Source organism: Vibrio porteresiae DSM 19223 (genome assembly GCF_024347055.1).
Taxonomy (GTDB): domain Bacteria; phylum Pseudomonadota; class Gammaproteobacteria; order Enterobacterales; family Vibrionaceae; genus Vibrio; species Vibrio porteresiae.
Genome location: NZ_AP024896.1, coordinates 980,181 through 1,441,553, shown reverse-complemented (window position 1 = coordinate 1,441,553; position 461,373 = coordinate 980,181). Strand labels below are relative to the sequence as shown.

Here is a 461,373-nt window from a genome sequence, read left to right as displayed (position 1 = left end):
TATGTCTGGTGAGTTCTATCAGATGAAAGGCACTATTTTGTAGAGTCTCTCTTTATAGTGTCTTTATTTATAGTGACTTTCGAGTAGAAAAGAGCGCTCCGCTTGGTGAGCGCTTTTTGCTTATCTATCAAAAAACTCAGGCATCGTTTGTGCGACATTTTTTATCGACTGGATAAACTGGTGCAATGAGGTGTGGTGACGCGTGTTGGTTGGGTAAGCAAACCCGTAGGGATAGCGGATTTGCGGTTCAAAAGGTCTGGTGACAACGCCATTTTTAACCCACACGCGCGCAGCGAAAGGTTCTAATACGCCGACTGCAAGGCCCGAGGCTATCATGGCGTAGCCAGTGTGTGAGGTATCGATATACAGGTTTTTACCCAATTCAGCGCGCACGGAATCGGTCGCCTGTTCAAGATGGCTCCAATATTTAGGGTAGGAGTCCAATACCGTAAGCACCTCTTGTCCTTTGAGATCGTTGGCGGTAATCACCTCTTTTTCGAGTAATGGATGACCCTCTTTTGCTGCAAAGACATAGCGAGCGTTACCGATAAATTCTTGCTCGATGCCGACCAATTGCGGCAGTTGTAAGCCAACGGCGAGGTCAACCGAGTTGGTCTGCAGTTTGGTCACCATCTCTGACAAGCTGTACGTTAAAATCACCACCCGTTCTTCGGGATAAAACTTCTTGTGCTCTTTCAGTGCCATGGGCACTAACGTACTTGCAATAGCTGAAGTGACCGCAATACGCAGCTCTCTTGGGGTGCGGGTGCGAATGTTATTGGCGACCGATTCGAGTTTTTCTAGCCCTAGGAAGCTCTCTTCAACCGAGCTGAAAAATTCGACGGCTTCATCGGTGGGATAAAGTCGGCCTTTACGTCTTTCGAACAACCGAAAACTCAGTGAATCTTCTAAGTCACTGATCAAGCGGCTTACTGCCGGTTGGGTCACGTGCATTTCATTCGCGGCTGCAGACGTAGTACCCCGTAACATGATGTAACGAAAGGCTTCAATCTGACGAAATTTCATAGCCATCCTTGCTGGTGTGTTAGCTGGTCATTAAACGATGATTGCTGCTTTTTACAGCAGAAATTCAGTTCGGAAAACCATAACATTTAGTTATCAACTATGCATTAATATAAGTTGATTACATTGCTAAATCTTCTCATGATGAACGTTAGACATAACCTTAGGTAGCCGCTAAACCGCAAAAAAAGAGAATGAACGGATGTCATTTTCGCTGGTTTAAAGCAGCGTGTTTACCGAACTGATCAAGGATGAACAGGTGGCAGACGTAACTCAATCCGCAATTCTTTCTGTAAAGAACCTCTCCGTCTCTTTTGGTGAATCACAAGTGATTAGCGATTTAAGCTTTGATGTGACGCCGGGGCGCACTCTCGCTATTGTGGGGGAATCGGGTTCAGGAAAATCCGTCACTTCTCAATCGATCATGCGTTTGGCTGATATCGGTGGTGCTCGCTATACCTCTGGAAAAATTCTTTATACCCATCAGGGAAATACGCTCGATTTGCTTGCTTTGTCTCAAGAGCAAATGCTTCAGGTACGTGGCAAAGAGATTGCGATGATCTTTCAAGAGCCAATGACCTCGCTCAACCCAGTGTTTACCATTGGTGACCAGCTGAGTGAAGCGCTCTTGTTGCATGAAAAACTGACCAAAGCCGAAGCCATGGCCGAAAGTGAGCGCTTATTGGAATTGGTGCGAATGCCAGATGCTCGTGACATGTTAGTGCGCTATCCGCATCAACTATCGGGTGGTATGCGCCAGCGCGTTATGATCGCTATGGCCTTAGCATGTAAGCCTAAAGTGCTGATTGCTGATGAACCCACCACGGCACTGGATGTAACCATTCAAGCCCAAATTCTGTCTATCATTGCTGACTTGCAAAAGTCGCTGAATATGGCGGTGATCTTCATTACCCATGACATGGGCGTAGTTGCTGAAATCGCTGATGATGTGGTGGTGATGTGGCAAGGGAATAAGGTCGAGCAGGGTGAAGTGAAGCAGCTGTTTGCCGCGCCAAAGCACCCTTATACCCAAGCGCTACTGTCGGCTGTGCCTAAATTAGGCAGTATGGTTGGACGCGCAAATCCCTATCAATTTCCGGTGACGGTGATGCGCGATAACCAGCTGGTGAGTATTGGCGCAGAAGTGGAACAAAACACGGCTCGCTACGATCAAGAGCCGCTGTTGCAAGTCAATGACTTGGTCACTCAGTTTATTACCAAGAAAAACTTCTGGGGACGTGCAACCCATAAAGTACACGCAGTTGAAAGTGTGAGTTTCAATATTTATCCTGGAGAAACGCTGTCGCTGGTGGGCGAATCGGGCTCTGGTAAATCCACTATTGGTCGTACAATTCAGCAGCTTCAGCAGGCAACGAGCGGTTCAATTTGCTTTGAAGGGCGACAGCTCGATCGCTTATCCCCACAAGAGCAGCATCGTTTAAAGCGCGATGTGCAATACATCTTTCAAGACCCGTTCGCTTCACTGGATCCGCGTAAAACCGTCGGTTTTTCCATCGCCGAACCGATTCGCACGCACAACTTGATCCGTGATGAGAAAGCGATTCAAGCACGAGTGGCGCAGCTACTGGAACGAGTCGGCTTACAAGCGGAACATGCCAAACGCTATCCCCACGAGTTTTCGGGTGGGCAAAGGCAACGTATCTGTATCGCACGGGCATTGGCTTCTGAGCCGAAGTTAATCATCGCAGATGAAGCGCTCTCTGCGCTGGATGTGTCGATTCAAGCACAGATCATCAATCTTTTTATGGAGTTACAGCAAGAGTTTGGTATTGCCTATCTCTTTATCAGCCACGATATGGCGGTCGTAGAGAAGATGAGCCACCGCGTTGCTGTGCTCTACTTAGGACAAATCGTTGAATTAGGTAAGCGTGCACAAGTGTTTGATTCACCAACGCATCCTTACACACAAAAGCTGCTGTCCGCCGTTCCGGTTGCTGACCCGACTCAACGTAAAGAACACCTTTTGATCAATGGTGATATTCCAAGTCCTGTGCATGAAGTGGGTTATCAACCACCCCAGCTAGAGTATACGCAGGTGAGTGAAGGGCACTATGTTGCTAGCGTTCCAAAGGATGGGGCGTTTTACAATTTACAAAATGGAGAGTATTTCAATGATGAAGCAAAAACAATGGCTTAAGTGCTTTGCACTGGCAGCGGGCGTGACCTTTTCCTCCATGTCAATGGCAGCGGGTACACTGACCGTTTCTTCACCGCAAGATCCCGGCAGTTGGGACCCGATTGACACGTTTTTGGTTAACTGGGCATCGGTTGCCACCAATATGTACGATGGTTTGACCTATCGCGGCCCAGACCTTAAGTTACAGCCAGCGCTGGCGACCTCGTGGAAAATCTCCGATGACGGCAAGAAAATCCGCTTTGCTTTGCGTAAAGGCGTGACCTTCCATGATGGCGAGCCTTTTAACGCCAACGCGGTGAAATTTACCTTTGATCGTCTGCTGGGCGATGAAGGTAAAAAAGGGCCACAACGTTCAAACTATTCTGCGATTGACCATGTCGCCGTGGTGGATGATTACACGGTGGATTTCTTCCTTAAAGCGGCTGACCCAGTTCTGCTAACTAAGTTGGCGGGTTATGGTGCGATGATCGTGCCGCCAAAATATATCCAAGAGAAAGGGGAAGAGTATTTTAATACTCACCCAGTGGGTACTGGTCCATTTGAATTTGAGTCGTATCAGCCTAAAGTCGGCATCACGTTAAAAGCGTATCCGAATTTCTGGGGTGATAAAGCAAAACTCTCTGAGCTTAAATATCGCTTTATCTCTGAACCATCGACCGCGGTGGCTGAGCTGCAATCGGGCCGCGTGGATGTGGTGATTCCGCCAACCATTCCGATCGCGATGATCCCAACCATTAAAAACGATCCTAAGCTGACGATTATGTCGGCGACCAGTCCAACGGTGTATGCCCTGCGTTTTAACACCAAAAATGGAATTACCAAAGATGAGCGTGTACGTAAGGCGCTGATTTATGGTGTTGATCGCCAAGCGATCATCGATTCCATTTTAGGTGGTCAAGCCGAAGCGATTGCCAGTTTCCAAAGTGCCATTTCATTTGGTAACGACCCGAAAATGAAGCCACTACCGTATGACCCAGCCAAAGCGCAGCAGCTACTGAAAGCCGCAGGCGTGAAACCGGGCGCGCAAGTACAAATCGATATTCGTGGTAACAACGCAACCTTCAATGAAGTGGCTCAAGCGGTGGCTAGTTATCTACAGATCATCGGCTTAAAAGCCATCATCAAGCCTTACGAAACCAACGTATTGCTGAATGACATTGTACCTGCCGGTAAAACGGGCGCGATGTTCCAACAGTCTTGGGGTGGTTGGACGCTGGATTACGACAACACTGCGTACTTTATGTATCACTCTGGTGAAAAATGGAACCCATACGATAGCGATCCTAAGTTAGACCAGATGTTGGAAGCGCAGCGTTCAGTGACCGACCAAGCCAAACGTCTCTCTATGCTGCAAGAGATTGCGCACTACACCGCTGATCGAGCACTTGAGATGCCTTTGTACAGTGAAAACGCCATCTTTGGTGTAGCTAAGCGCGTGAAAAACTTTACTCCTGTTCCTGATAGCCGTTTGCGCTTGAATGATGTGACAGTTGAGTAAACTTCCATGCAGCTTTGCCTGCGCAAAGCTGCACTTTTTAGGTAAAGATTGTACGTAAGGACACGTCATGACTCACTTTTTGCTTAAGCGGTTGCTTCAAGCGGTCTTTGTCTTGTTTGCGATTACCTTGATCGTTTCCTACGCCATTCGTCTGACTGGCGACCCAGCGCTGATGCTCACTCAAGGAGCGGGTAGCGTAACAGAGGCCGATTTGGCTTTGATCCGCGAATCTCTTGGTCTGAATCAACCGTTTTGGGTGCAATATGGCCACTTTATTTTAGGAATTTTTTCGGGAGATTTAGGGCGCAGCTTTATGGGCCAGACGCCAGTGAGCCAATTGATTGGGCTCTCATTTCCTGCCACGGTGTCGCTCGCTTTTGCGGTGATGCTGGTCTCGATCGCCATTTCAATTCCACTGGGGATCAAGGCGGCCGTCTCGAAAGGCAAATGGGCCGACCAACTGATCCGCATCACTTCCCTGATTGGTCTGTCGTTTCCCAATTTTTGGTTAGCACTGATGATGGTGCTGGTGTTTTCTATCTCCCTCAAATTGTTGCCGCCAAGCGGGATGGATGGCTTGGCAAGCTTTATCATGCCAGCGGTGACCATGGCGATTATTCTTACCGCAACCAATGTGCGCTTGGTGCGCTCATCGATGCTAGAAACACTGCAATCGCAATACATTATGGTGGCGCGTGCTAAAGGGCTCAGTGAGAGCAAAGTGCTGTATAAACATGCCCTGCGTAACTGCGCGATTCCTCTGATTACCTATTTTGGTCTGCAATTTGGCGGTCTGCTGGGCGGTATTGTGGTGATTGAAAAAGTCTTCAACTGGCCAGGGTTAGGTACTCTTGCTTTCGATGCGGTGAGTAGCCGCGACTATCCGGTGCTACAAGCGGTGATTACGGTGCTTTCTATGCTGATTGTTGGCATCAACTTATTGGTCGATATTGCTTATGGCCTCATCGACCCACGAATTAGAACGGAGTAATGACGATGACAACCAATATTCTTCGTTCACCACGATTATCTCGTTATCTCTGCTTAGAGTTTGTCCTCGGTATGGTATTAACTGTCGGCATGATTGCGATGGTGTTGTTGTCCGATGTGATTTTCCAAGGGGCAGCAGACAAAATCAATTTGATGGCAAGATTACTTGCGCCATTCTCCCATCCTGAGCACCTGTTAGGGACAGACCCTCTAGGGCGCGATGTGTTTGCTCGTGTTATTTCTGGTGGTGCCGTCTCTTTAGAAGTGGGCTTTATTTCCGTATTGGGCGCGGTGGTGCTTGGCGTGGTGATGGGGCTTATTTCAGGCTATTTTCGCGGCTTTTGGGATGTGATTGTGATGCGGTTTGCTGATATTCAGCTGGCGATGCCGTTTATTCTTCTCGCGATCACCTTTATCGCCATCGTTGGCGGTGGGTTAACCAACATGATCATCCTACTGATCATCTCACAGTGGGTGCAATACGCACGTTTGGTGCGCGGTTCGGTTCTGTCGCTGCGCGATCGTGAATACATTCAAGCGGCACAAGCCATTGGCGTGAGCCATTTTAAAATCCTCTTTCAACATTTGCTGCCGAACTTAATTGGCCCAGTTATCGTGCTCATGACCCTCAATGTTGCCAATAACATTTTGTTAGAAAGTAGCTTAACGTTTCTAGGCTTAGGCGTTGATCCTCTTACCCCAAGTTGGGGCGGCATGTTAGCCGATGGCAGAACGTATATCCAAACCGCATGGTGGGTGAGCGTGTTCCCTGGTTTGGCGATTTTATTAACGGTATTAGGTTTAAATCTATTGGGTGACTGGTTACGCGACCTGTTAGATCCAACAGGGAGAACGTCACGATGAAACCCATCTTAAAAGCAACCATTGCCAGTACCTTGGCAGAACTGATTGAACACTACAGTACACAAGCTAATCGCCCGAAAACGCTCGATGTGTGGGTGTTTGCCGATCTTGCCACACGCCAAGAAGCAGAGCGCGCTTTGGCCGAATTTGGCATTGAAGCGAAAGTACGCAGTGCGTATAAACCGCTGGTGCATTACTTTTTGGAAGAGTTCTTTTTGGATGAACGCTTTGCCGTACCAGAAGAGCTGGTGCGCGTTGAGATTCGTTATCCGATCTGCGCGCCTGCATCAGATAAGCGCTTTTTACTCGAAGCTTATCCACTGGCGGGATTGATTGACCCAAGTAAACTCGTCTTTACTCCGGGTACGCAAGCCGATCGTTATGAGCTTGAGATTTATCGCTCCTCCCCAGATGGGGCTAAGCCGGCGACGGTTAGCGAAAACGTCAGCGTATTTGTGCCCAATCATACTTATGTCAATGCCACCCAAGATAGCGTATTAACGCCAACAGGTTGGGTAAAAGCCTACAACCATGTCGGTGAATTGGAGCGTGATGAACGCTTAGCGACAGATTTTGAGCACTGCTTTAGCCAAATGATCGACACAGTGACGAGCTATGAATGGCCAACTCAGTCGCCCTATTTTAAGCAGTTACAACTTAAAGTGCAGATGCCTGTAGAAGACGAGTTGGTTGGTTATGCTCATGAAGTGATTAGCCTTAAAGAGGCTCTGCATGAAGATCTCTACTTCTCAATCCAAGAGTGGTTTAAATTCAAAGAAGGCAAAGCACTGACAGCAAGAAACAGTCAGCCGGGGCAGATCGTGCCGCTGATCACCGCTTCCCCTGACAGTGATTATCACCTTGAGATGACGTTAGCCGATTACTCGCTGGTGGATGTTGGTGTTACTGATGAAGAGTCTGCGTTGGATGTCGCGGCTAAGCCGATGAGCATGACCATGGTGCAGCAGCACTTAGCCACCGTTGCTGGTGAGGCCTTAGCAGTCGACACCCCAACAGGACGCCAAGTGGAAGCCAAGTACAAACGCGGCAAGGATCAAGCAGTGCTGATTTGCGGTGGTCAGCATGCGAATGAAACCACTGGCGTGGTCGGAGCGTTGCGGGCAGCGAAAGTGCTTGAGCAGCAAGCGGAAAGTCACTTCGTTGTAGTGCCAATGAGCAACCCTGATGGTTACGCGCTTCATCAGCAATACATTCAAGATAATCCTTTGCATATGCATCACGCTGCCCGTTATACCGCCTTGGGGGATGACCTTGAATATCGCACCGTTGAACCGCTTTATGAAAAAGGGATGCGTAAACAAGCTAAACAGTTAAGTGGTGCGAATCTGCATATCAACTTACATGGCTATCCAAGTCATGAATGGACGCGGCCATTATCTGGTTACGTGCCGACTGGGTTTGATATGTGGACGATTCCGAAAGGTTTTTTCTTGGTGGTGCGGCATCTCAATGATCCTCAGTGGGCGCGGTTGGCTGAGCAATTTATTGAGCAAGTGACCTTAAAACTCAATCTCTATCCCGAAGTCATGGCGATGAATCAGGCGCAGATTGACGTGTATCAGATTCACGCGGGAGAAACTGGATTTAGGATGATCAACGGATATCCTTGTCTGATTTCCGCAGTCGAAGAGGCCGATTATCCATTACAACTCATCACTGAATACCCGGATGAAACCATTTACGGTGACGATTTTATCGCAGGGCATAACGTGCAACAGGCGACGGTATTAGCGGCTTATGAGGTCTACCAGTCTTTACTGGCGTAACCTCAAATCATCTATAACGCTGACTCAGACATAAAGGCTTAGGGCGTGTTCTCTAAGCCTTTTTTATCTTAACAAGATCCCCTTTGATGCTTGGAAAAACGCATTGGTGATTTGTGTGAGTCCTTTCGAGTTAACTGCCGCATGCTGCCAATAGTGAGGTTCATTTAGCCACACTTCTGGGGCCAAATTGACCAATGAATTTGCCTCAATCGCCTCTTCAAACAACCCATCAGCACTAACGCACCAACCCATATGGCGTTTGGCCGCTTCGACTAAACTCACTGAATCCGGCAGGTAGTGAATGTGATGGGGTGTGATGTGTGAACCCGTTACCTTTTGCATAAAACGCATTTGCAGTGGGTCTTTACGGTTATAAATCATCACTGGGGCATTGCGAAAAGCCTCTGCAGTTAACCCTTGTGCAAAATAGCGCGCGGCAAATTGCGGTGAGGCAATGGCGCAGTAACGCATGTTGCCTAAAAAATGCACCGCACATCCTTGTAACGGGGTCTTCTCGCTGGTAATTGCCCCTAGGACATCGCCATTTTTCAGATGATCAAGCGTGTATTCTTGGTCATCAACACGAATATCAAACTTGTGACCATACTCTTGATGTAAATCGGTCAAGGCATTTAATAGCCAAGTGGAGAGAGAGTCTTCATTGACCGCAATAGGAAAGGGCTTGGCATGTAATTGACTATGCTGCTCGGGCAATAAGTCCGCCATCACTTCTGCTTCGAGCAGGGCCATCGATTTCACTCGACTCAGGAGCTGTTCTCCCGCTCGTGTTGGGCGACATGGGGTTTGCCTCACCACTAATAATTGCCCAATCCTATCTTCTAAAGTCCGCAGCCGCTGTGAGATAGCAGAAGGTGTCACGTTTAGCTTTTTGGCGGCTTTATCAAAACTCGCCTCTTCAATTACCGCAATAAACGCATCGACTTGGGGAGAGAGCAAACTCATGGACAATACCATCATTAGAAATTCTTAATAAGCGTAAGATTATATCGATTTTCTAAACAACGCCAGTTCGGCATACTCACTGCCATAGAAACTAATGCCTATTTATCAACCTGATAAATAAGGAAGATGTAACAACTCAAATAACGACTTAAATAACAATAAAAGGGTGCTGTATGTGGGTCTCTTCACTTGCCACTGGTTTTACAACTGGAGCGGGTTTAATTGCCTGTATTGGTTCACAAAACGCGTTTGTGCTGCGCCAAGGATTGCTGCGCAGTCATACCGCGATGGTGGCGACGGTCTGTATTTTAAGCGACGTATTTTTGATTTTTTGTGGGCTGTCTGGCTTGGGATTTATTGTCAAGCAGTGGCCAGGTGTCATTGATGTAGTACGTTACGCTGGAGCGGCTTTCTTGATGTTTAATGCTTATGGTGCAGCCAAACGAGCATGGCAGGGAAGTGGTGTGCTCGATCCAAGTGCCACTCAAGGCGGCACTCTCAAACAAGTGCTGCTCACTTGCTTGGGGTACACTTGGCTGAATCCTCATGTCTATTTGGATACGGTGGTGATGCTTGGTAGTTTATCGTTGCATTACGATGGAGATGAAAAATGGCATTTCGGCGCAGGTGCAATGTTAGCCAGCGCGGTATGGTTTATCGCTATCACCTATGGAGCAAGGCTGCTGCTACCTTTGTTTCACAACCCCAATGCGTGGCGCATTCTCGATGGTTTGATTGCGCTGATGATGGCCTACCTCAGTGTGACTTTGTTGGTGATGCCGTTGGCGTAGTCATTCCGTTGGTGTCTAGAACGAAAGAGATGCTCAATAGGAAGAGTGAAACATGGCGGGGAACCCCGCCATGTTTGATCTTTTAGCAAGACAAAATGTCGGACTACTGTGGCAGGGCAAACGCATGAAACCCCTTGGTTTTAAAGGCCTGTAGAAAAGGTTATTTTTGGAAGAGCCGTTCGGTTTACCATCATCAAATAAACCTTAAATCACAATAAGTTAATTGATCATGATGATCAACAAGTTCCTTATTATGACTTTGTGATCTGATAGCCTCACTATCAATCACTTAGTTTAACTCATGGATAAAAAATCGTTGTTTGAGCATCTTTCTATCGTAAGAGATTTTCGTCAAGACTGGAAAGTCGACCATAAATTGACAGATATTTTGTTCCTAACCGTTTGTGCCGTGATTGGCGGAGCAGATGGTTGGGATGAGATAGAAGATTTTGGTCAAATTCACGAGTCTTGGTTTAGAGCCAGAGGAGAGTTTGAGCAAGGAATACCGAGTCGAGATACCATTCGGCGGGTGATGAGTAAGATTAATCCATCGAAGTTGCAACAAGCCTTCATTTCTTGGATGAAAACGTGTCATGAGCTAACGGGCGGTGACATTATTGCCATTGATGGTAAGACCTTGAGGCGCTCTTTCTCAAAAGACCACAGTGCCATTCATATGGTCAGTGCGTTCTCGGTGAAAAATTCGATTGTGTTAGGACAAGTAAAAACAGAAGAGAAGTCGAATGAGATCACCGCCATCCCAGAGTTATTGGAGCTACTTGATATAAGCGGTTGTTTAGTGACGTTAGATGCGATGGGTTGCCAAACAAAAATAGCCAATAAAATCATCGAGTCCGGCGCGGACTATCTTCTGGCGGTCAAAGGGAATCAAGGTCGACTGGAAGAGGCATTTATAAAGCACTTTCCGATGCCAGCAATCCTGACATGGCCCGGAGACAGTTACGTTACTACGAACAAAATCGAGCATGGACGGCAAGAGCAGAGACTATATATCACCAGTGAGTTATTTGATGATTTTATAGACTTAGGCTTTGAATGGCGAGGCATGAAGACATTGGGAGTCTCGATGTACATGCGCAGCAATCCTGGAGAAAAACCGAATGCAGATGAGATATTTATTCGTTATTACATCAGCTCAAGGACATTGAGTGCAGAGCAATTTGCCGAGTCTATCCGTAGTCATTGGCATGTAGAAAATAAGCTGCATTACAAGTTGGATGTGGGGTTCAACGAAGACCAAAGTCGGATACGAGCAGACGATGGATCAGAAAATTTTGCTAGGATCCGCCATATGTGTATTTCACTACTTTCGAATGAAAAGACGTTCAAAGGAGGAGTGAAACGCAAAAGGAGAATGGCTGGGATGAGCGAAGCGTATTTAGAGAAGGTACTTGCAGCCCTTTAGGGATGGGCACCTTCATGCTTTTGCCCTGACTACTGTGGACCTGCACTCGCTTTTACTACGCTCGGAACGTTGCTGGCAGAGGTGACCGTGTAAGAGTAATCACTCAGGTCGCTGCTGTAATCATCACCAGAGCTAGAGGTGCCTGTGGTTTGAGAGTAAACGTTGTTTTGTTCGTAGAAACGATAGTCATAACCGCTTGAATCGGTAGAGACTTTGTTGGTGTAGTTGGTGCGATAGAAGTAGTTGGATTCTGAATACACCACACTGCCGCTGTTGACTTGCAACGCTTCGTACTGCTGTTTGGTATAACTATTGCCGTCTTCTGCCGTGTTGTAACCAGAAGGGGCGGTACTGTTATCAAAGTAGTTGCTGTACTGGTGCACCCAACCGCGATACAAAGGTCGGCCACGCAGGTTTGGACCAAACCAGTTGTGGTGAAGGGTGACATGTAAATAGCCGGTAGCCACATAAGAGTCGCTGTAGTTGGCGCCAATCACCATCGCAAGACGTTCGCCTGCTAAATCGGTGTTGTAACCCACCCAGTTCCATACAGGATCTGGACTCATGCTGACCCAGTCGTCAGTGAAATAGAAGTGGTTATAAGAGATAGTGACATCATCCGATGACAGCGTCACGCTCATCAAATCGTCACTGGCATCGTAGAAGGTACAATGGGTGATATAGGCATTGGTGATACGGCGCAGCGACACCCCTTCATAGTTAATCCCCACATCATTGCTGGTACCGTACACTTGTGTCGGTAAGGCTTGCAAATCAGAGATATTGCCGCGAAAAGTGATGTTCGCAATCTTGATGTTCTCGATATTGGTGCCAGTGGTAAGCATCTCACCATCAAACTTCAGCTGAATGTTTTCTAGGACAGCTTTTCCACCTGAAGCCCCTTCAATGGTGGTGTTGTTCCAATCGGTGGTAGCAAAGGTTAACGTCGTAAGAGTGGAACCACCGTAGATTGTGCCATCGATAATAATGTGATGTGAGCCTGCCGTAATCGCCGCTTCTAGTTCGGCAAGTGTGGTTACTGTGGTGGCGGTGGCACTATCACCACCTGTGGTTGTGGCAAAACCTCCGGTATCGGCGGCCATGGCGGGAATGGCACAGCATGCCGCCGCAATGCTTAATGCTAACGCCGCCAATTTGTTGTTTTGAATACGCAAGAGTGATCTCCCTTTAAACAATACATCATTCTAATCAATTGAAACCTATGAAGTTAATTTCAATTAAGCTCAATTCGATGCGTAATATAGGCTCGTTGCGTTACAAATTTTTACAGTTATTTGACTTTTCTATCATTTATCAGAGATTAGTTCAAAATATTGATATAAAATATTCAGTTATCATGAGTTTGGCATGTGAGATGGCTGCAAAAATCAACATGATAACCACAAGCGACTAGTCCAATTCCTCTTCCATGGCTTGCTTAAGATGTTCCATAAAGGTCAGCAGACTGTATCAAGCCTATCGCTACCTTGAGAAGTGTACACTAGCCGTGTCCTCTGGGCAGTTTATGCCATTCCAGTAAAAAATAGCTATTCATAGAATAAATGCCTTTCAATGGTAATATTGCTTTTTAATATTCACCTGCTGTGACATAAATAGGCAATCCATGTGATTTTCATCACGTAATACCAATTTATTCATCTAATGTACTAATTATTTTTATTTGTCGCGAACAACATATCATTTTCCATATTTGTCTTTTCTTATACTAAGAAGTTTGTGCAAATCTTAAAAATGGAATTACTGTCTCAGTGTTTGTTAGTTGTCCTTAGTTAAGGACATAAAATAGTATTGTGGCCTCATACGATTCTCCCTATATTCATCATCATAGAATGCGCACTTAAATGGCCTATTAAATAGAAATATTAAGTGGCTAATCATATTTATTAATTTAATCTAAAAATAAAGATAACAATGAAAATGATTACCTCAAGACAGCATAGATTATTGCGTTTATTATTACAGCAACGTGAATATTCAACATTATTCAGTTTGGCTGAGCGGCTTGATGTATCGAAGAAGACGATACAGCGTGATTTAAATATTATTAATGAATATTTATCCGATTCAAATATTCATGTGGATACGAAAGCGGGCGCTGGTGTTTTGCTGGTGGCGGAAAACACCACAGATCTTTTGCAATTAGAACAACAGATCAATGGCGAAACAGACGACGCTGATGGTGTGATGGGTCATGCTCGTCGGATAAAAATTGCTTCTTGGTTACTGAGTGAAACGCCCAAAGAAACGTCGATCAACAAGCTTTCTGAACGTTACTTTATTAGTAATGCATCTATTGTTAATGACTTAAGAATTATCGAAGACTGGATAACACCGCTTGGATTGCAGCTGATACGTAGCCAAAGTGGTACGCGCATCAAGGGCAATGAAAACAATGTCCGCCAAGCGATGGCTGCCTTAATTAATGGCTTGATGAACCATCAAGACCCAGGCACGGTGAACCATTCACGCCTCGATCCAGGTAGCTATAAAGGCTTGGTCCAGTATTTCGGTGTCGATGATGTCGCTTTCGTGCAAGTGTTATTGCAGGAGATGGAACAGGAATTGTCTTACCCACTAGGTGAGCCATATTACATCAATATATTTACTCATATTTTGATCATGATGCACCGTCGTACTCGGGGCAATTTATTGAGTAATCCAGACCATGTAGCAGCACAACCCCCAGAAGATTCGGCCTTTATTGTGGCGAAAAAATGGTGGAAAAAATAGAGCGGCATATTCATTTGTCGTTACCAGACGATGAAGTATGGTTTATATACCAATATATTATTTCTTCTGGCGTGTTAGTGGTAGAAAATCATAGCCACAGTTTACTCCATGCAGAATTATTAAGTGATCAAGCAAGAGATATTACATTAAGGCTAGTGGATCGTTTTTCGCAATTAATTAATATTAATCTTGGCATCGATACACAATTATATGAAGGTTTAGTTGTACATATCAGGCCTCTTATTAATCGTCTCCACTATAAAATCATTATTCGCAATCCGCTATTGGATGATATTAAAAATGAAATAGCCGATGTTTATCAATTAACTCGAATTGCGGTGGAGAATATTTTTATTACGAATGCTCAACAGTCTGTTTCAGACGATGAGGTTGGTTATCTTGCTGTGCATTTTCAGGCAGCGATAGAACGGCAAATCACACATAAGCGCGTATTGCTGGTGTGTTCTACCGGAGTTGGCACATCTCACTTACTGAAAAGTCGGATTTTACGTGCGTTTCCTGATTGGGAAATTGTTGCGGCCGTGCCATCCGATAGTTTGCCAAGCGTGAGCCAGCAACTGGCTCCAGACCTGGTGATCTCGACGGTTCATGTTCCTGAAATTGAAACGCCTGTGGTGTATGTCACGGCATTTCTTAATGACGCCGATCTACAAAGGGTTACCGATAAACTGATAACAGAAAAGCTGCACCGGGCGTGCGATGCGTATGCTGTTACTCGATCTTAATTTTATGTAAGCGAAGGTTGTTTATGGACATCACGAAAATTCTCACAGTGAAACATGTAAAACTGGATATGGTCGCGACAACGAAAGCACAAGCGATTGAAGAGCTCACCGATTTACTTTGGAAGGATGGTTCGATCAGCAATCGTGAAGATTTCATTCGCGATGTGTGGAAGCGCGAAGAACAAGGTTCTACCGGTTTTGAAAATCACATTGCTATTCCTCATGGGAAGTCTTCAGCGGTTAACCATACTGCGCTTGTGATTGGACGAACTGACAATGAGATTCCTTGGGAGAGTCTCGATGGCAGCGATATTCGTTGCATCATTTTGTTCGCCGTGCGTCTCGAAGATCAAAATACCACCCATATTCGCTTATTAACCCAAGTAGCCACCGCTCTCGCTGATGAAGAGATCGTTGACCAATTACTCAAAGAAAATGACCCACAGAACATCGTGAACCTCTTTAGCCAATATGCTGAAGCAGAGTGCTAATACCAACCTTCCGTTATTTCTGCTTGCCAATGTCGGCTGCAGAGATAATGGACCTAACTTTCGAGAATGATTATGAATATTGTAGGTGTTTCAGCGTGCACAGTCGGAATTGCACACACATATATCGCACAAAAGAAAATCGTCGATGCAGCCAAAAAGGCGGGTGACAATGTAAAAATTGAAACTCAAGGCACAATCGGTATCGAAAATGCGTTGACCGATGAAGACATCAAAAATGCCGATATCGTTATCTTGGCTTGTGATGTCAATATTTCCGGAGAGCAACGCTTCGAAGGTAAGAAAGTCGTTAAAGTTCCTACCCAAACCGCGATTAAATCGCCGAATAAACTGATCGAAAAATTGCACGAATTGATTAATCAATAATGGGTTAATTATCTAATAAGCAATAACAAATAGGGGTTTATTCATGACTATTAAAGAAATATGGAAAGCAGCAAATCCCAAAGGCCATTTGCTGACCGCTATCTCGTTTTTGATTCCAATTGTTTGTGGTGCTGGTTTTATTATTGCTATCGGTATGGCAATGGGAGGAACGGCGCAAGATTCCTTAGTGTCGGGGCAGTTTGATTTATGGCAGTCACTCGCCACTATGGGCGCAAAAGCGCTTGGACTATTGCCTGTTGTTATCGCCTGTGGGATCGCAGGTTCAATTGCAGGTAAGCCCGGTATTGCACCTGGATTTGTGGTGGGTCTTGCAGCCAATGCGATTAGCGCTGGCTTTATCGGTGGTATGATCGGTGGCTATCTTGCTGGGTATATCGCACTTGGCATCATCAAAAATGTCAAAGTACCTGATTGGGCGAAGGGTTTAATGCCAACCTTGATTGTGCCATTTTTTGCCTCACTCGCTAGCGGTCTTATCATGATTTATATCATTGGTACGCCAATTGGTATTTTCACCGATGGTTTGACCTCTTTCTTAAGAAGTATGGGTACATCCTCTAACTTAATTGTGGGGGCAGTGATTGGTGCGCTATGTATTGTCGATTTTGGTGGTCCAATTAATAAAACCTGTTTTGCCTTTGTATTAACACTGCAAGCGCAAGGTACTGAGGAATCCCCTAATGATTTTGATAAAAATCATTAAGTTAAGGTAGATGCACATCTTGTCATGTGATCAAATGGTTCTGCGAAAAATCAATAACCAGACAACAAGATGTGCGAACTCGATATTTTACACGACTCTCTTTACCAATTCTGCCCTGAATTGCACTTAAAACGACTTAACAGTTTAACGCTAGCTTGCCACGCATTACTTGAATGTAAAACGCTCACTCTTACCGAGCTTGGTCGTAACCTGCCAACGAAAGCTAGAACAAAACATAACATCAAACGAATCGACCGATTGTTAGCTAATCGTCACTTGCACAAAGAGCGACTCGCGGTATACCGTTGGCATGCTAGCTTTATCTGTTCGGGTAATTCGATGCCCATTGTTCTTGTTGACTGGTCTGATATTCGTGAGCAAAAACGGCTTATGGTATTGCGAGCTTCAGTGGCGCTACAGGGCCGTTCTATTACTCTTTATGAGAAAGCGTTTCCGCTTTCAGAGCAATGTTCAAAGAAGGCTCATGACCAATTTCTAGCCGACCTTGCAAGCATTCTACCGAGTAACACTACACCGCTCATTGTCAGTGATGCAGGCTTTAAAGTGCCATGGTATAAATCCGTTGAGAAATTGGGTTGGTACTGGTTAAGTCGAGTAAGAGGGAAAGTGCAATATGCCGATATTGGCGCAGAAAACTGGCAACCTATCAGTAACTTACATGACACATCCTCAAGTCGTTCAAAGACGTTAGGCTATAAGAGGTTGACCAAGAGCAATCCAATCTCATGTCAAATTACACTGTATAAATCTCGTTCTAAAGGCCGAAAAAATCAGCGTTCGACACGGACGAATTGTCATCATCCGTCTCATAAAGTTTACTCTGCTTCGGCAAAAGAAGCATGGGTTCTTGCCACTAACTTACCCGCTGACACTCGAACGCCAAAGCAACTTGTTAGGCTCTACTCGAAGCGTATGCAGATTGAAGAAACATTCCGAGACTTGAAAAGCCCTGCGTATGGATTAGGCCTCCGTCATAGCCGAACTAGCAGCTCAGAGCGCTTTGATATCATGCTGCTAATCACCCTAATGCTTCAACTGACCTCTTGGCTTGCTGGAGTTCATGCTCAGAAACAAGGTTGGGATAAGCACTTCCAAGCGAACACTGTTAAAAATCGAAATGTACTCTCAACAGTACGCTTAGGCATGGAAGTATTGCGGCATTCTGGCTACACAATAACGAGGGAAGACTTGCTCGCAGCTGCAACCCTGCTTGCTCAAAATCTATTCAAATATGGTTGCGCCTTGGGGAAATTATGAGGGGATCCCTCAGCGCAAGGTATTAATGAACCGATTACGGCATTGCAATTAGTCAATACTGCAACCCCCATTGGTTTTGGCTTGGCGTATTGGATCAGTAGTTTAATGCGCAAGAATATTTATAACCATGAAGAAATTGAAACTTTAAAATCAGCAGTGCCAATGGGCGTCGTCAATATTGTTGAAGGTTCTATTCCGATTGTTATGAATGACATTATTCGCGGTATTGTAGCCGCTGCGATTGGTGGTGCTTGTGGCGGTGCAGTTACCATGGTGTATGGCGCTGATGCAACTGTCCCATTTGGCGGTGTGCTGATGATTCCTACTATGTCACACCCTATGGCTGGCGTGATGGCGTTAGTGGTCAATATCTTGGTTACTGGTATTGTCTATGCGATCATCAAAAAAGAAGTTCCTCGAGATGTAGTCATTAATAATGACGATCAAGAGGAAGAGATCGATTTAGACGATATTAAAATTAGCTAAGCCACTAGTTAAATATTCAAAACTATTTTCTCATCAATAGACATCACTATTAAATTATCGCCAGATAATGAATTTGATGGGAATCGTTATATCACGAGTATATTAGTTGAAAGAGCAAAATAGTCTTTCAACTAATATCTATTTATCTTCGATAATGGATTTTAAAATATGAGTGAACATATTCATATATCGCCATCGCTAATGACGATGGATCTGGATCAATTTAAAGAGCAAATTACTTTCCTTAATGATCATGTCGATTCATTTCACATCGATATTATGGATGGGCATTTTGTACCGAACCTAAGTTTGTCTCCTTGGTTTATTGAACAAACGCGTAAGCTCACCCATAAAGAGATGTCTGCGCATCTTATGGTCACCGACCCAACATTTTGGGTGCAACAACTGATTGATATCAAATGCGAAGTTATCTGCATGCCCGCGGAAAATATCAACGGCATCGCGTTTCGTCTTATCGATCAAATCCATGCTGCTGGTTTAAAGGCTGGTGTAGTTCTTAACCCAGAAACCCCTGTCCGCGATATTCTGCCTTACATCGATATGCTCGATAAAGTCACTATTATGACGGTGGATCCTGGCTTTGCTGGGCAGCGCTTCTTAGTACGGATGTTAGATAAAATCACGGAACTTCGCGCACTGCGTGAAGAACATGGCTATCACTATCTGATTGAAATGGATGGCTCAACCAACAAAGCACACTGGAAAGTGATTCACGATTCTAACCCCGATATTTACGTGATTGGCCGCAGCGGATTGTTCAACTTGGCTAACAATATTCATAGCTCATGGGAAATGATGGTCGCTGAATTTGAATCGGCAACTGGTCAGAAATTCGCATAGCTTTTGGTCGTGTTTAGCTGATGTTTAAATAATGAAGAGGCTTAGCGCCTCTTCGTTATTTTAAATGCTCTATCGCATTCGTGAATCGGTGGTTATAGTGGTTTATCGATGTATTGATAACAGGGCAGTAACCGGATGAGCAATATAAAGAACGTTTTATGTTTTGGTGACTCGTTAACATGGGGATGGATTCCGCAGCCGCACAGCGTACCGTCGCAGCGTTATGCGCCGGAGGTGCGTTGGACGGGGGTGATGGCGAAGGTGCTGGGGGATGAGTTTCATGTGATCGAAGAAGGGCTGAATGCTCGCACTATCAATATCGACGATCCGCTTGATCCGCGTCTTAATGGTTCCGCTTATTTTCCGACAGCACTTGCCAGTCATTTGCCCTTAGATGTAGTCATCATCATGCTTGGATCAAACAATACCAAAGCGGCGTTTAATCAGAGCGCACAAGAGATTGCTGAGGGGATGTCGTTATTGGTCACTCAGGCTTACCGCTGTGCTGGTGGTGTTGGGGCGGCGTATTCGGCGCCGAAAATTTTGGTGGTGTCACCACCGCCCTTAGGTGAGATGCCCGACCCATGGTTTCAAGTTATGTACGATGGCGGGTACGAGAAAACCCTAGAGCTTCCAAAGTATTACCAGATGATGGCGAACTTTTTAAAAGTGAATTTCTTTGATGCGGGCTCAGTTATCAAAACCGATGGCTGTGATGGTATTCATATAACCGCAGAAAGTAACGCAGTGCTTGGGCGAGCCTTGGCAGAACAAGTGCTAAAGATACTCAGTTAAAAACGCTACTTAGTTAATGATGCGTCGAGCGTTAACCGAGAATAGATCATCTAAAGACAAAAATGCAGAGCGAGAACCCGGCTCTGCATTTTTGTTTGTGATACAGCTTATCTCTAAGCGGTAATTTAGATATTAGACTCGGCCTGATGAGACACCTTGGTTCGACATTGGTCGATTAAGGTGAGTAACTGTTCGAGCAGCTGCGTTGTTTGGTGGTTGAGCGCATATCCCATATTGATGCGTAGACAGTCGTGATAGCGCTCAGACTCAGTAAAGATATCGCCAGTGCGAATATCCAAATTGGCATCGGCGGCCGCTTTTTTAAGCAGCGTCGCTTGCAAATAAGGAACTTGAATCCACAGTACCAATCCGCCATCGGGTTGGGTGATACGACTACCTTGAGGCAAGCGCTGCGCAAGGTAATGCGTGTAGTCGCGACGATGGTTAGCTAACTGATATTGTGCCCGTTTAAGGTGTTTGGCATAACCGCCACTGCGAATAAAGTCTGCAATTGCGGTTTGAATCAGCACAGGCACGCCTTGATAGTGGCGCTGAAAATCCGCTAAATAACGACCGGGGCGACACCAACCCAAGCGATAACTGGGCGACAGCGTTTTGGAAATAGAGCTACACCAAATCACATAACCACTCACATCGTAGTAAGCGGTCGGCAAATGCAGAGTATCGGAGTGGTTGAGTTCAAAATAGACATCATCTTCGATAATGGGCACCTGATACTCTCCAGCCAAATTGGCTAGGCGCTGCTTTTGCGCAGGTGAGAGCGTGATGCCTTGCGGATTCATGTGCGTGGTGCAAAAGAGCCCCGCTTGAATCTGCTTCTGCTGCAGTAACGCTTCTAAGGTCTCTAAATCAATACCATCTTCCCGCGAAGGAATTTCAATCACATTCAGTTCGAGTTGCGAAAGCAGATCGAGCAAGCCATTAAAACAGGGCGAACTCACCGCGACAGTGTCACCTTTGTGGGTACACACCGTGAGCGCGGTTTTCACACTGTCCATACAGCCATGGGTAATCACTAACTCTTGACTGTTGAGCGCAAAACCCTGATCTCCGAAATGATCCGCCAGAGCTTGGCGCAGCAGTGGCTCTCCCTGTTTATCGGGGTAGCGAGAAAACTGGCGTTGGCTACTGCTAATGGCTTTGCGCAGGCTCTTTTCGATCCCTTTTTGTGTTTGCACATCAAGGTCTAAACACGCCATACCCAGTGGTCCCTGTGCAATGACTTTAGGCTCCAGTGCCCTTATAGGTGTGGTGCGCTCGGTATCAAAGCGTGGCCAAGTAGGGGAAGGCAGCGATAGGGTATGAGCGTTAATGAAAAATCCCGCTTGCGGTCTAGCGCTGATCCAACCTTGCTTTTCCAACTCTTCATAACAGCTCACCGCCGTGGAGACACTGATACTGTGCTGCTGGGCAAATTGGCGTAGCGATAGCATTCGGTCGCCATCTTTGAGTCGCTGCGCTTGAATATCTTGGGCAACTTTATCGGCTAACTGTTTGTATTTCAGCATGATGAGAAAATTGTACTGGTGAAATTTCAAAAAATTGTATCTGTACTGTTTTCTCGACGCAAGGGATACTGCTGACATAATAAATTCACAAGGAATACGCAATGCAGGGACGAGATCTATTACTCATCATCACCGTGATGGTGATTTGGGGCATCAATTTTACCGCAATAAAAATGGGCGCTAGCGAGTTTGATCCCTTTGTGATTACCGCTATCCGCTTTTTTCTCGCGTCCTTTCCTTTGGTGTTCTTTATCAAACGTCCTCCCGTATCAGTGCGCTATTTTATTGCCTATGGCACGGTATTTGGTACTGGCGTATGGGGAATGGGCGCTTGTGCGATCGCGTTTGGACTCTCGGCTGGGATGGAAGCAATATTGATTCAGTTGGATGTGCTAACCAGTGTACTAGTTGGCGCGTTGGTCTATAAAGAGACCATTACTAAACGCATGGCGGCAGGGATGATGATTGCCATGTTAGGACTAACGGTGTCCATCCTCTATACCAACGGCAATATTACTGCTGCAGGGCTGTTCTTTATTACGATTTGTGCGATTTGCTGGCCGCTGGCAAGCATCATTATTCGCCAATCGGGCACGACGACGCCCTTTGCGTTTACCGTGTGGGGAATGGCGTTTGCTCCCATTCCCTTAATTGGGCTTAGCTTGCTGATGCACGGCACCCAAGGTTTGGTCTCTACTTTTAGCCATTGGAATGGCAATGCTTGGTTCTCGGTGCTCTTTCAAGCTTATCCCACCACCATTTTTGGTTACTGGATCTGGAATAAGATGACCTTGAAATACCCGATGGCACTCTTGGCGCCGACAACCTTGATGACCACGGTATTTGGTTTGATTGGTGGTTATGTCATTTATGGTGAGCAGCTATCATCGGTGCAATGGGTTTCTTGTGCACTGTTTCTCCTCGGGATTATCGTGGTGATCTATCCGAAAAAGCGTGCCGCTAACTCTTTAACGTTGAAGCCAGAACAAGCAGTTTAATCTCATGAAGGTGACCTTTGAGTTTGCTCGCGATAGTCACTGGGCGTTGTTCCAGTGATGCGAGAAAACTCACGGTTGAAATTGGATTTGGTTTGAAAACCGCTACTTAGCATGATCTGGGTAATGGTATCGGAGCAAGAGCGCAGCGCTTGTTTGGCATGCTCGATACGATACTCATTAATCAGCTTGGAAATATTGCGTTGGTGAACCAGATTCACGGCTGTTGATATCTGTTTTGCGGGGATCACCAGTTTACGCGAGAGCTTATTGAGCGTGAGTTCTGGGTCAAGATAGAGCTTTTTCTCCAGCATCAGTTGATCTAACAACTGGGTGATTTCCAGTGCCCGTTCAGCAGAGAGCAGTGGCTCTGCTTTTACCGGTAGTTCTGAGATGCTGGTCAAACCGTGGGTGGGCTGAATGAGGCTTTCCTCTGCTTCTTCCTCTTCTACTGGGGTTGAGATGCCCACCATCACTACCGCAAGAGACAACAGAGGTAGCATAATCAGATGCCCAATGGTTAAGATGTAGAGCGCTTCTTTGCCTGCCCTGAACGCAAAATCAATCGACATAGCGCTATCAATCAGCGCAGAAAAGAGCAGCATCGCGCCAGCGACCAGTGCTGCTTTTCGCGCATCTTCCCATTCGCCTAAGGCAATGTTTTCCCAATCTTCACGACTGCGCCGTATTAGCGCGATGCCGTATGCCACATAAAGCAGGGTAATCCACTCATCGAGTGGTGCCGACCAAATAGGCTGAGCCAGCAAAGCAAGCACGACCACGCTTGGGCCAAGCCAATGCAGGCTGAACACTTTGCGCCAGTTGCTGCGCTTGATAAAAAAGCAGCTCCATGCCGCCGCGGGAATGGTTGCCGCTAAGACGGGTTGCAAAAATCGGAGCCATGACCAATCAAGCGTCCATCTAAGGCCCACGGTGGCGGTAGTCAGCGAACATAGCAGCAGAAAAGCACACGCCGCTTTTGCCTGCTGTGGGAGTCGAACATACAAGGTCACGGCCAGTAATAGCAGTAACAGAGACACCACAAAAGGGACCGGAATCGCCAGCATAGAGACCTTAGTTAGATAAGCATGTGATTGAACAAGTAACCAAAGCATACCTGTAATTACCGGGGTAAAGAAGCGCCAAACGGACCAAAACCGTATTGAGAACGACCTAAAACCGGTTTGAGAACGCCAACTTCAGTCAAGCTTTGCATACTTTGACCACTGGTTATCAATAAAAGGAAAGAGTATGAACGCCTATTGGCAAGCGTGGCAACGCTATGGTGATTTTGCTGGCGCATCAACACGCAAAGAGTGTTGGCTGTTTATGTTCTGGCATCTCGTGGTGAGCTTATTGTGTATCTGGCTTGATATTGTATGGACTCATGGGGATTGCGCAGATATCGGTTACAGCTTATTGAGTTTCATTCCAATGTTGGCGGTGATGGTGCGCCGTCTGCACGATTCAGGTCGTTCTGGTCATTGGTTGTGGGTCTTTCTACTTCCTATGATTGGTCCAATATGGGTGATTATTTTGCTGGTGTTGCCTGCAGCGCAGAACAATATCACCAAGCAGATGCTGGCTAAGGAAGGTGAATGATGAATGCAGTTGATAAATGTACGGCAATTGGGCTTAAAACAGTGCTGATCATATGGCTGGGACTCTTTCACCTTCAAACGTGGGCTGGTGATGTGAAAGTAACCGAGCCACTGGGCGTGATTACAGTATCAAAAATGACCCAAGGGCAACTGTTGTGGCTTAAAGGTCGGGTAGGTGAAGGGATATATCGTTTTACGCGCAATCACCAGCAGTGTGAGCTGCTGATTCCAGTGGCGGTGGGCAGTCGAGATGGCAACTCGATAGGTATCAGTGACACCGAGGGACTTAGCATTGCTGTGACCAGCGACAAGCTTAATCAAGCGTTGCAAAGTGGTGAGCGAGTGCTGAGTTCGAACTGGCAGTTTGCTTACGACGCTCAGTCTCATCAAGCTGATGGGGTGGTTCTCAATGGCGTGAACAAGAGCGAAACTTTTGTTCTTAATTCACGCCAACGTTGGGTATCTTGGTTACTCGATGGTCGTGCGCAAGTGCGCTGCCTAAATAAGTAGCCCAATTAGAGAGTTAGCTAAGCAAAGGAAGCAGTTGATCTCGAGTGAGCGGTGCTAAGGTCACGGTTGCGGCAAGCGCGGGGTCAAGCCAGATAACTTCTTCAATCTCGGCCGCAGGGGTCAATTCACTCTGAGTAAAAGAGACACGAAAAACCTCAGCAATCAGTTCACAGCCAGGTTCATTAATCGCCCTATCGGTAAAGGTGCCTAACGGGATAAGGCTCTGTTCGTCTAAAGTTATGTTGAGTTCTTCTTGTAGTTCACGAATCAAAGCCTGAGCGGGTGTTTCTCCCGTTTCAGGCTTTCCACCTGGCTGCATAAAGTAGGCGGAATTTCTCTTTCTGACTAAAAGCGCATGGCCATGTTGATCGGTAATCAGAGCGGCAGCGATACGAATGGTTGTTGATTGGGTCATAGCAAAATGTCGATATCAAAGTGTCATGCCCGTAGGGTAGCGGTTTTGTTGAAGGGAGAAAACCAACTCACTCATTTTTATACTAATAAGTTGTTTTGCCTATTTTTAGGTATGCCTCTTTGTTTTATTTTGGGTCTACTTGTATAGCAAAATTTGATTTGCGCCATGGGATTGATTGATAGCGCGTAAACGTTTCCACCTTTTTAGGAGTCAAGGTAACACTCTCACCCTGTTTCAATATGCAGTTGGTGGCTTATTGTTCACAATGGGATCGTTTTGATGTGACTAAAGCCAATGGCCCGCGCAGCTTTCTTATGTCGTTTGGCTGTTCTGTTTCGGCTGTCGGACTGCATAACAAGAGAGGAAATCATGAATTTAAAAAGAAGGTTGCAACGCCAACTGGTGTCAGCCGTTGGAGCGATACTCACGTGTGTCGGCCTGCCTGCATACGCCAGTTTTTCATTAACCACCACCACAGATTTTTACACTGTCGATACTAATGCAGGAGTCGTCTTTAGTATTCGTCGTACTGATAACGGCGTAAGCACTCAGTCCGCGGGTGACTTAGCTTCATTGAAGATTGATGGCACAGAATATCAAGATCAAAGCCGCGGTTCACAGCTCAACTCGGGTTTTGACTGGCTCTACAGTTCCACTTCTGATGTGACAGTCAGTGCCCAAACCATTAATAGCGATTACATTAAAATCACCGTAAAAGCAGGTGATTTAACCCATTACTACATGGCACGTAATGGTTATCCGTATATTTACATGGCGACCTATTTTACTTCTGAACCTGATCAACATGGTCATGTGCGCTACATTGCTCGCATCAAACGCGCGCTATTGGATAATGGACCTGAGGCGTCGGATATTTCTGATACCGTTTCTACCGTTGAATCGAGTGATATTTTCGCCTTGTCTGATGGTGAAACTCGTTCTAAACACTATTCGAATCAACGTGCTATCGATTGGAGTGCCATTGGTGCTACCGGTGACAATGTCGGTATTTGGATTGTGCGCGATAACCAAGAAGGCAGTTCTGGCGGCCCTTTCTATCGCAGTTTGCTTAACCAAGGCGGCGCAACCGACCAAGAAATCACCTACATAGTGAACTACGCTGAAGCGCAAACCGAAGATTACCGCACTGGCATCCTTAATCATTACACGCTGGTGGTCAATGACGGAGAAACGCCGCCTGCCGACAGCGATATTGATACCTCATGGTTTGCCAATATGGGGCTGACTGGGTATGTCGCTGAGAGTGGTCGTGGGCGAGTTGCTGGTGTGGCGATTGATAACATGAACAGTGATTACACCTACACGGTTGGCTTTGCCAATAGCTCGGCTCAATATTGGACCAGTGCTAACGCTTCAAGTGGTTATTTTAGTAGCGATGACATGTTGCCAGGCACTTATACCATGACCATTTACAAAAATGAGTTAGCGGTTGAAAGCCAAAGCGTGACCGTGTCTGCTGGCGATACGACGATTTTAAATACCATTACCATTGATAACGATCCCGGTGATGACAGCGTGATTTGGCGTATCGGTAAATGGGATGGTTCACCACAAGAGTTTCTCAATGGTGACCTATTGACCACCATGCACCCATCAGATCCAAGAATGTCGGAATGGGATACGGGCAATTTTATTGTCGGTACCTCGACCACTAAATCTTTCCCAGCCTATATCTGGAAAGACATTAATAATAGCCACATCATCTATTTCAAACTAAGTGATGCGCAGCGCGCGTCTGCCCACACTTTGCGTATCGGCATTACTACGGCGTATGCCAATGGGCGTCCTAAAGTGTCGGTCAACGATTGGACCTCTTCTAATCCTTCTGCGTCGACTCAGCCAAGTACACGCTCTTTAACGGTCGGTACCTATCGAGGTAATAACACGACCTTTGAATACACTATTCCCGCCAGTGCTTGGGCGGATTCCGGCAGTTGGAATACGTTGACCCTAACGGTCATTAGTGGTTCAGGGTTAAGCGATTACTTATCGGCAGGTATTAGTATTGATAGCATTGATTTACTCAATTAAGCGATCAATAAACAATGAGTAAAAAGTCAGGGAGCAAGAGCTCCCTGATAACCGCTATCAAGTTTGATTAAGAAGGTGAGGTTAAAGGTAACCAACTCAAATTGGCGGGGTTATTTAAAAGCACGAATGACTAAACCGATTCGCCGAATCATGCCACCTAATTGCACCACCATTTTCGCTTTTGGCGAAAGTAGTTGTGGTTGGTGTTCATTAATTAGTCGGTACAAATGGTAAATCGATACCTTACGTGCAATGCGCCAGATGGGGCTCCAAGCATGGCGACACAAGGTCACACGCTCAAAATCCACCAAACCCAAGTTGCCTTTACTGTCGACCACAATATCGCGAATCGGTAACGAATGACGCGCTACGCCTGCCGCGAGCATTTGGTAGACAATTTTTGACAGCATTACCGCATTTTCCACCGAGAGCGTCTTCGCCGTTTGCCCTGGTAAGCGTGACATCCGAATCGTGTGCTGCTCATCATTGGTGGCAATTAGCGTTGGCACACCTTCGATATCGTGCATACGTTGTAGAGACTCTTTTTCTCGGCCGTAGCGACGAGGGCTGCTTTTCTTAGGTTTGAACATCTTAACGACTTCGCTGTCGCCGATGCGCAGTAACATTTTGTTGGTTTCGTAAACGCCATCAATAACGCGTTTCGTAAACTGATTTTCTCGTTGTTGCATTGTCATGGATTTCCATACTCGTAAATAAACCTTCCCCAAAGGGGGCGAGTAGATGACCATACGGTCATTTAATGAATAGACACCATGATATTCACTGTTTCACTAATGAGGCAATTACTCTTATGAACAGTGTTTTATTGTTACGACATGTTACTGCAAAGTGTGATTTAGATCCAATTGATAAGGAAGAATATTTGTGCTTTCAATGCCATAGTTAGTGTATGTTAATGATGTAGCACACATTATCGCGTCTGCTGACTAAAAAAGGTCTGCTATATTTACGTGATTGAAATGCATTTAGTTGCAAAAAATGCTCTTGTGGATAGAGCGCGTACCTATTTGGGGAGAAAGATACGTGTTTTTTAAGAAGTCTGTAGATAATTCAGCAGTGAATGAGTCGTATCGACAAGCTCATTGCGCCCTTGAATCCATGCGCAAATTTGTTGCCATGATTGAATTTGACCCTAGAGGCAACATTCTTGATGCCAATGAACTCTTTCTTTCCACGGTTGGGTATACGCTTGCAGAGTTAAAGGGCCAACATCATAAAATTTTCTGTAGCCCAGAGGTCTATAACAGCCCTGAATACAGTAAACATTGGCAAGATTTGGCCAGTGGCAAAGAGAAGGCTGGAAACTTTTTCCGCATCAGAAAAGATGGTTCACCATTGATTATGGAAGCCACTTACTTTCCTATCATGGATAACGGCAAAGTTGTACGTGTGATGAAAGTTGGGGCGGATATTACCGAGAAATTTTCAGCTGCTCAGCGTGCGGCAGACCTGATTACAGCTTTGAATAAAACCTATGCGGTGATCGAGTTTGAACCCGATGGCACCATCATCAATGCCAATGATAACTTCCTCAGAGCGTTGCGTTATCAACGTGATCAGGTGATTGGTAAATATCATCGCATGTTCTGTTTTGACGACTACGTAAAAGCTAATCCCAACTTTTGGCGCGATTTAAGCCAAGGTAAAGCCAACTCTGGGCGCTTCAAACGCCGTACCAGCTATGGTGAAGAGGTATGGATTGAAGCTTCTTACTGCCCAATTTTTAACGATAAAGGTAAAGTTTATCGCGTGGTTAAATTTGCCGTCGATATTACCAGTCACGTGCAAAAAGGTGTGCAACTGCGTGAAGCGGCTCATATTGCGCAAGACACGTCAGTGGAAACCGCACGCGTCGCTGAATCGGGTAAGGCAGACCTTAAAGCTTGTGTCGCGTTGTCCGACAAAATGAACGACACCGTCAACTCTGCGATTAACCAACTTAATCAATTAGTGACACTGTCATCGGATGTATCCAATATTGTAAAAACCATTACCTCGATTGCCGATCAGACCAACTTATTGGCGCTCAATGCAGCGATAGAAGCGGCACGTGCAGGTGAACATGGTCGAGGCTTTGCGGTGGTGGCGGATGAAGTCCGTCAGCTTGCCACTCGAACTTCCTCTTCCACCAATGAAATTAACGATGTAGTACAACGTAACATCCAACTTACCAATGAAGTTGTGGAGACCATCAAGGGAACCTCAACGGTGGCTGAGCAAACCAACGAACGTATCGAACAGGTCGCGATGATCATGGATAAGATCCACGCTGGCGCGAACGATGTATCGGAATCGATTGAAAATTTGCGATTAAATGATTAGTGCTTTAACACACGATAAAGTGGCTCCAGTTAGGAGCCATTTCTTTTTCTGATGAAATCATTAAGCGTTGAAAATGCGCCTCTCCATATAAAACAAGACGAATAGGCAATGAATAGGGAAAATTGGGCACGATATTTATTTCTGAAAGCCTAAAATAGTCTGCGTCTACTAAGAGAGTGGTGACGCTTTGAGTCGATTCATTCGGGGTCATCTTGTTTTCAATCACCACTCGCTTCCTAACTGATCGCAAACATGTTTCCTTTTATTCAATCTGAAATGGGAAACGCGAGTGCGAAAGGTCTCTGCTTGTTATTCTGTGGTTTGACAACACCTTAAGCAATCAGCCGTGGGCGGCAGTCCTGGCTTTTAACCTACCGCTACTGGTTCAGTAGCGGCTTTTTTTTTGTCTGCTCATATTAACTTGTCACGTTACTCATTTAGGGGCTTTATTCCTCTACGTGATGATTTAAGCTGAATAAAATTCATGTTGTTAATTAAAAATCCTCAATTGTTCCTTGTCATTGAATATTGGACTATTTAGCCATCTAGACGGAAATGTGGTGTAAGTGAATGACAAATCAAGCGGCGGACCCTCGCGAAATATTGGAACACTCGGCAATGACATGGCTACAAAAAGTGATTGTGGCAATTACCGTGGCTTTTAGCGCGGTTGATGGCTTTGATGTTCTGGCAATTGCGGTATCAGGCGCAGGCATAATGAGTGAGTTCGGCCTTGATAGGGCAGGCTTGGGCGTGGTGCTTTCGATGGAACTGCTGGGCATGGCGGTTGGCTCTGTACTGCTGGGAGGTATCGCTGACAAAATTGGCCGACGCCATATGCTGCTCGGTTGCCTCGCAGTGATGGCGCTTGGGATGGCAATGGTGGCGCAAGTGACGAGCGTGAGTGCGCTATGTGCTTGGCGTGTCTTTACCGGCTTTGGTATTGGTGGATTGCTTTCGACCAATAATGCCGTTGTCGCCGAGTTTACTAACCAACGTTATCGCAGCTTGAGCATTTCTCTCATGGTCATCGGCTATCCGATGGGAGGCATTTTATGCGGTGCCATAGGGCACGCTATTTTGGATGCGGGAGCAGTGAACTGGCGCGCGATGTTCTGGGCTGGTGCTCTAATGTCTGGCATCATGATTCCGATTACCTATTTGTTACTCCCAGAGTCTGTGCATTGGTTAAGCCGCATTCAACCACGTAACGCTTTATCTCGAATCAATACTGTCTTAAGTAAACTTGGCCATCAGGGTGTTGAGCAATTGCCAGTGCCAGTGCAGCATGAAAGCAAAACCTCAATACTGGATATCTTTTCCACCGGTGCCAAAGGCTTGTTGGTTGCCACCTTATTGATGACCTTGGCTTATCTCTTCCAAATGATCACTTTCTACTACGTTCTGAAATGGACGCCAACGATAGTAGTGCAGATGGGAATTGGCGCAGCATCTGCCGCAGGTGTGCTATTTTGGGTGAACGTTGGTGGCGTATTAGGTGGTGCTTTGTTTGGGGTACTGAGCAGTAAAATTGGCTTAAAACGTTTAACAGTGGGTGTATTGGTACTCACTTGTGGCGCGGTGACGCTGTTTGGTCAATCTCAACCTGATCTTACTCAACTCAGTTTACTGGCGGCGGGTGCGGGATTCTTCGCTAATGCAGGTGTTTCAGGCATTTATACGTTAGTTGCCTACGTATTCCCAACCCACGTACGCGCAACTGGAACTGGTTTTGTCATTGGTGTTGGACGCGCTGGTGCCGTCATTGCGCCTTGGCTTTCAGGGCTCTTAATGCAGCAGGGATTAGATAAAGGCGACCCACTGTTAGATGTGCTTGCCTATGTGGCTCTGCTTATGGGTTTGTGTTCACTTGTTGCTGCACTGGCGCTGTATTTTCTGCGCGGTGAGCCTGAGATAGAGCAACAGATGCAGCCCGCGAAAGGGTAACTGACAAGGCGAGGGGAAACTCTCGCCTTTGTTTTTGTATTGAACGTTTTTTTGCCGAGTAAGCAGATAGTTAGAAAACAAGCCCCAATTCTTTTAGTGCATGTTCGCCTTGGTCTGCGTTTTTAAATTCTATTGCGGTGATACCCACATTTTGTGCGCCTTTTACATTGTGCGGCATATCGTCTAGGAAAATGGTTTCTTCAGCTTTGATATCAAACTGGTTAAGCAGATGCTGGTAGATTTCGGCTTGAGGTTTAAGGATGCCGACATCCGCAGACACAACAGCGCCTTCGAAAAGATCCCAGAAGGTGTAAGTGGATTTTAAATGGTTGACGATTTCATGGACATTATCAGTCAAGGCAAACACTCGATAGCCAGCGGCTTTTACACGTTTGACAAGGTCTACCGAACCGTAGATAAGGATCTGAGTTTGCTTCACATAGTAAAACAGGCGTTCACATTCGACTTCAGATAAGCCAAGCAGAATTTGATGCTGTAATTTCGCTTCATTTTCTGAAATTAGCCCTTTATTGAGGTTATACCAAATTTCTGATTGAAAAATGGATTCACACAAGCTCTCAATGTCGTGTGTATCGGTAAAAGTCAGTCGAGTAATCTCAATAGGATTCCAACGTACCAACACATTACCGATATCGAACACTACGTTTTTGATCGAGCTAGATGCCATGTTCATTTCCTCCATAGGACTAAGATGAGCTGCGTTAAGGTAGAAGAGTGTGCAGCGAATAATTGATGAGCAAGGATGGGATAAATGCTCTCAAGAAGTGTCAATTATGCGCGAACCTATGGCGATTCTTTGTGCAGGGCTAGACGCTTTTACATTTTCTTAATGAATTTTAGTTCAATAGAAACCGAACATGTTATGCGCAAATCGGCCAACATTAATCGAGAGCTACCCCATATACTGTCCCTTCATCTACTGATAAATGGTAGGCTGCCAAATTTGCATGAAAGATTGGGCATTGGTTATCTGCTCAAAACCGAATTGTGCATAGAGGCCATGAGCGTCGCTGGTGGCAAGCATAAAACGGCGGAGTCCTTGCGTGTCTGGATGTTCGACAATGTTTTTCATGAGGAGCTTCGCTAAGCCTATTCCTTGAAACTGAGGCAAAATAAACACATCGGAGAGGTAAGCAAAGGTCGCTTTATCAGTAATGACACGGGCGAAGCCAACCTGCTGATTGTCATCCGTGTATACCCCAAAAGCCAGTGAATTGGTAATTGCCTTTTTTAGTGTGGCTTGAGGGATACCCTTTGCCCAATAAGTGGATGAAATGAAGGGATAAATCACATCAAAATCGAGCTTTGTCTGGTCAGTTGAAACGCTAAATCCTTGCATTAGGTCTGGTCCTTTTTAATTGATTGAATCTAATAATATTTTTTATACAAGTATGAGCTCTCATCCCGATACTCAATCCTTTTAATTTTTACAAATCCATTTTTTTCATAGAAGTGTTGCGCATTAGTGCTAAAGGTTGGCGTTTCAAGTTCAATGATACCGTTAGATTTCAGCTTAGCCGTGAGATATTCCACAGCAGCCTGTCCGGCACCTTGGCGATGAAACTGAGGCGCAATAAATAGCCTGATCAAATGGATTGTATTCTCGCTTTTAGAATAATAAAACCCGCCAATAATTTCATTCAACTGATTGATTTTACAGTAGGTATAATTTTCTAAAGCTTGTAGTTGATGCTCAACACTATCGTAACCAGGTGGCCCAGAGCCACACAGCTTCTTATCTTCAGCAAAAGCTAATGTTTGCAGTTCAACCAATCTTTTGATATCAGCTTAGCTGGCATGACTAATGGAAAACATGTTATATCGGTTAACCCTTTGTTTCTATTTAACTATTCATAACAAAATGCGTAAATAAAAAATGGGGCTGAACCAGCAGTTTGCGGTGTTTAGGACTTTTTATAGCGATGCAAAATATTCCACGGAATATGGCATAAGTGATGGTCTTCAGGGTGATGCGTTAAATGGTGCTGATGCTCATCATCGCTCGGTACAAAGTTAGTCAGTGGCAGTACTTCTACTGCAATTTTCGCCGCATCATCTCTTGCTGCGATGTACTGTTTGGCGATGGTTAAATGATTAGGGTTGGTGCTGTAGATACCCGTGCGATATTTTAAGCCGATATCCACGCCTTGCTGATTAATGCTATAAGGGTCAATGATCTCAAAGAGATGGTCGATGAGCGTTGCCACGCTGATTTGTTGCGGGTTAAACTCAATGCGCACACACTCGGCATAGCCGTCGTACTCACTTTGGGTGGTATGCGTGGTGCCATTGGCTCGTCCCGCCTCGGTACTGATGACCCCTGGTACGTATTTGATAAATTCCTGTACGCCCCATAGGCAACCGCCGGCTAACACAATCTCTTCGCTTTTCACTGCTGTTCTCTTTGCTATTTTATGGCAGGCATTCAATGAGTTAATTGTCGCTCTCTTTACGTCAATGCCCCGTTTTACGTCGATGAACCATAGCAGGCTTTTAACCAAAAATTAATAGCTACGTTGACGATTGTTTGCTCCGTGTACTTATGGTGGTGCAAATAGTTGAATAATTCATCGCTTTATTGCGCTAGAACAAAATTTGACCTTTTCGCTCCGTGTTAGATTGAATTCAAGTTGTGCGTTATAGCATACAAACAGTTTTCAACAACGGATGTTGCCGCTGGGTTTTTCTCTGGTTTGAAGTAATCCAGACAGGGGAAAACAGAGCTGGTCGATAGGGAGAAGTTATTATGTCAGTGAATGAACGAATCGAACGATTAAGACAAAACTACGTTAATTCAAAACCTTCCATTTGTTACGAGCGCGCTCGTATCTACACCGAGTCACATAAACACACCGAAGGTCAGCCAGTGATCTTACGCCGAGCACAGGCGTTTTATGATTTTTGCGATCAATTTGATATTCAGATCTTTGCTGATGAACTGGTCGTTGGCACGGCAGGAAAATTTCGTCGCACAGGTATTTTAACCCCTGAGTTTTCTTGGCAATGGGTCGATAAGGAGATGGACAACTTCGATAAACGTCCACAAGACCCTTATCAAATGACGGATGAGCAACGTGATTTTGTTCGAGCTAATGTGTTTCCATATTGGAAAGGACAATCGTTAGAAGAGCACTTTTTGGCTGCATTACCTGCTCGAACTGCTCAAATTGCCGTGGATACTGGCGTGGTCGATAACGACTCCAAATGGCGTCAGGCGGTGGGGGAAATTACCCCGGATTATCAAGATGTGCTGTTTAAATACGGATTTAAAGGCGTGATTGAAAAGCTGCAAGCTAAGATGGCGAGTTTGGATTACGCCAACAGTGGGGATATTGAAAAAATCCAGTTCTGCCAAGCGAGTATTTTAACCTCGAAAGGGATTATTCGTTTTGCGCAGCGCTATGCCGCATTAGCTGAAAGGTTGTCCGAGCAAGAAGCCGATCCAGCTCGACAAGCAGAGTTACACAAGATTGCTAAAGTGTGTGCCCGCGTACCTGAGCTGCCACCACAAACTTTTCATGAAGCGATTCAGTTTGTCTGGTTTACCCAATTAGGCGGGATCATTTCTGAAAACCCATTGGCGCTGAATCCTGGTCGATTCGACCAATATATGTATCCGTATTATCAACGTGATATGGAAAACGGCATTATCACCAAAGATGATGCAAGGGAGCTTATTCAAGCGTTATGGCTTAAATTCTCTGAATGGGTGTGGACTATTTCAGCTAATACTGCGGGCTATTTTGCCGGTTATAACCAGTTCCAAAATCTCACTGTGGGCGGCAAAAATCGCGATGGTTCCGATGCCACCAATGAACTGACTTACCTGTGCTTAGAAGCGACCGACGCGGTGAAAACTCACCAGCCGGGTTTAAGTGTGCGTATTCATTCCGATTGTCCGCCTGAATTTCTGCAAGCCGTTACCGATTTGGTCAGTACTGGTACTGGATTCCCCGCGATTCATAATGACCAAGCGGGAACGCAAATGCTGCTGCAAGCGGGTTATGATGCGGAAGATGCTCGAGACTGGAGTAACTGCGGCTGTGTTGTTCCGCATTTTCGCAAAACAGGTCAATGGACGTCGGCGGTGAATGTGAACTTTGCAGCGGCGATGGAATACGCACTCAATAATGGTAAAAGCCGCTTAACTGGCGAGCAGTTGGGTGACGACGTGGTCAGCGAGTTTGCTAGCTACCAAGCGGTGGAAGATGCGACGTTGTCACAAATCGGCCATCTTATTCGTCACTCTGTGATTTCTACTCTGGTAGCACAGCGTCTGCACGAAGAGATGGTGCCACGTCCGTTCTTGTCTGCTTGTATTGAAGATTGTATTGAAACCGCAACCGATCTTTCCAAAGGCGGTGCGAAATACAATATTGGGCCGGTGTTAACTGGGATTGGTTTGGCGATTGTCGCTAACTCATTAGCTGTGATTAAGAAGCTGGTATTTGAAGACAAAGTCACCACGATGGCAGAGCTTAATAAAGCGTTAGATGCTAACTGGGAAGGCTTTGAAGCACTGCGAGCCAAAGCGTTGGATGTGCCAAAATACGGCAACGATGATGATTATGTGGATGGTATCGCTCGCACTATTGCTAACTATTACTATCGCACCACCCGTGAATATCACGATATTTTTGGCTCGCGTTTTAACAGTGCCTTTATGGGGATTTCTAACTACATTCCAACGGGTCGAGTGGTGGGGGCAACACCATGCGGACGTTTGGCTCGTCAACCGATTACCGAAGGGGTTTCGCCATTTGCTGGCAGTGATGTGTGCAGCCCACTGGCCGCGATGCGCTCAAGTGCGAAGATGAACCACGATGTTCACACTGGTGGCACGTTGCTCAACTTACGTTTAAGTGAAGATGTGGTAAAAACAGCGAAAGGACGCCGCGATTTAGGCAATATCATCCGTGCTTATTTTGCTTTAGGTGCTTTCCATGTGCAGTTCAATACGCTTTCTACCGAAACATTGCGTAAAGCGCAAAAAGATCCCGATCAATACCGTGATCTATTGGTGCGCGTGGCAGGGTACAGTACTCAGTTTGTGAACCTGTCACCTGAGATGCAAGAAGCGATTATTGCCCGTTCTGCACACGAAAGTTGTTGTTAATGAACGTGGACAATACTGCACCAGCCACTCAAGGAATCGTCCTGCAGATGCAGGATTATTCCATCCATGATGGTGACGGAGTGCGTACCACGATTTTCTTAGCGGGTTGCGCACTGCGTTGTCAGTGGTGTGCTAACCCTGAAACATGGACTGCTAAGCCCAAATTGGCTTATTACCCACACAAATGCAAAGGCTGCCAAACCTGCGTTGGGCAATGTCCGCAACAGCTTGATCCCCGAGCAGTCACTCAGGCAACCCAAGCCTGTGATCACTGCGGCTTGTGTGTTAAAGCCTGCCCCTCAAGGGCACTTTCACTGGCATGTACGCCCGCATCGGTCGATGAGGTGGTGGCGAAAATCAAACGGGATGAGCTCTTCTTTCGCTATACCGATGGCGGTGTGACGTTTTCGGGTGGCGAGCCGTTTATGCAGCCCGATTTTATCCGTGCTGTTATTGAACAGTGCGAACCTTTAGGTATCAGTTTCTGGGCAGAGACCTGCGGCCATTTTAATTGGCGCAGCGCCGCTGATCTGTTTCCTTATTTTGAACATATTTTCTTTGATCTCAAAGTGATGGACTGCGCCAAACATAAAGCGGTCACTGGGCTTGGCAATGAACAAATCTTAAAGAACGTCAAACGCATTTACGCTCTCGGCGTGCCCATGACAATCCGAATTCCCCTTATCCCCGAAGTGAACGGTGATGAAGCCAACCTGCGCGCCACCGCGGAATTTATGCAGCAAAATCTAGCGGGTTGCGCCATCGAACTCTTGCCTTATCATGAACTCGGTAAAGCTAAATACACTGCTTTCAAAATGCTCGATGATTTTCATTCTTTCACCGTACCAAGCAGTGCGATGCTGGAATGGGCATTTGGGATTTTTAGCTCCTATGGCATCAACGTACGTTAATCTTCAATAAGGGTTGGTTTTAGTTGGGCTAACTCAAGCTGTAACCAATTCACAAATGCTTGTTCATGTTGGTTCCAACTATCATGTTGACTTATCAACACATAATTATGTCCAGACTCGATAAAACCAAACGGGGCAATTAGTCGGCCACGTTTTATATCGTCGACCACTAAGGGATAGGATCCCATCGCGATTCCCAATCCGTCTGACGCAGCTTGCAAACAAAAATAAAAGTGCTCAAACGATTTCTCATTGGGTTGGGATAGCTGGGTTTTGGTCGCAGCGAGCCAATCAGACCAAGCGGTCGGACGAGTATTAGAATGAAGCAGAGTACAGCTATCTAGAGTCTCTTTTATTTTGCTCCAATACTCTGGTGAGGTGACTGGGCCAACATACTTAGGGGTTAAAAGATGAGACACGTAATCAGGGTTAAGCTCGAAGTCGTCACGACGAATAGCCAGTGATATTCCATCCTCACTCAGTGTGACAGGACCCCCTGCGGTGGAAAGGCGAACATCAATACCAGTTTGTTGATAAAAGCTAGCCAGTCTTGGCATAAGCCAGCGCATCGTTAACGTTGGTTCACAGGAGATGTCTAAATGTGCATCATCCTTTCTCGTCAGCGCAGTAACGCCGTCACTTAAAGCGCCAAAGGCTTTATCGGTATATTGCTTAAGCAACTGACCTTCTGCTGTAAGCAACATGTTCCGGCCTTTTTTATAAAACAGCGTTTGCGAGAGGTGCTGTTCTAGCAGTTTGATCTGCTTACTCACCGCCCCATGGGTGATGTGCAATTTCTCTGCAGCATCACTATACGTTAGCGATTCAGCGGTAATGTGAAATACATAAAAGGCTTTTAAATGTCTCATCCGTGAATTTTTCTCACAGTTAGTGTCCGTTCTTTTCGATTATAACGTACTAAAAAATAGATACAATTTATCCCATGATTCTTGAAGGATAGTAGAAAAAATGGAATGGTTTAGTTTTATAATTTTCGGGTTATTGATTGTGATTAGCCCTGGTGCGGATTTCGTTTTAGTATTCAAAAACAGTGTTCTGTTTGGTCGTAAGGCGGGGGCGCTTACAGCGTTCGGCATTGGTATTGGAGTCTGTATCCATGTTACTTATTCCATTGTGGGTATTAGCCAGCTAGTGCTACACAACGCTTGGTTGTTCTCCATGATCAAGTACGCTGGAGCGGGCTATCTCGTTTATTTAGGTATTAATGGATTAGTTCATTCTAAGTTTAAGTTGCAGCAGCCAGAGCAAAACGCCGAGATGGACAAGCCAGATAGACATTCCAAATATCTGGTACAAGGGTTCTTTTGCAACTTACTAAATCCTAAAACGATGCTGTTTTTCTTAAGTGTTTTTAGTCAATTAATCTCGACGGAGCAGGGTAATCACTCGCTCTTTGTGCTCGGGTATGGGGTGTATATTGCGGCATTACATGTGGTTTGGTTTGCGCTGGTAGCCTACATCATGACATCTAAGAGAGCATCGACACTAATGAACAGATTTGGTCAGCGTATTAATCAATTGTGCGGTATTGGTTTAATCACCTTTGGGGCATTGCTTTCGACCAATTCTTAATCACAATCAACCAAAAGGCACGAGCCATGCAGCCAATGGTCTCGTGTCTTTTTTTAAAAAAAAACTGACGATTACAGCGCGTCAGCGGTTTCAAATACGTTGTCTTGTGGGTCTTTGGTGCTGCCGCCTTCTGATTGCACGAGGTGATCGGTTGTTGCCATCCACTCTTTCACTTCATCGTTCGTCGTCGCGGCAGAAAGACCAGCGAGAGTATTATCGGAAACGGTAGGGGTGGAATACGCTATCGACCAAAGATAGAGCCAAATAGCAGCACTGTGTTTTTGTGACTGCTGCGTTTGATTAAAGAAGCCGGTTTTTTCTTCGGCAAATGCCACTGAGTTTTGCAGTTCTTTATTTTCATCGCCAACAAAAATGGAAGAGGTAACAACAGAGGTGCGATAAGAATCGATGGCGATATCAGCTGCTTTAAGGCGAGCGACAATTTCCCGCGCTTTTTCACCAACCCAAGCTCCGTCTAAATAGCTTTTGGCATAGTTGGAATAAAAGGGATCGAGCAGCGAAACACGCTGTGGCACTTCGTTACTATTAACCGAGCCACTTGCTGCCAGAGTGACTAACTCATCGGCTAAGCGCAGAGCCAGTTGGTTACCCAAACTGTGTCCCGCCAGACGAATGTCACTACCTTGATAACCCGCCATCGCGTCTTCATAGGCGGCTAGCAGCAGCTCAGTGACGGTTTGATCGGGACCATCATGATAAGTGCCAGCGCTATCTAGCCAACGCATGGCTTTATTCCCTTCGGTTGACCAGATTTTGGCTTCTGCATTTTTAACTTCAGATTCGTCGGCGAATTGGTCCCAATACAAAATACCGATATTGTAGCCTTCACTTATCCATAGGTTGGCAAAGTCCATGTCTGGCCAGCCGTTTGAGTCATCCTCGTAAAAGGTTTGGCGTTCTAACTCAGTAATATGGTCTTTCTGCCAGCCATGAATAAATATCAAGGTTGGCTTACTTGGGTCATAGTAAGTACTGCCATCTTTGGTGTCGGCTGACGCTTTCTCATATTGGTTATTCGCACCAAACCAATATAAGCCGTAGCTCAGTTCATCAAAATCACTTTGCGGAAATACGTCGGTTCGCGCTTGTACGCTAAAACAGAGGGCGATACTCACGATGAACAACACTATTCTTTTTACCATTCTGCATAATCCTTCAATCATTGTGGTGGATAGGTTGACTGCTAATGAAAATGAAATCATATGCATATTGAGTATCAATTAACCAGATTTTATGCAGGCTTATGGAAGGGGGATCGCCTAGGTGGTTCACGCTGTTATGCATTGGGTTGTGAGATCAGTAAGAAACAAAAAAGGAAACGCTATTTTGTCGCTCTCACGCTGCTTAGAAATAGATCACACAATAGTGTAAATCTTGGTATCACTTCTTGGCACTGTGACGAAGGTTCTGCACGCACGAAATAATCTTCTCTACATTCATGTGGGCTAAGCGGTAAAGGCGTTCCAACTGACGAGAGGGCGTAATTATGATTAACCACACACATCAGAATCAACTGGTAAGCGACGACAAAATTGAGAAGTATTCGACCATATTGAACCGAGCTTCTTTTATTGCCTTTCTAGTTACTTTTGCATACATGGAGTTTGCTCTGAATATGCGCAGTAACTTGGTGGATGGGTTACTGTTTGTTATTTTGGGTACCATATTGATTACCTTTTGTCTGTTGCCCGCTTTTGTCGATTTACGCAAAAAATGGCCTAACTACTCTATGCTGTGGTCTGCTGGGGATATTTCAATCACCGTCGTAGCGACTGTGGTGGCCTATTATTTATGTTTCTCCGAAGAGACTAATCTCATCAAACTGCTGATGTAAACAGTGTTAGTCAGCCGTAGTTCGTCTTGGTTATCACACTAACCTAGGTGAAAATAGAGAAAGTAAGGGGATGATTTAGCTGATCAACCCCTTATTTTTCATCCAATTTATGGTTCTTTTTTCGATGAGATTCTGTTCTTGTGCCAAAATTAAGCTAATTCGATTGGCTAACGTAAAAATTAACAACGATTTTGGTACGGTGAACGGATACATGGTGAAACACTCCCAATATTCAGCGATGTTTGATAAAGCGCTTACTCAGCTAAAGCGTACCACGGTTGATCGCATCCCTGAGCTTAATGCTTTGATCAAGCTGATATCAGAGACATTCGACTGTCCAATGACGGTGTTGTCGCTGAATGATGATGATCAGGAAAACTCTCCACAGCTGTTTATCTCTTCGGTTGGTTTATGTGAAACCTCCATTGATAGCCCAGACTCCTTTTGCCGTTATATTTATACCAACAAATCCATGGTCATCGTGGAAGATGCTCAATCAGACCCACGCTCATGTAACAGTCCATTTATCATCGAAAAGAAAACTCAGTTTTGTGCGGGGTGCCCTATCTCACTCGACGGCGAAATGATTATCGGAGCGTTAAGTATCTTTGATGACCGTCGACGTTCCTTTGGTGAAGCGGATCAGTTCCGACTCAAGGCATTTGCTCAAGTTGTCGAAGGATTATTACGTTCGAATCTGAACTGGCTGCAGGCCAAACTTGCGTTTGAACAAGTTGAGTCAGCACGAGTGTTATTGGAACGAAAAAGCGCTCTGTTTGATGAGTTAGCTACAGCCTCTGGAGTCGGTGGTTGGGAATTTGATATTGAAAGCAACGAGTTAGTATGGACTCAGCAGACACGGGAAATTGTTGGTGTGGGGCCTGATTTTGTTCCTACCATGGAAAGTGGTTTCTCCTATTTTGCGCCCGAAGCGCGCGAAATCATTGAAGATACCGTTAATAAGGCGTTGGTTACCGATGGTATCTGGGCTAGTGAATTGCCTTTTATTAATGCCCAAGGAAAACACATGTGGGTAAAAACCACCGGACAGGGCATGTATAAAGACGGAAAACTGTACCGTTTGATTGGCTCGTTCCAGGATGTTTCTGAACGTAAGCTGATTGAACAGAAAATGAGTGAAAACGAACGCTTGATGCAGGCAAAAAACAATGAATTGAGCGCAATCGTGAACCACATACCGCAAGGGGTTGCTGTCTATGATTCGCGTGGATTGCTCAAATACTGGAACAGTCAATATATTGATGTATATAAGAAAAATACATCTCAGGTTCAGGTGAGAAACTCCTTTAGGGAGTTTCTGCGTACGCGATTTGAACGTGAAGAAACCATTGAACAACCGGATGACGTGTTAGAACAGATGTACAATGCGTTTGATTTAGGTCAGCCGCTACGTAAGATCTATCATCTTAAAACCGGACAAATCGTTGAAGCACTCTATAACCAATTGCCTGATAAAGGTTGGATCTGTACTTCAGAAGATATCACTGCGCAAGAAAAGAGCCGCGAGAAAATCCAGCATGCAGCTCACCATGACACGCTTACCGGCTTAGCCAACCGAACCCAATTTAACCAATACGTTGAAAAACTCACTAAGCATACTCAAGAGGCCAATCAACACCATATGTTGATGCTGATCGACCTTGATTACTTCAAAGACGTAAATGACCACTATGGCCATAGCGCCGGTGATGCGGTATTAAAAGACGTTGCAGTGCGGCTAAAAAGCTCCGTTAGGGAAACCGATTTAGTGTGCCGTTTTGGCGGTGATGAGTTCGCCATTCTGCTCACTGGTAATCACAATATTACCCACGTTGCACAAGAGATGGCTGAGCGGATTGTTAATTCAATCTGTGAGCCGTTTGATATTGGTGGTAAAGAGATTCACATCGGAGTCAGCATCGGTGTGAGTTGGATTGATGAAGAAGACAAAGAACTAAACGAAGCGTTAAAGCGTGCCGATTTGGCGCTCTACCAAACCAAAACTCACGGTCGCAACGGCTTTAAGTTTTACCAAGAGGATATGACCGAAGATAACTCCTTCAAAGACGATAAGTAGCTTGTCTAATGTCATGTTCTCAGTTTGTTTAGTTCGACTTTCGCTCATTCACCTAAACGCTGTACTTCGTTTTGCACTTGTTCTTTATTGCTCATTCTCAGTTCTGGAGTGAGGTCAAATAGGGCTTCAAGGGATTGATGAACCAAGATTTTACGGTTGAATTGACCGTTTTTAATGCACCAAAACATTTCGTATCCGGCACTCATAAATGCAGCGGAGAGAAACAGATCTTCAGGTGCTGAAGTATTACGAATATGACCTTGCTTTTGCGCTTTTGTAATTAAAGCCACACACAGTTCTCGCAACGGGCGACTGAAGTTAAAAGTGCCGCGGTCTTGCTTTAAGTTGATGACAAACAACTGACTATTGAGATCGACGCCAAGTTCGTTACCGGCTTCCGCCAGTTCATCAAACACCATTAAGAGTTGCTGCCAAACATTATCGGCTAAGACAAAATCGATGCTCTGGGTTTGGATCTTCTCAATCACGCCTGCATAGAAGTTTTCCAGCAAACTCTCTTTCGATGAGAAGTGATAATAAAACGCTGGCTTAGTGATATGACAGGCATCGCAAATATCGGTGACTTTGACTTGGCTAAAACCCTGTTTTTTAAACAAAGCGTAAGCCGTGCGAGTGATTTTCTCTTTTGTTGTCTCTTTAATCATGACCGATATCCTAACTCTCCAAGCCCGTTTGAATCAGCGTTGGCGTTCATTATTTGGTAAATATAACAATATTTCAACAAGTTATTCTAATCTTGTTTGTTTTGTAAGGATTAAAAAATGTTCTGATTAGTAACGCCTGATCACAATCTTAAATCTGGAGTAAGAATAATCTTTACTCAGGTAAAGTTTTTAATAACTTGGAGAAACAACATGGAACTCTTTGCGAAAGGCAATATCGGTAACATGAGGTTAAAAAATCGGGTAGTGATGGCACCTATGGGAACTAAACCCGAACCCGATGGCCGCTACAGTAATGAAGCGATTGACTATTTTGTGGAGCGGGCGAAAGGGGGTACTGGGCTTATTATTACTGGTGCCAACATCGTTACGACGAAATACGAAGATCGACCTGAAAACGAGCTATCAAGCTTTCATCATGTGGAAAAGCTCGCGGTGCTGATTGAACGTTGTCATCACTATGGCACTAAGGTGTGTGTCCAGCTTACGCCGGGATTAGGCCGGATGGTATTTACCGACCCGTTTAATGCGCCATACTCGGCAAGTAGCGGTACGACTTCCTTTTGGTTTCCACAGCTTAAGTGTAAAGAGCTCTCTGTTGACGATATTCATTACTTAACCGAGCGTATGGCCTATTCGGCAACCTTAGCGAAAGCGGCTGGGGCGGATTCGGTTGAAATCCATGGTTACGGCGGCTATTTGATGGATCAGTTCCACTCATCATTGTGGAATAAACGCCAAGACCAATATGGTGGTTCACTGGAAAATCGCCTACGTTTCTCTTTAGAAACGATTGCTGCGATTCGTAAAGCGTGCGGCCCCAACTTTCCGATTATCATGAAATACACCGCTTTTCATGGGGTTGAAGGTGGACGCGAGCTGGATGAAGGCATCGCGATGGCGAAATTATTTGAACCTCATGTCGATGCATTGCACGTTGATGTGGGTTGTTATGAAGTGTGGTACAAAGCCATTTCGACCGTTTACGAACCCGCCGCTCATCAAATGAGTGTGACCGCTGCGGTGAAAGAAGCGGTTTCGATTCCGGTTATTGGTCAGGGTAAATTGAACGAACCTGAGTTGGCTGAATCTGAACTGCGCAATCAACATCTTGATTATGTTGGCCTCGGTCATCAACTCTTGGCGGATCCCCATTGGGCGAATAAAGCCAAAGCGGGGCTTAACGAAGATATTGTTCCTTGTATTGGTTGTAACGAATGTTTGCACAGTGGTTTTAGTGGTAAACACTATTACTGCGCGGTCAATCCACTGTGCTACGCAGAAAAATCGTATCAATTAACGCCAGCTCCAGAGCCTCGTTCGGTGCTGGTGATCGGTGGCGGCCCTGGTGGAATGCAAGCGGCTATCGCGGCAGCTGAACGTGGATTTAAAGTCGAGTTATGGGAAAAAAGCGATCAACTTGGCGGGAACCTTCATGCAGCGGGTTTCCCTACCTTTAAACATGACGTATTAAAACTGATTCGTTATCAAAGTCATCGTATTGCTCAGCTTAATATTCCGGTGAAATATCATTGTGATACCAAAGCGGAAGACGTCATTGCCGGACAATATGACAAAGTGATTTTGGCCACAGGCTCCAGTAGCGTAATTCCACCGATTGCTGGAATCGAGCATGCAGGGGTTGCTAATGATTACCTCACCGGCAAAAAGCAGTGTGGCAAACGTGTTGTGGTGATTGGTGGCGGATTAGTTGGGTGTGAAGTGGCAGCGTTTATGGCAGAAAGTGCCGACCATGTTGCGATTATTGAGATGCAAAACGACATTCTTACCACAGTCGAGCACAGTAAAAACAACGATCTGTCGCTGCGAGATATGCTCGCCAAGCGCGATATTCAGTTGCTTACCTCAGCACGCGTTAAACAGATTGCCGCCGACTGCGTTATCTACGAACAAGAGGGCATGACACAGGAATTGCCTTGCGACACTGTGATTATTGCGGCCGGATATCGCGCGGAAAATGGCTTGGAAGATCAATTGGAAGGCAAGGTGAAAGAGCTTGCGGTGGTTGGTGACGCAGTGCATTCACGTCGTATCCTTGATGCGGTACACGAAGCGTGGCACGCCATTCGAATTATGGAATAAAGAAACTGGGAGGAAAACGAATGAAAGGTTGGTTATTTACAAAAACACATGTCGCTCCACGGTTAATTGAAAAAGAAGACCCGATTGCGGCGGACAACGAAGTGATTTTGGATGTGAAGGCTGCAGGGCTATGCCACTCCGATGTGGGCGCGTTGGAAGACGAAACTTGGATGCCATATTACCCTAAGCCAGTGATATTTGGCCACGAATGCGCAGGACAAGTGGTTAAAGTCGGCAAAGGCGTAACCCAATTTAAAGTGGGCGATCGTGTGGGTGTGTGTCCGATTAACCCAGAAACGGGGATCACGATTGGTTATGGTCGCGATGGAGGCTATGCCACTAAATTGGCAGTACCTGCCAGTCAACTGATTCCACTGCCAGATGGCGTCAGTTTTGTGCAAGGTGCTGCGGCCACGGATGCTGGCATGACGTCCTATCATGCGCTCTTTACGGAAGGTGGCGCTAAAGCTGGAATGAAAGTGGGTATCGTAGGCATTGGTGGTTTGGGACAATTCGCGACCCAAATGGCGCTGATTGAAGGTTGTGAAGTGTATGCCGTCGATAAAAATCCGGCGGCACGTCAACTGGCGTTGGAGCTGGGCTGTAAAGCGGTCTATGAAAATGTTCTAGATTTGGCTGAGCATCAATTGCCATTGATTGTCGATTACGCCGGGTTTGGCCAAACCACAGCAGATGCCGTTGAAGCGATTGGTTTCAAAGGTAAAGTAGTTATCGTCGGTATGGGAAAATTGGAAACCACGTTAAATGTCATGACCATGATTCAAAAACAAGTTACGGTGAAAGGCAGTAATGGGGGCACTAATGAAGATATCGCTGGGGTTTACGCCAAGTTTGCCACAGGCAAGCTTAATCCAACGTTAACCACCATCAAATTCGAAGAAATTGGTGATGGGCTAGAGCAGTTAAAAGCGGGTAAAGTCAAAGGTAGACTGGTTGCTTTAATTTAGCCACCGAAAAAGCCCCGGCTTATCATGAGGTGAGCTGGGGCTTTCTGTTCGTTATTGTTTAAGTGTAATGCACCAAATTCTGAAATCTCACTTGTTTGGTTTTGGCTCGGTAGGAGTGGGGTTGGTCGGCAAAAAAACGGGCGGTGTCATTGGGATTGAGTGTGTGCCATTCGTTGTCGAAAAAAAGCTCTAAGGTGCCTTCAATAACCCAAACAGTTTCCATTACTCCATGGGCGTGGGCACTCGAGTGTTGCTCGTGGTGAGCGAATAGGGAAATGTCGAACATCTCGTATTTCACGCGTGGGTCGTAAGGCATTAAGGTGGTGATTTGCATGTTAGGATCGTCTGGAAACTCTGTTTCTTCCCGTTCATGCTCTTGCGAAATCTGCCCAAGGAACGCAGAAAAAGAGGTATCCAGACCACTGGCGATTTGCCATAACTTAGCAATGGTGGGGCTCGATTCTTCACGCTCGATTTGACCCAACATGGCTTTGGAAACGCCAGTCAATTTTGCCACTGCATCGAGGCTTAATTGACGTTCACTACGAATCGCTTTTAGGTGCTGAGCAATATGCTGTTTCAAATGAGATTCTGCGTTGGTCATGACAATCCTTAGTATTTAACACGCCAAAGATTAACAATATCATAGCGTTTATGTCATTGGATAATAATAAATTTTGTCCAGAAAATCTCTAGTAATCAAGGTGAAATCATCTCATTTGAGATGCCGTATATTTTCACGCAATTAGCCAAAGTAATACGATATTTTTTTAATAAGAAGTGCTGATTCTTCCGAAATTTTTAAGTCACTATGCTTGTTGATTTCAGCCAGTATTCCTTTAGCAGAAAATATGCCTCTCACTTCAAGCCTAGATTTCACTTCATGAAGAATTTTATTTTTTATTGCTGTATTAGATATGGACTCTTTTACTATTTTCGCAAATGCGTCCATTAACTCCTCATCATCCATTAAAATATCCTCATTGCCTAGTGCTCCTAACACCTCCTAGTTAAGCGGCAATAATGAAGTTAATAATGATAACGACATGACAGGATTGTTATTGCTTGATCATCAACTGCATAAACCAAGCGATTTGTATCGTCTATTCGCCGTGACCAAAAACCAGCTAAGTTCTCCTTTAATGGCTCGGGTTTACCAATACCTTCAAAAGGAGACCGCTTAACATCTGTGATTAACTTATTAATCCGTTTTAATGTTTTCTTATCTTGTGTTTGCCAATACACATAGTCGCTCCATGCCTCGTCAGTCCATGACAGCAAACGACTATTCATCGATCAAGTCCCTTGGTGTTGTTTGACCTGCTTTGTACTGGGCAATTGAACGGTTCAAATGCTCAGCATTTGCTGGAGAACGTAATAAATGAACGGTTTCCATTAAGCTATTGTAATAATCCAAGGACATAACCACTGCATCTTCAGCATCTCGACGGGTAATAACTGTTGTATCGGCATCATTAACTACACCATCTAAGACACTTTTTAGACTATTACGAGCTTCAGTAAAAGATACGATTCTCATAGAAATCTCCACATGTACAATTTAAAGAACAAGTATATAGATCCTATTTAAATATGTACAGATAGTTGGACATGTTAACTCTGCTGGCGGGTAACGTGTAGCTCAAGTGTAAACGTGCTGTTCAACTCTTTTCCCTTGGGCATCAACGGTGACTGCTTTTACATAAATCTGGTGATTTTTATCCATGTAAACTCGAAGGTAAAACTCCAAAATGCAATCCAAGGAAACATTGTGATTAGCGGCATGCTTTGGAAGCCATTCACGATAATGAAATATCGATCTTCTAATTCTAGGGGTGAGCCGAAACACTTCCTCTGTGCGAACTGGAACCCAAGAAATCTGAATAGGCTTACCTTTGTTTAGCCGAGCTAACGTATATAGTTCTTCGAATACAAATTCCCCATCAATACGGTTGCATCCACCAACAAACGAGTGGACAAAGTTGTGAGCCATTGATTTTATTGACTTATACTTCATGTTAACCCTGAGCTATAGCAGTGCCTTTTCAGCAGACATTGTCTTTATAAAATGTTCAGAAATAAAGATACCATAGCAACAACATACTGCTACATCGGTCTTATCGTTCGTGAGAAATTTACTAAATTTACGAAGACACCCCCTTATTCAATACACACTTTTGTCCATACATGGCGAACAAAGCTTATTGCTTCAAGACCGGTTTTCGTGGTTATAAAGGTGTGTGTCCTGCTTATTCTGTTTATCGTTGTTTATTGATCGTTGTGATACTGATCTTGTTTATCTTATTGTTTTTTATGGTATACGGTTAAGTATCGTCAAATAAAAAGAGTCAATTCTGTTATGACAATTCGTTTAGCGCCACGCCTTAAAGCGGGTGATACCATCGGTTTCTTTTCTCCCTCTTCTCCTGCGACTGTATTCGCCCCGAGTCGTTTTGCTCGAGCCAAAGCGTATTTGGAACAGCAAGGTTTTAAACTCAAAGCGGGTTTGCTAACGGGTAAAGACGATAACTATCGCTCTGGGTCAATACAGCAAAGGGCTGAAGAGCTTAACCAATTGATTCGCGACCCTGCAGTTCGCTGTATCATTTCAACCATCGGTGGCAGTAACAGTAACTCCATATTGCCTTACATTGATTACGCGGCACTCAAAAACGATCCAAAAATCATCATCGGTTATTCCGATGTCACAGCGCTGTTACTGGGTATTTACGCGCAAACGGGGTTAGTCACTTATTATGGTCCCGCCTTGGTTGCCTCTTTTGGTGAATTGCCGCCGCTGGTGGATCAAACCTTTGCTTCGTTTAAGGATTTGCTATGTGATGTACCTGCACTGCCATACGCTTATACCATGCCAAGATACTGGACGGATGTTCGAGTTGATTGGGAGAACCAAGTCGAAGAGAAGCCTGTCAGTGCTAACCATTGGGAATTTCGTGGCGAAGGTAAGATCTCAGGGCGATTGATTGGCGGCAACCTCAATACCATGGCGGGGATCTGGGGATCGCCTTACATGCCTGAGATTAAACAGGGAGACATCTTGCTTATTGAAGACAGTCTCAAAGGCATTGAAACCGTCGAACGGTCGTTCGCTCACCTTAAATTGTGTGGCGTATTTGATAAGGTCGCTGCGGTTATTTTGGGGAAACACGAAGGGTTCGATCACCGAGAAACCTATCGTTCACCTTATGATGTGTTGCTTGAAGTGCTTAATGGTCAGCAAGTCCCTATCGTCAATGGTTTTGATAGCTGCCATACCCACCCGATGTTAACCACACCGATTGGTGCGCATGTCACTATTGATTTTGCAAAGCGTGAGGTACTTTTGGATAAGCCATGGATAGAGGGTTGAATTCGTTAGCGTAATTGATAGCCTTACTCCAAAGAAAACATGAAACCGAATAGGAACCCACCCATGCTCAATTTCACCTATTTCAACCCGACCAAAGCGCATTTTGGTAAGGGACAAATTGCGGCGTTGAAACATGAAATTCCGCTCAATAGCCGCGTTCTCGTCACTTATGGTGGTGGCAGCATTAAGAAAAATGGTGTGTATGACCAAGTGATGGCGGCATTGGCTGGCATGACTGTGATTGAATTTTGCGGTATTGAGCCGAATCCGCATTTCGAAACCTTGGTGAAAGCCGTTGACCTTGTTAAAGAACACCATATCGATTTGATCCTGGCCGTCGGGGGCGGTTCAGTGATTGATGGCAGTAAGTTTATTGCGGCCGCCGCCTGTTATCAGGGCGATTACTGGGACATCATTACCACGGGCGGTAACTGTGTGACAAAAGCCCTTCCGCTGGGCTGTGTGGTGACATTACCGGCAACGGGGTCAGAAATGAACCGTAATAGCGTAGTCACTCGTGCTGCAACGCAAGATAAATTGTCTTTTGGTTCGGATTATGTTCGTCCGCAATTTGCGATTCTCGATCCACAAACCACCTATACATTGCCTCCACGTCAAATCGCCAATGGTGTGGTCGATAGTTTCGTGCATATCATGGAACAGTACATGACCTATCCGGTGAACATGAAAGTCTCAGACCGTTTTGCCGAAAGCTTATTGCTAAATCTGTTTGAAGATGGTCCTGTTGCACTCGAAAAGCCAGAAGATTACGACGTGCGAGCCAACCTCATGTGGACAGCGACCATGGCGCTGAATGGAACATTGAAAAATGGTGTACCAACCGATTGGTCAACGCACGCCATCGGTCATGAACTTACAGGGCTTTATGGGTTAGATCACGCGCAAACACTGGCCATTGTGATGCCTGCGCTATGGCGTTACAAAAAGGAACAAAAGAAAGGAAAGCTTCTGCAATACGCAGAGCGTGTATTGGGCATCACTCAAGGCTCTGATGATGAAAAAGTAGAGCAGGCGATTGTGCAAACTGAGCGCTTTTTTGAAACGATGGGTAATCCGACTCGGCTTTCGGCTTATGACCTAAACGCTAGTGATATCGAGGCGGTTGCGGATAAACTCAAACAGCATGGCCAAGTGGCATTAGGCGAACACAAAGACATCACGCCAGATGATGCAGTAGCGATTTTAACTTTGGCGCTGTAGTCATTTTGTGGAATAAAGAACACACCAATAACAAAGGGGCGAATCATTCGCCCCTTGCTGAATAAGATAGGTCAAAGCATCAGATTAAGACGCACGAAAACTACCTATCATAGTGCTCACTTGCTATTTATTTGTAGGAGTACGATTAACATAATCGACAGGCACCCAATCGTATCCTTTACCGTCAGCACGAATGTGTCCAATGCCCGGAAACGCCAAATGGGGTGCTGCAATTAACTCTTTTTGCTTGGCAAAATCAGCAAAGGCATTTTTACGCACAGTTTGCGCTTTTGATTGATCTTGGTCGTAAATAATCGTCACGTTTGGATCAGCAAACTGAACTGCAGCGATATGAATGATATCCCCAACAAAGGTAATACTTTCTCCTTTGCTGTTTAAGCGATAAAAGGCGGCACCAGGAGTGTGTCCCGGATGTACAGTTGCTGTGATTCCAGGCAGAATTTCTTGGCTACCGCTAAAGGTCTTCACTTTGTGCTCATCCAAATAGGGTTTAAGAGTGGAACGAGCTCCATCAAAGTAGCCTTGCCCATAAGGAGATTTTTTCATTTCTTCATCGCTAAAGAAGAAATCGATGTCAGGCTTACCGATATACACGGTGGCATTGGTAAAGACAGGCTTACCATCTTTAATCAAACCTCCAGTGTGATCCGAATGGGAATGGGTGATCAATATGTCTGTGATATCAGCGGGTTTAAGACCTAATGCGTCTAAGTCTGCGACTACTTTGCCACCGACATTTGGACCATATACTTGTCCTAAGCCAGTATCAACCAACACGTTATGTTGGGGTAATTGAATTAGGAATGCGTTGATAGAGCCCTCTACAGGGTTTGTTTGAAAATGGTGGGCGAGATCTTGGTCAATCTCTTTTGGGCTCACATTACGCAGCAATTTTTTGGCATCTTGAGGGACAGTGCCATCATTAAGAGCAGTGACGCGAACTTGCCCCACTTGAACCGCATAGCCACCGGCTTGTTGAGTGACCAAATGGGATTCGGTGTCAGCGTAACTCAATGGCGCTTGGAATAACGTTGCTGCAACTAATGCAGTGATCAGTTTGCGCGACAGCATTGACATAAAATAGCTCCTAGAAAGATAGTTTTATCGCCATTGTGCTCTTAGTTGCATTATCCTCAAAGTCACATCCGTTACTATCTAGAATCCAAAAGCATAAGTGAGATAGGTACATACAGTGGTGCCTACCTCTAACCTATTGAAAATTTGGACTAAGAAAGTGTCTTAATCCCTTTTTCAAGCAAGCGGATTTGCAGCAAGGTTTGCTGGGCTGTGACTTCCTGAACCTGACCATTGATGAGAGTGTCGTATAACGCCTGATAATAGCGAGAATAATCGCCAGCAACGGAAGGCACTTTTTCTTCATGATAGATACCTTGCTCATCCATGTAAGTCAAAACACCGTAGTGCTCAGGCTTATCCAGACCAAAGTCAGCGTTATCCGGCATATAAAACTGCTTTAAATGCTCTTCTTGGCGATCTTTCGTCTCTTTAACAAACATGCCTTTTTTGCCATAGATGACAAAACTTGGGCGCGATTTGATACGGAAGAAGCTCGATTTTACCGACACTTTGAACACGCCATAGTATAAGTCGATATCAAAGTAATCGTTCATTCGTCCTTTACCGAGCAGCTGTCGAACGTCGTAATGCACGCTATCGGGTTCACCAAACAGTGAGATCACTTGGTCCAACGTATGACAAGCATGCCCATAGAGATAGGAGTTGATTCGGCTAAACGATGTTGTGTTTTCTGGGACTTCTGGACGGAAATAGTCAAAGTGCATTTCCAACTCGAGTAAGTCGCCTAACTTGCCACTTTTAATCACCTCTTGAACGGTGAGAAAATCACTATCAAAACGACGGTTTTGATAGCACTGCAACATCAAGCCCATCTCTTTAGCTAGGGCGAATAGCTCTTCGGCTTGAGCCACGGTTTCGGTAAACGGTTTTTCCACCACACAGTTTTTACCTGCAATCAGGACCTGCTTTGCTAACTCATAGTGATATTGCGATGGAGTCGTGATGACCACCACCTGAATGTCAGGATCGTTAAGTAATTCATAGAGATCGGTAGTGTAGTGAACACCCTCTATCTGAGCCCAATCCATTTTACCGCTTGGGGTGAAGATGGTTTTAACCTTAATTTTGTCACCCAATTTCAAAGCAAAGGGCAGATGATAACGGTTGGTACTTTTGCCATTACCGATGTAACCAATCGTTAGTTGTTTCGCCATGATTCCTATCCTTTTATGATCCTTAACGGTGTGATGGGCAAGAAAATGCTTTCCATTTATCTCTTTGACTACCATATCAAATTTTTAGCGCAGCGACATTTTCGAAAAGTCACAATTGTTATTTTTATGGCGAGATGAGCTGAATGGTGGACCGGCAGAATTTCCCAAACAACGTGCTTTTACCTGATTTGTTGGATCGCTAAATGATAGCAATCGCTCTTTATCATTAGAGAATGATTAGAGGAGAGCATCAAGCGCTAATTGCGGAATAGAATTCCATATTCATACAACTATTAAGGTCTTTATCGACCCAGAGGACTAAGTAATGATCTGCCTCACGTTACACGCATCATAATGTTCTGCTTATTCAGGACATTATGAAATGAACAAAGAGAAACATTATGCATTACACTGGTCCAGTTATTCGTCCGCCTCATGAAGCCAACAGCATTTTGCTCGAAGTGACGGTGGGCTGTACGCACAATTCATGTCGATTTTGTACTTTCTATTATGACACTCCGTACCGTGTGGCCCCGAAAAAGCAAGTTGAACACGATTTACAAGAAGCAAAACGTCGAAACCCTTTTGCCAAACGCCTTTATGCCGTTGGCGGCGATCCTTTCACCTTAAGAACCGCCAAGCTGATCGATTTGGCCCAATTGATTCGTCAATATTTCCCCAATATCAACATCGGTATGTATGCCCGTGTCGATAGCATGTACAACAAAACCGTAGAGGATCTAAAGCGATTAAAAGCGGAAGGGATTAATGACTTAGTGATTGGCATTGAAAGTGGCGATGACGAAGTACTAAGCCAAATGGACAAAGGCTATACGTCTGCTGATATCATCCGTGAATGTCTAAAATTAGAAGAAGCAGGAATCGCTTATCGAGTGATATTTCTAGGTGGATTGGCGGGCAAGGACAATGGCGAACGTAACGCCCGTAATACTGCGCATGTGTTGAATCAGCTGCATCCAACTCATATGTACATGACGTCAGTCGCGGTGCAAATGGAATCGGCTCTATACCAAGATGTTTTAGATGGCCGTTTCACCGAAGCCAGCGAATACGAGCGCATCGCCGAAACCTTATCCTTGATTAAGCAACTGCAAAACCCGATTGTGCTGCTTGGTCAAAGTGTGGCAAACCCCGTCAATTTCATCGCTTCGTTACCAGAAGATTACCAAGAACTCACCTCTATGCTTGAACTCACTCTAAGACGTTTTACCGACAACGATGAAAATTCATTACGGGAATATCGTGAAAGGTTAGTGAATATTTGATTGAACAAAACCATCACAAAGCCTCTTGATTAGGGGCTTTGCTCACTCAGAACATCAACACATTGCTAGGATGGCGGCGGTGATTCATCTTATGTATCGAATAGGCAATTTGCATTCGAAGCTAAACGAGATATGAAATTGCTGATGAAAACCCATCTGTCAGGGCGATGTCTCCAGCCGATCTAAAAGAACGGTTGAGTATGTAATAGATCTCAAATTGAACATAAAAACGCCTTCACCAAAATAGGAAAGGAGTTTTGTGCTGTAATTCATTGAATTTTAAATAGTCACACCTAATATAATGATCACTCGTTCATCAATAAAAAGAAAAACAGAATGACAGTCAACGTGATTATTTCTCCCGGTTATGGCGATTCAAGCCCTGATCATTGGCAAACGTGGCTAAACGAAACTCTCCCTAATAGTGTTCGTGTCCAACAAATCAATTGGTTTTCACCAGAGCGTGATGCTTGGATTGAAGGTGTGCAACGTGCGGTCGAAAGCGTGGAAGGTCCGATCATCTTTGTCGGTCACAGCTGCGGCTCGGTCGCGATTACCCAATGGGCAGAACGCTATAAAAATCCTCGTGTGCGAGGTGCGATTCTGGTTGCCCCTGCGGATGTGGATGATGAATACGCGTTAGAAGCCATCAAAGTCCAACGTCCAATGATGCTATCAAAACTGCCGTTCCCAAGTGTTGTCGTGTGCAGTGATAATGATATCCATATTGATGTGGATAGAGCCTTTTACTTTGCAGAATGCTGGGGCAGCAGAAGGGTGCACGTACTGAACGAAGCTGGACATATCAACGGTGATACCGGCTACGGTGCATGGCCGCAAATGTTGGAGTGGATTGAAGAGTTGGTTTAAGATTTTTCCGATCTTATTGACCGCTGGTTTTTCCAGTAGAATTGAATGAACGCCTTCTCCTATGGGGAAGGCGTTTTTGTTTTAAATGTAACTGATAGTTATGTGTGTTGTTTAGTATGTGGTATTTTGAAGGCAATTGTAGAAAGTTGTTGCCTAAGGCGGGAGTAATTCGCTTTAACAATAACTAATTAACTTTAGCTTAGATTATTGTTGAAGGACCTAATGATGCCGATTAACGTACAAATAAAATATGACCTACAAAATAAACGTTACTCTGAGCTTGATTTTTTATTCGATTCTTCACGTTGGGAAGAAAACCCAGAATATCTGGGTTTAGCATATTTTGTGCTTCAATCTCAAGGTAACAGTACACAAGAAATGTTTGATCAAATTGTGGAGAAACAAGGTAATCAAGCACTTGCCTATCGATATTTAGGTGAGATAGCCGAGAGTTTATTTGGAAATACTTACAATGGAGATATTGCTCTTTTTTATTATCAAGAATCCTTGAAGTTAGAGACTCAAGATACTATCACACAATTTAAAATTTACCTTCTTTCAGGAGATTGGGATGCTTTCATTAATGCAATTAAAATTGAATATCAAAAAAACAATATTAATCAATTAAATAATTTATTGTGTCACTGTAACATCTATAGATTAAATAGAGAAAAAATAAATAATGATGACTTCCTTTTTTTAAAAAATATTTGTTTGTCTTGTGATTTAAAAAATAGTAAAAATATTTTAGCTTATTGCTATTTTTATCTGAATGAGATAGAGAGTGGAATAAATTTATTTAAGTCAGAAGGTAAATTTAATAAAGAGATTGTAAGTCTTTACTTTGATGGTGGTTTGATTGACCTAGACTTTGCAATAGATAAAATGTTTGATTTTAATGTTGTCCAGTTTTTGGAAGATAAGCCAAAGTTATTATATGAGAAAATAAAGTTAATAGATAGTAAAGGTGATTTTGGATTTAATTTTGAAACTTTAATTAAATTTGCTTTTAATGCAGAGCAATATAATGATGTTATAAATAGAGTTAACTCTGCCAATGATAATGAGGTAACGATAAATATTAAACTGTACTATGTGATATCGTCATTAAAACTTAACTTGGAAATAAATAATAACTATGAAGATGATATAAATAAACATCAATTTAGTAAATATTTGTTATCAGAAAAAGCACCTGACTTATTAATGTATTATTTTTCATATCTTATTTTAAAAAACTTATACCAGCTTGAGAAAAATATAACTAATAATAATTTACCATGTATGATTGAAAACATGGGTATTTTTATTGATGCTAAAAATTACCTTAACCATGACTTTCTATTATCTTTCTGGTTTCGCGAGCAATTAATAAATGATTTGAATAAAGTTAGAGAAAGATGGAATTCATTGTTTTATACTAAAAAGATAGAAAAAATAAATGATAAAGAAATAAACCTAGAAGATAAAACTGAATTGTCAATTATTCTTATGAACTTAAATAAGTTTAATGAAGCATTAAATATTCTAAATACGCTAGATAACAATTCTATGAAATTTTGTCATTTGAAAGGCTTGTGTTGTCAGTCTTTAGGTGATGAGGTAGGCGCTCATACTCATTTTAAAAAAGCATCAGAAATAATGAATGATAGCGGGGAACGTAACTACGAAGTAATAGGTTCCTACTTAAAAAGTTCGGATTTATTAGGGAAGGAGCTAGATTCTTCATTTCGGAAACAATGTATAGAGCAATATAACCTTTCTATTATTGATAAGTACTCATGTGCAGTGTTAACTCAAAGATATAATTCGCTTTATAAGTATTACCCATTTAATAATTTTACTTTAGATTCACTTATTAATGGATATTTCTATTTACCATTAGCTGAACAGCTTAATGATCCAATTGAAATGCCTTTTGATAAGCTGGTTGAAAATAAAGAGTATGTATATATTCAACCAAATTTTAGAATTGCATCATTTTCAAAAAATAAGAACTCGATGTTAATGTGGTCTCATTATGCCGCAAATCATAGTGGAATAATGGTTGAATATGCTTTCTTTCGTGAATTGCCTGATGGTGTTGGAATTGCCGATATAGAGTACACTAATGTACTAAAAAGAAAAGAGGATAAAAATAAGTTTTTATTTAATCAATACCTGTTAACAAAAAACTCAGATTGGGAATATGAAAAAGAGATCAGGATTTTCTCATATGGTAAAGATAAGATTTACTATAAAAAGTTCAATTATCCTAACATTGTTCATGATAAGGCTGACGCATGTATAAGAAGTATTACTCTTGGATATAAGTTTCCTGATAGTTTGGAAAAATTAATCATTAATATCGTTAATGGTCTTAATTCAAATGATACGACTCAACCTAAGATAGTTATTCGTAAAGCAAAATTATGTGAGAGTAATTTCTTTGAATTGGAATATGAAGAAATTAATTACTAGTGATAACTTATCCAACTTTACACAAAAAAGCCCCTCAGCGAGAGGCAAAATCAAACTTCAACGTAGAAATGCGTGGAAATACGATGAAAAACAGTGGATTTGGTTTATTGCACTTGGGTGTCGGTTTCCCAACCGCCGCCTAGGGCTTTAAATAAGTTCACTTGGGCATCCGTCGATTGAGCGATGGAGGCAGCGTAACTTTCACGGGCATCTAACATGGCGCGTTGGTTACTCAGCAGTTCGTTGTAGGCAATCGCACCTACGTCGTATCGAGCTTTCGCAATCGAATAAGCACGTTCCGAACGTTCCCATGCGGTGTGCAATTGCTGGTTTTGCTCTTGTACTGCATGGTGTGTGGTCAGGGTTTGCTCCACTTCTTTTAATGCCGTTAACACTTGGCTTTCAAATTGCGCCACCGATGCATCGGCTTGCGCGTCGGCTTGTGCAATACGTGCGCGAGTCGCTGCAATGTTCGGGAAGTGCCATGAAATTAATGGACCTACACCGTAAGAGAAACGATCTGAGCCGCTTAACGTATCGTTCGCCAAATAGTTCGCCGATGCACCTAACGTCACGCTTGGGTAGAGTTCCGCTGTTGCCACACCTACACGCGCAATGTCTGCCTTGATTTGGTATTCCGCTTGGCGCAAATCAGGACGACGTTTTAATAGCTCAGTTCCGTTACCCACAGGCAAGGTTGCCGTTAATTGTGGCGGTGCAACACAGCTTGCCACGGCTTGTGGCGCTTGCGCTGGTGGCAAACCGAGTAGGGCGCTTAGTTCATATTGCGCGTTTTGACGGTTCGCTTTCACCATTGGCAAACGAGATTTTACTGTCGCGACGACCGATTCCGCATTGGCACGCTCTAGCTCTGTCGCAGTGCCAGCATTCACCTTGGCGTTCACAATATCCAACTGCGCTTGGCTGTTGGTAAGTGACTGTTTCAAAATGGTTTGCTGAAAACCGTAAGCACAAGCATTCAAATAGGAACGAGTGGTTTCGGCTGCCACCGTCACACGCACCGCATCACGAGCGGCACGTTGCACTTCGATGTCTTGTTCAGCCGCATCAATGGCTTGATCGATGCGATCCCACATATCCACTTCCCAAGCTAAAGACAAACCAGCAGAACGGTTCCACTGGGCATCTTGTCCCGGTGTTTGTGCATCGCCGTAGGTCGCGCCGCCACTTAAATCGGTGCTTGGTAAACGCTCCGATTCCGACGCACGCAATACGCCTTGGGCTTTACGCAAGTTCGCTTGAGCCACTTGCAGATCTTTGTTGGCATTTAATGCTTGTTCGACCAACTCGTTTAACGTGTTGTCGTTGTACAGTTGCCACCAATGAGCGGGAAGGGCATCCCCGCTTTCTTGATTGGCGTTAATAAAAGCATCTGTTGATGCTGGATGCGCAGCAAATCGCTCCGCATCTGGGGCGGTTGAACACGCCCCAAGTAGCAATGGCATCAAGAGAGTAAGAGGACGAAGTTTACGCATGTGGAACCTCCAATTTTGATGCTGAATCGTCTTCCTCATCATGGTGATGAGCGTTTTGGTGGTTGGCTGCGATAAAGGTGTAGATGGTTGGCAGTACGAACAGAGTAAATAGCGTACCGATCAACATCCCCATTACCACCACAATACCGATAGCAAAGCGGCTTGCCGCACCTGCGCCTGAAGCAAACAGCAGTGGTACTAAGCCTGCAACCATCGCTGCGGTGGTCATCAATACTGGGCGCATACGTACCGCAGCTGAGTGACGAATCGCGTCAAGTTTGCTCATTTTCTCGTGCATTTGTAGCTCGTTGGCGAACGACACCATCAAGATACCGTGTTTGGATATCAAACCAATCAAGGTTACCAGACCAATCTGGGTGTAGATGTTCAAGGTGGTGTAGCCAAGGTAAATCGGCACCAATGCACCACACACTGCCAGCGGTACGGTCACCAAGATAACCAATGGATCGCGGAAGCTTTCAAATTGCGCTGCCAATACTAAGAAGATCACCACCATAGCGAAAGCGAACGAGACCGTTAGGCGGTTGCCTTCGTGTACGAACTGACGACTGTTCGATAGCCAATCTACTGTGGTGCCATCTGGTAGAGGTTGCGCTTGTAAAAACTCAACCGCTTGACCCATGGTTACGCCCGGTAGCAATACTGCCGACAAGGTTGCTGAGTTCATTTGGTTGAACTGTGGCAATTTGTTTGGCTGTGGCTTAATGGTCACATCAACGACTGTTGATAGTGGAACCAAATCACCGCTGTTAGTGCGCACGTAGTAGTGGCCTAGGTTATCCGGCGTTAGACGATCGGCCTGAGGAACCTGTGTGATCACATCGTATGAGCGATCGAACCAGTTGAAACGGTTGATGTAGTTTTCACCCACCAAGACTGCCAGCGTATCGGCGATTTCCGCCATGCTGATGCCCATTGAACCCGCTTTGTTACGGTCGATGCTGATGTGTGCTTCGGCACTGTCGAACGCCAAATCGGAATCAACGAAGGCAAACAAACCGCTGCCCCAAGCTGCGCCTTTCAAGCCCATCAAGGTGTTGTACAGTTCAGAAAATTCGCCTGAAGAACGAATCACCATTTGCACTGGCAAACCACCCGTTGAAGCCGGAAGGGGGCTGTCTTGGAATAGCGAAGTAAACACGCCCGTAACTTGGCTGGTGTAACCTGCTACTTCACCTTGGATTTGGTCCGCAGTGCGCTCACGTTGATCCCACTCTTTGAAGATAACGCCGCCGAATCCGACGTTGGCATCTTCATGACCAATGGCGAAGAAGCTCTTTTCAAACTCAGGTAAGTTCTGGAAGCTCTTTTCCACTTCGATACTGTATTTCTCGGTGTACTCTTTGCTGGCGTATTGCGGTGCCTTGGTTTGCGCGAACATGTAACCCATGTCTTCTGCCGGAGCCAATTCCCGTTTGGCGCCGCTAAACAGCACCACGATAGCCGCTAAGATCACCACGCCAACCAGTAGCACAGCGCCGCGAGCAGTCAGGGTTTTGTCGAGCAGTTTCACGTAACCGCGTGTCATGCCTGACATGTATTTTTCAATGGCTTGAGCTAATTTCGATTCAGACTGACGTGAGTCGAGTAACTTACCACTCATCATTGGTGACAAGGTGAGCGCCACCACGCCCGATACGATTACCGAGCCGGCTAGGGTAAAGGCGAATTCACGGAACAGTGCACCAGTTAAGCCGCCCATCATACCGATTGGCGCATACACCGCCGCAAGGGTAATGGTCATGGCGATAACGGGACCGACGATTTCACGTGCACCGACGATAGCCGCTTTAAAGGGTTCTAATCCTTCTTCGATATGACGGTGTATGTTTTCCACCACTACGATGGCGTCATCCACTACCAAGCCGATGGCCAGTACCATGGCAAGTAAGGTCAGTAGGTTCAATGAGAAGCCGAACATCAGCATCAATGCCGCCGTACCCAACAGTGACAATGGAATGGTCACAATCGGAATGATCACCGCGCGGAACGTGCCTAAGAACAGGAAAATCACCACGATAACGATAGCAACAGCTTCAATGAGCGTGTTTTTCACTTCTTCGATGGAGGCATCAACGAAGTGCGCCACGTCGAACTGACTTTCAATGCTCAAGCCCGGAGGAGCAGTGCGCGACATCTCTTTGATCAGATCGTTGATCTGACTCACGATGTCGAGCGGGTTACCGTCTGGCGTTGGCGAAATTGCCATAGATACCGAACGTTTGCCCGATGCCATCATGGTGGAATCGTAGTTTTGACCGCCTAGTTCAACGGTTGCCACATCTTGCAGACGCACGATGCCAGCACTGTCTTCTTTGATCACCATGTTACGGAACGCGTCAATATCACGAAGGTCGGTGCCTGCGGTGATGTTGATCGACGTATTTTGGCTCTTTAATTGACCCGGAGAAGCTTGAATGTTGTTGCTGCGTAGTGCGCTCGCAATATCACTGGCTGTCAAATCGCGAGCGGCGAGTTTCACGGGATCAACCCAAACACGCATCGCATAAGAGGCGCCGCCCACAACAGAGGTAGATGCCACACCCGGAACGGAAGTGATCATCGGCTCTGCCACGCGCGAGATAAAGTCAGCAATTTGTGGACCGGTTAATGAGTCACTCACAAACGCCAAATACTGAATTGCGGATGCGCCGTCGGTGATTTTTGCGATCACTGGGTCGGTTACACCTTCTGGCAATTTGTATTTAATGGTTTGGACTTTCGACAAAATTTCGGTCATCGAGCGGTCTGCATCGGCGTTTAATACCAATTTCGCCGAGATGTGGCTCTTGCCTTGTTTGGAAGTCGAAGTGATGTACTCAATGCCACTTGCCGTTGAGATCGCTTGGGCGATCGGCGTAGTAACAAAGCCTTGCATCATGTCCTGAGTTGCCCCAGGTAATGAGGTATCAATGGTGATCGTCGCACTTTGCATTTGCGGATATTGGCGAATCTGCAAGTTGCTGGTGGCGGTGATCCCCACTAATAAAATCATTAAGCTGACCACGATCGATAAGATCGGGCGCTTAATAAATAGATCAGTAAAGCGCATGATTATTGCTCCCCGTTCTCAAGGGTTTTCACCGTCACTTCTGCACCCGGCTGAACACGGTTTTGACCCACTAGTACCACCACATCACCCGCTTGCAGCCCTTTAGTTATTTGAATGGCGTTATCGATGCGTTTGCCCACTTGTACTGAGATGATGTCGGCATTGCCTTTCTCAGTTGGCTTATCACCACGAATTACAGTGACACTGTAACCTTGGGCAGAAATCTGCACAGCGGTTTCTGGCAGAATGATGGCATTTTGAGTGGCGGGTAGTTCAAGCTCTGCTTTGCCATACATGCCCGGACGCAATTGATGCTCAGGGTTATCTAATACACCTTGAATCAACACGTTACGGGTGTTGCGATCCACTTGCGGTTCAATGGCATTCACTTTGGCAGTAAAGGTTTGGTTTGGATACGCATCCGTTGTGAAATGCACATCGCCACCAATATTCAATGCTGAAAGGTTTTGCTGTGGCAAAGTGAATTCAACATGCAGTTTATCCAGATTGGTTAGGGTAACAGCAGCTTCCCCCGGGTTAACGTATTGACCTAAATCGACACGTTTCACACCCAGTTCACCACTGAACGGAGCAATGATTTGTTTTTGACGCAGTTGCGCTTGGGCAAATTGCACTTCACTTTGCGCTTGATCGAATGCCGATTGACGCTCTTGCAATACATCAATGGATTCTGCACCAGTTTTCACCAGTTTCTGTGCACGTTTCAGCTGATTTTCTGCGTACGCAAATTTGGCTTGTGCAGAGAGCAAGTTCGCTTGTTCTGTACCCGCATACAGCTGCGCCAATAGTGTATTGGCTTTGACATGCTGACCCGATTCAAAATGGACATAAGCTAAGCGACCTGCCGATTCAGGGGCAAGCGTCACTTGTTGTACCGCTTTTAGCGAGCCAACCGCTTCAAGTTGATTGGGAAGATCTTGTGGTTGAATGACCATCGCATTTACAGGAGTGCTGTGGGCATGCCAAACCGGTGCTTGCGCGTCGTTATACTGTTTCCAGTAGTAAGTGCCACCGAGTAATACGCCGAGAGAAACCGCAGTGAGCGCAAAGGTGCGCACTGGATGACGGCGTGATTTTTCAGGCATTGGAGGAAGATCGATACTATTACTCATAAGTCACCTCCATTGATTGCGCAGAGGAAACAGAAAGAGAAACGGTCGTAAGTACAGTGTGTAGACTAAGGGAAGTGTTCGTACCCATGTCGGCTCCTGATAAAAATGGTCATGATTGATAAAACGCTTGAATGCGTTGGCCGACGTGCATACTATTACCTCAAGTATACTTGAGGTCAACAAGGAAATTTGTAATGAAAAATGTCGGAGAGATGACCGTAGGCGAGGTGGCAAAACGCGCTGGCGTGGCGGTTTCAACATTGCACTTTTACGAAACCAAAGGTTTGATCACCAGTTGGCGAAATGCAGGGAATCAGCGGCGATATGACCGCAGTGTGCTGCGAAGAGTGTCGATCATTCGTGTGGCTCAGCAAGCGGGATTGCCTCTTTCAGAAATCAAAGCACACTTAGATACTCTGCCAAATAAAGCGATTTCTATTGCTGAATGGCGAGAATTAAGCCGCGAGTGGCGCGATATGTTGACTGAAAGAATTGATAATTTGACCAAACTGCGTGATCAAATGGATGGTTGTATTGGTTGTGGGTGTTTGTCTTTGCGTGATTGTCCGCTGCGAAATCCTGATGATATTTTGGCGAAAGAGGGAGCAGGTCCGCACTTTTTGCCCATTGACGATCAGCTGTAAAGCCAACTTTTGGAGAAATAGGCAATCATCGCGCATTAACGCTATGGCATGACCAAACGTGTGGGCATAGAGTAGCACTGTTGAAATTTGTCTATTAGTGCAGCTGTGGCTGGTGAGTCTAGCAAGCAGGCACTCGTTATTCAGTAAGGACGTCTCTATGCCAACTCCGATTATTCTCAAATGCCAAAATACGGTAATCCCAGCGACCCTAAACGACTCTGTGGCTGCGCAAGATTTTCGTAAACGTATTCCTTTCAAAACCTCTGGCTACCGTTCAACTTTCGATTACTGCTGCACTGCGAAAGAAGGTAAATTCGATCCAGCAGAAAAACAACACGGTTGGAAAAATGGCGACATCAGCCTAGCTGGTGGTTGGTTTGCTGTGTTGTTCTCTGGTGAAGAACAATCGGCAAGCTACGGCGACATCATGGTGATTGCCCACATTGATGACGAACATCTGCATTTGGTGGAAGGTTTGTCTGCTGATGTAACGTTTACGGTTGCATTGGCATAACCTTCTTAAAAGTGGTTATCACCTTAAGTGTATTAACTGTTTTCAGCCTAGTGTCTTCTCTCCTCTAATCTAGGCTGAATGTTTTTCCCTATCCAGCCTTTATCCTTTTTGTTCGAAAAAACAAAAGCTTGATATCGATTAATACGCTCAAGTAAGAAATTCGTATGATGCGTTCCTTTGGCGTTAAACGATAAACAGGGATGGCGGCTGAATATGGATGGGAATGTTACGCTTGCTGAGTGGGTTGCGCAGATACCGCAGGTCAATGAGGCGAGTATCGAGTTGGCGCAGCGCCATATTGATAGCCTTATAAAACCGATTGGCAGTTTGGGTAAGTTGGAAGACATCGCCGCTCAGTTGGCGGCTATCTATGAATCGAAAACGTGGCAGTGTCGGCGCAAAAAGCTGTTTGTCTTAGCGGCAGACCATGGCGTGTTTTATGAAAACGTCGCGGTAACGCCGCGCGAAGTCACGGCAATTCAAGCGGTGAATACCGTACGTGGTGTGAATGGGGTTGCCGCATTAGCAAGTGCTCACAACGTGGCAATTGAAGTGATCGATGCTGGGATTGATAGCGGTGTTTTACCGGGGATCACCAACTTTAAAGTGGCGCGTGGCACCGACAATATGGTGCAAGGGCCTGCGATGAGCCGTGCTACTGCCGAGCAGCTGATACTCGATATCGCAAACTATACGGAACATAACGTCACTGCTGAAGCGTGGCAGGTCATCGGTGTGGGAGAGCTTGGTATTGCAAACACCACGGCCGCTGCCGCGATTGTTGCCTGTATGACAGGAATGCCAGTTGGTGATGTAGTAGGACTGGGGGCGAATTTACCCAGTTCGCAGCGCCCACACAAAGTGAAAGTGGTGGAACAAGCATTGCGTGTCAATCAGCCTAATCCAGATGATGGTGTAGATGTCATGGCGAAAGTGGGTGGCTTTGAATTGGCGGCGATGGTGGGGGTGATGCTTGGTGCTGCCAAGGCGCGAGTGCCTGTTATTCTCGATGGTTTTTTGTCCTACGCTGCAGCGCTGGTAGCGTGCAATATCGCCCCACAACTGCATCGCTACCTAATTGCTTCTCATCTCTCGGCCGAGCAAGGTTCATCGATTGCATTACAAGCCTTGGGGCTGACGCCCTTTATTGATTTGGCCATGCGGTTAGGTGAGGGCAGTGGCGCTGTTTTAGCGATGCCATTTTTGGATGCTGCGCGGGCATTTTACTTTCAAATGGGCAAATTAGCTGACGATGGTTTAACCCTGCCGGTGCCCGCCTAGAATAACGTCGCCTATGTGGATGGAAATAAAGAAAGGCCACCTTCACCAAGAGTGTGAAAGTGGCCTTTAACCTAAGTAAGACAAGCTTTAACGAGTGATTAAGCCTTTAGGTTATTTCTCTGCAACGTGGTCAGTCACCATGGCTTCGGTAGTGATCATCAGGCCTGCGACAGAGGCTGCAAATTGCAGAGCAGAACGCGTCACTTTGGCTGGGTCGATGATGCCAAGTTCAATCATGTCACCATATTCGCCAGTAGCGGCGTTATACCCGTATTGCGCGTTGCCTTCTTTGACTTTGTTGGCGACAACAGAGCCTTCATCACCGGCGTTGATCGCGATTTGGCGCAAAGGTTCTTCCATCGCGCGTAAAGCCACGCGAATACCAACGTTTTGTTCTTGGTTATCGCCAGTGAGGTCGCTTAGCTCTTGAGCGATTTTCGCCAATGCCACGCCGCCGCCAGGGATGATACCTTCTTCAACCGCAGCGCGAGTCGCGTTGAGCGCATCGTCAACACGGTCTTTTTTCTCTTTCATTTCCACTTCGGTCGCCGCACCGATTTTGATAACCGCAACACCGCCGGAAAGTTTGGCAATACGCTGTTGTAACTTCTCTTTATCGTAACTAGAGGTAGTGTTTTCCAACTGGTTACGAATGGTGGCGACGCGATCGGCAATCGCTGATTGTGCTGCTGCACCATCGACAATCAAAGTGGAGTCTTTGCTGATGGTCACTTTCTTCGCACTACCTAAGTGTTCGAGAGTCGCTTTTTCCAGTTCAAGACCGATTTGTTCGTTAATCACAGTCGCATCGGTTAAAACGGCGATGTCTTGCAGCATCTCTTTGCGGTTGTCACCAAAGCCAGGAGCTTTCACTGCGGCCACTTTGACAATGCCGCGCATGTTGTTCACCACCAATGTTGCCAAGGCTTCGCCTTCGACATCTTCAGCAATGATCAAAAGTGGACGACCAGCCTTCGCGACCGATTCAAGCACGGGTAGCAATTCACGGATATTGCTGACTTTTTTATCGACCAATAGCAGATAAGGGTTATCCAATTCCACCACACCAGAATCTGGGTTAGTGATGAAATAAGGGGAGAGATAACCACGGTCGAACTGCATACCTTCAACCACGGAAAGCTCGTTTTCTAGGCCTTGGCCTTCTTCGACGGTGATGACACCATCACGACCCACTTTTTCCATCGCTTCGGCGATGATTTCACCAATGGCTTGATCACTGTTGGCAGAAATGGTCGCAACTTGGGTGATGGACTGTTTATCGTTGCAAGGTTTTGCCAGTTCACGCAATTTGACGACCGCTTCAGTCACGGCTTTATCAATACCGCGTTTAAGATCCATTGGATTTAAACCAGAGGCAACCGATTTAAGCCCTTCATTGATAAACGCTTGAGCGAGCACCGTCGCCGTTGTGGTACCGTCACCGGCTTCATCATTGGCTTTGGATGCGACTTGTTTCACCATCTGCGCACCCATGTTTTCAAATTTATCTTCTAATTCAATTTCTTTGGCAACGGATACACCATCTTTTGTGATAGTGGGAGCGCCATAGCTTTTATCCAAAACCACATTACGGCCTTTTGGCCCCAATGTTACCTTGACGGCATTAGCTAATACATTGACACCAGTGAGCATTTTTTGACGTGCGTCGTTAGCAAATAGAACTTCTTTTGCTGCCATGATGATTTATCTCCTTACTTAAATACACGTAACACTTCAGTGAGTCTTATTCAGCAATCGCTAACACATCGGATTCAGAGAGGATGACGTATTCTTTTCCGTCGATTTTCTCTTCTTTCACGCCGTAACCGTCGTTAAAGAGAATGGTATCGCCGACAGCGACATCCATCGGAACACGTTCACCGTTATTGAGAACTCGGCCTTTACCGACCGCGAGCACTTTGCCAAGGTTGGATTTTTTGACCGATTTGGAAGTTAGGACAATTCCGCCCTCTGATTTGTTTTCGACTTCTTGTCTTTCCACAATCAGCTTGTCATTTAAAGGACGAATGTTCATTGAAGTTGCCTCCTAAATAAAACGTTAGATAAAAGACATCGTCATTGATGCTGCGCTTTCTTGCGCTGACACCCCTTATATAAGAACGCGCAACACCGCCTTCAAGGGGCATTTTGATAAAAAAATTAAATCAAACGCCAAAAAGATTTTTATGGTTTCTATGACATTTATAGCGTTAACCGCATAACACCTCGGCTGTTATAGCTCACCGTTATGTGGTTATTTTAGCAATATCGATTAGATCAATGTTTATGTGATCTCCTTCATATATGCCTAGAGAAATCAGGATCACAGCGGTATGCTTTAACCGCTGAATAAGCAAAGCTGTCACCCCGATAGATGGCTGAAATTTTGTCTGTGTATTGTTCAATCTATCCGCAAAAGGGGGCCGTAAAGGTTTAATAATGAACAAAGGTTATTTCTATATACTGTTCGCTACACTGTTCTTTAGTTCTATGGAGGTGGCATTAAAAATAGTGGCGGCAGACTTCAATCCGTTGGAGTTAAACTTTCTGCGTTTCGTCATCGGCACCATAGTATTGTGGCCCATGGCGATGAAGAGTTTGAAAGAAAAAAACTTACAGGTGACAAAACAGCATTGGCCATTCTTTCTCTTGACTGGGTTCTTGTGTGTGGTTGTCAGCATGACATTTTTCCAACTTGCCATCATGTACGCTCATGCATCCATCGTTGCAATTTTGTTCAGCTGTAATGCGATTTTCGTGATTCCTTTAGCGCATATTTTTCTGAATCAGAAGATGACTTGGGTAAGCGTTGGTTCATTGGTATTGAGCGTGATTGGTATGCTGTTTATCGTGAATCCACAACATCTACCTAATATGGTCGGTGTGAGCCTTTCTTTGCTCGCGGCTATTACTTTCGCGCTGTACGGAATTGTGGGTCAAATGGGGAACCGCAAATACGGTTTCACCGGTATCTCACTGACGTTCTTCAGCTTTATTGCTGGCTGTATCGAAATGGTGGTACTGATGTCACTGACGCATCTGCCTGTGATCGCAGAGTTCTTTACTGGCATGGGTTTAAGTAACTTTGCTTACATTCCATTTGTGCAAGGGGTTAGCCTGCATACCTTGCCGGCACTGATTTACTTAGGTGTGTTTGTGACAGGTTTTGGCTATGCCTTTTACTTTATGGCGATGGAAGAGACCTCCGCGGCGACCGCTTCTGTGATCTTTTACATCAAACCTGCGCTTGCACCAGTATTGGCTATGGCGGTTTTGGGTGAAGTGATTCACGAAAATACGGTGATTGGTATTCTGTTTATTATTGCTGGCTCAGCGCTGACGTTTGCAGCAGCCGGTGTGGATCGTCGTATTATTCGCAATACTCGCGCTTATATTCGCCACTTGCGTTTTCAACGTTACTTAAAACACCAGCACGATCACCAGCATTTATATCAATAAATTGGAAGTGATTCATTTAAAAAGTCTTTGCTTTAGCAAAGACTTTTTATTTTCGTGAAATTAAAAATTTAATATTTTGCAATTTAAATATTTAATAATCTCTGTTCTTGTCTCCTAATTATTTCGTTGTTTTTTCAATTTGTGATTCCATTCAAATTGCATTGTGCATCGGACTAAAAAGAATTTCGTTTCGCACAAATCGAAAAATAGTTATTTAAAATCATAAATTTAGGTCATTATTTTATACTTCTATTTTGACCTGTCGCTAAATAGCACACCAAATGTGACCACGGTAAAATACTGCCAATTATTCGCTCGTTATAAATAAAAACGCTTTTCAGCCATTTTATTTATTTTACTTTTTCTTGGAGCGTATATATGGACCAACAAAAACCAACAAGAGGTCGTTTAGGGGTTGCCTTTGTTGTGTTACTCGTGTCGATTGTGATGTTCGCCGATCGAAACTTATTCCCTGTTATTGCTAGCCCTTTAATGAAAGCGATGGATATATCACCTGCAATGATTGGTTGGTTGTTCAGTACTTTCTCTATCGTGTACGTGGTGTGCCAGATCCCTGGTGGTCTATTGCTCGACAAGCTGGGCTCACGCACGACTATCACGGCCTGTTTCGTTGGGCTAGGGATTATCAACCTGTTTCAAGGGGTTGCCACTACGTTTGATGGTGTATTGGTGGTAATTGGGTTGTTTATCTTTAGGGCGCTGGTCGCTTTTATGGAAACACCCGCCATCCCATCCTTTACACGCGTTATCACCACGTGGTTTCCGCTACGTGAAAAAGGGCTTGCTATCACCGCAACCGGTTCATCGCAATATATTGCGGCAGTCGGCTTTGTGCCATTTTTTGCTTGGTATGCTGGTGCTATCAATTATCAATCACTGTTTATTCTTATTGGTATTTTAGAAATTATTGCCGCGTTTGCTTTCTACCGTTTAACACCTCAACCCGCACAACATCCTTGGGTGAATAAAGCGGAACTTGACTATATTCGTGAAGGTGGTGCTCTGGTTGATATTGATAAAAAACAACCTGAGAACAAAAAGAAAAAAGGTTTGGGTAACTCTAAACAAGTCAAAGCCTTTTTAACTAACCGCATTACCATTGGTGTTTTCCTTAGCCAATACTGCTTTAACTGTTTGTCGTTCTTCTTTTTGTCTTGGTTTCCTATGTATTTGATGACCGAACGTGGCATCGATATTAAAGCAACCGGATTATTAGTGGCGATTCCTGCATTCTGCGCTTTCTTAGGCAGTATCTTAGCGGGGGCATCTTCTGACTTTTTGATGCGTAAAACAAACTCACTCAATATCGCGCGTAAAATGCCGATTATCGTCGGTATGATTTGTTCATTCTCTATCATCTTTTGTAACTACGTCGATTCGATTTATTTAGTGATCGCGTTCATGTCCATCTCTTATTTTGGTAAGGGCTGTTCAACCTTAGGTTGGGTTATTTTAAGTGACGTTGCACCTAAAGAAATCATTGGTTCTGCTGGTGGGATTTTTAATGCTTTCGGTAATGTGTCGACTATCGTGACACCGATTGTCATCGGTTACATTGTCACGTTAACCGGTAGCTTTACTTGGGCGTTGGTGTTTGTCTCTGCACATGCCGTATTGGCACTGTTTAGTTACATCGTGATCGTTGGGCCACTGAAACGTATTGAAGCCAAGCCAGATGACGAAGCGGTATTGGTAAAGCAGACCGCCAGCAGCGGTAAATAATCCCATCGACCATGACAGCATAAAAGGAATTCAATTATGACGGTTAAATCCGATTACGACCAATTTGTCTCTGCGCAGCAAAAACTGCAGCAGCATCCGATGGGGCACTTCTTCTTTGAACAAGAAAGGCGCTACGTTAAACCCTTTTGTCTTTATGGCAACCTGCATTATGTTGGTGACAATTGGGTATGCGCTCATATCCTCGATACTGGTGCTGGGCTGATTTTGTTTGATGCAGGAAACATAGGCGCCACAGCCATGTTGATTCAAGCCATTTGGGAGGCTGGTTTTAATCCAGCCGATGTGAAGTGGATGGTGTTATCTCACGCTCACGTCGACCACATTGGCGCTGCGCCATTCTTTCAAACTATGTTTGGTACTCAGATTTATCTGGGTGCGCCTGATGCCGACTTACTCGCGACTCGTCCAGAATGGAGTTTCTTACAAGATGCTGGTGATATTCAGTATCAACCATTTCGTACCGACGTGGCGATTCAGGATGGCGATCTGCTGACCTTTGGCGACACCCAAATCCAATTCTATTTAGTACCTGGACATACTGAAGGCTGCATTGCCTGTTTCTTTGACGTACATGATGGCAATGAGACCAAACGGGTCGGCTATTACGGTGGCTTTGGTTTTAACACGTTGCAAAAAGGGTATCTTTGCGAGTATGGCGATGCTGACTTTTCTATGCGTGAACGCTATTTGGCTTCACTGGCTAAAGTGCGTAACCAACCCGTTGATATTTTCATGCCTAACCATACCAACAATGTGAATTTATTGGAAAAACGCGAGGCGTTGTTAGCGGATCCGACTCATAACCCATTCGTAGATGAGACCGCTTGGGGACGTTACCTTGATGAAAAGCGCAATGCGCTAGTGGCCTTCATGAACGACCCACACCAACGTTAGTTTTGATAGAGGAAAATTCGTACGATGAAACACTATATCGACCCAGGTCGAGCTCGACCAAGCATCAATTTTATCGACAATATCGTCTACTCCCATAGTCTGGATCTGACGGGCAAACCCTTGGATCTCAAGCTCTCTATCATGCTGCAAAACGGCAACAGTGAAATGAAATTAGCCGCAGGTAAGGATGATACGAAGCGGACGGTTGCGAACAAGCCCGCCATTTTATGGATTCCCGGCGGTGGTTATCGTGGTGTCGATAAAAACTTGATGGTTGCGGAGGTAATGTACCTAGTGGAAGCCGGATTTGTGGTCGCTTCTATGTATTATCGCGGCAGTCACGAAGCGCATTTCCCTGCGCAGCTTATCGATGTCAAAACTGCAATTCGTTTTTTGCGCGCGAATGCAGAGCGTTATGAGATCGACCCTGATCGTATCGGCGTTATGGGACGCTCTGCTGGTGGGCATTTAAGCGCGTTAGCGGCAATGAATATTGACGGTTATGACAGCCCTGAGTGGGCTGGTGTCAGTTCGAAAGTCCAAGCGGCATATGATCTTTTTGGCCCGGTGGATATGGTCGCGATGATCGATAAAGAAGCGCACGATGTGCAGCAGCCTAACTATCGTTGGCACAAGCTTGAAGATACGCATCCAGGCGCTTTGCTCGGCGGCGATCCCTACACTATGCGGGATAGAGCGCAAGAAGCATCGGTTGAATGTTATATCTCTTCGGCAATGGCTCCGATTTTGATCATGCATGGCGATGCCGATCCGCTGGTGCCGCTTGACGTCAGTGAGCGCTTTTATCAGCAGCTTTGTGCGGTGGGATTAGAGGATAAGGCCGACTTGTATGTGTTGAAACACGGTGGACATGGCACGCCTGAGTTTTTTCAACCTCAGACTAAGCAAATCGCTTTGGACTTTTTCTGTCAGCGACTTAACCACAACGCGATCAGCAGCAAATAGGAGCAACCAATGAGTTCAGAATTAACTAAACTAGATGCTCAACATGTGATGCATTTACAGGTGGCGTGTGCTGAGCGTCCCGTCGTTGGGGGTAACGATTTTGGTTACCTCAAAGTCATCCAAATCAGTGGCGGTGAATTTCATGGCGAGCAGCTGTCTGGCGTCGTGGTTCCTGGTGGTGCTGACTGGAACATGGGTTATGGCGGTTTAACCGAAGAGGAAGTCACTTCCCGTTTTGTGTTCGCCAAATATCTATTGAAAACCTGCGACGATGTGTACATCGCCATCGAAAACGCCGGTTATAAATTGGCGACAGGGGAGCGTCCACACATCGCGACGACTCCGCGTTTTCATGCTCCAAAAGGCAAATACGATTGGTTGAACTATGGCGTGTTTGTCGGCAGCCTTGAACCTGCGCAAGTCAATGGTGTGCGGGGGGTGAATATCCATATCTATAAACTGCTGTGATCAAAAAAGGCCCCAGGGCGATTTTGTATTCCTTGGGGCTTATTGTTTTTCTCGTCTGTGATAGAGTGGCGTCTTGTTGTGTTCTAGAGACGTTATTTTTCACACTGCTATGCCGACTCGTTCGCCAGATTCCTCGTTATTACTCAATACGATGCCAATGCTTGTCATCGCGCTGCCCTCTCTAATCCACCGCATTGGTGGTGATAAGGCGCGTGAGCTAAAATCCGTGGCGGGTGAACATCAATGTGAACTCAAGCGCATCAGGCGCTCGCGTAATTGGCAGTTATCAGGCACGCCTGAACAATTAGCGAAAGTACAAGAGTGGTGTCAACGCCAAGGCGATGATGCTTTTGCTTTTGTGCTGAAAAAGCTGGTCCCCACGCTTAACCAACATCAGCACTGGTTAGAACCTTTAGCCGAGCGATTATGCAAAGTACTCCGCTGCAACCCACAAATGACATTAGCTGAGTTAATGTCATTAACCGATTGTTCATTAGTGGAAGCGCGTGAGGCACGCGCTGCAGTCGAAGAGGAAGCGTTAAAGTAGGGTTAGGCGTTAACGCTTCCGCTATCTTTTTGTTAGCTAACTTGTTATTAGCTGACTTTTTACTAGCTGACTCTTGTTATTAACTGACCTTAAAGAACGCCACTTGCTGCGCCAGTTGTTTCGCTAAGCCGGCTAACGAACGGCTCGCGCTTGCTACTTGGTCTGTACCAGCAGAAGTGACGCGCACCGCATCATGAATACTAATAATGTTCTGATTCACTTCAGCTGCAACCGTGCTTTGCTGTTCTGATGCTGTTGCAATCTGCATATTCATATCGTTAATTGAGCGGACTTCCTCACGAATGACACCCAAGGCTTGCGTCGATTGCTGAGTTTTCGCCACCGTTTCTTGCGCCAGAGTGCGAGAGTGTTGCACCACAGAGACTGCTTGGTCAGCTCCCGTTTGTAGCTGCTCAATCATTTGCTGGATTTCACGCGTTGATTGTTGGGTACGAGAGGCCAAAGAGCGCACTTCGTCGGCAACGACAGCAAAACCTCTGCCGTGTTGACCCGCACGTGCCGCTTCAATCGCCGCATTCAGTGCCAATAAGTTGGTTTGATCGGCAATCTCGTTAATCACTTGGATGATACGCCCGATATCTTGGCTGTTGTTCGATAGCTGTTGAATCGTTTGTGCACCAGACTCCAAGGTATCGGCGAGGCGGCCAATCTCAGTGGCGGTTTGATGAGCCACTTGGTTACCGCGATCGACTTGTTGATCCGCCGATTGTGTGGCTTTAGCCGCATTGGCTGCGTGTAGGGCAACATCGCTTACCGTATGAGCCATCTCATTAACTGCGGCGGCCATTTGTTCCGACTGCTCCATCTGCACACGGCTTTGCGTATGGTTATGCTCTGCGGTGCTTGAAAGTTCATGAGAAGCGGTGGTGACCGCATCACCGACATGGCGAACTTGCAAAATAATGGTGCGTAATTGGCTTAGCGTTTGTTTCAATATGCCCATCACACTGTTTGGGTAACGTGTTTCGATGGTCTGATTTAAATCACCTTCTGCCAACTTTTGAATGATGGTTGCCACTTGATCCGGTTCACCACCGAGTGTTGAACGAATATAGTGAATAACTCGCCATGCAATCAGTATGGCGGCAACGATAGCCGCTAGTGTTAAGCTGATGATCAGCGATTGGAAATTACCAGCGACATCGCGAACGTTACCCACATCGTGACGAATGGCTTGCTCTTGATAATCGATAAACGCGTTGATTCGGTTTAACCAAGTGCGATAAGAGGGGGCCACTTGCGACAGTAATAACACTCGCGCTTTTTCACCTTGGTCTGCTTGACGTAAACGAATCAGTTCATCGGTTTGCGCTAGTGCTTGAGATTGAATGTCGTTAATGGCTGCCATAAGTTGTTGCTCTTGCGCATCTTCATCAACCGATAGCATTCTCGCCATTTGCATGGCATTGTCCTGATAGTAAGATTTGAGGCGCTCAATATTTTGCAGATGGCTTTGCAGGTCGCGGTCATTATCCACCAGAACCATATCGCGAATTGCGATCGCGCGATCATGAACGCTACCACGAAAGTTAATCGCGTAACGCTGTTTCTGCGTTGAGTGTTCTTCAACATCGTTCAACGTGCGATCAATAAAATTGACGCGAAATACGCCAATGAGTGCAATCACCACCATTAGCCCCAAAACAACAGAAAAACCAAACGCTAGACGCTGAGCGAGAGTCAACTTATGAGACATAGAGCACCTTAATACCTAAGAAATAAAGCATAACAACCATTTATGCCGCTTATAATGCAATAAATAAAAATGAAAGCAATCGATATTAAACGATAAATTCAATCGATTTTTTCGAATGAGAAATAAATCATGATCGAGCAGGATAGAGGTCAGTTAGACTATTTTTAATTAAAATTAACTTGAATATCATTAAGGAATGTGTGCGTAAGCTACTTGAAAGGCTATATGAAGCTGAATAACCACATAGAAAATATCACGCCGCCTCTTTTTAATAGAGCATGGTTTAAGTCTAAGTGCCAAAAAAGAGCAGGAGTGTATTAGAATATTAGGGTTTATCTATATAAGGGTATTTTTATCGGCAAATTCATATTCTGCTATGCACTTTATCTAGTTGCATATAGTGAGTTAAGAAAAGGCTATTTCCTGCCTTGAGCATGGCAAAAGAGGCAAAAGAATTGGCCATTTTAGACACCTAAATATTGACCTTGTTGGCGTTATCTAACAGTATGCCTGTTGGTTGAAGATTGCTCCCTTTAAGTCTTGGGAGTATCGAACATGTTGAAATACAGTCCTGCATGAGTGACTAGAGGTACGTAATGAGTAGTAAAATAAACATGAATTTTCGTCGATATTTGTTAGGCGAAATGGTTTATATCGGCGCTTTGGTTCTATTTCTCTATTGGGCATCTGAGGGGATTAATCGTTCCGTACTGATATTTGTCTTTATCATAGCGCTTATTACGGCAATAAAAGTGCTTATGGTATGGAAGTGTCGTGGTGGTTTATTGGAGATAAAAAACGATCGTCTCTTTTACAATGGCAAAGCATGTGAAGCCAGATCGTTATCCGCTTTTCTTCCTTTTGGTATGGGGTCGGCATTAAAAATCACCTATGGTGACGATGTGCTGAAAAAACGAACACTTTACCTGCCAAAGGGGGTTATTGATGATAAGGAATGGCCGCAACTATTCGCATGTCGAACTGAAAAGAGCCGCCCTGAAAAATAGTGAAGGCTTGTTCATTTAGATTATCAATCTTAAATGTAAGACATAACTAAAGAAAAGGCTATTGTGTAGCATTTTTAAGCACTATGTGCGGTATATCGAGTGCTACACATTATTTTATTGCAGCAGCTTGGTGTTAATTGATGTTATGTTATATGTCTAACTATATGATTTATATGCAATTAAAAAATAAAAACAGAAAGTTATATCAATTGTGAATATATGGTGTATAGTGTTGTCAGCTCTTACAGCGAGCTATTGATAACTAATTAGTTCAAGATCTTCACAGTTTTTTTTCGATTCATTTCGTCATATCTATCCTGCGATACCTTTTTCTTCATTTCTTATTTAGTAGCTTCATTGTAGCTTTATTGCAAATTTAACTAATCTATCGAGATATATATGTCTAATAAAACAACTGGCTCAGTAAAATGGTTTAACGAAACTAAAGGTTTTGGCTTCATCACTCCAGACAACGGTGGTTCTGACCTATTCGTTCACTTCCGTTCAATCGAAAGCGACGGTTTCAAAACTCTAGCTGAAGGCCAAAAAGTATCTTTCGTTACTGAGCAAGGCGCTAAAGGTCCACAAGCAAGTAACGTAACTGTACTATAAATTTATAAAGTAAGATCTCTCATTATGAGAGATCTTATTTTTTGTGAGAATAATAAGTAGTTAAACGAATTGGCACGCCAAACGATGATGTATTGGTGCTATATCTTGCTGGAAAAATAAATACTAAATTGGCAATGTGAGTTGCTTAGAGTTAAATATTCCTCGTTATAGTTAGGCCCATAGGGTAGCTACAAAAATTGAAAATATTGGTGCAATTATTCACTTCATATTGAATGGTGTTTTTGGCATTTTCATTATCAGTTCGATAAATAAAATGTTAGATAATAAATATATACCTAAGTGAATATTTCATCAACGAGAGAATATATAATTTGAAGAAACAATTTATTTTTATTGAACCAACTTCTATTGAAGATTTAACTCAAGATAAAGAAAAAAACCAAGAAAAAGTTAGCGATACCAAAAAGAAGATGGAAAATATCCTATTAGGCTATGATCAACAATTGCTATGGGATCTGTAAGGTAAAACACTATGAAACGACCATATAAAAAATCGACTAATAGAGCAAATAAGAATAACTTTGAAGTGCGTTTTTCCGCTATGGTTGGTGAATATCAACAAGCGAAAGAAGTACTTGATGCAATGACCACCGGTACGACTGAATACGCTGAGCAGAAGAAACTGTGCGACAAGCTATTTGCCAATGCTGAAAGATATATTAATAGAAATTAATTACATCTAAATCCTCTTATGTAATTCAGTTTTATCGCTTTCCCTAGAAATAGATAACACTGACCCATTTCCAAGTGGTTTTTTTCTATTGATAGTTAAAAATCAATCAATGCATGGCTCTCTTCCCAGTAAGAGAGACTATTGCGGTAACTTCCCTGTGACACTCCCTGTTCTGAGCTGCGACGCGACTGATAATCTAACTCATTGATATCAAATCTGTTGAGAATGCCAGTGCAGAGAATAACAGATCCTGAGAATCGTAGTGGTCAATGTTCCTTGACCACTGGTTTCACTCTTCAGCCCGCATTCAATCCTTTGCTCTAGTGGCGAGCCGTTATTGCTATGTCTACGCATTGCTATGTTTACGTATTGATAGTGTTCAGACATTAGTACGATTTGCCTATGAGCAAAACTTGCTAATGTATCCCCATAACCCCTTCTATAAACAGAGCTTTTACTCACCTAGCTGTCACTGAATCATCAATGATACGTCACTTAAGTGTCAAACCAGCGCGCTAGCCTAACAAGGTTAATGTTTCACGAGGAGAGAACATGACCTCAGCTGATCGTCACTGCCGAGCTATCTGGTTATCGGATTTACATCTGGGTGAAAAGCACTGTCGTGCTAGATACTTACTCCATTTCTTACGTTACCACCACAGTGAATATCTGTTTTTGGTTGGGGATATTGTTGATATGCAAGCGCTTAAACGCCGCTGGCATTGGCCAGAAGAGCATCAACAGATCCTGCAACTGCTGCGGCGCAAAGCCAAGCAGGGCACAAAAGTCATCTACATCCCCGGCAATCACGATGATGCGCTGCGTGATTGGACTGGAAGTACCTTCGAACACGTTGAAATTCATCGTGAATACGTCTATCACAGTCCTAATCATGGCAAACTTTTAATGGTGCATGGCGATGAATTTGATCGCCAAATGTGCACCAGCCGTCTTGAAGGTGTGATGGGCGATTACGCCTATGATGTGGTGTTGATGATTAACTCGCTGTGGAATGGCGTGCGCCGTCTATTTGGCAAGCCATATCAATCGGTTGCGCGCACTCTAAAACAGTGGTCTCCCGCGGCGGAAGCTGCGATGAGTCGTTACCGTTCTTTAGCCGTTGGTAAAATCAAAAACACCGATTTTGATGGCATTGTGTGTGGTCATATCCACAATCCTGAACTGTTGCCTGTGGAAGGTAAACTCTACATCAATACCGGCGATTGGTTAGAAAACTGCACCGCCGTTCTTGAACACCATGATGGACGTTTGGAGCTCAGCCACTACTCAGAGCAAACCCAAGAATTAAGTGCCGTGGCAGCGCCAGTCAATCGACCTCGCACGGCTTAAAACGTATGTACGTCAAGCTCATGCTTACGAAAAGGTTGAGATTACGCAAAGGCAAATGTGCCAAAGTGAACAGACCTAACTCTAGGTCTGTTCATTGTTTTTGGTGACATAAGTTGGGCTGATGGTGTCAGCGGCACTATTTATTAACAATTAAGCTATTAGCAAACAAGCTATTATCAAATAAGCTATTAGCAAGTAAGCCATTAGCGAGTAAGGAAAGAGGCTCCAACGAGGCCACCTTGATGGTAGAACTGACCCGGCTCGATGAGCTTTTCTGCGGTGGGCGTTAAGATCAATTGACGCACGGCATTGTCTAATTGGGCGATAAGCTCTTCTTCTGAGGCAAGTCCGCCGCCTACCACCACTTTATCCACCCCCAGAATATTGATGGTGAACGCCAGTGGTTCACTGACAATCTGCAGCCACAGGTGTAAGGTTTCCAGCGCTTGAGGTGCTTTTTCATGCCACTGCTGCATGATTTCACGGCTAGACAGTGCAACATTATGACGCCATTGGTGTAGCCGTTCTAAACCCCGAGCTCCACCATAGGTATCTAGGCAACCGACTTGACCACAGCCACAAGCAAGGCGGGGCAGTGTCAGTTCTTCACCGGATAGACTGGTTACCGAGGTTTTGGTGATCGGCCCATGTCCCCATTCAGCGGTGATGCCACCACGTCCTTCGATGATATTGCCATTAATCACTAAGCCGCCACCGACTCCTGTACCGAGAATCGCGCCAAGGACAATGGTGCAGTCGTGTGCTTTGCCTAAACGACTTTCGGCAAGAGTAAAACAGTCGGCATCATTGGCAATTACGACGGGACGCTTAAGCGCGTCGGTCAATTCTGCAGTCACTTTATGGCCGTTAAAGGCAGGAATATTGCCCGCTAAAATGGTATCGCTGCGCGTATTCACCACTCCCGTTGTGGATATGGCCAGTGGGGCATCAGGGGCAATACTGGCGTGATGTGTCGCAATAAGCTGTTGCAGCGCAGCCACAAAATCACTCCAAGAATGGGCAGGATTGGGGCACTGATCAATTAACGTCACTTCGCCTGCTTGGCTTGATAAGCCAAATTTAATAAACGAGCCACCAATGTCGGCACAAATGCATGTTGCTAAAGACATAACACACTCTCTATGAACGGCTGTCGAGTAAGTCGCTTAATCCATCACCGAGGATATTGAACCCTAACACCGTGATTAAGATAGCTAAGCCGGGAAACAGGGACAGATAGATATCTAGCCCAAGGAAATTGCGGCCATCACTCATCATGGTTCCCCATTCTGGGCTCGGCGGTTGCACCCCAAGACCAAGAAAGGAGAGGCTTGCGGCGGAAAGCACCACACTGCCTGCGGTTAGGGTGGATTGCACAATCAGTGGACCTACCGCATTACGAATAATGTAGCGAGTGATGATGGAAATATGGCGAACTCCAAGCGCTTGTGCCGCTTCGACGTATTCCTGAGTTTTGATATTGAGCGTCAGGTTACGACTTAAACGGGCATACACGGGGATGGAGAAAATCCCGATGGCAACCAGCATGTTAAATAGCCCTTCACCGAGCACGCTGACAATTAAAATCGCCAGGACAATACCGGGGAAGGCGAAGATGATGTCCATCACCCACATGATGATCTGATCAAGACGGCGATGACCTAAACCGGCAATCACGCCCAGTGGCACACCGACTAGCATCGAAATGCCGACGCTGAGCACCACTTCCATGAGAGTAATGCGCGCACCAAACATTACGCGGGTAAAAATATCGCGACCGTAGTCGTCCGTACCAAACCAGTGTTGCCAAGAGGGCGCTTGTAAGGTGTTGATCAAATCCTGCTCTGAGGGATCAAACGGGGTTAACCATGGAGCGAAAATCGCGGCAAGAATCAGTAACCCCACTAAAACCGACCCTAACGTGAGGCTTGGATGCGCGCGCATGCCGTACCAAAGACGACCTAATTTGGACGTCGTACTCTGTTGCTGTTGTACCATTTCCATTAGGTAAACCTGATTTTGGGATTAAGAAAACCGATAACCACTTCACCAACTAAGTTCATTATCACCACACCACTAACGGCGACTAACGTGACCCCTTCAATCACGGGATAATCACGATAGCGCACCGAATCGACCAATAGACGGCCAATGCCCGGCCAGTTAAACAGTGATTCGGTAACCACTGCGCCGCCAATCAAGCTGCCAAAGTTTAAGGCGATGATGGTGACAATTGGCACCAGCGCATTACGAAAGGCATGAATCCAGTAAATACGCATCGGCGAAAGCCCTTTGGCTTTGGCGGTGCGGATATAGTCAGCAGAGAGCACATCAACGATGCCGGAGCGAGTCATACGAGCAACGACTGCCATGGGGAAAATCGCTAAGGTGAGTGTTGGCAAAATATAGCTTTTCCAAGAGGTTGCACCCAGTAGCGGTAGCCAACGCAGTTCGACGGAAAAGTAGTTCATGGCCAATAAGGCTAGCCAAAAGTTGGCTACCGAAGCACCGGTAATCGCCACAATCATGACAATTTGGTCGATGGCTCGATGTTGATAAATAGCGCCTAACATTCCCATTGGCACACCGACGATGATTGCAACAATATATGCGAGCAGCGCCAACGTTAAGGTGTAAGGTAACCGCTCGGCGATTTCTGTCACCACGGGACGTTTGGATTTGAGAGATTCACCAAAGTCGCCTTGAACTGCACCTTTGACGAATTTTAAATATTGCACCGGTAACGGCTGTTCTAAACCGAGGCGCACTCGCATATCTTGCACGGCATCCGGTGTCGCTTGAGTGCCCGCCATCAGCCGGGCAGGATCGCCCGGCAAAGAACGGATGGCAACAAACACCACTAAAGAGACGCCAATCAAGATAAACGGAAAGGCAAATAGCTTTTTAAGAATATACGACTTCATTCCAACGCTCTGTTTTACTTAAGGGCCTCTGTTTTACTTAAGGCCATAGTTAGCTGCATAGCTAGTTGCATGGTTAGTTGCATGGCTACTTAGCCGCAAGCGTGGCATCGCGCACCACCAAATTGCCGCCAGGAATCATTTGCACACCTTGAACTTGTTTACCGGTGGCATACAAATCATCTTGGTAGTAAAGCAGAACGTGTGGCGCGTCATGACTGATCAGAGTTTGCAGTTTGCCATACAGAGCGTTACGTTTGGTTTCATCGAGCGTTGAGGAGGCCTCATCAATCAGTTGGTCGACTTCGCTGTTTTTGTAGAAACCTAGGTTAGCACCGCCAGGGGCGAAACTTTGTGAATCGTACAATGGGCGCAGTTGGTTATCGTTGCCAACCAAACCTGATGACCAAGAAGCCAGCACAGAGCTTACGCCCAATTTGGCTTTCTCTTCTGGGCTGGCAAAGGCGGCTTTAGTCCACACGCCACTTTCCATCTGTTTGACTTCTAGATCGACACCAATTTTCTTCCACATGGCCTGCAGCACTTGCGCAGTACGTGCGTCTGGGCCTTGAACCGCAATCGACATCGAGAAACCATTCGGGTAACCCGCTGCACTTAATAGCGATTTGGCTTTATCGATGTTAAATGGGTAATCGTTCAGTTTGCTGTCGTATCCCGGAGCAATGGATGCGAGAGGAGAGTTCGCTGGTTGAGCGTAACCAAAAGAGACGGCTTTCACTAGCGCGCTGCGATCGGTTGCAAAGTTGAGTGCTTGGCGCACACGTACATCATCGAGCGGCTTCATTGCTGTATCCAATGCCACCCAAAAGACCGCTGAACCCGGTGATTGAGTCAAATTCACTTCTGGATTGTTATTCAGTAGGCGTGCAAATTGTGGTGGTACAGGGTTAATCACATCTGCTTCGCCCGATTGAATGGCCATGTTCATCACCGACATCTCTTCGCTCCACGTCCATTTTAGGTCGTCAGCACCTTGTACTTTACCCCAATAATCTGGGTTGCGTTTTTCCAACACATACTCGCCAGTTTTGTATTGCACAAACTCATATGGGCCAGTGCCATCGGCTTTCATGCTTAAGGTGCCTGCTTTATCCGCCGTTGGACTTACCATCATAGCGGCGCCAGAGGTAAGAAGATTCAAAAAGGTAGGGAAGGTTTTCTTGAGTGTAAAGGTAACTTGAGTTGGAGAGGTTGCTTCAACAGAAGCAATCACATTGCGTAAACGGCCACTGGCGGCTAACCCGCGTGATTTATCCAAATGGCGCTGAATGTTGTACACCACCGCCTTGGCATCAAACGCCGAACCATCATGAAAGTGCACCCCTTGGCGCAAATCGAAGGTCCAGATTTTTCCGGTATTGTCGCTATGCCAAGCAGTGGCGAGCGCTGGAATCACTTTGCCTTGTTCATCCATACGCACGAGCCCTTCATACATAGGGTCGAGCATATTAAAGGTGTAAGTGGCGGTTTGATCACCTGGGTCCATACTGCGTGGCGGTTCGCTTTGCATGATGGTGACCGTAGAAGCCAGTGCTACTTGAGGTAAGCAGAGTAGCGCAAGACGGCTAAGATTGAGCAGTTGCCCACGCCAGCGGCGTAAAACAGTAGGTTGCATGTGAGTCCCTCACGTCATTTCCGTTGATAGTCCCGTTGTTTAGCGGTATGTACCGTTAACAACCAGATTGAGTTCGTTTAGTCATTAAACGAATTGAACCTTTTTTACTCGTTCAGGCAGCGTTAAAGGCATCGATAGCGTAGAGCGAACATCCATATGTCGGCTGATAAAGCGTGCTAGCGTGCATTTTGAATTTATTTAGTAAAGTAAATTAACTAAATAAATGTCTTTTTGTTATAAGTTAAAACTATTTGGTTGATTTATTCATTTTCAAACAGTATTGTCAAGGTAATTTCGGTGAAAAAAAGATCAATAATGCTTGAATCACAACAGCAACACATCCTGCGTTTGATCCACAGTGGTGGCGCGCAAAGCCGCACTGACTTGGCAAAACAGCTCGGGATCAGCAAAGCGGCGATTAGTCAGCCCGTACGCAAATTGCTCGAACAGGGCATTTTGCTAGAGACAGACTCGAACGTTTCCGGCCAAGGTCGCCCTTCGGTACGTTTAGTGCTGCCAGATGCGCAGCAGTTTTTTATTGGCGTCTCGCTGCTCGATGACGCAGTTGGCCTGCTTTTGGTGGATATCAACGGAATCGCATACGCTTTTGAACAATGCCCTTTGTCACGCGATCCGAACCGATTAGTAGAAAGTATTGGCGCGCACATTCCCCTTCTTATTGCTGCCGCGCAGATTACTGCAGAGCAAGTGATGAGTGTCGGCTTGGCACTTTCTGGCGTGGTTGATAGCGCAGGGGAGCTGTGTCTTAAATCCACTTTGTTAGATTGGGTTGATGTGCCCATTGCCCATATGCTTAGCGACTATCTTGCCGAGCACCATCAATTGGCTTTGCCTGTTTATTTAGAAAACGATGCCAAATCACTGGCGATTGATGAACACGTGTTTGGTTTAGCCAAAGAGGTCAACGATTTCACGTTAATTACCTTAGGCGATGGGATTGGTTCGGCGCACTTTATCCGTGGTGAACTCTATCGCGGTGCCCACGGTGGGGCAGGTGAAATTGCGCATACCACAGTCGAACCCAATAATTTACCTTGTCGCTGTGGTAAACGTGGCTGTTTAGATACGGTCTCTTCGGTCTTGGCGATTCGTGAGCAGGCGCTCGAAGCTCATCTGCCCGCTGACTGCGTCGCTGATTTGGAAACATTGGCCGCGAGTGGCGATTCCGCTGCTGTGCGTATTTTACATCGAGCAGGCAATGCGCTTGGCTTGGCGCTGGCGAATATTATTCAGATTAACGATCCGCAACTGATTTTGATCGCCCATGCTCAAGGGGGATTTCAAGGATTGTTCGCCACCATAGTAAAACAGAGCATGGCAGCCAATGTGCTGCCAAGCATGGTGGGCAAAACGGAAGTGAAACCATTACTTTTTGCCCCGCATTGTTGGCCACATGCTGCAGCAAGCGTGGCGATTTATCACTATTTGTACCAGTAAAAGATGTATTTTGTATCAATAACATAGACTCAATAAGGAAGAGATATGCGTATTGCGTTTGGCGGCATTCATATTGAATGCAGTACTTATAATCCAGTGCTGACAGAGTATGACGAATTTCGCGTGTACGAGGGAGCAGCACTGCTCAATCACCCAAGCTTTGCCTTTTTGCAGGACTATGATGCAGAGTTTATTCCGACTTTGCATGCGCGTGCGATTCCCGGCGGCCCAGTGGCTAAAGCGACGTATCTTGAGTTTAAAACCCGCTTTCTTGCTGAGTTAAAACAAGCGCTGCCCGTTGATGGTGTCTACCTTGCGATGCATGGTGCGATGTATGTCGAAGGCATGGAAGACGCCGAAGCGGATTGGATCAGTGCGACGCGTGAATTAGTCGGTCCAGATTGTCCGATCAGTGCAAGCTACGATCTGCATGGCAACGTTTCGCAAACCATCATTGATCAATTGAACGCTTTTTCTGCCTATCGCACAGCGCCGCACATTGATATTGAAGAGACCATGCGCCGTTCGGTGACTATGTTGGTCAACTGCATTACTACTGGCGTTACACCCAAGATCTATTGGTGTCCGATTCCTGTGGTGCTCGCTGGCGAGCAAACCAGCACTGAAGATGAACCGGCCGCTTCGCTTTATGCTCAGCTACCTGAGATCGATAAGATTGATGGGGTGTGGGATGCATCGTTACTTGTCGGTTATGTGTGGGCGGATGAGCCGCGCGCCACGGCGTGTGCCGTATTGACCGGTACGGACGATGAGGTACTTAAACAGCAAGCTAAAGTGATCGCCAACAGTTACTGGCAGGCACGGGAAGAGTTTCGCTTTGGCTGCCAAACTGGCACGGTCAGCGAGTGTGTCGCTTGGGCGATTGACTGTTCTACCTATCCTGTGATTTTGGCGGATTCTGGAGATAACCCAACCGGTGGTGGTGTGGGCGATCGCGGCGATGTGTTGGCTGAGTTGATCAAACAAAAAGCGACCAGCACTTTAGTTGCGGGCATTGCTGATAAAGCCGCTACTATTGCAGCCTTTGATGCTGGTGTTGGAGCCAAGCTGACACTCAGTGTGGGTGCAAGCCTTGACCCAAGCGGTGTAGCGGTTCATGAAACTTTCAAAGTGAAACGTTTGATTGACGCCACGGCCGATTCAGCGCGCCAAGCGATTTTGTCGATTGGTGGCATTGATGTGGTGGTGTGTGAACGTCGCCGCCCATACCACAACTTAAGCGATTTCGCTCTATTGGGTGTGAATGTCAAAGAGCTGGATACTTTAGTGGTGAAATCGGGTTATCTCTCTCCTGATCTCGCGCCGTTGGCCAATCCAAACTTAATGGCGCTGTCGGAAGGTGTGGTGGATCAATATGTTGAGCGTATTCCGCGTTTACGTAAGCAGAAACTGACTTTCCCATTTGATCGCCAGTTTACCTTTACGCCAGAGGCCAAACCGAGTGCGCAAAACCGCTAATTAACGTGTCATCATGGAGGACAACATGCCAAGGACGGCACCGATTTTAGAAGTCTCTCAGCTCTCGACGCGCTTTCGTGTCAAAGGCGCATGGAAGACAGTTATCGACGATATCAACTTCTGCGTCTATCCCGGTGAAACCCTCGCGATTGTGGGCGAATCGGGTTCTGGTAAGAGTGTGACGTCGCTGTCGATCATGCGCTTACTCAATCCGCGTAATAGTGATATTTCCGGGAGCATTAAGCTCTCCGGTCAAGAGCTCACTACGCTGTCAGATAAAGCGATGCGGGAGATTCGCGCGAACGATATCGCAATGATTTTCCAAGAGCCAATGACGTCACTTAACCCTGCGTTTACCGTGGGGGCGCAGATTGCCGAGTTGCTCAAAGTGCATCGGCATTGTTCGGGTGTCGAAGCGCGTCGTCAGACTATTGAACTGCTTAATAAAGTGCGTATTCCCAATGCCGAGCAGCGTTTTGATGAGTATCCGCACCAGTTTTCAGGCGGGATGCGTCAGCGTGTGATGATCGCGATGGCGTTGGCATTAAAGCCGAAACTGCTGATTGCCGATGAGCCGACCACTGCGCTGGATGTGACTATTCAAGGGCAAATTCTGGATTTAATCAAAACCTTGCAGCAAGAAGAGGGCATGGCGGTTTTGTTTATTACCCACGATATGGGCGTGGTGGCGGAAATTGCTGATCGCACTTTAGTGATGTATCGCGGTGCGATGGTTGAAGAGAACCAGACCGCGCAGCTTTTTGCCGCGCCGCAAGAGTATTACACCCGCATGCTCCTTAATGCGGTACCCAAATTGGGCGAAGTGGCACAGCAAACTGAACCGGTCAAATTTCCTAAACTTGCCAGCGACAGTGGTGAGCCGATCCATTTTGCGCCGCAACCCAAACTCGAACCAGCGAAAAAGCCGCTCTTAGACGTGAAACATCTATCGACTCGTTTTCCGATTTACGGTGGATTTTGGTCACGACAAGTCGCGGCGGTGCACGCCGTTGAAGACATCAGTTTTGCACTCTATCCCGGAGAGACGTTGTCGTTTGTGGGGGAATCTGGCTGCGGTAAATCGACCACTGGACGCTCATTAATGCGGCTGGTGGAACCGGACCAAGGGTATATCGAATTTAATGGCTATGATGTTCGCAGCCTCAACAAAGCGGACCTGCGCAAAATGCGCCGTGATATTCAGTTTATCTTCCAAGACCCGTTTGCCAGTCTAAACCCACGTATGACAGTGGAAGAGACATTAATCGAACCGCTGCTGGAACATGGTTTAGCCACCAAAGCGGAAGCCAAACGCAAAGCCGCAGAGTTGATCGAGCAAGTAGGGTTATCAATCGATATGCTCGACCGTTATCCTCATGAGTTTTCTGGTGGGCAGCGCCAACGCATAGCGATTGCGCGCGCGTTAACCCTAGATCCTAAATTGATCATCGCCGATGAATCGGTATCGGCGTTGGATGTGTCGGTTAAAGCGCAGGTGGTGAACTTATTGATGGATCTGCAGCAGCAACGCAACTTGGCGTTTTTATTTATCTCCCATGATATGGCGGTCGTGGAGCGCATCAGTCACCGAGTAGCGGTGATGTATTTGGGAGAAATCGTAGAAATGGGCCCACGCCAAGCGATCTTTAATTCGCCGCGCCATCCCTATACGCAAAAGCTGCTGCAAGCGGTGCCGGTGGCCGACCCAAGTCGTCGTCATTTACAGCGTCAGCAAGAGGTGAGTGAACTGAAAAGTCCCATTCGCCCCCGAGGCTATCAAGCGCCAAAACGCCACTATCAAGAAGTTTCCCCAGGGCATTGGGTGATGCAATCTTAGCCTATTTGGATTAATCCCATCGTTAACACCAAACGGGGTTAACGATGGTTTAAGCTCTGGCTAAGCTTGGCTTGTTCTACGCTTAAGCTGTTTGCTCAAGGTAAAACGGTAGAAGAGTTGTGCCAATAAAATCAGGCCACAGCCAGCCAGTTTCGTTGCTGAAAGCTGCTCGCTATACCAAAACGCCGAAATCAATAGAGTAAATACCGGTTCCATAATCATGATAACGGCAGCGTTGGCAGGCGTTGTGGCCTTTTGTCCAACCAGCTGTAACCAAAAACGCAAACTGGTCGCAATCACGACGCTGGCAATAAACCAACTCCAAGTTGCGGTCGAAAATGGCGTTGCCCATGTTTCCCAAATCCCTGAAATAGTCAGCGAAATAAGGCCAGTCACGCCCAATTGCACGGTGGTTAGGGGTAATAGCGGCACGCGTGTGGAGAAATCGCTATTGAAACGGAAATAGATGGCTTGAGCAAACGCGGTTAGCAGAAACCAACCTTGTGATGCGGTAGAGCTGGAATGATTACCTAATGTCAGTAAAGCGAGCCCCAAGACGGCGATAGGCAGTGAACGCCAGTAAGCACTGGATGGCGCTTTTCTTACCCAGAAAAGGTCAAGTAGGGGAACCACTAACATCGATAAACTCATGATGAATGCGCCGTCACCTAAGGTAGGTGCTGTCACCACAGAGTACATCCATAAGTTGATCATTACCGCCAGTAATACACCGCTGGCAATCATGTCACGCCATTGACTTTTGGTCACATGACGGAAGGCACGGAAACACAGACATAAGATGATCAGAGCAGCGGCGCTGAATCGTAGTCCTATAAAGCCAAAGGTCGGCATCTCTGTCGTGGCTTCTTTGGAGAAGATCCAGCCCCATCCCGCAATCCAAGTCGTTAATAATAAGATCATTTCCGCGAAAAAAGGTCGGGCCATTTTGGTTTCTCAAAAAGACAAGCGCTCCCCCGAAGGAGAGCCGCTTTAAGTGCACATAAGGTTAGAGCGCAGATGATACACAGTTACTCGAGACAATGCATCGGGTAGAAGAGGTAACCACGAAAATTAACGCAATAATTCTCGCTCAATGCGCTCACGTGTTTCGATGGCCTGTTTATCCATCTTTTCTGGGTAACCAAACAGTGCTGCTGCGATAATAGGTTCGCCGCCCACTTTGAACTTACGTTGGGCAAAACCAGTATCACGTAACGCTTGGAAAAGACCTGGGAAATCCACTTCCCCTTCGCCAATACCTAGGTGTTGGTGAATGGTCGCATCAACGCCGGGAGGATTGACGATATAACGGTTGGGTTTGGTGTGGTTCATGGTGTCACCAATCAATACGTGGGAAAGGTCATGACCGCAATATTCAATCATGGAGCGAACATCGCCTTGCCCTTTGTCGTAAAAGAAGGTGTGAGGTGCGCTGTATAGATAACTTACGTTATCGCTGCGCAGCGATTGCACCAAATCAACGGTTTCATTGTTCAGTTCACAAAAGTCATAAGGGTGGGACTGAATCTCAATACGAAGGCCTTCACGTTCAATGATAGGCAGCAGCTCTTCCATCGATTTGTACCACATTTCATCGCAGATCTCAGATTGGTTTGGATCGCCAGAAAGCTCCGTGTTAATCACTTCGACACCCATTTCAACTGCGATTTCGATCATGCGTTTCCAGTTTCTTACTGCCGCTTGACGACGCGCTTCATCAGGGCCAGACCAGCGATACACAACGATGAAAGAGGAAATTTCAACGCCGGTTTCGCGCAGCGCACGCTTGTATTCATTCAACACATCACGTCCTGCACGTGGATGGCGATAGAAAGGGTTGATCTGGGGATGAGGCGATTGCTCAATGTATTTGTAGCCCCAATCGGCCACTTTGTGCACCATTTGTGTGATGCCAAGTGGACGGATTACATCCACGTCAAAAGCAATTTTCATTTCAACAGCTCCTTTTTGTAGGGTCAGACGGGTGAAAGGGGGCTTTTGCGCCCCTCTTAATCAGTACTGTCTTGATTGACGGACTTTCTCGTTGATTTCTTGCGTGATCTTATTAATACGTTCACTTTCTGATACTTGCGCCACACCGACACGCCAGAAACTAAAGTATTTATGGATCATTGTCTTAGGCAGAACTTTAATATCAATCACAGTTGAACGATCTTGTTTGGCAGCATCGGCTAATGCGTGTTTAAGCTGCTCTACATTTGTCACGCGATACGTTTTACAACCGTAGCCTTCGCCGATTTTGGCAAAATCGACTGGCACAAAGCCGCCATCCAATCGGTCGGCTTTGTCGCCACGGAAACGGAATTCGGTATAGAAACTGTCCATGCCGTGTTCCATTTGCAGGTTGTTGATACAGCCATTTGTCATGTTATCGAAAACCACCACGTTGATTTTCTTACGTTCTTGAATTGAGGAGACCAACTCAGAGTGAAGCATCATAAATGAGCCATCCCCTACCAAAGTGAATACTTCTCGCTCTGGGTTGGCCATTTTTACACCTAGTGAGGCGTTAACCTCGTAGCCCATACAGGAATAACCATATTCAACGTGGTAACTGTTAGGACTGCGAGTTTTCCAAATACGCTGTAAATCGCCAGGTAAACTGCCGGAAGCCCCGACGATGACCGCGTTTTCTGGAATGGTTTCGTTAATCAAACCTAAAGCACGGCTTTGAGTTAGAACGGAATCGGTAAGTGCCTGAAACTCTTTGAACACCTGTTCTCTTGGTAAGTGGTCATCGATTTCAGGGACGAAATCTTGTTGGTTAAATTCGACTGCATACAGACGTTGACGCTCTTTGATGTAATCGTTTTGTACTTGTTGAATTTCATCAGCCCAAGCGGCTTTATAGCCCGTATTGGTCAGCGCTTTGGTGACGGCATTTAGGGCTTGTTTTGCGTCTGCGACCACTTGAACACCATCCATCTTGAATGCGTCAAAGCGGCGCACGTTAATGTTGAGGTATTTCACTTGAGGATTTTGGAATATCCATTTCGAAGAAGTCGTGAAGTCGGTATAGCGGGTGCCCACACCGATCACTAGGTCGGCTTCTTTAGCTAGGGTGTTCGCTGCCAAGCAGCCAGTTTCGCCTACACCGCCAACGTTCCAAGGGTTTTCTGACACCAAGGTGCCTTTGCCTGCTTGAGTTTCAGCAAACGGAATAGAGAAAGCTTGGCAAAAGGCGCTAAGCGCTTCACCTGCTTGAGAATATTTCAAACCGCCACCGCAGATGACCAATGGTTTCTTGGCTTGCTTAATTAATGCCACGGCTTCTTCAATGGCACTTTCTGCTGGTGTTGGGCGTTCTAAGCGATGTACACGTTTAGCAAAGAAATAGTCTGGATAATCATAGGCTTCACTTTGTACATCTTGTGGTAACGCTATGGTCACCGCCCCTGTTTCCGCAGGATCGGTTAATACACGCATGGCACTGATACAAGCGGTCATGAGCTGTTCTGGGCGCGAGACTCGGTCCCAGTATTTACATACTGCTTTAAAGGCATCATTAGTACTGATACTTAAATCGTAGCTCTGCTCAACCTGTTGTAGTACAGGATCCGGTTGGCGAGTAGCATAAGTATCACCAGGTAACAGCAATAATGGGATATGGTTAGCAGTCGCAGTTGCTGCAGCTGTTACCATGTTAGCCGCGCCAGGACCAATAGAAGAGGTACAGGCGTAGATTTGTTGGCGAAGTGATTGTTTTGCAAAGCCAATTGCCGCATGAGCCATACCTTGCTCGTTGCGTCCTTGATGAATTTCAAGGGATCCTGCGTCTTGTTCAAGTGCTTGACCCAGACCTAACACGTTCCCATGGCCGAAGATGCCGAAGAGGCCTTTAACAAATTTGATTTCTTTACCATCAACATTCAGATATTGATTATCGAGGAATCGAACTAAGGCTTGCGCCGTTGTAAGTCGAATTGTTTTCATTGTTTGGGTTCCTGTTCACGCCAACCTGTAGGTTGAAAATTGGAGAGATATCCTGTCCATCGATGGTTCCATTATAAGCTTCGTTTTTTCCATTGAAATAGAAAATAAAATTAATATTTCATTGTGAGATGTGGATCAAATTAAGGCTTAAATTGCAATAATCCTATATATGACAAGCAAATAAGCAGGTTTGTTAAGTGGTTAATCTGTGATAGAGATTGAAAAATCAAAGTTAAAATGAAACGTAACGCCTAATTTGTTTCGAATTTTATTGAAAATGAAATTTTTATTTCTAATAATGTTTCCAACACATCGACGAGTATGAGGATTTTCATAATGAAAGAGGTGGACAAGAAACTGGATGTTATTTGTATAGGTCGTGTTGCTTTAGACCTGTATGGACAGCAAGTTGGCGCTCGTTTAGAGGACATGGGGTCCTTTGCCAAATATTTAGGTGGTTCGTCAGGTAACGTGGCTTACGGAACTGCAATCCAAGGTTTGAAATCCGGTATGTTGGCCCGTGTTGGGGATGAACATATGGGACGTTTTATTCGTGAAGAGTTACAGCGTGTAGGGTGTAATACCGACTATTTGATCACCGATAAAGATCGCCTTACTGCGTTAGTGATTCTGGGTATTAAAGATAAAGACACTTTCCCACTTATTTTCTATCGTGATAACTGTGCTGATATGGCGCTGTGTGAAGACGATATTGATGAAAACTACATCGCGTCAGCTCGCGCAGTGGCGATCACAGGGACTCACTTATCTCACCCAAATACCCGTGGTGCAGTATTAAAAGCATTAGCTTATGCGAAAAAACACGGTTTGAAGCGGGCGCTCGATATTGATTATCGCCCAGTTCTTTGGGGGCTCACTTCTCTTGGCGATGGGGAAACTCGTTACATTGAATCAGACGCTGTGACACGCTCACTGCAACAAGTGCTCGGTAACTTTGATTTGATCGTTGGTACTGAAGAAGAATTCCATATTGCTGGTGGTACCACCAATACATTAGCAGCTTTGCGTCGTGTTCGTGAATTTACCGATGCCACATTGGTTTGCAAACGTGGCGCTGCAGGTTGCTCTGTGTTTGAAGGTGTTATTCCTGCGTCCTGGGATGATGTGGCGCTGCAAAGCGGCGTAAAAGTGGAAGTGCTTAATGTCTTGGGCGCTGGTGATGCCTTTATGTCTGGTCTATTGCGTGGTTACCTTAATGATGAAAGTTGGGAGCAGAGCTGTCGTTATGCCAACGCGTGTGGCGCGCTGGTGGTATCACGCCATGGCTGTGCACCTGCGATGCCAACTAAGGTGGAATTGGATAACTTCCTCTCTCGCGCACAACAAGTGACTCGCCCAGATACAGATGAACTATTAAATCACTTGCATCGGGTGACAACACGTAAACAGCAGTGGCCTGAATTGTGTGTGTTTGCCTTTGACCATCGCCGCCAATTGACCGATATGGCTCAAGAGGTGGGCGCTGATGAAAAACGCATTCCACAATTGAAACAACTGTTGTTGCAAGCCGCACGACAAACCGCCGAAGCGGCTGGGTTGAACCACTCCAGCGGTATTTTGGCTGACACGACGTTTGGTCAAGACGCCTTAAATGAAATTACGGGTCACCATTGGTGGATTGGTCGTCCAATTGAACTGCCAAGCTCTCGTCCATTGCGCCTAGAACACGGTAACATCGGTTCTCAACTGATTGGCTGGCCATTAGAACATGTAGTGAAATGTCTGTTCTTCTATCATCCAAATGATCCAGAGGCGCTGCGTCTTGAACAAGAAGCCTTGGTGAAAGAGGTGTATCAAGCGTGCTGCCAATCGGGTCATGAACTGTTGCTTGAGTTGATTTTGCCAGCAGACAGCGCCGATAAAGATGAACGTCATTACGCGACGATTGTGCAACGCTTCTACGATTTAGGCGTGCAACCGGACTGGTGGAAATTGCCGCCACTCAAAGAGAAAGCCAACTGGGATACCATCAGCGGATTGATTGATCAATATGACCCATACTGTCGTGGTATCGTGATCCTTGGTTTGGATGCACCAAGTGACGAATTGAAAGCTGGTTTTGCTAACGCAAAAGACGTTGAGAAAGTCAAAGGCTTTGCTGTCGGTCGCACTATCTTTGGTGAACCATCGAAAAAATGGCTCAGCGGCGAATATAACGACTATCAATTGATTGAAGCAGTCTCAGCCAATTACCTCAAACTTATCGGCTACTGGCGCGAAGTTCGTCCTGCAAAATAGCAAGTAATATAGAGCCAGTACACAAGTGCTGGCTTTTTTTATTTGCTTTTCTAGCTATCCCAAAGCATTTGTTTTAGAGTTGGCACTGCCGTGAAAAAAATAATTTAAAAGAATGAATTACGGAAAACTTCATCAACTTTGGGTTTCATCAAACACTATTTAGCATAGATGACATAATTATGGCCACTACAGTACAACTCTCTCAGCTACAAGAAGAGATTCGAAATAAATACAGTAGCTTAAGCAAGCGTTTAAAACAGATTGCACAATATATTCTTGATAACAGCAACACCATTCCCTTTGACACCATTGCTGAAATTGCGAAAAAAGCTGACGTTCCACCGTCGACTTTGATTCGTTTTGCCAATGCATTTGGCTTCGATGGCTTCAACGAAATGAAACAAGTGTTTCGTGATAGCTTGATGGAAGATACCGTCAGTTACACTGAACGCGTTAAGTTGTATCGCCAAACCAATGATGATCATGTTGATGCGCCTGAGTCGCCGATTGAAATATTGAAGACCTTTAGCATGGTCAATGCAACAGCATTAAATCAGTTGCCTAATATGATTAACAACGACGATTTGTTGCAAGCCGTAAGCTTACTCAATTCGGCGGAAAACATTTATGTGATTGGTCTACGTCGTTCATTCAGTGTCGCCTCTTATCTCACTTATGCTTTGCGTCATTTGGAACGTCGTGCTTTCTTAATCGATGGGTTAGGGGGCATGTTCCGCGAACAGTTAGAGTTAGTGCGACCAAATGATGTAGTGATTGCGATCAGTTATTCCCCTTACTCAAAAGAAGTGGTGGATCTGGTGCAACTGGGTGTGGCTAAAGGGGCCAAACAAATTGCAATAACCGATAGTATGGTTAGCCCACTTTCCGCTTTCAGCGATGTGTCGTTCGTGATCCGTGAAGCGCAGATGGATGGTTTCCGTTCACAAATATCCTCCATGTGTTTAGCTCAAACATTGATGCTTTCCATGGCGGTCGACAACGCGAAAGAGGAATAGCGCTTTTCAGTCGATGGATGGGGAAGAACCACTGAGTAAAATCGTGTCCCAACTGGATAGGATAGATAATCGGCCTCAAGATGATCTCTTGAGGCCGATTTTTCATTCTTGAATCTCCATTTTTCATAAATGCAATTAATTGCGTATTCATCACTGCCATTTATCAATTTTTACAAGAATGATTTGTTCAATAATTAGGTAAATAAGGGCTAAGAAACAATTAGTTAGTTTTTTATTTTTGTTGTTGACACAGGCATTGGATAGATCTATTTTGTTGTCACAGCGTTAGGGCGGCAAGCGCAAGTGATTGTTATTGCAGGCTTTTAAAGCTGAACGCAGAATTACACTGAAAGTGATTCTGGCACTACAGTAGGTCGTTAACTCAGTTGGTAGAGTAGTTGACTCTTAATCAATCGGTCGCGGGTTCGAGCCCCGCACGGCCTACCATTTCTTCCCCCTTTTTCTACCTCCAATCTTATTGTTATCTCAGCGGTTTCACGCGGCGTCTTTCTTTATTTCTTATGTTTTACTTCTCACGCTTTACTTCTCACGCTTTACTTCTCATGCCTAGTTCAGCTTTCTCTTTGTCAGCGGTCTTGGTCAGTACATTCTGATGCCATGTATTTCCCGTCGTCTTTCGTAGCGAATTGTGATTAGGCAATGTTGTATGACTGAAAACGGGGTTAGAACCGCTATACTGATAGCGACAATGATGTGATCACTACCGTTAAATTGACCACTTTGCCTAAGATAGACACGCTATCAAGGTGATTGTTATCAAGTTTGTGATGTTAAGGCAGCAAATAACAATTCGATAACTTTGTGCAGTGATCTTGGAAGAATAGGCAAGTTTTCTCATAGCGACATCGGTAGGATAGTAAGGTGAGTAACAGCATAAGCTAATCAATGTCTTATCAATGTATGCTCATGAATGCAATCAACCAGTAAGGATATCCAAACATGAAAACAGTTGGTTATGCGGCACATTCAGCCGATTCAGAACTCGTTCCATATCACTTTGAACGTCGTGATCTCCGCGCAAATGATGTTGCTATTGAAATCACCTACTGTGGTGTGTGCCACTCAGATTTGCACACAGTGAATGGTGACTGGGGACCTCAACCTTATCCATTGATTCCAGGGCATGAAATTGTCGGTGTGGTTACGGCGATTGGCAGCGACGTTAAACACTATAAAGTGGGCGAAAACGTTGCGGTTGGCTGTATGGTCGACAGTTGCCAAGAGTGCGATCAATGCCACAATCACGAAGAGCAGTATTGTCGCAACGGTATGACGCCAACGTACGGTTCGCCAGATCGTATCAACGGCATTATCACTCAAGGTGGTTACTCAAAACACATTGTTGTGCGTGAAGAGTTTGTACTGCGCATTCCGCAAGGGATGGATATGTCGCGCGCTGCGCCTATTTTGTGTGCCGGTATTACAACTTTCTCGCCACTGCGTACTTGGAATGTTCAAAAAGGTTCTCGTGTTGGCGTGATTGGCCTTGGCGGTTTGGGGCATATGGCGGTGAAATTGGCGGTGGCGATGGGCGCTGAAGTGACCGCTATCAGCCGTTCAAATAAGAAAGAAGAGGAAGCCAAAGCATTAGGTGCGAAATCACTGCTTGCTTCAAGTAACGCGGATGCAATGGCAGAAGCGGCAAACTCATTTGATCTAATTATCGATACCGTGCCGACAAAACACGACTTAAACCTATACACTCCATTATTGGATATTGATGGTTCGCTTGTGATGGTGGGTCAGATTGGCCCTCTAGAGGAATTAATGTCGATTCCTTTGGTCATGGGACGTCGCCGTGTTGCGGGATCGCTTATTGGCGGTATCAAAGAAACTCAAGAAGTGTTGGATTTTTGCGCTGAGCACGACGTGTACCCAGAGTGTGAAATGATCAAAATGGAAGAGATCAACGATGCGTTTGCCCGTTTGGCTCAAGGGGATTTGGCACACCGTTTCGTGATTGATATGTCGTCACTGAGTGAATAACCCAACCTAATGAAGAAAATATAAAGAGTTCAGTAAAAGGGTAGCGGTAAGCTACCCTTTGTTGTTTGTGCGAGCGATTACGCTTTTTTGCTGAACTGACTCATGGTCACCACAAGCCCCGCGATTAAGTTTCCGATAAAAATGATCACCAACCATTGTGGCATGCTCAGGGTGAGAAATTGCCATACGATCTGGCTGCATTCGCCATACGCTTCAAATATCCACGGCATCAACGAGTGGCAAGCTGCTGGATTTGATGTGGTGCAAGCAGCGTCGTGATTTCTTTAGTCGCTACTTTGTTCGATGGTTCGTTATAAAACGGACAAAAAAAGCGGCCAATCGGGTGACGAGTTGGCCGCAAAACATAAGTAAGCACACTTATGAGTCTTTTTTAGGGTAGGCGTCGGTATTGATCCAAGCGTGGTCTTTTTCCCAAGTGAACTTCCATTGACGAATAGGACCGGCCATCACATTCAAATAATAACCATCGTATCCTGCTAGCATAGCGACAGGGTGGTAGCCACGAGGTACTTTGACGACATCGTGATCGTATACCGCCATGGTTTCGTCCAAAGAGAGATCGTCGGTATAGACACGTTGTAGGCAGAAACCTTGGCTAGGGTTGAGACGGTGATAGTAGGTCTCTTCCAAGTAGGTTTCGGTGTCTGAACCGGTATCGTGCTTGTGGCTTGGATAAGAGCTTGTTGCGCCTTCAGCAGTATACACTTCAACAACCAAGAGGCTATCGGCAGGCTCAGTTTCTGGCAGAATGTTCTGCACATGACGCTGATTGCGCCCTTTGCCACGATATTCCACACCCACATCATCTGGGCCGATAAGACGGGCAGGTAATTTACCATTACTTGGTGCACTGCATACGGCTAACTCCAGTTTTGTCGTCGCTTCCACAATCACTTTATCGTTGTGAGGTACATAGACGGAGTAAGCTGGAATTTTTTCAAACACATCCATGCGCTGTCCAATTTCGCCAAAATTGGCTTTAGTGGTGTGCACTTTGGCTTTGCCTGAAATCAGAACCAAACATAACTCACGATCACCGCTTTCCAGCGTGATAATTTGACCTTGGGTGAGCTGATACGCATCAAACCCGACATACTTCCAACCAGCATTTTCTGGTGTGATATGTTGAATAAGGCCTTCCCCATTTGGTGCGTGGTATTTCGATAGTAATTGACTCACTGGAGACTCCTTGTGTTAGTTTAACCGAGTGTTGGCATGCTAAATTCAGCAATGCTTTGTTTGCCATCTGGCCAACGAGTGGTGATGGTTTTCATGCGAGTATAGAAACGCACGCCATCTGGTCCATGAACGTGGAGCGCACCAAAGATTGAACGTTTCCAACCACCGAAACAGTGGTATGCCATAGGTACAGCCACTGGGACGTTAACCCCCACCATACCGGCTTGAACGCGCATAGTGAAATCACGAGCGTAGTGACCATTTTGGGTAAAGATGGCGCTACCGTTACCAAATTCGCTGCTGTTGACGATTTCCAAGGCAGTTTCATAATCTGGAGCGCGGATAATGCCCAGTACTGGACCGAAGATCTCTTCGCGGTGAATGCGCATGCCAGGTTTGACATGGTCGAAGAGAGTACCGCCAACAAAGTAGCCGTTTGGATAACCAGCCACGTCAATATGGCGACCATCGACCAACAATTTAGCACCTTCTTGTTCACCAATGTTGATGTAACCTAACACTTTTTCCTGATGAGCTTTAGAAATTAGTGGACCCATGTCGTTGTCTTTTTGGCCTTTTTCCAAAAGACCTGCACCCACTCTTAATGCTTTCACTTTCGGAACAAGTTGGCTGATCAATTTGTCTGCTGTGTCATCACCGACAGTCACGACAATAGGTAGAGCCATACAACGTTCACCTGCAGAACCGTAAGCGCCGCCCATGATGGCATCCACACAAGAGTTCAAATCTGCGTCAGGCATAACGATGGCATGGTTTTTCGCTGCGCCAAAGGCTTGCACACGTTTACCATGTTTGCTTGCGGTGCTATAGACGATATCCGCAACGGCAGAAGAACCAACAAAGCTGACTGCTTGGATACGAGGATCTTCAGAAAGGATGCTCGCATTTTCATTGGTGCTGTGAATAACGTTAAAGACACCGTCAGGCAAACCAGCTTTTTTCAATAGTTCAGCCAGTTTCATTGCAGCAGAGGGAGCTGTGACAGGCGGTTTCAGTACGAATGTGTTACCACAAGCAAGCGCTACTGGGAACATCCACATAGGTACCATAGCTGGGAAGTTGAAAGGAGTGATACCAGCAACAACCCCAAGTGGTTGCATGACAGAGAAGCTATCCACGCTGGTACCCACATTGTTGGAGTATTCGCCTTTGAGTAGATGTGGAATACCGCAAGCAAATTCAACCACTTCAATACCACGAGTTAATTCGCCTTGGGCATCGGAAAACACTTTGCCGTTTTCTTCGGAGATAATGCGTGCCAATTCTTCGCGGTTTTCATCGAGTAATTCTTTGAATTGGAATAGGATTCTGGCGCGGAGCAGTGGAGTCATTGCAGACCAAGCTGGAAACGCTTTATCGGCGGCATCAATCGCTGCCAATACATCTTCTTTGCCACCTTGAGTCACATGACGAATCACTTCACCTGTGGCTGGATTGTAAACGGGCTCACTCAAACCACTGGTGCTGAGTTGTTCTCGTCCGCCGATAAAATTACCAAGAGTATTCATACGGATTCCTTTTGTGTCTGAGAGATGACTTGGCAAACTGCACTGCATTTTGTCCTGCCATCACATTGTTATGGATCATTAACTCGATTCGTTGGAGATAATCTATTATTCGAAATAAATATTTCAATATTATTTTATTGGTTTTTGTTTTTCATTTTGTGGTTTGTGAGGTAGTCCGGATTTTGAGCGATAACTTGCCAAGATTGGCTGTTGCACACAAATCGTGCCCAGTTGTGTGACGTTATTCACTTTAATTCATTGGAATATCTGTATTTGTTTGAGAAAAAGTGCCTGGTAAAGTGAAGGTTAGGAGAATCCAGAGATGGTGTGAACAGGCAGTGTATACCCAATAAACCGTCAGTGCTGTGAGAGTTTAGGTCATAACCCGTTAAGAAAAATGAAATGATTTGAGGCGAAATTAATTCCATCTACTGGCTAAAATGAAATTAAAATTTCTAAATGATGACATCGACATAATGACAGTAGAGCTGCGCTCTTATCTGTAATAGCAGTGTGTAAAACCCAAAGCGGAAGTCTCCGTTATGGTAAGCGGATGGCGTCTCTCTTAGTGAGCAAGCACCTTAGCGGGTAAGCAATAGCGGGTAAGCAACTTTGTTTAGTGTGAGCTAATTCTCTGAATTTTCATTTTATTTTCATATAATTCAAGTGGTGAACTAAGTGGTCATATTATTCTAATAGCCAAATTTCTTCATTCCTTACCTTTTTAATCCAAATCATAACGGGAATCTCTATGTTTAAGAGCGGACTCACTACGTCTGGCGGTTGGCGCACAGGCATGAAAAAGACAGCACTCGCTGTGGCAACGACTTTGGTTTTTGGCCTCGCAGTGCCACAAGCGATGGCCGACAATTACCAACCCAATCAGATTGATAACTATGCAGGTCATGCGCGCATATTTGTCCTGACCGATATGGGCAATGAACCAGATGACCAAATGTCGATGGTGCGGCTACTAACCTATTCAAATGAGCTAAAAATCGAAGGCTTAGTGGCAACGACCTCTGTTTGGCAACGAGCAAAACGCGAAAAGGACACGATCAACCACATTATTGATGCGTATGAACAGGTTCGTCCTAACTTGCTGTTGAATGCGAAAGGTTGGCCGACGGCAGATGACTTAAAATCGGTGGTTAATACCGGACAACCTGGCTATGGAATGGAGGATGTGGGTAAGGGCAAAACCTCACCCGGAGCGCAGGCTCTCATTGCTGCAGTTGATAAACCGGACAGTCGACCTATTTGGGTCACGGTTTGGGGCGGAGCCAACACCTTAGCTCAGGCGCTTTATGAAGTAAAAGCAACGCGTAGTGATCAGGAGGTCGAGAAGTTTGTGGCCAAATTGCGCGTTTATTCCATTTCTGACCAAGACGATGCTGGTCCTTGGATTCGCCGTACTTTCCCTGCACTGTTTTATGTCGTGAAACCCTCTTCTCAAGATGGGGCAGAGTATGGTTCAGCAACTTGGACTGGGATCGCCGGGGATGAATATTACAAAAATGGTGCGGGTGCCGATTTTAGTCAGGTGACAAACGAATGGTTAGAGAAAAACATTCGTAGCAAAGGACCACTAGGCAAACACTATCTGAAATACATGTTTATCATGGAAGGGGATACCCCCGCCTTTCTTGGCTTGACCGATAACGGATTAAACAGTTTTCGTAATCCAAGTTGGGGTGGCTGGGGCGGCCGTTATATCTATCGTCAGCCTTATGGGGAAACCCATTCTATTTGGTCACAAGGTGGAGACTGGTTTGGTCGTATCACCTCGGCTGATACGGTCAAAGGTATCGATGGTAAAGAATATACTTCAGACCAAGCGACCATTTGGCGCTGGCGTGATGAGTTCCAAAACGACTTTGCTGCGCGCATGGATTGGACAATTAAACCTTTTGCTAAAGCTAACCACCAACCGGTAGCGGTGGTAAATGGCGATGAAACTCGTCAAGTGCTGTACATCAAAGCGCACCCAGGTGAACGCATCACCTTAGATGCTTCTAAAAGCTATGATCCTGATAACAACCGTTTGAGTTATGAGTGGTTTAATTACAAAGAAGCGGGCTTTAGCGGTGTGGCTAATCAGCCGGGTATGGCGGATGTGACGGTGACTCAAGGCGATCAAAGCAAAGCGGTGGTGAAGGTCAATAAGGCGTGTGCCGATGGCTGGTTAACCTTGCCAGATGCTCAGTGCCCTAATGGGGGAGAAGCACACATCATTTTGAAAGTGAAAGATAATGGTCAGCCGCAGCTGACATCCTATCGTCGCGTGATTGTTCAAGTCTCAGATAAATAGCGATATGAAACCAAAGCGGTCGTGTTGCCGCTTTGGTTACTCGGTGAGTTATTCACTTAAATAGAACGTGCTGTCACTAAGTAACTGGAAAAGTGGCAATAAAAGGCAGACCAGTTTGACTTAGAGGATAATGTTGGTTGTTTAGACGTGATAGGAGCGATTGGTCAGTTCAATCAAACCATAGAAGGCGATGTTATAGTCACGCTCTTGCCATAAATTGATCTGCGTAGCGCCAAAGGTAAAGTCACCATTATTGGCTACGTAATATTCAATTTGCGGTTTGAGATAGTCAAATAAAATGCCGACTTCACCACTGATGATGACGTCGCGAACATCCCACACCGTCATAAAGTGTGAAATGATAAAGCCCATCACATTGGCCGCTTCATTGACCACATCAAGATAGTCTGGATGCTGCTCATTTAAGAGCGTCACAATGTGATGAAGTTGCTCTTTAGCATCTGCGCCCGGTAAGGTATAACCCACACGCTTCTCAATTTCTGCGATGATGGAACGATAAGTCACATAGGTTTCACAGCAACCTTTGGCACCGCAATAGCAGTCACGCCCATGACGGTCGTAGGTCATATGGCTGATCTCTGGTGCCGTCCCATCAGGTCCCAGCGCGATTCGCTGATCGATCACCACGCCCATACCAGAACCATAGCCAAGCAGTAGTGCCACAAAACTGTTGAGTTGGCTAAAACTCACGTTCAACTGCGCACTGCAGCAGTAAGCAATGTTGAAGATTTTAGCCACGTGACCAGTTTGTTCTTCAATGTATTGCGCCAAATTGAAATGACGCTCTTTCAGCAGTTGGCTGTAGTGCACCATACCACTGTGTTGGGCTATTTTCCCTTGGGTAGCAACGGTGATGATTTTCAGTTCAGAAAATTCGATCCCTTGGATGCGACACAGCTCTTCACCATGTTGTTTGATCATCTCAACGATTTGCGCCGCGCCAAAAACACGCTTCTCCTTGGGTAAATCCCAGCGTATAACATGGTGGCAAAGAATCTTGTTGGTTTGATCTATCAAAATCGCCACAAAGCTTTCAATCGAGATATAACAGCACAGAGAAAAGTGGATATTTGGCACTAAACACAGGGCGGTTTTGGGACGTCCTTTGGTGCACTCTTGAGTGTGCTCGGTGGCGGTCATCTCTTCGATGATGCCATCATTAAGCAGTTGCTGAGTAATTTTGGTCAGTGACGATTTCACCAAGCCGGTTTGTTTTGCCAAATCAACACGTGAAAGCGGTTGCCGCCTAAGTAAATTAACGACTTGGTTTTTACCATTCAGTTCTATCATGACATCTGTGCTTCTAACAATCTGAAAATTATAAGTATTATAGGGTTCACTATATCAGTTTTTGCTGCTATGCACTATTTGATAAGTACGCTTACTATACGGATGTATAAAGATGAGAAGTAGATCAGATCTTGAATTTTGGTGAGGAGAAAACGACCAGACAAAAAAAAGGTGTAAAGAACAACGTAGCGTGACAACGTGATACTTTACACCTCATGGCTTGGAGACGGTTTAATAATGCATTAAACACAAGTGCCATGACCCAAATCAGCCACAATACAATGGCAATTCGGTTTCACCCCTGTGTTTAATTTTTTAAACTCAGAAGTGTTAATTAAGCGCTAACTTGCCTGCACCTGCACTCTGTTTGAGTGTGGCGAGTGAGTCAGCAGGTTGCAATTGGTACTGATAAGGAACACTCACTGTGGTTTTGGGTAGACCACAATTCGCTACATCGAGTGTTTGACCATTGACTTGCGAACCATTATCGACCAACACACCAGCTTTCCCTTTGCTCAGCGCTTTAAACACGCCGCATGGGGATTTGAGATGTGCCACAGTAAACAGGTTATTCTCAGAAAGAACGGTTCCTTCTGTGCCAAGACCAAACGAATAGCCGTAACGGTATTCCACATCACTGGCCTTGCTGCCATTAAACAAGTTGTTGTAGGCGTGAATCTGACCAAAACGAACCCGAGGCGTGCGTTGCACCAAATGATCGAACACGTTGTCATTTAAGGTGACGCGCAGCTTGCCACGGTCCTGATCTCCATTTTTGTCGCTGTGACCAATCAGCATGACTTTGTCATGGTTTTCAAAGAGAGAGTTGGAGATAGAGATGTAATCGCTACCGCGTTTGATATCCAACTCACCATCGTGTTGTACGTATTTCCAACCGTCCTTCTTACCATACATATGATCGGTGAAAGAACCGTCAGTTAAGGTGATATGGTCGATCCAAACGTGATCTGAACTAATGATGTTCATGCCATCCCATTCGGCGTTCCAGCCATCACCTTTTTCAAAATGGGGTGCAACGTCAACAGGTGTTTCGATGTTGACGTTGCGAATGATGACATTCTTGACCTTACTTAAGATAAGCGACCCATTGAAGAACCCCGCATCCGCTCCAGCACCAAAAAGTGTCGTGTTAGAGGAGATGTGAATCTGCGAGCGTTGCTTCTGGTCAGCAAAACTGTTGTAAGGAATGCCACCACTCAAATCAATTCTGTTGTCCACCAAAATAATTTTGGCTGCATTACCACCTTGTTTTAGCGCCTGGTTCAACTCATCTACCGTCGTTACGTGGTAGATATGATCCGCTGTTGCGCTTGCGCCGCCTTGTGTGCCACCGGCCATGGCTGCCCAACCATCGGCTGGCGCAGCTTGGCGAACGATGTCCATATTAAGCTCTTGCGCTGCGACGCCTGCACTAAGAAGCAAACTGGTTAAAGCAGCGGTCAGTGACCGCTGTAAATACACTTTTTTCACTACTATGACTCCAATTTCTAAGAACGATACCAGTTACCACCAAGAACGTGGTCGATGGATAGCTCTTGAGCTTGCTTAGTCGTCAACACATGTTTAGAACCGGCTTTGTTGGCACCAGGCCCTTTACTGTTGAACTCAAAGAAGCGCGCATCGTTATCTGGTTCAAACCAAATACGTTGCTTGTCTTTGTCCCATCCTGACATCTTATCCCAACCGTATAAATGATCATCTAGATAACAGTTGTAATAGATGGTTGAACCTTTCGCATCTGGGTCAGCGTAGCGTCCATCACTAAAGGTTTTTGATGGGTGCCATGGACGACCAAGACCAAAACTGTCTGCTGGAACATTCGCTTCTTTGGTAATCCGACTGTTCATAAACACTAAACCGTAAGCTTGATGAATATCGGTACTAGGAGCTGTAATAAAACCCATAGGAGTCATAGGTTTAGTTCTTGCTCTGGCAACGATATTACAGTCATCAAATACCGCAGTACCACCCCCAAAAATGAAATCGACGTTTCCTTTTACGGTGCAATTATGGAAATAGCTGGTGGTATCGTGGCGAATCAATAAAGTGTCTTGGTAACCTTCGATGGTCACATCCATCACTTTGGCTCGCTCTGAGCCTGCTCCCACTGATAACGCTACCGCCTGTGATGCATTTAGACGAGTAGGGTCGTCTTTGGCTTTCACGTCGTTTGCTGGGTAATCAAAGCTATTACGGACAGTAAAGTTACGTAGGGTCACATCATCTGCTTTCACTCGAATCACAAAGCTTTTGGATGTTCCCCAAGTGTTACCTTGAGGATTTTTCATTCCCGCAGCGGCATTGTATTCAATGATGGTTTTGTCTTGGCTTTCACCCTCTAATGTCACTTTGTCGACATTCACGTCGAACTTTTCGTTGTAAACACCATTGGTGATGTAGATGACGTAATTTTCTTTGTTGCTGGCTTTAGCTGCCTCTAGCGCTTGAGTAATCTTACTGAACTGATGCTCACCCGATGGGGTCGCTGTTACCATGGCATCGTAAGTGGCAGGCGCTGCATAGGCCAAAGAGCTGGCTACGCTCAACAGCGCAGCCGCGTACATAGATAGTTTCATCATGACCTCTTATTAGAAATAGAAATTAAATCCAGCGGTGACTTTGGCTTCGCGATGGTCGCTGTCTGTTGCAACGGCAGTGTCATCTACCCCAAGGTAAGGTTGCCAATCGCGGTTCACACGGTAATACAGGAAGGCACTCTGTTCGTAATTGGATTGTTTGTTATCGAACAAGGTGTAATCCGCATCTTGATATTGCGCGGTATAGGCCAAAGTGAAGGATTTAGAGATTTGGTAATTAGCACCCACTTTGTACACTTCACGACGTTGGTTGTCGGCGGAAGTGTTGCCTTTGGTGTGGGTGTATTTACGCCATTCGTATTGGTAGCCGGTCCAGAGATAGAGATCGCTGTTGACGTCGTAACGTACAGCTAAGCCAGGGATGTAGCGTGAGCCAGTATCACCGTTATCACCGATTTCACCACTGAAATCGTAGTCATCACCGGCACCTGTGTAGAATTTCAAACGGATGCTTGGAATGAGAGATAGGGAGTCGTTGATCTGGTAACGATAACTGGTATCGAAATATTCGCTGTAGTTGGTTGGATCGTCAAAGCTGTCGCGTTTTTTGTTAATAAGATTGGCTGCAATCTCAAAACGTAAACCATTATCGAATTGATATGCTAATGCCAGTTTGTCACTGTTAAAGCGGTTTTCAGTGCGGTATTGATGTTCAAATGAGATATAACTGGTGTCCGCCATTGAAGTCATGGGTAATAATGCAGCCGCTGCAACTGGCAAAATATATAGATAAGATTTCATAATTAACTCCTACTTAGAAATACCAGTTGAAACCTAGTTTAAGAACTGCCTGCTCTTTTACTGATGTGCTTGATACTGATTTTTGGTCAATTTCAAAATAAGGGATGGCAGATTTAAATCCCGTATACTGGATTTTGAATTCGTTATATAAATAGCCTTTTTTATTATCAAATGATGCATAATCTAATGTGGTACAGCTGTAGCTGTCACATGATTTTGGGCTATTGGTATAATCTGAGTAATCGTAAAGCAAGATATATTGGAAGCGCCAGTTTTCTACACCACGGTAATCTATACCAGTTTCGAAACGATGGGTACCAATATTCCCTTTAGCTAGATAGGTAACCGATTCTGTACCTTTAGTTTTATCACCATCAATATACATATTACGAGTTTTATAACTATCGGTACTTGCATAATCACGGAATTGATACCGGTAACGAACATAACCACCCCAGTTATCACTGAGTTTATGATATAAGGTCGCTCCCCCTAAATATTGTAAGCTGTCACTTTGAAAATCGACTTCAAACTGAGGTGACACATAGGTCTCTTTGTCGATGATGTAAGTTTTAGATAAAACAAAGCCGGCGCTACCCCCATAGTAGTTTTCGTAGGCGCTATCAATCGCGCGAGGGTAGATACCAAACTTGACCTCAAAGCCCCAGTTATCAGGGGTTTTGTGCACCAATTTGATGGAGTCACCGTGGGAACGTTTTTCTGTCTGATAATTGTGTTCATATTGCAAGTAAGTTTTGCCTTTGACCGTATCATCGACATCTTCAGCAGCGTATGCTTGAACCGATGCTAAGACCAATAAACTGGCAGCGCTAATGGTTTTAAGATTCATATAATCACCAATTAAATATTTAAAATAAACTTAAATGTAAAGATTTATTTGTGTATTCACACACAGTGCAAATAGTGTTTCCGATAAATATTTAAGGTAATAGAGCCCCGTGAGTATTAAACTCAATATAGTCAGTAAATAACAATAAATGAATGATGTTAATCTCTGAATATAATCTATTCCCTTTCGTGGAAAAGCCACTGCGAAACGGTATTAATTAAATTATGAAACAATGTTTTGTTTTAGAATGATTCTAGTTTTGTCGACGTCTTTTACAATCGAATTGAGAGAATATTGTGATGTTAGATACGTTATTGATAACTATCGAGAACAAAACAAGATCTTAATCACTTGAGTAAGTTCATATTTGTTTTTTGTAAAGTAATGTAAATGAATTTTTTGTGACAAATAGTCCTATTTGATGAATTTTAAATAAGCACTATTGGTGATGTGAAGTGATTAAAATTATTGATCTAAAAAATAAGATAAGCATGAAACGGTAAATGTGTGACACGGAAAATACTTGGCTAAGCCAATCTTTCTCTTTTATTAACCTTAATCACTTTGAGGTTAAGACATGGTTAATTATTTCTTTACGCAAACAAAGTCTAAAACACCGCTTGGGCTATGGAGATCATCACTGGAATTGTAATGATCGAGAGGCCATTGGTGACCAACTGCGCCGTTGTACAGAACGTTTGCCGTCCATAAATGTCGCCTATGACCGAATAGATACTAAACATCGGCATGGCGGTAATGATCACCAATGCCAGTTTCAAATCGTGGGCTTGGCCAGGTAGCAGGATCGATAGCATCACGATGGCAACCAGCGGATGAATCACCAGTTTACCCAAAGTCACCGCCGCCAGTTGGTCGCGGCGAGTATCACGAATCTGGATACCGGCAAGGGAACCACCAATCGCAAACAGCGCGACGGCCACCGCCGAAGGGGCAAACAGACCAAGGGTGGTGTCGATGGCATCGGGGAGGGTAACGTGCAGCACATTACCTACCACACCAAGCAAAATCGCGATTAACAAAGGGTTTTTCACCACTTTAATTAGCAACGCTTTGAGTTTGGTCTTGAGAGCATGCTGACTCTCTAATGCGCCGTAATCCATCAAAATAAAACAGAGTGGTAGAACACAAAGGTTCTCTACTAACAGCGCCATAGCAAAGGCGTTAACGGGTGGGTTATCGATAAGTTGCAAAATGATGGGGTAACCAATAAACGAACTATTGGGTACCACCATGCCTGTCACAGATACAGCTGCATCTAATCCCTTGAGTTTGCACCATTTGCGTAATCCTATCATCGCAACAACCGTGATTGTCACCGAAGTTAGCGCATAAGCGAGTAGGTAGCGCACATTAAGAATTGCTTGAATATCAATGTGTAGTACCGTTTTTATAATCACGGCAGGCAGCGCGATATAAATGACATAGCGACCCATTTCCGATATGGAACGTTGGGAAATTAAGTTGACCTTGGCCGCAACATAACCCACCAACATCACCAGAAATATAGGCAAAATTACTGAAAACACAGTCAACATAACAATCCTTAGCCGGGTAGACACATAGAGCAAAGCCAATAAAGAGACGACAGACTCTGACAAGAAAAAGGAGATCTGCCGCACAGTATACCGCGTAATGTGCCAAGTTGCTTATGTTTGATTGCAAGCTCATCGACGCTTTTATGCCATGGTTAATGCCAAAGGCAGTGAATACCAAAACAGACAAACAAAACCTTGTTACAAAACGGACATTGTTAGCTTATGACAATAACAAGGTGATTGGTTTTTTGCATAAGGTATTGAAAAATATAAGGTAAATATTCTGGTACGAATTTCGCCATACAAAGCCTGAGTCTAAACAAATTAAGGAGATAGACCCATGGCAATTCGTCAATGTGCAATTTACGGTAAAGGTGGTATCGGTAAATCAACCACAACACAAAACCTAGTTGCAGCACTCGCTGAACTGGGCAAAAAAGTCATGATCATAGGATGTGACCCAAAAGCAGACTCTACTCGTTTGATTCTGCACTCTAAAGCGCAAAACACCATCATGGAAATGGCCGCCCAAGCCGGTACGGTTGAAGACATCGAATTAGAAGATGTATTGAAAGTCGGTTTTGGCGATGTTCGCTGCGTTGAATCAGGCGGTCCAGAGCCAGGTGTTGGTTGTGCTGGTCGTGGTGTTATCACCGCTATCAACTTCCTTGAAGAAGAAGGTGCCTACGAAGACGATTTGGACTTCGTATTCTATGACGTACTGGGTGACGTTGTGTGTGGTGGTTTCGCCATGCCAATTCGTGAAAACAAAGCACAAGAAATCTACATCGTATGTTCTGGTGAAATGATGGCGATGTACGCGGCCAACAACATTTCTAAAGGGATTTGTAAATACGCGACTACTGGTAGTGTGCGTTTAGCTGGCCTTATCTGTAACTCTCGTAACACCGACCGTGAAGATGAACTGATCATGGCTCTAGCTGCGAAGATCGGTACACAAATGATTCACTTTGTTCCTCGTGACAACATCGTACAACGCGCTGAAATCCGTCGTATGACAGTGATCGAATACGACACCAAATGCAAACAAGCGGATGAATACCGTACGTTGGCGCAAAAGATCATCGACAACAAACTCTTTGTTATTCCTAAACCCGTCACTATGGATGAGTTGGAAGAGCTTTTGATGGAATTTGGCATCATCGACGAAGAAGACGAATCGATCATCGGTAAGAAAGCTGACGAAGTCGCCGCTTAAGGGCGGGGCTTGGTATTGCACTCAATAACAAGGAATTCATTATGGATATGAATAAAGAGCAAATGCAGTCGTTAGTCGATGAAGTGTTGGAAGTTTATCCTGAGGTTGCGAAGGCTGAACGTGCTAAACACATCGTCGTCAATGATGCTAGCCAAGACAGCAGCAAGTGCATCAGCTCCAACCGCAAAGCGACGCCTGGGGTAATGACCATTCGTGGTTGTGCTTACGCAGGGTCAAAAGGGGTGGTTTGGGGACCGGTCAAAGACATGGTGCACATCTCTCATGGTCCAGTCGGTTGTGGTCAATATTCTCGTGCGGGTCGTCGTAACTACTATGCGGGTACCACTGGGGTCGATTCATTCGTCACTCTCGACTTTACCACCGACTTCCAAGAACGCGACATCGTGTTTGGTGGGGATAAAAAGCTCTCTGCAGCAATCGATGAAATTGAAGCGCTATTTCCTTTATCTAAAGGGATCTCCATTCAATCAGAATGTCCGGTTGGTCTGATTGGGGATGACATCGAAGCAGTAGCAAAAACCAAAAGTGCTGAACTGGGTAAGAAAATTGTCCCAGTGCGCTGTGAAGGTTTCCGTGGGGTTTCTCAATCATTAGGTCACCACATTGCCAACGATACCATTCGTGACTACGTGCTCAATGATGCGGATGAAAAAGAGTTTGAAACCACAGATTACGATGTCGCCATCATTGGTGACTACAACATCGGTGGTGATGCTTGGTCCTCTCGTATCATTCTCGAAGATATGGGGTTACGTGTTGTGGCGCAATGGTCTGGTGACGGTACATTGCCTGAAATGGAACACACGCCAAAAGTGAAATTGAACCTAGTGCACTGCTACCGTTCAATGAACTACATCGTGCGTTACATGGAAGAAAAACACGGTATTCCATGGGTCGAATACAACCTGTTTGGTCCAACCAAAATTGCCGAATCTATGCGCAAAATTGCTGGATTCTTCGATGAAAAGATCCAAAAACAGACCGAAGAAGTGATCGCTCGCTATAGCGAACAATGGAACGCTGTGATTGAAAAATACCGCCCACGTTTGGAAGGCAAAAAAGTGATGCTGTATGTCGGCGGCCTACGTCCTCGTCACGTCATTGGCGCGTATGAAGATCTCGGTATGGACATTGTGGGTGCCGGTTATGAATTCGCGCACAACGATGACTATGTCAAAACCACACCAGTGATGAAAGACGCCGCGCTTATCTTCGATGATGCGGCCACTTACGAGCTAGAAGAGTTTGTTAAAGCGATCAAACCAGACTTGATTGGTTCTGGGGTGAAAGAGAAATACGTGTTCCACAAGATGGGCTACCCCTTCCGCCAAATGCACAGCTGGGACTATTCCGGTCCTTACCATGGTGTGGATGGCTTCGCTATTTTTGCTCGCGATATGGATATGACTTTAAACAACCCTTGCTGGGCGAAAATGAAGGCGCCTTGGGCGACATCCACAGATGAAGAAAGCATGGCTAAGTCTGCATAACGGCCGATTGGAAAGGAATTTCAATCGTTTAACCGAACCGGAGTTCACAGATTAGTGGCACGGTAGGAGAGAATTTTATGACTCAAAATGTTGAAGATATCAAAACAGGTTACCAGTTGTTTCAACAACCTGAATATCAGGACTTGATACACAGCAAACGCGGTGAGTTTGAGCAGGCAGTTGATGCAGCCAAAGTCAAAGAGGTGTTTGAGTGGACCACAACGGAAGAATATCAAGAGATTAACTTCAATCGTAAACACATTACGATTGATCCGGCCAAAGCGTGTCAGCCTTTAGGTGCCGTGCTTTGTGCGCTTGGGTTTGAAAAAACCCTACCTTATGTCCACGGCTCACAGGGATGTGTCGCCTATTTCCGCACTTACTTTAACCGCCATTTCAAAGAGCCTGTTGCTTGCGTATCCGACTCTATGACGGAAGATGCAGCGGTGTTTGGTGGTCAAGAGAACATGTCACAAGGGTTGGAAAACGCTTTTGCTCTGTACAAACCAGAAGCGATTGCCGTCTCCACTACTTGTATGGCTGAAGTTATCGGTGATGACTTAAACGCGTTTATCAATAACGCCAAAGCCGCCGGACATTTACCGACTGAAGTACCAACGCCAAACGCTCATACACCGAGTTTCGTTGGCAGTCATACGACAGGTTGGGACAACATGTTTGAAGGGATTTTGCGCTACTTCACCATCAACAAAGAGGGGGGTTATCAACCCGGTAGCAGCAATAAGATCAACATTGTCCCTGGTTTTGAAACTTACTTAGGTAACTATCGCGTCATTCAACGTATGCTGGATGAGATGGGAGTGGAATACAACTACCTGTGCGATCCATCTGAAGTTCTTGATACTCCTGCCGACGGTCAATTCCGTATGTATTCAGGCGGCACTTCTTATGAAAAAGTTCGCGAAGCGCCAAATGCCAAAGCAACCTTGTTATTGCAAGAAGGTCAATTGGCGAAAACTAAGAAATTCATCGAAACCACTTGGCAGCAGGATGTGCCTAAATTGGATATTCCGATGGGGCTTGAATGGACCGATAACTTCCTGATGAAAGTCTCTGAGTTAAGCGGTAAACCTATTCCACAATCGCTCACCATTGAACGTGGCCGCTTAGTTGACATGATGACCGACTCGCACACTTGGTTACATGGCGTGACAGTGTCACTCTATGGCGACCCTGACTACCTGCTGGGGATGTGTAAGTTCCTGACCGAAATGGGCTGTGAAATCAAACATGTGCTGTGTAACAACGGTGCGAAACGTTGGCGTAAACAGCTGGAAGCGCAATTGGCGGAAACACCTTACGGTGCGAAAGCCAAAGTGTATACCGGTAACGACCTGTGGCATCTGCGCTCATTGATGTTTACCGATAAACCTGACCTGTTGATTGGTAACTCTTATGGCAAATTTATCCAACGCGATACCAAAGCCAAAGGAGAAGAGTTTGAAGTGCCATTAGTGCGCATCGGCTTCCCAATCTTTGACCGTCACCATCTACATCGTCATACCACCTTAGGCTATGAAGGGGCGATGTACATTCTGACCACTTTAGTGAATGCGGTATTGGAAAAACGAGATCAAGAAACCATGACGTTAGGTAAAACTGACCTTGGCTTTGATTTGGTACGTTAACCACCAGAAGGTCAGCCTCGTGCTGACCTTATTTCCTTCGGCTTTGCCCAAGGTAAGAATCACCTCAGAGAAACGACAAGGAAGAGTACGATGGCGAATGTGATGATTCAATACAACGAAGGCGGTGACCTGTGCCTTTATATCGCAAAAAAAGATTTGGAAGTGGCGATTACCACAATGGAATTTGATACCGATGCCAAGTGGGGCGGTGAGATCCATCTGGTCAGTGGTGCCATCTATCATATTGATCCGATGGAGAAACCCAAGTTACCCATCTCGGTGCGAGCCAAGCGGCTACAAGCAGCGTAGCAAGGAGCAAAGAATGGAATCTTTAACAGAACCGGCCGCCGTTCGGGTGGCCATGGCAGTCAAAGCACTGCCTAATGTCCCAGTGCGAGCCTTACTGGGATTATTGGTACAACATTTAGGTGAACCGCTAAGCGAGGAAAAATTGCTTGGCCTTTCACCGCAGGCGTTTCATTTGATGGTCAATTCATTAGGCGTTGAGACCAGTAAAAAAGAGATCAAAAGTGCACTAGAAGTGTTAACTGCGCCGATGGAGAGTAACGACATGCCCCATGTGACGGCCAAATCTCCGTTGACTGGACCCAAACTGCGCGTGGCTTTGACATCGAATCAAGGTGAGATGATCAATGGTCACTACGGCTCTTGTCTACGTGTGTTGATTTATGAAGTGAATAGCACCGAACATCAGCTGGTGGATGTGCGCTCTATCGATGCCGGATTAAAAGGGGAAGAGCGTGCGCTCTATCTATTGAGCAAAATTCGTGACTGCCAAATCCTTTTCACGCTCTCTATCGGAGGGCCTGCCGCCGCACGCGTGACTCGTGCCAATGTGCATCCGATCAAACGGGCCGTTCCTACGTCAGCTGAGGATACGTTAAACGAACTGTCTAACGTGATCCGCCAATCACCACCACCTTGGTTGCAAAAGTTCATGGGAATCTATCAACCCAAAGAGTGCTTTGATGAGGATGCCGCCTAATGGAATGTGTCAATTTGGCGACTTTGAGTGTGCAGGAGATTGAAGCCATCGGGGCGTCTCTTGCCGCTCAACCCACCATGAGTGATGCGGTAGTTGCCCGTTTTAAACAGCAATACCCAGGGGTGAGTTTCACGCTCTGCTTTGAATCCGATATGGGCAGCCATGATCCGTATGTTGAGTATGAGCAGTTCGATTTACATTTAGTCGCTCATTCTGCGCAAGGTGGCTGCAGCCGCGTCACCACCGATCTCAATGCCTGTTCAGGGCTGGTTATTGCGCTTCACGAAGAGTGAAGCGCTTTGTCGTCTTTCCGACAATGTCTCTTTTATTTTCCTACAACTCCCTTTTTACCTCTTTAAAATTCAATAGCTTATCTATGGTTCGTTTATTGCACCTTCGTTTTGAGTGATCAGGAAAGATCGACGTTTGTCAGGTCGGAGGGGCCAATGAAACAATCAGAAATCAAATTACTACAGGATGAGCCCGCTTGTGAGCATAACAAGGGGGAGAAAAGTGGTTGTAGTCGGCCAAAACCGGGAGCGACTGCGGGTGGCTGCTGCTTTGATGGGGCACAAATTAGCTTACTGCCAATTGCCGATGTTGGGCACATCATCCATGGTCCGATCGCCTGTGCGGGCAACAGTTGGGATAACCGCGGTACTAGAGCAGTGGGCAGTGACCTGTTTCGCTATGGTTTTACCACTGATCTTAACGAACAAGATGTGATCATGGGGCGCGCTGAAAAACGCTTACTGCATGCCATCAAGCAACTGATTAAAGAGCACAACCCGCCAGCGGTGTTTGTCTACATGACCTGTGTCCCCGCCTTGGAAGGCAATGATATTCAAGCCATTTGCGATGTCGCCCAAGAACGTTGGGGCATTCCTGTGATTGCGGTGGATGCGGCGGGATTTTATGGCAACAAAAACCTGGGTAACCGTATTGCTGGACACGTGATGGTCGAAAAAGTGGTGGGTACGGCAGAGCCGCCAGCAAAACCCTTAATGAAACACGATCCCACTCGCCATGTGCATGACATCGTTCTGATTGGTGAGTACAACATCGCAGGTGAATTTTGGCATGTCTCACGCCTTTTTGAAGAGCTCGGCATTCGCATTTTGTGCTGTTTGGCAGGGGACACCTTGTTTCACCAAATTCAAACCATGCATCGCGCCGACGCATCCATGGTGGTGTGTGCTCGCGCGCAAGTGAACGTCGCACGTAGCCTGCAAGAGAAATGGGGCATTCCTTGGTTTGAGGGGAGTTTCTATGGCATTGAAGATACCTCTACCGCACTGCGCACCTTCGCTAAACTGCTTAACGATCCTAAGCTCACCGAAGAGACTGAGGCCTTAATTGCCCGTGAAGAAAAACGGCTTAGGGAGGCGTTAGCTCCGTATAAAGCGCGTTTGGAAGGCAAGCGAGCATTGCTCTATACCGGCGGGGTGAAATCGTGGTCGGTTATTTCTGCGCTGAAAGATCTCGGCATTGAGTGCATTGCGACTGGGACGCGTAAATCGACTCAGTCGGACAAAAAACGCATCATCGACATTATGGGACAAGATGCGCTTATGCTCGATGAAGGTGGCGCAAGGCTGTTAATTGATACCTATCACCAGTTTCATGCTGATGTGATGATCGCTGGTGGACGTAATATGTACACCTCGTTGAAAGCGCGTTTGCCTTTCTTGCATATCAACCAAGAGCGCGAACATGCTTATGCCGGATATGAAGGGATGATTCGTCTGGCGATCGAATTGTGTCGCACCTTAGAAGCGCCCATTTGGGATGTCGCACGTAGCAGTGCGCCGTGGTTGAGTGAAAGCGTGGCAGAAGGAGCGCCTGAAACTCATCTTGTTGTGAATCATCGTGGCTAAGGAGTAGCGCATGCCAAAAATCATCAAACAAAATACCCCTTTGGTTACCCAACCGCTGCGCACCAGTTCAGCAACGGGTGCGATTTTAGCGAGCTTTGGGATTCGTCGCACCGTGCCGCTGTTGCATGGGGCACAAGGGTGCAGTGCCTTTGCTAAAGTGTTCCTCATTGGTCATTTACGTGAACCGATTCCATTACAAAACACCGCGATAGACCAAGTGTCGGCAGTGATGGGCGGTGACGACAATTTGTTCGAAGCGCTTTGTACGTTATGCGACAAAAACTCACCAGAACTGATTACCGTGATGACTACAGGGCTGACCGAATTGCAGGGCACCGACCTGTTTCGTGTCGTCAGTCAATTTCGCCGCGATAAACCGCAATACAACGCCACGCGCGTCGTTACCATGCACACCCCTGATTTTACCGGCTCAATGCAAAGTGGTTACGCTTATGCGGTCAATTGCTTGGTTAAACAGCTAGTGAAAGAGCCCACTCGCCGACAAAAGCAGCGTGTGCAAGTTAATGTGCTGTGCAGTGTCGGTATGACCGCCGCCGACATCGATACCATCAAGCAGTATCTCAATGCATTTGATGTTGAGGGGATTTTTGTACCGGATTTGTCGCTCTCTCTCGATGGTCATTTAGGTGACGACGATTTCTCTCCGACCAGCATGGGGGGCACTTCGGTACTGGAAATTGAAATGATGTCGGAAAGCGATGCCACTTTGGTGTTTGGCGACTCGTTAACCGACACTGGGGTGTGGTTGGAAAAACGCTTTGGGATACCCGCGTTCAATTTTGGTATGGGCATGACCATTGAACAGGTGGATCGCTTTGTGATGACCCTAGCTAAGCTCAGTGGTAAAGATGTGCCCAGTTGGATCACTCGTGCTCGTCAGCGGGTACAGGATGCGATGCTCGATAGCCATTTTGTGCTCACTCATGAAACCTATGCCATTGCCCTTGAGCCTGATCTAGCGAAAGGTTATGCCAGTTTAATTGCCGCGATGGGCGGGCATATCCATCAGGTGATCACCACCAGTCAAGATGCTGGGTTTGAAGATCTCGCTTGTGATGAAGTGATCATTGGCGATCTCGCTCAGCTCGATAAATCCTATCCCGATTTGCGTTTGGTGGTGAGTAACAGTCATGCGGCAGTCATGTGTGAGCCCACCATTCCAGTATTGCGCACCGGTTATCCCGTTTCGGATCGCTACGGCAATATGGATGTGCGCCAATTTGGTTATGAAGGGATGCGCGAGCGCTTATTTGCAATGGCCAATAGCATGATCATCACCGAAAAAGAGGAAGTGGAACCTCACATCAGCGCTTATCGTTTTACCGCGCAAGAGGTCAAACAAAACCGAGGTGCCGCATGAAAATCAGTGAACGTAAATTGACGGTGAAGCCCAATCGCAATCTAGAAGATTTCTACTTGAAAGTCGCTTTTGCTACCGAAACCCGGCAAAAGGTCGACCAGCACTTTGGCAGTGCGCGCGGTATGTTGATCTATGGTTTGCATCAAGAGGGCTGGAATTTGCTCGAAGCGATTGAATACACCGAATCATCAACTACCACGCACGACAAATTGCCAAAGCGCATCAGCGATTTAGAAGATTGCGCTGCAGTGTATTGCAACGCGTGCGGCGCTGCGGCCATTCGCCAACTGCTCGATAACCACATCCATCCGGTGAAAGTGATGGCGGGCACCGATATTCATGAGCTGTTGTCGGATCTCAAGCAAGAAGTTGATGGCGGTCCGAAAGGGTGGCTGGCTCGGGCAATGAAACAGAATCAATTACTGGTCGCACAAGCGAGTAGCTCAGAAGCTCAGCGCTATGAACAGTTAATGGATGAAGAATGGTAAATCGATAAGGAAAATAAGTGTGAGCAATATTGTGAGTTATACCCGTGGAGGCGAGCCTTGGGAGCCTCAATTTATATCGAGCATCGACCAAAATAGCTGCATCGGTTGTGGCCGCTGTTACAAGGTCTGTTCTCGAGATGTGTTTGACCTGGTAGAGAAAGAGGGCGTGGATGAAGACGATGACTATTTTGAAGAAGATGAAGTCATGATGGTCATGAGCATTAAAAACGCCGCGGACTGTATTGGTTGTACCTCGTGCAACAAAGTGTGTCCGAAGAATTGCCAATCTTTTGCGCCAGCTGCAGCATAGTGCGGATGCCTAATGGCCTTTGTGCAGGGCGATTATGCTAACGTAACTTCTAATGGGACAGACATTCTGTCCCATTTTTTATCAATATTAGATTATTAGGTTATTGATTTTACTTACTTTGTTTTAATCATGACATGCTAATATTGTTCGTTTTGTCGGGTTTCCATCAGCGATTTTGTCGTGTTTTTTGTCCTATAGCGAACAAATGTAGCTATTGGGTTAACAGTAAAGAATTGTAAAACATGACCTACTTCAAAAAAATAACCTTCGAATATTCAATCTCTTATCTCATTTATGTGGTGTTAAAACGTGTGCTGGTCACAAATTGCCATGCAACTTGCACCTTATAAAAAAGTTTCACAACAACAAACACACACGCAGGACGCGTGGGAAGCAAAGCAAACAGTAAGGAGCAGTTATGTGGGATTACTCTGAGAAAGTGAAAGAACATTTCTTCCATCCGAGAAATGCCAAGTTGGTAGACAATGCAAACGCTCGAGGCGATGTCGGCTCCATCAGTTGTGGTGATGCCTTAAGTTTAACGTTAAAAATCGATCCACAAACCGAGACCATCGAAGACGCTGGATTTCAAACCTTTGGTTGTGGTAGTGCCATCGCTTCATCTTCAGCTCTGACAGAAATGATCATTGGTAAATCTCTAAATGATGCGTTAGCGATTACCAATAAAGACATTGCCGATTTCCTTGACGGCTTACCACCAGAAAAAATGCACTGCTCTGTGATGGGAATGGAAGCGTTGCACGCCGCCGCTGCAAACTACCGTGGTGAAGCAGTGGATGCTGACCATGAAGAGGGCGAACTGATCTGTAAATGCTTTGCGATTGATGATGTGATGATCAAACGAGTGGTCAAAGCCAATAATCTTTCTACGTTGGAAGAGGTGATCAACTACACCAAAGCGGGCGGTGCATGTGCGTCTTGCCATGAAAAGATCGAATGGGTATTGGAAGATTGTTTAGCGGAAATGCGCGCAGAACATCCAGAGTACGGCATGCGTATCGCTGTCAATAACATTGATAGTGACAGTGCATCGACCAAGTCAGTACAACAGCAACAGATTTGGGATGCCGTGAGTCAAATCATCGACGATGTGCGCCCTGGCGTGCAAATGGATGGTGGCGATATTCACTTAGTGGATATTGAAGAAAACGTGGTGTTTGTTTCTATGGTAGGGGCGTGCAGTGGTTGTGGCCTGTCTGGCCTGACACTTGCCAATGTTGAACATCAAATCAGCCAAACCTTAGGCGAAATGTACACCGTGTTTCCAGTGCAAGAAGATGCAGCAATGAAACCAGCAAAGGAAGGGACTTATGATCACTAACGGCAGCAAGGAAGCACCTATGGTGTACCTCGACAACAACGCGACTACCCGCATTGACCCACGTGTGTTGGATACCATGATTCCTTATCTTGATCAGTTTTACGGTAATCCATCTTCGATTCACCGCCTTGGTGCGCGTGTAGGACAAGCCATGGAAATTGCGCGTGAGCAAGTTCAGCAACTGTTGGGTGCGCAGCACTCAAGCGAAATTGTGTTTACCTCTTGTGCGACCGAAGCCACCACCACCGCGATTTTGTCGGCCGTGGAAGCTTATCCGGATAAAAAAGAGATCATCACCACACGCGTTGAACACCCAGCGACGCTCACTTTGTGTCAGAACCTAGAGCGTAAAGGCTACACAGTGCATTGGATTGGCGTGGATAAGAAAGGGCGTTTGGATTTCAAAGCCTTTGAAGCGGCGCTCAATCGAAATGTTTGCCTAGTCACTATGATGTGGGCGAATAATGAAACCGGAACCATTTTTCCCATCGAACGTGTGGCGCATTTAGCCAAGTCGTATGGCGCATTAGTTCATGTGGATGCGGTGCAAGCCGCTGGTAAAATTCCGATGGATGTCAAAACCTTGCATATCGATATGCTGTCGATTTCTGGACATAAGTTTCATGCACCGAAAGGGATTGGCGCGCTCTATCTACGTCGCGGCACGCGTTTTCGTCCACTGCTGCGTGGCGGTCACCAAGAACGTGGTCGTCGTGCGGGCACGGAAAACTCTGCATCGATCATTGCGATGGGGATGGCAGCGCAACTGGCCTATAACGCGTTAGAAACTGAGGTTCCACGCATTGAACTGATGCGTGATCGCCTAGAACAAGGTTTACTCGCCCGTATTCCTAATAGCTTTATCACCGGTAACCGCGCACATCGCGTGCCGAATACTTGCAATATCGCGATTGAGTACGTGGAAGGGGAAGCACTCCTACTGATGATGAATCAAGTGGGCATCGCTGCCTCATCTGGCTCAGCCTGCACGTCTGGATCATTGGAACCTTCTCACGTAATGAAGGCGATGCAGATCCCATTCACTGCAGCGCATGGCACGTTACGCTTTTCGTTATCTCGCTTTAACAAACCAGAGGACATCGATTACGTGTTAGAGCAATTACCACCAATCGTTGCGCGCTTACGTGAGCTGTCGCCTTACTGGAATAATGAAACGAATCAAGGGTCTGTAGACGCATTTGCGCCGGTGTATGCTTAGGAGGCCGCTATGGCGTATGGCATGAATATTCCCAGTAAAATCGTCATTAACGACACCACCTTGCGCGATGGTGAGCAGAGCCCAGGCGTTGCCTTTACCACCGAAGAGAAAATCCACATTGCTCTCCTGCTCGAAGGAGCAGGAGTCAATGAGCTGGAAATCGGTATCCCCGCGATGGGTAAAGCAGAGCGCAGCACCATTGCTGCGGTTAACCAGGCGGTGACTCGCGCTCAGACAATGGCATGGTGTCGCATGTTGGAAGAGGATGTCCGTAATGCCTCTGGCCTAGGGCTCGATTGGCTCGATCTCTCCATTCCGGTGTCGGCTCAGCAGCTCAAAAGTAAGCTTAATATCCCTGTTAGTACCCTGTTTGCCCGTTGTGAAAAGGTCATTCGTATGGCGGTGGATATGGGGTTTAACGTGTGTGTGGGGATGGAAGATGCGTCACGCGCCGACCCCGATTTTCTGCTGCGTGTTGCCGAAGTGGCTGAACGCTGCGGCGCTCAACGTCTGCGTTTTGCCGATACCAACGGAATTTTGGATCCGTTTGTGACTTTTCAACGCATTGTGCAGTTGCGCACCAATAGTCAATTGGATATTGAGATGCACGCGCACAATGATTTAGGACTGGCAACTGCTAATACTCTTGCGGCAATTCAAGCAGGTGCTACCTCGGTTAATACCACGATTAATGGGTTAGGAGAGCGCGCTGGCAATGCTGCGCTAGAAGAAGTTGCTGTAGCGATGAGTGTGCTTAAACAGTCGTGCTGCGATGTCGACCTTACCCAGCTTCCGGCTCTGTGTCGGTATGTGTATGTCGCTTCAGGGCGCGTGTTATCACCGCAAAAAGCGATTACTGGCGATGTGGTGTTTACTCATGAATCTGGTGTTCACGTCGATGGATTATTGAAAGATATCAACAACTACCAAGGCTTTTCCCCTGCCTTGGTAGGACGTGAACATCAGCTTGTTTTAGGCAAGCACTCTGGTGTTAAAGCGATCAGTGAAGTGTATCGTCGCATGGGTATTGTGCTCGATGCAGGGCAGTGTGAAGCGCTGCGCGATGAATTACGATGCTGGTCAGAACGTGAAAAATGCGTGCCGTCAAACGATGATCTGCTCGGTATCGCGATGCATGTCATGACCCCTGCAGCATGAGGAAATTACATGGATGTGACTCAAGAAAACGACTTTTTGGATGAGTTGGAAGAGCTCAGCAGCGCGCAAGAGTTTTTGGCCTACTTTCATATTGACTATGACGCCAGTTTTGTGGAGAAGAAACATATCCAACTGCTGCGCCTGTTTCAAAAGCTGCTCTCAGCGCAGCCTAATCGACTCGGTGATTTTGCCTTTTATCAGAGCACATTACGAATGGCATACAAGCAGTTGCTATTGGGTCGAGAGTTGGCTTTAAACACCCATGGCGGCTGCGATACTTGCCAAAGCGGTGATTGCCCAAGCTCTCTGGTTGAGGAGGTGCGCTGATGGAAACGCTAAATGGCATTCGTTTTGAGATGGGCGACCGAGTCAGAGTGGTGCGTAATGTGCGTAATGACGGAACATTCGCAGGTTTTGATAAGGGCGATCTATTAGTGGAAGCAGGGCAGTGCGGCGAAGTGCGCAGCTATGGTTACTTTTTGCAGACCCAAGTGATCTTTCAGGTTTTTTTCCCTGAAGTGAACCGCGTGATTGGTGTGCGTGATAACGAGGTTATCGATGCCGCACTTCCTTGGATTCCCTGTCAGTTTCACAGTCTGGACAAAGCGCGCCTTACCCGAAGCCTCTCGATGCAAGGTGAGCTGGTGGCCAGTAAAGGAGATGTCATCGAAGTGCAGCGTGCGCTGCGTAACTTGGATAACGGCCAAATGCAGTATGAAGTGGCCATTGGTGCGCATACGGTGCGCTTAGACTCTGCAGTGCTCGAAATGGTTTAAACCGATTGAGTCAAGGAATTGGAGCAAGGCAGATGGGCTGTAACAGGATAAGGAGTACGACATGGAAGCCTACAAACGTCACTACCTGACCGCCAAAGTGGCGACAGAACTGTTCAAGATGAACCCGCAATACTTATCCAGCATGCAACGAGTGAAAGTCGATGCTCAAGTCGAGCAGCTCTATCGCATCCAAGATGCCATTTTGCACTCTCCCGAAGTGCAGTGGGTAAATTTAAGTGAAACCGAAGTCGATAGTGCGCTGCAAACCTGTATTGAGGGGTATGAATCTTACTCGCTATTTCTTGCGGCGCTGGATAATCAGCAGCTCGATGAGGTTGCGCTACGCAAGGCGTTGAGTGAAGAACTCAAATGCGACAAAGTGTTAGAGATGGTCAGTAACAGTGTGCCACCGCTTAATCAAACGGATGCCAAACACTATTACGACCAGCATTTGCTGGAGTTCTATCGCCCACAAACGTGGGAGATGAGCCAAATTTTAATCACCATTAACGACGCCTATCCAGAAAACCGCCGTGACCAAGTGTTGCACCGGATTTGGTCGCTCTATCACCAGTGTGAAAAGAGTCATTTTGAGACGCTTGCTTTGCAACATTCCGAGTGTCCAAGTGCGATGCAAAATGGGTATTTAGGTTGGTGTGATGCTGAAAAACTCTATCCGCAAATCACCGAGCGTTTGGCACTCATTGCACCTAATCAGGTCAGCACTCCCATCGAAACCGAACTGGGTTTTCATCTGGTGAAATACCAACAAACCCGCCCCGCAGGCCAAGCCACCTTTGAACAAGCCTATCCTTTCCTGCGCGAAAAACACGAACATCGCGCCCGCCAATATCTGCAACGCCAATGGATCGCGCAATTGCTAAGTGCTTATGCGGTGTAACATCCGCGCTGAGACGTTAATTGCTGCTCCACTTTTTCATCACATTGATTGAAAAGGTGGGGTGGTTGTTTTTTTTTATCAAATAGTTTAGCTATGTAAATGTGTGTATATTTTGTTAAATATGCGAGGATGGATTGAGACAAAAATGCAGTTCTTCGATAAGCCAATATCAATTTTATTACCAATAATTTTTATTTATAGTGTGACGATGATTGGATTTGTCTAGATATTTATAAATGGAAAAGTCCCGCCATAGATATTCGAGTAAGTTATTATTAATCATAATCTTATATTTTTAAAATGTAAGATTATCCTCTGCTGAAATAGCCCCCGTATTTGCGCCATATTTTGCCATAGATTGGAACATAATTGTCTCTTCTTTAAGTCTCTCACGAAACCCTCTTTACATAAGATGGTTCCGTTTCTTTAGATCACATTCTTAACATTAACCCCTGCCAATTTTTGTTTGTTTTTGTTTGTCTGTTTTTTGTTTGAATCCTTTCTCAATAGTTCTTACCCCCATCACTAACATAACTTTAACGACAAAGGATGGATTATGTATCGGGAAACTCGCAGAGAACACATCATTCAATTGTTGCGCCGCCAAGGGCAGGCCAGCGTAGTGTTTCTTGCCTCATATTTTGATGTTACCAAAGAGACGATTCGTTCTGATTTAGCTCAATTACAACAAGACGGGTTAGTGACTCGTCACCACGGTGGGGTGTCTTTGAAAAAACACCTTATGCAAAACGAGCTCATTCAGGCTAGCCGGTTCGACATCAGTCGTTTAATGCAACACCACCATCCGGTTCACTCGGTTCACAATGGAAAAAGGAATACGAAATCTATGGTTGGGAAAGTCTGTGTATTTGGCTCGTTTAACGTGGATATTGTGGCGAAAGTGTCACGATTTCCTAAGCCTGGCGAGACACTCATTGCTAAAGAAACCACCTTTGGTCCAGGTGGTAAAGGGGCCAATCAGGCTCTTGCTGCCCATTTCGCTGGTGCCAGAGTGCACTTTGCAACCAAAGTGGGTTTTGACCAATTTAATCAGTTTGCTCGTCAGCATTTTGATTCGTGTGGTTTAGATTCGTTTTCTCTTTATGAAACGGATAAGGCCTCAACCGGTAGTGCGGTTATCTATGTCAATGACGATAGTGAAAACGTGATTGCCATTAGTCCCGGAGCTAACCAAACGGTGACTGGAGAGGAGGTCGCAGATCTGTTGCCATATCTAAAAGAATCGAAAGTGCTGCTTGTTCAACTTGAGAACAACTTCGATGCGATTGAGGGCATGCTCAAATTGGCGCATGGCCTTGGATTGCAAGTAATACTGAATCCCGCACCTTATGCCAAAGAGGTCGATAACTTTATCTCCCAAGTCGACATCATCACACCAAACGAAACAGAAGCCTCGCAAATATCTGGTATCGACATTGTCGATTTAGACACTGCGAAGCAGGCTGCTGCTGTTATTCATCAGAAAGGGGCTAAAGCCGTCATTATTACAATGGGGCGACATGGTGCGGTGCTGTTTGACGGTGATAAATATTCTCATGTGCCGGCTTTCAATGCAGTTGCTGTTGATAGTACGGGGGCTGGAGATGCGTTTAATGGCGCTTTAGCCTCTTCGCTAGCGCAAGAACAGTCCCTTTCTCAATCCATTTTGTTTGCTTCAGCATTTGCTTCTTTAGCGGTGGAAAGAGAAGGGGCGGCAAATATGCCGAATGTAAATTTGGTTGAAGCCCGTATGGTGCAACAACCTTTATCAATCAGAAATATTTAAGCGACGTGTTTGAGCTTATTAGGACAAGAAAATGAAAAAAATTGAAGGCATTGTGCCTGTGATGTTAACGCCTTTTACTGATAACAACGAAATTGATTACCCAGGATTAGAAAAATTAATCGATTGGTATATCGATAATGGCGCCGACGCCTTTTTTGCCGTGTGTCAATCGAGTGAAATGCTCCACCTCACCTTGGCTGAACGCGTTGAACTGTCCAAATTTGTTGTAGATTACACCGCTGGGCGTATTCCGGTGATTTCATCTGGGCATATTTCTCCTGCGATAGAGGATCAAATTGAAGAGCTCAATGCAATGGCAAAAACGGGTGTTGATGCTGTGGTTCTAGTGACGAATCGACTTGATCCAGATAATAAAGGTACAGACGTTTTCATGAACAATCTGCAAACCATTTTGGATGCAATGCCAAGTGACATGCCATTGGGGTTGTATGAATGTCCAGCACCTTATCGTCGCTTGCTTAGTGATGAAGAAATTCTCTTTTGCGCCAATTCTGGACGTTTCTCAGTTTTGAAAGATGTGAGTTGTGATTTGGAAACAGTGCAACGCCGCGTCAAATTGGTCGATGGTACGCCGCTAGCGATTGTGAATGCCAATGCAGCGATTGCTTATGAAGCGATAAAGGCTGGCTCAAAAGGTTTCTGCGGAGTGTTTACTAACTTCCACCCAGATCTTTATAACTGGTTGTATCACCACAGCAGTGAAGCACCAGAATACGCAGAAAAGCTGGCTTGGTTCCTTTCATTAAGTGCAGTGACAGAAACCTTAGGTTACCCCAAAAATGCCAAAATTTTCCACCAAAGATTAGGCACATTTGCTTCCAATTTTAGCCGAACAACGCCTTACGATGTGCTGGAAAAGCACTGGGGATTAAGTGTCATTCTTGACCAAATTCGAGCTAACGGAGAAGCACATCGCGAGGCTATTCGTACCCTCAATAAATAACGAGAACTCAACTTTACACAACAAATATAACAAGGAGCTCTACCGTGAAACTAACCCTACAAACTACTCTTATCACTTTAAGTGTTCTAGCGTCATCAAGTGCATTCGCTGCATGGCCAGACAAACCAATTCAAATTATTGTACCTTGGGGCGCGGGTGGTAATACCGACACGGTTGCTCGACTGGTGGCTGAAGGTTTACAGGAACAGTTGGGTGTTAATGTCAACGTGATCAACCGTACTGGTGGTGCGGGCGTGGTTGGCCACGATGCAATCGCGAAGTCCAAAGCTGATGGTTATACATTGGGCGTAGCAACGGTCGAAATTGCCATGATGCGTCATCAAGGAATGACAGACTTAAGCTATGAGAATTACACCCCGATTACTCGTCTAGCCGTAAATCTAGGTGGTATTCAAACCGCAGCCGATTCGAAGTTTCAAACCATCAGTCAATTAACGGATTATATCAAAACGCATCCGGGGCAACTTAAGGCATCCGGCAGTGGCCTCAACTCAGGTTGGCATCTTAATCTCATCGGTATGCTTGATGCGATGGGATTGCCTGCTAATGCAGTCACTTATGTTCCTTCTGAAGGTTCAAGTTCTGCATTAATGGAATTGGTATCAGGTGGTATCGATTTTACTACTTCCTCTCCGGGTGAAGCCAAAAGTATGGTCGAAGCTGGTATGGTGAAAAATTTAGCGACCATGGCAGAAAAGGCTCAAGGGCTTTATAAGGATGTGCCCGTATTCCAAGAGGCAACACCGTATAAATACAGCTTTTCGACTTGGAATGCGTTAGTCGCTCCTGCCGGTATTCCGAAAGAGGTGCAAGAAAAGCTTATCGCCACAATGAAGAAAGTGTTTGCTGAAGGAAAACTACAGAATTATGCGAATAAGCAGGGCTTTGAAGTCTACCCTCTGTTTGGTGATGATATGCAGTCCTTCATGAAAGCCGAAGACCAGAAATATCAGAAGCTGATTGCCAAGTTGAAGAAGTAACAGAGGTTGGGTAATAGCGGTGGCGCTATTACCCGTAAATTCAAGATATTCGCCATGTGGAGCGAATAACCAACATGTAGGTGCATTATGCGAACTTTGCCTTTTGCTCAATTTGTTATTGGTACTTTTGCCTTAGTTATCTTCATCACCAGCATTCAACTTTATGGAGGAGTTGGGTCTTATGGCGCTGGCTTTATGCCAACCATACTCAGTGCATTGCTGTTCTTTTTTACCTTATTAGATGGAATTGTACACTGTGTCCAACGGCCACAAAAAATACCATTTTCAGCGGCAGAATGGCGTGCAGTTGCCATCGTTATCGTGGTTGTTGGACTGTTCTGCCTATTTGTCTCCAACGTTGGCTTTCCCATTTGCTCGTTTGTTTTGTTGTTGACTCTAATGAGTCTACGCAATCCCAAAAAATGGTTGTTAAATGGTGTCTGTTCTTTGGTTGCGTCTGGCTTGATCTATTACCTATTTGCCAAAGTACTTATGGTGGCGTTGCCCGCTGGATTTTTTGCCTAGGAGGTGATTTATGTCCGTATTACTGAGTTCACTACACTATATTGATCTCAATTCAATACTGGCTGTGATTGCCGCCAGTTTATTTGGATTGTTTGTCGGTTCCATCCCAGGACTAACAGCAACAATGGCCGTTGCATTAATGGTTCCTTTCACCTTTTTCATGGATCCTGTTCCTGCGTTAGCCTTGATGATTTCAATTGGTGCGTCCTCTATTTACGCCGGAGATATTCCGGGGGCGTTATTGAGAATTCCCGGCACTCCAGCATCAGCCGCTTACGTTGCAGATTCTAACGAGTTAGTGAAACAAGGCAAATTGAACCGGGTGTTGGGGATCGGTTTATGTAGTTCTGTGATTGGTGGTTTAATCGGAGCGTTGATCTTAATGCTAGCAGCGCCAATGCTTGCTAAGTTTGCCTTGAAATTCAGCTCTTACGAATACACTTGGTTGTCACTATTGGGGTTAACGTGTGCGACATTAGTGGTGGGAAATCAGCCATTAAAAGGGATGGTAACTCTCTGCCTAGGTTTACTATTGGCCTGTGTCGGTTATGACCAAATTACAGGGGTACCTCGCTTTACATTTGGTCAAGTGAGTATGTTAGAAGGAATTAATTTTATTCCTGCGATGATTGGTTTGTTTGCTATTTCTGGTGCTATCGAATACTACGCTGGGAAAATTACCACGAAACGGCAAGATGTCATTCCGACTCAATCTAGCTTTAACCTATTTAAAGGCATTCCCAAGACGATGTGGCGGTATAAATTTAATATTTGCCGCAGTAGCATTTTAGGTACATTGATCGGTGCATTACCCGGGGCGGGTGCTGATATTGCGGCTTGGATCTCTTATGCGTTATCGCAAAAATTTTCCAAAAATCCAGAACGGTATGGTAAAGGCTCTGAAGAGGCGATTATTGATTCTTCTTCAAGTAACAATGCTAGCTTAGCGGGTAGTTGGATTCCCTCATTAGTCTTTGGTATTCCTGGGGATTCAGCCGCGGCGATCATTATCGGTGTGTTATACATGAAAGATATGAATCCTGGTCCCACGCTATTTCTGTTCCAACCGGATAAATTATATGCCGTGTTTATCTTGTTTTTCATCGCCAATTTAATGCTGCTACCATTGGCTGCATTTGTAGTTAACATCATTAAGCGAGTTATCTTCATTGATAAAGCGATTCTTTATCCGATTATTATTGTGTTTAGTATGGTAGGGTCATTTGCAATAAATAATTCACTCTCTTCTATTGTCGTTATGTTGGGAATGGGTGTATTAGGTTATTTTTTGCAAAGAGGAAATTACCCAATATCACCGATTATTTTGGGTATGATATTAGGGCCAATGCTAGAAAAAAACTTGTTGTCCTCTATGATAAAAGCCAATGGCAATTTGATCGAATTCGCTGAGCGCCCAGTTTCTATGGTATTGGCAGGCTTTTTTGTCCTTGTTGTTGTGCTCCAAATACGTTCTATCATCCGTTCTATGACTCGAACGAAACAACATGTGAGTTAACCTCCAAAAGCGACGCTTCTGCGTCGCTTCTATTTTTCAAAGGCTGGCTCAACTCGATTCCTACCTTGTCTTTTAGCAAGATAAAGCTGCTTGTCTGCGCGTTGGTATAATTCATCCAAGGTTTCGGATTTTTTTCGAGTGGCAATACCAAAACTGGCGGTGATCTCGATCTCTTGTCCTTCGTGAATCAAGGGTGTTTGAGCGATGGTTAAACGCAGATGTTCGGTATAAGCCAGTGCTTGACTGGCATTGGTATTGGGTAGCAGAATCACCATCTCTTCGCCGCCCCAGCGTGATAGCGTATCAGTAGCGCGAGTATTACTTCTCAGCAAATTAGCAATATGGATCAGCGCTTGGTCGCCGACTTGATGCCCATAGGTGTCGTTGACGACTTTGAAATGGTCGATATCCATCATCACAAAACTCAATGGCTTCTTTGATTGGTCTGCAAAATGGATCAACTTTGTTCCGGCGCTCATTAAAGAGCGGCGATTAAATAAATTGGTTAAAGGATCGTATGCTGCCAAATATTCTGCCGTCGCTCGTTTCTGTTCGACGGCTTTAAGCCGATAAGCAACGATAACCGCCAGTATGATGGCTTCAAAGACGACACCAAAGACCGCGCCATTATAGCTGTAGTAGTTGTAGGGCAGCATGCCCCAAACAGAGAGTGTTGTGATCAAAAGGCCCAGCATACTGCAGACCACTGCCCCCAAGAAATACCACGCATCTTTCGTTTTACCCAGATTCCATATTCCGAGCAAAATCATAATAACGGTTGTCAGAGACAGAAATCTAAAGGCAAGAGCGGTGGCGAGTAGGTGCTGTTGGAAGGAAATTAATACCACCATCGCGATGATGCCGAGGGCGTTGTAGATATTGAGGCCAAGGTGCAATTTGGGAGTCCGCGTGCGAATTTCAAGGAAATTGCTTACGAACACCAGCCCAGAAACGCCATGAAAGATCATAAAGATAAGTGTCAGATGGTTAGCAATAAATAGAGAGTTAGGGTAAAACCATGCAAACCCATAGCCGTTATAAGAGAGGTTCACGATAATAAAACAGCTGATGTAAATGGAATAGAGTAGGGCATCTAATTGTTTAAGTGAGCTGTAAAGCACTAAGTTAAAACCGACCAGAGCCAGTAAAACGCCATAAACGATGCCGGAAGTGACATGAATTTGCGAATCGAGAGTGCGTGACTGATAGGAATCTAATAAAGCGATTGGCAGGGTTAACGGGTCGAGCGATTGTCCCCGAATCAAAATGTCACTTTCCCCCGGTGGAATCGTCATGTCAAAAACGAAACCCACCCCCGCAAGTAAGTGGCTATCTGCCACAAGACTGTCGCCAGAGTGCCACTCCTTTAGTAAGCCGGAATCATTCATTAAATAGACAGAGAGATGGTCAACCCAAGGCTGAGCAGCATTCAATCGTTGGAACTGAGGCTCTCCGGTCGTATTTTGCACTTCTAGACGAATCCAAGTGGCTTGTTCGCTAATGCCCAGAGATAAGAAATTCTGCTTAGGATACTGTACTTGACCTGATTGAAAGCGTTGCCGCACTTGTTGCAGTGATAGCGGACTGTTTGGGTCTTCATGAAAATAGCTGACGTCAGAAAGCAGGGAATGTTGTTCTCCCTCAGCCCAAACAGGCTGACAGTACGTAACTAACGAAAGCACAACCAATAAAATGGGCCACACCATAATCAGATAATCTACTTTAAAAGAGAATCACCAGTGCTAATGGCTTTTCTGTTGAGTAATAAAAACCTTATTTTGTTTAAAGTTTAACCGCATTAGTCTCGCTAGACAAACGAGGCGTGCACTATTCTTTTTTATCGTGAATTCAGTAACAGAGTTGATGTAGTAGAGAGATTCTTATCATGCCAAGTCTGTTACCTCACGGATTTTTCATTCTCTAATGATTGACCATTTTGCTTTGTAACTAGTTGACATTATTACGACCATATTTGATTACGAATTTAGTTGGTTATATAACTATTAATGCCGCAATGTCTAAATTCCGTTCACCTTAAATAATCCACAAACAACGCCATACCGAAAAAGATTAACACCATTCCAGCGCCTCGTTCGATAAGGTGCACGCTTTGACTTAAACGCATTTGTACTTGATGCAGTCCAATGACAGAAGCAACAAGCAAATCCCAGAGCAAGACCGCAAGAGACATCCATACACCGCATGTAATTTGTTGGGTTATGGTGATTGAGTTCCCCAAGATCACAACCATTAAGCTCATGTAAAACAGTGCATTTTTAGGGTTTAATAGTGCTGAATTTAAACCCAGCGTTAATTGCTTGAATGCAGATGGCGTTAGTGTCTCTTGTATTTCCAATCGATCTTCATTTTTCTGACTTTTTAATAAATGTATGCCAATCCAAAACAGGTATGCCGCCCCTAGCATAGAAATGATCATAAATAGGCTGTTGTTATCTCGAATGCGAGTCCAACCGAGAATAGCGATGGCGATGTAGATGGCATTACCCAAAGCGATGCCTAAACAGATAAAACGACTGCCCTTTAGGCGATGGCGAATGGAGTGACCGATGATCAAAAAGAAGTCTTGTCCGGGGCTTAGAAGCGCGACAAAGTGAGCAAGAGCTAGGGCTGGAAAGGCTTCGGGGAAAAAGGTCGAATACAACATGGAAAATACCTAACGTCAAAAGTGGATATGGACTATAGGTCTTATGATTTAACGATTATTGTCGAAAATTGACGCGAGCTGTTGGTATTGTCTTGGTGTTGAGGCTGTGTAATGGACAAAAGCACGATGTAATTGACTTTGATCTGAAAAACCAACTTCGCCCGCGACATCGACAATATTCATTCCCCTTTTAAGTAAGAGTTTTGCTTGTTCGATTCTATGATTGGTAAGGAAAGCTTTGGGCGTGATACCGAAACGTGCTTTGAACTGACGAATCAAGCTCTCTACTGGTCGGTTGAGCTGTGTTGCAATGGTTTCGAGAGATGGTGAATCAGTGATGTCCCGAAGCAGCAAGCGTTTCATCGCATAAGCTAAGCTATCTTTATCTGACGTATTTGTTAGGGGAGAGACATACTGAGAAATAATATCGAGCAAAACGAGCTCTATTTTTTCATTAAGGGCAACATTATTGGTAACGTTATTGTTGGTTGAGTTGGAGATGCAAGAAAGCTGATCCAATAATGAAATTAAAACACGATGAGCTGCAGATTTAATTAGCGGGTACTGATCGCAAGTTAATCTATCTATTTGATGACCATATAAACGACTTAATATCTGACAGCACCAATAATTGTCGAGATACAGCATGTGATAGCTACGCGGTAATTTATTGATAGGGTTGCAGGAGTGAACAACTTTAGGCTCGATCAGTATGATATCACCCGCAGATAAACATAGCTGATTGTCCGGTAGGGTCAGTAGAGTTTGTCCTGCGGTAATAAGACCAATTGAGAGTTCAGAGTGGCTGTGGGCTTTATAACCTTGGGTGCTATTGTATGTAGAGCGCACCGTCAAATGCGGTATCATTTTATGTCGCCAAAAACTCTGGTTGATGTTTTTTGCTGTGCCGTTTTCGGCTGCTAACTTGCCCGCCATTTTTCGCTCTTGCATAACCCTTATCTACGGTTAACCACGGAATCACGAGTGACCAAGTTGCCTTGAATCAAAAGCGGTTCATCGCTTGGTTGGTAACTCATTAATTGATCCAACTCTTGCATGGCGGCTTTAACCAGCTTTTCAGATGGATAACTTATGCAGGTTAGCGCTGGCGTCAATTGGCTGGCAAGAAAGGAGTCTTCAAGGGACATGATGGAGACTTCTTGTGGTGTTGAGAGGTTAAAATCTTTGAGCATTTTCATTGCAATCGCGGCATGGCTATCCCGCATTACGATAAGCGCAGTAAAAGGTGAGTAGCTGTTGAGCAGGTTCATGGCGGCTAACTCAGGACTTTCGGTTGCATTAACAATCAGTTGACGATTGATGGGCATCGCCAAGTTCTGCATTGCGGTTTTGTAGCCCTCTAACACTTGATTGGCCGCGTAATCACTGCCATCCAAGATAATCGCAATAGATGAGTGCCCTTTACTGGACAAATACCGGCAGGCACTTTCACAGGCAAACCGGTAATCATAGGAAATAGAGCGATTTTTACCGTTAACGCCGCCATCAATAGTGATGAGGTTATCCACGTTTTGCGTGAGTGCGGAAGCGGTGCCGCCCACCGCGATAATCGCATCACATAGGCCATTGTCAAAGTCGGCGATGGTTCTTGCAAACTCCGCTTCGCTGTCGGCAAAGCTCACCAGCATCTGCTTTTTACGCTCTTTTAAAGCTTTCGATAACATAGGTAAGTAAGTGGACACTTGGCCGGCATCGGTTGTAGAAAGGACGACACCAATATAGTCAGAGCGCTGAGTTGCCAAGCTTTGAGCCATGACATTAGGGCGATAGTTCAGCGCTTCCGCCGCTTTTAATACCGCTTCTCTACTCTCCTCTTTTACTCCCCGAGTGCCGCTAAGTACGCGAGATACGGTGGCTTTAGACACGTTAGCAAGGCGAGAAACATCATTAATAGTAGCCATGGCAATCCTATGTGGCGCGGTGCGCTTTTGATAACAAACCGATCGGGAAAACGGTTCCCAAGAGTTTCATTTTACCCTCAAAGCAACATTACACAAGCCGACACTCCGTCAAACATGACCTAGCCCAGCAAACCTATCCTCCCCAATTCGGGATGCTGGGCATTCACTCATTAAGCAACGGAGAGTTGCTTGTTCTTATACATTTCTCGATGAAGTTCAATCAGTTCGGTAATCAGCTCTTTGGCCAGCATCGATGTCATTAGGTGGTCTTGGGCGTGCACCATAATCAGTGTCATCGGCGTTTTACCTTCCCCCTGATCGGCTTCAATCAATTGGGTTTGCACCAAATGGGCTTGGTTGGCAAAGGTGGTAGATTCGGTGAGTAAAGCCTCTGCTTTTGCAAAGTTTCCCTCTTTGGCGGCGCGCAGTGCTTCGAAACAGAGGCTGCGTGCTTGCCCAGCATTAATAATGATGCCCATGACTTGTTCTTCTAAATCCATGATTGTTCTCCTGTAGCTAAATCTGCAAAGCCATTGTGTTTGGCTGTTTGAGCAAACCATTCACCACTTTTCTTTAATGAACGTTGCTGAGTCGCCAAATCGAGTCGATAGAATCCATAGCGATTCTTGTAAGCGTTGCACCATGACCAGTTATCGATAAAAGTCCACATGTGGTAGCCAAAGCAGGTGGAGCCTTCCTCAATCGCTCTGTGTACCCATTTAAGATGTTCACGAATAAAATCAATTCGATAGTCATCTTGAATCTGCCCGTTGTGGAGGAACTTTTCTTCACCTTCGACGCCCATGCCGTTTTCCGAAATGTAGCAGGGGAGATTGTCGTAGTTATCACGCAGGTTGATCAAAATGTCATACACGCCTTTTTCGTAGATCTCCCAGCCGCGATGGGGATTCATTTTGCAACCGGGCATACGATATTCATCAAACAACCATTCCGGCATAAAGGGATTGGTGTGATTCACCGCATGCAACTTAGCTTGCACACGACGCGGCTGATAGTAGTTGATGCCAAGCATATCGACTTTACCTTGCTCAATTAGGCGACAATCACCAAGTTCAATCTCCGGAAGCTGGTGGTAATGGTCGAGTAGCTCAATCAATTCTCTTGGGTAGGCTCCTTTGACTGCAGGATCCAAAAAACTGCGATTAAACAGTAAGTCACAGTGAAATGAAGCGAGACGGTCAGCTTCGTTATCCGAGCGAGGATAGGAGGGCGTTAGGTTCAATATGATGCCAATTTTGCCGCCCAGTGCCAGTTTACGATAACGCTTAACGGCTTCGGCGTGGGCCAAAATCGTATGATAGGCGACTGTCGCCGCACGGCGAAAATCCACCACGTTTGGATAGTGGAAGTTATAAAGATAACCGCCTTCGACAGTCACCACGGGCTCATTAAAGGTAAACCAATGTTTGACGCGGTCGCCAAATAGCGTAAAGCAGGTTTGTGCGTAATAGGCGTAAGCGGCGACCACTTTTCTATTTTCAAATCCGCCGATGTTTTGCATCGCCAATGGCATATCAAAGTGAAACAGGCACAAAAAAGGCTCGATGCCTTGGGCAATCAGTTCATCGATCATCTGATTATAAAACGCCACCGCTTGTTGATTCACTTCCCCAGTGCCATCTGGGATCAATCGCGACCATGAAATAGAGGTGCGAAAACTGTTGTGGTTGATCGCCTTCATTAGGCCGATATCATCGCGAAAGTGCTGATAAAAGGTCGAAGTTTGTTGAGGAGAAACACCTTGATAGAAGCGGTTGGGCTCTTGTTGATACCAATGATCCCAGATGTTGTCACCTTTGCCGAATTGAGCGGCGGCGCCTTCGGTTTGTGTGGCGGAAGCGGCGCTGCCCCAATAAAAGTGTGGTGGAAATTGATAAAGCATAACTAGGGTCCTTACAGCGGATTACCTCAGGATAATCCGCTGGTTTGTCTCTTTGCGTATTAGTGAGTTGAAGCGGGTGTCGCGTTAACTTTGGGTGAGGATTTTTGTTGCTCCTCAAGCGCTTCTTTTTCAAGTAATTGCTTTTCATAGGCTTTTAGGAAAGGCAGATACATAAGCGCAGCTGAGCACATACAAAATAGCGACAAAATCACTGGACTAACGGCCCAGTTCGCGGCCCATGAAGCACCAATCGGTCCTGGTGTTGTCCATGGAGTCAGCGATACGACTCGCGCGACTAACCCTAAATCGACAGCGAACCATGCAAAAACTGCGTTGATCATGGGCACCAAAATGAACGGTAGGAAAAAGACGGGGTTCATAATGATCGGCGCACCAAACAAGATAGGTTCGTTGATATTAAAGAGCCCAGGGACAATCCCCATTTTGCCAATCGTTCTTAAATGAACTGCTTTAGAGCGCATCAGTAAGATAGCCAGCGGTAGCGTTGAACCCACACCACCAATCAACAAGTAGTGATCCCAGAAGCCTTGTAAGAAAATGTGTGGCATGGTGGTAGCTCCAGCGGCCATTGCCATTTGGTTCGCCGATAAGTTTGCCATCCAAAATGGGTTCATGATGCCAGTGACAATCAGGGAACCGTGAATCCCCGCGAACCACAAAATCTGACAGATAAACACCGCAAGCAGCACAGCAGGTAAGGAGTCAGAAGCGGACACCAATGGCTGAATGAGCGCCATGATCGCCTGCGGAATGATCATGCCAGTTTCGGCTTCAATGATGAGGTTGAGGGGGTGAAGCGTCAGGATAATCGCTAATACCGGAATCAAAATTTCAAAGGAACGAGCGACACCCGTTGGCACCTCAGGCGGTAGCTTAATGGTGATGTTTTTGCGTTTAAGTAAACCATAGACCTCGGTGGAATAAATTGCGGTAATGATCGCAGTGAAGATCCCTTGTCCTGATAGGTATTGCATTGAAATGGTGCCATCTTTCAGTGGTGCAGCGACCAACAAAAACGACATCAGAGACAATAAGCCAGTGGTCAGTGGGTCGAGGTTATGATGACGCGCTAAGCTGGCGGCTATCCCGACCGAGATGAACAGGGTCATCACCCCCATGCTCAAATTGAACGGCAACATCAGTTGGTCGCGATATTTGGCGGAAAGATCAAGCCAGCCACGAGCGAATGACCAAGTGGTATCCGCAGAAAATGGTGGAAAGACGAACACCAAGATAAATGAACCAACGATCATAAATGGCAAAGCAGCAATGAAACCATCACGAATTGCCATTACATATTTTTGTTGTCCCATTTTGGCGGCAACGGGTGACACTTTCTGTTCGATAATGTCGACCATGTGGTTGTATAGGGTACTCATATTATTATCCTGAAGTGTATGGATTTTGTTATGCGTGTTCGTTAATGAGGTCGAGAGCAAAATGCAGCACTTTCTCGCCATTTTGCATGCCGTAATCCATCATGTTGATCGCTTCAACCGTGATGCCGTAGGGGTCTGCGAGCTTTTGTAGATCCGGTTTCATGTATTTCACCTGTGGGCCAATGAGCACCACTTCGTAATCCGCAACATGGTTACTAAACTCAGATGCGCCAAAAGCATCGATCTGAACCTCTATCCCTTGTTGTTTGGCTGCGGCTTCCATCTTTTTCACCAGCATAGATGTGGACATTCCAGCAGAGCAGCACAGCATAATTTTGTTCATGATTGGTACTCCTTATCGATTTGACGTTGTCACTATGCTCCTTTAGAAACCATTTGGAAACCGGTTTCCAAATGGTTTCTAAAGGAGTGTGAAAAGGATCATTAATTTGAGGTGGGGGGTTTAGCAAAGTTTGATCTGCTTAACAACTAACCACTGTTTTCCTCGCTTAGATAGGATTAAAAAAGGTGTGTCAGTAACGTCAAGGTGTGATCGACTGATTATCTATTCGTTAGGGAATATGAAAAAATGATTATCTTGGATAAACGGTTTCCGTCAGAGTAAAGCTTCATCAGAGGTTATTATGAAACACCTAGTCACTCGAATATTGACTGTGAATTTAGATCGTTATGTTGCGCCGACTGCCCGTGTTATTAGCTCGAGTGTTCATATCACAGCATTGCGTGACGGCTTTCAGCTTTCTATGCCGTTCATCTTTATTGGGTGCCTATTTGTTCCTTTGATGTTTCCATTAGTGGGCGTTCCTGCAGAAATGGAGGGCCGTTCAATTGGATGGGAGTCATTTCTTATCAGTATCCGCCCGATCATATTGCCGACCTATCAACTCACATTAGGTGTGGTGGCTTTAATCGTGGCTTTTGGTGTGGCGACGAGTTTAGCCAAACAATATCATTTGCCAGAACGGTTATCCGGATTAACCGGTAGCATGGCATTTTTAATGTTATCTGGTTTTGCCGACCGGCAAGGCTTGGATATTCGTTATTTGGGCGGTTCAGGTATATTTACGGCGCTGGTGGCGAGCCTCTACTCAGTGGAAATTATTCATCTTTGTTGCAGCAGAGGATGGACAATTCGCATGCCAGAAGATGTACCGAGAATTACGGCACAAACGTTTAAGTTAATTATTCCCATATTTATTGTTTTCGTGAGTCTTTCTGCATTTAACAGCTTACTTGAAATCAAAGTGGGCATGCATTTACCTCAATTAATCGAGCAGCTATTCCGCCCCTTGGTACTTGCCTCTGATAGCTTAATTGCGGTGTTGGTTTCGGTGCTGATTTGCCAATTGCTGTGGTTTATTGGCATTCATGGTTCGATTGTGGTCACGGGGATCATGAACCCATTTTGGATGACCAATTTATTGGTCAATCAACAGGCAATGGAGCAGAGTAACGCGATATTACCGCATATTTACACCGCTTCATTTTGGGACTTTTTCTTGCTAATCGGCGGGGTTGGGTCCACTTTACCTTTGGTGTATCTCGCTATCAAAAGTCGCGCTAACCAATTAAAGTCAATTGGCAAAGTTGCGCTGATTCCTTCGATTTTTAATATCAATGAGCCGATTTTATTTGGCTTTCCCATCATAATGAATCCGGTGTTTATTATTCCTTTTATTTGTGTTCCTCTGATTAATGCCACCTTAGTGTGGTTCCTTACCAAAATGGATATTCTTGACCGAGTGGTGATGATGTTGCCTTGGACTCTGCCTGCTCCGATTGGTGCTGCATGGGCAGCTAATGGCAGCATTAATAATGCTCTGATGACCATTGTCGCGATCTTGATTTCTTACTTTTGTTACGTGCCTTTTTTTCGTACCCATGAGCGGATGATATTAGAACAGCAAGAGCGGATGGCAGCGATGCGCAGTCAAAAAGCGGCAGAAAATAATTGACTACAATCCCATTTAACCAAGTTTGATCACTCGGCTAAATGGGATAAATAAGCGAATTTACCACGCTTATTTTTTACTGCGATTGTTTTAATAGTGAATTAAAAATGGAAATCAATTTGGGTACGGAATAGGTCGCGATTATGTTCTTCAGTCGCACGGTTACGTTGCTGGACAGAGTAGAACGTTTCCCAAATAATATTACGCGCCAAAACGTATTTCGCGCCGAATATCCAGCCTTTAGCATCCCCTGGTAATGAACCCCATTCATCATCGTGGGAATAATCACCATAGCGTTCGAAATCGATATAACGGGTATATAAACTATAACTTCCTGCCTTTTCCAAATCGGTCTGTTTATAGTCAATTCGGTATTCTTGGCTGGTGTTATAGTCATCCGCATCGGTCATGACAAAGGCGCCGCGCAGCAAAATATCAGAGGTGGCTTGCAGTTGCAGTTCGAAGGCACCCATGTTATCCATTTTCTGGTCGTCGCCGTGATTTTCGTTGGTGGCGTAGGTGAGGCTGGTTTGCAAGTTATCTAAGAGGCTACCCGTCACGTTAAGACCCGCAATTTGAGTCTCTTGACCGTTGGGCATCGTCACCAGATCGCCTTGACGTGGACGTAACCAAAATACCTTGGCATTCCAATCACTGACCACATCATAGTCAAGTTGAATACCATCGGCGGCATGGCCAAATGGGACAGCTTGGAAACCATATCCCCACCATTTGGTGCCCAGTGTTACGCCAATATTGGCAGGGCGACCTTCAACCCAAATCCTTTGTAAAGTACCATCTTGGTCGCTGCTGCCAGAATCACCGTCACGCCATGATTGATTGACCGTATACCCTTTACGTGTTTCGATTTGGAAGCGAGCATCCCATATTTCAGAGACTTTCAGTTTCCCTTCTAAGTCCATATAAAAGTGTTTGTTATTGGTGCCGGAGCCGGTTGGATCATTATCATCATGATCGTATTTGGCTCGGAAGAAACCAAATAGGGAGACTCTATCCATGAGTTCTTTTAGCGATTGATACGACGCGCTCTCTTCGTTTGGATTCGTATTTTTGTATTGTGCTTTTAACGCCTCAAGTTCTTTAAGCTGTACTTCATATTGATTTTGCAGTTGCTCTATTTTTTTTATCTGCGCGTTGGTCTCTGCCGTGGTGGAATTTTCTGCAGCTAAGGCACTGAATGACAAACAACTTAGCACTGCTAAATAAGTTGTAGTCAGTTTAGGTAGAGAGTGTTTCATTATATTAGTCCTATGTTTGATGTTATTGAACCAAGATGAGAACCGTCATGTAGGGTGATCTTGTTGCGGCAGTATATAAATCCCATTACTCAATTTTTGTGTCTTCCTGCACGTATTTTTCCTAAATAGGGAAAAATTGGAAACCGGTTTCCAATTTTATCGTTTTGATCACTATTATTTGCCTGTAAAGTGATCCGGTTAGTGTGGGGTTGGATAACAAAAAATGACGTGGCTTTTCTGTTGGAGAGCGGGGGCAAACCTCTTTTCTTACTGGGAGAGCGATAATCTGTCGTTAGAACCAAGGTGGGTGACAAGAAAAATCAGGACAATCAGGCAATCATCTCGGAGTAATGTACTTGAGCGATGCAATGCTGGGTGGTTAGATAACCCGCATATCGTCATTTACGCAGCAACTCTTTAAAGCTTGGGGAGGCTAGGGTTGCTCGCGTTTCATTTCACCTAGTGGACGCTTATGAATCACTATCGCCTTTTTGTTTGTGTTATTTGTACGGTGTGGTGCTCGCTGATCTTGCTTGGGTGCTCTAATTCCGTTCACGCTGAGGCTGAGGATCACTTTGCCAATCTGTACGTTGATTATCAGCCGGGTTTTAAAACCTTTGTCAGTGCGACGTGGAATTCAATGTTTTCAGATGTGCAAAACCTCGAACCAAAGCAACCCATTCCACTGATTAAGATGTCGAGTGCTGCACTTGATAGCGAACAGCAGGATGTGGCATATCGTGTCGGTCATTCAACCGTTCTTATGAAACTAGGGCAGCAGTGGATATTAACTGATCCTATGTTTAGTCGACGTGCATCTCCATTCCAATGGGTTGGACCGAAACGATTTTCTGATTTACCGATTCAAATTGCTCAACTTCCACGTATCGATGTGGTGATCATCAGCCACAACCATTATGACCACTTAGATAAAGCGTCTATTTTGGCCTTAGCGCCAAAAGTAGGGCGCTTTCTCGTTCCGCAAAGAGTCGGGGATATCTTGATTCAGTGGGGGGTAGACGCTAACCAGGTACAAGCGATGAAATGGTGGGATGAAACGGATATTGGCCCAACACACTTTGTCTTTACGCCAACCCAGCATTTTTCTGGGCGTAGCCTGGCAGACCAAAACGAGACGTTATGGGGTAGTTGGGTGATCTTGGCACCGAGTCATCATGTGTTCTTTAGTGGCGATTCGGGATATTTCGCAGGATTTAAACAAATTGGTGATCGTTTTGGACCATTTGACCTCGCCTTTATGGAAGATGGTCAGTACAGTAAAGATTGGCCTTTGATTCATATGTTTCCAGAGCAGATGATTCAAGCAACTCAAGACCTAAAGGCTAAGGTAGTGATGCCTATTCACAATAGTACGTTTCGCCTAGCTAATCATCCGTGGAATGAACCGTTAGAGCAGGCTTGGGTCGTTAGTCAACAAAAAGGCGTGACCATGGTGGCCCCTGAATTTGGTCAACGGTATGTGATTGGTCAATCCCTTGATCAGCAAGCATGGTGGGAAGATAACAGATAATGAAAAATGCGCTCTTACTATTGAGTTGCATCAGCGGTTTTGCTGTTGCAGCGACAAGTGACGAGGAAATTGCCGGCCTAATTAATGGACTAAGACAATCTGATTGCCAGTTTGAACGGGGTGGAACTTGGTATCGTGGTGACAAAGCAGCGCAACATCTTCAGGACAAATGGGACTATGCCAAAGACGATGTGAAAAGCCCCGAAGACTTTATCAATAACGTAGCCAATGGCAGTTGGATCTCAGGTAGTGATTACCATGTCAAATGCCCTAACCAAGCTGAGATGACCAGTCGAGCATGGTTATTACAGCAACTTCAGTTGCAGAGAACCCAATAACCCCTCTGTTTCTATTCCCCTTTTTATTGGCGATTGAAATCCATTCATATGCAATGATACAGTGGCATAACACTAATAACATCAGCTAGTTACTCTAAGGCTAGTGACTCATAGAGCCAGTTATTCGAAGACTAGCTAAGAGAAGGATTGCCGCGCCATGAATATCAAGCCTTACCAATCTCAATACCACACTGCCGTCATTGAACTTTGGCAGACATGTGGGCTCGTGAAGCCTTGGAATGATCCCTCTAAAGACATTGAACGTAAGGTGGCGCACAGCCCTGAGCTGTTTCTGGTTGGTTTAGTCGATGGCAAAGTAGTCGGGACGGTGATGGGCGGATACGACGGCCATCGCGGCTGGATTAACTATCTTGCTGTCGACCCTAACGCGCAGAAAACCGGATTAGGCCGTGCTTTAATGCAAGCGGTAGAAGCGTTGTTATTGGCTCAAGGCTGTCCGAAAATCAACTTGCAGGTGCGAACGAGCAATGAGCAGGTCATCGCTTTTTATGACAAGTTGGGTTACAGCAATGATCAGGTATTAGGCTTAGGTAAGCGTTTGATTAATGATGACGAAAAGGATTGTTGGCAATGAAAACGGTAGGCATGATCGGTGGAATGAGTTGGGAATCCACTCAAAGTTATTACAAAGCGATCAATGAAGGTATCAAGCAGCAGCTCGGTGGTTTGCATTCGGCAAAAATCTGTCTCTACAGCGTCGATTTTGATGAAATTGAGTCTCGTCAACGTAGTGGTGCGTGGGCTGAAACGGGCGAAATATTGGGACAAGCGGCCCAAGCTGTGCAAGCCGGTGGCGCCGATTTTGTGTTGATTTGTACCAATACCATGCACAAAGTTGCCCCAGAAATTGCCCAGCACATTTCGATTCCTATTTTGCATATTGCGGATGCCACCGGTGAGCAGCTCAAAGCCGATGGCATCACCAAGGTGGGATTGCTTGGTACGCGCTTTACGATGGAACAAGATTTCTATAAGTCTCGTCTGATTGACCAATTTGGTATGGAAGTGTTGGTACCTAATGAGCGGCAACGTGAAGAGATTCATCGTGTTATTTTTGATGAGCTCTGCCTTGGTATCATCAATGCGTCTTCAAAACAGGTCTACCTCGACATCATTGCCGACCTGCATGCCAAAGGGGCGCAAGCGATCATTTTGGGGTGCACTGAAATTGCGCTGCTGGTGCAACAAGCTGATACCGATGTCAAACTCTATGACACCACGGCGATTCACGCGGCCAAGGCGGTTGAATGGGCGCTTGGCTAAGCGAGCTCTGATATGCAGGGCGAGTTGATATAAGGTCGGCGACAGCAACAAATAAACCCAGCCATGGAACATACTGGCTGGGTTGGCGCTTAAGTGACCTTTCTTGTGAGGTATCGACTGTTACTGCTACGGCGTTACCTTCACAGCACAGCAACGATTAGGCTAGATGTGTCGCAAAGAAATTCGTGATTTTATCGAATGGAATGATATCCGTTTGATCGTACAAATCTGTGTGGTTTGCACCGGGAATGATCATCAACTCTTTTGGCTCTTTAGCATTTGCATATGCGGTTTCACTGAAGTAGCGTGAGTGTGCCTTTTCACCATGGATAAACAGTACTGGACGTGGTGAAATTTCCGCGATGTAAGTCAAAATCGGCATGTTCATAAACGACAATGGAGTGGTTAATGTCCAAGACGCATTGGAGTTTACGGCGCGTGGGTGAAACCCTCTTTCAGGCGATTTGTAATACGCAGCATATTCCACCACAAATTGTGGCTCTCCACCTTTAAGTTCCAAAGAGACTGGGCCATAAGCGGGTTGGCCAGCATCGACATCTTTCCAACGTTGTTCGCCAAGTTGTTCTAATGCGGCAGTGCGTTGTTCTAATGTAGTGCTATCGAAATACCCTTTTGACATGACGCGCGTCATATCATACATGGTGCTAGCAACAACCGCTTTGACACGTTTATCAATCGCCACCGCGTTAAGTGCCATACCGCCCCAACCACAGATCCCAATCACACCGATACGATTACGATCTACATGGGCTTGAGTGCCGATACAATCTACCGCAGCGCTGAAGTCTTCAGTATTGATGTCGGGTGAGGCGACGTTACGTGGTTCACCACCGCTTTCGCCGGTAAATGAAGGGTCGAACGCCAGTGTGACAAAGCCGCGCTCTGCCATGGTTTGCGCATACAGACCAGAAGATTGTTCTTTAACTGCGCCAAAAGGACCACAAAGTACCAGAGCTGCCAACTTACCAGTGGCATTTTTCGGCGTGTATAAATCGCCAACGAGCGTAATCCCATAGCGGTTAGTGAAGGTCACTTTTTTGTGGTCCACTTGGCTACTTTTAGGGAAGGTTTTATCCCACTCTTGGGTCATTTGTACGGGCGTTGCAGCGAACGCTTTATTGGCAACCAAAGAACTCATGCCTAATGCGGCAATGCTGGCTCCGGCAGTCAGTTTCATCATGTTGCGACGACCTTCGTCAAGCGTGTCGGTTTGCGCCATAGTGACATTATGTTGAGTCGGTTTGTTCATAGTGAGTTTTCCTCATTAGGGACAGATTTTGCAAAATCCATCTCGTGTAAATCAGATGTTTCCTTCTGACGAAGGCACATTCTCTATGAGCCATACTCTACTGGGAACGACTGGTTAAACGTTAGCCAGATACTGTTGATTTATTGCCTAATACTCCAATCATTTTTTGCAGTGAATTTTTGTTAAGTATAAATACAATAAAATCAATGAAATGAATCTATTCTGGATGTTTACACTGCATAATCAAACATCACTCATCATTATGGTGTACGAATTAATTTGTCTCTTTATAGGCAGTCACTTTGATGCCATCTAATAAATATCCAGCTTGAGCCAGTTCAGATTGGGTTGTCTGCACGGATAAGGTTCCTTCGATATAGACGGTGTCCCACAACCCCTGTAGTGGTGCGCCTTGTTTAAACTTCACATACACAATTTGGTTGGCAGGCGGTGGCGGCACATGGATACAAGCGCCGTAGTAGGGAACCAATAACAGCTCGGTGACCACTTTATCATCCCCTTCTAAAGGAATAACAAAACCAGGAATTTTAACGCGCTGACCATCGAGATCGGTTCGATACGCCACATCGATCTTTTGTGGAGCACGTTCACCGTTGTGGTTAACAATCGTCGTTGTCGATGATGTTACAGGTGTGGACTGCTTAGGAATCAGTGCATCCCAATCCAGCACTTGAGGCCCGGTTTGTGCTGGTGTGGAAAAACATAACAAGCAGGTAAGCAAGAAGATAAATCTCAATAGTGGTCGCTGCATATTGGCTGGCTTCATCATTCAAGAGGAAATTCATCCTAATGTCGATGCAACAGCAAACACAAGTAGGGCAATAGAAGCTTCATCAACATGTCACGAATCCGTCATGAAAATCATCGTTTAATAACCGCTACTTATTAGAGTGAATAATCTAGAAAAACGGAGTGTTTCGTGATTAATACCAAAATTATTGCCCTTAGCAGTCTATTTGCAACTTTAGTCGGCTGTAGCGCAACGCAAAGTCAGGTTCAGGTGACCAACCCACAAAAAAATGATGTGTGGTATCAACAGGCGAAAAGCGATATTGCGAAAGCAAAAGCCAACCGACCAATCGATAAGAAGGCGAAAAACGTCATTCTGTTTGTCGGTGATGGCATGAGTATCGGCACGATTACCGCGGCGCGTATTTATGCAGGTCAACTGCAAGGTTTACAGGGTGAAGAGTATCGTCTGACCATGGAAACTATGCCTAACGTCGCTTTATCAAAAACCTACAATACCGATGCGCAAACCCCAGATTCTGCAGGTACGGCTTCTGCCATGGTCACGGGCATTAAAACCAAGCAGGGTGTCATCAGTGTTGACGATAACGTCAAACGCGGTTTTTGTAATACCGCTTTGGGTCATGAAGCGAAAACTGCTTGGGAAATGGCGGCAGAAAAAGGCTTAGCGGTAGGCGTTGTTTCTACGGCGCGTATTACCCATGCTACGCCTTCAACAACCTATTCTCATTCCGCTGACCGCGACTGGGAAAACGATGCTGCTATGCCCAATATTGCGAAAAATCAGGGATGTAAGGACATTGCGCAGCAGCTTTTGACCTTTAATGGTGGTAAAGGCATGGATGTGGTCTTTGGCGGTGGTCGCAGTCAGTTCCTGCCGAATACCGTCGTTGACGAAGAGGGCAGTAAAGGTAAACGTAAAGATGGCCGCAATTTGATTGCCGAATGGGAAACCGCTCATCCGCAAGGCCAATATGTTTATGATAAAAAAGGTTTTGATCAAATCGCAGCCAATGGTCAACCGGTGTTTGGTTTGTTTGAACCAAGCCACATGAAATACGACATTGAACGTAAAGATGAAGAACCATCATTAGCGGAAATGACCAGTAAAGCGATTGATTTACTGTCTCAGAAAAAAGAGGGGTACGTGTTGATGGTGGAAGGCGGTCGAATTGACCATGCCCACCATGATGGCAATGCCGCTCGTGCTCTTTCTGAAACCGTGGCTTATGACCAAGCCATAAAAGCAGCGCTAGAAAAAACCAATCCAAAAGATACCTTAGTGATTGTCACTGCCGACCATGCGCATACTTTTATCTCCAATGGTTATGCTGATCGCGGTAACCCAATCCTTGGACTATCGAAGAAAAATGGACGTTATAACCTCGATGATTACGGCAAACGTTATACCACGTTGATGTACGGTAATGGTCCAGGCGCAGTCGCAACGGCAGGGGCTAACCGTCCTAACCCGACTGAAGAAGAGGTGTTGGATGTGAACTACCATCAACAATCACTGCTTAAGTTGGCTTCAGAAACTCACTCTGGTGAAGACGTTGCCATTTTCGCACGGGGTCCTCAAGCGTATTTGTTCCAAGGTGCGGTGGAACAAAACTACATCTTCCACGTGATGAATGAAGCGATGAACTTCACTGAGTAACTTTATCGGTGCGGGACAAAAGAAAGCCAGGCCTTAATGGTCTGGCTTTTATCATTGTGCTCAATTGCTTAGGACAGAGATGTTAGGACAATCACTCGCTGCAATTACAGCGCAGCTTTGACTAAAGAGCGCAATGAGTCGGTAGGACGACCGATCAATTTGCTCAGGGTATGGCTGTCATCAAATAGACCACCTTTCGCTGCACCCGTATCAGAATCGGCTAATACTGCTGCAAATGGTGCAGGAATACCGACGCCTTCCAATACTTTAGCGAAATCCGCTTCTGCCATATTAACGTAACGAATGGTATTCCCTGATTCTTCACTGATCATGGCGCTGAGTTCTGCGAGGGTATAGCTTTCGTCACCAGACAGTTCATACACTTTGCCAGCTTGAGGCGCGCTGTTTGTAAGCACGGCAGCGGCAGCTTGCGCATAATCGTTACGAGAGGCAGAGCTGATTTTGCCTTCGCCTGCACAGCCAATAAAGGCTTGGTTTGCAAGGGCTGCAGGAACGCTTGCTAAATAGTTTTCTGTGTACCAACCGTTACGTAGCACAACGTAAGGAACATCGGCTGCACGCAAATAGTTTTCCGTTGCAACGTGCTCTTGCGCCAATGATAGCGGCGAGGTATCGGCATGCAAAATACTGGTGTAAGCCAGCAGTTTCACGCCAGCCGCTTTTGCTGCATCGATGACATTTTGGTGCTGAGTGGCACGTTGACCCACTTCACTAGAAGAGACTAAAAGTAGCTTATCGAGCCCAGCAAACGCAGTAGTGAGCGTGGCGGGTTTTGTATAATCGGCTTCACGAACCTCTACTCCTAACTCTTTCAATGCTGTCGCTTTTTGTGGATTGCGTACTAAAGCAACAATGTTATTCGCTGCAGTCGTTTTTAAAAGATGTTCAATAACCAAATGACCTAATTGACCTGTTGCACCTGTTACACCAATCATAATGTCCTCCAAGGAACTGTTATTGTTTGTTTGTTGAAACCTAGCTTGCCACTAACACTTACAAAATGTAAGTACGTACTTTTTTGTTAGTGTGGTTTTTTTCATATTTTTTATGCCTCATCATGACGATTTTGGGTTGATGCTTGGAGTAAATTGCAAAATAACTTGGGTGCCTTGACCTATTTCACTTTCAATCGATATGTTTGCGTTTAACTTCGTTAGCAAATGGTAGGTAACCGATAGCCCTAAGCCGCGCCCCTCTTTTAGGCCTTTTGTGGAAAAGAAGGGATCGAACACATGTTTGATCATCTCTTGTGACATACCTGGGCCGTTATCTCGAATTAAAATCGTTAATCCTTGCGGCTCTTGCCGCGCTGTGAATTCAATATGGCCATCATTTTGCCCTTCTAGTGCTTCAATTGCGTTTTCCAAAATATGGTTTATCGCTTGCGAAACTTGGCTTCGGTCGCTTTGTAATTGAGTGTCTTTGGGAATCAAATTGTCGATTTTGAGTTTATTGCCACTTGAATAATGATGGAGCTTAATCACGTCCTGACACGCTTCATAGACGCTAAATGGTGCAAATGGATTATCAGATTGACTAGTAAATGAGCTGAGATCGGCCACGATGTTTTTTACTCGAACTAGGCTCGCTTTAGAATCTTCAATCACGGCAGAAAGGTCATCACACATAAACTGCAGATCGTTATCCTGTTTGAATTTTGATAGCTTGTCCGCATCGGGCAGCGTGCCTTGCTGGTGGAGCGATCCGATGATGTCATCGTGCATTTTAATCAGCGACAGCATGGAATCAACGTAGTGATTTAGTGGCGTGAAGTTTCCCAGTGCAACGCTCAAGGGGTTGTTGATCTCATGGGCTATGCCAGCTGCAAGGCGTCCGACCGTTGCCATTTTCTCTGAATGCACAAGATGCTCTTTGGTTTTCTGCAGTTCAGAGAGGGTCTTTTTCAGCCGAGAATAGTGAAATTTCATGCGTCGCTGGGCTTCTAAACTCTCTAAGCTGATGCGCAGTTGAGAGGCGGCTTCTTCAATGATCTTAACTCGTGATACAGAAAGGTGGTCGGCATGGTGACTATCAACCAAGCAAATGACGGTACAAAAGCGTTCACCAAAGATCATGATTGGAAACACCAGCGCGGTTTGCGTTTGCGCTGAGTCGGGAAACACAATGTTAGGTAAATCGCTGTTTTGTATTTTATCGAGTATTGAGTTAAGTGAATCTGGCGATGCAGGAAGAGCGACTAATTGTTCTTTGTTCTCGGTGAGACCAAATACCTTGGGAATTGCTTGCCCTTTATTGGGTTTGACGACATAGGTCTGCGTGGATTGACAAAAGATATCGAGTGCCTCAACAAACTCAGTTAACGAGGCCTGTACCACTAAGTCACGACGGTTAAATTGGTTTACTTTGGAGATTAACGCAACATTAAGCTGCTGCTCTTGCAAAAGCTGTTGACTGGAAAACTGACGGTTTAATTCGTTTTGAATCGCTGCGCTGAAAGAGGGATGAGCAATCTCGTGAAGCCGAACGATCCTATCTGGCCATAGGGTGTGATTGTCCACTTCAAAGACATCGCTTTGATCGCACACTAGCCATAAACCAATTCGTGGGTTTCTCAGCATAACGCGAGTGTAACGAATGATATCAAAGGTCATCTCATAGCCGCAGGTGGCAAAGTCAATCAGTACCAGACCGTAGGCATTATCACGAATCCATTTTTTGATCTTGGCAAGTTTCACCTCTCTGTAAGGTTGAAAATGGGCCAAGGGTTGCAAATCTTCTTGAGTACTGACTAATAGAAAATTGATCACAGACTTTCCCCTTTGGGGTTTACTCGGCTACTTTTTAAAATAGTGCATAACAGGTCAAAAGGTGGAGTGATGAAACTGATTCGTTTGCTTTATTACAGCCAAGCAACGCGTGACATGTCGTTATCTGATATGAAAGCCATTTTGGAAAAAGCGCGCACCAATAATCACAATCAAGATATCTGCGGCATGCTTTGCTATGACAACAATTACTTTCTGCAAATTCTAGAAGGCGATGCAGCAGAAGTAACTGATCTCTTTTTGACCATTGCAGCGGATGAACGTCATCATTCTGTGGTGATTATGGGAGTGCAAGGCATTGAAAGTCGGGTATTTCCTCAATGGGATATGGGGTATGCGGGCAGCAGTGATACGTTAGTCAAATTGATGAAAGAAGTGGGGTGCGACGAATTTGATCCAGAAGCGCTCAATTTTAAACAAGCTGCCACTTTGTTGTATGAATTATCTAAGGCTCAAACCGCTGTTTAAAGCCAGCACGCAAGAGACGCGAAAGGAGTGCCCATTGGCACTCCTTTTATTTTTATAACGCGTCAATTTTAATCACGAATAATATTTTATGTCGCGGGTTACGCTAAGACCTTTTGCCAAAATTCTGCTTTACCCATTTGCGGATCAAGTTCATAAACAGCAAAGCCAAATTTCTGATAACTGCCTTGGGCTGGCTTATTGCCAGTCAGCACTTCTAAGGTGATTTTGCAGCAACCTCTTAGGCGAGCTTGCTCTTCTACTTTTTCAAGCAGGCGCTGGCTTAAGTTCAATCCCCGATACTGCTGAGCAACCATAAAATCATGGATATTGAGTAGCGGTTTGCATTTGAAGGTGGAAAATCCTTGCATGCAGTTAGCCAGTGCTGCTGCTTTGCCGTCCACATAGCAAAGCAGGCTGAAGGCATTTGGCTGCTCAGCAAGCGCTGCGACCAAATGACTTTTTACATACTCCGACAATGGTTCTGCACCGCCCATGGGATCTTGGGCGTATTGGTCCATTAATGCACAAATATCGCTGCCATGTTGAGCGTTGTTATAATCTGCCACGACAAATTCTATTTCCATAATACGTTCTCCTCTGTTCTTATTATGTGTGTCACTCGTTTTCTTAAGCGCTCAATGAGGCAGTTCCAACTAATGACTCAGTGATACTTTTACTTCTCACTGATGGCGATGTTGGCGGTTTGCCTTGATGCTAAAATGCGGTACGTTATGCATATTACTTACTCGTTATAACCAAGATTACGCAGTGAGTCTACAAAAGGGACGCAATAGGAGGATTCTTATATCCGCTGCGGGCGATAAAAAAATACCAAGTGGAATCACTTGGCATTGGAATAAACGTAAAGTCGAGCTTAATTTCGGTTAAGTAACTGTTCAAACAAATCGATTTTTTGTTTAACTCGATCGATACTCTGTTGCCAGAAATCTGCTTGGCTCAAATCCATACCAAGGTGTTTTTGCACCACCTCTTCGGCCATCATCGAACCGGTATCACGCAGCAAGCTGATATAACTTGGGTAGAAATCCGCGCCTTTTTCTGCGCGCTGAGCATAGACACCTAAACTAAACAAATAGCCAAACAAATATGGGTAGTTGTAGAAACTCACTTCAGAAATACTAAAGTGCAGTTTGCTTGCCCAGAAATACGGATCAGCTCTGTCCATCGATTCGCCATACCAAGTTTTCCAAGTACTGCTCATTAATTCGCAAAGCTCGGTTGCCGATAGTTCGCCATTTTGACGCTGCTCATAAAACGTTTTTTCGAACTCAAAACGTACCGGAATATTCACCATCAGTGCGTAGCACGACGATAACTCTTCCCACAGCATTTCAAGCTTTTCTTCGCGAGTTTGCGCTTTGTTGAGCAAGTAGTCGCGAACGATGGTTTCAGCGAAAATCGAGGCGGTTTCGGCCAATGTCATTGGATAGCGAGTTGCACACAGCGGCATGTCGCGCATCACCCAGTTATGGAATGCGTGACCAAGCTCGTGTGCCAAGGTCATAAGATCGGAACGACTGCCACCCCAAGTCATAAACACCAGTGGTGAGCGCGTAGCCGCAAATTTGCTGCAGTAAGCGCCAAGGCGGCGGTTGTTACTTGGTGCAGCGTCAATCCAGCCATTTTCCATCATGGTATCGACAAAACCGGCCATTTCGGGCGAAACATCCACAAAGGCTGCTTTAATGATCGCTATGGCATCGTCAAAGCTGTAAAGCTCTGGCGCTTGGTCGGTTAAGCTCGGCATGCCGGCCAAGTGATTCCAAGGTTTCATCGAGTCTAAACCGTGCACTTTGGCCATCAATTGTCCTGCTTTCTGACCAACTTCACGGTTGGCTTTGGCGCACACCATCATGGCGTCTAGTGTTGATAATTGAATGCGGCTTTGATGCAAACTTGGGTCAAGGAAATGCACTTTCTGCTTAGTTGAACGTTTCTGGTACTCAGTCAAACGCCAGCCCGATAACGCGTTCAAAATGGCAGCAAAACTTTCTTGATGGGTTTTCATCGACGCTTGGATTGCGCGCCATGCCAGCGGCTGGCGTTTAAAATCCGTGCCGTACAAAATACTGGCCGCTTGGGAAAACCCCATCACTTCTTGAGTGCCATCCTCGTGTTGAAGTGTCACTTGAAGTGAGCCAGTCAAGTTATCGTAAAGGCGTCCCCATCCATCGCGGCCATCGACCTGCATGGCAGAAAGCAGCTGCTCTTGTTCAACACTTAGCTGGGTTTGCGCCTGCTTGCGAAGGCAGGCGATCAAAAAGCCTTGTCCTGCTACATCGCCACTTTCATGATTTAACACTTGCTCGATAAAGTTTTGATTTGCAGTAGCAAGCACGTCTTGATACGGCGTATAAGCCTGAGCCAATTCAGAGCTGAGTTTGGCGATGCGACCAGATAGCGCTTTGGCGCGAGTATGGGTAGCATCTACTGACGAGTGGCATGACGCAAACGTGCTGATGGTTGATAATAGCGTGCTTGCCGCTTCGCGCGTCTGAATCGCATTTTGCATCACTTTTAATGACTGGCGCTCAGTAACATGCTGATTTAGCACGTCAATGTATTGGCTGATGAGGGTGATGTCTTGTTCAATTTTGCCATCATCCAGTCCTTGATAAGCGACAGAGAGATTCCAACTCGGTGCGTTCATCCTTCATCCTTTTGTGTTAGCTGTGTATTGGTTTGATTATATTACGAATATCGATAATTTCACTCAGCGAAGTACGATTAAGGTCAAATAGATAAGCAGATCCATCAATTGCAGAGCTGCGCCGAGACAATCACCAGTAGAGCCTCTAACCGCAAGGGGACAGTCACGTTTCTGTTCAACTAATGACTCAGTGGTACTTTTACTTCTCACTGATGGTGATGTTGGCGGTTTGCCTTGAGGCTAAAATGCGATACGTTATGCATATTACTTATTCGTTAAAACCAAGATTACGCAGTGAGTCTATAAAAGGGACGCAATAGGAGGATTCAGGATGAATAATTACTTTGATTCAGTGGCCGCAGAGTGGGATAACAACCCTGCCAAAATAGAGCGAGCAACTGCAACAGCGCAGCAAATCAAACAGTTGAGTTTGGCAAGTTATGATAGCGTGGTTGATTTTGGTGCGGGCACTGGCTTATTGGGTGTGCAATTACGGGATCTTTTTCAGTGTGTTCATCTCGCCGATGCGTCTAATAACATGCTCGAAATCGCGCAGCAGAAAATCGCGCAAGCCCAACTCACGAATGTGCATACCCATTTTGTCGAAAGTTTGGCTGATATTCCCGGTAGTCATTCAGCGATTGTGACCTTGATGACCCTTCACCATATTCACAATGTCGGCGAGTTCTTTGCCGCTGCCTATCAAAAACTGCAAGCGCAAGGCATGTTAGTGATAGCCGATCTCTATGCCGAAGATGGTTCATTTCATAAACACAATCCCGACTTTGATGGTCATAACGGTTTCGATCTAGATGAACTGTGCCAAAAAGCGAAACAAGCCGGCTTCAGCATAACCAAAGCGGCACCTTACTATGACATTCGCCAAGAGAATCGCGATGGAGTAGATACCGTCTATCCGCTGTTTTTGTTAGCGGTGGTGAAGTAGGGAGTGCAAAAGAAGAGGCTCAACCAAGCTGCCCCTTCTTTTAGTCAAATGATAAATTGGAGATTAGGTCATTATTCCCAGTTGGTTGCTTTGATATTAATAACCAAGCGGTATGTTCATCAGCCAACAAAATTATTTTGTTTTAACCATTGGGTAAATAAGGGCAGCCACTCTTTAGCGGTGCCTTTGGCATTGCGAATACCAAACCCATGACCACTACTTTGAAATATATGCATTTCAACGGGAATATCGTGTTTATGAAGCGCTTCATAAAACAGAATGCTGTTCATTTGATTCACCGATTTGTCATCGTTAGCTAAACCAATAAAGGTTGGGGGAGTTGTGTCACTGACCCATTTTTCGGCAGAGTGATCGTTAATTTGTGTTGTGGTTGGCGATTTGCCGAGCAATATTTTACGAGTGCTGTTGTGAGCGTATTTCTTTTCCATAGTGATGACGGGATACATTAAGCCGACAAAATCGGGTCGAGCCGAAAAAGTATCCGTGGTATCGATGGGTTGATAAACCTTTCGGTCAAACTGAGTCGCTAAACTTGATGCCAATTGTCCGCCCGCAGAAAAGCCTAACACACCCACACATTGATTATTCAGTTGCCACTCTTGCGCATGGGCACGAATATAACGCACCGCCCGCTGGGCATCTTCTAGTGGTTGCCACTCACGGTCAGAGGCGGAGTCGTTTGGAAGCCGATATTTCAAGATAAATACGTTCAATCCATGCTGGTTAAGATCTGGCACCATATCGATACCTTCTTTATCAAATACCACTCGTTGGTAGCCGCCACCAGGGGCGAGAATAATGCTGCAACGGCTCGGTTTTTGTGTGGGAAATGCGAGAAGTTCAGTGTTGCTAATATTGATCCAAGCGCGATCATGAACCGCAGGGGATTTGCTGCGTTCAATCACCGTTTCTGCTGCCGTTGCATTTTCGGCCGAGCTTGGCCAAATAGAAAAGTGTTGTGATACCGTTAAGTTTGCTGCTGTGGCAGGTAAGCTCGCTGTGGTTGCTGCCAATGCTATCGTAAAGCCCAAACATCGAATTATCTGGTTGGTTTTCATCTTATTTACTCAGCCAATAGGAAAAGGACTACGTTAACAAACAGAGCCATATAAATGTGTTAGGTACGATCTCTTTTCTTAACGATACACCCTGTCGAGTGTGATGCGCTTCGCTCTTATTTATATGAGATGAGTATAATCATTTAACGCTTAATTAAGCGCTTTTCTGATATATCACCACATGAGATAAAAAGAGGTATGAACAGCGCGCTGCAATTAGTCATCGAAGGCATACGTTGGATTAAACAGATTGTGGATGACGTGTTCTAATCACTGCTCTTCTTCAACTGGGCTGTGTTCAAATGCGCATACTTGGTTGCGACCATTGTCTTTCGCTTTGTACATGGCTTGATCGGCTTGCAGCAGCAGCTTCTCAAAATTCGTCTCTGATTTGAGTTCCGCTACACCGATACTGACCGTTAGCATCAAAAACATCTTGTTATGGTGTAAAGGCTGCTCGTAAAGGGAGTGGCGAATTTTTTGTGCCATCTTGGTGGCTTCGGTAAGATCTAAACCAGGTAACAAGATGGCAAACTCTTCTCCGCCAATGCGGCCTAGAACGTCAATCTCACGCAATACTTCTTGGCAAATTTTGCAAAAATGCACGAGTGCTAAGTCACCCACATGGTGACCATAGGTGTCGTTTACGTTCTTAAAATGATCAAGGTCGAGCGCTAATAAAGAAAGCGGTCGATTAAGCTTGCTATAGAGTTTGATTTGATGTTTTGTGTAGCCCGTAAAATAACGGCGGTTATACACGCCCGTGAGAGGATCGGTCGTCGCTGCGATATAAAGTTCCTCTTCATACTCGCTGCGGCTTCGTTCTCCGCGTTTTAATACGTTGCGGACAATCAACAGGGATATTGAGAGCAGCAAAATTAAAAATAGCGCTAAGTAGGGAACATACGCCGTAGTGACTTTGTCTATTTTCCACGTCAAATAGGCAACAGTCATACCATTGAGCTCATGCATTGGCCATACGCCGTCACTCTTTGTCTCATTTTGCTTAAGCCAGACTGCGGGCAAATCATAGTCTTTGGAAAACTGAGCCAAGGTGTCGGTATCTAAGCGCCTAGCCATCACTAGCAGCGCTGGATTTTGAACTTTCCACGTTTTTTCATCGGTAAAAGGTTCTGCGACTACAACGTAAGGAAACCCTCTTAATAGAGTAATAAATCCGATCCCAGAATAATCGCTTTTGTTTTGTCTCGCTGCGCCCAACTTGAGCTTAATGGAAGGGGAATTGAGCAAGGACATGGCGTTTCCAACCGATTCTCCCGCTTCTAACCCAAGAATATCAATGTGATGTTCCGTTTTAACCAGTGCAACGATACTCAACTTATAACGTGGAATCAGGTAATCGTTGTAGTTTTGCTGTTGCCACGTTTTATCCTTCTCGATAACCGTTTTTTGATAGCCTAAATCCCAGTTGGTGTACTCGAAAGAAACATCCATCATGCGCTGCATCTCATGTTTAGTCGCAGCTTCAAATCGGCCAATCATCGCCGCTTTATTTTGGTTATCAATAACATGTAGAAAAAACGTAATCAGGCAGATACTCGCAACCATCATGGCAACGATCAGCCATGTAACAGTAGAAATTGCAGAGGTAGCACTGAAATATTTTTGTTTATGCACTCGTTAGAATCCAAACCTCAAAGAATCAATAAAGAATTAACGAATATGACCAGTCGTCAACCTATAGGCTGTTAGTATAGTTTACTTGACCAACAGACTGTAGCCGATTTCCAAACGCTTACGTATGGCGTGCTGTTTTTCTGATCTCTATCTAAATATAGAGGGTTAACTGTATGATTTTAAGTCACTATTTATGGTGAAATTAATCCGTAACCACACGTTATTATGGTACTGATAAAAATGATTTGCCTCCATCAGCTAAAGCAGATGGAGGCAATGCTTGGGTCAGTGATTATGTAAAATAACGCCCCAGACACACACTCAGAAACCTACTTTCGAGAGAAAAACAGAGGATGCTTTATCTCGTGGATAAGTTTGCCGATGTCACTGAGTAACGATGTGCTGGTTTGTGTGGAGGGCAAAGAAATTTCGCCCCAAGCGTAGCAATCGTCTGGAACGTTTTGTTCATCAATTGTGCCTGTGACTTTGAATAATCCCTCAATCGCTGGGCCTAAGGTTTGATTACCTTCGATTGCGGTTAACGTCAATGCAATGCTGGGGCATTCATCATTGCCTTCTAAGGTCAGTTCATAGATTTTTTGCTCTTTGTCCCGTGTTATCTGAATTCGGTCCATATCCCATAAACAGGTGTACACCTTTTCCGGATGGTTGGCGCAAGGGGTATAAAGACTGGCGGATTTAAATGGCAGCATATCCGGCGCATGTTCGTACCAAAGCGATGTGACGGCAAGTGAGTGACAGCCAGGTAATTTGGGAATTGCAAACCAATACCATGACACGGTTGCCTCTTTGGATAGATGATTAAGTTCACCAAAGTTTTGCACTACATGGTCCATCCACAAGCAGCCACACTTGCCATGTTGCACATGGGGTTCACCTTCAGACCATTTCACTATGGTGTAGTCTTCAGGTTCAAGGCGTGGAGATGAATAATAATAAGAGCCTTGGTTTTCCATCTCTGGTTGGCTGTTTTGTAGGTATTCGCTGGTTGAGGAACCGTAAAAATTATCAATAATATTCAATTGATTATCGGTTAACCAGTTAGGTAAAAATGAAGCAGGACCATATCCTACTGGTACAGCGCCCAGTTTGTCTCTGAGTTGGATATCCAAAAACAGATCGGGTGTGACGTCCGTGCCGGCAGCGGCAAACAGATCGACTGCGGAGCACACATCAGCGGTTAATTGATAAAGTGCATCGGGTTGACCAAATTCCCCTTCTAACAGCGCAATTCTGATTCTTCCTGGGCCGGGGATTTCAACGGTACCGCAAGCGGCCCATTTTTCACTGTCGGTTGGATTATCGACTTTTAATTTGCTTTTATTTTTGGTCCCTGCGAATGACCATTTACCGTGAGCACCAGGGATGTAGAGACCAAACGCCGCCCAATATTCCTCATTTTTATATTGCAGCATGAGGCTCACTCCGTGGATCTGACAACCTGTGCCTAGATACCCGTAAAAGCACCAAGCGGAGAGATCATAATCGGTATGCAGCTCAGTAAACCATTTAGGCAAACAGTGCATTTTTTCTGGAATGTCTGCCCGTTCAGAAACATAGCGAGTGTTCTTTTTCATCTGCGGCTCCTTCTGCAAGAGAGCGTATTTGCTCAGTCGTTAATCAAGCTTAACTGGTAAAACAGCTTTCGGTAGGGGCAGATGTCACACTCGTTGATAACGACTTAGGGTAATTCATGGAGGAGGCAAACACAGTTAACAGCGGCATCTAAGTAAGTTTGCTTTTTCATTCGGAACACAAAGAAAAGCTAAAAATATCATGATTAATTGTAAATAAATTCAATGAATTATGTGGATATTATTGGCTTAAGAGCATGATCCCCCCTCTAACTCCTGTCTCTTGATCACATCTCAAAGATCTAGAGACTTGGCAAGCAAGTAACCTTCAAGGATGGTTTGCAAAATAAACCATCCTTCCCAAAGCCGTTCCCAGCCAACTCGCCCGTTGCGTTTAGAATCATACCAACCGGCTAATTTCCCAAGATTAATGTATGCCCAATAGAGACTCGGTGCTTTCTTTGGCGGCTTTCTCTTTTCCTGTTTTGACCACAGGATCTTCCAGCTTTGAGGACTCAATATCATTTCACAACTCTGTTTCTCGGCTTCTTCTTTGTTCAGCCCAAGATAACGAAGTTGGTGCAACCGAACGGCAATGAAAGCCAGTATGACAACCATTCGCTCCAAGTTTTCTTTGCTTTGCATTCGTAAGTTTTCAACCTGAGTTCCACCACTCTTCCACGCTTTGTGGAACTCCTCAATTAGCCACCGCTTTTCGTAATAATCTAATATTCGTTCGGCCTCTTCTTTTGAGCGGACTGGCTCTGATGTGAGAATATGCCAGTTGAGACCTTTTTCCTGTTCACGCTCCTGACAGCCTACATAATAAAGCTCTACAGGTTCTCCCTTTTTGTTGGATGGAACCTTCACTGTAATGGGGGCGTAGCGAACTTCACACACAGCTCGTCGTGCCTTACGGCCGCCTTTTTGTCTGACCTGAACTGTTCTCATACCTGCATCAGTTAAGGACGCGCTGTACTGATAAAGTTTATCTTCACTCTCCAATATGCAGCGACTTTGCATCGAACGAACGACAAAACGTTGTTGATTAGATGTTTTGTAAGCCAAATATTCAATAAGGTCGGCTTCTCGGTCACACACGGAGATAATCTTGCTCATCCCTTCGCCAAGGCGAGTTTCCATAGCTCGAGATGCGCGTTCCCATTTGTAGCTCTCTTTTTCAAGATACGGTCTTTTCGCATGATTCTGACTCTTGCCGTAATCTTTGATATTTCGAGTCCAGCGCTCTTGTTCAATAAGACCAACGACATGCTGCTCGTGTGGTGCAAAAAGAAGGACGGAGTGGGCGAACATCCCTCGGGAGTAATTATTCGAGGTCGTATGCCCCATGTCTCCCCGGACAGTTGAATGGGAAAATTCAAGTGAAGTGGTATCTTCCAACGCCAGTAAGCACTCATAGTGCTTCGTATTTTCGACCGTTGCGGCAAAACCAGCCTCGGCAATGGCTTGAGGGTCAATGGCTTGATTGCGAGTAAAGCGATAAGCAGCTTCAATATCAGCGGGAGATTTCAAAGATTGCACAAGTGATTGTCCTAAATGATTAGCCAAAGAAGAGGCAAGTTGTACTAGGCGCTTGGAGCGACGGCGATCGCCTAACTCGGAGTGGTGAAAGGTATCTCTGGCCCATTGCTCTGTATCTGCTGAAAACATAGTAACCTACCTCAACTTGTCAGTTTTTGTTGAGATCAATCAGTGAGATAAAAGTTCAAAAAAATCCCTCAATTTTTATCGAGGGATTTGTGTAGGAAAGTCAGCCTCTAACTCCCCCCTTAAAAAAACAAGGGGGGAGAACCGTATCGAGCGCGCTGTAACTTATTGGCTCTATTTGCTTTTTTCAGCAAGCTTTAGTACTGGCTTGAGGGGGGTTGTAGCAGCGATCTCGATCTGGCTCCCTCCTTCTTTAGAGGGAGGGTCGGGGAGCGTCACATGCACGAAAGCTAAAGTAATTTAATGGCTTATCACCGGTTAAAAGCGTATGCCCTTTAAATTCCATTCTATTAATAAGTTATCTAGAAAAACGCCTTTGGATAGCGCGTGGTGTAATAGTTTTCAAGCTGAGTATCTTGGGCCGTTAAGGCTTCAATACAATCTCTAGTTTGGGTAATAAACGCCAGTGAGAGAATGATCAAACCGCCCATGGTCATGATCAGAGTATCAATGTTAAAAAGATTGATATCAATCGCGTAACTAAATGCCATGCTACCAAGCGGGATGGTTAACACGCAAAGGGCAAAAATGGCAGATTCAATCCGCGCTTTATGACTAACCGGAACGGCGTGACCGCGCAGTGAACTAAATTGAATCCCTTTGATCGTTAACCCCATTCCTGAAATAAAAAGTGCGATAGCTTTGATTGCGGCGGTATGAGTGTACGCAAAGCTAATGACACCTAAACCAATCAATAAACCGCCGAGCAACACTTGTTGATAACGGTTTAACCAACGATTCATCTTCACCGATAGTGTCCCGCCAACCAACATACCGATAGCGATAGAAGATTCGAACAGCACCACATAACTGATGTCGTTATTGAGGATTCGCTGCACGTAAATCGGAACGACAACGGAAATTAGGGGAGTGAGAATAAAGTTACCGACCATGGCGGAGTAGCAGAACATCAGCTCCGGTTTAAGCTGTTTTAGGCTGCGAAAACCTTGGGTGATTTGCAGCGCTTTACTCTCCGCTGAAGGAGCGGGCTTTTCACCAGCAGGCAAATGCACAAAGCTAAACAAGATCAATGAAATCAGGTACAACACAAAGGTAGCGAGCAGAGAATTCACTATCCCCACGGCATAAATCACTCCGCCGCCAACCACCACACCAATGATCACTTGCAGTGAGTTTAAGGTCGAAGAGATACCGATGGCATTCGTGAGGTTCTCTTTACTCACCAGCAGGGGAATCAAGGTATTGGGCGCAGTAGATATGGCACTGTTTAATATCGACAAAAGTGAAATAAGGATTAAGCAGCTGATAAAACTTTGGTAAGAAAATAATAAGATAAACGCCAATAACACCGATGCGATGCTGCAAAACAGCACCACGGTTTTCTTTGCATAGCGGTCGAGCAAATAACCTGATATTGGTAAGAACAGAATATTGGCAACCCACATGACCGCGACTAACACACCCACACTCTCAGCGTGACCAAACAGTTGTACTAATGCCCAAATAATCACCACCGATGCACTGCGAAATGCCACGATGGAACAGAGATGAGAGAAAATGTACCCATAATAGCTCATTGAATTTCTGCTCATTTTTTCTCTGTCCTTATGAATTTAACGGTGAACCTCAGTCCTTGAGGTGGGGATAACAAAGGGAATTCATGTAATCAAACTGTTGCATAAATGAACATTATCGGCAAATCAAAGTAACCGCAACTTATTTGTCTTTTTTAGGTAGATCAATTGTCTAGCTGAATTCGTTACTAATAACACATTATTAGAAAGTGTCGATAAGGCGATATGATTAATGATAACACTTCTCGTTTACGAGCATTTTGTGCGAAAATGCGCGCTGTTAACTCTGAAGTGCTTACCTTATGCCATCACTTACACGTATCTGTCAGTTACTTGATTACATCAATCATCATATTCAAGAGCCTCTTTCTCTTGAGCTGTTGGCGGAGAAAAGCTGTTGGTCTCGTTGGCAGTTGCAACGGGTATTTCAGTATGAAACCGGATTTACGGTTGCCAGTTATATTCGTCAACTCAAGCTTAGTCAGGCTGCGCAACAGCTTCTTAATGGTCGAGACCGGATCATTGATATCGCTTTAGCAACGGGCTTTAATTCTGAAATTTCTTTTACCCGCGCATTTAAGCAACATTTTGGTATAACGCCCAAAACGTATCGTCAGAAAGGGTTGTTAACCGGAGTGTTGCAGCCCCTTGTGTTGGTTCAATCGAAGCATAAAGTGGCAAAACCTGACAAACTAACAGATGTTCGAATTGAAACCTTATCGAGTTTTACTGCGTGGGGTTTGCAGGGGCAAATGAAGGGGCTGTTATCTGCTCAGCCTGATTTTGCTCTTATCGTGCCTAGTTTATGGCAACAGTTAGATGCGCTAGGTGGTTTTGATAAAGCGCGAGAGAATCTCGGTCTGATTGATGTTAGGTCGAGTGATGGCGAAGGCAATAACCTGCATTACTGGGCGCTCGTCAGTGATCAAGAGAATCGTTGTGATAAAGCAGCAGGTTGTCCAGATGCCTTTGCTCATGTCCATGTGCCAACGCAAACCTATGCGGTTTTGAAACATCAAGGTCCAGTGTCTGACTTGTCACTCAGTGTTGAATGGTTCATTTTCGATTGGTTACCTCAGTCGGGATACCGAGGAGTAGATGGCGTCGAGTTGGAACGTTATCCAGCGCATTTTGCACCGATAGCAGAGGATGCAGTGATGGAGTATTGGCTACCTATTCAATGGTAAGCGCGTCTACAAATGCCCGTACCTAGTCATTTTTATCCGAATGTCTCCCCAAGCTCAATGAAAGATAAAGATGCACCAAATTGTTAGTTTTGCCTTTGGATAAATCGATAAAATCAAATGAGATTCGTTCTCATTTTAAAGGGCAACCATGTCACTTTCACATCAATTCAGATTGTTACCGCAAGTTTGTATGGTGACTGCTTTTGCGGGCTTCCCATTTTTTACCGTACAAGCATCAGAACAACAGCAAGAAACGCTCACGGTTCTTGGTCAGCAGTATCGTAATACAGCCACAAAAACCTCATTAGCACCGGATGAAACACCGCAAGCCATATCGGTTTTGTCCGGTGAATCTATCGAAGCGAAAGGGGCAACTTCTCTTGGTCAGGCATTACGCTATGCACCTGGGGTGGTGACGGAAACCAAAGGCGGTTCGGTCACCATGTATGACAACTTCTACATTCGAGGTTTTCAGGTTGATCAAAGCTATTACGATGGCTTGGTGCTGCAATATCTAAAAGGATGGAATCTCCAGCCACAAATTGATCCCATTATGATGCAGCAAGTCGAGGTGTTTAAAGGCCCGACCTCGGTACTCTACGGCGCAATGCCTCCCGGTGGTATGGTGAACATCATTGCCAAAAAGCCACAAAAAGAGCATCAAACCCAAATTAAGGTGAGCGGTGGTTCGCGCAATCTGCGTCAAGCATCGATAGATACAACTGGGCAGTGGGCTGATAGTCCCGTTGATTATCGAATGATTGCTTTGGCTCGCAAGCAAGATGGTCAGGTCGATAATACCGAAGAAGAACGCTATTTAATTGCGCCATCGATGAATTGGCATTTGAGTGAGGCAACCCATTTAAACCTGAACCTCTATTATCAGCGCGACCCCAACATGGGGATGAATTCTTCCATGCCCGCTTCTGGGACGGTTTATCACTCAGTTGCGGGTGATACATCACCATCAACGTCGGTAGGTGATAAAAATTGGAGTCAATTTGAGCGCAATGTCTTTATGGCGGGTTATCAATTTGATCATGATTTTGCTAATGACTGGCATTTCTTACAAAACTTTCGCTTTATGCGAGCGAGTTTAAGTCAAAAGAACACCTACCATACTGCGAGTGGATTTGATGCGGCGACAGGTACGTTAAGTCGCAATGTCTATAGCACGGATGAGGACTCAAAAGGGTATACAGTCGACAACCAACTTTCACTGGTAAGAAATTGGGGACAAGCGGAACACAACATTCTGTTTGGTCTCGATTACCAGCATCTTTCTGGGGAATCAGACTATCGTGAATACAGTGGTATGAGCGCAGCGTTTGCAGCGTTCAATCTATTTAATCCCAACAATAATTTATTGAACACTCAAGACTTAACGGTTGCCGCAGAGTATGACTATCAGATAAAAGTTAAGCAGTTGGGTGGTTATTGGCAAGACCAAATGCTGTGGAATAACTGGGTATTTATTACTGGCTTACGCTGGGATCATTATCAAAGTAGTAGTGAAGTAAGTGGTTATGAGACAGAAGCTGACAGTCATGCGATATCTTACCGTGTAGGTGCTTTGTACCAATTTGATAACGGTATTTCGCCATTTGTTAACTATGCGACTAGCTTTTCTCCGGTTGCCGGAGTGGATTCGAAATTTGGTGAACCCTTTGAACCAGAAAAAGGGAATCAAGTGGAACTTGGGGTGAAATATCAATCGGCTACTGGCGAGTTTAGCGGAACGTTATCTGGCTATCGCATCATCAAAAGCAATGTCGTGGTCACCGATCCTTCTTCTGCCAACTACCAAGATGATATCCAAGTCGGCGAAGTTCGCTCTCAAGGCATTGAAACCCAAGCTAATTGGAAAATCACCCCTTTATTGCAGCTAGATGGTAGTTATACCTACTCCGATGTTGAGGTGACAAAAGACAGCGCCAATGGTTTAAAGGGAACCACTCCGATTTATGTACCCAAGCATAGCGCGACATTGTGGGCTCAGTACCAGCTTAATCAACTGGGGTTGTCTGGTGCACAAGTCGGGTTGGGTGGGCGTTATGTCGGGTCGATGTACATGAATGCGAACAATGACCAAGGCAAAGTACCAAGTTACGCTTTGTTAGATATGATGGCTCGTTACGAGTTAGGTGAATTAAACAGCCAATGGAAAGGCATGTCGGTAGAGGTGAGTGCAACTAACTTAACCAACAAGGAATACTATTCTTGTTACGACAACGCGAACTGCTGGTATGGCGCAGAGCGTAATATGCGCATTCAATTTGGTTACGATTTTTAAATTTGATTTCTGTCGATGTGTAAAAGCCGCTGTTAAAGCGGCTTTTTTTGCCTCACTTCAAAAAAATAAACGCCGTTTCAATAATTCTGATCGATTTGATCACAAATATATTTATGCATATATAAACGACATTGATCAAATATGAATGAGTGTTAGGCTAGCTCCAACATTAGGAGGTGCCTATGCACACGAATTACAACAGCAATCCATTAGATGCTAAAGCGTACGATACCGATCGCTTACGTTCAGAATTTCTTACCGAAGATTTATTTAAAAGTGACGAGATTACCTTGGTTTACAGCCATATAGACCGAATCGTCGTCATGGGTGTGAGTCCGAGTACTACAACATTAAAACTCAATGAATTTGTCGATACCAAGGCCTTTGGCGTGGAGTATTTTCTGCAGCGCCGAGAGCTAGGATTGGTCAACCTAGGTGGCTCTGCTAAGGTGAAAACAGCGGTTCAGGAATACACATTGAACCATTTAGATGCGTTGTATCTGAGTTTAGGTGAACAGGATGTTGAGTTTACGTCACTGGATCAGTCAGACCCAGCGCTTCTATATTGTTTGAGTGCTCCGGCTCATCACTGCTATCCATCACGGATTATTACCCGCGAACAGTCTCGCCATATTGAGCTAGGTTCCACTGAAAATGCCAACGCTCGTACCATTACCCAATATCTTCATCCTGAAGTGTTGCCGACTTGTCAGCTCTGCCTTGGGGTGACACATCTCAAACCGGGCAGTGTGTGGAATACCATGCCAGCGCATACCCATGAACGTCGCATGGAAGCCTATCTCTATTTTAACGTTGCCCCTAATCAGGTGGTGTTTCATTTCATGGGCGAACCTCAGGAAACTCGCCATATTGTGGTGCGCGACAAACAGTTAGTGCTGTCGCCAAGTTGGTCTATTCACTCGGGTTGCGGCACGCAAAACTACAGTTTTGTGTGGGGCATGTTGGGAGAAAACCAAACCTTCGATGATATGGATTTTGTGGATATGCAAGCGATTCGCTAACGAAAGATAACAATAACTGTACCTTACATGGAGTCACAATATGTTGCTGAATAAACCATTAAAAATGTTGACCATAGCTGTAATGCTTGTAAGTTAAGCCGCATTTAACCAATCGGATATCTTAGGCGTTCGTGCTAAATAAGAAACTCTATGGAAAGTAATAAGAAAACAGAATATCGCGCACCAGCGTTAGAGAAAGGGCTAGAGATCCTCGAGCTGTTGGCCGAACAGTCAGAGCCGCTATCGAAAAAGCAAATTGCTGAAAAGCTCAATCGCAGCATTAATGAGATATTTCGAATGCTCTCGGTTTTGATAGAAAAACAATATATTGAGTACGATAGTGATACGTCATGTTACTCACTCACATTAAAAATGTTTGCTCTATCGAACCAGCATCCACCCATTGCTCAACTGCTCAAGCGGGCCAATCCGTTAATGGAGGAGTTGTGCCATACAGTGAATCAGTCATGCCATTTGTGCAGCTATAAGAACGGTGAGCTTTTGGTGATTGCGCGCCAAGAGAGTCCTTACAAAATGGGATTTAGTTTGCGCCTTGGTTCGAAAATCGATATCTGCTCATCGGGTTCTGGCATCGTACTCCTGAGTTTTAGCGAGGAGAAACAGCGTACGGATATCCTTAAAAAGTCGCGTTCTACCGCAGAGGAAGTCGCGCATGCAACTAGCCATATCGCCAACACCATTGAGCAAGGCTATTACATTGGTGAAAGTCCACAAATCTCGGGCGTAACCAATATTACAGCGCCGATTTTTGGCGTACTAGGTGAAGTCATGGCGGTAATTACTGTCCCATATATGACCTTGAATTCGAATACGGTACATCACCATATTGCCGATATCGAGCACACCAAAACGCAGCTGCTTCAGGTCGCGAAACAGCTCAGTCAGAACTTATCGCTTTAGCTAAAAATATCATTTTCAAATGACTTACTAATTCAATGTATTACATGAACATTGATAGCTTTTGCGCAGGACCACTAACTCCCCCTTAAAAAAACAAGGGGGAGAGGCGGTCTGAGTTCGTCGTAATAGTCGAGTTCGCCATCATGTTTGATAGCGGGTTGGAACGCGTTGTTGGTCTCGATCTCGAACTTATTCCTCTAATCCAAAATAGGCTAACTTAACAGATTGATTCAAAAACGATTTAACGTGAACTGATAATCACTGCCAAGTGTTATACGTTGGATCTCATGTTTTTCAACAGGGCGATATTGTCGCCAATCCCATTCATTATCGAGTAAGACGATGTTGGTTAGCCCAAAACGCTTCATGTCTGCCAAAGAATAGTCATATCCTTTGATTTGCTTATCGGTGAAATTCTCTGGGTGTTGCTGCTTTTGTAGTTGGCCATAAACAGTGATGAGGTTATCGACTTTAATACTTGCGAAGAAGGCGGATTCCTCTTTTCGCGCCGCGTTAATGTACTTGTTGAATGATTCTTGTAAGTTATCGTCCACTTTCCAATTCTGCTGCCATGCACTGCCGTGCCAGAGAAGGATGGAATCTTTGTGAAGATATTTGTGATTGCCAGCAGTTAGAACATAGTCAGCACAAGAAGAAGCACATAGGCGCAGCACTTCTACATCCATATTGTTTTGCTGAATCCAACGACCAAGCTCAAGACCGGCTTTAACATCACCGCCAGGGCTTGAAACAACCAGTCTGTTGGGCTTATCGCTAACATTATTAAATGCTTTAAATAACGCCTTGTTATGTTTTTTAGAAATATTTCCAAGGTAAAGCAGTTTGCCGTTTTCCATTCCGACAAAATCACGTGACGGTGGTTCATTACTATGATTGGGCAAATGGGCGCACCCAGCTAGCAGACCTAGGGAAATTAGCGATAACCACTTCATGGTAACTCCTTGAAATTACATATAAACGAGATGCATATATTAACTGAATTTATAGCAAATGTAGAATGGAATGGTGTATTTGTGGACTGGTTTGTGCGCTTTTCTGGTAGCGATCTCGATCTGGCTCCCTGCTTATTTAGAGAGAGAACCGGATCGCGACACTTACCGCTTACTGCCCCAAACGCTGGTGGCGCTGACGGCCAGAATTGATAGCAGGATCAATGATGATGCTGGAGCTAGCACCACCCAATAGCTGCGCTCAATGTAGGGCATGCCTTCGGAAAGGATGCGGCCCCATTCTGGGCTGGGTGGCATGGCGCCTAAGCCAAGGAAACCGAGTGAGGCTAGGGCAAGGGCAATGCCCGGTACACGCAACATGGCATGGCGCAGCAGAGGTTTAAATACCGCAGGAAGTAAGTAGAACAGATTGCGTCTCACTGGACCGACTCCAATCAGCGGCAGCATTTGCATGTAAGTACGCGCTTTCACTTCTGTGGTCAAAGCGGCGGCATGCGCGGCTAAAGGGGCCCAACTGACCAATACCACGGCCAAACTTGCGCCCCAGATCCCTGCACCATAAATCGCCACGATCAATAACCCAGTGATCACCGGCGGCAGCGCATTAGCAATTTCAATTGGCCCCGACATAAGGCGCGGGAATTGACCCACGATAAAACCAATCACGAGGCAAATTAGAGCAATAACGATGGCTAAAAAGCAGGTATAAAAGCTGCCATGAGCGACACGCGCGAGAATGTCACGCCCCATCGAATCGGCACCAAACGGCAGTGCAAATGAAGGCGATGCCAAACGCATATGTTCGATAGCAAACGGGTCGCGCGGCAAACCAAACACAATCATCATCACCAGTAACCCAAGACAAACCCAAGGGATGACTCGCGCAGCCCCGGTCACTTGGATGCTGCTCTCTTTAGGTTGCGGCAGTGCCCCTTGACGCAGTGCACGACCGAGAATGAGCGCTTTAATGATGTTGACGAGAATACCGACGCCAAAAGCGAGTGACAAAATCAGCAAAATGCCTACTTGCAGTGTCGGCACATCTTTGGCAATCGCAGCGCCCAAGGTGGCACGGCCAATTCCGGGAATGGCAAATACCTTTTCGACCGCAATCGCGCCCCCTGTCAGGGAAACCACCACTAAACCAACCAAAGGAAGAATGGTGGCGAGCGAACGTTTGAGTACGGCAAAAGTGATGTGACGGCGACTGATTCCAGCCACGCTCCAAGTCGCAACCCAAGATTCAGTGAACACTTGCGCAATGGTGTCGGAGAGTAAGCGGCCTAAATAACCCCCTGCAGGAATCGCCATCGATAATGCCGGTAATACCGCATAGTGAAAACCTTTCCAGCCAAAAGGTGGAAACCAACGTAGCCATACTGCGCCGATGAGCAGCAGTAACGAAGCAAGTAAAAATTCAGGCAGAGCCGTGAACATCACGGCGATAACCCCTTGGCTGCGGTGAGCTTGACCACGCAGCCCATAACGAATGGTTGGGATGGCAAGGGTTAGGGCGATAATCACTGCGCCACAAAAAGCAAGTCCCATCAAAGTGAGGGAAACACTGGCTGCCTCCAACATGCCACCTAAAATTGGGCGGCCGGAGACCCAAGAGACACCTGGGTCGCCGTGCAGTAAACCGTGTAACCATTGCGTCATTAACGCCCAAGGCCCTTGGTCTAATCCTAATGAGGCACGAATGGCATTCAGCGTCTCTTCACTTGGGTTTTGCTCTGCTGAGCGTGCACGGAGCAAAGCAAGAGCGGGGTCTTGCCCTGATAACCAAGGTAGGAGAGCGACTAAGATGACCACGCCCACTAGGGTTGCAAAACGCGACCCGAGTGAAATTAAGCCAGACCAAGCGGTGATGGAACGTAACGAAAGTAGTTTCATGATGACACGGTTCTTACTGCTGTTTATAGGCGGTTATAGCGATGACTCGCCGCTTTTGATGTACGTATGGCTATCAATCAAGGTACGTTCACGAGGATCGCGAATCGCGCCCACGACACGTTTCGATTCACCTTGGATAACGCGTTCATGCAACATTGGAATCGCCGCATCGCTCGCCAAGATCAGGTTTTCTGCTGCCATAATCGCTTTTTGGCGTTCAAGTCCGGCTGGCAAACTGCCTGCCACTTGCAGCGCTTGGTCGATTTCAGGTTGGCAAAGCTGCGCGATGTTAAACGAGCCTTTACAGCTAAAGTCGCTGTACATGTACGCCACTGGGTCGCCAGAGTCCAATACGGTTGCACGTGACAAAATAAACGCATCGACTTTGCCCGCTAACGCATCAGATTCGATTTGAGAATATTCACGCACATCTTGTTTCACGTTAAAGCCTGCTTTGGTCAACTGCTGTGCAAGGTAAACGGCTACTTCTGGCAGTTCAGTACGGTCGGTAAAGGTGGCTAACGTAATCGTGATGCCTTTTGGATCCGCTGGAGCGATGGTGTGCTCAACCGGTTGGCGCAACTTGGCTGCCCAAGGTAGCGCTGGACCTAACAGACCTTGCGCAATATCCGCGCGTTTTTCATAGACGTTATTGACGATTTGTTCGCGGTCAATCGCTTCACGCACAGCTGCTCGCACGGCTGGATCTTTCATTACACCGTAACGGGTATTGAGATAGAGCGTATTGGTGCGTGGCATAGGAACTTCATGCACTAAAGAAGGATCAAGCAGCGGCGCTTGTGATACCGGAATTGCTTCGACAATATCCGCACTGTCGGTACGTAGTGCAGCAGCACGAGCAATACCATCGGGTACAAAACTCACATCAATACCAGAGGCTTGCGCTTTCTCGCCCCAGTAATCGTTAAAGCGATTTAACGTTGCAGAGCTGGTGCCGTTCACAGCGGTCAGCACAAACGGACCTGTACCCGCCGTGATTGGGTTAATCACGCCGTTCTCTTGGTAGGCGTTTGGCGACAATATCGCCAATTGTGGGCTAGTTAGACGCTGCGCAAGCAACGGGTCTGGTTTAGAACTGGTCACAACCACAGCATATTCGCCGTCGGCTTTGACCGTTAAAGTCATGCCGTCAAGAATGCGCGGTTTTGGGGTTGCTTTGGAAGCCACTTGCAGAGCATTGACCACCGCCTTGGCATCAAAAGGAGTATGGTCGTGAAATTCCACATTAGGGCGCAGTTCAAAACGCCACTCGGTTGGTGAAACCTGTTCCCATTTCGTTGCCAGTGCCGAGGCTAAGTTGCCTTCTTGATCCAAGATAACCAAGGTTTCTGCGGTGCTCCAGCGCGACAGCTTAAACGCGTCATCACTGAGCGGGGTCAAACCTGAGCGTGGTGGCAATAGCATGGCCAGCTTAATGCGATCTTGTGTCGCTTCAGCTGTGCTCGTTGATGTGGCTGGTTTGTCGTTGCTCGAATCAAAACAACCAGAAAGTAAAGAGGCAGACACAGCGACGCTGAGCAATGACCACTGCTTAAATCGTTTCATTGATACTTCATCCTATAAGAATTACAAACTACGTTTAGCGTTTCTAGAAGTGAGGCTCGTCCAGTTCGATGCTGGGCACCGCCTCTAATAATTGTTGGGTGTAGATATGATGCGGGGAGTGCAACACTTCTTGAGTCGGGCGATCTTCAACAATCACCCCATGGTTCATCACCAAAAGTCGTTCACACAAACCAGAGACAATCGACATGTCATGGGTGACGAGCAACAGCCCCATGTGATTTTGTTGGCACACTTCGAGTAATAACGTTTTGATCTGTTCACGCAGCGGTAAGTCCAACCCGCTGGTCGGTTCATCAGCCAATAAAAACGCTGGCTTCACGATTAAGGCGCGTGCTAAAGCCACCCGTTGAGCTTGACCACCAGAGAGCTCACCCGCCTTTTTCTGCAGTGTCTCTTTTGTAAGTCCCACTTGCTCTAGGGCATGAATGAGTTCAGCTGACGTGACTTCACGTTTTTTGAGACGTTTTACCGGTTCGGCCAATACTTTTGCCACACTTTGCGTTGGGGGCAGGGCATTTTGTGGATCTTGTGGTATGTATTGCACCTGCTCGCGATACCAATTCAGCGATTGCCATAAACCCTTGCGCACCGATTCGCCTTGGCACTGCAGCACTCCAGAAGTGGGTTGATGAATGGCTAACATAAGCTTGAGCAACGTTGATTTACCGCTCCCAGAAGCTCCAACTAAACCGACGCGTTCATGTTGCTGAAATGCCAATGAAAGATCGCTTATGATGGCCTGTTGATTCGGCGCGAAACTCACTTGATGTAACTGTAAAAAAGGGGCGAAACGGCTCATGCACGGGCACTCATGGTCGAAGAATAGGGGTTAGTGGCATCAAAGTGGTTATCACTACTTAATGAAGCAATACGACTGCTATGCACCGCGCGCACCAAACTTTGGGTGTAGGGATGCTGTGGGAAATTCAGTAATGTGCGCATTGGCGCTTGCTCAACGATTTCCCCTTGATAAATCACGATAGCGCGATCGCACAGCTGCGCTGCGACATTAATGTCGTGGGTGATGAACAGTAAAGAGAGTGGGCTACCATGCAGATGTTCATCATGAGAGCAAAGGTGCTGGGCTCCGCAGCACTGCTTGAGTAGGTCTATCACCTGCTTTTGACTGACGACATCCAAGGCTGTGGTTGGCTCATCGGCGACTAACATATTGGCCCCACTTAAAAGAGCCAAAGCAATGCACAAACGCTGGCGTTGTCCACCAGACAATTCTGCAGGCAAACGGGATAACAAATCCGACGTTGGGTCGATGTGCATCTGCGCCAACACATCATGCAACTCATGATGGGAGTGATTATGGGTACTCAATCTCAGTTGCTTGCCCACATTCATCAATGGGTTAAGCGCACTAAACGTATCTTGGAAAATGGTGGCAACGCGCCCTTGTGCTTGGCGGGCTAACACCGGTTGCCCTGTCACCTCTGACTCATTGACTACGATAGAACCTGAAACGTGGGCATAAGGAGGAAGCGTGCCATTGATCGCCTGCGCGGTGAGCGACTTGCCTGATCCAGAAGCGCCAAGTAGGCAAACACGCTCGCCCTGAAATAGAGAAAAATCGACATGATTAACGAGAGTTTGCCCTTGGATAGAGATGCAAAGGTCGTTAACCGACAGAATTGGGCTAATGGAGTCAATGCGTTGCACGCGGATTCATACTTCTTGGTTATGTGAATTATGTTATAACATAACAAATATGAAGGCATGAATAAATATGGAGTAGCATATTGTTACAATTTGCCCACAGCACAAATGTTTAATGTGACGCGGCTAAAATAGTAAGCACTTATATAAGCCACTAATAATGGTACTAACGTTAGGCTTTTTAACTAAAATCAAAAAGTTGGTTACTTTTGCGCAACGTTTATATCTTTTATCATTCATTAATAATTTATACACATCTGTTTTGATCTAAATCGTATTTTATGCAACAGAATGTGCTAGCATTCTCATTACCGTTTTTCCAAACACTTTTGAATGGGTATATCCATGAATCTTTTTGAACAATCTAACCCAGCGCGTCGTCGCTACGGTTTAGCAGCGTTTATTGGTCTAATCGCTGGTATCGTTTCTGCTTTCGTTAAATGGGGTGGTGAAGTTCCACTACCACCACGTAGCCCAGTTGACATGTTCAACGCAGCATGTGGTCCTGAAACTCTAATTCGTGCAGCAAGCCAAATCGACTGTTCACGTAACTTCTTGAACCCTCCATACATTTTCCTACGTGATTACCTAGGTCTAGCTGATCCAAACGCAGCAGTATACACCTTTGCTGGCCACGTATTTAACTGGGTTGGCGTAACTCACATCGTATTCTCTATCGTGTTCGCGGTAGGTTACTGTGTGGTTGCTGAAGTGTTCCCTAAAATCAAATTGTGGCAAGGTCTGCTAGCTGGTTTCCTAGCTCAAGTGTTTGTTCACTGGATCTCTTTCACTCTAATGGGTCTAACTCCTCCACTATTTGACCTTCCATGGTACGAAAACGTATCTGAAATCTTTGGTCACCTAGTATGGTTCTGGTCAATTGAAATTATTCGTCGTGACCTACGTAACCGTATTACTAAAGAACCTGATCCAGAAGTGGATCTAAAAGCGGCTCGTTAATCCCTACGTAACGAATGCTAGATAAGAAAAAGGTCGCCGCGGCGACCTTTTTCATTTTGTGCATTTCCCTGGCATATTCTGTCTTTATTTACGAGTCTTTTAAAAAATTAACTAATTAATTCAATTTGTTACTATATTTTCTTGGCAATCTATTCTTTTCTTAGCCCTCTATTTGGGCTCGAAAATCTGCCACTCGCCTCAGTTAAGTTATCTTCAGCGTTCCTCGCCAAAACACTCTTCATAGCTGGTACAGGTTTCACAGCTGGGCGAGCGGCACACATAATCACCACCACTTTCACAGAGCTGACGATAGAGAAAACGTTTCCAACGCATATTGTGATTATTCAGTGCATGTAAAGTGGGAAAATAGTCGTGAAATAGCTGACTGAGGCGTGGGCGTTCAGGCATCCCTAAATCGCGCCACAAATGTTGGCTGCCCATGCTGGCATTTGCCAGCACTTGCGCCATCTGCTCGGCATAGGGCTTGCGGGTATCCAGATGCTCAGTAAGCAATTGGGTTAGCTCGCCAAGTTCATCATCGCGCATACCAATCAGCTCTTGGCGCAGAGACAAAGCGGCGTACTGAGGCAGAGCGTGGGTAGCAATCGGTAACAAGCCAACCCGCTCCGTCAGCTGATAATAGTCGTCACAACTGAGCCCTAAATGGGCTGGCAGTGCGGATTTGCCTTGATGAAAAGCCGCAATGATTGGATACCAATAGTGGGTAAACACATCATTCATTCCTAGCTCCTTACGCCTTGAGGTTGCAGGCTACCAAGTGGATTTAAGGGCAGATGGGCGCTATCGATAATCGCTTCTTCAATCGGACAGATGCTAGCGCACTGAGGGTTATCAAAGTGACTGGCGCACTCGTCGCAACGCCGAGAATGAATGCGAAATTGGCGCGTCACCTCTGGGTCGCGATACACCGCCTTATTGGGACACACAATCAAACAAGCGTGGCAGCCGACGCATTTTTCAGTAATGGTAAAACTCATTGGGCGCTTCTCCATGTTGTTGCTGTGACTTCATTAAGGCTGGATTTACCCTGTTGGGGAGCCGCCACTTGTGCTGATTGCTGCCGGGCAATCGCTTTAAGTGCATCGGCAATCGGTTGGAAGGCAAAATCCACATTCGGCGTTACGCCCCGTTTTTCCAACTCGCGCCATGGAGTAATGCCAATTCGTGAACAGAGCAAGATACGACAATCACTCACCACATCCAAAATGGCGTTCTTCTCCTCTTCTTCAGGACAATCGGTTTTACCATGACAATAGAGCGCTACCTCGCGGGTTTCTTTGAACAAAAACTGCTGCTGGCGCGGTTCAAATTGGTAAATTTCAAAAGCAGTGGCATGACCAAAGTGCGTTTGAATGTGTTCGCTGCCATTGCTGGCAATCGCCAATAAAAAGGGCGCGACACAGAGCGGTTGCTCGGCGTCATGGCTGCTATGACAAGGGCTAGATTCACCTTCGTGACCCGAGCCGCAGTGACTGTCACCATCGCCAAGCATGCCCACAGCATCGGCGCGACATTGTTGGCAGTGGGTCATTTGTGGCATAAAACCACCGGAAGCTTCGCGAGCCAGTTGCAGCTCTTCAGCGGTTGGGCCGCGTTGGCCGGATAAACCAAAGTAGGTGCCGTGCGCGGGATCAGAGATCAAAGGCATGATGTTGTGCAGCAGGGCACCGTGCTGTTTAACAGCCTCTGAAACGTCAACAATATGCTGATCATTAATGCCGGGAATCAGCACGGTATTGACCTTCACCAGAAGCCCAGCTTGGGCGGCTTTTTTCAGGCCAGCAAACTGACGTTCAATTAATAGGGTTGCGGCTTCGCGGCCTTTATAGCGGCGATGCTGATGGAAGATCCACGGATAGATCTTGGCGCCAATCTCTGGGTCAGTGCAGTTGATGGTAATGGTTAAGTGATGCACGCCCAATTCCACCAAGGCTTCAACGTTTTCTTCCAGAGCTAACCCGTTGGTAGAAATACAGAGTTGCGCACTCGGGTCTTGGCGTTTGATCTGTCGCAGCGTGGCAAACGTCACTTGTGGATTGGCGAGTGCATCACCGGGGCCGGCAATGCCTACCACGCTCAGATTGGGCGCGCGCCGTTTGATGGCGCTGAATTGACGCAGCGCTTGCGCCGAATCCATCACTTGCGACACCACACCGGGGCGCGATTCGTTGCTGCAATCGTATTTGCGGTTACAGTAGTTGCACTGAATATTACACGCGGGGGCGACCGGTAAATGCATGCGCGCATATTGATGTGCTTGCTGAGAATAGCAAGGATGCTGCGCGATTTGGTCTTGAACCTCTTTGCTAAAAAAATGACGAATATTGTCATTGGCAGTGGGCTGTGAACCCTTTGATGAAGAAGGACTTTCCATGTCGACCTCTGTCCAGTGAAGTAATGGATAAAGGACTGCAATCTTTGTTCCTATTCTAATTTATTGATTTATGGTGGTTTTGTTGGGTTTTGATTGCGGCGAAACGAACAATTGTCGTAAATAGAACAAACGGCCCGAAGGCCGTTTTGTCGTATCTACTTCATTTTCCACCCGCTTCATTTTTATCCGCTCTAGTCACATCTGTTTCATTTCGATGTTCATGATTTGGATGCGATAGGCGATTTGCCGCGGCGTCATGTTCAGCAGCCGAGCCGCTTTGGCTTTCACCCAACCGGAGCGTTCCAGTGCATCAATCACCATCTCTCGCTCATCCAGATCTTCCTTATGCACGCCCGCTGAGTGGCCATTCGTGGCTGGAAAAGCAGGAGTGGGTTTACTCTGCTCCGTCGGCGTGTGCGTGACCACTTTGTGCGGCGCGGGATTGTCCATATGGGAAAAGGAGATGAGCTCTGGCTCAATCACGCCATTTTCCGAAAGCACCGACGCACGCTCTAAGGTGTTTTCCATCTCACGCACGTTACCTGGCCAGTGATAGCCCATCATGAGTCGGATCGCCGGATCGGTGAGTGATAGCTTGCGATCCTGCGCTTTGCTTAACCGTTTGATCATATGATCCGCCAGCTCAGGAATGTCCTGAATGCGATCCCGTAGGGGAGGCAAATACATCGGCATCACGTTAAGGCGATAGTAAAGGTCTTCACGAAAATCCCCATTCGCCACGTCCTCTTCTAAGTTACGGTTGGTTGCCGCCACGATGCGCACATTGACCGTTAACGTAGAGGAGCCGCCGACACGTTCAAACTCTTTCTCCTGCAATACCCGCAATAACTTAGCTTGAAAGGCTGGGCTGGTTTCACCAATTTCGTCGAGGAAAATAGTGCCATTGTCTGCCAATTCAAAGCGGCCTTTACGCTGTTTTACCGCGCCCGTAAATGCTCCTTTTTCATGCCCAAACAGCTCCGATTCAAGCAAGTTATCCGGCAGGGCGGCGCAGTTGAGTTTAATAAAGGGGTTATTGGCGCGGGGCGAATTGTAATGAATTGCGTTGGCGACCAACTCTTTACCTGTTCCAGATTCGCCACGTAGCAGTACGGTGGAATCCCAGCGTGACACTAACCGTATTTGCTCAAACACTTGGCGCATCACTTTGGTATGCCCCACCAAATTACGAAAGCTGTAGTTGTTACGCACTTGACGGCGCAAGCCATCCCGCTCATCCACCAATTGCTTTTGTTTGGTTTCAACTTGAAACGCCAATTGCACATTTTGCGCGACGAGGTTTGCGATCATCTCCAAAAATTTGGTCAACAGAGTTAGCGTTTGATCGTCCACATTGGGTGGCTGGGCCGACAGCGCACCAATCACAGTAGCGCGGCTATTTTTAAGCGGCACACAAATAAACGGTTTTTCGTAGTCGTATAGGGCGAGCTTATCGGCAAAGCGCATGTCACTGCCCAAATTACGAATGACAATGGAGCTGCCTTGGCGCAGCACTTCTCCAACGATGCCTTCGCCCACTTTGTAGTGCACCCGTTTTTGTTCGGCGGCGTCATTGGGGGTTGGCGAGTGCACGGCTTTGATGGTCAACGACTGTTGTTCCGCATCCAGCAAAGTCAGCAACCCGCATTTTAGCCGACAATCATCATGCAGCAGTTTCAGCACTTTGTCGGCGGACTCAATATAGTTAAGACTACTGTTCAGCACACTGGCGACACGATACATAGCTGCCAGTAACTGACGTTCTAAATCCATAAGGGACAGTTCTTCAGTCATAGCAAATCACCATTCAGAGCAAGGAAATGTCAAGCAGATCAAGGCACCTTTCAGTTGAATACTCTGGTCGATAGAGATGGTCGCAGAGTGCTCATTGAGTACCTGTTGCACGATAGACAAACCAATACCACGACAACCGGTTTGGTGTTTCGGTTTGGTGCTGAAAAATGGTTGAAACACTTTCAACCGCAAATTGGGCGCAATGCCGCCGCCGCTGTCTTCAACAAGAATGTTGATTTCCCCATTCTCTTCAAAGGTGGTGAGGCGAATCGTTCTGTCGTTACGTTTGGCGGCTTGAATCGCATCCATTGCATTATCAATCAGCTGTTTAAGTGCCAAAATAAGCCGGTGCGGCATACCGTTAATCGATCCAAGGCGTGGCGACAAAATCAGTTCAAGCTTGGTGGATGAGAGCAGTAATTCATCGGTACAGATCGCTGTGGCATCGCGGATCACTTGATTGATATTGACCGGTTGGAACGCTTCGCTGTTGCGTTCAGGAATCGCTTGTTTGATGTCTTGCATGGCGTGCAGCGCGGTTTCCATTGCTTCATCCATGGCAATCAGTCCGGGGCATGAAGGGCTGGTGCGTTTAAGAATGTTCATCGCGGAATCAATCATATTAAACGGGCCTTGCAGCTGATGCAGCGTTGCCATTAACGCCTCTTGCATCGCGTGGACGTATTTGTTGTCGCGCGTCATGAGCTTCACGGAATTGATGCGGCGCTCTTCAACCAGCAGTTTTTCACGAGTTCGTTCGGTAATCGCAATCACGGTATAAAACGCATCTTGCGGCTGAAAATAGGTGTCCGCGGTGGTGTCAGAAACGGGAATACGCACTAAAGCGAAATCGAACCAGCGTTCGCGCACTGCACCGGAGTTTTCAATGTGCACGCCTTTATAGCGGTGATCTTTTTGCGCCATGAAATCGGATAAGGTGTTGATGCCATAATCGACATTGAGGCTATCAAGCAGCGCTTTCATTGGGGGCTGACCAATGCTCTGTCCAATCTTGTCGTATTTGGCGTTACTAAACAGTAACTGGTGATTGTTATCCACCATGGCAATGGCGATTGGGGTGGCATTGAGCACTGCTTCAAACATCACCGACTGATTTTTCAAATCGGTCAGCAGTTGGTGTTTTTCGGTAATGTCTTTATGGATGGCGTAAAAGCAGTGCTGCCCGTGAGTATCGCGAAAACGGGAGATGGAGATTTCAGCGATGTAGGGTTCTCCACTTTTCTTGCGATTGACCAATTGTCCTTGCCAGTGCTGTCCAGAGGTGATGGTGTGCCAGAGGTTTTCATACACCTGGGTTGGAGTGGCTTTGTATGACAATAGTGAGGAATTGCGTCCAATCAGTTCCTCTGGGCAATAGCCTGTAATATCGGCAAACATCTGATTAACGTACAAAATGGTACCGTTGTCATCAGTAATGCTGATCGCTATCGGCGCATTAGAGACGATTTGCGAAAATGCCTGTGGATCAAACATCGGCGGCATTGAGTCTTGCAATCGTGTTTCGACTTGTCCCATAAGTGCCTTCCTTAGCAATAGAAACAGTATAAGAAACAAGTGTCATGCATTTCTTATTCCACAACAAAACTATTGTTTTTATTGGGCTGGTGGAAAAGAACAAAATTTAACTCTTGTTTGATATGAGACAAATTCGATTTTTTCTTTTCACTTTGTCGGCTTTGTAACAAAGGTCAAAACGCCTCTTTCCCATGTTGCTAAATGGCCAAATCGAGCTGCCACAAGGGGTCTAAGCCTCATGGTGGTGCATTACGTGCCCCGTGGCATAGGCTATGCACCAAGGCAGGGAAATGGATTTTCGGGGACAGAGTTATGTCAGATGGATTGATTGTTTTACTCAGCGCCGCCTTTGTGAATAACGTGGTGTTGGCTAAGTTTCTTGGGTTATGCCCGTTTATGGGAGTCTCTAGCAAGATCAGTAGCGCTGTAGGGATGGGAGTTGCGACCACTTTTGTTTTAACCCTAGCGACCCTCTCTACTTGGATGATTGAGTTTGCTATTTTGCGTCCATTAGGGTTGGAATTCATGCGGATTATTGCGTTTATCTTAGTGATTGCCGCGGTGGTGCAATTTACTGAGCTCTACGTGAAAAAAGCCTTTCCCGCCTTGTATCAAGCCCTTGGGGTCTATTTACCGCTGATTACCACCAACTGTGCGGTGTTTGGTGTCGCCTTGCTTGCGGTGCAAGACAATCTTAGCTTTATCGACACCTTGATGTTCAGTGTGGGCTCTGCCACGGGCTTTCTGATTGTGATTACTCTGTTTGCTGGGCTACGAAGCCAGTTAGCGCTCAGTGATATTCCCGCAGCATTTAAAGGTTCGCCGATTGCTTTTATTACCGCTGGTTTTCTTTCTATGGCCTTTATGGGCTTCTCAGGAATGGCGTAGGAGTTGGCTATGTTGATGTCTGCATTAGTGTTTTTCGTGATTTTGGGCGCTGCCCTTGGGGCGCTGCTAGGGATGGCGGCGACCTTCTTCAAAGTCGAAAGTAACCCGTTAGTGGACCAAATCGAAGGCTTACTGCCTGGCGGTCAATGTGGTCAGTGTGGCGAAGCGGGGTGTCGGCAAGCGGCAGAAAAAATCGTGAGTGGTGAACTGCATCCCGATTGCTGCCCTCCTGGGGGCTCAGTGCTTGCTGCCACCATGGCTGACATTTTGGGCGTGGCCATTGAAATCAGTGATGAGCAAAAAGAGCTGGTGGCCGTGATTGAAGAGGCACAGTGTTCAGGCTGTCACCGCTGCGTAAAAGCGTGTCCGTTTGATGCGATTGTAGGTGCGCCGAAGCAGTTGCACACCGTAATTAAAGATGTGTGCACGGGGTGTCAGTTGTGCAGCCAAAGTTGTCCGCAACATTGCCTTACCATGCAAGAGCTGATTCCCGATGCCAAACATTGGTATTGGCCTAAACCCACATCGAGCGTAGCGGCCTAGGAGAGCGATATGTTTAAGCTGTTTTCACATGGATTTTCGGGTGGGGTGCATCCAAAAACCTTTAAGTCGTTAACCACGGATAAACCGATTGATCACGACTTTTGGCCTAGCCATGTTTACTTACCACTGCAAGAGCGCGATGGGGCGGTGTTGATGCCTTTAGTCGAAGTAGGGGATAGAGTGTTTCGCGGTCAGTTGATCGCCAAAGGGCGCAGCGATCGTGTGTCACCGATTCATTCGCCAGTCAACGGCATTGTGATTAATATTGCGCCGCACATCACCGCGCATCCCGCTAAAATCATCGCCGATACCATAGTAATTCGTGCCAACGAAGACCGTAACTGGGGAACGCCTGCGCCACTGGGAGCGTTTCACCAGTTAGAGCCAGAGGTGATTATTGAACGTATTCAAGCCGCTGGCATTGTTGGCCTTGGCGGCGCTGGGTTTCCTACTGCGCAGAAACTCAAATCAGCACTGATGGCAAAAGTAGAAACACTGATCATCAATGGTGGTGAGTGCGAACCTTACCTAACCAGCGATGATGTCACCATGCAGACCCATGCTGCTGAAGTGGTTGGGGGCATTAAGTTAATGCAGCAGGCATGTGGTGCAAAAAATGTGATTGTAGGGATTGAAGATAATAAACCTCAAGCGTATGCCGAAATGCTTGATGCTGCGAGTGAAGAGCCGAGCATTGAGATTCGCCGTGTGCCAAGCATCTATCCGATGGGCTCTGCCAAGCAGCTTATTAAGACGTTAATTGGTAAGGAAGTACCACTGGGCGGGCGTTCATCGCACATTGGCGTGGTGGTCAATAACATCGCAACGGCACGTTCTGTTTACCATGCAGTGCGTTTTCAACGTCCATTGGTAAGCCGCATTGTAACGGTTTCGGGGATGGGCATTGGCGAGCCACGCAATGTTGAAGTGCCACTGGGAACCAGGGTGCAAGATTTGCTCAATTACTGTGGCGGTGTCAGTGAAAGTGCCGAACGTCTCATACTTGGCGGCCCAATGATGGGGCAGATTGTCTCTTCGTTAGAAGTACCACTCGACAAAATGGTGGGTGGCTTACTGGCTCTCACGGAAGAAGAGATCATCAGTGAATATCAACACCAGCAGTGCATTCGTTGCGGACAATGTGTGCGGGCGTGCCCGATGAGTTTGATGCCATTTCAAATGGCGGCGTATACCAAAGTCTCTGATTTTAAGAGGGCAGAAGAGCTTGGTGTGCGTAACTGCCTCTCTTGTGGCGCGTGCAGTTATGTGTGTCCTTCTTCGATTCCGTTGGTGCAGTATTTTATGCACGCTAAAGGGGTGATCAGTTCTAACTGGCAAAAAGAGCGCAAATCGCAACAAGCGAAACGCTTAACCGAAGCCAAACGTCATCGTATGGAAGAAGAAGCGTTAGCCAAACTGGCCGAAAAACAAGCCAAACGCCCAGCGCGAGTGGCTGCCAATGTCACCAGTGCGAATCCAACCAATACGCATGTGACAAGCACTGATGCTACGGGGGCAAGCGGCAAACCGGCGCGTCCAAGTCGGCCGGGAAGACCAGCGCGCCCAAGCGTTGCTGCACAGGCAACTGTCGACCCCACGCTTCAATCGGTGACCACTCAAGTTAGCGATCAAGCACAAGCTAGCAAACAAGCAGGGGTAACAAGGCCAGTGCGACCCGTTCGCCCTCAACGCCCGGCTCGTCCTCAACAGATAGCTCGGCCTAGTCACGCTGTAGCATCCACTGAGAGTGAGGTGTTGCCAGAAGCAGCCGTTGCGTTAAGTGATACGTCGCCAGTTGAGGCAACCACCAGACCGACTCGACCAGCGCGTCCGCCAAGGCCGGCTCGTCCAGCCCGAGCACAAGTGGAACAAAAGGAAACCACCCTCTCTGAGGAGAATCAAGGATGATTAAATACGATGTAGTCTTGGGGCCATTTGCGCATAACGCCAATTCCAGCGTCCGCATTATGTACACAGTATTACTGACGCTGCTGCCCGCAGCGCTGTTTGGGGTGTATCAATTTGGTTTGAACAGTTTGTATGTGCTGTTGGTCAGTGCGCTCGCTGCGGTACTCAGCGAATGGGCCTGCCTGCGTTTAATGAAAAAATCGGCAATCGCCTGCATGGATGGCTCAGCGCTGTTAACCGGTATCCTCTTGGCGATGAGTCTACCCCCCAGCTTTCCCCTCGGGCTGACAGTGATTGGCGCGGTGTTTGCGGTGGTGTTGGGTAAGCAAATTTACGGTGGCTTGGGACAAAACTTATTTAACCCAGCGATGTTAGCGCGGGTGATGTTACTTATCTGTTTTCCTGTCGAGATGACGCAATGGGCCGACCCAACGCCGATTCAATTTACCTCAGGCTTGGTCGCGGTGCCTGCCAACTGGCTCCATTTTGATGGCGTGACTTCGGCGACCGCACTCAGTACCGAACGCAAATTACCGATTGAGCTTTGGAACACGTTCTTTGGCCAACAAGGGGGCAGTTTAGGGGAAACCAGTGCGTTATTCATTCTGCTAGGTGGATTGTATCTGCTCTATCGGCGCATTATTCACTGGGCCATCCCCCTTTCATTTTTCCTAGGGTTAGGAGTCCCAGCACTGATAGCCCACACCATCGACTCGGTTCGTTATCTGCCTTTCTGGACCGAATGGTTTAGTGGCGGTGCGATGTTAGGGGCTTTTTATATCGCAACCGACTTGGTCACTTCACCGACAAGTGTTCGCGGCCAGTTGGTTTACGGCGCAGGCTGTGGGCTTTTGGTGTGGCTGATTCGTACCTATGGCAGTTATCCAGAAGGTGTGGCATTTGCCGTGCTGATGATGAATGCCGCCAGTCCTTTGATTGACCACTATATGCGCCCTGCAGTGTATGGCAGTCGCGGTTTGAAGGAGAAACGATCATGATGGCGCAGTTGGAAGTGTGGAAAGACAAAGTGGGATATCAAAGCGGGTTACTTGCTGCCACATGCGCTCTGGCCGCGGTGCTTTTGGTTGGAACGCAAATTGTCACTCAACCTGTGATTGATCAGCGTATCAGTGAAGACCAAGACGCATTATTGAAGCAGGTGCTGGGCAGCGTGCAATACGCCAACAACGTCTTTGCCGATGGTCATAGCGTTGAGTATCAAAATCAGACGTATCAACTCTTTCCAGTAAAAGACGCCGCAGGCAAGGTGATCGATTGGGTGGTGCAGGGCAGTGAAGATGGTTACAGCGGCCCTATCCATTATCTGATGGGAGTGAACCTGAACGGTGAAATTATCGGCGTGCGCATTGTCAGCCATACCGAAACTCCAGGGCTGGGCGACAAAATTGAACTGGCAAAAAGCCCATGGGTATTGAGCTTTGAAAAGCATTCCCTTGCCAATACGCCCAAATGGGGCGTGAAAAAAGATGGCGGTACGTTTGATCAATTCAGTGGCGCAACCATCACACCGCGCGCGGTGGTAAAAGGGATTCACTTAGCCTTATTGGCGCTGCAGCAAGATCAAGTTGCAGCAAAACCAGAGCAGGAGGCCAACCATGAGTGAGCCAAGCTATTCATCAATAATGAAAAATGGGCTGTGGGATAACAACATCGTACTCAAGCAGTCGCTGGCACTTTGTCCCTTATTGGCGGTGACCAGCAGCGCCACTAACGGCCTTGGCCTTGGGCTTGCCACTATGGTGGTGATGATTGCGTCCAACGTGATTAACTCACTGGCGAAAGGGATCATCAGTAAAGCGGTGCGTATTCCGGTCAACGTCATTATTATTGCGACGCTCGTTACCCTGACCGATGCGCTGCTCAATGCTTACTTACATGAACTGCACAAGGTGCTCGGGCTATTTATTCCCTTGATCGTCACCAACTGTGCGATTTTGGGGCGTGTTGAATCCTTCGCGAGCCGCTCCAATGTGCTTCCTTCGGTGGCTGACGGTCTGTTTATGGGGATTGGCTTTACTTGGGTGCTCACGGTGCTAGGTGGTGTGCGGGAAATTATTGGCAGCGGCACGCTCTTTACTAATGCCAGCTTACTGCTTGGTCCGCATTTCTCATTTCTAGAGACCACAGTGATTCCAGATTATCGCGGCTTGCTCCTCATCATCTTGCCTCCTGGTGGCTTTTTGATGTTGGGATTAGGTTTGGCGTTTAAACAAAAAATGGAAGCAGTCAGACGCGCCAGTCTTGCTCGTCAAGCAGGCTTGGCGAAAGGAGAAGCATAATGAAAGTATCGGTCGTGTATGCCTTACCTAATGAGCAGGTGTGGCTGCCAGTGGAAGTGGATGATGAAGCGACGGTGCTCAGTGCTATTCATCGCTCCAATATTTTGGAGGTGTTTCCCACTATCAATTTGCAGCAACAAAAAGTAGGCGTGTTTGGCAAAGTCTCTGGACTGGATGCGGCGCTCAAAGAGGGCGATCGCGTTGAAATTTATCGTCCTTTAATTTGGCATCCAGAAGATGACGATGATGAAGACGATGACGAGTAATGTCGTGAAACGAACAATTTGTTCGTTTTGAACATGAGCTAAGTTTAAAAAACTCATATTTTACATGTGGTTATAAATTGGTACGGCACTTGCTCCGAATAAGGATAACCTTCATCAAATGCACTGTTGGTGCAAAGTGCTAGTCGTTTTATGTAAGCAACGGACAAACTTCAAAGGAGTGAACCTATGGCGCAAGTAGGCATTTTTTTCGGGACTGATACAGGCAGTACTCGCAAAATCGCAAAACAAATTCAAAAAGAGCTTGGCGACTTGGCTGATAAGCCGAAAAACATCAACCGTACAACAGTCGATGAGATCTTAGCGTATGACTTTTTGATCTTTGGTACACCCACGCTCGGCGAGGGCAAACTGCCGGGAAAAGCGTGCGATTGTGAAGAAGAGAGTTGGGATGAGTTTGTACCTAATTTCAATGAGATGGATTTGTCAGGCAAGACAGTAGCACTGTTTGGTTTGGGCGACCAAGTTGGTTATGCCAATGAGTTCGTCGATGGATTAGGCGAACTGTACGATTATGTCGCCAATACTGGCGCAGCCGTGGTCGGTTTTTGGCCCTTAGAGGGGTATGACTTTGTCTCTTCTAATGCGGTCGATGGCGATGAATTTGTGGGTTTGGTGATTGATAAAGATAACCAAGCGTCATTAACCGACCAACGCGTGAGTGGCTGGGTGGAACAAATCAAAGCCGAAATGGGGCTATAAAGTGAATCCAATAAGCGGGCTCTTTCAATGGGCTTTTTGCACCGAATGAAGAGCTCACTTATAGGTGAAAGTAGAGCAATGTTAATAAGTTAAAATGCAAAACAGGTAATATCAGTTGCCACCCATGACGGGGACTTGCTGCCTTGGGTGGCCTTTTTCTATCTCACTACTTATCTCACTTTCTATCTTACATTGAGACTTGATCTAGTGGTTAATCTGCTATGTTCACCGCTGGTTTATGTGCTCGAAAACGCAGGCGAACGTAATCAGCAACCCAGCCCTCTTTTTCACTGTATAGCGCCTTTTTTACGCGCTCTTCTACCTGAACCAAAAACTGCTGTTTTTGCTCTGCATTTAGTTTAGCCGTCGCATGCTCAGCAAAGATCCGCAGCCACTCATTAAGACCAGAGGTTAGCGGTGTTGGGCGATCAATCAACTCAATTTGCTCGACCACAAAACCGTGCAGCTCTAGCAGTGCGCGGTATTCGGTATCACTAGGAAAGAACCAAGGGGATGTGTACTCACCCCAACTTGGGTTTTCGGCAAAAACAGAACCAATCGCATCGGTAATGCAGCGAATATTGCCAAAGCCACCCATTTCCGCGACAAAGCGCCCGCCATTGCGCAAAGCACGATAGACGCCATCTAACACGGGGTGATAGTTGGTCATCCAATGCAGCGCTGCATTACTAAATACCGCATCAAATTGTGCTTCGAATTGTAGAGCATCACCGCTCACGCATTGCGCATTGACTCCTTTGGCTTGTGCCGCTGCGACCATATCGGCACTGGAATCGACCCCTGTCACTTGGCAATCCAACGCCATGAGCTTTTGTGCCAATGAACCTTCACCACAACCGAGATCCAAAATCGCTTCGCCTGCTTGTGGATCGAGTAACGTCACCACCGGCAATCCCAGTTCAGAAACGAACGCAGCATTTTGGGCGTAACGGGCAGAGTTCCATTGTTGGCTCATGATGATCTCCTTCTAACAACGAGCACAGGGAGTATGCCGAAAGTGGCATATTGATTAACCTTTGTTCTGTTGTAACACACAAATCGCTCAAAGGGGAAACGCATTGTTATCAATATCAATCAATTAACGGTTCTATCGGTAAGTTAAAGCCTATTCAGAGAGCGATCCATGAGTGGTAAGCCGAGAAAAATGCACAGTGATTTTACCTGTATCAAATTCCATAGATTTAATCCTTATTATCTAACGAGTTAGAGTGGTAATGACGTTAGACCTTTGGTATAACGCATATGCAACCAATTAATGTAAATGTGTGTAAAAGTATGTAAGTAAAAGACAGGGGAGTAACGAAATTTTAAATGCTGTGTAGCGCTCGTTGCGGTACGTAAGTTATAGCTGTTGGCAACCGCTTATCTTGGAGTTAGGTGAAGGGAGGAATTTTGAGAGCATTTATATCGACGACTAAAATAAGGCATTGGAGATTTCAAATTGAATACTTTTAAGAATGTATTGACGTGTATAGGTGGATTATGTGTTCTGTTGGCGCTTGGTCTGTGTGTGTTATTTTTCAGCCAAAGTGGTAAGCCTTTGGGTGAAAATAATGATACCCTTCGTAATGATCAGGAATTTCGAGGATTGGTAATTAATAAATTTAGTCACCTAGATTATAATATAATTCAACCACTTCTCAGTGAAGATTATTTCTCTAAGTATGATCAGGGCAATATTAAAGTTGCATTGAAAAATGCTCTTGTCGAACTTGGATGGATTAAAAATATAGACAAATTAATTAGATACAATGTTTTTACAGATAGTTCTGATGGTAGTGTAAGTGCTTATGTTGTATATAGTTTAAACTTTGCTAGAGGAAAAGGAACGATCGAGCTTGAATTAGAAAAGACAAATGGCAAATGGCTTATTCGTGATTTTCAAATCGCAAAGACCTTTATAGAATAGACTATTTCCTCTCATAAATAGCCTTTCACTATATCAGGTGCGCCCAAGCCCTTACTGAAATCGGTGTACAGTGAAAGAAAGAGTTAACCTTCATACTTTTAATAAGGTACTGGCATATTCTGGATTATTTTAGTGGTCAGTGGTCACTATTCCAAACTGATAAGGTTTGACGAACTATTGATTCTAATTCTTCACGATTAGCACCATCTCTGGCTTGAAGAGAGATCCCCCCGAGAACTGCCAAATAAAAACGTGCACGTCCAGTCGCGCTCTTTGCAGACAGTTCTCCTTCAGCTACCGCTTTTTCTAAGCGTCTATCTAAGCGTTGTAACGTTTTTTCTCTTGCTTCACTGACTATTTTTCCGAGAATTGCATTTCCCTCATTACCAACAGTAGACAGGCCAAGCATGCATCCAGCTGGATGATTTTCTTCGTTTGCTAATACAAATTGTTTTATTGAATTCATGAGATAGCTCTCAAAGGCTTCTCGTGCAGTTAAAGCAGCATCAAAATCAGCCCACAGCTTACTCGTGTAGATTTGCTGATAGTAAGTTAATGCTTCAGCATAAAGGTCTTCTTTTGAACCAAAAGCAGCGTAAAGGCTTGGAGATGAAATACCCATAGACGAAGTCAAGTCACTCACCGATGTTGCGGAGAATCCTTTGCGCCAAAATAAGAGCATGGCTTGCATGAGCGCGCTTTCACGATCAAACTGACGAGGCCTACCTCTTTGGGGTGACTGAGTCGTACTATGGGTATTCTTCATAATTATCTCTTTATTGTGAAAACGTATCGTAACATAATTGATGTTGAACAAACGAATCTGTTGCAAAATCATCACGTTTTAGCTGAATAGCCTATTACACTTCAAAAGGACGTATTAGGCGTTCGCACCACCATCCACTACAATCCCCGTTCCGGTAATATTGCTCGCTTGAGGACTTGCTAGGAATGCAACGGCGTTTGCTACATCATCAGGCTTTCCAAAACGTCCAAGTGATGTCATTGCTTTTTGGAGTTCAGCAAAATCGCCAACAGCAGGATTAAGATCTGTATCAGTAGAGCCTGGATGGACAATGTTGACTGTAATGCCTCTTGGTCCCAGTTCTCGTGCTAATCCTCGAGTCAACGCCAATAGTGCCGATTTCGTCGCAGCATACACCGACATTCCAGGAACGGAAACTCTTTCTGCTGCGCTAGAGCCTATCGAAATAATGCGTCCGCCATCAGTCATAAAAGGGATCGCTGCTTTTGACGCTACAATAACGCCTCGAATATTTATATCTAGAAGCGAGTCAATCTGGTCTAGGGTCATGTCTGCTAGCATACCGGATGGGCCAACCCCCGCATTGTTTACAAGAATATCAAGTCCACCAAGTAGTTGAACTGCATCTTCGACTGACTGAATTACTGCTTCAGCATTGGCACTGTCGGCTTGAATAGCAAATGCCTTGCGGCCTTTTGACTCCACTTCTTTTATGACTTTGAGTGCCGCATCTTTTGAATGCTGATATGTAATGACTACATCTGCACCATGCTCAGCTAGAGTTAGAGCTATTGCAGCACCTATGCCACGCGAAGCTCCTGTTACAAGTACACGTTTATTTTGAAGGTCTTTCATGACTTTTCCTATTTATGTAATGATCATTACATAAATTACGTTGACCAGTGGTCATAGTCAATGCATTTGTTGTTGCAAATGTTTAATTGACGACCATGTTGTAACTTCAGCCTATAAAAGGTATCTGCTTAAGACCTAGATTTGGGTGTTAAATTTCACTATGGTAATATAGAATTAAATATTCTATCCGATAGAAATGGTATTATTTATTACTAAACTATGTTTAGTAATAAATGTGAATTACAACATATGATCTCGTCTTGTTATCCTCTATTTTAAAGAAAATTAATAATTAGGTAAATATATGGTTAATACTCATAAAATAGAAAACGCCTACTTTAGATTAATTGTAAGTGAGAGTGGTGGAGCTGTATCAAATCTGGTTTATCTACCTAAAAATTTTGATGTATTACGCCAATCTAGTGACTTATCATTTGCTGGAGAAAGTGGATTGTTTCCAATGTTGCCAATGGTAAATAGAATTCGTGGAAACTCATTTGTTTGGCGTAATAGAAAAATAAGGTTACCACTGCATAAATATAACGACAATTTTTTTATTCATGGTGATGGGTGGTTAAATAGTTGGCATAGTGAAAATGTATCTGATAATAAAAAAATTATATTGACTTCTACATCATGTATAGAATCAGTCTGTTCGTACAGTGCGATGTTATGCTACACATTGGAATCTAATAGATTATCTATAACGTTAAAAATAAAGAATGATGGCAATGAAGCCTTTCCATTCGGGGCTGGATTTCACCCATTTTTTACCACTATGAGTAACTCAAAGCTATCATTTAAAGCCGACGGTATTTGGTTAGAAGATAAAAATAATTTGCCAACTGATTTTATGCATCAGATCCCAGAGTCCTTTAAGTTTGAAGATCTAAAAAATATCCCAGATATATGGATAAATAATGGCTATAAGTTAGCTGATGGGTGTAATCTTTTCTTAGAGCATGCAAATGGTATCAATATCAATGTAAAGAGCCCTTGTCATTATTTGCAGGTTTATAAACCACAAGGTGATAGCTCGTTTATCTGTCTTGAACCCCAAAGTCAGTATGTTGATGCTCATAATAGTTCGACATTTGAAAGTCTAACGATACTTGAACCCAATCAAGTTATGGAAATAAAGATGGAAATCATCGTCACAGAAAAATTATAAGCATACACATTGTATATTTAATAAAAATATTAAATAGCTAATTAATAATATTAGTTTAGGGAGCTCTTTATTGTTAAGTTAATCAATGGTTCAAGATAAGGATACTGTATTCAACTGGTTCTAAAAAGGTTAATGTGTATTTAGTAAGAGCATTTAAAGTATATCTTATAATTCATTTCAGGTGAAAAATTATCTGAATTGTTCCTAAATAATAAAAATACCCTACAAGGAATTACTATGAGTGAAACAAATGAACAATTAAAAATGAGAAATATCTGGTTAATTAGCTTAGTTGCTGCCTGCGGAGGATTGTTATTTGGTTACGACTGGGTTGTTATTGGTGGTGCTAAACCTTTTTATGAAGCCTATTTCCATGTCACTAATGCATCACTATCTGGGTGGGCAATGAGTTCAGCACTATTAGGGTGCATGCTTGGTGCATTTATTACTGGTACGGTTTCCGACAAATACGGACGTAAACGACCTTTGATACTGGCGGCGATATTGTTCGTTATTTCTGCATTAGGAACAGCAGTTGCGGAAAGTTTTAATGCATTTGTTATTTATCGCATTATTGGAGGAGTCGGTATTGGCTTAGCTTCTGCATTATCTCCAATGTATATCGCTGAAATTGCACCGGCAGAGAAACGAGGTAAATTTGTTTCAATTAACCAACTAACCATTGTTATTGGTGTTTTAGCCGCGCAAATTATTAACTTAATGATCGCGGAGCCAGTTGCGACTGAAGCTACTCAAGCGGATATTCTTCTAACTTGGAATGGACAAGTTGGGTGGCGCTATATGTTCGGTGCGGAGTTAGTGCCGGCCTTGGCCTTTTTGTTGTTGCTGTTTTTTGTACCTGAATCACCTCGTTGGTTAGTAAAAGCTGGTATGACGGGAAAGGCTAAAGAGACATTACGTCGTATTGGTAGTGAAAACTATGTAAACAGAACCGTAGCAGAAATTGAAAGCACTTTATCAAATGAAACCCGTTCTTTACCTTTCAGTGCTCTACTAAAGCCGGATGTAAAACCAATTTTAGTTATTGGCGTGGTGCTAGCTGCATTTCAGCAGTGGAGCGGCATTAACGTCATTTTCAATTATGCTCAGGAAATCTTCGCGTCGGCAGGTTTTGATATTAATGACACATTGAAGTCAATAGTCGCTACAGGTTTAATCAATTTACTATTTACTGTTCTAGCTATTCCATTTGTGGATCGTATAGGACGTCGGAAGCTGATGATCATAGGATCCCTGGGACTTACCATTATCTATGGCTTTATGTCGGCAGCTTACGCATATGGATTACTAGGTTTGCCTGTTCTTCTTTTAGTCTTGATCTCTATCTCAATATACGCACTAACGCTTGCCCCAGTTACATGGGTTCTATTGTCTGAAATATTTCCGAATAAGGTACGTGGTGCTGCTATGTCAATCAGCACTCTTGCACTTTGGGTCGCATGCTTCGCGTTGACTTATACGTTTCCAATTCTTAATTCACAACTTGGAGCATCAGGATCGTTTTTACTTTACGGTATCATTTGTGCTTTAGGCTTTCTGTTTATTCATAGTAAAGTTCCAGAAACAAAAGGTCGTTCACTAGAGGAACTAGAAAAAGAACTGGTACCGCAAGCTACAGTAGGCAAAAAAGTGAATGTTTAGCACACGTTTTAGCAATCGTTAATAAAAGCGTTGAGAAAGTCGATTTCTTCGACTTTCTCAACATTATGAGAGGGGGCTGAATTCTGTGTCAGCTAACTAACTGATCTTAATTATGCTTCACTTTTTGTGCTGAGCCACTACCAGGAAATGGCGATACGGTATCCATAAAATGTCGGACTCTTTTTAGTTCACCACTACACTTTGCATATACCCGACGAGAAAGCCGCTCCCTTTAAAAGTTCGAAAGCTGGTAGACTTTCTAATGGATGAATTTAAAGAACCTCCATGGAAATGAATAACTAAGTTATCGTAGAGATGCAAAATATTGAGTCGGTGATTTACCCAATGCTTTTTTAAACATAGTAATAAATGCATTCACCGAATCATATCCTAAGTTGCCTGCGACATTCTGTACCGATTGACCTTCTGCTAATTGGCTTAAAGCGATCATCAGATGCAATTGCTGGCGCCATCGTCCAAAACTTAATCCTGTTGCACTTTTTACCAATCTTGCGAGTGAACGTTCACTGGTCGCGAGCCGCTCAGCCCATTGGCGCAAAGTTGTTCGGTCATCTGGATAAGCAAACAACGCATTAGTTAGTTGTTTTATTTTGGGATGATCTGAAATGGGCAAATGCAGATCTTTGAGTGGGGCATCACAGAGGTGTTCGAGCAGTACGTTAGCTAAACGAGACGTTTTGCTTTCGGCCTGGTAAGCTGGATCTTGTGCTGCAAGATGCTGTATTAGCTCTTTTATGAGGGGAGATATATAGAGGGTACAGCATGAACTGGGCATAGCTATTGCGCTAGGTTCAATGAATAAAAAACAGGTACTGGCATTTTTAGTTATTCGGACACTATGTGAAGTACTGCTAGGAATCCAAACCGCATGCTGAGGTGGCACAAGCCATATGGCATCTTTTACCTCACAACTGACAGCGCCATGTAGAGAGACGATTAATTGTCCTTTCCTATGGGAATGTACTGTGCCTGAATGTTCCAATTCAGGCGCAATCTGTAGAGCGATGGCTGCTTGTGAAAAGGCATCAGGGTCGAAATCTTCTGGCGACGAAATAGTCTTGTTAAAACTTGGCATAATTTAGATATTAAGTGTCATTTAATCTGTATTTTACACATGATGAATACTCTATATTCCTTTTTTTTATAAAATTAGGTGTAGAAAATGTACGATACGAGAAACAAGTGGCAGACAATTGCGTTGGTCTCTGGGGTCTTGTTAATTGCAGCAAACTTACGTGTACCTTTTACGAGTATTGCGCCCATCATGCCAATGATTCAAGGAGACTTTGGTCTGAGTTCTTCAGAACTAGGTCTGTTGACGTCATTACCATTGCTGGCATTCACGGTGTTTTCACCGATAAGTGCCTCTATTGCTCATCGATTTGGCTTGGAACGTACACTGTTTGGAGCATTGACTATTGTATCATTGGGTATTTTACTTCGTTCGCTAGGTAATGAATGGGTGTTATATAGCGGTACTATATTTATTGGTATCGGGATCGCTTTGGGAAATGTGTTGTTGCCAAGCCTGATTAAGCGCGACTTTTCAGGGAATGTTGCCTCTATGACAGGGGCCTATTCCATTACTATGGGGGCTGCAGGGGCTATTGGTTCGGCTTTAGTTATTCCGATTGCACATGTTTGGGGGTGGAACACATCACTAAATGTATTGTTAGTCGTTCCCTTGCTAGCTCTGATTATGTGGCTTCCACAGCTAAAGAAACATGAACCTGTAGATCCAGCTGCATCGAAAAAACATGCAACGGTGAATGTCTGGAGGTCATCTTTGGGATGGCAAGTAACATTGTTCATGGGATTTAACGCGATGCCATTTTACGTTGCAGTAGGTTGGCTCCCGACTATTTTGATAGACAATGATTTATCAGCAACCGAGGCTGGTTCTGTACATGGCATACTGCAATTTGCCACGGCTATTCCAGGATTGATCTTGGCTGCTACTCTACGTCGTCTCAAGGATCAAAAGGCTGCTGCAGTAACTATGAGCTTGATGGTATCTCTGTCACTTATTGGTCTTATTTATGCACCGCATCTTGCGCTGTTGTGGGCGGTATTTTTGGGATTTGGTTCTGGGGCTAGCATGATGCTTGGTTTAACCTTCATAGGATTACGTACAACTAATGCTGGTGATGCTGCGGCTTTGTCGGGTATGGCTCAAAGCGTGGGTTATCTCATGGCTGCGGCTGGTCCACTTTTGCTCGGCCAATTACATGATTGGACGGATGGTTGGACACTACCATTGTTCGCTACGGCACTTATCTCTATTGCTGGTGCATGCACAGGAATGATGGCAGGCCGAAATGTTCATTTAGAGTCAACGTCTGTGCATTGATATGGTGTTGTGGTGCGCTTACATAAAATCGATGGTCATTGGCTGAAAGAACTCTTTGCCAACACATCAAAAGGTGCTGATGCCAGTGCGTTACTCTATAGCATCATCGAGACGGCTAAAGCCAATGGACTCATTCTCTACGATTACATGGTCAAGTGCATGAAAGAGCTAGCGAAAGCAGAGCCCGACATCGACTCACTTCTTCCGTGGAACTTCTCACACTAAAACGCCCCGTGGAATTATGGGGCGCTTACTCTACGATTACATGGTCAAATGTATGAAAGAGCTGGCGAAAGCAGAGCCTGACATTGACTCATTTCTTCCGTGGAACTTCTCATACTAAAACGCCCCGTGTGTTCATGGGGCGCTTACAAAAGAACTGATACCGCAAGCTACAGTAGGCAAAAGAGGGCGTTCAGAATTCTGTGTCAGCTAATTTTGACTATATATCTAACTCTTAATCCTCAAGTTATAGTTGGGGTAACAAAGCTCTTATCCATTTTTATGTCCAACGATTACAGCTTGAATCGGTTAACTATTTTTATCAATTGTCCATTTACTATTGCGAGCTCTTCTGCTTCGGTTTGAGTGACCTTGCCCCCTTTATCAATTTCACCTACCATCTCGCTGATGGCAGTCATATTCCTGCTTAGTTCATGGGTAACACTACGCTGCTCTTCGGTCGCGGTCGCAATTTGTGTACTCAGATTGTTAATATCTTCAATCGATGTGGTCATGGTATCAAGGCTAGTGGCGACAGCTCCAGTTCCATCTGCTGCTTCTTGGCAACGAAACTTAGTTGTGCTCATCGATTTGACTACCTGTTGAGTACCAGCTAACAAGCTATTTAATGCATTTTCAATCTCTTTGGTGCTTGATTTAGTGCGACTTGCCAATTTGCGTACTTCATCGGCAACGACTGCAAATCCCCGACCTTGATCTCCTGCCCGTGCAGCTTCGATTGCTGCATTGAGTGCAAGCAAATTGGTTTGTTCAGCAATATCGCCAATGACACTCAATATTTCTTGTATGTTATCTGCTTCTGCACTCATCGATTCAACATCTGTAGCTGCTTTCTCAACTTCGTTAATCAATGCATGAACGGTCAATTGTGCGCGTTGCATATATTGTTTAGATTCTTCAGCAACCATGTTCGCTGAATGAGTTAACTCAGCAGTATTGGTCGTATCGAGAGCCATAGCTTCTACCGTGGAATTCATCTCCTCAATGGCCGTAACGACTTGTTCTGTTTCCAATACATGAGATTCAACGGTTTGACTATTGCGACGTGATTGCTCTTTCAAACGATCCGAGTTGACTGCTAAAGATGAAGAGATGTCACGAACTTGCGTCATCATTGAATGCAAATTTCCGATAAACTCGTTTACTGCAGACGAGATTTGGCCTAGTTCGTCATCGCTTTCTACAGGTAAACGTTGAGTTAAATCTGCCTCACCTCTGGATAGATCAAAAATTGTTTGACGTAAGCGTAATATTGGACGGAATAAATAGTTTATTAATATATAGGCAATCAGTACGCTAACAATGACAGAAGAAGTGGCAATAAGAATAACTTTATTTCGGATGTCGACCAACGGAGCAAACGCGACTGATTGATTTAATGCAACAGAAAAATACCAGTTTTGGTTACCAGCGTGTATTCGTTTTGTCACCAATAGCTTATCTACACCATCAAGGTTATATTCGATAACGGAGTGATCGCCTTGGATAGCTTCTTGACTGATTCTGCCAAAGCTTTGGTTATTGCTTGCCTTATCACCTGCTTTAATCGCATCAGAGGTTGAAGATAATACCGTTGTATCTTGCGTAAATATCATTGCTATCGAGCCAGGAATGTCTTTGCCACTTTCTGTTAATTTATTAAGAAAGCCTAACGTCATATCCGATGTTACTATCCCGTCTTTTACATTGTGCGCAATGGTGATCCAATAGGTATTATCATCACTCTTATACGGGTCTGTTACATGAGAATTAGTAGCCTGGCGGGCTGCTTGATACCAAGATTGTGTCCTAACATCGACGTTTAATTTGTGGTTAGGCCAACTGGAGGATGTTTGGTTCCAAAAAGCATCACCATTTTCAAATGCAATTACGGCACTGTCAAGATTCATAGATGTTGCAATGACTTGGGTTTTTTCAATGATATCAGATGGTTTTCCTGCGATTGAGTTATCTTGATAGTGAGCTGCAAGTTTGGTTATACCGGAAACTTTCTCATTAATTATTGTTTCGATCTGTGCTGCCTTATAGTCAACATAAGCTTGTGTTGAATACAAGATTTGTTTAGTGAAAACGTCTTTTTGATTGGTGTAAAGAATATAACTGGTGAGTGATACCGCAAACCCAACCAATATTAAAATTGAAAGAATAAGTAATCGCTTGAACCCCACTTTTTTCATACATAACCTCTTTAATTAGTGCATAGATAGTGTGATAAAATTTGTGCTTATTCTATCCTATTAATATGAGCTTGGATACATATCGATGGGGTAATGAATACAAATTTGGAGTAATTAGTCTATTCGATAAAAAATGTGTGATATAAATGTTGTTTGGATTTTTTATTTTGTAACGGAATATGACATTCTATGATAGGAAAAAGAATGTCATCTTTAAGGTGGATATACATCATGACTAATTATTGAGTTTCAAGTTTGGCATCGTCTAGCATAATGCTGATATTAATAGTTATATAGTAACACTAGATGCTCAGTTCTGATATCCATGGAAAATATAATTTAATACATCTGTAAAAGTGAACAAATTTAATTGACTACACAGTGAATTTAGTTCAAATCAGCGTAAGTAACGGCTCTCCGTACTCTATATATTCTCTATGGGTAGCGATGATATCTAGATAATTAGTGCAATTGGTTACTAATATAGGCGTAGTTGTATCAAATCCATTTTCTATTAAAAATTCCAAGTCGAATTTTATAAGTTCTTGACCTGTGATGAATGTTTCTCCCGGAGATATTAGGAGTTCAAATCCTTTACCTTGCAATTTAACGGTCTCTAAGCCTATATGTATTAGTAGCTCAACACCTTGGTTGCTCACTAAGCAAATTGAATGTCTAGTTCGGAATACTGATTCAACTTTTCCATCAAAAGGAGCACGTAAGATCCCAGATTCAGGACGAATAGCAATTCCTTGGCCTATAATCTCACTTGCAAAAGTAGTATCTTCAACCAATGATAAAGGTAATGGAGTACCTTGCAGAGGACTCAATACTTTTTGTATTTTCGTATGATTACCTAAACAGTCCTCTTGGTGAAATGACTCAATGTTATCGATTTCTGTGTTTTTATTCTGCTTCCTAACGTCCGGAGTAAACAAATAAGTTAATATCACGGCTAGAATTATAGTCATTAATGTGGCTAATATACTTGCAGTAACTGAGGTGTCATAACCATTTTGGGGGATAAACTGAGCGAAAGAAAAAAGACTAAGAACTCCTAAACTAAAGGACTTCACATGGAATAATGCTATGATACAAGATCCTAAAGACGCAGATACGCAGCCAAAAATAAAAGGCCACTTTCTCGGTAGATTTACGCCATAAATAGCAGGTTCAGTCACCCCGAATATTGCAGTTAATGAGGCAGAAGCTACATAACCACGAATTTTTTTATCTTGCCAATTCTTTATTAAAACGCCGAGACATGCACCAAATTGACCGAATATCGCTGGTATGAGAAGTGGTGAGATAACATCGTAACCAGTTACGGCGATATTACTTATCGCTATTGGGAATAGACTCCAATGAATACCTATTACAACTAATACTTGCCATAGTGCCCCGACTAAGAATCCAGTAATACCTGGGCTAACATGGTAAAGATACAGAATGGCTTCAGCGACCGATTTAGCAAAAAGTGTACTTAGTGGCCCTATGACCAAAAATGTAATTGGTACAGTGATAGTTAGACATAAAAGAGGCCTAATCATTTTAGTTATGACTTCAGGACAATATGTTGGAGTTATTTTTTCAAGTTTAACGTTAAACCAAGTGGCAAATAATATTGGAATGACTGATGCTGAGTAGTTCACATACTGAATAGGTAAACCTAAAAAGTACTCAGTAGGGGAAGGTATCCCGTTCATTTCTTGATAAAAAATGGAATTAGCTTGTTGAATGATATCTGGATGAACTAGAGCTCCCGCAATTGCGATTCCAAATAGAGGATTCCCACCTAAAACTTTAGATGAAGTATAACCTAAAAATATAGGTAAAAAGAAAAATATACTATCAGACGCAGAAAAAAGAATACGATATGTACCGGTGTCTACATCTAGCCAGCCAACATTTCCGAAAAGGAATAAAAGCCCTTTCATTATGCCTGCTACGCTCAGAATCCAAAGTATAGGAGTAAATATTTCAATTATGGTATGTAATAGACTATTAATATAATAGTGTGTATTTCTTGCATCTATATTAGGTGCTATATATTGATATACTTCCTCAACTTTTGTTCCTACTACTATCTGTACGACTCCACCAGAATTCATAACAGAAATCACATCTGATAAATTAGTTATTTTTTCTATTGCTTCATTAGGGATCTTTTTCAGTTTAACTCTTAACCTAGTAGTGCAATGAGTTACAGAAACAATATTTTTCTTCCCACCTAAGAACTCAGTAATCTGACATGCTAAGTGCTCATAATAAGATGACTGTTTAGGCATTATATTACTCCAAACTGTTAGGTAATGAGGGAGCACGACGTACTCGTTCAACATGAATGGTAAGGAACATCATTTCTTCTGATGTCATAGCATGCTTGAATTGCTTTTCTACATAACGACTAATTTTTTCCACACATACATAAGCAATTGGATATTTAATTCTTATCGATTGAAATAACTCATCATCTTCATCTGAGATAGTGCTTTGGTGGATAAGGCGATGTACAAAAAATTTAAGATGTATTACGAGTCGGCGAAATTCATCACTACTTTCATTTAAGTCGATAGATAAGCCATACTTAATCATTTGAACAATGTCTCTAATCAGTTTTGTAACACTTATAGTATTGTTCATGTCTTCATTTAATTGTGCATTCACTAAATGCATAGCTATAAATCCCGCCTCATCTTCGGCGAAAGATATACCAGATGCATTCTTTAACAGAATTAATGCTTGACAACCAATTTTGAATTCTTCTGGGTATAATTGCTTTATTTCCCATAACATGCCGTTCTCGACGATCTGTCCATTACATAAACGTTCTATAGCGAAATTTATGTGATCTGCTAAAGAAATACGAATACTAGGATGAAGCTCTTTTCCTAATGAACTCTGAGCCAATTCTATGATGTTTTCAGTCGCTTCTAAGAGTGGCAATGGAATATCTTCGAGTAGTTCACGATATCGCTTGTCGATAGAATCATCACCATCGATGGTGAGTGTGAAAATCTTTTGAATTTTCTTTGTGGGTATTTCCATTCCTGGTTTTTGTTGAAAGCCGATCCCCCGGCCCATGACCACCACTTCACGTTCATTTTTATCTGTAGATATTACTACATTATTATTTAACACTTTTGATACACGCATAATTTTTGGGTAATGGCTGTCTTTTTAAATAAAAAAACCTAAGCGTTCCTGAAGTTAAACTTTCAGCTTGAGCTTAGGTTTTGCCTGCGATGTGCAGTAACAATCAATTGTAATTTTTAACGTAGTTTATCTCTTTCATTTGCCCTACTCAAGTAACATAGGTGAATATGTGAATGAAAACACATTCCCAAGTGTTAACTTAAGATGTCAATCAATGCTGCTGTTAGAGTTGTTATTAAGGCCTTTCTTTGCCAGCTGAACACTTCTAACTATTGGATGGCTGTATTGATCTAAGTCATCTTATTTATTTTAAACACTACGGTATTGATGATGTGGATCACATTTCCAAATCAACGGTCTTGACCATAAATAAGCTTTGAAATTAATTTGCGGGCAAGCAGGCTGACATCTTTAATATCATATCAGTAACTGCACAGTGGATTGTTATCGTGAAAACGAGCATAACTTGATTAGCTGTTTAATATAGAGATATAGATAGTTAATCAGGTTTTCATTTATACAATTTGATTATTCCTGCTTTCGGGATTGTTACTAGTAATAGCGCATAACCCGAGGAGTCTAGATACAACGTGTATCTAGACTCCTCGGGTTTTTTTTTGCATCAAATTTACGCTTTATCGATTAATTATATAGGACATTGTTTATGGCATATGAACAACTTGCTAGCGATATCATTAAGAGTGTCGGTGGTGCTGGTAACGTAGCCAGTGTAATACATTGTGCAACTCGTTTGCGCTTTAAGCTTTATGACCAAAACCAAGCAGATAAAGAACAGGCCAAATCTTTAGAAGGGGTTATTACCGCGGTAGAAAGTGGTGGGCAATTTCAGGTTGTCATTGGTAATCACGTTAGTGATGTATTTAAAGCTGTTCAAGGTTCAATGGGGGGAGTTATAGCTAATTCAGATGGAGAATCAAAACATACACAAGAGAAGGAAGGACCTCTTAGTATTTTCATTGACATCATTTCGGGAATCTTTACGCCATTACTAGGCATAATGGCTGCTTCAGGAATATTGAAAGGTGGATTGGCTTTGGCAATTGCCTTGGGGTGGACCACACAAGATAGTGGTACTTACCAACTTCTATTCGCTGGTAGTGATGCATTGTTCTTTTTCTTCCCTCTTGCTTTAGGGTATACGTCGGGAGTGAAATTTAAAGGTAATCCATTCGTCACAATGGCGATTGGTGGTGCATTAGTTCATCCGACAATGATAGCCGCGTTTAATGCTTCTCAAGTGACTGGCCATGAAACAATGAGTTTCTTGGGTATGCCAATAACGTTTATGAATTATGCATCTTCAGTGATGCCAATCATTTTTGCTGCTTGGGTATCATGTAAACTCGAACCGATTTTTAATAAAATTCTTCATAGCACCATTAAAAACTTTTGTACCCCGCTTCTATGTATTGTAGTTGTAGTTCCAATGACATTTTTAGTTATTGGTCCTTTAGCCACTTATTTAAGCCAGTTCTTAGCTAACGGATATTCAATAATTTATGATTTAAGTCCAGTTATTGCCGGACTAATTATGGGGGCGTGTTGGCAAGTATTGGTCATATTTGGTCTTCATTGGGGTTTTGTTCCAATTGTATTGAATAATATGGCTGTCACAGGTTCAGATAGTATGACTCCGCTCCTTTTGCCAGCAGTACTAGCTCAGGCAGGTGCAGCCCTTGGCGTATTTCTAATGACCAAGGATATCAAACTAAAATCTATATCAGGTTCTGCATTTACTGCAGGTCTATTTGGTATCACTGAGCCTGCAATTTATGGAGTAAATTTGCCCAAGAAACGTCCATTTATCATTGGATGTATCTCTGGAGCGATAGGTGCTGCAATTATTGGTTATTACCAAGCTCACGCTTATTCATTCGGATTGTCGAGCATTCTTATTATTCCACAGTTGATTCCACCGACGGGTATTGATATTAGTGTTTGGGCAACTGTGTTTGCTTCATTATTATCAATTGTACTAGCAACTGTTCTTACTATGTTATTTGGGCAAGTTAATACTCCAAACCCTGACAGAAGTAATTCATTGTCACCAGTTAAAACAAATTAATAATCAGAGGAGATTTCATTATGGGTTATCGTTTTCCTAAAACATTTTTATGGGGTGGTGCAATTGCTGCTAACCAAGTCGAAGGGTCACACTTAACCGATGGAAAAGGGCTTTCAACATCTGATATCCAGCCTTTTGGCGCATTTGGAGAATTGGTTGAACGTGAGGAAGGTGACTTCAATATTAAAGATGTTGCTATAGATTTTTATAATCGTTATCCAGAAGATATTGCACTATTTGCTGAAATGGGGTTCAAGTGTCTGCGCATGTCTATTGCATGGAGTAGAGTTTTCCCTAACGGTGATGATGATGAGCCTAATGAAGCTGGTCTAGCTTATTATGAAAGAATTTTCTCCGAACTTGAAAAATATAATATAACTCCATTAGTAACATTGTCTCATTATGAAATGCCTTTAAATTTGGCAAAAAAATATCAAGGATGGGGTAGTAGAGATACTATCGGATTTTTTGAAAAATATGCCCGTGTTGTATTTGAACGCTTTGGTAGCAAAGTAAAATACTGGCTTACATTTAATGAAATAAATGCCACATTACATGAACCTTTTACTGGCTCAGGATTACCACGTGAGTGTGATGAAAAAATGCTGTTTCAAGCTATTCATCATCAGCTAGTTGCAAGTGCTAAAGCTGTAAAATTGTGCCATGAGCTAGTACCTGATGGCAAAATTGGGAACATGATGTTAGGGGCGATCTTATATCCTAGGACATGTAATCCAGATGACATTTTACAAACATTCACTCAAAACCGAGAGTGGTTGATGTTTGGTGATATACAAGTTCGTGGTTATTACCCAAGCTATATGAAACGTAAATTCGAAGATATGGGGATATCTCTAGATATAACCAAGGAAGATCTTGAAGCTCTTAAGGAAACTATCGACTTTGTTTCATTTAGTTATTATATGAGTGGCTGTGCTAGTGCTGATCCAGAAATGCAAGAGCAAGCGGGTGATGCCAATATGCTAAAAATGATCGCTAACCCATATTTGAAAGCATCAGAATGGGGATGGCAGATTGATCCTAAAGGATTACGTTACCTGTTAAATTTCCTATATGACCGTTATCAGTTGCCTCTCTTTGTAGTTGAAAATGGATTAGGTGCTGTCGATACCGTTGATGAAAACGGACAAATTCAAGATGACTACCGAATTCAGTATCTTAACGATCACTTATTCCAAGTCGGTGAAGCGTTGAAAGACGGTGTGGACGTTATCGGTTATACAAGCTGGGGTCCAATTGACTTAGTAAGTGCGACAACTGCACAAATGTCAAAACGTTATGGCTACATTTATGTTGACCGCGATAATGACGGTAATGGCAGTTTAGTTCGTACGCCAAAGAAAAGTTTTTACTGGTACCAGTCTGTCATTAGTTCCCAAGGTGAGGTATTAAAGGACCACACTGATAAATAAAATCCCCCAATAGTTACCGAGGCGCTCTTGGCTCGGTAGCTATTCTTTTACTAATAGGTTTGAGAGAAATATGGCTATGCAACGAAATTTAATTAATAAAAGAATTACTGCTATTAGTCTTGTGCTAGCATCTTTAGGTTATGCTGTAAATGCAATGGCTTCGGGCTCGGTAGAAAGTCAGATTGATGCTTTACAAACACAGATTAAATCAGCCCAAAAAACTATCAGTGAGCTTAAGCAGATTAAGACAGAAGCAAAAGACGTCGCACCGACCTCTGATTCTACTTTACCTGCCTATACTGACCAGGTGCCATTAATCGATGGGTTTAGCTTCAGTGGATACTTCCGTGCTGGTTGGTTTTCCGGTACACATGGCGCACCGAAAGATTATGCTATTGGTTCTTTGGGACGTTTTGGTAATGAGCTGACAGGGTGGTACGACCTGACATTTAAACAAAAAGTTTACGATAAAGAGAAAAAAGAGGTTGAGGCAGTGATTACCTTTGATGGTAACTCTGGCCTTAATAAAGGATTTGAAATGAGTGGAGAGGAACAAAATTATAATCAGTTTCTCGACCTATATGTCCGAACTAAAGGTTTCATACCTAACCTACCTGATGCTGAGCTTTGGGTGGGTCGTCATGCAATTCCTGGTTCTGAGTTCCAAATGCTTGACTGGAAAACTACGCGTACCAACTCTGGTGCAGGTGTAGGCTTAGAAAATATTGTATTACCTGAAGGTCGTTTAAACCTTGTATTAATGCGAGAGGATTTTAACTATCTTGATAATAGTGGAAAAGATAATGGTGTAGACTTCAATAGTAATATCTTGGATGTTCGATATAGTGGTTATAAACTCAGTGAAGATTTTAACTTAGGATTTGCTGCCAAATATCAGGTACCTAATCTGAGCTCTAGTGCTAAAGATGCAAAAAATTCGAATTCATACTCCGATATTAAAAGTGGTTTAAGCTTCTCTACCATTTTGAACCAGAGTTTGTCTCATACTGGATTTAATGAATATACATTGCAATACACTACAAATTCAATTGCTAGTAGTTTGGCATCAATTAGTGGTGGGAATCCAGACTTTTCTACTGGAATAAATAACTATGAAGGTAATCATACCAATGGTTATGCGGTTCGTTTTGCATCGCAAGGTGAACAATATCTTTTTGACAATAATGTAGTGGTAGCACATGCATTTGTCTTATCACATGGTGAAGACATTTATAATTACGATTTGAAGAAAGATCATACTGACTTTGATAGTGTTCGAGCAGTTGTTCGTCCAGGATACATTTGGGATCAGTTCAATCAAACAGGTGTAGAGATTGGCTACTTCAATCAAACAAATCATGTTGATGGAAAAAGCTATGATGAGAGTGGTTATAAGTTGACAGCATTTCATTCCTTTAAAGTAGCTACAAGTATGCTAAGGTCAAGACCTGAGATTCGTTTCTACACAACATACATGAAAGCTCTAGATAATCAAATTACTCAATTTTCCTTTGATGGAAATAGAAATGACCAGTTGAGTTTTGGGGTTCAAGCTGAGATTTGGTGGTTCTAATACTTAAAAAATCGAAACGAGACTTGATATAAGCAAAGTGTAATAATTCAATATTATGATATATTGAATGTATTATTCTTTTTTGTTAAAAATCCATCTATATTAAATGTCATTTTTTAACTAAGATATGGAAACCTGAAGTATTCATATAATTGAATTTAATGGTAGCCTTTAGATGGAATTTTGTTTGCGTTAGCCATAGAGACTTATATTCTCTATGGCTAATTGTTAAATGGTCATTAATGGTTTTATGTTAAAATAGCGGCCTAGATTAGTTTTTCCAGTATTGTTTAATTGCTTTGGAAAATCCATATGCTTTAAATACTGCACTACCTTCTTTTAAATCTTCATCATTACTTGATACTATATATAGTTCTCTTGTGTTTGGTTTAAATGTTAGATTAGTAGAGCGTAAATAGTGACCATCTTTTCGGCCTGGAATAGTTATTTGTCCAATAGGTGCCGCATTATTATTTAATACAATAACTCGTCCTTGACCGTGTAGCGCAATATATAGATTGCCATCGCTATCGGCTTTCATTGAATCTGCAACAAGTCCAGAAAAACGATAAGCTACATTTTCACCAAATGCTCGGATGTGAGTTGCATCTTTCATGATAAGTCGATGTAATACACCAGCAGAAAATTCCACAACCCATAGCATCTTGCCATCTGGTGATAATGCAATACCATTGGCTCCGCTTAGATTTCTTATGATAGGTGTAACCGTAGAAAAATCAGAGGAGACATAATACACCCCTCCGATGGGGTTACCGCTATCGCCGCTTGCATCAGTGAAGTAGAAGCCTCCGAATCTATCGAATACCATGTCATTTGGTCTTAAGCCTTTATCCGAACTAACAATCGTATGGACATCAGAACCATCCGGATTCATTGAAAATATTTTTCCTTCGTTACCATCGAAGGTAACTGCAGCAACGATAAGCCTTCCTTCTTTAGTTAATGCGATAGAGCTGGGGGAGAACGTATTACTTTTAAATACGACGGATAACTTTTTTTTGTTATCTACTTTTATTATCTGTCCGTGGTAAATATCTGTCACGTAGAAATTACCATTTTTATCGAAAACTGGGCCTTCTAATAAGGTTGTATCGTTAGTTATTACTTGCCACAAGCTAGCTTCTACAGTTTGTAATTGATTATCTGGAAATGGGATAATGTTTTCTTCAGGTTTGTTTAATGGATAGTTAAGTTGTGATGTTGCCCCAATTGAAAATTGAGAGAATACAGTTAATGCTGTAAATACTATTACTAGATATTTTTTCATTGTATTACGCCAAATCAGAAAGGAAAAAATGTCAAACGAAGGTAAACTATGCCAGTTATGTCCAATATTTGTAGGTGTTCTGTTTTTTGCAACAGACACGTATACTGTTAGGTAATTCAATTGGCACAGTTAGCGTCAAGAGTATTGATGCCTTAGTTTCGCTGTCATTTTAGAACTTAGCGCATATCGTTAGAATCATTGAAATTAGCAGAGAGTTTACTATGAGTACCATCGACCCTTTATCTGATGTGTTTCGGTTACTTGCAGCCAGAAGTTATGTCACGCTAGGTCAAAGGGCGGGTGACCATTGGTCTATTAGTTATAATGGATTCAATGGGATGAAATTTTTGTCTTTAAAGAAAGGAGATATTTGGTTCCGTTCTTTAGATCAGTCTGCTTGGCACAAATTACTACCTGGTGACAGTTTAATTATTACGAGGTTCACACCTTTTATTCTGGCTACAAACCCGAATCTAATACCGACCTCAATCAATGAGATAGACTATTCTGTATCCGATGGCATCGCCCACTTGGGAGGAGATGCAAGTATGATTATTTCTGGAAAAATGGAAATAGACCAAGTCGGTAGTTTTGGATTATTAGACTGTTTGCCTGACGTTATATTCATTGCAGGTGACACAAACGCATCGTCATCACTGCAATGGTTAATGAATAAATTGCATGAAGAAACTCAATCACAAGCGTTAGGTTCAGCCTTAATTGGCGATCATATGATGCAGTTGATCATGATAGAAGGTATTCGAAGTTGGGTTCTTAAGCAAAAATCTGAGGTAAATGGCTGGATTGGTGCACTCAACGATGCTCGGATTATGAAGGCTCTAAACGCTATACATAATACACCAACTCGACATTGGCAACTATCTGATCTTGCTGATGTCGCAGGTATGTCTCGAACAGGGTTTGCAAGACTTTTTTTGAAATTGACAGGGACGAGCGCTATCAATTATCTGACTCAGTTGAGGATGTTAATAGCCAGTAGAGCCCTTCGCTTGAGTAATGAATCGATTAAGCACCTATCTTTTCGGTTAGGCTATTCTTCAGAGAGTTCTTTTAGCACTACATTTAAGCGTGTCTATGGTGCATCACCAAAGGCACATAGGCTGGAGAACAGAGAAGGTGCTCTGGCCAACTTTGCATCAATTAATTCTTTGGAAGGAGCACGAAAGGTGCCTTCGATCTTTAGTTAGTGTTTGTCCTGTCTAAAGCTGTCTTACGATGGCTTTAGCCAATTTTGTAGATAGCGATGCCCGTCTCTTTTCTAAATTGACAAGCAGGGCAAATACTCTGCGAATTTCTTGACTCATCAATCACTTGTGGGTACAGAGTTCCACACTCTGTGCACCGGAATTCTTCGATAGAATACGAAATAGATTGATTCTGATAAATACCATGTTCAACACATAACGATTTTTTCACGCACACATCAGAACACAGCTGGCAGCCATTACAATTCTCATTATTCAATGTAATGTTCTTATCGTTGATTGTTATGCATTCTTTGGGGCAAAGAATTTGACATTGTTGGCATAAGTTACATTGATTTGGGTTAAAGATGAGTCGGTGTAACGGGCGCTTTTCGCTAATCAGAGTGGAGCCCATATCGCGTCTGGTTTGCTTATCGGTGAGTGGAGATTTAATAAGGCTTCTAAACAGAGAGCGTTTTGAATGCGATATTTTCTCATAGTGTTGATCTGTAAAGAGTATGTCGAACTTAGTGAGGCCATTTGCAGCTAATGATTGATTAATGGATGTTATAGGGCTAAACCAAATGGAATTGTTATCTTTCAATTCTACTTGGGTGATTCCCGACAATTTTAGTTGCAACAATTTTTCTGGTGTTGGTGGATGCTGATTGTCCTCGAACAAGGTTTTGCCTTGTATGTGATAAGTGGGTTTTGTGCCAGAGATGGCATCAAATGGACAAGCTTCAATGCATCGTCCACATTGATTACAGACATCGATGTCCACGTGTGTTTGGGGATGAAAATGAATTGCTTGAGAAGGACAGTGGGTACTGCATTGATGGCAATTCGACCAGTCAAATTTGTTACGAATACAGTTTTTACCGATTTGAATTGCCATCGACACTTCCTTCTATTCTTTTTCCGGGTAGCTAAATACTGAGAGAAAAAAAGCCAAGTCGACCAATGAGTTCTGCCATTATGGATATAAGGCAGGCGATGACCAGTGGTAGAGTGGTACGTTTACCTTCCAGTTTTTTCACGTAATGTAAAATACCGAAGACAAAAACCAATAACATGATCCTAAATGACAAGAGCTTTTCAACGAAGTCCGTGTCAGCGTATCTTGCGGTGATTGCTCGTGTCAGATTCTCAGTTAAATGTCTTTCAACATAGATAAAATTGAAGATTGTCAGAATAAAAGCGATACCTGCAAACGTGATGAACAGCGAAGTCACTTTTTTCATCATTTCAGTTTTATCTGGAGAGTGTGGTGTTAAGCTAAATGCAAGTAATGACATTAAACTCCCTGTCATTAAAGCGGTTGCCCAAAATGCACTATAGGTATTCCAAGTCGCCCAAAGAACAAACAGAGAATTAACATAGATATTTGACATAACAAAAACGGTCAAGATTCCTATGCCAGCAGTGAGCGCCTGTAATAATGGGTAAAACTGTTTTCTAAGCCAATAAATGAACACATTAAGTGACAATAGACCCACATAGGCCCCAACAAATAGGACTTCTCGACTCATCCATGAAGAAAAGACATTGTTCATGGTGTTGAACATATGCCAAGGATTTCCTAAGTGGAAAATGGAGGACAATAATCCTAGACCACCCAAAGCAAGACTCGCCATTGTAGGAATGAGGGAGTGACTTTGTTCCTTAGAATTAAAGACATAACACATTGTCAGTAGATAACTACCAATCGACACCTGAATTAACGTGGTGAAGATGATTAGAGGCCATTCGTGCATCATTTACTCTCCTGAGCATTAAAACCAACGATGAGATTTGGATGAGTCACTTCTGAGCTGGGTAGTCCAACGATATCGGCATTGTTGCCATACTTGGCTCTTAGCTCGCTGATCAATCCGAACTCGATGGCTCGCATCGGACAGGTATCTACACAGACTGGATTCATGCCTTGCTCACGAAGTTCATAACAGGTGTCACATTTTGTCATCATGCCGATAGCTGGGTTGTATTGCGGTGCTTCATAGGGACATGCCCACGTGCAGTAGCGGCAGCCAACGCATTTAGTGTGGTCGACCAAAACGACTCCATCTTCAGGTCGTTTATGCATTGCTTGTGTTGGGCAATGGCTCACACAAGCAGGCTCATCACAGTGATTACATGAGATAGAGAGATGCCACTTTTTAGGTGTGGGATAGCTGCCTGTCTCAATGTCATATACACGGCGAAAGTTACGTCCGACTTCAAGGTGGTTTTTATCTTTGCATGAAATAACACATGTTTTGCATCCAACACATTGGGAAACGTTAATGTAAAAACCGATCTGATTTTTATTTTTCATGTATTACTCCTTAGCAAATACAGGTAAGCGTGGCGGTTGCAATGCATCTGAGATCAATTGCTTACCTTGCCATTTTTCGATATTGCAATAGCCAGAGTTCCAACCTGAAGTACCAAGACCGGTGGTAGCAGGCTCAAACAGCATGTTTTCTGTACCAGCGCCATCAATGCCTGTTTTTTCATCAATGTCAGACCATCGGCCATGCGGTAATGCAATCACGCCTGGTTTGAGTGTTTCAGTGCAGAAAACGGGGCGCAGTACTTTGCCCAATTTCGAGTAAATCAGTGCCGTATCACCTTGTTTTAGCCCAAGACGTTTGGCATCGGATGCGTTGATGTAAACATGACCCGGCCAGGCTTCTCGAAGTTGTGCAACGTTATCTAATGTGCTGTGTGACGATCTCAGATAGTGCGGCGTATAAATTTGGAAAGGATATTGTCCTTTTACTTTATTGTGCCAATCAGAGAATGTGCTTTGGTAGCCGTGCTCGCTAGCGATGTATTTTGGAATCGCTGGAATCTCACTCCAACCGTACTCTTTCGAACGCTCATTCAGTTTTTGACAGTAAATTTCAAACTTGCCACTTTCCGTTTTTAACGGATTACTGTGCGGATCACCGATAAAATCTTTATAAGCGATAAAGCCGTAGTTATCTCCGTCGTGTCGATAAACTTGGTACTTACCTTCGGTGAGTAATTGTTCTAGTGAGATTTTTCCCTGTTGCGTTTTACCCTGTATTTGATGTTTTACTAGGTCTTCTTCGGTAATCGTTACTAATGGAACATAGCTTTTCCCATCGGTGTCAATGACCGTTGAGCCCATGATTTGATTAAAAAACTGTTGTTTTTCACTGATAGGGAAAAGTGCATTAACATCCACCCCTAATCTCTCGCCAAGGTGTTTGGCTATCCACTGATCACTTTGGGCTTCATAGAGGGGCTTGGTGATATTGACACCTAATAAAAGTACTTCTCGGTTATGCAGGTGTAAAACAATACCTTCTCGTTCCCACTCAGTAGTCACGGGTAGTACGAGGTCGGAATATTTGGCATTTGAGGTAAAGTTATACGCAGGGGTGACCACGAACTCGATATTTGAACGATAGGCATCGATCGCCTGATTGACGTTATTAAAACCTTGCATCGTGTTGTTGGCACAATGAAAGATCATCTGAATATTAACGTCTTTATCACCACCGCGTGGTTGACGACATTTCCCTTCAGTGAGCGCCCTTGTCAACTCGTTATGGTTGATGGTTGTAGTAATTGGGTTATCGATATTTTTTAAGCCAGTTGAACCTTCGTTGACCAAAAAGTCGCCGCCATTAGCAGCAAAAAAGTGCACAGAAGTTCCAGTCATGTTACCTGAACTGCCGACGTGACCCGTCATAAAACCAAGTGTCGAGAATGCATGAACCCATCCTTCGCCATTATTGACGCGCGCGGGTGCCCACCCACAAAGAAGTGCCACTTTATCAATAGTACCGATCTTACGAGCAAGTGAACGAATGACGTCAGAAGAGACCCCAGTGATCTCGGATGCCCACTCAGGCGTTTTGGGATCGTTAGTGTAAGTGCCTAACAAATAATCTTTAAAGTTGTCTTTAGGATCGGCTCCCTCGGGCATGTGCTGTGCATCAAAACCAATGGTATAACGATCGAGAAAATCCCATTTGATCAGTGGGTTGGTCTTAGGGTTATCTTCTTGTAGCAAAACATACATCAACGCCAACACTAAAGCGTGGTCAGTCGCAGGGTTAATTGGAATCCACTCTGCATCCAATATCGCAGCAGTATCAGTGTAACTAGGGTCGATACAGATGAATTTTGCACCCGCTTTTTTGGCTTGGATGTAGTGATAGGTAGGCGAACCTGGGCTAGTCCACGCAGGGTTAGCTCCCCAAATCACAATCAACTCAGAGTTTTTTAAGTCAAGGCGATCGTTGATACCCCAAATACCCCAAGGCACACCGATTAAGCCAGACGTTTCGCTCCATGCTCCAAAGGAGCGAGTTCCCCAATCTGAAACATAACCACCATAGGCAGAAAACATATTGTAATAGGGCTGACAAAACTCTTTTTGACCTGTTACCCACAGGGATTCCTGACCATATTTAGTGGTAATACGGTGGGTTTCATGTGCGATTAACCCTAACGCTTCGTCCCAACTAATTCGTACCCATTGATCTCTACCGCGTAATGATTTGTCACCACCGCCTGGAGCCCAATTTTTTCGACGCATCGGGTATTTTAGTCGATCAACGGCAAAGACTTGATGACGTTGGGAGCGACCACGTAGGCAGCCACGTTGTTGTGGGGTATTGGGGCTATCTAGGTTGAGGTCATCCGTTTTTTGACGAATAACAGTGTTACCATCGACCAGTGCTTTATTGAGGCATTTACCACCACAATCATGCCAGCAAGCAGCCGGTTTCCAGACAGCCTGTGAGTGATTATCGCTCACTTTGCTAACTTCACCCGCAATTAAACCGCGGCTAACTGGCAGAGCAGTTAGTGCTGTGAGTGCTGCAGACCCTTTAATAAAGGTGCGTCTGCTTACATTGGTAATATCGTTTTCTTTCATGGTAATTATTCCGATATCTATTTCTTATTATTCGTGCTTAATAAAATTTTTTTGATCTCTTTATAATCATGATTTATAAATTCTTTCGTAAATCTTGACATGTTTATATAAAAATCTGTTTGTGCGCTATTCTGAATTTTTCTCATTAGTTCATCTAAGAAGCTTAATAGATGGTTCTCTAAGAAATTAACTTGATTTTTTACATTATGGATATTTTTAAATGACAGAAGTGAAGTGTCGAAATCAACATTTCTTGCTAGGTGATACATGAAATCTAATTCAAAACCAATATGATCAGCCGCTTCATGTTCACTTTCTGGTAGATAAAATCCGTTTTCACTATAAAATTTTGCTACATCCATTGTTGTTTGAGTAAATAATAAACGGTCATGTTTATAGGATGACTCCCAAGGTGAAGCGGGCAATTCATGTGGCCCGATAAACAACTGAGTGTAATCCCAATGCAGGTCTTGGTAAGCTTGAGATGTAGTAGAAATAGTTATGCCTTTAAGATAATTCAGAGAGTTGGCTAGATATTCAATACCACTAGAGACGTTTAATTCTTCATGAGGAACTAAATAATCCATATCTATAGTCTTTAAATACTGCAATAAAGGAACGCTAGGTTCTTCAATAAAAATTCGGCGTAGTAAATCATATACATTTAGACGTGCGAACATGTAGTTCATACATAGCTTCCTATTGCGAAAATTAGATATATTGTTTATGCTTATGTAAAGACATATGTTTTTATATTCGTAAGTTTCGTTTAATTAATAATTTCAACGATATGATCCAATATAAAAACGCAATGGCTTTATTTGATATTAACTATCTTCATGGCTGTGATGATTAACCTATCGCTGAACGTTGATGCAATGTTAATGAATTTTTCCTAATGACAACGTAGAGTTTTAGGCAAGAGATATCGAAAAAAAGGCGACAACGAGTTTATATGATCAAAATCAATAGAAATCACTGGAAACCGACTACTTCTCCGTTAGATAAAGTGGAGATTCAAAAAGGCTTGCTTTTTTGTATGGATATCGCTGATTTTTCGAAAAAAACAGAAGTTCATTCTCATGCTTGGATTCAGTTTATATATACCAGAACGGGTACTGTTTATGTTGAAGTGAATTCCAAGTTTTATCATGTCCCACCATTGCATGGGGTCTGGATTCCTAAAGAAAGTGAACACGTACTTTGGAGTTCTGAACAGTCTGAGTATGTCTGTATCAACATAAATAGGACATTTGACATAGTGTCCAATGGCGAGGAGAGCAAAATTGTCGAAATTTCCCCCATTGTTGATACCTATGTGGACTATTTCTTACTAAATGATGCAGATCAGATAAAGGAAATTGAACTTAAGGAAAGTGCATTTATGCAATTTCTTGCTGAACTGAATGAGGTCGACTTTACATTGCCTTATCCGCATTCTCAAGAGCTGCTCCATCTGTGCCAGCAGATTCAAGCAGACTCAGGTGCTCCTCATACACCAGAACAGTGTGCTAATAAGTTGAATATCTCACAGAGCACCTTTGTTCGTCGTTTCAAAAAAGAGACAGGGTTAACCTATCAAGAATGGCGTCAACGGCTACGGTTACTCCAGTCTATTCGGCGCGTAAAGGAAAAAGAGAGCATATTGAATATTGCGCTTGATGCCGGTTACTCTTCGGCATCGTCTTACATTTACGCTTTTAAAAAAACGTTTGGTGTTTCGCCTACCAAATACATTATTAATAAATGACGATATGCATTTATCCGTCGATGGGTTGCCATAACTCATCGAATCCAATGACCATTGCTCTCTTGGAACAATGGTCATGGATAGACCTAAATCACTATTGAAGGTTTTCTTTGGTCACTAATGTCACTGGGCCAATTAAACCGGATGGTCGTAATTCGGCATCTGGTTTAAAGGTTGGTGCTGCGGTCCATGTGACTGGATTGGCGCCAGGTTGTTTGTCACCAATCAAACGGTTGACCCATAGGTTAGCGACTTTCACCTCAAGCGCATTCTCATCTTGTTTAACGTAAGCACTAATATCCACTTGCTTAGGTGAATACCATAACGTCGAAACTTCTTGCCCGTTGACAAAGACTTGCGCAACATCACCGACTTTACCTAAATCAAGCCACAGTGCTTCATTTTTATTCGGTAACTTGGTGATATGCATGGTGGCTTTGTACGATGTGGTGCCAGAGAAGTACTTCACTTTAGGATCAGAGCTTTGTTCAAGAGGCGCTAAGTGGTCTAGTTTCATTGGTTTTGGTAATTCAAGTCCTTTCTCGAATTTCACTGACCATGGTCCAGAAACGACCTCACGGTTGATGACTTTTGGCTTCATGACAATGTGATGAGTGACTTTGGATCGATTAACAAACACCACGTACAGAGACTCTTCTGCTTGCAAATCTAGATCTACCACCGTGACGCCATTTTTGACGGTGTACGACACTTGACGAGTGCTACCATCAACCGGATTCCAAATTTCTGGTGTGTAACCAGAAACACGAAACGTAACTTGTTCTTTCAAAGCATCAGTGGTGCGGTTGTTCACGTAGTAGAGATCACCATCCTCGAGTTTACGATGGACGAACATTAACTTATCGTTCTCTAGAGCATCACTGGCCGTTGTCACATCTTGGGTCATTCCTAAGTGAACTAAAGTGGTATCGAGATGCGAGGTTTCTTCATCTAACACGTTGGGTTTTGACCAAATTTGATCCACAAGCTGAGCAAATTTTTCTTGGTCATCACTCAAGCTTGGTGTTGATACAGGCTTCTTACCTACAATTAGCCCCCCTTGGTCTGCTAGTGCTTTCAGACGCGTTAAGGTCGAGTAGGTCATATGTTCACTAGTGCCATACAGTGCTATGACACGGTAACGAGCACCGCCTGGACTGACATATTCGACCAGATCGCCACTCTTTTCTACTTTCATTTCCTTTAACATTTCTCGGTTAACAAAATCATAAGCGAAATGTTTCGGTAAATCCGTCGGCACCGCGTCCGCATAGGTTGTGGTCACTGGCGTATCTTCCCCGTAGAACATGGCAACATCAGCGTTGTAGCGTCCTTGCTGGAGTAAGTAAGAGTTACGTGAAATGTAATCCACCCACGGACGCGCCATATCCGCCCATGTTTCATGTCGGTTGAAATGTTGACCAAAGATGAACAGAGATAGTCCTGGTTGTTTATCATCAACGGGTTGGTGTACTGAGGTATGAATCGCTGGACGGTTCACACCGTAAGCAAATTCAAGGTCAATGACCCGTTTTAGGTCAGCAGGGGCAAATGACCAAGGGGAGAAAGCCGAGGTCATCGACTCAGCGGCAACCAAGTTCTGACCATAGAAGTGAGCAGCAGAGGCCGCACTGCGAATATCCCCTAAGAGACCTGGTCGTGGCCCTGTATGACGATCATAACTCCATAATGCGGCCATTGGCACGTCGGTCCAGCGGCGCATCTCAATATCATCGCCTAAGGTAGGGCGTTGATCTTCTAGTGATTCGCCAAACACTTTTAATCCACGCTCATGCGCCACTTGAGCGATGGTTTTATAATGCGACTCAACAAACAACTCCGCCAATGTGGCACGGTAATCAAATAAAAATTGGTCACTTTGTGCTGGCGTACCAATTAGTACGCCAGTGAGCGCGGGAAGCCATGGTTTGGCGTCATAACCGCGACGAGACTTAAACTCCTCAAGTAGCTTCGGTGTCCAGTTTGATGCACCGATTTCTAAACTGTCAGTAACAAGTGAGTTGATACCGTGTTTGCCCATCCATTTTTCACCTACAACATCCTGGTATTTATCAAGATAAGTTGAGATGTAATCATGAACAGCCGTAGGATCATATTTGTCTACTTCAAGCCCTGTCGCTTCAGGCGTTGCAGGGTGGTTTGTTTTGCCTGTTAACGACCAACCAAGATGAATAATTTCCCAATCCTGTCCCTTAGGCGGAACCCAGTTAATTTCGCCGTTTGGCGACACCTTATCTGTTAAGTCGATGATTTGGTTAACGTCGACACCTTGTTCACTAAAGTTGTTCGCGATGTCATAGTAATTATGCACGGTGGCAAAACCCGCTTTGGCTTCAAATTGCGTAATCTGCGCTTCAGAGGAAAGTTGGAAATCTAAAACATCCACATTTTTAGTTGCTGCTGGCGGAAACAGTTCTATTACTTGCGCGCCTTGAGTGGCACCTAGCAGGCCTGCAGAGGAAAGCGCAGGTAGAGGGGTCATCACTACGCGATACTGTTGCGCATTCACGGCGTCAAAACCCAGTGTTGTTGTGGTTTCATAAAGTGGAAAAATGCCCAAGCTTTGCCACTCATCCCCAACGCGTGCTTGAAGCTCTGCCTTAAAACGTTCTGGAGCAAAAGGCATGCGACCATCTTTGATCATCAGACGTGCGGAGCGGATCTTCACTGGCTTATCATAGTTAACGACAAAGGTCGCGTGGTTTTCATTATCAAGAGGGACAGAAATCGATGTTTGTAAATCATTATCTTGTAAAGCGTGAGCATCGACAGCTTGGCCATTAACTAAGACAGAATGTTTGGTTGTGATCGCGGCGTGAGTAACTGGAACGGCAAATACACCAATTGTACCTGTTGCCATTGGTGCTGATGTTTTTTCGCCATTTTTCTCAAACAGTGCTGAACCGGGAATCTCTTGGAAAGGGCCAGTCGTGGCAGGGGAGTCTGGCAATTTTTGTGTCACCACGGAGCCGCCTTTAACCACCAAAGTGGACCAAACGACTTTTTTCATCCCATCTTTAGGCTTAACCCAAGGGCCGCCTGTTTCGCTCCAACCCGCAGATGAAGCGATACCGAAGTCCATACCGAAGCTATCGGCCTTTTGCACAGCGTGGCGAAAGGCATCTTGCCAATCCGGGCTCATAAAACTGAGGCGTTTGGCGACGATTTGTGGCGTTGACATACTCGCATCGAAATTATGCACACCACCGATACCGACTTTGTGCATCCACTCTAAATCTTTATCTATTCCATCTTTGGTGATATTGCCATTCATCCAATGCCACCAAACCAGAGGTCTAGCAGAATGGGGCGGCGTTTCAAATCCTTGTTCCAACACGGTTTCAGTGGATGTTGAAGCCATGACTTGTTGGTGAATTCCTAATGAAACGGAGGCTGCAAGTAAACAGAGTAAATAGTTCTTTTTCTTTTCATTTCTTTTGGTCATATTCAATTTCCATGTGTTTAGAAATAGCTAATTTAGTCAAAATTGGAGCCGTTATACTTGTCGCTCGCCCTATTTTTTCTTCACTATCGATTAAATATTGGCAATAAAAAACCCAGAGATTCCCCACCATTGATTAGTAAAGGTATCTCTGGGTTATGCTCAATAAAATGATAACAATCCCGGGATAATTTAGGCACCTAATAGGTTTTTGTTAGTAAAAAATGCAAAACAAAATTGAAGCTATTTAAATAATAACGAATCTCAAATGATTTTATATTTGATATATATCAAATTGTCTTATTTTTATTACTATTTTATTTTTTAAAATTTAAATCTAATTATTTTGTCAAATTTTATAGTTAACTGAGTTTAGTTAAAATTTAGATTTTGGTCACATAGTTGCGACATTTAGCGATGCTTGTCACACAGGTCATATATTTCTATTGTCGATTAATCGTATTTGTTTATTATTCACCGCGTAAGGGTGTTCTACTATTACGCTATTTTGCCAACAGGGTTGTAACCAGTTATTTGGGCAAGACCTGAATCTTTATTGCTAATTATTAGCAATGGGATTCAGGTTTTTTTATGCGTAAAATTTGCCTTGCTTCATTCTTAAAAGTTATTTTTATTACTTTAAATGTCCTGGTTTTCTCCGGGTTTTTTATTTTCAATAACCAATATGATTCATTAGGAATAAAATATTATGATTAAGATTATAAATAAAAACAGGATAGCTGTATTTTTGAGTATTACACTTGCCACTGTCGGACATGACGCACTTGCATCCAATTTTATAACCCCATTTGATAGTGTTCCTGCAAATCATTGGTCTTATAGCGAACTCAATAAGTTATTAAAGGATGGCGTAATCGACTCAGATGAAAATTACGCTGAGAATAATATGGATAGATATCATATGGCTGTGCTGGTGGCTAAGGCTCTATCCAAATACGATGCTGCGACGGCTGCCGATAAGGCGTCAATTGATCGACTATTGATCGAATACAGCGAAGATCTTAAAGCTATTGGGGTTCGTCGCAAACAGGCAACGACGTCTAGCACGAATACCATTACAGCGCAAAGTTCACAACCGGCTGCAGAAATGCAAACTACAGCAGCGACGAATCTACAAGTGGATAATAAGGACGCTCAATCAAAGCAGCATCCAATCCAAGTTGGCACTGTCCCATTTACTGAGCATGACAAGTTAAAACTGGATCACTTACCGAATTTCGGCGCCATCATTAAAAGTTATTACGATAACGTGGATAGAGGAACTGGCAAGCACAGTCATTTATATCAAGATGTACGTATGAGTTTATACGGTGATATTAATGACCAATGGGGTTATCACTTTGAATTTTTGTATCGCCCCAATGAAGGACCTTTAAATGGGGCTTATAACGATTTTCGCTCAACACTAGATACCGCTCCTGGGATGTCGAGTAATGGGGCGGCTTTGATTGGTCAAAACGTATTTGATACAGGAACCACAGCAGTGCTTGGTTATCAGTGGATTGGTGTACGTAATGATAACTGGGTTTATAACAACGGACTAAAAGGCATTAGCCTATTTAACCAATTGGGTAAGGTGAATGTCGCTGCACAATACGGTGTACTGGATTTGGTGTATAACCATGGGTTCAGTTATCACAATGATGCATTAGTATTTTCAGCTTTTGGTGATATTGGTAATACTTATGTTGGTGGCGTCAGTTGGCATATCAACGATAAAACCAATAACTACATGTATCACATCAATGAACTTCAAATTAAGCAGCCAATTGTTGATGACTGGCTATTAAATTTGACCGGTGCTAAATCAAATGACGATACGCAAGATAAATTGTATAGCATTAAAATCAGCAAAGGTTTCATGGATAGTAAAGAAAAAGGTTCATACCATATTTATACGGACTATCACTACGTAGGAACTAATGCCACTTTGGGGCCTGATGGTGATAGAGGTATTTCCAATGCGGTAGGTTTAAAAGGGGTTCGCTTTGGTTTGGACTATGCGGTATTCAAGGGTGTGCAAATGCGAACATCCTATATGCCGTGGGATAAGCAAATTTCAGATAATTCTCACGCGAGCGTCTTTAACTGGGCGGTGTACGTAGAAATTTAATTGGCTACTACTGATCGACTAGAGCGACACTAAGTGATTGCGTGCTTAGTGTCGCTAATTATTAGTTCCAGTGGGTGAGTTCTCGGATCGCTTGTTCTAACAATTGTGCATTTTCTCTATTTTGTGCTTGCCTTGGATGGGCTGCATAGCCATTAAATTTGAAAAATAGAGTAGTGACTTTTTCATCTTTATATTGGCTATTGAGTATTTTTACCGCAGATGTTATGTAGCTTGGCCAAGGCGAGTTTGGTCGCGTTGCATCCATGCTGCCGAGAGCACAAATAATATAGGTGTTTGGATATTTTTCTCTTAATAGCCGAATAAAAGAGAGATAATTTTCAACGATTGCGTTAACGCTTGGCTTTTCGGTCAGCGTGTCGTAAATCCAGCTATCATTTTGTAATAGGTTGACCACAACGACATCGGGTGTCCATTTTGAAAAATCCCAGTGACTGTTATTGTTACCATCTGCATTCAATTGGTCATAAAAATCAAACATAGTGAAGTCAAACCAACTGTGCATCAATCCGATGCCACTTTGAGAAATGGTATGCACCTCAGCATTGAGATCGCGACCTGCAATTGAACTGTAGGTGAGATAGTTATTTTTTTCTGCGCCAATTTTTTCATTGCCGTTAATTGCTGCTTCGATGGCTAGTCCTGAAGTAATTGAATCACCATAAAACTCAATTCGTCTTATTGGCTTAGGTGGGGCAGGCAGTAAGGTTGCGTTATCTGCAAGTTCAATACCTAGGAACGTGGTTAGTCCATCTTCTCCTTCCGTTCTCTTATAAATTTCCATTTGATGCTCACCTGTCGAAAGTGAAGTGGCGATAACGTATTTGTGTTTACCCTTTTCAGCTTGAACGACGTACGGAGTCAGATCATCCCCATCAATAATGACATTGAAAAAGTTTTTTCCTTCATGATCATCGAGCAAGATGGCCAAATAGCTACCCGTAAATCGAGCTTTGATGCTGGTACCTGGCCAACTGATCACTGGGGTTTTGGGTGATGAAAAATCGATTCTTCCGGTATAGGAATAATGGTGATTTTCTGGAGGAATAATCATGGCTATAGCGCTATTACAGATGAGTAATAAAATTGTACTTATTATTGTTTTAAGATACATATAGACCTCTTAGGTATATTTAAAGTCAATATCTATAGGGTTTTTTAGGCTATTTCTGAAATGTTGGAACTGTAACGGGCAATGTCAGTTATACAAATAACTGACATTGCCATAGTGCTAAGTAAGTGAATGAAAATATATTTCGTTAATATCCTATTTCAAAACCTGTGAATATTACCGATTAGAGTCAAATAATCCATGTTGATTGCATAAAGTAATTAGGTGCAACTTATCATGTGCTGGGTTAATCTTTAGGAGTTCTTGCGAGTATTCATTAAATTTACCAATATCGCCAAGGCCTAAATAACCGAGTGCAGAGACAAATAAACAGTGCTGTTTATGTTTCACTTGAGGATCACTGTCCAAAACAATTAGGTCAGGAAGTGAAACGGCAAAGAAATCACTTTTTACTATATCGTTACTATGTTCATATCCCCATTCAATAAAGTCATGAAACATTTTTTCTGCGCGATCTTTCTGCCCAAGCTTTTTATAAGACATCGCTTGATAGAAAAGATAGTCGACAGGTTGGTCGTTATAGTATCTTCCTGCACTTAGACTAGAGCCGCCTTTAAGCGCCTGCTTATACTCAACTTCTGCAAGTTCGACGTTATCCATAGCCTCTGAGCATTTACCCAACAAATACCAAATATCATTATCGCTTTGGCCAGCAAGGCGTCCTTCTCCAAGATTGAGAGGATAGGCTAATGCTTCTTTTAACACGTCGTGAGCATATTCAAATTGACCATTATTCATCGCTTCAATGGCAATACGTTGTTTATTGATGATGTATTGGCCTGTAACGCGACCTTCGCCTCCTTCCCAAGGATGATATTTGCGTTGCGACAATGTTTTCTCCGCCAATTCAAATTGGCCTTGAATATTCCACATCGTCAGCATTTCCGAGGTCAAATCATCACGAATTAATGCAACATCAATTTTATCTTTCAATGCCTCTAATCTAAATTCAACTGACTTAGCATTAATTTTGTAAAGATGGTCAAGCTCAAATAGTAAACGTGGATTACGTGGTTCTAATTCGATCGCCATTTTCAGCTCACGTTCGGCTTGATCAAAACTGCCCAATTTATTCCAAGCCCAAATCCCCATTAAGCGGTGTGCTGGAGCAAAACTTGGGTTTTCTTGTAATGTAAACTGCCAACGATTAACGGCTTCATCATAAAGTTTTTTGCTGTAATAAAAGCACCCTAATAAATATTGAGCGAACCCGCACTCAGGGAGTGAACGTAACATTTCCACTTCCTCAATCAAGTTTGGAAAGCGAACTTTTTGAGCGAAATTGCTTTGAGCTGCTTCAACCAATGTGTCGCGTTCTTGAGGGTTTTGAGTTAATGCTGCACGCCACAGTAATGGAATCGTCTCTTGGTTATCGAGCGCTGTGAGAAGTTCTAGAGCTTCTGTACGCATACCTAGATTCACTAACCAGCCAGCAAGTAATGATGAGTTAATACCGCGATCATTAACGATTGCTGTTAGTTTATCGAATGAATCTGCCGTTTTTTCAATTGAATATCTTACGTAGTGAAGAACGTAACTTAACGGGTAATCTTTTAGTTGTTCCGCTACGTATGCTAATGCTTCGTCACGTTTATCTTGCTGATTGAGCAACAGAGCATAAAGCGCCATCGCCATATTGTTACAACCATTGAAACGAAGGCTCTGCTTACAGAAGTCGGTGGCTTTAACAATATCACCATCCATTAATGCAAGACGAGCAAGGTTGTAGAATGCTGAATCGCGGCAATCTCCACTCCAACTGGATTTAAAGTAGTCGTCGTAGGCCTTTTGGCGTTGTCCCAATTTTTCCCGAGCTGCAGCAAGGACGTGACTCGCCTCGCCAGATTTTGGATTTTTATTCAGTTTAGTGGCACGTTTCAAGGCATTCTGTGCGTAGCTTTCTGCTTTTGACCAGTTGGCTCGATTGAACTCAAGTGTTGCAAGAGCCAGATTACAACGATAGTCATCCGCATCCAATTCCAGCGCGCGCAGATAGTAATCAAATGGTGAGCGACTGGCGTTGTTATATTGCTCTAGATGCTGACCAATAAGAAAGAGTTCTTCACAATTGGTTAGTTCATTTGGTAGAGCTGGCGCAGTGGCTGGCGAAGGCAATGGTGTCTCTTCTGGAATATGCTCAAGATACGACAAGATGTCTTGCCCATCACTACTGACTACCGCTAAAGTCAAGCGTTGGGGAAACTCGGCTGTCATCGTATGTTGCCAAGCTTGCGTCGGTTCTAGAGAGATCGTTTTTGACCAAAGCACACTCTTTTCGTCGCGTAACTCGACACAAATATTGTCAAGAGGTTCGATAGCGTAAACGCCAAGTTGCAGTGATGCTTTATCGCGTTCTAACTTAATTGCGACTGACGTGTTTGCATTTTGTAGTGTGCCTAACTGACTGTATGGAAGAAAGTTTTGGACAAACACTTTTTCTTCAAAAGGCGCTAACCATGTAAAATCTGGTTGGTTATCGGTAAACACACCGGTCATTAGCTCGATGTAAGGACCATTATTATCTGTTAGGTTTCTATCCCAAGCCTGGCCGAAATCACCGTAACCCCAAGTCCATTGTTTTTTACCAGGTGAAACATGGTGATCAGCCACATGAAGTAAGCCACCATTTTCATCATGTTGCCAAGCGCCAACGAAATCGTAGTCCGATTTATCAGCCATGTAAGAAGTTGGCACAGGGATGTTTTTGTAGCGAGAAATATCTACTCCAGCTGAGTAATCGACTTTGTAGTATTCACCATGCGCAATCGGGAATGATGAAACATCGCGACGACCGTGATCAAAGACCGCAGTAACGTCAGGTGGGAAAACACTCTGGTGTCCATCGCCCGCTTTGACGGCTGGATTGGCCCACCATAAAAAGTGACGCGGAGTAAAGTTTGGGTTAAAGACTTTACCAGTAATCTCAATTAAGGCTTTATCAGGATAGAGAGTGAAGCCCGTCATAACCTGTAGCCCACGCATAGGTTCAAGCTCACCCAGCCATACGGTTGTCGACCCATTGTCGTTCTCTTGAATATTGATATCGACAGGCATAAATGTGGTAGGACGATGGTGCTGTGGCCAGTTGAATTCAATCCCACCAGAAATCCAAGGACCCACTAAACCGACAAGGGCTGGTTTAACTACCTCATTATAATAAACAAAGTCGCGGTCCATTTTTTTGTCATAAGCACGATGAATGCGTCCGCCCAACTCTGGGAGTAACATAATGCGGATAAAGTCATTTTCCATCCAAATAGCATGATAGGTTTTTTCTTCACATTTCCCGGTCAGCAGGTCAATAACACCGTAAGGATAGACTGCTCCAGACGAGCCCTGATAAACCCGCTTTTCCAAGAACATAGGATTCGGATCTTCTTTCTCCGTTGTCCATGTTGGTAAATTAATATTTTCTTGTGTAATTGTAACTTTGCTATGCATTTTTGCGCTCTCCACCAAAACACTCTTTTAATTCAATGTATAGTGTTCACTCTAATTAATGTTTTACATTGTGAATTGCGCAATGATCATGGAATACACTTAAGGAAGTTTACTAAATGCTTGAAGTTGGCCTTAACAATTATCGAATGAGACAATTAAATAAAGAGCTCATCATGTCACTTGTATGGAGGCATAAAGTACTCACTAAATCACACATCTCTCGTCTTACAAATCTCACTATTCCCGCAGTAACCAATATTTTGGATGAACTTCTTGAAGAAAAATTGATTTGTCATTCGCAGCAAAATTTGAGCAGTAGAGGGGTTGGGAGCGGCAGCTATAGTTTACCTAATACACTCCCTATGACACTCTGCTTGAATGTAGCGCCGACTAAGATTGAAAGCCAATTGGTCGATTTTCAACTTAATCCCGTTGGTGAACTGCAGATCAAAACCATTGAAGCAAAAACTCCTGCGGAATTACTTAACTCGATAATGAAGCTATTTAATGGCTATAAAGCGAAACATGCGCGCAATGAAATTCAACTGGCTATCGCTCTGCATGGCCAAGTCGACCCAGAAGCAGGGGTGTCACAGAATATGCCCCAAGCACCTTGGAAAGAGCATGTTGAAGTAAAATATCTGCTAGAAGAAAAACTGAATTGCAACGTCATGATTGATAATGACTGTATTATGCTAGCCTTGGCTGAAAAATGGTTAGGCACTAATGAAAAGAAAGACTTCTGCGTTATTAATGTAGACTATGGCATCGGCTCTTCATTTATCATTAATGGTTCTGTGTATCGAGGAAGTTTATATGGCAGTGGCCAGATCGGACACACGATTGTGAACCCTGATGGAATGGCTTGCAGCTGCGGAAGGTATGGATGCCTGGAAACGGTGGCTTCTTTAAACGCGATTAAAAAGAAAGTTCGGACTTGGTTGAAAACACATGCAGATGTTACTCCTGACGTTATTGAGGGGTTCAACACCGAGCAATTAATAACACTTTGGCGTGAGAGAGAACCAACAGTGTATAAATTGGTTGAAGACGGAGCCAACGCCATTGGTTTAAGTTTATACAACTTTCTTAATATCCTAAATATCAATCAAATATGGTTTTATGGTCGCAGCTGTCAGTTTGGGCAACAATGGTTAGATACTATTATTCATAATGTCGTCATTAATCCATTTGATCCTGCAAACAGTATCAAGAAAAATGCAACTCAAATCGAGTTTGGTCAGTTAACACGGCAACAGCAACTTATGGGTATTGCTTATCTGTACGTAGAAGAAAGTTTGTCTGAATTTCGTTTTTGACCACTACCACGATGCTTTTCAGTAACAGTCATCATGCCTTAGAAACAATAAAGAGGGAGCTATATCCTGAGGGATCCCCTCATAATTTCCCCAAGGCGCAACCATATTTGAATAGATTTTGAGCAAGCAGGGTTGCAGCTGCGAGCAAGTCTTCCCTCGTTATTGTGTAGCCAGAATGCCGCAATACTTCCATGCCTAAGCGTACTGTTGAGAGTACATTTCGATTTTTAACAGTGTTCGCTTGGAAGTGCTTATCCCAACCTTGTTTCTGAGCATGAACTCCAGCAAGCCAAGAGGTCAGTTGAAGCATTAGGGTGATTAGCAGCATGATATCAAAGCGCTCTGAGCTGCTAGTTCGGCTATGACGGAGGCCTAATCCATACGCAGGGCTTTTCAAGTCTCGGAATGTTTCTTCAATCTGCATACGCTTCGAGTAGAGCCTAACAAGTTGCTTTGGCGTTCGAGTGTCAGCGGGTAAGTTAGTGGCAAGAACCCATGCTTCTTTTGCCGAAGCAGAGTAAACTTTATGAGACGGATGATGACAATTCGTCCGTGTCGAACGCTGATTTTTTCGGCCTTTAGAACGAGATTTATACAGTGTAATTTGACATGAGATTGGATTGCTCTTGGTCAACCTCTTATAGCCTAACGTCTTTGAACGACTTGAGGATGTGTCATGTAAGTTACTGATAGGTTGCCAGTTTTCTGCGCCAATATCGGCATATTGCACTTTCCCTCTTACTCGACTTAACCAGTACCAACCCAATTTCTCAACGGATTTATACCATGGCACTTTAAAGCCTGCATCACTGACAATGAGCGGTGTAGTGTTACTCGGTAGAATGCTTGCAAGGTCGGCTAGAAATTGGTCATGAGCCTTCTTTGAACATTGCTCTGAAAGCGGAAACGCTTTCTCATAAAGAGTAATAGAACGGCCCTGTAGCGCCACTGAAGCTCGCAATACCATAAGCCGTTTTTGCTCACGAATATCAGACCAGTCAACAAGAACAATGGGCATCGAATTACCCGAACAGATAAAGCTAGCATGCCAACGGTATACCGCGAGTCGCTCTTTGTGCAAGTGACGATTAGCTAACAATCGGTCGATTCGTTTGATGTTATGTTTTGTTCTAGCTTTCGTTGGCAGGTTACGACCAAGCTCGGTAAGAGTGAGCGTTTTACATTCAAGTAATGCGTGGCAAGCTAGCGTTAAACTGTTAAGTCGTTTTAAGTGCAATTCAGGGCAGAATTGGTAAAGAGAGTCGTGTAAAATATCGAGTTCGCACATCTTGTTGTCTGGTTATTGATTTTTCGCAGAACCATTTGATCACATGACAAGATGTGCATCTACCTTAACTTAATGATTTTTATCAAAATCATTAGGGGATTCCTCAGAGCTATATCTTATTCGTTACATAATAGTACGATACTGTTTAGCTGCCTCAGAGTTTCATGAAAAAATTTAGAAGTGAATGCTCAAAAATTCGATATTCTTATTCGTTAATGGTGGGTTGGTGAATTTTTGTTCAATTTGAATCGCCATGATTGTTCTTCTTTAACTATCTGAAAATATTGGTTATCTATCAATAGCTTCCTGATTCATCACTCCGGATACATTCAATTTTCAAACGATAAGTATGTCGTATTTTTTAGTAAAGTTTCTTAACTAGATTGTTTGACTACAAAGTGAGTATTCTCTCCAGCCCAAGTTATTATATCAACAATGGTTAGCAATAAATAAAGTCAATAAAATGTTCAGATAATTGGTATTGTCCAATTAAATGCATTTTTGTCATAACAATGTGCAATGCAGCATAAATAGAAGTCACTGCAAAACACATTTTTGTATACAACAATAACGAGGCTTTAAGATGAACCCTACGAGCAGAAAAAATTATATATTATTAAGTGCGTTTGATTTCTTATATTTATTTTCCTGGTCTGCCACCATGTCATTTTTTGTTATATGGACGACGCAGCACCTAGGCATTAGTGCAACTAAAACGGGGATTATATATTCAATCAACGCTTTAATTGCATTATTGATGCAGCCAGTTTTTGGCTATGTATCCGATAAACTTGGACTCAAGAAGAGACTATTATGGTTTTTGGTCGCGTTACTTCTTCCTGTCGGTCCATTTTTCATCTATGTATATGCACCGTTATTAGTACATTCATTTTGGCTAGGTGCGCTACTTGGTGGTCTCTATTTAGGTGTTATTTTCAACTCAGGTTGTGGTGTGGTTGATAGTTACCTTGATAAAGTGTCACGACGTTATGAATTCGAGTATGGCCGCGTGAGAATGTGGGGCTCTTTAGGTTGGGCTTTCGCTACTTGGTTAACAGGTAAGTATATTGATATCAATCCTGATATTCCTTTTTGGATGGGTAGTGCGGCTATTTTGCTTGCAGGCCTGTGCTTTTTGTTCACCAGAATTGATTTAACCCAACAGGAAGTGAAAGAAACGGAGTCACTTAAAGTTTCTAATGCTTTGCAACTCCTTAAAAATAAACAGTTCTGGATGCTGATGATATTTATGCTGTTTGTTAACCAGATATACGATACCTACGACCAACAATTTGCTCAATATTTCTCACTGCAGTTTGCTACACGTGAAGAAGGTAACCATTGGTTTGGTATTTTAGGGTCTATTCAGGTGTTCTTTGAGACTGTTTTTCTAGCGATAGTCCCTTGGTTTGTGAATCGAGTAGGAGCCAAGAAAGCACTTGTTATCGCTGGTTGTATTATGAGCTTAAGAATACTGGGTTCAGCGATTGAAATTGGTCCTATTTGGATTGGTGCGATGAAAATGGCACATGCTATAGAAAAACCGTTAATCGTTGTATCTCTATTTAAATATATTGCTGCTAACTTCGATCACAAATTGTCATCAACGGTTTATCTATTAATGCTGTTCTCTGCATCTTTGGCTACCACAATTTACTCACCGTTAGCCGGCTATTTATATGATTCAGTTGGCTTTGTAAATACCTATATTATCTTTGGAACCGTTGCCGGCGTATTTACCGTCTTTACAGCGATTATGTTAAAAGATAAAGGAAGTCAACCTGAGGAAGAATTTACCGAAGCAACAGTAGCCTAAATATAATCAAAATTATAACTATGGAGAAAATACGATGATTTATAAATTTAAAGATGAACAGCCTACTAAATTGCTGAGAGGACATCTACATTTAGGTGGTAGCAATCAAACAACGACAATTGATGTCAACAGCCACTATCTAGAAAAAAATGGTCAATGTTGGATACCAGTAATGGGTGAAATCCATTATGGGCGTGTCAATCGCGAATCATGGAAAGCTGAGTTGCTCAAAATGAAAGCGGGCGGTGTAACACTTATTGCTGCTTATGTATTTTGGATCTTTCATGAAGAAGAAGAAGGTCAGTTTAATTTTTCTGGAAACTATGATTTACGCCACTTTTTGGAACTGATTCAAGAGTGTGGACTCGACGTTGTTTTGCGTATTGGTCCTTGGTGTCACGCTGAGCTAAGAAATGGAGGCTTCCCAGAGTGGTTATTGGCTAAGGGATGTGAAACAAGAACGGATGACCCAGAATATCTAGGATATGTGACACGGTATTGGAGTCAGCTAAAAGAACAAGTGTCCGACTTCTTATTCGAAAACGGCGGCCCAATTTGTGCTATCCAGCTTGAGAATGAATTAACCGATAACGCTGTGCACATTAAGACACTAAAAAATATCGCGATTGAACTTGGCTTAAATGCACCTTTGTATACGGCGACAGGGTGGAATGCAACCTATGGCGCTGCTATTCCTGAGTTGGATGTGCTTCCCGTCTTTGGCGGATATGCGGATGCACCTTGGGAAAATCATACACGGCAACTCGAACCTGTCAGTCACTATTTCTTTTTGCCTGCCCGTAATGATCACTCAATCGGTAAGGATTTAATTATCGCGAAAGAAACGGATGAAGACGTTTTTCAAATGAAATACGACTTATATCCTTTCGCTACCTGTGAAATTGGTGCCGGTATTCAAGTCACCCATCATCGTCGACCTATCATTTCGGCAGATGATGCGGCATCACTTGCTATGGTTAAGATTGGTTGTGGTAACAACCTACCAGGTTATTACATGTATCACGGTGGTACTAATCCCATCGGCAAACATCACACAATGCAAGAGTCAAAATGCACTGGATACCCGAACGATTTGCCAGTAAGAAGCTATGACTTTCAAGCACCTATTGGCGAGTTTGGGCAAATCAATCCTCAATACGGAAAACTGAAAATTCAACATCTTTTTCTGCAAGCCTTCGGTGACTCTTTAGGTAAAATGTGTCCTCAATTTCAAGCCATGGAAATTGAAGGACGAAATGATACGACTTCATTGCGCTATGCATTACGTACTGATGGCAACAGTGGCTATGTTTTCGTTAATAATTACCAACGTCATAGCATGTTAGCTCCACATGAGTCAGTTCAATTTGAAGTTCCAGTAGCGGATGGACATTTCGTTTTTCCACAACAGGGGATAAATGTACCATGTGGCAGTTACTTTATGCTGCCTTACAACTTAGAGATCAACGGGGTTGTTCTGTCATATTCGACAGCACAGTTGGTGTATCAAGACCGAAATACGCTATTTTTTATGGCGATAGATGGTATTGAACCAGAATATGTATGGGCGGATGGTTCACAGCAGAAAGTACGGACGGGATTAGATAATCAAATCACAGTGCATGTTAATGGTGTTACGTTAACGCTAGTGACATTGTCACAAGAACAAGCTGAGCATCTTTTTGTGCTGGACGATAACATCTTCTATTCCAATGCAGACCTCTATTTAGATGGAGATAAGTTAACTGCTTACCGTGTGGGTAACAGCGATCTTTCTCTGTCCTGGTGGAATGGTGCGAGATTCATTCACCATGAATTCTCAAAAGTATCGTTGTTAAATCATGTCGATCTAACCGAAATAGCGGTTGCTACTCCCACTTCGTTAGGGAGTGAGGAGTTGGCGTTATCCAAAACCGATAATTTAAAAACATGGACTCTGGATTTCAGTCATATTGATATCAGAGATAACGTAGATGCTTTAATTCGCTTCGACTATGTGGGCGATATTGCGCAGCTTTATGTCGATGATGAATTAGTTGCAGACGATTTTTATAAAGGTACTCATTGGGATGTAAGTTTAAAACATATTCTAGAGTTCGGTGACAAGGCAACGTTGGTTATAACAGAGAAAGCGAATGATGATATCTATATTGAATCAGAAGAGCGAGTTGGCTTAGAACTTAAGAAAGTCTCAGTAAAAGTTATTTATAGTAACCAATTCGATATTTCTCATATTAAATATTAATCATTAAATATAAATATTAAGCTACTCCTGCATTGCGAGCAATGCAGGGTGGTTAATATCGCCTATACCCTACATGGAGATTACAATGAATAAGGCAATTACAATTATTGCTATGGTTCCGATTATGTTTTTATCAGACTTAGCAAACTCGGCTGAAATGTATAATAGAAATAATACCAAGGTAGAATTATACGCCGGTATTAATGCAAGACGAGAGTTCAACAATAGTGGCAATTACGATAAGACACTCGTTGATCTGGGGTTCTACGGTGAAACAAAGGTAACGAAAGATATTATTGGTTATGGCTTTTGGCAATCTCGTATGACCGAAGGCTCAAATGAATGGAGCTCTAATTATGGCGTGCGACAGCAATATGCTGGGATCAAAATGGAGAATATCGGTTCAATAGATTATGGACGGAACTTTGGCATTCTTTACGATGTTGAGCGCTATACCGACGTCGCCCCCTATTTCTCTGGAGAAACCTGGTCAGCAAATGCAGATAATTTTATGGTCACCCGTGGCAGTAGTATGTTGACTTATCGTAATAAAGATCTGTTTGGGCAACTGAAAGGGCTTGATTTTGCCTTGCAGTATCAAGCAAAAAAAGAGGGATATGGGGTAGATAAAGATAACGGTGAAGGGTATGGGTCATCAATAAGCTATCAAATTACGAACGATTTAAAAATTACTGGTGCCTACAGCCGTTCGCGCCGTACCCCTGACCAAAATCTCGCTGAATGGCAAGATCCTAAATATGCCAAAGCTTGGGGGATTGGTAGCGTGTATACCACCAACCATCTTTACCTCGCTGCGGTTTATGCAGAAACAAAAAATATGACGCAACTGATCATGGACGATTCAACGGGCACCGATTATCTCGCTACCGCTGACAAAGCCAAAAACTTAGAATTGGTTGCTCAGTATCAATTTGATAATGGTTTGCGTCCATCAATTTCTTATGTAAAAACCAAAGTGGAAGACGGATTAGCTGGTGATTATACGTTTGCAGAATACGTACAAGCGGGTGTTCTTTATAAACTCAATGCCAATATCCAACTCTGGTTCGATCATAGATATAGCATGATTAATAAGCCAGTGGACTATTTTAATTCTATCTCTGATGACCGCACTGCTGCGGGTGTTATTTTTATGTTCTAAACATTTAAAATACAATAATATCCTACGTTTTACCTATCAATAATAGGAACTATTATGGACTTTAAAAAGAATTCACAAAGAGTTGCCTTGCTTAGCTGTGTTGTATTGGCTTCGCAAGGATGCGCGATAGCGTCATCTCCGAGCTTATCTGAATTAGGATGGACATCAATTGGTGATGTTAATGCAAGCTATGTCTCCTCTCCTGGTCATTACGATAATACAAGGCTTGAACATCGATTTAACGGGAAATATTCAGTTGAAACATTACGTACTTTGACCGATGTAAAAGAAGGTGAATATATTCTTCGCGCCTATGTGCAAAGTAGTGGTGGGCAGGAAGTCGCTCAAATATTTACTAAGGATTGTGGAGGCTCCGATTCATATACTGCGATTCCTCAAACCGATGGACATTCCAATTATTGGACAATGATTGAGTCTCAGCCAATATCGGTCATTGGCGGGAACTGTACGATTGGATTTAAATCCCAAGGTGATGCGAATCAATGGTTAGTCGCAGATGATTTTGAGCTGCTGCCTGCACCAGTAGCAGGTAAACCGCCAACATCGATGCACGTTGGTGGCGATGTCACCTATCGTAATCTGGTCTATTCCGTTGGTGGCGCGTGGGCGGATGAAGAGGGCGTACAAAAAGATGTGTTGAGCATTTTGCAGGATAACGCATTCAATCTCGCTCGGATCCGAATTTATAATCGACCAGGTGCACCCGTAGATTTAAGCGGCACTACGTATAGAGTTCAAGATGGTTATCAAGATTTGAATGATGCGGTTAAAACAGCAAAAGCTGCTAAAGCCCATGATATGGCTCTGTTTGTGTCACTTCATTATAGTGACTTTTGGACCAACCCCGCTCTTCAAACTGTGCCATCTGACTGGGTGGGTTTAGAAGGTAAAGATCTTGAGCAAGCCCTCTACGATTACACATACAACGTTATGACAACCATGAAAAATAACGGAGTGACACCTGATTATATTTCAATTGGTAATGAGATTAATGATGCCGTAGCCGGAGTTCCTCGTGGAGAAGATTATTATAAGTTGCTTGAAAAGGGCTATGAGGCGGTAAAAGCTGTTTCTCCAACAACAAAAGTCGTTATTCACCTCACTGTACCTAATAAAGATTTTTATGATCAATGGATGGATGATGCCAAAATGTATGGTCTTAATTATGACCTGATGGGGGCTTCTATGTATCCATTCTGGACCAATATGAGCATCGGAGAAATGACCGATTTTGTCAGTCATGTCGCTCAGTACTCTGGCAAGCATGTGATGATTTGTGAAGTTGGTTATCCTTGGACCTTAGAAACTCAGTTTGGTAAAGACGATATTGCATCCTTAATTGTTGCTAACAAGCTTGATCCAGATGGCCCGGAAAACTACGGTGCAACGCCTGAAGGGCAATTGAAATACATGAAAGAGTATTTCCGTGCCATGTATAACACAGGCGTTGTTGATGGCATCTCATACTGGGATCCGATCGCCATTGATGTTAAAGGTGCTGGCTGGGTTCAAGGAGAAACCAGTGCTGTTGAAGATACGAGCTTCTTTAATTATCAAACACCCCATCGTGTTCTTAAGAGCATAAAAGCCTTTAATAATTATTAATAAAGAATACCCCAGAAGATAGGTCTATTTTCTGGGGTGATTTTCTTATTGCATTGCAACGGTCTAGGTAACGATATATGAGTATTCTTAGGTATTTGATATACACAACAATATTAATGATGAGTTTTCAGGCATTCTCACAGTCTACTCTTGAGATCCCTGATGGCGTGACTGTATTTTCTGTTAACGGTCAAGCCTATGAACAGAATGGTTTTTTAGTGGGGTCACACGAATATATTCAATTGCCTGATGGTGCTAATCAAATTGTTTTTAAATACAAAACGTCGGTGACTCAGAACTCCGAAAATGTTCGAGTGTTTGATAGCGATACAATTATTGCAAAATTCGATACACATTCTGGTTATGCGAAAATGATTATGCCTAATTATTGGACATTCTCTGCCGCGCAAGAGGGGATTAAAAATCTGGCTTGGAAATTGGAAACAGAGTCAGGAACGGCTATCCCGGTGATTCAAGATACATTACCTAATGCAGGTTTCAAATTGGCAGATGATTATCAAGCCGAAATACTGAGGTACAACCAAAGCAAAAAGGTCGCCTCTCTTCAACAAGCGACCGGGATCGCTAATGAAAAACCATTAGAGAAAATAGTAACCCAAAAGCATGCTCTTAACGATTCGGTTGAACCCTCTGAAATGCAAGATACGGTTGCGTCTATGTTGAACTATTGGTATGGCAAGGCAGATGAAAAGACAAGACGTGAATTCTATAACTCGATAAAACCAAGATCTTTGGATTAAACCTAGAACCTATTCGCCACCATCACATACTTTGCCACAGTATGTGATGTGGGGCGCATGACACTGATCTTGGGGTCTTATTAACGACTAACTAATTAACGAATAGCCTCTTAAGGGTAAATAGGAAAATGTCTTAATCGGCATTTCTGAACGTGTCTAGTAACCAGTCAATAAACACTTTTAATCTGGCACTTTGGTTTTGATTGGGTGGATACACGACTTTGAGTGGCATTGTTGTGCATTCCCAATCCGGCAAGATTTCTACCATTTCCCCTGCCTTTATAAATGGGTCGGCAAACACTCTGGCAAGTTGGGCGATACCCAATGAATTGCGTGTGAGATTAAATAGGCCTAGGCCGTTATTGCAGGAGTAAGTGCACTTCTCGATGGAGATAAGCTTGGATCCTTTTTTAAACGTTAAAGGCATGATGCTTGTCGAGGATGTTCGAAAGTACGAAATAGTCGGGTAGTTTCCCAGTATTTCTTGCGGTGTTTCAGGTGTACCATGTTCTGCTAAAAAAGCCGGTGATGCACAAGTGATAAATGGTAAGTCCATGATTTTTCGCTCAACCATACCGGGGATGGGTGTACCACCCACTCTGATTACACAGTCGATGCCCTCGTTGAGCAAATCAACCGAACGATCGTTAATTCCTAAGCCTAACGTGATGTTGGGAAATGCATCTTGAAACTGTTTGAGTTTAGGAATCAGCATATAGTTGGCGAAGGCTACTTGGCAGTCGATGCGTAAATGCCCTTGGGGGGTTGACTTGTTTCCCGATATTTCCGCATCAATCGCTTGTAGTTCGGTCAGTACTTTCTGAGTTTTCTCATAGTACTCTAAGCCTTCCTGCGTCACTGTTATCTTGCGTGTTGTTCGGTGTAACAACTTCACCCGCAAATGCTCTTCCAAATCCATAATCGCTTTGCTAACCGTCGATGTTGGCATTCCTAGTCGCTCTGCGGCTTTGTTGAACGCGCCTTGTTCTACGACTTGTTTGAAGACTTTAAGGGATTGTAAATGGTCCATATCATCTAATAATATTGTTCATTAATGTGGATAGTGTATACATAAATGTACTATTTTATCCAATGCATTAAATAATTATGATGGTGCCAATCTACTTAATACAACCTTACATCAAGCGGTTTAAACGAATAATTAAAGGGACAATGATATGAAAAAGGCACTTATTATTAATGCTCATCAAAAATATGAAGGTTGGGCGGAGGGCAAACTCAATCATCATTTTGCGCAAGTTGCTACGGATCAACTGACTGAGCTGGGCTATCAAATCGCGACAACGACGATTGACCTTGGATACGATATTGAAGAAGAGGTCGATAAACATGTTTGGGCTGATGTGGTGATTATCCAAACGCCTCTTTATTGGATGTCGACTCCTTGGACATTTAAGAAATACATTGATGAAGTGTTTAACGCTGGTCTAGGAACAAAATTGGCTGAAAATGATGGTCGTACGCGAACTGATCCGAGTAAGAAATATGGCTCAGGCGGTTTAGCGCAAGGGAAACACGTACTCCTATCTGTCACCCTAAATGCCCCGTCTAACTCTTTCAATAGTGATGAGTTTTTTGCAGGTAAAACGATTGACGAACTCTTTATGTGGGTGCATAAAGCCTATCAGTTTAATGGCTTTACGTCCCTTGCTGGATTTGCCGCTTATGACGTGGTGAAGAATCTTGATCTTGAGGGTGATACTGCTCGTTATCAAGACCATTTAGCGACCGTACTTTCGTCTTTATAGAATTCAAAGTGATACTGGGTCGGCAAAAAGCGATAGTGCTCTTTGCCGACGAGACCAAATGTGACTAACCCAGCCATTTGAATTTATTGCGCACTTTATACAAGCCCAATAATCCAACCAAAAATAGCGATAAGGTAGGTGGTTCTGGTACTTCGGTTTGATCCGAATCGCCACTACCACCACTGTTGTCATCGTCGCTGCTGTTGTCTTCAAAACTAACGTTGCTGCTCCAAGTAAGTTGGTAATCAGCGTATGTCTGACTATTTAACAAGCTATCACCAAAGTTGATTCCGGAAGCAATATCGAAATTGCTTAAGTTTGAGCTTGAATCGTAGTCACTGACCAGTAACACATAGACACCCGCGGTAAGGTAAACCGATAAATATGAGTCATAGCTGGTGGAACTGCCATCACTGTACGCATCGTAGTTGTAGTAATTGACGTCATCGTTGGTGGCGATCAGATCAGAAGTATCGATTGAGCCATCGTATGAGTAAAGGTTGAATACTGAATCCAGTGCGGTTGTTGAATTGCGACCCCACCAACTGGTAGCGTTGCTGTAACTTAACAAGTTGATGGTGACGGTATCGCTTGAATCAACGTAGAAATACCAATAATCAATCGTTGTTCCTAGCGCGGTTTGATATAGCGTACCGGTAGTGATGTAGCTTGCTTGGGCAAAACTCGATATAAAAAATGTGCTTACCAGAATAAAACGAATCACTGCTTTCAATTGAATAACTCCCATGTAGTTATTGGATTTGTAGTTTCACATTAATGTGATTTCGCTTCCAATCTTGCATCGGTCGTGCCAGAACGAAAAATCAATGACTTAGATAGTGTTATTTCGACCGTATGTAATATTTACTGACACCAATTTGTTGGAAAATAAGACTATTTTTATAATTGACAATAAATCCATATGAATTAAATGGATATTGTAAAAATAGCGAGTGTAAAAATTTTAATCGTGATTTTTGTTATTAATTTAGGGAGTTAATGCCGCTATATATCGCAAATTTGAAAGGTTCAATGATAGGTACAAAGGAGCGGGTCACGCTCCTAAGATTAGTCGATAAAGGTGAAAATGTCGCAATCGAGATCAAACTGCTCAATATCATTGACTGCAGTGATACTTGGGTGTTTCGCCATTAAGCGCATAAAACGCGTTAAGTTAGGATACTCGGTAAGCGGTTGGGGTAGGGCTAAACACCAATAACCCAGCAGAAAAAGAAAGAAATCACAGGCGGTGAGTGTGTCACCAACCAGATAGGTATGGTGGCTTAGCTCTCTGTCGATGAGAGTCAGAATCTCTGCTAACCGCACGACTTGTGCCTGTTTGATGGCTTCAATTCCGTTGCTATCGGTAGTATGCGGATAGAAGTAAACCATCAACTCATTTTGCAATGTGTTGGTGAGATACATCATCCATTGCCAAAATTTGGATCTGTCAGGGCTAACTAAAGCCGGCATTTTGGCTTGTTCAGGATGACGCTCGCATAGGGTGATAAGAATGGCAGCAGTTTCGCTAAGGGGTTGATCATCAATCAGCAAGGTTGGAATGCGACCTGATGGATTGAGCTTTAAGTATTCAGCAGATTTTTGTTGCTGCTGTTTACGATCAACGCGGATCAATTCATAAGGCACATTAAGATCGTGCAGTAGCCAGTGCACTGCGGCACTGGCATTTCGCGGCGAGTAGTAAAGTTGGTACATCAGCGGCTTTCATCCATTGTCGGGATGGCATTGGCGATGGTTTGAGTTTTCTTCCAAGGTTGCATGAAGATCGCCAGCATCACTAGGGCGTAAAGCATTGCCCAACTCAAACAAACAAAGACCAATACACAAAGTAATAAAGCGATATAGGCAAGCACTTTGCCGCTACCGCGAAGGAGGCGAGTGGCAGACAGCATCGCCAAAAGATAAATCATTACGAAAACACTGTTGGCTAGGGTGAGGAACACCGGCAGTTCCATGTTGGTCAGTTCGCCTAACCAGCAAGAAGCAAGTAACACGCCAAACACCAATAGCGTCGCGTGTTTAGGTACACCACGGTGACTTAACGCTGCTAAAGGAGAGTGCGGCCGATGTTGTCTCGCCTGCGCCCACACCATGCGAGCTAAGCTTTGCGTGTAAAGGTTGATACTGGCAAAGCAGGCAAGAAAACCTACTAAGCTAATGACCGATGCAAGGCGAGGGCCAAACAGTTGCTCACTTAGCCACGGTATTGAACCGTTATCAAAGCTTTCGCCGCCATACGCATGAAACTTTAACACCACCACGGTGCAGGCAAAATAGGTCGCGCCGGCAACAAAACAACCAATTAATATCGCGATAGGGAAATCTCGTTGAGGATTTTTAAACTCTTCCCCCATATGCGCGAAAGCTTCTATGCCGACAAAACACCAAAACATAACCCCTAACGCCATTGAGATAGGAAGCCATTGGCTACTTTGCATGGCTGGCATTTGAGTATCTTGCCAAGCGATATCTCCCTTCCACAAAAAAGCGCCAATCAAAGCAAAGATACTGATGGCAATAACGGTTTGAATTCGCCCTGAGGATTTGCTGCCAGAGAGGTTCGCTGCCATTAATAAAATGACGGTAAAAGTTTGCGCAAACAGAGGTGAATTGAAGACTTCAGGAAGCAGTGGTTGTAGAAAGCCACTTGCCAATTTCACTGCTGGTGGGATGCCCACAGGGATAATGCTGACAAACAGCCACGCCACTGCATTTTCCATCCGGCCATTAAACGCTTGGCGGACAAAATAGGCCGTACCGCCCGCATTAGGGTAGTGTTTGCCTAATGTCGCAAAGGTGAGGGCAATCGGGCAGATAGCAATAAACAGTGCAATCCACGCCCATAGGGTATAGGTGCCTGCAATCCCAGCCGCAATAGCCGGGATCATAAACAGTCCTGTGCCCATTAGGGTAGTGGAAAGCTGACCCACACCTGATAACAGGGTGATCTCTTTCTTTAGTTGGTTCACTTTCTCGTTCTCAAATGAAATTGTGTTACGGCGGGAGATGAGACAAACGACGTTCTCTCCTCTTTATGTGTTTTTACAGCATACCGGACGTACAACTTTTTGCATAGTTTAGTGTTTGGCAAAGGTTAGATGGAGTGGGCTGATGTCGAATAGCATTATCTTTTGCTGAAGGCTGCAATACTTAGATTGTGTCTGATGGGGTTGTCGTTTTTTAGCACTATAGCGATGGGTTTACATCCACTTTTAATTGTGCTCAACTAATGGCATACATTCCACTATCACAGTAGGCGATTTACCTTGTTGGATTAAACCTTAACGAATTTAGTAGCGGTTTTATTACGCAATAAAACATGGCTCACATAGCGAGATTTATGCTGTCTATGCAGATTTTTGTATGGATGGTTTCGACTATTAAATTCTAGGTTTGACATACAATGGAATTTCGAAATTCAAAAGAGATAGCGTTTGATCTATTCAACGTTAACTCGCTGATTACTGTACTTTTGATTCTAGTGAATCAATCTCTGATTGCCTTTTCTGTTTATTCATCGGTTCAAATCGTTTATGCCTTAGATCACCATGGCTTCGATAGCGCAGAGTTCCAGCTGTGGTTGCTATCTTACGTTGCCTGTATGACGTTTCCTCATGGGATTGGCTATTTTGCTGACCTTTATGAAGAGCGTTGGCTGTGCTCTTGCCTGCAACTATTTTGGAATTCTGCAGCTAAAAAGTACCACCAATCGACAGCTCGAACTCAAAGTGGCAAAGCACTCGGCGCGTTTGTAACACAAGGCAAAGAAGCCATTGCGAACTATGTGCATTATTGTCTTGATAGTTGGTCGGCGTTTCTCAATTTCTTTTTAAGTCTGCTGGTTATCAGCTTTACGCTCGATCATCGTTTTCTCATCACGGTAATGATCAGCATGGTGTTAGTGGCTCTAGTGCGATATTGGGTATCAACGTCAATGGAAAACTTAGCTGTTTATCGCACGGAAACGGGGGCGGATTTAACTAACGAGTTAGCCAGTATCCATGACAATACTCACAACGGATCTCGCATCAATTATTTAAGTTTTTTATCTGCCAAAACCGAGAAAATTGGTGGATACGTAAACTCAAGGATTGCCGAAGCACAATATAAATACCGAGTAGTGGTGATTATCTCGCTTTGTTCATTACTCCCCACGATTTGTTTGCTGGTGTGGTTGCTGACCAATCATGATATCGCGCAGGAGATAAAATTCGCCTTGGTGATCAATTTGACGAGAATTTTTTATCTATTAAATTCGGCAACAGGGTTAATTACCGTCGTTATTTCCTTTCCCAATATTAGGGGGCAAATAAAGCTATTAGAGTCTTTTTCACGCACGGAGCCTCAAATGGATTTTGATCATCACCGAGTGTCTATTTTCGATGAGCGAGCGGGGCAGACGGTGAGTTTGGATCAGTTAGTGAATGCTAATCATGGGCTCTACTCCGTTCAAGGGCCAAACGGTTGTGGAAAAACCACTTTTCTCATTTCTTTGCAACAAAAGACCGATGGCTACTATTTCAATCCTCGCTATCGTTTATCTTGGCCATGGGGTAAGGAGGGTGAACGAGCTGCATTGTCTGATGGTCAGTACTCGCGAGCATGCTTGGAGTGGCTTATTAATGAAACGTCCTATGACTTGCTGTTGGATGAGTGGGATGCGTTTTTAGATAGGGCAAATACGGACTATATCGAAACGCTGATCATACAGAGCAGTCAGCTGCGAAAAATCGTTCAAGTACGGCAATAAGGTGAATTGAGGTGAGACAGGTCTCGCCGCAATCTCCAACTCTTTAAGCCAAATTTCCTAAGGGTGTTTTCAGGTCTATTTTAGGGTTGAAACTTGCCATTTCCAGCGTACTATGGGAAGAAAAATCAGGAACATATGATGACAACCTCTCTACGTTTTAAAGCGGGTCTATTTGATTTAGACGGCACACTTATTGATTCCATGGGCGCAGTGAAGCGTTCATGGACGTTACTGGCTAAGCGTAATGACTTAGATGCCGATCATGTTATGTCTGTGATTCACGGTCGACCTGCTCGTGAGTCTTTGTCGCTTCTGATGCCAGACAAAGATGACGCGTATCTTGATAGTGAGATGGCGTGGTTAGAAGATTTGGAATCTCGTGATACGGAAGGTACTGTGGCACTGGATGGCTCTGTTGCATTTCTAGAGCAGCTTAATGCGCTGGGTGTTCCTTGGGGTATTGTCACTTCGGGTACGTATCCTGTGGCATCGGCACGTATTCGCGCGGCGGGAATTCCTATGCCAGAGTTACTGATTACCGCAGAAAAAATCACCCGTGGTAAGCCAGACCCAGAACCGTATTTGTTGGGCGCTTCAAGCTTAGGTATTGCGATAGAAGATTGCATCGTTTTTGAAGATGCTCCTGCGGGTATCCAATCTGGCGTGGCATCTAAAGCGCAAGTACTGGCGATATTAAGTCACTATGGATTAGAGGAATTAGGTGTCAATCATGGCGTTGATTGTTTGGCAAAAGCTGACGTTAGTACGAGTGACATTGAAGGGGAATTTGTTCTTCATTATTAAGTGAAGAAAGAACAGGGAAGCCAGAAAACTGGCTATTGTTGCGTGAAGTCCATCACTCGTTTTTTTAAATGCTGAGCGGTGGAGAAGATATGAGGCTGACTTTCAGAACGTATAAGCATGACATTCACTACTTGGTTATCTCTTTTTGCCGTTGCCCTGTTAGGGGCAATGTCTCCTGGCCCTAGTTTGGCTATGGTGGTTAAACACACCTTAGCAGGTGGGCGCTCAAATGGTTTATGCACGGCATGGGCACATGGGTGTGGTATTGCGATGTACGCCTTTATTACCATGATTGGTTTGGCGGCGGTGCTGCACAGCATGCCTATTGTGTTTGATGCCATTAGCTATGCGGGTGCGCTTTATCTTGCGTATTTAGGTGTGAATGCGCTGCGTTCTAAAGGTGGTGTTGCGGCACGGATGGAAAGTGGTGAACGAGTCAGTAATTTGCAGTCGGCTAAAGAGGGCATCCTGATTTCGGTGCTGAACCCTAAAATCACCCTGTTCTTTATCGCGCTGTTCAGTCAGTTTGTCAGTATTGGTCATACTGTTGGGGCGAAAGCCACTATTGTGATGACCCCATTTGTTGTCGATGGCATGTGGTATACCTTGATTGTGTTACTACTCTCTAATTCGGCGGTGCTGGAAAAACTGCGTGCTAAAGCGGCGTGGATTGATCGCGTTTCAGGTTGTGTGTTATTGGCGCTGGCATTGCGAGTGGTGGTCAGTATTTAACTTCTTTGCACTTAGTGCTTAACACATCAACAGATAAAAGCCGATAATTGGGCACTCCCGTTATCGGCTTTGTTGTTTGTCGGATGCGCCTTGGTGGCACATCCTCGATAAAGACCATCGTTATTACTTACGTGTCACTTCTTCGAATTCGCCTTCAATCACGTGATCTTGGCGTTCGGCTCGTTCGTTATGGGGCTGGTTAAACGAATTACGGCGAATTTGTTGATTTAGTTTTTTACCAGTAATCAAGGCAATGATGGTCAATGGAATCGCGACCAACACGCTAAAAATCAGAGCAAATAGGCCGGTGGCAACCGCCAATGCGGCAACGATAAAACGGCTCATAATAATACCTCTCTCTGTTAATGTCCGGCTACTCTAGCAAAGCTTAGATGAATAGGGTATGAATATCCGCTTTCTCTGTGCGTTATCCCTCATGTCGTTTGTAACAAAATGCTGTGCCGAGTGAATTACATCAAGGCATGGCGCATAAAAGTCATACTAATTCAGTGGGTTATTTCTTGTAGTGAGTCAAAATGACATAAAAGAGTGTATTTGCATCTTAAATACAGAGTTAATTTGACCATTATAAATGTAGGGTAATTTAATAAATATAGGTTATTCAGTGAGTTAGGTTTTGGCACGCATTGTGCCATAGATTCTGCAACATCCGCAGTTAGCTTTTCGTTTTGTTATGTAAAACAAGCAGATGATGGCAAAACTGACTGCGTAAGAATCGAACAAACGCCCAAGAGCGTGATTAACTGGAGAGCCCTATGTTTTGTATTCAATGTGAACAAACCGTTCAAACCCCAAATGGTAAAGGTTGTTCTTACGCCCGTGGTGTGTGCGGAAAAACAGCCGAAGTTTCCGATTTACAGGATGTATTAGTCTACTCATTACAAGGGGTTTCTTATTGGGCGCATCAAGCTCGCTTATTGGGATTAACCACGTCTGAAGTGGATAGCTGGGCTCCTCAAGCCTTTTTCGCCACGTTAACCAACGTGAATTTCGACCCTGAACGCATTGTTGAATTGGCCGTTGAAGCGGAGCAGTTCAAACAAAGCCTTACCGTGAAGGTGAAGGGCGCTGCCATGATGCAGAATGTAGAGCTAACTCACATTCCGTTGGCTGCAACCATGACTCTGCCGACCGACTATGCTGAGCTTTTAGAGTTTGCTCCTCAAGCTGCGGTAAACCGTGGCAAAGATAAAGTGCATGAAGATGTGATTGGCCTGCGCTTACTCTGCTTATATGGTTTAAAAGGCGCTGCAGCGTACCTTGAACATGCCCGTGTTTTGGGGCAAACCAACGCTGAAGTGTATGGACAGTATCATGAACTCATGGCGTGGCTAGCTGCAGAGCCGGAAGATCTTGGTGCGTTGCTCGACACGTCGATGCAAATCGGTTTGATGAACTACCGCATCATGCAGATGTTAGATGAAGGGGAAACCTCGACCTTTGGTCATCCAGAGCCAACCCAAGTGAATGTAAAGCCAGTCAAAGGGAAATGCATTTTGGTTTCAGGTCATGATCTGCATGATTTAGAGAAGATCCTGCAGCAAACCGAAGGTAAAGGTATTAACGTTTACACCAACGGTGAAATGCTGCCTGCTCACGCTTATCCGCAATTAAAAAAATACTCTCATTTGGTCGGTAACTACGGCAGTGCGTGGCAAAACCAACAAAAAGAGTTTGCCAACTTCCCTGGCGCGATCGTGATGACATCCAACTGTCTGCTCAACCCAGAAATGGGGCACTATGCGGATCGCATCTTTACGCGCTCTATCGTTGGTTGGCCAGGCGTGGCTCACATCGAAGGCGATGATTTCTCTGCCGTTATCGAATGTGCTCTTGAGCAACCAGGTTTCCAATACGACGAAATCGAACACTGGATTACCGTCGGCTTTGGCCGTAATGCCTTAATGGCGGCAGCGCCTGCGGTGATCGACCAGATCAAACAAGGCAATATTAGTCACTTCTTCTTAGTGGGTGGCTGCGATGGTTATCGCCAAGAGCGTCACTATTACACGGATTTTGTCGAGCAAGCGCCTAAAGACAGTGTGATTTTAACTTTGGCATGTGGCAAATACCGTTTTAATACCAAAGATCTTGGTGACATCAATGGTATTCCACGCCTGCTCGATGTTGGTCAATGTAATGATGCTTACTCAGCAATTCAGCTCGCATTGGCGCTAAGTGAAGAGTTCGGTTGTGGGGTGAACGAGCTGCCATTGACCCTGATTTTGTCGTGGTTTGAACAAAAAGCGATTGTGATTCTGCTGACCTTATTCGCATTGGGAATCAAGGGCATTTACGCAGGGCCGACCGTGCCTCCATTCCTAACGGATAATTTGCTAGCGATCATTCAAGAGAAGTTTGACTTGCGAGCGATAAGCACGCCAGAGCAAGACCTCAATACTATCCTCGCAGCGTAAGACGCTCTATCAATAGATGAATAGCTCGTTTCAACTGCAACGAGCTATTCATAATTTGACATCTCTTTGATACACCTCATGAAGTGGATCACAGTTTACTTTTAGTATACAGTCACTTTTTGTCCCAAGGCCTGAGGTCAAGGTGTATATCGAACAACTTATGATGTTGCTGGCAGTGTTTGAACGAGCGGCTCTAATGCTCATGACACTGTTTTTGCTCACTCGCACTCATCTATTCCAATCCATTGTTATTAAACGTCATCGTCGACCTTTTGAAACCGCCATCGTTTCGGGGCTGTTTATCTTTTTTGCGGTGTTCAGTACTTATACCGGATTGAATGTTTCAGGCTCGTTAGTCAACGTGCGCATTATTGCCATTTTGTCGGGCGGGATTTTATTTGGCCCTTGGGTCGGGATTCCTGCGGGTCTCGTGTCAGGTGTGCACCGTTACTTGATTGATATGAATGGCCCAACGTCACTTGCCTGTTTGATCACCAGTATCATGGCCGGATTATTAGCCACGTGGATCCATTCTCGTTGTCCGAAAAGTCAGTACGCCAAATGGGGTATTGCGGCAGGGATGTTCTGTGAAGCGATCACCATGGCGCTGATTTTATTGCTTAATGATGATTTAGCATTGGCACAGTCGATCGTGCGTGAAATTGGTATGCCAATGATTCTTGGTGCAGTGTGCATAGGCCTTATCATCATCTTGGTTCAAGACTTAGATGAAGAGAAAGACAAAGTGGCGGCGCTACAGGCGAAATTGGCACTCAATATCGCCAATAAAACCTTGCCTCATTTTCGTAAAGCTGACCGCGATTCGCTCACCAAAGTGTGTGCGATTATTCGCAAAGAGACCGATGCAGATGCTGTCGCGATTACCGACACGCAAGACGTTAAAGCGTATGTGGGTATTGGGCAGGAGAACTTCCTCGATGCACACCATAAAATCAGTTACATGACGCAACAGGCAGTCAACTTGGGCAAACAGATCATCAGCAATGATCTCAACGTCCACAATTTCCACTCGCTGCTCATCATTCCCTTGTGGGAAAACGGTCAAGTGACGGGTACGCTGAAGATTTTCTATTGTCAGCCGCACCGCATTCGTCAAGCATTGCGTGAAATGGCGATCGGTTTGTCACAACTGATTTCTACGCAGATCGAAGTATCCAAAATCGACCAGCTCAAAACCATGGCGAGTAAAGCCGAATTCTCAGCGTTACAAAATAAGATTAACCCGCATTTTCTGTTTAATGCGCTGAATGCTATTTCGACCCTGGTGCGAATTCAGCCGGACAAGGCGCGGCAGTTGATCGCTAACTTGGCGGACTTTTTACGCTTTAACCTCGAAAAGGGTGACGACTTAATTGATATCCAAGAAGAGTTGCAACAGGTGCGAGATTACGTGGCGATTGAGCAAGCTCGGTTTGGCAACAAACTGGAAGTGATCTTTGATGTCGACCCAATTCATTTTGCTATTCCGCCACTGCTGATTCAGCCGCTGGTGGAAAACGCGATTCAGCACGGAGTGGTGCCTCTGGGCGCTCCAGCGCAAGTGACCATTTCGGTGAAACGAGATGGTGAGCGTGCCCAAGTGATGATTAAAGATTCCGGCGTGGGTATTCGCCAAGAGGTGATCAATAAAGTGTATCAAGGCACCATGGATAGCCATCGAATTGGTTTGGTCAATGTTCACCAACGCGTGGCATTACTCTATGGCCAAGGATTGACGATTGAGCGTCTGCAACCGGGCACCGAAATTTCTTTTTACGTTAATAACATCGGGTAAATTATGCTAAAGGCGTTAATTGTCGAAGATGAATATCTTGCTCGTGAAGAGCTTACTTATCTGGTTCAAACTTATAGTCAGATTGAAGTCGTGGCATCCTTTGATGATGGTTTAGAAGCGTTTAAATATCTGCAGCAGCACAAAGTCGATGTGGTGTTTTTGGATATCAATATCCCGTCGATAGACGGGATGCTATTGGCACGCAACATCCACCAGTTTTCGCAAAAGCCGCATATTGTCTTTACCACAGCTTATAAAGAGTTTGCTGTTGATGCGTTTGAGCTAGAAGCGTTTGATTACTTACTCAAGCCTTTGAATGAGGAGCGTGTGAAGCGCTTGCTAAATAAGCTGGAAAGTGTGGCATTAGCTAGCGAACCAGTCGTAGCCGAAGAGGCCATCGAAAGTCGTTCCGATACCATTAATTTGATGCGCGATAACCGCATTTGTGTCACGCCAGTGGAAGAGGTGTGTTACGCAGAAGCGCAGGAAAAAATCACCTTAGTGTTTACTGCTGAAGGGGAGTTTTCTGTACCCTACAGCATCAGTGAATTAATGGAAAAATTACCGGAGAATCAGTTCTACCGCTGCCATCGTTCCTACTGTGTGAACTTGAAATGCATCGCGGAAATTATCCCGTGGATGAACAGCACCTATATGCTTAAGCTACATGGCATCAAGGAAAAAGTGCCTGTAAGTCGCGGTAACATAAAAGCCTTCCGTGAAATGATGCACCTGTAATTCATGCCCAAATAATGCAATTCATTCCCGTGAATTGCATTTCATTTTATACTTCAGCCAATCTATTGTATCTCGTGTCCTGCTTTGTATTCTGTTAGCAAATGAGGTGGTTTTGGTCCACTGAATATCTTCTCTACTCTTGGAGTTTTGCTATGAATACACAGCTTTCAAACAGTAAAAGAATGCTGACTTTAGCCGGCACAGTGCTGACACAATTTGCCCTAGGCTCTGTTTACACATGGAGTCTGTTCAACTCTCCTTTATCTGAAAAGCTGGGTGATCCAATCAGCCAAGTCGCGTTCTCTTTTGGTATCTTAAGTCTGGCGCTTGCGGTGGCATCATCTCTTTCTGGTAAGTTGCAAGAGCGTTTTGGTGTACGTAACGTCACCATCGGCGCAGGCCTACTTTTGGGTGTCAGCCTAGTGTTGACTGCCCATGCATCAAACCTATTCATGCTGTACCTATTCGCTGGCCTGCTGGTGGGTTTTGCTGACGGTACGGGTTACCTAATGACACTGACCAACTGCGTGAAGTTCTTCCCTGAACGTAAAGGTCTTGCTTCTGCTTGTGCTATCGGTGCATACGGTCTTGGTAGCCTAGGCTTCAAATTCATCAACATGTATCTTCTGAATCACTTTGGTCTAGCACAAACCTTTAACCTATGGGGCGGTTTGGCAATGGTTATGGTGATCATCGGTGGTTTGATGATGACAGATGCACCAAAACAAGTTGCGAAACCTGCAGATGCAAAATCCACTGCTACAGTAGCACACGATTTCACACTTGCTGAAGCCATTAAAACTTCACAATTCTGGATGCTAGCGGTGATGTTCCTGACCGTATGTATGTCGGGGCTATACGTTATCGGCGTAGCAAAAGATGTAGGTCAAAACTACGTTCACTTAGACGGTACTACTGCAGCATCAGCGGTTGCGATTATCGCTGTGGCTAACCTGATGGGTCGTTTGGTGCTTGGCATCATGTCTGACCGTGTTGCTCGTATCCGTGTTATCGCACTTGCTTTGGTTGTTTGTCTGGTTGGCGTAAGTTCACTGCTGTTCCTACACCTAAACAGCCTAAGCTTCTTCTTCGCTGTTGCGTGTATCGCATTTAGCTTTGGTGGCACCATCACGGTTTACCCATCACTAGTGAGTGACTTCTTTGGTCTAAACAATGTGACTAAAAACTACGGTCTAATTTACCTAGGTTTTGGTGTAGGTAGCTTCGCGGGTTCAATCATTGCTTCACTATTTGGTGGTTTCGTAGCGACTTTCTACGTGATGTTAGCTCTGTTGGTGGTTTCAATTGTTATGGCAGTGATCATCAAACTGCCTGGTGCGCCAAAAGCACACCACAGCAACGCTTCACGCTCAATTCCAGTTCAACAAAACTAATTGAGTGCAACCAAACTAAATATTGGTTACCTCTCATTGATAAAAGCAGTCAGCCAAGTGCTGGCTGCTTTTTTGCCCCGAGTTTACTTGCTGCGCAACGCTGTTTCTCAGGTTGTATGCCTAGCGCTCTTATTCCTCCACAATTCTCATTCATCTAGCCAGTCATGCCATTCTCGTCTGCGGTGCGCTTAACCTCGTGGTGTGGTTCAAACACGTTGCCTTACCTAGTTTATATCCTGCATTCGTATAGCGGGTGTGCGCTGCGATGGCTCATCTCTTTGTCGCTTGTTACATCATCATCTTGTTCTATGTGTTGTGATGGTTCGATCCCTAGTGGATTGAGTGACGACAAAGCGTGCCCAGCTAATAGACCCGTTATACTTTTCTGAGTGATAAAAAGTGACGATGTCACTAACTGAAATGATAGGCGGTTGACGAGAAAGAGTTATAGAGAGGTTTAATGTGTACGATGGCAACTTTGCCATCGAAGCCCGGTTGCGCAGGTAGCAGAGCAATGCCACGTTTGCTGTGTTAAGTCGCTCTCTTTCCTAGGACATTTTCTGCTAGGAAACGCTTAAGAAAAATAAATTAGGAGGCTGAGAGCTCGGCAGGTTGTGCACTGTTTGCTGAAAAGTACTCAATCAACTCGTCTTCAGGAATTGCCCGCGAGAAATAGAAACCTTGAATATAGGAGACGCGCAACTTCTTAAGTACGGTGAGCTGCTCTATGGTTTCAACACCTTCAACAATGGCCCGCATGTTAAGCGAATCGGATATTTGCAGCATCGATTCCAGCAGCATGGTGAGGTGGGGTTCATGACCAAGGTTTTTAATGAATACTTTGTCGATTTTCATGGTATGGAAGGCAAATTGCCGCACAAAATCTAATCCAGAATAACCAGTGCCGAAGTCATCAACAAAGAGACGAATATTTAAGGCATGAAAGCGCGAAATATTTTTGGCAACCATGGTGAGCTCTTGTGCTGAGAAATTACCGTTTTCGGTAATCTCGAATGCAAAGCAATCACTAAAGTTAGGAAATGAAAGCACCAATTCGCCAACATATTGGGTAAATGATTCGGTTAACAGAAGCTCTCGATCAATATTAATACTGATGTATTTCCCTTCCATGATTAACGGGTGACGTTGATGTATTTGAATACATTGTTCAATCACCAACTCAGTTAATTCACGAATATGACCGGTTCGTTGAGCTAGAGGGATAAACACATCTGGTGGAATATTGCCCTGTGTTGGGTGGTTCCAGCGGATAAGCGCTTCACATCCGATTGGTAACTCGGTTTGAGTATCGATGATGGGTTGATAGCAAACATGTAACTGTTTGTTTTTTATAGCCGAAACAACAGCGTGCTCTAGGCTGAGTTTTTCAATACTTTCACGACGTTTTTGTAAATGATTAAGCAGCACTACCAAATAAAGCACCAAAAATAGCCAACTATAGGTGAAAAGATAGTGTAGATAGGTGCGAAGAGAAAGATGCAGTTCAATCTGAATGGGGAACATCTCGGAGCTGAACATGGATTGGCGCAATATGGTGTGATCATTGCTACCTGTTGACACTCTATGTTGGTTAATAAACATAGAGAACTCCAAATTGTGCGGTAACAGCGTCATTTGAATATCACGTAGTAAATAGCGTGGTGGAATACTGATGCTGACTCCATAATGATCTGGATCGGCATACAAATATAAAATCGTATATTCTCGTGTCAGCGCCGCTCGAGTAAAAGAGAGCGTCTCATGATTTTGGGATTCATTTAATCTTGTTACTATGCTGCTGTAGAGTTTTATATTTGATTCGTTACTGTTATTGGTACAGTAAATAATACCTTGTGGATTAAATATACCAATTTCTTTAGCGTAGTTAGAATTAAATGTGGCTGACCTAAGTTGGCTGATGATCTGTTCGCAGGGTTTATTTTTATAATTATCCAGAATAAAGCGTGTCTGTTGCTGAGTGCTACTCAATATACTATTAATATACTCAATAGATTGATGACCAACTTGGTTAAAGTAGGTATTACTGAAAGCGATAGCAAAATAGACATAGACCACCAATGAGGACAAAAAGAGCATCAAATGGGTATGCAAAGGTGCAAGATTAAACAAGGAAAATGAACGGGATAGAGAGCGAAGAGACCACGACATAAAAGTGAGAACCCGCATTATCGCTTGTGGCGCGTAGAAATAACGAGCCAATGGCAATATTGTCTCAACTGTCCGTAAGTTAGCATCATCAATCCTTCGCAAACGTTTACCTGTTAGACCATATTCATATATCAAAGGTAATAAGTCAATTCACTCAAACACCTAAAATGACACAATACGTTCATTTGCTTAATCTGCCACCAATATTGAACAGCCGCTTATTATTGAGCGCATAAATAGGAATAAAATAATTATAACTTGGTCATGTTTTCAATATACCAACATGAATATTCCTCATCTTAATTCCATCAAAATAGTTGTCTAGGTGCCAAATAAGAAATAACTCATTAGTGGAGACCTTGTCGAGACGTGATCAAATAGGCATTAAGGGGTAAAAGTGTGACTTTCTTTGCTCTCGTGATTTCATTCGAACCAATAGTGTCTATTCTTTACCTAGGGAGTTAGCAACTAACGTCAATCAAAGAACGGATTTTTGCCATGCTTAGAGCATCACGCTTTTCAGTGAAGGTGAGATTATTCCTACTCTGCTGTTTACCTGTTGTGGTCATCACCACTGCAACAGTGAACTATTATCGAGATTTAAAACACCAACAAGCAGTCTATCAATGGACCGCGATGCAAAGTCGTGCGCTAACGCTAACGGTTAACGTGTCTGGACAGATTTTCCATTTGCTTAATTCTCGGATTGATAACGAAAAATTCAGCGATAACCTCATCCAAATCGGCCAGCTTTTTTATCGCTTAGAAGACCAAGTTGCACATATGGAACCACAGCTTAATCAAGTGGGAGATGTGCAATTGACCTTCAACGACATCAACAGATTGCGGCAACTGACCCAAATTGCCACTTTTGCCAACCACAGTGGCTTGTATGAGGATGCTCTGGAAGGTTTCTCGTTAGTGCAGAGTTTGTTAACTCGGTTTCAATACGACTTATCTCCCCTGGATAACCAAGCCCAAGTCGATCCTACGCTCCATTGGATGCAACAGTGGCATGTCATGTTTGGTCAGTTTTTGTTTCTACGTGATAAGCAAGCTTGGCTTCTCAGTGGTGTGCCTAGCGACGCGAAGCAATATGAGAGCTGGTTACAGCGCTATCAAACGGTGACGGAGCGAAAAAATTATGTTTGGTCGCAACTTTTGGCTATTCGTGGTTGGGGGGCGGCACCTGCATGGGGTGATGAGCTCAAATTACTGAATACCTCGACAGGTGTGCCCGGTGAAAGCATGCCAAGTTCGATTATGCGAGCAATGCCAACGGATGGTCAGTTAAATCACTATTACCAAACATGGTTGGGCAATAACAATAAATTGCACGGGTTGTATCACGATGTTGGCGAGAGCCTATACGCTTCTGCCACCGCTCGTGTTGCCGATCTGCAACAGAGAATCATGATGGTCGTGAGTGTTGCTGCGTTGCTCAATGTATTGATCATGGTGTTAGGTTACGGCATTTTTGCCCGAATTACCGCCAAACTTAACCGGATTTTGTATGCAATGCGGCGCCTTCGGGACGGTCATGAGGATGTTGATCCCATTCCGGTCGAAGGAAATGATGAGCTGTCTGATTTTGCTAAGGATCTCAATCGGTTCGTTACCGAACTTAAGCAACGTGAGCAAGAGATGGTTGAAGCAAAAGAGGTGGCTGTCTCGGCAAACCGAGCGAAAAGTGCCTTTTTGGCCAATATGTCCCATGAGATTCGCACGCCACTTAATGGGATTATCGGTATGGTTGAGATCTTTTCGGCAACCTCACTCAATACCAGCCAACGGGAAATACTGCTCGATATTGACAGCTCATCCCACTCATTACTGGTTCTGATTAACGATATCCTCGATCTCTCCAAAATCGAATCGGGTAATTTATCGCTCTCTTATCATGCATTTAATATGTCAGAGCTGATATTTGACTCGGTCAATATGATCAATTCTAAAGCGGTGAGTCAGCATATTGAACTGAATGTGGATATTGACCCGACGCTGCCGAGGTGTGTGGTGTCTGATGAGTTTCGCGTTAAACAAATTTTGATGAACCTGCTCTCTAATGCGGTGAAATTTACTCAAGATGGTTATGTCTCGACCAAGTTGACCTATTTTGGCGGAACGCAGCCAAAGATGCATGTGAGCGTGAGTGACACAGGCAAAGGGATTGATAACACGAAACTGAACACGATTTTTGAGCCGTTCACTCAAGAAGATGGCTCTATCACACGTCGTTATGGTGGAACAGGTTTAGGGCTGGCGATCTGCAAGCAACTGCTCGACCTGATGGATGGTGACATTCATGTCACATCGGAAGTGGGTAAGGGCAGTACCTTTGAATTTTCTGTTCCAGTTGATTTGCAGCACAGTCAGCCTTACCCGATGTTTGCCCCTTTAACGGGTAGCGCTTTGTTGATTCATAATAGCTCTAATTATCGAACCTTGGTGGCGCGTGAATGCCAGCGTCTAGGATTAAGGCTCTATCAAGCCAACAGTGTTGAGCAATTGCCGGAACTGCCCAAAGACATCATGTATGTTCTTTATTGCCAAAATCTTACCCGTAGCATTCGCACAGATAATGAAGTGCTGGTGCGCACTTTCCCGGATGCACAGCGAATCGTGTTACAGCATCACCTTTTTGTGAATAAGGAACTATCAACCGCTTTCCACAGTCAAGTGACCTTGCCGCTAATGGGGCAACGTTTCGAACGAGCTCTACGAGCACTGCATCCGCACAGTGATACCACTTCAGCGCTTGGTACATTAAACAGTGCCGAAGGGAGTATTAAGCCCGGCCACCTCAATCGGATTTTGATTGTTGAAGATAACTTGATGAACCAGAAAATTGCGAGTTTCTTTCTGGAAAAAGCGGGGCTGGATTATGTGATTGTGAGTAACGGCCAAGAAGCCGTGGACATCGTGACTCAAGGCGGTGTGTTCTGTGCGGTGTTGATGGATTGCATGATGCCGGTGATGGATGGACTGACCGCCACGCGCAAAATTCGTCAGTGGGAAGAGGTTGGCAAATACCGTCGTCTGCCTATTATCGCTTTAACCGCGAGTGTTCTTGATGAGGATATTGCTAACTGCTTTGAAGCAGGAATGGACGCTTATTTGCCTAAGCCCTATAAGTCACAACAATTGTTCGACGTGCTCAATGAGCTCAATGTCTTTGAAAAAAGTTAGTCGCTACGCTCACTCATTGCCCCAATCTCAACAACCATCATTTAAGCAAAAGCGTTAGGCGAAGCTGTTTCCTAAAGGGTATTGATGTACCAATTGATAAAAGGCGTTTGCGGGTAAGGGTTGTGAGCAGAGATAGCCCTGATACAAATCGCACTCTTCTTGGTGCAGCAGCGCTAACTGAGCTTCAGAATTCACTCCTTCTGCGATCACTTTCTTACCCAAGTTGTGTCCTAATTGAATGATGGTGCGCAAGATCATATGGCTGTCTTTATTGTGTACACATTCATCGACAAAAGACTTATCGATTTTAATCATGTCGATAGGCAGTTGTTTTAAATAGTTCAACGAAGAGTAGGCGGTGCCAAAATCGTCGATGGCTATCTGTACTCCCATGTCACGTAATTTCTGGCAAGTCTGAGTGACCCGTGACAGCTCTGTCATTAAGGTGGTTTCGGTGATTTCAATTTGCAATAGGTGCGGTGGTAACTGATAGGCTTTTAATGCGTTTGCTACCAACTCAATAACGTCATCATAAAGAAACTGAATGGTAGACACATTCACCGCGATACAGACTTGGCGGCCTTCATCAAACCACGCTTTGGCTTGTTTACAAGCAGTGTAAACCACCCAACGGCCAATTGGGATGATCTGCTGGCTTTTCTCTGCCACATTCACAAATTCAGCGGGGGTAATCATGCCCAGTTGAGGATGGAACCAACGGATTAACGCTTCCGCATGTTCAATGCAATTGGTTTGGATATCCACTTTGGGTTGGTAATAAAGCGATAACTGTTTTTTGTTGAGCACAAAGGCCAGCTCTTGCTCAATCTTATGGTGGCGAATCATCTCTGCATTGAGCAGTTGATCGTACCATTGAATGCGGTTTTTACCTTTTAGCTTGGCGCGAAACATAGCGATTTCGGCATTTCGGTACCAAAGTTCGACTTGGTTTCCAGCATCGCTTAATAAGGCGATACCAATACTGATGGTGGTAAAGTAGCTGCTGTTCGCCACGCGATATTCTTGTTGGCAATGTTTCACCAGCTCTTCAACCAGCGGCATGACTAAAGTGCGATCAAGATAGTCTGCGCCGATAACCAAAGCAAATTCATCACCACTTAAGCGATAGACTTGGCTTGAGCACATTTGGTGAGCGAACGGGAATTGTTGTAGGCGGTCTGTCAGTTTGGTCAGCAATTGATCGCCAGCTTGATGTCCTAGGCTATCATTGAGGCGCTTAAAGTTATCAATATCCAGCACCAGAAGCGCGTAATCGCCACTTTCATCACGTCTGTCATTGATACCTTCTAGCAGTTCAGTGAAAGCCTTGCGATTACCAACGCCGGTGAGAAAATCAGTGATGCTTTCTTGGCGAAATTTAAGCACTTGGGCGTGCAAGCGATGGCGATAGGAGATGCTTAACGTGGCAAAGGAGGTGATGATAATCAGCTCTAATGCACCTTCCCAAAATGATCGTGGATAAAATTCCAAGTTATGAGGAAAGCAGATGGCCAAAACCACTAAAGAACTGACCACGGGCCAAACGAAACCCCGCATTAACAGCAGAAAGCCAAGCGGAATCAAAAAATAGGTGTCAGAGATGGGTAAATGCTGCTTAGGGTAGAACAGTAGGCTAGTCAGTAAAACAGCCAGTGAGAGCAGGGCACATAATTGACGTAGTCGCTCTTGAGTGGTTAAGCCACCCAAAATCATAAAGAGGGCAAAGGTTAGGCTCACATAAGCCAATTGGTGATGACCCAAACTAAGGTGATCAACAAATAAGGTTTGTGCAACCAAGACAAGGCCCAGAACATACAAGGCGGGAAAAACCGCTTTCTTCACAATAGAATTGCGCTGCTGGGCAAACAAAGACATGTCACATCCTGACTGAATAAAAGGAGGCGTAAACGGCACGCCTCTTACACAGCCGACAGTCTAGACGGATTGCCTGTAAAAAAAGAGTCCTTGTTGACTAATAACTCGGCATAATTGAATTATTTTTCACAGGTTCTCACATATAAGACATTACTCTCCGACAGAAGGAACATTAGAGAAAGAGACAAGTTCAGATGGCGGTAACCAATTTACCTTAACGCCCGCTTGCAAAAACATCTCTTGGCTTACTTTGATTTTGTCACCCCAGCGAGATAGAAACTCTTCATTTTGCTCAGGGCAATGCACTGCTGCGATGCCAGTTTGAATGATTTTGGCGGCGCAGTTTGGGCAAGGAAAGTGAGTGACGTAGATTTCACAGCCATCTAAGTCGCGTTTAGCAAACAGTATTGCGTTCTCTTCTGCATGTAAGGTCTTGAGGTATTTCATGTCACGATCGTCGGTATTGGCGCTATCGGAAATACCGTGTGGGTATCCGTTAAAGCCAACGGAAACGATGCGGTTTTGTTTGACGATGACAGCCCCGACCTGTGTCGATGGATCTTTACTCCAGGAGCTGACAAGTTCTGCCATTTGGTAAAAGCGTTGTGCCCATTTTGAAATCATATTGCGGTTCCTTAACTCATGTCATTGAAAATTGCAGGTAAGCAATTTTGCACGACATCACCAACCAAAGCGGTTTCTGTCATTACTACTCTTAGTGAAGCGTAGGTGTTGTTTAATGGCTACGCTAGACCAGTATTGTTCATCTCATAAAGCAGCGTTACGCCATTTTTTGAGAAATTACTCTTTATATACCTTACCTTAGCGCACGAAAACCAGCACTTTTATGATCTCAAGCGCCCTAAAGGGCACAATTGTTGACAATTTATGCACAAACCTAGCACGAGCTTGCACTAAATTGGTGAAAAATGGACATTTGTCTATTGTTCTTGTGCGAGATCTCTTACAAGAAGCGTAAGAAATTGATTTATTTTTCGGGTGAAAAGTGCTGGTGAAAAATATTAACTTGTTGTTTTTATATGGTAAATAGTCATTGCATTGTATTAGTGCAACCAACTTTTTGTATGTCAGGCTTGTGTCATAATACTAATGGGGTATTCTCTATCCATCGGCAGGACGCTGATACGGAACAGGAAAGACCCAAGGATTGGTCATCTTCAGGAAGAAGATACGGCATTTCAGGATGAAAGGTCGGCAAGGAAAGCGAATACACAGTCGAACACGTTTAGCCAGGATGGTTAGCACTTTTTGAGATTGTGGACTTTTATGGACAAAAGGCGCGTCTGCTAGGATGGCAGAGACATGGACACCGCTAGGATGGCGACGAAATGGATTGCGCTGAAGGAATCAGCAAACTATCAGGGATTGGATGCAGGGAGCACCTTTCGTAGCGGGATTGCTGCAAGTGAGAACTACCCCCACCAAGTGTCAGCTTGGTGGGGTTTTTCTTATGGTTTTCTAACTATGCTCTTTGATACTCCATCGTTACACGCTGTTACGAGAATATTTGAACAGCTGTTGCTAGTACTCCTGACTCTTGTTAATGTGCTGCTATCTGTCTGCTGTCGTCTGTGACAGACCCCTTTCATCCTATCGGTGGTTATGTGGAAAAAACGTCTTACTTTCTGATTCGGATTCTTAAAGAGTTTCCAGAATCCGAAATTTCTATTGGCTCCCTACTTGAGCTTTTAAAACGCCGCTCTTATGGCGCACTTCTGATTCTGTTGAGTCTAATTGGCTTGATTCCTGGCATCTCATTTTTGGCCGGATTCGCTATTTTCTGGTTAGGTCTGCAGATGGCGTTAGGTTTCACCGCTCCTCGTTTACCTGCATTTGCTCGCAAACGTCATCTTGATCAACAAAAAACGTTGCACTTTATTGAAGAGTTACAGCCTTGGTTGCAACGTTTGGAAAAATACGTCAAACCCCGCTGGGAACCCCTTTGCAGCTCGATGGTACGCCGAGTCATTGGCGGCTTAATCTGTGTGTTAGCGGTGGTAGCGGTTCTGCCTTTGCCTTTTGTAAACTTCGCCCCAAACTTTGCCGTGATTTGTTTATCACTTGGCATTATTGAAAAAGATGGCGTGTGTATACTGGCTGGCGCAGCAATGAGTGCAATTGCGATTTGGATTGGTTATCTACTGGTTCGAGTAGCCTTCCACTCGTTAATGTTGGTATTATGATGTTTTCTCACTTATCAGAGAGTTAAATAATGGAAGCTCAAGTCAAATGGGTTGAGGGATTTAAATTCCTTGGCCAATCAAATTCAGGTCATTCTATCGTAATGGATGGTAGTGGCGGTGCAACGGCTCCTAGCCCTATGGAAATGGTGATGATGGCAGCGGGCGGTTGTAGCTCAGTTGACGTTGTAGATGGCTTGAAAAGTGCGAATCAGAAAGTGACCTCATGTAATGCTCGTATTACCGCTGAGCGTCGTGAAACTGCACCTCGTCTGTTTACTAAAATCAACATTCACTTTGAAGTGGCTGGTGACAATCTTGATAAAGACGTTGTCGCGAAAGTTACCGCAGACTCTCTAGAAAAATATTGTTCAGTGTGCTTAATGCTGGGCAAAGGTGTTGAGATGACCCACAGCTGGGAAATCCTCGCTTAATAGCATGCACATATAAATAAAAAAACCGAGCTTGTTAGCTCGGTTTTTTTATGGCTACTATTCTTAATTCATATGCATTCAATTGCTTTTATTGATGGTGTTTTCGTCTTGCTAAGTTCAGTTGAGTGATTGCTTCCAGTTCTAGGATCGCGATGCGAATAAGCGTGAATCAGCCCACTTTTTCCTGACTAAAAACTCATTAGCCTTGCTACTCGATAGATATGAGAGAGTAGGTGATGTAATGAGCGAATTGGAAAAAATGTTGCGTGGCGAAGAGTTTGATGGTTCATCTTTGGAGATTGAAAAACTGCGCACGGATACCGCAGCGTTGAAGTTGGAGATTAACCAATCGATCAATACCGAACAGCGGTACGCATTGCAGCAACGTTTGTTTCGTCACATCGGCGAGGGGAGTATGGTGCAACCGCCTTTCTATTGCGAGTTTGGTCAAACGATCTCGATTGGTGATCACACGTTCCTCAATATGAACGTCACCATGCTCGATGGCGCACCGATCACTATTGGTGATCATGTCCTTGTTGGGCCTAACTGTCAGTTTTATACACCGACTCACTCATTGGATTATCGTCAACGAAAACATTGGGAAGTGGTGTGTCAGCCGATTACGATTGAAGATGATGTTTGGATTGGTGGCAGTGTGGTGATTACTCAAGGTGTAACCATTGGGGCTCGGTCTGTGATTGCCGCCAATTCTGTTGTGACTGGTGATGTACCAAGTGATTGTTTATATGCCGGTACGCCAGCGCGCTTTATAAAATCATTGCGTGAACTTAAATAAGCGGTGACTTCTTTCTTATTGAGAATTGGTTTAGAGTAGGGACCCTTTCCGATGATCTAAAAGTAGGGCACTGATTTGCAACATAAATATACTTGGTTTGGCATCGCCGCCATTATGCTTTGGGCGTGCTCCGTTGGACTTACCCGTAGTGTCACTGAACTTTTGTCGCCGATTGGCGGTTCCGCAATGATCTATTCTGTTAGCGCCCTGTTTCTTTGGTTAGTCATCGGGTTGCCACGTCTTGGTAGTCAATCATGGCGCTATTTATTGGTTGGTGGAGTGCTCTTTGCTGCCTATGAGATTTGTATCTCTTTAGCGGTTGGTTTCTCTCATTCTCGCCATCAGGCCATGGAAATGGCGGTAGTGAATTATCTCTGGCCAGCATTGACCGTATTACTGACCGTTGTGGTCCAAGGTAAAAGAACCAGTTTATTGCTTTTTGTCGGCGTATTACTGGCATTTTCTGGTGTGGTTTGGTGTTTATTCAATGGTGAGTCGTGGTCGCTCAGTGTGCTCTCTATGCATGTGGCGAGTAATCCTCTCACTTACGCATTAGCGTTTTGTGGTGCGATCATCTGGGCGCTTTATTGTACTTTGACTCAGCGATGGTCCAATGGTGAGAACGGTATTACGCTGTTTTTTATTATGACAGCCATTACCTTATGGGTGCAGTATGGATTGAGCGATGAACCTGCGCTTAAGTTTTCACTATCAAGTGTTGGGTATCTGATCTGTTCGGGATTGGTGATGGCCGGGGGCTATGGTTTGTGGAATCTGGCCATTTTGCGCGGCAACATGATGCTACTCGCTACCTTGTCCTATTTTACTCCAGTGTTTGCGACGCTTTTTTCCTCGGTGATCTTGGGTATTTTGCTCAGTTGGTCATTCTGGCAAGGTGTGGCAATGGTCAGTTTAGGTTCGCTCATCTGCTGGTGGGTGACTCGTGATAAACCGCAGACAGTAGTCACAGAGCAGAAAGCCGCTTAGATGCGAAGCTGACTGGGGTAAGTATCCAGAAACAAAAAAGGATGCATCGTTTCACGTATGCATCCTTATCTTTTTTACACCTTCATGGGTCAAAATCATGCCACATTAAGGGTAAGTTGTAAGTCGAAAGGTAGGACGGACAGTCTTTTTTGCAATGCCCTGCGAGTTGTTTCAATATCGTTCATCGCAAGCACATCGTTGTCATTGGCGACGATATCAACATCAACCCAAAGTTCACGGCCAATTTTTGTTACTCCGGCCAATTCTAATACTTGTTCAGATTCGCGGTTGGTGGCCAAGATACCTTGGTCAACACTCATACAAATTTCTTTGTCTGGTGTCATCAGCAAAATTTCACGCATTGCAGATTTGAGCATTGTTAATGGAACTTTCACAAAGTAGAAGCCCATCATCAGCATCAACGTTGAGTCCATATAAACGGCATAATGTGCATACGGAGTTAACGTCATCAGCCATGCAAGAATAAATGCGACTGTAATTACCATACTCAACATGGTGTCCATCTGCCACTGTTTGACTTCTGCGACAATCAGGCCAGAAGAATGTTTACGATTCATACGATGAATCTGCCACCAAGCAAAAGCACAACCAACAACATTAATAACACCAAACAAGGTTGCAACTGATGCGTCAACAGCATGCCCACCGTGTGCTAAATCGACCACGGATGAGTAAAGTGAATAACCGACAACCAACAAAATGACAAGGCCTTTCAAAGCGATCACTAGTGGTTCTAATACAGCTCGACCAAATGGAAAACGGTTGTCTGACGGTTTTTCTAAGTATTTCGCTACAGCCAGCGACAATAATGTTAACAGTAAACTGACTGACGAATAGATGCCGTCAAAGGCAATAACGAGTGAACCAACCAGCAGACCGACGACCAAGCCCCCACCGGCGAAGGCCGATGAAATAATGGCTGATAGCGTCAGAATTCGCTTTTCGTTACTACTGGTTTTAACACACATGAGGAGTTACCTATTGAAAACATGCTTCCAATTTTGGCGTCAAACGAAACTTTTACAATCTAAAAATGAAAACGACGCTGACTAATAAATAACCATTTGTGCTATTTGTATTATTTTTCAGTTAGTTACGTTAAAAATTTACCGTCAATAAATTTGACACTGACTGATATTGCCTATTTAGAAATCAAATAGATAGTCACTTAGCTTATCGGCGACCAAGGACATGGCAGGAGATTCGTTAATCCCAGCAGGACTAAATACACAGTAGTCTTCTTGTGTCAGACCATAGGTGTGCTTGATAACGGTTAACTCTTGTTCACGCAAATACTTACGAATTAATGGCTCTGGTAATACCCCCCAAGCGTTATCGGTCAATATCGTGTTGAGGATATATTCAAAGCTGGAAAAGCCAATATAACGCCGGGAGAAAGGCTCCAGACTAGGGTTGTCTTTGTCGGTTAAGTACACCATAACCGCTTGTTTTGCTTTACGTAATTCTTCATCTGTCACGCGTTTTGACTTAGCCAGTGGGTGAGAAGAGCGACACACTGACATCATACGAATCTTACCTAAGGGTTGGTAAGTGATACGAGGATCGTCAAGGCGTTCGTAATCGACGCCAAAGGCAAAGTTAACTTGCGCGGTAGCAACTAAGTTGGCCAAGTCACCACTAGAAGCAAGCACTAAGTTAAACGAAGTATTAGGGAAGAGTGTGTTGAGCTGATGAGCCATTTCTTGCCATAACGTATCGGGAAGGGAGTCATCACGGGCAATCCACACTTCAGCGGCAAATCCCGCTGAGACTTCTGAGCAGGTGTGTTTCACACGGTGCGCGGTGATGATGATGTTTTCGCAATCTTTGTAGATGGCTTTGCCGGCTTCGGAAAGCTGGACTTGGTTTCCGGAACGGATAAAAAGCTCGACTCCAAGCTCTTTTTCAAACGCTTTGAGCGCCATACTGAGTTTGGTGCGGTTCGCTTCAAGTTGACGGGCAGCCTCGGATACGGACCCCGTATTCGCGATGGTACAGAAGGCTTCAATTTGCGCTAAGTTCATTCGACAATCACATAGTTAAACATTGGTAAATCATAAACAATTTTAAGGAGTTTGCCTATTTGCTGTAATTATCGCCAATCAGAAGAAAATTACTTAATTGGCTTCAAGAAACGCTTCTAACTCGGTGAACTTTCTTTCATTTTGGTTTACTCTTGGCACTATTGTCCGAATACAAAGAAGTAAGACGGAGGCCATAATGGCGCAGAACTGGGATGAATACGCAGCAGAATGGGAGAACGACGAATCGACCACTGCTTTTGCGCATAATGTGTTTCAACAGCTAAAAGCATTAACAGACTTAGACGGCAAGCATATTTTAGATTTCGGCTGTGGTACTGGCTTACTGACCCAACTGATGTCGCCACTGGCAAAAGACATTGTGGCGCTCGACAGCTCTGAAGCGATGATCGAAGAGCTCGATAAGAAAGAGTTAGCTAACGTTGAACCTGTGGTTGACGCGTTAAGCCGCGGCTTGGTCGCGCAACATCCTGCCTTTCGTAAGCAGTTTGATCTCGTGGTTGCCTCTTCCGTGTGTGGTTATGTCAGCGATGTACAGCATTCGGTTGATATCGTGTACAGTCTGCTCGATGTGGGTGGATTGTTTGTACTGTGGGACTGGCAAGCAACTGACACACAAAGTGAATCAGGGTTAACTCAAGATCAGATCAGTGCGGTATTAACCAAAGCAGGATTTGCAGCCGTAGAGACTCAACAGGCGTTTTCTATCCAGACACAAGATGGTCTTATGCCAGTTGTGATGGGCATTGGCCGTAAATAACACGCCTTAACATTTCATTCCTCCGTTGCTTAAGCGTGGTCATCGGCCACGCTTAGATCGTTGTATTTCTCATTTCTAAGCTCTTTATTTCCAGGTTCTTCATTTCTAAACCGCCCCTTTCTCTGTACTTTTTCACCACGGCATTTTTCTCCACCGCGTAATGATGACGGTTGAATTAACTGAGTGAAATTGCACGATATTCATCACACTTTGGTGAAGTTATTTTTCTCTTAAGGTGTTCTTAAGTTTCCTAATTTACTCTGACCTTAGTTGACCGGTGAGGACTCTTCGATGGCTAAGTCAGTAGTATCCAGTTCGATTACGCTTGAATTTGTGGATGAACATCATCCGCTACGTCGTGACGTAGAATCGTATGTAAAAAATCGTTATTCCGTTGCATTTGATGCTCGTCTTCAACAGTTCATGCCCGTATTTTTAGTGCTTGTCGCTGATGGTGAGATTGTCTCTGCGTGCGGTTATCGTGTCGCGAATATCGAACCTCTTTTCCTTGAACAATATCTTGATGAATCAGCAGAGCAGGCGATTGGTCGCCTGTTTGATACCGAAGTGGACCGGGCGCAACTGATTGAGTTTGGTCAATTGGCTTCTTTTTCAAAAGGTCTGTCTGCGCATCACTTTTTGCAAATGACTCGGCGCATGGTGGCTATGGGATTTGATTGGTGCATCTTTACTGCCACTGACCCGCTCTATGCCATGATGCGTCGTTTAGGTTTGCAGCCTCAAGTGATTGTTGAAGCGGATGCTTCACGAGTGATTAATGCTCAAGCGTGGGGAACCTACTATCACTACCAACCGCGCATTATGGCCGGCGATTTAAAGCAAGGGCTGCAACATCTCGAAGCTCTGTTTAGTGACGAACTTGCACAGAGGGTACAAGGATCATGAGCCAATTTTTTACGCTTTTACACGAACAAGCACGTTCTCACGGTGAACGTATTGCGTTTCACGGCTTTCGCCATGGTAAAGATCAGCTGTGCGATGTCAGTTATCAAGCATTGCTGGCAGAAGTAGAGCAAACCGCCGCCGTGCTTAATGGCTTTGAGCCACGTTGTATTGCCCTCAAAGCGGCTAACAGTATTGATTGGGCGATAGTCGATTTGGCCGCTCTGATTCTAGGCATTCCTATCGTGCCAGTCCCGAGCTTTTTTACGCCATCGCAAGTGCAGCACACGCTGACCAGTTGTGGCGCTGATCTCTTAATTGGTGATTGGCAAGAAAGCGATGGTAAAGACTGCAGCATGGTCGCAGGTTTATCTGTTTTTCGCCCTTACGATGCAGCCCTAATACCTCTGTTACCGGGGAGTCGCAAAGTCACCTTTACGTCGGGTTCGACAGGCCAACCCAAAGGGGTTTGTCTTAGTGAAGGGAATCTTTTTCAAGTGAGTAATATGTTAGCGCAGCAGGTGTCCAGTTCGGTGCTGGGAGGCCGCCATCTGGCCCTGTTGCCGCTAGCTACCTTATTGGAAAACATTACCGCGATTTATGTGCCTCTGATTTTAGGGCAAACCTCAGTGCTACTTAATGGAGAACAGACTGGACTTAGTGGTTCGAGCCAGTTTAACCCGCAGCATTTTCTCGCCGCTTTAATTCATCACCGACCAAGCAGTTTAGTGTTAACGCCAGCTTTGCTGATGGCACTGATTCAGCTGGTGCAAATTCAACCTGACATTGCCAAATCGTTTCGATTTATCGCCGTTGGTGGCGCGCGAGTCTCGGCTGCATTGATCGCACGAGCTCACGAATTAGGTTTACCTGTCTATGAAGGTTATGGCTTGTCGGAGTGCGGATCCGTTGTGGCTTTAAATTTGCCCGATGCTAACCAACTGGGTAGCGCCGGAAAAGTGTTGGGTCACAATGAACTTAAGATTGATGAACAAGGGCAAGTTTGGATTAAAGGCAATACTGCATTGGGTTACATCGATGAGCCTTTTACCACACCATGGCTTGCCACAGGAGACATTGGAGAGTTGGATGAGAAGGGCTATTTGACGATTACCGGCCGGGTAAAAAATCAGATCATTACTGCGTTTGGACGTAACGTCTCGCCGGAATGGGTTGAGACTGAAGCACAGCGCTATATGAGCCTACAACGCATGGTCGTGATTGGTGATGGCGAGCTTAATTTAACCGCAGTGGTGTGTGCCAATGATGATGAAATGGTCGTTGATGATGTCCGCGGTTTAAACAGTCAACTGCCTGATTACGCAAGAATTGGTCGAGTACTTTGTGTTGCTAACAGTACAAAGCTTCGCGAGTTTTACACCAGCAACGGCAAACCAATTCGATCAAGTTTTGAAGCGTGGGCTGCCAATCTCACAGAACATGAACAGGTACACAGCTATCACTTAACGCAGGCTTAAACAGCAAGTTTGACATTCGATAAGCAGATCAAACGGATTGGAGATTCATATCATGACTAAGTTTTTCACTCGATTACAACAAGAGACTGGCCGAGCTCAACAGGCGATGTTACATGCCCCAATTTTCTCCGAGTGTGCTCAGGGCAAAATCAGCCACGCACAGTATGTGGCCTTTCTGACTCAAGCATTTCATCACGTTAAACACACAGTGCCCTTATTGATGGCGTGTGGTGGGCGTTTATCGCCTCGTTATGAGTGGCTACGCAGCGCAATTGGTGAATACATTGAAGAAGAGATGGGACATCACGAATGGATTCTCAATGACATTCGCGCTTGCGGAGCTGACGCTAATCTCGTTGTAGCAAATTTGCGGGAAGGTAAGGCGAGCCAAGCCATTGAGCTGATGGTGGCTTATCTTTATCACCAAATTGATCGCGGTAATCCTATCGCCCTGTTTGGCATGGTTTGGGTGTTAGAAGGAACAAGTGTCAGTGTTGGTGGTGAAGTGGCGACGTTAATCAAACATACACTGGGGCTTTCGGACAATGCGATGAGCTATTTACGTTCACATAGCGTATTGGATTTGGATCACATTAAGCTATTTGAAACGCTAATGAACCAAATCGAAGATCCGGTTGATCAACAGGCGATCATCGACAGTGCGAATACGGTTTTTTCGCTTTACGGTCAGATGCTTAATGAGTTAAGCCACGCCAACATTTTATCAGCTGCATAAGGAGCGGATGATGAAGTTGCAAGACAAACGAGTACTACTCACGGGCGCCACCGGCGGTATTGGTAAGGAAGTAGCTAAGGCTCTGGCGGAGCAAGGCGCAAGCCTAGTATTGGTTGCGCGCCGTTTAGCTCAGCTTGAAGAACTGCGTGCCTTATTACCCAATAGTGAACGCCACCACGTCTTAGCATTAGACCTTACCCAGTCTTGCGACATGGAGAGCCTAAATGAGTACGCTCGTGGCTGTATCGACGGTCAACGTATCGATATCGTGATAAATAACGCTGGTCACAACCAATTTGATCTGCTATCGCGGCGCAGTGCTCAATCCGTCTCACAAGAAATTCAGCTTAACCTAACGGTACCGATTCTTGTGGCGCAAAGTGCGCTGCAGTGGATCAATCGCCCAGGCATTATTCTTAATGTTGGCTCGACCTTAGGTGGTATTGGCTACCCTGGTTACAGTGCTTACTGCGCTGCCAAATCAGGCTTGTATCGCTTTAGTGAAGCGCTCAATCGCGAACTCGATGGAACGGGAATTCAGGTGTTGTATTTGGCACCACGAACCACAGATACCTCACTCAATACCGAGTCAGTTAGGCGTATGAATCAAGCTCTGGGTAATCATTGTGATGATGCAAAATGCGTGGCGCAGCATTTTATTCAAGTACTGGAAAAAGAGGTTTCCGTACTTTGGATTGGTTGGCCTGAAAAACTGTTTGTTCGTATTAACCAGTTATTACCTGCGGTGGTCAGTAATGCCATTCGTAAACAACAAGAGACCATTCACCATTTCATTCGTCAAATGCATAAGAATGTTTGATGTTAAGGAGTTACATCATGAAATTGTTTGTTTCTAGCCTTGCGATAACCGCTGTGACTGTATCGTCTGCGGCTTTTGCCGCCGACCCTCTTCATGGTATTCAGCAGAAGTGGGCCAAATGCCAATATCAATCCAAAGATAAAGACAATCAGGTTTATTGTTTTGAGAACTTGATTGATATGAATACCAAAAGCCTCAATGAACAACCGGACCGTCAAGACTTAAAAGTGTGGTTAGCGATTAACAAATCTTCATTGGCGGGGGCAAAAGGTGGGTTAGGTGCGCTCTCTTTGGTGAAAGAAGCGAAAAAGCTGTTAGAAGAAGTGATTGAAAAAGCACCAGAAACGTTAGATGGCTCCGCTTATACCAGTTTAGGTTCGCTATACTACAAAGTACCGGGTTGGCCGATTGGCTTTGGTGACGACAAAAAAGCAGAACAGATGCTGAAAAAAGCGTTAGAAATCAACCCAACCGGGATTGATCCCAATTTCTTCTACGGTGATTTTCTTGCCGAAGAGGGAGATAAAAAGCAAGCGGTTATCTATCTGACTAAAGCGCTTAACGCGCCGCCGCGCCCAGATCGGCCTATTGCGGATCAAGGACGCAAGCAGGAGATAAGCCAAAAGTTAGGAGAGCTTAAGTAGCAATGAGGCTATTGTTAGTTGAAGATGATGTCATGCTTGGGCAATCCATGGTGGCGGCGCTCAGCCGCCACGGTTATACCGTGGATTGGGTCGAGCGCGGTGCTGGCGTTGAGATAACGCTTAAAACCGAACAATTTGCTGCGATTGTGCTCGATTTAACCCTTCCTGATATTGATGGATTAGAAGTACTCAAACGTGTGCGCCGGGCGGGGTACACTCTGCCAGTATTAATTCTAACCGCACGTGATGATATCGAAGACCGAGTCAAAGGGCTTGATGGTGGAGCAGATGATTATCTGGTCAAACCCTTTGCTTTGGAAGAGCTACTTGCTCGCCTGCGAGTGATCATCCGTCGCCAATCGGGATTTTGTGAAACCAATCTCGACATCGGTGAGCTCTCTTTGTCTCTCTCTGAGCAATCTGTTTCGTATGCTGGAGAAAAACTCAAACTCACCGTCAATGAGTTTAAAATTTTAGCTACCCTTATGACTTCAGCAGGGCGTGTATTGAGTAAAGAACAGCTACTACAAGCGCTGCATGGCTGGGATGAATCGGCCAGCGATAATGCCATTGAAGTGCATATTCATAACCTGCGCAAAAAAGTGCCTCAGCAAGTGATCAAAAACATTCGTGGAGTGGGGTACATCATTGAAAAGTAGTGTGCCTTCCGCCCCATTTTCCATAAAACGACGCCTAACGTGGTCGGTCGTTATCTTATCCTCGCTGCTTATTTTACTTTCACTGGTGTTTAGCTTTATTGAATCACGACATGAGATTCAAGAAGTGTACGACGCTCGCCTAGGACAATCAGCGAAAATCGCGCTGTTAAGCCTACCCAATGTGATTGATAAGCTTGATGAAACTATGGCAAAACAGCAGTTAGACCGCTGGATGCAAGCTTTAGATATACAAGCGAAAGCTCAGGGTGATGAAGGTCCGACGGCTTATGGGCACCCTTACGAACGCAATATTGTCATTCAATATTATCGTAGTGGCGCTTTGCTTTGGAGTTCGATCCCTGACGCACCTGAAATCATGCACGACCCCAATTACCAAGGGTACGGTTACGTCACAGTGAATCGTAAGGAGTGGCGCTACTTTCAATTACCGTTAGCCAATAGCCATGACTACGTTATCACTGCAGAGAAAGAATCGATTCGCCGCGAAATGATGAACGAGCTGGCACTTGCCAGTGCTTTACCACAACTGATCCTTATCCCTTGCTTAGCCATCTTGATGGTATTTTTGATTGACCGTCATTTTGAACCGATCAGTGAATTGCGCCGTGCCATTAGCCTGCGTAGCGTTAATAAACTCGATAAAATTTACGTTCCTCAAGCCACTTTAGAATTGTCACCACTGGTGGATGCATTAAATAACTTATTGTTTGAATTAGATAATGCATGGCAACGTGAAAAACGGTTTACTCGTATGGCAGCGCATGAATTGAAAACGCCACTGGCGATATTGCGGTTAAATGCGGAAGCTGCATTAGAAACTCGTGATGAAATAACATTACATTCATCGCTCAATCATATATTAGCGGGGATTGAACGTACCGACCGATTAATTCAGCAATTATTGATGTTAGCGCGAGTTGAAAGCGTGCAATCTATTGTCTTTGATGCGGTGGATCTTCATAGGTTATTACAAACAACGCTAGCTGATATGGTACCTATGGCATTGAAGCAACATCAAGAATTGGCGCTCAGTGGCAACAGTATTGAAATGTTAGGTGACCCAGCTTTGCTGCGAGTGCTGTTTACCAATCTTATTGATAACGCCATACGTTACTCGGGAGAAGGCAGTGAAATCACCATTGATGTTGAGCAGGCCGGTGAGTTTATCCAAATTAAAGTGACCGATACTGGACCAGACATCAGTGCAGAAACACGGACTAAGCTGTTTGATAACTTTTATCGAGCCAATTCAGAGCGGGGGGATGGCGCTGGGTTAGGCATGTCGATTACCCGTGATATTGCCCGCTTACATCAAGGAACCGTAGAACTTTTGCCACGCCAAGAAAATAAAAATATTTTTCTGGTCAAATTTATTTCCGGCTAAGTTAAGCATGTCATTTATTTATATTAGTGTTAGTTTAAGTACATTCTTCCTATGTCTATTTCCATATCGTAAATTGAGTATTTACTTAATTTCACTGTTGAGAAATGAGTAGTTAACCTATAATTCCTAGGTCAACAGAATGAATGTGGTCAAAGTGGATTTGGCTTAAATTCATCACTAACAACAGGTTAGAATAAAACGGCTTTAGTATAATTAGAAGTAAACAAATAAGGGTTAGCGTAAGCTAACCCTTATTTGTATCTAGTAAGCGACCAATTCTTGATTGGACAGTTGACTTGCCAGCCATTTGATCGCTTGGTTATTCATATTTGAACGGTTCCAAACCAAGCTATACGCGACAGTGCCATAGTCGAAAGGGAGCGGTTTTCTGATCAAACCATGGGTTTTACTTGAAGCATCAGCCCAAAGCTCTGAACAGGTAAACAGCAAATTGGTGTGATGGCACAAATCCGCAGCAGAACCAAAATCGCTGGTGATGACTTTGATATTTCGCGAGGTGTGGTGCTGAGTGAGATATTTCTCGAAATAGGGGTCACTCAATTCGTTATCTGAAATATCCAAATGGGACGATTGTAGGTAATTGTCGATAGTTAATGTTTGATCGGCAAGAGGATGATCTGGACGCATCAGACACATCATTCTATCGTAATCAATGACTTGCCATCCCAAATCTTGCGCAGATGTCGGAGGCTGACTGATATCGTGCGGCAAAATGACGAAATCGACAATGCCACTGAGCAGTGAGTCGAAACCATGCTGATCTTTCGAGTGTACCGTTAACACCATATCATCTGCGCACTGCTCAATAATATGTGCAATGCGCTTAGAATAGAGTTCAAAGGTACTTTCACGCATCGAGATTTGATAATGGCCGTGATACTCCTTGGGATCGAAGCCCGCTTGATGAATCAAACCGTTCATGCTCGATAGAATGTGGTGAATAGTGGGGGAGATTTGTAAGGCGAATGCGGTTGGAATCAGTTGATTACCGTCACGAAAGAACAGTTCATCGGCTAACAGTTCGCGTAACTGAGCCAAAATTTTACTGATATTGGATGGGCTTACGCATAATCGCTTGGCGGTTTGAGTCACACTGCGTGTACTTAACATAACGTGAAGTGCCGTTAAGTGTTTAAGGCTAAATCGGGAAAGCTGAACGTAATCCATAGAACCTGCTTTATTGGAAGATGAAATCCGAATATAACATTAGGTTCATAAAAATGAATATCATAAAAACTATTTTCTCATTAAAACCTAGGTTAATTGGGCAAAAAATCGCACTTTCGCTTCATCAATGCTCTGTGGATTCCCAATTGCGTGCATATTTGTAATGGTTTGCTGATGTAATGCTTGTTTAAGCGCCTTTTCTACCAATTTACCTGAACGTGTGCGTGGTACATCATCGACTGCGACGATGTAGGCTGGGACATGGCGAGGTGAGCAGCGCGTTTTTAGTTGCTGGCGAAGCTTGGTTTGCAACTCATCGGTGAGTAGACACCCCGGTGCAAGTTTAACGAACAAAGCGATCACTTCGTCGTTTCCTTGTTGGTAACCAACGGCGATGGAGTCTTGCACCTCAGCCATAGCATTCACTTGACGATAGATTTCTGCCGTACCAATTCTGACTCCGCCAGGATTGAGCATAGTGTCACTGCGCCCAAGGAAACGCCAACCCTGTGCAGAGGTGGCTTGAATTTCATCGCCATGGTGCCACACTCCAGCAAATTTTTGCCAGTAAGCAGCAAAGTACTTTTTCCCTGAAAAATCTTGCCAAAATCCAATCGGCTGGTTAGGGAAACTGTTACGGCAGACCAATTCACCCGGCTCAGTTAAGGTAGCAACTCCTTGCTCTGTATAGGCGGCTATATCGGCTCCGAGTGCGCTACTTTGGCACTCGCCACGATAGACCGGAAGAGTCGGAACGCCTAAAATAAAGCAGCCACAAATATCAGTCCCGCCTGAGATTGAGGCTAAATGGACATCACTTTTAATGTGCTGATAGACGAAATCGTACTGTTCGGGATAGAGAGGAGAACCTGTCGAGCAGATCGTTTTGAGATGATTGAGCGAATAGTAGTCCGAGGGGGAGAAGAGACGATTTTCTAATTCAGCCAAATAACGGGCTGAGGTACCAAACAGCGTTGTTTGGGTTTCTTCAGCAAGCTGCCATAACACTTGCGGCTGCGGATAAAACGGATGTCCGTCGTAAATAATCAACGTCGCACCGCTGGCAAGGGCGCTTACGTGCCAGTTCCACATCATCCAACCACACGTCGTATAATAGAAAACACGATCTTTAGGTTGAATATCGCAGTGTAACTGATGCTCTTTCATATGGTTAAGTAACGTGCCTCCCACCGAATGAATGATGCATTTAGGCTGTCCTGTAGTACCTGAAGAGTAAAGAATAAACAGCGGATCATTAAAAGAGACGCGGTGATACTCTATCCCTCGAGCTTGGTAACTTTGCAGTATGGCCTGCCAATCAGAAAAAGAATCATTGAAATCGTCGCTGTCATTACGTTGTTGCAAGTACTCAATTTGGCAGATGTTATTCAGGTGAGGTAATTGGGCGGCGATGGCGGCGTTGTTGTGCTCAAGCCGATGACTTTTACCCCCAAACGTATAACCATTGCAGCAGAAAAGCACCTTGGGATTGACCTGACCAAAACGTTCTAAAACGCTATCGATACCAAAATCAGGGGAAATCGAAGTCCAAATCGCACCGAGGCTGGTGGTTGCGAGCATCGCCACAACGGATTCGGTAATGTAAGGGAGATAGCCCGCCACCACATCACCAGCCGTCACTCCATTTTGTTCGAGCCACTGTTGAACGATAGAGACTTGATCTGAAAGTTGCTGCCAAGTGAGCTTTTGCGTGTTGCCATTCTCATTACGAAACCACAGGGCAATGCCATCGGGATGTTGATAGGCATACGAGAGGCAGTTTTCAGCGTAATTAAGCTCGGCTTGCGGAAACCATTTGGTATCCGCCGCCGCGCAGTAGCGGCGACCTGATACGATGCTATCGCCGGTAATACATTGTCCTTGTGAGCCGATGACATCGCAATAATTCCAAACTTCCAGCCAAAACGCTTTGCTGTCGACGACCGACCACTGATGCAGTGCCGAATAGTCGGCGAAACTTCTGCCATTGGCCGCTAAATGGCTCATAAATTCAGAGAGAAGCGATGCTTTGATACGCTCTTGGCTGGGTTGCCAAATCGGGGCAATGTCTGCCATAGCCTTCCTTGCAAGATAACCTAGATGATGCTTCAAGTGTTGTTGGCGTAATAAGAGTTGTCAAACCCCGTGACTCATAGGTGTGCGAATGCATTTGAAATATTGGATGTAACAATTATTTTACAAAATGCCATTGCACTGAGTTATTTATAAAGATGTCAGTATTAGTGTCGCGGTATATGGTTATAGCAGTGGTGAAGAAAAGGAGAGGCGTGATGAGCGATTACCATTCAAAGCCGCTGGATGCACGAGGTCATATTGATTGGACTACGGCTGAACATCATGTTTGGCAGCAACTGATTGAGCGCCAATCTCGCTGCATTAATGGTCGAGCGTGCAGTGCCTACTTGCAGGGCTTGGAGAGGCTTGGAGAGGCTCGGGTTATCCCATAGGGCGGCTCCACAGCTGACCGACATCAATCCTATTTTACTATCCAGCACTGGGTGGCAAGTGACACCGGTGCCTGCATTGATCAACTTTGAGCGTTTCTTTACGTTACTGGCGAAAAAGCAATTTCCCATCGCCACTTTTTTGCGTCGGCAAGAGGATCTTGACTATCTGCAAGAGCCAGACTTTTTCCATGAGGTGTATGGTCATTGTGCCATGCTCACTGACCCCCAGTTTGCTGAGTTAACCCATATGTTTGGACAGTTAGGTTTAGCGATGAAAGAGTCAGATCGAGTCTATCTAGCTAGACTATACTGGTTTACGGTGGAATTTGGATTAATCAAAGAAGCGGGGCAACTGAGGATCTATGGTGGAGGGATTTTGTCTTCGCCCGGAGAAACAGTTTATGCGCTGGAGAGTACAGAGGCACGTCGTCAACCATTCCATCTTTTGAACGTGTTAAGAACGTCATATCGCATTGATAAAATGCAACCTCTGTATTACTACCTAGATGATTTTTCTCAATTATTTAAGCTGATGTGTGATGATTTGTCCGCAAGTATCGAACAAGCCAAATCACTCGGCATGATGTCACCAAGTGACGTAATCAAGGAGAACGATAATGTTACATGAGCTCAGATGTGAAGCCTGTCGGGCTGGTGCAGCAGGCGCGTTAACCAATCAACAATTGCAAGAGCTGCTATTTGAACTTGATGGGTGGAGAATCGTAACTCGGGAATCCGTCCCTCAACTAGAGAAGACTTTTCAGTTTTCCAATTTTAAAAAAGCGTGGTCTTTTAGTGAACGAGTGGCGAACTTAGCAGATCAGCAGAACCATCATCCCTCTATTTTAGCTGAATGGGGTAAAGTGACGGTCACTTGGTGGACACACTCATTACATGGATTACACAAAAACGATTTTATCTGCGCTGCAAAATGCGATCAGCTTTATCACGTAGGTGATTGAGAGTTAGGATAGTCGTTACCGTAAGAGGTATCTCGCTCGTTAGTGAAAACATGGCTAACGGGCGAGCTCACTGGATGCATGAGCTAGACAAAAAAGCCAGATAAAAAAAGAGCCAATCGTAATACCACGATTGGCTTATATTTTGTGTGAACAAATCTATTCACTAACAACGTCAGTTGGCTAGGTGACCCTCGGCTTAAGAAGGGTCGATTTATATAATGCAGATAGCGTGCCAACTTTTATTTTGTGGATCTGGTTCTAATTTGGTTATTTTTGACGAAAAACTGACCTTATTTTGATTTTTCTTTGCAATATGCAAATGCAAATTGCAAATCTTGTTAAAATGCTAGTGATACCTGACTCAATGAAACAAATTGCGCAATTTAGTTAATCTGCTTTATTTTTCGCCTTCTTATTTAATAAATGATTACATTTCAAACTAAAAATACTCATCAGTATTGGACGTTTCACACCATTATTATCTAATCAATCGAATTTATAACGCAAATAATAGCATTTATATGACATTTTATAGGGTTGAAATCTCATATCAGTTTGTTATGGTATAAGGCGATTGATTAGAGTTCGAAACATAATGGAGATGGCTATGATGACAAGTGCGCCCTTAGTGGCGTTTCCCAATCAGGTGAATCAGGATGTGTCGTGGGTTTTAAGAAAACCAACACGGTCTGATGGTCAGCGAGTCCATGAGCTGGTCGCAAAATGTTCACCTTTGGACGAGAATTCCGAATATTGTAACTTTTTGCAGTCCATACATTTTCGAAACACGTGTGTTATGGCAGAAGAGCAGGGTGAATGCGTCGGTTTTATCTCTGCTTATCAAAAGCCAGACAAAGAAAATGAACTGTTCATTTGGCAAGTTGCCGTTCACCCAGATCAGCGTGGTCGTGGTCTTGCCTTCCATATGTTGCAAACGCTGTTGCGTCGAGAAAATCTAGCGGATATTGCCGCGATTGAAACGACCATTACCCGTTCAAACCAAGGATCTTGGGCGCTGTTTAAAAAGCTCGATCGCCAACACGGTGAGCGCGGTGAAGTGTCGGTGTTTCTTGATGAAACGCGCCATTTTGATGGTGAGCATGACAGCGAGTACCTCTATCGAATTCCCATTTCTCAGCAGAGAAACGTATAAAGCTACCAAACCAAACCAAACCAATAAAGGTCTTTTTATTAGCATGAATATTTTTCGAGAAAAAGAATCGAATGTGCAATCGTATGCCCGTCACTTTCCTGTTGTGTTTTCGAGCGCGAAAGGATCTTGGCTTTACACCCAAGATGGACAAGCCTACCTCGACTTTTTGGCTGGTGCCGGTGCTCTGAATTACGGACACAACAACCCAGTGTTAAAACAAGCACTGCTCGAATACATCGAAAAAGATGGTTTAACCCATGGGCTAGACATGCACTCAGAAGCAAAAGCTCAGTTTCTCGATACGCTGCAACGCTACATCCTTGGTCCACGAGAATTAGACTATCGCGTCCAGTTTACTGGACCAACAGGCACCAATGCGGTTGAGGCTGCGATTAAGCTGGCGCGTAAAGTGACTGGGCGTAGTAATGTCGTGGCGTTTACCAATGGTTTCCATGGCTGCTCGTTAGGGGCACTTGCGCTGACTGGGAATCAACATCATCGCGGTGGTGCTGGCATCGGTTTACATGGTGTGACAAGGCTTCCTTACGATGGTTATGCCAATGTTGATGGCTTAGCCCTTTTTGAAGCGATGTTAAATGATAACTCAGCAGGTATGGATAAACCGGCTGCCGTGATCCTTGAAGTCGTACAAGGCGAAGGTGGACTCAATGTGGCGTCAAATACGTGGTTACGTTCGCTCGCTTCCCTTTGTCGCAGACACGACGTGTTACTGATTGTTGACGATATTCAAGCAGGCTGTGGACGCACTGGCACCTTCTTTAGCTTTGAAGCTGCAGGCATCAAACCGGATATGGTGACGCTATCAAAATCCATCGGCGGCTATGGTCTACCTATGGCGATTGTACTTTACAAACCACAATACGATGTGTGGTTGCCTGGTGAGCACAACGGCACTTTTCGTGGTAACAACCATGCCTTTGTTACCGCGGCTAAAGCAATAACTACCTATTGGGGTGATGAGCAGTTTTCTCAGCACATCATGGAGCGATCGCGTGAACTCAACATGGTATTGAATGAGCAAGTCAGTCGCTATCCAACGCTGTTTGCCAAAGTAAAAGGGCGCGGTTTGATGCAGGGTATCGCATGTCAAAATGGTTCGATTGCCGAGCAAATTGCGCGTGAGTGTTTTGCTCTCGGTATGGTGATTGAAACGGCGGGCCCAGAAGATGAAGTGATTAAGTTCTTCTGCCCTTTGACTATTTCTCAAGAAGAGCTAGCGACCGGCCTTGAGCGCTTTGAACAAGCGATAGAAAACCTCGCGCCAAAGCTATTGGCAAAAGCATCTTAAATCAACCGCAGGATTGAAGCACAACAAAACTGAAGAAGGAGAAGTCATGATTGTTAGAACCCTAAAAGAGTGTGAGCAGAGTGAACGCCGTGTGGTGGCCCAAAACTGGGAGAGCACCCGTATGATCCTTAAAGAGGACAAGATGGGCTTTTCATTTCACATCACCACTATCTACAAGGGGACAGAAACACACATTCATTACCAAAACCATCTGGAATCAGTGTATTGCATCTCTGGTGAAGGGGAGATTGAAGTCGTCGGTGGTGAAGTGTATCCGATTCGACCAGGCACTCTCTATGTACTGGATAAGCACGATGAACACCATCTGCGTGCCTACAAAAAAGGCGATATGGTGATGGCGTGTGTGTTTAATCCACCATTAACTGGGCAAGAAACACACGACAGCAATGGCGTTTACCCATTGGTTGAGTGAGCGCAATAACTCATCGTGTTGAATCGCAAAAAGAGGAGACGTCATGTCTTACACCGTAGAAAAAATCGGTGGCACTTCCATGACCGCATTTGATGCGGTTTTGGACAATATTATATTAAAACCCAGCAATCCCTATCAGCGGGTGTTTGTTGTGTCAGCCTACGGCGGCATGACCGATGCACTCTTAGAGTGTAAAAGAACAGGGAAGCCGGGAGTGTATCAGAAGATCGCCCAAGGGGAATCGGATTGGCCTAAGGCGCTAAATGAGCTAGAGCAACGAATGCTGCTTATCAATGAGCAGCAGTTTGCCGACCCAATGGTGCGATTAGAAGCGGATGAATTTATTCAAACTCGCTTAAGTCAGGCTAAGAGTTGTATTGAATCAATTCTCAAAGCGTGTGAATTTGGTCAGTTTGTGCAAGCCGATTATTTACCCGATTTGCGCGAGTTTTTGGCCTCGTTAGGGGAAGCTCATAGTGCATTTAACACCGCACTTAAGCTCAATAACATCGGGATCAATGCACGTTTTGTCGATCTGTCAGGATGGAATACCGCCGAACCTCTGCCACTGGATGAGGTGATTGATAACGCGTTTGAAGGTATTGATATTGCGCAAGAATTACCTATCGTCACTGGCTATGCCTATTGCCAAGAAGGACTGATGAAAACCTATGATCGCGGCTATAGCGAAATGACCTTTAGCCGCATCGCAGTGCGTATTGGGGCGCAAAGCGCGATCATTCACAAAGAGTATCATTTAAGCAGTGCCGATCCGCGAATCGTGGGTCCAGAGCGGGTTCATCCTATGGGCGTTACCAATTACGATGTGGCGGCTGAATTGGCGCGTTTGGGGATGGAAGCAATTCACCCCAATGCGGCGGCAGGGTTAAAGGATCAGGGGATTACACTGTATGTGAAAAATACCTTTGAACCGGACCACGCAGGCAGTTGCATCGCTGATGTGCAAGCGCCAGACAGTGCAAGAGTTGAAATCGTGGCCGGTAAGGCCAAAGCATTTGCGTTACATCTTGCCGAGGTGACCTCCCAGAGCAATTTTTCACAGCAGTTTGAACGACAACTGACTGCTCTGCAGATCCGCTCTATTGGGCAGGAGAGTGATGGCTGTGGTATGACGGTCTATCTGCATGGGAAAAGTGATCAAATGGACCGCTTAGTCGAGCAGTTACAAGCGAGCTCTCCTGAACTTGCGATCACATTGCGTACCGTCGCCTTAGTGGCAGCCATTGGCGCGCATATTGATTGTGCCGATGTGGTGAGTCGAGGTGTGAAAGCATTAGTCGCGAATGATATTGATGTGCTCTCTGTTCAAGCCAAATTGGATGATATTACCGTGCAGTATGCCATTGCTGAGCAAGATTACGCCGCAGCGGTTTGTACGCTTCATCAAGCGTTGATCGAGTCGTCAACTGTTCAAGAGGGGCGACAGGTAACACAAGCGGCCTAATACGCAAAAGGCGTTGCGTTATCTCAAATTGCAGGCATTAAAAAGGCGGGGAAATCCCGCCTTTTTATCATTTGCTGGTTAGCATGTTTCTAAAAATTGAAGCTTATAAAAACTTAAACACCAGCGCGTTTTAGTAGGCTTGCCATCAGTGGTGAGCTGGTTTTCACTTGTTTGGCTTTCTTCTGCAGATTACCGGCAAGAGCGGTGTCACCAATGTTGTTGGCAATGTGCGCCATCGAGTGATAGAAGTTGCCACCAGAGGTTTTACCCGAAGCCGCTTTTTGGAGAGGTAACAGAATCTTAGACATTTCTGAACCGTTCATGCCTTGTTTCACTGCGTACGCTTCAACGGAATCCAATAGGGTGTCGAGATCCACCATGGCTTCGTTGCTTTCCGTACCCATTTTTTTCATCTCTTTCAGGTTACGTCGACGGATTTGCTTAATCACAAAGCGAGGAGTGTTAAGCTTTTTCAATCCAAAATAGCCGAGCGCGACGACCAGAATAATGCCACCAATTGAATACCCCCAGCCAGAGTTAAGAGTGTCCAAAACGGTTTGCATCACTGGCGCGGTATTAGTTACGTTTGTCGATACTTCTGACATGTGTCATTCCAGCCTTATCATTGCTTGATCAAAATTCTATGGATAAAGTACATGGCTCTTTACCTGTGTACTTTGCGGTAAGTCAGCATTTTGTGAGTTGTCGTTTACCGTATCCCCTATTTTTTGGGGCATATCTTCAAAAAACAATCTCTAAAACACATTTATTTGCACTCAGATGACGAAAATGAGCGTTAGATCAGGAAAATAGTCACGCTTAGGTCAGTTCGTAATCAGTGTCATCTGGCGTAACTTTAACCGCTGTAGCGTAACATACCCGTTGTGGTCTATCACAGCAAGCTGGGTATTTGAATGACTCTGTTCAAAATGGGCTAAAAATGGTCAAAAAAGAGAGATAAGACATCGACATAATGACCTAGTTCTGAGGTAAAAAAACTTTATTTTTAGTTCTGTCAAGAAAGATGCATTTACGTCAGTTGATGGTCAATTCACGTTTCGTTACTGGCGTTTAAAATTGGAAGTGATAGGTTAGCGAAAAATGAGATTCTGCTTCATGGATGAGCATCTAGTGATTCGATATTTCGGTCTGCATTCATGAAGTTACACTAGGAGAATAATGTGCGTAAATCTATTTTATTAATGGCTCTTGCTACTGTATTAGGCAGCGCTGCTGCTCAAGCTGAAACTTGCCCACAAGGTAAAGTCTGCGCTCCAACAGCAACCCAGACACCTGCGCCAGTGAAGGCTCAGTCTCAAGCACAGCAAGCTGCGCATCCTGCTGCGAAGAAAGAAGAAAAAGCGAAGGTGGCTCATCATTCTGAACCAGCTAAAGCGAAGCCACATCACGAGAAAGCGAAAGCCAAACCGCATCATGCTCCTGGTATGTATGTTGTTGCGGCCAAGGACCTTAACGTACGCGTAAAACCAATGCCTAAAGCGCCAGTGGTTGGTGCATTGCATCACGGTGAAAAAGTGAAAGTTGAAGAGATTGTTAACGGTTGGGCAAAAATCATCTACCGCGGCAAAGTCAGCTGGATCAGTGCTTCTTTCTTACACCACGCCAAATAGTCTGAACGAGTTCGTCAGTATTCGCCGCCATTGAGTTTACGCTGATGGCGGCGTTTTACGTTTTGTGAGCACGAACTGCTTTCTAACTCCGCTAAGAGTCTGATGGTGAGAGACTAATCGGGACGAGGCAGCAAGCTCCTATTTTTCCCAACAATGTCCCAAATCACATCCACCAAACGCTGCGCTGCCGTTGAAAGGGGTTGTTTATTAGAGACCATCAAGCCGATTTCTCGATACAACCGTTCTTTGACTGGAATTAGGCACACATCGTTGCGTTCAAACATCAGTTTGAGGGATGAAGGGAGTACGCTTACACCGATATCATTAGCAACCATCCCTAATATTGTCGATTGATAAACAGCGGTTTGCACGGGTTCTAACATCACATCGGTCATGGCAAATCCACGCTCCATCAAGATGCGCATACTGGTGCCACGAGGCATCGCAATAAAAGGATTTTCGACGATCTCCTGCCAACTGACTTCTCGTTTGGTAGCAAGTGGGTGGCGTGGTGAACACACAAAATAGAGATAGTCTTTATAGATTGGGGTAAAAGTGATGTCGTCTATTGGTTTTGGCAGGGCACTGATACCAAAATCGATATCTCCGCTTTGCACCTGTTTGTATATCGGGTCGTCACTCTCTTCAATATATTCCAAGGTAATACTGGGGTAGCGCTGCTGAAATTGCGCCATTGCCGCGGGAATTAAACTCGCTCCCACCGTCAGTAATGCGGCAAAACTGACTCGCCCGGTTTGCCCGTCGGCGAGGTTGTGCATGTCTTTTAACGCACTATTAAGCCGGTGTAAGGTGCGTTCGGCAGCGGGCAAAAAGGTTTGTCCCGCCTCGGTTAACACCACTTTTCGCGTGGTACGTTCAAACAGTTTAATCCGCAGTGTGTGTTCTAACTGACGAATCTGGCTGCTAAGTGATGGTTGAGTGAGATGAAGCAGTTCAGCGGCTTCGGTAAAGCTTTCCAATTCAGCGACTTTCAAAAATGCATCCAGCTGTCGCGATGTGATATTCATAGACTATTCCTATTAATCTATAGGTGATTCAAATTTATCCTATCAATAAACTTAGCTATTATCGATACACTTTTTACGATCAAGGATGAATGAGATGTTAAAACAAGTGTTCGAACTGTATGAGTTACTCGATAACCCACAAGCCAGTGGTGAGGTGGTTAAGCAGTATCTTTGTGAGCAGGGCGCGACAGCGGATCAAATCAAAATCCAACGTTTAACCTCAGATAAAGGCGCAAGCGATTTTATCAAGGTGATGATTCCGGGTAATAACGGCAAATCTGCGGGGGGCACAGCGCCAACATTAGGCATTATTGGTCGTCTTGGCGGCATTGGTGCGCGTCCAGATATCATCGGTTATGTCTCTGACGGCGATGGCGCAGCGGCGGCATTAGCGGCAGCCGCCAAATTGATTCGTATGGCCAGTTATGGTGACGCACTCGCTGGTGATGTGATTGTCACAACCCACATCTGTCCTGATGCACCAACGCGCGAACACTTTCCTGTCCCTTTCATGGATTCGCCAATTACGATGGAAGATACCTGGGAACACGAAGTTGATGCTGAAATGGATGCGATTGTGTCTATCGATACCACGAAAGGTAACCGCATCATGAACTATCGTGGAGTCGCGATTTCTCCTACTGTTTGTCAAGGTTATATCCTGCGTGTCAGTGAAACGGTGCTTGATGTAGTTGAACGTGTGACTGGTCAAATGGCCAATGTGTTTGCGTTAACTCAGCAAGACATCACTCCTTATGGCAATACGCTGCATCACCTTAATAGTATTTTGCAACCTTCCGTTGCGACCAAAGCACCCGTGATTGGTATTGCGCTATCGACCGCGGTTGCGGTTGCTGGTTGTGCGACTGGTGCCAGTCATGAAGTGGATATCGAGCAAGCGGCGCGCTTGGCGATTGAAGTGGCTAAGGACTTTAGCCAAGGCATTTGTCACTTCGTTGATCAAGATGAATTTGCTGAAATGCAACGTCGTTACGGCAGCTTAACCCATTTCCAAACCGCCGGGAGTGAAGCGTAATGACTCAGCCAATATTGGCGATTGTCACTATTGGTCAAGCGCCACGCAGCGATCTGCATGAAGATTTAGCTCATCTTCTAGGTGACAGTGTCACTATTCGTGAATACGGTGCGCTAGATCCGTTTACCTTAGAAGAGGTTAATCAACACTATCCCATTGAGGGAAAAACGGATCTGCTGGTTTCGCGGATGCGTGACGGTCGACAAGTCACCATCAGTGAACAGGATCTTGAGCCTTTGCTGGCGCAAGCGGTTGAGAAAGCATTGAGTGAAGCACCCAATTTAGTCGTGGTGCTGTGTACTGGGGATTTGCCGCTGTTTGCTCATCCGACGATTCGCGTGTTATCACCTAAGCGTATTGTTGAGCATTTCTTCCTTGGATTGGGAACCGATGCCAAGTTGTTGGTGATGTCACCGGCTCCAGAGCAGATGGTCAATACCAAAGCACGTTGGCTCAATAACGGCTTTTCTGTTCAGTGCCTCTATGGCTCGCCTTACTTAAGCGACGGTCAACGGCAAAAAGCCGCACTTGAGGCGGCAAAACTCGATGGCGATATGCTTTATCTCGACTGCATGGGCTACTCAGTCGCCCAAGGGACGGAAATTGCAAAGCTCAGTGGTAAGTCGGTGTTGACGCCACGCCAAATCATATTTAGTACCGTAAAACTTGCGCTTAACGCTTAGTTAAGCGCCCATGGATTAAGTTCTAATAAGGAATGTTATGAATACTCAAGCCAGCTCTTCCAAGAAGAGCGGGCCTCCTATGGCTCACCCTAAATTCTTCATGCCATCACAACTTATCTTCAATATTGTGATTGCAACTCTTGGCGCGATTATCGGTATGGAGCTGATTACCCGCGTTGGTATTACGCCAAACACCTCAATTATCGGTGCATTGATCGCCATTTTGCTCTCCTATTTACCGATGAAAGTGTTTCAGCGCTTCCAATCGATGGAGACGCAAACCCTGATCCAAACCTCGATTTCTGGTGCGACGTTTTCTGCAGCAAATGGATTGTTGCTGCCACTTGCGATCCCATTTTTGATGGGAGAGAGCGACATGTTAACCCCGATGCTGATTGGTGCGGCGTTAGCCGTTATCACTGATGCATCGATCCTTTACTTCTCATTTGATAGCCAGCTGTTTAGCGCGCGTGGTGCTTGGCCTCCAGGTTTTGCGACAGCCGAAGCACTTAAAGCGGCGGCAAGCAAAGGCAAAAGTACCGTACTGTTGGTGATTGGTATTGTTGGTGGGGCAGTCGGTAAAGCCTTTGGTATCCCAACCGATATGCTAGGTATCACTTGGATTTCCAACGCGTTCGCGCTGGCGGCACTCGGTGTGGGTTTGATTCTACGTGGCTATTCAAATCAACTGTTTGGTTTTGATATCAGCAGTCAGTACATTCCACATGGCATCATGATTGGTGCGGGTTTGGTCGCTCTGGTTCAAATCATTTTGTTGATCCGTAAAGGCGGCCGTCATGGCGGTGAACAAGGTGAAGCAGCGCAACGTCCAACTCGCTCAGCACTGCAAATGAAAGTGGCAATGGTCAGTGGTTTTAGCGTCTATTTGGCGATAAGCCTGATGCTGGCTTTAGCGACCGGTATTTATACCGACATGAGCTTTGGCATGATCATTGGTTGGTTGGTGTTTGCTGCTGTAGCAGCGATGGCATCTGAACTTATCGTGGGTATTGCGGCTATGCACTCGGGTTGGTTCCCATCTTTTGCTACCGGCCTGATTTTCTTAGTGCTTGGTATGCTGATTGGTTTCCCGAAAGAAGCGTTAGGTATTTTGGTGGCATTTACGGTGGCAACTGGACCTGCTTTTGCCGATATGGCGTACGATCTGAAAACCGGCTGGATTATTCGTAACGAAGGTAACGATGAGGCCTATGAAATGGATGGTCGTCGTCAGCAATATTTTGCCGAACTGTTCAGTTTCGGTATCTCTATCCTAGTGGTAGGATTTGCGTATCGTTTCTATTTTGCGCAAGACCTCGTACCGCCTGTTGCACGTGTGTATGTTGCCACCATCAACGCAGGTGCTGACCAACATGTGGCAATGTTACTTGCAATGTGGGCCGTAGTTGGTGCAGTGATTCAGCTGATTGGTGGTATCTCTAAACAGATCGGGGTTTTGTTGGCAACAGGATTACTGATTGTCTCTCCATTGGCTGGCATTATGATTTTTGTCGGTCTACTCATTCGATTCTGGGTTCTTAAACAGTACGGTGAAGAAGGTATGAAAAAGCTCTATGTGCTTGGTGCAGGTGCCATCTCAGGTTCTGCCATTTACAGTTTCTTCTCATCGACTCTGAAATTGGGCTCTAAATAGTAAGGTAGTGTTATGAATATTTTGTTATGCAGCAGTTCAGGTTACCAAGCAACACCGTATCTTTCACACACAACGCCTCTAATGGAGGCGTTCTTAGCGGGTCAATCAAATACCATCACTGAAGCGATTTTTGTTCCTTATGCGGGGGTGACTCGTAGTTATGACGAATACCTTGCGCGCGTTGCACCGCATTTTTCTTCGTTAGGAATCAAAGTGGTGGGCTTACACCAAGTATCGGACCCTAAAGCAGCGCTGCGTCATGCACAGATGATCATTGTTGGTGGCGGCAATACTTTTGCTTTGCTCAGTCGTTTACAACAGCAAGGATTAGTTGATGTGATTCGTGAGCAAGTTCAAGCAGGCATTCCCTATGTCGGTTGGAGTGCGGGGTCTAACTTGGCTGGTTTGAGTATCTCAACAACCAATGACATGCCGATTGTTCAGCCAGAAACGTTTACTGCTTTGCAATTAGTTCCGTTCTTAATCAACCCACATTTCATCAGCGGCCAAATTCCTGGTCACAATGGCGAGAGCCGTGAACAGCGCTTAGCAGAGTTTATGGTGATGAACCCTGAGAAACTGGTGGTGGCATTAGTAGAAGGCAGCGCCTTGTGGGTTCAAGGAACCAAGATGCAATTGGTGGGTGCGGGTGACGGTTATACCTTTAAGGGCGGCGAGCAATTGTCTTTACCTTTGGGCGACTGCAGCGCGTTGCTTACACCCAGCGCGTGATAAAGGAGTAGGGAATGACCATTGATCGAATCGGGGTGATTCGCGTGCTTTCCAGTGATGACCAAGCTTTTTTGGATATGCACCAAGAGCTAATGAAGCAGGTGGTAGCCAATAAAACGTGGCAAACCAAGGCACTTTGGGATCAGCCCAATGGCATTCATGATGAAGTGACTCTAGCCCAAGCACTGCCGAAAATTTTTCAATTAGGCAGTTTATGGAGCGCCGACATTGACCTGTTAGTGGTGAGTTGCGCAGCCGACCCTGGGGTAGAAACGTTGCGTCAAACCTTGCCTATCCCAGTGATAGGCGCGGGCGAGTCTTGCTGTACAGTGGCAAAACGCTACGGTACCAACATCGGCGTGTTAGGGCTAGAGCCGCAAGCGCCAGCGGTGTTTGACCGTGAGTTAGCCGACTGTCACCTCATCTATCGCCAGCCACGCCATGTCCAGTGTACTCACGACATTCATACTCCTGCAGGACAAGCTTCTATCATTGAAGCGGCATTAGAGTGTGAAGCGTTAGGTGCGCAAGTGATCGCTTTAGCCTGTACCGGCATGGCAACCGTCGATGTTGCTGCTCTGCTTGCCCCGCACACCTCACTTCCCGTCATAAACCCAGTGATCGCTGCCGGTATGTGTATCGCCGCCAGCTAAACTGCTCTTCATTGCCCAGCGCAGCAGTGTCAACCATTGTTCGCTGGGCTCTGTAAATGTCTCATTTATAGAACACTATATTGTTTGTGGTTGTTTTTTCGCACAAAGAGAGAAAGTGTCTCAAAATCGGACACTATTGCAGTGTGGTTTCAATTATACTACGCGCCCTCGAGATTAATGAGTATTCTTGATCATCTGTTCACCTAGGAAGGGCAAGTCGATGAGTTCGCACATTCAGTAGCGATAAATTAATGACTTATGTTAGGACAGTGATGAAGTGTGACGCTGACAGTCCTTTTATGGTGAGAAGTAGTTATTTGTGAATATTTATCAGCTAACCAGTACAGCGAATATTATTAACGTGTTTGGCACGTCTGCCATCGCCTGTTTCTTCCTGCACCAAGTGAGTGTCAATATCACTGGCGAAAAGAAGCAAGCAGCGAACCGTTTCTTCCTCGGATTCTTGTTATTGGGGTTTGCTTTTATCTCCTTCTCGTTTGACCCTTGGCTGCCTAAAGTCTGGTCTGTGTTTTTCAACAACATGCTGTATCCGGCCTCAACCTATCTCATACTGCTTGGTATCATCAGTTGGTATCAATACACAGTGCCAAAGCGTTACATCTTTTTTATGCATTTGCACGTGATCTTGTTTGGCCTACTGCAAGCGGCAATTTACCTGTATATCGAGCATTCTGATTACATTCGCATTGCACTGTGTATCACTACGGAAGTGATTATTTTTTCCGTCGCTTTTGTGTTTTCTTGGTATCATCGTCGCCCAGAGCATCGCGGTGAACGCTATATCTCCTTAGCCATGTTGGTGTGCGCCATAAGTGTTAGTTTCCCCTCATTGTTTTTGATCAAAACCCGCAGTTTTGAGGTGTATGGCTTGGGCGTGGTGGTCATGCAAATCCTTGCTTCTGATTTCCTCCTTGGGGCACTGATGTCCTTGTTTCTGTTTGACCAGATCAACTGGCATTATCGTCGTTCTATTCGTGATGAACTGACAGGGCTTTACAACCGACGTTACTTTCGTGACCAACTCAGTGAGCAAATAGGGCAAAACGATCAGCAAGGAGTGGTGGCTATGATCGATATTGATTATTTCAAAAGAGTCAATGATACCTACGGTCATGATGTGGGTGACAAAGTGATGATCAACGTAGCCAAAGTGCTGCAAGACAACATTCCACTCAAAGGTGTATTGGCACGTTACGGCGGTGAAGAGTTCGTGCTGTACGCTCCTTGGCCAAATTTGAGTATTGCTGCTACCCATCTTGACGAAATACGTAAGGCAATTGAGCTGCTTGAGTTTGATGAAGACGGGCACCAATTTGGTATTACTATCTCGATCGGTTGTGCTCGTTTAGCTCTTGATGTCGATGTGATTGAAAGCATCAAATGTGCTGACCACGCTTTGTATCAATCGAAAGTTCATGGACGTAACCGCGTTACGGTAATGGAAAGTCGTATCGCGACTGGCTTGCATCATCGTCCAGCCTAATCTCAGCTATCAGTACCGTCTGTCATAAGTACATTCCGTCATAAAAAATAGGCGACACCCATTAGGTGTCGCCTATCTGTTTTTAGTGGTGATGACTTGTCACGCCAAGTCTCTCTTACGTCATCTTGGCTGCTTTGGCTATGCCATCTCGGCGACTTTGTCTGCCAGTGATTGGTATTGCTCTAGTGCAGATTCAAAATCATAGTTCTCGATTGCATGTTCAACCGGCTTAAGTAGCGCAGCAAATTCAGTACCAGAGAGCAGTTCATGCAGTTCTTCAATTTGCTCTGTTGCATCCGTGTCAAACTCTTCCAACAACACTTTTAAATGTTCTAACTGCGCAAGGACCTCGGTTTGATTAAGTGCTTGGGTTGCCGCCGGAGTGACTTTTATCACCTCAGTTTGCTCTTCTATCACACTTAAATTTTCGAGTAAGGTATGCACACTAGCGCGAATGGTATTGAGCTGTTCGTCGAGGTCCAAATTGGTATTCGTACCAGAGCATTTGAATTCCAATTCACGGGCTTGTTTCTCAATACCTTTCGCCCCAATCGTAGCGCAGACCCCTTTCAGGGTATGAGCCCAACGAATCGATGCTTCGTCATTAGGTTGTAAACGAATCATCGCCAATTCATCGTCGAGCTCTTTCTCATAGGTCTCTTTAAAACGGCGTAAAATTTTGAGATAGAGTTTGGTATTGTGCTGCACATTGGTTAAGCCAATTTGGGTGTCAATTCCAGGAATTTCAGGAATTTCATCGACAATGATTGCATCAGTTTGCAACAGACTATGGTAGCTCTTCTCGTCTTGACCGTGGTGCAGCAACCATTTGGTTAAAGTCATAAACAAGGTTGGAATGTCGATCGGTTTAGCGATGTGATCGTTCATTCCCACCGCGAGAACTTTTTCTCGGTCACCTGCCATCGCATTGGCTGTCATCGCAATGATCGGTAGGTCTTTCCATTGCTCTTCAAGACGGATTTGTTCGGTCGCGGTATAACCGTCCATGATGGGCATTTGACAGTCCATCAATACGCCGTCAAATTCACTCAAACGTAGGCGCTCAATGGCTTCCGCACCGTTATTCGCCACATCCACATCCAGACCGTTTGAGGAAAGAATGTCCATTGCTAGCTCTTGGTTAATCAGATTATCTTCGACTAGCAATATGCGCATACCTTGTAGGGCACTGATATACGAGGTGAGTTTGCCATCCACCACATCGGTGCGACGGTGCGTCACGACTTCATATCCCATCGAGGTCATGATGGTATCAAGCATCGCCGATGGCATAACCGGCTTGACTAAGAACGCAGAAATGTCAGTGCCTTCCGCGGCCTTTTTCGCCTCTTCACGACCATAGGCGGTGATCATAATGACCGCTGGCGCTTTCGGAATATCCTGCATTTTTTGAATAGCACGAGCGGTGGCGATTCCATCTAAGCCCGGCATCTTCCAATCCAAAATCACCAGATCATAAGGCTGAATTTGGCTAGCAAGTTCCATCATCATAATGGCTTCTTCGCCATTGGCTGCGCTGTGGGCATTAATCCCAAAGCTGGTTAGCTGTTGGGAAAGAATATCCAGCGCGGTGATGTTGTCATCGACAATCAATACATTCAGATGACTCAAATGCGTTTCTAGATCGCCTGTTTTAGCCTTAGTGTGTGTTTGCTTATCAAAAGTGAGCGAGAAGTGGAAGGTGCTGCCTTCGCCGTATTGACTCTCCATCCAAATTTCGCCGCCCATCGTTTGTATCAAGCTGCGAGAAATGACCAGTCCCAGCCCAGTACCACCGAAACGGCGCGTGGTGGAGTTATCGGCTTGGGTAAAGGAGCGGAAGATGCGCGACTGCTGCTCTTCGGTCATGCCAATTCCGGTGTCACGGACACTGAACTGGATCTCCACCTGATTTTCGTCTTCACGTAACACTTGTATACCGATCACCACATCGCCACCTGGGTTGGTGAATTTGATGGCATTGGTGGTGAAATTGGTCAGTACTTGAGTAAGGCGCAATTGGTCGCCAACCAGCTCTTTGGGATAGTTGCGCGGGAAATCGAACATGAATTCCAGCGATTTTTCGTCCGCTTTTAAGCCAACTAAGTTGGTGAGATGGTCGATAACATCGTCTAAGTTAAACGGCGCGTGTTCTATCTCCAGCTTGCCAGCTTCGATCTTGGAGAAATCAAGAATGTCGTTGATGATCCCCAATAGTGACTCTGCAGACTGATGGACTTTATCGATGTAGTTACGTTGTTTCTGGTTAAGATCCGTCTGTAACGCCAAATGCGACATACCGATAATGGCATTCATCGGCGTACGAATCTCATGGGACATATTGGCTAGGAAGTCCGATTTCGCCTTGGTAGCTTGCTCAGCGGTATCTTTGGCTTCTAACAGCTCTTGTTCCATTTTCCGACGTTCAGTGATGTCTGCAATGCTGCCAACCAGGCGGATAGGTTGGTCATCTTCATCGCGTTTAACAATCTTGCCGCGGTCTTCAACCCAGAAGACAGAACCATCTTTACGCACCATACGGTGAATACTGTGGTAGGGAATATCGAGCTGCAGCGCATCTTGTACCCGCTGCATCACTTTGGGAAAATCAGCAGGGTAAACAAGCTGCTCAAAGGTCGACAAAGGATGGCGCATATAGCTGCTATCCAAATGCAGCATTTTGCAGAAACGATGATTATGAATCACCAAATCTTCGTTGACGTGCCAGTCCCAGATCCCTTCACCAGTGGCTTCTAGGGCATAAGTAAGCTGTTCTTCATTGTATTTCAGTTGGCTTTCCATTGACTTACGTTCTGTAATGTCAGTGGCGATAACCGCTAGCGCATACACTTGACCATCTTCATCCAAAATAGGCACTTTGGTGGTGTAATACGTATGTACGCCTCCGTCAGGATGCGGGAAGGTCTCTTCATAGGTGATGAGCTGTTTGGTTTGTATCGCGTAATCATCGTTTAGTTGTACGTGCTTGACCAAGTCGCTATCGAGAAAATCACTTTCACTGGCACCTAAAATGTCTTCTGCTGTACGTCCTGTGAGTGTCTCAAATGCATGGTTTACGACCAGATAGCGACCGCTGATATCTTTAAGTAAGACAATACTTTGGGTGTTATCAATGATAGCGCGCAGTTGATCTTTGTTGCGTGTTAAATCCGCTTCGGTCTGTTTACGATCGGAAATATCATCAATCGAAGCGATCACAAACTCCGCCTGACCCTCTTCGACGGGCACTAACGCGACGGTAAGATTAGCCCAAACTGTTTGGCCATTTTTACGAAAATAGCGCTTTTCTAGGGAATAAGAAGGAATGACACCACTAAGCAGCTGATTGAAAAACGCCACATCTTTACTAAGGTCGGCTGGATGGGTAATTTGATGAAAAGTAAGACCAATTAGCTCGTCCTTTTCGTATCCCATATAACGGCAGAATTGTGGATTAACACGCAGTATGTGCCCGTCACGGTCAACATGGACAAGCCCAATCGCGGCAGAGTCAAAAGTGTTATTTAAAATAAGTTCACTCTGCTTTAATTTCTGTTCTGCTTTGACCCGAGAACTGATGTCATGCAGTGCTGCAAGGAGAACAGGGCGGCCATCTAATTCAATTGAACGTAAGGTGATATCTAATGTTTTTTCGTCTCCCGATTGGGAGCGTAACTTCCACTCTTTTTTGATCGGTTGTTCAGCACTGAGCTGATTCATCTGGTGTATTTGACGCAGAAAACCATCCACTTTGGCTTCAAAAGCGGTGCCATAGAGCTGCGGTGAAATCAGCTGTTCTTTGCCTGTCATGTCGAGAATATTGAGTGCAGCTTGGTTACCATCCAGAATCGACTGTCCATCAATGATAATGTAGGGCACCGATGCAAAATCAAACAATGATTTAAAACGCTGCGCACTTTCAAAAAGGCGTTGTTCCGCTTGCTGCTTTTCTTGATTAAGAATGTGCTGCTTAGTTACATCTTCGGCGGCGACTGAAAAATGGGTGAGTTGCCCATGCTCATTCATGATTGGGCTAACGGTCACGGATTCCCAGCGGCTCTGTTGGTTCTCTAAGATGGTTTCAAATTCACCTTGCCAAACCATACCATTATTGATGGTGGCCCAAAGATTATGAAAGCGCTCTGGGCGCATTAAACTTGGAGTGAAGATGGGAGCAGGTTGCCCAATGAGATGCTGCAGCGGAGTTTTTACAAGGGATAAAAATGTCGGGTTGGCGTATTCGACCAGGCCGGCTCTGTCGGTAATCACCAATGACGAGGGGCTTTGTTCTAACACCTTGGACAGTTTGGCTAATTGCTGCTCGCGATCTTTAAGTTCTCTAGTGAAGCGGTAAAACTTATCAAGCAGTGGTGTCACTATGCGATTATTTAGCAAAACGCCCAGCACCATAATAATGATGCCAATCATCACCGAGAGTGCACCGGCATTAACGAAAGGACGACGAATATCTGATAAGTCGACTTTAGCGACAATACCCACTTTTAATTCAGGGACATAACCATACGCAGCCAGAACGGGATGGCCGTTGTAATCTTGCACCACCATCACCCCAGATTCACCGGCGAGAGCTGAACTCATGGGAGTGTTGAGCGATGACTTTGTCCCTTCATTTGAGAGCGGTTCGAAGTCATCTGTTTTGCCATGCAAAGAGGAGAGATAAACCACTTGATCGCCGCGTTTTTCACCCAGTAATAACTCTCCTGAATTACTCAATGTGGTGTAATCATTAAAACTTTCTCTTATTTGATTAAGTGCATATTCTCTATGATTGAGATCAATCGACTTAGTATTAATATTGGAATCAACAAAGGATCGAATAAGACGAATCTGCGAGGAAACAATATCGTTTAATTCACTTTTCTTTGCGTCTAAATTAACTCTATAGAGTAAATAAAACCCAGAGAGAATAACGGATAGTATACAAATGGACAGTATTAATATAAAACGAAGCTGTATTTGCTGCTTACGGTGGACTAAGTCTTCCACTTTGCAAATTCCTTAGATGTCAAGTAAAAGTTTACAGTAAGATGTGTTGTTAGTGAGAATAGTATTCAGAAAATTACCTTTTACACGCTTGTAAGAAGGTGATTAAGCATTAATAAGTATAATTATGTAAAAGAATAAATTTTTCTCTTAAACAATTTGAACAGGTTGTGATCAGGATATTCTCGTGAGAATATACCACAAAATAGAAAAGTGGATTTAGCCAAACATATACTAGGAATCGATCATGGAATTTGCACCTTCTACCACTTTTCTCGTTGTTGATGATTTCGAACTAATGAGAAAAACCCTGCAAAATAATTTAAATGCACTGGGATTTAAAAACGTTATATTAGCAAGTGATGGTGAAGAGGCGGTTCGTTGTCTAAGGAACCATGCTGTTGACTGCATTATTTCTGACTGGAATATGCCACGAATGTCGGGATTGCAATTACTGCAATTTGTTCGTTGTGATGTTCAGTATCAAAAAATTCACTTTATGATGGTTACCGCTGAAGGTGAACGTAATATGGTGAATCGCGCAATCGATGCTGGGGTTGATCAATTCTTAGTGAAGCCTTTTACCCAGATTACGTTACGCGAAAAAATCACGGCCATGTTAAAGCATGGTCCAAGGGTATTGTCGAAGTCGGCATTGGCACTTAATCAAACAGCGAATGCGGAGCGCATCTCTCGCGAGGAGTCGGCGCGAAATAGCAAGCCATTGATCTTAGCTGTTGATGATGTGGCAACCAATATTGCGATCATTGCTGACACCCTAAAAGAAAACTACAAAGTTAAAGCCGCTAATAGCGGTGTTGCTGCGCTCAAAATATGTTGCGCGGCAAGGCAACCTGACTTGATCCTGCTCGACATTATGATGCCCGATATGGATGGCTATCAGGTGTGTCAAACGCTGAAGAATAATCCCAAAACAGCCCATATCCCCATTATTTTTCTGACCGCAAAAGCAGAAACGGTCGATATGAAAAAAGGCTTTGAGCTTGGCGCGGTCGATTACATTACTAAGCCGTGTAATCCCGACATCCTTAAAGCTCGTGTAGCAACGCACATTAAGCTCAAACTGGCTAAAGATGCATTGGAAGAGCGAGTGGATGCGCTGGTGGAAAATGCCCGCTTGCGTGAGGATGTTGAACGCATCACTCGCCACGATTTAAAAAATCCACTGGCTGCCATTATTGGTACGTGCGAAGCGATTGCTACCGATAAATGGATTCCCAACTATCAAAGTTCGATTGGTGATATCCGTGAAGCTGCGATGTCGATGCTTGGGATGATCAACCGTACTTTAGATATCTACAAAATCGAGGCCGGTATTTATCGCCCAACCATCACTAAAGTGAATTTGGCGGAATTGGTGCTGCGCATGGTGAACGGCTTTCGTATGCAGGCGCACAAACGCGGTATCAAATTTGTTCTTGAATCGCCAGACGAATGCATCGTGATGGCCGAAGAGATGCTCTGTATCTCGCTATTTGGCAACTTAATTAATAACGCTGTTGAAGTGTCGCCTGATAATGCCACCATTCGTTTAACCGTCGAGCCTTATGGCGATTATGGTCGAGTATCGATTCAAAACTCCGGTATGATCCCGCTAGAGATTCAGCACTGCCTGTTTGATAAATATGTAACGGCAGGGAAAAAAGGCGGCACCGGCTTAGGCACTTATTCTGCCAAGCTAATGACTGAGACGCAAAAAGGCAAAATTCAGTTCGAAACGGATGCGAGCACTGGAACCACCTTTATGGTCGACTTGCCATTACCTGTCGCCAACACCAATTCGTCCAACAGCGCAAATACGTTAGCCGATTTACAAGCTACTTTGGACGCGCTGCAATAGGTGTGACAAAAGAGAGGCTAACATCTTAAGTGCCGACATTTTAAGTACCGATGTTGAGTCCAGTTATTAAAAGAGGTGCCAGCGAAAGTGGCACCTCTTTTTGATCTCAGGCTTTGAAGGTTAGAACACGTTTGCTTGCCCTGTTTAGACACAGCGAAACTGGTTTCTCAATGTGCTCAAGGTGCTCAAGGTGCTCAAGGTGCTCAAGGTGCTCAAGGTACTTAAGTCGCTAATGTACCGTTGGATTAAATAGCTGCGCCATTTGCTGCAAATTAAGACGCGCAAACCATTGATGTTCAGGTTCAAGCAGCTCTTTTGGCATTGAAACGGCAAATATTGGGTCATTGTGGCGAAGTGGAAAGCCAAAACTGTCAGGCCAATGCGTTGCGCCCACAGCTGTCGGAGCGCTTTCTTCGATATGTAAATGCCAATGCGGATAATGATTCATATTTTCCCTCTTTGTGTTCAAGATGAAAAAAGTAACCAAGATGAAACAACACCATTCATTAGGGACACAAATTTGTCCTTGATGCTAAGAAATGCAATAAGCTAAGTGGATTAATCTTAATAGCGGTCAAAATGAGCCGATATTGCCAAATGAAAATTCGTTAACTCTTCACTTAACCTTATATTAGGTATATGTGCGCTGATGAGTGAAGTTCAAGTGGTTTGCCATTTTGTGCTGTGATTTTTCTAATAAAAAAGGATTCCTCTACAAGAGCAATCCTTTCGTGGGGTAAAGGCTAGTTGGGCGCTATAGCATCACGAGGCTGGCTGTGCCTAAAAAGGCAAAAAAGCCAATCACATCCGTCATCGTAGTTAAGATGACCGAACCTGCTAGTGCGGGGTCGAGCTTAAATTTGTCGAGCAGAATCGGAATAATCACGCCAAAGAAGGCAGCAATCGCCATATTCACCACGATCGCTAAGGCAATGGTGCCTCCCAATACCGACGATTGAAACCACAACCCAGCAATGCCGCCGATGATCACCGCCCAAATGATCCCGTTGATTGAACCGATACTCAGTTCGTTTTTAAGTAGCGCTAGCCGGTTACCAATAGTCACCTGATTAAGCGCCATACCGCGCACCATCAGCGTTAATGTCTGACTGCCGGCAATACCGCCCATTGATGCCACGATCGGCATCAAGACCGCCAGTGCCACAACTTGGGAAATCACATCTTCAAACAGGCCAATCGTCACGGACGCTAAAATCGCGGTCAGAAGGTTAATCCCAAGCCATAAACCGCGTTTTTGTGTCCCTTTAAGTACCGGCATAAAGAGGTCATCCCCTTCGTCCATACCAGTACCAGCCATCAATCGTGCCTCATAAATCTCCCGTTGAGTACTGAGCGCAAACTGCCAATCCACATGGCCGACCAGAGCATCGTGTTCGTCTGTCACTGGCACAACAGGAAAGTCTGAGTGTTCAATGGCATCTATCGCATCACTTAAAGATTGGCGAGCGTTCAAAGTCACTAAGTGTTCTTGGGCTAAGGTTTTGAGCTGTGTCGCTCCATCGGCTTGCAAAATATCACTGTAGAGCACCATGCCGCGAAAGGTTTTATTGCGGTTGATGAGATAGACGTATTTGGGTGTTTCAAATTGGTTTTTTTCGAGTAAGCCCCGAGCCCGCTTAACACTGATTGAAAAAGGCAGGGTAAACACTTTTTGTTCAACCCAACGGCCAATTTCATCGTCATCGTATACTTTAGCGCGATCATAGAGTTCTAATTCGTCGCGGCTAATTAAGCGCATCGCGTCGGCGATAAGCTCATCAGGCAAAGAGTCCGACCACTCAATTAAGGATAAGTTATCCAGTTTGGCTAAGGTCAGTCTTAGTTCGGTTTCAGAAAGGGCATTAATGATCGAAATACGCGCTTCAGCACGCATTTCGGTCAGCACCGAAATATGCATTTCCAGCGGGAGGCTGCGCCACATTCTGACACGTTGTTCGATAGGAAACGCTTCTAATAATAGTGCAATTGACCCTTCATCAAGGTCACTATCGACCATCTCGTTTAGTTGAACTATTTGTTGCTGTTCGTCGGCCTGTGCCAATCGTTCAATCAGCAAGGACACATCTTGGTATTCGTTCAACGTCATACTCCCGTTTAATAGTTGGTCTGATTATTCACATCGCAGCTAACCCAATGATAATCATGGAGCTAAGGACACGAGAGGGCGTTAAAGTGCATGAGAATGATGGAAAATACAACCCTAAATCACAAACCATTATCGAGTTTTAGTTTATGAGCTGTTAAAGGAGTTTGCCAAACAAAGGCAGGAATAAAATCAAAGTATTAAGCTAACTCTCATTTTTTAAGAAAGTGTCACAGTGAACCGAGTTCAGTAATGAGAATAAAAGAGGGCAAACCTAGCTAAGAGTGAGGCGGAACCGCGGGATCATCAGACGCATTCATCATTTGCGATAAACGCTGTAACGAGGAGAGCAGTAAGGTTTGTTCCCATGGGGCAAGGGCTTCAAGTTGTTCGATGACGTCTTGGTGCAATAATTGTGGCGCGTGGGCCAACACCGCTTTACCCTGCGGCGTGAGCTGGGCATGAACTTTACGCTTATCCTGCTCGTCACGGCTTCGAACAATAAGTTCTCGTGCTTCTAAGCGATCAAGTATGCTGGTGGCAGTAGCTTGACTCATATTGGCCTGCTTTGAGAGCTGGCGAATGGTTTGCTTACCTGATTCATCGACCGAACGCAGCAATAACAGCTGGGGGCTGGTTAAGCCAAAATCGCGATTGAGTTTTTTCGATCGTAAATCCACAGCGCGAATGATCTGTCGAATCGAGACCAACACTTCTTCATGCAGTTCCAACATTCACTCCTTTGCGGTTAGAGGGGAAGATATAGGCAGTTTTGCCTGCCCATATCTTCCGTCAGTGATAACGTTTGATTATCGCTTCGCTTGGTTATGACTTAGCCGCGGCTTGTTTGGCTGCTTTTATCCAAGAATCAAACAGCGCTTGGTGGGCTTTGATCCAACCATTTGCATGCGCTTCAATGTCTTGAGGTGAGTTGCGGCCTTTACTCATCATCATGTTTTCCGCACTCACATCATTGATGCTCAGTTTCATCTCTGCGAACAGTTTCGCAGCCGCTGGATTTTTCTCCGCAAAGGCTTTATTAGCCACAATACGTTCGCTGTTCATTTGGAAGCCATAATCTTTACCGTTAGGCAGCTTGGTTGATGCATTTGGCTTGCCTGCGACAGCAGAAAATGGAACTTCAAGCCAAACCACATCTTTACCCGGAACCAAAACGCCACTTACCCAATAAGGTGTCCAAGTGTAATAAAAGATAGGCTGACCTTTTTTATAGCGGGTGATGGTGTCGGCCATAATGGTCGCGTACTGACCTTGATTATGTTCAACAGTATTACGTAACTTGTACGCGTCTAATTGATGTTCGATAGCCGCTTCGCAGCCCCAACCTGGATTACATCCGGAAAGGTCGGCTTTCCCATCACCATCGGCATCAAATAGCTTGGCAATTTTCGGGTCTTGGAACTGCTTTAAGTTAGTAATGTGGTACTTTTCAGCGGTTTTCTTATCAATCAAATACCCTTGCGCGGCGCCAGTAATGTATTCACCTTTACGATAAAACTTCGCATCGCCACCGGCTTTTTCATATTTGTTGTCATGTAACGGTTGCCAGTTGACCGTCATGTAGGTGGCATCACCTTCGGCAATCGAGGTATAAGCGACGTTGTAATCCACTTCTTTGGTGGGCAGCACTTTATAACCGAGCGCTTCCATCGCTTTGTTGACGATAAGCGTTTGGAATGTCTCTTCAGCCACAGTAGATTGAAGAGGTTGCACCGTAACGCCTTCACCAGGCAACGCTTTCGCATAAGCGGTGCTGGTGACGGCAGTGAGTGAGAGTCCCGTCAGGAGTACGGTTTTCCATGCGTTGTTCATTACGCTTCTCCTAAATTTTTCTTGGTTGAGTGTGAATTAGTGGATGTTTTGCGACGAAAGAAGATCGAAATCGGTCCTGTTTCGTACCAACGAGTGCGTTTATCGCGGTTTTGCTCACCCACACTTTGAGTGATACGGTCAAGTAATATCGCCAGAATGACGATGCCAAGGCCACCTACAGCCGCAAGACCCATATCGAGACGACCAATGCCGCGTAAAACCATTTGACCTAAACCGCCGACCGCAATCATGGAGGCGATCACCACCATAGAAAGTGACAACATCAGTGTTTGGTTAACCCCAGCCATAATGGTTGGCATCGCCAGTGGCAATTGAATGCGATACAGCATTTGCTTTGGACTGGCGCCAAACGAATGACCCGCTTCAATCAGCTCTTCTGGAACATGCTGAATACCCAAGATGGTTAAACGGACAATCGGTGGCAGCGCAAAGATGATTGTCACCACGACCCCCGGTACGTTACCGATGCCAAACAACATCACAATAGGGACTAAGTAGACAAACGCTGGTGTGGTTTGCATTGCGTCTAATAAAGGACGAATGATTTTCGCCGCTTTAGGGCTTCTCGCCAGCCAGATCCCCATGGGTAAGCCGATCAGCAAACAGAAAAAGACCGAAGTCATGACCAGAGCGAGGGTAACCATGGCTTGTTCCCAAGCGCCAATTAGTCCAATCATGATGAGTGAGATCACCGACGCGATACCTAACTTACGTCCGGCGAATTGCCATGTCAGTAAGCCTAAAATAATCAACATTAACGGTGCAGGGGTCGCCACCAATGCCGTTTGAAAGGATGACAAAATCAGATCAATGGGAACACGAATCGCCTGAAAGAGTGGTCGACCATGAAAAACTAACCAATTTAGCGCGGTTTCCACCCAGTGATCGAATGGGACAACCGCATCGTTAAACGGATGTAGCCAGTCGAAAGGGGGCTTGGTTGGAGCGGTATTTAACCAATCAGCAGTCGCTTGAGCGGACGAAGTGGCGGTGCCCCACGGATCACTGCTGGTGGCAGCCTGTGCTGCGTTACTCCATGGATCAGCAGCTTGGGCTGCGTTGGTGGCAGTGTCGACACTGGTTGTCTCAATACTCATAGTGACTCCCTATCTAAAGTTTGCAGTAATCGTGATTTGGTGATAACGCCATAGTAATTGCCCTGATCATCCACCACAGGTACGGCATAGCTTACGCTGGCAACTTGGCTAATCAGCTCACCGACGGCGACATCGGGTTCAATGGTGATGGTGTCGGTCAGTAGAGCGCTGGTGAGTGAACGCTGCTCTTTGTTGGCTTGTTTCAATGAATCAATAGAGACGATGCCGGAATACTTATTGGCTCTATCGACGACAATGCCAAAGTCACGGTCGCCATCGAGTAACAACTGCATCGCTGCGGCAGGGCCATCATTGTCATGCTTTTTGAAGACGGTATTGGGACGTTTACGGGCAATATCTTTGGCACTGAAGACTGACGCGACATTGACGCCACGAAAGAAGGATTCCACATAATCATTAGCGGGTTTGTGTAAGATCTCATCAGGCGTACCCACTTGGACCACAACGCCATCTTGCATGATCGCGATCCGATCGCCGATGCGCATCGCTTCATCTAAGTCATGGGAGATGAACACTATGGTGCGTTGGTCATCATTTTGGAGGCGAATCAGTTCATCTTGCATTTCCGTGCGAATAAGCGGGTCGAGCGCCGAGAATGCTTCGTCCATCAACAAAATATCAGGGTCATTGGCAAGAGCGCGGGCTAGACCAACACGCTGCTTCATCCCTCCGGACAGTTCGTCTGGAAAGGAATCGATATAGGCGTCTAATCCTACACGAGCGAGGGCCTTTATCGCCGTTTCATGGCGAGTGCTCTCATCAATTCCGGCGAGTTCTAAACCAAACGCGGCGTTCTCTAGCACCGTCATGTGAGGCATTAAAGCGAAGTTTTGAAACACCATCGCAATGTTTTTACGGCGCACAGAACGTAACTGCTCATCGCTCATTTTGGCAATATCGTCACCGTTAAGGCGAACTTCACCGCGGGTCGGTTCGATAAGACGATTAAGAAGGCGGACTAGGGTTGATTTGCCTGAGCCAGATAGACCCATGATGACGAATATTTCGCCCTCGTTGATGGTGAGAGAGACATCTTTAACACCAACGGTAAGACCCGTTTTCTCAAAAATTTGGTCTTTGTTGAGTCCTTGTTCTAAGAGCGGAAATGCCTCTTCGGGGGATTCTCCGAATACCTTGTAGAGGTTATTCACTTCTAAGATGGTCGACATAAAATATCCTTTGTTGTCTTTAGTGTGAAGTGCATCTAGCAACAAAACTGTATAGTACCCTAAACATTAAATTCTCATATTTCAAGGATAAATGTCAGTTTAATGTTAGGTTTTTTGTTTAAGATATTGATTTTATTTAATAATTTTAAATATAAAAATTTACCAATTAGTTTGTCTTAAAACGTTTTGAGTTGAATTTATTAACAAGGTGTTTTGTCAGTTAAAGAGCATGACTAGCAAAGAAAAGTGAATGTTTTGGCAGTGATTTTTCTTCGATATTGAATAGAAATTGGGCACTTTGGACGGGTTAATGATCGGTAGCAAAAGGAGAGAATGTTTCGTAGTCGAATGCATTTACCCAAATAAGTGATCAGTGAAATGTTGGGCTAGGGCCTGGATGTCGCTTGTTACCATTTATTTCACATTTTATTAAAATATTAGATCTATCAGTAAAAGAGGTATTTGCTTAGAGATCAAAGATAATGGGCATAATCTATGGAGCAGGATTATCAGGTATAGCAGTGCAAAATTTGAATATTGATGACAAACATGGAGTTTATTATGTTAGAGTTCTAACCATATTTGTGAACTGATTGACTGGAATTTACGACCGTAAAGGGTAGATGTATCTTGAAACATCTGGTTTACTGGTGGTTGAGTGAAGGTTGAAAAATGTTTCGTTCTGAATCCAATTGTTCGTCTCTGTTTACCTGTTAGTGAATAAAACGGGTATTGAATAGTATGGCGATCAGCAATAAAACGACAATCGAGGAGTTCCTGTGATAGGACGTGTAATTCCCCTATTAATGGTAACCGCAATCTTGTTTCTCAGTGCCGGTGTAAGTGCCGATGAGAAGAAAGAGTCTGATACCCAACCCAAAGCGTATTCACAAACGGATCTATTAGATAAACCGATGATGGAGCGCTACATCCTAGATGAGCTCAAATCCCTGCGCCAAGACCAGCAAGACTTAGAACGAAAGTTAACGGTACAGATCACCGATAGGGAACTGACGGTTGCCGATAAATCGATGAATTATGCGAATGTAACGGTGACTTATTTCTTCTACATCATTGCTGGCGTAGCGTCCCTAATTGCCTTGATTGGTTGGCATTCTTTGCGTGAGGTGAAAGTAAATACCACCGAAATGGCCGACAAGCGATTGAATAAAATTGCACAAGAGTATGAGAAGAAATTTCTTGCTTTGGAGCGCGATCTCAAGCGTAAAACCCGCATTATTTCCGATAACAACCGCGAAATAGAAATAATCAACGAAATTCATAACCTTTGGCTTCGTGCGCAGAGTATGCAAACCGCAGATCAACGTATTGAAGTGTATGATGAAATTCTCAAAATCCGCCCTGGTGACCTGGAAGCCTTGACCTATAAAGCCGACGCAGTGATGGCAATAAAAGAGTACCACTGGGCGATGAGCCTTTGTAATCGGGTACTTGAGCTCGATGAGAATAATGGTCCGGCACTTTATCAACGTGCTTGTGCCTATGCACGTTTGGGCGCTGAAGAACAAGCGATTGAAGATTTACAAAGAGCGGTGCAAACCAGCCCATCGCTTAAAGATGCAGCAGCGGAAGAGGATGACCTAGAATCCCTCTATGGCAATAAAAAGTTTGAGGCTTGGCTGCAAGGTGAAGCTGCACAAAATGACTAATTATAGAGGAATGTATGTGCAATTATTCATAACAAACTATTATTGTCTTAACGATTAATTTTTATCATTAGACACGTTATAGCTTTTTCTCCATAAAGCACGTGGCAGTTGACCTGCAGGGTGCTTCATTCGCTCAAATGACGTGCCTTTTATCCATCGATTTAGTGAGAGATAAGTGTGGAAAAAGAATCCAAATTAGACCGTGTTCGTGCTGACTACAATGTGCAATATTGGAGCCAGGGTTTCTTTGCAATTGATAATGACGGTGAAGTGGTTGTGTCCGCAAGGCAAGACCAAGAGAAGGGAACACCGTTAAGTCGCATCGTGGAACAGCTCCAAGACCAAGGTCTGAACGTACCGGTATTGGTTCGCTTTCCACAGATTCTTCATCAGCGTGTGCATGGTATTTGTGAAGCATTTAACCAGGCCATTGAAGAATATGACTATCCAAATCGCTATCTATTGGTTTATCCAATTAAAGTAAACCAACAAAAAGAAGTCGTTGATGAAATTCTAGCGAGCCAAGCACGTCTAGAGCACAAACAACTGGGTTTGGAAGCTGGCAGTAAGCCAGAACTTCTTGCGGTGCTAGCAATGGCACAACAAGCAAGCTCAGTTATCGTTTGTAACGGTTACAAAGACCGTGAATACATTCGTCTTGCTTTGATCGGTGAAAAGCTGGGTCATAAAGTATTTATCGTTTTGGAAAAAATGTCTGAATTGGACATCGTCCTGAGCGAAGCAAAAAGTTTGGGTGTCAAACCACGTTTGGGTTTGCGTATTCGCTTAGCATCTCAAGGTGCGGGTAAATGGCAATCAAGCGGCGGTGAAAAATCGAAATTTGGTTTGTCGGCATCGCAAGTACTGACCGTTATTGAACGTCTAAAGAAAGAGAAACAGCTTTCTGCGCTGCAATTGGTACACTTCCACTTAGGTTCGCAAATGGCGAACATTCGTGACGTACGTAACGGCGTCAACGAAGCAGCGCGTTTCTACTGTGAATTGCGTGCCCTTGGGGCGTCAATTAATTACTTTGACGTAGGTGGCGGCCTAGCGGTTGACTACGATGGTACTCGTAGCCAATCCTCCAACTCGATGAACTATGGTTTGATTGAGTACGCGCGTAACGTCGTGAGCTCCGTAGGTGATATCTGTAAATTGTACGATCAGCCAATGCCGAACATCATTTCTGAGTCGGGTCGTTCGATTACGGCGCATCATGCGGTTTTGATCACAAACGTGATTGGTGCAGAAGCGTATTCTCCTGAGCCAGTGTCAGAACTGGAAGATGAAGAGTCGCTACTGCTGCAAAACATGTGGCGTAGCTGGGAAAACCTTCACGAAGGTTCCGATGCTCGTGCACTGATTGAGATTTACAACGATACACAAGCTGACTTATCTGAAGTGCACAGTCAATTCGCGACTGGTGTACTGAATTTGCATCAACGTGCTTGGGCGGAACGTCTAGCACAGCGCATTTATCATGAGCTAAGTCGGCGCATGAACAATAAAAACCGCTTCCACCGTCCAATTCTTGATGAATTGCAAGAGCGTTTGGCAGATAAGTTCTTCGTGAACTTCTCACTGTTCCAATCTTTGCCTGACGCTTGGGGTATTGATCAGGTGTTCCCTGTATTACCGATTTCTGGCTTAGATCAACTAGAAGATCGCCGTGCGGTGATGTTGGATATTACCTGTGACTCAGACGGTATTGTGGAGCAATACGTTGAGGGCCAAGGCATTGAGAACACTTTGCCTGTACCACAATGGAACCAAGATAAGCCGTACCTAATGGGATTTTTCCTCGTAGGCGCTTACCAAGAAATTCTGGGTGACATGCACAACTTGTTTGGTGATACCCACAGTGTGGTGGTCAACATTACAGAGAAAGGTGAGCCAGAAATTGCGTTTATTAACCAAGGCGATACCGTCGAAGATATGATGCGTTACGTGCATATTGACGTCGATATGATTCGTGCCAACTATCAACAACTGCTTGAGCAGCGTGTTGAAGAAAACGAGCGTGAAGCGATTCTGCAAGAACTTGAGCAGGGTCTATGTGGCTACACTTATTTAGAGGATTTTTAAATGAATGATTTGTTTACGAAAACTGATTATTCACTTTATTCAAATGCAATGACTTTCGTGCGTCGTCCTTACGTGAGAGATCCGATTGATGTTGAAGCGGATGTGGTGGTGTTAGGTGTGCCATTGGATATGGCCACCTCTGGTCGCCCAGGCGCACGCATGGGGCCTGATGCGATTCGTAAAGCATCGGTTAACCTTGCATGGGAAGGTAAAAAATTCCCTTGGGATTTCAGCCTGTTTGATCGCATCAATGTGATTGATAGCGGTGACTTAGTGTTTGACTGTGGCGACGCAGAAGACTTCACCTACCGTTTAGAAGCGGCAGCGGGTGAGATCCTAAAATCAGGCAAAACGTTACTAGCACTCGGTGGTGACCACTTTATTACCTTGCCAATTTTGCGTGCTTACGCAAAACACTTTGGCGAAATGGCACTGGTGCACTTTGATGCCCACACTGACACTTATGCAAATGGCAGTGCTTATGACCACGGTACTATGTTCTACCATGCACCAAAAGAAGGTCTGATTTCAGCGAAGCATTCGATTCAAATCGGTATTCGTACTGAATACAAAGCAGAAAATCACGCATTTAACGTGATTAATGCGATGGAAGCGAATGACCTAACTGCAGATGAAATCGTCGCGCAAATTAAAGCAGTCGTTGGCGATCGTCCAGTCTACTTTACGTTTGATATTGACTGTCTTGATCCTGCGTTTGCACCAGGTACGGGTACTCCTGTATGTGGCGGTATGACTTCAGATAAGATTCTGAAAATCATCCGTAAGTTAAAAGATGTCAACATCGTGGGTATGGATGTGGTGGAAGTTTCTCCTCCATACGATCAAAGCGAAGTCACAGCGCTAGCCGGTGCAACCATTGCACTTGAGCTTCTTTATACTTGGGCATCAAAACGCCCAGAAAAAGGCGCAGTACAAGGCGCTTAATCGCCGCGCTTCGAGCACTCTCGATAAGTAAATGTACAATCGGCCTCAAATGAACTTTGAGGCCGATTTTTTTGTCATTAATCTGGCCATAAACGTAACGATAAGCACCGAAAACCACGGTGAACTCGATCTGGTTCTTGAACGTAACGGTTATTAGCAATACCAAGAGGTACTCGAACCGATCCTTGAACGTTACGGTTACCAGCGATACCAAAGGGGTACTCGAATCGGTTCTCGAACGTACCGGTTATCAATGAAAACCACGGCGAACTCGAACCGGTTCTTGAACGTAACGGTTATCAACGAAAACCACGGCGAACTCGATCAGGTTCTCCCCCCTTGTTTTTAAGGGGGGAGTTAGAGGGGGGATCATGCTCAGGAGCCAAGTTTTTAATCGTAATACACTGAATTATAATAATATTTAATATTATAGCATGTCCAACACATACCAATATTACTCACGTGTTGGAATGCGTAAACTCTTGATAGGTTGATCGATAACCACATTGGTGGTCACGCGCTTAATTTGTGGAAACTGACTCATCAAACCTTCAATAAAGCCATCGTACTCTTTGGTTGTGCTTGCAGAAACCACGAGCATCACATCAATATTGCCTGTCACGTAAAAGAGCTGCTGTACGCAAGCATGTGTACGGGCCCATTGCGTCAGCTCTTTTAACACTGTGTAGTTATCTCGCTCTATTTCAATACTGGCGAGAAATGACATAGGGTGGACACTGGCCTCTTGAGCAACGATGGCGACTTCTTGTTCGATGACTCCTTCGTCACGCAGCCGTTTAATGCGTCTTTGTACTGCCGACGGGGAAAGTCCTACTTGTTCAGCGATCGATTCACTGGAGAGACGGCAATTTTTTTGGAGCAAAGCCAAAATATGGCGATCAAAAGCATCCAATGGAGTCATAAGTTTCTTTTCTTCTCACTACTTAGCCCCATTATGGGGAATAACGTATCAATTTGGTGCGACGCTGGATTTTATGCACTGAAACGGGTGAAACGCTGCAAAATAGGCAACACTTGAGGGCAGGTTGCAGAGTTTCGTGTTAGCGGTTAACGCACACTAGACGCTGAACATACTAAGCTTTTTTGTTGAGGACAAGAGATGTCAGACAATTCCTATCGTTACGCGCCAGAAACGGCAGTGGTTCGCGCCTTTGTTGACCCTGAGTTGGCAACTCAAGCCATATCCCCTTCGATGGTGATGTCGGTCAATCACTGCTTTGACCCACAGCAAGGGGCCTTTTCTGCACAAGGATTAGAAGACTTGTCCGAAGCTCCCTACCTTTATGCTGGGTGGAGCAACCCTACGGTAGATCAACTCGAGCAGCGTTTAGCACATTTAGAAGGGGCTGAAGCGTGCTTAGCGACGGCGACAGGTATGGCGGCGATCTCTGGATTGTTTTTATCGCTACTTAAGCACGGCGATCATCTTATTATTAGCGATGTTTGCTACGCCGGGGTGTATGAATTTGCAACACAAGTTTTGCCTGATTATGGGGTAGAAGTGACTGCAGTCGATACCAGTGACATAACCCAAGTGCTCAACGCACTGCAAAAAAACACCAAATTGGTGCATATCGAAACCCCAAGTAACCCATTATTGACCTTAACCGACATCCGTTCGCTCGCTAATGGCTTAAAAACCAGTGGCACGTTATTAAGTGTCGATGCGACCTTTTCTACGCCAGTGATCACTAAGCCGTTGAGTTTTGGAGCCGATATTGTTGTGCACTCGCTGACCAAGTTTATTAATGGTCATGGTGATGTTTTAGGTGGGGCAATTTTGGGCAGCAGATCACTGTTAAACCAAATCCGCTCAAGGGCTGGCGTCTATCTTGGGGCGACGCTTTCTGCCCAAAGCGCTTGGCTGATTATGCGCGGAATGGAGACCCTTTATCCGCGCATGAAGACCCTGTGCAGCAGCGCACATGAGATAGCTAACTGGTTGGAAAAACAGCCACGCGTATTGCGCGTTTTATATCCAGGGCTTGCGTCACATCACCAATTTGCACTTGCACAGCAACAGATGGCACTTTTTGGCGGCATAATTGCATTCCAAGTAGATGACATAGATTTGATTCAACAGCGTTTTGCTCAAGAATCACACGTTTTCTACTACGCGTTCTCAATTGGACATCAACGTAGCTTAGCCGTGGCGATGAAAACCGATGAGTTAGACCAATCCACTTATCATTTCACTGCTGAAAAGCGGGCTGCATTTCGTTCTTTTGCTGGCGATGGGGTAATACGCCTCTCGATTGGTTTAGAAGCAACGGAAGATTTACTGCGAGAACTTGAACATTTATTGCGCTAGTTTTAAGTGTTTACATGCATATGTTCCTCTACAATTAGAAAACTAATGCAAACAAAGTGTTGAAAAACGATGATAAATTCGCGCATTATCTGTAGTGCGCCTGTGTCTGGCGTTTATCGCTTGATAAACGTCATTCCATCGCGTTTCGTGATAGGAAGAACGATAGCAATAAAATGCATAACAAAATAAATAAGGGATAATATGAAAAAGTTTGTTAAGTCGACTGTAGCGAGTCTGGTTTTTGCCTGTACTGCATTAAGTGCAACTCAAGCTTCAGCTGCCACCTCAACACTTGAAAGCGTGTTGAATGCAGGTGAACTGAAAGTCTGTTTTGATGCGGGTTATATGCCGTTCGAAATGAAATCAAAAGACGGTCGTTTTATTGGTTTTGATATCGATTTGGCTAAACACATGGCACGTTCTATTGGTGTGAAATATGAGCCTGTGAACACCGCTTGGGATGGTATCATTCCAGCGCTGCAAACGGGTAAATGTGACATCATCATGGCGGGGATGACTATCACGCCTGAACGTAACCTTAAAGTGAACTTTGCTCAGCCTTATATTGTCATCGGTCAATCGATCATTTTGTCGAAAAAACTGGAAGGCAAAATTAAGAGCTACAAAGACTTAAACGATCCTAAATACACCGTCGCAACAAAACTGGGTACTACTGGTGCTGAAGCGACTAAGAAATACCTGCCCAAAGCTAAGTTAGACCTATATGACACTGAAGTAGACTCTGTGCTACAGGTGACAAACGGTAAAGCGGATGCTTTCATCTACGACTTCCCTTATAACGCCATCTATGCTGCGCAACACAAAGGTCAAATCGAACACTTAAGTAAGCCGTTTACTTATGAACCTCTGGGTTGGGCGATTCGTCAAGACGATCCTAACTTCCTTAACTTCTTGAATAACTATCTACGTCAAATTCAAGGTGACGGTACTTACGAACGTCTATACGACAAATGGTTTAAATCCGACAGTTGGTTGAAAGACGTCCAATAAGGACTTTAGCTATCATCACTAGGGCAAGCGAGCTTGCCCTAATTTTACCCAAAATAAGAAAGAGAACAGAGTGATGCAGTCAAAATCCTCACGTTGGGTTGGACATGGAATTTATGTCCTGATCATGATTATGTTCATTGGCGCTATTTATGGCGCAGGTAAGAGCATCAATTACAATTGGCACTGGGACAGACTTTGGCCATATGTGATTAACACCGATATGCAAGATATTCGCGCAGAAGGTGATGGCACAGCGGTCATCAAGGATAAACAGTTGGTTATCCAGCTCGACCAGTCAGACAAACCACAGGTCATTAAAAAATATAGCAATTTGATGGTTAGCGACGGTGATATCGTATTTCAGGGTGATACCATAGCGCAGCTCAGTCAATGGAAATTCGGTCCGATAGCAACAGGGCTATGGGTCACGATTAAAATATCGTTTATTTCGCTCGTTTTTGCCGTGTTACTCGGTCTAGTCTTTGGTTTAATGCGTGTGGCGAAGAACCATACCGCGCGAGATTTTGCCCTCACTTATGTTGAGTTGATTCGCGGAACACCACTGCTGGTACAAATTTTTATCGTCTATTTCTTTATCGGGACGGTAATGGATTTTGACCGCTTTACCGCTGGGGTAGTAGCACTGTCTGTGTTTACTGGCGCGTACGTTGCTGAAATTGTGCGTGCAGGTATTCAAGCTATTCCAAATGGACAGATGGAAGCTGCGCGTTCGCTAGGGATGAACTACGCTCAGGCGATGTTGTACATCATTTTGCCGCAAGCGATGAAGAAAACCTTGCCACCACTGGCGGGTCAGTTCATTAACTTAATTAAAGACTCTTCATTGGTCTCTGTTATTTCCATCACCGATTTGACCAAAGCGGGTCGTGAAGTGGTGAGTGGCAGCTTTGCACCGTTTGAAGTGTGGTTTACCGTTGCAGCACTGTATTTAGTAGTAACAGGCAGCCTGTCTTGGGCTATCCAACGTTTAGAGAAGAGGTTGTCAGCCAGTGACTAATCAATATAAAGGCGACGATATTGTCGTTGCTAAAGATGTCGACAAATATTACTCCAATGGTTGCCATGCGTTGAAAGCCGTTTCAACCACCATCAAACGTGGTGAAGTTGTCGTGATCATTGGACCTTCTGGTTCAGGTAAGTCGACCTTCTTGCGCACGTTAAACCAGTTGGAGGAGATCTCATCCGGCACCATCTTTATCGATGGGATGGATATGTACGCCAAGACGACGGACATTAACCAACTGCGCCAAAACGTGGGCATGGTGTTCCAAAGCTTTAACCTCTTCCCACACAAAACCGCATTGGAAAACGTGATGCTAGCGCCTTTGAAAGTGGCGAAACGCCCTTTGAAAGACGTTGAGGAAGATGCGAAGAGCTTGATTAAACGTGTTGGGCTATCTGACCGCATGAATAACTACCCATCGCATCTTTCTGGTGGTCAGCAGCAGCGTGTGGCCATTGCCCGTGCTTTAGCCATGAAACCGGACCTTATGCTCTTTGATGAACCGACTTCGGCGCTCGACCCTGAAATGGTGGGTGAGGTTTTAGACGTTATCAAAGACCTTGCCGCAGAAGGGATGACCATGGTCATCGTAACGCACGAAATGGGTTTTGCCCGTGAAGTGGCAGACCGAGTCCTCTTTATGGAAGATGGCACCTTGCTGGTGGATGACTCGCCTAAATCGGTATTCGATGGTGCGCCACATCCGCGTTTGCAGCAGTTCTTAGCTAAAGTGTTATAACCTAAGTCTTATCACCAAAGTTAAGTAACGCACTTGATAAAAGCCCCACTTGGGGCTTTTTTACCTTCTTCCATCGACGATATCCCCCTCATTTCGTTGCACTGTTTGGGCGAATTTTGACCTATCGCATACTCAGGCAGCCAAATGTAATAATCTTAGAGAGAAACTCACCGCTGACTGACATTTCCCATATCGCTTTTTGTCATTTTGTTCGCCAGAGAATTAGGCTAGGGGAGATGAAATGCAATTAACTGAAAATGACCGTACCGCTCTGTATAACGTTTGGATGTCACAGAAAGCCAAGATGCAAATTACGCAGATGGAGATGACCAAACGCTTGGGTGTAAGCCAGATGGAATTTTCCCAATTGCTCCGTGGTAATGCGCCATTAACCATGAATTTCGTGAGCAAGTTTTGTCAACAGTTACATGTTGAACCCTATAACGTGTTGCCGACCTTAAAACGTCAGTACACAGCAGGAGATGTGGTGGTGCATTTGCAAAGCAGAATCAGCGTGGATGGAGAGATTCAAAATATTCATGTTGAGGGCAATCAAGTCATTATTGATTACACTCACCAAGCAAAGTAATGCCGAGCTAACGCTCGGCTTTCACTATCTACACCAACGCTATTTGCTACTACTGTGGCTATCTGCTTTGAGCCTGAGCTTGATTCATTTCTGAATAGCGATAGAGCAGTTGAGTTAATGCCGTTGACCATTCCAAGGCGTCATTAGGACGAGTGGAGACGCGTTGTTCAATTTCTTGGCAGTGTGCCATTAATGGAATAACGCGATCCAACTGAAAACCAATCGCATAAAAGTGCCATAGAATCAGGCGACACATACGTTCAATGTTTTGTTCTGCATTTTGCGATTGAGCAAACTGCGACGGAATTTCGCCAAGCGCGACAGCATGCAAACGCAAAGTAGCATCAAAGTAAGCTTCTTGCTGACGCTCTTCTGTTGCTGTTTCTTGTTCTTCAAAATGAAAGATTTCACGAACCACGGGTTCAGGCACTAAACGATGCAGCATGCGCATGGCAAGTTCAGTGAGTTCTTCTTTGCTGGTGTTGTTTAAACAGTCGAAGCGATAGTCTTGTTGCATAACTTTTTGATCTATTGGATGGTCTGCTGAGAATTTTACGTGGTTAATCGTCTGTCGTCACTCTTTTATGTGCCATAAACGCATTGAAGTTGTAGTAGATCAACATAAATGTAAATAAATATGGCCTCCATCAGGACGATATTTTTATCAATTATATATTCAATTCATATAGTTACTGTGAATGTATTATGTGTGAGAAACTATTTCATCGTTACATTTCATCATATTTTGCCGCTCAACTGGACAGTAAAATTTGGTTATGATGCGACTCGATGACAGGTAAATGTCATTAACTTACTCATTTTAATATAATTTTACATCGAGGTTGCGTATGAAGAAGTTGAGTATAGTGGTGGCAATGGGCGCACTGTTTTCCGGTGCAACATTCGCTTCTGAATGGAGTTATCAAGGCGAATCGGGTCCGGATCATTGGGGTAAGGTGTCACAAACCTGCCAAACGGGTAAAAATCAAAGCCCGATCAACATTGAACAGACCACAGAAGCTAAGCTCAAAGGGGTTGATGTCCGTTATCAAGGTTCGGTGACTAACTTAGTGAACAATGGTCACACACTGCAAGCGAGCGTCTCTGGTGACAACACCGTGCGTATCGATGGAAAAGTCTTTACGCTCAAGCAGTTTCATTTCCACACCCCATCCGAAAATCTTATCAAAAGTCGTCAATACCCCTTAGAAGCGCATTTCGTGAATGCTGATGAGCAGGGTAACTTAGCGGTAATCGCGGTGATGTATCAAGTGGGAGAGGTTAATGCTCCGTTAACCACCCTAGGGAAAACCTTACCAACCAAGGGCAACACGGTCGCTATCAATGAGTCATTACCGGTTGCTTCACTGTTACCAAGCACAGAGAATTACTACCGCTTTAACGGTTCCTTAACCACGCCACCATGCAGTGAAGGGGTGCGCTGGATAGTACTCAAAGAATCTAAAATGATCTCTGATGAACAGAAAGTAACCTGGAATAAAATGATGGGGAATAATAACCGACCAATTCAGTCGTATAATGCGCGAATGGTTTTAGATAAAGAATAAATAATTTAAAATTTAACCCAATATTAACCATCCCTGCTAGTAAATATAGCGGGGATTTTTTTTTGCCAAATTTTAGGCAAAAAAAACACTCTAAGCAAAAGGCGCTTAGAGTGATATTCTGGTAATAAAATATAATTTGCTTTTATTGAGGCGCTATATTTACGCCAACAACTCTAAATAATCAGGAGATAAGCTAATTATTACTGAGTCTGGTCTGCAATGCTGTTACAAACTTGCCTTTTAAAATATACGGCAAAAATGAAAAAAACAAACAAAATTGACTTTCAAAAATGGAATGATAATTTTCATGTTTTAGGGCTTATGTTTTTGGAATTTATCGGTGTATATTTTTTCCGTCAGGGAATAACGGATGATTTCCTCGTGATTGTTTATTCTGTGAATTTTATTTATCAGAAGAAATATATTTTGGTTTAGTTTATTTATCAGAGTGAATATTAATTAAGTAAATTGGTCGATTCTGTGAATTTTAATTATCAGAAATAAATTTATCAGATTACCAAATGATCTTAATAGGTGATTTATGGAAGCTAATAGTACCAGCAAAGCCATCATGTTGGCTGGACGAAGAATACTTTTCGCTCAAGCTGCCCTAGGAGTGTTATTTGTGATCGGGGCATTCCTGTTTGCTGGGCAGTTGAGTGGTGAGTCTGCGGTTACAGGAGTCGTTATCGCTGTTCTCCCTTCGCTATTTGGGATGGGGTTAGCCTCTATTAAATCGAGGTCTAAACCTTCGGAGAGCTTGCGAGACTTGATGAATTTGAGCCGCAACACCAAAGTGATTTACACCATTATCATGTTTGTATTGACCTTTCGGTTACTCGCTCTTCGCAACATCATCGTTTTGGTCGCGTTCAGTGTAGCGATGCTCGGGCATTTCTTTACACCGTTCTTTACCGACAGAAACGAAGGGAAGGCATAGATGGCAAAAGTGGAAACCGCTCATGAGTATATTGAGCACCACCTAACCTTTCTTACCTCAGGTGAGGGATGGTTAGGAATCAATATCGACTCCATGTTTATGGTTTGGTTATTAGGTCTCGTATTTATACTTTCGTTTCGCTATGCAATTAGTAAAAGCACGAAAGGAGTACCAAGCCGTTTTCAGTGTCTTATTGAGTTAATATTTGAGTTTGTCGAAAACCTTTGCAGCGAAATATTTCAGTCGCGCGACCGTTTAATTGGTCCACTGGCATTGACTATTTTCGTGTGGGTTTTATTGATGAATGCTATCGACTTGTTGCCGGTAGATTTGATTCCTCAATTAACTCAAGCAATGGGGATTGGTCATTTCCGTGCACTACCATCAGCAGACGTAAATATCACTATGTCTATGGCGTTATGTGTATTTGTTCTGGTTATTGGATATACATTAAAAAGTAAAGGTCTATCAGGATTTATCAAAGAGTTAACAACTCAGCCATTTACTTCACCAGTGTTGTACCCAGTTAACTTTGTTTTGGAAATGGTAACTTTGATATCCAAACCAATTTCTTTAGGTTTGCGATTGTTTGGCAATATGTACGCAGGTGAAATGATCTTCATTCTGATTGCATTAATGCCTTGGTGGATTCAATGGCTACTTAGTGTGCCATGGGCTCTATTCCATATATTAATTGTTGTTCTTCAGGCCTTTATTTTCATGGTATTGACCATCGTTTATTTAGCAATGGCCAAAGAAGAAAGCCATTAATTTATTCATTTGTTTTTTAATTACTTATTCAATCTTTGATTCAATTCTAGGAGTTGTTATGGATATCGTTAGCGCAGTTCTCTATGTAGCCGGTGCACTACTGATTGGTTTAGGTGCAGCAGGTGCTGCATCTGGTATCGGTAACCTGGCAGGTAAATATCTGGAAGGTGTAGCGCGTCAACCTGACTTGACCCCAATGCTTCGTACTCAGTTCTTCATCATGATGGGTCTAGTCGACGCGGTTCCTATGATCGGTGTTGGTATCGGTTTGTACATCATCTTCGCTGTAGCGTAATTCAAACTAACCGAAACTAATAACGTTATAGATGTGAGGGTGCTATGAACATTAATGCAACAATGCTAGGCCAAGTGATCTCCTTTGTGATTTTCGCATGGCTATGCATGAGATACGTATGGCCACCACTCGTCAAACTGTTGGATGAACGCCGCGCAGAAATCGCTAAAGGTCTAGAACATGCAGATGATGCTGCAAAAGAGCTGGAACTAGCAAAAGCAAACGGCGCCGCCTTGGTTGCAGAAGCTCGTGAAAAAGCGCAATCCATCGTTGCTCAAGGCAAACAACGCCAAGAAGTGATGATTGAAGAAGCGGTAGAGCTGGCCAACAAAGAGAAGGACCGCATTATTGCGGAAGGCAGAGCGGAAATCGAAACTGAACGTAACCGCCTACGTCAGGAACTGCAAGCTGAGATGGCCGATCTGGTGATTGAAAGTGCAAGCAAACTGATTAGCCGTAATCTCGACAGCGAAGCGAATCGTGATCTAGTCAATCGATTCATCAAAGAACTGTAAGGAGGGCGTATGTCTGAAGTGACAGAAATCGCTCAACCTTATGCAAAAGCCGCTTTTGACTACGCAAGAGACAATCAAGCGTTAGAACAATGGCAGCAGATGCTCGACATTTTAGGAATGATTCTGGAGCAACCTATCGTTGCCGACGCTGTCGATTCACTCGATGGGGAAGGATCAGAAGAGACCATTTTGGACTTACTGCTGCACGCAGGGGGTGAATGGTTCGATGAGTTCTTCCAGAACTTTCTAAAAATTATGGCTGAGAACCGACGCTTGAAAGCGTTGGCCGAAGTGCTCGCTCAGTTTCGTGAATTAAAAGCGGAACACGAGAAAACCATGCAGGTGACAGTGTGTGTTTCTGAATTGCTTGACGACGAGCAACTGGCACAGATAACGAATGCGTTGAGTGCCAAATTTGGTAAATCCATCACACTGGAACAACAGATTGATCCATCCCTAGTAGGTGGTGTGGTGATTAAAGCCGATCAAATGGTCTTTGATGGCAGTGTCATCTCGAATATCGGCCGCCTCTCGACCAACCTACATGCGTAATGGGGTAAAGAAATGCAATTAAATTCAAACGAAATCAGTGAATTAATCAGAGAGCGTATCGTTAGCTTCGAACTGGCTTCTGAAGCGAAAAACGAAGGTACGATTGTCTCTGTAAGCGACGGGATCATCACTATTCATGGTCTTGCAGATGTCATGCAAGGTGAGATGATCGAACTCCCTGGCAACCGCTTTGCCTTGGCGTTGAACCTAGAACGCCACTCTGTTGGTGCGGTAGTTATGGGGCCATATGCTGACCTTTCTGAAGGTATGAAAGTCAAAGGGACAGGTCGTATCTTGGAAGTGCCAGTCGGTAATGAGTTGCTTGGCCGTGTAGTAAACACACTAGGTCAACCTATCGATGGTAAAGGTCCAATTAAAGCTAAAGTCTTCAACCCTGTTGAAGTGATTGCCCCTGGTGTTATCGAACGTAAATCGGTAGACCAACCAATCCAAACGGGTTACAAATCCGTTGATGCGATGATTCCAATTGGCCGTGGCCAACGTGAATTGATCATCGGCGACCGTCAAACGGGTAAAACTGCGATGGCGATCGATGCGATCATCAACCAAAAATCGCTCGGCGTTAAATGTATTTACGTTGCGATTGGCCAAAAAGCGTCCACTATCGCTAACGTAGTACGCAAACTTGAAGAGCATGATGCGCTATCCAACACCATCGTGGTTGTGGCATCAGCTTCTGAAGCGGCAGCACTACAATACTTAGCACCTTACTCTGGTTGTACCATGGGTGAGTACTTCCGTGACCGCGGTGAAGATGCACTTATCGTGTACGATGATTTGTCAAAACAAGCGGTTGCTTACCGTCAAATCTCATTGCTACTAAAACGCCCACCAGGTCGTGAAGCATTCCCTGGCGACGTATTCTACTTGCACTCTCGTTTGCTAGAACGTGCAGCGCGTGTTAACGCAGAATACGTTGAGCGTATGACGAACGGTGAAGTGAAAGGCAAAACTGGTTCTTTGACTGCATTGCCAATCATCGAAACACAAGCGGGTGACGTATCTGCCTTCGTACCTACTAACGTAATTTCGATCACCGATGGTCAGATCTTCCTACAAACTGAACTGTTCAACTCAGGCCTACGTCCAGCAGTTGACCCAGGTATCTCAGTATCTCGTGTAGGTGGTGCTGCTCAAACTAAGATCATGAAAAAGCTCTCTGGTGGTATTCGTACTGCATTGGCTCAGTACCGTGAATTGGCGGCATTCGCTCAGTTCTCGTCTGACCTAGACGAAGCAACTCGTCGTCAGTTAGACCACGGTGAAAAAGTGACTGAACTGATGAAACAGAAACAGTACTCACCAATGACCGTCGCTGAACAGGCACTGGTAATTTTCTCAGCAGAAAAAGGCTTCTTAAACAACATCGAATTGGCCAATGTGTCTAAATTCGAAGAAGACCTACTGGCTTACGCTCACCAAAACCACGCTGATTTGATGAAACACATCGATGAAACTGGTGCTTACGGTGACGACGAAGAGAAACAGTTGTTTAGTTTGATGGAATCGTTCACTGCACTGCAATAACGGTTAAGCGTGACTAAGTAGGAGGCCTTTATGGCAAATTCGAAAGAGATTCGCACCAAGATTGCTAGTGTTCAGAGTACCCAAAAAATCACCAGCGCGATGCAGATGGTGGCCGCAAGTAAAATGCGGAAAGTGCAACAAAACATGGAAGCATCGCGCCCTTACGCAAAAAACATGCGTAAGGTAATCAGTCACGTATCGGCTGGGACGTTGGAATACACCCACCCATTCCTTCAGGAGAGAGAGATTAAGCGTGTGGCTTACATCATCATCTCTTCTGACCGTGGTTTGTGTGGCGGTTTGAACTCTAACCTGTTCAAACGTGTTCTTAACGACATGCAAGAGTGGCAACAAAAAGGTGTGGAAGTGGATACGACATTGATTGGTTCGAAAGCCATTGGCTTTTTCCAATCAATGGGGAAGGTGATTGCTCAGACTTCAGGTCTTGGTGATACACCGAAACTGGAAGATTTGCTCGGTACGGTGAACGCCATGCTAGAGCATTACTCCCAGGGCAATATTGACCGCCTGTATTTGGTGTTCAACCAATTTGTAAACACCATGGTGCAAAAACCACGAGTATTACAGATGTTGCCGTTCCCTAAAGAAGACATTGAACGCAATCAAGAGGCTCGTTGGGATTATATCTACGAGCAGTCTCCTCAAGACATACTCAACCATCTGATTCACCGTTACGTTGAATCACTGGTGTATCAGGGTGTGGTTGAGACCATCGCTTGTGAACAAGCGGCACGTATGATGGCGATGCAATCAGCGACCGATAATGCGGGTCAGTTGATTGATGATCTGCAATTGGCGTTTAACAAAGCGCGTCAATCGGCCATCACCAATGAATTAACGGAAATCATTTCCGGTGCTGCTGCGGTTTAGAGAGAGAAATTTGAGGTTTTTATTATGAGTATTGGCAAAATCGTCAAAGTCATTGGCGCGGTTGTCGACGTTGAGTTCGCACAGAACCAAGGTCCACGCGTTTATGATGCGCTGAAAGTTCTCAGCGGTGAAAACTCATCGTTAATGCTGGAAGTTCAGCAACAACTGGGCGGCGGTGTCGTTCGTTGTATCGCAATGGGTACATCCGACGGCCTAAAACGTGGCATTCAATGTGAAACCACTGGCGGTCCTATCGAAGTTCCAGTTGGTGTGCAAACCCTAGGTCGTATCATGAACGTACTAGGTGAACCGATTGATGAATGTGGTCCTATCGGTGAAGAAGTGAAATACGGCATTCACCGTGAAGCGCCAAGCTACGAAGAACAGTCCAACGCCACTGAGCTACTTGAAACAGGTATCAAAGTTATCGACTTGATTTGTCCATTCGCTAAGGGTGGTAAAATCGGTCTGTTTGGTGGTGCGGGTGTTGGTAAAACCGTTAACATGATGGAACTTATCAACAACATCGCGAAAGCGCACTCAGGTCTATCTGTATTTACAGGTGTGGGTGAACGTACTCGTGAAGGTAACGACTTCTACTACGAAATGAAAGAAGCCGGCGTACTGGATAAAGTAGCCATGGTTTACGGTCAGATGAACGAGCCACCGGGCAACCGTCTACGTGTTGCGTTGACTGGTTTGACTATCGCAGAACGTTTCCGTGATGAAGGTCGTGACGTACTGTTATTCGTGGATAACATTTATCGTTACACCTTGGCAGGGACTGAAGTATCAGCACTGCTTGGTCGTATGCCATCAGCGGTAGGTTACCAACCAACACTGGCTGAAGAGATGGGTGTATTACAAGAACGTATTACCTCAACCAATAAAGGTTCAATCACTTCTATCCAAGCGGTATACGTACCAGCCGATGACTTGACTGACCCTTCACCAGCAACCACCTTTGCTCACTTGGACGCGACCATTGTATTGTCTCGTAACATCGCAGCACTAGGTTTGTACCCAGCAGTTGACCCATTGGACTCAACATCTCGTCAACTTGACCCTCAAGTGGTTGGTCAAGAACACTACGATGTAGCACAACGCGTTCAAATGACTCTGCAACGTTACAAAGAGTTGAAAGACATCATCGCTATCCTAGGTATGGATGAGTTGTCTGAAGAAGATAAACGTTTGGTGTCTCGCGCTCGTAAAGTAGAACGTTTCCTTACTCAGCCTTACCACGTAGCGGAAGTGTTTACTGGACAACCTGGTAAATTCGTATCGTTGAAAGATACCATTTCTGGGTTCAAAGCTTTGCTAGACGGTCAATACGATGAAATCCCAGAACAAGCCTTCTTGTACTGTGGCACCATCGATGACGTTCTGGAAAAAGCGAAAACGCTATAACAACTATCAGGAGGCATTATGGCTATAGGTGTAACGCAAAATACGTTTCAACTGAACGTGGTAAGCGCTGAAGGCACGCTGTTTTCTGGTCCTGCGCACGCGTTAGCTATTGCCGGTGCTGACGGTGAGCTGGGCATTCGCCCAGGTCACTCACCATTGATCAGTAAAATAAAACCGGGTGTGGCTCGTATTGCGGGCAAACTTAACGAACCAGAAGACATTCTTTATATCTCTGGTGGTTTAGTTGAAGTACAACCTGATAGTGTGACTGTGTTGGCGGATACTGCTCTTCACGGTAGCGAAATTGATAAAGCTCGCGCAGAAGCGGCACGTAAAGCGGCAGAAGAGCACATCCGTCAATCGGGGGACGATGTGAACTTTATGCAAGCTCAAGTCGAGTTAACCAAAGCGTTAGCTCAGTTGCGTGCTGTCGAACTCGCTAGTAAAACGTCAAGAAAACAACGTTAATCGTTTGATGTTGTGGAGCACTAAAAAGGCACGCATTGCGTGCCTTTTCTTTGTACAGAGAAAACCCCCAGCTTGGCTGGGGGTTCCGTTAAGCTTATAGCTATAAGTCAGTTATAAAACCCCTTTCAATTTGTTAGAAATACCTTGTGGTCTGGCAACTACAAGAGTTAATCAGAAATTGAAAGGGGGTCCCAATATGGGGGACGAGAAGAGCTTAGCTCACACAAGATGGAACTGTAAATATCATATAGTATTCGCACCCAAATATAGAAGGCAGGTGTTCTACGGTGAAAAACGTCGAGCAGTTGGAGAAATCTTGCGAAAGCTATGTGAATGGAAAGACGTGAATATACTCGAGGCTGAATGCTGTAAAGATCATGTTCATATGCTTTTAGAAATCCCACCGAAGTTGAGTGTTTCAGGTTTTATGGGATATTTAAAAGGTAAAAGTAGTTTGATGCTCTATGAGCGATTTGGGGATTTGAAGTTCAAATACCGAAATCGAGAATTTTGGTGCCGGGGTTATTACGTTGATACAGTCGGTAAAAATACAAGCCAGATCCAAAATTACATCAAGCATTAATTAGATCAAGACAAAATGGGAGAGCAACTGTCGATCCCATATTCAGGTAACCCGTTTACGGGTCGCAAGAAATAGTCATATGCAAATGTCAGATCACGATGCGCCTGCTAGGGCGCTGCTGGTAGGAGAGCCTTATAGGCGCATATGAAAAACCTCCGGCTATGCCGGAGGATATTTTTTTTGTTCGGATTCCTTTGCTAAGAAGGTTCGTGATGTAAAAGTCTTACAAAGAGAACTCTTTTAACTGTCCTTCGACTTGATCCACTTCTTTTGAGTATTGTTTGACTATGGTGTTCATCGAGGTAGCAAGCTCTCCTGTTTGATCGGCAATTTGCGCCAAAGTATCAATGTCTTGGTTAACATCTTCACTGGCTTTTGATTGCTCTATGGTCGCGTTGGCAATGCTATTAATGTGAGAGTTTACCTGTTCAATGACATGCTCAAGCTCGGCGATGCTGGAGTTCACCGTCGACACCGATTCAAAGGTTTTGCCTGTGGCATCACGGCTTTTTGCCATATTGTCCACGGCAGTAGTGGTATTGCTAGTAATGTTACCGAGCAGTTCACTGATGTGCTCCGTTGCTTCTTTACTGCGCTGAGCCAAATCACGAACTTCAGTGGATACCACCGCAAAACCGCGGCCGTGTTCACCAGCGCGAGCTGCTTCAATTGCTGCGTTTAACGCTAGCAGGTTGGTCTGTTCTGAAATGGCGTTAATGGTATCGACAATTTTACCGACACTTTCTGCATCCTTTTCTAACTCCAACATACATTTTTGAGTTTGCTCGATTTGATCAACTAACGCTTCAACCACTTTAAATGAAGCGCTACTTTGGGTCTGACAGGCGGAAATTTGTTCGGTCATGATCTTAGTTTCTTCCAGTGCTCGCTCAGAAGAGTGGGCGATTTCTGTGCTGGATTGAGAAAGCTCCGTCATGGCTGCGGCAATGCTCGCACATTTACCTGAGGTGTTTTGGCTCGATTTACCCAAATCCACCGCACCTTGAATAATCTTATTGAGTCGTTCCTTACTGTGGTCATTGGTAGAAATGACATTCACTAATAGCGAACGCACGTTACTGACTAACATGTTAACGCTGGCGGCCACTTGAGAGGTTTCATCTCGACCATCACTGTCTAACACCCGCGATAAATTACGCTGTTTAGCCATTGCTGATAAGTTAGTGTTAAGAATTCCAACGCGCTGTTTAAGGTCAATGATCGAGCTAAAGAGCATCACTAACAGCAGCAAACTGGCCACACCCCCGACAGAAATTAAGGTGTATTTGTTGGTTTGCGCGGACGAGGCTCTCTCCTGTGCAAGAGTCATCATCCCTTTTTGCAACTGATTACGCAGCCCATTAAGCAATTTAATTTGTTCAGTGGCTAAGTTAAACCACTCAACTGGCGCAGGCCCGGTCAACGTAGACAGGCGGTCTTTTTGTGCAAGATAGGCGTTTTGAATCTTTACCACTTCTTGCCATGTGGCACTGTTTAAAACGGTATTAAAGTTTGCTTTTAACTCTAGCGGCATAGAAATGGCAGCGATGCGCTGTGCGTATTCTCCACTACGAATATAACCTTCAATTGCCGTGTATTGACCTAAATCGGAAGCTTTTCTCGCAAACGCACCATTAAGGGCACCACGTATCTGGCCGGACCGTTCTTTCATTTCAACAATGGAAGCGAGGCTTTTACCAATTGGCGACAGTTCCACATCGGCAATATTGGCCAAAAGCGTATTGATATTATCGATGGCTAACTGATTGACATGGGAATAAAAAGAAAAAGGTGACAACGTAATGTTTAAACTGTCAACTTGACTGCGAATTTGGCTAAGTTGATTAAGAGCATTCATGACATCTTGTTTTAAAGTGGCGGTCAGCGCTTTATCGACAAACCGAGGTTGATAACTAACCAGTGCTTGAATGTTTTGATCAGAGACGGTGCGTTGCTCTTTGAGCTCTTGCACTTGTGGTCCTTGTCCTTTGGCGCCAATAACACCCGCCGTTAAGCCGCGTTCGACCGCCAAATTGTGCGCGACATTGTCATATAAGGAGATGATTTGAACAATCTCACGGTCTTTTTGCTCATGCTCAGCTTCCGTGTTTAATATCAAAATCTCGTTGATCAGCAAGCCGATGCAAATAATGATCGGCACGCCGGAAATAAATGCAACTACCTGATATAAAGGAAATAGTTTTAATATTACTTTCATTGTTAACCTGACGCCCCTTGGTATAACTTACCTTTATTTTTTGCTAGTCCGAGTCACGCTTCGAGTTGCTTAAAGCAAATGGAATAATGACACTCGGGTGATGACAATCCCTTAATCTCTACTAACTTATTGATATCTATTAACTGGTTAATACATAAAGCGAATAGATAACGGCATTTCTTGGTAAGGTACTCAACAGCCAGACCCTTGGTAAGGCCTTTTTTCTCTTTAATGCAAACACATACATATTGGTTAAGTGTAGACAAGGATAGAAAAACACCAAACGCCGTGGATGGAATTTTGGTCAAAAGTGTTTGGCGTATCAGTTAGGTCATATGCTTGATGTGAATAACGTTTCTGAAGCACGTTGTTAGGAAGAGCCTTTTCTCCAGTGGCAAATCTGTTTACACTGGCACGCGACTCAACACAAAATACCAAGGATATTATGGAACTGGACACACTTATTCAGCAGTTGGCGACTGACCCTGAACAGATTGAATTTCAAAACGTGATCGCGACTATTGATGAAAATTACGTTTTCACCCCAACCGGATTTAGCAATGGTGAGCAAGTGAACTTAGCTGACCAAAATAACGGTTCTTGCAAGATTTTTTCCTTTGCGGCACTGCATAAATTAAGTGTTGACGCGACCTTAGCCTGTTTTGGCGCTTTCTATCGCGACGAAGTGCTGCAAGACCCACAAGGCACCAACCACCAAAACATTCGTCAATTTATGATTCATGGGTGGGATGGGGTTCGTTTTGACGGACAAGCTTTAAAGATTCGCTAATGATTGATGTGAGAGCGCAGCCACACTGCATCTCACTATGATCAAACTAAAAAGAGAAATGGCCGCATTGCGCGGCCATTTTTTATGGATCATTTTTATGGTTGTTGTTATCTGATGAGTGTTAAGCCCGCGATGTTATCGCCCATTGGTTATAAAAGCGGCTGCTTTTCCAAACAAGCTCGACACAAACACAGCTCACTGCCAGTATCGGCAGCTTCTCGTTCTTCCAAATCAAAACACCAGCAAGTCGATTTTCCTGCGGCTAAGTCACAATGTGCTGGCTGATGGCAAGCAGGGCAGGTGTGAGTGGAAGAGACGCCCGCTAAGGTATCCATGATCTGTTGGCGCTGCTCTTCACTGCTGTCGCGCCAGCCAATAATTTCGTTAATGGTGCGATGGCAACCAGAGCAGATTCCACCACTATTTTTACATGCTGCTTTACAAGGCGTTTTCAACGTATTGTCTCTTTATCGTTATTCTTTGCTTCGCTGCGAACTATAACCGATGTACTGGTAAAGGGCGAGCAGCAGCGCTATCGCTTTATGGCAAAAGGCATGGCTGAAAAAGAGCACTGGACTGTGAGATAACGTGATTTTTATTTGTTGTCCCTGCTTGCAAGGTGGTCATCGACTCGCTATTATTCATGATAATGAGAATTAATATCAAATAGAGGTTGTTATGCTGCCACTCACTGTCATGATTGTTTTTGCGATTGCACTTGGGTTTAAATTGAAACTCACTCCAATGCGAATTGCTATTGCCGCTGGTGTGCTGTTTGCTGCGTTTGCATTTCAGCCACAAAATGCGTTACCCGCTTTAGTTGTGCTATTTGTCTTAGCACCTATCTTTAATCATCTTCGCCATCATGTGCGAGTTGAAAGGGCGTTTATGGGCAGTATCGCCGCCATTTGCCTAGTTATAACTGTGATGAATAACACAATTTTATAAAATAGGAGTTGTGTTAAATAGTTGTTATATAGCCATGATTTTTATGTTTTTTATGACGTAAAGTAATTCTTATTGAACAAATGAACAGTGATTTGTGGTGAGGGTAAAAAGTTTGGTAACTAATTAATTTTATAGATTTTTTATTTCATCCATTTTTGCTAATAAAAAGAGATTCTGATCGCAAATAATTTGCATTGTTTGATTGTTGCTATGGGCTCGGGTGCTTATAATTTAGAGCAATAAAAGAACAACAATAATTGTCTCGAACAACAAGGATTTCTGCATGTTCATTAATCATTTGACCCTACGATCTCGTTTAATCATCGCGGTCGCCATTCCGTGTATCGCCTCTATTGCTGTCGCTGTTGCAAGCTTGATGACCATGTCATCGATGCAACATCGTGCAGAAGAACTCTACCTTAATACAGCATCACCAATGCGAGCCGTTGCCGAGGCTGCCTCTCGCATCCCGCGCATGCGTGTCGGCATTGACATGATGCTACTGCAAGAAACGTCGCTTAAAGATGAAAAAGGGGTGTTAACTCGCGTTAAAGAAGCGCGCACTGAAGATATTCCTGAAATGCGTCAAGCAATGGAAAGTGCGGTGTCTGCCCAAGTTGACCCCAAACTTAAGGCGCGTGCTGAAGAGATTCGTAATCAATTCGAAGCCATGGTGCGTGATGAATTAAACCCGATGTTAGAAGCGTTTGAAAAAAATGACATCGATACCGCCAAACAGATTTACAAAGACCATTACGCCAAAACCTATGGTGTGATGCGTAAAGCCTCTGGTCAACTGCTTAACGATTTGCTTGGTCAAGCAGAACAGCAAAACCAACGCAGTAACAACGAATACCTCTCCGGCCGTACCCAGCAAATTGCGATCATCGTGATTGGTTTGATTATCTCCATCATCACCTCTTGGGTGATAGTGGCTAACCTGCGTCACCGCGTGACGGTTCTGAAAAACACCATGGGTGAAGCGGCGAAAACGTTGTCGCTGCGCTCGCGTGTTGAGCTCGGTGGCAGTGATGAGCTAACGGACATTGGGGATAGCTTTAACGAATTCATTAAAAAAGTGCATCTGTCGATTGACCAAGTAGCGGCCAACTCAAGAGAGCTAGCGACTATGGCATCGGATGTGGCAGATCGCGCGCGCCACACGCAGAAAAACTGTACCGCGCAGCGCGACCGTACGGTTCAAGTCGCTACTGCAATCCATGAACTGGGTGCAACGGTCAGTGAAATTGCCGGCAATGCCGCTCAAGCCGCGGATTTAGCCAAAGAGGCTACTCAACGTTCGGGTGATGGTCGTGATGTGGTGATTTCTGCTCGTGTGCAAATTGAAGAGTTGTCTAACGACTTAGTTGATACCAACCAAGTGGTGGATTCTCTGGCAGCCCAAGTTAACGTTATCAGCGCTACCTTGGATACCATTCGTAGTATTTCCGAACAAACCAACTTGCTAGCGTTGAACGCGGCGATTGAAGCTGCCCGCGCTGGCGAACAGGGCAGAGGCTTTGCGGTCGTTGCAGACGAAGTGCGCACCTTGGCAAGCCGTTCTGCTCAATCAACGGAAGAGATCCAAAAAGTCATCGATAAACTGCAAGTGGAATCAAAACGTGCTGTGAGCGCTATGGAAAATGGTCGTCAGCAGAGCAAACTTGTCGTGGATATGGCAGACAAAGCAGCGGAATCGCTTGATCTCATTAACTCCAACATCAACCAGATCAGTGATCAAAATATTCAAGTGGCTACCGCCACCGAAGAACAATCTACGGTGGTAGAAGACATCAACCGCAACGTAGAAGACATCAACCAATTGACCATGGAAACCACCGACATCGCTGAGCAACTGAACGATGCAAGCCGTAGTTTGCGCAATGTCTCGGGTGAGCTAGACAAGCTAGTAGGTAACTTCCGCTTGTAAGAAAATAACCGACCATTATGGGGTTGATAGAAATTTTTCTTATAAAACGAGATTCTCTAATAAAAAAAGCTGGGTTTAATACCCAGCTTTTTACTATGCTCTTTACGCCAGATGCAGGAGGATATTCTGTCAATGGGGATAATCAACGCCTTTGTATAGTGGCTCCGGTTTACAGGCCGAAGCCTAATCAATACAGTCTATATTCCATAATGTTATAACTTATTAATAATTTTTATGTGTGATATTGCTACTCGTCTTTAAACGTGCTTTATTGTCGACAGTTGTCGTTATTTTTGGGAAATCATCATGTGCCGTTGGCTTGCCTATCAGGGCAGTCCTATTTATTTAGATCAACTCATTTATGAGCCTGAGCATTCCCTTGTTCATCAAAGCTTAGAAGCGCGTAAAGCGGTCACTCGCGTTAACGCCGATGGATTTGGTTTAGGTTGGTATAACGAAGGGCGTGAAACCCCTGGACAGTTTCATGAAGTGTTGCCGGCGTGGAGCGATGATAACTTGCGCTCACTAGCGCATCACATCAAATCGCACCGTTTTATGGCGCATGTCCGTTCATCAACTGGCACTCAAGTGTCGCGTTCGAACTGCCATCCTTTTATCGATGAGCAATGGATGTTTTTGCACAACGGCCAAATTGGTGAATTTGAAAAGGTAAAATGTTGCCTTGAACGTCAATTACCGGAAGATCTCTACGTGAAACGCATTGGCACCACCGACAGTGAACTGATCTTTTTGATGATGCTCAAGAACGGCTTACGTGATAACCCAGTGCGTGCAATTCAAGTTACGATCAGCGAAATTGAACATGCGATGGCAGTGCGTGGCATTCAGCTTCCGTTCAAAGCGTCGATGTGTATTTCCGATGGTCAATGCTTTTGGGTGGTTCGTTACAGCAGTGATGCGCAGCCACCAACAGTGTTTACCAAGTGCTGCGAACGCGGCATGATCATGGCCTCTGAACCTTTAGAGAATTGCGCTGGTTGGAATATGATTGAGCCACAGTCCATTATTCATGTGCAAGACTGCCAGTTAACTCGCTACCAAATTGAACCCCTTGCGACTTGCGCGTAAGTCGATAGAGGTTGTCGCGATAGCGATAGACAAATATAGATAAAGTTACCCGCAACAAGCCAGCCTCGCTGGCTTGTTCCATATTCGGAAACTTGTTCCATATTCGGAAAGTAGTGGCGTACTTTTTTGTTCTCCTCAGCAAATCTTCGATTAAACAACGTAATTTACGTGTTATTGCTTCCGATTCTTCTGCTCTGTTCGAACCCAGAGACTGTTCTGTTCCAGTTTTGGAACGCTATGGCGATTTTCCATCCAATCGGATAGCAAAAGCTTATGAATCCTGTTGCGACAGTACATAGTGGCGGGTATAGTACCCTGATAAATGAGAATAAGTATCAGAATCTATTCTATTTGACTTAGGTATCTATCTGCACCATTTAATCAGGGGAATTTGTATGAAAGTCTCTACTAGCGTTGTTATGCTGGGTTTACTCGCTTCTTTTGCTAGCCACGCCGCAACGGTTACCGTTAAACACCAACTCGGTGAAACGACGGTTGAACAGAGTCCAAAGCGCGTCGTAGTGATTGGTATTGGCGCATTAGATGCTATAGACAGCTTTGGCATCAAGCCAGTTGCGGTGTCGAAAGTCGGTTTCATGCCTGATTTTCTGCAAAAATACAAAAGCGACCAATACGGTTCCGCTGGTTCACTGTTCGAGCCCGATTTTGAAGCCATTTATAACGAGCAGCCTGACCTGATCATTGTGGGGCCACGTGCCGCTTCTTCTTATGACGAGTTGTCTAAAATCGCACCAACAGTGGTTTTTGGTAACCCAGAAACGACTGATTACTGGAAAAACACCCAAGAACAGTGGCGTAACCTGGGTAAGATTTTCAATATCGAACCGAAAGTCGACGCAGAAATTGCCAAACTCGATGGCAATATTAAAGCCATTTACCAATACAACCATTCACATAAGGTGAATGCGATGACGGTACTTTCTTCTGGCGGTAACCTCAGCACGTTCGGTGATAAATCGCGCTTCTCTTCTATTTACGAAGATTTTGGTTTTAAAGAAACTGTGCCTGTGAAAGCAAACAACCGTCACGGTGACCTGATCTCTTACGAGTTTATTCGTGAAAATAATCCGCAAACACTGTTTATCATCGACCGCGACAAGTTGGTGAACAAAGGCGTAAGTCACACTCATGAAGAGTTTGAAAACGATTTGGTGAAAGCGACACAGGCTTACAAACAAAATCGCATGACCTATCTAGACCTAAATGCTTGGTATTTAGGTATTTCAGGGGTGAAAGCCACTGAGCAGATGATTGCAGACATGCAAAAAGTCACAAAAGTTCAGTAAGTGAATTTGGCCGAAACGGTACTTTCCGTTTCGGCTCATTTTGCTTAAAAGATGGGATTAAATGTTTTGGGGCTTATGTGAAAAAGTTATTGTCGGCACTTATTCTAGTCAGTGTCGCTTCGCTCTTTGTTGGGGTTGGACAGGTCTCTGTTGGCAACCTATTTGAAGCCGATGCGATGGCATGGCAGCTGTTTATTACCAGTCGCGTTCCGAGGCTACTGGCTATTTTATTGGCGGGAGCTGGCTTAAGTATTGCGGGCCTCATCATGCAGCAGATCAGCCAAAACCGTTTTGCTGCGCCTTCTACCTCTGGCACGATTGAATGTGCCATGCTTGGTTACGTGCTCAGTTTGGTGTTCTTTGGCGATGGCAACAACCTTTGGGTTATCTTCGCTACCTCGATGGCTGGCACCTGGGTCTTTGTCCAGTTCATCAACCGAATCCAATTTAAAAACGCCATCTTAGTTCCTCTGATCGGGATCATTTTCGGCAATGTCGTCTCTTCGGCGGCCACCTTTCTCGCGTACAAATACGATGCCGTGCAAAACCTCATGGGGTGGGGGGAAGCCAACTTTGCCAACCTCTTAAAAGGCGATTATGAGCTGCTTTACATTGCGTTGCCGATAGCCCTCTTTAGTTACCTGTATGCCGCGCGTATTTCTGCAGTGGGCATGGGTAAAGATTTTGCAGTCAACCTTGGGCTTAACTACCAACAAGTGCTGATCATTGGTGTCTCACTGGTCTCGATGACCTCAGCTACTGTGGTGATGATCGTGGGGCAATTGCCATTTCTTGGTTTGATCGTGCCTAACCTGGTCAGCAGTTTCTATGGTGATAATTTGCGACGCAATATTCCGATAACCGCAGTTTGTGGCGCGCTGCTTGTGCTGCTGTGTGACTTGCTTGGTCGCGTGATTATTTACCCGTATGAAATGCCTATCTCAATGATCATTAGTATTTTTGGTGGTATCACCTTTGTGGTGTTGATTCTTAGAGGGCAGCGCAATGCAGGATAGAAGTAAACTGATTGTGCTGGTATTGGTGTCGCTTTTGTTTGCGGCGCTGTTTATCTGCATTGGACTTAACGCCCATAACTATTCGTACTTTTTGTCACGGCGTGTGCCTAAAGTGTTGGCGATGACGTTGGCAGGGATCGCGATTGCGCAGTCTTCCATGGCGTTTCAAACCATCACCAACAACCGCATTTTAACGCCAAGCATCATGGGATTTGATTCTCTTTATATGCTGACGCAAACACTGGTAGTGGCGATATTCGGCGGGATGAGTTTCTACTCAGTCAATGCGTATGCCAATTTTTCGATCTCCGTTGTGGCGATGCTCAGTTTCTCGCTGTTTCTGTTCTCGTTCTATTTTCGCGGGAAATCGCGCAATTTGATGGTGTTATTACTGCTGGGCGTTATTTTGGGTGCGCTGTTTGGCAACATGTCATCGTTTATTACCATGTTGATGGACCCGAACGACTTTGCCACCTTACAGGGCAATATGTTCGCCAGCTTTAACAACGTGAATGTTGATTTGGTCTATCTCACCACACCACTTTTGATTGGCGTTGCGATAGTGCTGTATCGCATGCACCGAACTCTGGATGTGTTTTGGCTCGACCAAGACAACGCCATCAGTTTAGGGGTGGATGTGCATCGAGCGACGCGTAATGTGCTGCTGCTCAGTGCGGTGCTCATTTCTATCTCAACCGCGCTAGTGGGGCCAGTGATGTTCTTTGGCTTACTGGTAACGAACTTAACCCGCGAATGGTTTCATACCTATCGCCATCGTACGCTGTTGATTGCGTGTTCGGCGATGTCAGTGTGTGCGCTGCTCTCAGGGCAGTGGGTGATTGAAAAAGTGTTCAATTTCGGTACGACCTTGAGCGTCGTGATCAATTTTGTCGGCGGGGCCTATTTCTTGTCTCTGTTGATTCGCAACAAAGTGGTTTAATTATGATCAAACTCGATAAGCTGACCAAACTCTTCGGCCAGAAGAAAGTGGTTCATCAAGCAAGCGCTGAATTTGAAAAAGGTAAGGTCACCTCGATTATTGGTCCTAACGGGGCTGGTAAAAGTACGCTGTTGTCGATGGCAAGCCGCCTGATTAGCCGCGATGAAGGTCAAGTGTGGATTGATAGTAAAGAGCTGGTGGAGTGGGATACCAAAGCCCTTGCCAAGCGCCTTTCTGTACTGCGCCAAGCCAATAACATCACCATGCGGTTTACCATTCGCGAACTGGTGTGCTTTGGCCGTTTTCCTCACTCGCAGGGCAAATTAACCGCAGAAGATAACCAAGTGGTGGATCAAGCGCTTGATTATCTTGGCATTAAAGAGATCCAACACCAATATCTTGATGAGCTGAGTGGTGGGCAACGACAAATGGCCTTTATCGCCATGGTCATGGCTCAAGATACCGACTACATCTTTTTAGATGAGCCGCTCAATAACCTAGACATTAAGCACTCGTTAAAAATCATGGCGACCATTCGTCGCCTAGCCCATGAATGGCAAAAGGCGGTAGTGATTGTGATTCATGACATTAACTTTGCCTCGTGTTACTCCGATACCATCATCGCCTTAAAACGGGGTGAGGTGGTGGCAACAGGCGCCGTGCATGAAGTGATTGATGAAGCGGTGCTGAGCGAAATTTACGAAACGCCGTTCAAAGTGATAGAGCAAGATGGGAAACGTATGTGTCTCTATTACACCTAAAATCGCGTTACCATGTCACTAGAGTGGATGTGGACAGATACACCACGCAAGACTAAGGGCTCATTTGAGCCCTTTTGTCATGTTATTGGTTGATATTATCAATTGAAAAGTCACACAAATATTCACGAGAGCTGATAGAGTTAAACTCATTTTTATGCGTGCAATAGACTATAAATTAATTAATTTCACCCTCAAAAAAATTTGAATACTTGTCGGAGATCAAGAAAAAACTGTTTGTTTTGTAGAAAAAATAAAAACAAAGTTGAAAGATTCAAAAATTATTGAATAATGGTAGACTACAAAACGGAGAAGCGCTCGCTTCAAACCATACTCAGAAACAGGATATAGCACCATGTCGAATTCTTATGTGTTGGTCATCAACTCTGGTAGCTCCTCGCTAAAATTTGCTGTCATCGATCCAGAAACCGGTGATGCAGTAGTCAGTGGTCTTGGTGAATGCTTTGGTCTGCCAGAAGCTGCGATCAGCTGGAAGTACCAAGGTGAGAAAACTGCAGAAGCAATCCCAGCAGGTGGCGACCACCACCAGTATGCGTTTGAACGCATTGTTAAACTTCTTGATACTCTTGGTCTAAGCGAAAAATTCGTTGCTGTAGGTCACCGTGTTGTTGCTGGTGGCGAAGCATTCAAAGGCACTGTACGTGTGAATGAAGAAGTAGTTGCTGAAATCGAACGTCTAGCTGAGCTTGCTCCGCTACACAACAAAGCAAACGCTGATGGTATCCGTGCTGCGATGGAAGTGTTCCCATCTCTACCTCAGTTTGCGATTTTCGATACTGCATTCCACCAAACTATGCCTGCTAAAGCGTTTATGTACGCTTTACCACACGAAATCTACGACGAATACAAAGTTCGCCGTTACGGTGCACACGGTACTAGCCACTACTTCGTAAGTCGTGAAGCTGCAAAAGTACTAGGCAAATCAGCAACAGATTGCAATGTGATCACTGTTCACCTTGGTAACGGTGCTTCAATCACAGCAGTGAAAAATGGCGAAAGCGTTGACACTTCAATGGGTCTTACTCCGCTAGCTGGCTTGATGATGGGTACTCGTTGTGGTGACCTAGACCCAAGCGTTATCGAATTCCTAATGCGTAAAGGTTGGGATCAAGAAAAAATCTTTACTACATTGAACAAAAAATCTGGTTTCCTTGGTCTGTCTGGTAAAACCAGCGACGCTCGCGGCATTCAAGAAGCGATGGAAGCAGGTGATGAACGTGCAAAATTGGCGTTCGACGTATTTAACTACCGTGTTGCAAAATACATTGCATCATACATGGTGTCTGTGGGTGAAGGCCTAGACGCTATCGTATTTACTGGTGGTATCGGCGAAAACTCTCTGCCAGTACGTCACGAAGTATTGAATTACCTCAAAGTGTTTGGTTTCGTTGAAGATGAAAAAGGCAACGAAGCAGCACGCTTTGGTCAGTCAGGCATCATCGCTAAATCTGAAGTGATGGGCGCTGTAGCGATGGTTATTCCAACTAACGAAGAATTGGTTATCGCTCAAGACTGTGTAAATTTACTGTAATTGCTCCACAACTCCAGTAAAACCCTAACCCCCTTTTCTCTACCCCGATGGAGATTAGGGGGTTTTTATTTCCCCCCTTCTCTCGGTATTTCAGCTGCTGACACTCTTAAGCGTAATTATCACCCGTTGAGTAAGCGATGATTTGACTTATCTCGGCTAAAGAACGTCCAGAATCGGCATGCCATTGGGCGAACGCATCATTGGTGGCATACAGAGCGCGTTTACTGGTTTTACCGCCTTCCAGCACTTTAGTGGCGCGCAAATAGGCTTCCACATCTTGGGTAAACAAAAACGTATCGACACCCAACTGGCGCAGTGCATATGGCCCAGTGTTACCACCAAGGCGTTGACCATGATTTTTGAGATGCAGCCAGAGATCGACGATTCGCTCTTTGGGAAACTGCGCCGCCCAAGCACCAAACGACCCATGTTCTAAACGGATATCGAAAATCATCTGTGCGTTAGCCGGAATGGTCATGACCTTAGGCAGATAGCGAATGATGCCAGGGTTTGCTGCCTTTTCTTCCCATGCTTCATCAGGCTGCATCAATAGTGGCTCAAGACGAAATTGAAAAAACAACTCCTCAAAGTTTGGCCATTTGTCACTGACCACTTTCCATTGAATGCCGCACTGAAACACCTTCATCGTAAACGCTGCGAGCCAACGGTCATCGGGAATGGCAGCAACTTGCGCTGAGGACAGAGAAGGGCGTAGCAGCGCTTCTAACGGTTTAATTCCCCCTTTGCGTTCTACGGCCCGTTGATAAATAGAATCAAATTTTTCTACGGTCATACTCTTATCTTTTGATTTTTCGAGAAAATGAGACGCTAGTTTAGCAAATTTCTACCCCAAAAGGAGAGACTTCAATAATTCACGACCGAAGTGGCAAATTGCTGCTAAGTTTAATGAAAATGGGAAGATCATGTGAAAGTGGTTTCGTGATAAACACAGCATTTTGGTTGTAATCATGAAAACCTTCCATAGCGAGTTTTACCAACTGCACACTTTATGAGTGCAATCGATTACAAAATGTTGCGTAAATGTTGCTCAACCCACGTATTTGATACTGGGTGTGATAATAAGGCCCAGCAGGCGAGCAAAATAAGACGCTATATAAACTATGCTTACTCGAAATGCTGGATTTCTAAGGATTGAGACATGCACTGGTTCAAAAATTTGTCTATCACACAAAAATTGGTTGGGTTGGTAATCCTATTACTAGCGCTACTGATTTGTGTATCAGGCTATGCTGTTTTTAAAATGCAGCGTGTGGCTACCGAGATTGATGTAATTGCCAAAGAGAATATCCCATTGGTAAAGCTCACCAGTGAGATCACAACTAAGCAATTACAAGGCGCAATCTATTTAGAAAAACTGCTAAGAATCCGAACCGTACCAACAGAAGAAGGAGCAACTGAGCTGAACGAATACTATTCAGTTATACGATCAAATTCGCTCTATTTTGATGAAAAAGTGTTGGTTGCTAAGACCCTGTTAGAAAATTCCATAGAGCATGCATTTACCTCTAAAATGCGTGATCGATTAACATCGCTCAATAACGATTTGGCGGTCATCATTGATCATCATAAAGAGTATGAAAAGGCACTGTTTTTTATACTCGATGAACTTAAAGCAAATAAAGATGTGGCTACATTAGCCAGTGCGGCTCATGAATTGGAAGTGCAGCAAGAGAAACTGGATAAAGAGCTGGCTTCGTTTTTGATTCGTTTAGAAGCGGCAACGGCACGTGCGGTTGAAATCACTGAGTTAGAAGAGCATGAAGCCCTAACCAATATGATTATCATCTCTGCCTGTTCCATCATCTTTGGCCTTTGCTGTGGCCTCCTGTTTAGTCGTGCCATCGTCAAAGGGGTCAACAAAGCAGCGTCAATTGCCGAGCAGATGGCCAAAGGTAACTTTGATCAGCACGTCGATGTTACCTCGAATGATGAAGTAGGCAAGCTTCTGAAATGTATGAATATTGTCTGTGACTCATTGAGCCGTTTGGTCGGTGAAGTGATGGGACGAGCAGACAATATTGCGGCCACAGTAGTTGAGCTTTCTGAAGTGGCGGAAATCAATAGAAAAGCCATGACCATGCAGCAGCAAAACACCGAAATGGTCGCCTCTGCGATGACACAAATGGCAGCGACCATTACGCAAGTGGCAAGTAACGCCGAAGGGGCAGCAGCAACGACCGACAAAGTGGACCACAGTGCCAAACAAGGTTGTGAAACCGTAGAAGAGACCCAAGCACTCTCAATGAAACTCATTGAACAAGGTAAACGCTGTCAAGAGATGGTCACTGCGTTACAAGACAGCACGCAGAAAATCCAGAACTTCGTGCAAGTGGTGGATGGCATTTCTGAACAAACCAACTTGTTGGCGCTCAACGCTTCTATTGAAGCGGCTCGCGCTGGTGAACAAGGAAGAGGATTTGCTGTGGTGGCTGATGAAGTGCGAGCACTTGCTTCACGTAGTCAACAAGCGACTCATGAAATTGTTGATTTAATCAATATGTTAGTGAAGAACACCCAAGTGGCAGCACAGACGATTGATATGAGTGACAGTGTGATCAATCAAACCTCGTCCCACATTGAAACCGCCAAAATGCAGTTTAATGAGATTGCCTCTGCGATTGGGCTATTGGCGGAAGCCAATATTCAAGTCGCCGCCGCCAGTGAACAGCAGTCGGTGGCTTCCAATGAGATCAGTCACAACCTAGAGGGCATTCGTGAGTCAGGGGAGCATGTGTTGCACAGTACCCGTGAAACGGCGCAAGCGAGTGAAGATTTGGCCATTCAAGCCAATGCGCTACGCGAGCTAATGCACAAGTTTAAAGTTAACGAGCGTTTAGCTGGATAGTGCGCTGTCGCTCGTTACCATAAACTCTTAAGGGTAGGGCGTTGATTAACCAAGTGAAGGGTCAGTTTTTACCTCAATGCGAAGGATCGTTTTACAATGTAAATCGATCCTTTTTTTGATCACCATTCTGCGCTCGTGAGCACTAATCCATCGTCGCTAACATGCAGATGTGCTTCCTGTTTAACCGCTTGCTCAATCGCTTCGCGATACTCATCCCAACAGTGGTAAAGATACATCGGCTTTTCTCCGAGCTCTTTATACAACGCAAGGGATTGAGGGTAATCACCATGGGATGAGCTCTCTGGCAGAGCATCAAAACAGGCGCATTCTTGGAAAATCAGTTGCGCTTTGCGCATGAGCGCGATGGAGGATTTCGTTGGCCTGCCATCACCACTATAAAACAGGCTAAATTCGCCGTTATTGATCAATAGGGCGCGATTCGGCACTTCGTGCTGCGTCGCTGCGCTCTCTAATTGCCAGTTTTCATGCTGAAATTGGTCTTCAATCGTGCGCCATGTGATCGGAAATGGCCAATCTTTATCGGGCCAACTGGCAAGGCTGACCAGTTGTTCAAGGCTTGCTTGCTGCGGCTTTTGGCAATAAATAGTCAAAGGTGCTGAGCGCTTAAAAGAACGCCATTGACCCAGTAAGGCAGGTAAACCAGCGCAATGATCAGGATGAATGTGCGTAAAATAAATGACTTGAATCTGGTTAATATCCAACTTGCGTTGCCACAAGGCGCGTGGAATCGTGGGGCCGCAGTCAACCAACCAGCATTGCGTGTTATCTTCCACTAGGATGGCGGAGGTGTTTAATTTTGTACTCAATGCACTGCCACAACCTATCACATCAATTTTCATGCTGGCTTCCTTATGACCTTGTTTGCTTATAAACCGTTTCAAGTAAGGTAGGATACCTAAATCGCGTGGTGATGCCTATGCTCGGCACCGACAATAGGCTGAACACTTGTTCTTTTTCATCCTTATCAGTAGGATGACGGCTCATTTCTCGCGTGCAATGGATAACAAAACATGGAGCCTGTGACTACCTATTATCTTGAGATGACCAAAGTCACTCAACTCAAGACCAAACCTCGTCCAGAGAATCTGCTGATAAGTGAAGTCGAGGTCAAAAACTACCGCTTCAACCGATTCCTTTACCAGTTGATTGGTGAGCCTTGGCACTGGACCGACAAACTTAGCCAGTCTCCTGAGCAGTGGCAAGAATACGCTCACGCTGATAACTTGCGAACCTGGGTGGCGTATAGCAAAGGCAGTATTGCCGGCTATTTTGAGCTGCAAAAACAGGCAGATAACGCAGTCGAGATTGTCTATTTTGGCTTAGCACCTGATTTTCTCAATCAAGGCTTTGGTGGGTATTTGCTCTCTCATGCCATAGAAGCTGCGTGGGCTTGGGGGAATGTTTCTCGAGTTTGGGTCCACACTTGCTCGCTCGATCATCCTTATGCGCTCGCCAATTATCAAGGGCGTGGCATGCGTATTTATCACCAAGAGCAAGAGTGATGATTCGCCCCACATCGCTTTTCCAAACGAGTGGGGCAGAAGATTGGCTAGGAATACCGCATAACTGTTTAGATCACGTTATTCTCTAGATAATGATGCTTTCCCTTGGCGCAGCACGCGCACCGAGCAAACAATGTGAATGATCGACAGTAAAGCGATAAACACCGCGACCACGGTCAGTCCGGCTTGTAAGCCCCCAAGGTGTAACGTATCACTGTCAGACAGATTCTGAATGTAGAAGGCGGCACAAATAGCCGTCCCTAACGCGATGGCGCTTTGCTGCAACGTGGTCATAAAGGCGCTGCCGATACCCGCAAATTTTGCTGGAATATCAGCGAGTCCAATACGCAACGAGCTATTGACGGCAAAGGCGTTACCCACCCCGATGATCAACATAGGTAGTAGCAATGTCCACGGTGTTAGGTTATCGCTGCTTTGTTTAAAGAGATGAATCAGCATCGCGTAGCCCACAAGGTTCATGAGCGAGCCACACACAATAACGCCACTAAACTGAATTCGATCAAACCACTTAGCGAGCTTGCCTGCGTAGAGTGAACCTATGAAATACGAGATCCCCAAACCAATAAAAGCGTTACCTGAATTCATCGAAGAGAGATGAAAGCCCGATTGCAGCGTGAGCGCGACCACAAACATATAGCCACCGTAAGAGGCGACTTGCAGCATCAAACTCACGCAGCCCAAGATCACTTTTGGTCGGCTTAGGAGTGAAGGCGGCATCAGCGGCGCTTGTTGTTTGGCTTCCTTAGCGCCTTCCACTTTCCAGAGCCAGTACATCAGTGGCAGCGTGGCGACCAGCATACCCCAGATCACCGCATTCCACCCCCATTCCGGGCCAGCAGATATAGAGCTAAGCAATAAGGTGACGATAACGGCTAATAAACCCGTGCCAAACCAATCCAAACTTAAGCTGCTGACTTCTTTGGTTTCTGGAATCCATTTTTGACCGTAATAGAGTATGACTGCGCAGATAGGCAAGTTGATGTAAAAGACGCTACGCCAGCCTAAGCCAAAGAGGTCGGCGGAAACCAACCAGCCACCTAAAATTTGGCCAATAATGAAAGACAATCCGCCCACAGAACCATAGATGCCAATCGCTTTGGAATGACGTTCGCCATGCAAGGTCACGTGGATGGTGGCGAGAATTTGCGGCATCAGCATGGCGGCTGCCACCCCTTGCAAAATACGCGCGCCAATCAATAAGTAGATAGTCGGTGCAAGGCCGCAGATAAACGAAGCGACGGCAAAGCTTGCAATCCCGTATAAAAAGAGCTTTTTTCGTCCATAACGGTCGCCTAAGCGGCCGCTCATCGCAAGGCTGACAGCAAAAGCAAGCCCATAGAGGGAGACGATTAATCCGAGCTGAGTTTTGTTGGCATCGAGAGAGACGCTGATCGCATCAAGGGCGACGTTGACGATGGAGAAATCCATTTGCGGCATTAATTGACCTGCAACGAGCAAGATCAGCCCTGCTGCAGATAACGAGTGATTTTTTGACATTGTGACTTCCATTTGAAACACCACAGATTAAAACAAGATGCTATTATCTAACTCAAATTAAAGGTGTACTAGAAACTGCTCAGACACGTACTGGGAGTATTAGGATAGAGTGTATGACAACAAATGTAATGACTCAAAGTGAGCGACTTGGCGAGTTTCTGCGCCTCAAACGTAACAGCATTGCGCCTGAAACACTAGGAATGATTAAACCCTATCGTTCGCGTACGCCCGGCTTGCGTCGCGAAGATGTCGCCGAGCTTGCTAACATCAGCACCGTTTGGTACTCCAAGCTTGAGCGCGGCAAGGCAGAGCGGGTATCGCACACGGTGATGAGTAACATAGCCAAAGCACTGCAATGCGACCCAAGTGAAACCCGCTATTTGTTGCAGCTTTCAGGGCATATTGACCTTGCTGAACGAGAGATTTTGACTCAGTGCCTTTCACCAGAACTGGAAATAATGCTTGCTGCGGTCAATCCACTGCCAGCACTGCTCACCAATGATTTTCGTGACATTTTGCGTGCCAACGATGCTTTTTGCCAAATGGTCGGCTTTGATGTCAACGCACTTGACCTTAAACAGCGCAATACCGTTTGTTTGATGGCGAATAATGTGAAGTGGCGTCAATGGCTTGGTGCGACCAATGATGATGAGCTGATGCAATGTATGCAAAACTCGGCAGCGCTTGTACGAGCGGCGATGGTATCGCGAGTCTCTGACCGTGAGTGGCAAGCACGTTTAGCTGAGCTTATCAGTAGCAGCGAACTCTTTGCTAAGGTGTGGAAAAGCCACACGGTAAGAGCCAAACACGAGATGGTGCGTATCTACCATCATGCAACGTTAGGTCAAATGGAGCTACGCCAGCAGTACTGGAGTAACTGTTCCGGTGGTGCAGTTGGTCAGTTGCTGGCCTATATTCCAACCGATCCCAAGTGTGCCCAAAAGATGGGAATCGCCTCCCAATCCGGTGTAACTAGCTGGAATGGTTAGAGAATTAAACGATATTGCATTATATTGGTGCTTTCGTGCACCAATATGGTGTTTGTGCGTTAATTGAGTGCATTAAATACCTTAGGTGAGTAGTCGATTATGCTCTTAATTGGTGTTTAACATAGGAAATGATTTGCCAGAGCAGTAATAAATCAACATGTTGATTGTTTTAGTAATATCTGGAATAGGTATTGCAGTACTAGTTGCATAACAATAAACAGGGACTGAGAAAAAATGCAACTAACGGAACAAGAAATGAGCTGGCTGCCTTGGCTGGGCAGTACAGGTAAGCTCAAGATGTATAAGGCGTGTTATCTTAATCGCGCTCGAGTGCCGATGATAAAGAAAACCTTCACGAACATCGCACAAACACGCGTTTCACTGCTCACCGATTGGACCAATAATCTTTGGTCATTTTTAACCGATACCGCTCTATACCTTGATAGTAAATCCAGCAAAGAATTTGATGCGTCGCTAACCAACTTGGTGCAAAGGCACAAAGACATCGCCGAACTGTTTGTGGTTAACGCGCAGGGCAGTGTGATGGGGACAAGCTTTGCCCGTCATCGTGGTCAAAGACATGAACAAGCGGCGGCACTCGCCAAAGGAATCGCAAAACCTTTTTTGCATGGTCCTTATTGCGATGCGTGGACATTGGAAGTTGGTCCTTCAAGCTCCGAATTTCATGACGAAGTGACCTTAATGTTCTATCAACCTTTTACTTGTCATGAAACTGGGGCTTCACTTGCTCTGTGTGCTCGAGTACCGAACGATGTCCTTGGTGATTTAATTCAGCGCGAAGCCGGACATATCTACAGTGAATCGGGCGATAACTACCTGTTTATGGTGCAATCCGAAATGGACAAAAGCATCAAGCCGGGCGTGGCGCTATCGCGTTCCCGATTTGAAGATAACCGCTTTTCCCATGGTGAAAACTTAAAAAGTGGTGTGCATACCCAGTGGGGCACGGTCAAAGTAAAAGCGCATACCGAATTTGAAATTGTCTTTAATGATCCGGCGACCGGCAAATTGCACCCTGGGGTGCGAGAAACCATCAAACAGGGGCATAACCTTTACGTGGAATACCCAGGGTATTCGGATTACCGCCATATTCCGGTGATTGGTAAAGGTGTCACTTTTCAGTTACCGGGATCGCCTGACCGTTGGGGTATGATGTGCGAGGCCGACCTGGAAGAGGTTTACCGCCATCGCTCGCTCGGTCAATCTCTCACCCAGAAGTTCGCTTTTACTATCGCATTGGCGCTGTTGTTGCCATTTTGCGTTAGCTACGTGTGGCCACTACCCGAATGGCAACTGCTGTTACTGTCGCTGGTGATAGCGGTGCCAAGCATTACTCTGTTTCATTGTCGAACTGCCAAAGCCGTTGCCAACCAGTTGCAAAGCATGACGTCTGTGATGCAGATGTTGGCCGAAGGGGATGGCAACCTTAAAAAACGCCTTAATGTGGACCAACTGAAAGAAGATGAAACCGGCGATTTGGCTCGCTGGACCAATAGCTTTATCGATAATCTTGAACAAGTGATTAGTGACCTTGTCACTGCAAGCGAAGAGGTCAATAACGTTTCTCGCTCCATGTTTAAACGCAGTGAACGTTTGCTTTCAACCAGTGATACTACCGCTCACTCGATTCATGACATGCTGAAGCTTGCCGGCGAACAAAGCCAAGAGATTGTGCATGCCAACGATACCGCGATGGAAATGAACGAGCTGATGCTCGCGACGGTGCAAGCCGCGGAACTGGAATACCAACAAGCGGCGCAAAGTGCGCAAACCATCAAAGAGATCGTCAAAGTCTCCGCCACGAAAGTGGAAGAGGTGAACCAAGAGATGCAAAAAATTGGCGATATTGTTGAACTGATTGGTGAAATCACCGCGCAAACCAACTTATTGGCACTCAACGCCGCGATAGAGGCCGCACGAGCTGGCGAACATGGTCGCGGCTTTGCTGTTGTGGCCGATGAAGTGCGTAACCTTGCCAATAAAACATCGCAAGCCGCCAACAACATTGGCGATTTGATGGATGCACTCAGTCGCCAATCGGCTTTGGCCGTGGAAGCCATGCAGCAAGGGATTACCAACGTAGAAAGTAACACTCGCTTGGTTGACGAACCGCATCAAAACGAAGCACTGCAACGATCTGTCAGCGGGCTTTTCTCATTAATTCAAGAGATTGCCCGCAACACTGAAGAGCACCGCCAAACCGCTGATTCAGCTCAGCACACGGTTGTGCAGCTACAAGAAGCCTCAATGCAGCTTTCACGTCGCACCCGCCTAATGCATAACGCATTGCAGCGGTTAGAGCAACTGACCGGACGATTTGCCGTATCCAAAGCCAGTTAAACCGCTTATCTGCCTTGCAGCCTAAAGCCTGCAAGGCAGACTTTCCTACACCTTCGCCAAAATTCACTGCTGTGACACAAATAGTTTATCGACCTCAAACAACCTCATACAAATCAGGGAAAATCACACTTTAGAGTAGTCAGGATGACGCACCTTTGGTATAACCGCATATGCAATCGGTGGATGTAAAAGTGTGTGAATTTCTGTCAAGAAAGGGCGGTAGCTTGGAGAAAAACAAACTACTGTTTATTTATACAGATTTGGCGAAAATCGCTTGTGGATAGATTAAAAAGACAATGTCGGTATTTTCTGAGGTGTGACCAGATGATAACTGGCGGTTTTAAAGTGGAATTTGGTTTTGTATGGGGCAAAATCTTAGTTCTATAAAGACAAGAAAATATAGATGTTGTCTTTATAATATCTGTTAGGCATATAGCTATACATCAGTGAATATAAATAAATTATGAAAATTAGCGATTTTATAAAATCATCATTAGATGCTAGTGATCGAAGAGAATTAGACCAAGCAATGTTATTTGTATGTTTAGCTGTCGATGGAACTGCTAAAAAAATGTATCCAGATATAAATCAGGTAGGTAAACGTTTTAAAAAATTCATTACTGAATATATAGATATTATTGAGCTTATGCATGGTGGCCTTAACCTCGTAGAGACAGTATTTCCATTCCCCAATAATAAGGGGGAAATAGGTATTAAATTTGAGGATATCATCTACGAAAAATTTAGGTGTAGTTTAGCTCACGGAGATGAGTTCCCTGATGGCTATGGAATATCCATAAAAGTTGCTAACGGACATCAGCAATTCCATATAGATATCGAAGGTCGAGCAATGACTATACCCGAAAGTGCTATATTTGCTTTAGGTTTAACATGTGTTCTTGCACCAGTTAATGCTGATCAGAAAATAGGAAATGATTTGTATCATTATAGTGATCCAATTAATCATTATGTGGTAGATCGTTGGTGGGGCAATATTAACTGCGCACGAAGAATTATGGATTTTGAAAAACAAGTTAGAGTGAAGATAGATTTCAAAAATGTTTGGCCAATCGCATAATATGCCTAACAAGTCGAATCAATTGACAAAATAATTGTCACGCATTTTGCAGAGCAAAATGACGCACCAAATATTTTGCAATTGTTCTCAGCGTTAGGCATCAAATAGAGTAAGCATTTAATGATTAAACATATTTTTGTTGTTATAGGTATTTTTATCTTTTTTAGTGCTTTTTATTTTATAAAAGCTGGCTTCCCTGATAATGCAAATGATTTAGCTAACTATGGTTCTTTTTCTACTGTCACAGGTATTCCTATAGCTATTTATTTTGGAGTCATTGGAATATGGCAATTTAGAAAAAGTAATAAAAAGGAAACTCACCCTGTAAATAACTATGAAAATCATATACCAGTGAGTCAAGAATATAATGTATGTGATAAAAATACCACTGCAAATGAATTTAATGAAATTTCAATTAATGAAATTATAAGAAAAATTCATGACGCTACACCTTATGAAGCTAAGCAAATAGAGAAAATTTATATAGGACAGAAGGTTGTTGTAAGTGGATACTTCAAAAAAATTGAAGAGGACTTCCGAGACAATGACCAAGTCAAAATTGAACTCTATGCTAATGAAAATCATGACTTACATTCGATTTGGTTTGATACAACTTTACATGAATTTCCAGCGTGCAAGATTTTAGAAAAAGGTCAAAAAATAAAGTTAAAGGGATATATAGATCGCGTAAGTGGTGAAGGTATGTGCGTTGTTATCACTCCGGTAAGTATTGAAGTTAAAAATGCCTAACAAGAAATTGCAATGGATGCATATGGCGTCGGGCTTTCTTGTTTTGAAGTTATTCGTGTTTTGTAATTGTGATGTTTATGCACCATTGAATTAAACGTTATACGAATTGAGAGGATTCAAGTGAAACTTTATAAATATAGAAAATTTAGCGAGTTTTTAATTCGAGAATTATGCGCCAGTGAAATATATTATTCTGATCCAAAACAGTTCAATGACCCTTTAGATTGTTCTCCTATTTTGATAGATGATTTACCTGAACATAAAATAGAAGATCTTTGTGTTAAAATGTTGTTAAAGAATGTCGGAAAAAATGAAGCTGATAGTAAAATTAAAAGCTTTAGATATTATTCAACTCAATACGATTCTCTTGAAGAACAAAGAAAGTCATATTTCTATCAGTTAAAACAAGAGATTAAGAGCCAACTAGACAATATTATGAAAAATCTTGGGGTTCTTTCTCTTTCAGGTAAATGTGATTCCCCACTTATGTGGAGCCACTATGCTGATGAACATCGAGGTATTTGTTTAGAATTTGATATGGATGGTGCGGTTGATACACCTTGTCAAATCGATTATGAAGGGAATCGTGGGATAAGCACTAAGCTAATTTATGATTATATTGTAAATAATTCTCACACAGCACATGAACAAATTCAAAACCAATATTTTTATACTAAAGCTCCAGAGTGGAAATATGAGTCAGAGTGGCGTTTGTTATCTCAATCATATGGTTCTCATCAAATACCGTTTAAATTATCAGGTATATATTTTGGCATGAGGTGTGATAGTTGGGTGGTAGGAAGTATTATAAAGTTACTATATTCATCAAGTTCCAATATTAGTTTCTATCGAATAAAACCTGATCAAAATTCATTTGCTTTGAAAGATACTGAATTGGAACCTCAAGAATGGATTCATAGCATTCCACGACCATCCGCGAGATTGGCTTTTGGAAAGGTTAAAGTTCAGAGTTAAATTCGTATAACAAGAAATTGCAATGGATGCATATAACGTCTGGCATTCTTGGTTTGAAGTTACTTGTTTGTTGTAATAATGGTGTTCATGCACCATTGAATTAGACGTTAGAAACGAGGAGTATAAATTTGAGTACGAGTGTAAAGAGTTTAGTATTTTCCTTACTTAGAGAAAATCAAGTGAGAACTCGTGATACATCGATCTTCAAAAATTATAAACATAACAAGGATCTAGTCCCCAAGTTTTCGGATAATTTAAACTGTTTGCTTGAACTTTGTGGGACGTATCGTCATGCATCTTATGATATTCAAGGTGTACGAGACAAAGGTGTTGATATCTTGGTTAAATACGAAAATGAAGAGGGTGAAACTAAAAGAATTGGTGTTCAAATAAAGTCGTTTGATGATATCAATGAAAAAGACTGGCTATCTAAACTGAAAGCGCAAACATTTGAAGCTACGAATTCATACACTCTACAAGACTTTTATGTAGTGTTTTGTACCGATGAAAACATACACAGAGACAAAATGCGTAACGCTAAAGCAGACTTGGTTGATATCCCATCAATTCATGTTGTTGAGCCAGATAAAGCTCTTAACTTTTTTGAGCTGTCTTCGGTTGAAATTATGGCTAGAGTACAAGACGCATATAGACAAGGTGATAAAGTAATTGAAGATGCAAGAGATTACTTTTCTGAAAGAAGCCTTTTTGAAGCATGTGTAATAATTGACATAGCTATTGATTCAATTATTGATGGCATAACCACAATCGATAGTGCTGAACTTATAAATGGGCATTTAGTTTGTAAATATTTAGATCGTTACAATGTGGTGCCATATTCTGTCTATTTGAATGAAAGCATTTGTGTGTCGGAAGTTTCAGAATATGTAATTGAGCCTGATGAGATCTTCGTTCAAGTAATGGATGAGTTCAGTTATTCTGTGTATGAAGAGCCTAAATTTGAACCTTCCGAGTGCTCAGCTTTGGCAGCGCTTGTTTGGGACGTCATGGTTCGATATAGCTCTGATACTGATGTAATTAAAGAGTATGTTATGCATCAACTGCTTAGTGACAAAGTTGAATTTGCTGAATCGTTTCTATTACTCGATTAGGCGTCTGAAAAACGTTTCTAACAAACGAGTATGGCGTCAATAGTTAATTTTTCGCCATATTTTCATTCCATATAGTTCCATCTCTTAGCATTGAATTCAGGATCACTACCATCTTTCTAACACAGGCAATGATGGCTACTTTTTTGGGTTTTCCTGCTTCCAATAATCGCTGATATGTGGTCTTGAATACGGGGTTAGATTGCATTGCAGACATCATCACCATGTACAGGACGGTGCGCACTTGAATTAAAAAGGACACACACCTTAAAAATCAACAATTAAAAAGGACACACACCTTAAAAATCGAAACAAACAAGGAAAGGTAAAGGTATCGATCCCTATCTCTCGGGTTACAACGGTTCTGGCCACTACCACTAATCATCGTAGCGAATGAACTTTCGAATGGGATTTTTGCGGGTGGAATGTTATGTCTGAAGGAATACTGACGTTGAATTAGGCAATATGCATGGCGACCAAAAAATTAAAAAGGACACACACCTTAAAATCGAAACAAACAAAGAAAGGTAGAGGTATCGATTCCTATATCTCGCGCTATAACGGTGGTGACCCCACTGCAGTTGATCATCGTGGGGAATGAACTTTCGAATGTGTTTGAATAGGTATTTTTGCGGGCGGAATGTTATGTCTGAAGGAATACTGACGTTGAATTAGGCAATATGCATGGCGACCATGCGCTTTTTGTTCAGTGCCGTTTTTGCTTGATGTAAACGTGAAGTGGTGCCTACCCAAACACGTGGTTTTTTCTCTAGTTCAGTACAAAGGGCTAAGCAGTCTTGCTGAGTCAGCGAAAGCCGCGTGAGGATGTTAGGATGAGCGCTGTTAATATAACCGCGTTTATCTTGTCGAATTTGCCTGCCAACCCAATCCACTAGCTCAATGTAGTCGCTTAACCGAAAGGGAATGCCTTGAGTCTTGTCTTGATGCTCATACCCCATGAAATTCGCCAGCGACTGTGTGGCGGTTTCTCCTCGCTCTAAACTCGTAAGCCTCGCTTTTATCGAAGTAAAATCTGACTGTTCAGGTGTGCTTGCCATTTTGGCTCGAATCGGATTTAAGTCGACATACGCCATAGCAGACAGAAGCGCTTTTTCATCGAGCAGTGCTTGAGATTTGAATCGTCCCTCCCAGAAACGTCCCGTACATTTGTCTTCCTTATTGGCTTGAACGGCAATGCCGTAATTGAGCTCTTTCATAAACCAGCTAAGTGAATAGAGCCGGTGCCGCCATGTCTCAATCAATTGATGACACACTTCTTTTTCTGCATCAGATTTGAGATCTCCAGCTAGCCAGCGTTGGATAATCAGCGGTTGCTGATGTTCAGTGCTCCATCGTTCAATAACCTCAAAGTCGGTCAAAGCTAGCGCACTCTCTTTGTCAATATGCACAACAAGATGATAGTGATTGCTCATCACGGCATAGGAGCAGATTTGAATGAAGTAAATGGAGGCGAGGGTGATGATGCGCTGCTCAATCCAATCTCGACGATGCTCGTAAGACTGCCCGGTGAGGTTGTCTATGCCACACAAATAGGAGCGACGTACACAGCGGGAAACACAATGATAATAAGGCGTGAGTTCTGGGCAAATCAGCTGTGAACGAGCAGTAGTCATGAAGTATGGCTCCTTTATTTTAGGAGCCGTTAGCGTGACGATTTATTCCCGTTAACGTAAGAGTAAGCCCGCGATTGCTGGAGATAAATCAAAGAATCATTGGGTATGTGTTGCGTAGTGGATAGCAAAACGTGATTTGAATTAGGGTGTGTGTCCCCGTTAGAGGGGGAGATTGGTTTTAGTGGGGGTTAGGGCGTGTGTCCTCGTTAGAGAGAAGGGGGATACCAATCGTTACTCTAGGGTTTCTTTCAATTATGTTAGCGAGCGCAATGATTTGCCCGAGTGCAACAAGTTTTATAACTATACTTGTTGGGTAAACGATCAGCGGTTGATTGTAAGTTGAGTTGAACAAGGAACTGGGTTTATGGGTGATGAGAAGTTTGTTTTTCTAGACGATGCAGCTGAGCTACCACCGAAAGCTGCAAAGCAGTCAACGCTCAAAACTAAAGGTAAGATTCTCTCTGTAGATGATGATTTAAGTTATCAACAATCACTGCTGTATAGCTTGCGCGATTTTGTTGCAAAAGGGGATGTTGACGAGATACTCACGGCTAATTCTGCTGCAGAAGCGGCTACTTTGATTGCAACACAAGATGACATCGCGGTTATCTTGTTAGATGTGGTGATGGAAGATGACGACGCGGGCCTTCGCCTAGTGGAAACCATTCGCAATGTTCAAGGTAACTCACTCGTCCGTATAGTTTTGCTCACGGGTCAACCCGGTGTCGCGCCTCGCAAAGATGTCATGGCTCAATACGATATTGACGAGTATTGGAATAAATCGGAAATCGATTACGACATTATGAAAGCGGTGGTTGCATCTAACCTCCGTGCTTGGCGTTCCATGTATCAGTTGGAACAAGCGAGAGTTGGCCTGCAGTTAGTCATTGATGCCTCGCGAAAACTGGCCAGTAAATATGACAAAAACTCGTTTATTCAGGTGGTTCTGAATGAAGTGGCTCTATTAATCGGTGGGGGGACAAGTGTTCCAACGCTGTGTGTCGCTACCCAATCTCCAAACGACTCTTTCGATAAGTCTTATATATTGGCTTATTCTGGCGATGATGTTGTGCAAACGGGTCAATCCATACCGCAGCATTTATGTCGTCAATTTGGTCCTCTGTATGAAGCAGCTGTTGCCGACCATCGCCACCATTTTAGTGACAACTTATCTATTCTTTGTTTCCCCAATAATCAGGAAGAGTCGAGTCACTATTTCATTTTGGCTGAAGGGCGAGAACCGCTCAGTGAATATAATATTCACCTGCTGCAGGTGTTTGGTGAAAACATCAGTTCAGGTTTTATGAAAATCGCCCTGATTAATCAATTATCCAACCTTGCTTATCTTGATTCTGAACTTCAAATCTATAACCAAAACTGGCTTTTGCGTGAGCTGGAGACAATGAACCACGCGGACCGAGAACAGACCGAGCTGGTGATGATCTCGATTGATAACTTTGACTCGCAAACACTGACATTCAGTGAAAAAACGTTGTTTCAGATGATTACCGATACTCATCAGAAAATAGCAGGCTTGTTTAATAAAACGATTGGGGTGAGCCGTATAGAAACCAGCATTTTTGCTGTGTTATGCAATAACGATGAGTCGGTAAGTGACGAAGCGTTACTGAACTTTACTAATCAGGTAAGCCAGGTCGATGGGGAAATACGAAATTATACCTTGACCATCGTTAAGGTTGACCTTGCTCATATGGACTCTTTTAGCCCGATGCAAATTTTGTATTTGGCAAAAAGTATGCTCTATACCTCGCGGCAGAAAGGGCGTGCCTTTATGGTATACAGTCCGTCGTATCAAGAGAAACTCCTCAACGATTATCAAATTCTTAATGATTTGAAAACGGCGATTGTTGAACATGAGTTTTTCTTAGTACTGCAACCCAAAGTGGACCTACGTACAGAGCATCCGGTGGGGCTAGAAGCCTTGTTGCGCTGGAAAAAACAGGAACAAGTGATTCCCCCCAATGTCTTTATTCCGATTGCTGAAAAGTCGGGCATGATCACTAAGTTGGATCTTATCGCTCTTGAATTAACCATAGAAGCGCTGAAGTCACTGGATAAAAAAGGGTATCACGTTCCTATCTCATTTAATGCCACGGTTAAAGATCTGTACGATTCTAACTATATTCAGTTCATTGAAGAAGCGATTGCGGTTGAACACATTGACCCAGACTTGCTCGATGTGGAAATTACCGAAACGCAAGCGATGGATTCCTATGAAAAAGTGAATCCGATTTTGGAGCGTCTGCACAACTTACACATTCATGTCAGTATTGACGATTTTGGCACGGGCTACTCTTCATTGGCGCACATATCTAAATTGGCGGCTGACACGATTAAAATCGACCGAGCTTTTGTGACCAATTTGCGCGAGGATAAAGCGAATCAGCAAGTGGTGGAATTGGTGCTCAATCTCGCTCAGTTATTTGGTTTTTCAGTGGTGGCTGAGGGCATAGAAACTGAACAAGAGCGCGATGCTCTGCTCAGTAAGGGCTGCCATATTGGCCAAGGTTATCTATACGCTAAACCAATGCCACTGCCTGAACTACTGACTTGGCTAGAAACACATGAACCACAAAAGGTCATGAACTAAAATGATGCAAGTAGATATGAGAGCTAAACCATACACGCGCATTTATACCTTTATGCTGTTTATTATGGCGCTGGTGGTGAGCTTTATTCTTGGCTGGATGGTCTACAAAATAAACGTTAATAAATACATCGACAGCATTGTTCAAGTACAGCAAAAAGATGTAACTCAGTCGCTATTGATATTTAGTCATGAAATAAAAGGTATGGAAGATACCATCAAACTATTACATGACTCTCCGTCAATGAGGTCATCTTTAGCGGAGCATTCACCATTAAATCGTAAGCTCGCAGAGGCGACGTTCGTTTCCTTTATTAAAACGTTTGATCCTTTAATGCAGGTACGTTGGTTAGATGACCAAGGCAAAGAGCAAGTCCGGGTGGATGGCAATGGTAGTCAAATTGTGGTGATACCTGTAAAGGATCTGCAAGATAAAAAAGATCGCTATTATTTTTCGGAAGGCATTCAATCACCGAAAGGTAACGTTTATCTGTCTGCACTGGACCTCAATGTTGAACGCGGAAAAATTGAGGTGCCTCATCGCCCAACGATTCGCGTCACTTACCGTAGCGATGTGAATGATGATTTGAAACCGGGCTTATTCATCCTCAATTACGATATTGGCTCTTTGCTCAACTCTTTGCGTAAATTTAATAACGAGAAAGTGCAACTTGAAATCGTCGACCGTCGCGGTTATTGGATTATGAACCCCAATCCGTCCTTGGAATGGGGAGCAGACTTAGGTAATAGAGAGAACAACATTAAATTAATACATCCTGACATTTGGCATCAGATACAAGTGACAGACATTAACCCACAAGAGGATATTGGCCGTATTGACAGCACATCGGGTTTAGTGACTTACAAATGTGCGGATATTTCCCAAGGCTTTAGCTACAACCAAAGCACTCAAAATGCCAATCTCTGTTTTATTGCCAAAACACCTGCTGCGATCATTACTGAGCAGCAGCGGACCATCGCAATCCCCGCTATTCTGATGAGCTTGCTGCTTTTTATCTGCAGCAGTTGGATTATCTATCGTGAGCGACAAATGGGCGCAACGTTAATCAAAGTGAATCAGAAGCTTGCAGACGATAAAGTACTGCTTGAGCAATCAGAGCAAGAGACCAAAACGCTGCTAAAACAGCAGCAATTACTGCAAGAAGATTTGATTGAATCAGGCAAGTTATCGGCGTTAGGTATGATGGTGGCTGGTGTTGCCCACGAATTAAATACCCCATTGGGTGCGGCGATTATGGCCGCTTCCACCATGCGTAAAGAGCACCATTTGCTTAACGAATCTTTCGTCAATGGCCTAACGAAAGAGGCGTTACAACGTTACATAGAATCAACTAAAACGGGGCTGGATCTTGTCGAGTCCAATCAGCAACGGGCCGCTCAATTGGTAAGGAGTTTCAAACGGTTAGCCATTGATAGGGCAACAGAAGAGATTGTTCCATTCCAACTGGATCAGGTGATTGATGATTTGATGAAAACCTTACATCACCGCTTAAAAGGTGCGCGTGTCAATGTGGTGCTGGATCTCGAACCTATTGAAATGCTTGGTATTCCCGGCATTCTCTCGCAGGTGTTACAAAACTTAGTGGTGAATGCGATAACCCATGCGTTCGTGCCAGAGATCGGTGGCAAATTGAGTATCAGTGCGCATGTTGTTGAGAATCAGGTGGTATTGAAAGTAGCGGATGACGGTAAAGGGATTGGATCGAACTTGGTCAGTAAGATATTTGAACCTTTTGTCACCAGTAACCGTTCTCAAGGGAACACTGGGCTTGGAATGCACTTTGTTCATCAATGGGTAACCCGTACGTTGCAAGGAACCATCAAAGTAGAAACGCAGTTGCATAAAGGCACGACGTTTATCATCAGCATGCCACAGAAAATAGAACTCTCTTTGCCTGAAGATTAGCCGCGCCGCAAGATTAGCCGCGTAAAAAGAGAAAGGCGAAGTGCAAGTGTTAGCTCGCGCTTCGCCTTATGTTTTTATCTCAGTTTTAGATCAGTGCGTTGATTTTAGTAACGACGGTACTGATCAATATGACCCGCTTTCATCATCACCGCTGCATCACACATGTAATCCACCGTATTAGGATCGTGACTGACCAGAATCATGGTTAGCTGATGTTGGCGTTTTAACTCGTTAAGCAGATTGAGAATTTCTGCCTGTACCGACATATCGAGCGCTGATGTTGGCTCATCAAGCAGCAGCAACTTAGGCTCAAGCAGTAGGGCACGCACAATCGCCACACGTTGACGTTGACCACCAGAAAGTTGGTGTGGATAACGGTCAATCATGGCAGAGGTTAATCCCACCTGTTTAAAGCCTTCCTCAATGCGGTCATCAATGTCGCTCATACCAAACTTTTTCAAAGGCTCAGCCAGTGTACGACGCAGACGATGCTTTGGATGCAAAGAGGCATAAGGGTCTTGAAACACCATTTGCACTTCGCGGCGCAGGTCGCCTTTAAAGGCTTGTCCTGGTTTAAGTTGCTGATCAAGCATGGTGATTTGACCTTCCCAATGGGGATTAAGGCCTGCTAAAACCCAAAGCAGTGATGACTTACCACAGCCGGACGGTCCTACGAGACCGAAACATTCCCCTTGGTTGACGCTTAAATCAACGTTATGTACTACGGTATTACGTTGGTGGCCCTGCACATGGGTCACCGATACCTGATTCAATTCAAGAATCGCCATGAGGTTCCTCCAAAGCTTCGCGATCGAGCACCGGTAGTGGTGCGCCCCGTTTGTCCATATGTGGCTGACATGACCACAAGGTTTGGGTGTACGGGTGAGTGGATGTCGCCAGTTCGCTCGCGGGTAGTTCATCGAGCAATTTGCCTTGATACATCACCAACACACGCTCACTAAATTGCGCTACTTGCTGCAAATCATGACTGATCAGCAGTAAGCCCATATCGCGCTCTTCTACCAAGTTGTAGATAAGCTCCAAAACTTGGTCACGCATGGCGTGGTCAAGGGCGGATGTCGGTTCGTCGGCAATCAACAGTTTTGGGTTGTTGATCAGCGCCATTGCCAGCATCACACGTTGACCCATACCACCAGAGAGCTGATGCGGATACCAGCGACGCAGCGTAGATGGGTTTGGTAGACCCACCGAGTTAAACATCTCTTCTACTTTTTCGATGCGCTCTTTGCGGCCCATTTTCTGGTGCAATTTCAGCGGCTCTTCCACCTGCATACCCAAAGTTCGCGCAGGGTTTAACGCGTATTTAGGATCTTGCAGCACCATCGCCACATCTTGCCCACGCAGTTGACACCACTGTGATGAGCTCAGTTCTAACACCGGTTGACCTAGCAGCTCTAAACGCTCAGCAGAAGGAATACACGCACTGGGTAACAAGCCCATTAAGGTGCGAGCGGTTAAGGATTTACCCGAACCCGATTCGCCCACCAAAGCCACGCGTTCACGACCCATGCTAAAGCTTAAGTCTTTGACCAAACGCGTCCCGTTATCGAGCTCAATATTGAGTTTTTGAATATCGATTAGTAATTGATTATTTGGCATGACGTGGGTCCATCTTATCTCGTAAACCATCGCCTAGCAGGTTAAACGCCAAGCTTGCGAACAAAATGGCAAAGCCCGGCACTGCAGCTACCCACCATTGGTCGAAGATCACGCGACTACCGCTGGCAACCATTGAGCCCCATTCTGCTGCGGGTGGTTGAATCCCCATACCAAGGAAGCCAAGACCTGCTGCCGACAAAATGATACCGCCAAGATTAAGGGCGGCGCGCACGATGGCACTCGGTAAACACAAAGGCAAAATATGACCAACAATCAAGCCCCAGCCACCGATGCCTTGCATTTTTGCTGCGGCAAGATAATCACTGCGACGTAGCGCTAAGGTTTCAGTTCGAGCTTGGCGTGCAAAAGAGGGCCAACTGGTAAAGGCCAATGCTAGTGCGCCATTCATTAGGCCAGGGCCTAAAATGGAAACCAATGCCAAGGCGATAACCAAACTTGGTAGTGACATGACAATATCGGTTAAACGCATCAAAATACGTTCTGTCCAACCGCCAAAGTAGCCGGCACAAATACCCACTAATAGACCGATCGGCACCGTAATGATGATCACCAATGAGACCAAAATGAGCGTTGGGCGTGCGCCATAAAGCACACGAGCGTATAAGTCACGGCCAAAACGGTCAGTGCCAAAAAGGTGCTCGGCACTGGGCGCAGCAAGGCGGTCAGCAATGTTTTGTACATTGGGATCAAAGTGGGTAAGCATTGGGGCGAAAAGCGCCACTAGTACCAAAAGCGCCACTAAGAATAGCCCAATATTGAATGTGTTAAGCCATTTCGGCCAGATCGATTTTTTTAATCTCATGGTCATTAACGTGTCCTCGGGTCGACCCAGCGAGTCAACGCATCGGCAATGGCATTAAGGGTCACAAAACAGGTACCGATCAGTAGTGTTGAGCCTAATACCGCAGCGGTATCAGAGGCAAATAGGGCGCTGGTTAAGTAGCGACCTAAACCGGGCCATGCAAACACCGTTTCGGTTAATACCGCTCCTTCCAGCAAGCTTGCGTAGGAGAGTGCCAAGATGGTGATTAAGGTGCCAAGGACGTTAGGGAAAATATGGGAAAACAGAATACGTGCGCGGGTTGCACCTTTGGCTTGAGCCAAAATAACGTACTCTTTGTTGCTCTCTTCGAGCATCACTGCGCGTAGCAGGCGAGTGATCGATGCCATAGAAAGCAGTGCTAATACAGCAACCGGCAGCCACAGGTGGCCAATCGCGTTGAGCATAATTTCTGTATCGCCCGTGCGCAAGGCATCGAACAGCACAAAGCCACTGTTGTATTCCATGGTGTAGGTGTAGATGTCGTCTAAACGACCAGGGCCTGCCGACCAGTGGAGGGTTGCGTAAAACAGCAATAACCCAAGAAGACCAAGCCAAAACACCGGCACAGAATAACCGAGCAGAGAAATCAAACGCGCGCCGTGATCGAGAATACTGCCCGGTTTATACACCGCGAGTGAGGCGAGCAAAATGCCAAATAGCGCGCCAAAGAACATGGCTACGGTTGCGAGCTCAATCGTTGCTGGAAAGGCAGTTGCGAGATCGCTCACCACAGGTTGTTGGGTGATTTGCGAAACACCGAGATCACCGTGTAGCATCTGGTTGACGTAATTAAGAAATTGCATCGGCAGTGGCTGATCTAGCCCCAACTGATGGCGTGCTTGTTGGTACGTTGCTTCACTGGCATGGTCGCCAACCAGCTGCAAGGCAGGGTCGATGGGCGCGGCACGCGACAAAATGAAGGTAAAAACCAACAAGCCAAACAGAGTCATTAGAAAGGACAAAAAGCCGCTCAGCCAAGGCTGAAGGCGGCTTGTCCAAAACCGGCGCAATGCGCCGGATGATGGGTTAGATTGTGTCATTATTCAGATTTAGATACGTTTTTATAGAAGACCATTTCTGGTGTGATACCTTGCACGTAGCCTTGGATATCATCACGCAGAGCAACCAATTTTTTGTTCTGTAGACCGATCACAAAAGGTGATGATTCACGAACGTCACGTTGTAACTCTTGGTAGATCTTAGTACGTTTTGCGCCATCGGTTTCTGCACGTGCTTCAAGAGTCAGCTTGTTCAGTGCTGGGATGTGCCAGTTTGCACGCCAAGCCACAGTTTTACTGCCGTTTTCTGGGTTGTAAGCAAAGGCAGAAGCGTTGGTGTGTGGGTCAAAGTAGTCTGGACCCCAAGATGTCACGGTCGCTTCGTATTTGTGCGCTTTTACATCGGTTGCGATCTGGCTACTTACGCCTGGGATCAGTTCCACATCGATGCCTGCTTTAGCAAAGCTAGCTTGCAATGCTTGCGCGATATCTAGGTAAGGGGGTTGGTTTGATACAACCAACTTAAAGTGCGGGTTTTTAATGCCAGCATCTTTTAGAATTTTCGCTGCTTTTTGTGGATCGTAAGTAAACGGTTGATCGGTTAATGCGCCGTTAAAGCCCACAGGCAGGAAGTTTTGTTGCACTGCAAATTGACCATGCATTAGGTCGTCGGCAATGCCTTTGTAGTCGAACGCGTAACGAGCCGCTTGCCAGAATTCTGGTTTACCTAGATCTGGGTTACTTGCGTTTTCTGCGTTAAACATCAAGTAGTACAGTGACGCGTAAGGCAGGTTAAGGGTTTTCACCCCTTTTTTGCCTTGCAGCGAGAAGTATTGGTCAGTACCTAGGTTACGAACTAGGTCTGCATCGCCTTGCTCAAGCAGCAACTGACGCGTTGCCGCATCTGGCACGTTTTTCAGCAGCACATATTGCAGTTTTGGCGCTCCAGCAGGTGATGTAGCATTGGCTTCCATCATCAGAATTTGGTGCGGAACGTATTTCTTAATTTTGAATGGGCCGCTACCTGCAGAGTTTGCGTTTAGCCATGCGTGACCAAGGTCGCCGTCTTTTTCATTCGCCATCACGCTTTTTTCGTCAACGATAGAAGCAGCAGGCGCTGAAAGTAGGCTCAATACGAATGAAGGACCCACATCCGCATCCCATGACACTTTCACTTGGTCTTTAGACACTTTAGTGATGTAGGTGTCGACGTTATCTTTGTCCCAACCCAACTGAGTCAGAATGAAAGAAGGCGCAAGATTCAATTTCACAACACGGCCAAGACTGAAAATCACATCTTCAGGGCGAACTGGATTGCCGCTGGCAAATGCAGCGCCTGATTTAAGGGTAAAGGTGAGGCTGTGTTGTTCTGCTTTCCAAGACGCCGCTAGAGTCGGTTGCAACTCGGTTGGGTTATCCGGATTGGATTGCACCAAACGTTGGTACAAGTTATTGAAGCTTTGCACTGAAGACAGTTCAAAACCTTGAGCAGGGTCTAGGCTAGTGATGTCATCAAGTGATTGAGCAACCACAAGGGTGTTATTGGGAGTTTTTGCATATGAAGGAAGTGCAAAACCCAGGCTGAGCATTAGGCTGGCTGCCAACAGAGTAGTTTTGGTTTTCATTATCATTCCATTAAATGTTTAGAATTTGTTCCTACGGTGCGTTATTCCATAGGGTTATAAAAATAAGGTAACCCATTCACTTTGTGATAACAAGCACACAAATATGTAATCAATATTACAATTACATCTGACTTGTATCAGAAAAGAATAACATAGGTCAATTGTTATTCTTTATGGCTGATATTTCATCAATACACACATTTTGTTATGCAACAAAGATAATTAATCGCGATGCGTAGGCCATTGGTGGTGAATCTCCAACTTGGCGCAATTCGCTCTGAAATAACATAGAAGCTCATGGCGTAAGATACCAAACGTATGACGTTGAGAAATCGTTGGCATCTTCTGGCGCACACTATCGTGTCATCATACGATAACAACTTGGTAATCAACACAAATTTTCTTTATTTTACTTATTAAACAGCGCTAAACCATAGGCATAAACATGGTGAACACGCGCAATTTAGTTGGGGCGACGTGCTTTACGACTCGGTTGCTTGAGTTTATGCAGTGCAGCGGCTGCCACTAAGTGAGATGGTGGAATGTTCGTTGTCATTATTGATTGGGGTGCGGAGAGTTCAGGTTTGGGTTCGGTTATATGAGAAGAGGGTGTCACAGCTTGAGTCATTGGAGTGGCGGGGCTAAGCATTAGCGGTATTAGGTCGTGCCCTAAATGGCGATAGAGCATATGGCACTCATCTTCAATGGCTTGGCTGTATTGGCATTGCCCAATTAAAGCTAGACCATTTAACATGCTTTGCGCGTAAGTGGTGAGGAGCTTGGCAGCGTAGGGGGCATCATAGCAACCTTTGCGCACATCTTGCTGACGGCCATGGGCGTATTGGCGAAGTGAGTCGATAAGTAAATCCAGCATAAATGTTCCTCCTGACCTGATAATCAATCATTGCCTGCGATCTATTAACGACAAAAGCGCGGTTATCAATGTGCCTAGGCCTTGCACCGTAAATAATGCCGATAATTGAACGCTAGTGGTGTAGGCAAGCAAAGAGTGTTCCACGCACGATTAATAACAGGCGCTTTGCGTTTAACCTATTGCTTATGTGGAACATTTATCGTTTGGTGATCAGAAAGCGTAAAGAAAGGCGCGGAAAAACCAAGAATAGATACGGGGCGAATATGTTCCCATCAAAAAATCAAACGGGTTTAGTGGTGAGGACTTGCCGCTTATTGTTGCAAGAACAGCAGTAAGCAGGCAAGCAAGCGCTGGCTCAAGATGTGATGGCTATTGGCTTGGCAATATCCGTGTTGGTCACATCTTGGCTAGCGCTATGTTAGTTAGCAAAATCTTCTTGGGCTTGAAACCAACCATCGCGCCAAGTTTGGCTCAATTGAGTAGCTTTGTATGGATTTGCAGTGTCGGTCATGCCTGCGCCAAAAGCCAAATAGCCTTCGTTAAACGCCTGTTCTTGTTCTGTGTTCATTAAACTAAATACCTTTTACGGAGATTAAAACTTTTAGCAAGGCGCGCATTGTAACGGGTGATAGCAGAGTGAAAGCTGATCTTGATCAGAATGTGACCAAGATCGCGTAAACTTGGCAGTGTATTGACCGAGTGCTGACTAATCTAGCGACATCTCTCTTGCAGTTCAGGGTTAACGCCCTTAAACAGTGGACGTGCTTGATAGAGAAACAGCTCAGCCAAGTAGTTGGCAATTGGGGTCAGTGGGCTGGCTTTTCGGCACAGCAAATAATAGGTCGCCCACGGCAGAGGCGTTTCCAGTTCAATCTCTTCTAATAAGTTGGAATAGGTATAGTGCTTGATGGCGGCATGGGATACTAAACCAATGCAATCGGTACGAGTGATGATCGCGAGCGTTGAAAGGTAGGACTCACAGGTGATGGCGTGTTTTAGACCGTGGCCATTTTGCGACAAAATATCATACACCGTATTGAGATAGCTGCTGCGGGTGGTCGGCATAACCCAATCGCACTCTTGCAGCTCTTCCAAGGTTTTGGCCTTGAGTTTGGGGTGGCCCTTGCGTGCGATGATTTTAAACGGCATCTCGGTCAATTTATGTTTAGTAAACTCGTGATACTCAAGGTTTGATTGTAGTGTATTGATGACAAAATCGAGCTTGCCCTGACGCAGCTGATCAATGTGTGCCTCAAGCTGTCCTTCTTGAATTTTGACATTTACCTTAGGGTACTGTTGCCGAAATTTGCAGATCACTTCTGGCATCAGTTCACAGGCGATACTTGCACCTAAGCCGATGTTTACTGAGCCCACTTCATTGCCTAAGCACTGCTTGACCGACTCTTCTGCCAGCAGCAGTTCTCTAAGAATCAAATTGGTGTGTGACAGGAGATGCTCTCCCGCTTTGGTCAAGGTGATGCCTTGGTTACCGCGAATCACCACTTGGTTTCCTAATGACTCTTCTAAATCGCGTAACGCTTTAGTGACCGCCGGTTGGGATAACCCTAATGCGCGGCTGGCTGCATGAATACTTCCGCACTCTGCAATCTCTGCAAAAGCGCGTAATTGATTGAGTTTTAAAGACATAATTTCCCTATTGTTTTTCCGTGGCGTTGTTAAATCCCTACAGGATGTGGGTACTAATCAGAGCTAAATGATAACTGTTGGTTATTCCCCGAAAACATTGGTTATCTTGTGCAAGCGAACGCCTGCTCATAGATTACTGGAAAGCGTCCAATCAATTCATCTTTTTTATTGATGAATGGTTGGGGAGGATTACATTGAAAAAGGATTTTCGATCATGATGCCGTCACCTACACGAGTGGAGACGCCTGCGCGGCCGACACTCTCAGTACGTCTATTTAGTAAAATTGAAGCGGTTGGGAACAAACTTCCTGAGCCGATTGTGCTGTTTTTTGTTCTCGCCATCGTGGTGATTGTGGCGTCCGTCATTGCTGCCGCACAAGGTGCATCGGTGATTCACCCTGCCACAGGTAAAGAGCTGCCGATTCGTAGCTTGCTTTCTCGCGAAGGGATAGTGTTTATCTTCACCAATATGCTGAAAAACTTTACCGGTTTTGCGCCGTTGGGCCTCGTGCTCTCAATGCTGATTGGTGTTGGGTTAGCTGAGCGTGTTGGTCTTTTGGAAAGCGTCGTCAAACGCACCATTTTAAATGCGCCTAAGCCTCTTATTACCACAGCCGTTGTGTTTGCTGGGATCATGATGAACATCGCTTCGGATGCTTCCATGGTGGTGCTTCCTCCATTGGCTGCTCTGGTCTTTATGTCGGTAGGGCGTAATCCGATTGCCGGTTTGATGGCTGGCTTTGCCAGTGCAGGGGCAGGCTTTACGGCCAACTTAGTGATTGCAGGAACCGATGCGTTGCTCTCTGGTATTACTACTGAAGCGGCCAAAGCGGTTTCGACAAACATGCATGTCACCCCAGTCGATAACTGGTATTTCAATATCGTATCCGTGTTTGTGCTGACTGCGGTTGGTGTGCTGATTACGGAAAAAGTGGTTGAGCCACGCCTTGGTAAATACGAAGGCAAAACCAAATCCATGACTCACCATGAGCCAGCGCTAGAGAGTCGTGCACTGCGTAACGCCGGTATTACGGCTATTGTGTATCTTGCGGCGATTGTCACTTTTGTCCTGTGGCCAAATTCACCACTGCAAAATGCACAAGGTGGGCTGATTCCATCGCCTTTCTTATCCGGCATTATTCCCATCATTTTGTTCTTCTTCGTCGCTGTAGGCACTGCCTATGGGGTGACCTTGGGGCTAATTAAAAACAGTAAAGATTTGACCAAGTACATGTCTGAAGCAATAGCGGATATGTCGAGCTACATCGTGCTGATTTTCTTCTGTTCGCAGTTTATCGCTTACTTCAACTGGAGCCATTTAGGCACGTGGATTGCAGTCAATGGCGCAGATCTCTTACGTGATATTCATTTTGATGGGGTAGCGGTGATCTTAGGCTATTGCGTATTTACAGCATTGCTTAATTTCTTGATTCCTAGCGGCTCGGCTAAATGGGCATTAGAAGCCCCGGTGTTTGTGCCAATGTTTATGCAGCTTGGTTACCATCCCGCCTTTATCCAAGTCGCGTACCGTGTGGCAGATTCGTCTACTAACATCATTACTCCACTAAGTCCCTATTTTGTGGTGATTTTATCGATGATGAAGGAGTACGACAAGAAGGCCGGCATGGGCACCATGATAGCGTTGTTGTTGCCTTACTCATTGGCGTTTTTGGGATCATGGTTAGTGCTACTCGTGATTTTCTTCACGCTCGGCTTGCCGATTGGCCCTGGTATTTACCCAATGATGTAACTCTGAGTGGCCTACCCACAAAATGACATAACACATTGATAGGAAGCATTTTAATACAGACGCGTGTATCGCGATCTGACTAACAAAATAGTGACCCGACATAGGTTTAGCTTATCGAATATCCATAATGGTAAGCATGAACGATATAACAGCGATCAATGAGGAGATCGGGTCACGCTTTGCACCAAAGCGTTCAAAAAATTGGAGAATAGTATGTCTACACCACTGAATGAAGCCCAAATAGCCCAACTCAACGACCAGATGATTGAATGGCGGCGTGATCTACACAAGCACGCCGAATCAGGCTGGGTCGAATTTCGCACCTCTACATTAGTGGCTGATAAACTCGATAAACTGGGTTATGAATTGGCACTTGGACGTGATGTAATTAAAGAAGAATCGCGAATGGGTGTGCCGAATGCAGACGTTCTAGCCGCACAAGAGCAGCGCGCATTGGAACAAGGCGCTATTGCTAAATGGATGCCCCATTTTTCCGGCGGTTTTACTGGCATTGTTGCCACTCTAGATTCTGGAAAACCTGGACCGACAGTCGGGGTTCGCGTCGATATGGATGCGCTTGATCTGCAAGAATCGCACGCCTGTGGGCATGCTCCTGCTGAGTGTGGTTTCGAGTCGATCAACACTAATATGACCCACGCTTGTGGTCATGATGGACACACTTCGATCGGTCTTGGTTTAGCGCATTATTTAATGCAAAACCGTGACCAGCTTATTGGTAAAGTGAAGCTGATTTTCCAACCCGCAGAAGAGGGCACTCGCGGCGCTCGTTCAATGGCTGATGCTGGCGTAGTCGACGATGTGGATCTCTTTGCTGCGATTCATATTGGCACTGGCGTTCCAGCCGGTGAAGTGGTGTGCGGCAGTGAAAACTTCCTTGCGACCACCAAATTCAATGTGGAATTTCATGGTCGACCTTCTCATGCTGGTGGTAATCCAGAAGAGGGGAAAAGTGCGATTTTGGCCGCAGCGCAGGCCACATTAGGCCTGCATGGCATCAGTCGCCACAGTGGCGGTGCATCACGCATCAATGTTGGGGTGATCAAAGCAGGTACGGGTCGTAACGTTATCGCTCAGCATGCTCATCTTGAGGTGGAGTGCCGCGGGGAAAATAACGAGATCAATGATTTTATGTTCCGTCGTAGCCAAGCGATTGTCGCGGGAGCGGCAGCCATGTACGAAGTGGAATACCACCTTGATGTGGTTGGTGCGGCGAAACAGAGTGTGCCGTCACCAGAGTGGGTTGAGTTTATCTGTGTTAAAGCGCAGCAGTTAGGCTGCTTTAAACAAGTTCATTCCGGTTTAGGTGGCGCTGCTGGCTCAGAAGATGCGACGTACTTTATGGAGCGAGTAAAGCAGCATGGCGGCCTAGCTACTTATATGATCTTTGGTACTGAACTCGCCGCTGGTCACCACAACGATAAGTTCGATTTTAACGAAAACGTGATGACTAATGCCGTGCGCCTTTTGGCCACATTGGCACTCAACGGTAATGAGTTTACTGAGCAGCGTTAAACACTAAAGTGACGCGAAATAGAGGCGAGAGTCTCATTCCTATTAAGGCAGCTAAGCTGCCTTTTTTCATATCTAAGGTGTGTTGAACGCCCTTTTAAACGTGCTGTCGTTGGCTGAACTAACATCAATAAATTCATTGAATCAATCAATTACCACTGCTGGCTTTTTGTTCGAATTCGAATGGTGAATAGCATGCAATATCGTGATGTGAGCACAATCACAAATGTTGGTATAAAAACTGAGTGGTTGCGTCAATAGTGCAACTCTTAAGGATTATGGAGTTAATAACGTATTGAAAAATAATTGTTTTATCTGTTGTAAAAAGTAAGCGATCTAAGTCAATTAAACCACATCAAACCCTTTGCACGGCCAAAAAGCGACTATGCTTATTGGTAATAGAGAATCGACATTTTGTGTAATTACAAAATCATAGAGGTTCGATTCATTCTCAATTTGTGGAAAGACACTGGGAGCGCGAGCATGACGAAATTGCATGTCATATATGTTGATGATGATCAGCTCATGCTAAAGGCAACCGCAAGGATGTTTCGTCGGATTCGTCCTGAATGGACCATGACATTGGTAGATGACCCTTTAAAGTGGGAAGAAAATCTCTCTACCGAACCATCGCTGATCATCTCAGATCTACTAATGCCAAGACTCAATGGCGATAAGCTATTAGAGCAGGTAAGACAACGTTATCCCTACGCGATTCGTTGTTTGATCACGGGTAACACCAATCAAGACGTACCCGATACCATCAGTAACTATGCCCACTTTATTTTGCCTAAACCGTTTACCGAAGGCGATTTTTCGGCGATTTTGGACAGCGCAGAGCGTCTGCACTTAGCGCCGTTTAGTACCGATTGTTTAGCCAAAATCAGTGATACCTGTGAGCACATTCCTGTGCTACCGAAAGTCGTGAAAAAGATTCAAGCGATCGCGCGCAACAAAGATGCCGATTTAAAATCGCTTGCCGATGTGGTGCGTGAAGAGCCTGCATTAGCGGCGCGCGTGATTCAACTCGCTAATTCTGCCTATCTTGGTTTCCAAACCTCGACCGTCTTTCTCGAAGTGGCGATAAGCCGCCTTGGCAGCATTATTGTTGAAGCAGTTGCGGTGTGTATGCTTGGACATAAAAGCTTTACCAACATTGGGGTCAAGCAGCATGACCATGTGGTGGAAGAGTTTATGACCATTGCTAAAAGTGCTAAGTCATTAGCGAAGAGAGCTGGCCTTGATTCGGAAGAACAAGAGTCCGCTTTTATCATGGCGCTGCTTATCTCTATCGGTGCGTTGACTTTGAGTGAAGCGGGCGCTGGTAATGGGCTCTGTTTTGGTCAGCACAACCTGTGTGAGTCGCACGATGATGTGATTCTTATCACTGTCTATGTTTTAACACTTTGGGGATATTCGAAAAAAATCACCGATAGCATTTTAAATATCAGCTTTTCTTTTACTAATCTTAACCAGAACGAAGTAACAAATAGTGTGTCCCTTGCTCTGGCTATGCACATTGCTAAAGCAGGTGGAGATGAAGAGTTTAAAAAATTCTTAGAGTCGATACCAAAACAATATAACGACTCCGTTAAAGAAGTCTTAACTTTGAATTAGCTGAGCAATTTGCAAGGAGATCTGCATGGCAATAACGGTAACCGTCTGCGACGACTCAAAACTCTCTCGAAAGGCTGTGATGCGAGCACTGCCCGAAGATTGGGACATTGAGTTGTTTGAAGCAACGAATGGCCAAGAAGCGATTGAGCGTTACCATGCTGGACAGGCCGATGTGATGTTTTTGGACTTAACCATGCCAGTGATGGATGGGTTTGAAGTTCTTTCTGTTTTAAAAGAGGAAAATGCGCGCAATTTTGTCTTTGTGATCAGTGCAGATATCCAACCTGAATCGCAACGCATGGTAAATGAACTGGGTGCGGTGAAATTCCTTAAAAAGCCACTCGATACCAACTTATTAAAAACAGTACTTCATGAGGTGGGCTTACTATGATGCTTGAATTAAATGCGGACTATCAAGATACCCTAAAAGAGCTGCTCAACATCTCCATGGGGCAAGCTGCAGATAAACTTGCAAGGCTACTTGATCTGCATGTGACCTTAACTGTGCCGGACATCAAAATCGCCTCTAAAGAAGAGCTCGATAAGCTTGAACATCTCGAGTCAGATTTCTACTTCACCCGTCAATCGTTTTACGGTGGCATGTCTGGTGAACTGGTGACCCTGTTATCGAAAAAAGGGTGCAATCAGATCGCTTCAGATATGACCCATGACGAAGTGAGTGAGCTATCGACGGTGTTTATTGATGATTGCTTACTCGATATCTCTAACATTTTGAGTGGTGCAAGCCTTAAAGGTTTGTGTCAGCAAATTGAACTCAACATCAAAATTCAGCCGCCGGTGTTGTTTCGTCCCTCGCTGCAAGCTCGTCCATTGTCGGAGTGGAAGACCTCCATTTTGATGGAAGTGGCTTTTATCATTGAAGCCGCCGAGTTTGAAACCAAAACGATTATTTTCTTCGCCAACAACGGACTTGACCAAGTGCTCGTCCAGCTAGATGAATTGCTGTAATCAGCCTAGGGAGCGATATGAAAGCGAAACTGATGTTGTCCGATTTGTTAAACCAACTCTCTTTTGCGTTGTGTATTGTAAGGCGTGATTACAAGATCATGACGGCGAATGAATATTTTCAAACTCGCGCAAAAGTGGATTGTGACAATTTCGTTGGTAAAAGCATCTTGGATCTGTTTCCTGATTCCGCCCATTTTTTAAAGCGTAAGATAGATACAGCATTTGTCATTGAGTCGTCGAGCTTCTCTTCATGGGAGCAGCAGCCTCACTTTTTGCCGTTTAAGAGTTCGCGTCCTGTCTCTGGTCAAGAAGAGGACATGTACCAAGATGTCGAAGTGATCCCGATTCATAGCGATGACGGTTCGCTGGAACACGTGTGCGTGTGCGTCTATGACGTGACCGCGCAGGCGTCGCAGCAAAAAGAACTCAAGTCGATGTCAACGCTGTTGGAGACAAACAACAAAACCTTAAATGACGCATTGAAACAGTTAAAAGATGCGCAAGTGCAGTTGTTGCAATCGGAAAAATTGGCGTCGATAGGGCAGCTTTCTGCGGGTATTGCCCATGAAATCAATAACCCGATTGGGTTTATCACTTCTAACGTGCAAACGCTGAAAGATTACTTCGAAAAGATAACTGGCTACTTTGAAGAGACGCAAACCATTCTAAGTCAATGCCAAGATGAAGACGTGTCCAAACGCGTTAAAGCCGCCAAATCTAAGTATCAATTGGATTTCATTATTGATGATGTGGATGACCTGATCAAAGAGTCACTTGAAGGAGCGTCACGGGTTGTAGCGATCGTGAAAAACCTCAAAGAGTTTTCCCATGTTGATAACTCGGAATGGAGTAACGGTAACCTCATCAACGGTATGGAATCGACGCTGAAGATCATCAACAACGAGATCAAATACAGCATCGAAGTGGTTAAAGACTATGACTACGATTTGCCAGAGATTTTCTGCCAACCCATGCAGCTTAACCAAGTGTTCCTGAATATTTTGGTGAATGCGAGCCAAGCGATTGATGGTGAGGGAAAAATCTACATCGCGATTAAGCAAGTAGATGACGATTGGGCAGAAGTGGCGATTCGTGATACGGGCTGCGGTATACCACAAGACAAAATCAACCGAATCTTTGAACCTTTCTTTACCACTAAACCCGTGGGTTCAGGTACTGGCCTAGGGCTTTCTGTCTCTTATGGGATTATTAATGCCCATCACGGCTCTATCGATGTGCAAAGTGAAGTAGGCGTGGGCACAACATTTACCATTCGTTTGCCGATTAAAGGTCCTGAAAAAGCAGAATCGGTGAGTAGCGACGATTAGTGTAGACGAGGCATATTATGCATTTTGATAAAATACTGCTGGTCGATGACGAGCTGCCCATTCTCAAATCTTTGATTCGTACGTTACGGATGGAGTTTCCTGAGCTCTACAGCACGACGTGTGTCGATGAAGCCTTAGAGATAGTCAAAAGAGAGCGTATTGGCGTGGTTATCTCTGACTTTCGTATGCCCAAAATGAATGGGGTTGATCTGCTGATCAAGATTAAAACCATCGACCCCAACATCTCTACCATTATGCTCTCTGGCCAAGCCGAACTCAGCGATGTGACACGGGCACTTAACGTGGGGGCGCTCCACAAATTTATTAGTAAGCCTTGGGATTCTGTTGAGCTGGTGGAGGAAATTCGCCATGCCATCAGTAAACAAGGTGAGTTTGCTCATGTCGATATTCTCACCAAGTGTAAGCCGATTCGAAAACTCAACGAGCTCGTTACTGAAGTAAATAACAACGGTAATGATATGAGTAAGTTAGTCTTGATAGCGGATTTGCAAGAGACCAGCTCTTTAAACTCCAACTACGGTGTGCCTAAGGTCAACAGCATCCTAGAAAGCTTAGGTGACTATTTAAAACGCTCTTTAAAGCTCGATGTGTATCGCGAGCAAGATAAGTTTTTTGTCGTGGTTGACTGTTCCGCAGAAAGTACCTCGCTGCTTAGCGAAACGATAGAGCGCATGCTCTCTTTTCCTCATGCCGACCCAGAGCAACCAGAATTTAAACTGCGCCTGTTGATCAGTGAAATTTCCAGTTGGGAAGAGGTTAGCTCGCAGGAGGTAAACGAACGTAAGTCCTATATCGAAAAACTGGATAAGCGTGACCTCTATTGGTTGGGTGATGAGGGAGAAGAGCAGGATGAACTTAAGCAGTTAGTCCGCTTTCTATTAGAAAATGGGTCAGACAACTTTGTGGCGTTTTTTCAGCCGCAGGTGAATGTGGAAACGGGATTAGTTGATGGATGCGAAGCGTTGGTTCGCCGTCGTTTAGCCGATGGTCAATATGAACTGCCGACCAAGTTTGTCCCTATGCTCACCAAATACAACTTTATCGACGATTTGACCAAGGCGGTCATCAAGCAGTCGATGACGCTGTTGCCGGAATTGCTGGCTAAAAAACTGGATCTTCGTGTGGCGATCAATACCACCGCGACTCAACTTGAAAAGGGCATTTTGCGCCAGTTCTTGATAAGTGAAAATGGTCCGATCGAGAATGTAGATAAAATCGACATTGAAGTGACGGAAACGCAGCACATCAATGATTACACTTTAGCTCGCAAAGAGATGGAAGCACTGAAAGCGCTTGGAGTTCGTTTAGCCATTGATGATTTTGGCACAGGGTACTCTGGCTTTGAAACCATATGTGAGCTCCCATTTGACGTGTTGAAAATTGATGGTCGTTTTATCAAAGCTTTAGGTAGATCTCATGCTGATGATGCCATTTTGAATTCCATAACAGACAGTGCTAAATCATTAAATATGGAAATAGTCGCAGAGTGGGTGGAAGATGCACGGCAACTGGATGTATTGCGTAAGCAAGGTTGCAAATACGTGCAAGGGTATCTGTTTAGCCCACCGTTAGAACGTGACGAGTTTATTCGTTATGTGCTGGATAAAAATGGGGTGCGCGATGATGACTGACGAAGTAGAAGTAAGAGATGAAACCGTCACAGAAGAGCCAGAAAAGCTAACCTTACTGCTGTTAGATGACGAAGCAGACATACTCAAAACCCTAACACGGGTACTGCGTATGGATTACGACGTGGTCTCTTTTAATGAAGGTGAAGAGGCCATTGCGTATTTAAAAGAGAATGACGCTGCCATTATCATTTCCGATATGCGTATGCCACAAATGGATGGCGCTAAATTTCTCTCCATAGCGAAAAAACTGCGTCCTGCCTCTGTGCGCCTACTGCTGACTGGTTATAGCGATATGGAATCGACCATTCGTGCGGTAAACGAAGGGGGAATTCATACCTATCTAGCGAAACCGTGGGATAACGAAGGATTAAAACTTACCGTAGGCAAAGCCGCTGAGTTCTATCGATTGACTCAAGAGCGTGACTTGCTGACCAAGACACTCGAACAGCGCAACAAAGAACTGGCTGATTTTAACCAACAGCTTGAAACTCAAGTGTTACAGCGCACCAAAGCGTTACGTGAAGCCAACTCTTCCTTGGAAAAACTGCTCAAAGCGCGTAACCAAACTTTTAATGATATTTTGGCGACACTCAAGGCGATTATTCAATACAGCACGGGGGTTCCGGCCGATCATTCTGACCGAGTGGCAGAGCAGTCTAAAGCGGTGGCGATGGCGCTCAAACTCTCCGATCAAGAAGTGAACCAAGTATACCTCTGTGGCTTGTTACATGAGATTGGTCTAGCGGCTCGTAAAGGGGATAAGCCTGAATTGGTGAAACGCAATCCGGGTGTTCCATCTACACCCGAAGCGAACGCCACCTTAGGCGCAGAAATTATTGGTCAGATTAAGCGCTTTACTCCGCTGGTGAATATTATTCGTCACCAAGACGAAAACTTTAACGGCACAGGTAGCCCGGCTCACTTAAAAGAGCAGGAGATCCCTATCGGTTCACGGATCATTCGAGTGGTGAAAAACTACGACTACTTTGTCGCGAATGAAAATAACCGCAACCGTATGGCCGCCAAGAGTGCACAAAACTTTCTAAAAGAGTATTGCGAAGTCTTATACGACCCGATTGTGGTTGAAGCTTTCCTCAAAGTGATGGGCAAAGTTGACCAAAAAGATGGCATTGAGCGCTGCGTCAGCATCAGTGATGTGAAGATTGGCACTGTAGTCAAACGCGATGTTTACCTACCTAACGGCAGTTTGATGTTAACCGCTGGCCAAGAAATCAATAGTAACCTTTTGGAAAAATTGAAAAAAATCGAAAAAGAGAACCAATTCCCTGTGGCGATTTTTATCTAGAATCACAGCGTTATCAGAAACGGGCCTACGGGCTCGTTTTTCATATTTATTTATATAAATCAGAGTAGTAGATATTCGATATGCAGCTATTGACCTATTGTAGCTGATGGTGAACTATGGAGGACACACACCCTTATTATTAAGGACGCACCCTTATTACGCGCACTTATGGAGTTAGCACGTCATGGAATTACACACGCTTTTACTGTTTGCTTTAGCCAGCCTTTCCATCAACTTGATCCCTGGACCCGATGTGATTTATATCGTGTCGAATACCATGCAAGGTAAAATGTTGGGGGGAATGAAGGCTGCACTAGGCTTGGGCGTTGGCTACTTTGTCCATACGTTGGCTGCGGTACTGGGGCTTTCTGCGATTATATTGAGTTCAGCGCTGGCATTTACCTTGGTGAAATGGTGCGGGGCGCTTTATTTACTCTACCTTGGTTTTATGTCGCTGAAATCCATGTGGCAAGGCGGCACTAAATTGACCGTGACATCAGGTGCGAAGCGACAAAGTAGCGTTTTTAAACAAGGTGTCATTGTGAGTGTACTTAACCCTAAAGTTGCCCTGTTTTTTCTCTCATTTTTACCGCAATTTATCGACAGCACAGCCGGGTCGGTCAACAATCAGCTACTGGTATTGGGATTCTGTTTTAGTGGCTTAGCGACGGTCTGTAACATCACCTATGCGCTGGTGGGCAGTTGGTTATTAAGCAGTGCGAAAGCCAATCGTTATTCGCGAATCATTGAAGGTGTCTCTGGCGTGTTGTTGATAGGCCTCGCGGGGAAAATCGCTTTAAGCCAGAAGTAATCATCAAATGAGCGGTAGAGTGATCACCACTTCAACGCCATTAACGCTGTTATTGATATCGATATTGCCGCCAACATGACGCACGATGTCATAAGAGTAGGTGAGGCCAAGGCCCATGCCTTGGCCCACCGGTAGTGTGGTATAGAAAGGGTCAAACACATGTTTAAGATCTTTATCGCGGATACCTAACCCATTGTCTTTGATTTTCAGCACAATCGATGTTTCGTTGTATTCGCCAGTGATGGTGACCTGTTTATCGGCGCGACCACTGCTGATACAAGATTGAATCGCGTTTTTCAGGATCTCTTTACATAGCCTGTCTATTTCGCGAGGTATGCCGAGTATGCGCGGCAAATTTTGCAGGTTAGGGGACATCACAATGTGCACTGACTTGTCGGTATAGACTTGATTTAACGCGCGGTCGATAGAGGGGAACAGGTCAACCGGAATCAAGGTTTCACGAGAATCGTTGCGGTCAGTAGAGTAGTGCTGCAGTGCTTGGACAATATCGTGTATACGATCCACGCACTTAATGGCATCGTGAATACTGTCTGGAAAATCCTGATCAATAAAGGCAATGTCATTGAGGTTGGTCCACGTGGTCAAAGCTTGGCGCTCATCATCACTGACATGTTCTTGCAACAGCGCCTGCTGGCGCTGAATCAGCTCTTTGTACAGTTCAAGGTAACTAAGACACACATTTAGGTTACCACTAATGACTCCCGCTGGATTATTGATCTCATGGGCAAACCCTGCCGCCATAATACCCAGTGAGGCCATTTTTTCCGTTTCAACCAGTTTGTGCTGTGTCTCTTGCAGGGCAAAGTTGGTTTGCGATAAACGACTGTTCACTGCCAGCAGTTCACTGGTGCGTTGATTGACTTTCTCTTCTAGAGAGTTGTTGATCTCTTCCAACTGCCTTTGATAAGTGAGGTTTTTTTCTTTACTGGCCTGCAGTTGAGTAATCATCTCGTTAAACGCATGAGCCAGAGAAGAGACCTCATCTGAGCCATCGATTTTTAAGCTGACATCAAAGTTACCTTGGGCTACTTCTTTGGCGGCATTGTTTAAGTGCGCTAAACGCTTAGTGAGCAAATCGCCCAAAATATAAGAGAAGATGGCCACTAAACTGATTTCAGTGATGATAATGGTGATACTTAAGTGCTTAGCTTGATTGATTTTCTCGTTCAGGGCATTCATGTTAAAGCCCATCCAGATGGTGCCGAAATAGACGCCAGCTTCTTTGAGTGGGGCTGACACATCGTACACGCTGTCTTTGACATCAGTAACGTTACTTTCCAACATAGAGCGAGAAAAGCTTTTTGGGTAATTACCCGCAGTGGCGAGTACCAAACCGTTTTCGTTTAATACTGCAACGTATTCGATGTCCTTATTTTGCATTAGGGTTTCGGTGTAATCATTGAGGGTGGCGAGATCGTAACTAAGCACAGGATTTTTGATTGCGCTGCTGTACAAATTGATGGTCGACTCAACACGCTGCTCCAAACCTTGATAGTTTGTATCAGTCAAATAACGTAGGGTTAACGTCAGCAGTATGCTCAATGAAATCAATTCAATGATCGCAATACCAATGATGGTTTTAAACCGTAATGACATTCTCGGCAGTCCAATCCACTATAAGTTATTTAAGGTATCGATGTGCAGCGCTCTTATTCCATCCCAATCACTGTCCTTTGCGGCGATTAATGGGTTCATGCCCAAATGTTCAAGTAGTTTTTTCCCTTCTTCTGTTGTTCCTAATTGGATGAGTGCAGATTGAATTTTAGTCGCAGCGGATTTTGATAACACGCTACGGTAAGCAAAGGCATGGGGCGTATAACCTTTACTCAGCCACAGTACTCGGAGTTGGTCGCGAATTTCTGCAGGAGTGTTGTTAAATGTGCGCATGACGCCACCACCAGCCACAAAAAATCCTTTCGCAACATTAAGATAGACTGAATCATGAGAAGAGACATACTGAGGTTTGAAGTCGACTTTTGCTAAGTTCAGTTCAGCCCCAGTTACCACGGTTGCGGCAAAAGCGGCAGGTGAAGGAAAAGCGATGGTGCTGTGGTTTAATTCAGTAATGGATTGAATGGGGCTATCTTTTTTAACCACCAAAATGCCTTTCAACTGCTTATTCTCTTCACGCACCATTGGCATGTAGCCCGCTTTGTCGTGAAAGACCACGTAGTGATAAGGGTTCATGTACGCAATATCAAATTCACCACGCGCGAGCCGAAGTTCAAATTCGGGAATGTCTTTGGCGGTACGAAACTGAATATCGTAACCAGTTTGTTTACTCAGATAAGTTAACAGTGGCCCCCAGCTTTTGGCCAGCTCGATGGCGGATTGTTGCGGAACGATACCGAAAGTGATGTATTGAGCAAAAACGGCAGGGGTAAACAGCAAACAGACCAAGCACCACAATAGTTTCATTCTTATCTCCAGCCTTTAAGTTGACACTAACAAGACTAGTGCACAACAGCATAAATTTCCTTACTTCACCCAGCATTTTAGGTTTGGTTTTGCGATTTTGCGCCAAAATGCATCTTATTCATTTCGTTAAAAAAACAGTAAGAGTGTAGATGGGAATCATTACCCAAAAGGGGATTGGGTTCAAACAACTTTGGGAAGGACTGGTTTCACTAGGGAAAAGCGTTGAACTGAGCATGTCAATTGGGTGGAGAGAAGAAAGTAACGGCCGATCGCGAAGCGATCGGCCGTAGGTTTTGCATCAAATGACCATTGGTCCTATGACTCAAAGAGCCATTAAATGTGTACGGTTTTATCTTTAGAGGCAACAGCCGCTTCTGTTGGGGCTTTTTTGCTGCCAGTCAAACCATTGAAATCAGAAGCAACACTGATGGTTTGGAAATCTGGGTAAGAGTTTGCACCGTGTTCAGAGAAGTCTAGACCTGTCATCTCTTCTTCTTTGGTTACACGCATACCGATGGTGAGATCGATACATTTGAACAGAATCAAACCTGTGCCAAATGACCAGATAAAGCAAGAAGCGATACCGATCACTTGCACGCCAACGGTACCCCAAGAGAAACCAGCTTGGTCGAAGATACCTGCTGCCAATGTACCCCAAGCACCACACACGCCGTGTGCAGAAACCGCGCCAACTGGATCATCGATTTTTAGGCGATCAAGGAACAGAACAGAAAGTACAACCAATACGCCAGCAATTGCGCCGATAATAACTGCAGAAACTGGAGTCACGTTTGCACAACCGGCTGTGATACCGACTAGGCCAGCCAATGCACCGTTTAGGGTCATACCCACATCACTCTTACCGTATTTCATGAGTGTGAAGAGCATCGCAGCAACCGAACCTGCAGCTGCAGCGAGTGTTGTGGTTACTGCAATCACGGCGATTGAAGTGTCACCTGTGGTGGTTGAACCTGGGTTAAATCCGTACCATCCGAACCACAATAGGAAAACACCGAGTGCAGCTAGAGGAATGTTATGACCAGGGATTGGACGAGTTTTCCCGTCTTTGGTGTATTTACCAATACGAGGACCAACCACAATCGCACCAGCCAGCGCTAACCAACCGCCCATAGAGTGAACGACAGTTGAACCGGCAAAGTCGATAAAGCCTAGGTTTTCTAACCAGCCGCCGCCATGGTACAAGCTGCCCCATGCCCAGCTACCGAAGATTGGGTAAATCAGCGCAGAGACGAAAACGGAGTAGATAAGGTAAGCACTGAATTTGGTACGTTCAGCAACGGCACCAGAGATGATGGTTGCTGCGGTTGCACAGAACACCACTTGGAACATCCAGAAAGCAAAGTTCCATGGTGCATCGTCGCCTGTTGCACCACTAAAGAAGAAATCAGTGGTACCGAAGTAACCGTTACTTGCCCCAAACATTAGACCAAAACCGATAGCCCAAAAGGCTAGGGAACCGATACAAAAGTCCATCATGTTTTTCATCATGATGTTCGCTGCGTTTTTCGCACGGGTAAGACCTGTCTCTACCATAGCGAAACCAGCTTGCATCAAGAACACGAGGAAGCCTGCGATCAGTGTCCATACAAAGTTAAGGTGAGTCTGTACTGTGTCGGCTGTTAGCGGATCATCCGCAGCCATAGCAACCGCCGGCAGACAGAGCAGGCTTGCAATTAACATCCTGTTAAAAACGATTTTCATAGTTCATAGCCTCTCTAATTCATAAAGAAAAAAAGTCGTTCATTTGATAGGTATTAGAGCGGCATGCATAGTTGATTCCCAACTCGTGCCAAATGAAAAAATTCTTTTATGCGTTGGATTATTTTGATAAATAGCAGTATTTAACCCATTAAATAATAGGGCTTTTATGGCATGCACGATTTTGATAGATAAGTGCTTTAAGGCGAGTTTTCTGGGAGGCGAATCACTTTTTGTACTGGGTGAAAATGGGACTTTGCACAAACTGTGTGCGTTTTTGCATCACTGTGAGCCAATTTGGGGAGCGGTTAAAAAGTGTGGAATTACCTCAAGATAGCAGTAGGTAGTGCGTTATCTTGGCGCAGCATTGCTGCTAGTTTGAACAAAAAAGAGACGATTTCCAACGGTAAGCCTACCGGAGAAGATCGTCTCTCAAATGTTGTGCGTCGCTTTTATTGGTTGCTGAGTCGCTTAAAAGGGGCTTAGTGACCGACGATGGCTACCCAGTAGTGGGAAATAGGCATCGCGATAAAGAGTGCAGGCAACATGTTGGCGATAGCAAAGGATTTAATCCCTGCAATACGAAAACCGGTCGCAAACATAATTAAACCACCCACCGCAGAAAAGTCTGCAATCATCATTGGCGTCGTCAATGGCATGATGGACGCCGCTGCGAAGTATAAGATCGCTTGGATGATAAATTGTGGAATCGCAAGCACTGCAACGGGTAAACCGAGGGAAATTGCGAAGATACCCGCAGTACATAGATCCAAGAATGCTTTGATGATCAGCATGGTTGGATCGCCAGTCATCCCTTCGTTCATCGAACCAAATACGCCAGTGCCACTTGCACACAGGAGCACCAAAATGGCGATGAATTTTTCCATGTACTGTTCTTGAGTTAGGTTATGACCTGCAGGGCTGCCAAAGCGACCCATAAAGTTTTTCACCTTACCAGCGATAGTCTGGATATGGTTTTCCAGATTGATCACTTCGCCAAAAATAGAACCGATAAGAATAGAGAGGATAACGGCCGATAAGTTTTGTACACGTCCGGTCATTGCCAGGCCTAGCCCCATAGAGGCTAGACCGAAAATTAAAGGCAATCCATTACGTACACGTTCACTGACTTTACTGCCAAGAAAGCTACCACCAGCACCGCCGATAATTACTGCAGCGCCGTTAATAAATGGACCAATCATGGAGATACCCTTAAATTAGTTTTTAGGAAGGAAGCGTTGGTAATCAACTTCCATAAATTGTGAACGTTGGAAACGCGTGTCTTTCAATTCAAAAGGAACAGTACAGTCGTAAATGGTTTTACAAGAGATACCGCGGCCTTTGATAGAAGGACTCATGTCAGGCATTTGAGATGGATCCAATACGTGCGTACTTGCCCCGGGGATAACAATGGTATCGACATCTGCTTGGTGACGTGTATTTAACGCCCACATCACATCGTTACTATCAAAGATATCGACATCTTCGCCAACGATGATGAGGTTTTTCAGCTCAGGGAAGGCACCAAACGCGACTAAAGCAGCTTGACGTTGGCGACCTTCATCTTTAGGTGACAGCTTTTTAAATTGCATTACTGCCATCAATTTACCGCCGCCTGACGAGTGCGCATAAACGTTTTGCACGCGACCTGGCATAGCACGCTCTGTCATTGAAAGAATGCTGGCTTCAGTACAGATACCCGCAAGGCTTACGTGCTCTTCACTACAACCGATACAGGTTTGAGTGATTGGGTTAGTGCGAGTAGTAACGGATTTCACTTTAATTACAGGAAGGCTAGGGTTTGCACCACCAGTGTATCCTGGGAATTCAGGCATCGCTTTGCCGGTGTGGCTGTTTTGGTCTTCCACCACGCGGTAATTAGGTAGAATTTCACCTTCAATCACGATTTCTGCGTGAGCAATGGCTTTGGTATTGACGGTTTTTGCGTTGACCAATTCGACAGGACGATTACGGAATGCGCCCGCAATTTCCAATTCGTTAAAGCCAAGTGGTGTCACTGGTGGCTCAAAACAAGCAGAAACGTACACCGCTGGATCAAGACCGATGTTCACGGTAATTGGCAGAGCTTTACCAGCCGCTTCAGCTTTTTGGCGGAACACATCAATGTGACGACCTGGAGAGAAGAAGATAGAAACTTCATCGCGTGCTTGGAAACATTGACGGTGAATGGTGACATCGCTTTCGCCGGTTTCTGGGTCTTCTGCGTAAACCAAACCCAGTGTTACGTATGGGCCAGCGTCTTCAACCGTGTTGGTTGGCGCTGGGATGATTTTACGAATATCGAAATCGGGATCATCGGCGTAGTAAACCACTTCTTGGCAAGGTGCGTCTTGTACCAAAACCGGTTTTACTGGGTTGTTGGCAGCTTTCATCATGGCGTGACCAAGATATTCAGGTTCATGACCAAGCAGCAGTGCAGTACGAGAGCGGCTAGCGAGAACGCCGATCGCAACAGGTTTGTTATCAAAGCCTTTGACGTTGTTAAACATCATCATTGGGCCTTCTTTGGTAGGACGCATGGTCGTACCTGCCGCACCAATGTGACGATATACACCAGAGAGTTCACCAACGGGATCGACTTCTACATCTGTTTCAAGCACTTGACCTTCGTATTTGGATAAGAACTTGATCGCAGAGCGAAGATCAACAATCTCTTCTCGTGCTTGGGCATAATCTTGTTCAGTATATTTTTTCATAGGATTTCCTTTATAAGTTGGAATCTTTTTCTTGTTCGGAAAACAGATCTTCAATCAGATCCGTTACCAATTCTTGAATCACCTTAATTTGCGTAGGGAAGGCGTCATCAATATGGATGCCGCAATTGACACTCACTACGCTGTTCAACCGTGACGCCAGCTCTTGTGCGACATGATGGGCCAGCAGATCTTCTTTATGACCAAGCACGCACATCACTGACGTGCTGGCGCTGATTTTGCCACCTTGTTTTAAACTGGGTCTGGGTTGAGCAAGCGCGCTCGCACCGATGTGGGGCTTATCCCCCCCGGAGAGAATGACGCTGTAGTCATCACCGACGGGAATCATATCGAGTCGAACTTGGATTCCTTGGCGCGCTTTGATTAAGGAGATCATTTATCTTCACACCACCGTTTGTAATGGGTCGCTTCGATGCCAAATTCATGAAGAATCTTACCGACGATATGGGTTTCCATATCTTCAATTGATTCTGGGCGGTTGTAGTAAGTCAGCATTGGCGGCATGATGACCGCGCCATATTCCGTTGCAGTAAGCATGTTTTTGAGGTGCAGGCGACTGAGTGGTGTTTCACGGGCAACCAATACCAATTTGCGACGTTCTTTGATGTTTACGTCAGCAGCGCGCAGCAGCAGATTATCGGAATAGCCGTGCGCAATCCCTGCTAAGGTCTTCATACTGCAGGGAACCACCACCATGCCTTCCACGCGAAAGGTTCCGCTGGCAATACTGGCCCCAGTATTTTCGTTGTCATGCACCACATCAGCGAGACAATTGAGTTCCAATATGTCGTGATCGGTTTCCATCTCGATCGTGCGTTCACTACCACCGGAAACCACTAAGTGCGTTTCAATCTCTGGGTGATTACGTAATTCTTTGAGTAGTCGAAAAGCAAGTTGCACGCCGCTGGCGCCGCTCACTCCCACCACTATTCTGCGCGTAGTCATGTGTTACCCCTATCAAGAACAGGGTTTCTAGTATAGTGATTGAGCTCGACTAATCTATAACGTAATATGAATACCAAATATTACGTTTTGGAATGCTCATGAAGTCGGTAAAACCATTAAACAATATAAATATGAATCTGTTACTGCCGCTGAATGCCCTTTTGGAATACCGAAGTGTAACCGCTGCCGCAGATTCGCTGGGCATCGCTCAACCGACCATGAGTAAGCATCTGGCAGCGCTTCGAACCTTGCTCAATGATCAGTTATTGGTGCGAGTAGGGAGTCGAATGCAACTGACGCCTGCGGCCTCGGAAATTCAAGCAACTCTCTCTTTGGTGCTCAACGGACTGACGGATATTTTCTCTGCGCATTACGATCCGATAAAAGACAAGCGTGAGTTCATCATCGCTTGCCCAGATTACGTCAGCGTCTACATTTTGCCCGATGTGATTCAGCCTTATATGAACGACGATTCTGCCGTGTCATTTAGTGTGATTAACTGGGATCGTCAAGCACGCAGTTTGTTGCTTGAGGGGTTGATTGATTTTGTGATTACCATTGATGAGGATTTTGCGCCGAACTTTATTCGTAAAGTGGTGGATAAAGATGACTGGGTAATGGTGATGCGGGAAGGGCATCCATTGAGTTTGCCAGAAAAAGTGACGACCGAAGAGATGCTCTCATACCCCTACGCTCAAACGATTACTGGGGGAGGAAGTGCTAAACAGATCGACCGCTATTTCCATAATCACAAACTTAAACGCAACATTAAGCTGTCTGTACAGGGCTATATCTCAATGTATTGTGCGATTCGCAACAGTGACATGGTGTCGATAGTCCCTTTGCATCAAGCTGCCAATATGGCGAAAGATTTTGGTTTAACCTATCGTAAGCTGCCGTTTAGAATGGCGCAGTCACAACACTCAGTCTACTGGCATGAAAAGTTCAATAACGACAGTTCACACCGTTGGTTTAGAGATCATATTATCAACGAAATCGTGAACCATCCTCGCCATCGCGTGAATGCAGAAATCTAAGTTAAACGTTTACACTTTTGCCGACACTTCATGCTATTCTGGGCCAACAATAATAAGCATCAGACAGCTTATCTGTACTGAAGAACAAATACGTAACGAAATAGGAGTGAATTGAATGTCCGTTAGAGCAATCGCGGTGGATATGGATGGTACTTTCCTTGATCCGAATCAGCATTACGACAAAGCCCGTTTTCTCGCTTTGTATCAACAACTCAAAGATCAAGGCATCGAGTTTATTGTTGCCAGCGGTAACCAGTACTATCAACTGGTTTCTTACTTCCCTGAAGTTGCCAATGAAATCTCCTTTGTCGCTGAAAATGGCGCGCTGCTTTACCTGCATGGTGAAGAGATCTTTCACGGTGAAATGACCGAAGAAGCACTTGATAAAGTTTATACCATTCTTGATTCAGACCCATCGATTGATTATGTCGCTTGTGGTCTCAATGGCGCTTATATGTTGCCGCACATCAGCCAAGAATTCGCTGACATTGCCTCTCACCATTATGCTCGTTTAGAGAAAGTGGCAAGCATCCGTGCAATCGATGATGTGATGTTTAAGTTCTCAATCAAAACTACGGTTGACCATGCTGATACCTTAATTGCCGAACTTGCTGAGCAGCTTGGCGATGTGGTTCACACGGTTTCAAGTGGTTTCGGTTTTATTGACCTGATCATCCCAGGGCTACACAAAGCCAATGGTTTGAAAAAAGTCTTGGCACGTTTTGATATCGACCCTGCTGAATGCGTTGCCATTGGTGATAGCTTAAACGACAAAGAGATGCTGGAACTGGTTGGTTACTCATTTGCCATGGGTAACGCGGCCGACAAAGTCAAAGCCGTAGCTCGTTATCACACTGAGACCAACGAACAAGCCGGCGCATTAAACGTCATTGAAAAAGTGGTATTAGGCCAAGCGCCTTTTAATGCTTAATCCGCATGTTTGCAAAAAAGGGTTGTGATATTCACAACCCTTTTTTATTGCGACGCAATCTTTAAAAGCGATCAGCTATCCTGCCCATCGATCTTCGCGCCAGTATCAAGCCAAGGTGTCCCTTGCATTTTAGGGTAGCCTTCCAGATATTTCACTTGAGCGTGTGTTTCTTCTTGGATCTTACGCACGATATCTAGAAAGGTTTTCTCTGTCCATTCTTCGGGCGTACCAACCATAGCTCCAGCCATACTGCGACTAATTTGCATTAAACCACCTTCCTGTTTGGTAAAGCTGGCGTATGTATCCAAATGATAACCGTCTTTGTATTGCCATAAACAAGCAGTTAGACGAAGTGAATCGCTACCTACAACATCTCGACTAGCTGTGGCAGTCCATACTGCGCCTTCACATTTAGCCATCTTCATGTTTGCACCGCTCATCGCGGCAAAACTAGCTAGTTTTGTCCCTTCAAATGGGTTAACCAATGTAAATCGTCCTGGTTGTTCTGGCGCAACAGAAAAAGTAGGTATTGGTGTATTTTCTTTCGCAGAGTTTACATTTTCTCCTAAACCGTCGCTTGCTGCAGCTATAACATCTGCGCGGTCAACCTGAGTTTTAATGTCAAAGATACGGTAATATTCTACAGTTTTTGTTTTCTCTGTTAATGCGTTATTTACAGTACCACATCCGGAAAGTAAAACGGCAATTAGAGCTGGTAAGACAACCTTTTTCACAAATCACTCCTGATCAATTCTGCTCATAAATGTTATTTAGTATCAATTTAAATAAATGCAATTGATGGCCGAGAATTCTAGGAAAAATAATTATTATGTCAATAATAAAAATAAGTTTTTATATTCAATAAATAGTTAAGATAATTAACTTGAAATTCTCATAAAAAGGAGTAGGAAGATATTAAAATCTTTCAGGCTATGGATGATTTTTTTAGACTTCAATCGTGATTAGTGGGTCAGATTTTACTATAATAGCGATTAATATTTTTTTAAAACTGCAAATTTTTTGCTATTAACTTATTGAATTATGGAAAGAAAAAGAAGAGGAACAGGTAAAAGTACGTTAAGTGATGTGGCTAAGTTTGTTGGGGTAAGCTCAATGACAGTGTCACGAGCGTTACGTGATCCAACTAAGGTTTCTGAGACGCTGGTGGGCAAAATTCAGGAAGCGATCAAAGAACTGGGTTATGTTCCGAATAATGCTGCGCAGGCTTTAGCTTCAGCCTCTTCTCGCTTGATCTTATTTGTTACTCCTAGGTTAGCGAGTCCTGGCTTCCAGGCTATCTATCATCAGATGAAGCAATCGCTAAAAAAAATGGGGTTTCATGTATTGTTAGCAGAGCTAAATAATAAGCAAGCTGACTATGATTCTATCAGTACATTTATTTCTTATAATCCAGTGTTAGTGATAAAATTTGATATCCAGTTTACTAATGAGCTTAACGATTATCTAAGTAAGTCTAAGATTCACTTGTTATCAATTGGCCATGGGGTAAATGATAATACCGATTCCGAAATGATGATTACACCTGATTTTAAAGCTGTCTTTGAGCTGATGGCTTATAAAATTGCTCATAGGGTGTATCGTAATCCATTGCTGATTTTGCATGGAGAGGAGTGTTTTTCACAGGATATTATTCGCTCATGGGATCGCATGTTATTAGCTCATGATCTTTCACCAAACCGGGTTCATCCGATCTATTTAGCACCCAGTGTTATGGCTGGATTTGATGTGCTCAAAGAGATGCAAACCAGTTTTACCGATACTGATCTGGTCGTGACCAGTGATGAAAACTTGGCTTATGGTATTTGGTTTGCTTGCCGAGAGATGGGTATTGCAGTACCGGCACAATTAGCGATTGTCTGTGTTGGTCAGCTAGATCTTAATCAATCGGGGCGCTCTAAACTCTCTGGCGTTAATATTCGTTGGGATACTCTTGCTGTGCAAGCAATGGAAAAGGTATGTGAATGCCTTGAGTTGCCATCCAAATTAAAGCCAAATTCCTTGGCCGTCGAATGGATTAGCGGTGAAAGCTATTAATCCAAAACAACAGAATAAGAAAGCTCATCACTAAGGATGAGCTTTGTATTGAAAGCCAATCACGAATCATTTACTCAGGTGTCATTGGCTATCCAAATAGTGAATAAAGTCACTTTTCCAAAGATGGTCAGTAACTAAGCCAATGTTAAATCAGCTGTCTCGCGTTGGAAGATCTCAATCATCTTATCCCAAGCCTTTTCAATGTTTGTATCAAGACTAAACAATCCAGATGTGCCGACAATAAATACATCAACTCCAGATGCGGCGACAGTTTTAAAGGTTTTGGGATTGCAAGAACCGTCTATCTCCAGTAAGTAGTGATAGTGCTGTTCATCGCGTAAGGTTTTCAAACGACGAATTTTATTCAATGTTTCTGGGATAAATTTTTGTCCTGCAAAGCCGGGGTCGACGGACATTATCGTGATTTTGTCCAGCAGGTGAATGTATTCGTTGACCATCTCGATGGGTTCTGATGGATTTAGCACCACACCAACTTGTTTACCCGCTTCTTTAATCTCTTGGATTAAGCGAAAGATTTTATTGCCCGCCGTTTCTGGGTGAAAAGAAATAATATCTGCTCCAGCGTCAAGGCATAGTGGAATAATGTCTTCGGGTCTTTCACACATCAAATGGACATCAACAGGAATCGTTGCAATTTTCTTTAGTTGTTGAATGAAGAAAGGTGACAACGTAATGTTTTTAACATAATGCCCATCCATGATATCGACATGATAGAAGGTCGCGCGAGTGTTTAAAGCGTTTATCTGTTGCTTAAACTTAGTGAGATCCATACACATTAGTGAAGGTGAAAACATGGCATTCATAAGTATCTCCTTATTTTTGTTAGGGGCGCGATCAGTTAAAGAAAGTCAGGATATGACCAAGGCCGATGCCAATAACACCAAAGTCTGCGTCACCAAATGTGGTGGATTCAAAACCTAAGTTACCCATTAATGGTAAGAGCAAAGCAGGTAAGAATGAGATGATGATCCCGTGAACAAATGAACCAATGATCGCCCCTCGGCGTCCACCAGTAGCGTTACCATAAACTCCAGCCGTTGCACCGCAGAAGAAATGAGGCACTAACCCAGGGACAATGACACTCAAGCCCAATAATGGGCAGATGAACATACTGATAAGTCCGGCGACAAAGCTTGAAAGGAATCCTACAATCACTGCGTTTGGCGCAAATGGAAATACTGTAGGACAATCTAAGGCTGGACGTGCATCCTTAACTACTTTGTTGGCAATGCCGCGAAATGCCGGTACGATTTCAGCGATGATCATGCGAACACCTGCCAAAATGGTATAAACACCTGCTGCAAACATGATGCTTTGTAAGATGGCAAAGACGATAAAGTTTTGTCCGTTACTGAGCTGTGATTCCGTAAATTCTGGTCCTGCAATAATCGCTAACACAATGAACAGAATGCCCATAGTCAATGAGATGGAAACTGATGAGTCGCGTAAAAAATTCAGTGACTTGGGTACATTTAACTCTTCAATTGATGGGCTGTCTTTGCCGACCCATTTACCTACGATAGCCGAACAGTAGTAACCAATCGACCCAAAGTGACCAAGAGCAAGTTCATCATTCCCAATGATCTTACGTGTGAATGGTTGTAATAATGCAGGTGAAAGAACCATCCACGCTCCCAATATAATCGAACCAACTATGATCACCATTGTGTGTGAAATGCCACCTGCGGATAACACAACGGCAAGCATTGCAGCCATATACAAGGTGTGGTGCCCAGTAAGAAAAATGTATTTGAGTGGTGTAAAGCGAGCCAGCAAGATGTTGATTAACATGCCACAAATCATGATGGTTGCGGTCTGTGAACCAAAATCTTTTTGTGCAAGTGCCGCCATTGCATCAGTATTAGGTACTACACCGTGAATACTGAATGAATGCTCAAATAAGGCACTGAATGTACTCAAAGTACTAGATATGACACCAGCACCAATAGTGAGGATTAAAAATCCCATAATGGTTTTCAGTGTCCCTGATATCACTTCAGAAAAGGATTTTTTCTGCAGTAGCAAACCAATCAGTGAGAATAGTCCCACCAAGATGGCTGGTGTACCCAGCACATCATTGATAATTAGATCTAGCATGTGGAATTGCTCCTAGAGGCATAAGGTCAGATGTTTTCCGCCAAGATTTCTTTTAATTTATTGTTATCTAAAAGATTTTTAAGACCAATGGTGTTGCGATGACCATCTTCTAGATTTGAGATAATGTCGGAAGCACCAAGGTAAAGATCTGCTTGTTCTGATTTTGCCGATGTTAGGTCTGTGTGTGAAACTTCAGCTTCTTTGCCTAACTCTTGTAGAATTTTTTTAACGTTCATTTCGACGATGAAACTGCTACCTAAGCCATTACCACAGACGATTAATACTTTCTTACTCATTTTTATGCCTCATATTTGTAGGGGAGGGTGAAAAACATTAAATAAATTGAACAGCGTTGGATTAAATTAATAACGAGCCAAAATTTCTTCGAGTTGTTGCTTATTTTGTGCATGCACAAATGCTTCTCGATCTTGATCATTACTGAACATTTCAGCCAATGCTTGAATCATTTCGATATGATGCGTGTCATCTTTTGCTGCAAGTGTTATGACGGCGTGAACTGGATCATTTTCATCAGCTTGAAATGGCACACCCTCTTTAACGATCAGTAACGATAAACCACATTTATTTGCTCCTTTTTCTGGGCGTGCATGGGGCATCGCTAAGCCTGGAGCTAAGACATAATAAGGTCCTAACTCCTTGTGTCCTTCAATGATGGCATCTACATAGCTATCATTGATAACATTCTGTTTTATAAGAGGTTCACAGCTGATTTTTACGGCTTCTTCCCAGTTGTGTACGCGACTAACTATGTGGATATTGTTAGGACTTAGCCAGTGGTTAAGCATCGTTTTCTCCTTAATCAAGTGGTTTATATATTGGCGGAGTGATGAGTTTTAACTGTGATGAAACTCTCATAAGTTAGCGCTAACATTTATTGGTGAGTCAAATTTGTTAGCGCTAACAAATTTTTGAATATAGGGGTTGACGATGAGGGGGGAAATTAAAGATGATGGCGGATAGTGAGTGATGAATCTATTTTAACTCGCTATAAGTATATATTTTTCGCTTCGAAATATTTCCATATTAGATGTTATATTTAACCAACCAGCATTTTCGATCAGTAAATGATCTTCCTAACAATGTCATCAAATCGAGTGCAATTTATAAAATAACCTATAAATTCGCCAAGTTTTTTCTATAAATTTATGCAATTTCGATAAAGCCGACTATGCTCAAAAGGTATTAGAATTATTAACCGCTTATTGGAGTAAGTTCATTGTCTAATGCCATGATATTGCGTATGAATTTACTGTTGTTGATTTTATCAATATAATAATAGAGTACGATATTCTGTATTGATTGAAAAGTTAATAACGTCATGTTTTGAGTAGTAAGCCTATGAACTTTAAAATAAATTCTATTTTACCATACAAGTGTAAAATATATTATTTAAATCAATGAGTTGTAATCTCATGTGCTACATATCTATACTTAGCGTCGCTTTTTTGAAAAGCGTTATAAAAAGTAGTCTTGTTACTTTCTCGTCGCTCTTATTTTATAGTTAAATTGATAATTATGTAAATAATGGTGCTTACAAAAATAATTGAGAAAGGCAAAGGTGTTGTCTATTTAGTTCAAGGTTGGTATCGATGTTTGGTACGAATTGCGAGCCCAATTTAGGTGAAATTTATATGGAGATTGGCGTTAAATCGTTGGTGGCCGGCGTGCTACTTTCTTCGCTGTGCGTGGTAAATACAGCTAATGCGAAAAGTGAGAAGTTAGAGCAGGCCGGGGATTTTTTGCAATGGGGTATTCCTACTGGTGCGGCATTTATTTCTGCTGCTAAATTTGATGGCGAAGGCTTGGGTCAATTGATTGAAGGGGCATTTTGGACCTCTCTTTCAACTCACGTGTTAAAAGTTTCTGTAAACGAAGAACGTCCTAACGGTCGTGATTATAGTTTCCCTTCTGGTCATACTTCTGCCGCCGTTCAAGGCGCTGCGTACTTGCAATTTCGCTATGGTTGGCAATATGGCGTTCCTGCCTATATGTTGTCAGGTGTTGTTGGTTATTCTCGAGTTGAGAACAAATACCACTATTGGCACGATGTTGCTGCTGGAGCTGCATTAGCAACAGCGATACAATATGCCATCACTGAGGCTGGCTTTAGCGTGACTAATGTGGCGGTTGCGCCTACTTTTGATGGTGACAGTATTGGCGTATATGCCTCAATGAAATATTGATGCCGGTAATGGCAGTGGTTTATTTCCACTAGAGGCTAGCACTCTAGGGAATGAGAAATAATAAAGAAATACAAAGGGACATTATGAAAAAACTATTAGTCACTACCTTAGCCTTATTGGCATCAAGCCCAGCTTTGGCCGATTCATGGATTTATGGCGGTGTGTCAGTAGGTTCATCAGAATACGAAGAACAAAATTCTATCTCGCACTCTTTCTTCGTCGGTACAGGGATCATGCCATGGGTAGGTCTTGAAGGCGGATACTCGGATTTCGGTAAATTTGACCTTGGTGGCGGTAAAGTCTGGGGGGAATCTGTGTATGGTGCAATTAAACCGAACCTTAACTTTGGACCTTTGCAGCTTTACGCAAAATTGGGTGTGAACTCATGGGTACTTGAAGGCGATGATGACACGACTATCGCTGATGATGATGGTTTGGACCCAATGTGGTCGGTAGGTGCTGATTACACTTTCTTGGGGCCAATTGCATTAGGTGTTGAATATTCAAATTATTCATTTGGCGACAAAGATGTTCGCTCTGTGAACCTAACCGCAACCATTTACATGTTCTGATCGTTTAGCCTTTGTGGTGCAGCATGTAACGAATTGAAAAAGACTGGTTTTGGCCAGTCTTTTTTCATTTCTGTTTAATGTCTATCCCTATCTAGCTAATTAGAATTTATGGACATTAAATATCGGGGAGACACCAAACCCAGTTTGATGAGCCAGAAGATAACTGACGGCGATGAGTCCAACGCCACAGATCACTCTAACCAGTGGCCATACCCAAGGGAAAGAGCCGTGGGAACCCGCTGTGAGATAATGCTGGACGATTTTGCGCCCCGAGACGGTTAGAAGTGCAATTGTCGAGGTAGTAAACGCGGTGCCAACCGCCATTAAAATCGCACTGGCAACGCCCAACCAGTAGACATTCGCTAAGTTAGCAAAAAACAGCACCAAAATGGCGCCAGTGCAGGGGCGAATTCCAATGCTGACGATGATTGCGACATACTCTTTTAACGAAGATGCATGGTTCAGTTCTTGCGGTGTTGCTCCATGCTTATGACCACATGAGCATGTTCCATCCATGTGCACATGATGATGTTCTTGACCATGATGGTGATGAACGTGATGCTGTTCATGTTCATGTTCATGTTCATGAGAATGATCGCTATGTGGGTTTTTATGTCCCCATCGTTGCCAAAAATAGCGTGCGCCTTGATAAAATATCACCGCGCCAATCACCAACACACCCAGATAGCTGACGTTAAAGATCTGTTCTACAAAGTGGTTCACATGATGCATGGTTAAGTGCATCACAAATAAAAATACCGACACAATCGCAATGGCGACCAGCGCTTGGACGAGTGCAGAAATCACCGTAATCCAAAGTGCGGCATTAATTTTGGCGGGGTTGGTTGCAAGGTAAGAGCTGACGATGAGCTTACCGTGTCCGGGGCCAATCGAGTGAAATATGCCGTAAAGAAAACTGATTTCCACCAATGACCACATGGCAGAATGATTGTCAGTTGCCGAGTAAATTAAATCACTGAGCTGCTCAACACTGCTGCGTTGCCATTGAATGCTCACCATTAAAAGATGTGGCCACCACTGGTAAATCAGATGAATGATCACTGCTAAGGCAAGTGCTACGGTTGTTAAAGTGGCGAGGCGAGCAGGGGTGAGATAGCGCGCTGAGAGGGCGACTTCCTCGTGATGATGGTGTGAATGGTCGTGGGCCATGAATGCTCCCTATTGAGGCTGAGTCGTTGGTTGACAAGTTAGAACTAAAGATTGGGTGAAAAGTTGTCCTAGGGTATCGTCAGGGTCAGCGTCAGCCGGTAACTCACTGGCGTAAGCCACTTGTTTTGGCGTTGGGTGTGGTTCAACAATCTCATATTGACATTGCTTCGCTAGCTCGGGAGCTAACTTGATGTTACTGCGATTTTTCCATGACATATCAACGTAATACGTAGGGTCGAAAATCAGCAGTTTGAGCGGATCTTGGGTCAAAGGGTAGGGTTTTGCCAAGGGTAAATCGAATACAAAAGTGGCTTTACCACCGTGCGTCGTTAGTACAGGTGATTCACCGGTTTTGTACTTAATCGGTGTTTTTTCATGATAGAAATAGGTGAAATAGTGGGTTGTAAGCATATTGTTGAGAATGGATTTCGCCAATTTATTGAGTGTGTCTTGCTTGTGCTTGGGGGTCATATCCTCACCGTCAAACAGATAGGCAGTGGTCATGAGATCAAATTGCCATATCATGTGAAACCCAGTAATCGCTTGCCCATTACCTTGGATCTCAGTCGTCATATCAATCCATGAGTGAGGATGGGCACTGGCACTGAAAGAGAGTGGTAATAATCCACATGCAGCGATGCATGGGATGGTAATGCGAGCAATCGCGCGAGGAAGAGCGGAAAATAGCACAGGCATGTCGTCAATAAAGGAAATTTGCTACGTTATAACATATTTTCCTAATGGGGAAAGTCAAAGTTGCGTCAGTGACCATGGTTTTATAGTGTAACTGATTCTTTTCTAAACATTAGTTAGGCATGATAGGCTAGCTGGTGTCATACTAATGAAAGTAGATTTATCACATAGGCTAGATTTAGCTAGCCGCGCATCATGGAGGATGCAATCGCAATGGAATTAGTGGCTTTTCGCCCCGATGAGGCACAGCAGTTGATCGACTGGATTGACTCACCAGAATTGAATCTGTTGTGGGGCGGTCCTTGTTACGCCTATCCGTTAACCCAAGAGCAGATTTCCGAACACTGTCAAAAGCCAGAAGTGTTTGCTTTTCTATGTCGCCATGAAGGTGAGAATGTCGGGTTTATTGAACTGTTTCATCTTGGCAATAACGCTTATCGAATCTGCCGTGTGTTTATCGCACCGGATTACCGTGGCCGAGGAATGGCGCAAAGCATGGTGACACAATTGATTGCTGTAGCGAAACAGCAATTTGCCGCCCGTGAATTGAGTTTAGGGGTGTTTGCACATAATCACAGTGCACTGGCATGTTACCAAGCACTGGGATTTTCCCGTTACGCATCAGAGCCATTTATCTCTTCCGTTAGCGATGAACCATGGTTGCTCTATCGAATGAAATTGGATGTCAGCGAGTGTCAGGAGGTCATGCAATGACAACACAATATTGCGAAGCGCAAGATAAAGCTTATGCTCGACAGATTACTCAAACGAATATGGCGGAGTATTACCGAACTCACGGCATCAATTGGGATGATGAAATGTTTGATGATTCTTGGGAGCATTTCGAAAACTATGACATCGTTGTGGATGATGTCCATGTCGGTGTGATTCGTTTTTCTCGCTCGGATAACACACTGTATCTGCGCGATTTACAGGTTGAAGCGCAATATCAAAATGGCGGTGTGGGGACTCAAGCAATCAACTGGGCTAAAGAGTATGCAAGTCAACTGGGTATGGCGCAACTGCGTTTACGTGTCTTCCCAGAAAACCCTGCGAAGTTGTTGTATATGAGACTGGGCTTTGTTCTATCACACAAAATGGAAGTGGTAGAAGAGATGGTGTTTGATTTGGTTTAACGTCGAGTTTTGCATGGGCATTAAAAAGCCAGCGATTCGCTGGCTTGATACGCACTTGGCAAGGTCAATTAGTTTTGTGCAAGCTTGACGCGAATTTTGCTGTTCGCCACTTTGCTTTGGTTCAATTGATTGATGGCGTTATTCGCTTCTTTTTCATCTGGCATTTCAACAAAACCAAATCCTTTAGATGCCCCAGTTTCTTGGTCAAGAACGAGGTTGCAGGTAGTGACTGTGCCGTGAGCTTGGAAAAGAACGCGAAGTTCGTGTTCGGTCGTAGTGCGCGCTAAATTGCGAACGAGAAGTTTCATACTTAACCCTATGGGTTGAAAAATTACCGCGCGATTATCGCATTGTCGTTATACAAAACCAAGAGAAGATTTAAGGAGATAGGCTTGCAAGCGGAGCTGGAAACGCTACATATTTGGCTTGAACAAGATGCTGTTCGTATGGAAGTCCTCAAAACGTTACAGTCGTTAGCCATACCGGATGCATGGGTTGCCGCTGGCTTTGTCCGTAATTTGGTGTGGGATCGTTTGCATGATTATCAAGACAGTACACCGCTGCATGATGTGGATGTGATCTATTTTGCTAAAAATGAGCCTGAATCTGAGCAAAAAAAGTTCGAAAAAAGCTTAAGCCAACAGCTGCCAACCGTGAATTGGCAAGTGAAGAACCAAGCTTTAATGCATGAGCGTAATGGGGATCGGCCTTATGAGAATTGCCAAGATGCGATGAGCTTTTGGCCTGAGTGCGAAACGGCAGTCGCGGTGCGTCTACATAACGATAAGTTGGAATTTTTAACTGCATTTGGTTGGGAATCACTGTTTGCACTGCAGATTACTTATAATCCCAAGCGCAGTTGGTCGACGTTTATCCAACGTGTCGAAGATAAAAAGTGGCAAACGCTGTGGCCAAAGCTGAAACTGCAAAAGAGCTAAGTGCCACATAGTTAAAGGGTTCTTAACTGACTTATTTAGACAAACGGTCCACTTAGTAAGTGGACCGTTTGTTATTCATCAACTTTCGGTTATCAACACGTAACTCTGTTAATCAAGTCGCTCTTTTCTGAGTGAAATCGATGTTATCGAACTAACGCAGGACGTTTGCGATCGAATGTCCAGCCCGGAATCAAAAATTGCATGGCGCGGGCATCATCACGGCGACCAGTAGCCAGCTCTTTGTAAAGCGAATGGGCTTTATTTAGCTGCTCGCGATCCAGTTCAATACCCAGCCCTGGGCGGTCTGGAACGGCGATTTGCCCATTTTTGATCTGCAAAGGATCTTTGGTGAGGTGTTGCCCTTCTTGCCAAATCCAGTGCGTATCAATGGCGGTTGGATTGCCTGGGACAGCAGCGCCAACTTGGGTAAACATCGCCAATGAAATATCAAAGTGGTTATTTGAGTGACAACCCCAAGTGAGTCCCCAATCGTTACATAAAGACGCAACACGTACTGCACCGGAAAGCGTCCAGAAATGTGGGTCGGCTAAAGGTATATCAATCGCATCCAGTACGATAGCACTTTGCAGTTCGCGCCAGTTGGTGGCGATCATATTGGTGGCAACGGGCAAACCTGTTGCGCGGCGAAATGCGGCTAAGATTTCACGGCCACTAAAGCCTTGCTCTGCACCACAAGGGTCTTCTGCATAGGCCAACACATTGCGCAGCGGTTTACACAGACGAATGGCTTCGTTTAAAGACCAAGCACCGTTCGGGTCGATGGTAATGCGGGCATCCGGAAACGCACTGGCAAGGGCTTCAACCGAGAGCACTTCCTCTTCACCGGGCAGGACACCACCTTTAAGTTTGAAATCTTTAAAGCCATAGCGATCTTTGGCAGCAGCGGCTTGTTCTACGATAGCACTTGGCGTCATTGCTTCACGGCGGCGTACGGAATACCAAGGGTGTCCACCTTGTTCAGCAGGGTATGGCATATCGGTTTTGTGGCTGTCGCCAACAAAGAAGAGATAACCCAATACTGTGACTGCATCTCTCTGTTTGCCCTGGCCAAGCAGTTCTGCAACGGGCACTTCAAGAATTTGGCCCATCAAATCAAGCAGCGCCGCTTCCATTGCCGCAACGGCGTTGACGCGCAGTTCAAAGGTCCATGCGCCTTTACCGAAGGTCTCAAAATCATCGTCTTGCTGTGCAAAATGAGCGCGATGAATGAGTTTATTGAGGTGAACAATCGGTTCGCCAATCAAACGTTCTCCGATGGAACGCAATGTTTGTTCAATGACTTCACCACCAGGGGCTTCCCCAAGGCCTTGGTGGCCCGCACTGTCGTGTACGATCACCACGTTACGGGTGAATAGGGCGCCGTGCGCGCCCCCAATGTTAAGCAACATACTGTCAAAGCCAGCCACAGGCACCACTTCAACGCGTGTAATGGTAGGGTATTGAGAGCTCATGAACTTTCCTTATCCGTTCTAGGCATCTAATTGTTTTGATAAGTTAAGACGTTCGATTTTTCCAACGATAACTAGGTAAGCAAAGACAGCGACCAGTGCATGAATACCGACGTAAACCAAAGCACCGTTAAATGAACCGGTTGCTGCGATGATGTAACCGATGGCAATAGGTGTCACGATACCGGAGAGGTTACCGACGGTGTTGAAAATACCACCACTTAAGCCCGCCACTTCTTTAGGTGCGGTATCAGACATTACCGCCCAACCCAGCGCGCCGACCCCCTTACCAAAGAAGGCTAGGGCCATAAAGGCAACCACCAACCATTCGGTATCGATGTAGTTACATGCCACCATTGAAGTTGACAGTAGCATCCCACCGATGATTGGAATCTTACGTGACCAAGTTATAGAAACGCCGCGTGACAATAAAAAGTCGGAGATGATGCCGCCAGAGATACCGCCAAGAAAGCCGCATATCGCAGGAATGGCTGCGACAAAGCCGGCTTGCAGAATCGACATGTGACGCGCTTGCACTAAATAGACAGGGAACCAAGTGATAAAGAAGTAGGTCAGGGCGTTAATGCAATATTGACCTAGGTAAATCCCTAACATCATTCGGGAAGCTAGCAGATCCTTGATCGCTGCTTTTTTGGAAATCGCTGGCGCTTTAGCTGACTTTTGACCTTTAGTATTGGTTTCTTCTGGTGCATCGAGGTTAGTTAGCGCACCGCCTGCTTCCATGTATTCCAGCTCTTGTTGGGATAAAGTTGGGTGACGTTTAGGAGGATAAATCACTTTTTGCCACAGCACTGCTGCAACAAAACCGACACCCCCCATAAAGAAGAACACGTGAGTCCAGCCGACAGCGTGGGTTAACCAGCCCATAATTGGCGCAAAAATCACGGTTGCAAAGTATTGCGCAGAGTTAAAGATGGCTGACGCTGTGCCCCTTTCTTGGGCTGGAAACCATGCTGCAACAATACGACTGTTACCAGGGAAGGCAGGTGATTCACACAATCCAACTAAGAAGCGGAAGAGGAATAGCACGGCGACGACGGACGAACCAGGGAAGATATCGATAAACCCTTGCACGAAGGTAAATAGCGACCAAGTGATAATTGAGCCGAGATAAACGCGCTTTGAACCAAAACGGTCTAATAACAAGCCGCCAGGAATTTGCCCGATAACGTAGGCCCAAGAGAATCCAGAGAAGATGTAACCCATAGCAATCGAGTCAAGCCCTAAAGCTTGCGACATGGGCGATCCCACAATGGATAGGGTGGCTCGGTCACCATAGTTGACCGAGGTAATGAGAAATAGCATCGCTACTATCCAGTAGCGTGTGTGCGTTGACTGTTTGGTCGCCGCGACGGTTCTATCTTTTAATTGTTCCATAGGGTATGCCTCATGTTATTGATATTATGAGATTTATTATTTTATGTAGATGGTATTTATTGTGGATGGCTTAACAATCGATTGCATTGGACTAGAGACCAAAGATGCTTAGGTTTGATGGCGGGTTTATTTGTGAAGATGACAAATAGCGGTCCTTAGCTCACATAAAGAGGTTAATAATTGAACAGGATCACGGTTAGATATTGGGCAGAGTTATCGAATCGTGCAAAAAGCGACGTTGCAAGGGAACAACTCGTTGATTCAACAACGACAAAAGTGGCTTAACCGTCAATAAAGAGTTGGTAATGTGAACTAGCTTCACTCCTTGGGCGTAGAATATGATGAGCGCCAGTTGATTCTCTGTACAAAATATGAGTAACTATTACTCGTTGTTTACTAAAGAGATTTAGTATTGAGTTCGATGTTGACCATCGCACGGATGTGGTGATAATCAACCAGGTGAATATGTAACACTGGTGCTTGTGCTTAATCAGACCGGGTTAAAGTAGGGCGGCACTATGGGAAAATTCCACTTATTGTTTGGGACAATAGTTTGTTGTCTCGGTGAGTACGCTTTTATTAAGTGGATAGCTTTAAGTACCTTTGCGTAATTCTTGGAATACTTGGCTGCAAATCAGTGTGATGTCATCTGGATGACATGCTCAACCACTAAGCTGTGGTGGTTTTTACAAGGGCGTTTTCTAATTAAGAGAATCCCTGACTAGGTGAGGCAAAATGGATTTGGCGTCAAATTTTGTAATGATGGCTCGTTATAACCAGCGCATGAACGTGCAGTTGCTCTCTGCTTGCCGTCACTTGTCCCCAGCTCAGTTACAACGTAACACTCGCTCCTATTTTGTCAGCATAATGGATTATTGGAATCATCTGCTCCAAGCGGATATTGCGATGTTAACTTGTTTAGCTGAGCATCATCTTATGGTCGCCGATAAAGATTTTCACACTCTCTCATTTACTTGGGGAGAACATCGATTTATTGATGACCTCAACACCATGATAGAAAGACGTGAAGAAGTGGATCACTTGATTGTGAACATGACACATCACCTAACTGATGATCTCCTTCATACACGCATTCAGTATCAGGCCGGTGATGAGCAAACAGTCGAGATCAACCTCAACGGTTTTCTCCTTCATCTATTTCATCATCAAACGCACCATCGTGGTCAATTGGCATGCATTTTAAGTCAATTTGGTTTGGATGTCGGCGCCACGGATTTACCTCACGTTGTTCCTGAACTGCTCGATAGTACCCGCTAAATGTTGCTACCAATAAAATAGAAGTGTTACTTATCTATTGAATGTGCCACACTTCGCCCCCACATTGAGTGTCTCATGTGTAAAACATCTAGACACCTATTAAAAAAGTATGCAAATCAGAGAAGTAACCCCACAAATTGAGATGGTTTACCGCAATTTGGCTCAAGCCTATGAAGCGGAATTCTCTCACATAATGGGCAAAAAACCGGATGAAAACGGCCTTTTCCCGTTGGATACGGAGTTAGGTGGTCCTATTGTGGGCTATTTATGTTATGTTGATGGCGTTCCTGCAGGGCATGCCGCAATCGAACATGGCGCTGGTGGATACTTTGAAATTTGTGACTTTTATGTCATTCCGTATTTTCGTGGCAAGCAAGTTGGACGCCAATTTGCGTCGACGTTATTTGAGCAACTGCGAGGCGCTTGGGAAATTAAGCAAGTGCAAGGTGCTCACCATGCTAGTGCATTTTGGCGTAGCGTGGTAAACGAGTATACTGCAGGGCATTTTATCGATGATGAGTACCAATGTCCCCGTTGGGGTTGGGTTACCCGTCAGCGATTTCAACACGGTTAACAGCCGGTTGCATTGAACAATCATAATATTAAGAAAGAGTGAGGAACTATTATGGCGGTACGTGAAATCATTACTATCCCTGATCCAAGATTAAAATTGGTGGCTAAACCTGTTACTGATTTTGATGCAGTACAGCCTGTGATTGATGATCTGCTCGATACCCTTTACGACACGAGTAATGGTATCGGTTTGGCTGCGCCGCAAATTGCAGAGCAGTTGGCTATTGTGGTGATTGACCTTTCTAAAGAACGTAACGAACCGTTGATTCTGGTGAACCCTGAAGTAGTGAGCGGCGAAAACAAAGAGCTGGGTGAAGAGGGCTGTTTGTCCGTTCCTGATTACTACGCAGAAGTAGAACGTTTCCATTCTGTTGTGGTTAAAGCGCAAGATCGCCACGGTAACCCAATCACTATTGAAAGCGATGAGTTTTTAGCGATTGCGATGCAGCATGAAATTGATCACCTTAAAGGCAATCTGTTTATCGATTATTTATCACCGCTAAAACGTAACATGGCGATGAAGAAAGTGAAAAAATACCAACGTGAAGTGAAAAAGCACACGGCATAATTTGGTATCAAAGAAATAGTCAAAGAAGGAGAAGCGGAGCTTCTCTTTTTTTTGCTTTTAACAGTGGCTATTTATTCATCACTTCACCGTTATTGAGCTTATCTAAATCAAATTCAATACAACTTATATCAAATCTCCATAGGAATAGGCTCCGTATTCTGTTATAAACCTATGCAATGTATTAATATATGTCGTCGTTATAAATAGTACATTGGTCTATTTTAGTGATTGATAATGTATTTAGTACTAATAAAGAATCGCCAGTGACAAAACGCCTTTAATAAAATTCGAAGAAACAGAAAAAATAAGCCCAATAATGTTCATTTTGACTGCGAGCTTAGGCGCTTTATTAACTGACTCAGGCTAGGTTAAATAGAGGGAATTAATGTGTTGCTAAAAAGAGTATTGTTGTTACCACTATTGTTATTATCATTTATGGCTTTTGCTACACAAGATAAGGTCTATGACCCGAGCAGAGACGCCTATACCGATTACCTTAACGCGCTTACTATTGCCAAAAAGGATCATAAAAATATTTTTGTCGTGGCAGGTGGTAACTGGTGTCCATATTGCGTCAAATTTGAAAAGAACCTAAAAGAGACTGCATTAGATAAAGTCATCGAGCATGACTATGTATTTATGAAAGCGAATTTTAGTAACGAAAATGATAATCATACTTTCTTCAATCTCTTTCCCAAATTTAATGCTTATCCCCACATCATGATTATTTCCTCCAATGGGGAATTGTTGTTGTCACAACCTATGGTGCTGACGGAGCAACAGTTTCGAGATGTGTTAAAGAAATATACAATTTAATCATGACCGATTTTTTGCTTAGCAGCTAATTACTATTTTCATTTAAGCAGTAGAAAATTTAACAAAGGATACCGACCAGATTATAGGAAGGTATCCTTTTTTTATTGATATTCGGCGGAAGACGAGTGGGTAACGTGCTTATCTTGGTGCTTATGTAGTTAATGATGATAAAAATTGACTTAATCCTGTCTTTATCATGATTCATAAACCCCTAAAAATGTGACAAATTTATGAATAGATAATGACAAAAAATAGCTTAAAAGAATATGCTCGAAAGGAGAACCGTCATGAATAAGTATAAGCTGGCACGTAAAGTGTCTTTAGCATTATTGGCATCAGTATTCATTTCGCCGACATTGAGTTTTGCAGATGTCATTAACGATTCTGATCATTCCATCTACGTGAAACCAGAAAGTAGCACCAAGCCAGTTGAAGTGAAAAAGGGCGAGGAGTACAAAGGTCCGCAAGATGGCGTCGCGGCGAACGGCAAGGTGTTTAAGAACATCGATGGCAGCGATGTGGAAGTGGATAAGCATGGTACGGCGAAAGTCATTCAGAAAAACCCAGTGCGACTGCTCGCTGAGGAAGTCCGTGGTGGCTATTTAGAAAAAAGCCCAGACAAAGGTTGGGATCCGGTGTTCGCTAAAGCTGAAAAACAAGCAAAACAGCAATCAAAAAAAAAGATCTCAAACGGTTAAAATAGCCAGTCACTAAGGATAGGGATTCTAGTCAGAAAACATTTTCCCTATAAAAATAACCAGTTGGTATTGGTTCTTGGTAGAATGACGCTTTGCTTATGCCAAGGAAAGGTCATGTTAATGGACACAACTACCAGCACTGATTCCGATTTATCTTCTCGCGTGAGATTGAAGCAGAGTACTGGTGACAAGGATTGGCAAGTCGCCCAGAACTGTTTACTACAAGCGGTTGCACGCTGCCATCGTCAGCAGATCCCATTATGGACTGAAGAGCAAGTGCAGCTCGAAGTGCTTCAGCAATCCTATTCAAATGAGCAGCTCTATCTTATCGACTACCAAGGTCAAGCGATTGGTTGCGTGTTTATTTGCTTTGATAGCGATCCTTTTTGGCCAGATCTTGATACTCGCAACAGTCTGTTTTTTCATAAGTTTGCGATTGCAGATTCTTATCATTCGCGTGGTTTAGGGCAAGATGTGATTAACGCCATCGTGGCATTAGCAAAGCAGCTCCATTGTCAGTGGGTTCGCTGTGATTGCCATGGTGATAGGCCGACGTTACGCCGTTTTTATGAAAAAAGTGGTTTCACCTTGGTTGATCGACAAGAGCGCTTAGGCTTTGATGCTGCGCGTTATCAATTATCGATCGGATGAACAACACCAAAGAGTAAGCCACAGCTTTATAATGAACACACTCAATTTTATTGGTGTAGTCGCTTTAGCGTTGGAACAGTTCAGCTACGATGACAACTATCTTGAAAAACACCGAAGATGACAAAATGTGGACTGTTTCGCCAATAAAAGGTAAACAAATCATTAAGGACTAAGATTTGGAAAAACTGCTTATCAGCGCATGCCTTGCCGGTGACAAAGTAAGATACAACGGCCAATCCTTGCCAATATCTGGGCAGCTCGACGCATTGTTAAGAGCGAATTTTGAGTTGGTAAAGTGTTGTCCCGAAGTAGCCTCTGGAATGCCAATTCCTAGGGCAAGTGCCGAGATCGTGGGCGGTTCAGCGCAATTAGTGTTGCAAGCACACGCCCGGGTAGAAGACAACCAAGGTCATAACGTTACCGATGATTTTGTTCGTGGGGCCAATATGGCACTACAACTCTGTTTATCAAATAACATTCGCTATGCGCTGCTTGCGCAAGGAAGTCCTTCTTGTGGCAGCGAACTGGTCTATGACGGCACCTTTTCTGGGGTAAAGAAGCCAGGTCGAGGTGTAACCGCTGAATTATTGATCAAACATGGCATCACAGTATTTAGCCCCGACTCCATCCAAGAATATCTCAATCAACAACCACATACTTCGCGCGATTAACGGTTCATTGATGCGGTTTTTACGGTGATATTAATATAACTGTATATATGTACAGTTATTGGTTTATGGCTTTATAGTAGTCAATAAACACAAACAATGATTGAGCTGCGAATGAGATAGGGTTAGTTTGTGGATTAAGCCTAACTTTATGATTTTTGTTAAAGGATTTGATTGTGATTGACAGACAACTTGAAACCGCGCGCCTACGTATGATGCCACCTTCCCTCGATGATCTACCGGTGATGCTCGCAGCGCTGCAAAATAGCAAAGATCATTTAGAAACTTTTTTGCCATGGTTGCCTAATGTGTTGACGGAAGAACAACTTAAGCAAAGTATCATTGAGGCGATGGCTTGTTTTGCCAAGTTTGAAGGGGAGCAACGTTATTCGCTTTATACCAAACAAAGTGGAGAATTGATTGGGGCTATTGGCCTTATCGTCCATGATAAATCGGTGCCTTATTTTGAAATTGGTTATTGGTTAGCGCAGGAGTTTGTTGGCCAAGGCTATGTTTCGGAGGCAGTTTTGGCGCTGGAGCATTACGCATTTACTGAGCTAAAGGCAGAGCGAATTGAAATTAAAGCGGCGCAAACCAATCTGAAAAGTCGCGCGGTTCCTGAGCGTAACGGCTATCAATTGGAAGGGGTATTGCATAATGCTCGTAGGTTGCCATCAGGCGCTCTGGATAATACGGTGATTTACGCCAAAACTCGCCCTACTCATACGGAGTTATAGCCGCCTTTGCTGGAGAAAATGATGTGTAACTCTATGTTGATGTTAAATAAATCAAAGTTATAAGCCTTGTATAACTTTGAAGAAAACATCACATTTTAATATGGAGTGAGTTGCGCATTTGTCCCCACGCCTCTATGGTGGGGAAATTAATCGCTATCACATCTCTACGGATTGTTTTGGCACCAAGGATTGCTACTGCGTATTGCAGGCAAAACCTGACATTATTCGCTGCTTTAAGGTCGCGAGTAGGTCAGGTTTTTTTGCTTTTGAACTCAGTGAATCATTTGATTTAGATAATGTTTTGATTTCGCAACACCTTGGATTGAGTTAAACAAGGCCAAATAGAGAGGGAGTACTCTACATGAAATTGAATTCAATGGTGTCGCATTTCCCGTGGCGTCAATCCCATCAATCACTACGAACCGTTGCTTTGGGTTTACTTACGGCGTTATCTCTGCCTGCTCTAGCCGAAAATCAATTAACTCACCTTACGGTAGATTATCTAACCGACCCAGTTGGGCTAGACAGTGCGCATCCTAGTTTCGCTTGGCAAATGGTCTCTGATGAGTTTGATGTTAAGCAGCAAGCTTATCGTATACAGGTATTTGATGAACAAGGACAACCGGTGTGGGATAGCGGTAAAGTGACATCAGACGATTCGCTTGGTATCGAGTTTGGCGCGCAGAGCTTAAAACCTTCCCACACCTATCGTTGGCAATTGGATGTTTGGGATAATCATGGCAACCTTTTAACCCGTAACGCACAGTTTCAAACCAGTTTGTTGAGCCATAAACGCGAGGCGTGGGGCAATGCCAAATGGATTGGTTTAGCCGCGAATAAGTTGCCTTTGTATGCAGATTATTTGCCTATTTTTCGGCTATCTACCGAAGTGGCTTTAGATAAAACCACACATTCAAGCAAAGTGGCTTTGGTGTTTGGAGCCAATGATCCGCGCTTGATGGACAGCAATAAAAACCTCAATCATCTCCATAATGGGGTTAATGACTCTTACGTTAAAGTCGAGTTAGATACGTCCAAATTGGACCAAGGTAAAGCCGCGCAAATCAATGTCTATCGAGTCGGTTACAGTAAAACCGACAGTGCAACTCAACCTTTGTATCAATTTGATGTGCCAACCAGTGTGCTCAATGAGCAAAATCGCTATCAGCCCCACACGCTCGCTATTTCCAGTGTGTACGGTATCGTTGATATCCATCTTGATGGCGACCAATATCAAATCCCTAAACCTCCTTTAGCATCACCTTTTCTTGTCCCTGGTGTGAATATTAACCCGATGGGCTTAGGCTCAGATTACATCGCGTTTCCTATGCTAAGTGACGTGGGGTTTGCCCTAGAGGTGGGACAAAAGGCGCAAGTGCATTCGCTGGTGGTTCGTCATTATCGTGAGCCCGCTAATGCGTTGGTTCACGCTGAGTTTAATCAGCATTATCAGGGGGTTTTTGGTCACTGGGCTAAAAATCCTCAAGTGCAGTTTGGTCAACATGCGCTCACCTTAACCGCAGGTGAGAATGCTCTATTTCTTACTCAGAACCCAAGCCAACACTCTATGCCCATGCTGCGCACTGAGTTCGCACTCGATAAACCGATTGCGAAAGCGCAGCTCTATATCACTGCACGCGGCATATATGATGCTTACGTTAACGGGCAGCGTTTATCCGACAGCTATTTTCAACCAGGTTTTACGGAATACGATAAATCGCAGCCTTACCAAGTATTGGACATCACCTCCAAACTATCACAAGGGGCTAATGCGTTAGGTGTCCAGCTGGCAGAAGGCTGGTGGAGCGGTGCCGTTGGTTTTGTGGGGGAAGCGTGGAACTACTTTGGCGATCGCCAATCGTTACTCGCCAAATTGGTGGTGACTTATCAAGACGGTTCGGTACAAACGATCAATAGCGATGCCAAAGAGTGGAAAGGCTATGCTGAAGGGCCGTTAGTTTACGCAAGCCTGTTTCAAGGCCAAGTTGTAGATCAAAATAAAGCTCAACCAGGATGGACGAAAGCGGGCTTTGATGACAGCGCTTGGCAGCCGGTGAGCGAAGTGACCTATCAAGGCACAACGTATCCTGCCAGTAAGCCAGTCTATAGCAATAAAATTGCCGAAAGTTTAATTCATTCACCATGGCCGACTTTAGCACCATGGGACCAGGCTCAATATGTGAGCTTACTTGGAACGGATGTCAACGTGCATAAAACCCTAAAAGCCCAATCGGTTGAGGAAGTTCATCCGGGTGTGTTCGTCTACGATATGGGGCAGAATACCGCAGCCGTGCCCAAAATTACCATCAATAACGCTGTTGCGGGGCAGCAAGTGACGCTGCGTTATGGAGAAATGACGTATCCCAAAGGTAACTCATCTCCAGACAATGCGGGAATGTTGATGCTAGAGAACATTCGCGGCGCGAACGCCAGCGATACCTTTACCTTACAACAGGGTAAACAAGTTCTGTCGCCCCGTTTTACTTATCATGGCTATCGTTATCTGGAAATCACCGGTATTGATAACGCCTTGCCATTGGATCAAGTGGAAAGCTTAGCTTTGAGCTCAGTGCCGAAACTGGCTTCCTCGTTAACCACTTCCAATGAAAAGGTCAATCAGCTGTGGCGCAATATCAGCTGGTCAATGCGCAACAACTTTCTTTCTATCCCCACCGACACGCCTGCACGTAATGAACGCATGGGGTGGAATGGCGATATTCAGGTCTTTTCTCCTGCCGCCGTGTACTTTGCCAACATGCCCCAGTTTTTACGCAAACATGAGTTGAACATGCGCGATACCCAAGATAGCCAAGGGCGATTTAGCGCGGTGTCGCCTATGTCAGCATTTGGTGGCATGTTGTGGGGCAGTGCGGGTTTAATCGTGCCGTGGGAAGCCTATTTACAATATGGTGATGTGGATGCTCTTCGCCTAAATTACCCAGCAATGAAGCGTTACATGGACTATCTGGCGACCACGACACCTGAAAAGGCCGGTTTCTTGGGCGATTGGTTGAGTCCTGAAGGCGCTGCTATGGGGCCAAATACCATTAACGATATGATATGGCGCGCCTACTATGGTTACGATCTCAACATCATGGCAAAAGTTGCTAAGGTATTGGGCAAACACCAAGAGAGTAAGGAGTATCACGCGCTATATCAACAAGTGAAAACCTTGTTTAATCAACGCTACCTTGACCCTAAAACGGAGCAAAGTGCAGATAATGCTAATGGCGAGAAGATCAATACCCAAGCGAGTTACGCGATTCCACTGGGTATTGGTTTAATTGAAAAAGCCAATAAAGGCGCGTTTGCCCAAAATCTTGTGACTCATCTAAAGAGCTCAGTGAAAGATGACCAAGGTGTCGCTCGCCCGCCATATTCATTGATGACTGGCTTTATTGGTACGCGTTGGATTTTAAATGCGTTGTCAGAGACAGGGCATCAAGATGTCGCCTATAAAATGCTGCTCAACGAACACTATCCATCATGGCTCTACTCGGTTGACCAAGGGGCAACAACCATTTGGGAAAGACTGAATTCCTATACCAAAGAGGGTGGGTTTTCCGGCAATAACAGCATGAACTCCTTTAACCATTATTCGTTTGGTTCAGTGGCTGCTTGGATGTACCGGCATATGTTAGGTATTCAAAGTGATGAGAAAACACCGGGTTACCAACACTTTGTACTAGCGCCGCAGCCAGACCCAAATTTGGGGATCACCTTTGCTAAAGGGGAGTATCAATCCATGTATGGCACGATCCGTAGTGATTGGCAGGTTAAGGACGGGCGCTTTGATTATCGTTTTACCATTCCAGCCAACACCAGTGCGACCCTGATTTTGCCAGCACAAAACGCAAGTTCAGTGCGTTTAAATGGCAAGCCGTTATCTGTTCAATCTAGCCAATTTGCCCATCAGACCGTTCGTTTTGAGCTGGGGTCGGGAGAGTATCGTTATCAAGCTCAGTATCGATAAAGGCAGCTCTGCCGAGTAACAAACGATGTGGTTAGAGGTATTAACCCCATTATTCGAAAAGGCTGAATAATGGGGTTATTTTTATCAATCGATTGATTTACATTTACTTTTTTAAAATGCTATGCTGCAAAAAAGTCAACTAAGGACAACAACATGGATATACAAGTGAGACGAGCAGAGCCCAGTGATGCGGCTGCGGTGAAAGCGATTTATGAAGGTGTGGTGGCCTATTCTGGCACCTTACAATTGCCTAATCCGTCGCTCGAGCTCTGGACGAAACGTCTCGCCAATATCCCTGATAATGTCTATTCCTATGTGGCGGAAATCGATGGTGAAATCGTCGGCAATGTGGGTTTTATGGTCGAAACCAGCCCGCGTCGACGTCATGTAGCGTCTTTTGGCATCGGCGTAAAAGATGAAATGCAGGGGAGAGGTATTGGCTCTGCGCTTATCAAAACCGTGCTGGATCTGGCCGATAATTGGTTGAATTTACGGCGTATAGAGCTGACGGTATATTCCGATAATGAAGCTGCAGTGGCGCTGTATAAAAAAATGGGATTTGTTATCGAAGGCGAAGGTAAAGATTTTGCGTTTCGTAACGGTCGATATGTCGATGTTTATTACATGGCGCGCATTCATCAATTGCAATAATGACTGGTTCGCGCTGTTTCCCCTTTTCACTTAGTGAGTGAAACCCTCAATGACCATGGCCGAATTGTCTTGATTCGGCTATGGTCTTAATCACTTGCCACTCAGTTGTTACACTCTATCCGCTACTTAGCACTTGGCTTTACGCCATTATGCGCAAGCAGATTGCACTGGTTCAGTATCGCCAAAAGTGGCGTGGCAAATTAAGTGCTCTTCGCTATTCCACTCTTTAAAGAGTGAGCGCACCCGATACGGTGTTCTTCATTGATATCCCAACCAAACTTCACGATGCCATCTTTTATTTCGCCATCGTTACCTTTGTTGGTATCACCGTCACCATTTTTCGGATTGTGTTTGTCGGTTAGCGTGAAATACGCTAGACCATCAACGGTGTCGTTGAGTTGTGAATAGAGCGTAGCGGAAGAAGCAAAGTAGTCGTTGCTACCGTAGTTGGCGTGCAGACGCGCACCAAATTTTTCACCAGGACGTAGCAGATCTTTTGCGTCTTTGGTTTCAAACTGAACGCCACCCGATAGGCCGCTATTCAGTACAGAGTTTGTACCTAACTTGATGTCTACGGATTTAAGAATATCAGCGTTGATCAGTAGGTTACCCGTGTGGTGGAACATGTTGTTCGCTTGAGTGACACCGTCGATGCTGATATCAAGATCGGTTTCATCTAAACCACGGATGTTGATTGATTGCACCATAGAGTGCGAACCACCCACGTCGATACCTGGTTGATCGCGCAGCAAATCACTAAGGTGGTCGGCTTGTTTGGCATCGATATCGTCAGAAAGTAGTGAGGAATCATTGTTGATTTGTGTTGCCCACACTTTAATGACTTCAGGTTGAGTCGTTTGTTTCGCTTCGTCTGCATACGCATTGACGGCAACTGTCGCTAATAATGAACTAATTGCGATAGTTAAAGGTTTCAGAATAAAAGGAGATTTCGCTTGCATGTTAAATCCGTAGAAATTGATTATAAGAATTATTCGCAATTGCATTAGGCGTGATGGGGACAGAAAACTCAACAAATAGTTCATTCACAAACTGCATGGTCAATATGCAGTTTGTGAATTGACTTATGAAACATCCTATAAATCGACCAAAACTCGGCATGATAAAGCGTCGTTGTGACACATAAGTAATGACCTAGAAGTAGGTTTACGTTTATGATCCAGTAAGTTAGTAAATAGAAAAAGGCGCACAGTGAAATTAATTGAACATGAGGATTACTTGGTGTTTTTGCCAGAGCTGCCTTGCCGAGTGGTCAGTTCGGCGGTCCTAAATGGTGGCATCAGTGATACTGAGGCGCTGCTTAACTTACGAGTGGACAAAGATGAGCCTCCACCATGGTTGCCGCCCGCGCAGACCTTAACGGAAAAGGCAGAGTCACTCCAATTGCCGTTTCCTGTCACTGGAATGATGACCGCTGCCTCAATGCGCTCTCTTACTCAGGTGTGCAAAAATCGTGGCGATCTTAAAGTGCATGCTTGGGTGACTGCTGGGCTTAGCAACACACGCCGAGTAGGCGATGTAGCGGATGAGATACCCAAGGCGGGAACGATCAATATTGGTGTGTTTATTAATCAGCCACTCTCAGATACTGCCTTAGTCGAAGCATTGATGATACTAACGGAAGCCAAAGTGACAGCGATTCGTGATTTGGAGATTGTTAGCCCGATTTCTGGTTTACCTGCCAGTGGCACAGGTACTGACAGTCACGCCGTACTTTGCCCCAAAGGCGCGGCCATCCATCACTATTGCGGTAAACATACCGTGTTGGGGGAGATGATCGGCGCAGCAGTATTAGAAGCCTGTCTGCAGAGTTTAACTAAGTGTCTAACTCAACAAGTGAATGCCAAAATTATTTAGATTTCAATACTTAACCAGTTTCCCGCGTCAGTCTTGACCTACTTTCCCTAATGGCAGATTATGAACCTAGTTTAGTCCTGGTGGCTACGCGGCTAGACCTGTTCTGCCATTTGCGAATTCAAGGAAAAATAAGACCGATGAACAGTATGTTGCTGGCTAGGTGTATTTTTTTGTGAAAATAAATAGTATAAAAATAAGCCTTGTGAAAAGAAATATTATATTTTAGGTAAGAATTGATGAATTTTAAAAATATCTTTTGTTTGTCGGTATTTTTGTTTAGTGGACGTTTAGCGCTGAGGAATCCCCTAATGATTTTGATAAAAATCATTAAGTTAAGGTAGATGCACATCTTGTCATGTGATCAAATGGTTCTGCGAAAAATCAATAACCAGACAACAAGATGTGCGAACTCGATATTTTACACGACTCTCTTTACCAATTCTGCCCTGAATTGCACTTAAAACGACTTAACAGTTTAACGCTAGCTTGCCACGCATTACTTGAATGTAAAACGCTCACTCTTACCGAGCTTGGTCGTAACCTGCCAACGAAAGCTAGAACAAAACATAACATCAAACGAATCGACCGATTGTTAGCTAATCGTCACTTGCACAAAGAGCGACTCGCGGTATACCGTTGGCATGCTAGCTTTATCTGTTCGGGTAATTCGATGCCCATTGTTCTTGTTGACTGGTCTGATATTCGTGAGCAAAAACGGCTTATGGTATTGCGAGCTTCAGTGGCGCTACAGGGCCGTTCTATTACTCTTTATGAGAAAGCGTTTCCGCTTTCAGAGCAATGTTCAAAGAAGGCTCATGACCAATTTCTAGCCGACCTTGCAAGCATTCTACCGAGTAACACTACACCGCTCATTGTCAGTGATGCAGGCTTTAAAGTGCCATGGTATAAATCCGTTGAGAAATTGGGTTGGTACTGGTTAAGTCGAGTAAGAGGGAAAGTGCAATATGCCGATATTGGCGCAGAAAACTGGCAACCTATCAGTAACTTACATGACACATCCTCAAGTCGTTCAAAGACGTTAGGCTATAAGAGGTTGACCAAGAGCAATCCAATCTCATGTCAAATTACACTGTATAAATCTCGTTCTAAAGGCCGAAAAAATCAGCGTTCGACACGGACGAATTGTCATCATCCGTCTCATAAAGTTTACTCTGCTTCGGCAAAAGAAGCATGGGTTCTTGCCACTAACTTACCCGCTGACACTCGAACGCCAAAGCAACTTGTTAGGCTCTACTCGAAGCGTATGCAGATTGAAGAAACATTCCGAGACTTGAAAAGCCCTGCGTATGGATTAGGCCTCCGTCATAGCCGAACTAGCAGCTCAGAGCGCTTTGATATCATGCTGCTAATCACCCTAATGCTTCAACTGACCTCTTGGCTTGCTGGAGTTCATGCTCAGAAACAAGGTTGGGATAAGCACTTCCAAGCGAACACTGTTAAAAATCGAAATGTACTCTCAACAGTACGCTTAGGCATGGAAGTATTGCGGCATTCTGGCTACACAATAACGAGGGAAGACTTGCTCGCAGCTGCAACCCTGCTTGCTCAAAATCTATTCAAATATGGTTGCGCCTTGGGGAAATTATGAGGGGATCCCTCAGCGTTTAGCGTTAGCAAATGAAAATTTAGTTGAAAAAAAGTTACCGGATTGTGAGTACACTAGATTAACTATAAATGTACCATCAACGGTAAAATTGATCGCAAAAGGTGAATTTTCTAGTTATGTCAAAGGTATCAGTAAAGAGTTAAATACTCTGAAATACACTTGTTCAAATGGTGAATTTGAAATTGATAGCGAATCTCAAGTTACACTGTCCAAAGGATTTACTTTTGAGTTATCAAATGATCAGATATCGCGTTTAACTTTAAATGGAGCGCAAAAAGTCGATGTTAGAGAACTTACCGCTAAGAGTTTTACTGTAATTTTAAATGGCGCCAGTAATACTGTATTGCAAGGTCAAGTTGGAAACCTCACCGTGCTCTTAAGTGGTTCAGCTCAGTTGGAGGCGACAGACTTGATGTCTCAAAATGGGAAGATCAATATTGATGGTTCAGGTTCAGTCCGACTCAATGTCTATTCTGAATTGAATGGGTTTGTAAATGGATCTGGGCGAATTGAGTACTTGAGTAGCCCAAAACTGCTTAAACAGAAAATAATTGGCAGTGGTTCTATATCATTGGCTCGTCGTGAATAAATATGTAACAAGAAAATTAGTGGACGCTTAATATTCATGTATTTTTGGCGCTAGCTTCCATTCAATGCCACTGAGTAAACTCTTTGTCCAAAGTGAATGAATCTGGTGATATTTTGTGTTGCCAAAATAATTCATTTTTATCAGGGTGAGCCAAAACTAAAGTGAACCCAAAAGGAGTTATTTTTTCAACATGGGGATTAAAGGCATAAAATCTTGTATTGGCAGGTATGGGGATCGGAGTTAGCGTTTTATTGATTAAGTTGACTAAAGTTACACCAAATTCTTCAGAATAACACGCTCCCCATGTGCCCTTGCTATTAATAATAGCGTCTAGCATTCTTTTCTGATTTATTTTAAATGAGCTATCTTTTGTCGTGAAAATGGCACTATGTGTGAGTACATTAATACTATTCATAAATATCCATTCTTTGAAATTTGGGTAATGACATCAAATTGTGGAGAAATGTGCCGATGGATGCGCTTACATAAGCCAACAGTGGTTTGAAATTGTTCGCTTCTGGTGGGCGGCATAGAGCCTATAATTTTACTGCTTTCAATCATCCAAGCGTTTCATTGCGTTATGATAAACACTGCTTCGTTCTCGTTTCCCAACGGCTAACACGGTGACTACGATAATGTCATCTTCGACTTTGTAAACTAATCGATAACCCGATTGGCGAAGTTTAATTTTATACATGTTATCTGCACCAGACAGTTTTGCAGCTGGCACATGAGGGTTAGTTAACCTTTCAGCTAATTTTTTCTTAAATTGCTCCTGTAAGGTTGAACCAAGTTTCTTCCATTCTTTAAGAGCAGATTTTTTAAAATTTAGCTTATAAATCATCTAGGTTTACCGAAATGCTTTCTTCTGTTTCACGTTCTTTGGCAATGGATAGTAGCTCTAGATCTTCAAGTTTATCCATCATCATTTCGTAAGCTTCAGCTGGGACGCAATAAAAAGCAGGTTCATTTCGGTTAAGAACAGCGACAGGTTGACCGTAAGCACTGCTAGCAACTTTCATTGGATTAGCTTTTAATTCAGTAATACTTGCGGCAACATCAGCTAAGATTCTAGAGGTCATTTTAAAGGTCCTTTAAGTGGTCTTTTATGTGGTCATTTTAGCTTGGGTTAAACGTTATAACAAGGCTCAGGAGTCGATACGGTTTATTTGATTATATATGGTTTACAGCGATTGGTTCACTGGTACAACGACGAAGTGGTGCTGTGCCAATCATTCACTATCAATTTTCTGATACAAACAGAAGGAATATAGATGTCCCTTATTGCTAACACGCCTAAGCCGCCATACTACGCGGTCATTTTTACGTCTCACCGCACTGAAGGTGATAGTGGTTACGGCCAAATGGCAGAGCGAATGGTCGAACTAGCAGCAAAGCAACCGGGATTTTTGGGTGTCGAATCGGCGCGCGAGGATGTTGGAATTACGGTTTCATATTGGTCTGATCTAGAGTCTATCAGGCAGTGGAAGGCCAATGCCGAGCACCAAGCAGCACAAAAGCTTGGTCATGACAAATGGTATTCGTCATTTAAGACCCGCATATCGAAGGTAGAACGCGACTACGGTATTTAACTACGGTATTTAAATAGCACCCAAATAAAAAAGTCCCATCGTAACAATGGGACTTTCGGTTAAAGCTTATTTCGTGATGAGCGTTTAGAGTTTTACACAGGTAAAAATCGCGTTTCCTGACTTTGGACTCAGTGGCAAAATCTTCTCGTAATCGTGCTCAAATTGATGCACTTCAAAGTAAGGGGCGAGTAGCTCCGCCATCTCATCAAAACTGACCGCCACCATTGGGTGTTCATCGTTCCAGATGTGTGTTTCATCGGCTGAACTCTTTTCAATGCTCAGCAGCAATGATTGTCTTTCGCCTTCACCTTTGTAATGCCAACCTGATTGGAAGGTAAATAGGTGTTCGTCTTGTTCTGCCGTGTGTTTTACCGATAGCTTGTTGTCGATTTTGGTCTTGTCGACCACGTTAAAGCAGAACACACCGTTAGGTTTGAGCGCTTTATGTACGTTCGCGATGCACTCTTTGAGTTTCTCAATCCCATCGTTGTAGTGGATCGAATAGAGAAAACAGGTGATCAAATCGAGCGGCTCTTCAACGCTGAATTCACTCATGTTCTGTTGAGTAAATTGAGCTTCTGGGCAGCGGGTTGCGGCAATATCCAGCATTGGCTGATTAAGGTCTAAGCCTTGGCTATCAAAGCCAAAATCAATAAAGTGGCGTACGTGCGGGCCAGTACCACAAGCCAGATCAAGGTGAGTATTTCCGTCGTTACCAAACATTTGGTGCATTCGACGAATACAGTGACTTTGTGCCTGATAGTCGATGTCGACACACATCAGATCGTAGTAACCAGAGAGATCGGTATACAGTGCATTAGCGGACGGTTCATTAACGGACAGTTCGTTGACAGACGGTGCATTGACGGACAGTGCATTGACGGACATAGGCGCTTGGTCTTCTAGCTCATAAATTTGGGCTGGGCATAGTATACGAAGAATGCAATTTTGCGAAGTAATTCCTATCGGTTATAACAAAAAATTGTGTTATAGCGAAAGGAAATAAAAATCCCTCTGTCGATATTTTTATCATCACCAGAGGGAGTGAGTAAAAGAGAACTTACAGAGGTGTTTACGCTTTCGCAAAAGCGTAAGTGCGATACCCGCCTAGCAGATTGCGTGCACGGTAGCCATGATTGACCAACTGGCGATACGCTACGTTACCGCGTAACCCGACTTGGCAATAAATGACGATCTCTTTCTCTTTCGGCAGTTCATTGATGCGTTGACGTAACTGATCAACCGGAATGTTGATCGCTCCTTCGATATAACCGTTTTTGAGCTCTCCGGGATTACGTACATCCAACAGCACTTGGTCATCGGAGAGATGGTCAATCTCATCAAAATGAATCGCTTTGGCATCACCTTTCATCAGGTTGGTTGCCACAAAAGCGGCTTGGTTGATCACATCTTTAGCGCTGCCATAGGGTGGTGCATAGGTCAGCTCAAGATGTTGTAACTGTTCCACCGTCATGCCAGCACGCTGAGCAACGGCGATGATATCGATGCGCTTATCGACCCCATCTTTACCCACCGCTTGTGCGCCTAAAATTTTACCGGTATTAGGGTCAAACAGCAGTTTGAACGAAACTAGTTCAGCTCCTGGGTAATAACTGGCGTGGCTTGCGGTATGCACATAGACCTTTTCGTAGGCCATTTGGGCGCGTTTAAGTTGTTTCTCATTTTTCCCCGTCGCGGCGACCGCCAAATCAAAAATCTTGCAGATAGCAGTACCTTGAGTGCCTTGGTAGGTTTCATGGCGACCTAACATGTTATCGGCTGCCATGCGTCCTTGTCGGTTGGCCGGGCCGGCCAAAGGTACGATGGTTGGATCTCCAGTGACAAAATCTTGCTCTTCAATCGCATCACCGACCGCATATATTGCGGGATCACTGGTTTGCATTGAAGCGTTAGTCCAGATCCCACCCAGTTCGCCAATTCGTAATCCCGCCGCTTTGGCTAAGGCGGTTTCGGGGCGCACGCCAATTGCCATGATCAGCAATTGCGTTGTCAGTGTTTCACCGTTACTAAGGCTTAAGTGCAGCGAACCTGCTAGATGCTGGTGCGCGACGCTTTCGCCAGCGTCGATGGCTGCAACGTGATCACTGGCAACAAATTCTACAGCTTGGAGCGCCACGCCAAGTTTAAGGTCGATCCCTTTACTGCGAATTTCGGCATGGGCAAATCCTGCCATTTCACGATCAACCGGTGCCATCACTTGGTCGGCCATTTCCAATAGCGTGGTGCGTATACCTAAACGATGGAACGCTTCCATCATTTCAAGGCCAATAAATCCACCGCCAACCACAGTGGCATGCTCCGGCTTATTCAGCGCAATCACTTGTAAGATTTTATCCATATCAGGGATATTACGCAGTGATTGGGTGAGCGGGTTATCGACGCCGGGAATGGGAGGAACAATTGGGTTTGCACCGGGGCTTAACAGCAAAAAGTCGTAACTCTCTTGATACTCACTACCATCAATAAGATTGTGTACCGTAACTGTCTTTGCTTCACGATTGATAGCGGTAATGTCACTCATCACCCGCACATCCACATTGAAACGCGCTAAAAAGCTTTCTGGGGTTTGCAGCAATAATTTACTGCGCTCAGTGATTTCGCCACCGATATGATATGGCAGACCACAGTTAGCAAATGAGACAAATGGGCCGCGTTCAAACATCACAATTTGCGCGCTTTCACTGAGTCTTCGTGCTCGAGCGGCAGCAGAAGCGCCGCCAGCTACGCCACCAATAATGACGATCTTAGTCATGCTTTTTTCCTTTTTCATTGAGCTCGCAACAAGAACGTAATCCTAATTTTTTTAGTATCCAGACGGCAGGGCAAATGCCGGTAAAGGCACTTTGCAGCAAATTGCCACCGACAAAAACGGTGAACCACACAAAGTAAGGATGAACCCAGTAGGTCAATGCCACAGACAGAAGGATCATCGACCCAGCTAAACAGCGCACACCTTGTTCTACATTCATGTTGTTACTCCAACCATGTTCATAATGTGATTCACTATAGGCACATTAATTAGAAAAGTCTAATGTTAAATTATCTAAAGTCGACCAAGCTAAATAAGATTTGACTAATTAAAAGATAAAGGTATGCTTTCCATGGTGTTAAGAGGAGAAAAACTATGAGTCCAATGAGTGTGGATGTCGATACAATGCGCCGCAACGCCGATGAAGTGGCGGAACTGCTGCGGATTATGGCCCACCCAGAACGTTTGATGGTGCTGTGTCAGCTCACTCAAGGTGAGGTTGGCGTTGGCGAGTTGGCCCAACATTCCGAATTGAGCCAGTCTGCGTTTTCCCAACATCTCACCGTATTACGTAAACACGGGATCATTGCTGCACGTAAGGTTTCGCAACAGGTGTTCTACTCTTTGGCTGATGCCAGAGTGAGCGTTTTGATCAAGCAACTGCAAGATCTTTTCTGTCAAAGTTCAGATTAGGAGTGTAAAGAGGCGATGGACATACCTTGGTATTCTTTGATTGGTGGTCTTTTATTAGGTATTTCAGCCACATTGCTGATGTTGTTTAACGGCAAAGTCGCCGGGATAAGTGGCATTGTGACGTACGCTATCTCTGCGACAAAAGGGGATACGCTGTGGCGTTACTTGTTTTTACTGGGATTGGTGTTTGGCGGATGGTTAGGCGCGCAAAGCGCTTGGGGTGAAGTGCCAAAATCCTTCTCTGGTCATTCAGGGTTTTATTACGCGATTGCCGGTCTATTGGTCGGAGTGGGTACACGCCTTGGTAATGGTTGCACCAGTGGTCACGGCATCTGCGGTATTGGTCGTTTGTCACCTCGTTCTATCATGGCAACGGTGATTTTTATGCTGGTGGCAGGGCTGACGGTATTTTGCACTGTGCATCTATTGGGTATGACAAGATGAAGAAGTTAGCTTTTGTTTTCATTGCGCTCATTTCAGGCGTGCTGTTTGGCGTTGGTATGGCCATTTCTGGCATGGCGAATCCACAGAAAGTGCTTGGATTTCTTGATGTCTTTGGAGTGTGGGACCCGAGCTTACTATTTGTGATGGGAGGCGCTCTCGCTATTTTTATGCCCAGCTATAGTTGGTTTATCAAACCAAGAAATGCACCAATAAGCAGTGAGCGTTTTTGCTTACCGAAAAACAAGCAAATCGATCGCCGGTTGATCTTGGGTGCGGTTATTTTTGGTTTAGGCTGGGGGCTGGCTGGTATTTGTCCAGGTCCTGCGCTTGCCAGCCTTACTATAGGTAACAGCGACGTATGGATTTTTGTTATCGCGATGGCACTTGGGTTAACGGGAACTCATCGCGTGTTGCTGCGTAAGGAGCAACATCACTCGTAACAACAGGAAAATGACAATGAGGGTTGGGTATGCGCAGATGGTTAGGGTTGGTGGTTTGGGCATTAACGGCAACGGGTTACGCTGCGATGCCCAATTCGATTCATCAGGTAACGATGTCAACCATTCCCAAGGTGGTTGAATTTGATGGCAATGTTCAACCCGTCAATCGCGGTACGGTGGCCGCCCAAACCTCTGGTACCGTCGTTGGTGTACTCGCACAAGTCAATGATATCGTGGCTAAAGGTACGCCACTGCTTGAAATTAGTTCGGTTGAACAACAAGCCCAACTCAACTCTGCAATTGCGGCACTCAATAGTGCTGAAGCGCGTAACAGCGAAGCGCAAAGCCTGCTTAAACGCTACCAAACACTCCTACCGAAAGGCGCCATTTCTCAAGAACAATTAGATAGTGCCATCGCGAATGCCAAGGCAACTAAGGCGGCGGTTACTCGAGCACAAGCTGCGGTGGACCAAGCGAAAGAGCGCCTCGGTTATACCAAAATTCTGGCTCCTTATGCGGGGATTGTGACCGAAAGGCATGTCGAACTAGGTGAAAGTGTCGCACCAGGAACACCGCTACTGAGTGGTTTTGCCCTCGATAAACTCAGAGTGGAAGTGGCATTGCCTCAAGTATTGTTTAATCAAGTTAAACAAGCGGATCAGTTTTCAATCATCACACCTAATTCATCCGTCTTAATACCAGTTAGTACCCAGCTGTTTCATTATGCAGACAGCCAGAGCCATACCTTTACGCTGCGTTTGAATTTGGCGGATAACGTGCCGGATTTAATGCCGGGCATGTGGGTTAAAGTGCGTTTTTATTACGGTCAACGCAACGCACTGTTTATTCCTCAAGACCTTGTGGTGCAACGCGGTGAGTTTGCCACTGTCTATGTGAAGCAACAGCAGCACAAAATTATGGTGCCGATTCGGTTGGGGGCTCGCTATGGTGAGATGATAGAAGTGCTGTCAGGCTTGCGCATCGGTGACTTAGTGGTTGCCAATCCGCTCAATGAGGAGACGCACCAATGAGCGATAAGCTGGGGATCTCAGGAAGGATTGCACGTTATTTTTTGTGCAGCGCCATGACACCACTCATCACCATTGTTGCGCTGCTACTTGGGCTTTTCGCAATTATCATTACGCCGAAAGAAGAAGAGCCGCAGATCGATGTGACCTTCGCCGATGTGTATATCCCGTTTCCGGGGGCGTCGGCGAAAGAGGTGGAAAGCGTTGTCACGACGCCAGCGGAGCAAGTGATTTCAGAAGTTGCTGGGTTGGATAAGCTCTATTCGTTCTCTCGCCCCGATGGAGCATTGATCGTCGCGGTGTTTAAAGTTGGAGTCACCCGTAATGACGCGATCGTGCGACTGTACAATCAACTTTATTCCAATAAAGATTGGCTCCCACAAGGTTTGGGAGTGGGTGAGCCGATCATTAAACCCAAAGGGATTGAAGATGTTCCTATTGTCACTTTAACGCTGACCGACCCTTCTGCATCACTCACTAACAACGGATTAACCGAAGTCGCTCACGGTTTAGAGACAGAGCTCAAACGTATCAAAGGTACGCGCGATATCTATACGGTGGGGGCGCATCCTACCATTGTCGATGTGCGTCTTGACCCGGTTAAAATGAATGCGTTTGGTATCACGATTGATGCGTTAAATCAGCAGTTAACTGGGCAAACGGCGCGCGGTACGACGCTGCATTTAACCCGCATGGACCAGACACTACCATTGCAAATCGGTCAACCGATTCGAACAGCTGATGAGATAGAACAGATTGTTGTTGGTGTGCACCATTCTGTCCCTGTCTATTTAAGTGATGTTGCTCAAGTGAGTTTAGGTGTTGGAATTGCGACTCAAAATGTCTGGAGTGTCCCAGCAAAAGCGAACGGTAGTTCTGTTGATGTTGGCGACGATCCGCTTCCTGCGGTGACCATTGCGATTGCCAAACAAAACGGTATTAACGCGGTGGATGTCGCCAATGCGGTCAGCCAACGCATTCAAACGCTGCGCAATACACTCATTCCACCGAATGTTCAGGTCGATATTACCCGCAATTACGGTGCGACCGCTCAGGAGAAAAGCAACACACTGCTGGGCAAATTGGTGTTTGCCACCGCCGCCGTTGTGCTGCTGGTACTGATCGCCATGGGCTGGCGTGAGTCGATTATTGTTGCAGGGGCGATTATTGTTACCTTGTTCATTACACTGTTTGCTTCGTGGGTATGGGGTTTTACTCTCAACCGCGTTTCTTTGTTTGCCCTAATCTTTTCGATTGGGATTTTGGTCGATGATGCGATTGTGGTGGTCGAAAACATCCACCGTCACCGCTTACAAAGTGACGCGCCGTTAAAAAACCTTATTCCTATCGCCGTTGATGAGGTAGGAGGGCCGACCATCTTAGCCACTCTCACGGTTATTGCCGCCTTACTGCCTATGGCGTTCGTCTCTGGGTTGATGGGACCTTACATGAGCCCCATCCCAATTAATGCTTCCATGGGGATGATTCTTTCGCTACTGGTGGCTTTTGTGATTACCCCTTGGCTGGCACTGCGTCTTTCCAGCAAGGTAGTCCATCGAATCAAAGATGACCATGACGATGCCAGTGCTAGACGATCGCTGCATCTTTTTACCAAACTGCTGACGCCTTTTGTTCAAGGGCCAAAACAGCGCCAACATCGCTGGGGGCTTACTGCAGGTATTGGGTTGTTAATCGTGGGATCGCTGCTTTTGCCTGTCTATCAAGCGGTGGTGTTAAAAATGTTACCCTTTGATAATAAGTCAGAATTTCAAGTGGTGCTGGATATGCCTGAAGGAACTTCATTGGAAGAGACGCAGCGCATCTTGTTTGAAATGGGCAGATCATTAGGCCTGGTGCCTGAAGTGCATGATTATCAGATCTACGTCGGCACGGCTGCGCCCATAAATTTCAATGGGCTAGTTCGACACTACTTTATGCGCAATCAATCCCAGCAGGGGGATATTCAAGTCAATTTGGTTGGCAAGCATGAACGCGATCGTTCCAGCCATGAAATCGCCAGCAGAGTTCGCCCGTCACTGGTGACGATTGCGCGCCATTATGGCGGCAAAGTGAAAGTGGTGGAGGTTCCGCCTGGACCACCCGTATGGTCACCGATACTGGCCGAGGTGTACGCACCGAGTGACAGTGCGCGTATCGCTGCTGCGCGGATGTTGCGCGAGCGATTAAATCAAACCCCAGATATTGTCGATGTGGATATCTATCTGCCTGAAACGCACCAAAAGTGGCAACTGCTGATAGATCGACAAAAGAGCGCGCAATGGGGAATTTCTTATCAAACCATTATTGATACCCTAAATACCGCGATGGGCGGCAAAGCGGTGAGCTATTTGCATTCAGAATCAAGCAAGTATCCGATTCCAGTGCGAGTTGAACTCAAAGAGGAGGCTAAGCTGACTGCCGATTCATTACTTACTTTGCAAGTGCCGAGTGTGAACGGTCGTCAGTATGCTCTAAGCGATCTGGTGACGGTGCGGCAACAGACCATGGAACCGGACTTGGTGCATAAAAATATGGTGCCGACCGTTATGGTCGCGGCTGATATGTCAGGTTCGTTAGATAGTCCGCTTTATGGCATGGTTCGAATTAGCCAAGAGATCGATTCATCTAAGCATGTAGAACAATACTGGATTAACCAGCCTGATGGCCTAAATGGTGTGCAAATTCGTTGGGATGGGGAATGGACCATCACCTATGAAACGTTTCGTGATATGGGCATTGCGTATGCGGTGGGAATGGTGTTGATCTACCTGTTGGTGGTAGCACAGTTTAAATCCTACTTAGTACCGCTCATCATTATGGCGCCGATTCCACTGACCATTATTGGTGTAATGCCCGGACATGCGCTGCTGCATGCCCAATTTACGGCAACATCCATGATTGGCATGATTGCCTTAGCGGGCATCATAGTGCGTAATTCGATTTTGCTGGTGGATTTCACACGCTTAGAAACTCAGCGCGGCGTTGATTTAGCCACCGCAGTGGTTCACGCCGCGGCTATTCGCGCAAAACCTATCGTGCTGACCGGACTTGCAGCCATGATGGGAGCGCTGTTTATCCTTGATGACCCAATTTTTAATGGGTTAGCGATTGCGCTGCTGTTTGGAATAGCGGTTTCAACCATCTTAACCTTAGTGGTGATTCCTATTCTGTATTACGCCGTTATGCATAGGAGAGTGGCGTAGTAAGCGCCGAAGCCTTTGTGACTGCACTTTTCTCACCACAAGAGCCGAGGGCGTGACGCTCTTGTGGTGCATACATTCCTTAATCACTTGTTGAGCGAGTGACGTATTTAGTGAGGTATGTGTTTAGTGAGTAACGGTAGCGATCACTGGGCAGTGATCGCTAAGTTGAAACTGTTTTACGTCACTCTCTGCGTAAGTTCGTTGTGCGACCTGCTGCAATACAATATCCCGACTGGTAATAAAATGATCGATCAAACGCCGATAATGAATGAGGCGTTTGGCATTGCGTTTACTACGCACTTGGCAATCTGCTTTTAAATTGCGTGTCGCTAACACAACATCTTGTGGGTGACTGGTGCTTATTGTCTGCCAAATAGGGTTGTTAGCGGCAGCTAATGGATAGTTAAAATCACCGCCAATGATGAATCGTTCGTTACGCTCTATGCGCTGGTCTATCCAAAGCCCTAAGTGAGCGGCTTGCGAACTCAATTCACGACACGCTTTAGTGGATTTCGCTCGTTTGGTCGTAGAACACCCAGACTTTAAATGCACCGATAACAGATGGATAGGTTTGCCTTGCTTTGGATAAACAATCACATAGGTTGCCCAGCGTAACTTGCTGTAATACCGCGAGCTTTTGCTGGTGGTGGCTGGCAATGAAAAATCAGTCGGGTTGGTATAGTGAATTCCGGGAGCTAAGGCAATCCCTGTGTATTGGTTAATATCACTAAACTGATGATGCCTTTTTGAGGATAAAGAGCGATCAGAAAAGAGCAGGGTATAGGTACTCGGTAACACTTTTTGCAGGGCTTGAGCACTATCTACTTCTTGAAAAAAGAGGATATCTGGAGGCTGCTGCTGATAAAAAGATCGTAGCGCCAACCAATCAGGATCGTGACGCGTCACCCCCATTGATGAGGGGACTATTGCAAGCCACTGCATATTCCAGGTTTGTATCACCAATGAATCAGCATAAGCGTTAGCAGATTTCAAGAAAAAATAAACCGTCAAAATCAGTAAACTTGTTCGCTTTTTAATCATTATATCAATTCGCCTAAAGTCACTATCGTTATGAGGCTAAACCCTATCAGGGATGCGTAAAAATCAACACATTCAAAATATTTTTTTTGGAGTTACACAGTTGTTTTGGGTTTTGAGATCTAAGTGTAAATATCGTTTCTTCCTTATGCAGCAAGTCCCATTTCTTGATCTAAATCAAAACATCATAATGGGTCGCAGCGTCTAATACAGCCACTAGATGTAGTGTATAAAATAAATACAAAGGCCCATATGGTGTATTTGTGGATAAGTCTGTGAGTATGCTGGGTAAGGAGAATAAAGGTGAAACCTATCGTAATCAAACGTGATGGATCAAAGGCTCCATTTGCTAGAGATAGAATTCAAGCAGCAGTGGAAAGTGCAGCCTACCATTTAACGAATGATATCGCTATCTATGCTTTAAATGTCGCTCTCGCAGTAGAGGAAAAATGCAAAGATTACGATGAGGTCGCGATCGCTGACATCCAAACGATGGTGGAAAATGAGCTGATGCAAGGTCCTTATAAAGCCCTAGCACGTTCATACATTGAATACCGTCATGACCGTGACATTGCACGTGAGAAACAGAGCGCGCTGACGAAAGAGATCGAAGGTTTGATCCAAGAGAGTAACGCGGATCTTCTTAACGAGAATGCCAACAAAGACGGTAAAGTGATCCCGACGCAACGTGACCTGCTTGCAGGTATCGTGGCTAAACACTACGCAAAAACTCATATTTTGCCACGCGATGTTGTACAAGCTCATGAAGCCGGCGATATTCATTATCACGACTTAGATTACGCACCATTCTTTCCAATGTTCAACTGCATGTTGATCGATTTGAAAGGCATGTTGACGGGTGGTTTCAAAATGGGTAACGCCGAAATTGAAACACCAAAATCCATCTCTACCGCAACCGCAGTGACCGCACAAATTATTGCTCAAGTCGCGAGCCATATTTATGGTGGCACCACCATTAACCGTATTGATGAGATTCTTGCTCCTTACGTTGCAGAAAGCTACCAGAAACACCTTAAAGTCGCGCGTGAATGGGATATTCATGATCCAGAAGCGTTTGCGAAAGCGCGTACTGAAAAAGAGTGTTACGACGCATTCCAATCTTTGGAATATGAAGTGAATACCTTGCACACCGCAAATGGTCAAACACCGTTTGTCACATTAGGTTTTGGTTTAGGGACTTCTTGGGAATCTCGTTTGATTCAAACATCGATTCTCAAAAACCGTATTGCAGGTTTGGGTAAAAACCATAAAACCGCTGTATTCCCTAAACTGGTCTTTGCAATTAAAGCAGGTCTGAACCAAAAACCGGGTGAACCTAACTACGACATCAAACAGCTTGCGCTCGATTGTGCAAGTAAACGTATGTATCCAGACATTTTGAACTACGATCGCGTGGTTGAAGTAACTGGCTCATTCAAAACTCCAATGGGCTGCCGCAGTTTCTTAAATACTTATGAAGAAAACGGCGAGTTGGTTCATGATGGCCGTAATAACCTAGGTGTGGTTAGCGTCAACTTGCCACGTATTGCTCTGAAAGCGAAAGGCGACATTAAAAAGTTCTACACCTTGCTTAACGATACGTTGAAAGTGGCTCGTCGCGCATTGGATACACGTATTGCGCGTCTAGAAAACGTGAAAGCTCGTGTTGCTCCAATTCTATATATGGAAGGCGCTTGTGGTGTCCGCCTGAAAGCGGATCAACCGATTGCAGAAATCTTCAAAAATGGTCGCGCATCGATTTCATTGGGTTACATCGGTATCCATGAAACCATCAATGCACTGTACGGTGCGAGCAACCATATTTACGACCATGATGAGCTGCGCCAAGTGGGTGTGGATATTGTGCAACGTCTGCGTGATGCTGTGGATGCTTGGAAAGAAGAAACCGGCTATGGCTTTAGTCTTTATGCCACACCAAGTGAAAACTTGTGTAACCGTTTCTGCCGCATTGATGCCAAAGAGTTTGGCGTAGTTGAAGGGGTAACTGACAAAGGTTATTACACCAATAGCTTCCACCTAGATGTGGAAAAAGAGGTGAACCCTTACGACAAGATTGATTTTGAAATGCCTTATCCACACATGTCGAACGGCGGTTTCATCTGTTACGGTGAATTCCCGAATATGCAGCGCAATATTGAAGCGCTAGAAAACGTGTGGGATTACAGCTACGAGCGCGTGCCATATTACGGTACGAACACACCAATCGATGAGTGTTATGAATGTGGTTATACCGGCGAATTTGACTGCACCAGTAAAGGCTTTGTGTGTCCTAAATGCGGTAACCACGACTCAGAAAAAGTGTCGGTTATCCGCCGTGTGTGCGGTTATTTAGGTAGCCCAGATGCTCGTCCATTCAACGTGGGTAAACAGGAAGAAGTGAAACGTCGAGTTAAACACTTATAAGCGTATGAATTACCACAAATACTATCCAATTGATGTGGTAAACGGACCGGGGACAAGGTGTACACTCTTTGTCGCCGGTTGCGAACATCAATGCCGCGGTTGTTACAACCAATCGACTTGGCGCGTAGATTCGGGTTTTCCATTCACTCAAGAGTTGGAAGACCATATCATTGAAAACCTCAATGATACTCGAATCAAACGTCGTGGCTTGTCGCTGTCTGGTGGTGATCCCCTGCATCCACAAAACCTTGATGCCGTACTTAAGTTGGTAAAAAGGGTCAAAAGTGAATGTGAGGGCAAAGACATCTGGATATGGACTGGCTACCTGCTCAGCGAGCTCACGGCAAAGCAGCAAGAGGTAGTTTCTTACGCTGATGCTTTAGTCGATGGTAAGTACATAGAGGAACTACGTGACCCAGCGCTTACGTGGCGGGGCAGTAGCAACCAAATCATTCATCAATTCAAACTGTAAAATATCTATTTGGTTTTGTGCCAAGCGATGTTAACTTGTGGGTCACTATCGTTTTTATCACAAGGTTGTGACCTACATGTTTTCTCATTTACCGACTCCCACACTCGATTCGATTATCTCTTTATCTGCTGCCTTTCGCGAAGATCCGCGTGAGCAAAAAGTCGATTTAGGCATCGGTGTCTATAAAAATAGTGACGGTGTCACTCCAATCATGCACGCTGTTCAGCAAGCGCAAGACATCGTGGTTGCAGAACAAAAAACCAAATCCTATGTTGGCCTAGCGGGTTGCGAAATTTTTAATCAAAGCATGGTGGATTTACTGCTGACCGGCACTTCTGCCTACGATCGCGTCGCGACCATTCAAACCCCTGGTGCGAGTGGTGGTTTGCGTATGTTTGCTGACCTGATTCATTTTGCACAACCTGACACAACGGTTTGGCTAACCAATCCTAGTTATGTGAACCATGCCCCAATCATGCAAGCGGCAGGGTTGAAGGTGAGATACTATGCTTACTTTAATCCACAAACCAAAACCGTTGATACTGAGGCAATGCTGGCTGATCTAGCCCAAGCGGGGAAACAAGACGTGGTGTTATTCCACGGTTGTTGCCACAACCCGACGGGCGCAGATATGGATTTTGCCGCTTGGCAGGCAGTGACTGCATTGGCTGTTAAAAATGGCTTTACTCCTTTTGTTGATGCGGCGTATCTTGGTTTTGGTGACAGCTACGAGCAAGACGCACAAGGTTTACGCTATATGGCGAACCAAGTCGACGAAATGCTGCTTACTGTCTCTTGTTCTAAAAACTTTGGTTTGTACCGTGAGCGTACCGGGGCTGCGATGGTCATCGGTAAAAACGCCCATGATGTGGCAAATGCAAAAGGCAAATTGCTTAACTTAGCTCGTGCTTCCTACACCATGCCGCCAGACCACGGTGCTGCGCTTGTCAGAACGGTGTTACATGACGACAAACTTACTGCAATTTGGAAGCAAGAGTTGAGTGAAATGCAACAACGTTTGTTAAGCCTTCGTCAAACCTTGTGTAAAGAGTTGAGAAATAAATACAATACTTCACAATTTGATTTTATCGAACAGCACAAGGGGATGTTCACCGTGCTAGGACTAACGCCAGCACAAATGACACGTCTACGTGAAGAGTTTGCTATTTACGGTGTGACTGACGGTCGTATCAATATCGCAGGTCTAACCGAAAAAGATATCCCTTATGTGGCTGAATCGATTATCAAAGTGAGTTAAGTGTTTGGCAGTCTGATTAGGTGAATGAATGAAACAACAATGGAAATTTCTGGTACCGCTTATGTTAAGTGGTGGCTTGATGGCGTGTACAACGACTTCAGGTCCAGCCCAGCAAGAAAAGCCGGTAAACGTTGATCAAACAAAATCACAACCCGCAGAAACAAAAGAAGCGGCGCCAGCAAAGACAACTAAAACTGTTATTACACCTAAGGAAGAAGGTAAAAAACTCAGTGACGGAAAACTGATCCTCGGTTCAAAAGAGTGGATTTATGTCCCGAGTTTGAAAGACAACTTCAATACTCGTATTGATACTGGAGCGGCAACCTCGTCCATCAGTGCTATCGATGTCACGCCATTTGAGCGCGATGGCAAAGATTGGGTTAAGTTCAAAATTGAACATGATGGTATCAAGAGCGAAGAAGTTAGCTTGCCTGTTGAGCGTTGGGTTCGTATTCGCCAAGCCAGCGATGAGAAAGGTCAACGTCGTCCTGTGGTCATGATGTGGGTTGAAGTAGGCGACCTAAAAGAGCAAACCGAGTTTACTCTTGCCGACCGTACGCATTTGACTTACCCATTGCTACTTGGTCGTAGTTTCTTTAAAGATATTGCAGTAGTGGATGTGAGCCGTACTTATATTCAAGGTAAGCACGAATAAGTCAGACTGAACCAATGATACTAACAATGAAAAACCGGCCAAGGCCGGTTTTTTTGTAGTCAGCAAACGTGTTTGTTCGCAAAACTAGAATCCGATGAACTATAAAACCGATCTGTAAATCCAATCGGCGAATCCAAGGTCTTTTGTTTAACTTAATAAGACAAGCCAACCAGCTCAGCCCAATAGCATCGTTGTTCCAATAGGGCGTTTGCAACAAAGAAAAAAACCAGTGGAGGGCATCCACTGGCAAAAGTCTCGGGGACTGATTGGGGGAGCCAAAGATCGGGATTGGCTCCAAACTCTACGATTTGATTATGCTTTCTTTGCTACTGCAGCAGGTTTAATCACTGAGTAAATCACGGCAGTTACTAATGTACCGATAACGATTGACAGTAGGTATAGCATTGCGTGAGAGATTGCACCTGGGATAGCAAGAACAAATAGACCACCGTGTGGTGCCATCAATTTAATGTTGAACAGCATAGATAGAGCACCTGTTACCGCACCACCAATCATACAAGATGGGATAACACGGATTGGGTCTTTCGCTGCAAATGGGATAGCACCTTCAGAGATAAAGCACAGACCAAGAACGAATGCTGCTTTACCACCTTCACGTTCGCTTGCTTCAAATTTGTTGCGAGCGATGAAAGTTGCAAGACCCATAGCTAGAGGTGGAACCATACCTGCAGCCATGATAGCGGCCATTGGTAGATATTGACTTGAAGCAAGTAGACCAACACCGAAAGTGTAAGCGGCTTTGTTTACTGGGCCACCAAGGTCGAAACACATCATTGCGCCAAGGATGATACCTAGTAATACTGCGTTCGCGTTACCCATGTTGTTTAGGAACTCAGTCATTGCGTTCATGATGCTCGCTACCGGAGTACCGATAACGTAGATCATGATAAGACCTGTCACTAAGCTTGCTACAAATGGAATGATCAGAATTGGTTTCAGAGCTTCCATGGATTGAGGCAATTTAACATGGTCAGCAAGTGCTTTTGCGGTGTAACCAGCAAGGAAACCAGCGATGATACCGCCGATAAAGCCTGAACCTAGTGAGCTTGCTAACATACCACCGATAAGACCAGGGGCAAGTCCAGGACGGTCTGCAATGGAGAATGCGATGTAACCAGCCAATACCGGGATCATAAGAGCGAACGCTGAACCACCACCGATTTTCATCAGTGCAGCAGGCAATGTGCCTTCTTGTTCAAACGCTTTGATACCGAATACGAAAGAAAGGGCGATGATCAAACCACCAGCAACCACAACTGGAAGCATGTGTGATACACCTGTCATTAGGTGTTTATAAACGCCTTTTTTCTCTTCTTTTGCTGGTTCAGAAGAAGCACCGCCAGCTTGGCTATAAGTGGTTGCAGTCGCGAAGGCTTTAGCAATCTCTTGCTCAGTTTTCTTCAGAGCTAGGCCAGTGCTGGTTTTGTAGAGTTTTTTACCAACAAAGCGATCAAGTGGAACATCAATGTCACACGCGATGATAACCACGTCTGCTTCTTTGATCTCTTCTGCTGTTAGTTGGTTTTTTGCACCTACTGAACCGCGAGTTTCCACTTTAATTTGATGACCTTGACGTTTTGCTTCATCTTCAAGCGCTTCTGCTGCCATGAAGGTGTGAGCAACGCCAGTAGGACATGCAGTAATTGCAACGATTTTCTTCGCTGCAGTGCTTGCTGCTGGAGCCGCTTGCGTAGCTACAGCTACTTTGTCTGCAGTGAGAACAGTCGCAGCTTCCACTGCTGATTTTAGGTAAGCAACCGCATCTGCAGTGCACGCAGAAATATCGCTTTGATAAACTTTTTTACCAACGAAACGAGCAGTGTCCACTGGAGTGTTTGCAGCAATCACCACAACGTCTGCAGCAGCGATGTCTGCATCAGAAAGGGTTGATTTTGCAATCACAGAAGAGTGGCATTCCACTTTTGCTGACCAGTTTAAAGATTTGGCTGCCTTTTCAAGCAATCCTGCAGCTATGATGCTGTTTGCGATGCCACTTGGGCATGCAGTAATAATGGCAATATTCATAGTGACGACCTTTGTCCTTAGTTATCAGTAAGTTCACTCACTGGTTGTAATTGGATTTCTTTTTGTAGGGCGGCTAGCTCGCTAGCACTTGTCACACCCACACCCACTTGTGTGACTGCTAACGCAGAAAGTGCGGTAGCAAAGGTGATCAGTTGTTGTTTTTCCATTTCCTGCATATGACCCCAGCACATACCAGCGACAAGTGTGTCACCTGCACCTACGGTGCTGACAACGCTCATGCGTGGTGGTTTAGCGTGAAGCCACTGGCCTTGGTTTAACCACATGGTGCCGTTAGCGCCCATGGAGACAACCACGTTCTCAATGCCTTTGTCAGCCAATTGTTTCGCTGCTGCGCGGCATTCTGCAGGAGTCGCTAGCTCACGGCCGACAAACTGAGAGAGTTCTTCATCGTTTGGTTTAATCAGCCAAGGATGAGCATCTAAGCCTGCGGCAAGGGCTGCACGACTGCTGTCAAACAACACTTTTTTACCCATAGAGTGCAATTTTTCAATCCAAGACGCACATAGGCTTGGAGAAACACCTACAGGTAGACTGCCTGCCAATACGAAGAATTCGTGATCTTGTGCTAGACGTAGCAAAGTACGTTCGAACACTTCGATATCTTCAGGAGTCACTTTAATTCCTGGGAAGTTGATGTCACTTACTTCACCGTTTTCTTCTACCAATTTTACGTTGATACGAGTTGAGCCGTGGATACGAACGAATTCGTCTTTTGCGCCCATTTCTTCAAACAGTTGGCAGAACATCTCTTGGTTATCACGGCCAAGGAAACCCGTTACGGTCACTTCAGCACCTAGATCGCTCAGTACTTTCGCTACGTTTACGCCTTTACCCGCGGCGTGAAGGTTACTTTCCTTCACTAGGCTAACAGAACCCACGTTGAGCGTTTCAAGGCTACCGGTTAGGTCGAGTGCTGGGTTTAATGTAATAGTGACGACTTTTTTCGTCATGAGAGGCACTCCTTAGTTTTCGCCTAGACCAGCTTCAATCGCTGCACCGATAGCGGCTAATGCTTCTGCAGCATCAGGGCCTTCTGCAGTAAATTGCAGTTGGTGACCTTGTTTAACGCCTAGGGCGATCACTTTCATCAGGCTCTTCGCGTTTGCTGATTTGCCGTCACCATCAAGGTTAACCACTTTGATGTTAGATTCGAATTTCTTCGCTTCAGCCACCAAGCACGCACCTGGACGAGCGTGTAGACCATGAGGGTTTTTGATTTTGAACACAGCGGTATTACCAGATGCAGCTTCACCAGCCGCTGCAGGTGCTTCTTCGCCGTTCAGTAGAGCAACCACTGCCGCTGCTGAATCTGCAGAGATAAGAGTTTCTTGCTCTTGTTTGAACACGATATTCGCTAGGTTACCAAGCAGAGCTTGGTGCGCAGCATTACACGCTGCTACAGCGATAAGTGCTTTGTAATCTTGAGAGGCATCCGCTGCAGAAACAAATGAGACGCCAGTACGTGTTACGCCTTTATTGCTGCTCACTAACCACAAACCTTTACCCAGGTTGGTTGGCTCTTTAGATACCACATCCGCAACGAATTCGCTCGAAACGCTGCCTTTGTTTTTCAGTAGGCCAGCGGCAACCGCGCTAAGTTGAATTAGGTCAGTTGCTGGGAATTTAACTTGCACTAATGATGCGTCGAAATCGGCTTCGAACTGCACGTCACCGTTTAAGATAGCGATGATGTCACTTTCAGATTTTGCGTCTTTAAGGCTAGCTTCTACGCCGTCCGCAGAAAGGACTTTAGTCAGCTGTTTTAAGATGCCCAAGTGTTCATCAGATTTCGCTGCAATACCGATTGCAACGTAAACTGTATTACCGTCACCCCAGTTCACACCGTTAGGGAAGTGGTGTACAGCAACACCCGTTTGTTTCACTAAGTCACGAGTGTCTGTAGTGCCATGAGGGATAGCAATGCCATTACCTAAGAAAGTTGAATTTTGACCTTCACGGTTCAGCATTCCTTCTACGTAGCCTTGCTCAACGAGACCTTTAGCAGTTAGGTCAGCAGCGATGGCTCGGATTGCATCTAACTTGTTAGGCTGAGCCTGACCAAGTTTGATGTCTTGAGTAGATAGTTGCAGCATGTTTGCCCCTTTTTTCGGCCTATTGGCCAATTGTTGTTACCGTTTTTCTATTGTAACGGTATTAGGTTTACACTCTTATGATAGTAGCTGAATCGTTTCAGCTTAATCCCAAAAAAATTCAGCAAAACCACTTCAAAGAAATTTTAAAGCTCAATTCGCCATATAAGATTTAGCTTATAAAGGCCCAATATGCGAACTGTGTGTGACTTTGCTGACTATTTTCAGCTGTCATACTGAATCGATTCAGCATATAATTCAACATCAACAAGGAATGTGTGTTTATTTCTATGATCAGCCGCACATAAAACGAGAAGACGAGATGACGTTAGATGAAATCGCCAAGTTGGCCGGGGTATCCAAAACAACCGCAAGTTATGTGATTAATGGGAAAGCCCACAAGTATCGCATCAGTGAAAAGACCCAAAAGAAAGTCATGGAAGTCGTGGAGCAATTTAACTACCGTCCCGACCATGCAGCTTCGGCTCTGCGTGCTGGTAACAGCCGCTCTTTTGGTCTCATCATCCCAGATCTAGAAAACACCAGTTACGCTCGACTGGCTAAGTTGCTGGAACAAAACTCTCGTCAAGCGGGCTATCAAATCTTGATCGCGTGTTCAGACGATAATCCAGAGACGGAAAAATCGGTGGCAGATACCTTAATTGGTCGCCGTATTGATGCCTTGTTTGTCGCAAGCACTATGCCCAATGCCAGCGAGTTTTATCTCCAACTACAACAGTCGGGAACCCCTGTTATTGCGATTGACCGTCCATTAGATGATGAGTTTTTTGCGTGTGTGATCAGTGAAGATTTCAATGCGGCATTTGAACTGACCGATTCGGTACTGTTTGCGGATGTGAGAAGTGTGGGTTTGGTTGGCGCATTACCTGATCTGAGTATTTCACAAGAGCGACAAATGGGCTTTGAATCTGCGGTTAAGCAAAAGGGCATTACCCCTTTATTGGGCTATGGTGAGCATTTCCATCGCGATGATGGCCGACATGTTTTTCAATCATGGATTGATAAAGGTTGCGTGCCCGATGCAGTGGTATCGACCTCTTATACCTTGTTAGAAGGGATTTTGGATGTCTTACTTGAAAACCCAGACATCATGAAGAAAATTCGCTTAGCCACTTTTGGTGATAATCGCTTGTTGAATTTCTTGCCGATTAAAATTAACTCTTTGCCGCAGCAGTTTGAATTGATTGCCGACAGCGCATTGGAATTGGCATTAAATGCCTCTGCAAAACGATATCAAACGGGGATTGAACTGATTCCAAGAAAGCTCAATGTGCGTATTTAACTCCTTATATTAATTAAGGGCTTATCCGGTTTTACCCATTTTTTGTCCGCCGTTCAGACATTTTTTGTCACACGTCATGGTTTTGGGATTGTTTCGTCGCAAGGTTAATACAAAATGAGTACTATTCGATGTGGCTAGAAAGAAGAACATAAAACAGGACAGGAATGAAGTTTCTCCATACTTCTGATTGGCACTTAGGTCGCCAATTTCACAATGTGTCATTAATTGAAGATCAAGACGTCGTCTTACAACAAATAGTGAATTACGTTCGTCAGCACCCCGTCGATGCGATTGTGGTGGCTGGCGATATTTACGATCGTTCAGTCCCACCCACTCAGGCTATTTTGCTGCTCAATCGGGTTTTGACCGAGCTCTGTCAAACACTCAATACTCCTGTCATCATGATTCCCGGTAACCATGACGGTGCCGCGCGCTTGGGGTTTGGCGCCGAGCAGATGCGCGCGTCTGGTTTAAATATCATCAGCGATTTTGCGCAGATGCTTGAACCTGTCATCGTTACCACTGAGGATGCCGGAGAAGTGGCATTTTATGGCATGCCATACAGTGACCCAGAACAAGTACGGCATGAGTTGCAAGTAGCAGTGAGCACCCATGACGAAGCGCATCAGCATTTGTGTCAATTGATCACTGAAAAGTTTGATATGTCACAACGTCACGTTTTGATTAGCCACTGTTTTGTTGATGGAGCGATGGAATCTGAATCCGAGCGACCATTGTCGATAGGGGGGGCAGATCGTGTCAATCACCAACATTTTCTTCCCTTTGATTATGTGGCGTTAGGTCATCTTCACCAGCCACAATTTAAAGGCGCTGAACATATTCGTTACTCTGGCTCTTTGATGAAATACAGCTTTTCTGAACAGCATCAGAAAAAGGGGATGTATCTTGTCGAGCTCAATCACGATGGCTTTGTCGCGAGCACGTTTATCCCGTTGCAGGCTCCTCATGAGATGCGCATCATCGAAGGTGAGTTACACACTATTATCGCCAATGCTAAAGACGATCCGCGCCGCGATGACTACCTTTTAGTGCGTTTAACTGACACGCATGCCATCTTAGATCCCATGGATAAGCTTCGCAGTGTTTATCCTAATGTGCTGCATCTGGAGAAACCGGGAATGTTGATTGGTGTGGATCAAGAGATGCGTAGTCAACGTCTTAAACGCAGCGAATTTGATATGTTTAAAGATTTTTTCCAAGAAACGCATCAAGCGCCTCTGACCTCCGCTCAAGAGCAGGCGGTCATTGAGGTTATCCAAGCCTTGAAACAAGGGGAGGAACAGTAACCGTGCGTCCAATTAAACTGTCTATACAAGCCTTTGGGCCTTTTGCTAGCCAAGAAGTGGTGCACTTTGATGAGTTTGGTGTAGCGCCGCTCTTTTTGATCAATGGTCCAACGGGCGCGGGTAAAAGCTCGATTCTGGATGCGATTTGTTATGCACTTTATGGTGAAACGACAGGTAATGAACGCTCTGGTGACCAGATGCGCTGTGATTATGCTGATCCTGAATTGGTCACTGAAACCTCATTTGAGTTCGCAATAGGTGATAAACGTTACAACGTGACTCGTTCTCCCGATCAAGAAGTACCTAAGAAAAGAGGAGAGGGTTTCACTCGAAAAACGCATGCGGTGACTTTGCTTGAATTAAAAACAGATGGCACGGAACAGTTACTGGCGAATAAACCCTCTCCAGTAAAAAAAGCCATCGAGGAGCTCCTTGGCTTAGAAGCGAGTCAATTTCGTCAAGTCATGGTGCTGCCTCAAGGACGTTTTCGAGAATTGTTGCTGGCCAACTCTAAAGATCGCGAAGCGATATTTGGGCAACTGTTTCAGACGCAAATTTACACCCAAATTGAAAAAGCCCTGTTTGAGAAAGCGGCGGGCATTCGCCGTGAAAAAGAGCAGTTCGATCAGCAGATCAAAGGGGCATTGGATGTCGCTTCATTAGACAATGAAGCCGAGCTCAAACAGCAGCTTGAGGAGTTAGCCCCTCAGGTCGCTTTGAGTGAACAAGCGTATCAAGCTCAGCAGAAAACGCGCGATGAACTCAAACAGCAGTTGGTGCAAATGCAGCAACTGGCTGCAAAATTCACGCAGCGTGACATCCTCAACCAAGAGCGTTTGGGATTAGCTCAGCAACAACAACAGATCGCAGCGCAAAAAGTGCAGGTGGCACGTGCACTGCAAGCCGCTCAGCTCACCGCTCCTTATCATCAGTTGCAATCGGCTCAAGCACAGCTAAATAGTGTCCAAGATAAGCTGGTTCAAACCAAGGATGCGCTCCAAGCCAGTGAAGCTGCTTGTCTCAAAGCAGAGCAAGCAGCCAAAGAAGCACAGCAACATGCCAAGGTGATTCCAGATAGGAATAAAGCCCTATTTGAAGCGCAGACGATTGAAAAAAATCTGCGGATGATTGCAGAACATCAAGCTCAGCGTTTAAACGCTGATGAGCTGGTGGCTAAGGCCAAAGAGCAGCGTGTGGTGTTGGAAAGTCGTATTACTAATGGCGAGACTCACGTAAAAGAGAAACGTGCTGAGTTGGATGCCATGACGGCGCAGGTTGCCCAAATTGATGGTAAGCAGTGGCAACTCAATGCCTTGCTGCAACAGATTGAACTACGAAACAAAGAGCTAGCACTGCACAAGCAACAGCAGATGTGGTTAGGTAAACAGCGTCAAGCGCAAGATGAGCTTACTCAAGCTAAAGCTAAGACGGATCAGAGCCGTACCGTAGCCAATCAACTGGAACTGCAATGGCATCAAAATCAAGCCGCTTTGCTTGCTGCGACTTTGGAAGCAGAGATGCCTTGCCCAGTGTGTGGCAGTCATACTCATCCACATCCGGCACAACCTCAAGGTGACGTTGTCACTAAAGATCAAGTTGACCAAGCAAGACAAAAGCAGCAGCACGATTACGACCGTGAAGTGGCAACCAATACGAAATTGCAGAAGATAACTCAAGAGTTAGCACATCTCAGCCAAGATGAGCAGGAGTTGGCTAATCAGTTAGAAAAAGTACCTGTACTTGAAGAGCTCAATGCTGCCAAGTTAGAGTTAGAAAAACAGTTAACTCAACTGAGAGCGTTAAACCCAGCACAGCACAGTGAGATGCTGATTAAAGCTGAGCAAAAATTGGCGGCGTTACGTGAAGAACATAATAAGCAGCTTGCGGTGATTGAATCTGCTCAGCAGCAGCAAACCCGTTTACTGGCTGAATTAGAATCTTTGAGTCAGTCTTTAGTGCCAGAGCTTGATAGTCTCGATAAGGTCTTGGCGCATAAAGCAGCCTTAGAACAGGAAATTGTCCAGCTCACTCAGAAGGAACAAAACGCGCAGCAAGCTTGGGTTAGCGCGCAAAATCAGTTAACCGCGATACGCTCGACCTTACAGTCACTTTCTGAACAGCAACAGCAGTGGCACAATGAATATTCGTCTGCAGAGCAGCTGTGGCAGAGTGCGTTAAAGAGCAGTCCATTCGCGACGCTTGAAGAATTTCAACAAGCGCAGCTTGATCATCAAGTTCGAGAACAAATTCAAGCGACCATTACGCACCATGAAGCACAGATGGCGCGCTTACAAGGCCAGTTGGATGCCTTAGACAAAGAGTTGCGCGATCAAGCAAAACCGGAAATGGCGGGTGTCGAGCAACAATTGGCAGAATGTCAAATCGCGGTTAATCATGCTTTCGAGCAGTTTACAGCCTCTAAGTCTAAGTTAGACAATCTCAACCAAGTCGCACAAAAGTTACAACGGTTATACAGCAAAAACGCTGTACTTGAAGAGCAGTATCAAGTCGTTGGTACGCTAAGTGATATTGCCAACGGTAGAACCGGGGCAAAAGTGAGCTTGCACCGTTTTGTGTTAGGGGTGTTACTAGATGACGTGCTTATACAAGCCTCGCAACGTTTGCAACGGATGAGTAAAGGGCGTTATGTCCTGCGGCGCAAACAAGAAAGAGCGAAAGGTAATACTGGCTCAGGCTTAGATCTGATGGTCGAAGATGGTTACACCAGTAAATGGCGTGACGTAGCCACATTATCCGGTGGTGAATCATTTATGGCGGCTTTGTCATTGGCATTGGGTGTTTCGGATGTCGTGCAATCCTATAGTGGCGGAGTGCGGCTCGACACACTGTTTATTGACGAGGGATTTGGTAGCCTTGACCCTGAGTCGTTAGATTTGGCGATTCAAACACTTATCGATTTACAACAAGGGGGAAGAACCATAGGTATCATCTCCCATGTCACAGAATTAAAAGAACAAATTCCGCTGCGTTTGGATGTTATGCCAACTCGCAAGGGCAGCTCAGTCGCACTGCATAAATAGCGCAAATAAAAATATAACGGCTTTAAAAAATCAAAATATGACCTCCGAATACGGAGGCAATTATATCGATATAGTTTAAGTAGATAACCATGAAAATGATGTCAGGTTGGTGAGATTACATGGACGTAATCAAAAAAGTGTATCAGTATGCGGAGCCCAATTTAACCATTGTGGGATGGCTCGGAGCCATCGGATATCCGCTCTATTTCATCTTGTGGGAATACATTTTCCCGCAACCTTACGAATCATTACCTTTGCGTATTATTGCAGGGGGACTTTTCGTTGGGATGGCGCTGCGTGAAAGGATGCCTAAGCATTGGCAGCCTCGCTTACCTTATTTCTATTTTGCTACCTGCTTGCTCTGTTTACCGTTCTTTTTTGGTTACTTGTTACTGATGAATGAGTGGTCGACCGTTTGGGCCATGTCTTTTATGGCGCAAATCTTTTTACATATCTTGCTGGTTAATGAACCTAAAGTCATGATCTTCCAGTCGATTACGGGAGTCTGTTTAGCCTACCTCGCCGTGTATGTGTTTGATGGTCAGCCGCAGCATCTTGAAGTGCAGTGGGTCTATCTGCCTATTTTTGTTTTCACTTATGTGTTTGGTAATTTATTCAACTTTCGTAACCGTATTACCCATGAAGCGAAAGTGTCGATTGCGCGCTCTTTTGGTGCTGGTATCGCCCATGAAATGCGTAATCCTTTCAGTGCGCTAAAATCGTCGATTGATTTGCTCAAAACCATGGTACCAGAGGATCGTGGTGACAAAACCACATCAACGGTGATTTCGGCCAATGAAGTGGCGATAGTCAATGAGATACTCACTAATGCCAGTGAAGTCATTCGCGCGGGTAATGAAACGATTGATCTATTGCTGACCTCTATCGATCAAAACCGCATTGCGGCTAAAACCTTTAAAAAATACGATGCAACAACGGTGGTGCAGCGTAGCCTTGATTCTTTTGCTTATAAACGGCCGGAAGATCGCAAGGCAGTAAGTTATCATGTCAGCCATGATTTTGAGTTCTTTGGCAGTGACACCTTGCTGCAATTTACCCTCTATAACCTCCTCAAAAACGCGTTTTATTACCAAAATAGCGAACATTTTCACATCAATATTGAGCTCAAACGCCAAGGCAATATGAATGTGATTACCGTGCGCGATAATGGTGTAGGGATTGAGTCACACTTGCTCGAAGAAGTGTTTAAAGACTTCTACACCTTCGGTAAAAAACACGGTTATGGGCTTGGTTTACCATTTTGTCGCAAGGTGATGAAATCCTTCGGTGGCAATATTTACTGTAGCTCGGTGTTTGGAGAGTGGACTGAGTTTACGCTCTGTTTTCCTCCTTATGACTCAGACAAAATTGAGTTGATGAAAAGTGAACTGCTGCGATCCAAAAATGTGTTGTACGTTGGTCGTCCCGGCTTATTTACTCGCGTATTAGAACAACAAGCCTTTTATAAACAGTTTCATTTGCATGTGGCATCGCTACAAGAACTGTTACTTGATGTTCGCAATGATTTTGAAAGCGATTTAGTGATTGTTGATCTCGAGCAGATTGGTATTGAATGGGACAAGCTTGAGCTATTCAATTCGCGACTTAATTTCGGCCAGAGCAAAATCGCTTATCTTTATGACAGCAATCATTTTTACCCGATTGATATCTCTTCGAAGGCCAATGTTTTTCCCCTAGAGTATCGCGTATTACAACTCGATACTGACCATATTATTGACCTGCTACTGTTTGATTCAAAAGAAACCATCACGGCACAAACGCTCGCGATTGCCAATGAGATGTATGAGGAACACGAGCAAGAAGAGCCGATAGTGGATGCTGGTTCGAAACGGGTGTTGATTGTGGATGACAACCACTCGTTGCGAGCGATTACGGTGCTGTTACTGCGAAAAATGGGCTTTGATGTGTTGGAAGCGCGCGATGGTAAACATGCCATTGAAGTGTTGGATCGTAACGATGTCGACCTTGTACTAATGGACATTGAGATGCCGATTATGGATGGTTTAGAAGCAACGCAAGCGATTCGTCTGTCCAATAAGCGCTACCGCCAAGTTCCTATTGTTGGTTACACAGGGGATAACAGCCTAAAAACCATACATGATGTGCATGCCGCTGGTATGGATGACCATATGACAAAACCTGCGGAGAAAGAGGTACTGCTCAATACCATCTTGCGCTGGGCGTAGCTATTTGATTGAAGAGCAATATGAGCGACCGATAAAACCCAGTCAATACAAAGGCAATCTGATAAAGATTGCCTTTATTTATTGTATTCAGCTTATGGTTACTTGGATATACGGTATTTAACTTACCGTTTTAGCATCAGTGAGTTTTTGTTCGTGATGTTTCTTTTCTCCAAAATAGGCGTAAGCGAACAAGAAAATCGCCATGATGCAGGAAGCGGTTAGTAGCGTAAAACCGCCATTCCAACCGAAATGATCCACGGTGTAACCCAAAATAGCATTTGCAGCAACAGCGCCACCAAGATAACCGAAAAGACCGGTTAAGCCAGCGGCAGTGCCCGCGGCTTTTTTCGGTGCTAGCTCCAAAGCATATAATCCAATCAGCATGACTGGTCCATAGATCAAAAATCCAATGGCGACCAAAGCTGCCATGTCGATACCAGGGTTTCCTACGGGGTTAAACCAGTAAACCAACACCGCTAACGTAACGAGCACCATAAATAAAATGCCTGCGGGGGCTCGACGGCCTTTGAACCATTTATCTGAAATCCACCCACATAGCAGCGTCCCAGGAATCCCCGCCCATTCATATAAGAAATAAGCCCATGAGGATTTATCAACAGTAAAGCTTTTTGCTTCCGACAGATAAGTGGGTGCCCAATCGAGAACGCCATAGCGAATTAAATAGACAAACGCATTAGCGACTGCAATTGACCATAGCAATTTGTTATTGAGTATGTATTTAACAAAAATGTCTTTGGTCGAAATTTCCTTTTCATTTTCTGGACTGTAATTATCAGGATAATCCTCTTTGTACTCTTCAATGGAAGGTAATCCGCACGATTGAGGTGTATCGCGTAATGTCAGCCAAATAAACAGTGCGACGATAACGGCAAAGAAAGCGGGGACATAAAATGCGGTATGCCAGTCATCATTAAATAGCCACAGTCCCAGTAAGAAAATCGGACCTATTAAGCCACCACCGATATTGTGGGCAACGTTCCATACAGAGACTAAACTGCCGCGCTCTTTGCGAGACCACCAGTGAACCATAGTTCTGCCACACGCTGGCCATCCCATTCCTTGAAACCAACCATTGAGAAAAAGCAGCACAAACATAATACCGACACTGCTCGTTGTCCATGGCATAAAGCCAAAGCAGAACATCACCAGTGCAGACATTAGTAGGCCAACGCTCAAAAAATATCGGGGGTTAGAACGATCGGAGACACTGCCCATCAAGAATTTTGATAAGCCATAAGCGATTGAGACAGCAGAGAGAGCAACGCCTAATTCTCCTCGAGTAAAGCCTTGTTCAATAAGAAAGGGCATTGCGAGACTAAAATTTTTACGTACAAGGTAATATCCCGCATAACCAAAGAAAATCCCAAAAAATAATTGCCACCTGAGCCTTTTATAAGTGGGATCAATTTTGTCTATTGGTAGACGCGCTATGTGAGCCTTAGGTTTGAAAATACTGTACATTCATTCACCCTTGTTGTTTGTATGTTATAAATATTGCGAAAAATGCTCGAACGAAACCAGTATGTCAGCTGAATGAAATGAAAATGAGAGTTTGCTTGGTTTTCTTTATTTTTGAGAAGGAAATAATTTATTTCTGCAATCGCGTTAACATGCAGATTAATCATTGGATTTAGGACTAACTATTGAGATAAATATCGTTACAAAAAGATGACAGTTCAATTATGCGCGTATTGCGTATGCTCATTTCTTTTTTCGAATTCTCTTTGATAACGATAAAGTGAGCATTTGGGGAAACAGGGCGGTTGAATTGAGAGAGTGAAAAGATACTGATTTTAAGCGGGGAAATAAAAACGCTGCTCAAAGAGCAGCGTTGTTAAATTATGAAGACTTAATTGTCAATCGAGCAATCTTATTGCGCAGGCGTCACCGGCGCTTGAGTTGCCGCTGAATCTTGCTGTGGCAAATCTTGTTGCTGCAATTTTTCTTTCTTCAAAGTACGGTGTAGCAATTGGCTGTAGATAGGTTGTCCGCCAAGCATCTGCGCGAAGATCACTGCACCTAGACAAGTAATGATCAACGGTAGAATCAAGTAGTAGTTATTGGTCATTTCAATTACCAGCAAAATGCCGGTCACTGGTGCACGCACGGTTGCGGCAAATAAAGCGCCCATACCTGCGATAGCAAACATGCCTGGTTCAATATCAAGTCCTGGGAAGAAACTGTGTGCAATAAGGCCGAAAGCGTAGCCAAATAGCGTACCGAGCGCCAACATTGGGGCGAAGATACCGCCAGGCGCGCCAGAACCAAAACAACACAAAGTGGTAAAAATACGACCTAAAAATAGCAGTAATAGAATGCCAGCAGCATAACCACCGTTGGTGATGGTTGGAATCAGAGAAATACCGCCACCCGTTAACTCTGGAATGTAAAGTAGCGTTAGACCAAAACAGCCACCGATGAAACCACCAATCAGCAAATAACGTTTACGGTCATTGCGGTGCAATTTAGCGAAGAAGTCTTGAGCACGAGTCACTAGGTTATTAAAAACAACCCCGAAGATACCAAACAAGATCCCCAGTAACAGGAATAAACCCAAAGAGACAAGTTCGGGTGCGTGGTACTGCGGCATTTTAATCACAGCCGCTTGGCCATTGATCATGCGAAAAATAATATTGGAAGTCACAGAAGAGATAATGACGGCCTTGATTGATATGAGCGTATAGCGAAATTGAGGACGCATCTCTTCAACCACAAACATGATACCCGCTAAAGGCGCATTAAATGCAGCAGATAGACCGCCAGCTGCACCCGCTGCCAATAAAGAGTGACGAGTATCCTCGTTTTTCACGCGGAAGATATCTGACACCATACGTCCAATCGCACCGCCCATCTGAACAGTTGGACCTTCACGGCCCAGAACCATCCCCGAACCTAGTGCACCCATCCCGCCGAAAAATTTCACTGGCAATACACGCCACCAGCGCACTGGACGCATACCATCCATTGCCCCTTCGATTTCTGGAATACCAGAACCAGCTGCTTCAGGACAGAAACGGTGTACCAAGTAATAACCAATGACAGCCAAGAGGGCACTGATAATAAAAGCAGCGAGACCTAAAGGCAGAAAATTAGCTAAGTGGTTTGATAACCATTGAGTGCGGCTTTCTGATACAAGGCTCACCGCATGCTCAAAATAGGTCCCTACAAAACCGGACAATACACCGACCATCACTGACATCAGCAGGACAGAAAGCGGAGCTTTATCGATAGAGAGAAATTGGTTAATGGTATCTTTGGGAACTTTAGAAAGTAAACTATGTGTTAATTTCTCTCTGGCGGTCATTTGAGATGGGCCCTCTAGGGTTGGCATATGTGAAAAAAGAGTTAAACAGCGAGGATTATACGCTGGATTACAATGAACCATACCTACATAACTGCAATGTTGAATTTCATATATGGAGAAATTTTACTTAATGGCAATCAGTTACGGGATCTAGTTATCATTTTGACTACCATTATCGGGGTTATCGGTGAGGCTGCATTGCTTTTGATCAAAATTAATTGATGACTTCAAATTAATTTTAAATAACGAAAAGGCATGAGGTAATTGATGTGCCACGCAGGTTCGCTAATGCATGATTAAGCGCTTGCTAAACTAGGCTATTCAATAAAACGCTAAGGCTATGTTGGTAAAGGAATTGAATTTCTATATACTCGCGCCAAAAGGAGTACGCCATGACTAAAAAAATTCCAACCAACATTATCACTGGTTTTTTAGGCGTAGGTAAAACAACAACCATACTTAACCTACTCAAACATAAACCCGATGATGAAAAATGGGCCGTGCTGGTCAACGAATTTGGTGAAATCGGTATTGACGGTGCCATGATGTCAGATCAGGGAGCTGTGATTAAAGAAGTGCAGGGTGGCTGTATGTGCTGTTCTGCGGGTGTGCCGATGTCCGTCGCCATCACCGCTTTATTGCGTCAAAAACCGGATCGTCTGCTGATTGAACCGACTGGATTAGGCCACCCCAAAGAAGTGGTGGCAACGCTGATCTCCGATCAATACGCTCCTTACGTGGATCTGAAAGCAACGATCACCTTGGTGGACCCACGTAATTTGCGTAACAGCAAGTACACAGAAAATCGCAACTTTAATGATCAACTTGCGTGCGGTGATGTGATTGCTGCAACCAAGATCGATCTTTCCACAGAAGAAGATTTGGATGCGTTCAGTGCTTGGATTGCTGCGCAGCAACCGGCCAAATTGGCAGCACTTCAATTGCTTAACGGTAACCTAGATTATACGGTGCTGGATATCGCACGTGAGTCTGACGGTGCATCGGGTCATATTGAAGCGCATCACCATGAACACGCAAGCCAAGAACCACAATTTGAACTTGCTCCTGGGGATGCGTTCCTACGCCGCGAAAACCGTGGGCAAGGCTATTTTAGCTGCGGTTGGTTATTTGGCGCAGAATATCGTTTTCAGTTTGATGACCTGTTCTCACTGTTTAGTGATCTGACCGCTGAGCGTATCAAGGCGGTTGTCAATACAGAGCGCGGCTGTTACGCCTTTAACGTCGCCGACGGTGTGGTGTCGGTGTTCGAAATGAGCCTAGAAGGGTTTGAATCGCGGATTGAAGTGATTGATTCCCAGTTAATGCCTTGGGATGAATTGGAAAAAATTCTGCTTAAACTGTCTGGCATTCTCGTTCCATTCCAATGGACGCTTAAAACGCCAACCTCAGATAAGTAATGCTCAATCAACACATGCTTGTTTAAATACATAAGCCCCGAACTTCGGGGCTTATTTTTATACCAAGAAAGATTAACGCTTATTACGCAAATAACGTTTACGACGCTCTTCTTTGCGTTTGGCTTTCTCTTCCGCTTTGATTGCTTCGTCTTGTTCTACCTGAATCAGTTCATCGGTGATCATCTCAGGACGCTCTAAGGTGATCTGACCCAGCACACCCTGACGCAGCTCATGCAGGAGAATTTCAGAGGCTTTATGCAGATCGACGCGACCACCGGAGCGCAGTGCACCGCGCTTACGACCAATCTCTTCCATCCATTCAACATCGGATGCCGGGGCTTCTTCAATTTGATAACGTTCCATCAACCGTTCACGGTAGTATTCAGCAAGAAATTCAACGGTATAAAATGCCACTTCGTCGTATTCCATCGCCGTGTCTTTAATCGCTCCCGTTGCGGCTAAACGAAAACCGCTGTGCGGGTTTTCTACTTTAGGCCATAAAATTCCCGGGGTGTCTGATAACACGATACCGTTTTGTAGGTTGATGCGTTGTTGTTGGCGTGTGACGGCTGGTTGGTTACCGGTTTGCGCAATAGCACGGCCAGCTAATGTGTTGATGATGGTCGATTTCCCAACGTTAGGAATGCCCATGATCATGGTGCGAATGTTTTTGCCGATCTCTTCGCGATTAGGTGCAAGCTTACGACACAGATCGAGGATCTTATGCACTTCTTGCGGCTGCGATGTCGTGATCGCCATCGCCTTAACCCCTTGCTCTTTCTCTAAATGATCAATCCACAGTTGCGTGGCTTCAGGATCGGCAAGGTCACGCTTATTGAGCACTTTAACGACCGGTTTATCACCGCGCAGTTGTGAAATCAGAGGGTTCTCACTACTAAACGGAATACGCGCATCCAAGACTTCAATAATGACATCGATTTGTGGAATGACTTCTTCGATCTCTTTACGGGCTTTGTGCATGTGGCCCGGAAACCATTGGATTTTATTGCTAATCATTAAAATGGAAACCTTTTTAGTTTTGCTAATAGGACTGTAGCAAAGGGGCGATGAAACCATACTTAAATGAAATCGCTTAATTCGGCATTAACGCTTATTGTGCTAATGCGGTTTCGCTACAGAAAATAAACGCCTGATTCTACCATTGATTCACTCACAACGGAAAATTTGATCGGGTCGGTTAGAGAATAAATTCAGGTACAGCAGTGGTCAGTGCAGAGATCCCTAGTAATGTAAACGATTGCGCAGTATGATGCGCGGCGCAAAAATGATGACGAACTAGGAGAGTAAATCAGATGGGATTGATGTTTGGGTCAAAAAAAGGCAAAGCAGCCCCAACACCGCGGCAGGCATTGATTGCCAGTGCCAGTGGTTATGCAATGGATGGATTTGATTTATTGATCTTGGGTTTTATCTTGCCTTTGATTGTGCAAAGTTTAGGGTTGAACGCACAGCAAGCGGGCTCACTGATTACGTGGACACTGTTTGGTGCAGTGGCGGGTGGCATGATCTTTGGTCAATTGGCGGATCGCTTTGGGCGCATTCGTATGTTGAGCTTAAGTATTCTGATTTTTTCCGTATTTACGGGTCTGTGCGCCGCAGCGCAAGGATATTGGGATTTATTGGCTTATCGCACTTTGGCTGGATTTGGTCTAGGCGGTGAGTTTGGTATTGGCATGAGCCTTGTTGCCGAAGTGTGGTCTGCTAAGCAACGTAACCGTGTCTCTTCTTATGTCGGTCTTGGTTGGCAAGCCGGTGTTTTAGCCGCTGCACTTTTAACACCTCTTTTAGTGCCTCATATTGGTTGGCGCGGCATGTTCCTAGTGGGTTTGATTCCAGCCCTGAGTGCGTTTGCTATTCGCCATAATATGGGTGAGCCAGATGCCTTTGTAAAAAGTGATACGGTACATGTCTCTTACTGGGCACGTTTTGCTTCTTTATTTAGTGACAAGCAGACATCCATGGCGAGCATTGGCGTTATTGTGCTCACATCAGTACAAAACTTTGGTTACTACGGCATTATGATCTGGATGCCGAGCTATTTGAGTAAGCAGCATGGATTGAGTCTCACTCAATCGGGCGCTTGGACGGCGTTTACTGTGGTTGGGATGACCTTTGGTATTTGGTTGTTTGGTCAACTTGCTGACCGTTTTGGTCGTTGGAAGATTTTCCTTGTCTACCAAACCGGAGCTGCAGTGATGGTCTATTTTTATGCACAATTAAGTGACGTGCAAACCATGCTAATTGCCGGTGCGGTAATGGGGCTTTTTGTGAATGGCATGATGGGGGGCTACGGCGCCTTGATCTCCGATCTTTATCCCGTGGAAATGCGCGCAACGGCGCAAAATGTGCTGTTTAATATCGGTCGTGGTGTCGGTGGTTTTGGGCCATTTGTGGTCGGTACGATTGCATTGGCTTCATCGTTTCATACCGCTATTGCACTTTTGGCCTCAATTTATCTATTAGCCATGTTGGCGACCCTGTTTTTGCTACCCAAATCGGCAAGTGAAGTCGAAGCGGAAACAGTGGCTTAAGCATTACTTTTAATCAGCGTAATGCAGTAATGAGATGACTCTTAAGGGAAGCGTGAATGCTTCCCTTTTTTACGCGCTTTAATCGGTGATAAAAACCTGCCAAATCTCTCTCATCTACTTGTTTTTCAAGCAAAGAATGTTAGCTAACGAGCAATGTCTGCATGTCTAAACCGCAACAGATATGCGATTAGGTGATCTGAATCACAATCGATACGATTGTTCCAATATTTCTGTCATAACTATGATACAAATCTTGCCTAAATATGACATTCGTCGCAAAAAACTCCTTATCGCTAGAGCTTATTGTCAATGATGAGAATCAAAACCCTTTCGCTAACCAATTTTCGCGCATTTCAAGACACGCAAGTGATTGAATTTGCACCAGTGACTCTTCTGTTTGGTTCTAATAGTGTGGGCAAAAGTACCGTGGTCACCGCACTTTGCTATCTACACCAACTCTTGTCGCTTGGCGATTGTGAGCCCCGTCGCTTACTTCTTTCGGGAAATAAGTTCATTGGTGGCTTTGCTCATTTGGTGAATGGCAAAGATCTCAATAAAAAGATGCGCCTGAAAGTGGAATTTGATGTGACTTCTGCAGAGGAGCTGCATTGTTATGTCGATAGCTTGTTCTATTTGCAGCAGAACCCAACGATTGCAAATGACGCTTTATGGCAGGAGTGTCAACCGCTGCTCAATAGCGTGGCAAAACAAGCGACTTCTATGGCGGTTGAAGTGGAAGTGTCATGGTGTCAACAGCATCACATGGCCTATGTGTCCCAGTGCCGTACTTGGATGAATGGGCATGAGCTGACGACGTTGCAAGCAGCACAAGCGGGTACACAAGCTATCGTTAGCCAAATTTGTTTGATTCATCCGCTCCTAAATGTGTCAGCCGAGCAGGCAAGTTGTCTTCATGAACGATTAGGTCTTACACAACAAGAGCACGTTGTGATCGAATCCCAACAAGGCGCCTTACCAGTGTTGGGGCAGCGAATTAACTCGCTGATTTCATGCCCAGATGGGCTGTTGAAACGACGAGTCGAGGAGGTCATCAGCGATTGTGTGGTGGCGCCATTGGATAATTTAGCTCAGCTTTTGTCTCGTCTGATCAATATTGGACCACTGCGCCAAATTCCCGATTCGACATACACCGCTGGCAAATTCATTCAGCAAAGTGACTGGTACTCAGGTAAAGCGGGTTGGGATCGTCTCTATCAATCGAATCAACATGAGATCGCGCAAGTCAACAAGTGGCTTGGGGGAAAAGATCAATTCGATCTTGGCTATGCCTTTGTATTTAAAAAAGTATTCAAACAAGTTCAATACGCAAATGATCCCGATCTTTTCAGTCGCTATACCTATCAACAGATAGAAGGTGAACAAGGCGATATCGCTTTAGATAAAGTGGTGTCGTTCCAACATAGCGAGAAAGAAGCGATCACCCTGTGGGACTTAGTGAACGATTTGGAAGTAGCGGCATCGGACATAGGGGCAGGTATTTCTCAAGTGCTGCCTCTGGTCATGTCTTCCGTATCGGCTCAATCGAGTTTGATTTGTTGTGAGCAACCTGAACTGCATATTCATCCGCGCGCTCAAGTCGCCCTTGGCGATCTGCTGACGCAAAATGACGAGCGTAATCACTACTTGATTGAAACTCACAGTGAGCACTTGGTGCTGCGGTTACTGCGCCGCATCCGTGAAACAACGGAACAGCGTTTGCCGGAATATATGCAAGATGTCTCGCCAGATGATATCTCGATTATGTATTTACAAGGTACTGAACAGGGCGTTATCGCCAAGCGAACCAGGATAACCAGTGATGGTGACCTTGATTGCGATTGGCCTGAAGGCTTCTTTGACGAAAGGGATGAGGAGCTGTTCTGATGTACAAAGAGGTTGCATTGGATCCTGAGTGTTTGGCGGAATTTCATTATTACGGTCTGCTTAAAACCGATTTTGGTTTTGAGCAAGGTCGGTATTTGGTTGCACCAATTAAGTTATGGGTAAAAGAAGCGGTGAACGCGGTGAAACACTCCGACATGCCGCCGATTCGGCAAAAGTCCGTTAAAGCCTATTTAAATAAGTTACAACGTCATAATCAAGAGTCACATATTGTGTTGCCGCACGATCGAGCCGATATCGATCGTGAGCACAGTTATCGTGATTGGCGGGAATGGGTAGTACAGCAGCATCAGTACCGTTCATTTAATGCAGTTATTGCCGAAAAGGGGATACTTGAGAGTATGAATTACGACGATATTTTAGAAGGTGACGAACGTTGGGATGTATCGCCAACATTGTGGATCGATAAAACCCCAGATCAGATTATCAGTGCGATTACCCCGTTACTGTTTCTTAGTGAAGAGCTTGTCATTGTTGACCAATTTTTTCACTTTGCCAATAACTTGGTGTTGCAAAAACTGCTGTATTCATTACAGGTTAAACCCACCATCAAAAAGATATTGATTGTGACTTCGATTGAGACTGCCGATCCACAGGTGGTCTTTGAGCAAGAGTTCGTGAGCCGCTTTGGCTACTTACCCGTGATCGAAATCTTAACTGTCCCCGTGCGTCATTTTCACGATCGCTACATGATCACTGAGCGCGCCACGATTAAAGCCGGACATGGATTTGGCTTTAGTCCGATGCGTGGCACTCAAGCAGATCGCGTTAGCATCAGCTTGTGCAGTGAAGAGGAGAGCGATGAAACGCGCCGCTTTGTGGATCAATATCTTGCTGATCATCCAGAACACCACATCCGTTTCGAATTAACCGAATTGGAATAACCATAAAGAGCGCGCGATTGGGCGCGCTTTTGTCATCTGAATAAATTGACATACATGAGCGTGGTCAAACTGAGCACGCACTTTTCGTTTGCTAGGAACCGTTTTAACCCATGAAACCTGTGCTTCTTGCCATTACTGGCGCCAGTCCCCAAGTATTAACCGAAACGGTTTATGCATTAAGTGTCCAAGGTAAAACGTTACCTGAAGTTATCCATGTCATCACCACTGCCGATGCGAAAGCATTACTGGTCAAAGGGCTGTTTGTGGATGGCGAGTGGGCTAATCTCGTGCGCGATTATCAATTGCCACCCATCGAGTTTGATGAATCGCATATCCATGTGATCAGTGATGCCAAGGGGAATGAACTCGTTGATGCAAAAGGGGAAGAAGATCAGAGTATCATGGCTGACTACATTACCCGTATGGTGGCAACGTTAACCAGCGATACCGAAATCGCCATTCATGCCTCCATAGCGGGCGGGCGTAAAACCATGGCATTTTATTTGGGCTATGCGATGTCGCTGTTTGGGCGTGAGCAAGACACGCTCAGCCACGTGTTCGTCAACGAATGCTTTGAATTTGTGCCTACATTTTTCTATCCCACTCCAGACGATCACTGGATCGAAGGAAGGGCAGGACAAGGAAAAATTAACGCGAAAGAAGCGCAAGTTACTCTGGCTGAAATTCCTTTTGTGCGTATGCGTAACCATTTTGACAGCAAGTTACTGTCGCACCTTGATGATGCCTCATTTTCTAAAACCGTGGCGTTAATGAACAAGGCGCAAGATACTTTAAATATCACCATCAACTTAAAAGAGCGCTCGTTGGCGGTGGCAGGGATCACCATTAAATTGTCACCTAAGTTACTGGCGCTGTATCTGTTTATGTTGTTTCAACCCGCTCGTCGAGTAAAACTCAGTACTCAGTTTGTCAAAGAGACACAACACACCAAACATTACCTTGATTACTTTTACCAGATGCGCGGCGATGTGCGGGTCTACACTACCTTTGGCATTTTGGATGAGGGCGATTTCATCCGCCGTGAATTTGCAGATTTAAAACCGCTGTCGGCTAAGTTTATGCAAGAAGTCCGCACCCAACTGCATAATAAGTTGGCAGAAAAGCTGCCCAATGAATTAGTAGAGAAGATCAAAATTCACTCTGATGGCGTAAAAGGTGGCAGCACTTACCACATTGAACCTGACATCAATATTCATTATGACTATTTACACACCTCGGAATTTGCCCCAGCAAGTTAAGGTCTGATAGTCCATTTTGTTGAGTTAATCCTTTCTTTAGCCCCCATCTAACGCTCGAAATAGGTGGGGGAACCTCTACGAACGTTCTTCGTATTCCTTAGCCGCCACTGCAAATTGGCGTGTTTGTAGCACGAGATAATAATTGCACCGCAAATAACCTTACTTTTTATAAGTGGAATGTTAGATTTCAAAAATGTTCTTGTACGAATATTTATAGTGTTATTATTGGTTAAGATATTGAAATATATCAACAATACCTTGTATGTGACCTAGATTCCGTTTTTGTTATGTAAACCGAATTCCTTGACGTAGCTCAAGTCGAGGAGTAATTTCCACACCACAATTTGTTACGCTTATGTATCTGATGTAAGCGTCTATTGATGCTTTGGTTGTTATTGTTTTAGAAAACAGATCATTCAAAGCACACCGCCTAAGAGTTTGAAACAAAAATGACTCTTGTGTCTTGCTGAGTATCTTTTGGATGGTTTCCATCTTCACTGACGCAGTTGCACCAGTGCACCAACTATTAACAGATCAGCACTATAGGAAAACTCAACTTCCTATAGATCACCGCGGCGTTGCTTTCGTCTGATTAGCATAAATGCGCATTCAGTTTAGTTAAGGTTTTAGGTTCCCATCGAGTGAGTCAAACCCAAGTCGTATTCGACTATTTGGATTTACCACGATCACTACACCTCATCTACTCTTGAGTTGAAAGCGCTGAGAATTAAGTGAGAAAGTCATATGAGTATTAAAGAGTACAACGGTCCAGCTGGTGGTTGGGGCGCGCTAAAAGCCACAACTCGTCACCTTCTAAAAAGTGATAACGTCGCTAAAAACATCATGAACTTGATGAAAACCAACCAAGACTATGGTTTTGACTGTCCTGGATGTGCGTGGGGTGAAAAAGGTGTCCCAGGACGTTTTCGTTTCTGTGAAAACGGCGCAAAAGCAGTTAACTGGGAAGCAACAACTCGTCGTGTGGATCGCAAATTCTTTGAAGAATACTCGGTTGACTGGCTCAACAAACAGACGGATTATTTCCTTGAATATCAAGGTCGTTTGGCTGAACCAATGCGTTATAACGCGGCAACTGACCATTACGAACCGATCAGTTGGGATGATGCGTTAGATTTGGTGGCGAAACATTTAAATGCGCTCGACAATCCTAACCAAGCAGAATTTTATACTTCAGGTCGTGCAAGTAACGAAGCTGCTTTTGTTTACCAACTTTTGGCTCGTCGCTTTGGTACCAATAACTTCCCTGACTGTTCTAATATGTGTCATGAAGCGACCAGTGTGGCGTTAGGCAAAAACATTGGTATCGGTAAAGGCACAGTGACCATGGAAGATTTTGAAATCGCAGATGCGATCTTCCTCTTTGGTCAAAACCCAGGGACTAACCACCCTCGTATGCTTGAAACACTCTCTAGTGCTTATCGTCGTGGTGCGAAAGTGCTTGCGTTTAACAACCTAAGAGAACGTGGTCTTGAGCGTTTTGCCAACCCGCAAAACCCAATTGAAATGATCAGCTACGGTTCGACGCCAACCACCAGTCATTACTTCATGCCAAAATTGGGCGGAGATATGGCGGTGGTACGTGGTATCGTGAAAATCCTATTAGCGCGTCATGAAGAAGCGCAGCAAAGTGGCGACGCTTTGTTCGATCTTGAGTTTATCCAAACTCATACCCAAGGTATGGATGCGTACTTAGAGCAAGTGAAAGCAACCAGTTGGGAACAGATCTTGGAACAGTCGGGGTTAACCCTTGAAGAGATCACCACGGCTGCAGACGTTTATCAGAATGCTAAACGGGTTATTGTCACTTGGGCGATGGGTGTGACCCAACATAAACACTCAGTGGCAACCATTGAAGAGCTGATCAACTTGCAATTGCTGTTTGGTCAAATTGGTAAAGAGGGCGCAGGTTTGTGTCCGGTGCGTGGTCACTCAAACGTGCAGGGCGACCGTACGGTCGGTATCAATGAAAAACCCAATGCGGCTTTTTTGGCGAGTTTTGAAAAAGCGTTTGGATTTGAGCCACCAAAAGCGCATGGTCATAACGTAGTGAATGCAATAGAAGCCATGCTGCGTGGTGAAAGCAAAGTCTTTATTGGTCTTGGTGGTAACTTGGTGTCTGCTGCACCTGATACTGATCGCGTTGCCCAAGCTATGAGACAGTGTAATTTGACTGTGAACATCTCAACCAAGTTGAACCGCAGCCATGTTAACCCTGGTCACGATGCGTTGATTCTGCCATGTCTAGGTCGTACTGATGTTGATATGCAAGCAACCGGCCCACAAAAAGTGACGGTAGAAGACTCTTTCTCTATGGTGCATGCATCATCTGGTCGTCTTAGTGCTGCCACCGAACATATGCGTTCTGAAGTGGCTATCTTGGCGGGTATTGCGCAAAGAACCTTGGGTGAGAACAACCCAGTTGATTGGCAATCGTTAGTGGATAACTACGATAATATTCGCCTTTTGATTGAAAAAGTGATCCCTGGCTTTAACCAATTTAATGAACGTTTGGATGTCCCTGGTGGTTTCTACCTTGGTAACTCTGCTCGTGATCTAAATTGGCAAACACCGCAAGGCAAAGCACAAATGGCAAGCAATGCGTTACCTTTGTCCGTTGTGCCTCACGTGAAAGCAGAAGAACAATCGAGCAATATGTTTGTGCTACAAACCATGCGTTCTCACGACCAATACAACACCACCATCTACGGTTATGATGACCGTTATCGCGGTGTATTTGGTGAACGTAACGTGGTGTTCTTAAACCCACAAGATATTGCAGAGCAGGGTTTGCAAGCTGGCGATTTAGTGGATATTGAGACCGTTTGGCATGATGGTATCGAGCGTAAAATTTTCGGTTTCAAAGTGGTTGCGTTCAAAATTGCCAAAGGCAATATTGCCGCTTACTTCCCTGAAGCGAATGCGTTGATTCCATTAAGCAGTAAAGGGGATAAGAGTGATACACCAACTTCTAAATCCATTGCTGTCACGGTAACTCGCTCACAAGCAGAGCCGTTACTAGCACGCGCATAATGATTGCTTACTTGCTGAATTAAAGTGAAAAACTCGCCCTTAGGCGAGTTTTTTTATGAGGTTAATTAGCTAATGAAAACTATCGTTTCTATGTATCGTTTGTAGGTATCAGTTCACTATCAACTGATAGAGTTTATCGCCCAACGTACAGGGTTGTGGACGCGCCAAATAGAAACCCTGATAGAAATCGATCGGCAGCTCTTTCATACATACCCACTGTTCAGCGGTTTCAATGCCCTCAATCACCGTTTGCGCGTTGACTTGTTTTGCGACATCTAGAGCATAGATGAGAGGGTCGCGAAAACCATTCATATACCGTTCGAGTAAACCGCGATCCAATTTGATAATGCTCGGCTGCACGATATCCACACGATGTTTTGTTGAGGCGCCAGTACCGAAATCATCAATGGCGACTCTCATTCCGTTACGCAGATACTTTTGGGTGATAGCACACAATCTCGCTTCGTCATCAACTGGGGTTTCGAGCAACTCCATGACAATTTGTGAATGCTTGATCTCTAGGTCTTCCAACTTGGAAAAGAAATTAGCGTATTGGAAATCGTTGTCGATAAACTCTTCACCGATAAGTGGCAACATATTGAGGAACAGAGATAAGGAGGAGTAATTTGAATTGGCAAAATTGCGAATATGAATCGCGCGGCACAGCCGCTCGACGTTAATCTTATCTCCATCACTGTATTGTGGTGAGGTAAAGAACAAATCAGGTCGAATGTTGAAATTATCTGGTGTAGTAATGCGGACTAATGCTTCGACTGCGACGATGTCATAGTCGCGAGTAAAAATAGGCTGATAAACACTTTGCAATGTCAGACCATTGTATTCAGCAGTATATTGACCCTGTTTATCTACGCTCAGATACTGCAGAAACGATGGCTGTTCTCTGAGTTCCATATCCTTTCCTTTTCTATGTTAATCAATATATTAACATTCGTTCGTGTACCAATTTGTTTATGTAACTAATTTAGTATAGAGCATATCTAGAGTGCTGACTCAAAATTAGCCAACCTTTACATAACCATGACCTAATGTTGATCAAAAAAGTCTTTGTTGCGAATGTAGCGGCTCATCAAATGGTATGAAAAAGGGCGAATGGCCCATGAAAGCAAAGTTCGCCCTAAGCGAATCAGGGTTGGGGTATTCTCATAGACACGTTGATTGTGTAGCCAGAGAAGCTTGCCGACATGCCAATAGTAAAATGGCAAGGGGGGTAAGAAGGTAACAATGTCGAGATCGCAGCAGATACGATAGGTTTTTTGTTGTAAACGGTAGTGGCGATGTAAGCTCCATCCGCCAATCGCAGGCTGACCAAACGTGACGACGCGTTTGATGGTGTGTGGATGTTGTCGCTCAATCCTATCGGCAATCACACATCCCATGGCGCCACCCGATGAGTGACCGGTGATACTGATTCGCTTTCCTTGTGCGATAAGCGGTGCCAAATAAGCATCTAACCGCTCAATCACCGATAACCCTAATGTATCACTGTTGTAACTCGGACGGCTCTCTTGTAAGAGCAAATGTAAAAATCCCGCGTGAATGCGATAGGGTAACCCGATCTCGCGGGCACTGCGTTGATGCATTGCTAAGGTGGCTAACCAATCTCGCACGGAATGCGACCCTTTGATCACTACGATTACTTCATCATCGGCTTGGCTCCACAAAACGCGAATGACGATTTGCCCATGCTGATTATAAATAATGCGTTGACCTTTAGGATCAAAGCCATATTGGGTATGACGAAAGATACGTGGATAGGCGAGCTGACAAAGCACTGCATAGCGCTCATATTGATAACGTTTGAGTGGTTTCAAAGTGGCATCGAAATAGAAACAGTTCTGCTCAACATGCCACGCTTTGATGTTAATTCTATGACAGTCGTCGTTTTGGACTGTCTAGCTCCATTGAAGCACAGCATAGAGTTGAATGTACTTCTTCACTTGCTGTTGGTTTTTCGAGCGTTTAAGCGGGTGACCATATTTGAGATAGCAGGGGCTGATATGAAATAACGACTCCAATGTTTTGGTCATTTGTGATTCGCTCTCGTAAAGATTGATCCCTTGAATTCGATATTCATCAATTTCATCAGGAAGTTGCCCTGTCCACCAATGAAGCAGTTCACGACTCTTTTGGCTACGGCTTATCCAATGGTCGGTGAGTAACAACAATAGGTCATTGGGTTGGATGGCAAAACCATACTCTTCTTTCCATTGTGCGATTTCTCGCATCAATTTCTCACGGCAGGTTTTCCCAGCACTGACCATATGATGAGTCAAAATCCATACGGTGCCGACATCACAACTGACCCGATAGTGGTGCGGTTGATCTAAATAGAGAACCGATTCAATCGGGGTAAACTCACAGGGATGACCGAATTCCGTTAATGTGCGAGCTAAACGACGAGAAAACGCCAAGCCTAGGTGATGCTCACTCATGCCTTGGTTATGTATGGCTGGATAATGTTTTTCACATAACTTCAGACAATCGGTTTGGAACTCATTAACGCTTTGAGTGAGGACGTCCAGTAACAACGCATTGTTCTCCTGTCACAATAAGCCATATTCTAACGCTGAATGGATACAGACCAACGCATAGTAACATCGCCTATTTGAGATAAAAATTCGCCTATGAGTGTTTTGGCTAGGTAGCGGGTCTGTAGGTCGGTTGATAAATGGACTGGAAAAAGGTAACCGATAGATTTTGTTACAAAGAAAACGCTCTGTAACCACTATAAACGTGGTGAGCAAAAGCCGCAAATCTTACGCCACAATAACTGGTGGTAAATCACGTTAACTCCTTTGCCAACAAGCGGTTGAGAGCTATTTGCTACCGCACGTTGCGCGTCGACTTTTTACCTTGTTCGAAAATATTGAGGATCTTATTCAATTTGTCTGGCTGTAGCCCAAGATAGGCTTCGTAAATACTTTGTTATATTCGCTTTATCAATAAGCAAATAGTTTGATAATTATCTGGTCTAATAATGAGGTAAATGAATGGCTTATCCGGTGACTCATTACAATTTGGTGGCTCGTTCTATCCACTGGGTTTCGGCTTTAGTGGTGATCGGCATGTTCAGTGTTGGTTTGTGGATGGTGGATTTATCTTATTACAGCCAGTGGTATCAAACCGCGCCGCATTGGCATAAATCGGTCGGCTTGCTCTTAGCCGGTCTGACGCTGTTCCGGTTTGTCTGGAAACTAGTGACCGCATCACCAGATGTTGAAGGGGGAACCCTGGTTCGTATGGCTGCAAAAGCAGTGCATTTGGTGATGTATGTGCTTCTTGCTGGGCTATTTATTAGCGGTTATCTGATCTCGACAGAAGATGGACGAGGTATTGAGGTGTTTAATTGGTTTACTTTGCCAAGTGCAGGGGAACTGTTTGCTCATCAAGCCGATATCGCTGGCGATTTTCACTTCTATGCTGCTTGGATTCTCATCATCCTCGCTGCCGTTCACGTTTTAGCTGCGCTTAAACATCATTTCATCGATAAAGACAACACGCTTCGTAAAATGACAGGAGTCATCAAATGAAACAAAAAGCACTGACCATGGGGCTAGCTTTGGCCTTATCTCTACCTTTCACCGCCAATGCTGCTGACTATGCGATTGATACTCAAGGAGCACACGCTTCAATCAATTTCAAAGTTAGCCATCTAGGCTATAGCTATACCGTGGGACGTTTTAATACCTTCAATGGTGAGTTTTCTTACGACCCTGCGAACATTGCTGCGTCAAAAGTGACGGTTAATGTTGATACCACCAGTGTGGACTCAAATCACGCTGAACGTGATAAGCACATTCGTAGTAAAGATTTTATTAATGCGTCAAAATTTTCTACCGCCACATTCACCAGTACCAAGGTGACGGATTTGGGCAATGGCAAATTGGCGATTGATGGCAACTTAGATCTGCATGGACAAACTAAGCCGATTACTATTGATGCTCAATTCATCGGTGGTGGCAAAGATCCTTGGGGTGGTGAGCGTGCCGGTTTTACCGGAACAACCCGTCTTGAGTTAGCCGATTTTGGTATCCCTGTAATGGGACCAACCAGCTACGCAGAGATGAGTCTCTACGTTGAAGGGATTAAAAAGTAATTTACATCTCTCTATGAGGTAAACCTAATGAGTGCCGCTCGTCTTTCGATGCGTGGCATTTTTATTAGCGGCTTACCCTTATCATGTCTTTTAGGTATTGGCATTGGCCATGTGAACTACGCGCGACAGAGTGGCGCGGATAAGCTTAGGGATCTGCTGTTCACCACACGACTCTGCATAGTTTACGATGGCAAGAGCTAAGTCCGGTTTGGCAATTTTCTTCAAGACCTTAGTTACCACTTTCTTCGGTGGAATAGGGTGATCGGCGGGCAGTTTGACTAAACCGCGGAAAAACGTTTCAAAGCCATTGATATAGAGAAAATGTTCAATATCCTGCTCAGGCAGCTCGGTTAACCTGTGAGACTGCATATCATGACCAAGCATACTGCGCACCGTCGCGGCGTATTTTTTCCCAGCAGCATCACCATCGGTCACCACATGCCAATCGATACCAAATGCTTTGGCTACTTTGATCATTGAGCGCAATCCCGACTGGGCAAATTCGATGATGTTAATGCCCTCAGCTGCGAGGTTATAACCACATTGGCGTGCCATTTCGCTAAACAGCCAAACTTCTGTTTCTCCTTCCACTAATAGCCAACAGCGAGAGAAGAGTGCTCCCGAGCGATGAAAACGCAGATGAAACCCAATGCGTCGCATCTCATCATTGGATAAGCCTTTGGTTGGCATACTTAAAGCGACGGTTTTTTCTTGTCGCCGAATTAAACGGCGCAAAGAAGAGAGTGGTACGGAAGAGAGCATGTCAGAGCTATTAGTCGTTAAGATCTTCTGCATTGGTAACATAGAGAGCAGGCTCCATGCTCTTGCTAGGTGAGTTGGATGTAACCGACCTTCCGGATCTTCAATGATCAATATCGGGCGAGCACAGCGACGTAACTCATTAGGTCCCTTTGCTTGTAAATAGGTATTTAACAAACGTAAAAAGAGTAGGCGAGTCTGACGATTTTTGGTTTCACTGACAATTTCGCTCAACGTTTTGCCATGATGCGGCACGCTATAGAGCAGGTTATTTTCTTGACGATTGGCGGGCTTACGGGGCTGGTTTTTATAGGAAAAATAGTGCTCAATCAAGGTGTTCATTGCATTAAGACTTGAGCGCATCTCGCCTTTGTTAACGTGACCTGGAATCGCCATTAAACGGCGGCACGTATTGTCGATACGTTTTTCCATGCGGGCATTTTTATGATTACCATTCTCTTCAGTGCGTGGAAAGCGGCGTGAGTCACGTAGGCGAATCACTGGGTGTAAGCTCATCAGCTCTTGCGCCAGTTTTTCGGTTTGATGCAGTAAAATCGGTTTGCCTTCTAAGTCGAGAAAATCGTATTGCGTGGTCACTGAATTGTTGTTTAACGAGGCAAAAACGCGGTAAATGATTTTAAATTGCCCTTGGGTATCTTTGCGCCAAAGTGGCTTTATCCGGCGATGACGTCCAGCATGCGGTTCTTTTTTATCTGTACTAACAAATGAGAGAATGATTTGCAGATCTTGGCTAAGCGGTTGGGAGAGCGAATAATCGATATGAAAATCTTTGCGATCAAATTGATAAAGCTTGCCATCTGGCGGCAGCATGACCGACAAGGCGTCCAGCAGAGACGATTTACCCCAAGTGTTTTCACCAATTAAGGTCGTCAATTCATCAAAGCTGAGAGAAAGGCGGCGAATACCACGAAAACCCGAGATTTCAATTCTCTCTAAATGCATAGGCAGCTCCTCACTTGTCATTTTTGTTCTATTATGATTTCAGCATAGAAGAAAAATCGAATAAAAGCAGAATCTTACCTCACAAAAATGGCGCAGCTCTCAACAGTAGAAAAAAGCACGCAAAATCCTAAGTGTGATCAACCTCATATATGATAAAGTGTCGACTTCAATGTTTCATCCGCCATGAAATTTGGCTGTAGGCTGATGAACTTGAGCATGCAGTAAAGAGGGAATATGAATAATACCGATAAAACAACGTCAATCACTCTGGCTCATATCAATGACACCCACTCCTATTTCGAGCCAACGTCTTTGCAATTGCACCTGCAAATTGAAGGTGAAACTTTATCACCCTTTGTCAGTGCTGGCGGCTTTGCTCGAATTGCGACCCGCGTTGCTCAATTGCGTAGCGATGCTACGCGGATGCAAAAAGAATTTCTGTTTGTCCATGCGGGGGATTGTTTTCAGGGA

The 461,373-nt window shown here is 44.7% G+C and carries 399 protein-coding genes, 1 tRNA gene and 6 pseudogenes (2 of these 406 running past the window's edge); 243 read left to right on the top strand and 163 right to left on the bottom strand.

All coding sequences use genetic code 11. From position 1 onward, the window contains the following. On the top strand, positions 1 to 43 hold the final stretch of the coding sequence (locus OCV11_RS23125; RefSeq protein WP_261896805.1) for a MoaF-related domain-containing protein. The gene continues 272 nt to the left of window position 1, outside the view; the window shows 43 of its 315 coding nt (coding positions 273–315); its start codon lies off the left edge, out of view; it ends in the stop codon at positions 41 to 43. 77 nt (positions 44 to 120) lie between these two features. On the opposite strand, the gene OCV11_RS23120 is transcribed toward OCV11_RS23125, so the two are convergent. Further along, positions 121 to 1,026 (bottom strand): LysR family transcriptional regulator, encoded by a 906-nt coding sequence (locus OCV11_RS23120; protein ID WP_261896804.1) that lies wholly within the window; start codon positions 1,024 to 1,026, stop codon positions 121 to 123. A gap of 256 nt (positions 1,027 to 1,282) precedes the next feature. On the opposite strand from OCV11_RS23120, the gene OCV11_RS23115 reads away from it, so the two are divergent. The 5 genes from OCV11_RS23115 (at position 1,283) to OCV11_RS23095 (ending at position 8,320) form a co-directional block, all read left to right on the top strand. Beyond that, positions 1,283 to 3,181: an ABC transporter ATP-binding protein gene (locus OCV11_RS23115; protein WP_261896803.1), complete on the top strand. Its 1,899-nt coding sequence runs from the start codon at positions 1,283 to 1,285 to the stop codon at positions 3,179 to 3,181. Then, positions 3,156 to 4,679 (top strand): ABC transporter substrate-binding protein, encoded by a 1,524-nt coding sequence (locus OCV11_RS23110; RefSeq protein WP_261896802.1) that lies wholly within the window; start codon positions 3,156 to 3,158, stop codon positions 4,677 to 4,679. Before OCV11_RS23115 ends, OCV11_RS23110 begins: the two co-directional genes overlap by 26 nt. A gap of 67 nt (positions 4,680 to 4,746) precedes the next feature. Then, positions 4,747 to 5,670: an ABC transporter permease gene (locus tag OCV11_RS23105; RefSeq protein WP_261896801.1), complete on the top strand. Its 924-nt coding sequence runs from the start codon at positions 4,747 to 4,749 to the stop codon at positions 5,668 to 5,670. A gap of 5 nt (positions 5,671 to 5,675) precedes the next feature. Continuing rightward, complete coding sequence (locus OCV11_RS23100; protein ID WP_261896800.1) at positions 5,676 to 6,533, top strand: ABC transporter permease; 858 nt, start codon at positions 5,676 to 5,678, stop codon at positions 6,531 to 6,533. Continuing rightward, entirely contained in the window at positions 6,530 to 8,320 is a 1,791-nt protein-coding gene (locus tag OCV11_RS23095; RefSeq protein ID WP_261896799.1) for a M14 family zinc carboxypeptidase, read from the top strand. The genes OCV11_RS23100 and OCV11_RS23095 overlap by 4 nt, the downstream gene beginning before the upstream one ends. A gap of 63 nt (positions 8,321 to 8,383) precedes the next feature. Here OCV11_RS23095 and OCV11_RS23090 read toward each other — a convergent pair whose 3' ends face one another. Continuing rightward, a complete protein-coding gene (locus tag OCV11_RS23090; protein WP_261896798.1) occupies positions 8,384 to 9,298 on the bottom strand; it encodes a LysR family transcriptional regulator ArgP in 915 nt (304 codons plus the stop codon). 158 nt (positions 9,299 to 9,456) lie between these two features. Between OCV11_RS23090 and OCV11_RS23085 the strand changes: the two genes are divergently transcribed. Both OCV11_RS23085 and OCV11_RS23080 read left to right on the top strand, forming a co-directional pair. Further along, a complete protein-coding gene (locus OCV11_RS23085; protein WP_261896797.1) occupies positions 9,457 to 10,074 on the top strand; it encodes a LysE/ArgO family amino acid transporter in 618 nt (205 codons plus the stop codon). A gap of 301 nt (positions 10,075 to 10,375) precedes the next feature. Next, the gene (locus OCV11_RS23080) at positions 10,376 to 11,500 is read left to right on the top strand and encodes an ISAs1 family transposase (protein ID WP_261894327.1); all 1,125 of its coding nucleotides are present in this window, start codon (positions 10,376 to 10,378) and stop codon (positions 11,498 to 11,500) included. Between the two features lie 29 nt (positions 11,501 to 11,529). On the opposite strand, the gene OCV11_RS23075 is transcribed toward OCV11_RS23080, so the two are convergent. Next, on the bottom strand, positions 11,530 to 12,675 hold the full coding sequence (locus tag OCV11_RS23075; protein WP_261896796.1) for a hypothetical protein: 1,146 nt from the start codon (positions 12,673 to 12,675) through the stop codon (positions 11,530 to 11,532). Between the two features lie 757 nt (positions 12,676 to 13,432). On the opposite strand from OCV11_RS23075, the gene OCV11_RS23070 reads away from it, so the two are divergent. From OCV11_RS23070 to OCV11_RS23030, 9 genes are all read left to right on the top strand, one after another. Then, the gene (locus OCV11_RS23070; RefSeq protein ID WP_261896795.1) at positions 13,433 to 14,251 is read left to right on the top strand and encodes a BglG family transcription antiterminator; all 819 of its coding nucleotides are present in this window, start codon (positions 13,433 to 13,435) and stop codon (positions 14,249 to 14,251) included. Further along, positions 14,236 to 14,997, top strand: coding sequence for a BglG family transcription antiterminator (locus OCV11_RS23065; RefSeq protein ID WP_261896794.1), 762 nt, complete (start codon positions 14,236 to 14,238; stop codon positions 14,995 to 14,997). The genes OCV11_RS23070 and OCV11_RS23065 overlap by 16 nt, the downstream gene beginning before the upstream one ends. Before the next feature lie 23 nt (positions 14,998 to 15,020). After that, positions 15,021 to 15,488 (top strand): PTS sugar transporter subunit IIA, encoded by a 468-nt coding sequence (locus OCV11_RS23060; protein ID WP_261896793.1) that lies wholly within the window; start codon positions 15,021 to 15,023, stop codon positions 15,486 to 15,488. Between the two features lie 72 nt (positions 15,489 to 15,560). After that, positions 15,561 to 15,872: a PTS fructose transporter subunit IIB gene (locus OCV11_RS23055; protein ID WP_261896792.1), complete on the top strand. Its 312-nt coding sequence runs from the start codon at positions 15,561 to 15,563 to the stop codon at positions 15,870 to 15,872. A gap of 43 nt (positions 15,873 to 15,915) precedes the next feature. Next, complete coding sequence (locus tag OCV11_RS23050) at positions 15,916 to 16,596, top strand: PTS fructose transporter subunit IIC (protein ID WP_261896791.1); 681 nt, start codon at positions 15,916 to 15,918, stop codon at positions 16,594 to 16,596. A 69-nt stretch (positions 16,597 to 16,665) separates the two neighbouring features. Beyond that, the gene (locus OCV11_RS23045; RefSeq protein ID WP_261894455.1) at positions 16,666 to 17,874 is read left to right on the top strand and encodes an IS4 family transposase; all 1,209 of its coding nucleotides are present in this window, start codon (positions 16,666 to 16,668) and stop codon (positions 17,872 to 17,874) included. Positions 17,875 to 17,979: 105 nt separating this feature from the next. Beyond that, positions 17,980 to 18,360, top strand: a complete 381-nt coding sequence (locus OCV11_RS23040) for a hypothetical protein (RefSeq protein WP_261896790.1) — start codon at positions 17,980 to 17,982, stop codon at positions 18,358 to 18,360. 168 nt (positions 18,361 to 18,528) lie between these two features. After that, positions 18,529 to 19,221: a D-allulose 6-phosphate 3-epimerase gene (gene alsE / locus OCV11_RS23035; RefSeq protein ID WP_261896789.1), complete on the top strand. Its 693-nt coding sequence runs from the start codon at positions 18,529 to 18,531 to the stop codon at positions 19,219 to 19,221. 135 nt (positions 19,222 to 19,356) lie between these two features. Further along, a complete protein-coding gene (locus OCV11_RS23030) occupies positions 19,357 to 20,016 on the top strand; it encodes an SGNH/GDSL hydrolase family protein (protein ID WP_261896788.1) in 660 nt (219 codons plus the stop codon). A 125-nt stretch (positions 20,017 to 20,141) separates the two neighbouring features. On the opposite strand, the gene OCV11_RS23025 is transcribed toward OCV11_RS23030, so the two are convergent. Beyond that, positions 20,142 to 21,575: an aminotransferase-like domain-containing protein gene (locus tag OCV11_RS23025; protein WP_261896787.1), complete on the bottom strand. Its 1,434-nt coding sequence runs from the start codon at positions 21,573 to 21,575 to the stop codon at positions 20,142 to 20,144. A 71-nt stretch (positions 21,576 to 21,646) separates the two neighbouring features. Between OCV11_RS23025 and OCV11_RS23020 the strand changes: the two genes are divergently transcribed. After that, entirely contained in the window at positions 21,647 to 22,543 is an 897-nt protein-coding gene (locus OCV11_RS23020) for an EamA family transporter (RefSeq protein ID WP_261896786.1), read from the top strand. 2 nt (positions 22,544 to 22,545) lie between these two features. Here the strand turns inward: OCV11_RS23020 and OCV11_RS23015 are convergent, their stop codons facing one another. Continuing rightward, a complete protein-coding gene (locus OCV11_RS23015; protein WP_261897986.1) occupies positions 22,546 to 23,607 on the bottom strand; it encodes a helix-turn-helix domain-containing protein in 1,062 nt (353 codons plus the stop codon). Between the two features lie 184 nt (positions 23,608 to 23,791). Here OCV11_RS23015 and OCV11_RS23010 point away from each other — a divergent pair, with 184 nt between their 5' ends. Together OCV11_RS23010 and OCV11_RS23005 are read left to right on the top strand one after the other, a co-directional pair. Next, positions 23,792 to 24,142, top strand: coding sequence for a DUF805 domain-containing protein (locus OCV11_RS23010; protein ID WP_261896785.1), 351 nt, complete (start codon positions 23,792 to 23,794; stop codon positions 24,140 to 24,142). After that, a complete protein-coding gene (locus OCV11_RS23005; protein WP_261896784.1) occupies positions 24,139 to 24,651 on the top strand; it encodes a hypothetical protein in 513 nt (170 codons plus the stop codon). The genes OCV11_RS23010 and OCV11_RS23005 overlap by 4 nt, the downstream gene beginning before the upstream one ends. A 13-nt stretch (positions 24,652 to 24,664) precedes the next feature. Here the strand turns inward: OCV11_RS23005 and OCV11_RS23000 are convergent, their stop codons facing one another. Continuing rightward, the gene (locus tag OCV11_RS23000) at positions 24,665 to 25,066 is read right to left on the bottom strand and encodes an NUDIX hydrolase (RefSeq protein WP_261896783.1); all 402 of its coding nucleotides are present in this window, start codon (positions 25,064 to 25,066) and stop codon (positions 24,665 to 24,667) included. A 369-nt stretch (positions 25,067 to 25,435) separates the two neighbouring features. Here OCV11_RS23000 and OCV11_RS22995 point away from each other — a divergent pair, with 369 nt between their 5' ends. Continuing rightward, entirely contained in the window at positions 25,436 to 27,118 is a 1,683-nt protein-coding gene (locus OCV11_RS22995) for a rhamnogalacturonan lyase B N-terminal domain-containing protein (protein ID WP_261896782.1), read from the top strand. Positions 27,119 to 27,228: 110 nt separating this feature from the next. On the opposite strand, the gene OCV11_RS22990 is transcribed toward OCV11_RS22995, so the two are convergent. Continuing rightward, positions 27,229 to 27,813, bottom strand: coding sequence for an RIO2 family protein (locus OCV11_RS22990; RefSeq protein ID WP_261896781.1), 585 nt, complete (start codon positions 27,811 to 27,813; stop codon positions 27,229 to 27,231). Between the two features lie 304 nt (positions 27,814 to 28,117). Here OCV11_RS22990 and OCV11_RS25135 point away from each other — a divergent pair. Both OCV11_RS25135 and OCV11_RS25130 read left to right on the top strand, forming a co-directional pair. Continuing rightward, positions 28,118 to 28,915, top strand: a pseudogene (locus tag OCV11_RS25135) (PAS domain-containing protein); the annotation flags it as partial. 129 nt (positions 28,916 to 29,044) lie between these two features. Beyond that, entirely contained in the window at positions 29,045 to 29,461 is a 417-nt protein-coding gene (locus tag OCV11_RS25130; RefSeq protein ID WP_444546129.1) for a methyl-accepting chemotaxis protein, read from the top strand. Positions 29,462 to 29,465: 4 nt separating this feature from the next. On the opposite strand, the gene OCV11_RS22975 is transcribed toward OCV11_RS25130, so the two are convergent. Continuing rightward, on the bottom strand, positions 29,466 to 29,687 hold the full coding sequence (locus tag OCV11_RS22975) for a hypothetical protein (RefSeq protein WP_261896780.1): 222 nt from the start codon (positions 29,685 to 29,687) through the stop codon (positions 29,466 to 29,468). A 344-nt stretch (positions 29,688 to 30,031) separates the two neighbouring features. Between OCV11_RS22975 and OCV11_RS22970 the strand changes: the two genes are divergently transcribed. Then, positions 30,032 to 31,408 (top strand): MFS transporter, encoded by a 1,377-nt coding sequence (locus tag OCV11_RS22970; RefSeq protein ID WP_261896779.1) that lies wholly within the window; start codon positions 30,032 to 30,034, stop codon positions 31,406 to 31,408. Between the two features lie 70 nt (positions 31,409 to 31,478). Here the strand turns inward: OCV11_RS22970 and OCV11_RS22965 are convergent, their stop codons facing one another. From OCV11_RS22965 to OCV11_RS22950, 4 genes are all read right to left on the bottom strand, one after another. Continuing rightward, a complete protein-coding gene (locus OCV11_RS22965; RefSeq protein WP_261896778.1) occupies positions 31,479 to 32,096 on the bottom strand; it encodes an HAD family hydrolase in 618 nt (205 codons plus the stop codon). Between the two features lie 249 nt (positions 32,097 to 32,345). Continuing rightward, complete coding sequence (locus OCV11_RS22960) at positions 32,346 to 32,768, bottom strand: GNAT family N-acetyltransferase (RefSeq protein WP_261896777.1); 423 nt, start codon at positions 32,766 to 32,768, stop codon at positions 32,346 to 32,348. A gap of 29 nt (positions 32,769 to 32,797) precedes the next feature. After that, positions 32,798 to 33,202 carry a GNAT family N-acetyltransferase gene (locus OCV11_RS22955; protein WP_261896776.1) on the bottom strand — a complete coding sequence of 135 codons (405 nt, stop codon included), beginning with the start codon at positions 33,200 to 33,202 and terminating at the stop codon, positions 32,798 to 32,800. 131 nt (positions 33,203 to 33,333) lie between these two features. Beyond that, the gene (locus OCV11_RS22950) at positions 33,334 to 33,822 is read right to left on the bottom strand and encodes a peptide-methionine (S)-S-oxide reductase (protein ID WP_261896775.1); all 489 of its coding nucleotides are present in this window, start codon (positions 33,820 to 33,822) and stop codon (positions 33,334 to 33,336) included. 353 nt (positions 33,823 to 34,175) lie between these two features. Here OCV11_RS22950 and OCV11_RS22945 point away from each other — a divergent pair, with 353 nt between their 5' ends. Both OCV11_RS22945 and OCV11_RS22940 read left to right on the top strand, forming a co-directional pair. Next, complete coding sequence (locus tag OCV11_RS22945) at positions 34,176 to 36,545, top strand: glycyl radical protein (RefSeq protein ID WP_261896774.1); 2,370 nt, start codon at positions 34,176 to 34,178, stop codon at positions 36,543 to 36,545. Further along, positions 36,545 to 37,456, top strand: a complete 912-nt coding sequence (locus tag OCV11_RS22940) for a glycyl-radical enzyme activating protein (protein ID WP_261896773.1) — start codon at positions 36,545 to 36,547, stop codon at positions 37,454 to 37,456. The genes OCV11_RS22945 and OCV11_RS22940 overlap by 1 nt, the downstream gene beginning before the upstream one ends. On the opposite strand, the gene OCV11_RS22935 is transcribed toward OCV11_RS22940, so the two are convergent. Continuing rightward, complete coding sequence (locus OCV11_RS22935; RefSeq protein ID WP_261896772.1) at positions 37,453 to 38,325, bottom strand: LysR substrate-binding domain-containing protein; 873 nt, start codon at positions 38,323 to 38,325, stop codon at positions 37,453 to 37,455. The genes OCV11_RS22940 and OCV11_RS22935 overlap by 4 nt on opposite strands. 100 nt (positions 38,326 to 38,425) lie before the next feature. On the opposite strand from OCV11_RS22935, the gene OCV11_RS22930 reads away from it, so the two are divergent. Continuing rightward, the gene (locus tag OCV11_RS22930; protein WP_261896771.1) at positions 38,426 to 39,049 is read left to right on the top strand and encodes a LysE family translocator; all 624 of its coding nucleotides are present in this window, start codon (positions 38,426 to 38,428) and stop codon (positions 39,047 to 39,049) included. Between the two features lie 71 nt (positions 39,050 to 39,120). On the opposite strand, the gene OCV11_RS22925 is transcribed toward OCV11_RS22930, so the two are convergent. Further along, positions 39,121 to 40,212: a hypothetical protein gene (locus OCV11_RS22925; protein ID WP_261896770.1), complete on the bottom strand. Its 1,092-nt coding sequence runs from the start codon at positions 40,210 to 40,212 to the stop codon at positions 39,121 to 39,123. A 344-nt stretch (positions 40,213 to 40,556) separates the two neighbouring features. On the opposite strand from OCV11_RS22925, the gene OCV11_RS22920 reads away from it, so the two are divergent. After that, positions 40,557 to 40,904, top strand: a complete 348-nt coding sequence (locus tag OCV11_RS22920; protein ID WP_261896769.1) for a hypothetical protein — start codon at positions 40,557 to 40,559, stop codon at positions 40,902 to 40,904. Between the two features lie 163 nt (positions 40,905 to 41,067). Continuing rightward, a complete protein-coding gene (locus OCV11_RS22915) occupies positions 41,068 to 42,981 on the top strand; it encodes a diguanylate cyclase domain-containing protein (RefSeq protein ID WP_261896768.1) in 1,914 nt (637 codons plus the stop codon). Between the two features lie 44 nt (positions 42,982 to 43,025). Here OCV11_RS22915 and OCV11_RS22910 read toward each other — a convergent pair whose 3' ends face one another. Continuing rightward, positions 43,026 to 43,646 (bottom strand): TetR/AcrR family transcriptional regulator, encoded by a 621-nt coding sequence (locus OCV11_RS22910; RefSeq protein WP_261896767.1) that lies wholly within the window; start codon positions 43,644 to 43,646, stop codon positions 43,026 to 43,028. A gap of 210 nt (positions 43,647 to 43,856) precedes the next feature. Here OCV11_RS22910 and OCV11_RS22905 point away from each other — a divergent pair, with 210 nt between their 5' ends. Both OCV11_RS22905 and OCV11_RS22900 read left to right on the top strand, forming a co-directional pair. Continuing rightward, positions 43,857 to 45,767: an NAD(P)/FAD-dependent oxidoreductase gene (locus OCV11_RS22905; protein ID WP_261896766.1), complete on the top strand. Its 1,911-nt coding sequence runs from the start codon at positions 43,857 to 43,859 to the stop codon at positions 45,765 to 45,767. A gap of 20 nt (positions 45,768 to 45,787) precedes the next feature. Further along, positions 45,788 to 46,735 (top strand): zinc-binding dehydrogenase, encoded by a 948-nt coding sequence (locus OCV11_RS22900; protein ID WP_261896765.1) that lies wholly within the window; start codon positions 45,788 to 45,790, stop codon positions 46,733 to 46,735. Positions 46,736 to 46,793: 58 nt separating this feature from the next. Here the strand turns inward: OCV11_RS22900 and OCV11_RS22895 are convergent, their stop codons facing one another. From OCV11_RS22895 to OCV11_RS22880, 4 genes are all read right to left on the bottom strand, one after another. Beyond that, complete coding sequence (locus OCV11_RS22895; protein ID WP_261896764.1) at positions 46,794 to 47,339, bottom strand: helix-turn-helix domain-containing protein; 546 nt, start codon at positions 47,337 to 47,339, stop codon at positions 46,794 to 46,796. Positions 47,340 to 47,480: 141 nt separating this feature from the next. Further along, the gene (locus tag OCV11_RS22890) at positions 47,481 to 47,705 is read right to left on the bottom strand and encodes a hypothetical protein (RefSeq protein WP_261896763.1); all 225 of its coding nucleotides are present in this window, start codon (positions 47,703 to 47,705) and stop codon (positions 47,481 to 47,483) included. 59 nt (positions 47,706 to 47,764) lie between these two features. Next, complete coding sequence (locus OCV11_RS22885) at positions 47,765 to 48,028, bottom strand: Txe/YoeB family addiction module toxin (protein ID WP_225250868.1); 264 nt, start codon at positions 48,026 to 48,028, stop codon at positions 47,765 to 47,767. Next, a complete protein-coding gene (locus tag OCV11_RS22880; RefSeq protein WP_225250869.1) occupies positions 48,021 to 48,275 on the bottom strand; it encodes a type II toxin-antitoxin system Phd/YefM family antitoxin in 255 nt (84 codons plus the stop codon). Before OCV11_RS22880 ends, OCV11_RS22885 begins: the two co-directional genes overlap by 8 nt. 819 nt (positions 48,276 to 49,094) lie before the next feature. Between OCV11_RS22880 and OCV11_RS22875 the strand changes: the two genes are divergently transcribed. Further along, positions 49,095 to 50,105: a S66 family peptidase gene (locus OCV11_RS22875; RefSeq protein ID WP_261896762.1), complete on the top strand. Its 1,011-nt coding sequence runs from the start codon at positions 49,095 to 49,097 to the stop codon at positions 50,103 to 50,105. Positions 50,106 to 50,168: 63 nt separating this feature from the next. Beyond that, positions 50,169 to 51,326 (top strand): iron-containing alcohol dehydrogenase, encoded by a 1,158-nt coding sequence (locus OCV11_RS22870; RefSeq protein WP_261896761.1) that lies wholly within the window; start codon positions 50,169 to 50,171, stop codon positions 51,324 to 51,326. Between the two features lie 123 nt (positions 51,327 to 51,449). On the opposite strand, the gene OCV11_RS22865 is transcribed toward OCV11_RS22870, so the two are convergent. Next, positions 51,450 to 52,424: an MBL fold metallo-hydrolase gene (locus OCV11_RS22865; RefSeq protein WP_261896760.1), complete on the bottom strand. Its 975-nt coding sequence runs from the start codon at positions 52,422 to 52,424 to the stop codon at positions 51,450 to 51,452. A gap of 149 nt (positions 52,425 to 52,573) precedes the next feature. Beyond that, complete coding sequence (locus OCV11_RS22860; protein ID WP_261896759.1) at positions 52,574 to 53,599, bottom strand: Gfo/Idh/MocA family oxidoreductase; 1,026 nt, start codon at positions 53,597 to 53,599, stop codon at positions 52,574 to 52,576. 401 nt (positions 53,600 to 54,000) lie between these two features. Between OCV11_RS22860 and OCV11_RS22855 the strand changes: the two genes are divergently transcribed. The 3 genes from OCV11_RS22855 (at position 54,001) to OCV11_RS22845 (ending at position 58,215) form a co-directional block, all read left to right on the top strand. Continuing rightward, entirely contained in the window at positions 54,001 to 54,885 is an 885-nt protein-coding gene (locus tag OCV11_RS22855) for a radical SAM protein (RefSeq protein ID WP_261896758.1), read from the top strand. A 336-nt stretch (positions 54,886 to 55,221) separates the two neighbouring features. Beyond that, complete coding sequence (locus OCV11_RS22850) at positions 55,222 to 55,755, top strand: RBBP9/YdeN family alpha/beta hydrolase (RefSeq protein WP_261896757.1); 534 nt, start codon at positions 55,222 to 55,224, stop codon at positions 55,753 to 55,755. A gap of 222 nt (positions 55,756 to 55,977) precedes the next feature. Then, complete coding sequence (locus OCV11_RS22845; RefSeq protein WP_261896756.1) at positions 55,978 to 58,215, top strand: DUF2971 domain-containing protein; 2,238 nt, start codon at positions 55,978 to 55,980, stop codon at positions 58,213 to 58,215. A 104-nt stretch (positions 58,216 to 58,319) separates the two neighbouring features. On the opposite strand, the gene OCV11_RS22840 is transcribed toward OCV11_RS22845, so the two are convergent. Genes OCV11_RS22840 through OCV11_RS22830 form a run of 3 tightly spaced genes read right to left on the bottom strand, consistent with a single transcriptional unit; the run spans position 58,320 to position 63,917 of the window. Then, positions 58,320 to 59,711: an efflux transporter outer membrane subunit gene (locus OCV11_RS22840; protein ID WP_261896755.1), complete on the bottom strand. Its 1,392-nt coding sequence runs from the start codon at positions 59,709 to 59,711 to the stop codon at positions 58,320 to 58,322. Then, entirely contained in the window at positions 59,704 to 62,784 is a 3,081-nt protein-coding gene (locus OCV11_RS22835; protein WP_261896754.1) for an efflux RND transporter permease subunit, read from the bottom strand. The genes OCV11_RS22840 and OCV11_RS22835 overlap by 8 nt, the downstream gene beginning before the upstream one ends. Positions 62,785 to 62,786: 2 nt before the next feature. Next, positions 62,787 to 63,917 (bottom strand): efflux RND transporter periplasmic adaptor subunit, encoded by a 1,131-nt coding sequence (locus OCV11_RS22830; RefSeq protein WP_261896753.1) that lies wholly within the window; start codon positions 63,915 to 63,917, stop codon positions 62,787 to 62,789. Between the two features lie 194 nt (positions 63,918 to 64,111). Between OCV11_RS22830 and soxR the strand changes: the two genes are divergently transcribed. The 3 genes from soxR to cobT all read left to right on the top strand — a co-directional run bounded on the left by soxR (position 64,112) and on the right by cobT (position 66,356). Further along, a complete protein-coding gene (soxR, locus tag OCV11_RS22825) occupies positions 64,112 to 64,561 on the top strand; it encodes a redox-sensitive transcriptional activator SoxR (RefSeq protein WP_261896752.1) in 450 nt (149 codons plus the stop codon). 157 nt (positions 64,562 to 64,718) lie between these two features. Continuing rightward, positions 64,719 to 65,075, top strand: a complete 357-nt coding sequence (locus OCV11_RS22820) for a cyclophilin-like fold protein (protein ID WP_261896751.1) — start codon at positions 64,719 to 64,721, stop codon at positions 65,073 to 65,075. A gap of 213 nt (positions 65,076 to 65,288) precedes the next feature. Then, positions 65,289 to 66,356 (top strand): nicotinate-nucleotide--dimethylbenzimidazole phosphoribosyltransferase, encoded by a 1,068-nt coding sequence (gene cobT, locus OCV11_RS22815; RefSeq protein ID WP_261896750.1) that lies wholly within the window; start codon positions 65,289 to 65,291, stop codon positions 66,354 to 66,356. A 111-nt stretch (positions 66,357 to 66,467) separates the two neighbouring features. Here the strand turns inward: cobT and groL are convergent, their stop codons facing one another. Together groL and OCV11_RS22805 are read right to left on the bottom strand one after the other, a co-directional pair. Continuing rightward, on the bottom strand, positions 66,468 to 68,054 hold the full coding sequence (groL, locus tag OCV11_RS22810) for a chaperonin GroEL (RefSeq protein ID WP_261896749.1): 1,587 nt from the start codon (positions 68,052 to 68,054) through the stop codon (positions 66,468 to 66,470). A gap of 46 nt (positions 68,055 to 68,100) precedes the next feature. Continuing rightward, positions 68,101 to 68,391 (bottom strand): co-chaperone GroES, encoded by a 291-nt coding sequence (locus OCV11_RS22805; protein WP_068716944.1) that lies wholly within the window; start codon positions 68,389 to 68,391, stop codon positions 68,101 to 68,103. Positions 68,392 to 68,795: 404 nt separating this feature from the next. Between OCV11_RS22805 and OCV11_RS22800 the strand changes: the two genes are divergently transcribed. From OCV11_RS22800 to OCV11_RS22775, 6 genes are all read left to right on the top strand, one after another. Next, the gene (locus tag OCV11_RS22800) at positions 68,796 to 69,815 is read left to right on the top strand and encodes a DMT family transporter (RefSeq protein ID WP_261896748.1); all 1,020 of its coding nucleotides are present in this window, start codon (positions 68,796 to 68,798) and stop codon (positions 69,813 to 69,815) included. 378 nt (positions 69,816 to 70,193) lie between these two features. Next, positions 70,194 to 71,558: an MFS transporter gene (locus OCV11_RS22795; protein ID WP_261896747.1), complete on the top strand. Its 1,365-nt coding sequence runs from the start codon at positions 70,194 to 70,196 to the stop codon at positions 71,556 to 71,558. A gap of 36 nt (positions 71,559 to 71,594) precedes the next feature. After that, positions 71,595 to 72,473, top strand: a complete 879-nt coding sequence (locus OCV11_RS22790; RefSeq protein WP_261896746.1) for an MBL fold metallo-hydrolase — start codon at positions 71,595 to 71,597, stop codon at positions 72,471 to 72,473. A 24-nt stretch (positions 72,474 to 72,497) separates the two neighbouring features. Continuing rightward, positions 72,498 to 73,439, top strand: coding sequence for an alpha/beta hydrolase (locus OCV11_RS22785; protein ID WP_261896745.1), 942 nt, complete (start codon positions 72,498 to 72,500; stop codon positions 73,437 to 73,439). Positions 73,440 to 73,448: 9 nt separating this feature from the next. Beyond that, positions 73,449 to 73,907: a DUF3237 domain-containing protein gene (locus OCV11_RS22780; protein ID WP_261896744.1), complete on the top strand. Its 459-nt coding sequence runs from the start codon at positions 73,449 to 73,451 to the stop codon at positions 73,905 to 73,907. 73 nt (positions 73,908 to 73,980) lie between these two features. Next, the gene (locus tag OCV11_RS22775; protein ID WP_261896743.1) at positions 73,981 to 74,454 is read left to right on the top strand and encodes a ribosome recycling factor family protein; all 474 of its coding nucleotides are present in this window, start codon (positions 73,981 to 73,983) and stop codon (positions 74,452 to 74,454) included. A 79-nt stretch (positions 74,455 to 74,533) separates the two neighbouring features. Here the strand turns inward: OCV11_RS22775 and OCV11_RS22770 are convergent, their stop codons facing one another. Continuing rightward, on the bottom strand, positions 74,534 to 76,171 hold the full coding sequence (locus OCV11_RS22770; RefSeq protein WP_261896742.1) for a methyl-accepting chemotaxis protein: 1,638 nt from the start codon (positions 76,169 to 76,171) through the stop codon (positions 74,534 to 74,536). A 596-nt stretch (positions 76,172 to 76,767) separates the two neighbouring features. On the opposite strand from OCV11_RS22770, the gene OCV11_RS22765 reads away from it, so the two are divergent. From OCV11_RS22765 to OCV11_RS22745, 5 genes are all read left to right on the top strand, one after another. Continuing rightward, positions 76,768 to 77,178 (top strand): hypothetical protein, encoded by a 411-nt coding sequence (locus OCV11_RS22765; protein WP_261896741.1) that lies wholly within the window; start codon positions 76,768 to 76,770, stop codon positions 77,176 to 77,178. A gap of 399 nt (positions 77,179 to 77,577) precedes the next feature. Further along, the gene (gene cspE / locus OCV11_RS22760) at positions 77,578 to 77,790 is read left to right on the top strand and encodes a transcription antiterminator/RNA stability regulator CspE (protein ID WP_068716955.1); all 213 of its coding nucleotides are present in this window, start codon (positions 77,578 to 77,580) and stop codon (positions 77,788 to 77,790) included. A 332-nt stretch (positions 77,791 to 78,122) separates the two neighbouring features. Then, positions 78,123 to 78,272 (top strand): hypothetical protein, encoded by a 150-nt coding sequence (locus tag OCV11_RS22755; RefSeq protein WP_261896740.1) that lies wholly within the window; start codon positions 78,123 to 78,125, stop codon positions 78,270 to 78,272. 11 nt (positions 78,273 to 78,283) lie between these two features. Then, positions 78,284 to 78,484, top strand: a complete 201-nt coding sequence (locus OCV11_RS22750) for a hypothetical protein (protein ID WP_261896739.1) — start codon at positions 78,284 to 78,286, stop codon at positions 78,482 to 78,484. A 552-nt stretch (positions 78,485 to 79,036) separates the two neighbouring features. Continuing rightward, entirely contained in the window at positions 79,037 to 79,834 is a 798-nt protein-coding gene (locus OCV11_RS22745) for a UDP-2,3-diacylglucosamine diphosphatase (RefSeq protein ID WP_261896738.1), read from the top strand. Between the two features lie 203 nt (positions 79,835 to 80,037). Here OCV11_RS22745 and OCV11_RS22740 read toward each other — a convergent pair whose 3' ends face one another. The 4 genes from OCV11_RS22740 to OCV11_RS22725 all read right to left on the bottom strand — a co-directional run bounded on the left by OCV11_RS22740 (position 80,038) and on the right by OCV11_RS22725 (position 84,391). Beyond that, on the bottom strand, positions 80,038 to 80,964 hold the full coding sequence (locus tag OCV11_RS22740; RefSeq protein ID WP_261896737.1) for an ROK family protein: 927 nt from the start codon (positions 80,962 to 80,964) through the stop codon (positions 80,038 to 80,040). 10 nt (positions 80,965 to 80,974) lie between these two features. Then, entirely contained in the window at positions 80,975 to 81,838 is an 864-nt protein-coding gene (locus tag OCV11_RS22735) for an ABC transporter permease (RefSeq protein WP_261896736.1), read from the bottom strand. After that, positions 81,838 to 82,758, bottom strand: coding sequence for an ABC transporter permease (locus OCV11_RS22730; RefSeq protein WP_261896735.1), 921 nt, complete (start codon positions 82,756 to 82,758; stop codon positions 81,838 to 81,840). The genes OCV11_RS22735 and OCV11_RS22730 overlap by 1 nt, the downstream gene beginning before the upstream one ends. Positions 82,759 to 82,843: 85 nt before the next feature. Next, a complete protein-coding gene (locus tag OCV11_RS22725) occupies positions 82,844 to 84,391 on the bottom strand; it encodes an ABC transporter substrate-binding protein (protein WP_261896734.1) in 1,548 nt (515 codons plus the stop codon). Between the two features lie 315 nt (positions 84,392 to 84,706). On the opposite strand from OCV11_RS22725, the gene OCV11_RS22720 reads away from it, so the two are divergent. From OCV11_RS22720 to OCV11_RS22710, 3 genes are read left to right on the top strand one after another with little or no spacing between them, the layout of a single operon-like run. Continuing rightward, positions 84,707 to 85,849 (top strand): ROK family transcriptional regulator, encoded by a 1,143-nt coding sequence (locus OCV11_RS22720; RefSeq protein WP_261896733.1) that lies wholly within the window; start codon positions 84,707 to 84,709, stop codon positions 85,847 to 85,849. A gap of 45 nt (positions 85,850 to 85,894) precedes the next feature. Further along, complete coding sequence (locus OCV11_RS22715; protein WP_261896732.1) at positions 85,895 to 87,328, top strand: M81 family metallopeptidase; 1,434 nt, start codon at positions 85,895 to 85,897, stop codon at positions 87,326 to 87,328. Positions 87,329 to 87,353: 25 nt separating this feature from the next. Then, positions 87,354 to 89,165 carry an ABC transporter ATP-binding protein gene (locus OCV11_RS22710; protein ID WP_261896731.1) on the top strand — a complete coding sequence of 604 codons (1,812 nt, stop codon included), beginning with the start codon at positions 87,354 to 87,356 and terminating at the stop codon, positions 89,163 to 89,165. Between the two features lie 60 nt (positions 89,166 to 89,225). On the opposite strand, the gene OCV11_RS22705 is transcribed toward OCV11_RS22710, so the two are convergent. The 3 genes from OCV11_RS22705 to iolD all read right to left on the bottom strand — a co-directional run bounded on the left by OCV11_RS22705 (position 89,226) and on the right by iolD (position 93,119). Beyond that, entirely contained in the window at positions 89,226 to 90,110 is an 885-nt protein-coding gene (locus OCV11_RS22705; protein WP_261896730.1) for a DMT family transporter, read from the bottom strand. 126 nt (positions 90,111 to 90,236) lie between these two features. Further along, positions 90,237 to 91,118, bottom strand: a complete 882-nt coding sequence (locus OCV11_RS22700; RefSeq protein ID WP_261896729.1) for a sugar phosphate isomerase/epimerase family protein — start codon at positions 91,116 to 91,118, stop codon at positions 90,237 to 90,239. A gap of 60 nt (positions 91,119 to 91,178) precedes the next feature. Further along, positions 91,179 to 93,119, bottom strand: coding sequence for a 3D-(3,5/4)-trihydroxycyclohexane-1,2-dione acylhydrolase (decyclizing) (gene iolD, locus OCV11_RS22695; protein ID WP_261896728.1), 1,941 nt, complete (start codon positions 93,117 to 93,119; stop codon positions 91,179 to 91,181). 336 nt (positions 93,120 to 93,455) lie between these two features. On the opposite strand from iolD, the gene OCV11_RS22690 reads away from it, so the two are divergent. The 4 genes from OCV11_RS22690 to OCV11_RS22675 all read left to right on the top strand — a co-directional run bounded on the left by OCV11_RS22690 (position 93,456) and on the right by OCV11_RS22675 (position 98,401). Further along, positions 93,456 to 95,378 carry a bifunctional 5-dehydro-2-deoxygluconokinase/5-dehydro-2-deoxyphosphogluconate aldolase gene (locus OCV11_RS22690; protein ID WP_261896727.1) on the top strand — a complete coding sequence of 641 codons (1,923 nt, stop codon included), beginning with the start codon at positions 93,456 to 93,458 and terminating at the stop codon, positions 95,376 to 95,378. A gap of 179 nt (positions 95,379 to 95,557) precedes the next feature. Then, positions 95,558 to 96,394, top strand: a complete 837-nt coding sequence (locus tag OCV11_RS22685) for a MurR/RpiR family transcriptional regulator (protein ID WP_261896726.1) — start codon at positions 95,558 to 95,560, stop codon at positions 96,392 to 96,394. 371 nt (positions 96,395 to 96,765) lie between these two features. Beyond that, positions 96,766 to 96,841 (top strand) — tRNA-Lys (locus OCV11_RS22680). Positions 96,842 to 97,354: 513 nt separating this feature from the next. After that, positions 97,355 to 98,401 (top strand): NAD(P)-dependent alcohol dehydrogenase, encoded by a 1,047-nt coding sequence (locus OCV11_RS22675; protein WP_261896725.1) that lies wholly within the window; start codon positions 97,355 to 97,357, stop codon positions 98,399 to 98,401. A 77-nt stretch (positions 98,402 to 98,478) separates the two neighbouring features. Here the strand turns inward: OCV11_RS22675 and OCV11_RS22670 are convergent. The 3 genes and pseudogenes from OCV11_RS22670 to OCV11_RS22660 all read right to left on the bottom strand — a co-directional run. Beyond that, positions 98,479 to 98,658, bottom strand: a pseudogene (locus OCV11_RS22670) (disulfide bond formation protein B); the annotation flags it as partial. A 121-nt stretch (positions 98,659 to 98,779) separates the two neighbouring features. Beyond that, complete coding sequence (gene iolB / locus OCV11_RS22665; protein WP_261896724.1) at positions 98,780 to 99,601, bottom strand: 5-deoxy-glucuronate isomerase; 822 nt, start codon at positions 99,599 to 99,601, stop codon at positions 98,780 to 98,782. Between the two features lie 20 nt (positions 99,602 to 99,621). Beyond that, positions 99,622 to 101,130, bottom strand: a complete 1,509-nt coding sequence (locus tag OCV11_RS22660) for a CoA-acylating methylmalonate-semialdehyde dehydrogenase (protein WP_261896723.1) — start codon at positions 101,128 to 101,130, stop codon at positions 99,622 to 99,624. A gap of 751 nt (positions 101,131 to 101,881) precedes the next feature. On the opposite strand from OCV11_RS22660, the gene OCV11_RS22655 reads away from it, so the two are divergent. Then, complete coding sequence (locus tag OCV11_RS22655; protein ID WP_261896722.1) at positions 101,882 to 103,441, top strand: nucleoside hydrolase-like domain-containing protein; 1,560 nt, start codon at positions 101,882 to 101,884, stop codon at positions 103,439 to 103,441. A gap of 141 nt (positions 103,442 to 103,582) precedes the next feature. Here OCV11_RS22655 and OCV11_RS22650 read toward each other — a convergent pair whose 3' ends face one another. The 6 genes from OCV11_RS22650 to OCV11_RS22625 all read right to left on the bottom strand — a co-directional run bounded on the left by OCV11_RS22650 (position 103,583) and on the right by OCV11_RS22625 (position 110,517). Then, a complete protein-coding gene (locus OCV11_RS22650) occupies positions 103,583 to 104,752 on the bottom strand; it encodes an ROK family protein (protein ID WP_261896721.1) in 1,170 nt (389 codons plus the stop codon). Positions 104,753 to 105,082: 330 nt separating this feature from the next. Beyond that, entirely contained in the window at positions 105,083 to 106,243 is a 1,161-nt protein-coding gene (locus OCV11_RS22645; RefSeq protein ID WP_261896720.1) for a pectate lyase family protein, read from the bottom strand. A gap of 17 nt (positions 106,244 to 106,260) precedes the next feature. After that, a complete protein-coding gene (locus OCV11_RS22640) occupies positions 106,261 to 107,352 on the bottom strand; it encodes a pectinesterase family protein (RefSeq protein WP_261896719.1) in 1,092 nt (363 codons plus the stop codon). Positions 107,353 to 107,361: 9 nt separating this feature from the next. Beyond that, complete coding sequence (locus OCV11_RS22635; RefSeq protein ID WP_261896718.1) at positions 107,362 to 108,111, bottom strand: oligogalacturonate-specific porin KdgM family protein; 750 nt, start codon at positions 108,109 to 108,111, stop codon at positions 107,362 to 107,364. Between the two features lie 13 nt (positions 108,112 to 108,124). Then, positions 108,125 to 108,961 carry an oligogalacturonate-specific porin KdgM family protein gene (locus OCV11_RS22630; RefSeq protein ID WP_261896717.1) on the bottom strand — a complete coding sequence of 279 codons (837 nt, stop codon included), beginning with the start codon at positions 108,959 to 108,961 and terminating at the stop codon, positions 108,125 to 108,127. 608 nt (positions 108,962 to 109,569) lie between these two features. Then, positions 109,570 to 110,517: an AEC family transporter gene (locus OCV11_RS22625; RefSeq protein WP_261896716.1), complete on the bottom strand. Its 948-nt coding sequence runs from the start codon at positions 110,515 to 110,517 to the stop codon at positions 109,570 to 109,572. A gap of 340 nt (positions 110,518 to 110,857) precedes the next feature. On the opposite strand from OCV11_RS22625, the gene nifH reads away from it, so the two are divergent. The 21 genes from nifH (at position 110,858) to OCV11_RS22520 (ending at position 131,146) form a co-directional block, all read left to right on the top strand. Continuing rightward, positions 110,858 to 111,736 carry a nitrogenase iron protein gene (gene nifH, locus OCV11_RS22620; RefSeq protein WP_261896715.1) on the top strand — a complete coding sequence of 293 codons (879 nt, stop codon included), beginning with the start codon at positions 110,858 to 110,860 and terminating at the stop codon, positions 111,734 to 111,736. Positions 111,737 to 111,777: 41 nt separating this feature from the next. After that, on the top strand, positions 111,778 to 113,247 hold the full coding sequence (gene nifD / locus OCV11_RS22615) for a nitrogenase molybdenum-iron protein alpha chain (protein ID WP_261896714.1): 1,470 nt from the start codon (positions 111,778 to 111,780) through the stop codon (positions 113,245 to 113,247). A 77-nt stretch (positions 113,248 to 113,324) separates the two neighbouring features. Continuing rightward, positions 113,325 to 114,896 (top strand): nitrogenase molybdenum-iron protein subunit beta, encoded by a 1,572-nt coding sequence (nifK, locus tag OCV11_RS22610; protein ID WP_261896713.1) that lies wholly within the window; start codon positions 113,325 to 113,327, stop codon positions 114,894 to 114,896. Between the two features lie 90 nt (positions 114,897 to 114,986). Next, entirely contained in the window at positions 114,987 to 115,205 is a 219-nt protein-coding gene (gene nifT / locus OCV11_RS22605) for a putative nitrogen fixation protein NifT (protein WP_261896712.1), read from the top strand. 13 nt (positions 115,206 to 115,218) lie between these two features. Continuing rightward, positions 115,219 to 115,902, top strand: a complete 684-nt coding sequence (locus tag OCV11_RS22600) for a NifB/NifX family molybdenum-iron cluster-binding protein (protein WP_261896711.1) — start codon at positions 115,219 to 115,221, stop codon at positions 115,900 to 115,902. Further along, positions 115,902 to 116,195: a hypothetical protein gene (locus tag OCV11_RS22595; RefSeq protein WP_261896710.1), complete on the top strand. Its 294-nt coding sequence runs from the start codon at positions 115,902 to 115,904 to the stop codon at positions 116,193 to 116,195. Before OCV11_RS22600 ends, OCV11_RS22595 begins: the two co-directional genes overlap by 1 nt. A 153-nt stretch (positions 116,196 to 116,348) precedes the next feature. Then, entirely contained in the window at positions 116,349 to 117,779 is a 1,431-nt protein-coding gene (gene nifE, locus OCV11_RS22590; protein ID WP_261896709.1) for a nitrogenase iron-molybdenum cofactor biosynthesis protein NifE, read from the top strand. A gap of 10 nt (positions 117,780 to 117,789) precedes the next feature. Further along, the gene (gene nifN, locus OCV11_RS22585) at positions 117,790 to 119,160 is read left to right on the top strand and encodes a nitrogenase iron-molybdenum cofactor biosynthesis protein NifN (protein WP_261896708.1); all 1,371 of its coding nucleotides are present in this window, start codon (positions 117,790 to 117,792) and stop codon (positions 119,158 to 119,160) included. Continuing rightward, positions 119,157 to 119,648, top strand: a complete 492-nt coding sequence (locus tag OCV11_RS22580; RefSeq protein ID WP_261896707.1) for a NifB/NifX family molybdenum-iron cluster-binding protein — start codon at positions 119,157 to 119,159, stop codon at positions 119,646 to 119,648. Before nifN ends, OCV11_RS22580 begins: the two co-directional genes overlap by 4 nt. A gap of 19 nt (positions 119,649 to 119,667) precedes the next feature. After that, on the top strand, positions 119,668 to 119,958 hold the full coding sequence (gene fdxB / locus OCV11_RS22575) for a ferredoxin III, nif-specific (RefSeq protein ID WP_261896706.1): 291 nt from the start codon (positions 119,668 to 119,670) through the stop codon (positions 119,956 to 119,958). A 418-nt stretch (positions 119,959 to 120,376) separates the two neighbouring features. Then, positions 120,377 to 121,300: a Fe-S cluster assembly protein NifU gene (gene nifU / locus OCV11_RS22570; RefSeq protein WP_261896705.1), complete on the top strand. Its 924-nt coding sequence runs from the start codon at positions 120,377 to 120,379 to the stop codon at positions 121,298 to 121,300. Then, positions 121,290 to 122,519, top strand: coding sequence for a cysteine desulfurase NifS (nifS, locus tag OCV11_RS22565; RefSeq protein ID WP_261896704.1), 1,230 nt, complete (start codon positions 121,290 to 121,292; stop codon positions 122,517 to 122,519). The genes nifU and nifS overlap by 11 nt, the downstream gene beginning before the upstream one ends. Positions 122,520 to 122,528: 9 nt before the next feature. Then, positions 122,529 to 123,677 (top strand): homocitrate synthase, encoded by a 1,149-nt coding sequence (nifV, locus tag OCV11_RS22560; protein WP_261896703.1) that lies wholly within the window; start codon positions 122,529 to 122,531, stop codon positions 123,675 to 123,677. Between the two features lie 9 nt (positions 123,678 to 123,686). Further along, positions 123,687 to 124,004 (top strand): nitrogenase-stabilizing/protective protein NifW, encoded by a 318-nt coding sequence (locus OCV11_RS22555; RefSeq protein WP_261896702.1) that lies wholly within the window; start codon positions 123,687 to 123,689, stop codon positions 124,002 to 124,004. Continuing rightward, a complete protein-coding gene (locus OCV11_RS22550) occupies positions 124,004 to 124,453 on the top strand; it encodes a nitrogen fixation protein NifZ (RefSeq protein ID WP_261896701.1) in 450 nt (149 codons plus the stop codon). Before OCV11_RS22555 ends, OCV11_RS22550 begins: the two co-directional genes overlap by 1 nt. Positions 124,454 to 124,514: 61 nt before the next feature. Next, positions 124,515 to 125,354 carry a peptidylprolyl isomerase gene (locus OCV11_RS22545; RefSeq protein WP_261896700.1) on the top strand — a complete coding sequence of 280 codons (840 nt, stop codon included), beginning with the start codon at positions 124,515 to 124,517 and terminating at the stop codon, positions 125,352 to 125,354. Between the two features lie 556 nt (positions 125,355 to 125,910). Then, positions 125,911 to 127,140: a ribokinase gene (gene rbsK / locus OCV11_RS22540; RefSeq protein WP_261896699.1), complete on the top strand. Its 1,230-nt coding sequence runs from the start codon at positions 125,911 to 125,913 to the stop codon at positions 127,138 to 127,140. A 31-nt stretch (positions 127,141 to 127,171) separates the two neighbouring features. After that, entirely contained in the window at positions 127,172 to 128,104 is a 933-nt protein-coding gene (locus tag OCV11_RS22535; protein WP_261896698.1) for a dihydrodipicolinate synthase family protein, read from the top strand. A 44-nt stretch (positions 128,105 to 128,148) separates the two neighbouring features. Then, positions 128,149 to 129,105 (top strand): tripartite tricarboxylate transporter substrate binding protein, encoded by a 957-nt coding sequence (locus tag OCV11_RS22530; protein WP_261896697.1) that lies wholly within the window; start codon positions 128,149 to 128,151, stop codon positions 129,103 to 129,105. 87 nt (positions 129,106 to 129,192) lie between these two features. Beyond that, the gene (locus OCV11_RS22525; RefSeq protein WP_261896696.1) at positions 129,193 to 129,630 is read left to right on the top strand and encodes a tripartite tricarboxylate transporter TctB family protein; all 438 of its coding nucleotides are present in this window, start codon (positions 129,193 to 129,195) and stop codon (positions 129,628 to 129,630) included. Between the two features lie 10 nt (positions 129,631 to 129,640). After that, entirely contained in the window at positions 129,641 to 131,146 is a 1,506-nt protein-coding gene (locus OCV11_RS22520) for a tripartite tricarboxylate transporter permease (protein WP_261896695.1), read from the top strand. Between the two features lie 29 nt (positions 131,147 to 131,175). On the opposite strand, the gene OCV11_RS22515 is transcribed toward OCV11_RS22520, so the two are convergent. The 8 genes from OCV11_RS22515 to OCV11_RS22480 all read right to left on the bottom strand — a co-directional run bounded on the left by OCV11_RS22515 (position 131,176) and on the right by OCV11_RS22480 (position 139,379). Further along, positions 131,176 to 132,852 (bottom strand): sensor domain-containing diguanylate cyclase, encoded by a 1,677-nt coding sequence (locus OCV11_RS22515; protein WP_261896694.1) that lies wholly within the window; start codon positions 132,850 to 132,852, stop codon positions 131,176 to 131,178. A gap of 323 nt (positions 132,853 to 133,175) precedes the next feature. After that, positions 133,176 to 133,811: a LysE family translocator gene (locus OCV11_RS22510; protein ID WP_261896693.1), complete on the bottom strand. Its 636-nt coding sequence runs from the start codon at positions 133,809 to 133,811 to the stop codon at positions 133,176 to 133,178. Positions 133,812 to 133,859: 48 nt separating this feature from the next. Further along, complete coding sequence (locus OCV11_RS22505; protein ID WP_261896692.1) at positions 133,860 to 134,762, bottom strand: AraC family transcriptional regulator; 903 nt, start codon at positions 134,760 to 134,762, stop codon at positions 133,860 to 133,862. 5 nt (positions 134,763 to 134,767) lie between these two features. Then, on the bottom strand, positions 134,768 to 135,733 hold the full coding sequence (locus OCV11_RS22500) for a LacI family DNA-binding transcriptional regulator (RefSeq protein WP_261896691.1): 966 nt from the start codon (positions 135,731 to 135,733) through the stop codon (positions 134,768 to 134,770). A 170-nt stretch (positions 135,734 to 135,903) separates the two neighbouring features. Continuing rightward, positions 135,904 to 136,233: a PTS N,N'-diacetylchitobiose transporter subunit IIA gene (gene chbA / locus OCV11_RS22495; protein ID WP_261896690.1), complete on the bottom strand. Its 330-nt coding sequence runs from the start codon at positions 136,231 to 136,233 to the stop codon at positions 135,904 to 135,906. After that, positions 136,224 to 137,636, bottom strand: a complete 1,413-nt coding sequence (locus tag OCV11_RS22490) for a glycoside hydrolase family 1 protein (RefSeq protein WP_261896689.1) — start codon at positions 137,634 to 137,636, stop codon at positions 136,224 to 136,226. Before OCV11_RS22490 ends, chbA begins: the two co-directional genes overlap by 10 nt. A 59-nt stretch (positions 137,637 to 137,695) precedes the next feature. Then, a complete protein-coding gene (locus tag OCV11_RS22485) occupies positions 137,696 to 139,036 on the bottom strand; it encodes a PTS sugar transporter subunit IIC (protein ID WP_261896688.1) in 1,341 nt (446 codons plus the stop codon). A gap of 28 nt (positions 139,037 to 139,064) precedes the next feature. Continuing rightward, complete coding sequence (locus OCV11_RS22480; RefSeq protein WP_261896687.1) at positions 139,065 to 139,379, bottom strand: PTS sugar transporter subunit IIB; 315 nt, start codon at positions 139,377 to 139,379, stop codon at positions 139,065 to 139,067. Between the two features lie 301 nt (positions 139,380 to 139,680). Between OCV11_RS22480 and OCV11_RS22475 the strand changes: the two genes are divergently transcribed. After that, on the top strand, positions 139,681 to 141,012 hold the full coding sequence (locus OCV11_RS22475) for a PTS sugar transporter subunit IIC (RefSeq protein WP_261896686.1): 1,332 nt from the start codon (positions 139,681 to 139,683) through the stop codon (positions 141,010 to 141,012). A gap of 98 nt (positions 141,013 to 141,110) precedes the next feature. On the opposite strand, the gene OCV11_RS22470 is transcribed toward OCV11_RS22475, so the two are convergent. Further along, positions 141,111 to 142,268, bottom strand: a complete 1,158-nt coding sequence (locus OCV11_RS22470; RefSeq protein WP_261896685.1) for a hypothetical protein — start codon at positions 142,266 to 142,268, stop codon at positions 141,111 to 141,113. A 472-nt stretch (positions 142,269 to 142,740) separates the two neighbouring features. Here OCV11_RS22470 and OCV11_RS22465 point away from each other — a divergent pair, with 472 nt between their 5' ends. The 4 genes from OCV11_RS22465 (at position 142,741) to OCV11_RS22450 (ending at position 145,421) form a co-directional block, all read left to right on the top strand. After that, the gene (locus tag OCV11_RS22465; RefSeq protein ID WP_261896684.1) at positions 142,741 to 143,799 is read left to right on the top strand and encodes an MBL fold metallo-hydrolase; all 1,059 of its coding nucleotides are present in this window, start codon (positions 142,741 to 142,743) and stop codon (positions 143,797 to 143,799) included. Then, complete coding sequence (locus OCV11_RS22460) at positions 143,799 to 144,137, top strand: DUF5329 domain-containing protein (RefSeq protein WP_261896683.1); 339 nt, start codon at positions 143,799 to 143,801, stop codon at positions 144,135 to 144,137. The genes OCV11_RS22465 and OCV11_RS22460 overlap by 1 nt, the downstream gene beginning before the upstream one ends. A 157-nt stretch (positions 144,138 to 144,294) precedes the next feature. Next, complete coding sequence (locus OCV11_RS22455; protein WP_261896682.1) at positions 144,295 to 144,732, top strand: GNAT family acetyltransferase; 438 nt, start codon at positions 144,295 to 144,297, stop codon at positions 144,730 to 144,732. Then, entirely contained in the window at positions 144,729 to 145,421 is a 693-nt protein-coding gene (locus OCV11_RS22450; RefSeq protein WP_261896681.1) for an aspartate/glutamate racemase family protein, read from the top strand. Before OCV11_RS22455 ends, OCV11_RS22450 begins: the two co-directional genes overlap by 4 nt. Before the next feature lie 157 nt (positions 145,422 to 145,578). Here the strand turns inward: OCV11_RS22450 and OCV11_RS22445 are convergent, their stop codons facing one another. Beyond that, on the bottom strand, positions 145,579 to 146,691 hold the full coding sequence (locus tag OCV11_RS22445; protein WP_261896680.1) for an alpha/beta hydrolase: 1,113 nt from the start codon (positions 146,689 to 146,691) through the stop codon (positions 145,579 to 145,581). A 274-nt stretch (positions 146,692 to 146,965) separates the two neighbouring features. Beyond that, on the bottom strand, positions 146,966 to 147,481 hold the full coding sequence (locus tag OCV11_RS22440; RefSeq protein ID WP_261896679.1) for a DUF3299 domain-containing protein: 516 nt from the start codon (positions 147,479 to 147,481) through the stop codon (positions 146,966 to 146,968). A gap of 150 nt (positions 147,482 to 147,631) precedes the next feature. Between OCV11_RS22440 and OCV11_RS22435 the strand changes: the two genes are divergently transcribed. Continuing rightward, complete coding sequence (locus OCV11_RS22435) at positions 147,632 to 149,122, top strand: alkaline phosphatase (RefSeq protein WP_261896678.1); 1,491 nt, start codon at positions 147,632 to 147,634, stop codon at positions 149,120 to 149,122. Positions 149,123 to 149,226: 104 nt separating this feature from the next. Here the strand turns inward: OCV11_RS22435 and OCV11_RS22430 are convergent, their stop codons facing one another. Both OCV11_RS22430 and OCV11_RS22425 read right to left on the bottom strand, forming a co-directional pair. Continuing rightward, complete coding sequence (locus OCV11_RS22430) at positions 149,227 to 150,078, bottom strand: SDR family oxidoreductase (protein WP_261896677.1); 852 nt, start codon at positions 150,076 to 150,078, stop codon at positions 149,227 to 149,229. A 120-nt stretch (positions 150,079 to 150,198) separates the two neighbouring features. Beyond that, complete coding sequence (locus OCV11_RS22425; protein WP_261896676.1) at positions 150,199 to 151,911, bottom strand: sensor histidine kinase; 1,713 nt, start codon at positions 151,909 to 151,911, stop codon at positions 150,199 to 150,201. Positions 151,912 to 151,980: 69 nt separating this feature from the next. Here OCV11_RS22425 and OCV11_RS22420 point away from each other — a divergent pair, with 69 nt between their 5' ends. Continuing rightward, complete coding sequence (locus OCV11_RS22420) at positions 151,981 to 152,397, top strand: BLUF domain-containing protein (protein WP_261896675.1); 417 nt, start codon at positions 151,981 to 151,983, stop codon at positions 152,395 to 152,397. Positions 152,398 to 152,495: 98 nt separating this feature from the next. Here the strand turns inward: OCV11_RS22420 and OCV11_RS22415 are convergent, their stop codons facing one another. Then, positions 152,496 to 152,981 (bottom strand): GNAT family N-acetyltransferase, encoded by a 486-nt coding sequence (locus tag OCV11_RS22415; RefSeq protein ID WP_261896674.1) that lies wholly within the window; start codon positions 152,979 to 152,981, stop codon positions 152,496 to 152,498. 290 nt (positions 152,982 to 153,271) lie between these two features. Further along, positions 153,272 to 155,068, bottom strand: coding sequence for a M3 family oligoendopeptidase (locus OCV11_RS22410; RefSeq protein ID WP_261896673.1), 1,797 nt, complete (start codon positions 155,066 to 155,068; stop codon positions 153,272 to 153,274). A 331-nt stretch (positions 155,069 to 155,399) separates the two neighbouring features. Between OCV11_RS22410 and OCV11_RS22405 the strand changes: the two genes are divergently transcribed. Beyond that, a complete protein-coding gene (locus OCV11_RS22405; protein ID WP_261896672.1) occupies positions 155,400 to 156,014 on the top strand; it encodes a class I SAM-dependent DNA methyltransferase in 615 nt (204 codons plus the stop codon). A 119-nt stretch (positions 156,015 to 156,133) separates the two neighbouring features. Here OCV11_RS22405 and OCV11_RS22400 read toward each other — a convergent pair whose 3' ends face one another. The 5 genes from OCV11_RS22400 to OCV11_RS22380 form a co-directional block, all read right to left on the bottom strand. After that, on the bottom strand, positions 156,134 to 157,093 hold the full coding sequence (locus tag OCV11_RS22400) for an alpha/beta hydrolase (RefSeq protein ID WP_261896671.1): 960 nt from the start codon (positions 157,091 to 157,093) through the stop codon (positions 156,134 to 156,136). 270 nt (positions 157,094 to 157,363) lie between these two features. Beyond that, positions 157,364 to 158,731 carry a diguanylate cyclase gene (locus OCV11_RS22395; protein ID WP_261896670.1) on the bottom strand — a complete coding sequence of 456 codons (1,368 nt, stop codon included), beginning with the start codon at positions 158,729 to 158,731 and terminating at the stop codon, positions 157,364 to 157,366. A 329-nt stretch (positions 158,732 to 159,060) separates the two neighbouring features. Beyond that, positions 159,061 to 160,329 (bottom strand): hypothetical protein, encoded by a 1,269-nt coding sequence (locus OCV11_RS22390; RefSeq protein WP_261896669.1) that lies wholly within the window; start codon positions 160,327 to 160,329, stop codon positions 159,061 to 159,063. 291 nt (positions 160,330 to 160,620) lie between these two features. Then, the gene (locus OCV11_RS22385; RefSeq protein ID WP_261892255.1) at positions 160,621 to 161,997 is read right to left on the bottom strand and encodes an IS4 family transposase; all 1,377 of its coding nucleotides are present in this window, start codon (positions 161,995 to 161,997) and stop codon (positions 160,621 to 160,623) included. Between the two features lie 359 nt (positions 161,998 to 162,356). Continuing rightward, positions 162,357 to 163,607: an MFS transporter gene (locus OCV11_RS22380; RefSeq protein WP_261896668.1), complete on the bottom strand. Its 1,251-nt coding sequence runs from the start codon at positions 163,605 to 163,607 to the stop codon at positions 162,357 to 162,359. 284 nt (positions 163,608 to 163,891) lie between these two features. On the opposite strand from OCV11_RS22380, the gene OCV11_RS22375 reads away from it, so the two are divergent. The 4 genes from OCV11_RS22375 to OCV11_RS22360 all read left to right on the top strand — a co-directional run bounded on the left by OCV11_RS22375 (position 163,892) and on the right by OCV11_RS22360 (position 169,012). Then, the gene (locus OCV11_RS22375) at positions 163,892 to 164,776 is read left to right on the top strand and encodes an AraC family transcriptional regulator (RefSeq protein WP_261896667.1); all 885 of its coding nucleotides are present in this window, start codon (positions 163,892 to 163,894) and stop codon (positions 164,774 to 164,776) included. Positions 164,777 to 164,924: 148 nt separating this feature from the next. After that, entirely contained in the window at positions 164,925 to 167,069 is a 2,145-nt protein-coding gene (locus OCV11_RS22370) for a TonB-dependent siderophore receptor (RefSeq protein WP_261896666.1), read from the top strand. 182 nt (positions 167,070 to 167,251) lie between these two features. After that, positions 167,252 to 168,091 carry a 5-dehydro-4-deoxy-D-glucuronate isomerase gene (gene kduI / locus OCV11_RS22365; protein WP_261896665.1) on the top strand — a complete coding sequence of 280 codons (840 nt, stop codon included), beginning with the start codon at positions 167,252 to 167,254 and terminating at the stop codon, positions 168,089 to 168,091. Positions 168,092 to 168,241: 150 nt separating this feature from the next. After that, positions 168,242 to 169,012, top strand: coding sequence for an IclR family transcriptional regulator (locus OCV11_RS22360; RefSeq protein ID WP_261896664.1), 771 nt, complete (start codon positions 168,242 to 168,244; stop codon positions 169,010 to 169,012). A gap of 230 nt (positions 169,013 to 169,242) precedes the next feature. Here OCV11_RS22360 and OCV11_RS22355 read toward each other — a convergent pair whose 3' ends face one another. The 5 genes from OCV11_RS22355 to OCV11_RS22335 all read right to left on the bottom strand — a co-directional run bounded on the left by OCV11_RS22355 (position 169,243) and on the right by OCV11_RS22335 (position 175,131). Next, positions 169,243 to 169,965 carry a hypothetical protein gene (locus tag OCV11_RS22355; protein ID WP_261896663.1) on the bottom strand — a complete coding sequence of 241 codons (723 nt, stop codon included), beginning with the start codon at positions 169,963 to 169,965 and terminating at the stop codon, positions 169,243 to 169,245. A gap of 162 nt (positions 169,966 to 170,127) precedes the next feature. After that, positions 170,128 to 171,876 (bottom strand): ABC transporter permease subunit, encoded by a 1,749-nt coding sequence (locus tag OCV11_RS22350; protein WP_261896662.1) that lies wholly within the window; start codon positions 171,874 to 171,876, stop codon positions 170,128 to 170,130. Between the two features lie 33 nt (positions 171,877 to 171,909). Beyond that, entirely contained in the window at positions 171,910 to 173,442 is a 1,533-nt protein-coding gene (locus OCV11_RS22345) for an ABC transporter substrate-binding protein (protein ID WP_261896661.1), read from the bottom strand. A gap of 43 nt (positions 173,443 to 173,485) precedes the next feature. Further along, complete coding sequence (locus tag OCV11_RS22340; protein WP_261896660.1) at positions 173,486 to 174,262, bottom strand: ABC transporter ATP-binding protein; 777 nt, start codon at positions 174,260 to 174,262, stop codon at positions 173,486 to 173,488. Beyond that, entirely contained in the window at positions 174,259 to 175,131 is an 873-nt protein-coding gene (locus tag OCV11_RS22335) for an ATP-binding cassette domain-containing protein (RefSeq protein WP_261896659.1), read from the bottom strand. The genes OCV11_RS22340 and OCV11_RS22335 overlap by 4 nt, the downstream gene beginning before the upstream one ends. A gap of 342 nt (positions 175,132 to 175,473) precedes the next feature. Here OCV11_RS22335 and OCV11_RS22330 point away from each other — a divergent pair, with 342 nt between their 5' ends. Further along, a complete protein-coding gene (locus OCV11_RS22330) occupies positions 175,474 to 176,088 on the top strand; it encodes a YagU family protein (RefSeq protein WP_261896658.1) in 615 nt (204 codons plus the stop codon). 213 nt (positions 176,089 to 176,301) lie between these two features. Here OCV11_RS22330 and OCV11_RS22325 read toward each other — a convergent pair whose 3' ends face one another. The 5 genes from OCV11_RS22325 to nifL all read right to left on the bottom strand — a co-directional run bounded on the left by OCV11_RS22325 (position 176,302) and on the right by nifL (position 181,813). Next, entirely contained in the window at positions 176,302 to 176,829 is a 528-nt protein-coding gene (locus OCV11_RS22325; RefSeq protein ID WP_261896657.1) for a nitrogen fixation protein NifQ, read from the bottom strand. A gap of 2 nt (positions 176,830 to 176,831) precedes the next feature. Beyond that, positions 176,832 to 177,086: a 4Fe-4S dicluster domain-containing protein gene (locus OCV11_RS22320; RefSeq protein ID WP_261896656.1), complete on the bottom strand. Its 255-nt coding sequence runs from the start codon at positions 177,084 to 177,086 to the stop codon at positions 176,832 to 176,834. After that, on the bottom strand, positions 177,083 to 178,483 hold the full coding sequence (nifB, locus tag OCV11_RS22315; protein ID WP_261896655.1) for a nitrogenase cofactor biosynthesis protein NifB: 1,401 nt from the start codon (positions 178,481 to 178,483) through the stop codon (positions 177,083 to 177,085). Before nifB ends, OCV11_RS22320 begins: the two co-directional genes overlap by 4 nt. A 195-nt stretch (positions 178,484 to 178,678) precedes the next feature. Further along, positions 178,679 to 180,277, bottom strand: coding sequence for a nif-specific transcriptional activator NifA (gene nifA, locus OCV11_RS22310; RefSeq protein WP_261896654.1), 1,599 nt, complete (start codon positions 180,275 to 180,277; stop codon positions 178,679 to 178,681). A gap of 6 nt (positions 180,278 to 180,283) precedes the next feature. Beyond that, positions 180,284 to 181,813: a nitrogen fixation negative regulator NifL gene (gene nifL, locus OCV11_RS22305; RefSeq protein WP_261896653.1), complete on the bottom strand. Its 1,530-nt coding sequence runs from the start codon at positions 181,811 to 181,813 to the stop codon at positions 180,284 to 180,286. 312 nt (positions 181,814 to 182,125) lie between these two features. Between nifL and rsxA the strand changes: the two genes are divergently transcribed. From rsxA to OCV11_RS22265, 8 genes are all read left to right on the top strand, one after another. After that, entirely contained in the window at positions 182,126 to 182,701 is a 576-nt protein-coding gene (gene rsxA / locus OCV11_RS22300) for an electron transport complex subunit RsxA (RefSeq protein WP_261896652.1), read from the top strand. A gap of 9 nt (positions 182,702 to 182,710) precedes the next feature. Then, entirely contained in the window at positions 182,711 to 183,244 is a 534-nt protein-coding gene (locus tag OCV11_RS22295; protein WP_261896651.1) for an RnfABCDGE type electron transport complex subunit B, read from the top strand. A gap of 9 nt (positions 183,245 to 183,253) precedes the next feature. Further along, on the top strand, positions 183,254 to 185,152 hold the full coding sequence (gene rsxC / locus OCV11_RS22290; RefSeq protein WP_261896650.1) for an electron transport complex subunit RsxC: 1,899 nt from the start codon (positions 183,254 to 183,256) through the stop codon (positions 185,150 to 185,152). Next, positions 185,149 to 186,150: an RnfABCDGE type electron transport complex subunit D gene (locus OCV11_RS22285; protein WP_261896649.1), complete on the top strand. Its 1,002-nt coding sequence runs from the start codon at positions 185,149 to 185,151 to the stop codon at positions 186,148 to 186,150. Before rsxC ends, OCV11_RS22285 begins: the two co-directional genes overlap by 4 nt. Continuing rightward, positions 186,147 to 186,776: an RnfABCDGE type electron transport complex subunit G gene (locus OCV11_RS22280; protein ID WP_261896648.1), complete on the top strand. Its 630-nt coding sequence runs from the start codon at positions 186,147 to 186,149 to the stop codon at positions 186,774 to 186,776. Before OCV11_RS22285 ends, OCV11_RS22280 begins: the two co-directional genes overlap by 4 nt. Further along, entirely contained in the window at positions 186,769 to 187,452 is a 684-nt protein-coding gene (locus tag OCV11_RS22275; RefSeq protein ID WP_261896647.1) for an electron transport complex subunit E, read from the top strand. The genes OCV11_RS22280 and OCV11_RS22275 overlap by 8 nt, the downstream gene beginning before the upstream one ends. After that, complete coding sequence (locus OCV11_RS22270) at positions 187,452 to 187,718, top strand: RnfH family protein (protein WP_261896646.1); 267 nt, start codon at positions 187,452 to 187,454, stop codon at positions 187,716 to 187,718. Before OCV11_RS22275 ends, OCV11_RS22270 begins: the two co-directional genes overlap by 1 nt. A 186-nt stretch (positions 187,719 to 187,904) precedes the next feature. Further along, positions 187,905 to 188,438, top strand: coding sequence for a flavodoxin (locus tag OCV11_RS22265; RefSeq protein WP_261896644.1), 534 nt, complete (start codon positions 187,905 to 187,907; stop codon positions 188,436 to 188,438). A gap of 211 nt (positions 188,439 to 188,649) precedes the next feature. Here OCV11_RS22265 and OCV11_RS22260 read toward each other — a convergent pair whose 3' ends face one another. Beyond that, positions 188,650 to 189,414: a class I SAM-dependent methyltransferase gene (locus OCV11_RS22260; protein WP_261896642.1), complete on the bottom strand. Its 765-nt coding sequence runs from the start codon at positions 189,412 to 189,414 to the stop codon at positions 188,650 to 188,652. Between the two features lie 486 nt (positions 189,415 to 189,900). On the opposite strand from OCV11_RS22260, the gene OCV11_RS22255 reads away from it, so the two are divergent. Continuing rightward, complete coding sequence (locus OCV11_RS22255; protein ID WP_261896641.1) at positions 189,901 to 190,368, top strand: hypothetical protein; 468 nt, start codon at positions 189,901 to 189,903, stop codon at positions 190,366 to 190,368. A 136-nt stretch (positions 190,369 to 190,504) separates the two neighbouring features. Here OCV11_RS22255 and OCV11_RS22250 read toward each other — a convergent pair whose 3' ends face one another. Both OCV11_RS22250 and OCV11_RS22245 read right to left on the bottom strand, forming a co-directional pair. Beyond that, positions 190,505 to 191,134: a TetR/AcrR family transcriptional regulator gene (locus tag OCV11_RS22250; protein ID WP_261896640.1), complete on the bottom strand. Its 630-nt coding sequence runs from the start codon at positions 191,132 to 191,134 to the stop codon at positions 190,505 to 190,507. 114 nt (positions 191,135 to 191,248) lie between these two features. Next, complete coding sequence (locus tag OCV11_RS22245) at positions 191,249 to 191,989, bottom strand: SDR family NAD(P)-dependent oxidoreductase (protein ID WP_261896639.1); 741 nt, start codon at positions 191,987 to 191,989, stop codon at positions 191,249 to 191,251. A gap of 304 nt (positions 191,990 to 192,293) precedes the next feature. On the opposite strand from OCV11_RS22245, the gene OCV11_RS22240 reads away from it, so the two are divergent. Next, positions 192,294 to 193,160, top strand: coding sequence for an aldose epimerase family protein (locus tag OCV11_RS22240; RefSeq protein ID WP_261896637.1), 867 nt, complete (start codon positions 192,294 to 192,296; stop codon positions 193,158 to 193,160). A 198-nt stretch (positions 193,161 to 193,358) separates the two neighbouring features. Further along, complete coding sequence (locus tag OCV11_RS22235) at positions 193,359 to 194,822, top strand: sugar porter family MFS transporter (protein ID WP_261896636.1); 1,464 nt, start codon at positions 193,359 to 193,361, stop codon at positions 194,820 to 194,822. A gap of 304 nt (positions 194,823 to 195,126) precedes the next feature. On the opposite strand, the gene OCV11_RS22230 is transcribed toward OCV11_RS22235, so the two are convergent. After that, on the bottom strand, positions 195,127 to 195,918 hold the full coding sequence (locus OCV11_RS22230; protein ID WP_261896634.1) for an AraC family transcriptional regulator: 792 nt from the start codon (positions 195,916 to 195,918) through the stop codon (positions 195,127 to 195,129). Positions 195,919 to 196,005: 87 nt separating this feature from the next. On the opposite strand from OCV11_RS22230, the gene OCV11_RS22225 reads away from it, so the two are divergent. After that, entirely contained in the window at positions 196,006 to 197,193 is a 1,188-nt protein-coding gene (locus OCV11_RS22225) for an MFS transporter (protein WP_261896632.1), read from the top strand. Positions 197,194 to 197,262: 69 nt separating this feature from the next. Next, positions 197,263 to 197,418 (top strand): annotated as a pseudogene (locus OCV11_RS22220) (transposase domain-containing protein); the annotation flags it as partial. Positions 197,419 to 197,708: 290 nt separating this feature from the next. On the opposite strand, the gene OCV11_RS22215 reads toward OCV11_RS22220, so the two are convergent. The 3 genes from OCV11_RS22215 to licT form a co-directional block, all read right to left on the bottom strand. Continuing rightward, positions 197,709 to 199,613 carry a methyl-accepting chemotaxis protein gene (locus OCV11_RS22215; RefSeq protein ID WP_261896630.1) on the bottom strand — a complete coding sequence of 635 codons (1,905 nt, stop codon included), beginning with the start codon at positions 199,611 to 199,613 and terminating at the stop codon, positions 197,709 to 197,711. Between the two features lie 392 nt (positions 199,614 to 200,005). After that, a complete protein-coding gene (locus OCV11_RS22210) occupies positions 200,006 to 201,901 on the bottom strand; it encodes a glucose PTS transporter subunit IIA (protein ID WP_261896628.1) in 1,896 nt (631 codons plus the stop codon). A 4-nt stretch (positions 201,902 to 201,905) separates the two neighbouring features. Next, the gene (licT, locus tag OCV11_RS22205) at positions 201,906 to 202,769 is read right to left on the bottom strand and encodes a BglG family transcription antiterminator LicT (RefSeq protein ID WP_261896627.1); all 864 of its coding nucleotides are present in this window, start codon (positions 202,767 to 202,769) and stop codon (positions 201,906 to 201,908) included. Between the two features lie 664 nt (positions 202,770 to 203,433). Here licT and OCV11_RS22200 point away from each other — a divergent pair. From OCV11_RS22200 to OCV11_RS22190, 3 genes are all read left to right on the top strand, one after another. Continuing rightward, on the top strand, positions 203,434 to 204,855 hold the full coding sequence (locus OCV11_RS22200; protein WP_261896625.1) for a PTS transporter subunit EIIC: 1,422 nt from the start codon (positions 203,434 to 203,436) through the stop codon (positions 204,853 to 204,855). A gap of 20 nt (positions 204,856 to 204,875) precedes the next feature. Further along, entirely contained in the window at positions 204,876 to 206,288 is a 1,413-nt protein-coding gene (locus OCV11_RS22195) for a glycoside hydrolase family 1 protein (RefSeq protein ID WP_261896624.1), read from the top strand. 70 nt (positions 206,289 to 206,358) lie between these two features. Then, positions 206,359 to 207,861: a carbohydrate porin gene (locus OCV11_RS22190; RefSeq protein ID WP_261896623.1), complete on the top strand. Its 1,503-nt coding sequence runs from the start codon at positions 206,359 to 206,361 to the stop codon at positions 207,859 to 207,861. A 271-nt stretch (positions 207,862 to 208,132) separates the two neighbouring features. On the opposite strand, the gene OCV11_RS22185 is transcribed toward OCV11_RS22190, so the two are convergent. Next, positions 208,133 to 209,149: an SMP-30/gluconolactonase/LRE family protein gene (locus tag OCV11_RS22185; RefSeq protein WP_261896621.1), complete on the bottom strand. Its 1,017-nt coding sequence runs from the start codon at positions 209,147 to 209,149 to the stop codon at positions 208,133 to 208,135. A 221-nt stretch (positions 209,150 to 209,370) separates the two neighbouring features. Between OCV11_RS22185 and OCV11_RS22180 the strand changes: the two genes are divergently transcribed. Further along, positions 209,371 to 210,357 carry an AraC family transcriptional regulator gene (locus tag OCV11_RS22180; protein ID WP_261896619.1) on the top strand — a complete coding sequence of 329 codons (987 nt, stop codon included), beginning with the start codon at positions 209,371 to 209,373 and terminating at the stop codon, positions 210,355 to 210,357. A gap of 34 nt (positions 210,358 to 210,391) precedes the next feature. On the opposite strand, the gene OCV11_RS22175 is transcribed toward OCV11_RS22180, so the two are convergent. From OCV11_RS22175 to OCV11_RS22155, 5 genes are read right to left on the bottom strand one after another with little or no spacing between them, the layout of a single operon-like run. Next, complete coding sequence (locus OCV11_RS22175) at positions 210,392 to 211,252, bottom strand: 4Fe-4S binding protein (protein ID WP_261896617.1); 861 nt, start codon at positions 211,250 to 211,252, stop codon at positions 210,392 to 210,394. A 31-nt stretch (positions 211,253 to 211,283) separates the two neighbouring features. Continuing rightward, positions 211,284 to 212,114: a dimethyl sulfoxide reductase anchor subunit family protein gene (locus OCV11_RS22170; RefSeq protein WP_261896615.1), complete on the bottom strand. Its 831-nt coding sequence runs from the start codon at positions 212,112 to 212,114 to the stop codon at positions 211,284 to 211,286. Then, positions 212,111 to 212,671: a DMSO/selenate family reductase complex B subunit gene (locus OCV11_RS22165; protein WP_261896613.1), complete on the bottom strand. Its 561-nt coding sequence runs from the start codon at positions 212,669 to 212,671 to the stop codon at positions 212,111 to 212,113. The genes OCV11_RS22170 and OCV11_RS22165 overlap by 4 nt, the downstream gene beginning before the upstream one ends. A 3-nt stretch (positions 212,672 to 212,674) precedes the next feature. Further along, on the bottom strand, positions 212,675 to 215,254 hold the full coding sequence (locus OCV11_RS22160; RefSeq protein ID WP_261896612.1) for a molybdopterin-dependent oxidoreductase: 2,580 nt from the start codon (positions 215,252 to 215,254) through the stop codon (positions 212,675 to 212,677). Positions 215,255 to 215,271: 17 nt separating this feature from the next. Then, entirely contained in the window at positions 215,272 to 215,943 is a 672-nt protein-coding gene (locus OCV11_RS22155) for a TorD/DmsD family molecular chaperone (RefSeq protein WP_261896611.1), read from the bottom strand. A gap of 266 nt (positions 215,944 to 216,209) precedes the next feature. Here OCV11_RS22155 and OCV11_RS22150 point away from each other — a divergent pair, with 266 nt between their 5' ends. Then, positions 216,210 to 217,004, top strand: coding sequence for an AraC family transcriptional regulator (locus OCV11_RS22150; protein WP_261896610.1), 795 nt, complete (start codon positions 216,210 to 216,212; stop codon positions 217,002 to 217,004). A gap of 94 nt (positions 217,005 to 217,098) precedes the next feature. On the opposite strand, the gene OCV11_RS22145 is transcribed toward OCV11_RS22150, so the two are convergent. Beyond that, positions 217,099 to 220,470, bottom strand: a complete 3,372-nt coding sequence (locus OCV11_RS22145) for a glycosyl hydrolase (protein WP_261896609.1) — start codon at positions 220,468 to 220,470, stop codon at positions 217,099 to 217,101. A gap of 904 nt (positions 220,471 to 221,374) precedes the next feature. Here OCV11_RS22145 and OCV11_RS22140 point away from each other — a divergent pair. Next, on the top strand, positions 221,375 to 222,601 hold the full coding sequence (locus OCV11_RS22140; RefSeq protein WP_261896608.1) for a hypothetical protein: 1,227 nt from the start codon (positions 221,375 to 221,377) through the stop codon (positions 222,599 to 222,601). A gap of 61 nt (positions 222,602 to 222,662) precedes the next feature. Here OCV11_RS22140 and OCV11_RS22135 read toward each other — a convergent pair whose 3' ends face one another. Both OCV11_RS22135 and OCV11_RS22130 read right to left on the bottom strand, forming a co-directional pair. Beyond that, a complete protein-coding gene (locus OCV11_RS22135) occupies positions 222,663 to 223,673 on the bottom strand; it encodes an SGNH/GDSL hydrolase family protein (protein ID WP_261896606.1) in 1,011 nt (336 codons plus the stop codon). 234 nt (positions 223,674 to 223,907) lie between these two features. Then, positions 223,908 to 227,192, bottom strand: coding sequence for a DUF5107 domain-containing protein (locus tag OCV11_RS22130; RefSeq protein WP_261896605.1), 3,285 nt, complete (start codon positions 227,190 to 227,192; stop codon positions 223,908 to 223,910). Positions 227,193 to 227,308: 116 nt separating this feature from the next. Between OCV11_RS22130 and OCV11_RS22125 the strand changes: the two genes are divergently transcribed. Next, positions 227,309 to 228,511 carry an ROK family protein gene (locus OCV11_RS22125; protein ID WP_261896604.1) on the top strand — a complete coding sequence of 401 codons (1,203 nt, stop codon included), beginning with the start codon at positions 227,309 to 227,311 and terminating at the stop codon, positions 228,509 to 228,511. A 79-nt stretch (positions 228,512 to 228,590) separates the two neighbouring features. On the opposite strand, the gene OCV11_RS22120 is transcribed toward OCV11_RS22125, so the two are convergent. Then, positions 228,591 to 229,799 carry an IS4 family transposase gene (locus tag OCV11_RS22120; RefSeq protein WP_261894455.1) on the bottom strand — a complete coding sequence of 403 codons (1,209 nt, stop codon included), beginning with the start codon at positions 229,797 to 229,799 and terminating at the stop codon, positions 228,591 to 228,593. Positions 229,800 to 230,382: 583 nt separating this feature from the next. On the opposite strand from OCV11_RS22120, the gene OCV11_RS22115 reads away from it, so the two are divergent. The 5 genes from OCV11_RS22115 to OCV11_RS22095 all read left to right on the top strand — a co-directional run bounded on the left by OCV11_RS22115 (position 230,383) and on the right by OCV11_RS22095 (position 237,409). Further along, complete coding sequence (locus OCV11_RS22115; RefSeq protein ID WP_261896603.1) at positions 230,383 to 231,615, top strand: oligosaccharide MFS transporter; 1,233 nt, start codon at positions 230,383 to 230,385, stop codon at positions 231,613 to 231,615. A 34-nt stretch (positions 231,616 to 231,649) separates the two neighbouring features. Further along, positions 231,650 to 233,860 carry a beta-galactosidase gene (locus OCV11_RS22110; RefSeq protein WP_261896602.1) on the top strand — a complete coding sequence of 737 codons (2,211 nt, stop codon included), beginning with the start codon at positions 231,650 to 231,652 and terminating at the stop codon, positions 233,858 to 233,860. 85 nt (positions 233,861 to 233,945) lie between these two features. Further along, positions 233,946 to 235,022, top strand: coding sequence for a porin (locus OCV11_RS22105; RefSeq protein WP_261896601.1), 1,077 nt, complete (start codon positions 233,946 to 233,948; stop codon positions 235,020 to 235,022). A 54-nt stretch (positions 235,023 to 235,076) separates the two neighbouring features. Next, positions 235,077 to 236,648: an arabinogalactan endo-1,4-beta-galactosidase gene (locus OCV11_RS22100; protein WP_261896599.1), complete on the top strand. Its 1,572-nt coding sequence runs from the start codon at positions 235,077 to 235,079 to the stop codon at positions 236,646 to 236,648. A gap of 77 nt (positions 236,649 to 236,725) precedes the next feature. Further along, entirely contained in the window at positions 236,726 to 237,409 is a 684-nt protein-coding gene (locus OCV11_RS22095) for a DUF2057 family protein (protein WP_261896598.1), read from the top strand. A 133-nt stretch (positions 237,410 to 237,542) separates the two neighbouring features. Here OCV11_RS22095 and OCV11_RS22090 read toward each other — a convergent pair whose 3' ends face one another. After that, a complete protein-coding gene (locus OCV11_RS22090) occupies positions 237,543 to 238,439 on the bottom strand; it encodes a LysR family transcriptional regulator (RefSeq protein ID WP_261896597.1) in 897 nt (298 codons plus the stop codon). 148 nt (positions 238,440 to 238,587) lie between these two features. Between OCV11_RS22090 and OCV11_RS22085 the strand changes: the two genes are divergently transcribed. After that, on the top strand, positions 238,588 to 239,178 hold the full coding sequence (locus OCV11_RS22085; protein ID WP_261896596.1) for an NAD(P)H-dependent oxidoreductase: 591 nt from the start codon (positions 238,588 to 238,590) through the stop codon (positions 239,176 to 239,178). A 64-nt stretch (positions 239,179 to 239,242) separates the two neighbouring features. Here OCV11_RS22085 and OCV11_RS22080 read toward each other — a convergent pair whose 3' ends face one another. The 3 genes from OCV11_RS22080 to yjeH form a co-directional block, all read right to left on the bottom strand. Then, positions 239,243 to 239,902 (bottom strand): DVUA0089 family protein, encoded by a 660-nt coding sequence (locus OCV11_RS22080; protein WP_261897984.1) that lies wholly within the window; start codon positions 239,900 to 239,902, stop codon positions 239,243 to 239,245. A gap of 344 nt (positions 239,903 to 240,246) precedes the next feature. After that, positions 240,247 to 240,894, bottom strand: a complete 648-nt coding sequence (locus OCV11_RS22075) for a glutathione S-transferase family protein (RefSeq protein WP_261896595.1) — start codon at positions 240,892 to 240,894, stop codon at positions 240,247 to 240,249. Further along, positions 240,894 to 242,168 (bottom strand): L-methionine/branched-chain amino acid transporter, encoded by a 1,275-nt coding sequence (gene yjeH, locus OCV11_RS22070; RefSeq protein WP_261896594.1) that lies wholly within the window; start codon positions 242,166 to 242,168, stop codon positions 240,894 to 240,896. Before yjeH ends, OCV11_RS22075 begins: the two co-directional genes overlap by 1 nt. 434 nt (positions 242,169 to 242,602) lie before the next feature. On the opposite strand from yjeH, the gene OCV11_RS22065 reads away from it, so the two are divergent. From OCV11_RS22065 to OCV11_RS22055, 3 genes are all read left to right on the top strand, one after another. Next, positions 242,603 to 243,949 (top strand): ATP-binding cassette domain-containing protein, encoded by a 1,347-nt coding sequence (locus tag OCV11_RS22065; RefSeq protein ID WP_261896593.1) that lies wholly within the window; start codon positions 242,603 to 242,605, stop codon positions 243,947 to 243,949. Between the two features lie 135 nt (positions 243,950 to 244,084). Further along, positions 244,085 to 244,753: an HAD-IA family hydrolase gene (locus tag OCV11_RS22060; RefSeq protein WP_261896591.1), complete on the top strand. Its 669-nt coding sequence runs from the start codon at positions 244,085 to 244,087 to the stop codon at positions 244,751 to 244,753. A gap of 117 nt (positions 244,754 to 244,870) precedes the next feature. Next, on the top strand, positions 244,871 to 245,485 hold the full coding sequence (locus tag OCV11_RS22055; RefSeq protein ID WP_261896589.1) for a LysE family translocator: 615 nt from the start codon (positions 244,871 to 244,873) through the stop codon (positions 245,483 to 245,485). 123 nt (positions 245,486 to 245,608) lie between these two features. Here the strand turns inward: OCV11_RS22055 and OCV11_RS22050 are convergent, their stop codons facing one another. Then, entirely contained in the window at positions 245,609 to 245,830 is a 222-nt protein-coding gene (locus OCV11_RS22050) for a hypothetical protein (RefSeq protein ID WP_261896586.1), read from the bottom strand. Positions 245,831 to 246,261: 431 nt separating this feature from the next. On the opposite strand from OCV11_RS22050, the gene hcp reads away from it, so the two are divergent. From hcp to OCV11_RS22030, 4 genes are all read left to right on the top strand, one after another. Next, positions 246,262 to 247,923, top strand: a complete 1,662-nt coding sequence (gene hcp, locus OCV11_RS22045; protein ID WP_261896584.1) for a hydroxylamine reductase — start codon at positions 246,262 to 246,264, stop codon at positions 247,921 to 247,923. Positions 247,924 to 248,083: 160 nt separating this feature from the next. Then, a complete protein-coding gene (locus tag OCV11_RS22040) occupies positions 248,084 to 249,718 on the top strand; it encodes a LytS/YhcK type 5TM receptor domain-containing protein (RefSeq protein ID WP_261896582.1) in 1,635 nt (544 codons plus the stop codon). A 3-nt stretch (positions 249,719 to 249,721) separates the two neighbouring features. Beyond that, positions 249,722 to 250,456 carry a LytR/AlgR family response regulator transcription factor gene (locus OCV11_RS22035; RefSeq protein WP_261896581.1) on the top strand — a complete coding sequence of 245 codons (735 nt, stop codon included), beginning with the start codon at positions 249,722 to 249,724 and terminating at the stop codon, positions 250,454 to 250,456. Between the two features lie 152 nt (positions 250,457 to 250,608). Next, positions 250,609 to 251,850 (top strand): L-lactate MFS transporter, encoded by a 1,242-nt coding sequence (locus OCV11_RS22030; RefSeq protein WP_261896580.1) that lies wholly within the window; start codon positions 250,609 to 250,611, stop codon positions 251,848 to 251,850. A gap of 588 nt (positions 251,851 to 252,438) precedes the next feature. On the opposite strand, the gene OCV11_RS22025 is transcribed toward OCV11_RS22030, so the two are convergent. Beyond that, positions 252,439 to 254,019, bottom strand: a complete 1,581-nt coding sequence (locus OCV11_RS22025) for an EAL domain-containing protein (protein ID WP_261896579.1) — start codon at positions 254,017 to 254,019, stop codon at positions 252,439 to 252,441. 498 nt (positions 254,020 to 254,517) lie between these two features. Here OCV11_RS22025 and OCV11_RS22020 point away from each other — a divergent pair, with 498 nt between their 5' ends. Then, on the top strand, positions 254,518 to 257,208 hold the full coding sequence (locus tag OCV11_RS22020; protein WP_261896578.1) for an ATP-binding protein: 2,691 nt from the start codon (positions 254,518 to 254,520) through the stop codon (positions 257,206 to 257,208). A gap of 54 nt (positions 257,209 to 257,262) precedes the next feature. Here the strand turns inward: OCV11_RS22020 and OCV11_RS22015 are convergent, their stop codons facing one another. Next, positions 257,263 to 259,083: a putative bifunctional diguanylate cyclase/phosphodiesterase gene (locus OCV11_RS22015; protein WP_261896577.1), complete on the bottom strand. Its 1,821-nt coding sequence runs from the start codon at positions 259,081 to 259,083 to the stop codon at positions 257,263 to 257,265. 150 nt (positions 259,084 to 259,233) lie between these two features. Continuing rightward, positions 259,234 to 259,707 carry a dCMP deaminase family protein gene (locus OCV11_RS22010; protein ID WP_261896575.1) on the bottom strand — a complete coding sequence of 158 codons (474 nt, stop codon included), beginning with the start codon at positions 259,705 to 259,707 and terminating at the stop codon, positions 259,234 to 259,236. A 968-nt stretch (positions 259,708 to 260,675) separates the two neighbouring features. On the opposite strand from OCV11_RS22010, the gene OCV11_RS22005 reads away from it, so the two are divergent. From OCV11_RS22005 to yddG, 4 genes are all read left to right on the top strand, one after another. Beyond that, complete coding sequence (locus tag OCV11_RS22005; protein ID WP_261896574.1) at positions 260,676 to 261,287, top strand: exopolysaccharide biosynthesis protein; 612 nt, start codon at positions 260,676 to 260,678, stop codon at positions 261,285 to 261,287. A gap of 29 nt (positions 261,288 to 261,316) precedes the next feature. Continuing rightward, the gene (locus OCV11_RS22000) at positions 261,317 to 261,718 is read left to right on the top strand and encodes an OsmC family protein (RefSeq protein WP_261896573.1); all 402 of its coding nucleotides are present in this window, start codon (positions 261,317 to 261,319) and stop codon (positions 261,716 to 261,718) included. A 241-nt stretch (positions 261,719 to 261,959) separates the two neighbouring features. After that, a complete protein-coding gene (locus tag OCV11_RS21995; RefSeq protein WP_261896572.1) occupies positions 261,960 to 262,517 on the top strand; it encodes a sugar O-acetyltransferase in 558 nt (185 codons plus the stop codon). Positions 262,518 to 262,592: 75 nt separating this feature from the next. After that, the gene (gene yddG, locus OCV11_RS21990) at positions 262,593 to 263,504 is read left to right on the top strand and encodes an aromatic amino acid DMT transporter YddG (RefSeq protein WP_261896571.1); all 912 of its coding nucleotides are present in this window, start codon (positions 262,593 to 262,595) and stop codon (positions 263,502 to 263,504) included. A gap of 95 nt (positions 263,505 to 263,599) precedes the next feature. Here yddG and OCV11_RS21985 read toward each other — a convergent pair whose 3' ends face one another. Both OCV11_RS21985 and OCV11_RS21980 read right to left on the bottom strand, forming a co-directional pair. Then, positions 263,600 to 264,493: a cation diffusion facilitator family transporter gene (locus OCV11_RS21985; RefSeq protein ID WP_261896570.1), complete on the bottom strand. Its 894-nt coding sequence runs from the start codon at positions 264,491 to 264,493 to the stop codon at positions 263,600 to 263,602. 177 nt (positions 264,494 to 264,670) lie between these two features. After that, positions 264,671 to 265,549: a LysR family transcriptional regulator gene (locus OCV11_RS21980; RefSeq protein WP_261896569.1), complete on the bottom strand. Its 879-nt coding sequence runs from the start codon at positions 265,547 to 265,549 to the stop codon at positions 264,671 to 264,673. Between the two features lie 196 nt (positions 265,550 to 265,745). Here OCV11_RS21980 and OCV11_RS21975 point away from each other — a divergent pair, with 196 nt between their 5' ends. From OCV11_RS21975 to OCV11_RS21940, 8 genes are all read left to right on the top strand, one after another. Continuing rightward, on the top strand, positions 265,746 to 266,327 hold the full coding sequence (locus tag OCV11_RS21975; protein ID WP_261896568.1) for a class I SAM-dependent DNA methyltransferase: 582 nt from the start codon (positions 265,746 to 265,748) through the stop codon (positions 266,325 to 266,327). 291 nt (positions 266,328 to 266,618) lie between these two features. Next, positions 266,619 to 267,233, top strand: a complete 615-nt coding sequence (locus OCV11_RS21970) for a thermostable hemolysin (RefSeq protein ID WP_261896567.1) — start codon at positions 266,619 to 266,621, stop codon at positions 267,231 to 267,233. Then, the gene (locus OCV11_RS21965) at positions 267,230 to 268,708 is read left to right on the top strand and encodes an AMP-binding protein (RefSeq protein WP_261896565.1); all 1,479 of its coding nucleotides are present in this window, start codon (positions 267,230 to 267,232) and stop codon (positions 268,706 to 268,708) included. The genes OCV11_RS21970 and OCV11_RS21965 overlap by 4 nt, the downstream gene beginning before the upstream one ends. A gap of 52 nt (positions 268,709 to 268,760) precedes the next feature. After that, positions 268,761 to 269,444 (top strand): TenA family transcriptional regulator, encoded by a 684-nt coding sequence (locus tag OCV11_RS21960; protein ID WP_261896564.1) that lies wholly within the window; start codon positions 268,761 to 268,763, stop codon positions 269,442 to 269,444. Positions 269,445 to 269,454: 10 nt separating this feature from the next. Continuing rightward, positions 269,455 to 270,264, top strand: coding sequence for an SDR family oxidoreductase (locus OCV11_RS21955; protein WP_261897983.1), 810 nt, complete (start codon positions 269,455 to 269,457; stop codon positions 270,262 to 270,264). Positions 270,265 to 270,281: 17 nt separating this feature from the next. Next, entirely contained in the window at positions 270,282 to 270,908 is a 627-nt protein-coding gene (locus OCV11_RS21950) for a tetratricopeptide repeat protein (RefSeq protein ID WP_261896562.1), read from the top strand. A gap of 2 nt (positions 270,909 to 270,910) precedes the next feature. Further along, on the top strand, positions 270,911 to 271,567 hold the full coding sequence (locus OCV11_RS21945; protein ID WP_261896561.1) for a response regulator: 657 nt from the start codon (positions 270,911 to 270,913) through the stop codon (positions 271,565 to 271,567). Continuing rightward, on the top strand, positions 271,557 to 272,972 hold the full coding sequence (locus tag OCV11_RS21940; protein WP_261896560.1) for an ATP-binding protein: 1,416 nt from the start codon (positions 271,557 to 271,559) through the stop codon (positions 272,970 to 272,972). Before OCV11_RS21945 ends, OCV11_RS21940 begins: the two co-directional genes overlap by 11 nt. A gap of 261 nt (positions 272,973 to 273,233) precedes the next feature. On the opposite strand, the gene OCV11_RS21935 is transcribed toward OCV11_RS21940, so the two are convergent. Next, positions 273,234 to 274,160, bottom strand: a complete 927-nt coding sequence (locus OCV11_RS21935; RefSeq protein WP_261896558.1) for a LysR family transcriptional regulator — start codon at positions 274,158 to 274,160, stop codon at positions 273,234 to 273,236. Between the two features lie 87 nt (positions 274,161 to 274,247). After that, positions 274,248 to 276,236 carry an acetoacetate--CoA ligase gene (locus tag OCV11_RS21930; RefSeq protein ID WP_261896557.1) on the bottom strand — a complete coding sequence of 663 codons (1,989 nt, stop codon included), beginning with the start codon at positions 276,234 to 276,236 and terminating at the stop codon, positions 274,248 to 274,250. Positions 276,237 to 276,451: 215 nt separating this feature from the next. Between OCV11_RS21930 and phhA the strand changes: the two are divergent. From phhA to OCV11_RS21900, 6 genes and pseudogenes are all read left to right on the top strand, one after another. After that, positions 276,452 to 277,256, top strand: a pseudogene (gene phhA / locus OCV11_RS21925) (phenylalanine 4-monooxygenase). Then, positions 277,246 to 277,590 (top strand): 4a-hydroxytetrahydrobiopterin dehydratase, encoded by a 345-nt coding sequence (locus OCV11_RS21920; protein ID WP_261896556.1) that lies wholly within the window; start codon positions 277,246 to 277,248, stop codon positions 277,588 to 277,590. Before phhA ends, OCV11_RS21920 begins: the two are co-directional and overlap by 11 nt. Positions 277,591 to 278,197: 607 nt before the next feature. Continuing rightward, positions 278,198 to 278,743 carry a diaminobutyrate acetyltransferase gene (gene ectA / locus OCV11_RS21915; protein ID WP_261896555.1) on the top strand — a complete coding sequence of 182 codons (546 nt, stop codon included), beginning with the start codon at positions 278,198 to 278,200 and terminating at the stop codon, positions 278,741 to 278,743. A 43-nt stretch (positions 278,744 to 278,786) separates the two neighbouring features. Continuing rightward, positions 278,787 to 280,052 (top strand): diaminobutyrate--2-oxoglutarate transaminase, encoded by a 1,266-nt coding sequence (gene ectB / locus OCV11_RS21910; RefSeq protein ID WP_261897982.1) that lies wholly within the window; start codon positions 278,787 to 278,789, stop codon positions 280,050 to 280,052. A gap of 46 nt (positions 280,053 to 280,098) precedes the next feature. Further along, positions 280,099 to 280,485, top strand: a complete 387-nt coding sequence (locus OCV11_RS21905) for an ectoine synthase (protein ID WP_261896554.1) — start codon at positions 280,099 to 280,101, stop codon at positions 280,483 to 280,485. Positions 280,486 to 280,528: 43 nt separating this feature from the next. After that, the gene (locus OCV11_RS21900; protein ID WP_261896553.1) at positions 280,529 to 281,950 is read left to right on the top strand and encodes an aspartate kinase; all 1,422 of its coding nucleotides are present in this window, start codon (positions 280,529 to 280,531) and stop codon (positions 281,948 to 281,950) included. Positions 281,951 to 282,063: 113 nt separating this feature from the next. On the opposite strand, the gene OCV11_RS21895 is transcribed toward OCV11_RS21900, so the two are convergent. Then, the gene (locus tag OCV11_RS21895; RefSeq protein WP_261896552.1) at positions 282,064 to 282,555 is read right to left on the bottom strand and encodes a hypothetical protein; all 492 of its coding nucleotides are present in this window, start codon (positions 282,553 to 282,555) and stop codon (positions 282,064 to 282,066) included. A gap of 576 nt (positions 282,556 to 283,131) precedes the next feature. Between OCV11_RS21895 and OCV11_RS21890 the strand changes: the two genes are divergently transcribed. Beyond that, positions 283,132 to 283,581: an SH3 domain-containing protein gene (locus OCV11_RS21890; protein ID WP_261896551.1), complete on the top strand. Its 450-nt coding sequence runs from the start codon at positions 283,132 to 283,134 to the stop codon at positions 283,579 to 283,581. Between the two features lie 113 nt (positions 283,582 to 283,694). Here OCV11_RS21890 and OCV11_RS21885 read toward each other — a convergent pair whose 3' ends face one another. Beyond that, positions 283,695 to 284,609, bottom strand: a complete 915-nt coding sequence (locus OCV11_RS21885; RefSeq protein WP_261896550.1) for a LysR family transcriptional regulator — start codon at positions 284,607 to 284,609, stop codon at positions 283,695 to 283,697. A gap of 94 nt (positions 284,610 to 284,703) precedes the next feature. On the opposite strand from OCV11_RS21885, the gene OCV11_RS21880 reads away from it, so the two are divergent. From OCV11_RS21880 to OCV11_RS21855, 6 genes are all read left to right on the top strand, one after another. Continuing rightward, a complete protein-coding gene (locus OCV11_RS21880) occupies positions 284,704 to 285,645 on the top strand; it encodes a DUF1177 domain-containing protein (protein ID WP_261896549.1) in 942 nt (313 codons plus the stop codon). Beyond that, positions 285,645 to 286,328: an AroM family protein gene (locus OCV11_RS21875; protein ID WP_261896548.1), complete on the top strand. Its 684-nt coding sequence runs from the start codon at positions 285,645 to 285,647 to the stop codon at positions 286,326 to 286,328. Before OCV11_RS21880 ends, OCV11_RS21875 begins: the two co-directional genes overlap by 1 nt. A 79-nt stretch (positions 286,329 to 286,407) precedes the next feature. Next, positions 286,408 to 287,982 (top strand): OPT/YSL family transporter, encoded by a 1,575-nt coding sequence (locus OCV11_RS21870; protein WP_261896547.1) that lies wholly within the window; start codon positions 286,408 to 286,410, stop codon positions 287,980 to 287,982. 12 nt (positions 287,983 to 287,994) lie between these two features. Beyond that, positions 287,995 to 288,714, top strand: a complete 720-nt coding sequence (gene pepE, locus OCV11_RS21865) for a dipeptidase PepE (protein WP_261896546.1) — start codon at positions 287,995 to 287,997, stop codon at positions 288,712 to 288,714. A 14-nt stretch (positions 288,715 to 288,728) separates the two neighbouring features. Further along, the gene (locus tag OCV11_RS21860; RefSeq protein ID WP_261896545.1) at positions 288,729 to 289,367 is read left to right on the top strand and encodes an aspartate/glutamate racemase family protein; all 639 of its coding nucleotides are present in this window, start codon (positions 288,729 to 288,731) and stop codon (positions 289,365 to 289,367) included. Positions 289,368 to 289,686: 319 nt separating this feature from the next. Continuing rightward, positions 289,687 to 290,871, top strand: a complete 1,185-nt coding sequence (locus OCV11_RS21855; RefSeq protein WP_261896544.1) for a GGDEF domain-containing protein — start codon at positions 289,687 to 289,689, stop codon at positions 290,869 to 290,871. A 138-nt stretch (positions 290,872 to 291,009) separates the two neighbouring features. Here the strand turns inward: OCV11_RS21855 and OCV11_RS21850 are convergent, their stop codons facing one another. Then, positions 291,010 to 295,605, bottom strand: a complete 4,596-nt coding sequence (locus OCV11_RS21850) for a PAS domain S-box protein (RefSeq protein WP_261896543.1) — start codon at positions 295,603 to 295,605, stop codon at positions 291,010 to 291,012. Between the two features lie 517 nt (positions 295,606 to 296,122). Here OCV11_RS21850 and OCV11_RS21845 point away from each other — a divergent pair. Next, positions 296,123 to 297,736: a response regulator gene (locus OCV11_RS21845; protein WP_261896542.1), complete on the top strand. Its 1,614-nt coding sequence runs from the start codon at positions 296,123 to 296,125 to the stop codon at positions 297,734 to 297,736. A gap of 229 nt (positions 297,737 to 297,965) precedes the next feature. On the opposite strand, the gene OCV11_RS21840 is transcribed toward OCV11_RS21845, so the two are convergent. The 6 genes from OCV11_RS21840 to proV all read right to left on the bottom strand — a co-directional run bounded on the left by OCV11_RS21840 (position 297,966) and on the right by proV (position 303,981). After that, entirely contained in the window at positions 297,966 to 298,184 is a 219-nt protein-coding gene (locus OCV11_RS21840; RefSeq protein WP_261896541.1) for a hypothetical protein, read from the bottom strand. Positions 298,185 to 298,490: 306 nt separating this feature from the next. Beyond that, positions 298,491 to 299,837: a magnesium transporter gene (locus OCV11_RS21835; protein WP_261896539.1), complete on the bottom strand. Its 1,347-nt coding sequence runs from the start codon at positions 299,835 to 299,837 to the stop codon at positions 298,491 to 298,493. 281 nt (positions 299,838 to 300,118) lie between these two features. Further along, positions 300,119 to 300,574: a MarR family winged helix-turn-helix transcriptional regulator gene (locus OCV11_RS21830; protein WP_373332833.1), complete on the bottom strand. Its 456-nt coding sequence runs from the start codon at positions 300,572 to 300,574 to the stop codon at positions 300,119 to 300,121. A gap of 91 nt (positions 300,575 to 300,665) precedes the next feature. Next, a complete protein-coding gene (gene proX / locus OCV11_RS21825) occupies positions 300,666 to 301,673 on the bottom strand; it encodes a glycine betaine/L-proline ABC transporter substrate-binding protein ProX (protein WP_261896538.1) in 1,008 nt (335 codons plus the stop codon). Next, positions 301,673 to 302,791 carry a glycine betaine/L-proline ABC transporter permease ProW gene (gene proW / locus OCV11_RS21820; protein WP_261896537.1) on the bottom strand — a complete coding sequence of 373 codons (1,119 nt, stop codon included), beginning with the start codon at positions 302,789 to 302,791 and terminating at the stop codon, positions 301,673 to 301,675. Before proW ends, proX begins: the two co-directional genes overlap by 1 nt. Then, complete coding sequence (proV, locus tag OCV11_RS21815) at positions 302,788 to 303,981, bottom strand: glycine betaine/L-proline ABC transporter ATP-binding protein ProV (RefSeq protein WP_261896536.1); 1,194 nt, start codon at positions 303,979 to 303,981, stop codon at positions 302,788 to 302,790. Before proV ends, proW begins: the two co-directional genes overlap by 4 nt. A gap of 806 nt (positions 303,982 to 304,787) precedes the next feature. On the opposite strand from proV, the gene OCV11_RS21810 reads away from it, so the two are divergent. From OCV11_RS21810 to speB, 3 genes are all read left to right on the top strand, one after another. Next, a complete protein-coding gene (locus tag OCV11_RS21810) occupies positions 304,788 to 305,651 on the top strand; it encodes a TPR end-of-group domain-containing protein (RefSeq protein WP_261897980.1) in 864 nt (287 codons plus the stop codon). Between the two features lie 177 nt (positions 305,652 to 305,828). Beyond that, a complete protein-coding gene (gene speA, locus OCV11_RS21805) occupies positions 305,829 to 307,739 on the top strand; it encodes an arginine decarboxylase (protein WP_261896535.1) in 1,911 nt (636 codons plus the stop codon). Then, positions 307,740 to 308,684 (top strand): agmatinase, encoded by a 945-nt coding sequence (gene speB, locus OCV11_RS21800; protein WP_261896534.1) that lies wholly within the window; start codon positions 307,740 to 307,742, stop codon positions 308,682 to 308,684. A gap of 454 nt (positions 308,685 to 309,138) precedes the next feature. On the opposite strand, the gene OCV11_RS21795 is transcribed toward speB, so the two are convergent. Further along, positions 309,139 to 309,606, bottom strand: coding sequence for an Lrp/AsnC family transcriptional regulator (locus tag OCV11_RS21795; RefSeq protein ID WP_261896533.1), 468 nt, complete (start codon positions 309,604 to 309,606; stop codon positions 309,139 to 309,141). Positions 309,607 to 309,804: 198 nt separating this feature from the next. Between OCV11_RS21795 and OCV11_RS21790 the strand changes: the two genes are divergently transcribed. The 5 genes from OCV11_RS21790 (at position 309,805) to OCV11_RS21770 (ending at position 314,379) form a co-directional block, all read left to right on the top strand. Next, a complete protein-coding gene (locus OCV11_RS21790; RefSeq protein WP_261896532.1) occupies positions 309,805 to 311,016 on the top strand; it encodes a trans-sulfuration enzyme family protein in 1,212 nt (403 codons plus the stop codon). A 201-nt stretch (positions 311,017 to 311,217) separates the two neighbouring features. Further along, positions 311,218 to 312,027, top strand: a complete 810-nt coding sequence (locus OCV11_RS21785; protein WP_261896531.1) for a transporter substrate-binding domain-containing protein — start codon at positions 311,218 to 311,220, stop codon at positions 312,025 to 312,027. Positions 312,028 to 312,100: 73 nt separating this feature from the next. Further along, complete coding sequence (locus tag OCV11_RS21780; protein WP_261896530.1) at positions 312,101 to 313,045, top strand: amino acid ABC transporter permease; 945 nt, start codon at positions 312,101 to 312,103, stop codon at positions 313,043 to 313,045. Next, complete coding sequence (locus OCV11_RS21775) at positions 313,038 to 313,790, top strand: amino acid ABC transporter ATP-binding protein (RefSeq protein WP_315972751.1); 753 nt, start codon at positions 313,038 to 313,040, stop codon at positions 313,788 to 313,790. The genes OCV11_RS21780 and OCV11_RS21775 overlap by 8 nt, the downstream gene beginning before the upstream one ends. Positions 313,791 to 314,031: 241 nt before the next feature. After that, complete coding sequence (locus tag OCV11_RS21770) at positions 314,032 to 314,379, top strand: helix-turn-helix domain-containing protein (protein ID WP_261896528.1); 348 nt, start codon at positions 314,032 to 314,034, stop codon at positions 314,377 to 314,379. A gap of 58 nt (positions 314,380 to 314,437) precedes the next feature. On the opposite strand, the gene OCV11_RS21765 is transcribed toward OCV11_RS21770, so the two are convergent. Beyond that, positions 314,438 to 314,896 (bottom strand): exoribonuclease R, encoded by a 459-nt coding sequence (locus tag OCV11_RS21765; RefSeq protein ID WP_261896527.1) that lies wholly within the window; start codon positions 314,894 to 314,896, stop codon positions 314,438 to 314,440. Between the two features lie 331 nt (positions 314,897 to 315,227). On the opposite strand from OCV11_RS21765, the gene OCV11_RS21760 reads away from it, so the two are divergent. The 11 genes and pseudogenes from OCV11_RS21760 to tnpA all read left to right on the top strand — a co-directional run bounded on the left by OCV11_RS21760 (position 315,228) and on the right by tnpA (position 323,995). Continuing rightward, positions 315,228 to 315,947, top strand: coding sequence for a carbonic anhydrase (locus tag OCV11_RS21760; RefSeq protein ID WP_261896526.1), 720 nt, complete (start codon positions 315,228 to 315,230; stop codon positions 315,945 to 315,947). Positions 315,948 to 316,488: 541 nt separating this feature from the next. Beyond that, complete coding sequence (locus tag OCV11_RS21755) at positions 316,489 to 316,887, top strand: ATP synthase subunit I (protein WP_261896525.1); 399 nt, start codon at positions 316,489 to 316,491, stop codon at positions 316,885 to 316,887. After that, positions 316,888 to 317,658 (top strand): F0F1 ATP synthase subunit A, encoded by a 771-nt coding sequence (gene atpB, locus OCV11_RS21750; protein ID WP_261896523.1) that lies wholly within the window; start codon positions 316,888 to 316,890, stop codon positions 317,656 to 317,658. It abuts the gene before it with no gap. Between the two features lie 58 nt (positions 317,659 to 317,716). After that, the gene (gene atpE / locus OCV11_RS21745; protein ID WP_004730405.1) at positions 317,717 to 317,953 is read left to right on the top strand and encodes a F0F1 ATP synthase subunit C; all 237 of its coding nucleotides are present in this window, start codon (positions 317,717 to 317,719) and stop codon (positions 317,951 to 317,953) included. Between the two features lie 44 nt (positions 317,954 to 317,997). Further along, positions 317,998 to 318,468 (top strand): F0F1 ATP synthase subunit B, encoded by a 471-nt coding sequence (locus OCV11_RS21740; protein ID WP_261896522.1) that lies wholly within the window; start codon positions 317,998 to 318,000, stop codon positions 318,466 to 318,468. A gap of 9 nt (positions 318,469 to 318,477) precedes the next feature. Then, on the top strand, positions 318,478 to 319,020 hold the full coding sequence (locus tag OCV11_RS21735; protein ID WP_261896521.1) for a F0F1 ATP synthase subunit delta: 543 nt from the start codon (positions 318,478 to 318,480) through the stop codon (positions 319,018 to 319,020). Between the two features lie 12 nt (positions 319,021 to 319,032). Next, positions 319,033 to 320,568 carry a F0F1 ATP synthase subunit alpha gene (gene atpA / locus OCV11_RS21730; RefSeq protein WP_261896520.1) on the top strand — a complete coding sequence of 512 codons (1,536 nt, stop codon included), beginning with the start codon at positions 319,033 to 319,035 and terminating at the stop codon, positions 320,566 to 320,568. A 30-nt stretch (positions 320,569 to 320,598) separates the two neighbouring features. After that, positions 320,599 to 321,459: a F0F1 ATP synthase subunit gamma gene (atpG, locus tag OCV11_RS21725; RefSeq protein ID WP_261896519.1), complete on the top strand. Its 861-nt coding sequence runs from the start codon at positions 320,599 to 320,601 to the stop codon at positions 321,457 to 321,459. A 24-nt stretch (positions 321,460 to 321,483) separates the two neighbouring features. Further along, positions 321,484 to 322,869 carry a F0F1 ATP synthase subunit beta gene (gene atpD / locus OCV11_RS21720; RefSeq protein WP_261896518.1) on the top strand — a complete coding sequence of 462 codons (1,386 nt, stop codon included), beginning with the start codon at positions 321,484 to 321,486 and terminating at the stop codon, positions 322,867 to 322,869. An 18-nt stretch (positions 322,870 to 322,887) separates the two neighbouring features. Further along, on the top strand, positions 322,888 to 323,337 hold the full coding sequence (locus OCV11_RS21715) for a F0F1 ATP synthase subunit epsilon (protein WP_261896517.1): 450 nt from the start codon (positions 322,888 to 322,890) through the stop codon (positions 323,335 to 323,337). 196 nt (positions 323,338 to 323,533) lie between these two features. Next, positions 323,534 to 323,995 (top strand): annotated as a pseudogene (tnpA, locus tag OCV11_RS21710) (IS200/IS605 family transposase). A 148-nt stretch (positions 323,996 to 324,143) separates the two neighbouring features. Here the strand turns inward: tnpA and OCV11_RS21705 are convergent. Continuing rightward, positions 324,144 to 326,138: a methyl-accepting chemotaxis protein gene (locus OCV11_RS21705; protein WP_261896516.1), complete on the bottom strand. Its 1,995-nt coding sequence runs from the start codon at positions 326,136 to 326,138 to the stop codon at positions 324,144 to 324,146. A gap of 445 nt (positions 326,139 to 326,583) precedes the next feature. On the opposite strand from OCV11_RS21705, the gene OCV11_RS21700 reads away from it, so the two are divergent. After that, positions 326,584 to 326,928 carry a HopJ type III effector protein gene (locus OCV11_RS21700; protein ID WP_261896515.1) on the top strand — a complete coding sequence of 115 codons (345 nt, stop codon included), beginning with the start codon at positions 326,584 to 326,586 and terminating at the stop codon, positions 326,926 to 326,928. A 149-nt stretch (positions 326,929 to 327,077) separates the two neighbouring features. On the opposite strand, the gene OCV11_RS21695 is transcribed toward OCV11_RS21700, so the two are convergent. Beyond that, on the bottom strand, positions 327,078 to 327,383 hold the full coding sequence (locus OCV11_RS21695; protein WP_261896514.1) for a cysteine-rich CWC family protein: 306 nt from the start codon (positions 327,381 to 327,383) through the stop codon (positions 327,078 to 327,080). Positions 327,384 to 327,606: 223 nt separating this feature from the next. Between OCV11_RS21695 and OCV11_RS21690 the strand changes: the two genes are divergently transcribed. From OCV11_RS21690 to OCV11_RS21655, 8 genes are all read left to right on the top strand, one after another. Continuing rightward, positions 327,607 to 327,876 (top strand): hypothetical protein, encoded by a 270-nt coding sequence (locus OCV11_RS21690; protein ID WP_261896513.1) that lies wholly within the window; start codon positions 327,607 to 327,609, stop codon positions 327,874 to 327,876. Positions 327,877 to 328,159: 283 nt separating this feature from the next. Continuing rightward, entirely contained in the window at positions 328,160 to 329,806 is a 1,647-nt protein-coding gene (locus tag OCV11_RS21685; RefSeq protein WP_261896511.1) for a methyl-accepting chemotaxis protein, read from the top strand. Between the two features lie 306 nt (positions 329,807 to 330,112). Beyond that, positions 330,113 to 330,895, top strand: coding sequence for a class II glutamine amidotransferase (locus tag OCV11_RS21680; protein WP_261896510.1), 783 nt, complete (start codon positions 330,113 to 330,115; stop codon positions 330,893 to 330,895). A gap of 395 nt (positions 330,896 to 331,290) precedes the next feature. Continuing rightward, the gene (locus tag OCV11_RS21675) at positions 331,291 to 332,202 is read left to right on the top strand and encodes a siderophore ABC transporter substrate-binding protein (protein WP_261896509.1); all 912 of its coding nucleotides are present in this window, start codon (positions 331,291 to 331,293) and stop codon (positions 332,200 to 332,202) included. 77 nt (positions 332,203 to 332,279) lie between these two features. Beyond that, on the top strand, positions 332,280 to 333,218 hold the full coding sequence (vctD, locus tag OCV11_RS21670; RefSeq protein ID WP_261896508.1) for an iron chelate uptake ABC transporter permease subunit VctD: 939 nt from the start codon (positions 332,280 to 332,282) through the stop codon (positions 333,216 to 333,218). Further along, on the top strand, positions 333,208 to 334,158 hold the full coding sequence (gene vctG, locus OCV11_RS21665; RefSeq protein WP_261896507.1) for an iron chelate uptake ABC transporter permease subunit VctG: 951 nt from the start codon (positions 333,208 to 333,210) through the stop codon (positions 334,156 to 334,158). The genes vctD and vctG overlap by 11 nt, the downstream gene beginning before the upstream one ends. A gap of 2 nt (positions 334,159 to 334,160) precedes the next feature. Further along, the gene (gene vctC, locus OCV11_RS21660; protein ID WP_261896506.1) at positions 334,161 to 334,919 is read left to right on the top strand and encodes an iron chelate ABC transporter ATP-binding protein VctC; all 759 of its coding nucleotides are present in this window, start codon (positions 334,161 to 334,163) and stop codon (positions 334,917 to 334,919) included. Positions 334,920 to 335,271: 352 nt separating this feature from the next. Then, positions 335,272 to 336,468, top strand: coding sequence for an acetate/propionate family kinase (locus tag OCV11_RS21655; protein ID WP_261896505.1), 1,197 nt, complete (start codon positions 335,272 to 335,274; stop codon positions 336,466 to 336,468). A gap of 106 nt (positions 336,469 to 336,574) precedes the next feature. Here OCV11_RS21655 and OCV11_RS21650 read toward each other — a convergent pair whose 3' ends face one another. Beyond that, the gene (locus tag OCV11_RS21650) at positions 336,575 to 337,261 is read right to left on the bottom strand and encodes a DNA-3-methyladenine glycosylase I (protein ID WP_261896504.1); all 687 of its coding nucleotides are present in this window, start codon (positions 337,259 to 337,261) and stop codon (positions 336,575 to 336,577) included. Positions 337,262 to 337,627: 366 nt separating this feature from the next. Here OCV11_RS21650 and OCV11_RS21645 point away from each other — a divergent pair, with 366 nt between their 5' ends. Then, a complete protein-coding gene (locus OCV11_RS21645; protein ID WP_261896503.1) occupies positions 337,628 to 339,334 on the top strand; it encodes a methyl-accepting chemotaxis protein in 1,707 nt (568 codons plus the stop codon). A gap of 119 nt (positions 339,335 to 339,453) precedes the next feature. Here OCV11_RS21645 and OCV11_RS21640 read toward each other — a convergent pair whose 3' ends face one another. Then, positions 339,454 to 340,194: an MBL fold metallo-hydrolase gene (locus tag OCV11_RS21640; RefSeq protein WP_261896502.1), complete on the bottom strand. Its 741-nt coding sequence runs from the start codon at positions 340,192 to 340,194 to the stop codon at positions 339,454 to 339,456. A 171-nt stretch (positions 340,195 to 340,365) separates the two neighbouring features. On the opposite strand from OCV11_RS21640, the gene OCV11_RS21635 reads away from it, so the two are divergent. Continuing rightward, positions 340,366 to 340,857: a GNAT family N-acetyltransferase gene (locus tag OCV11_RS21635; RefSeq protein ID WP_261896501.1), complete on the top strand. Its 492-nt coding sequence runs from the start codon at positions 340,366 to 340,368 to the stop codon at positions 340,855 to 340,857. Between the two features lie 78 nt (positions 340,858 to 340,935). Here the strand turns inward: OCV11_RS21635 and OCV11_RS21630 are convergent, their stop codons facing one another. Continuing rightward, positions 340,936 to 342,375 carry an MFS transporter gene (locus tag OCV11_RS21630; protein WP_261896500.1) on the bottom strand — a complete coding sequence of 480 codons (1,440 nt, stop codon included), beginning with the start codon at positions 342,373 to 342,375 and terminating at the stop codon, positions 340,936 to 340,938. A gap of 113 nt (positions 342,376 to 342,488) precedes the next feature. On the opposite strand from OCV11_RS21630, the gene OCV11_RS21625 reads away from it, so the two are divergent. The 6 genes from OCV11_RS21625 to OCV11_RS21600 all read left to right on the top strand — a co-directional run bounded on the left by OCV11_RS21625 (position 342,489) and on the right by OCV11_RS21600 (position 349,640). Then, positions 342,489 to 343,364 carry a helix-turn-helix transcriptional regulator gene (locus tag OCV11_RS21625; protein ID WP_261896499.1) on the top strand — a complete coding sequence of 292 codons (876 nt, stop codon included), beginning with the start codon at positions 342,489 to 342,491 and terminating at the stop codon, positions 343,362 to 343,364. A gap of 234 nt (positions 343,365 to 343,598) precedes the next feature. Further along, positions 343,599 to 345,725, top strand: a complete 2,127-nt coding sequence (locus OCV11_RS21620; RefSeq protein WP_261896498.1) for a methyl-accepting chemotaxis protein — start codon at positions 343,599 to 343,601, stop codon at positions 345,723 to 345,725. Between the two features lie 463 nt (positions 345,726 to 346,188). Then, positions 346,189 to 346,803, top strand: coding sequence for a hypothetical protein (locus OCV11_RS21615; protein WP_261896497.1), 615 nt, complete (start codon positions 346,189 to 346,191; stop codon positions 346,801 to 346,803). A 120-nt stretch (positions 346,804 to 346,923) separates the two neighbouring features. After that, a complete protein-coding gene (locus OCV11_RS21610; RefSeq protein ID WP_261896496.1) occupies positions 346,924 to 347,553 on the top strand; it encodes a hypothetical protein in 630 nt (209 codons plus the stop codon). 120 nt (positions 347,554 to 347,673) lie between these two features. After that, complete coding sequence (locus tag OCV11_RS21605; RefSeq protein ID WP_261896495.1) at positions 347,674 to 348,528, top strand: DUF2971 domain-containing protein; 855 nt, start codon at positions 347,674 to 347,676, stop codon at positions 348,526 to 348,528. A 128-nt stretch (positions 348,529 to 348,656) separates the two neighbouring features. After that, complete coding sequence (locus tag OCV11_RS21600) at positions 348,657 to 349,640, top strand: hypothetical protein (RefSeq protein ID WP_261896494.1); 984 nt, start codon at positions 348,657 to 348,659, stop codon at positions 349,638 to 349,640. A gap of 43 nt (positions 349,641 to 349,683) precedes the next feature. Here the strand turns inward: OCV11_RS21600 and OCV11_RS21595 are convergent. Continuing rightward, positions 349,684 to 349,884 (bottom strand): annotated as a pseudogene (locus OCV11_RS21595) (IS110 family transposase); the annotation flags it as partial. 424 nt (positions 349,885 to 350,308) lie between these two features. Further along, positions 350,309 to 351,271, bottom strand: a complete 963-nt coding sequence (locus tag OCV11_RS21590) for a transposase (RefSeq protein WP_261896493.1) — start codon at positions 351,269 to 351,271, stop codon at positions 350,309 to 350,311. A 364-nt stretch (positions 351,272 to 351,635) separates the two neighbouring features. On the opposite strand from OCV11_RS21590, the gene OCV11_RS21585 reads away from it, so the two are divergent. Both OCV11_RS21585 and OCV11_RS21580 read left to right on the top strand, forming a co-directional pair. Beyond that, the gene (locus tag OCV11_RS21585; RefSeq protein WP_261896492.1) at positions 351,636 to 353,882 is read left to right on the top strand and encodes a two-component system response regulator; all 2,247 of its coding nucleotides are present in this window, start codon (positions 351,636 to 351,638) and stop codon (positions 353,880 to 353,882) included. A gap of 1 nt (position 353,883) precedes the next feature. Further along, a complete protein-coding gene (locus tag OCV11_RS21580) occupies positions 353,884 to 355,806 on the top strand; it encodes a sensor histidine kinase (protein WP_261896491.1) in 1,923 nt (640 codons plus the stop codon). A gap of 104 nt (positions 355,807 to 355,910) precedes the next feature. Here the strand turns inward: OCV11_RS21580 and OCV11_RS21575 are convergent, their stop codons facing one another. The 8 genes from OCV11_RS21575 to OCV11_RS21540 all read right to left on the bottom strand — a co-directional run bounded on the left by OCV11_RS21575 (position 355,911) and on the right by OCV11_RS21540 (position 363,414). After that, on the bottom strand, positions 355,911 to 356,594 hold the full coding sequence (locus OCV11_RS21575) for an ABC transporter ATP-binding protein (protein ID WP_261896490.1): 684 nt from the start codon (positions 356,592 to 356,594) through the stop codon (positions 355,911 to 355,913). Continuing rightward, entirely contained in the window at positions 356,581 to 357,426 is an 846-nt protein-coding gene (locus tag OCV11_RS21570; protein WP_261896489.1) for an ABC transporter ATP-binding protein, read from the bottom strand. The genes OCV11_RS21575 and OCV11_RS21570 overlap by 14 nt, the downstream gene beginning before the upstream one ends. After that, the gene (locus OCV11_RS21565; protein ID WP_261896488.1) at positions 357,416 to 358,255 is read right to left on the bottom strand and encodes an ABC transporter permease; all 840 of its coding nucleotides are present in this window, start codon (positions 358,253 to 358,255) and stop codon (positions 357,416 to 357,418) included. Before OCV11_RS21565 ends, OCV11_RS21570 begins: the two co-directional genes overlap by 11 nt. Then, entirely contained in the window at positions 358,255 to 359,310 is a 1,056-nt protein-coding gene (locus OCV11_RS21560) for an ABC transporter permease (RefSeq protein ID WP_261896487.1), read from the bottom strand. Before OCV11_RS21560 ends, OCV11_RS21565 begins: the two co-directional genes overlap by 1 nt. Next, positions 359,310 to 360,893, bottom strand: a complete 1,584-nt coding sequence (locus OCV11_RS21555; protein ID WP_261896486.1) for an ABC transporter substrate-binding protein — start codon at positions 360,891 to 360,893, stop codon at positions 359,310 to 359,312. Before OCV11_RS21555 ends, OCV11_RS21560 begins: the two co-directional genes overlap by 1 nt. Positions 360,894 to 361,356: 463 nt before the next feature. Further along, the gene (locus OCV11_RS21550) at positions 361,357 to 361,767 is read right to left on the bottom strand and encodes a hypothetical protein (RefSeq protein ID WP_261896485.1); all 411 of its coding nucleotides are present in this window, start codon (positions 361,765 to 361,767) and stop codon (positions 361,357 to 361,359) included. A 418-nt stretch (positions 361,768 to 362,185) separates the two neighbouring features. Beyond that, positions 362,186 to 362,335 (bottom strand): ribosome modulation factor, encoded by a 150-nt coding sequence (locus OCV11_RS21545; RefSeq protein ID WP_261896484.1) that lies wholly within the window; start codon positions 362,333 to 362,335, stop codon positions 362,186 to 362,188. Between the two features lie 143 nt (positions 362,336 to 362,478). Further along, a complete protein-coding gene (locus OCV11_RS21540; protein ID WP_261896483.1) occupies positions 362,479 to 363,414 on the bottom strand; it encodes a LysR substrate-binding domain-containing protein in 936 nt (311 codons plus the stop codon). Positions 363,415 to 363,628: 214 nt separating this feature from the next. On the opposite strand from OCV11_RS21540, the gene OCV11_RS21535 reads away from it, so the two are divergent. The 9 genes from OCV11_RS21535 to OCV11_RS21495 all read left to right on the top strand — a co-directional run bounded on the left by OCV11_RS21535 (position 363,629) and on the right by OCV11_RS21495 (position 374,377). After that, positions 363,629 to 365,164: an AbgT family transporter gene (locus OCV11_RS21535; RefSeq protein ID WP_261896482.1), complete on the top strand. Its 1,536-nt coding sequence runs from the start codon at positions 363,629 to 363,631 to the stop codon at positions 365,162 to 365,164. A gap of 213 nt (positions 365,165 to 365,377) precedes the next feature. Beyond that, the gene (locus tag OCV11_RS21530; protein ID WP_261896481.1) at positions 365,378 to 366,697 is read left to right on the top strand and encodes an amidohydrolase; all 1,320 of its coding nucleotides are present in this window, start codon (positions 365,378 to 365,380) and stop codon (positions 366,695 to 366,697) included. Between the two features lie 480 nt (positions 366,698 to 367,177). Beyond that, on the top strand, positions 367,178 to 368,311 hold the full coding sequence (locus OCV11_RS21525; RefSeq protein WP_261896480.1) for an HDOD domain-containing protein: 1,134 nt from the start codon (positions 367,178 to 367,180) through the stop codon (positions 368,309 to 368,311). A 25-nt stretch (positions 368,312 to 368,336) separates the two neighbouring features. Further along, on the top strand, positions 368,337 to 368,702 hold the full coding sequence (locus OCV11_RS21520; RefSeq protein ID WP_261896479.1) for a response regulator: 366 nt from the start codon (positions 368,337 to 368,339) through the stop codon (positions 368,700 to 368,702). Then, positions 368,699 to 369,280: a chemotaxis protein CheC gene (locus OCV11_RS21515; protein ID WP_261896478.1), complete on the top strand. Its 582-nt coding sequence runs from the start codon at positions 368,699 to 368,701 to the stop codon at positions 369,278 to 369,280. The genes OCV11_RS21520 and OCV11_RS21515 overlap by 4 nt, the downstream gene beginning before the upstream one ends. 17 nt (positions 369,281 to 369,297) lie before the next feature. After that, complete coding sequence (locus OCV11_RS21510; RefSeq protein WP_261896477.1) at positions 369,298 to 370,608, top strand: ATP-binding protein; 1,311 nt, start codon at positions 369,298 to 369,300, stop codon at positions 370,606 to 370,608. Positions 370,609 to 370,625: 17 nt separating this feature from the next. Beyond that, positions 370,626 to 372,260 (top strand): EAL domain-containing response regulator, encoded by a 1,635-nt coding sequence (locus OCV11_RS21505; RefSeq protein ID WP_261896476.1) that lies wholly within the window; start codon positions 370,626 to 370,628, stop codon positions 372,258 to 372,260. After that, complete coding sequence (locus OCV11_RS21500) at positions 372,250 to 373,566, top strand: HD domain-containing phosphohydrolase (RefSeq protein WP_373332832.1); 1,317 nt, start codon at positions 372,250 to 372,252, stop codon at positions 373,564 to 373,566. The genes OCV11_RS21505 and OCV11_RS21500 overlap by 11 nt, the downstream gene beginning before the upstream one ends. Positions 373,567 to 373,750: 184 nt before the next feature. Then, positions 373,751 to 374,377: a LysE family translocator gene (locus OCV11_RS21495; RefSeq protein ID WP_261896475.1), complete on the top strand. Its 627-nt coding sequence runs from the start codon at positions 373,751 to 373,753 to the stop codon at positions 374,375 to 374,377. 3 nt (positions 374,378 to 374,380) lie between these two features. On the opposite strand, the gene OCV11_RS21490 is transcribed toward OCV11_RS21495, so the two are convergent. From OCV11_RS21490 to OCV11_RS21460, 7 genes are all read right to left on the bottom strand, one after another. Next, positions 374,381 to 375,994 (bottom strand): ATP-binding protein, encoded by a 1,614-nt coding sequence (locus OCV11_RS21490; RefSeq protein WP_261896473.1) that lies wholly within the window; start codon positions 375,992 to 375,994, stop codon positions 374,381 to 374,383. 18 nt (positions 375,995 to 376,012) lie between these two features. Further along, positions 376,013 to 376,816: a phosphate/phosphite/phosphonate ABC transporter substrate-binding protein gene (locus tag OCV11_RS21485; protein ID WP_261896472.1), complete on the bottom strand. Its 804-nt coding sequence runs from the start codon at positions 376,814 to 376,816 to the stop codon at positions 376,013 to 376,015. Between the two features lie 333 nt (positions 376,817 to 377,149). Next, positions 377,150 to 378,538: an ammonium transporter gene (locus OCV11_RS21480; protein ID WP_261896471.1), complete on the bottom strand. Its 1,389-nt coding sequence runs from the start codon at positions 378,536 to 378,538 to the stop codon at positions 377,150 to 377,152. A gap of 479 nt (positions 378,539 to 379,017) precedes the next feature. Continuing rightward, positions 379,018 to 379,737 carry a DUF554 domain-containing protein gene (locus OCV11_RS21475; RefSeq protein ID WP_261896470.1) on the bottom strand — a complete coding sequence of 240 codons (720 nt, stop codon included), beginning with the start codon at positions 379,735 to 379,737 and terminating at the stop codon, positions 379,018 to 379,020. A 15-nt stretch (positions 379,738 to 379,752) separates the two neighbouring features. After that, entirely contained in the window at positions 379,753 to 381,252 is a 1,500-nt protein-coding gene (locus OCV11_RS21470) for a UbiD family decarboxylase (RefSeq protein ID WP_261896469.1), read from the bottom strand. Positions 381,253 to 381,262: 10 nt separating this feature from the next. Beyond that, positions 381,263 to 381,646 carry a prenylated flavin chaperone LpdD gene (gene lpdD / locus OCV11_RS21465; RefSeq protein ID WP_261896468.1) on the bottom strand — a complete coding sequence of 128 codons (384 nt, stop codon included), beginning with the start codon at positions 381,644 to 381,646 and terminating at the stop codon, positions 381,263 to 381,265. Then, complete coding sequence (locus OCV11_RS21460; RefSeq protein WP_261896467.1) at positions 381,643 to 382,215, bottom strand: UbiX family flavin prenyltransferase; 573 nt, start codon at positions 382,213 to 382,215, stop codon at positions 381,643 to 381,645. The genes lpdD and OCV11_RS21460 overlap by 4 nt, the downstream gene beginning before the upstream one ends. Before the next feature lie 98 nt (positions 382,216 to 382,313). On the opposite strand from OCV11_RS21460, the gene OCV11_RS21455 reads away from it, so the two are divergent. Together OCV11_RS21455 and OCV11_RS21450 are read left to right on the top strand one after the other, a co-directional pair. Continuing rightward, complete coding sequence (locus OCV11_RS21455) at positions 382,314 to 383,252, top strand: LysR family transcriptional regulator (protein WP_261896466.1); 939 nt, start codon at positions 382,314 to 382,316, stop codon at positions 383,250 to 383,252. A gap of 115 nt (positions 383,253 to 383,367) precedes the next feature. Beyond that, positions 383,368 to 384,183, top strand: a complete 816-nt coding sequence (locus OCV11_RS21450) for a Cof-type HAD-IIB family hydrolase (protein WP_261896465.1) — start codon at positions 383,368 to 383,370, stop codon at positions 384,181 to 384,183. 71 nt (positions 384,184 to 384,254) lie between these two features. Here OCV11_RS21450 and OCV11_RS21445 read toward each other — a convergent pair whose 3' ends face one another. Continuing rightward, positions 384,255 to 384,917, bottom strand: coding sequence for a hypothetical protein (locus OCV11_RS21445; RefSeq protein ID WP_261896464.1), 663 nt, complete (start codon positions 384,915 to 384,917; stop codon positions 384,255 to 384,257). Between the two features lie 307 nt (positions 384,918 to 385,224). Between OCV11_RS21445 and OCV11_RS21440 the strand changes: the two genes are divergently transcribed. Continuing rightward, positions 385,225 to 386,238, top strand: a complete 1,014-nt coding sequence (locus OCV11_RS21440) for a LacI family DNA-binding transcriptional regulator (protein WP_261896463.1) — start codon at positions 385,225 to 385,227, stop codon at positions 386,236 to 386,238. A gap of 134 nt (positions 386,239 to 386,372) precedes the next feature. Here OCV11_RS21440 and alsE (OCV11_RS21435) read toward each other — a convergent pair whose 3' ends face one another. The 4 genes from alsE (OCV11_RS21435) to OCV11_RS21420 all read right to left on the bottom strand — a co-directional run bounded on the left by alsE (OCV11_RS21435) (position 386,373) and on the right by OCV11_RS21420 (position 389,162). Further along, entirely contained in the window at positions 386,373 to 387,062 is a 690-nt protein-coding gene (gene alsE, locus OCV11_RS21435; RefSeq protein WP_261896462.1) for a D-allulose 6-phosphate 3-epimerase, read from the bottom strand. Between the two features lie 31 nt (positions 387,063 to 387,093). Continuing rightward, a complete protein-coding gene (locus OCV11_RS21430; protein ID WP_261896460.1) occupies positions 387,094 to 388,356 on the bottom strand; it encodes a PTS ascorbate transporter subunit IIC in 1,263 nt (420 codons plus the stop codon). Between the two features lie 26 nt (positions 388,357 to 388,382). Next, positions 388,383 to 388,652 (bottom strand): PTS sugar transporter subunit IIB, encoded by a 270-nt coding sequence (locus tag OCV11_RS21425; protein WP_261896459.1) that lies wholly within the window; start codon positions 388,650 to 388,652, stop codon positions 388,383 to 388,385. Positions 388,653 to 388,718: 66 nt separating this feature from the next. Then, positions 388,719 to 389,162, bottom strand: a complete 444-nt coding sequence (locus OCV11_RS21420; RefSeq protein ID WP_261896458.1) for a PTS sugar transporter subunit IIA — start codon at positions 389,160 to 389,162, stop codon at positions 388,719 to 388,721. Positions 389,163 to 389,966: 804 nt separating this feature from the next. Between OCV11_RS21420 and OCV11_RS21415 the strand changes: the two genes are divergently transcribed. Together OCV11_RS21415 and OCV11_RS21410 are read left to right on the top strand one after the other, a co-directional pair. Continuing rightward, entirely contained in the window at positions 389,967 to 390,560 is a 594-nt protein-coding gene (locus OCV11_RS21415) for a phosphatase PAP2 family protein (protein ID WP_261896457.1), read from the top strand. An 83-nt stretch (positions 390,561 to 390,643) separates the two neighbouring features. Beyond that, a complete protein-coding gene (locus tag OCV11_RS21410) occupies positions 390,644 to 391,132 on the top strand; it encodes a porin family protein (RefSeq protein WP_261896456.1) in 489 nt (162 codons plus the stop codon). Between the two features lie 99 nt (positions 391,133 to 391,231). Here the strand turns inward: OCV11_RS21410 and OCV11_RS21405 are convergent, their stop codons facing one another. Beyond that, positions 391,232 to 392,302 carry a nickel/cobalt transporter gene (locus tag OCV11_RS21405; RefSeq protein ID WP_261896455.1) on the bottom strand — a complete coding sequence of 357 codons (1,071 nt, stop codon included), beginning with the start codon at positions 392,300 to 392,302 and terminating at the stop codon, positions 391,232 to 391,234. A 9-nt stretch (positions 392,303 to 392,311) separates the two neighbouring features. Beyond that, on the bottom strand, positions 392,312 to 392,998 hold the full coding sequence (locus tag OCV11_RS21400) for a DUF1007 family protein (RefSeq protein WP_261896454.1): 687 nt from the start codon (positions 392,996 to 392,998) through the stop codon (positions 392,312 to 392,314). Positions 392,999 to 393,208: 210 nt separating this feature from the next. Here OCV11_RS21400 and OCV11_RS21395 point away from each other — a divergent pair, with 210 nt between their 5' ends. Together OCV11_RS21395 and OCV11_RS21390 are read left to right on the top strand one after the other, a co-directional pair. Further along, positions 393,209 to 393,709: a GNAT family N-acetyltransferase gene (locus OCV11_RS21395; RefSeq protein ID WP_261896452.1), complete on the top strand. Its 501-nt coding sequence runs from the start codon at positions 393,209 to 393,211 to the stop codon at positions 393,707 to 393,709. Further along, entirely contained in the window at positions 393,706 to 394,131 is a 426-nt protein-coding gene (locus tag OCV11_RS21390; RefSeq protein ID WP_261896450.1) for a GNAT family N-acetyltransferase, read from the top strand. Before OCV11_RS21395 ends, OCV11_RS21390 begins: the two co-directional genes overlap by 4 nt. Positions 394,132 to 394,199: 68 nt before the next feature. Here the strand turns inward: OCV11_RS21390 and OCV11_RS21385 are convergent, their stop codons facing one another. Then, positions 394,200 to 394,439 carry an RNA recognition motif domain-containing protein gene (locus OCV11_RS21385; RefSeq protein WP_261896449.1) on the bottom strand — a complete coding sequence of 80 codons (240 nt, stop codon included), beginning with the start codon at positions 394,437 to 394,439 and terminating at the stop codon, positions 394,200 to 394,202. Between the two features lie 138 nt (positions 394,440 to 394,577). On the opposite strand from OCV11_RS21385, the gene OCV11_RS21380 reads away from it, so the two are divergent. Next, positions 394,578 to 395,069, top strand: a complete 492-nt coding sequence (locus OCV11_RS21380; RefSeq protein WP_261897977.1) for a nucleotidyltransferase family protein — start codon at positions 394,578 to 394,580, stop codon at positions 395,067 to 395,069. A 143-nt stretch (positions 395,070 to 395,212) separates the two neighbouring features. Here the strand turns inward: OCV11_RS21380 and OCV11_RS21375 are convergent, their stop codons facing one another. Further along, positions 395,213 to 396,541: a glucarate dehydratase family protein gene (locus OCV11_RS21375; RefSeq protein ID WP_261896448.1), complete on the bottom strand. Its 1,329-nt coding sequence runs from the start codon at positions 396,539 to 396,541 to the stop codon at positions 395,213 to 395,215. A gap of 18 nt (positions 396,542 to 396,559) precedes the next feature. Continuing rightward, positions 396,560 to 397,936 (bottom strand): MFS transporter, encoded by a 1,377-nt coding sequence (locus OCV11_RS21370; protein ID WP_261896447.1) that lies wholly within the window; start codon positions 397,934 to 397,936, stop codon positions 396,560 to 396,562. A 735-nt stretch (positions 397,937 to 398,671) separates the two neighbouring features. On the opposite strand from OCV11_RS21370, the gene OCV11_RS21365 reads away from it, so the two are divergent. The 10 genes from OCV11_RS21365 (at position 398,672) to OCV11_RS21320 (ending at position 408,549) form a co-directional block, all read left to right on the top strand. After that, entirely contained in the window at positions 398,672 to 399,214 is a 543-nt protein-coding gene (locus OCV11_RS21365) for a DinB family protein (protein ID WP_261896446.1), read from the top strand. A 109-nt stretch (positions 399,215 to 399,323) separates the two neighbouring features. Continuing rightward, a complete protein-coding gene (locus OCV11_RS21360) occupies positions 399,324 to 399,788 on the top strand; it encodes a GNAT family N-acetyltransferase (RefSeq protein ID WP_261896444.1) in 465 nt (154 codons plus the stop codon). Between the two features lie 51 nt (positions 399,789 to 399,839). After that, positions 399,840 to 400,355, top strand: a complete 516-nt coding sequence (gene def / locus OCV11_RS21355; RefSeq protein ID WP_261896443.1) for a peptide deformylase — start codon at positions 399,840 to 399,842, stop codon at positions 400,353 to 400,355. A 387-nt stretch (positions 400,356 to 400,742) separates the two neighbouring features. After that, on the top strand, positions 400,743 to 401,171 hold the full coding sequence (locus tag OCV11_RS21350; RefSeq protein WP_261896442.1) for a thioredoxin family protein: 429 nt from the start codon (positions 400,743 to 400,745) through the stop codon (positions 401,169 to 401,171). A gap of 287 nt (positions 401,172 to 401,458) precedes the next feature. Further along, the gene (locus OCV11_RS21345) at positions 401,459 to 401,869 is read left to right on the top strand and encodes a hypothetical protein (RefSeq protein ID WP_261896441.1); all 411 of its coding nucleotides are present in this window, start codon (positions 401,459 to 401,461) and stop codon (positions 401,867 to 401,869) included. A 114-nt stretch (positions 401,870 to 401,983) separates the two neighbouring features. Continuing rightward, a complete protein-coding gene (locus tag OCV11_RS21340) occupies positions 401,984 to 402,520 on the top strand; it encodes a GNAT family N-acetyltransferase (RefSeq protein ID WP_261896439.1) in 537 nt (178 codons plus the stop codon). Positions 402,521 to 402,696: 176 nt separating this feature from the next. After that, the gene (locus tag OCV11_RS21335) at positions 402,697 to 403,191 is read left to right on the top strand and encodes a DUF523 domain-containing protein (protein WP_261896437.1); all 495 of its coding nucleotides are present in this window, start codon (positions 402,697 to 402,699) and stop codon (positions 403,189 to 403,191) included. Positions 403,192 to 403,403: 212 nt separating this feature from the next. Next, complete coding sequence (locus OCV11_RS21330; RefSeq protein WP_261897976.1) at positions 403,404 to 403,925, top strand: GNAT family N-acetyltransferase; 522 nt, start codon at positions 403,404 to 403,406, stop codon at positions 403,923 to 403,925. A 361-nt stretch (positions 403,926 to 404,286) separates the two neighbouring features. Further along, entirely contained in the window at positions 404,287 to 407,898 is a 3,612-nt protein-coding gene (locus tag OCV11_RS21325) for a glycoside hydrolase family 78 protein (RefSeq protein WP_261896435.1), read from the top strand. Between the two features lie 153 nt (positions 407,899 to 408,051). Further along, a complete protein-coding gene (locus OCV11_RS21320; RefSeq protein WP_261896433.1) occupies positions 408,052 to 408,549 on the top strand; it encodes a GNAT family N-acetyltransferase in 498 nt (165 codons plus the stop codon). A gap of 200 nt (positions 408,550 to 408,749) precedes the next feature. Here OCV11_RS21320 and OCV11_RS21315 read toward each other — a convergent pair whose 3' ends face one another. After that, positions 408,750 to 409,508 carry a TonB-dependent receptor plug domain-containing protein gene (locus OCV11_RS21315; RefSeq protein ID WP_261896432.1) on the bottom strand — a complete coding sequence of 253 codons (759 nt, stop codon included), beginning with the start codon at positions 409,506 to 409,508 and terminating at the stop codon, positions 408,750 to 408,752. 250 nt (positions 409,509 to 409,758) lie between these two features. On the opposite strand from OCV11_RS21315, the gene OCV11_RS21310 reads away from it, so the two are divergent. The 3 genes from OCV11_RS21310 to OCV11_RS21300 all read left to right on the top strand — a co-directional run bounded on the left by OCV11_RS21310 (position 409,759) and on the right by OCV11_RS21300 (position 412,640). Beyond that, positions 409,759 to 410,424 carry an adenosylcobinamide amidohydrolase gene (locus OCV11_RS21310; protein ID WP_261896431.1) on the top strand — a complete coding sequence of 222 codons (666 nt, stop codon included), beginning with the start codon at positions 409,759 to 409,761 and terminating at the stop codon, positions 410,422 to 410,424. A gap of 400 nt (positions 410,425 to 410,824) precedes the next feature. Next, positions 410,825 to 412,033, top strand: a complete 1,209-nt coding sequence (locus tag OCV11_RS21305; protein ID WP_261894455.1) for an IS4 family transposase — start codon at positions 410,825 to 410,827, stop codon at positions 412,031 to 412,033. Next, the gene (locus OCV11_RS21300; RefSeq protein ID WP_261896430.1) at positions 412,008 to 412,640 is read left to right on the top strand and encodes a DUF2807 domain-containing protein; all 633 of its coding nucleotides are present in this window, start codon (positions 412,008 to 412,010) and stop codon (positions 412,638 to 412,640) included. The genes OCV11_RS21305 and OCV11_RS21300 overlap by 26 nt, the downstream gene beginning before the upstream one ends. 61 nt (positions 412,641 to 412,701) lie before the next feature. Here OCV11_RS21300 and OCV11_RS21295 read toward each other — a convergent pair whose 3' ends face one another. From OCV11_RS21295 to OCV11_RS21285, 3 genes are all read right to left on the bottom strand, one after another. Continuing rightward, a complete protein-coding gene (locus tag OCV11_RS21295) occupies positions 412,702 to 413,055 on the bottom strand; it encodes a hypothetical protein (protein ID WP_261896428.1) in 354 nt (117 codons plus the stop codon). Between the two features lie 138 nt (positions 413,056 to 413,193). Further along, positions 413,194 to 413,484, bottom strand: coding sequence for a type II toxin-antitoxin system RelE family toxin (locus OCV11_RS21290; protein WP_261896427.1), 291 nt, complete (start codon positions 413,482 to 413,484; stop codon positions 413,194 to 413,196). Continuing rightward, positions 413,474 to 413,722 carry a type II toxin-antitoxin system Phd/YefM family antitoxin gene (locus OCV11_RS21285; RefSeq protein WP_261896426.1) on the bottom strand — a complete coding sequence of 83 codons (249 nt, stop codon included), beginning with the start codon at positions 413,720 to 413,722 and terminating at the stop codon, positions 413,474 to 413,476. Before OCV11_RS21285 ends, OCV11_RS21290 begins: the two co-directional genes overlap by 11 nt. A gap of 192 nt (positions 413,723 to 413,914) precedes the next feature. Here OCV11_RS21285 and OCV11_RS21280 point away from each other — a divergent pair, with 192 nt between their 5' ends. Then, the gene (locus OCV11_RS21280; RefSeq protein WP_261896425.1) at positions 413,915 to 414,232 is read left to right on the top strand and encodes an antibiotic biosynthesis monooxygenase family protein; all 318 of its coding nucleotides are present in this window, start codon (positions 413,915 to 413,917) and stop codon (positions 414,230 to 414,232) included. An 84-nt stretch (positions 414,233 to 414,316) separates the two neighbouring features. Here OCV11_RS21280 and OCV11_RS21275 read toward each other — a convergent pair whose 3' ends face one another. The 3 genes from OCV11_RS21275 to OCV11_RS21265 all read right to left on the bottom strand — a co-directional run bounded on the left by OCV11_RS21275 (position 414,317) and on the right by OCV11_RS21265 (position 417,222). Continuing rightward, positions 414,317 to 415,012 carry a class I SAM-dependent DNA methyltransferase gene (locus OCV11_RS21275; protein WP_261897975.1) on the bottom strand — a complete coding sequence of 232 codons (696 nt, stop codon included), beginning with the start codon at positions 415,010 to 415,012 and terminating at the stop codon, positions 414,317 to 414,319. Between the two features lie 292 nt (positions 415,013 to 415,304). Then, positions 415,305 to 417,005 carry an FAD-dependent oxidoreductase gene (locus tag OCV11_RS21270; protein WP_261896424.1) on the bottom strand — a complete coding sequence of 567 codons (1,701 nt, stop codon included), beginning with the start codon at positions 417,003 to 417,005 and terminating at the stop codon, positions 415,305 to 415,307. Beyond that, complete coding sequence (locus OCV11_RS21265) at positions 416,998 to 417,222, bottom strand: YgaP family membrane protein (protein ID WP_261896423.1); 225 nt, start codon at positions 417,220 to 417,222, stop codon at positions 416,998 to 417,000. The genes OCV11_RS21270 and OCV11_RS21265 overlap by 8 nt, the downstream gene beginning before the upstream one ends. Positions 417,223 to 417,377: 155 nt before the next feature. Between OCV11_RS21265 and OCV11_RS21260 the strand changes: the two genes are divergently transcribed. Genes OCV11_RS21260 through OCV11_RS21240 form a run of 5 tightly spaced genes read left to right on the top strand, consistent with a single transcriptional unit; the run spans position 417,378 to position 422,810 of the window. Continuing rightward, positions 417,378 to 417,695, top strand: a complete 318-nt coding sequence (locus OCV11_RS21260) for an ArsR/SmtB family transcription factor (RefSeq protein ID WP_261896422.1) — start codon at positions 417,378 to 417,380, stop codon at positions 417,693 to 417,695. A gap of 15 nt (positions 417,696 to 417,710) precedes the next feature. After that, positions 417,711 to 418,139: a YeeE/YedE family protein gene (locus OCV11_RS21255; protein WP_261896421.1), complete on the top strand. Its 429-nt coding sequence runs from the start codon at positions 417,711 to 417,713 to the stop codon at positions 418,137 to 418,139. Beyond that, the gene (locus tag OCV11_RS21250) at positions 418,136 to 418,579 is read left to right on the top strand and encodes a YeeE/YedE family protein (RefSeq protein ID WP_261896420.1); all 444 of its coding nucleotides are present in this window, start codon (positions 418,136 to 418,138) and stop codon (positions 418,577 to 418,579) included. Before OCV11_RS21255 ends, OCV11_RS21250 begins: the two co-directional genes overlap by 4 nt. A gap of 29 nt (positions 418,580 to 418,608) precedes the next feature. Continuing rightward, positions 418,609 to 419,610 carry an efflux RND transporter periplasmic adaptor subunit gene (locus tag OCV11_RS21245; RefSeq protein WP_261896418.1) on the top strand — a complete coding sequence of 334 codons (1,002 nt, stop codon included), beginning with the start codon at positions 418,609 to 418,611 and terminating at the stop codon, positions 419,608 to 419,610. Continuing rightward, on the top strand, positions 419,607 to 422,810 hold the full coding sequence (locus tag OCV11_RS21240; RefSeq protein WP_261896417.1) for an efflux RND transporter permease subunit: 3,204 nt from the start codon (positions 419,607 to 419,609) through the stop codon (positions 422,808 to 422,810). Before OCV11_RS21245 ends, OCV11_RS21240 begins: the two co-directional genes overlap by 4 nt. Before the next feature lie 123 nt (positions 422,811 to 422,933). Here the strand turns inward: OCV11_RS21240 and OCV11_RS21235 are convergent, their stop codons facing one another. Then, positions 422,934 to 423,851: an endonuclease/exonuclease/phosphatase family protein gene (locus tag OCV11_RS21235; RefSeq protein ID WP_261896416.1), complete on the bottom strand. Its 918-nt coding sequence runs from the start codon at positions 423,849 to 423,851 to the stop codon at positions 422,934 to 422,936. Between the two features lie 300 nt (positions 423,852 to 424,151). Here OCV11_RS21235 and nrdD point away from each other — a divergent pair, with 300 nt between their 5' ends. The 4 genes from nrdD (at position 424,152) to OCV11_RS21215 (ending at position 428,657) form a co-directional block, all read left to right on the top strand. Further along, the gene (gene nrdD, locus OCV11_RS21230; RefSeq protein WP_261896414.1) at positions 424,152 to 426,272 is read left to right on the top strand and encodes an anaerobic ribonucleoside-triphosphate reductase; all 2,121 of its coding nucleotides are present in this window, start codon (positions 424,152 to 424,154) and stop codon (positions 426,270 to 426,272) included. A gap of 4 nt (positions 426,273 to 426,276) precedes the next feature. Then, positions 426,277 to 426,744: an anaerobic ribonucleoside-triphosphate reductase-activating protein gene (nrdG, locus tag OCV11_RS21225; RefSeq protein WP_261896413.1), complete on the top strand. Its 468-nt coding sequence runs from the start codon at positions 426,277 to 426,279 to the stop codon at positions 426,742 to 426,744. Between the two features lie 76 nt (positions 426,745 to 426,820). Beyond that, a complete protein-coding gene (locus OCV11_RS21220) occupies positions 426,821 to 428,002 on the top strand; it encodes an amino acid aminotransferase (protein WP_261896412.1) in 1,182 nt (393 codons plus the stop codon). A gap of 28 nt (positions 428,003 to 428,030) precedes the next feature. Beyond that, positions 428,031 to 428,657: an ATP-dependent zinc protease family protein gene (locus OCV11_RS21215; RefSeq protein WP_261896411.1), complete on the top strand. Its 627-nt coding sequence runs from the start codon at positions 428,031 to 428,033 to the stop codon at positions 428,655 to 428,657. A gap of 312 nt (positions 428,658 to 428,969) precedes the next feature. On the opposite strand, the gene fruA is transcribed toward OCV11_RS21215, so the two are convergent. Genes fruA through fruB form a run of 3 tightly spaced genes read right to left on the bottom strand, consistent with a single transcriptional unit; the run spans position 428,970 to position 432,817 of the window. Further along, a complete protein-coding gene (gene fruA, locus OCV11_RS21210; protein WP_261896410.1) occupies positions 428,970 to 430,703 on the bottom strand; it encodes a PTS fructose transporter subunit IIBC in 1,734 nt (577 codons plus the stop codon). Between the two features lie 17 nt (positions 430,704 to 430,720). Then, the gene (pfkB, locus tag OCV11_RS21205; protein WP_261896409.1) at positions 430,721 to 431,674 is read right to left on the bottom strand and encodes a 1-phosphofructokinase; all 954 of its coding nucleotides are present in this window, start codon (positions 431,672 to 431,674) and stop codon (positions 430,721 to 430,723) included. 12 nt (positions 431,675 to 431,686) lie between these two features. Beyond that, entirely contained in the window at positions 431,687 to 432,817 is a 1,131-nt protein-coding gene (gene fruB / locus OCV11_RS21200; protein WP_261896408.1) for a fused PTS fructose transporter subunit IIA/HPr protein, read from the bottom strand. 319 nt (positions 432,818 to 433,136) lie between these two features. On the opposite strand from fruB, the gene cra reads away from it, so the two are divergent. The 4 genes from cra (at position 433,137) to OCV11_RS21180 (ending at position 440,672) form a co-directional block, all read left to right on the top strand. Next, a complete protein-coding gene (cra, locus tag OCV11_RS21195) occupies positions 433,137 to 434,117 on the top strand; it encodes a catabolite repressor/activator (protein WP_261896407.1) in 981 nt (326 codons plus the stop codon). Positions 434,118 to 434,281: 164 nt separating this feature from the next. Beyond that, positions 434,282 to 435,424 carry an exonuclease SbcCD subunit D gene (locus OCV11_RS21190; protein WP_261896406.1) on the top strand — a complete coding sequence of 381 codons (1,143 nt, stop codon included), beginning with the start codon at positions 434,282 to 434,284 and terminating at the stop codon, positions 435,422 to 435,424. A gap of 2 nt (positions 435,425 to 435,426) precedes the next feature. Then, positions 435,427 to 438,465, top strand: coding sequence for an AAA family ATPase (locus OCV11_RS21185; protein ID WP_261896405.1), 3,039 nt, complete (start codon positions 435,427 to 435,429; stop codon positions 438,463 to 438,465). A gap of 119 nt (positions 438,466 to 438,584) precedes the next feature. Next, positions 438,585 to 440,672: an ATP-binding response regulator gene (locus tag OCV11_RS21180; protein WP_261896404.1), complete on the top strand. Its 2,088-nt coding sequence runs from the start codon at positions 438,585 to 438,587 to the stop codon at positions 440,670 to 440,672. Positions 440,673 to 440,789: 117 nt separating this feature from the next. Here the strand turns inward: OCV11_RS21180 and glpT are convergent, their stop codons facing one another. Beyond that, positions 440,790 to 442,154, bottom strand: a complete 1,365-nt coding sequence (gene glpT, locus OCV11_RS21175) for a glycerol-3-phosphate transporter (protein ID WP_261896403.1) — start codon at positions 442,152 to 442,154, stop codon at positions 440,790 to 440,792. 409 nt (positions 442,155 to 442,563) lie between these two features. Next, the gene (gene clcA / locus OCV11_RS21170) at positions 442,564 to 443,997 is read right to left on the bottom strand and encodes a H(+)/Cl(-) exchange transporter ClcA (protein WP_261896402.1); all 1,434 of its coding nucleotides are present in this window, start codon (positions 443,995 to 443,997) and stop codon (positions 442,564 to 442,566) included. Positions 443,998 to 444,389: 392 nt separating this feature from the next. Between clcA and OCV11_RS21165 the strand changes: the two genes are divergently transcribed. Further along, on the top strand, positions 444,390 to 445,415 hold the full coding sequence (locus tag OCV11_RS21165; RefSeq protein WP_261896401.1) for a CobW family GTP-binding protein: 1,026 nt from the start codon (positions 444,390 to 444,392) through the stop codon (positions 445,413 to 445,415). Positions 445,416 to 445,487: 72 nt separating this feature from the next. Here the strand turns inward: OCV11_RS21165 and ylqF are convergent, their stop codons facing one another. Then, positions 445,488 to 446,432, bottom strand: a complete 945-nt coding sequence (ylqF, locus tag OCV11_RS21160; RefSeq protein ID WP_261896400.1) for a ribosome biogenesis GTPase YlqF — start codon at positions 446,430 to 446,432, stop codon at positions 445,488 to 445,490. Positions 446,433 to 446,728: 296 nt separating this feature from the next. Here ylqF and OCV11_RS21155 point away from each other — a divergent pair, with 296 nt between their 5' ends. The 5 genes from OCV11_RS21155 to OCV11_RS21135 all read left to right on the top strand — a co-directional run bounded on the left by OCV11_RS21155 (position 446,729) and on the right by OCV11_RS21135 (position 455,063). Further along, positions 446,729 to 447,967 (top strand): MFS transporter, encoded by a 1,239-nt coding sequence (locus OCV11_RS21155; protein ID WP_261896399.1) that lies wholly within the window; start codon positions 446,729 to 446,731, stop codon positions 447,965 to 447,967. A 309-nt stretch (positions 447,968 to 448,276) separates the two neighbouring features. Then, complete coding sequence (locus tag OCV11_RS21150) at positions 448,277 to 449,851, top strand: DUF3696 domain-containing protein (RefSeq protein ID WP_261896398.1); 1,575 nt, start codon at positions 448,277 to 448,279, stop codon at positions 449,849 to 449,851. Then, the gene (locus OCV11_RS21145) at positions 449,851 to 450,753 is read left to right on the top strand and encodes a hypothetical protein (RefSeq protein ID WP_261896397.1); all 903 of its coding nucleotides are present in this window, start codon (positions 449,851 to 449,853) and stop codon (positions 450,751 to 450,753) included. The genes OCV11_RS21150 and OCV11_RS21145 overlap by 1 nt, the downstream gene beginning before the upstream one ends. A gap of 110 nt (positions 450,754 to 450,863) precedes the next feature. Beyond that, positions 450,864 to 452,012, top strand: coding sequence for a CRISPR-associated ring nuclease Csm6 (csm6, locus tag OCV11_RS21140; RefSeq protein ID WP_261896395.1), 1,149 nt, complete (start codon positions 450,864 to 450,866; stop codon positions 452,010 to 452,012). A 744-nt stretch (positions 452,013 to 452,756) separates the two neighbouring features. Beyond that, a complete protein-coding gene (locus OCV11_RS21135) occupies positions 452,757 to 455,063 on the top strand; it encodes an FdhF/YdeP family oxidoreductase (RefSeq protein ID WP_261896394.1) in 2,307 nt (768 codons plus the stop codon). A 108-nt stretch (positions 455,064 to 455,171) separates the two neighbouring features. On the opposite strand, the gene OCV11_RS21130 is transcribed toward OCV11_RS21135, so the two are convergent. From OCV11_RS21130 to OCV11_RS21120, 3 genes are all read right to left on the bottom strand, one after another. Then, positions 455,172 to 455,975, bottom strand: a complete 804-nt coding sequence (locus tag OCV11_RS21130) for an EAL domain-containing protein (RefSeq protein WP_261896393.1) — start codon at positions 455,973 to 455,975, stop codon at positions 455,172 to 455,174. Between the two features lie 131 nt (positions 455,976 to 456,106). Continuing rightward, positions 456,107 to 456,895, bottom strand: a complete 789-nt coding sequence (locus OCV11_RS21125; RefSeq protein WP_261896392.1) for a lipase family protein — start codon at positions 456,893 to 456,895, stop codon at positions 456,107 to 456,109. 81 nt (positions 456,896 to 456,976) lie between these two features. Further along, complete coding sequence (locus OCV11_RS21120) at positions 456,977 to 457,612, bottom strand: hypothetical protein (RefSeq protein WP_261896391.1); 636 nt, start codon at positions 457,610 to 457,612, stop codon at positions 456,977 to 456,979. 462 nt (positions 457,613 to 458,074) lie between these two features. On the opposite strand from OCV11_RS21120, the gene OCV11_RS21115 reads away from it, so the two are divergent. After that, the gene (locus OCV11_RS21115; protein ID WP_261896389.1) at positions 458,075 to 458,614 is read left to right on the top strand and encodes a cytochrome b; all 540 of its coding nucleotides are present in this window, start codon (positions 458,075 to 458,077) and stop codon (positions 458,612 to 458,614) included. Beyond that, the gene (locus tag OCV11_RS21110) at positions 458,611 to 459,180 is read left to right on the top strand and encodes a YceI family protein (protein WP_261896388.1); all 570 of its coding nucleotides are present in this window, start codon (positions 458,611 to 458,613) and stop codon (positions 459,178 to 459,180) included. Before OCV11_RS21115 ends, OCV11_RS21110 begins: the two co-directional genes overlap by 4 nt. A 90-nt stretch (positions 459,181 to 459,270) precedes the next feature. Here the strand turns inward: OCV11_RS21110 and OCV11_RS21105 are convergent, their stop codons facing one another. After that, complete coding sequence (locus OCV11_RS21105) at positions 459,271 to 460,902, bottom strand: ATP-dependent endonuclease (RefSeq protein ID WP_261896386.1); 1,632 nt, start codon at positions 460,900 to 460,902, stop codon at positions 459,271 to 459,273. Between the two features lie 234 nt (positions 460,903 to 461,136). On the opposite strand from OCV11_RS21105, the gene OCV11_RS21100 reads away from it, so the two are divergent. Further along, positions 461,137 to 461,373 carry the 5' end (the start) of a bifunctional metallophosphatase/5'-nucleotidase gene (locus tag OCV11_RS21100; RefSeq protein ID WP_261896385.1) on the top strand. The gene runs 1,500 nt beyond the window's last position, so only the first 237 of its 1,737 coding nucleotides appear in the window; the start codon lies at positions 461,137 to 461,139; its stop codon lies beyond the right edge, outside the window.

What these genes read in the sequence shown, in the direction of transcription:
- OCV11_RS23120 (WP_261896804.1), bottom strand. Translation starts at nt 1,026, where the DNA reads ATGAAATTTCGTCAGATTGAAGCCTTTCGTTACATCATGTTACGGGGT.
- OCV11_RS23110 (WP_261896802.1), top strand. Translation starts at nt 3,156, where the DNA reads ATGATGAAGCAAAAACAATGGCTTAAGTGCTTTGCACTGGCAGCGGGC.
- OCV11_RS23105 (WP_261896801.1), top strand. Translation starts at nt 4,747, where the DNA reads ATGACTCACTTTTTGCTTAAGCGGTTGCTTCAAGCGGTCTTTGTCTTG.
- OCV11_RS23100 (WP_261896800.1), top strand. Translation starts at nt 5,676, where the DNA reads ATGACAACCAATATTCTTCGTTCACCACGATTATCTCGTTATCTCTGC.
- OCV11_RS23095 (WP_261896799.1), top strand. Translation starts at nt 6,530, where the DNA reads ATGAAACCCATCTTAAAAGCAACCATTGCCAGTACCTTGGCAGAACTG.
- OCV11_RS23090 (WP_261896798.1), bottom strand. Translation starts at nt 9,298, where the DNA reads ATGATGGTATTGTCCATGAGTTTGCTCTCTCCCCAAGTCGATGCGTTT.
- OCV11_RS23085 (WP_261896797.1), top strand. Translation starts at nt 9,457, where the DNA reads ATGTGGGTCTCTTCACTTGCCACTGGTTTTACAACTGGAGCGGGTTTA.
- OCV11_RS23080 (WP_261894327.1), top strand. Translation starts at nt 10,376, where the DNA reads ATGGATAAAAAATCGTTGTTTGAGCATCTTTCTATCGTAAGAGATTTT.
- OCV11_RS23070 (WP_261896795.1), top strand. Translation starts at nt 13,433, where the DNA reads ATGAAAATGATTACCTCAAGACAGCATAGATTATTGCGTTTATTATTA.
- OCV11_RS23065 (WP_261896794.1), top strand. Translation starts at nt 14,236, where the DNA reads ATGGTGGAAAAAATAGAGCGGCATATTCATTTGTCGTTACCAGACGAT.
- OCV11_RS23060 (WP_261896793.1), top strand. Translation starts at nt 15,021, where the DNA reads ATGGACATCACGAAAATTCTCACAGTGAAACATGTAAAACTGGATATG.
- OCV11_RS23055 (WP_261896792.1), top strand. Translation starts at nt 15,561, where the DNA reads ATGAATATTGTAGGTGTTTCAGCGTGCACAGTCGGAATTGCACACACA.
- OCV11_RS23050 (WP_261896791.1), top strand. Translation starts at nt 15,916, where the DNA reads ATGACTATTAAAGAAATATGGAAAGCAGCAAATCCCAAAGGCCATTTG.
- OCV11_RS23045 (WP_261894455.1), top strand. Translation starts at nt 16,666, where the DNA reads ATGTGCGAACTCGATATTTTACACGACTCTCTTTACCAATTCTGCCCT.
- OCV11_RS23040 (WP_261896790.1), top strand. Translation starts at nt 17,980, where the DNA reads ATGCGCAAGAATATTTATAACCATGAAGAAATTGAAACTTTAAAATCA.
- alsE (WP_261896789.1), top strand. Translation starts at nt 18,529, where the DNA reads ATGAGTGAACATATTCATATATCGCCATCGCTAATGACGATGGATCTG.
- OCV11_RS23030 (WP_261896788.1), top strand. Translation starts at nt 19,357, where the DNA reads ATGAGCAATATAAAGAACGTTTTATGTTTTGGTGACTCGTTAACATGG.
- OCV11_RS23020 (WP_261896786.1), top strand. Translation starts at nt 21,647, where the DNA reads ATGCAGGGACGAGATCTATTACTCATCATCACCGTGATGGTGATTTGG.
- OCV11_RS23015 (WP_261897986.1), bottom strand. Translation starts at nt 23,607, where the DNA reads ATGCTGGCGATTCCGGTCCCTTTTGTGGTGTCTCTGTTACTGCTATTA.
- OCV11_RS23010 (WP_261896785.1), top strand. Translation starts at nt 23,792, where the DNA reads ATGAACGCCTATTGGCAAGCGTGGCAACGCTATGGTGATTTTGCTGGC.
- OCV11_RS23005 (WP_261896784.1), top strand. Translation starts at nt 24,139, where the DNA reads ATGATGAATGCAGTTGATAAATGTACGGCAATTGGGCTTAAAACAGTG.
- OCV11_RS23000 (WP_261896783.1), bottom strand. Translation starts at nt 25,066, where the DNA reads ATGACCCAATCAACAACCATTCGTATCGCTGCCGCTCTGATTACCGAT.
- OCV11_RS22995 (WP_261896782.1), top strand. Translation starts at nt 25,436, where the DNA reads ATGAATTTAAAAAGAAGGTTGCAACGCCAACTGGTGTCAGCCGTTGGA.
- OCV11_RS22990 (WP_261896781.1), bottom strand. Translation starts at nt 27,813, where the DNA reads ATGACAATGCAACAACGAGAAAATCAGTTTACGAAACGCGTTATTGAT.
- OCV11_RS25130 (WP_444546129.1), top strand. Translation starts at nt 29,045, where the DNA reads ATGAACGACACCGTCAACTCTGCGATTAACCAACTTAATCAATTAGTG.
- OCV11_RS22970 (WP_261896779.1), top strand. Translation starts at nt 30,032, where the DNA reads ATGACAAATCAAGCGGCGGACCCTCGCGAAATATTGGAACACTCGGCA.
- OCV11_RS22965 (WP_261896778.1), bottom strand. Translation starts at nt 32,096, where the DNA reads ATGGCATCTAGCTCGATCAAAAACGTAGTGTTCGATATCGGTAATGTG.
- OCV11_RS22960 (WP_261896777.1), bottom strand. Translation starts at nt 32,768, where the DNA reads ATGCAAGGATTTAGCGTTTCAACTGACCAGACAAAGCTCGATTTTGAT.
- OCV11_RS22945 (WP_261896774.1), top strand. Translation starts at nt 34,176, where the DNA reads ATGTCAGTGAATGAACGAATCGAACGATTAAGACAAAACTACGTTAAT.
- OCV11_RS22940 (WP_261896773.1), top strand. Translation starts at nt 36,545, where the DNA reads ATGAACGTGGACAATACTGCACCAGCCACTCAAGGAATCGTCCTGCAG.
- OCV11_RS22935 (WP_261896772.1), bottom strand. Translation starts at nt 38,325, where the DNA reads ATGAGACATTTAAAAGCCTTTTATGTATTTCACATTACCGCTGAATCG.
- OCV11_RS22930 (WP_261896771.1), top strand. Translation starts at nt 38,426, where the DNA reads ATGGAATGGTTTAGTTTTATAATTTTCGGGTTATTGATTGTGATTAGC.
- OCV11_RS22925 (WP_261896770.1), bottom strand. Translation starts at nt 40,212, where the DNA reads ATGGTAAAAAGAATAGTGTTGTTCATCGTGAGTATCGCCCTCTGTTTT.
- OCV11_RS22920 (WP_261896769.1), top strand. Translation starts at nt 40,557, where the DNA reads ATGATTAACCACACACATCAGAATCAACTGGTAAGCGACGACAAAATT.
- OCV11_RS22910 (WP_261896767.1), bottom strand. Translation starts at nt 43,646, where the DNA reads ATGATTAAAGAGACAACAAAAGAGAAAATCACTCGCACGGCTTACGCT.
- OCV11_RS22905 (WP_261896766.1), top strand. Translation starts at nt 43,857, where the DNA reads ATGGAACTCTTTGCGAAAGGCAATATCGGTAACATGAGGTTAAAAAAT.
- OCV11_RS22900 (WP_261896765.1), top strand. Translation starts at nt 45,788, where the DNA reads ATGAAAGGTTGGTTATTTACAAAAACACATGTCGCTCCACGGTTAATT.
- OCV11_RS22895 (WP_261896764.1), bottom strand. Translation starts at nt 47,339, where the DNA reads ATGACCAACGCAGAATCTCATTTGAAACAGCATATTGCTCAGCACCTA.
- OCV11_RS22890 (WP_261896763.1), bottom strand. Translation starts at nt 47,705, where the DNA reads ATGGATGATGAGGAGTTAATGGACGCATTTGCGAAAATAGTAAAAGAG.
- OCV11_RS22885 (WP_225250868.1), bottom strand. Translation starts at nt 48,028, where the DNA reads ATGAATAGTCGTTTGCTGTCATGGACTGACGAGGCATGGAGCGACTAT.
- OCV11_RS22880 (WP_225250869.1), bottom strand. Translation starts at nt 48,275, where the DNA reads ATGAGAATCGTATCTTTTACTGAAGCTCGTAATAGTCTAAAAAGTGTC.
- OCV11_RS22875 (WP_261896762.1), top strand. Translation starts at nt 49,095, where the DNA reads ATGACAATTCGTTTAGCGCCACGCCTTAAAGCGGGTGATACCATCGGT.
- OCV11_RS22870 (WP_261896761.1), top strand. Translation starts at nt 50,169, where the DNA reads ATGCTCAATTTCACCTATTTCAACCCGACCAAAGCGCATTTTGGTAAG.
- OCV11_RS22865 (WP_261896760.1), bottom strand. Translation starts at nt 52,424, where the DNA reads ATGTCAATGCTGTCGCGCAAACTGATCACTGCATTAGTTGCAGCAACG.
- OCV11_RS22860 (WP_261896759.1), bottom strand. Translation starts at nt 53,599, where the DNA reads ATGGCGAAACAACTAACGATTGGTTACATCGGTAATGGCAAAAGTACC.
- OCV11_RS22855 (WP_261896758.1), top strand. Translation starts at nt 54,001, where the DNA reads ATGCATTACACTGGTCCAGTTATTCGTCCGCCTCATGAAGCCAACAGC.
- OCV11_RS22850 (WP_261896757.1), top strand. Translation starts at nt 55,222, where the DNA reads ATGACAGTCAACGTGATTATTTCTCCCGGTTATGGCGATTCAAGCCCT.
- OCV11_RS22845 (WP_261896756.1), top strand. Translation starts at nt 55,978, where the DNA reads ATGATGCCGATTAACGTACAAATAAAATATGACCTACAAAATAAACGT.
- OCV11_RS22840 (WP_261896755.1), bottom strand. Translation starts at nt 59,711, where the DNA reads ATGCGTAAACTTCGTCCTCTTACTCTCTTGATGCCATTGCTACTTGGG.
- OCV11_RS22835 (WP_261896754.1), bottom strand. Translation starts at nt 62,784, where the DNA reads ATGCGCTTTACTGATCTATTTATTAAGCGCCCGATCTTATCGATCGTG.
- OCV11_RS22830 (WP_261896753.1), bottom strand. Translation starts at nt 63,917, where the DNA reads ATGAGTAATAGTATCGATCTTCCTCCAATGCCTGAAAAATCACGCCGT.
- soxR (WP_261896752.1), top strand. Translation starts at nt 64,112, where the DNA reads ATGAAAAATGTCGGAGAGATGACCGTAGGCGAGGTGGCAAAACGCGCT.
- OCV11_RS22820 (WP_261896751.1), top strand. Translation starts at nt 64,719, where the DNA reads ATGCCAACTCCGATTATTCTCAAATGCCAAAATACGGTAATCCCAGCG.
- cobT (WP_261896750.1), top strand. Translation starts at nt 65,289, where the DNA reads ATGGATGGGAATGTTACGCTTGCTGAGTGGGTTGCGCAGATACCGCAG.
- groL (WP_261896749.1), bottom strand. Translation starts at nt 68,054, where the DNA reads ATGGCAGCAAAAGAAGTTCTATTTGCTAACGACGCACGTCAAAAAATG.
- OCV11_RS22805 (WP_068716944.1), bottom strand. Translation starts at nt 68,391, where the DNA reads ATGAACATTCGTCCTTTAAATGACAAGCTGATTGTGGAAAGACAAGAA.
- OCV11_RS22800 (WP_261896748.1), top strand. Translation starts at nt 68,796, where the DNA reads ATGAACAAAGGTTATTTCTATATACTGTTCGCTACACTGTTCTTTAGT.
- OCV11_RS22795 (WP_261896747.1), top strand. Translation starts at nt 70,194, where the DNA reads ATGGACCAACAAAAACCAACAAGAGGTCGTTTAGGGGTTGCCTTTGTT.
- OCV11_RS22790 (WP_261896746.1), top strand. Translation starts at nt 71,595, where the DNA reads ATGACGGTTAAATCCGATTACGACCAATTTGTCTCTGCGCAGCAAAAA.
- OCV11_RS22785 (WP_261896745.1), top strand. Translation starts at nt 72,498, where the DNA reads ATGAAACACTATATCGACCCAGGTCGAGCTCGACCAAGCATCAATTTT.
- OCV11_RS22780 (WP_261896744.1), top strand. Translation starts at nt 73,449, where the DNA reads ATGAGTTCAGAATTAACTAAACTAGATGCTCAACATGTGATGCATTTA.
- OCV11_RS22770 (WP_261896742.1), bottom strand. Translation starts at nt 76,171, where the DNA reads ATGTCTCATAAGTTGACTCTCGCTCAGCGTCTAGCGTTTGGTTTTTCT.
- OCV11_RS22765 (WP_261896741.1), top strand. Translation starts at nt 76,768, where the DNA reads ATGAGTAGTAAAATAAACATGAATTTTCGTCGATATTTGTTAGGCGAA.
- cspE (WP_068716955.1), top strand. Translation starts at nt 77,578, where the DNA reads ATGTCTAATAAAACAACTGGCTCAGTAAAATGGTTTAACGAAACTAAA.
- OCV11_RS22750 (WP_261896739.1), top strand. Translation starts at nt 78,284, where the DNA reads ATGAAACGACCATATAAAAAATCGACTAATAGAGCAAATAAGAATAAC.
- OCV11_RS22745 (WP_261896738.1), top strand. Translation starts at nt 79,037, where the DNA reads ATGACCTCAGCTGATCGTCACTGCCGAGCTATCTGGTTATCGGATTTA.
- OCV11_RS22740 (WP_261896737.1), bottom strand. Translation starts at nt 80,964, where the DNA reads ATGTCTTTAGCAACATGCATTTGTGCCGACATTGGTGGCTCGTTTATT.
- OCV11_RS22735 (WP_261896736.1), bottom strand. Translation starts at nt 81,838, where the DNA reads ATGGAAATGGTACAACAGCAACAGAGTACGACGTCCAAATTAGGTCGT.
- OCV11_RS22730 (WP_261896735.1), bottom strand. Translation starts at nt 82,758, where the DNA reads ATGAAGTCGTATATTCTTAAAAAGCTATTTGCCTTTCCGTTTATCTTG.
- OCV11_RS22725 (WP_261896734.1), bottom strand. Translation starts at nt 84,391, where the DNA reads ATGCAACCTACTGTTTTACGCCGCTGGCGTGGGCAACTGCTCAATCTT.
- OCV11_RS22720 (WP_261896733.1), top strand. Translation starts at nt 84,707, where the DNA reads ATGCTTGAATCACAACAGCAACACATCCTGCGTTTGATCCACAGTGGT.
- OCV11_RS22715 (WP_261896732.1), top strand. Translation starts at nt 85,895, where the DNA reads ATGCGTATTGCGTTTGGCGGCATTCATATTGAATGCAGTACTTATAAT.
- OCV11_RS22710 (WP_261896731.1), top strand. Translation starts at nt 87,354, where the DNA reads ATGCCAAGGACGGCACCGATTTTAGAAGTCTCTCAGCTCTCGACGCGC.
- OCV11_RS22705 (WP_261896730.1), bottom strand. Translation starts at nt 90,110, where the DNA reads ATGGCCCGACCTTTTTTCGCGGAAATGATCTTATTATTAACGACTTGG.
- OCV11_RS22700 (WP_261896729.1), bottom strand. Translation starts at nt 91,118, where the DNA reads ATGAAAATTGCTTTTGACGTGGATGTAATCCGTCCACTTGGCATCACA.
- iolD (WP_261896728.1), bottom strand. Translation starts at nt 93,119, where the DNA reads ATGAAAACAATTCGACTTACAACGGCGCAAGCCTTAGTTCGATTCCTC.
- OCV11_RS22690 (WP_261896727.1), top strand. Translation starts at nt 93,456, where the DNA reads ATGAAAGAGGTGGACAAGAAACTGGATGTTATTTGTATAGGTCGTGTT.
- OCV11_RS22685 (WP_261896726.1), top strand. Translation starts at nt 95,558, where the DNA reads ATGGCCACTACAGTACAACTCTCTCAGCTACAAGAAGAGATTCGAAAT.
- OCV11_RS22675 (WP_261896725.1), top strand. Translation starts at nt 97,355, where the DNA reads ATGAAAACAGTTGGTTATGCGGCACATTCAGCCGATTCAGAACTCGTT.
- OCV11_RS22660 (WP_261896723.1), bottom strand. Translation starts at nt 101,130, where the DNA reads ATGAATACTCTTGGTAATTTTATCGGCGGACGAGAACAACTCAGCACC.
- OCV11_RS22655 (WP_261896722.1), top strand. Translation starts at nt 101,882, where the DNA reads ATGTTTAAGAGCGGACTCACTACGTCTGGCGGTTGGCGCACAGGCATG.
- OCV11_RS22650 (WP_261896721.1), bottom strand. Translation starts at nt 104,752, where the DNA reads ATGATAGAACTGAATGGTAAAAACCAAGTCGTTAATTTACTTAGGCGG.
- OCV11_RS22640 (WP_261896719.1), bottom strand. Translation starts at nt 107,352, where the DNA reads ATGATGAAACTATCTATGTACGCGGCTGCGCTGTTGAGCGTAGCCAGC.
- OCV11_RS22635 (WP_261896718.1), bottom strand. Translation starts at nt 108,111, where the DNA reads ATGAAATCTTATCTATATATTTTGCCAGTTGCAGCGGCTGCATTATTA.
- OCV11_RS22630 (WP_261896717.1), bottom strand. Translation starts at nt 108,961, where the DNA reads ATGAATCTTAAAACCATTAGCGCTGCCAGTTTATTGGTCTTAGCATCG.
- OCV11_RS22625 (WP_261896716.1), bottom strand. Translation starts at nt 110,517, where the DNA reads ATGTTGACTGTGTTTTCAGTAATTTTGCCTATATTTCTGGTGATGTTG.
- nifH (WP_261896715.1), top strand. Translation starts at nt 110,858, where the DNA reads ATGGCAATTCGTCAATGTGCAATTTACGGTAAAGGTGGTATCGGTAAA.
- nifD (WP_261896714.1), top strand. Translation starts at nt 111,778, where the DNA reads ATGGATATGAATAAAGAGCAAATGCAGTCGTTAGTCGATGAAGTGTTG.
- nifK (WP_261896713.1), top strand. Translation starts at nt 113,325, where the DNA reads ATGACTCAAAATGTTGAAGATATCAAAACAGGTTACCAGTTGTTTCAA.
- nifT (WP_261896712.1), top strand. Translation starts at nt 114,987, where the DNA reads ATGGCGAATGTGATGATTCAATACAACGAAGGCGGTGACCTGTGCCTT.
- OCV11_RS22600 (WP_261896711.1), top strand. Translation starts at nt 115,219, where the DNA reads ATGGAATCTTTAACAGAACCGGCCGCCGTTCGGGTGGCCATGGCAGTC.
- OCV11_RS22595 (WP_261896710.1), top strand. Translation starts at nt 115,902, where the DNA reads ATGGAATGTGTCAATTTGGCGACTTTGAGTGTGCAGGAGATTGAAGCC.
- nifE (WP_261896709.1), top strand. Translation starts at nt 116,349, where the DNA reads ATGAAACAATCAGAAATCAAATTACTACAGGATGAGCCCGCTTGTGAG.
- nifN (WP_261896708.1), top strand. Translation starts at nt 117,790, where the DNA reads ATGCCAAAAATCATCAAACAAAATACCCCTTTGGTTACCCAACCGCTG.
- OCV11_RS22580 (WP_261896707.1), top strand. Translation starts at nt 119,157, where the DNA reads ATGAAAATCAGTGAACGTAAATTGACGGTGAAGCCCAATCGCAATCTA.
- nifU (WP_261896705.1), top strand. Translation starts at nt 120,377, where the DNA reads ATGTGGGATTACTCTGAGAAAGTGAAAGAACATTTCTTCCATCCGAGA.
- nifS (WP_261896704.1), top strand. Translation starts at nt 121,290, where the DNA reads ATGATCACTAACGGCAGCAAGGAAGCACCTATGGTGTACCTCGACAAC.
- nifV (WP_261896703.1), top strand. Translation starts at nt 122,529, where the DNA reads ATGGCGTATGGCATGAATATTCCCAGTAAAATCGTCATTAACGACACC.
- OCV11_RS22555 (WP_261896702.1), top strand. Translation starts at nt 123,687, where the DNA reads ATGGATGTGACTCAAGAAAACGACTTTTTGGATGAGTTGGAAGAGCTC.
- OCV11_RS22550 (WP_261896701.1), top strand. Translation starts at nt 124,004, where the DNA reads ATGGAAACGCTAAATGGCATTCGTTTTGAGATGGGCGACCGAGTCAGA.
- OCV11_RS22545 (WP_261896700.1), top strand. Translation starts at nt 124,515, where the DNA reads ATGGAAGCCTACAAACGTCACTACCTGACCGCCAAAGTGGCGACAGAA.
- rbsK (WP_261896699.1), top strand. Translation starts at nt 125,911, where the DNA reads ATGTATCGGGAAACTCGCAGAGAACACATCATTCAATTGTTGCGCCGC.
- OCV11_RS22535 (WP_261896698.1), top strand. Translation starts at nt 127,172, where the DNA reads ATGAAAAAAATTGAAGGCATTGTGCCTGTGATGTTAACGCCTTTTACT.
- OCV11_RS22525 (WP_261896696.1), top strand. Translation starts at nt 129,193, where the DNA reads ATGCGAACTTTGCCTTTTGCTCAATTTGTTATTGGTACTTTTGCCTTA.
- OCV11_RS22520 (WP_261896695.1), top strand. Translation starts at nt 129,641, where the DNA reads ATGTCCGTATTACTGAGTTCACTACACTATATTGATCTCAATTCAATA.
- OCV11_RS22515 (WP_261896694.1), bottom strand. Translation starts at nt 132,852, where the DNA reads ATGGTGTGGCCCATTTTATTGGTTGTGCTTTCGTTAGTTACGTACTGT.
- OCV11_RS22510 (WP_261896693.1), bottom strand. Translation starts at nt 133,811, where the DNA reads ATGTTGTATTCGACCTTTTTCCCCGAAGCCTTTCCAGCCCTAGCTCTT.
- OCV11_RS22505 (WP_261896692.1), bottom strand. Translation starts at nt 134,762, where the DNA reads ATGCAAGAGCGAAAAATGGCGGGCAAGTTAGCAGCCGAAAACGGCACA.
- OCV11_RS22500 (WP_261896691.1), bottom strand. Translation starts at nt 135,733, where the DNA reads ATGGCTACTATTAATGATGTTTCTCGCCTTGCTAACGTGTCTAAAGCC.
- chbA (WP_261896690.1), bottom strand. Translation starts at nt 136,233, where the DNA reads ATGGATTTAGAAGAACAAGTCATGGGCATCATTATTAATGCTGGGCAA.
- OCV11_RS22490 (WP_261896689.1), bottom strand. Translation starts at nt 137,636, where the DNA reads ATGCTTTATCAATTTCCACCACACTTTTATTGGGGCAGCGCCGCTTCC.
- OCV11_RS22485 (WP_261896688.1), bottom strand. Translation starts at nt 139,036, where the DNA reads ATGAGTACCCTATACAACCACATGGTCGACATTATCGAACAGAAAGTG.
- OCV11_RS22480 (WP_261896687.1), bottom strand. Translation starts at nt 139,379, where the DNA reads ATGAACAAAATTATGCTGTGCTGCTCTGCTGGAATGTCCACATCTATG.
- OCV11_RS22475 (WP_261896686.1), top strand. Translation starts at nt 139,681, where the DNA reads ATGAAACACCTAGTCACTCGAATATTGACTGTGAATTTAGATCGTTAT.
- OCV11_RS22470 (WP_261896685.1), bottom strand. Translation starts at nt 142,268, where the DNA reads ATGAAACACTCTCTACCTAAACTGACTACAACTTATTTAGCAGTGCTA.
- OCV11_RS22465 (WP_261896684.1), top strand. Translation starts at nt 142,741, where the DNA reads ATGAATCACTATCGCCTTTTTGTTTGTGTTATTTGTACGGTGTGGTGC.
- OCV11_RS22460 (WP_261896683.1), top strand. Translation starts at nt 143,799, where the DNA reads ATGAAAAATGCGCTCTTACTATTGAGTTGCATCAGCGGTTTTGCTGTT.
- OCV11_RS22455 (WP_261896682.1), top strand. Translation starts at nt 144,295, where the DNA reads ATGAATATCAAGCCTTACCAATCTCAATACCACACTGCCGTCATTGAA.
- OCV11_RS22450 (WP_261896681.1), top strand. Translation starts at nt 144,729, where the DNA reads ATGAAAACGGTAGGCATGATCGGTGGAATGAGTTGGGAATCCACTCAA.
- OCV11_RS22445 (WP_261896680.1), bottom strand. Translation starts at nt 146,691, where the DNA reads ATGAACAAACCGACTCAACATAATGTCACTATGGCGCAAACCGACACG.
- OCV11_RS22440 (WP_261896679.1), bottom strand. Translation starts at nt 147,481, where the DNA reads ATGATGAAGCCAGCCAATATGCAGCGACCACTATTGAGATTTATCTTC.
- OCV11_RS22430 (WP_261896677.1), bottom strand. Translation starts at nt 150,078, where the DNA reads ATGATTGGTGTAACAGGTGCAACAGGTCAATTAGGTCATTTGGTTATT.
- OCV11_RS22420 (WP_261896675.1), top strand. Translation starts at nt 151,981, where the DNA reads ATGAAACTGATTCGTTTGCTTTATTACAGCCAAGCAACGCGTGACATG.
- OCV11_RS22415 (WP_261896674.1), bottom strand. Translation starts at nt 152,981, where the DNA reads ATGGAAATAGAATTTGTCGTGGCAGATTATAACAACGCTCAACATGGC.
- OCV11_RS22410 (WP_261896673.1), bottom strand. Translation starts at nt 155,068, where the DNA reads ATGAACGCACCGAGTTGGAATCTCTCTGTCGCTTATCAAGGACTGGAT.
- OCV11_RS22405 (WP_261896672.1), top strand. Translation starts at nt 155,400, where the DNA reads ATGAATAATTACTTTGATTCAGTGGCCGCAGAGTGGGATAACAACCCT.
- OCV11_RS22400 (WP_261896671.1), bottom strand. Translation starts at nt 157,093, where the DNA reads ATGAAAACCAACCAGATAATTCGATGTTTGGGCTTTACGATAGCATTG.
- OCV11_RS22390 (WP_261896669.1), bottom strand. Translation starts at nt 160,329, where the DNA reads ATGAAAAAGAACACTCGCTATGTTTCTGAACGGGCAGACATTCCAGAA.
- OCV11_RS22385 (WP_261892255.1), bottom strand. Translation starts at nt 161,997, where the DNA reads ATGTTTTCAGCAGATACAGAGCAATGGGCCAGAGATACCTTTCACCAC.
- OCV11_RS22380 (WP_261896668.1), bottom strand. Translation starts at nt 163,607, where the DNA reads ATGAGCAGAAATTCAATGAGCTATTATGGGTACATTTTCTCTCATCTC.
- OCV11_RS22375 (WP_261896667.1), top strand. Translation starts at nt 163,892, where the DNA reads ATGCCATCACTTACACGTATCTGTCAGTTACTTGATTACATCAATCAT.
- OCV11_RS22370 (WP_261896666.1), top strand. Translation starts at nt 164,925, where the DNA reads ATGTCACTTTCACATCAATTCAGATTGTTACCGCAAGTTTGTATGGTG.
- kduI (WP_261896665.1), top strand. Translation starts at nt 167,252, where the DNA reads ATGCACACGAATTACAACAGCAATCCATTAGATGCTAAAGCGTACGAT.
- OCV11_RS22360 (WP_261896664.1), top strand. Translation starts at nt 168,242, where the DNA reads ATGGAAAGTAATAAGAAAACAGAATATCGCGCACCAGCGTTAGAGAAA.
- OCV11_RS22355 (WP_261896663.1), bottom strand. Translation starts at nt 169,965, where the DNA reads ATGAAGTGGTTATCGCTAATTTCCCTAGGTCTGCTAGCTGGGTGCGCC.
- OCV11_RS22350 (WP_261896662.1), bottom strand. Translation starts at nt 171,876, where the DNA reads ATGAAACTACTTTCGTTACGTTCCATCACCGCTTGGTCTGGCTTAATT.
- OCV11_RS22345 (WP_261896661.1), bottom strand. Translation starts at nt 173,442, where the DNA reads ATGAAACGATTTAAGCAGTGGTCATTGCTCAGCGTCGCTGTGTCTGCC.
- OCV11_RS22340 (WP_261896660.1), bottom strand. Translation starts at nt 174,262, where the DNA reads ATGAGCCGTTTCGCCCCTTTTTTACAGTTACATCAAGTGAGTTTCGCG.
- OCV11_RS22330 (WP_261896658.1), top strand. Translation starts at nt 175,474, where the DNA reads ATGAATCTTTTTGAACAATCTAACCCAGCGCGTCGTCGCTACGGTTTA.
- OCV11_RS22325 (WP_261896657.1), bottom strand. Translation starts at nt 176,829, where the DNA reads ATGAATGATGTGTTTACCCACTATTGGTATCCAATCATTGCGGCTTTT.
- OCV11_RS22320 (WP_261896656.1), bottom strand. Translation starts at nt 177,086, where the DNA reads ATGAGTTTTACCATTACTGAAAAATGCGTCGGCTGCCACGCTTGTTTG.
- nifB (WP_261896655.1), bottom strand. Translation starts at nt 178,483, where the DNA reads ATGGAAAGTCCTTCTTCATCAAAGGGTTCACAGCCCACTGCCAATGAC.
- nifA (WP_261896654.1), bottom strand. Translation starts at nt 180,277, where the DNA reads ATGACTGAAGAACTGTCCCTTATGGATTTAGAACGTCAGTTACTGGCA.
- nifL (WP_261896653.1), bottom strand. Translation starts at nt 181,813, where the DNA reads ATGGGACAAGTCGAAACACGATTGCAAGACTCAATGCCGCCGATGTTT.
- rsxA (WP_261896652.1), top strand. Translation starts at nt 182,126, where the DNA reads ATGTCAGATGGATTGATTGTTTTACTCAGCGCCGCCTTTGTGAATAAC.
- OCV11_RS22295 (WP_261896651.1), top strand. Translation starts at nt 182,711, where the DNA reads ATGTTGATGTCTGCATTAGTGTTTTTCGTGATTTTGGGCGCTGCCCTT.
- rsxC (WP_261896650.1), top strand. Translation starts at nt 183,254, where the DNA reads ATGTTTAAGCTGTTTTCACATGGATTTTCGGGTGGGGTGCATCCAAAA.
- OCV11_RS22285 (WP_261896649.1), top strand. Translation starts at nt 185,149, where the DNA reads ATGATTAAATACGATGTAGTCTTGGGGCCATTTGCGCATAACGCCAAT.
- OCV11_RS22280 (WP_261896648.1), top strand. Translation starts at nt 186,147, where the DNA reads ATGATGGCGCAGTTGGAAGTGTGGAAAGACAAAGTGGGATATCAAAGC.
- OCV11_RS22275 (WP_261896647.1), top strand. Translation starts at nt 186,769, where the DNA reads ATGAGTGAGCCAAGCTATTCATCAATAATGAAAAATGGGCTGTGGGAT.
- OCV11_RS22270 (WP_261896646.1), top strand. Translation starts at nt 187,452, where the DNA reads ATGAAAGTATCGGTCGTGTATGCCTTACCTAATGAGCAGGTGTGGCTG.
- OCV11_RS22265 (WP_261896644.1), top strand. Translation starts at nt 187,905, where the DNA reads ATGGCGCAAGTAGGCATTTTTTTCGGGACTGATACAGGCAGTACTCGC.
- OCV11_RS22260 (WP_261896642.1), bottom strand. Translation starts at nt 189,414, where the DNA reads ATGAGCCAACAATGGAACTCTGCCCGTTACGCCCAAAATGCTGCGTTC.
- OCV11_RS22250 (WP_261896640.1), bottom strand. Translation starts at nt 191,134, where the DNA reads ATGAAGAATACCCATAGTACGACTCAGTCACCCCAAAGAGGTAGGCCT.
- OCV11_RS22245 (WP_261896639.1), bottom strand. Translation starts at nt 191,989, where the DNA reads ATGAAAGACCTTCAAAATAAACGTGTACTTGTAACAGGAGCTTCGCGT.
- OCV11_RS22240 (WP_261896637.1), top strand. Translation starts at nt 192,294, where the DNA reads ATGGTTAATACTCATAAAATAGAAAACGCCTACTTTAGATTAATTGTA.
- OCV11_RS22230 (WP_261896634.1), bottom strand. Translation starts at nt 195,918, where the DNA reads ATGCCAAGTTTTAACAAGACTATTTCGTCGCCAGAAGATTTCGACCCT.
- OCV11_RS22225 (WP_261896632.1), top strand. Translation starts at nt 196,006, where the DNA reads ATGTACGATACGAGAAACAAGTGGCAGACAATTGCGTTGGTCTCTGGG.
- OCV11_RS22215 (WP_261896630.1), bottom strand. Translation starts at nt 199,613, where the DNA reads ATGAAAAAAGTGGGGTTCAAGCGATTACTTATTCTTTCAATTTTAATA.
- OCV11_RS22210 (WP_261896628.1), bottom strand. Translation starts at nt 201,901, where the DNA reads ATGCCTAAACAGTCATCTTATTATGAGCACTTAGCATGTCAGATTACT.
- licT (WP_261896627.1), bottom strand. Translation starts at nt 202,769, where the DNA reads ATGCGTGTATCAAAAGTGTTAAATAATAATGTAGTAATATCTACAGAT.
- OCV11_RS22200 (WP_261896625.1), top strand. Translation starts at nt 203,434, where the DNA reads ATGGCATATGAACAACTTGCTAGCGATATCATTAAGAGTGTCGGTGGT.
- OCV11_RS22195 (WP_261896624.1), top strand. Translation starts at nt 204,876, where the DNA reads ATGGGTTATCGTTTTCCTAAAACATTTTTATGGGGTGGTGCAATTGCT.
- OCV11_RS22190 (WP_261896623.1), top strand. Translation starts at nt 206,359, where the DNA reads ATGGCTATGCAACGAAATTTAATTAATAAAAGAATTACTGCTATTAGT.
- OCV11_RS22185 (WP_261896621.1), bottom strand. Translation starts at nt 209,149, where the DNA reads ATGAAAAAATATCTAGTAATAGTATTTACAGCATTAACTGTATTCTCT.
- OCV11_RS22180 (WP_261896619.1), top strand. Translation starts at nt 209,371, where the DNA reads ATGAGTACCATCGACCCTTTATCTGATGTGTTTCGGTTACTTGCAGCC.
- OCV11_RS22175 (WP_261896617.1), bottom strand. Translation starts at nt 211,252, where the DNA reads ATGGCAATTCAAATCGGTAAAAACTGTATTCGTAACAAATTTGACTGG.
- OCV11_RS22170 (WP_261896615.1), bottom strand. Translation starts at nt 212,114, where the DNA reads ATGATGCACGAATGGCCTCTAATCATCTTCACCACGTTAATTCAGGTG.
- OCV11_RS22165 (WP_261896613.1), bottom strand. Translation starts at nt 212,671, where the DNA reads ATGAAAAATAAAAATCAGATCGGTTTTTACATTAACGTTTCCCAATGT.
- OCV11_RS22160 (WP_261896612.1), bottom strand. Translation starts at nt 215,254, where the DNA reads ATGAAAGAAAACGATATTACCAATGTAAGCAGACGCACCTTTATTAAA.
- OCV11_RS22155 (WP_261896611.1), bottom strand. Translation starts at nt 215,943, where the DNA reads ATGAACTACATGTTCGCACGTCTAAATGTATATGATTTACTACGCCGA.
- OCV11_RS22150 (WP_261896610.1), top strand. Translation starts at nt 216,210, where the DNA reads ATGATCAAAATCAATAGAAATCACTGGAAACCGACTACTTCTCCGTTA.
- OCV11_RS22145 (WP_261896609.1), bottom strand. Translation starts at nt 220,470, where the DNA reads ATGACCAAAAGAAATGAAAAGAAAAAGAACTATTTACTCTGTTTACTT.
- OCV11_RS22140 (WP_261896608.1), top strand. Translation starts at nt 221,375, where the DNA reads ATGGATAGATATCATATGGCTGTGCTGGTGGCTAAGGCTCTATCCAAA.
- OCV11_RS22135 (WP_261896606.1), bottom strand. Translation starts at nt 223,673, where the DNA reads ATGATTATTCCTCCAGAAAATCACCATTATTCCTATACCGGAAGAATC.
- OCV11_RS22130 (WP_261896605.1), bottom strand. Translation starts at nt 227,192, where the DNA reads ATGCATAGCAAAGTTACAATTACACAAGAAAATATTAATTTACCAACA.
- OCV11_RS22125 (WP_261896604.1), top strand. Translation starts at nt 227,309, where the DNA reads ATGCTTGAAGTTGGCCTTAACAATTATCGAATGAGACAATTAAATAAA.
- OCV11_RS22120 (WP_261894455.1), bottom strand. Translation starts at nt 229,799, where the DNA reads ATGTGCGAACTCGATATTTTACACGACTCTCTTTACCAATTCTGCCCT.
- OCV11_RS22115 (WP_261896603.1), top strand. Translation starts at nt 230,383, where the DNA reads ATGAACCCTACGAGCAGAAAAAATTATATATTATTAAGTGCGTTTGAT.
- OCV11_RS22110 (WP_261896602.1), top strand. Translation starts at nt 231,650, where the DNA reads ATGATTTATAAATTTAAAGATGAACAGCCTACTAAATTGCTGAGAGGA.
- OCV11_RS22105 (WP_261896601.1), top strand. Translation starts at nt 233,946, where the DNA reads ATGAATAAGGCAATTACAATTATTGCTATGGTTCCGATTATGTTTTTA.
- OCV11_RS22100 (WP_261896599.1), top strand. Translation starts at nt 235,077, where the DNA reads ATGGACTTTAAAAAGAATTCACAAAGAGTTGCCTTGCTTAGCTGTGTT.
- OCV11_RS22095 (WP_261896598.1), top strand. Translation starts at nt 236,726, where the DNA reads ATGAGTATTCTTAGGTATTTGATATACACAACAATATTAATGATGAGT.
- OCV11_RS22090 (WP_261896597.1), bottom strand. Translation starts at nt 238,439, where the DNA reads ATGGACCATTTACAATCCCTTAAAGTCTTCAAACAAGTCGTAGAACAA.
- OCV11_RS22085 (WP_261896596.1), top strand. Translation starts at nt 238,588, where the DNA reads ATGAAAAAGGCACTTATTATTAATGCTCATCAAAAATATGAAGGTTGG.
- OCV11_RS22075 (WP_261896595.1), bottom strand. Translation starts at nt 240,894, where the DNA reads ATGTACCAACTTTACTACTCGCCGCGAAATGCCAGTGCCGCAGTGCAC.
- OCV11_RS22065 (WP_261896593.1), top strand. Translation starts at nt 242,603, where the DNA reads ATGGAATTTCGAAATTCAAAAGAGATAGCGTTTGATCTATTCAACGTT.
- OCV11_RS22060 (WP_261896591.1), top strand. Translation starts at nt 244,085, where the DNA reads ATGATGACAACCTCTCTACGTTTTAAAGCGGGTCTATTTGATTTAGAC.
- OCV11_RS22055 (WP_261896589.1), top strand. Translation starts at nt 244,871, where the DNA reads ATGACATTCACTACTTGGTTATCTCTTTTTGCCGTTGCCCTGTTAGGG.
- OCV11_RS22050 (WP_261896586.1), bottom strand. Translation starts at nt 245,830, where the DNA reads ATGAGCCGTTTTATCGTTGCCGCATTGGCGGTTGCCACCGGCCTATTT.
- hcp (WP_261896584.1), top strand. Translation starts at nt 246,262, where the DNA reads ATGTTTTGTATTCAATGTGAACAAACCGTTCAAACCCCAAATGGTAAA.
- OCV11_RS22040 (WP_261896582.1), top strand. Translation starts at nt 248,084, where the DNA reads ATGATGTTGCTGGCAGTGTTTGAACGAGCGGCTCTAATGCTCATGACA.
- OCV11_RS22035 (WP_261896581.1), top strand. Translation starts at nt 249,722, where the DNA reads ATGCTAAAGGCGTTAATTGTCGAAGATGAATATCTTGCTCGTGAAGAG.
- OCV11_RS22030 (WP_261896580.1), top strand. Translation starts at nt 250,609, where the DNA reads ATGAATACACAGCTTTCAAACAGTAAAAGAATGCTGACTTTAGCCGGC.
- OCV11_RS22025 (WP_261896579.1), bottom strand. Translation starts at nt 254,019, where the DNA reads ATGTCGTGGTCTCTTCGCTCTCTATCCCGTTCATTTTCCTTGTTTAAT.
- OCV11_RS22020 (WP_261896578.1), top strand. Translation starts at nt 254,518, where the DNA reads ATGCTTAGAGCATCACGCTTTTCAGTGAAGGTGAGATTATTCCTACTC.
- OCV11_RS22015 (WP_261896577.1), bottom strand. Translation starts at nt 259,083, where the DNA reads ATGTCTTTGTTTGCCCAGCAGCGCAATTCTATTGTGAAGAAAGCGGTT.
- OCV11_RS22010 (WP_261896575.1), bottom strand. Translation starts at nt 259,707, where the DNA reads ATGATTTCAAAATGGGCACAACGCTTTTACCAAATGGCAGAACTTGTC.
- OCV11_RS22000 (WP_261896573.1), top strand. Translation starts at nt 261,317, where the DNA reads ATGGAAGCTCAAGTCAAATGGGTTGAGGGATTTAAATTCCTTGGCCAA.
- OCV11_RS21995 (WP_261896572.1), top strand. Translation starts at nt 261,960, where the DNA reads ATGAGCGAATTGGAAAAAATGTTGCGTGGCGAAGAGTTTGATGGTTCA.
- OCV11_RS21985 (WP_261896570.1), bottom strand. Translation starts at nt 264,493, where the DNA reads ATGTGTGTTAAAACCAGTAGTAACGAAAAGCGAATTCTGACGCTATCA.
- OCV11_RS21980 (WP_261896569.1), bottom strand. Translation starts at nt 265,549, where the DNA reads ATGAACTTAGCGCAAATTGAAGCCTTCTGTACCATCGCGAATACGGGG.
- OCV11_RS21975 (WP_261896568.1), top strand. Translation starts at nt 265,746, where the DNA reads ATGGCGCAGAACTGGGATGAATACGCAGCAGAATGGGAGAACGACGAA.
- OCV11_RS21970 (WP_261896567.1), top strand. Translation starts at nt 266,619, where the DNA reads ATGGCTAAGTCAGTAGTATCCAGTTCGATTACGCTTGAATTTGTGGAT.
- OCV11_RS21965 (WP_261896565.1), top strand. Translation starts at nt 267,230, where the DNA reads ATGAGCCAATTTTTTACGCTTTTACACGAACAAGCACGTTCTCACGGT.
- OCV11_RS21960 (WP_261896564.1), top strand. Translation starts at nt 268,761, where the DNA reads ATGACTAAGTTTTTCACTCGATTACAACAAGAGACTGGCCGAGCTCAA.
- OCV11_RS21955 (WP_261897983.1), top strand. Translation starts at nt 269,455, where the DNA reads ATGAAGTTGCAAGACAAACGAGTACTACTCACGGGCGCCACCGGCGGT.
- OCV11_RS21950 (WP_261896562.1), top strand. Translation starts at nt 270,282, where the DNA reads ATGAAATTGTTTGTTTCTAGCCTTGCGATAACCGCTGTGACTGTATCG.
- OCV11_RS21945 (WP_261896561.1), top strand. Translation starts at nt 270,911, where the DNA reads ATGAGGCTATTGTTAGTTGAAGATGATGTCATGCTTGGGCAATCCATG.
- OCV11_RS21935 (WP_261896558.1), bottom strand. Translation starts at nt 274,160, where the DNA reads ATGGATTACGTTCAGCTTTCCCGATTTAGCCTTAAACACTTAACGGCA.
- OCV11_RS21930 (WP_261896557.1), bottom strand. Translation starts at nt 276,236, where the DNA reads ATGGCAGACATTGCCCCGATTTGGCAACCCAGCCAAGAGCGTATCAAA.
- OCV11_RS21920 (WP_261896556.1), top strand. Translation starts at nt 277,246, where the DNA reads ATGTTACATGAGCTCAGATGTGAAGCCTGTCGGGCTGGTGCAGCAGGC.
- ectA (WP_261896555.1), top strand. Translation starts at nt 278,198, where the DNA reads ATGATGACAAGTGCGCCCTTAGTGGCGTTTCCCAATCAGGTGAATCAG.
- ectB (WP_261897982.1), top strand. Translation starts at nt 278,787, where the DNA reads ATGAATATTTTTCGAGAAAAAGAATCGAATGTGCAATCGTATGCCCGT.
- OCV11_RS21905 (WP_261896554.1), top strand. Translation starts at nt 280,099, where the DNA reads ATGATTGTTAGAACCCTAAAAGAGTGTGAGCAGAGTGAACGCCGTGTG.
- OCV11_RS21900 (WP_261896553.1), top strand. Translation starts at nt 280,529, where the DNA reads ATGTCTTACACCGTAGAAAAAATCGGTGGCACTTCCATGACCGCATTT.
- OCV11_RS21895 (WP_261896552.1), bottom strand. Translation starts at nt 282,555, where the DNA reads ATGTCAGAAGTATCGACAAACGTAACTAATACCGCGCCAGTGATGCAA.
- OCV11_RS21885 (WP_261896550.1), bottom strand. Translation starts at nt 284,609, where the DNA reads ATGAATATCACATCGCGACAGCTGGATGCATTTTTGAAAGTCGCTGAA.
- OCV11_RS21880 (WP_261896549.1), top strand. Translation starts at nt 284,704, where the DNA reads ATGTTAAAACAAGTGTTCGAACTGTATGAGTTACTCGATAACCCACAA.
- OCV11_RS21875 (WP_261896548.1), top strand. Translation starts at nt 285,645, where the DNA reads ATGACTCAGCCAATATTGGCGATTGTCACTATTGGTCAAGCGCCACGC.
- OCV11_RS21870 (WP_261896547.1), top strand. Translation starts at nt 286,408, where the DNA reads ATGGCTCACCCTAAATTCTTCATGCCATCACAACTTATCTTCAATATT.
- pepE (WP_261896546.1), top strand. Translation starts at nt 287,995, where the DNA reads ATGAATATTTTGTTATGCAGCAGTTCAGGTTACCAAGCAACACCGTAT.
- OCV11_RS21860 (WP_261896545.1), top strand. Translation starts at nt 288,729, where the DNA reads ATGACCATTGATCGAATCGGGGTGATTCGCGTGCTTTCCAGTGATGAC.
- OCV11_RS21845 (WP_261896542.1), top strand. Translation starts at nt 296,123, where the DNA reads ATGGAATTTGCACCTTCTACCACTTTTCTCGTTGTTGATGATTTCGAA.
- OCV11_RS21840 (WP_261896541.1), bottom strand. Translation starts at nt 298,184, where the DNA reads ATGAATCATTATCCGCATTGGCATTTACATATCGAAGAAAGCGCTCCG.
- OCV11_RS21830 (WP_373332833.1), bottom strand. Translation starts at nt 300,574, where the DNA reads ATGTTGGAACTGCATGAAGAAGTGTTGGTCTCGATTCGACAGATCATT.
- proX (WP_261896538.1), bottom strand. Translation starts at nt 301,673, where the DNA reads ATGAACAACGCATGGAAAACCGTACTCCTGACGGGACTCTCACTCACT.
- proW (WP_261896537.1), bottom strand. Translation starts at nt 302,791, where the DNA reads ATGAGTATTGAGACAACCAGTGTCGACACTGCCACCAACGCAGCCCAA.
- proV (WP_261896536.1), bottom strand. Translation starts at nt 303,981, where the DNA reads ATGTCGACCATCTTAGAAGTGAATAACCTCTACAAGGTATTCGGAGAA.
- OCV11_RS21810 (WP_261897980.1), top strand. Translation starts at nt 304,788, where the DNA reads ATGGTAACCGCAATCTTGTTTCTCAGTGCCGGTGTAAGTGCCGATGAG.
- speB (WP_261896534.1), top strand. Translation starts at nt 307,740, where the DNA reads ATGAATGATTTGTTTACGAAAACTGATTATTCACTTTATTCAAATGCA.
- OCV11_RS21795 (WP_261896533.1), bottom strand. Translation starts at nt 309,606, where the DNA reads ATGACTCCATTGGATGCTTTTGATCGCCATATTTTGGCTTTGCTCCAA.
- OCV11_RS21790 (WP_261896532.1), top strand. Translation starts at nt 309,805, where the DNA reads ATGTCAGACAATTCCTATCGTTACGCGCCAGAAACGGCAGTGGTTCGC.
- OCV11_RS21785 (WP_261896531.1), top strand. Translation starts at nt 311,218, where the DNA reads ATGAAAAAGTTTGTTAAGTCGACTGTAGCGAGTCTGGTTTTTGCCTGT.
- OCV11_RS21780 (WP_261896530.1), top strand. Translation starts at nt 312,101, where the DNA reads ATGCAGTCAAAATCCTCACGTTGGGTTGGACATGGAATTTATGTCCTG.
- OCV11_RS21770 (WP_261896528.1), top strand. Translation starts at nt 314,032, where the DNA reads ATGCAATTAACTGAAAATGACCGTACCGCTCTGTATAACGTTTGGATG.
- OCV11_RS21765 (WP_261896527.1), bottom strand. Translation starts at nt 314,896, where the DNA reads ATGCAACAAGACTATCGCTTCGACTGTTTAAACAACACCAGCAAAGAA.
- OCV11_RS21760 (WP_261896526.1), top strand. Translation starts at nt 315,228, where the DNA reads ATGAAGAAGTTGAGTATAGTGGTGGCAATGGGCGCACTGTTTTCCGGT.
- OCV11_RS21755 (WP_261896525.1), top strand. Translation starts at nt 316,489, where the DNA reads ATGGAAGCTAATAGTACCAGCAAAGCCATCATGTTGGCTGGACGAAGA.
- atpB (WP_261896523.1), top strand. Translation starts at nt 316,888, where the DNA reads ATGGCAAAAGTGGAAACCGCTCATGAGTATATTGAGCACCACCTAACC.
- atpE (WP_004730405.1), top strand. Translation starts at nt 317,717, where the DNA reads ATGGATATCGTTAGCGCAGTTCTCTATGTAGCCGGTGCACTACTGATT.
- OCV11_RS21740 (WP_261896522.1), top strand. Translation starts at nt 317,998, where the DNA reads ATGAACATTAATGCAACAATGCTAGGCCAAGTGATCTCCTTTGTGATT.
- OCV11_RS21735 (WP_261896521.1), top strand. Translation starts at nt 318,478, where the DNA reads ATGTCTGAAGTGACAGAAATCGCTCAACCTTATGCAAAAGCCGCTTTT.
- atpA (WP_261896520.1), top strand. Translation starts at nt 319,033, where the DNA reads ATGCAATTAAATTCAAACGAAATCAGTGAATTAATCAGAGAGCGTATC.
- atpG (WP_261896519.1), top strand. Translation starts at nt 320,599, where the DNA reads ATGGCAAATTCGAAAGAGATTCGCACCAAGATTGCTAGTGTTCAGAGT.
- atpD (WP_261896518.1), top strand. Translation starts at nt 321,484, where the DNA reads ATGAGTATTGGCAAAATCGTCAAAGTCATTGGCGCGGTTGTCGACGTT.
- OCV11_RS21715 (WP_261896517.1), top strand. Translation starts at nt 322,888, where the DNA reads ATGGCTATAGGTGTAACGCAAAATACGTTTCAACTGAACGTGGTAAGC.
- OCV11_RS21705 (WP_261896516.1), bottom strand. Translation starts at nt 326,138, where the DNA reads ATGAAAGTAATATTAAAACTATTTCCTTTATATCAGGTAGTTGCATTT.
- OCV11_RS21700 (WP_261896515.1), top strand. Translation starts at nt 326,584, where the DNA reads ATGGAACTGGACACACTTATTCAGCAGTTGGCGACTGACCCTGAACAG.
- OCV11_RS21690 (WP_261896513.1), top strand. Translation starts at nt 327,607, where the DNA reads ATGCTGCCACTCACTGTCATGATTGTTTTTGCGATTGCACTTGGGTTT.
- OCV11_RS21685 (WP_261896511.1), top strand. Translation starts at nt 328,160, where the DNA reads ATGTTCATTAATCATTTGACCCTACGATCTCGTTTAATCATCGCGGTC.
- OCV11_RS21680 (WP_261896510.1), top strand. Translation starts at nt 330,113, where the DNA reads ATGTGCCGTTGGCTTGCCTATCAGGGCAGTCCTATTTATTTAGATCAA.
- OCV11_RS21675 (WP_261896509.1), top strand. Translation starts at nt 331,291, where the DNA reads ATGAAAGTCTCTACTAGCGTTGTTATGCTGGGTTTACTCGCTTCTTTT.
- vctG (WP_261896507.1), top strand. Translation starts at nt 333,208, where the DNA reads ATGCAGGATAGAAGTAAACTGATTGTGCTGGTATTGGTGTCGCTTTTG.
- vctC (WP_261896506.1), top strand. Translation starts at nt 334,161, where the DNA reads ATGATCAAACTCGATAAGCTGACCAAACTCTTCGGCCAGAAGAAAGTG.
- OCV11_RS21655 (WP_261896505.1), top strand. Translation starts at nt 335,272, where the DNA reads ATGTCGAATTCTTATGTGTTGGTCATCAACTCTGGTAGCTCCTCGCTA.
- OCV11_RS21650 (WP_261896504.1), bottom strand. Translation starts at nt 337,261, where the DNA reads ATGACCGTAGAAAAATTTGATTCTATTTATCAACGGGCCGTAGAACGC.
- OCV11_RS21645 (WP_261896503.1), top strand. Translation starts at nt 337,628, where the DNA reads ATGCACTGGTTCAAAAATTTGTCTATCACACAAAAATTGGTTGGGTTG.
- OCV11_RS21640 (WP_261896502.1), bottom strand. Translation starts at nt 340,194, where the DNA reads ATGAAAATTGATGTGATAGGTTGTGGCAGTGCATTGAGTACAAAATTA.
- OCV11_RS21635 (WP_261896501.1), top strand. Translation starts at nt 340,366, where the DNA reads ATGGAGCCTGTGACTACCTATTATCTTGAGATGACCAAAGTCACTCAA.
- OCV11_RS21630 (WP_261896500.1), bottom strand. Translation starts at nt 342,375, where the DNA reads ATGTCAAAAAATCACTCGTTATCTGCAGCAGGGCTGATCTTGCTCGTT.
- OCV11_RS21625 (WP_261896499.1), top strand. Translation starts at nt 342,489, where the DNA reads ATGACAACAAATGTAATGACTCAAAGTGAGCGACTTGGCGAGTTTCTG.
- OCV11_RS21620 (WP_261896498.1), top strand. Translation starts at nt 343,599, where the DNA reads ATGCAACTAACGGAACAAGAAATGAGCTGGCTGCCTTGGCTGGGCAGT.
- OCV11_RS21615 (WP_261896497.1), top strand. Translation starts at nt 346,189, where the DNA reads ATGAAAATTAGCGATTTTATAAAATCATCATTAGATGCTAGTGATCGA.
- OCV11_RS21610 (WP_261896496.1), top strand. Translation starts at nt 346,924, where the DNA reads ATGATTAAACATATTTTTGTTGTTATAGGTATTTTTATCTTTTTTAGT.
- OCV11_RS21590 (WP_261896493.1), bottom strand. Translation starts at nt 351,271, where the DNA reads ATGACTACTGCTCGTTCACAGCTGATTTGCCCAGAACTCACGCCTTAT.
- OCV11_RS21585 (WP_261896492.1), top strand. Translation starts at nt 351,636, where the DNA reads ATGGGTGATGAGAAGTTTGTTTTTCTAGACGATGCAGCTGAGCTACCA.
- OCV11_RS21580 (WP_261896491.1), top strand. Translation starts at nt 353,884, where the DNA reads ATGATGCAAGTAGATATGAGAGCTAAACCATACACGCGCATTTATACC.
- OCV11_RS21575 (WP_261896490.1), bottom strand. Translation starts at nt 356,594, where the DNA reads ATGGCGATTCTTGAATTGAATCAGGTATCGGTGACCCATGTGCAGGGC.
- OCV11_RS21570 (WP_261896489.1), bottom strand. Translation starts at nt 357,426, where the DNA reads ATGCCAAATAATCAATTACTAATCGATATTCAAAAACTCAATATTGAG.
- OCV11_RS21565 (WP_261896488.1), bottom strand. Translation starts at nt 358,255, where the DNA reads ATGACCATGAGATTAAAAAAATCGATCTGGCCGAAATGGCTTAACACA.
- OCV11_RS21560 (WP_261896487.1), bottom strand. Translation starts at nt 359,310, where the DNA reads ATGACACAATCTAACCCATCATCCGGCGCATTGCGCCGGTTTTGGACA.
- OCV11_RS21555 (WP_261896486.1), bottom strand. Translation starts at nt 360,893, where the DNA reads ATGAAAACCAAAACTACTCTGTTGGCAGCCAGCCTAATGCTCAGCCTG.
- OCV11_RS21550 (WP_261896485.1), bottom strand. Translation starts at nt 361,767, where the DNA reads ATGCTGGATTTACTTATCGACTCACTTCGCCAATACGCCCATGGCCGT.
- OCV11_RS21545 (WP_261896484.1), bottom strand. Translation starts at nt 362,335, where the DNA reads ATGAACACAGAACAAGAACAGGCGTTTAACGAAGGCTATTTGGCTTTT.
- OCV11_RS21540 (WP_261896483.1), bottom strand. Translation starts at nt 363,414, where the DNA reads ATGTCTTTAAAACTCAATCAATTACGCGCTTTTGCAGAGATTGCAGAG.
- OCV11_RS21535 (WP_261896482.1), top strand. Translation starts at nt 363,629, where the DNA reads ATGATGCCGTCACCTACACGAGTGGAGACGCCTGCGCGGCCGACACTC.
- OCV11_RS21530 (WP_261896481.1), top strand. Translation starts at nt 365,378, where the DNA reads ATGTCTACACCACTGAATGAAGCCCAAATAGCCCAACTCAACGACCAG.
- OCV11_RS21525 (WP_261896480.1), top strand. Translation starts at nt 367,178, where the DNA reads ATGACGAAATTGCATGTCATATATGTTGATGATGATCAGCTCATGCTA.
- OCV11_RS21520 (WP_261896479.1), top strand. Translation starts at nt 368,337, where the DNA reads ATGGCAATAACGGTAACCGTCTGCGACGACTCAAAACTCTCTCGAAAG.
- OCV11_RS21515 (WP_261896478.1), top strand. Translation starts at nt 368,699, where the DNA reads ATGATGCTTGAATTAAATGCGGACTATCAAGATACCCTAAAAGAGCTG.
- OCV11_RS21510 (WP_261896477.1), top strand. Translation starts at nt 369,298, where the DNA reads ATGAAAGCGAAACTGATGTTGTCCGATTTGTTAAACCAACTCTCTTTT.
- OCV11_RS21505 (WP_261896476.1), top strand. Translation starts at nt 370,626, where the DNA reads ATGCATTTTGATAAAATACTGCTGGTCGATGACGAGCTGCCCATTCTC.
- OCV11_RS21500 (WP_373332832.1), top strand. Translation starts at nt 372,250, where the DNA reads ATGATGACTGACGAAGTAGAAGTAAGAGATGAAACCGTCACAGAAGAG.
- OCV11_RS21495 (WP_261896475.1), top strand. Translation starts at nt 373,751, where the DNA reads ATGGAATTACACACGCTTTTACTGTTTGCTTTAGCCAGCCTTTCCATC.
- OCV11_RS21490 (WP_261896473.1), bottom strand. Translation starts at nt 375,994, where the DNA reads ATGTCATTACGGTTTAAAACCATCATTGGTATTGCGATCATTGAATTG.
- OCV11_RS21485 (WP_261896472.1), bottom strand. Translation starts at nt 376,816, where the DNA reads ATGAAACTATTGTGGTGCTTGGTCTGTTTGCTGTTTACCCCTGCCGTT.
- OCV11_RS21480 (WP_261896471.1), bottom strand. Translation starts at nt 378,538, where the DNA reads ATGAAAATCGTTTTTAACAGGATGTTAATTGCAAGCCTGCTCTGTCTG.
- OCV11_RS21475 (WP_261896470.1), bottom strand. Translation starts at nt 379,737, where the DNA reads ATGATTGGTCCATTTATTAACGGCGCTGCAGTAATTATCGGCGGTGCT.
- OCV11_RS21470 (WP_261896469.1), bottom strand. Translation starts at nt 381,252, where the DNA reads ATGAAAAAATATACTGAACAAGATTATGCCCAAGCACGAGAAGAGATT.
- lpdD (WP_261896468.1), bottom strand. Translation starts at nt 381,646, where the DNA reads ATGATCTCCTTAATCAAAGCGCGCCAAGGAATCCAAGTTCGACTCGAT.
- OCV11_RS21460 (WP_261896467.1), bottom strand. Translation starts at nt 382,215, where the DNA reads ATGACTACGCGCAGAATAGTGGTGGGAGTGAGCGGCGCCAGCGGCGTG.
- OCV11_RS21455 (WP_261896466.1), top strand. Translation starts at nt 382,314, where the DNA reads ATGAAGTCGGTAAAACCATTAAACAATATAAATATGAATCTGTTACTG.
- OCV11_RS21450 (WP_261896465.1), top strand. Translation starts at nt 383,368, where the DNA reads ATGTCCGTTAGAGCAATCGCGGTGGATATGGATGGTACTTTCCTTGAT.
- OCV11_RS21440 (WP_261896463.1), top strand. Translation starts at nt 385,225, where the DNA reads ATGGAAAGAAAAAGAAGAGGAACAGGTAAAAGTACGTTAAGTGATGTG.
- alsE (WP_261896462.1), bottom strand. Translation starts at nt 387,062, where the DNA reads ATGAATGCCATGTTTTCACCTTCACTAATGTGTATGGATCTCACTAAG.
- OCV11_RS21430 (WP_261896460.1), bottom strand. Translation starts at nt 388,356, where the DNA reads ATGCTAGATCTAATTATCAATGATGTGCTGGGTACACCAGCCATCTTG.
- OCV11_RS21425 (WP_261896459.1), bottom strand. Translation starts at nt 388,652, where the DNA reads ATGAGTAAGAAAGTATTAATCGTCTGTGGTAATGGCTTAGGTAGCAGT.
- OCV11_RS21420 (WP_261896458.1), bottom strand. Translation starts at nt 389,162, where the DNA reads ATGCTTAACCACTGGCTAAGTCCTAACAATATCCACATAGTTAGTCGC.
- OCV11_RS21415 (WP_261896457.1), top strand. Translation starts at nt 389,967, where the DNA reads ATGTTTGGTACGAATTGCGAGCCCAATTTAGGTGAAATTTATATGGAG.
- OCV11_RS21410 (WP_261896456.1), top strand. Translation starts at nt 390,644, where the DNA reads ATGAAAAAACTATTAGTCACTACCTTAGCCTTATTGGCATCAAGCCCA.
- OCV11_RS21405 (WP_261896455.1), bottom strand. Translation starts at nt 392,302, where the DNA reads ATGGCCCACGACCATTCACACCATCATCACGAGGAAGTCGCCCTCTCA.
- OCV11_RS21400 (WP_261896454.1), bottom strand. Translation starts at nt 392,998, where the DNA reads ATGCCTGTGCTATTTTCCGCTCTTCCTCGCGCGATTGCTCGCATTACC.
- OCV11_RS21395 (WP_261896452.1), top strand. Translation starts at nt 393,209, where the DNA reads ATGGAATTAGTGGCTTTTCGCCCCGATGAGGCACAGCAGTTGATCGAC.
- OCV11_RS21390 (WP_261896450.1), top strand. Translation starts at nt 393,706, where the DNA reads ATGACAACACAATATTGCGAAGCGCAAGATAAAGCTTATGCTCGACAG.
- OCV11_RS21385 (WP_261896449.1), bottom strand. Translation starts at nt 394,439, where the DNA reads ATGAAACTTCTCGTTCGCAATTTAGCGCGCACTACGACCGAACACGAA.
- OCV11_RS21380 (WP_261897977.1), top strand. Translation starts at nt 394,578, where the DNA reads ATGGAAGTCCTCAAAACGTTACAGTCGTTAGCCATACCGGATGCATGG.
- OCV11_RS21375 (WP_261896448.1), bottom strand. Translation starts at nt 396,541, where the DNA reads ATGAGCTCTCAATACCCTACCATTACACGCGTTGAAGTGGTGCCTGTG.
- OCV11_RS21370 (WP_261896447.1), bottom strand. Translation starts at nt 397,936, where the DNA reads ATGGAACAATTAAAAGATAGAACCGTCGCGGCGACCAAACAGTCAACG.
- OCV11_RS21365 (WP_261896446.1), top strand. Translation starts at nt 398,672, where the DNA reads ATGGATTTGGCGTCAAATTTTGTAATGATGGCTCGTTATAACCAGCGC.
- OCV11_RS21360 (WP_261896444.1), top strand. Translation starts at nt 399,324, where the DNA reads ATGCAAATCAGAGAAGTAACCCCACAAATTGAGATGGTTTACCGCAAT.
- def (WP_261896443.1), top strand. Translation starts at nt 399,840, where the DNA reads ATGGCGGTACGTGAAATCATTACTATCCCTGATCCAAGATTAAAATTG.
- OCV11_RS21345 (WP_261896441.1), top strand. Translation starts at nt 401,459, where the DNA reads ATGAATAAGTATAAGCTGGCACGTAAAGTGTCTTTAGCATTATTGGCA.
- OCV11_RS21340 (WP_261896439.1), top strand. Translation starts at nt 401,984, where the DNA reads ATGTTAATGGACACAACTACCAGCACTGATTCCGATTTATCTTCTCGC.
- OCV11_RS21330 (WP_261897976.1), top strand. Translation starts at nt 403,404, where the DNA reads ATGCCACCTTCCCTCGATGATCTACCGGTGATGCTCGCAGCGCTGCAA.
- OCV11_RS21325 (WP_261896435.1), top strand. Translation starts at nt 404,287, where the DNA reads ATGAAATTGAATTCAATGGTGTCGCATTTCCCGTGGCGTCAATCCCAT.
- OCV11_RS21320 (WP_261896433.1), top strand. Translation starts at nt 408,052, where the DNA reads ATGGATATACAAGTGAGACGAGCAGAGCCCAGTGATGCGGCTGCGGTG.
- OCV11_RS21315 (WP_261896432.1), bottom strand. Translation starts at nt 409,508, where the DNA reads ATGCAAGCGAAATCTCCTTTTATTCTGAAACCTTTAACTATCGCAATT.
- OCV11_RS21305 (WP_261894455.1), top strand. Translation starts at nt 410,825, where the DNA reads ATGTGCGAACTCGATATTTTACACGACTCTCTTTACCAATTCTGCCCT.
- OCV11_RS21300 (WP_261896430.1), top strand. Translation starts at nt 412,008, where the DNA reads ATGGTTGCGCCTTGGGGAAATTATGAGGGGATCCCTCAGCGTTTAGCG.
- OCV11_RS21295 (WP_261896428.1), bottom strand. Translation starts at nt 413,055, where the DNA reads ATGAATAGTATTAATGTACTCACACATAGTGCCATTTTCACGACAAAA.
- OCV11_RS21290 (WP_261896427.1), bottom strand. Translation starts at nt 413,484, where the DNA reads ATGATTTATAAGCTAAATTTTAAAAAATCTGCTCTTAAAGAATGGAAG.
- OCV11_RS21285 (WP_261896426.1), bottom strand. Translation starts at nt 413,722, where the DNA reads ATGACCTCTAGAATCTTAGCTGATGTTGCCGCAAGTATTACTGAATTA.
- OCV11_RS21280 (WP_261896425.1), top strand. Translation starts at nt 413,915, where the DNA reads ATGTCCCTTATTGCTAACACGCCTAAGCCGCCATACTACGCGGTCATT.
- OCV11_RS21275 (WP_261897975.1), bottom strand. Translation starts at nt 415,012, where the DNA reads ATGTGTGTCGACATCGACTATCAGGCACAAAGTCACTGTATTCGTCGA.
- OCV11_RS21270 (WP_261896424.1), bottom strand. Translation starts at nt 417,005, where the DNA reads ATGACTAAGATCGTCATTATTGGTGGCGTAGCTGGCGGCGCTTCTGCT.
- OCV11_RS21265 (WP_261896423.1), bottom strand. Translation starts at nt 417,222, where the DNA reads ATGAATGTAGAACAAGGTGTGCGCTGTTTAGCTGGGTCGATGATCCTT.
- OCV11_RS21260 (WP_261896422.1), top strand. Translation starts at nt 417,378, where the DNA reads ATGAGTCCAATGAGTGTGGATGTCGATACAATGCGCCGCAACGCCGAT.
- OCV11_RS21255 (WP_261896421.1), top strand. Translation starts at nt 417,711, where the DNA reads ATGGACATACCTTGGTATTCTTTGATTGGTGGTCTTTTATTAGGTATT.
- OCV11_RS21250 (WP_261896420.1), top strand. Translation starts at nt 418,136, where the DNA reads ATGAAGAAGTTAGCTTTTGTTTTCATTGCGCTCATTTCAGGCGTGCTG.
- OCV11_RS21245 (WP_261896418.1), top strand. Translation starts at nt 418,609, where the DNA reads ATGCGCAGATGGTTAGGGTTGGTGGTTTGGGCATTAACGGCAACGGGT.
- OCV11_RS21240 (WP_261896417.1), top strand. Translation starts at nt 419,607, where the DNA reads ATGAGCGATAAGCTGGGGATCTCAGGAAGGATTGCACGTTATTTTTTG.
- OCV11_RS21235 (WP_261896416.1), bottom strand. Translation starts at nt 423,851, where the DNA reads ATGATTAAAAAGCGAACAAGTTTACTGATTTTGACGGTTTATTTTTTC.
- nrdG (WP_261896413.1), top strand. Translation starts at nt 426,277, where the DNA reads ATGAATTACCACAAATACTATCCAATTGATGTGGTAAACGGACCGGGG.
- OCV11_RS21220 (WP_261896412.1), top strand. Translation starts at nt 426,821, where the DNA reads ATGTTTTCTCATTTACCGACTCCCACACTCGATTCGATTATCTCTTTA.
- OCV11_RS21215 (WP_261896411.1), top strand. Translation starts at nt 428,031, where the DNA reads ATGAAACAACAATGGAAATTTCTGGTACCGCTTATGTTAAGTGGTGGC.
- fruA (WP_261896410.1), bottom strand. Translation starts at nt 430,703, where the DNA reads ATGAATATTGCCATTATTACTGCATGCCCAAGTGGCATCGCAAACAGC.
- pfkB (WP_261896409.1), bottom strand. Translation starts at nt 431,674, where the DNA reads ATGACGAAAAAAGTCGTCACTATTACATTAAACCCAGCACTCGACCTA.
- fruB (WP_261896408.1), bottom strand. Translation starts at nt 432,817, where the DNA reads ATGCTGCAACTATCTACTCAAGACATCAAACTTGGTCAGGCTCAGCCT.
- cra (WP_261896407.1), top strand. Translation starts at nt 433,137, where the DNA reads ATGACGTTAGATGAAATCGCCAAGTTGGCCGGGGTATCCAAAACAACC.
- OCV11_RS21190 (WP_261896406.1), top strand. Translation starts at nt 434,282, where the DNA reads ATGAAGTTTCTCCATACTTCTGATTGGCACTTAGGTCGCCAATTTCAC.
- OCV11_RS21180 (WP_261896404.1), top strand. Translation starts at nt 438,585, where the DNA reads ATGGACGTAATCAAAAAAGTGTATCAGTATGCGGAGCCCAATTTAACC.
- glpT (WP_261896403.1), bottom strand. Translation starts at nt 442,154, where the DNA reads ATGTACAGTATTTTCAAACCTAAGGCTCACATAGCGCGTCTACCAATA.
- clcA (WP_261896402.1), bottom strand. Translation starts at nt 443,997, where the DNA reads ATGACCGCCAGAGAGAAATTAACACATAGTTTACTTTCTAAAGTTCCC.
- OCV11_RS21165 (WP_261896401.1), top strand. Translation starts at nt 444,390, where the DNA reads ATGACTAAAAAAATTCCAACCAACATTATCACTGGTTTTTTAGGCGTA.
- ylqF (WP_261896400.1), bottom strand. Translation starts at nt 446,432, where the DNA reads ATGATTAGCAATAAAATCCAATGGTTTCCGGGCCACATGCACAAAGCC.
- OCV11_RS21155 (WP_261896399.1), top strand. Translation starts at nt 446,729, where the DNA reads ATGGGATTGATGTTTGGGTCAAAAAAAGGCAAAGCAGCCCCAACACCG.
- OCV11_RS21150 (WP_261896398.1), top strand. Translation starts at nt 448,277, where the DNA reads ATGATGAGAATCAAAACCCTTTCGCTAACCAATTTTCGCGCATTTCAA.
- OCV11_RS21145 (WP_261896397.1), top strand. Translation starts at nt 449,851, where the DNA reads ATGTACAAAGAGGTTGCATTGGATCCTGAGTGTTTGGCGGAATTTCAT.
- csm6 (WP_261896395.1), top strand. Translation starts at nt 450,864, where the DNA reads ATGAAACCTGTGCTTCTTGCCATTACTGGCGCCAGTCCCCAAGTATTA.
- OCV11_RS21135 (WP_261896394.1), top strand. Translation starts at nt 452,757, where the DNA reads ATGAGTATTAAAGAGTACAACGGTCCAGCTGGTGGTTGGGGCGCGCTA.
- OCV11_RS21130 (WP_261896393.1), bottom strand. Translation starts at nt 455,975, where the DNA reads ATGGAACTCAGAGAACAGCCATCGTTTCTGCAGTATCTGAGCGTAGAT.
- OCV11_RS21115 (WP_261896389.1), top strand. Translation starts at nt 458,075, where the DNA reads ATGGCTTATCCGGTGACTCATTACAATTTGGTGGCTCGTTCTATCCAC.
- OCV11_RS21110 (WP_261896388.1), top strand. Translation starts at nt 458,611, where the DNA reads ATGAAACAAAAAGCACTGACCATGGGGCTAGCTTTGGCCTTATCTCTA.
- OCV11_RS21105 (WP_261896386.1), bottom strand. Translation starts at nt 460,902, where the DNA reads ATGCATTTAGAGAGAATTGAAATCTCGGGTTTTCGTGGTATTCGCCGC.